The 448,011-nt window shown below is 65.7% G+C and carries 404 protein-coding genes, 17 tRNA genes, 1 pseudogene and 2 riboswitches (1 of these 424 cut by a window edge); of the genes and pseudogenes, 141 read left to right on the forward strand and 281 right to left on the reverse strand.

The genetic code is table 11. From position 1 onward, the window contains the following. Positions 1–1,020, reverse strand: the 5' portion of a protein-coding gene (locus tag ACFPQ5_RS12695; protein WP_379755868.1) for a 4-hydroxybenzoate 3-monooxygenase. It extends 147 nt beyond the left edge of the window; only the first 1,020 of its 1,167 coding nucleotides appear in the window; its start codon is at positions 1,018–1,020; its stop codon lies off the left edge, out of view. Between the two features lie 125 nt (positions 1,021–1,145). On the opposite strand from ACFPQ5_RS12695, the gene ACFPQ5_RS12700 reads away from it, so the two are divergent. Continuing rightward, entirely contained in the window at positions 1,146–2,072 is a 927-nt protein-coding gene (locus ACFPQ5_RS12700) for a helix-turn-helix domain-containing protein (RefSeq protein WP_379755871.1), read from the forward strand. A 12-nt stretch (positions 2,073–2,084) separates the two neighbouring features. Here ACFPQ5_RS12700 and leuD read toward each other — a convergent pair whose 3' ends face one another. The 3 genes from leuD to ACFPQ5_RS12715 are packed head-to-tail and all read right to left on the reverse strand — an operon-like array spanning position 2,085 to position 5,097. Further along, positions 2,085–2,723: a 3-isopropylmalate dehydratase small subunit gene (leuD, locus tag ACFPQ5_RS12705; protein ID WP_379755874.1), complete on the reverse strand. Its 639-nt coding sequence runs from the start codon at positions 2,721–2,723 to the stop codon at positions 2,085–2,087. Then, the gene (gene leuC / locus ACFPQ5_RS12710) at positions 2,720–4,120 is read right to left on the reverse strand and encodes a 3-isopropylmalate dehydratase large subunit (protein WP_379755877.1); all 1,401 of its coding nucleotides are present in this window, start codon (positions 4,118–4,120) and stop codon (positions 2,720–2,722) included. Before leuC ends, leuD begins: the two co-directional genes overlap by 4 nt. 17 nt (positions 4,121–4,137) lie before the next feature. Further along, positions 4,138–5,097 carry a tripartite tricarboxylate transporter substrate binding protein gene (locus tag ACFPQ5_RS12715; RefSeq protein WP_379755880.1) on the reverse strand — a complete coding sequence of 320 codons (960 nt, stop codon included), beginning with the start codon at positions 5,095–5,097 and terminating at the stop codon, positions 4,138–4,140. A gap of 133 nt (positions 5,098–5,230) precedes the next feature. Between ACFPQ5_RS12715 and ACFPQ5_RS12720 the strand changes: the two genes are divergently transcribed. Then, on the forward strand, positions 5,231–6,163 hold the full coding sequence (locus ACFPQ5_RS12720) for a LysR family transcriptional regulator (RefSeq protein ID WP_379755883.1): 933 nt from the start codon (positions 5,231–5,233) through the stop codon (positions 6,161–6,163). A 32-nt stretch (positions 6,164–6,195) separates the two neighbouring features. On the opposite strand, the gene ACFPQ5_RS12725 is transcribed toward ACFPQ5_RS12720, so the two are convergent. After that, a complete protein-coding gene (locus tag ACFPQ5_RS12725) occupies positions 6,196–6,852 on the reverse strand; it encodes a carboxypeptidase-like regulatory domain-containing protein (RefSeq protein ID WP_379755886.1) in 657 nt (218 codons plus the stop codon). A 103-nt stretch (positions 6,853–6,955) separates the two neighbouring features. Here ACFPQ5_RS12725 and ACFPQ5_RS12730 point away from each other — a divergent pair, with 103 nt between their 5' ends. Continuing rightward, positions 6,956–7,576, forward strand: coding sequence for an IS607 family transposase (locus tag ACFPQ5_RS12730; RefSeq protein ID WP_379755889.1), 621 nt, complete (start codon positions 6,956–6,958; stop codon positions 7,574–7,576). Next, the gene (locus ACFPQ5_RS12735) at positions 7,527–8,900 is read left to right on the forward strand and encodes an RNA-guided endonuclease InsQ/TnpB family protein (RefSeq protein WP_379755892.1); all 1,374 of its coding nucleotides are present in this window, start codon (positions 7,527–7,529) and stop codon (positions 8,898–8,900) included. The genes ACFPQ5_RS12730 and ACFPQ5_RS12735 overlap by 50 nt, the downstream gene beginning before the upstream one ends. Before the next feature lie 76 nt (positions 8,901–8,976). Here the strand turns inward: ACFPQ5_RS12735 and ACFPQ5_RS12740 are convergent, their stop codons facing one another. Continuing rightward, positions 8,977–9,750: an IclR family transcriptional regulator domain-containing protein gene (locus tag ACFPQ5_RS12740; protein ID WP_379755895.1), complete on the reverse strand. Its 774-nt coding sequence runs from the start codon at positions 9,748–9,750 to the stop codon at positions 8,977–8,979. A 142-nt stretch (positions 9,751–9,892) separates the two neighbouring features. Between ACFPQ5_RS12740 and pcaH the strand changes: the two genes are divergently transcribed. From pcaH to pcaCD, 4 genes are read left to right on the forward strand one after another with little or no spacing between them, the layout of a single operon-like run. Next, the gene (gene pcaH, locus ACFPQ5_RS12745; protein ID WP_379755897.1) at positions 9,893–10,585 is read left to right on the forward strand and encodes a protocatechuate 3,4-dioxygenase subunit beta; all 693 of its coding nucleotides are present in this window, start codon (positions 9,893–9,895) and stop codon (positions 10,583–10,585) included. 11 nt (positions 10,586–10,596) lie between these two features. Next, complete coding sequence (locus ACFPQ5_RS12750) at positions 10,597–11,118, forward strand: peptidase associated/transthyretin-like domain-containing protein (protein WP_379755900.1); 522 nt, start codon at positions 10,597–10,599, stop codon at positions 11,116–11,118. A gap of 21 nt (positions 11,119–11,139) precedes the next feature. After that, positions 11,140–12,534: a 3-carboxy-cis,cis-muconate cycloisomerase gene (gene pcaB, locus ACFPQ5_RS12755; RefSeq protein ID WP_379755903.1), complete on the forward strand. Its 1,395-nt coding sequence runs from the start codon at positions 11,140–11,142 to the stop codon at positions 12,532–12,534. A 7-nt stretch (positions 12,535–12,541) separates the two neighbouring features. Then, complete coding sequence (gene pcaCD / locus ACFPQ5_RS12760) at positions 12,542–13,804, forward strand: bifunctional 4-carboxymuconolactone decarboxylase/3-oxoadipate enol-lactonase PcaCD (RefSeq protein ID WP_379755906.1); 1,263 nt, start codon at positions 12,542–12,544, stop codon at positions 13,802–13,804. Positions 13,805–13,971: 167 nt separating this feature from the next. Here the strand turns inward: pcaCD and ACFPQ5_RS12765 are convergent, their stop codons facing one another. Together ACFPQ5_RS12765 and ACFPQ5_RS12770 are read right to left on the reverse strand one after the other, a co-directional pair. Beyond that, a complete protein-coding gene (locus ACFPQ5_RS12765; RefSeq protein WP_379755909.1) occupies positions 13,972–14,928 on the reverse strand; it encodes a PDR/VanB family oxidoreductase in 957 nt (318 codons plus the stop codon). Then, on the reverse strand, positions 14,925–15,968 hold the full coding sequence (locus tag ACFPQ5_RS12770) for an aromatic ring-hydroxylating dioxygenase subunit alpha (RefSeq protein ID WP_379755912.1): 1,044 nt from the start codon (positions 15,966–15,968) through the stop codon (positions 14,925–14,927). Before ACFPQ5_RS12770 ends, ACFPQ5_RS12765 begins: the two co-directional genes overlap by 4 nt. Before the next feature lie 135 nt (positions 15,969–16,103). Here ACFPQ5_RS12770 and ACFPQ5_RS12775 point away from each other — a divergent pair, with 135 nt between their 5' ends. Continuing rightward, entirely contained in the window at positions 16,104–16,601 is a 498-nt protein-coding gene (locus ACFPQ5_RS12775; protein ID WP_379755915.1) for a MarR family winged helix-turn-helix transcriptional regulator, read from the forward strand. A 230-nt stretch (positions 16,602–16,831) separates the two neighbouring features. Here ACFPQ5_RS12775 and ACFPQ5_RS12780 read toward each other — a convergent pair whose 3' ends face one another. The 8 genes from ACFPQ5_RS12780 to ACFPQ5_RS12815 form a co-directional block, all read right to left on the reverse strand. Continuing rightward, positions 16,832–17,995 (reverse strand): ABC transporter substrate-binding protein, encoded by a 1,164-nt coding sequence (locus ACFPQ5_RS12780; protein ID WP_379760103.1) that lies wholly within the window; start codon positions 17,993–17,995, stop codon positions 16,832–16,834. Between the two features lie 156 nt (positions 17,996–18,151). Next, positions 18,152–18,853: an ABC transporter ATP-binding protein gene (locus tag ACFPQ5_RS12785; RefSeq protein WP_379755917.1), complete on the reverse strand. Its 702-nt coding sequence runs from the start codon at positions 18,851–18,853 to the stop codon at positions 18,152–18,154. Then, positions 18,846–19,598: an ABC transporter ATP-binding protein gene (locus ACFPQ5_RS12790; RefSeq protein ID WP_379755920.1), complete on the reverse strand. Its 753-nt coding sequence runs from the start codon at positions 19,596–19,598 to the stop codon at positions 18,846–18,848. The genes ACFPQ5_RS12785 and ACFPQ5_RS12790 overlap by 8 nt, the downstream gene beginning before the upstream one ends. Continuing rightward, a complete protein-coding gene (locus ACFPQ5_RS12795) occupies positions 19,595–20,572 on the reverse strand; it encodes a branched-chain amino acid ABC transporter permease (RefSeq protein WP_379760105.1) in 978 nt (325 codons plus the stop codon). Before ACFPQ5_RS12795 ends, ACFPQ5_RS12790 begins: the two co-directional genes overlap by 4 nt. A gap of 71 nt (positions 20,573–20,643) precedes the next feature. Beyond that, positions 20,644–21,510 (reverse strand): branched-chain amino acid ABC transporter permease, encoded by an 867-nt coding sequence (locus ACFPQ5_RS12800; RefSeq protein ID WP_379755923.1) that lies wholly within the window; start codon positions 21,508–21,510, stop codon positions 20,644–20,646. A gap of 72 nt (positions 21,511–21,582) precedes the next feature. Then, complete coding sequence (gene pcaF, locus ACFPQ5_RS12805) at positions 21,583–22,785, reverse strand: 3-oxoadipyl-CoA thiolase (RefSeq protein WP_379755926.1); 1,203 nt, start codon at positions 22,783–22,785, stop codon at positions 21,583–21,585. Positions 22,786–22,795: 10 nt separating this feature from the next. Continuing rightward, positions 22,796–23,434 carry a CoA transferase subunit B gene (locus ACFPQ5_RS12810; protein ID WP_379755929.1) on the reverse strand — a complete coding sequence of 213 codons (639 nt, stop codon included), beginning with the start codon at positions 23,432–23,434 and terminating at the stop codon, positions 22,796–22,798. Then, positions 23,431–24,096, reverse strand: a complete 666-nt coding sequence (locus ACFPQ5_RS12815) for a 3-oxoacid CoA-transferase subunit A (protein ID WP_379755932.1) — start codon at positions 24,094–24,096, stop codon at positions 23,431–23,433. Before ACFPQ5_RS12815 ends, ACFPQ5_RS12810 begins: the two co-directional genes overlap by 4 nt. A gap of 166 nt (positions 24,097–24,262) precedes the next feature. Here ACFPQ5_RS12815 and ACFPQ5_RS12820 point away from each other — a divergent pair, with 166 nt between their 5' ends. Continuing rightward, positions 24,263–25,108, forward strand: coding sequence for an IclR family transcriptional regulator domain-containing protein (locus ACFPQ5_RS12820; protein WP_379755935.1), 846 nt, complete (start codon positions 24,263–24,265; stop codon positions 25,106–25,108). A gap of 263 nt (positions 25,109–25,371) precedes the next feature. On the opposite strand, the gene ACFPQ5_RS12825 is transcribed toward ACFPQ5_RS12820, so the two are convergent. Next, positions 25,372–26,466, reverse strand: coding sequence for a porin (locus ACFPQ5_RS12825; RefSeq protein ID WP_379755938.1), 1,095 nt, complete (start codon positions 26,464–26,466; stop codon positions 25,372–25,374). 222 nt (positions 26,467–26,688) lie between these two features. On the opposite strand from ACFPQ5_RS12825, the gene ACFPQ5_RS12830 reads away from it, so the two are divergent. Next, on the forward strand, positions 26,689–27,861 hold the full coding sequence (locus ACFPQ5_RS12830; RefSeq protein WP_379755941.1) for an ABC transporter substrate-binding protein: 1,173 nt from the start codon (positions 26,689–26,691) through the stop codon (positions 27,859–27,861). Between the two features lie 394 nt (positions 27,862–28,255). After that, the gene (locus tag ACFPQ5_RS12835) at positions 28,256–29,875 is read left to right on the forward strand and encodes a peroxidase family protein (protein WP_379755944.1); all 1,620 of its coding nucleotides are present in this window, start codon (positions 28,256–28,258) and stop codon (positions 29,873–29,875) included. Positions 29,876–29,882: 7 nt separating this feature from the next. On the opposite strand, the gene ACFPQ5_RS12840 is transcribed toward ACFPQ5_RS12835, so the two are convergent. Both ACFPQ5_RS12840 and ACFPQ5_RS12845 read right to left on the reverse strand, forming a co-directional pair. Further along, positions 29,883–31,106 carry a sensor histidine kinase gene (locus tag ACFPQ5_RS12840; RefSeq protein WP_379755947.1) on the reverse strand — a complete coding sequence of 408 codons (1,224 nt, stop codon included), beginning with the start codon at positions 31,104–31,106 and terminating at the stop codon, positions 29,883–29,885. After that, positions 31,096–32,427: a sigma-54-dependent transcriptional regulator gene (locus ACFPQ5_RS12845; protein ID WP_379755950.1), complete on the reverse strand. Its 1,332-nt coding sequence runs from the start codon at positions 32,425–32,427 to the stop codon at positions 31,096–31,098. Before ACFPQ5_RS12845 ends, ACFPQ5_RS12840 begins: the two co-directional genes overlap by 11 nt. A gap of 216 nt (positions 32,428–32,643) precedes the next feature. Between ACFPQ5_RS12845 and ACFPQ5_RS12850 the strand changes: the two genes are divergently transcribed. From ACFPQ5_RS12850 to ACFPQ5_RS12860, 3 genes are read left to right on the forward strand one after another with little or no spacing between them, the layout of a single operon-like run. Continuing rightward, positions 32,644–33,930, forward strand: a complete 1,287-nt coding sequence (locus tag ACFPQ5_RS12850) for an efflux RND transporter periplasmic adaptor subunit (protein ID WP_379755953.1) — start codon at positions 32,644–32,646, stop codon at positions 33,928–33,930. Positions 33,931–33,957: 27 nt separating this feature from the next. Beyond that, a complete protein-coding gene (locus ACFPQ5_RS12855; RefSeq protein ID WP_136218777.1) occupies positions 33,958–34,638 on the forward strand; it encodes an ABC transporter ATP-binding protein in 681 nt (226 codons plus the stop codon). Further along, the gene (locus ACFPQ5_RS12860) at positions 34,635–37,055 is read left to right on the forward strand and encodes an ABC transporter permease (protein WP_379755956.1); all 2,421 of its coding nucleotides are present in this window, start codon (positions 34,635–34,637) and stop codon (positions 37,053–37,055) included. Before ACFPQ5_RS12855 ends, ACFPQ5_RS12860 begins: the two co-directional genes overlap by 4 nt. On the opposite strand, the gene ACFPQ5_RS12865 is transcribed toward ACFPQ5_RS12860, so the two are convergent. Next, on the reverse strand, positions 37,052–37,258 hold the full coding sequence (locus ACFPQ5_RS12865) for a hypothetical protein (protein WP_379755959.1): 207 nt from the start codon (positions 37,256–37,258) through the stop codon (positions 37,052–37,054). The two genes, ACFPQ5_RS12860 and ACFPQ5_RS12865, sit on opposite strands and share 4 nt — an antisense overlap. Positions 37,259–37,425: 167 nt before the next feature. After that, positions 37,426–38,412: a Bug family tripartite tricarboxylate transporter substrate binding protein gene (locus ACFPQ5_RS12870; protein WP_379755962.1), complete on the reverse strand. Its 987-nt coding sequence runs from the start codon at positions 38,410–38,412 to the stop codon at positions 37,426–37,428. 127 nt (positions 38,413–38,539) lie between these two features. Here ACFPQ5_RS12870 and ACFPQ5_RS12875 point away from each other — a divergent pair, with 127 nt between their 5' ends. Next, positions 38,540–39,499, forward strand: coding sequence for a LysR substrate-binding domain-containing protein (locus ACFPQ5_RS12875; RefSeq protein WP_379755965.1), 960 nt, complete (start codon positions 38,540–38,542; stop codon positions 39,497–39,499). Between the two features lie 7 nt (positions 39,500–39,506). Here the strand turns inward: ACFPQ5_RS12875 and ACFPQ5_RS12880 are convergent, their stop codons facing one another. The 6 genes from ACFPQ5_RS12880 to ACFPQ5_RS12905 form a co-directional block, all read right to left on the reverse strand. Beyond that, positions 39,507–40,589, reverse strand: a complete 1,083-nt coding sequence (locus ACFPQ5_RS12880; RefSeq protein ID WP_379755968.1) for a porin — start codon at positions 40,587–40,589, stop codon at positions 39,507–39,509. 58 nt (positions 40,590–40,647) lie between these two features. Beyond that, complete coding sequence (gene pyk, locus ACFPQ5_RS12885) at positions 40,648–42,069, reverse strand: pyruvate kinase (protein WP_379755971.1); 1,422 nt, start codon at positions 42,067–42,069, stop codon at positions 40,648–40,650. Continuing rightward, positions 42,066–43,349, reverse strand: coding sequence for a glycerate kinase type-2 family protein (locus ACFPQ5_RS12890; RefSeq protein WP_379755974.1), 1,284 nt, complete (start codon positions 43,347–43,349; stop codon positions 42,066–42,068). Before ACFPQ5_RS12890 ends, pyk begins: the two co-directional genes overlap by 4 nt. A gap of 11 nt (positions 43,350–43,360) precedes the next feature. Further along, positions 43,361–44,710 (reverse strand): C4-dicarboxylate transporter DctA, encoded by a 1,350-nt coding sequence (gene dctA / locus ACFPQ5_RS12895; RefSeq protein ID WP_379755977.1) that lies wholly within the window; start codon positions 44,708–44,710, stop codon positions 43,361–43,363. Between the two features lie 142 nt (positions 44,711–44,852). Next, entirely contained in the window at positions 44,853–45,941 is a 1,089-nt protein-coding gene (locus ACFPQ5_RS12900) for a tartrate dehydrogenase (protein ID WP_379755980.1), read from the reverse strand. A gap of 259 nt (positions 45,942–46,200) precedes the next feature. Beyond that, entirely contained in the window at positions 46,201–47,097 is an 897-nt protein-coding gene (locus ACFPQ5_RS12905; protein ID WP_379755983.1) for an alpha/beta fold hydrolase, read from the reverse strand. A gap of 207 nt (positions 47,098–47,304) precedes the next feature. Between ACFPQ5_RS12905 and ACFPQ5_RS12910 the strand changes: the two genes are divergently transcribed. From ACFPQ5_RS12910 to ACFPQ5_RS12940, 7 genes are all read left to right on the forward strand, one after another. After that, positions 47,305–47,835 carry a DUF4142 domain-containing protein gene (locus tag ACFPQ5_RS12910; protein WP_379755986.1) on the forward strand — a complete coding sequence of 177 codons (531 nt, stop codon included), beginning with the start codon at positions 47,305–47,307 and terminating at the stop codon, positions 47,833–47,835. A 10-nt stretch (positions 47,836–47,845) separates the two neighbouring features. Continuing rightward, positions 47,846–48,178 carry a cupredoxin domain-containing protein gene (locus tag ACFPQ5_RS12915; protein WP_379755989.1) on the forward strand — a complete coding sequence of 111 codons (333 nt, stop codon included), beginning with the start codon at positions 47,846–47,848 and terminating at the stop codon, positions 48,176–48,178. Between the two features lie 11 nt (positions 48,179–48,189). Next, complete coding sequence (locus ACFPQ5_RS12920; protein WP_379755992.1) at positions 48,190–48,876, forward strand: RNA polymerase sigma factor; 687 nt, start codon at positions 48,190–48,192, stop codon at positions 48,874–48,876. Between the two features lie 159 nt (positions 48,877–49,035). Continuing rightward, positions 49,036–49,707: a hypothetical protein gene (locus ACFPQ5_RS12925; protein ID WP_379755995.1), complete on the forward strand. Its 672-nt coding sequence runs from the start codon at positions 49,036–49,038 to the stop codon at positions 49,705–49,707. Between the two features lie 207 nt (positions 49,708–49,914). After that, on the forward strand, positions 49,915–50,241 hold the full coding sequence (locus tag ACFPQ5_RS12930; protein ID WP_379755999.1) for a hypothetical protein: 327 nt from the start codon (positions 49,915–49,917) through the stop codon (positions 50,239–50,241). 172 nt (positions 50,242–50,413) lie between these two features. Continuing rightward, positions 50,414–51,463, forward strand: coding sequence for an NAD(P)-dependent alcohol dehydrogenase (locus ACFPQ5_RS12935; protein WP_379756002.1), 1,050 nt, complete (start codon positions 50,414–50,416; stop codon positions 51,461–51,463). A 4-nt stretch (positions 51,464–51,467) separates the two neighbouring features. Then, positions 51,468–52,655 carry an MFS transporter gene (locus tag ACFPQ5_RS12940; protein ID WP_379756005.1) on the forward strand — a complete coding sequence of 396 codons (1,188 nt, stop codon included), beginning with the start codon at positions 51,468–51,470 and terminating at the stop codon, positions 52,653–52,655. On the opposite strand, the gene ACFPQ5_RS12945 is transcribed toward ACFPQ5_RS12940, so the two are convergent. From ACFPQ5_RS12945 to ACFPQ5_RS12955, 3 genes are all read right to left on the reverse strand, one after another. Then, positions 52,652–53,452, reverse strand: a complete 801-nt coding sequence (locus ACFPQ5_RS12945; RefSeq protein ID WP_379756008.1) for an alpha/beta fold hydrolase — start codon at positions 53,450–53,452, stop codon at positions 52,652–52,654. The two genes, ACFPQ5_RS12940 and ACFPQ5_RS12945, sit on opposite strands and share 4 nt — an antisense overlap. A gap of 55 nt (positions 53,453–53,507) precedes the next feature. Further along, positions 53,508–54,830 (reverse strand): chloride channel protein, encoded by a 1,323-nt coding sequence (locus ACFPQ5_RS12950; protein ID WP_379756011.1) that lies wholly within the window; start codon positions 54,828–54,830, stop codon positions 53,508–53,510. Between the two features lie 123 nt (positions 54,831–54,953). After that, complete coding sequence (locus ACFPQ5_RS12955) at positions 54,954–55,709, reverse strand: PEP-CTERM sorting domain-containing protein (RefSeq protein ID WP_379756014.1); 756 nt, start codon at positions 55,707–55,709, stop codon at positions 54,954–54,956. A 217-nt stretch (positions 55,710–55,926) separates the two neighbouring features. On the opposite strand from ACFPQ5_RS12955, the gene senA reads away from it, so the two are divergent. The 3 genes from senA to ACFPQ5_RS12970 are packed head-to-tail and all read left to right on the forward strand — an operon-like array spanning position 55,927 to position 58,223. Next, positions 55,927–57,120, forward strand: coding sequence for a selenoneine synthase SenA (senA, locus tag ACFPQ5_RS12960; RefSeq protein WP_379756017.1), 1,194 nt, complete (start codon positions 55,927–55,929; stop codon positions 57,118–57,120). Between the two features lie 37 nt (positions 57,121–57,157). Further along, complete coding sequence (locus ACFPQ5_RS12965; protein ID WP_379756020.1) at positions 57,158–57,535, forward strand: cupin domain-containing protein; 378 nt, start codon at positions 57,158–57,160, stop codon at positions 57,533–57,535. Positions 57,536–57,557: 22 nt separating this feature from the next. After that, on the forward strand, positions 57,558–58,223 hold the full coding sequence (locus ACFPQ5_RS12970) for a Rossmann-fold NAD(P)-binding domain-containing protein (protein ID WP_379756023.1): 666 nt from the start codon (positions 57,558–57,560) through the stop codon (positions 58,221–58,223). Between the two features lie 49 nt (positions 58,224–58,272). Here ACFPQ5_RS12970 and ACFPQ5_RS12975 read toward each other — a convergent pair whose 3' ends face one another. The 3 genes from ACFPQ5_RS12975 to ACFPQ5_RS12985 form a co-directional block, all read right to left on the reverse strand. Then, positions 58,273–58,854: a hypothetical protein gene (locus ACFPQ5_RS12975; RefSeq protein ID WP_379756026.1), complete on the reverse strand. Its 582-nt coding sequence runs from the start codon at positions 58,852–58,854 to the stop codon at positions 58,273–58,275. 115 nt (positions 58,855–58,969) lie between these two features. Further along, on the reverse strand, positions 58,970–59,524 hold the full coding sequence (locus ACFPQ5_RS12980; protein WP_379756029.1) for a hypothetical protein: 555 nt from the start codon (positions 59,522–59,524) through the stop codon (positions 58,970–58,972). Positions 59,525–59,533: 9 nt separating this feature from the next. Next, positions 59,534–60,013, reverse strand: a complete 480-nt coding sequence (locus ACFPQ5_RS12985) for a MarR family winged helix-turn-helix transcriptional regulator (protein ID WP_379756032.1) — start codon at positions 60,011–60,013, stop codon at positions 59,534–59,536. Between the two features lie 91 nt (positions 60,014–60,104). Between ACFPQ5_RS12985 and ACFPQ5_RS12990 the strand changes: the two genes are divergently transcribed. From ACFPQ5_RS12990 to ACFPQ5_RS13010, 5 genes are all read left to right on the forward strand, one after another. Then, the gene (locus tag ACFPQ5_RS12990; RefSeq protein WP_379756035.1) at positions 60,105–60,941 is read left to right on the forward strand and encodes a p-hydroxycinnamoyl CoA hydratase/lyase; all 837 of its coding nucleotides are present in this window, start codon (positions 60,105–60,107) and stop codon (positions 60,939–60,941) included. Positions 60,942–61,031: 90 nt separating this feature from the next. Next, positions 61,032–62,477, forward strand: coding sequence for an aldehyde dehydrogenase (locus ACFPQ5_RS12995; RefSeq protein WP_379756038.1), 1,446 nt, complete (start codon positions 61,032–61,034; stop codon positions 62,475–62,477). 12 nt (positions 62,478–62,489) lie between these two features. Next, complete coding sequence (locus tag ACFPQ5_RS13000) at positions 62,490–64,346, forward strand: feruloyl-CoA synthase (RefSeq protein WP_379756041.1); 1,857 nt, start codon at positions 62,490–62,492, stop codon at positions 64,344–64,346. A 31-nt stretch (positions 64,347–64,377) separates the two neighbouring features. After that, positions 64,378–65,544, forward strand: a complete 1,167-nt coding sequence (locus ACFPQ5_RS13005; RefSeq protein WP_379756044.1) for an ABC transporter substrate-binding protein — start codon at positions 64,378–64,380, stop codon at positions 65,542–65,544. Between the two features lie 110 nt (positions 65,545–65,654). Then, the gene (locus tag ACFPQ5_RS13010) at positions 65,655–67,379 is read left to right on the forward strand and encodes a tannase/feruloyl esterase family alpha/beta hydrolase (protein WP_379756047.1); all 1,725 of its coding nucleotides are present in this window, start codon (positions 65,655–65,657) and stop codon (positions 67,377–67,379) included. A 96-nt stretch (positions 67,380–67,475) separates the two neighbouring features. Here the strand turns inward: ACFPQ5_RS13010 and ACFPQ5_RS13015 are convergent. After that, positions 67,476–68,048, reverse strand: a pseudogene (locus ACFPQ5_RS13015) (BCCT family transporter); the annotation flags it as partial. A 260-nt stretch (positions 68,049–68,308) separates the two neighbouring features. On the opposite strand from ACFPQ5_RS13015, the gene ACFPQ5_RS13020 reads away from it, so the two are divergent. Further along, the gene (locus ACFPQ5_RS13020) at positions 68,309–69,700 is read left to right on the forward strand and encodes a DUF389 domain-containing protein (RefSeq protein ID WP_379756050.1); all 1,392 of its coding nucleotides are present in this window, start codon (positions 68,309–68,311) and stop codon (positions 69,698–69,700) included. A gap of 1 nt (position 69,701) precedes the next feature. On the opposite strand, the gene ACFPQ5_RS13025 is transcribed toward ACFPQ5_RS13020, so the two are convergent. The 5 genes from ACFPQ5_RS13025 to nhaA all read right to left on the reverse strand — a co-directional run bounded on the left by ACFPQ5_RS13025 (position 69,702) and on the right by nhaA (position 76,674). After that, positions 69,702–70,796, reverse strand: a complete 1,095-nt coding sequence (locus ACFPQ5_RS13025; protein ID WP_379756053.1) for a mechanosensitive ion channel family protein — start codon at positions 70,794–70,796, stop codon at positions 69,702–69,704. A gap of 27 nt (positions 70,797–70,823) precedes the next feature. Next, positions 70,824–73,136, reverse strand: coding sequence for a glucosylglycerol-phosphate synthase (ggpS, locus tag ACFPQ5_RS13030; protein ID WP_379756056.1), 2,313 nt, complete (start codon positions 73,134–73,136; stop codon positions 70,824–70,826). Between the two features lie 281 nt (positions 73,137–73,417). Then, positions 73,418–74,125, reverse strand: coding sequence for a potassium channel family protein (locus tag ACFPQ5_RS13035; RefSeq protein WP_379756059.1), 708 nt, complete (start codon positions 74,123–74,125; stop codon positions 73,418–73,420). Next, positions 74,115–75,443, reverse strand: a complete 1,329-nt coding sequence (locus ACFPQ5_RS13040) for a TrkH family potassium uptake protein (protein WP_379756062.1) — start codon at positions 75,441–75,443, stop codon at positions 74,115–74,117. Before ACFPQ5_RS13040 ends, ACFPQ5_RS13035 begins: the two co-directional genes overlap by 11 nt. Before the next feature lie 22 nt (positions 75,444–75,465). Beyond that, complete coding sequence (gene nhaA, locus ACFPQ5_RS13045) at positions 75,466–76,674, reverse strand: Na+/H+ antiporter NhaA (protein ID WP_379756065.1); 1,209 nt, start codon at positions 76,672–76,674, stop codon at positions 75,466–75,468. A gap of 227 nt (positions 76,675–76,901) precedes the next feature. Between nhaA and ACFPQ5_RS13050 the strand changes: the two genes are divergently transcribed. After that, on the forward strand, positions 76,902–77,324 hold the full coding sequence (locus ACFPQ5_RS13050) for a DUF4148 domain-containing protein (protein ID WP_379756068.1): 423 nt from the start codon (positions 76,902–76,904) through the stop codon (positions 77,322–77,324). Positions 77,325–77,422: 98 nt separating this feature from the next. Then, positions 77,423–77,920: a MarR family winged helix-turn-helix transcriptional regulator gene (locus ACFPQ5_RS13055; RefSeq protein ID WP_379756071.1), complete on the forward strand. Its 498-nt coding sequence runs from the start codon at positions 77,423–77,425 to the stop codon at positions 77,918–77,920. A 119-nt stretch (positions 77,921–78,039) separates the two neighbouring features. Here ACFPQ5_RS13055 and ACFPQ5_RS13060 read toward each other — a convergent pair whose 3' ends face one another. Then, positions 78,040–78,918, reverse strand: a complete 879-nt coding sequence (locus ACFPQ5_RS13060; RefSeq protein ID WP_379756074.1) for an alpha/beta hydrolase — start codon at positions 78,916–78,918, stop codon at positions 78,040–78,042. Positions 78,919–79,050: 132 nt separating this feature from the next. Between ACFPQ5_RS13060 and dalD the strand changes: the two genes are divergently transcribed. The 3 genes from dalD (at position 79,051) to ACFPQ5_RS13075 (ending at position 82,471) form a co-directional block, all read left to right on the forward strand. Beyond that, a complete protein-coding gene (gene dalD / locus ACFPQ5_RS13065) occupies positions 79,051–80,445 on the forward strand; it encodes a D-arabinitol 4-dehydrogenase (protein ID WP_379756077.1) in 1,395 nt (464 codons plus the stop codon). A 192-nt stretch (positions 80,446–80,637) separates the two neighbouring features. Next, positions 80,638–81,054, forward strand: coding sequence for a hypothetical protein (locus ACFPQ5_RS13070; protein WP_379756080.1), 417 nt, complete (start codon positions 80,638–80,640; stop codon positions 81,052–81,054). 160 nt (positions 81,055–81,214) lie between these two features. Further along, positions 81,215–82,471 (forward strand): MFS transporter, encoded by a 1,257-nt coding sequence (locus ACFPQ5_RS13075; protein ID WP_379756083.1) that lies wholly within the window; start codon positions 81,215–81,217, stop codon positions 82,469–82,471. Positions 82,472–82,488: 17 nt separating this feature from the next. On the opposite strand, the gene ACFPQ5_RS13080 is transcribed toward ACFPQ5_RS13075, so the two are convergent. After that, on the reverse strand, positions 82,489–83,253 hold the full coding sequence (locus ACFPQ5_RS13080) for an alpha/beta fold hydrolase (RefSeq protein WP_379756086.1): 765 nt from the start codon (positions 83,251–83,253) through the stop codon (positions 82,489–82,491). 173 nt (positions 83,254–83,426) lie between these two features. On the opposite strand from ACFPQ5_RS13080, the gene ACFPQ5_RS13085 reads away from it, so the two are divergent. From ACFPQ5_RS13085 to ACFPQ5_RS13105, 5 genes are all read left to right on the forward strand, one after another. Next, positions 83,427–84,827: an FAD-binding oxidoreductase gene (locus ACFPQ5_RS13085; RefSeq protein ID WP_379756089.1), complete on the forward strand. Its 1,401-nt coding sequence runs from the start codon at positions 83,427–83,429 to the stop codon at positions 84,825–84,827. Positions 84,828–84,889: 62 nt separating this feature from the next. Further along, positions 84,890–87,109 (forward strand): TonB-dependent receptor, encoded by a 2,220-nt coding sequence (locus tag ACFPQ5_RS13090; protein WP_379756092.1) that lies wholly within the window; start codon positions 84,890–84,892, stop codon positions 87,107–87,109. 11 nt (positions 87,110–87,120) lie between these two features. Next, complete coding sequence (locus ACFPQ5_RS13095; RefSeq protein ID WP_379756095.1) at positions 87,121–88,188, forward strand: alpha/beta fold hydrolase; 1,068 nt, start codon at positions 87,121–87,123, stop codon at positions 88,186–88,188. Between the two features lie 5 nt (positions 88,189–88,193). Next, positions 88,194–89,495 (forward strand): MFS transporter, encoded by a 1,302-nt coding sequence (locus ACFPQ5_RS13100; protein ID WP_379756098.1) that lies wholly within the window; start codon positions 88,194–88,196, stop codon positions 89,493–89,495. 31 nt (positions 89,496–89,526) lie between these two features. Then, a complete protein-coding gene (locus ACFPQ5_RS13105) occupies positions 89,527–90,273 on the forward strand; it encodes a FadR/GntR family transcriptional regulator (protein WP_379756101.1) in 747 nt (248 codons plus the stop codon). Positions 90,274–90,434: 161 nt separating this feature from the next. Here ACFPQ5_RS13105 and ACFPQ5_RS13110 read toward each other — a convergent pair whose 3' ends face one another. From ACFPQ5_RS13110 to ACFPQ5_RS13130, 5 genes are all read right to left on the reverse strand, one after another. Next, the gene (locus tag ACFPQ5_RS13110; RefSeq protein WP_379756104.1) at positions 90,435–90,764 is read right to left on the reverse strand and encodes a four-helix bundle copper-binding protein; all 330 of its coding nucleotides are present in this window, start codon (positions 90,762–90,764) and stop codon (positions 90,435–90,437) included. A 59-nt stretch (positions 90,765–90,823) separates the two neighbouring features. Next, on the reverse strand, positions 90,824–92,131 hold the full coding sequence (locus tag ACFPQ5_RS13115; RefSeq protein WP_379756107.1) for an MFS transporter: 1,308 nt from the start codon (positions 92,129–92,131) through the stop codon (positions 90,824–90,826). Positions 92,132–92,259: 128 nt separating this feature from the next. Next, a complete protein-coding gene (locus ACFPQ5_RS13120; protein WP_379756110.1) occupies positions 92,260–93,102 on the reverse strand; it encodes a class II aldolase/adducin family protein in 843 nt (280 codons plus the stop codon). A 32-nt stretch (positions 93,103–93,134) separates the two neighbouring features. Further along, positions 93,135–94,130 carry a PDR/VanB family oxidoreductase gene (locus tag ACFPQ5_RS13125; protein ID WP_379760107.1) on the reverse strand — a complete coding sequence of 332 codons (996 nt, stop codon included), beginning with the start codon at positions 94,128–94,130 and terminating at the stop codon, positions 93,135–93,137. A gap of 31 nt (positions 94,131–94,161) precedes the next feature. Continuing rightward, positions 94,162–95,703, reverse strand: a complete 1,542-nt coding sequence (locus tag ACFPQ5_RS13130) for a Rieske 2Fe-2S domain-containing protein (protein ID WP_379756113.1) — start codon at positions 95,701–95,703, stop codon at positions 94,162–94,164. Between the two features lie 190 nt (positions 95,704–95,893). Here ACFPQ5_RS13130 and ACFPQ5_RS13135 point away from each other — a divergent pair, with 190 nt between their 5' ends. Together ACFPQ5_RS13135 and ACFPQ5_RS13140 are read left to right on the forward strand one after the other, a co-directional pair. Continuing rightward, complete coding sequence (locus ACFPQ5_RS13135; protein WP_379756116.1) at positions 95,894–96,601, forward strand: GntR family transcriptional regulator; 708 nt, start codon at positions 95,894–95,896, stop codon at positions 96,599–96,601. A 92-nt stretch (positions 96,602–96,693) separates the two neighbouring features. Further along, positions 96,694–97,818 carry an MFS transporter gene (locus ACFPQ5_RS13140; RefSeq protein WP_379756119.1) on the forward strand — a complete coding sequence of 375 codons (1,125 nt, stop codon included), beginning with the start codon at positions 96,694–96,696 and terminating at the stop codon, positions 97,816–97,818. On the opposite strand, the gene ACFPQ5_RS13145 is transcribed toward ACFPQ5_RS13140, so the two are convergent. The 3 genes from ACFPQ5_RS13145 to ACFPQ5_RS13155 are packed head-to-tail and all read right to left on the reverse strand — an operon-like array spanning position 97,808 to position 100,691. Then, positions 97,808–98,020 (reverse strand): DUF2783 domain-containing protein, encoded by a 213-nt coding sequence (locus ACFPQ5_RS13145; protein ID WP_379756122.1) that lies wholly within the window; start codon positions 98,018–98,020, stop codon positions 97,808–97,810. The two genes, ACFPQ5_RS13140 and ACFPQ5_RS13145, sit on opposite strands and share 11 nt — an antisense overlap. Next, positions 98,017–99,711 (reverse strand): FAD-dependent oxidoreductase, encoded by a 1,695-nt coding sequence (locus tag ACFPQ5_RS13150; protein ID WP_379756125.1) that lies wholly within the window; start codon positions 99,709–99,711, stop codon positions 98,017–98,019. Before ACFPQ5_RS13150 ends, ACFPQ5_RS13145 begins: the two co-directional genes overlap by 4 nt. Before the next feature lie 17 nt (positions 99,712–99,728). Further along, on the reverse strand, positions 99,729–100,691 hold the full coding sequence (locus tag ACFPQ5_RS13155; RefSeq protein ID WP_379756128.1) for an MBL fold metallo-hydrolase: 963 nt from the start codon (positions 100,689–100,691) through the stop codon (positions 99,729–99,731). Positions 100,692–100,782: 91 nt separating this feature from the next. Between ACFPQ5_RS13155 and ACFPQ5_RS13160 the strand changes: the two genes are divergently transcribed. Further along, positions 100,783–101,718, forward strand: a complete 936-nt coding sequence (locus ACFPQ5_RS13160; protein WP_379756131.1) for a LysR family transcriptional regulator — start codon at positions 100,783–100,785, stop codon at positions 101,716–101,718. A 68-nt stretch (positions 101,719–101,786) separates the two neighbouring features. Continuing rightward, a complete protein-coding gene (locus ACFPQ5_RS13165; protein ID WP_379756134.1) occupies positions 101,787–102,014 on the forward strand; it encodes a hypothetical protein in 228 nt (75 codons plus the stop codon). Between the two features lie 3 nt (positions 102,015–102,017). Here ACFPQ5_RS13165 and ACFPQ5_RS13170 read toward each other — a convergent pair whose 3' ends face one another. Continuing rightward, positions 102,018–102,920, reverse strand: coding sequence for a LysR family transcriptional regulator (locus ACFPQ5_RS13170; protein ID WP_379756137.1), 903 nt, complete (start codon positions 102,918–102,920; stop codon positions 102,018–102,020). Positions 102,921–103,026: 106 nt separating this feature from the next. Here ACFPQ5_RS13170 and hmgA point away from each other — a divergent pair, with 106 nt between their 5' ends. From hmgA to ACFPQ5_RS13185, 3 genes are all read left to right on the forward strand, one after another. Then, the gene (gene hmgA / locus ACFPQ5_RS13175) at positions 103,027–104,337 is read left to right on the forward strand and encodes a homogentisate 1,2-dioxygenase (RefSeq protein WP_379756140.1); all 1,311 of its coding nucleotides are present in this window, start codon (positions 103,027–103,029) and stop codon (positions 104,335–104,337) included. Further along, the gene (gene fahA, locus ACFPQ5_RS13180) at positions 104,334–105,635 is read left to right on the forward strand and encodes a fumarylacetoacetase (RefSeq protein ID WP_379756143.1); all 1,302 of its coding nucleotides are present in this window, start codon (positions 104,334–104,336) and stop codon (positions 105,633–105,635) included. The genes hmgA and fahA overlap by 4 nt, the downstream gene beginning before the upstream one ends. Positions 105,636–105,867: 232 nt before the next feature. Continuing rightward, on the forward strand, positions 105,868–107,181 hold the full coding sequence (locus ACFPQ5_RS13185) for an MFS transporter (RefSeq protein WP_379756146.1): 1,314 nt from the start codon (positions 105,868–105,870) through the stop codon (positions 107,179–107,181). A 65-nt stretch (positions 107,182–107,246) separates the two neighbouring features. Here the strand turns inward: ACFPQ5_RS13185 and ACFPQ5_RS13190 are convergent. From ACFPQ5_RS13190 to ACFPQ5_RS13340, 31 genes are all read right to left on the reverse strand, one after another. Next, a tRNA-Cys gene (locus ACFPQ5_RS13190) sits at positions 107,247–107,321 on the reverse strand. Positions 107,322–107,468: 147 nt separating this feature from the next. After that, positions 107,469–107,540 (reverse strand) — tRNA-Cys (locus ACFPQ5_RS13195). A gap of 66 nt (positions 107,541–107,606) precedes the next feature. Further along, the gene (locus tag ACFPQ5_RS13200; RefSeq protein WP_379756149.1) at positions 107,607–107,858 is read right to left on the reverse strand and encodes a hypothetical protein; all 252 of its coding nucleotides are present in this window, start codon (positions 107,856–107,858) and stop codon (positions 107,607–107,609) included. A gap of 73 nt (positions 107,859–107,931) precedes the next feature. After that, a tRNA-Cys gene (locus ACFPQ5_RS13205) sits at positions 107,932–108,005 on the reverse strand. 77 nt (positions 108,006–108,082) lie between these two features. Continuing rightward, positions 108,083–108,158: transfer RNA gene (locus ACFPQ5_RS13210), tRNA-Gly, on the reverse strand. A gap of 29 nt (positions 108,159–108,187) precedes the next feature. Continuing rightward, positions 108,188–108,263, reverse strand: a tRNA-Gly gene (locus ACFPQ5_RS13215). Positions 108,264–108,303: 40 nt separating this feature from the next. Further along, positions 108,304–108,379 (reverse strand) — tRNA-Gly (locus ACFPQ5_RS13220). A 76-nt stretch (positions 108,380–108,455) separates the two neighbouring features. After that, positions 108,456–108,531, reverse strand: a tRNA-Gly gene (locus ACFPQ5_RS13225). 89 nt (positions 108,532–108,620) lie between these two features. Further along, complete coding sequence (gene pgsA / locus ACFPQ5_RS13230; RefSeq protein ID WP_379756152.1) at positions 108,621–109,199, reverse strand: CDP-diacylglycerol--glycerol-3-phosphate 3-phosphatidyltransferase; 579 nt, start codon at positions 109,197–109,199, stop codon at positions 108,621–108,623. A gap of 273 nt (positions 109,200–109,472) precedes the next feature. Then, on the reverse strand, positions 109,473–111,305 hold the full coding sequence (gene uvrC, locus ACFPQ5_RS13235) for an excinuclease ABC subunit UvrC (RefSeq protein WP_379760109.1): 1,833 nt from the start codon (positions 111,303–111,305) through the stop codon (positions 109,473–109,475). 289 nt (positions 111,306–111,594) lie between these two features. Further along, positions 111,595–111,993: a holo-ACP synthase gene (gene acpS, locus ACFPQ5_RS13240; protein WP_379756155.1), complete on the reverse strand. Its 399-nt coding sequence runs from the start codon at positions 111,991–111,993 to the stop codon at positions 111,595–111,597. Further along, complete coding sequence (locus ACFPQ5_RS13245; protein ID WP_379756158.1) at positions 111,990–112,760, reverse strand: pyridoxine 5'-phosphate synthase; 771 nt, start codon at positions 112,758–112,760, stop codon at positions 111,990–111,992. Before ACFPQ5_RS13245 ends, acpS begins: the two co-directional genes overlap by 4 nt. Positions 112,761–112,773: 13 nt before the next feature. Beyond that, positions 112,774–113,577 (reverse strand): DNA repair protein RecO, encoded by an 804-nt coding sequence (gene recO, locus ACFPQ5_RS13250; protein WP_379756161.1) that lies wholly within the window; start codon positions 113,575–113,577, stop codon positions 112,774–112,776. Between the two features lie 24 nt (positions 113,578–113,601). Further along, positions 113,602–114,594, reverse strand: coding sequence for a GTPase Era (gene era, locus ACFPQ5_RS13255; RefSeq protein WP_379756164.1), 993 nt, complete (start codon positions 114,592–114,594; stop codon positions 113,602–113,604). A 5-nt stretch (positions 114,595–114,599) separates the two neighbouring features. Next, entirely contained in the window at positions 114,600–115,400 is an 801-nt protein-coding gene (rnc, locus tag ACFPQ5_RS13260; RefSeq protein WP_379756167.1) for a ribonuclease III, read from the reverse strand. Positions 115,401–115,537: 137 nt separating this feature from the next. Further along, entirely contained in the window at positions 115,538–115,924 is a 387-nt protein-coding gene (locus tag ACFPQ5_RS13265) for a DUF4845 domain-containing protein (RefSeq protein ID WP_379756169.1), read from the reverse strand. Positions 115,925–115,951: 27 nt separating this feature from the next. Next, the gene (gene lepB / locus ACFPQ5_RS13270; RefSeq protein ID WP_379756171.1) at positions 115,952–116,869 is read right to left on the reverse strand and encodes a signal peptidase I; all 918 of its coding nucleotides are present in this window, start codon (positions 116,867–116,869) and stop codon (positions 115,952–115,954) included. After that, complete coding sequence (lepA, locus tag ACFPQ5_RS13275; RefSeq protein ID WP_379756174.1) at positions 116,866–118,659, reverse strand: translation elongation factor 4; 1,794 nt, start codon at positions 118,657–118,659, stop codon at positions 116,866–116,868. Before lepA ends, lepB begins: the two co-directional genes overlap by 4 nt. Positions 118,660–118,990: 331 nt before the next feature. Then, on the reverse strand, positions 118,991–119,254 hold the full coding sequence (locus ACFPQ5_RS13280) for a glutaredoxin family protein (RefSeq protein ID WP_379756177.1): 264 nt from the start codon (positions 119,252–119,254) through the stop codon (positions 118,991–118,993). Beyond that, a complete protein-coding gene (locus ACFPQ5_RS13285) occupies positions 119,251–120,708 on the reverse strand; it encodes a DegQ family serine endoprotease (RefSeq protein WP_379756180.1) in 1,458 nt (485 codons plus the stop codon). The genes ACFPQ5_RS13280 and ACFPQ5_RS13285 overlap by 4 nt, the downstream gene beginning before the upstream one ends. Positions 120,709–120,878: 170 nt before the next feature. Then, positions 120,879–121,178 carry a sigma-E factor negative regulatory protein gene (locus ACFPQ5_RS13290; protein ID WP_379756183.1) on the reverse strand — a complete coding sequence of 100 codons (300 nt, stop codon included), beginning with the start codon at positions 121,176–121,178 and terminating at the stop codon, positions 120,879–120,881. 102 nt (positions 121,179–121,280) lie between these two features. Continuing rightward, on the reverse strand, positions 121,281–121,880 hold the full coding sequence (gene rpoE / locus ACFPQ5_RS13295) for an RNA polymerase sigma factor RpoE (RefSeq protein WP_379756186.1): 600 nt from the start codon (positions 121,878–121,880) through the stop codon (positions 121,281–121,283). A 78-nt stretch (positions 121,881–121,958) separates the two neighbouring features. Beyond that, positions 121,959–122,435 carry a protein YgfX gene (locus tag ACFPQ5_RS13300; RefSeq protein WP_379756189.1) on the reverse strand — a complete coding sequence of 159 codons (477 nt, stop codon included), beginning with the start codon at positions 122,433–122,435 and terminating at the stop codon, positions 121,959–121,961. A 219-nt stretch (positions 122,436–122,654) separates the two neighbouring features. Next, the gene (gene fabF / locus ACFPQ5_RS13305) at positions 122,655–123,902 is read right to left on the reverse strand and encodes a beta-ketoacyl-ACP synthase II (protein WP_379756192.1); all 1,248 of its coding nucleotides are present in this window, start codon (positions 123,900–123,902) and stop codon (positions 122,655–122,657) included. Positions 123,903–123,927: 25 nt separating this feature from the next. Continuing rightward, entirely contained in the window at positions 123,928–124,167 is a 240-nt protein-coding gene (gene acpP / locus ACFPQ5_RS13310; protein WP_020653257.1) for an acyl carrier protein, read from the reverse strand. A 181-nt stretch (positions 124,168–124,348) separates the two neighbouring features. Further along, positions 124,349–125,086 carry a 3-oxoacyl-ACP reductase FabG gene (gene fabG, locus ACFPQ5_RS13315; RefSeq protein WP_379756195.1) on the reverse strand — a complete coding sequence of 246 codons (738 nt, stop codon included), beginning with the start codon at positions 125,084–125,086 and terminating at the stop codon, positions 124,349–124,351. 31 nt (positions 125,087–125,117) lie between these two features. Then, on the reverse strand, positions 125,118–126,056 hold the full coding sequence (fabD, locus tag ACFPQ5_RS13320) for an ACP S-malonyltransferase (RefSeq protein ID WP_379756197.1): 939 nt from the start codon (positions 126,054–126,056) through the stop codon (positions 125,118–125,120). A gap of 17 nt (positions 126,057–126,073) precedes the next feature. Beyond that, positions 126,074–127,057 (reverse strand): beta-ketoacyl-ACP synthase III, encoded by a 984-nt coding sequence (locus ACFPQ5_RS13325; protein ID WP_379756200.1) that lies wholly within the window; start codon positions 127,055–127,057, stop codon positions 126,074–126,076. Between the two features lie 28 nt (positions 127,058–127,085). Continuing rightward, complete coding sequence (gene plsX / locus ACFPQ5_RS13330) at positions 127,086–128,111, reverse strand: phosphate acyltransferase PlsX (RefSeq protein ID WP_379756203.1); 1,026 nt, start codon at positions 128,109–128,111, stop codon at positions 127,086–127,088. Positions 128,112–128,299: 188 nt separating this feature from the next. Then, complete coding sequence (rpmF, locus tag ACFPQ5_RS13335) at positions 128,300–128,482, reverse strand: 50S ribosomal protein L32 (RefSeq protein WP_028104096.1); 183 nt, start codon at positions 128,480–128,482, stop codon at positions 128,300–128,302. Positions 128,483–128,647: 165 nt separating this feature from the next. Further along, positions 128,648–129,145, reverse strand: coding sequence for a YceD family protein (locus ACFPQ5_RS13340; RefSeq protein ID WP_379756206.1), 498 nt, complete (start codon positions 129,143–129,145; stop codon positions 128,648–128,650). Positions 129,146–129,350: 205 nt separating this feature from the next. Between ACFPQ5_RS13340 and ACFPQ5_RS13345 the strand changes: the two genes are divergently transcribed. Then, positions 129,351–129,953: a Maf-like protein gene (locus ACFPQ5_RS13345; RefSeq protein WP_379756209.1), complete on the forward strand. Its 603-nt coding sequence runs from the start codon at positions 129,351–129,353 to the stop codon at positions 129,951–129,953. A 10-nt stretch (positions 129,954–129,963) separates the two neighbouring features. Beyond that, on the forward strand, positions 129,964–130,713 hold the full coding sequence (locus ACFPQ5_RS13350) for an SAM-dependent methyltransferase (RefSeq protein ID WP_379756211.1): 750 nt from the start codon (positions 129,964–129,966) through the stop codon (positions 130,711–130,713). A gap of 346 nt (positions 130,714–131,059) precedes the next feature. On the opposite strand, the gene ACFPQ5_RS13355 is transcribed toward ACFPQ5_RS13350, so the two are convergent. The 8 genes from ACFPQ5_RS13355 to aceA all read right to left on the reverse strand — a co-directional run bounded on the left by ACFPQ5_RS13355 (position 131,060) and on the right by aceA (position 139,025). Continuing rightward, positions 131,060–132,331 carry an EAL and HDOD domain-containing protein gene (locus ACFPQ5_RS13355; RefSeq protein WP_379756214.1) on the reverse strand — a complete coding sequence of 424 codons (1,272 nt, stop codon included), beginning with the start codon at positions 132,329–132,331 and terminating at the stop codon, positions 131,060–131,062. Positions 132,332–132,539: 208 nt separating this feature from the next. Next, positions 132,540–133,850, reverse strand: a complete 1,311-nt coding sequence (locus ACFPQ5_RS13360; protein ID WP_379756217.1) for a 23S rRNA (adenine(2030)-N(6))-methyltransferase RlmJ — start codon at positions 133,848–133,850, stop codon at positions 132,540–132,542. Between the two features lie 139 nt (positions 133,851–133,989). After that, the gene (locus ACFPQ5_RS13365; RefSeq protein WP_379756220.1) at positions 133,990–134,691 is read right to left on the reverse strand and encodes a hypothetical protein; all 702 of its coding nucleotides are present in this window, start codon (positions 134,689–134,691) and stop codon (positions 133,990–133,992) included. Beyond that, positions 134,688–135,134: a putative periplasmic lipoprotein gene (locus ACFPQ5_RS13370; protein WP_379756223.1), complete on the reverse strand. Its 447-nt coding sequence runs from the start codon at positions 135,132–135,134 to the stop codon at positions 134,688–134,690. Before ACFPQ5_RS13370 ends, ACFPQ5_RS13365 begins: the two co-directional genes overlap by 4 nt. A gap of 1 nt (position 135,135) precedes the next feature. After that, on the reverse strand, positions 135,136–136,287 hold the full coding sequence (locus tag ACFPQ5_RS13375) for a COG3014 family protein (RefSeq protein ID WP_379756226.1): 1,152 nt from the start codon (positions 136,285–136,287) through the stop codon (positions 135,136–135,138). Next, positions 136,268–136,900 carry a penicillin-binding protein activator LpoB gene (locus ACFPQ5_RS13380; protein ID WP_379756229.1) on the reverse strand — a complete coding sequence of 211 codons (633 nt, stop codon included), beginning with the start codon at positions 136,898–136,900 and terminating at the stop codon, positions 136,268–136,270. The genes ACFPQ5_RS13375 and ACFPQ5_RS13380 overlap by 20 nt, the downstream gene beginning before the upstream one ends. A 10-nt stretch (positions 136,901–136,910) precedes the next feature. Next, entirely contained in the window at positions 136,911–137,429 is a 519-nt protein-coding gene (locus ACFPQ5_RS13385; RefSeq protein WP_379756232.1) for a hypothetical protein, read from the reverse strand. Between the two features lie 297 nt (positions 137,430–137,726). Continuing rightward, positions 137,727–139,025 carry an isocitrate lyase gene (gene aceA, locus ACFPQ5_RS13390; RefSeq protein ID WP_379756235.1) on the reverse strand — a complete coding sequence of 433 codons (1,299 nt, stop codon included), beginning with the start codon at positions 139,023–139,025 and terminating at the stop codon, positions 137,727–137,729. Between the two features lie 427 nt (positions 139,026–139,452). Here aceA and ACFPQ5_RS13395 point away from each other — a divergent pair, with 427 nt between their 5' ends. Beyond that, positions 139,453–140,379, forward strand: coding sequence for a PEP-CTERM sorting domain-containing protein (locus ACFPQ5_RS13395; RefSeq protein WP_379756238.1), 927 nt, complete (start codon positions 139,453–139,455; stop codon positions 140,377–140,379). 62 nt (positions 140,380–140,441) lie between these two features. On the opposite strand, the gene ACFPQ5_RS13400 is transcribed toward ACFPQ5_RS13395, so the two are convergent. The 9 genes from ACFPQ5_RS13400 to ACFPQ5_RS13440 form a co-directional block, all read right to left on the reverse strand. Then, a complete protein-coding gene (locus ACFPQ5_RS13400; RefSeq protein WP_379756241.1) occupies positions 140,442–141,647 on the reverse strand; it encodes an MFS transporter in 1,206 nt (401 codons plus the stop codon). A 224-nt stretch (positions 141,648–141,871) separates the two neighbouring features. Next, positions 141,872–144,484, reverse strand: a complete 2,613-nt coding sequence (gene clpB / locus ACFPQ5_RS13405) for an ATP-dependent chaperone ClpB (protein WP_379756244.1) — start codon at positions 144,482–144,484, stop codon at positions 141,872–141,874. A gap of 104 nt (positions 144,485–144,588) precedes the next feature. Next, positions 144,589–145,008, reverse strand: a complete 420-nt coding sequence (gene yiaA / locus ACFPQ5_RS13410) for an inner membrane protein YiaA (protein WP_379756247.1) — start codon at positions 145,006–145,008, stop codon at positions 144,589–144,591. 297 nt (positions 145,009–145,305) lie between these two features. Next, a complete protein-coding gene (gene crcB / locus ACFPQ5_RS13415) occupies positions 145,306–145,680 on the reverse strand; it encodes a fluoride efflux transporter CrcB (protein ID WP_379756250.1) in 375 nt (124 codons plus the stop codon). Then, positions 145,677–146,147: a molybdopterin synthase catalytic subunit MoaE gene (moaE, locus tag ACFPQ5_RS13420; protein ID WP_379756252.1), complete on the reverse strand. Its 471-nt coding sequence runs from the start codon at positions 146,145–146,147 to the stop codon at positions 145,677–145,679. The genes crcB and moaE overlap by 4 nt, the downstream gene beginning before the upstream one ends. Continuing rightward, complete coding sequence (locus tag ACFPQ5_RS13425) at positions 146,144–148,786, reverse strand: DUF349 domain-containing protein (RefSeq protein WP_379756255.1); 2,643 nt, start codon at positions 148,784–148,786, stop codon at positions 146,144–146,146. Before ACFPQ5_RS13425 ends, moaE begins: the two co-directional genes overlap by 4 nt. Before the next feature lie 88 nt (positions 148,787–148,874). Beyond that, positions 148,875–149,477, reverse strand: coding sequence for a hypothetical protein (locus ACFPQ5_RS13430; RefSeq protein ID WP_379756258.1), 603 nt, complete (start codon positions 149,475–149,477; stop codon positions 148,875–148,877). A gap of 239 nt (positions 149,478–149,716) precedes the next feature. Continuing rightward, positions 149,717–150,697 (reverse strand): DUF2804 family protein, encoded by a 981-nt coding sequence (locus ACFPQ5_RS13435; RefSeq protein WP_379756261.1) that lies wholly within the window; start codon positions 150,695–150,697, stop codon positions 149,717–149,719. After that, positions 150,694–151,944 (reverse strand): winged helix-turn-helix domain-containing protein, encoded by a 1,251-nt coding sequence (locus ACFPQ5_RS13440; RefSeq protein ID WP_379756264.1) that lies wholly within the window; start codon positions 151,942–151,944, stop codon positions 150,694–150,696. The genes ACFPQ5_RS13435 and ACFPQ5_RS13440 overlap by 4 nt, the downstream gene beginning before the upstream one ends. A 116-nt stretch (positions 151,945–152,060) precedes the next feature. Here ACFPQ5_RS13440 and ACFPQ5_RS13445 point away from each other — a divergent pair, with 116 nt between their 5' ends. Together ACFPQ5_RS13445 and ACFPQ5_RS13450 are read left to right on the forward strand one after the other, a co-directional pair. Then, positions 152,061–153,302, forward strand: a complete 1,242-nt coding sequence (locus tag ACFPQ5_RS13445; RefSeq protein ID WP_379756267.1) for an exonuclease SbcCD subunit D C-terminal domain-containing protein — start codon at positions 152,061–152,063, stop codon at positions 153,300–153,302. Next, positions 153,299–157,060 carry an AAA family ATPase gene (locus ACFPQ5_RS13450; RefSeq protein WP_379756270.1) on the forward strand — a complete coding sequence of 1,254 codons (3,762 nt, stop codon included), beginning with the start codon at positions 153,299–153,301 and terminating at the stop codon, positions 157,058–157,060. The genes ACFPQ5_RS13445 and ACFPQ5_RS13450 overlap by 4 nt, the downstream gene beginning before the upstream one ends. A 48-nt stretch (positions 157,061–157,108) precedes the next feature. Here the strand turns inward: ACFPQ5_RS13450 and ACFPQ5_RS13455 are convergent, their stop codons facing one another. Further along, positions 157,109–157,648, reverse strand: a complete 540-nt coding sequence (locus tag ACFPQ5_RS13455; RefSeq protein ID WP_379756273.1) for an REP-associated tyrosine transposase — start codon at positions 157,646–157,648, stop codon at positions 157,109–157,111. Positions 157,649–157,867: 219 nt separating this feature from the next. Between ACFPQ5_RS13455 and ACFPQ5_RS13460 the strand changes: the two genes are divergently transcribed. The 7 genes from ACFPQ5_RS13460 to ACFPQ5_RS13490 all read left to right on the forward strand — a co-directional run bounded on the left by ACFPQ5_RS13460 (position 157,868) and on the right by ACFPQ5_RS13490 (position 163,116). Next, complete coding sequence (locus tag ACFPQ5_RS13460; RefSeq protein ID WP_193685153.1) at positions 157,868–158,077, forward strand: hypothetical protein; 210 nt, start codon at positions 157,868–157,870, stop codon at positions 158,075–158,077. Beyond that, positions 158,070–159,224, forward strand: a complete 1,155-nt coding sequence (locus tag ACFPQ5_RS13465) for a methyltransferase (RefSeq protein WP_379760111.1) — start codon at positions 158,070–158,072, stop codon at positions 159,222–159,224. Before ACFPQ5_RS13460 ends, ACFPQ5_RS13465 begins: the two co-directional genes overlap by 8 nt. A 48-nt stretch (positions 159,225–159,272) precedes the next feature. Continuing rightward, positions 159,273–159,349, forward strand: a tRNA-Met gene (locus ACFPQ5_RS13470). A gap of 67 nt (positions 159,350–159,416) precedes the next feature. After that, the gene (locus ACFPQ5_RS13475; protein ID WP_379756276.1) at positions 159,417–159,656 is read left to right on the forward strand and encodes a hypothetical protein; all 240 of its coding nucleotides are present in this window, start codon (positions 159,417–159,419) and stop codon (positions 159,654–159,656) included. Between the two features lie 38 nt (positions 159,657–159,694). Beyond that, complete coding sequence (gene dbpA, locus ACFPQ5_RS13480) at positions 159,695–161,101, forward strand: ATP-dependent RNA helicase DbpA (RefSeq protein WP_379756279.1); 1,407 nt, start codon at positions 159,695–159,697, stop codon at positions 161,099–161,101. A 91-nt stretch (positions 161,102–161,192) separates the two neighbouring features. Further along, the gene (locus ACFPQ5_RS13485; protein ID WP_379756282.1) at positions 161,193–162,599 is read left to right on the forward strand and encodes a PEGA domain-containing protein; all 1,407 of its coding nucleotides are present in this window, start codon (positions 161,193–161,195) and stop codon (positions 162,597–162,599) included. Between the two features lie 10 nt (positions 162,600–162,609). Next, positions 162,610–163,116 carry a TssQ family T6SS-associated lipoprotein gene (locus ACFPQ5_RS13490; RefSeq protein ID WP_379756285.1) on the forward strand — a complete coding sequence of 169 codons (507 nt, stop codon included), beginning with the start codon at positions 162,610–162,612 and terminating at the stop codon, positions 163,114–163,116. 172 nt (positions 163,117–163,288) lie between these two features. On the opposite strand, the gene ACFPQ5_RS13495 is transcribed toward ACFPQ5_RS13490, so the two are convergent. From ACFPQ5_RS13495 to apbC, 15 genes are all read right to left on the reverse strand, one after another. After that, positions 163,289–164,899, reverse strand: a complete 1,611-nt coding sequence (locus tag ACFPQ5_RS13495; RefSeq protein WP_379756289.1) for an amidase — start codon at positions 164,897–164,899, stop codon at positions 163,289–163,291. Between the two features lie 144 nt (positions 164,900–165,043). Next, a complete protein-coding gene (locus ACFPQ5_RS13500) occupies positions 165,044–165,619 on the reverse strand; it encodes an elongation factor P (RefSeq protein WP_136218665.1) in 576 nt (191 codons plus the stop codon). 68 nt (positions 165,620–165,687) lie between these two features. Beyond that, positions 165,688–166,839, reverse strand: a complete 1,152-nt coding sequence (gene earP / locus ACFPQ5_RS13505; protein WP_379756292.1) for an elongation factor P maturation arginine rhamnosyltransferase EarP — start codon at positions 166,837–166,839, stop codon at positions 165,688–165,690. 65 nt (positions 166,840–166,904) lie between these two features. Further along, positions 166,905–166,980 (reverse strand) — tRNA-Glu (locus ACFPQ5_RS13510). A 44-nt stretch (positions 166,981–167,024) separates the two neighbouring features. Continuing rightward, positions 167,025–167,100: transfer RNA gene (locus ACFPQ5_RS13515), tRNA-Glu, on the reverse strand. A gap of 28 nt (positions 167,101–167,128) precedes the next feature. Beyond that, positions 167,129–167,204, reverse strand: a tRNA-Ala gene (locus ACFPQ5_RS13520). Positions 167,205–167,292: 88 nt separating this feature from the next. Beyond that, positions 167,293–167,368 (reverse strand) — tRNA-Glu (locus tag ACFPQ5_RS13525). Between the two features lie 38 nt (positions 167,369–167,406). After that, positions 167,407–167,482, reverse strand: a tRNA-Ala gene (locus ACFPQ5_RS13530). A 115-nt stretch (positions 167,483–167,597) separates the two neighbouring features. After that, a complete protein-coding gene (gene gltX / locus ACFPQ5_RS13535; RefSeq protein WP_379756295.1) occupies positions 167,598–168,983 on the reverse strand; it encodes a glutamate--tRNA ligase in 1,386 nt (461 codons plus the stop codon). A gap of 82 nt (positions 168,984–169,065) precedes the next feature. Beyond that, on the reverse strand, positions 169,066–172,680 hold the full coding sequence (locus ACFPQ5_RS13540; RefSeq protein WP_379756298.1) for an AMP-binding protein: 3,615 nt from the start codon (positions 172,678–172,680) through the stop codon (positions 169,066–169,068). Further along, positions 172,673–174,055, reverse strand: a complete 1,383-nt coding sequence (locus ACFPQ5_RS13545) for an aminotransferase class I/II-fold pyridoxal phosphate-dependent enzyme (protein ID WP_379756301.1) — start codon at positions 174,053–174,055, stop codon at positions 172,673–172,675. Before ACFPQ5_RS13545 ends, ACFPQ5_RS13540 begins: the two co-directional genes overlap by 8 nt. A 40-nt stretch (positions 174,056–174,095) precedes the next feature. Beyond that, on the reverse strand, positions 174,096–176,198 hold the full coding sequence (locus ACFPQ5_RS13550; protein ID WP_379756304.1) for a bifunctional diguanylate cyclase/phosphodiesterase: 2,103 nt from the start codon (positions 176,196–176,198) through the stop codon (positions 174,096–174,098). A gap of 36 nt (positions 176,199–176,234) precedes the next feature. Next, positions 176,235–176,654 (reverse strand): hypothetical protein, encoded by a 420-nt coding sequence (locus ACFPQ5_RS13555; RefSeq protein WP_379756307.1) that lies wholly within the window; start codon positions 176,652–176,654, stop codon positions 176,235–176,237. A gap of 158 nt (positions 176,655–176,812) precedes the next feature. After that, a complete protein-coding gene (locus ACFPQ5_RS13560; RefSeq protein WP_379756310.1) occupies positions 176,813–177,832 on the reverse strand; it encodes an RNA methyltransferase in 1,020 nt (339 codons plus the stop codon). Then, positions 177,833–178,921, reverse strand: coding sequence for an iron-sulfur cluster carrier protein ApbC (gene apbC, locus ACFPQ5_RS13565; RefSeq protein WP_379756313.1), 1,089 nt, complete (start codon positions 178,919–178,921; stop codon positions 177,833–177,835). Between the two features lie 148 nt (positions 178,922–179,069). Between apbC and metG the strand changes: the two genes are divergently transcribed. From metG to ACFPQ5_RS13595, 6 genes are all read left to right on the forward strand, one after another. Then, positions 179,070–181,211, forward strand: coding sequence for a methionine--tRNA ligase (metG, locus tag ACFPQ5_RS13570; RefSeq protein ID WP_379756316.1), 2,142 nt, complete (start codon positions 179,070–179,072; stop codon positions 181,209–181,211). 122 nt (positions 181,212–181,333) lie between these two features. Then, positions 181,334–182,650: an enoyl ACP reductase FabMG family protein gene (locus ACFPQ5_RS13575; protein ID WP_379756317.1), complete on the forward strand. Its 1,317-nt coding sequence runs from the start codon at positions 181,334–181,336 to the stop codon at positions 182,648–182,650. Between the two features lie 74 nt (positions 182,651–182,724). Beyond that, complete coding sequence (locus ACFPQ5_RS13580; protein WP_379756320.1) at positions 182,725–182,925, forward strand: DUF3460 family protein; 201 nt, start codon at positions 182,725–182,727, stop codon at positions 182,923–182,925. 12 nt (positions 182,926–182,937) lie between these two features. Further along, complete coding sequence (locus ACFPQ5_RS13585; RefSeq protein ID WP_379756324.1) at positions 182,938–183,810, forward strand: segregation and condensation protein A; 873 nt, start codon at positions 182,938–182,940, stop codon at positions 183,808–183,810. Between the two features lie 42 nt (positions 183,811–183,852). Next, a complete protein-coding gene (panC, locus tag ACFPQ5_RS13590) occupies positions 183,853–184,692 on the forward strand; it encodes a pantoate--beta-alanine ligase (protein ID WP_379756327.1) in 840 nt (279 codons plus the stop codon). Positions 184,693–184,847: 155 nt separating this feature from the next. Further along, a complete protein-coding gene (locus tag ACFPQ5_RS13595; RefSeq protein ID WP_379756330.1) occupies positions 184,848–185,606 on the forward strand; it encodes a PilZ domain-containing protein in 759 nt (252 codons plus the stop codon). A 145-nt stretch (positions 185,607–185,751) separates the two neighbouring features. Here the strand turns inward: ACFPQ5_RS13595 and ACFPQ5_RS13600 are convergent, their stop codons facing one another. The 15 genes from ACFPQ5_RS13600 to flhD form a co-directional block, all read right to left on the reverse strand. Next, positions 185,752–186,957: an EAL and HDOD domain-containing protein gene (locus tag ACFPQ5_RS13600; RefSeq protein ID WP_379756333.1), complete on the reverse strand. Its 1,206-nt coding sequence runs from the start codon at positions 186,955–186,957 to the stop codon at positions 185,752–185,754. Between the two features lie 56 nt (positions 186,958–187,013). Beyond that, positions 187,014–187,661, reverse strand: a complete 648-nt coding sequence (gene cheZ / locus ACFPQ5_RS13605; RefSeq protein ID WP_379756337.1) for a protein phosphatase CheZ — start codon at positions 187,659–187,661, stop codon at positions 187,014–187,016. A 2-nt stretch (positions 187,662–187,663) separates the two neighbouring features. Continuing rightward, complete coding sequence (cheY, locus tag ACFPQ5_RS13610) at positions 187,664–188,056, reverse strand: chemotaxis response regulator CheY (protein WP_056333842.1); 393 nt, start codon at positions 188,054–188,056, stop codon at positions 187,664–187,666. 145 nt (positions 188,057–188,201) lie between these two features. Then, entirely contained in the window at positions 188,202–189,263 is a 1,062-nt protein-coding gene (locus tag ACFPQ5_RS13615) for a protein-glutamate methylesterase/protein-glutamine glutaminase (RefSeq protein ID WP_379756342.1), read from the reverse strand. A 26-nt stretch (positions 189,264–189,289) separates the two neighbouring features. Then, on the reverse strand, positions 189,290–189,892 hold the full coding sequence (gene cheD / locus ACFPQ5_RS13620; protein WP_379756345.1) for a chemoreceptor glutamine deamidase CheD: 603 nt from the start codon (positions 189,890–189,892) through the stop codon (positions 189,290–189,292). A 23-nt stretch (positions 189,893–189,915) separates the two neighbouring features. Next, complete coding sequence (locus tag ACFPQ5_RS13625; protein ID WP_379756348.1) at positions 189,916–190,782, reverse strand: CheR family methyltransferase; 867 nt, start codon at positions 190,780–190,782, stop codon at positions 189,916–189,918. 66 nt (positions 190,783–190,848) lie between these two features. Then, on the reverse strand, positions 190,849–191,343 hold the full coding sequence (locus ACFPQ5_RS13630; RefSeq protein WP_379756351.1) for a chemotaxis protein CheW: 495 nt from the start codon (positions 191,341–191,343) through the stop codon (positions 190,849–190,851). Between the two features lie 24 nt (positions 191,344–191,367). Next, the gene (gene cheA / locus ACFPQ5_RS13635; protein ID WP_379756354.1) at positions 191,368–193,506 is read right to left on the reverse strand and encodes a chemotaxis protein CheA; all 2,139 of its coding nucleotides are present in this window, start codon (positions 193,504–193,506) and stop codon (positions 191,368–191,370) included. Positions 193,507–193,545: 39 nt separating this feature from the next. Next, complete coding sequence (locus ACFPQ5_RS13640; RefSeq protein WP_136218645.1) at positions 193,546–193,911, reverse strand: response regulator; 366 nt, start codon at positions 193,909–193,911, stop codon at positions 193,546–193,548. 54 nt (positions 193,912–193,965) lie between these two features. Beyond that, complete coding sequence (locus ACFPQ5_RS13645; protein WP_379760113.1) at positions 193,966–194,514, reverse strand: chemotaxis protein; 549 nt, start codon at positions 194,512–194,514, stop codon at positions 193,966–193,968. Positions 194,515–194,536: 22 nt separating this feature from the next. Beyond that, positions 194,537–195,478, reverse strand: coding sequence for a flagellar motor protein MotB (gene motB, locus ACFPQ5_RS13650; protein ID WP_379756357.1), 942 nt, complete (start codon positions 195,476–195,478; stop codon positions 194,537–194,539). Positions 195,479–195,522: 44 nt separating this feature from the next. Beyond that, a complete protein-coding gene (gene motA / locus ACFPQ5_RS13655) occupies positions 195,523–196,383 on the reverse strand; it encodes a flagellar motor stator protein MotA (RefSeq protein WP_379756360.1) in 861 nt (286 codons plus the stop codon). A gap of 143 nt (positions 196,384–196,526) precedes the next feature. Then, the gene (locus ACFPQ5_RS13660) at positions 196,527–197,285 is read right to left on the reverse strand and encodes a class I SAM-dependent methyltransferase (RefSeq protein WP_379756363.1); all 759 of its coding nucleotides are present in this window, start codon (positions 197,283–197,285) and stop codon (positions 196,527–196,529) included. A gap of 10 nt (positions 197,286–197,295) precedes the next feature. Then, a complete protein-coding gene (gene flhC, locus ACFPQ5_RS13665) occupies positions 197,296–197,889 on the reverse strand; it encodes a flagellar transcriptional regulator FlhC (RefSeq protein WP_379756366.1) in 594 nt (197 codons plus the stop codon). Between the two features lie 90 nt (positions 197,890–197,979). Beyond that, on the reverse strand, positions 197,980–198,297 hold the full coding sequence (gene flhD, locus ACFPQ5_RS13670) for a flagellar transcriptional regulator FlhD (protein ID WP_047826184.1): 318 nt from the start codon (positions 198,295–198,297) through the stop codon (positions 197,980–197,982). Between the two features lie 603 nt (positions 198,298–198,900). Here flhD and kynU point away from each other — a divergent pair. Genes kynU through ACFPQ5_RS13690 form a run of 4 tightly spaced genes read left to right on the forward strand, consistent with a single transcriptional unit; the run spans position 198,901 to position 202,755 of the window. Then, a complete protein-coding gene (gene kynU, locus ACFPQ5_RS13675; RefSeq protein WP_379756369.1) occupies positions 198,901–200,160 on the forward strand; it encodes a kynureninase in 1,260 nt (419 codons plus the stop codon). Positions 200,161–200,168: 8 nt separating this feature from the next. Beyond that, positions 200,169–201,017, forward strand: a complete 849-nt coding sequence (gene kynA, locus ACFPQ5_RS13680) for a tryptophan 2,3-dioxygenase (protein WP_379756372.1) — start codon at positions 200,169–200,171, stop codon at positions 201,015–201,017. 52 nt (positions 201,018–201,069) lie between these two features. Continuing rightward, entirely contained in the window at positions 201,070–201,615 is a 546-nt protein-coding gene (locus tag ACFPQ5_RS13685) for an RBBP9/YdeN family alpha/beta hydrolase (protein ID WP_379756375.1), read from the forward strand. 60 nt (positions 201,616–201,675) lie between these two features. Next, the gene (locus ACFPQ5_RS13690) at positions 201,676–202,755 is read left to right on the forward strand and encodes an acyltransferase family protein (RefSeq protein WP_379756378.1); all 1,080 of its coding nucleotides are present in this window, start codon (positions 201,676–201,678) and stop codon (positions 202,753–202,755) included. A gap of 205 nt (positions 202,756–202,960) precedes the next feature. Here the strand turns inward: ACFPQ5_RS13690 and htpG are convergent, their stop codons facing one another. Together htpG and ACFPQ5_RS13700 are read right to left on the reverse strand one after the other, a co-directional pair. Beyond that, the gene (gene htpG, locus ACFPQ5_RS13695) at positions 202,961–204,880 is read right to left on the reverse strand and encodes a molecular chaperone HtpG (protein WP_379756381.1); all 1,920 of its coding nucleotides are present in this window, start codon (positions 204,878–204,880) and stop codon (positions 202,961–202,963) included. A gap of 79 nt (positions 204,881–204,959) precedes the next feature. Next, complete coding sequence (locus ACFPQ5_RS13700; protein ID WP_379756384.1) at positions 204,960–205,754, reverse strand: hypothetical protein; 795 nt, start codon at positions 205,752–205,754, stop codon at positions 204,960–204,962. 172 nt (positions 205,755–205,926) lie between these two features. Between ACFPQ5_RS13700 and ACFPQ5_RS13705 the strand changes: the two genes are divergently transcribed. The 3 genes from ACFPQ5_RS13705 to ACFPQ5_RS13715 all read left to right on the forward strand — a co-directional run bounded on the left by ACFPQ5_RS13705 (position 205,927) and on the right by ACFPQ5_RS13715 (position 209,234). Continuing rightward, positions 205,927–206,388: a RidA family protein gene (locus ACFPQ5_RS13705; RefSeq protein WP_379756387.1), complete on the forward strand. Its 462-nt coding sequence runs from the start codon at positions 205,927–205,929 to the stop codon at positions 206,386–206,388. Positions 206,389–206,469: 81 nt separating this feature from the next. Further along, complete coding sequence (locus tag ACFPQ5_RS13710; RefSeq protein ID WP_379756390.1) at positions 206,470–207,663, forward strand: aminotransferase-like domain-containing protein; 1,194 nt, start codon at positions 206,470–206,472, stop codon at positions 207,661–207,663. A 212-nt stretch (positions 207,664–207,875) separates the two neighbouring features. Then, positions 207,876–209,234, forward strand: a complete 1,359-nt coding sequence (locus tag ACFPQ5_RS13715; protein WP_379756393.1) for a diguanylate cyclase — start codon at positions 207,876–207,878, stop codon at positions 209,232–209,234. Here ACFPQ5_RS13715 and ACFPQ5_RS13720 read toward each other — a convergent pair. Genes ACFPQ5_RS13720 through ACFPQ5_RS13730 form a run of 3 tightly spaced genes read right to left on the reverse strand, consistent with a single transcriptional unit; the run spans position 209,231 to position 213,989 of the window. Next, on the reverse strand, positions 209,231–210,796 hold the full coding sequence (locus ACFPQ5_RS13720; protein WP_379756396.1) for an FGGY-family carbohydrate kinase: 1,566 nt from the start codon (positions 210,794–210,796) through the stop codon (positions 209,231–209,233). The genes ACFPQ5_RS13715 and ACFPQ5_RS13720 overlap by 4 nt on opposite strands. Continuing rightward, positions 210,793–212,352: a glycerol-3-phosphate dehydrogenase/oxidase gene (locus ACFPQ5_RS13725; protein ID WP_379756399.1), complete on the reverse strand. Its 1,560-nt coding sequence runs from the start codon at positions 212,350–212,352 to the stop codon at positions 210,793–210,795. Before ACFPQ5_RS13725 ends, ACFPQ5_RS13720 begins: the two co-directional genes overlap by 4 nt. Before the next feature lie 44 nt (positions 212,353–212,396). After that, complete coding sequence (locus ACFPQ5_RS13730) at positions 212,397–213,989, reverse strand: FAD-binding oxidoreductase (RefSeq protein WP_379756402.1); 1,593 nt, start codon at positions 213,987–213,989, stop codon at positions 212,397–212,399. A 75-nt stretch (positions 213,990–214,064) separates the two neighbouring features. Between ACFPQ5_RS13730 and ACFPQ5_RS13735 the strand changes: the two genes are divergently transcribed. From ACFPQ5_RS13735 to ACFPQ5_RS13750, 4 genes are all read left to right on the forward strand, one after another. Next, the gene (locus tag ACFPQ5_RS13735; protein ID WP_379756405.1) at positions 214,065–215,126 is read left to right on the forward strand and encodes an AraC family transcriptional regulator; all 1,062 of its coding nucleotides are present in this window, start codon (positions 214,065–214,067) and stop codon (positions 215,124–215,126) included. A 75-nt stretch (positions 215,127–215,201) separates the two neighbouring features. After that, the gene (dapC, locus tag ACFPQ5_RS13740) at positions 215,202–216,413 is read left to right on the forward strand and encodes a succinyldiaminopimelate transaminase (protein ID WP_379756408.1); all 1,212 of its coding nucleotides are present in this window, start codon (positions 215,202–215,204) and stop codon (positions 216,411–216,413) included. Positions 216,414–216,443: 30 nt separating this feature from the next. Then, positions 216,444–217,268: a 2,3,4,5-tetrahydropyridine-2,6-dicarboxylate N-succinyltransferase gene (gene dapD / locus ACFPQ5_RS13745; RefSeq protein WP_379756411.1), complete on the forward strand. Its 825-nt coding sequence runs from the start codon at positions 216,444–216,446 to the stop codon at positions 217,266–217,268. 67 nt (positions 217,269–217,335) lie between these two features. Further along, the gene (locus ACFPQ5_RS13750; RefSeq protein ID WP_379756415.1) at positions 217,336–218,475 is read left to right on the forward strand and encodes a PilT/PilU family type 4a pilus ATPase; all 1,140 of its coding nucleotides are present in this window, start codon (positions 217,336–217,338) and stop codon (positions 218,473–218,475) included. On the opposite strand, the gene ACFPQ5_RS13755 is transcribed toward ACFPQ5_RS13750, so the two are convergent. Further along, a complete protein-coding gene (locus tag ACFPQ5_RS13755; protein WP_379756418.1) occupies positions 218,465–218,770 on the reverse strand; it encodes a hypothetical protein in 306 nt (101 codons plus the stop codon). The two genes, ACFPQ5_RS13750 and ACFPQ5_RS13755, sit on opposite strands and share 11 nt — an antisense overlap. A gap of 190 nt (positions 218,771–218,960) precedes the next feature. Here ACFPQ5_RS13755 and ACFPQ5_RS13760 point away from each other — a divergent pair, with 190 nt between their 5' ends. The 4 genes from ACFPQ5_RS13760 to ACFPQ5_RS13775 are packed head-to-tail and all read left to right on the forward strand — an operon-like array spanning position 218,961 to position 223,363. After that, entirely contained in the window at positions 218,961–219,317 is a 357-nt protein-coding gene (locus tag ACFPQ5_RS13760) for an ArsC family reductase (RefSeq protein ID WP_379756421.1), read from the forward strand. Continuing rightward, positions 219,314–220,453, forward strand: a complete 1,140-nt coding sequence (gene dapE / locus ACFPQ5_RS13765; RefSeq protein WP_379756424.1) for a succinyl-diaminopimelate desuccinylase — start codon at positions 219,314–219,316, stop codon at positions 220,451–220,453. The genes ACFPQ5_RS13760 and dapE overlap by 4 nt, the downstream gene beginning before the upstream one ends. 20 nt (positions 220,454–220,473) lie before the next feature. After that, a complete protein-coding gene (prmB, locus tag ACFPQ5_RS13770) occupies positions 220,474–221,364 on the forward strand; it encodes a 50S ribosomal protein L3 N(5)-glutamine methyltransferase (RefSeq protein ID WP_379756427.1) in 891 nt (296 codons plus the stop codon). A gap of 10 nt (positions 221,365–221,374) precedes the next feature. Next, positions 221,375–223,363 carry an ATP-binding cassette domain-containing protein gene (locus ACFPQ5_RS13775; RefSeq protein ID WP_379756430.1) on the forward strand — a complete coding sequence of 663 codons (1,989 nt, stop codon included), beginning with the start codon at positions 221,375–221,377 and terminating at the stop codon, positions 223,361–223,363. Between the two features lie 115 nt (positions 223,364–223,478). Here the strand turns inward: ACFPQ5_RS13775 and ACFPQ5_RS13780 are convergent, their stop codons facing one another. The 3 genes from ACFPQ5_RS13780 to ACFPQ5_RS13790 all read right to left on the reverse strand — a co-directional run bounded on the left by ACFPQ5_RS13780 (position 223,479) and on the right by ACFPQ5_RS13790 (position 226,546). Further along, on the reverse strand, positions 223,479–223,955 hold the full coding sequence (locus tag ACFPQ5_RS13780; protein ID WP_379756433.1) for a chemotaxis protein CheW: 477 nt from the start codon (positions 223,953–223,955) through the stop codon (positions 223,479–223,481). Between the two features lie 86 nt (positions 223,956–224,041). Continuing rightward, entirely contained in the window at positions 224,042–225,925 is a 1,884-nt protein-coding gene (locus ACFPQ5_RS13785; protein WP_379756436.1) for a flagellar assembly protein A, read from the reverse strand. A 183-nt stretch (positions 225,926–226,108) separates the two neighbouring features. Continuing rightward, positions 226,109–226,546, reverse strand: coding sequence for a hypothetical protein (locus ACFPQ5_RS13790; protein ID WP_379756439.1), 438 nt, complete (start codon positions 226,544–226,546; stop codon positions 226,109–226,111). Between the two features lie 261 nt (positions 226,547–226,807). Between ACFPQ5_RS13790 and ompR the strand changes: the two genes are divergently transcribed. The 5 genes from ompR to ACFPQ5_RS13815 all read left to right on the forward strand — a co-directional run bounded on the left by ompR (position 226,808) and on the right by ACFPQ5_RS13815 (position 230,737). Continuing rightward, complete coding sequence (gene ompR / locus ACFPQ5_RS13795; RefSeq protein ID WP_229425647.1) at positions 226,808–227,509, forward strand: osmolarity response regulator transcription factor OmpR; 702 nt, start codon at positions 226,808–226,810, stop codon at positions 227,507–227,509. 35 nt (positions 227,510–227,544) lie between these two features. Then, positions 227,545–228,879, forward strand: coding sequence for an ATP-binding protein (locus tag ACFPQ5_RS13800; RefSeq protein ID WP_379760115.1), 1,335 nt, complete (start codon positions 227,545–227,547; stop codon positions 228,877–228,879). A gap of 20 nt (positions 228,880–228,899) precedes the next feature. Beyond that, positions 228,900–229,859 carry a threo-3-hydroxy-L-aspartate ammonia-lyase gene (locus ACFPQ5_RS13805; protein ID WP_379756442.1) on the forward strand — a complete coding sequence of 320 codons (960 nt, stop codon included), beginning with the start codon at positions 228,900–228,902 and terminating at the stop codon, positions 229,857–229,859. Beyond that, complete coding sequence (locus ACFPQ5_RS13810) at positions 229,859–230,227, forward strand: RidA family protein (protein ID WP_379760117.1); 369 nt, start codon at positions 229,859–229,861, stop codon at positions 230,225–230,227. The genes ACFPQ5_RS13805 and ACFPQ5_RS13810 overlap by 1 nt, the downstream gene beginning before the upstream one ends. Before the next feature lie 117 nt (positions 230,228–230,344). Continuing rightward, on the forward strand, positions 230,345–230,737 hold the full coding sequence (locus tag ACFPQ5_RS13815; protein ID WP_379756445.1) for a DUF4124 domain-containing protein: 393 nt from the start codon (positions 230,345–230,347) through the stop codon (positions 230,735–230,737). 75 nt (positions 230,738–230,812) lie between these two features. On the opposite strand, the gene ACFPQ5_RS13820 is transcribed toward ACFPQ5_RS13815, so the two are convergent. From ACFPQ5_RS13820 to ACFPQ5_RS13835, 4 genes are all read right to left on the reverse strand, one after another. Continuing rightward, positions 230,813–233,761 carry an EAL domain-containing protein gene (locus ACFPQ5_RS13820; protein ID WP_379756448.1) on the reverse strand — a complete coding sequence of 983 codons (2,949 nt, stop codon included), beginning with the start codon at positions 233,759–233,761 and terminating at the stop codon, positions 230,813–230,815. Between the two features lie 126 nt (positions 233,762–233,887). After that, on the reverse strand, positions 233,888–234,700 hold the full coding sequence (locus ACFPQ5_RS13825; protein WP_379756451.1) for an N-acyl amino acid synthase FeeM domain-containing protein: 813 nt from the start codon (positions 234,698–234,700) through the stop codon (positions 233,888–233,890). 180 nt (positions 234,701–234,880) lie between these two features. Continuing rightward, entirely contained in the window at positions 234,881–235,732 is an 852-nt protein-coding gene (locus ACFPQ5_RS13830) for a PhzF family phenazine biosynthesis protein (protein WP_379756454.1), read from the reverse strand. Between the two features lie 70 nt (positions 235,733–235,802). Next, the gene (locus tag ACFPQ5_RS13835; RefSeq protein WP_379756457.1) at positions 235,803–236,726 is read right to left on the reverse strand and encodes a pirin family protein; all 924 of its coding nucleotides are present in this window, start codon (positions 236,724–236,726) and stop codon (positions 235,803–235,805) included. Positions 236,727–236,857: 131 nt separating this feature from the next. Next, positions 236,858–237,036: riboswitch (yybP-ykoY riboswitch) on the forward strand. A 5-nt stretch (positions 237,037–237,041) separates the two neighbouring features. Here ACFPQ5_RS13835 and ACFPQ5_RS13840 point away from each other — a divergent pair. After that, entirely contained in the window at positions 237,042–237,617 is a 576-nt protein-coding gene (locus ACFPQ5_RS13840) for a manganese efflux pump MntP (protein ID WP_379756460.1), read from the forward strand. 17 nt (positions 237,618–237,634) lie between these two features. On the opposite strand, the gene ACFPQ5_RS13845 is transcribed toward ACFPQ5_RS13840, so the two are convergent. Beyond that, on the reverse strand, positions 237,635–238,099 hold the full coding sequence (locus tag ACFPQ5_RS13845) for a VOC family protein (RefSeq protein WP_379756463.1): 465 nt from the start codon (positions 238,097–238,099) through the stop codon (positions 237,635–237,637). A 115-nt stretch (positions 238,100–238,214) separates the two neighbouring features. Continuing rightward, the gene (locus ACFPQ5_RS13850; RefSeq protein WP_379756466.1) at positions 238,215–239,120 is read right to left on the reverse strand and encodes a LysR family transcriptional regulator; all 906 of its coding nucleotides are present in this window, start codon (positions 239,118–239,120) and stop codon (positions 238,215–238,217) included. A gap of 101 nt (positions 239,121–239,221) precedes the next feature. Here ACFPQ5_RS13850 and ACFPQ5_RS13855 point away from each other — a divergent pair, with 101 nt between their 5' ends. After that, entirely contained in the window at positions 239,222–240,424 is a 1,203-nt protein-coding gene (locus ACFPQ5_RS13855) for an MFS transporter (protein ID WP_379756468.1), read from the forward strand. Between the two features lie 19 nt (positions 240,425–240,443). Next, a complete protein-coding gene (gene dkgB, locus ACFPQ5_RS13860; protein WP_379756471.1) occupies positions 240,444–241,247 on the forward strand; it encodes a 2,5-didehydrogluconate reductase DkgB in 804 nt (267 codons plus the stop codon). Here dkgB and ACFPQ5_RS13865 read toward each other — a convergent pair. Continuing rightward, positions 241,244–241,942 (reverse strand): glutathione S-transferase, encoded by a 699-nt coding sequence (locus ACFPQ5_RS13865; RefSeq protein ID WP_379756474.1) that lies wholly within the window; start codon positions 241,940–241,942, stop codon positions 241,244–241,246. The genes dkgB and ACFPQ5_RS13865 overlap by 4 nt on opposite strands. 278 nt (positions 241,943–242,220) lie before the next feature. Here ACFPQ5_RS13865 and ACFPQ5_RS13870 point away from each other — a divergent pair, with 278 nt between their 5' ends. Next, the gene (locus ACFPQ5_RS13870) at positions 242,221–243,180 is read left to right on the forward strand and encodes a DUF535 family protein (RefSeq protein WP_379756477.1); all 960 of its coding nucleotides are present in this window, start codon (positions 242,221–242,223) and stop codon (positions 243,178–243,180) included. 149 nt (positions 243,181–243,329) lie between these two features. Further along, a riboswitch (TPP riboswitch) is annotated at positions 243,330–243,429 on the forward strand. Positions 243,430–243,519: 90 nt separating this feature from the next. After that, positions 243,520–245,640, forward strand: a complete 2,121-nt coding sequence (locus ACFPQ5_RS13875) for a TonB-dependent siderophore receptor (RefSeq protein ID WP_379756480.1) — start codon at positions 243,520–243,522, stop codon at positions 245,638–245,640. 3 nt (positions 245,641–245,643) lie between these two features. Here ACFPQ5_RS13875 and ACFPQ5_RS13880 read toward each other — a convergent pair whose 3' ends face one another. Then, positions 245,644–246,168: an AAA family ATPase gene (locus ACFPQ5_RS13880; protein ID WP_379756484.1), complete on the reverse strand. Its 525-nt coding sequence runs from the start codon at positions 246,166–246,168 to the stop codon at positions 245,644–245,646. After that, the gene (gene pnuC / locus ACFPQ5_RS13885) at positions 246,165–246,758 is read right to left on the reverse strand and encodes a nicotinamide riboside transporter PnuC (protein ID WP_379756488.1); all 594 of its coding nucleotides are present in this window, start codon (positions 246,756–246,758) and stop codon (positions 246,165–246,167) included. The genes ACFPQ5_RS13880 and pnuC overlap by 4 nt, the downstream gene beginning before the upstream one ends. Positions 246,759–246,991: 233 nt before the next feature. Here pnuC and ACFPQ5_RS13890 point away from each other — a divergent pair, with 233 nt between their 5' ends. The 7 genes from ACFPQ5_RS13890 (at position 246,992) to ACFPQ5_RS13920 (ending at position 256,473) form a co-directional block, all read left to right on the forward strand. Next, positions 246,992–248,959 (forward strand): alpha/beta hydrolase family protein, encoded by a 1,968-nt coding sequence (locus ACFPQ5_RS13890; protein WP_379756491.1) that lies wholly within the window; start codon positions 246,992–246,994, stop codon positions 248,957–248,959. A 312-nt stretch (positions 248,960–249,271) separates the two neighbouring features. Further along, positions 249,272–250,519 (forward strand): efflux RND transporter periplasmic adaptor subunit, encoded by a 1,248-nt coding sequence (locus ACFPQ5_RS13895; RefSeq protein ID WP_379756494.1) that lies wholly within the window; start codon positions 249,272–249,274, stop codon positions 250,517–250,519. 19 nt (positions 250,520–250,538) lie between these two features. Beyond that, complete coding sequence (locus tag ACFPQ5_RS13900; protein WP_379756497.1) at positions 250,539–251,201, forward strand: ABC transporter ATP-binding protein; 663 nt, start codon at positions 250,539–250,541, stop codon at positions 251,199–251,201. 9 nt (positions 251,202–251,210) lie between these two features. After that, a complete protein-coding gene (locus ACFPQ5_RS13905) occupies positions 251,211–252,458 on the forward strand; it encodes an ABC transporter permease (protein WP_379756500.1) in 1,248 nt (415 codons plus the stop codon). Beyond that, entirely contained in the window at positions 252,458–253,657 is a 1,200-nt protein-coding gene (locus tag ACFPQ5_RS13910; RefSeq protein ID WP_379756503.1) for an ABC transporter permease, read from the forward strand. Before ACFPQ5_RS13905 ends, ACFPQ5_RS13910 begins: the two co-directional genes overlap by 1 nt. Before the next feature lie 18 nt (positions 253,658–253,675). Further along, positions 253,676–255,097 carry a sigma-54-dependent transcriptional regulator gene (locus ACFPQ5_RS13915; protein ID WP_379756506.1) on the forward strand — a complete coding sequence of 474 codons (1,422 nt, stop codon included), beginning with the start codon at positions 253,676–253,678 and terminating at the stop codon, positions 255,095–255,097. Continuing rightward, positions 255,094–256,473 (forward strand): sensor histidine kinase, encoded by a 1,380-nt coding sequence (locus tag ACFPQ5_RS13920; RefSeq protein ID WP_379756509.1) that lies wholly within the window; start codon positions 255,094–255,096, stop codon positions 256,471–256,473. The genes ACFPQ5_RS13915 and ACFPQ5_RS13920 overlap by 4 nt, the downstream gene beginning before the upstream one ends. Before the next feature lie 164 nt (positions 256,474–256,637). Here ACFPQ5_RS13920 and ACFPQ5_RS13925 read toward each other — a convergent pair whose 3' ends face one another. Further along, positions 256,638–258,773, reverse strand: coding sequence for a S46 family peptidase (locus ACFPQ5_RS13925; RefSeq protein WP_379756512.1), 2,136 nt, complete (start codon positions 258,771–258,773; stop codon positions 256,638–256,640). Between the two features lie 119 nt (positions 258,774–258,892). Further along, positions 258,893–259,702, reverse strand: coding sequence for a PEP-CTERM sorting domain-containing protein (locus ACFPQ5_RS13930; RefSeq protein WP_379756515.1), 810 nt, complete (start codon positions 259,700–259,702; stop codon positions 258,893–258,895). Positions 259,703–259,865: 163 nt separating this feature from the next. Here ACFPQ5_RS13930 and ACFPQ5_RS13935 point away from each other — a divergent pair, with 163 nt between their 5' ends. Together ACFPQ5_RS13935 and ACFPQ5_RS13940 are read left to right on the forward strand one after the other, a co-directional pair. Then, complete coding sequence (locus ACFPQ5_RS13935; RefSeq protein ID WP_379756518.1) at positions 259,866–260,894, forward strand: bile acid:sodium symporter family protein; 1,029 nt, start codon at positions 259,866–259,868, stop codon at positions 260,892–260,894. A gap of 78 nt (positions 260,895–260,972) precedes the next feature. Further along, on the forward strand, positions 260,973–261,944 hold the full coding sequence (locus ACFPQ5_RS13940; protein ID WP_379756521.1) for an SDR family oxidoreductase: 972 nt from the start codon (positions 260,973–260,975) through the stop codon (positions 261,942–261,944). On the opposite strand, the gene ACFPQ5_RS13945 is transcribed toward ACFPQ5_RS13940, so the two are convergent. The 10 genes from ACFPQ5_RS13945 to ACFPQ5_RS13990 form a co-directional block, all read right to left on the reverse strand. Further along, positions 261,938–262,117, reverse strand: a complete 180-nt coding sequence (locus tag ACFPQ5_RS13945; RefSeq protein ID WP_379756524.1) for a hypothetical protein — start codon at positions 262,115–262,117, stop codon at positions 261,938–261,940. The two genes, ACFPQ5_RS13940 and ACFPQ5_RS13945, sit on opposite strands and share 7 nt — an antisense overlap. Positions 262,118–262,171: 54 nt before the next feature. Beyond that, positions 262,172–263,572, reverse strand: a complete 1,401-nt coding sequence (locus tag ACFPQ5_RS13950; RefSeq protein ID WP_379756527.1) for an efflux transporter outer membrane subunit — start codon at positions 263,570–263,572, stop codon at positions 262,172–262,174. A gap of 8 nt (positions 263,573–263,580) precedes the next feature. Then, a complete protein-coding gene (locus ACFPQ5_RS13955) occupies positions 263,581–266,877 on the reverse strand; it encodes an efflux RND transporter permease subunit (RefSeq protein ID WP_379756530.1) in 3,297 nt (1,098 codons plus the stop codon). After that, complete coding sequence (locus tag ACFPQ5_RS13960) at positions 266,874–269,972, reverse strand: multidrug efflux RND transporter permease subunit (RefSeq protein ID WP_379756532.1); 3,099 nt, start codon at positions 269,970–269,972, stop codon at positions 266,874–266,876. Before ACFPQ5_RS13960 ends, ACFPQ5_RS13955 begins: the two co-directional genes overlap by 4 nt. A 130-nt stretch (positions 269,973–270,102) precedes the next feature. Beyond that, positions 270,103–271,461 (reverse strand): efflux RND transporter periplasmic adaptor subunit, encoded by a 1,359-nt coding sequence (locus ACFPQ5_RS13965; RefSeq protein WP_379756535.1) that lies wholly within the window; start codon positions 271,459–271,461, stop codon positions 270,103–270,105. Positions 271,462–271,731: 270 nt separating this feature from the next. After that, a complete protein-coding gene (gene sppA / locus ACFPQ5_RS13970) occupies positions 271,732–273,588 on the reverse strand; it encodes a signal peptide peptidase SppA (RefSeq protein WP_379756538.1) in 1,857 nt (618 codons plus the stop codon). Between the two features lie 25 nt (positions 273,589–273,613). Next, a complete protein-coding gene (locus tag ACFPQ5_RS13975; protein ID WP_379756541.1) occupies positions 273,614–275,083 on the reverse strand; it encodes a sodium:solute symporter in 1,470 nt (489 codons plus the stop codon). A 72-nt stretch (positions 275,084–275,155) separates the two neighbouring features. Next, positions 275,156–275,593 (reverse strand): hypothetical protein, encoded by a 438-nt coding sequence (locus ACFPQ5_RS13980; RefSeq protein ID WP_379756544.1) that lies wholly within the window; start codon positions 275,591–275,593, stop codon positions 275,156–275,158. A gap of 97 nt (positions 275,594–275,690) precedes the next feature. Beyond that, positions 275,691–277,199: an NYN domain-containing protein gene (locus tag ACFPQ5_RS13985; RefSeq protein WP_379756547.1), complete on the reverse strand. Its 1,509-nt coding sequence runs from the start codon at positions 277,197–277,199 to the stop codon at positions 275,691–275,693. Between the two features lie 108 nt (positions 277,200–277,307). Next, complete coding sequence (locus tag ACFPQ5_RS13990; RefSeq protein WP_379756550.1) at positions 277,308–277,727, reverse strand: DUF1810 domain-containing protein; 420 nt, start codon at positions 277,725–277,727, stop codon at positions 277,308–277,310. Positions 277,728–277,889: 162 nt separating this feature from the next. Here ACFPQ5_RS13990 and ACFPQ5_RS13995 point away from each other — a divergent pair, with 162 nt between their 5' ends. The 6 genes from ACFPQ5_RS13995 to ACFPQ5_RS14020 all read left to right on the forward strand — a co-directional run bounded on the left by ACFPQ5_RS13995 (position 277,890) and on the right by ACFPQ5_RS14020 (position 283,457). Then, entirely contained in the window at positions 277,890–278,105 is a 216-nt protein-coding gene (locus ACFPQ5_RS13995) for a DUF3820 family protein (protein WP_379756553.1), read from the forward strand. Between the two features lie 145 nt (positions 278,106–278,250). After that, positions 278,251–278,646, forward strand: a complete 396-nt coding sequence (locus tag ACFPQ5_RS14000) for a response regulator transcription factor (RefSeq protein ID WP_379756556.1) — start codon at positions 278,251–278,253, stop codon at positions 278,644–278,646. Positions 278,647–278,670: 24 nt separating this feature from the next. Further along, entirely contained in the window at positions 278,671–279,723 is a 1,053-nt protein-coding gene (locus ACFPQ5_RS14005; RefSeq protein ID WP_379756559.1) for a HEAT repeat domain-containing protein, read from the forward strand. A gap of 7 nt (positions 279,724–279,730) precedes the next feature. Then, positions 279,731–281,164, forward strand: a complete 1,434-nt coding sequence (locus ACFPQ5_RS14010; protein WP_379756562.1) for a glycosyltransferase family 2 protein — start codon at positions 279,731–279,733, stop codon at positions 281,162–281,164. Further along, positions 281,161–282,819 (forward strand): hypothetical protein, encoded by a 1,659-nt coding sequence (locus ACFPQ5_RS14015; protein ID WP_379756565.1) that lies wholly within the window; start codon positions 281,161–281,163, stop codon positions 282,817–282,819. The genes ACFPQ5_RS14010 and ACFPQ5_RS14015 overlap by 4 nt, the downstream gene beginning before the upstream one ends. Before the next feature lie 95 nt (positions 282,820–282,914). Continuing rightward, positions 282,915–283,457 (forward strand): GNAT family N-acetyltransferase, encoded by a 543-nt coding sequence (locus tag ACFPQ5_RS14020; RefSeq protein ID WP_379756568.1) that lies wholly within the window; start codon positions 282,915–282,917, stop codon positions 283,455–283,457. Between the two features lie 47 nt (positions 283,458–283,504). Here the strand turns inward: ACFPQ5_RS14020 and ACFPQ5_RS14025 are convergent, their stop codons facing one another. Next, positions 283,505–285,826 carry an ATP-binding protein gene (locus ACFPQ5_RS14025; RefSeq protein ID WP_379756571.1) on the reverse strand — a complete coding sequence of 774 codons (2,322 nt, stop codon included), beginning with the start codon at positions 285,824–285,826 and terminating at the stop codon, positions 283,505–283,507. Positions 285,827–285,973: 147 nt separating this feature from the next. Here ACFPQ5_RS14025 and ribA point away from each other — a divergent pair, with 147 nt between their 5' ends. From ribA to ACFPQ5_RS14040, 3 genes are all read left to right on the forward strand, one after another. Continuing rightward, positions 285,974–286,624: a GTP cyclohydrolase II gene (ribA, locus tag ACFPQ5_RS14030; RefSeq protein WP_379756574.1), complete on the forward strand. Its 651-nt coding sequence runs from the start codon at positions 285,974–285,976 to the stop codon at positions 286,622–286,624. Positions 286,625–286,724: 100 nt separating this feature from the next. Continuing rightward, entirely contained in the window at positions 286,725–288,173 is a 1,449-nt protein-coding gene (locus ACFPQ5_RS14035; protein ID WP_379756577.1) for a S1 family peptidase, read from the forward strand. Between the two features lie 7 nt (positions 288,174–288,180). Continuing rightward, a complete protein-coding gene (locus ACFPQ5_RS14040) occupies positions 288,181–289,134 on the forward strand; it encodes an FHA domain-containing protein (protein ID WP_379756580.1) in 954 nt (317 codons plus the stop codon). A gap of 17 nt (positions 289,135–289,151) precedes the next feature. Here the strand turns inward: ACFPQ5_RS14040 and ACFPQ5_RS14045 are convergent, their stop codons facing one another. The 4 genes from ACFPQ5_RS14045 to ACFPQ5_RS14060 form a co-directional block, all read right to left on the reverse strand. Continuing rightward, a complete protein-coding gene (locus ACFPQ5_RS14045; protein WP_379756583.1) occupies positions 289,152–289,730 on the reverse strand; it encodes a phasin family protein in 579 nt (192 codons plus the stop codon). Between the two features lie 227 nt (positions 289,731–289,957). Further along, positions 289,958–290,512, reverse strand: a complete 555-nt coding sequence (locus ACFPQ5_RS14050; RefSeq protein WP_379756587.1) for an NADPH-dependent FMN reductase — start codon at positions 290,510–290,512, stop codon at positions 289,958–289,960. 72 nt (positions 290,513–290,584) lie between these two features. Beyond that, a complete protein-coding gene (locus ACFPQ5_RS14055) occupies positions 290,585–290,893 on the reverse strand; it encodes a hypothetical protein (protein WP_379756590.1) in 309 nt (102 codons plus the stop codon). 3 nt (positions 290,894–290,896) lie between these two features. After that, complete coding sequence (locus ACFPQ5_RS14060; RefSeq protein WP_379756593.1) at positions 290,897–292,156, reverse strand: MFS transporter; 1,260 nt, start codon at positions 292,154–292,156, stop codon at positions 290,897–290,899. 375 nt (positions 292,157–292,531) lie between these two features. Here ACFPQ5_RS14060 and ACFPQ5_RS14065 point away from each other — a divergent pair, with 375 nt between their 5' ends. Next, the gene (locus ACFPQ5_RS14065) at positions 292,532–292,762 is read left to right on the forward strand and encodes a hypothetical protein (RefSeq protein WP_379756596.1); all 231 of its coding nucleotides are present in this window, start codon (positions 292,532–292,534) and stop codon (positions 292,760–292,762) included. A 35-nt stretch (positions 292,763–292,797) separates the two neighbouring features. Here ACFPQ5_RS14065 and ACFPQ5_RS14070 read toward each other — a convergent pair whose 3' ends face one another. The 24 genes from ACFPQ5_RS14070 to ACFPQ5_RS14185 all read right to left on the reverse strand — a co-directional run bounded on the left by ACFPQ5_RS14070 (position 292,798) and on the right by ACFPQ5_RS14185 (position 313,720). Beyond that, positions 292,798–293,163 carry a DMT family transporter gene (locus tag ACFPQ5_RS14070; protein WP_465263135.1) on the reverse strand — a complete coding sequence of 122 codons (366 nt, stop codon included), beginning with the start codon at positions 293,161–293,163 and terminating at the stop codon, positions 292,798–292,800. Between the two features lie 33 nt (positions 293,164–293,196). Further along, on the reverse strand, positions 293,197–293,709 hold the full coding sequence (gene ispF, locus ACFPQ5_RS14075; protein WP_136218566.1) for a 2-C-methyl-D-erythritol 2,4-cyclodiphosphate synthase: 513 nt from the start codon (positions 293,707–293,709) through the stop codon (positions 293,197–293,199). Between the two features lie 7 nt (positions 293,710–293,716). Next, entirely contained in the window at positions 293,717–294,421 is a 705-nt protein-coding gene (gene ispD / locus ACFPQ5_RS14080) for a 2-C-methyl-D-erythritol 4-phosphate cytidylyltransferase (protein WP_379756604.1), read from the reverse strand. Further along, on the reverse strand, positions 294,418–295,122 hold the full coding sequence (locus tag ACFPQ5_RS14085; protein ID WP_379756607.1) for a hypothetical protein: 705 nt from the start codon (positions 295,120–295,122) through the stop codon (positions 294,418–294,420). The genes ispD and ACFPQ5_RS14085 overlap by 4 nt, the downstream gene beginning before the upstream one ends. Positions 295,123–295,126: 4 nt before the next feature. Continuing rightward, complete coding sequence (locus tag ACFPQ5_RS14090; protein ID WP_379756610.1) at positions 295,127–295,693, reverse strand: NUDIX domain-containing protein; 567 nt, start codon at positions 295,691–295,693, stop codon at positions 295,127–295,129. Positions 295,694–295,722: 29 nt separating this feature from the next. Continuing rightward, entirely contained in the window at positions 295,723–296,043 is a 321-nt protein-coding gene (locus tag ACFPQ5_RS14095; protein ID WP_379756613.1) for a DUF2818 family protein, read from the reverse strand. Position 296,044: 1 nt separating this feature from the next. After that, entirely contained in the window at positions 296,045–297,547 is a 1,503-nt protein-coding gene (gene nuoN, locus ACFPQ5_RS14100; RefSeq protein WP_379756616.1) for an NADH-quinone oxidoreductase subunit NuoN, read from the reverse strand. Between the two features lie 15 nt (positions 297,548–297,562). After that, the gene (locus ACFPQ5_RS14105; protein ID WP_379756619.1) at positions 297,563–299,074 is read right to left on the reverse strand and encodes an NADH-quinone oxidoreductase subunit M; all 1,512 of its coding nucleotides are present in this window, start codon (positions 299,072–299,074) and stop codon (positions 297,563–297,565) included. A gap of 22 nt (positions 299,075–299,096) precedes the next feature. After that, complete coding sequence (gene nuoL, locus ACFPQ5_RS14110) at positions 299,097–301,166, reverse strand: NADH-quinone oxidoreductase subunit L (RefSeq protein WP_379756622.1); 2,070 nt, start codon at positions 301,164–301,166, stop codon at positions 299,097–299,099. A gap of 34 nt (positions 301,167–301,200) precedes the next feature. After that, the gene (gene nuoK / locus ACFPQ5_RS14115; protein WP_136218558.1) at positions 301,201–301,509 is read right to left on the reverse strand and encodes an NADH-quinone oxidoreductase subunit NuoK; all 309 of its coding nucleotides are present in this window, start codon (positions 301,507–301,509) and stop codon (positions 301,201–301,203) included. Continuing rightward, a complete protein-coding gene (locus ACFPQ5_RS14120) occupies positions 301,506–302,162 on the reverse strand; it encodes an NADH-quinone oxidoreductase subunit J (RefSeq protein WP_379756625.1) in 657 nt (218 codons plus the stop codon). The genes nuoK and ACFPQ5_RS14120 overlap by 4 nt, the downstream gene beginning before the upstream one ends. Before the next feature lie 22 nt (positions 302,163–302,184). Beyond that, positions 302,185–302,673 carry an NADH-quinone oxidoreductase subunit NuoI gene (nuoI, locus tag ACFPQ5_RS14125; protein ID WP_136218556.1) on the reverse strand — a complete coding sequence of 163 codons (489 nt, stop codon included), beginning with the start codon at positions 302,671–302,673 and terminating at the stop codon, positions 302,185–302,187. Between the two features lie 14 nt (positions 302,674–302,687). Beyond that, positions 302,688–303,770 (reverse strand): NADH-quinone oxidoreductase subunit NuoH, encoded by a 1,083-nt coding sequence (gene nuoH, locus ACFPQ5_RS14130; RefSeq protein ID WP_379756629.1) that lies wholly within the window; start codon positions 303,768–303,770, stop codon positions 302,688–302,690. Further along, positions 303,770–306,106 carry an NADH-quinone oxidoreductase subunit NuoG gene (nuoG, locus tag ACFPQ5_RS14135; RefSeq protein WP_379756632.1) on the reverse strand — a complete coding sequence of 779 codons (2,337 nt, stop codon included), beginning with the start codon at positions 306,104–306,106 and terminating at the stop codon, positions 303,770–303,772. Before nuoG ends, nuoH begins: the two co-directional genes overlap by 1 nt. Positions 306,107–306,127: 21 nt before the next feature. Beyond that, positions 306,128–307,423 carry an NADH-quinone oxidoreductase subunit NuoF gene (gene nuoF / locus ACFPQ5_RS14140; protein WP_379756635.1) on the reverse strand — a complete coding sequence of 432 codons (1,296 nt, stop codon included), beginning with the start codon at positions 307,421–307,423 and terminating at the stop codon, positions 306,128–306,130. Next, positions 307,420–307,908: an NADH-quinone oxidoreductase subunit NuoE gene (gene nuoE / locus ACFPQ5_RS14145; RefSeq protein WP_379756638.1), complete on the reverse strand. Its 489-nt coding sequence runs from the start codon at positions 307,906–307,908 to the stop codon at positions 307,420–307,422. The genes nuoF and nuoE overlap by 4 nt, the downstream gene beginning before the upstream one ends. Before the next feature lie 20 nt (positions 307,909–307,928). Next, entirely contained in the window at positions 307,929–309,182 is a 1,254-nt protein-coding gene (locus tag ACFPQ5_RS14150; protein ID WP_379756641.1) for an NADH-quinone oxidoreductase subunit D, read from the reverse strand. Continuing rightward, positions 309,182–309,775, reverse strand: a complete 594-nt coding sequence (locus tag ACFPQ5_RS14155; RefSeq protein WP_379756644.1) for an NADH-quinone oxidoreductase subunit C — start codon at positions 309,773–309,775, stop codon at positions 309,182–309,184. The genes ACFPQ5_RS14150 and ACFPQ5_RS14155 overlap by 1 nt, the downstream gene beginning before the upstream one ends. A 15-nt stretch (positions 309,776–309,790) precedes the next feature. Beyond that, complete coding sequence (locus ACFPQ5_RS14160; protein ID WP_056333529.1) at positions 309,791–310,270, reverse strand: NuoB/complex I 20 kDa subunit family protein; 480 nt, start codon at positions 310,268–310,270, stop codon at positions 309,791–309,793. A 3-nt stretch (positions 310,271–310,273) separates the two neighbouring features. Beyond that, on the reverse strand, positions 310,274–310,633 hold the full coding sequence (locus tag ACFPQ5_RS14165) for an NADH-quinone oxidoreductase subunit A (RefSeq protein WP_136218549.1): 360 nt from the start codon (positions 310,631–310,633) through the stop codon (positions 310,274–310,276). 192 nt (positions 310,634–310,825) lie between these two features. Continuing rightward, positions 310,826–310,910: transfer RNA gene (locus tag ACFPQ5_RS14170), tRNA-Leu, on the reverse strand. Positions 310,911–311,171: 261 nt separating this feature from the next. Then, complete coding sequence (gene secG / locus ACFPQ5_RS14175) at positions 311,172–311,663, reverse strand: preprotein translocase subunit SecG (RefSeq protein ID WP_379756647.1); 492 nt, start codon at positions 311,661–311,663, stop codon at positions 311,172–311,174. Positions 311,664–311,717: 54 nt separating this feature from the next. Next, complete coding sequence (tpiA, locus tag ACFPQ5_RS14180) at positions 311,718–312,482, reverse strand: triose-phosphate isomerase (protein ID WP_379756650.1); 765 nt, start codon at positions 312,480–312,482, stop codon at positions 311,718–311,720. A gap of 257 nt (positions 312,483–312,739) precedes the next feature. Continuing rightward, positions 312,740–313,720 carry an NAD(P)H-quinone oxidoreductase gene (locus ACFPQ5_RS14185; RefSeq protein WP_379756653.1) on the reverse strand — a complete coding sequence of 327 codons (981 nt, stop codon included), beginning with the start codon at positions 313,718–313,720 and terminating at the stop codon, positions 312,740–312,742. 262 nt (positions 313,721–313,982) lie between these two features. Here ACFPQ5_RS14185 and ACFPQ5_RS14190 point away from each other — a divergent pair, with 262 nt between their 5' ends. Beyond that, positions 313,983–315,362, forward strand: a complete 1,380-nt coding sequence (locus ACFPQ5_RS14190) for an SGNH/GDSL hydrolase family protein (protein WP_379756656.1) — start codon at positions 313,983–313,985, stop codon at positions 315,360–315,362. 244 nt (positions 315,363–315,606) lie between these two features. On the opposite strand, the gene ACFPQ5_RS14195 is transcribed toward ACFPQ5_RS14190, so the two are convergent. Continuing rightward, the gene (locus tag ACFPQ5_RS14195) at positions 315,607–318,441 is read right to left on the reverse strand and encodes a M16 family metallopeptidase (protein WP_379756659.1); all 2,835 of its coding nucleotides are present in this window, start codon (positions 318,439–318,441) and stop codon (positions 315,607–315,609) included. Between the two features lie 230 nt (positions 318,442–318,671). Between ACFPQ5_RS14195 and ACFPQ5_RS14200 the strand changes: the two genes are divergently transcribed. Then, on the forward strand, positions 318,672–320,696 hold the full coding sequence (locus ACFPQ5_RS14200; protein ID WP_379756662.1) for an acyltransferase family protein: 2,025 nt from the start codon (positions 318,672–318,674) through the stop codon (positions 320,694–320,696). Positions 320,697–320,788: 92 nt separating this feature from the next. Here ACFPQ5_RS14200 and ACFPQ5_RS14205 read toward each other — a convergent pair whose 3' ends face one another. Both ACFPQ5_RS14205 and ACFPQ5_RS14210 read right to left on the reverse strand, forming a co-directional pair. Beyond that, complete coding sequence (locus ACFPQ5_RS14205) at positions 320,789–321,118, reverse strand: hypothetical protein (RefSeq protein WP_379756665.1); 330 nt, start codon at positions 321,116–321,118, stop codon at positions 320,789–320,791. A 67-nt stretch (positions 321,119–321,185) separates the two neighbouring features. After that, positions 321,186–321,638 carry a hypothetical protein gene (locus ACFPQ5_RS14210; RefSeq protein WP_379756669.1) on the reverse strand — a complete coding sequence of 151 codons (453 nt, stop codon included), beginning with the start codon at positions 321,636–321,638 and terminating at the stop codon, positions 321,186–321,188. Positions 321,639–321,860: 222 nt separating this feature from the next. Here ACFPQ5_RS14210 and budC point away from each other — a divergent pair, with 222 nt between their 5' ends. Continuing rightward, positions 321,861–322,622 carry a meso-2,3-butanediol dehydrogenase gene (budC, locus tag ACFPQ5_RS14215; RefSeq protein WP_379756672.1) on the forward strand — a complete coding sequence of 254 codons (762 nt, stop codon included), beginning with the start codon at positions 321,861–321,863 and terminating at the stop codon, positions 322,620–322,622. Positions 322,623–322,628: 6 nt separating this feature from the next. Here budC and ACFPQ5_RS14220 read toward each other — a convergent pair whose 3' ends face one another. Genes ACFPQ5_RS14220 through ACFPQ5_RS14230 form a run of 3 tightly spaced genes read right to left on the reverse strand, consistent with a single transcriptional unit; the run spans position 322,629 to position 326,793 of the window. Next, a complete protein-coding gene (locus ACFPQ5_RS14220; protein ID WP_379756675.1) occupies positions 322,629–325,304 on the reverse strand; it encodes an MASE4 domain-containing protein in 2,676 nt (891 codons plus the stop codon). Positions 325,305–325,352: 48 nt separating this feature from the next. Continuing rightward, positions 325,353–325,973, reverse strand: coding sequence for a tetratricopeptide repeat protein (locus ACFPQ5_RS14225; RefSeq protein ID WP_379756678.1), 621 nt, complete (start codon positions 325,971–325,973; stop codon positions 325,353–325,355). 52 nt (positions 325,974–326,025) lie between these two features. Then, complete coding sequence (locus ACFPQ5_RS14230; RefSeq protein WP_379756681.1) at positions 326,026–326,793, reverse strand: GIN domain-containing protein; 768 nt, start codon at positions 326,791–326,793, stop codon at positions 326,026–326,028. A 366-nt stretch (positions 326,794–327,159) separates the two neighbouring features. On the opposite strand from ACFPQ5_RS14230, the gene ACFPQ5_RS14235 reads away from it, so the two are divergent. Further along, the gene (locus ACFPQ5_RS14235) at positions 327,160–328,560 is read left to right on the forward strand and encodes a M16 family metallopeptidase (RefSeq protein ID WP_379756684.1); all 1,401 of its coding nucleotides are present in this window, start codon (positions 327,160–327,162) and stop codon (positions 328,558–328,560) included. 11 nt (positions 328,561–328,571) lie between these two features. Continuing rightward, on the forward strand, positions 328,572–329,987 hold the full coding sequence (locus ACFPQ5_RS14240; protein WP_379756687.1) for a M16 family metallopeptidase: 1,416 nt from the start codon (positions 328,572–328,574) through the stop codon (positions 329,985–329,987). A 174-nt stretch (positions 329,988–330,161) separates the two neighbouring features. On the opposite strand, the gene ACFPQ5_RS14245 is transcribed toward ACFPQ5_RS14240, so the two are convergent. The 10 genes from ACFPQ5_RS14245 to ACFPQ5_RS14290 form a co-directional block, all read right to left on the reverse strand. Continuing rightward, complete coding sequence (locus tag ACFPQ5_RS14245) at positions 330,162–331,118, reverse strand: hypothetical protein (protein WP_379756690.1); 957 nt, start codon at positions 331,116–331,118, stop codon at positions 330,162–330,164. A gap of 193 nt (positions 331,119–331,311) precedes the next feature. Then, entirely contained in the window at positions 331,312–333,201 is a 1,890-nt protein-coding gene (locus tag ACFPQ5_RS14250) for a hybrid sensor histidine kinase/response regulator (protein ID WP_379756693.1), read from the reverse strand. 11 nt (positions 333,202–333,212) lie between these two features. Continuing rightward, positions 333,213–334,547 (reverse strand): ATP-binding protein, encoded by a 1,335-nt coding sequence (locus tag ACFPQ5_RS14255; RefSeq protein ID WP_379756696.1) that lies wholly within the window; start codon positions 334,545–334,547, stop codon positions 333,213–333,215. Next, positions 334,544–335,587 (reverse strand): ATP-binding SpoIIE family protein phosphatase, encoded by a 1,044-nt coding sequence (locus ACFPQ5_RS14260; RefSeq protein ID WP_379756700.1) that lies wholly within the window; start codon positions 335,585–335,587, stop codon positions 334,544–334,546. The genes ACFPQ5_RS14255 and ACFPQ5_RS14260 overlap by 4 nt, the downstream gene beginning before the upstream one ends. Beyond that, positions 335,575–336,042, reverse strand: a complete 468-nt coding sequence (locus tag ACFPQ5_RS14265) for an anti-sigma regulatory factor (RefSeq protein ID WP_379756703.1) — start codon at positions 336,040–336,042, stop codon at positions 335,575–335,577. Before ACFPQ5_RS14265 ends, ACFPQ5_RS14260 begins: the two co-directional genes overlap by 13 nt. Next, positions 336,039–336,398 (reverse strand): STAS domain-containing protein, encoded by a 360-nt coding sequence (locus tag ACFPQ5_RS14270; protein WP_312550807.1) that lies wholly within the window; start codon positions 336,396–336,398, stop codon positions 336,039–336,041. Before ACFPQ5_RS14270 ends, ACFPQ5_RS14265 begins: the two co-directional genes overlap by 4 nt. 7 nt (positions 336,399–336,405) lie before the next feature. Beyond that, positions 336,406–337,266 (reverse strand): STAS domain-containing protein, encoded by an 861-nt coding sequence (locus ACFPQ5_RS14275; protein WP_379756706.1) that lies wholly within the window; start codon positions 337,264–337,266, stop codon positions 336,406–336,408. Between the two features lie 174 nt (positions 337,267–337,440). Continuing rightward, positions 337,441–338,634, reverse strand: coding sequence for a DUF1444 domain-containing protein (locus ACFPQ5_RS14280; RefSeq protein WP_379756709.1), 1,194 nt, complete (start codon positions 338,632–338,634; stop codon positions 337,441–337,443). A 100-nt stretch (positions 338,635–338,734) separates the two neighbouring features. Beyond that, positions 338,735–340,057: an ATP-binding protein gene (locus ACFPQ5_RS14285; protein WP_379756712.1), complete on the reverse strand. Its 1,323-nt coding sequence runs from the start codon at positions 340,055–340,057 to the stop codon at positions 338,735–338,737. Then, a complete protein-coding gene (locus tag ACFPQ5_RS14290) occupies positions 340,054–340,716 on the reverse strand; it encodes a response regulator transcription factor (RefSeq protein WP_379756715.1) in 663 nt (220 codons plus the stop codon). Before ACFPQ5_RS14290 ends, ACFPQ5_RS14285 begins: the two co-directional genes overlap by 4 nt. 238 nt (positions 340,717–340,954) lie before the next feature. Here ACFPQ5_RS14290 and pbpG point away from each other — a divergent pair, with 238 nt between their 5' ends. Then, positions 340,955–341,821, forward strand: a complete 867-nt coding sequence (pbpG, locus tag ACFPQ5_RS14295; RefSeq protein WP_379756718.1) for a D-alanyl-D-alanine endopeptidase — start codon at positions 340,955–340,957, stop codon at positions 341,819–341,821. 28 nt (positions 341,822–341,849) lie between these two features. On the opposite strand, the gene ACFPQ5_RS14300 is transcribed toward pbpG, so the two are convergent. Beyond that, the gene (locus tag ACFPQ5_RS14300; protein ID WP_379756721.1) at positions 341,850–342,833 is read right to left on the reverse strand and encodes an acetoacetate decarboxylase family protein; all 984 of its coding nucleotides are present in this window, start codon (positions 342,831–342,833) and stop codon (positions 341,850–341,852) included. Positions 342,834–342,897: 64 nt separating this feature from the next. After that, positions 342,898–343,329: a MerR family DNA-binding transcriptional regulator gene (locus ACFPQ5_RS14305; protein WP_379756724.1), complete on the reverse strand. Its 432-nt coding sequence runs from the start codon at positions 343,327–343,329 to the stop codon at positions 342,898–342,900. Positions 343,330–343,479: 150 nt separating this feature from the next. On the opposite strand from ACFPQ5_RS14305, the gene ACFPQ5_RS14310 reads away from it, so the two are divergent. After that, positions 343,480–344,712: an NADH:flavin oxidoreductase/NADH oxidase family protein gene (locus tag ACFPQ5_RS14310; protein ID WP_379756732.1), complete on the forward strand. Its 1,233-nt coding sequence runs from the start codon at positions 343,480–343,482 to the stop codon at positions 344,710–344,712. Positions 344,713–344,770: 58 nt separating this feature from the next. Here the strand turns inward: ACFPQ5_RS14310 and pnp are convergent, their stop codons facing one another. Together pnp and rpsO are read right to left on the reverse strand one after the other, a co-directional pair. Continuing rightward, the gene (pnp, locus tag ACFPQ5_RS14315; RefSeq protein ID WP_379756735.1) at positions 344,771–346,873 is read right to left on the reverse strand and encodes a polyribonucleotide nucleotidyltransferase; all 2,103 of its coding nucleotides are present in this window, start codon (positions 346,871–346,873) and stop codon (positions 344,771–344,773) included. Between the two features lie 174 nt (positions 346,874–347,047). After that, the gene (rpsO, locus tag ACFPQ5_RS14320; RefSeq protein ID WP_136218520.1) at positions 347,048–347,317 is read right to left on the reverse strand and encodes a 30S ribosomal protein S15; all 270 of its coding nucleotides are present in this window, start codon (positions 347,315–347,317) and stop codon (positions 347,048–347,050) included. A 177-nt stretch (positions 347,318–347,494) separates the two neighbouring features. On the opposite strand from rpsO, the gene ACFPQ5_RS14325 reads away from it, so the two are divergent. Continuing rightward, the gene (locus tag ACFPQ5_RS14325; RefSeq protein WP_379756739.1) at positions 347,495–348,013 is read left to right on the forward strand and encodes a hypothetical protein; all 519 of its coding nucleotides are present in this window, start codon (positions 347,495–347,497) and stop codon (positions 348,011–348,013) included. 3 nt (positions 348,014–348,016) lie between these two features. On the opposite strand, the gene ACFPQ5_RS14330 is transcribed toward ACFPQ5_RS14325, so the two are convergent. The 11 genes from ACFPQ5_RS14330 to ACFPQ5_RS14380 form a co-directional block, all read right to left on the reverse strand. Continuing rightward, positions 348,017–348,880, reverse strand: a complete 864-nt coding sequence (locus tag ACFPQ5_RS14330; RefSeq protein WP_379756741.1) for an alpha/beta hydrolase — start codon at positions 348,878–348,880, stop codon at positions 348,017–348,019. Between the two features lie 70 nt (positions 348,881–348,950). Then, positions 348,951–350,495 carry a 2-isopropylmalate synthase gene (locus ACFPQ5_RS14335; RefSeq protein ID WP_379756744.1) on the reverse strand — a complete coding sequence of 515 codons (1,545 nt, stop codon included), beginning with the start codon at positions 350,493–350,495 and terminating at the stop codon, positions 348,951–348,953. Positions 350,496–350,555: 60 nt separating this feature from the next. Continuing rightward, entirely contained in the window at positions 350,556–351,419 is an 864-nt protein-coding gene (gene pssA / locus ACFPQ5_RS14340) for a CDP-diacylglycerol--serine O-phosphatidyltransferase (protein WP_379756747.1), read from the reverse strand. A 142-nt stretch (positions 351,420–351,561) separates the two neighbouring features. After that, entirely contained in the window at positions 351,562–352,323 is a 762-nt protein-coding gene (locus ACFPQ5_RS14345) for an SIMPL domain-containing protein (protein ID WP_379756750.1), read from the reverse strand. 124 nt (positions 352,324–352,447) lie between these two features. Then, entirely contained in the window at positions 352,448–353,464 is a 1,017-nt protein-coding gene (gene ilvC / locus ACFPQ5_RS14350; protein WP_379756753.1) for a ketol-acid reductoisomerase, read from the reverse strand. 158 nt (positions 353,465–353,622) lie between these two features. After that, positions 353,623–354,114, reverse strand: coding sequence for an acetolactate synthase small subunit (gene ilvN / locus ACFPQ5_RS14355; protein ID WP_379756756.1), 492 nt, complete (start codon positions 354,112–354,114; stop codon positions 353,623–353,625). Beyond that, positions 354,115–355,854, reverse strand: a complete 1,740-nt coding sequence (locus ACFPQ5_RS14360) for an acetolactate synthase 3 catalytic subunit (protein ID WP_379756759.1) — start codon at positions 355,852–355,854, stop codon at positions 354,115–354,117. It lies immediately after the preceding gene. Positions 355,855–356,369: 515 nt separating this feature from the next. Further along, positions 356,370–357,239, reverse strand: a complete 870-nt coding sequence (locus tag ACFPQ5_RS14365) for an ABC transporter permease (RefSeq protein WP_379756763.1) — start codon at positions 357,237–357,239, stop codon at positions 356,370–356,372. Next, the gene (locus tag ACFPQ5_RS14370; RefSeq protein ID WP_379756767.1) at positions 357,236–358,081 is read right to left on the reverse strand and encodes an ABC transporter ATP-binding protein; all 846 of its coding nucleotides are present in this window, start codon (positions 358,079–358,081) and stop codon (positions 357,236–357,238) included. The genes ACFPQ5_RS14365 and ACFPQ5_RS14370 overlap by 4 nt, the downstream gene beginning before the upstream one ends. A 1-nt stretch (position 358,082) precedes the next feature. Beyond that, on the reverse strand, positions 358,083–359,087 hold the full coding sequence (locus ACFPQ5_RS14375) for an ABC transporter substrate-binding protein (protein WP_379756770.1): 1,005 nt from the start codon (positions 359,085–359,087) through the stop codon (positions 358,083–358,085). A 13-nt stretch (positions 359,088–359,100) separates the two neighbouring features. Further along, positions 359,101–359,976: a TauD/TfdA dioxygenase family protein gene (locus ACFPQ5_RS14380; RefSeq protein WP_379756774.1), complete on the reverse strand. Its 876-nt coding sequence runs from the start codon at positions 359,974–359,976 to the stop codon at positions 359,101–359,103. A 219-nt stretch (positions 359,977–360,195) separates the two neighbouring features. Between ACFPQ5_RS14380 and ACFPQ5_RS14385 the strand changes: the two genes are divergently transcribed. From ACFPQ5_RS14385 to ACFPQ5_RS14400, 4 genes are read left to right on the forward strand one after another with little or no spacing between them, the layout of a single operon-like run. Continuing rightward, the gene (locus ACFPQ5_RS14385) at positions 360,196–360,765 is read left to right on the forward strand and encodes an RNA polymerase sigma factor (RefSeq protein WP_379756777.1); all 570 of its coding nucleotides are present in this window, start codon (positions 360,196–360,198) and stop codon (positions 360,763–360,765) included. Next, complete coding sequence (locus ACFPQ5_RS14390; protein ID WP_379756779.1) at positions 360,762–361,163, forward strand: DUF3619 family protein; 402 nt, start codon at positions 360,762–360,764, stop codon at positions 361,161–361,163. The genes ACFPQ5_RS14385 and ACFPQ5_RS14390 overlap by 4 nt, the downstream gene beginning before the upstream one ends. After that, the gene (locus ACFPQ5_RS14395; protein ID WP_379756782.1) at positions 361,160–361,930 is read left to right on the forward strand and encodes a DUF3106 domain-containing protein; all 771 of its coding nucleotides are present in this window, start codon (positions 361,160–361,162) and stop codon (positions 361,928–361,930) included. Before ACFPQ5_RS14390 ends, ACFPQ5_RS14395 begins: the two co-directional genes overlap by 4 nt. Continuing rightward, complete coding sequence (locus tag ACFPQ5_RS14400; protein WP_379756785.1) at positions 361,917–362,444, forward strand: RDD family protein; 528 nt, start codon at positions 361,917–361,919, stop codon at positions 362,442–362,444. The genes ACFPQ5_RS14395 and ACFPQ5_RS14400 overlap by 14 nt, the downstream gene beginning before the upstream one ends. A gap of 152 nt (positions 362,445–362,596) precedes the next feature. Here the strand turns inward: ACFPQ5_RS14400 and ACFPQ5_RS14405 are convergent, their stop codons facing one another. The 12 genes from ACFPQ5_RS14405 to ACFPQ5_RS14460 form a co-directional block, all read right to left on the reverse strand. Next, on the reverse strand, positions 362,597–363,328 hold the full coding sequence (locus ACFPQ5_RS14405) for an rRNA pseudouridine synthase (RefSeq protein WP_379756788.1): 732 nt from the start codon (positions 363,326–363,328) through the stop codon (positions 362,597–362,599). Next, the gene (ltaE, locus tag ACFPQ5_RS14410) at positions 363,328–364,347 is read right to left on the reverse strand and encodes a low-specificity L-threonine aldolase (RefSeq protein ID WP_379756791.1); all 1,020 of its coding nucleotides are present in this window, start codon (positions 364,345–364,347) and stop codon (positions 363,328–363,330) included. Before ltaE ends, ACFPQ5_RS14405 begins: the two co-directional genes overlap by 1 nt. 17 nt (positions 364,348–364,364) lie before the next feature. Further along, positions 364,365–365,255: a class I SAM-dependent methyltransferase gene (locus ACFPQ5_RS14415; protein WP_379756794.1), complete on the reverse strand. Its 891-nt coding sequence runs from the start codon at positions 365,253–365,255 to the stop codon at positions 364,365–364,367. Next, positions 365,242–365,436 carry a Fe-S cluster assembly protein IscX gene (iscX, locus tag ACFPQ5_RS14420; protein WP_379756797.1) on the reverse strand — a complete coding sequence of 65 codons (195 nt, stop codon included), beginning with the start codon at positions 365,434–365,436 and terminating at the stop codon, positions 365,242–365,244. The genes ACFPQ5_RS14415 and iscX overlap by 14 nt, the downstream gene beginning before the upstream one ends. An 11-nt stretch (positions 365,437–365,447) precedes the next feature. After that, positions 365,448–365,789 (reverse strand): ISC system 2Fe-2S type ferredoxin, encoded by a 342-nt coding sequence (gene fdx, locus ACFPQ5_RS14425; protein ID WP_193684995.1) that lies wholly within the window; start codon positions 365,787–365,789, stop codon positions 365,448–365,450. A gap of 71 nt (positions 365,790–365,860) precedes the next feature. Beyond that, positions 365,861–367,750, reverse strand: coding sequence for a Fe-S protein assembly chaperone HscA (gene hscA / locus ACFPQ5_RS14430; RefSeq protein WP_379756802.1), 1,890 nt, complete (start codon positions 367,748–367,750; stop codon positions 365,861–365,863). A gap of 139 nt (positions 367,751–367,889) precedes the next feature. After that, entirely contained in the window at positions 367,890–368,405 is a 516-nt protein-coding gene (hscB, locus tag ACFPQ5_RS14435; RefSeq protein ID WP_379756805.1) for a Fe-S protein assembly co-chaperone HscB, read from the reverse strand. A gap of 7 nt (positions 368,406–368,412) precedes the next feature. After that, complete coding sequence (gene iscA, locus ACFPQ5_RS14440) at positions 368,413–368,736, reverse strand: iron-sulfur cluster assembly protein IscA (protein WP_056333409.1); 324 nt, start codon at positions 368,734–368,736, stop codon at positions 368,413–368,415. 28 nt (positions 368,737–368,764) lie between these two features. Beyond that, the gene (gene iscU / locus ACFPQ5_RS14445; RefSeq protein WP_056333406.1) at positions 368,765–369,151 is read right to left on the reverse strand and encodes a Fe-S cluster assembly scaffold IscU; all 387 of its coding nucleotides are present in this window, start codon (positions 369,149–369,151) and stop codon (positions 368,765–368,767) included. Positions 369,152–369,178: 27 nt separating this feature from the next. Further along, positions 369,179–370,435, reverse strand: coding sequence for an IscS subfamily cysteine desulfurase (locus ACFPQ5_RS14450; RefSeq protein ID WP_136218496.1), 1,257 nt, complete (start codon positions 370,433–370,435; stop codon positions 369,179–369,181). A gap of 13 nt (positions 370,436–370,448) precedes the next feature. Continuing rightward, entirely contained in the window at positions 370,449–370,931 is a 483-nt protein-coding gene (iscR, locus tag ACFPQ5_RS14455; RefSeq protein WP_379756810.1) for a Fe-S cluster assembly transcriptional regulator IscR, read from the reverse strand. 309 nt (positions 370,932–371,240) lie between these two features. Then, entirely contained in the window at positions 371,241–372,014 is a 774-nt protein-coding gene (locus tag ACFPQ5_RS14460) for a uracil-DNA glycosylase family protein (protein ID WP_379756813.1), read from the reverse strand. A 143-nt stretch (positions 372,015–372,157) separates the two neighbouring features. Here ACFPQ5_RS14460 and ACFPQ5_RS14465 point away from each other — a divergent pair, with 143 nt between their 5' ends. Further along, complete coding sequence (locus ACFPQ5_RS14465; RefSeq protein ID WP_379756816.1) at positions 372,158–372,604, forward strand: CBS domain-containing protein; 447 nt, start codon at positions 372,158–372,160, stop codon at positions 372,602–372,604. 16 nt (positions 372,605–372,620) lie between these two features. On the opposite strand, the gene maiA is transcribed toward ACFPQ5_RS14465, so the two are convergent. Further along, on the reverse strand, positions 372,621–373,265 hold the full coding sequence (gene maiA, locus ACFPQ5_RS14470; protein WP_379756819.1) for a maleylacetoacetate isomerase: 645 nt from the start codon (positions 373,263–373,265) through the stop codon (positions 372,621–372,623). Further along, positions 373,262–374,287, reverse strand: coding sequence for a fumarylacetoacetate hydrolase family protein (locus tag ACFPQ5_RS14475; RefSeq protein WP_379756822.1), 1,026 nt, complete (start codon positions 374,285–374,287; stop codon positions 373,262–373,264). Before ACFPQ5_RS14475 ends, maiA begins: the two co-directional genes overlap by 4 nt. A 99-nt stretch (positions 374,288–374,386) precedes the next feature. On the opposite strand from ACFPQ5_RS14475, the gene ACFPQ5_RS14480 reads away from it, so the two are divergent. The 3 genes from ACFPQ5_RS14480 (at position 374,387) to ACFPQ5_RS14490 (ending at position 376,260) form a co-directional block, all read left to right on the forward strand. Continuing rightward, on the forward strand, positions 374,387–375,307 hold the full coding sequence (locus ACFPQ5_RS14480) for a LysR family transcriptional regulator (RefSeq protein ID WP_379756826.1): 921 nt from the start codon (positions 374,387–374,389) through the stop codon (positions 375,305–375,307). A gap of 56 nt (positions 375,308–375,363) precedes the next feature. Then, positions 375,364–375,933, forward strand: a complete 570-nt coding sequence (locus tag ACFPQ5_RS14485) for a gamma-glutamylcyclotransferase (RefSeq protein WP_379756829.1) — start codon at positions 375,364–375,366, stop codon at positions 375,931–375,933. A 78-nt stretch (positions 375,934–376,011) separates the two neighbouring features. Next, a complete protein-coding gene (locus ACFPQ5_RS14490) occupies positions 376,012–376,260 on the forward strand; it encodes a hypothetical protein (RefSeq protein ID WP_379756832.1) in 249 nt (82 codons plus the stop codon). Positions 376,261–376,490: 230 nt separating this feature from the next. Here the strand turns inward: ACFPQ5_RS14490 and ACFPQ5_RS14495 are convergent, their stop codons facing one another. From ACFPQ5_RS14495 to ACFPQ5_RS14505, 3 genes are all read right to left on the reverse strand, one after another. Further along, a complete protein-coding gene (locus tag ACFPQ5_RS14495; protein ID WP_379760119.1) occupies positions 376,491–377,618 on the reverse strand; it encodes a PA0069 family radical SAM protein in 1,128 nt (375 codons plus the stop codon). A 108-nt stretch (positions 377,619–377,726) separates the two neighbouring features. Continuing rightward, positions 377,727–378,350: a tRNA-uridine aminocarboxypropyltransferase gene (locus tag ACFPQ5_RS14500; RefSeq protein WP_379756835.1), complete on the reverse strand. Its 624-nt coding sequence runs from the start codon at positions 378,348–378,350 to the stop codon at positions 377,727–377,729. Between the two features lie 37 nt (positions 378,351–378,387). Further along, positions 378,388–378,951 carry an NADPH-dependent FMN reductase gene (locus tag ACFPQ5_RS14505; RefSeq protein WP_379756838.1) on the reverse strand — a complete coding sequence of 188 codons (564 nt, stop codon included), beginning with the start codon at positions 378,949–378,951 and terminating at the stop codon, positions 378,388–378,390. A 343-nt stretch (positions 378,952–379,294) separates the two neighbouring features. On the opposite strand from ACFPQ5_RS14505, the gene ACFPQ5_RS14510 reads away from it, so the two are divergent. Next, positions 379,295–380,575 (forward strand): dienelactone hydrolase family protein, encoded by a 1,281-nt coding sequence (locus tag ACFPQ5_RS14510; protein WP_379756841.1) that lies wholly within the window; start codon positions 379,295–379,297, stop codon positions 380,573–380,575. 132 nt (positions 380,576–380,707) lie between these two features. After that, a complete protein-coding gene (locus tag ACFPQ5_RS14515; protein ID WP_379756844.1) occupies positions 380,708–381,883 on the forward strand; it encodes an esterase/lipase family protein in 1,176 nt (391 codons plus the stop codon). A 16-nt stretch (positions 381,884–381,899) separates the two neighbouring features. Here ACFPQ5_RS14515 and ACFPQ5_RS14520 read toward each other — a convergent pair whose 3' ends face one another. Both ACFPQ5_RS14520 and ACFPQ5_RS14525 read right to left on the reverse strand, forming a co-directional pair. Continuing rightward, a complete protein-coding gene (locus ACFPQ5_RS14520) occupies positions 381,900–382,838 on the reverse strand; it encodes a pyridoxal-phosphate dependent enzyme (protein WP_379756847.1) in 939 nt (312 codons plus the stop codon). A 13-nt stretch (positions 382,839–382,851) separates the two neighbouring features. Then, on the reverse strand, positions 382,852–384,753 hold the full coding sequence (locus ACFPQ5_RS14525; RefSeq protein ID WP_379756850.1) for a hybrid sensor histidine kinase/response regulator: 1,902 nt from the start codon (positions 384,751–384,753) through the stop codon (positions 382,852–382,854). Between the two features lie 247 nt (positions 384,754–385,000). On the opposite strand from ACFPQ5_RS14525, the gene ACFPQ5_RS14530 reads away from it, so the two are divergent. Together ACFPQ5_RS14530 and ACFPQ5_RS14535 are read left to right on the forward strand one after the other, a co-directional pair. Further along, positions 385,001–387,241 carry an ATP-binding protein gene (locus ACFPQ5_RS14530; protein WP_379756853.1) on the forward strand — a complete coding sequence of 747 codons (2,241 nt, stop codon included), beginning with the start codon at positions 385,001–385,003 and terminating at the stop codon, positions 387,239–387,241. Positions 387,242–387,260: 19 nt separating this feature from the next. Then, positions 387,261–387,716 (forward strand): response regulator, encoded by a 456-nt coding sequence (locus ACFPQ5_RS14535; protein ID WP_379756856.1) that lies wholly within the window; start codon positions 387,261–387,263, stop codon positions 387,714–387,716. Positions 387,717–387,746: 30 nt separating this feature from the next. Here the strand turns inward: ACFPQ5_RS14535 and ACFPQ5_RS14540 are convergent, their stop codons facing one another. After that, a complete protein-coding gene (locus tag ACFPQ5_RS14540) occupies positions 387,747–389,402 on the reverse strand; it encodes a response regulator (protein WP_379756859.1) in 1,656 nt (551 codons plus the stop codon). 169 nt (positions 389,403–389,571) lie between these two features. On the opposite strand from ACFPQ5_RS14540, the gene ACFPQ5_RS14545 reads away from it, so the two are divergent. Continuing rightward, entirely contained in the window at positions 389,572–389,865 is a 294-nt protein-coding gene (locus tag ACFPQ5_RS14545; protein WP_379756862.1) for a hypothetical protein, read from the forward strand. Positions 389,866–389,933: 68 nt separating this feature from the next. After that, on the forward strand, positions 389,934–391,463 hold the full coding sequence (locus tag ACFPQ5_RS14550) for an amidase (protein ID WP_379756865.1): 1,530 nt from the start codon (positions 389,934–389,936) through the stop codon (positions 391,461–391,463). 165 nt (positions 391,464–391,628) lie between these two features. On the opposite strand, the gene ACFPQ5_RS14555 is transcribed toward ACFPQ5_RS14550, so the two are convergent. Both ACFPQ5_RS14555 and ACFPQ5_RS14560 read right to left on the reverse strand, forming a co-directional pair. After that, positions 391,629–391,704: transfer RNA gene (locus ACFPQ5_RS14555), tRNA-Asn, on the reverse strand. A gap of 94 nt (positions 391,705–391,798) precedes the next feature. Then, entirely contained in the window at positions 391,799–392,359 is a 561-nt protein-coding gene (locus ACFPQ5_RS14560) for a toll/interleukin-1 receptor domain-containing protein (protein ID WP_379756868.1), read from the reverse strand. A 307-nt stretch (positions 392,360–392,666) separates the two neighbouring features. On the opposite strand from ACFPQ5_RS14560, the gene purT reads away from it, so the two are divergent. The 3 genes from purT (at position 392,667) to ACFPQ5_RS14575 (ending at position 397,276) form a co-directional block, all read left to right on the forward strand. After that, entirely contained in the window at positions 392,667–393,869 is a 1,203-nt protein-coding gene (purT, locus tag ACFPQ5_RS14565; protein ID WP_379756871.1) for a formate-dependent phosphoribosylglycinamide formyltransferase, read from the forward strand. A 132-nt stretch (positions 393,870–394,001) separates the two neighbouring features. Continuing rightward, the gene (locus ACFPQ5_RS14570; protein WP_379756874.1) at positions 394,002–396,122 is read left to right on the forward strand and encodes a TonB-dependent siderophore receptor; all 2,121 of its coding nucleotides are present in this window, start codon (positions 394,002–394,004) and stop codon (positions 396,120–396,122) included. Positions 396,123–396,139: 17 nt separating this feature from the next. Then, positions 396,140–397,276 (forward strand): PepSY-associated TM helix domain-containing protein, encoded by a 1,137-nt coding sequence (locus ACFPQ5_RS14575; RefSeq protein ID WP_379756877.1) that lies wholly within the window; start codon positions 396,140–396,142, stop codon positions 397,274–397,276. 346 nt (positions 397,277–397,622) lie between these two features. Here the strand turns inward: ACFPQ5_RS14575 and ACFPQ5_RS14580 are convergent. From ACFPQ5_RS14580 to ACFPQ5_RS14590, 3 genes are all read right to left on the reverse strand, one after another. After that, positions 397,623–397,698: transfer RNA gene (locus tag ACFPQ5_RS14580), tRNA-Asn, on the reverse strand. An 81-nt stretch (positions 397,699–397,779) separates the two neighbouring features. Next, positions 397,780–399,126, reverse strand: coding sequence for an MFS transporter (locus ACFPQ5_RS14585; RefSeq protein ID WP_379756879.1), 1,347 nt, complete (start codon positions 399,124–399,126; stop codon positions 397,780–397,782). Between the two features lie 88 nt (positions 399,127–399,214). Beyond that, positions 399,215–399,748 carry a 2,4'-dihydroxyacetophenone dioxygenase family protein gene (locus ACFPQ5_RS14590; RefSeq protein WP_136218478.1) on the reverse strand — a complete coding sequence of 178 codons (534 nt, stop codon included), beginning with the start codon at positions 399,746–399,748 and terminating at the stop codon, positions 399,215–399,217. A gap of 134 nt (positions 399,749–399,882) precedes the next feature. Here ACFPQ5_RS14590 and ACFPQ5_RS14595 point away from each other — a divergent pair, with 134 nt between their 5' ends. Beyond that, positions 399,883–400,779, forward strand: a complete 897-nt coding sequence (locus ACFPQ5_RS14595; RefSeq protein WP_379756883.1) for a LysR family transcriptional regulator — start codon at positions 399,883–399,885, stop codon at positions 400,777–400,779. A 354-nt stretch (positions 400,780–401,133) separates the two neighbouring features. Here the strand turns inward: ACFPQ5_RS14595 and ACFPQ5_RS14600 are convergent. Both ACFPQ5_RS14600 and ACFPQ5_RS14605 read right to left on the reverse strand, forming a co-directional pair. Then, positions 401,134–401,209, reverse strand: a tRNA-Asn gene (locus ACFPQ5_RS14600). 50 nt (positions 401,210–401,259) lie between these two features. Then, positions 401,260–402,471 (reverse strand): amino acid aminotransferase, encoded by a 1,212-nt coding sequence (locus tag ACFPQ5_RS14605; RefSeq protein ID WP_379756886.1) that lies wholly within the window; start codon positions 402,469–402,471, stop codon positions 401,260–401,262. A 115-nt stretch (positions 402,472–402,586) separates the two neighbouring features. On the opposite strand from ACFPQ5_RS14605, the gene uvrB reads away from it, so the two are divergent. Then, positions 402,587–404,692: an excinuclease ABC subunit UvrB gene (gene uvrB / locus ACFPQ5_RS14610; RefSeq protein ID WP_379756889.1), complete on the forward strand. Its 2,106-nt coding sequence runs from the start codon at positions 402,587–402,589 to the stop codon at positions 404,690–404,692. Positions 404,693–404,886: 194 nt separating this feature from the next. On the opposite strand, the gene ACFPQ5_RS14615 is transcribed toward uvrB, so the two are convergent. The 20 genes from ACFPQ5_RS14615 to ndk form a co-directional block, all read right to left on the reverse strand. Beyond that, the gene (locus ACFPQ5_RS14615) at positions 404,887–405,348 is read right to left on the reverse strand and encodes an RES family NAD+ phosphorylase (protein WP_379756892.1); all 462 of its coding nucleotides are present in this window, start codon (positions 405,346–405,348) and stop codon (positions 404,887–404,889) included. 124 nt (positions 405,349–405,472) lie between these two features. Then, a complete protein-coding gene (locus ACFPQ5_RS14620) occupies positions 405,473–405,907 on the reverse strand; it encodes an FKBP-type peptidyl-prolyl cis-trans isomerase (protein WP_379756895.1) in 435 nt (144 codons plus the stop codon). Between the two features lie 73 nt (positions 405,908–405,980). Continuing rightward, positions 405,981–408,017 carry a PAS domain-containing hybrid sensor histidine kinase/response regulator gene (locus tag ACFPQ5_RS14625; protein WP_379756899.1) on the reverse strand — a complete coding sequence of 679 codons (2,037 nt, stop codon included), beginning with the start codon at positions 408,015–408,017 and terminating at the stop codon, positions 405,981–405,983. Next, complete coding sequence (locus ACFPQ5_RS14630; protein ID WP_379756902.1) at positions 408,014–408,610, reverse strand: MarC family protein; 597 nt, start codon at positions 408,608–408,610, stop codon at positions 408,014–408,016. The genes ACFPQ5_RS14625 and ACFPQ5_RS14630 overlap by 4 nt, the downstream gene beginning before the upstream one ends. Before the next feature lie 156 nt (positions 408,611–408,766). Further along, positions 408,767–409,306, reverse strand: coding sequence for a phosphoribosyltransferase (locus tag ACFPQ5_RS14635; protein WP_136218470.1), 540 nt, complete (start codon positions 409,304–409,306; stop codon positions 408,767–408,769). Positions 409,307–409,335: 29 nt separating this feature from the next. Continuing rightward, entirely contained in the window at positions 409,336–410,652 is a 1,317-nt protein-coding gene (locus ACFPQ5_RS14640; RefSeq protein ID WP_379756906.1) for an adenylosuccinate synthase, read from the reverse strand. A 3-nt stretch (positions 410,653–410,655) separates the two neighbouring features. Continuing rightward, the gene (locus tag ACFPQ5_RS14645; RefSeq protein WP_379756909.1) at positions 410,656–411,810 is read right to left on the reverse strand and encodes an ATP phosphoribosyltransferase regulatory subunit; all 1,155 of its coding nucleotides are present in this window, start codon (positions 411,808–411,810) and stop codon (positions 410,656–410,658) included. Between the two features lie 253 nt (positions 411,811–412,063). Continuing rightward, on the reverse strand, positions 412,064–412,936 hold the full coding sequence (gene hflC, locus ACFPQ5_RS14650) for a protease modulator HflC (protein WP_379756912.1): 873 nt from the start codon (positions 412,934–412,936) through the stop codon (positions 412,064–412,066). Continuing rightward, the gene (hflK, locus tag ACFPQ5_RS14655) at positions 412,936–414,243 is read right to left on the reverse strand and encodes an FtsH protease activity modulator HflK (RefSeq protein WP_379756914.1); all 1,308 of its coding nucleotides are present in this window, start codon (positions 414,241–414,243) and stop codon (positions 412,936–412,938) included. Before hflK ends, hflC begins: the two co-directional genes overlap by 1 nt. 5 nt (positions 414,244–414,248) lie before the next feature. Beyond that, positions 414,249–415,436: a GTPase HflX gene (gene hflX / locus ACFPQ5_RS14660; protein WP_379760121.1), complete on the reverse strand. Its 1,188-nt coding sequence runs from the start codon at positions 415,434–415,436 to the stop codon at positions 414,249–414,251. Positions 415,437–415,468: 32 nt separating this feature from the next. Continuing rightward, on the reverse strand, positions 415,469–415,705 hold the full coding sequence (gene hfq / locus ACFPQ5_RS14665; protein ID WP_019141241.1) for an RNA chaperone Hfq: 237 nt from the start codon (positions 415,703–415,705) through the stop codon (positions 415,469–415,471). Between the two features lie 187 nt (positions 415,706–415,892). After that, on the reverse strand, positions 415,893–417,236 hold the full coding sequence (der, locus tag ACFPQ5_RS14670) for a ribosome biogenesis GTPase Der (protein WP_379756917.1): 1,344 nt from the start codon (positions 417,234–417,236) through the stop codon (positions 415,893–415,895). A 9-nt stretch (positions 417,237–417,245) separates the two neighbouring features. Further along, positions 417,246–418,400: an outer membrane protein assembly factor BamB gene (bamB, locus tag ACFPQ5_RS14675; RefSeq protein WP_379756920.1), complete on the reverse strand. Its 1,155-nt coding sequence runs from the start codon at positions 418,398–418,400 to the stop codon at positions 417,246–417,248. Between the two features lie 87 nt (positions 418,401–418,487). Next, on the reverse strand, positions 418,488–419,144 hold the full coding sequence (locus tag ACFPQ5_RS14680) for a YfgM family protein (RefSeq protein WP_379756923.1): 657 nt from the start codon (positions 419,142–419,144) through the stop codon (positions 418,488–418,490). Between the two features lie 54 nt (positions 419,145–419,198). Beyond that, positions 419,199–420,536, reverse strand: a complete 1,338-nt coding sequence (gene hisS / locus ACFPQ5_RS14685; RefSeq protein ID WP_379756926.1) for a histidine--tRNA ligase — start codon at positions 420,534–420,536, stop codon at positions 419,199–419,201. 111 nt (positions 420,537–420,647) lie between these two features. Then, positions 420,648–421,922, reverse strand: a complete 1,275-nt coding sequence (gene ispG, locus ACFPQ5_RS14690; RefSeq protein ID WP_379756929.1) for a flavodoxin-dependent (E)-4-hydroxy-3-methylbut-2-enyl-diphosphate synthase — start codon at positions 421,920–421,922, stop codon at positions 420,648–420,650. 76 nt (positions 421,923–421,998) lie between these two features. Continuing rightward, complete coding sequence (locus ACFPQ5_RS14695) at positions 421,999–423,024, reverse strand: helix-turn-helix domain-containing protein (RefSeq protein ID WP_379756932.1); 1,026 nt, start codon at positions 423,022–423,024, stop codon at positions 421,999–422,001. A gap of 7 nt (positions 423,025–423,031) precedes the next feature. Beyond that, positions 423,032–423,820, reverse strand: coding sequence for a type IV pilus biogenesis/stability protein PilW (pilW, locus tag ACFPQ5_RS14700; RefSeq protein ID WP_379760123.1), 789 nt, complete (start codon positions 423,818–423,820; stop codon positions 423,032–423,034). Positions 423,821–423,843: 23 nt separating this feature from the next. Further along, the gene (gene rlmN / locus ACFPQ5_RS14705; RefSeq protein ID WP_379756935.1) at positions 423,844–425,013 is read right to left on the reverse strand and encodes a dual-specificity RNA methyltransferase RlmN; all 1,170 of its coding nucleotides are present in this window, start codon (positions 425,011–425,013) and stop codon (positions 423,844–423,846) included. 84 nt (positions 425,014–425,097) lie between these two features. Then, a complete protein-coding gene (gene ndk, locus ACFPQ5_RS14710; RefSeq protein WP_136218458.1) occupies positions 425,098–425,511 on the reverse strand; it encodes a nucleoside-diphosphate kinase in 414 nt (137 codons plus the stop codon). 266 nt (positions 425,512–425,777) lie between these two features. Here ndk and ACFPQ5_RS14715 point away from each other — a divergent pair, with 266 nt between their 5' ends. Beyond that, positions 425,778–426,464: a Bax inhibitor-1/YccA family protein gene (locus ACFPQ5_RS14715; protein WP_379756938.1), complete on the forward strand. Its 687-nt coding sequence runs from the start codon at positions 425,778–425,780 to the stop codon at positions 426,462–426,464. Between the two features lie 119 nt (positions 426,465–426,583). Here the strand turns inward: ACFPQ5_RS14715 and rlmD are convergent, their stop codons facing one another. From rlmD to ACFPQ5_RS14750, 7 genes are all read right to left on the reverse strand, one after another. After that, positions 426,584–427,927 carry a 23S rRNA (uracil(1939)-C(5))-methyltransferase RlmD gene (rlmD, locus tag ACFPQ5_RS14720; RefSeq protein WP_379756941.1) on the reverse strand — a complete coding sequence of 448 codons (1,344 nt, stop codon included), beginning with the start codon at positions 427,925–427,927 and terminating at the stop codon, positions 426,584–426,586. 101 nt (positions 427,928–428,028) lie between these two features. Continuing rightward, the gene (gene rpoS / locus ACFPQ5_RS14725) at positions 428,029–429,066 is read right to left on the reverse strand and encodes an RNA polymerase sigma factor RpoS (protein ID WP_379756944.1); all 1,038 of its coding nucleotides are present in this window, start codon (positions 429,064–429,066) and stop codon (positions 428,029–428,031) included. Between the two features lie 119 nt (positions 429,067–429,185). After that, entirely contained in the window at positions 429,186–430,109 is a 924-nt protein-coding gene (locus ACFPQ5_RS14730) for a peptidoglycan DD-metalloendopeptidase family protein (protein ID WP_379756947.1), read from the reverse strand. 51 nt (positions 430,110–430,160) lie between these two features. Beyond that, a complete protein-coding gene (locus ACFPQ5_RS14735; RefSeq protein WP_379756950.1) occupies positions 430,161–431,036 on the reverse strand; it encodes a protein-L-isoaspartate(D-aspartate) O-methyltransferase in 876 nt (291 codons plus the stop codon). After that, positions 431,033–431,770 carry a 5'/3'-nucleotidase SurE gene (gene surE / locus ACFPQ5_RS14740; protein WP_379756953.1) on the reverse strand — a complete coding sequence of 246 codons (738 nt, stop codon included), beginning with the start codon at positions 431,768–431,770 and terminating at the stop codon, positions 431,033–431,035. The genes ACFPQ5_RS14735 and surE overlap by 4 nt, the downstream gene beginning before the upstream one ends. A gap of 147 nt (positions 431,771–431,917) precedes the next feature. Beyond that, a complete protein-coding gene (locus ACFPQ5_RS14745; protein ID WP_379756956.1) occupies positions 431,918–434,593 on the reverse strand; it encodes a tetratricopeptide repeat protein in 2,676 nt (891 codons plus the stop codon). A gap of 8 nt (positions 434,594–434,601) precedes the next feature. Further along, complete coding sequence (locus ACFPQ5_RS14750) at positions 434,602–435,210, reverse strand: toll/interleukin-1 receptor domain-containing protein (RefSeq protein WP_379756959.1); 609 nt, start codon at positions 435,208–435,210, stop codon at positions 434,602–434,604. A gap of 171 nt (positions 435,211–435,381) precedes the next feature. Here ACFPQ5_RS14750 and ACFPQ5_RS14755 point away from each other — a divergent pair, with 171 nt between their 5' ends. After that, entirely contained in the window at positions 435,382–436,356 is a 975-nt protein-coding gene (locus ACFPQ5_RS14755; protein WP_379756962.1) for an NADPH:quinone oxidoreductase family protein, read from the forward strand. A gap of 150 nt (positions 436,357–436,506) precedes the next feature. Here ACFPQ5_RS14755 and ACFPQ5_RS14760 read toward each other — a convergent pair whose 3' ends face one another. Together ACFPQ5_RS14760 and ACFPQ5_RS14765 are read right to left on the reverse strand one after the other, a co-directional pair. After that, positions 436,507–438,534, reverse strand: coding sequence for an ATP-dependent DNA helicase (locus tag ACFPQ5_RS14760; RefSeq protein ID WP_379756965.1), 2,028 nt, complete (start codon positions 438,532–438,534; stop codon positions 436,507–436,509). Positions 438,535–438,571: 37 nt separating this feature from the next. After that, complete coding sequence (locus ACFPQ5_RS14765; RefSeq protein ID WP_056333185.1) at positions 438,572–438,772, reverse strand: YdcH family protein; 201 nt, start codon at positions 438,770–438,772, stop codon at positions 438,572–438,574. A 177-nt stretch (positions 438,773–438,949) separates the two neighbouring features. Between ACFPQ5_RS14765 and ACFPQ5_RS14770 the strand changes: the two genes are divergently transcribed. Then, positions 438,950–439,747, forward strand: a complete 798-nt coding sequence (locus ACFPQ5_RS14770; protein ID WP_379756968.1) for a PP2C family protein-serine/threonine phosphatase — start codon at positions 438,950–438,952, stop codon at positions 439,745–439,747. A gap of 136 nt (positions 439,748–439,883) precedes the next feature. Here the strand turns inward: ACFPQ5_RS14770 and ACFPQ5_RS14775 are convergent, their stop codons facing one another. The 6 genes from ACFPQ5_RS14775 to ACFPQ5_RS14800 form a co-directional block, all read right to left on the reverse strand. Then, positions 439,884–440,576 carry a hypothetical protein gene (locus ACFPQ5_RS14775; protein ID WP_379756971.1) on the reverse strand — a complete coding sequence of 231 codons (693 nt, stop codon included), beginning with the start codon at positions 440,574–440,576 and terminating at the stop codon, positions 439,884–439,886. A 15-nt stretch (positions 440,577–440,591) separates the two neighbouring features. Next, positions 440,592–441,689, reverse strand: coding sequence for a cell division protein ZapE (gene zapE, locus ACFPQ5_RS14780; protein ID WP_379756974.1), 1,098 nt, complete (start codon positions 441,687–441,689; stop codon positions 440,592–440,594). 144 nt (positions 441,690–441,833) lie between these two features. Continuing rightward, positions 441,834–443,267 (reverse strand): dihydrolipoyl dehydrogenase, encoded by a 1,434-nt coding sequence (gene lpdA / locus ACFPQ5_RS14785; RefSeq protein ID WP_379756977.1) that lies wholly within the window; start codon positions 443,265–443,267, stop codon positions 441,834–441,836. A 15-nt stretch (positions 443,268–443,282) separates the two neighbouring features. Then, complete coding sequence (locus ACFPQ5_RS14790) at positions 443,283–443,636, reverse strand: PspC domain-containing protein (protein WP_379756980.1); 354 nt, start codon at positions 443,634–443,636, stop codon at positions 443,283–443,285. 69 nt (positions 443,637–443,705) lie between these two features. Further along, positions 443,706–444,968, reverse strand: a complete 1,263-nt coding sequence (gene odhB / locus ACFPQ5_RS14795; protein WP_379756983.1) for a 2-oxoglutarate dehydrogenase complex dihydrolipoyllysine-residue succinyltransferase — start codon at positions 444,966–444,968, stop codon at positions 443,706–443,708. 82 nt (positions 444,969–445,050) lie between these two features. After that, entirely contained in the window at positions 445,051–447,915 is a 2,865-nt protein-coding gene (locus ACFPQ5_RS14800; RefSeq protein WP_379756985.1) for a 2-oxoglutarate dehydrogenase E1 component, read from the reverse strand. Positions 447,916–448,011 lie beyond the last annotated feature (96 nt).

Here is a 448,011-nt window from a genome sequence, read left to right on the forward strand (position 1 = left end):
GTATTCGGCGCGCCAGACACGTTTTAAGGCCGCTTCCGAATAGCCGTTCAGCCCGTCTTCCGTACCCTGCTTGTAGAAGGCGTCCAGCGCCCCCGCCAGGATGCGCACGTCCGAAATGGCGAGATTCATGCCCTTGGCCCCAGTCGGCGGCACGATGTGGGCGGCGTCGCCGGCCAGGAACAGGCGGCCATGGCGCATCGGGGCGCACACGAAACTGCGCATGCCGATGATCCCCTTCTGGAAGATCTTGCCCTCCTTCAGTTTCCAGCCGTCGTTGTGCTCCAGGCGCGCGTGCAGCTCGGACCAGATGCGGTCGTCCGACCAGTGCTCGACCTTGTCGTGCGGATCGCACTGGAAATAGAGGCGCTGCACCGTGGGCGAGCGGGTGCTGACCAGGGCGAAGCCGCGCTCGTGCTGGGCGTAGATCAGCTCGTCCGACGAGGGAGCAGACTCGACCAGGATGCCGAACCAGCCGAACGGATACACGCGCTGGAAGTCCTCGCGCGTCCCGGGCGGGAACATCGGGCGCGAGACGCCGTGGAAGCCGTCAGCGCCGATCACGAAGTCGGCATCGATGCGCTGCGCCTCGCCGCCCTGCACGAAGGTGACCGACGGCGTGGACGTGTCGATGTCGTGCAGCGCCACCTCGCTGACTTCGAAGCGCAGGTCGCCGCCGGCCGCCAGGCGCGCCGCCACCAGGTCGATGATGACCTCGTGCTGCGGATAGACGGTAATCGCGCGGCCCGTCAGTTCGGTGAGGTCGATGCGGTGGCGCTCGCCGCCGAAGGCGAACTCGAAGCCGTGGTGCAGCGCCCCTTCGCGCCGCATGCGTTCGCCGACGCCGGACTCGTTGAGGATGTCCATGCTGCCCTGTTCGAGCACGCCGGCGCGGATGGTCGCCTCGATGTCGGCGCGGCTGCGCAGCTCGAGCACGATCGATTCGATACCCTGCAGGTGCAGCAGGTGGGAAAGCAGAAGGCCGGCGGGGCCGGCGCCGACGATGGCGACCTGGGTGCGCATGATGATGTCTCCGTTTCTAGGTTGTTGACATCATCCTATTCCCGGCGCGGCCCAATATGAATGGATCAAACCCGAAAAAACTTGTACTATTTTTTCATTCGCCTTCTGTTCACCGCTTACCCGCCATGCCAGCCACCTCCGCCGCCCTGCCCTCGACTGTCCCCGAATTCGCCCTGTACGGCGAGGCCACGCGGGGCAAGGATGCGGAAGCGGTCCACATCGAGCTGATCGAGACGCGCAGCCGCAAGTACGACTGGCACATCGGCACCCATACCCACGCCGGCCTGTTTCAGGTACTTTTTTTACTTGGCGGACAGGTTCGCGCGAACATCGACGGCGACCTGTGGGAATGCGACGGACCGGTGGCGCTGACCATCCACCCGTCCCTGCCGCACGGTTTCGATTTTTCGGAGGAAGCCCACGGCTACGTGCTGACGGTGGACCAGAACATGCTGTTCGCCGCCAGCGGCCACGAGGGCGACCTGTTTTCGCCGCTGTTCGTGCAGCCGCTGGCGATCGGCCTGGGCGCCGCGCCCGAGCTGCTGGCGCGCATCGAGGCCCTGCTGCAAAACCTGATCCACGAGGCCGCCTGGCCGCGCCACGGCCACACCCTGATGCTGGAATGGCTGGCGCGCAGCACCTTGCTGATGCTGGTCCGGGTGCAGGCCGAACGGCGCATCCTCGAGAACTCGGGCCGCGGCGACTTCGAACTGTTCACGCGCTTCCGCGTCGAAGTCGAGCGCCATTACAAGGAACAATGGCAGGTGGGACAGTACGCCAACCTGCTGCGCGTGGCGCCGGCGCGCCTGAACCGGCTGTGCCTGAAACTGGCGGGCAAGTCGGCCTTCGAGATCACCCAGGAGCGGCTGATGCTGGAAGCCTGCCGCAAGCTGACCTATGTGCCGGCAGGGGTGGCGAGCATTGCCTACGAGCTGGGGTTCCAGGATCCGGCCTATTTCAGCAGGTTGTTCAAGAAACTGGTGGGGGTGACGCCGAAGGAATACCGGCAGCAGGCAGCCGGCAAGGCCGAGGGCGGCGGCGCCGCCCCCTGAACACGCCGTCCGTCAGGCCGCCTGCGCGTCGAGCCGGGCGCGTGCATGCGCGGCCACGTCCGCCAGCCAGGGATTGTCCTCGCGCCATTTGGTGGCGAAGGCTTCGATGGCGGTCAGGTGCTGCAGCGAAGCGCCCAGCATGTCGAGGCCGTCCATGAACATGCGGCGATGACGTTCGCTGAGCGTGAAGCGCGCCGTGCCGACGACGCTCGTCACTTCCAGCCGCTCGACGTCGATCCGAACGTGCAGCGGTCCTTCCTGCGCGAACAGCTGCTCCATGTAGGCGGGCGGCACGGTCGCCAGCATCAGGCCGTTGTTCATGGCGTTGGAGTAAAAAATCTCGCCGAAGCTGGATGCGACGATGGCCTTCACGCCGAATTGCTGCAAGCCCCAGACCGCGTGCTCGCGGCTCGATCCGCAACCGAAGTTGGCGCCGCCCAGCAGGATCGGCGCATGCGCATAGACCGGCTGGTTCAGCACGAAGTCGGCGCGTGGTTGGCCGGCCGCGTCGAAACGCAGGTCGTACAGGACGCCGCGGTCCAGGCCCGCCTTGTCGATGCCGCGCAGGAACTGCTTCGGCATGATCTGGTCGGTGTCGAGGTTGGCGATCGGGAGCGGCGCAGCGACTCCCTCGATGATGGTGTGCTTCATACTGCTTCCTCCAGCAGGCTGCGGACGTCGGTGATCTTGCCGGTCACCGCGGCGGCGGCGGCCATGGCCGGGCTCATCAGATGGGTGATCGCTCCCCTGCCCTGGCGGCCTTCGAAATTGCGGTTGGTGGTCGAGGCGCAGCGGGTGCCGGGAGCCAGTACGTCGTCGTTCATGGCCAGGCACATCGAGCAGCCGGGTTTGCGCCACTCGAATCCGGCGGCGATCAATTGCGCCGCGATGCCTTCGCGCTCGGCCTGCTCGCGCACCGCGCCCGAGCCGGGCACGACCATCGCGCGCACGCCTGGTGCCACCTTGCGCGTGCCGACCACGTCGGCTACCGCACGCAGGTCCTCGATGCGGCCGTTGGTGCAGGAGCCGATGAAGACGTGCTGGACGTCCACGCCGGCAATCGGCATGCCGCTGGCCAGCCCGGCGTACTGCAGCGCCCGCGCGTCGGAGGCGTCGCGCGCGGCCGGCACCAGGCTCGTCACCGGCATCGCCTGGTCGGGACTCGTGCCCCAGGTGACGATCGGCGCCAGCTCGGCGGCGTCAAACACGTGTTCGACGTCGAAACGGGCATCCGGATCGGAGGCCAGCAGGCGCCAGCGCGCCTCTGCCCGTGCGCGCAGGTCGGCGTCGCCGGCCAGGTCCGGGCAGTGCTCGAGCACGTAGCGCAGCGCCGTCTCGTCGGGCGCGATCAGGGCGCCGCGCGCGCCTGCTTCCACCGCCATGTTGCAGAGGGTGAAGCGCGCCTCGATGCTGAGCGCGTCGATCGTCGAACCGCAGAATTCGACTACATAACCACGCGCGCCCTGGGCGCCGATGCGCGCGATCACCATCAGCACCAGGTCCTTGGCCGTGGTGCCAGGGGGCAGCGCGCCGTCAATGCGGATGCGCATGTCGCCGGCCAGGCGGTAGACCAGGGTCTGCGTCGCCAGCAGGTGCTCGACCTCGGTGGTGCCGATGCCGAAGCCCAGCGCCCCGAGTGCGCCATAGGTCGTCGTATGGCTGTCGCCGCAGATCACCACCATGCCGGGACGGATCATGCCGTGTTCCGGGGCGATCACGTGCTCGATGCCCTGGAAGCGGTCGTTGGTGTCGAACAGCGGGATGCCGTGGCGCTCGCAGTTGCGCTTGAGGTTGCTGGCCTGGAGGGCCGAGTCGCCATCCGCGATGATCCGCAGCTTGTCGGCATGGGTCGGGATGATGTGGCTGACGGTGGCCACGTTCTGGCCTGGGTATAAAGTCTTCAGGCCGCGCTCATGCAGGCCGGCAAAGGCTTGCGGGCTGGTGTACTCGTTCATCAGGTGCAGGTCGGCGTACAGCAGGACGTTGTCGGCGTCCAGTTGCACGACCGTGTGCGCGTCCACCAGCTTGCGGTATAGGGTCTTGCTCATGTCGGTCTTCTCGATGCTTAGTCGGCGGTAATGCCGCGGTCCTTGATCAGCTTGCCCCAGGAAACGAGTTCCTGCGACAGGCGCCCCTGGGCCTGGGCGGGGGTGGAGGGAATCGGATCGAAGCCGTCCTTGACCAGCTTGTCCTTCAGCTGCGGCGAATTCAGGGCTTTATTCAAGGCGGCGTTCAGCTTGTCGAGGATCGGCTGGGGCGTGCCGGCCGGCGCGAAGGCGATGAACCAGGTCTCGAAGCTGTAGCCGGTCGCGCCCGACTCCTGCAAGGTCGGCACGTTCGGCAGCAGGGGCGAACGCTTCGGCCCGGTCACGCCGATGGCGCGCAGCTTGCCGCCGTTCACGTGCGGGACGACGGCCGACAGCACCGGGAAGCTCATGTCGACCACGCCGGCCATGGTGTCGACCAGGGCCGGGCCGCCGCCTTTATACGGAATGTGCGCGATGTCTGCGCCGGTGACGTCCTTGAACAGCTCGGCCGACATGTGGAAGGTGCTGCCGGGGCCGGCCGAACCGTAGGTGTACTTGCCGGGCTTGGCCTTGACGGCGGCGAGCAGTTCTTTCGTGTCCTTGCCCGGGAAGGCCGGATTGACGACCAGCACGTGCTGCGAAGTGGCGATCATGCCGATCGGCGCCAGGTCCTTGAGCGTGTTGTAGGGCATCTTCGCGAACAGCGAGGGATTGATGGCGAGCGACACGGTCTGCACGCCGATCGTGTAGCCGTCCGGCGCGGCCTTGGCCACGGCATCGACGCCGATGTTGCCGCCGGCGCCCGCCTTGTTCTCGACGTACAGGGTGCCGCCCAGCGCTTTCGCCCATTCGTCGCCGATGCGGCGCGCCACAATGTCGGCGCTGCCGGCGGGCGCGTAAGGCACGATCAGGCGGATCGGGCGCGCGGGGTAGTTCTCGGCCTGTGCGAACGTCGAAACAGCGGCGGCAAGGGCTAGCAGGGCAAGTTTGATCTTCATGGTCTCCTCCAATGGATGGAATGCGTTCGTTTCCGGATCGCTGCCGGATGAAGACATGATATTCAATATTTGGACACGTATAATGAAGATTCAATCACTTGATTCGGTCGCCCCGGTTACGAATGGATTACGAATGGATGGACTCGACGATTTGTCCTTTTTTGCCGTGGTGGTCAAGCGCGGCAGCCTGGCGGCGGCGGCCCAGGAACTCGGCATTACTCCGCCGGCAGTGAGCAAGCGCCTGGCCACGATCGAGGCGCGCCTGCGCGTGCGCCTGCTGAACCGCACCACGCGGCGCATGAGCCTGACGCCCGAAGGCGAAACCTACCTGGGCGAAGGCCAGCGCCTGGTCGCCGAACTGGAAGCGCTGGAACGCAAAATCTCGGGCGGCAGCGTCGTGCCCCAGGGCCTGCTGCGCATCAACGCCACGCTCGGCTTCGGACGCAAGCACATCACGCCCGAACTGTCGCGCTTCGCCCTGGCCTACCCCGAGGTCGAAGTGCAGATGCACCTGAGCGACCGGCCGGTCAACCTGGTCGAGCAGGCCTTCGACCTGGCGATCCGCTTCGGCGAGCCGCTCGATTCGCGCATCACGGCGCGTAAACTTGCCGACAACCGGCGCTTCCTGTGCGCTTCGCCCGCCTATCTCGCGGCCCACGGCACGCCCGCCGCGCCGCGCGATTTGCACGCCCACAGCTGCATCGTGCTGCGCGAAAGCGACGAGATCTACGGCAGCTGGACGTTCCGCTCGGGGACGCGCCAGGAAACCGTCAAGGTGCGCGGGCCGCTCAGCACCAACGACGGCGAGGCGGCCCTGTCCTGGGCGCTCGACGGCCACGGCATCGTGCTGCGTTCGGAATGGGATGCGGCGCCCTACCTGCGTTCCGGGCGGCTGCAATTGGTGCTCGAGGACTGGGACGCGCCGCCGGCCGATATCTACATCCTGTTTCCGACCAAGAGCCATCTGCAGGCGAAGACGCGGGCGATGGTGGATTTCATGCTGGAGGCGTTCAAGGATCGGCGGCGCAGCGAGAGGATGCGCGGCACCGGGGAACTGCTCTGGTAGGTGGCGAGATGTGCCTATGATCCCTGCCGGGCTCACCGGCTGCAATACGGCAGCACGTCTTTCTGGTAGCTGTCCGCCCCTGGATACCCAACGGTGTGGCGCGGGTCCAGGCTCGCCCGTTCGGCGTCGGAGAGGAGCGCATCGGTGGCACGCAGGCGCTCGCAATAATGCGCCCGCACCCAGGCGTCCAGTTCGGGCGTGCCAGCAATCTCCCGCGACTTCATGAACGAGACGTACGTGCCGGTAAAGTGGCGCAGCGCGTCCGGGCCAGCCTGAAATTCGTACAGTGGTATTTCACGCTCGATCGAACGCAGCGTCAACATCGGTACATCGCGATCGTCGATGAGATAGACGATCTCGGGGATCCGGTTCAGTTCCTCGGAGACATTGCTCAGCGAGGTGTTGTTCGGTGCATAGCCCGGCTTTGCCGCATTTGCCCAGATATCGCCGCAGCGACGGAAGTCGACGGGGTCGACAAAGAAGGCGCCGTCCGGTGCGCGCGACATGGCCGTGCGCGTCTCGGTGTACGAGCGATGGGAAAATTCATAGGTTGCGCACGTCACCTTGACGGTCGCGCCGGGCACGGGTTGCCTGCTGAGGGCATCGAGCACCCGTCCGTGGCCGCTGCCGGGGCGTGGGTAGCAGCCTGTGGCGAAGACCAGCGCCATCGCAAAGGGAACAAGTCGCAAGATGGGTTTGATGGTGTGTCCTTACAAATTGATCGACAAGGAGTGCGACTCTAGTTGAACCAAACGTGCATAAACGTGTCCAACTGTGATCATGGAAAACACGATGGGAACAGGACAGGCCGCCAGGCTGCTGGGGATCACGGTGAAGACGCTGCAGCGCTGGGAGCGCGAGGGCCGGCTCGTGCCGGCGGCGCGTACCGCCAGCGACCGGCGCCGATATACCGAGAGCCAGCTGCGCGCCTTCCTGCGCCTGGCGCCGGCGACGCCGCGACGCATCGTTGCCTACTGCCGGGTCTCCAGCGCCGCGCAACGCCCTGATCTCGTCAACCAGCGCCATGTCCTGGAGCAGTTCGCCGCCGCGCGTGGCCTGGCCGGGGTCGAGTTCGTCGAGGAAGTCGGGGGCGGCCTGAACTTCGGGCGCAAGCGCTTCCTGGCCCTGATGGACGCCATCGGGCGGGGCGAATTGGCAACGCTCATACTGGCGCACCGCGACCGTCTCACCCGTTTTGGCTTCGGCTGGTTCGAGCACTGCGCTGCGCTGCACGGCTGCGAGCTGCTGGTGCTGAATCAGGAACGGCTGTCGCCAGAGCAGGAGGTCGTGCAGGACCTGATGACGATCGTGCATTGCTTCTCGAGCCGGCTGTACGGCCTGCGCAATTACCGCCGCCAGCTGCGTGCTGCCCTGGAAAGCGATCATGCTGCTGGCGCACCGGATCAGGCTTGAGGCGAGCCCGGCACAGCGCGACTACTTCGCGCGCGCGGCCGGCACCGCCCGCCGGGTCTGGAACTGGGCGCTGGCCGAATGGCAGCGCCAGGCCGCCGCCGGTATCAAGCCGAATGCGATGGCGCTGAAAAAGCAGTTCAACCGCATCAAGTATGCCGATCCGACCTGGCTTGACGAACAGGGCCAACCCTGGCTGCGTTCCATCCACCGCGACGCGCATGCACAGCCCTTCGCCAACCTGGCCCGGGCCTGGAACCGCTACTTCGAGCAGCGCCGTGCCGGCGCACCGGCGCACCCGCCGGTCTTCAAGAAGAAGGGCCGCTGCCGCGATGCGTTCTACCTGGCGAACGATAAATTCAGGCTCGATGGGTGCGCAGCCGTGCTGCCGAAGGTCGGCCGGGTAGCGCTGTGCGAAACGCTGCGCTGGCCCGGCAAGATCCTGGGCGCGAGCGTCTCGCGCGAAGCCGGTCACTGGTTTTTATGCGTCCAGGTCGACGTACCCGACGAGACCGCGCGCCTGCCGCGCAGCCGCGACGGCATCACCGGCGTCGACCTCGGGGTGAGCGCCGCCGCCACGCTGTCGAACGGAGAGAAGATCGCGGCACGACGTCCTCTGACCGGCGCGCTGCGGCGCCTGCGCATCCGCGGCCAGCGGCTGTCGCGCAAGCTCGAAGCGGCCAAGGCAGCTGCTGGCATCGCGGGCAGGATACCGAAGGGCACCAGCTTGCCCGTGTCGGAGAACCGCACCAAGGGTGCGCAGGCGCTGGCGCGCCTGCAGGCCAGGATCGCCCGGGTGCGCCGGGACTTCACCCACAAGCTCACAACCCGTCTCTGCCGCGAAAATCAAGCGGTGGCGATCGAGGACCTGAATGTGAGCGGCATGCTGGCCAATGCGCGCCTGGCGCGTGCCATTGCCGACGTCGGCTTCTACGAGATCCGGCGCCAGCTGCTGTACAAGGCGGCGCGCTACGGAACAAACATCGTGCTGGCCGAGCGCTGGTACCCGTCCAGCAAGCTGTGCTCGAACTGCGGGGCGAAGCATGCCTCCCTGGGGCTGGGCGAGCGTTCCTGGACCTGCGCGGCCTGCGGCGCGCATCACGACCGCGACATCAACGCGGCCATCAATCTACAGCGGCTCGCCACCGGCGCCCTTGCGGCGGAAACGGCGCTACCCGTGGCGAGTCCGGCGGCGACGCCAGGCACTGCCGCCGGCCCTGGGCTGGCGGGAGGCGGGAAAGTCACGCCTGTCAAGTACGAGCACGGTCAGCAAGACGGTTCGGGACAGGAAGAGAACGCTGCACACTTTTGTGCACGTTTTTGCTAGCAGGACAGTAGCGCACAAACGCTGCACTCGACAAGCCGTGCCGGCGGCGCCTTGCGGGCGGCTTCCCGCACGGTCGTCACAACAATGCCCCCAGTTCGACCTGAATCTTGATCATCGCCGGCAAACAGCGCTCGACCATCTGCCCGATCGGCAAGCGTCCGGCATGCACGCTGACATTCATCGCCGCCACCACCTCCCCCCGGAAATTCTTCACCGGCACGGCAATCGTGCGCAGGCCCAGCTCCAGCTCCTGGTCCACCAGCGCATACCCCTGTGCCCTTGCGCGCGCGATTTCCAGCGCCAGGCGTTCGCGGTTCACGATCGTGTGCTGGGTGACTTGCTCGGGATGTGCCCGCTCCAGGAAAGCCTCGATCTGCGCCTGCGGCAGACTGGCCAGCAGCATGCGCCCATTGGCGGTGCAGTAGGCCGGCACACGCGTGCCCGGCTGCAGGGTGGCCGACACCAGCTGGCCCGCGCTGACGGCCGCCACGCAGACCAGCTGGTCGTGATCGAGCACGCCGACCGAGGCCGCTTCGCCCAGCGAGTAGGCCAGCCGGTACAGCAGCGGCTGGGCGATGCGCGGCAGGCGCGCGGAGTGCAGGTAGCTCTGGCCCAGGCGCAGCACCGCCGGCGTCAGCGAGAACAGTTTGTTCTCGTGGCGCATGTAGCCGAGATTGGTCAGCGTGATCAGGTAGCGGCGCGCGGCGGCGCGGGTCAGGCCGGTGGCTTCGGCCACTTCGGCGATCGTCAGGCGCGAGCGTTCCTGGTCGAAGGCTTCGATCACCTTCAACCCCTTTTCCAGGCCGGCGACGAGGTCGCGTTCCAATGGCAGATCGGTTTCTGTAGGCATTGCGGCAAATAGTCGGGGATTTGTGCGAGTATCGCACACATTGTGCGCACTGCGGACGAAGCAGTACCGAGGCCGCTTGTAGCGACGATAAGGCTGGCCTACCATTTTCGGCATCGACCAGATCCACCTGAGGAGACAAGCCGTGAAATTCGATGCCATCGAGCCGGGCATTTATCCCGAACTCATCTATCCCGCCTACAAATCCACCGTCAAGCGCGGTCCCACTCAGCCGGCCCTGCGCATCGAGGCGCCGGTGCCGACCAGCCAGAACATCGTCGCCACGCCGCGCATCCTGCTGCCGCACGATACCGACCTCACCGCCCATGGCGAGAGCGAGCCGCTGGGCGAGAAGATCGTCGTCACCGGCCGCGTCGTCGACGAGGACGGCAAGCCGGTGCGCAATTCGCTGGTCGAAGTCTGGCAGGCGAATTCGGCCGGCCGCTACTGGCACAGCCGCGACCAGCACGCCGCGCCGCTGGACCCGAATTTCTACGGCCTGGGCAAAATGCTGACCGACGAGGACGGCCGCTACCGCTTCGTGACGATCAAGCCCGGTCCCTACCCCTGGGGCAACCACGACAAGGCCTGGCGTCCGGCCCACATCCACTTCTCGCTGTTCGGTAACGTCTATGCCCAGCGCCTGGTGACCCAGATGTATTTCCCGAGCGATCCGCTTTTCGACTACGATCCAATCTTCCAGAGCGTGCCGGATGAGGGGGCGCGCCGGCGCCTGATCTCCCGCTTCAGCCTCGAAGAGACGGTCGGCGGCGAGATGCTCGGCTACGAATTCGACATCGTCCTGCGCGGACGCAACGCCACGCCGATGGGCCTGTAAGGAGACGCAACATGAGTAAAATCACCACCTCGCAAACCATTGGTCCCTTCTCGCACGAAGCCTGGCAATGGGCCGTCGACGCCTGCATCCCGGGCCACCTGAAGACCACGGGCGAGACCGTCCTCGTCACCGGCAACATCTTCGACGGCGACGGCGCCCCGATCAACGACGCCCAGATCGAAGCCTGGACGCCGGACGGCGCGGCGCTCGAACCCGAGCAGATGATTCCGGGCTTCCGCCGCGTGCCGAGCGGCGCCGACGGTGAGTTTTCGCTGCGCGTGTCGAAGCCGGAGACAGTCAAACCGGGCGAGCCGCTGATGTACGTGACCGTGTTCGCTCGCGGCCTGGTGCTGCACCAGTTCACCGCCGTGTTCCTGGAAGACGATGCGGGCCTGGCGCAGTCCACTATCCTGAACCAGGTGCCGGAAGCGCGCCGCGCGACCCTGCTTGCGCGCCGCACGGGCGACGGGCAATATCACTGGGATATCCGGATGCAGGGCGAAGCGGAAACCGTCTTCTTCGACTACGCATAAGCAGCCAATTCAGGAGTCTTTGTGAGCGTATCGATCTTCGACAGCTTCCTCACCACCTCCGAGATGATCGCCGTGTTCGACGACGCGGCGGTCGTCGATGCCATGTTCCGCTTCGAGGCGGCGCTGGCGCGCGCCCAGGCCGACGAGGGCATGATTCCGGCCGCCGCCGCGAGCGCCATCGCCGGCGTCTGCAAGGCCGAGCTGTACGACATCCCGGCCCTGATCCACGCCGGCCGCCGCGCCGGCAGCCTCGCGATCCCGCTGGTGAAGGAATTGACGCGCACCGTCGCCCTCTACGACGAGGAGGCGGCGCGCCATGTGCACTGGGGCAGCACCAGCCAGGACGTGATCGACAGCGCCATGGTGCTGGTCACGCGCGATGCCTTGCAGTTGCTGGATGACGGCTTGGCGGAACTGAGCGGGCACCTGTTCAAGCTGGCGCAGGACCATCTCGCCACGCCGGTGCTGGCGCGCACCCTGATGCAGCCGGCGCAAGTGACCAGCTTCGGCTTCAAGCTGGCCGGCTGGCTGGCGCCGCTCGTACGTGCCCGGACTGCCCTGCGCGCCGCCGCCGAACGCGCCCTGCAGCTGCAGCTGGGCGGCGCCGTCGGCACCCTGTCCGTGATGAAGGACAAGGGCGCGCCGGTCGCCACGCGCGTGGCTGCGCTGCTCGGCCTGCGGGTGGCCGACGCCGCCTGGCATACCCAGCGCGACGAGTGGGTGCGGCTCGGCATGGAAGTGGCGGTCCTGACGGGCAGCCTCGGAAAGCTCGCCACGGACCTGAGTCTGATGGCCCAGGGCGAGATCGCCGAACTGGCCGAACCTTCGGGCAATGGCCGCGGCGGCTCCTCGGCGATGCCCCATAAACGCAATCCCGTGTCGTCGATGATCGCCCTGGCCGCATCGCGCCGCACGCCGCAGCATGCGGCGGCGCTGCTGGCCTGCATGGACCAGCAGCACGAGCGGGGCCTGGGCAACTGGCAGGCGGAGCTGGCCGAGTGGCCGCCGCTGTTCCTCTCCGCGCACGGCGCCCTGCGCGCCCTGAACGATGCGTTCGCAGGCTTGAATGTCGACCGCGAGCGCATGCTGGCGAATATCGCGGCCCTGCACGGCCTCGTGTCCGCCGAAAGCGCGTCGAGCTACCTGGCCGGCGCCATCGGCCGGCCGAAAGCCCACGCGCTGCTCGAAGGCCTGACCCGGCGCGTGACAAGCGAAGGCAAGCCGCTCGATGCCCTGCTGCGCGAGACCATCGAGGCCGATCCGCAGCTCGCCTCGCAAGTCGATCTGCACAAGCTCGCCACCCTGTTCGACCCGGCCGCCGCTGCCGAACCGGCACGCCGCCTGGCCGACAGCCAGCTGCAGGCCCTGCGCAGCCGTATGGCCGAGCTGGATGCCACCCAACCCTACAAGGACTAGCACACGCATGAGTTTCGATCCGCTCCACCACGATTTCGAACGCGGCCTGCAAAACCGCCGCAGCGTCCTCGGCGACGCCTGGGTCGACCGTTCGATCAACAACGCCAACAGTTTTAACGCCGACTTCCAGAACCTGATCACGCGCTTTGCCTGGAACGAGATCTGGGGCCGGCCCGGCCTCGAACACAAGATGCGCCGCGCGATCGTCCTCTCGATCACGACCGCGCTGGGCCGCTGGGAAGAATTCGAGCTGCACGTGCGCGCGGCATTACTCGGCGACGCGGACAGCCGCCTGACGCCCGACGAGATCAAGGAAATCCTGATGCAGTCGGCGATCTACGCCGGCGTGCCGGCCGCGAACACGGCCTTTGCGCATACGCTGGCGATCCTGCGCGAAGTCGGCGAACAGATCGGCTACACGCTGGAACCCACGGCGCCCGGTTCGGTCGCCCATTCCGGCATCGGCCGCGAAGGCCGTACCGCCAGCAGCCCCGCCCTGCACTACAGCGTGCGCGAGCCACGCAACGGCAAGGCGCCGCGCCACACGGTCGTGCTCAGCCACGCGCTGGGCTGCGACCTGACGATGTGGGATGCACTGGCCAATCAACTGGCCCAGGACTGCCGCGTGATCGCCTACGACCACCGCGGCCACGGCAGCTCCGATGCGCCGGATGCGCTGTACGCGATGAGCGATCTCGCCGACGACGCCGCGCGCCTGCTGCGCGAACTCGATACGGGACCCGTGGTCTGGGTCGGCCTGTCGATGGGCGGCATGGTCGGCCAGGAGCTGGCGCTGCGCCATCCGTCGCTGGTGCGGGCGCTGGTGCTGGCCAATACCACCAGCGGCTACCCGGAAGCGGCGCGCGCGGTGTGGGAGCAGCGCATCGCGACCGTGCGTGCGGACGGGATCGAGGCGATTGCGGATGCGGTCATGGGGCGCTACTTCCACGATGCGTTCCGTGCGCAAAAGGCGGCAACGGTGGCGCGTTTCCGGCGCCGGCTGGTGACCACCGACGCCGTCGGCTACGTCGGCTGCTGCGAGGCGGTGGGCAAGGTCGATACCGGTTCACGGCTTGGACAGATCGGCGTGCCGACGCTGGTGATTGCGGGTGAACTCGATCAGGGGACGCCGGTGGCGATGGCGCAGGCGCTGGCGGACGGTATTCCCGGCGCGCGGCTCGAGGTGCTGAAAGAGGCGTCGCACTTGAGTGCGGCCGAGCAACCGGCAGCATTTGCCCGCCTGGTCACGGACTTCGTCTCCGGCCTGTAGATCGGGCATTCCGTAGGGTGGGCGCCCCGTGCCCACCGGATCGGACGCGTCCATTCGAACGCACCGACGATGAATCGCTCGCAATGCGGTGGGCACGGAGCGCCCACCCTACACGTGGGACGTTCGTTGAACGCGTGGACGGGGAACCCGTCCACGCGTTACGCGCATCACAAATCCAGCACCAGCACCTTCGACTTCGAGCGCGAACAGCACGGCGTAAACTGATCGTTCGCCGCCTGCTCCTCCTCCGTCAGATACATGTCCCGGTGATCGGGCACACCTTCCAGCACGCGCGTCAGGCAAGTCCCGCACACACCCTCCTCGCACGAATACGGCACCTCGACGCCCGCATCGAGCAGCACCTTGATCACGGTCTGCCCCGGCGGCACGGTCACCACCTTGCCGCTGGACGCCAGCTTGACGTCGAAGGGCTGGTCGCCCGTGGTGTCCACCGCCGCCGCGCTGAAGTACTCGACGTGCAGCTGCGCTTGCGGCCAGCCCTGCGCCTTGGCGGTATCGAGCACATAGCCGATGAAACCCTGCGGACCGCACACATACAAATGCGTGTCGGGCTGCGGATTGGCCAGCAGCGCCGCCATGTCGAGCTTTTGAAGAGCGTCGCCACTGTCGTAGTGGAAGTGGACCAGGTCGCGCAGGTGCGATTCGCCGAGCCGCTCCTTGAACGCCGCCTTTGCCGGCGAGCGCGCGCAGTAGTGCATCTCGAAGGCGGCACCCTTGGCCGCCAGGCTTTCGGCCATCGCCAGGATCGGCGTCACGCCGATGCCGCCGGCCAGCAACAGCGTGCGCTTGGCCTCGACCAGCGGGAAGTGGTTCTTCGGTTCCGAAATGGTAAGCGTGGAACCGACGTCGATGCGGTCGTGCATCGCTTCCGAACCGCCGCGCGAATCGGCGTCGCGCAGCACGCCGATCTGGTAGCGGTGGGTCTCGCCCGGCGCATTGCAGAGCGAGTACTGGCGGATCAGATTATTAGGCAGGTGGACGTCGACGTGGGCGCCGGCCTCGAAACCGGGCAAGGCGGCGCCGTCGACGCGCACCAGCTCGTAGCTGCAGATGCCGTCGGCTTCATTGTGCTTACTTGCTACGCGAACTTCGATGGTGCTCATGGCGCGAACTCCTTCATCTGTTCTTTCGACAGCCACTGATCGATGATGCGGCGCGACTGCACGCCGCCTGCGTCGATGTTCAGCATCAGCAGCTTGCGCTCGGGGTGGCGCAGGATGTTCTGCTGCTGCAGTTCCAGCATCTCGCGGTCTTCGCCGAAGATCTTGCCCTGGCCTTCGCGGATGGTATTGGTCAGCTCGGCATCCTGCGGCTTGAAGTTGCGCGCCATGCCCCAGAAGTACCAGTGCGAGGTTTCGGTCTCGGGCGTGATGAAGTCCACCACGATCGACGAGGCTTTATGTTCGGCCGGCGCGTGATAGCCGCCCTTGCCCGCATGGGCGACGCCGACTTCGATCATCACGTGGCTCGGCGCGTTGAAGCGGCAGATCTGCCAGCGGTCGACGGGCACGTTATCGGCCAGGCCGTTGCCGCGCAGGGCCGCCTGCCAGAACGGCGGCGGCATGATGTTTTCCATGAAGCGGCTCGTCACGACCTGTTCGCCTTCGACCTTCGTGGTCACCGGCGCCTCGTCGATTTCCTTCTGGCCGATGCTCGATGCGTGGACGTAGGTCTCGTGGGTCAGGTCCATCAGGTTGTCGACCATCAGGCGGTAGTCGCAGTTGATGTGGTACAGGCCGCCGCCGTAGGCCCACTCGGGATTCTCGGCCCACTCGAGGTGGTGGATGGTGGCCGGGTCGGCCGCCTCCTTGTCGCCGGTCCAGACCCAGATGAAGCCGTAGCGCTCCTCGACCGGGTAGCTGCGGATGCAGGGGAAGCCGCGCACGCGCTGGCCCGGCATGCTGATGGCCTTGCCTTCGCAGCCCATTTCCAGACCGTGGTAGCCGCAGACCAGGTTGCCGTCGCGGACGAAGCCGAGCGACAGCGGCGCGCCGCGGTGCGGGCAGAAATCCTCGACCGCGGCGACCTTGCCGCCCTGGCCGCGATAGAACACGATCTTTTCGCCGCAGATCTGGCGACCCAGTGGCTTGCCTTCGATCTCATCCGGCGTGCAAGCAACATACCATGCGTTTTTCGGGAACATCCTTGTCTCCTCCATGTTTTGTGTGCGATATTCAGTGTACTGAATGTGAGAAAAGTATCACGCGTTTGCGGCACGAAGTAAACTGTATTTTCAAACTTTCTTGATGGTGCAGCGCACCACATTATTCGAAGAAATATGCCTGCAGAAAAAGCACATGAGAGCCCGGGCGCGATGCTCGATTTGTACAATCATCCCGGCCACTTGCTGCGGCGGGCCCAGCAGATTTCGGTGTCGATTTTTTACGACGAATTGGGGAGCGAACTGACTCCCGTCCAGTACGCGATCCTGAGCCGGCTGGCCGAGCATCCGGGCATCGACCAGGTCTCGCTGGCGGGCCTGGCGGCGATCGATACTTCGACCGGAGCGACCGTGTGTGCGCGGCTGGAGGAAAAGGGATTGCTGGAGCGGCGCGTGATTCCGCATAACCGGCGGCAGCGGGCGCTCAGGATTACGGAGGCGGGGCGCGCCCTGCTCGATCAACTGGTGCCGGGCGCGCAGCGGCTCAGGGAGCGGCTGCTGGAACCCTTGAGTGCGCAGGAGCAGCAGGTGTTTATGGGGCTGCTGGCGAAGCTGGTGCACGCGAACAATGAGCAAAGCCGGGCGCCATTAGCAGTGCCGGTAGCGGACAAGTGAATTTGTAGGGGTGGGCGAGGCCAATGGCCTCGACTACGGTTTCATCGGGCATTCATGCCCACGCGGTATGACCGTTCGATCGTTCGCATCGTGTCCAGCATACGGATTGCATCCGCACGTGGGGCTGTTGCCTGTGCCGTTATCGGCCCGCTCGATCCGCATGGGCATGAATGCCCATCCTACGGGAGGTGTCAACAATCGCCGGGGACTAGGCCCCAGCAAGCTTGCTCTTACTCCACGCCCGGGTCCTTGAACTTCTCGACCTTGTCGAACTCGACGTTGTACACGCCGCCGTCGACCTGCTCGGCCTTGCGGATGTAGACCGTCTGCACCATGTCGCGGGTGGCCGGATCGATCGTGACCGGACCGCGCACGCTGGTCCAAGACTGGCCCTTCATTGCTTCGAGCAGGGCCGGGCCGTCGCTCTTGCCGCCGGTCTTCTTCAGCGCCGCATACAGCAGGTGCATGCCGTCATAGGCGCCGACCGCGTGGAAGTTCGGGCGCATGTTCTTGTTCGCCTTGGTGAAGGCGGCCACGAAAGCCTTGTTTTCCGGCGACGGGTGGGCGGCTGAGTAGTGGTGGCTGCTGACCACGCCCAGCGCCGCGTTGCCGATGCTCGGCATCAGGTCGTCGTCGAGCACGTCGCCGGTGGCGATCAGCTTGATGCCGGCTTGCGCGAGGCCGCGGTCGGTGAACTGCTTCAGCACGGCGGCGCCCTCGCCCGACGGCACGAACACGAACAGCGCGTCCGGCTTGGCATCCTTCACGCGCGCCAGGAACGGCGAGTAGTCGGGATTGCGCAGCGGTGCGCGCAACGAGGCGACGATCTTGCCGCCGGCCTTGGTGAAGTCCTTCACGAACACCTTCTCGGCGTCGATGCCCGGACCGTAGTCGGAAACGAAGGTCACGACCGACTTGATCTTGTTCTTGGCCGCCCACTGCGCCATCGGCGCCGTCACCTGCGCCAGCGTGAAGCCGGTGCGCACGATGTAAGGGGAGCGCTGCGGGATCACCGAGGTGGCCGCGTTCATGACGATCATCGGCACCTTGGCCTGGGTCGCGACCGGGGCGGCGGCAAAGGCCAGCGGGGTCAGGCCGAAGCCGGCCAGCACCTGCACCTTGTCGCGTGCGATCAGCTCCTGGGCCAGGCGCTTGGTGACGTCGGGCGAGACGCCGCCGTCGTCCTTGAGGATGATCTGCACTTCGCGGCCGGCGACGGTGGCGCCGTTCTGCTGCATGAAGAGTTTCACGGCGGCGTCGACCTGGCGGCCTGTGGAAGCGAAGGGGCCGGACATGGGGACGATCAGGCCGACTTTCAGGGGCTCGGCGGCGGAAGCGATGCCGGCGGAGAGCAAGGCGGCGCCGAGCAGGATGGTGCGGCGGGTGGTGTTCAGGTGGTTCAAGGTGTGTCTCCTATTGTTATGTCTGCGTCACAGGGACGCTTTTGTAGGGTGGGCTCTCCGAGCCCACGCGGTGATACGCGGCGGCGAGAACATCGCGCACGACATCGGAGCCGTTACGTATCACCGCGTGGGCACGGAGTGCCCACCCTACGCAACTGCTACCAATCGATCGAGCTTCTCGCCATCGGCCAGCAGACTGGCGCTATCCGAGTCGTGGACGATGCGGCCACGATCGAGCACGATCGCCCGCGAGGTCAGCGACAGCGCCAGACGCGCATGCTGCTCCACAACGATGACGGACATGCCCTCCTCCGCCACCAGCTTGCGAATCACCCGCACCAGCTCCTGCACGATGATCGGCGCCAGTCCTTCCATCGGCTCATCCAGCAGCAGGATGCGCGGATTCGTCATCAGCGCACGGGCGATCGCCAGCATCTGCTGCTCGCCGCCCGACAGCTGGTTGCCCATGTTCGCGCGCCGTTCCTGCAGGCGCGGGAAGATCTCGTAGATCTTGGCCAGGTTCCAGGGACCGGGACGCGCGACGACGGTCAGGTGTTCCTCGACGGTGAGCGACGGGAACATGTGCCGCTCCTGCGGCACCCAGCCCAGGCCCGTACGCGAACGTTTATAGGTCGGCACGCGCGCGATGTCGGCGCCGCCCCAGCGGATCGTGCCCTTGTGCAGGCGCGTCAGGCCCATCAGCGTGACCAGCAGGCTGGTCTTGCCGACGCCGTTACGCCCCAGCAGCGCCAGGCTGTCGCCCTCGTTCATCGTGAACGACACGTCCTCCAGCACGATCGATTCGCCGTAGCCGGCGGTGACGCCGTTCAATGCCAGCAGTTCAGCCATGTTCAGCCTCCCCCAGATAGACTTCTTTTACGCGCGGGTCGGCGGCGATTTCCTCCGGCGTCCCTTCGGTCAGCACCTTGCCGCCCACCAGTACCGTGATGCGGTCGGCGAAGCGGAACACGAGGCCCATGTCGTGCTCGATGAAGAGCACGGTCACGTCGCGCGGCAGCGCGGCGATCACCTCGAACAGTTCCTTGCTCTCGGCCGAGGGAATGCCCGCCGCCGGCTCGTCCAGCAGCAGGATCTTCGGCTTGGTCGCCAGCGCCAGCGCGATCTCGACCAGGCGCTGCTTGCCGTAGGCCATGCTGCGGGTGATCGAATTCGCCTCTTTCGTCAGTTTCAGCGTGGCCAGCAGCTCCATCGCCTCGGCCACGACCTCGTCATGGTTCTCGACCGTCTTCCACCACACCTTCTGCAGGCCGCGGCGCTCGCAGATCGCCAGCACGACCGATTCCAGCACCGTCATGCCCGCGAACAGGGTGTTGATCTGGAAGGTGCGCGTCATGCCCATCTTCACGCGCTCGTGCTGCGGCAGCTTCGTGATGTCCTCGCTGCCCAGGTAGACCGCGCCGCTGGTCGGCGGGAAGCCGCCGGTCAGCAGGTTGATGAAGGTGGTCTTGCCGGCGCCGTTCGGGCCGATCAGCGCATGGCGCGCGCCCGGCTCGAAAGTCAGCGAGATGTCGGTGTTCGCCTTGAAGCCGCCCCACTGCTTGGACAGGCCTTCGGTACGCAGGGTATTTGTCATGCTGCCTCCTTGCGTTTGAAACGCGCAATGATTTTCTCTGCGCCGCCCATGATGCCGCCGCGTGCGAACAGCACGATCAGCACCAGGAACAGGCCGATGTAGAACTGCCAGTAGGCCGGGTCCAGGCCCGAGATCTTGTCCTGGGCGACCATGAACACGGCCGCGCCGATCAGGGCGCCGTACAGGCGGCCGGTGCCGCCCAGCACCAGCATGATCAGGAGTTCAGCCGAACGCGGGAAGCCGAGCACGTCCAGGCCGACGAACTGGGTGGTCTGGGCTAGCAGGGCACCCGCGATGCCGGCGATCGCCGCGGCGACGGTGAAGATGGCTTTCAGGCGGCGGTCGACGTGGGCGCCGATGGCCGGCATGCGGCGGCCGCCTTCGCGGATGCCGCGCAGCGACATGCCGAAGGGCGAATTCACCAGCCGGCGCAGCGCCACGAACAGGATGAACAGCACGCCGAAGCTGTACCAGAAGGCCGTCTTGCCGAACAGGTCGAACTCGAAGACGCCGAACAGGTTCCCCATCACCATGCCCGACAGGCCGTCGACACCGCCGGTGATGAAGGCCGCTTTATTGGCCGCTTCGAACAGCATCAGGCCGATGCCGAGGGTGACCATCAGGCGCGCCAGGTCCTGGCCGCGCACGACGAGGAAGCTAACGATGAAGCCGGCCACGCCGGCCACGATCGCCGCCGCCAGCAGGCCCGAGATCGGCTCGCCCCAGCCATGCACCGACAGCAGGCCGGCCGTATAGGCACCGAGCCCGAAGAAGGCCGCGTGGCCGAGCGAGACGATGCCGGCGTAACCCAGGATCAGGTCGAGCGACAGGGCGAACAGGCCGATGATCATGATCTGGCTGATCAGGACCAGGTAGTCCGGGAAGAAGAAGTAGGACGCCACCGGCAGCAGCCAGAAGACGATCTCGAGCGGCTTCCAGCGGTCGTTCGGCAGGCGCAGCGCGGATTTGTCCATGGCAGGCACAGGTTGGTTGTCGGTTGCGCCGGCGGCGCTCTTGGCTTTCAGAGCCGAGCTGGAAAAGGCACTCATGCTTTCCTCCGTACCAGGCCAAACGGGAACAGGATCAACAGGACGACCATCAGCGTGTAGATCACGAAGGCGCCCACTTCCGGCACATAGTATTTGCCGGCGACGTCGAACACGCCGAGGATCAGGGCCGCGATCAGCGGACCCTTGATGGAACCGGCGCCGCCCACGGCCACCACCAGCAGGAAGTAGACCATGTACTTGACGGGGAAGCTCGGGTCCAGGCCCAGCACGTCGATGCCGAGGCCGCCGCCGAGGCCGGCCAGGCCCGAGCCCAGCGCGAAGGTCAGCGAGAACACGCGGCTGACGTTGATGCCCAGACCGGCCGCCGCCGTCTGGTTGTCGACGGAAGCGCGGATCTGGGCGCCGAAGCGGGTGCGCTCGATCAGCAGGTACAGGCCCAGGGTGATCAGGATCACGACCGCGATCAGGAACAGGCGGTAGCTGCCGAGATCCAGGCCCAGCACGTGCACCTGGCCGCGCAGCCAGTCCGGCAGGTTGACCGGCTGCTGGGTCGGGCCGAACAGGAAGGTGGCGCCGGCCACCGACATGAAGGTCAGGCCGATCGAGAACAGCACCTGGTCGAGGTGGGTCGCCTGGTAAAGCTGGCGGTAGAGGGTACGTTCCAGCACCAGGCCGATCGCGGCGGCGGCGAAGAAGGCCAGCGGCAGCGTGGCCAGGAAAGGCAGGCCGAGCTTTTGCAGCAGGGTCACGCAGACATAGCCGCCGACCATCGCAAAGGCGCCGTGCGCCAGGTTAATGAAGTTCATCAGGCCCATCGTCACCGAGAGGCCGACGCTGATCAGGAAAAGCAGGCTGCCATAGGCGATGCCGTCGAAGAGCACGCCGATGAAATTACCGATCATGGCCGCCTCCCTGTCTCGTAGTGCTTGTTCATACTGTGTCTCCTGCTAATGTTCTTATGAAGCCGGACCGGCTCAGACGCGTTCGATCACCATCGCGATCCCCTGCCCCACGCCGATGCACATCGTGCACAGCGCGTAGCGCCCGCCGGTGCGGTGCAGCTGGTACATCGCGGTGGTCACCAGGCGCGCGCCACTCATGCCCAGCGGGTGCCCGAGGGCGATGCCGCCGCCGTAGGGGTTCACCCTTGGATCGTCGTCCGCAACGCCGAGTTCGCGCAATACGGCCAAAGCTTGCGATGCGAATGCCTCATTGAGCTCGATGATGTCCATCTGGTCGATGCTCATGCCGAGCTGGGCCAGCAGCTTCTTGGTAGCGGGCGCCGGGCCGATGCCCATCACGCGCGGCGGCACGCCGGCGGTGGCCATGCCGACGATGCGCGCGCGCTTGGTCAGCCCATACTTTTCCGCGGCTTCGCTACTTGCGATCAGCACGGCGCAGGCGCCATCGTTCACGCCCGAGGCGTTGCCGGCCGTGACCGAACCTTCCGGATGCACGACGCCCTTCAGCCTGGCGAGCGCCTCGATGCTGGTTTCGCGCGGATGCTCGTCCTTTTCGAAGGAGATGTGGTCGCCTTTCTTCTGCGGGATCAGCACCGGGACGATCTCGTCCGCGAACCGGCCTTCGGCCTGGGCGCGTGCCGTCTTCTGCTGGCTGGCCAGGGCAAATTTGTCCTGGTCTTCGCGCGAGACCTTGTAGTCGACGGCGACGTTCTCCGCCGTCTCCGGCATCGAATCGGTGCCGTACTGGTGCTTCATCGCCTTGTTCGGGAAGCGCCAGCCGATGGTGGTGTCGTAGATCGTGGCCTGGCGCGAGAAGGCGCTGTCGGCCTTGCCCATCACGAACGGCGCGCGCGTCATCGATTCGACGCCGCCGGCGATCATCAGCTGGGTTTCGCCGGCCTTGATGGCGCGCGCGGCGATGCCGACCGCGTCCATGCCCGAGCCGCACAGGCGGTTGACGGTGGTGCCCGGCACGTCGGCCGGCAAGCCCGCCAGCAGCGAGGACATGTGGGCGACGTTGCGGTTGTCTTCGCCGGCCTGGTTGGCGCAGCCGAAGATCACGTCGTCGACCTGCGTCCAGTCGACGCCCGGGTTGCGGCGCATGAGTTCGCGCAGGGGCATGGCGCCGAGGTCGTCGGCGCGGACATCCTTCAGGGTGCCGCCGTAGCGGCCGATGGGCGTGCGGATGGCATCGCAGATGAATGCGTCGGTCATGTTCGTCCTTTCAGGTCGCCAGAAGAGGCGCGGAGGTGACGGCTTGCAGCTCGTCGAAGGTCAATCCCGGCGCCATCTCGAGCACGCGCAGGCCGTCGGGCGTGACGTCGAGCACGGCCAGGTCGGTATAGATGCGATTCACGCAGGCCACGCCCGTCAGCGGGTAGCTGCATTCGCGCACGATCTTGCTCTCGCCGGTCTTGGTCTGGTGGTCCATCATCACGAAGACCTGCTTGGCGCCGATGGCGAGGTCCATCGCGCCGCCCACGGCCGGAATCGCATCCGGCGCGCCGGTATGCCAGTTGGCCAGGTCGCCCTTTTCCGATACCTGGAAGGCGCCCAGCACGCAGATGTCGAGGTGGCCGCCGCGCATCATGGCGAAGGAATCGGCGTGGTGGAAGTACGCCCCGCCCGTGAGGATCGTCACCGGCTGCTTGCCGGCGTTGATCAGGTCCTCGTCCTCTTCGCCCTCGGCCGGGGCCGGCCCCATGCCGAGCAGGCCGTTTTCGCTATGGAGAAAAACTTCGCGGTCGGCCGGCAGGAAGTTGGCGACTTTCGTCGGCAGGCCGATGCCGAGGTTGACGTAGGCGCCCTCAAAAATATCCTGGGCGACGCGGGCGGCAATCTGGTCGCGAGAGAACTTGTTCATGCTGCCTCCTTCACCACGCGCTGCACGAAAATGCCCGGCGTGACGATGTTTTCCGGATCGAGTTCGCCCAGTTCGACGATCTCGTTCACCTGCGCGATCGCGACCTTCGCCGCCATCGCCATGATCGGACCGAAGTTGCGCGCGGTCTTGCGGTACACGAGGTTGCCCCAGCGGTCGCCTTTATAGGCCTTGATGAGGGCAAAGTCGGCGTGGATCGGCGACTCGAGCACGTAGTGGCGGCCGTCGATCAGGCGCGTTTCCTTGCCTTCGGCCAGCAGGGTGCCGTAGCCGGTCGGCGTGAAGAAGCCGCCGATGCCGGCGCCGGCCGCGCGGATGCGCTCGGCCAGGTTGCCCTGCGGGGTCAGCTCGAGTTCGATTTCGCCGGCGCGGTAGAGCGCGTCGAAATGGTGGGAGTCGGTCTGGCGCGGGAAGGAGCAGATGATCTTGCGCACGCGCTTGGCGGCCAGCAGTGCAGCCAGGCCGGTGTCGCCGTTGCCGGCGTTGTTGTTGACGATGGTGAGCTCGCGCGCGCCTTGCGCGATGAGCGCATCGATCAGCTGGGCCGGCATGCCGGCATTGCCGAAGCCGCCGATCATGACGGTCGCGCCATCGTGCACGTCCGCTACGGCTTGCTCCAGCGATTGAAAGGTTTTGTCGATCATGTCTCCACCTAGGTGTGCACGATTGATCGTGCTTGAAATATGGGAGGTGTTGTTCGATAATCGAACTAATGTTTGATTACCGACCAACCAAGTGTATTAGCATGCTGGCCGAAAGGTCAAGAAAAAAGACCAATTGGATCGCCCTCCCCTGCATTAAAATCGCGCCATGACAAAATCGACAACGCATACCGACGGGCCGGAGAGCCTTGATTCCGCAGAAGAACGTGAACCGACGATCGCCGAGCAGATCGACGCCCTGACCGACCCCAGCTTCATGACCTCGCTTGCGCGCGGGCTGGCCGTGGTGCAGGCCTTCAGCGATTCCCGCAAGCCGCAGACCATCGCGCAGATCAGCCAGAAGACGGGCATCCCGCGCGCCGCCGTGCGCCGCTGCCTGTACACGCTGCAGCAGCTCGGCTATGTCGATGCCGAGCTGAACAATTTTTCGCTGCGCCCGAAGGTGCTGACCCTCGGCTACTCTTACCTGTCGTCGACGCCGCTGACGGTGTCGAGCCAGCCCTACCTGAACGCCATCAGCCGCGAGCTGGGCGAATCCTGCTCGCTGGCCGTGCTCGACGATGGCGAAGTGCTGTACGTGGCACGCTCGGCCGCCTCGCGCGTGATGTCGGTGGCCCTGAACACGGGCAGCCGCCTGCCGGCCTACTGCACCTCGCTCGGCCGCGTGATGCTGGCGCACCTGGCGCCGCACGAGCTGGATGCGTATTTCGAGAAAGCCCGGCTGAAAGCGATGACCGACAAGACGGTGACCAGCCAGAAACGCCTACGCGAGATCCTGGTGCAGGTGCGGCAGGACGGCTATGCGATCAACGACGAGGAACTGGAACTGGGGCTGCGTTCGATCGCCGTGCCGGTGCGCGGGGCGTCGGGGCAGGTGCTGGCGGCGCTGAACGTCGGGGCGCAGGCCGGGCGTGTGAGTGCCGAGCGCATGCGTGCGGAGTTCTTGCCGGTATTGCAGAGAGGCGCGCAGGAGCTGGCGGTGCTGCTGCCGTAAGGGTCATTGATGCCAATGGCATCAATGACGGGTTCACCGGGCGCCCACGCGGTGATACGTAACGACTCCGCGTTCGTGCTCGACGATCTTGCTGCCGCGTATCACCGCGTGGGCACGGAGTGCCCACCCTACAAATTCACATCAGTAAACGTAGGGTGGAGTCCTGACTCCACGCGGTGATACGCGGCGGCAAGATCATCGTGCACGATATCGGAGCCAATACGTATCACCGCGTGGAGTCGGGGACTCCACCCTACGTTCAATCAGAAGTGGTGACGCAAGCCGACCATGACGCCATTCTGGGCCATGCCGGCACCGACGCTGCCGCCCGCATCCAGCGCCACCGCCGAGGCGCCCTTGTTGTCCATGCGGCCGACCGCGCCATACACGAAGGTCCGCTTCGACATCGCATAGGTCAGGCGCGCCACCAGCATGTTGACGTCGTTCGGCGAATCCTTGGTATCGCGGCGTGCTACCTGCACGTCGCCCACGAACGAGCCGAACGGATGGCTCACGCCCAGGTAGTACAGGTTCGATTCCGAATCGCCCACCGTCGCGTTGGCATCGGTGTCGCGCGCGATCACGCCGCCGCCGAGCTTGGTCGGGCCGAACATCACGTACGCGTTCACCGTCTTGCGCACGTCGGTGTTGTCGCTGCTGGTCAGGCCGCCGGCCGCGCCGACATTGCCGCGCAGCTGGTCGTAGGAGGCGTTCAGGCCCCAGGCCTTGGTCTCGTAACCGATCAGGCCGGTGACCTGGCGGCAAGCCTTCGAGTCGCCGCCGACTTCGCCGGCGCAGTTGGTGGCAGCCGGTCCGCCGGCGTTCGAGGCGTCGCGGCCGAAGCTCCAGGTCGCGCCCAGCACGAAGCCGTTGAAGTTGCCCATGTAGCCGATCGCATTGTCGCTGCGCGCGTTCGGCAGGTAAGGATCGATCGAGCCGATCGCGAACAGGTGCGGACCGAGCACGTCGGTCTTGAGGCCCGAGATGTAGGTCATGTTCTGCTGGCGGCCGAGGGTGATCGTGCCCCAGGCGCCCTTGATGCCGACGTTGGCCTGGCGGCCGAACAGGCGCCCGCCCTGCTGCTGGGTGCCGGTATCGAGTGCCAGGCCGTTTTCCAGCACGAAGAAAGCCTGCAGGCCGTTGCCCAGGTCCTCGGTGCCGCGGAAGCCGATGCGTGAGGGGAAGGAGCTGGTCAGCGACGGGACCTTGGTGATCGAATCGCCCGCACTATTGACGTTGGTCAGGTGGGCGATGCCGCTGTCGACGATACCGTAGATCTGGACCGCGGTCTGAGCGTTCGCTGCCGACGCGGCCAGGCCGCACATCAGCGCCACAGCGCTGCAGATGGTGTTCTTCATGTTGTCTCCGTGTTTTATGGATAGAGCTTTAAAGCAGGCTTTTCAAGCATTGTGTTCGATTACCGAACAAGAGGTTGTTAATCGAACACAAAGTCGATACTATGGTTGTCACGGAAGCTTGTCAACAATATGCTTGCGAGGGCGTTGATGCAGTTGTGATAAGGACACGGCCGCGCCGCGCTGCCCCGAGGCTTCCGACAAGACCAACCACAGGAGACAGAGATGAAGTTCACGACGATTGCCGCGGCCCTGGCCGCCACCGCTTCCATCGCCTTCGCGCCCGCCGCGCTGGCCCAGGACACCATCAAGGTCGGCGTGATCGCCGCCTTCTCCGGTCCCTTTGCCGACTATGGCAAGCAGATGGAAGGCGGCATCAAGGCCTGGATGGCGCAGCACGGCGACACGGTGGCCGGCAAGAAGATCCAGATCATCTACAAGGACACCACCGGCCCGGCGCCGGAAGTGGCCAAGCGCCTGGCGCAGGAACTGGTGGTGCGCGACAAGGTCGACTTCCTGGCCGGCTTCGGCCTGACGCCGGAAGCCCTGGCCGTGGCGCCGATCGCCCAGCAGGCGAAAAAGCCGATGATCATCATGAACGCGGCTACCTCGGTGATCACGACCAAGTCCGACTACATCGCGCGCTTCTCGATGACGCTGCCGCAGATCTCGGCGCCGATGGCCGACTGGGCCGTCAAGAACAAGGTCATGAACGTGGCCACCGTCGTGGCCGACTACGGTCCCGGCATCGACGCCGAGAAGGCCTTCAGCGACCGCCTGGTGAAGAGCGGCGGCAAGATCGTGGAAGCCATCCGCGTACCGCTGCGCAATCCCGAATTCGCCCCCTTCATCCAGCGCATCAAGGACGCCAAGCCGGACGCCGTGTTCGTCTTCGTGCCTGCCGGCGAGCAATCGATCGCCTTCATGAAAGGCTACCGCGAGCGCGGCCTGGCCGCTGCCGGCATCAAGGTCATTGCCACCGGAGACTTGACCGACGACCACGTGCTGCCGGCCATGGGTGACGCGACCCAGGGCGTGATCACCACCTTCCACTACTCGGCCGCCCACAAGTCCCCTGAGAACGAGGCCTTCCTGAAGAGCTTTGCCTCCGCCAACCCGCAGGGCGGTCGTCCGAACTTCATGGCCGTGGCTGCCTATGATGGCATGAACGCGATCTACCAGGTCAGCAACAAGCTGAAAGGCAAGATCGACGGCGACGCGGCGATGGGCGTGCTGAAAGGCATGAAGATCCAGAGCCCGCGCGGCCCGATCAGCATCGACCCGGCGACCCGCGACGTGGTCCAAACGGTGTATGTGCGCAAGGTCGAGATGGTCAACGGCCAGCCGTACAACGTGGAGTTCGACCAGTTCACGAATCAAAAGGATCCGGGCAAGTAATTGCCGGAACTGGATGTAAAGATACGTAAATACGGCTGTAGGGGTGGGCGTGGCCAATGGCCGCGCCCACGGTTTCATCGGGCGCCCCGTGCCCACCGAAATAATGTCGTGGGCGCGCCCGGTGGGCACGGGGCGCCCACCCTACGGGTATCGTTCCGTCGAAGCAAACGCGGCCGCGAACCGGCCGCGCCTGACCTTGCTTGACATTCATCTTTCCCGATCGATACTGAGGCCTTCAACGTTTGTCAGCGTCAGTGTCCGTTTTGCTATTCCCTCGGTTCTTCACCTCGCTGCAGCCCGTCGTGGCGGCACGCATCTGAACAGTATCCCCAGCTTGGAATTGCCAGCCGTATCCCCGCGCACGTTGAAATTTTGAATCTTTCAGGAGTCGTAGATGAGAAAGCACCTTATATCGGCGCTTGCGCCGCTGGGCCTCTGTTTGGTCGTCAATTCCACGGAAGCAGATACCGTCACCGCGCGCCAACCGGCCCGCGCTCCCCACCCCGACAATGTGTTCACCCGCATGTACCCCGACCTGCCATCGTTCGCGCCGCAAACCGCCGCCGCGCGGACGGCGATGCAGCGCATGGGCGCCCGTAACGACCTGATCGACGCCGGCGACAACCTCACCAACCCGATCCAGTCGATCCTGAACCCGGCCGTGTTCAGCCCGCACAACCCGGACAATCCGAACATGACGGCCGGCATGACCTTCCTCGGCCAGTTCCTCGACCACGACATCACCTTCGACCGCAAGTCGATCCTGAACGCGAACGCCAACCCGATGGCGACCGTGAACTTCCGCACGGCCGCCTTCGACCTCGACTCGGTCTACGGCAACGGCCCGGCCGGCTCGCCCGAACTCTACGACAGCAGCTCGGGACGCATCAAGTTCCGCCTCGAACGCATTCCCGGTTCCGAAGCCGTCTCGCGCCATGGCGCGGTGCGCTTCGACGTGCCGCGCGACCGCCAGAACAACGCCATCGTGGCCGAAAGCCGCAACGACGAGAACGTGGTCATCGCCCAGATGCAGGTCGCCCTGCTCTCCTTCCACAACGCCATCACCGACTACCTGGCAGCGCAGCCGGCCTACCGCGGCGCCAGCGCCCAGCAGCTGTTCGCGGATGCGCGCCGGCTGGTGACCTGGCATTACCAGTGGATCATCCTGCACGAGTTCCTGCCGCTGACGATCGGCCAGGAGCGGCTGGACGACATCCTGCGCAACGGCCTGAAGTACTACCATCCGGAGGCCGCGCTGAACCGCTTCCGCGCCGGCGACGGTCGCGAGACGCCGCGCATTCCCATCGAATTCAACGCCGCCGCCTACCGCTTCGGACACTCCCAGGTCCGTCCCAGCTACCGCGCCAATTTCGGCCCGACCGGCGGATCGCCCTTCTTCGCCTTCATCTTCGACGACACGGAAAATCCTTCCGCGGCCGACCCGAACGACCTGCGCGGCGGCAAGCGCGCGGCACGGCGCTTCGTCGACTGGCAGACCTTCTTCGATTTCGGCGACGGCAACGTGCGCCCGAACAAGCGCATCGACATTCGCCTGTCTTCGCCGCTGATGCAGCTGCCGGGCGCGCGCGGCCCTTCTCCCGGCCTGCCGAACGACGGCGTGCAGTCGCTGCCGGCGCGCACCCTCACGCGCCACATCAACTTCGGCATCCCGTCCGGCCAGGCAATCGCCCGCGCCATGCGCATGCCCGTGCTCGCGCCCAGCCAGCTGAGCGAGCTGACGCCCTACGCGCTCGATCCGAAGAACACCCTGGCCAGCTCGACGCCGCTGTTCTTCTACATCCTGAAAGAAGCCGAGGTGATGGAGCACGGCCTGCGCCTGGGACCGGTGGGCGGGCGCATCGTCGGCGAAGTCTTCGTCGGCCTGCTGCGCGAAGACCCGGGGGCCTACCTGCGCGCGGCGCCGCAATGGCGTCCGACGCTGCCGACCAGCCACCCGGGCGACTTCCGGATGGCCGACCTGCTGCGGTTCGCGGGCGTAGTGCCGCCGCTGTAGTTCACTTTTAAAAACTCAGCACGAAACGGGCGCCGCCCGTCACAGGCCGCACGTGACGGACGGTGCCGCCATTGCCGTGCACCAGCTGGCGCACCAGCGCCAGTCCGATGCCTCTTCCACCCTTCTTCGTTGTGAAGAAGGGCGTGAAGACATGCGGCAGCAGCTCCTCCGGCACGCCGGGACCGTTGTCGCTGACCTCGATGCGCAGCCGTGCGCCGCGCACCAGGCGCGCATGCACGGTCGCACAAGGCGCCGCCACGCCGGCGGTGGCCTCGAACGCGTTTTTCAGCAGGTTGATCAGGGCCTGTTCCAGCTGGCCCGGATCGGCCACCAGCACCGGCGCCCCCGGTTCGACCAGCACGCGCAGCGCGCCGCCGCGCGCCTGCCAGGCCGGTTCCAACAGCAGGGACAGGCGCGCGAACAGCGCCTCGAGATCGATCTGCTCGGGCCGCGGCTCCGGCATGCCGGACAGGCTGCGGTAGCTGCCGACGAAATCGGCCAGGCTGGTGGCGCGGCGCGCGATGGCGTCCAGCGCGGTCGTCAGGTCCATCGCCAGGTCGGCCGCGGCTTCGCCCTCCAGCTGGGGCTGCAGCTCGAGCAGCATGCCTTGCGCCGTGCTGGAAAGCGAGGCCACCGGGGTCAGCGAATTCATGATCTCGTGGGTCAGCACCTGCACCAGCTGGCGCCAGGCATTCAGGGTTTCCGATTCGAGTTCGCTTTCGAGCGGCAGCAGCGCCGCGATGCGCTGCGCCTTGCCGTGCACGGTGAGCGCGGACAGCGCGACCATGGCGCGCTCGGTGCCGCGTTCGGTATCGAAGGCGAGCAGCGCGCGGCCTTGCGCCGGCTGCGCAGCCAGCTGGGCGAACAGCTTCGGGCGATCGAGCACCCGGCCCGGCGCCAGCAGCTGGCGCGCGTTGGCGTTCAGGGCCGCGACCTCGCCCTGACCGTCGATCACGAACAGGGCCACCGGCGCATGTTCGAGGCGCGCTTCCAGCGCCAGCGCATCGGCAGCGGAACGCAGCGGAACCGGATCGCCCGCCGTTGGACGGGGCAGCTCGGGCGCCAGCCGCAGCAGTGCGTAGCAGACGAACCAGGCCGGCGCGCATGCCGCCAGGCCGCACAGCACCAGCAGGCGCGGCGATCCGATGCAGGCCTGCGCGGCGGCGGCCAGCGCCATCAGGACGAGGACGGCCGCGCCGGCGCCCGACTGCAGCATGCGCCTAGAGGCCATGCTTCTCGAGCTTGCGGTAGAGCGCAGCGCGGCTCAGTCCCAGGCGGCGCGCCGCTTCGCTGATATTGCCCTTGGCTTGGGCCAGCGCGGCGGCGATCGCGCCGCGCTCGACTTCGCCCAGGGTCTGGTCTTCCAGCGCCGGCGCGGCCGCTGCCGGCGCAGCGCCTGGCGCGACGAGACCGAAGTCCCCGATCGCGTAGCCCTCGCCCGCGGCGAGGATCACCGCGCGCTCGCAGGCGTGGCGCAGCGCGCGCACGTTGCCGGGCCAGGTCCACTCCAGCAGCGCCGCCTGCGCGGCGGGTAGCAGCTGGCGCGCCGGCCGCGCATACTGCGCTTCGTAGTGGGCCAGGTAGTGGCGCAGCAGGCCGGGGATGTCGCCGCGCCGCTCTCGCAGCGGCGGCACCCGGATCACGATCGTATTCAGGCGAAACAGCAGGTCGGGGCGGAACACTGCCGGGTCGAACAGGCTCGCTTCATCGAGGTTGGTGGCGCTGACGATGCGCACGTCGACCGCCTGCGGCCGGTCGGCGCCCAGCGGCGTCACTTCGCGCCGTTCCAGCGCCGCCAGCAGCTTGGCCTGGGCCGGCAAAGGCGTATTCCCGACTTCGTCGAGGAACAGGGTGCCGCCGCGCGCGGCCTGGAAGCGGCCGTCGCGGTCGGCCTTGGCGTCGGTGAAGGAACCCTTGCGGTGGCCGAACAGCTCGCTCTCGAAGGTCGCTTCCGGCAGCGCGCCCATGTCCACCGCGAGGAAAGGCGCCGCTGCGCGCTTCGAGGCGAGGTGGATGGCGCGCGCCACCAGTTCCTTGCCGACGCCGTTCTCGCCCAGCACCAGCACATTGGCCTCGGTCGGGCCGACGCCGGCCACCATCGCGCGCACCGCGGCCATGGCGGTCGATTCTCCCATCAGGATCGAGCCGGCGGGCGGCGCCTCCCTGCGGCGCGCCAGGGCGCCATCGACCGCCGCCAGCAGGCGCGCATTGTCCCAGGGCTTGGTGATGAAGTCGCCGGCGCCGCGCTTGAGCGCTTCCACCGCCAGCGGCACGTCGGCATAGGCCGTCAGGGCGATCACGGCCGGCGGCTGCGCCTGTACGCGCAGCAGATCGAGCACGGCCAGGCCCTCAGTCCCGTCGGTGCGGCCCGGCGTGAAGTTCAGGTCGAGCAGGACGACGTCGAAGCTGCCCGCGGCCAGCGCCGCCGGCAGGCGCGCCGGGTCGTGCAGCACGGTGATCTCGCCATGGCGCCGGCGCAGCAGCATCCGCGCGGCGAAGGCGACGTCGGCGTCGTCGTCGAGGATCAGGATGCGGGCGGTGGTCGGGTCCATGGGGCGGCTGTGCTGCGTTGAAGTCGGGGGCATTCTAGCAGCGAAGATGAGCTGGCGAAACGGCATTTGCCCCCTTGCCGCACACCTGTGCGGAAACGGACACCTGCCCTGTTCGGGAGTGGACAAGGCGTCCGCCAAAGCGCGCAATCCGGGCCTGAAAACGGCATGGCACGGCGCTTGCAATGAGAGCGTTCATCATCACTCATCGAGCATCGCATGTCCCTGAAACCGATTCCTACTCCTGCCACCGGCGCCGCCATGGACACCATCGTTCCGCGCAAACGCGGCAGGAAGATGCTGCTGGCCGGCGCCGCTGCCGCCCTGCTCCTCGCCATGGGCGCCACCCTTTGGCAGCAGATCCCGCGCGGCCTGCGCGTGCAGCGCGCCGACATCCAGCTCGCCCCCGTCGAACAAGGCGTCTTAAGCGACGAGCTGCTGGTGCGCGCGAACGCCGAGCCGCTCGATTCGGTGATCCTCGATTCGGTCGAGTCGGGGCGCATCGAGGAAGTCTTCGTGCGCGACGGCGACGTGGTGCACAAGGGCCAGCTGCTGTTCCGGATCGCGAACCCGCAGCGCAACCTGGAACTGCTGGCGCGCCAGGCCGAGCAGGCGCAGCAGCTCTACAACCTGGCCAACCTGCGCCTGGCCCAGGAGAGCGACCGCAGCACGCGCCAGCGCCGCCTCGACGAACTGGCCTTCAGCCTCGAACAGGCGCAGAAGCGCCACGCGCGCAACGAGCGCCTCGCCGCGCAAGGCTTCATCTCTCCGGTGGCGCTGGAAGAGTCGCGCGACGCCTATGACAAGGAAGCGCGCGCCATCGCGCTGGAGAAGCGCAGCGCCGCCGCCGACAGCCAGGTGCGCGCACCCGCCCTCTCGCAACTGGAAAAAGCGATCGGCGGCCTCGATAGCGGCCTGCAGCTGGTCCAGGCGACGGTCGACGCGCTGGTGGTGCGCGCGCCGAGCGCCGGGCGCCTGACCGACTTTCGCATGCAGGTCGGCGAATCGATCGTCACCGGCAAGAACGTCGGCCGCATCGACGATCCGAGCCGCTTCAAGCTGGCCGCGCGCATCGACGAGTTCTACCTGAACCGCGTGGGCAGCGGCCGTTCCGGTTCGGTCGAACACGACGGCCGGCGCTATCCGGTGCAGGTCGCGAACGTCTACCCGCAGATCAAGGACGGCCGCTTCCTGGCCGAGCTGCGCTTCAGCGGCGAGCAGCCGGCCTCGCTGCGCCCCGGCCAGAGCCTGGACACCCAGCTCACGCTCGGCCAGCCCGCGCGCGCCCTGGTGCTGCCGGGCGGCGCCTGGGTCGGCGACAGCGGCGGCGCCTGGGTCTACGTGCTCGGAGCCGATGGCCGCACGGCGCAGCGTCGGGAAGTGCGCACCGGACGGCGCAGCAACGCCCAGGTCGAGGTGCTGTCCGGCCTGCGGCCAGGCGAACAGGTCATCGTGTCCGGCTATACGGCCTTCGGACAGTCGACGCTACTGAACATTTCGCAGTAATCTCTCACTCCAGTAAAAAGGATAAGCATGCTCAAGCTTTCAGGCATCAGCAAGACCCACGTGGCGGGGGAAGTCCACACCACGGCCCTCGACCGCATCGACCTCGAGATCGAGGCCGGAGAATATGTCGCCATCACCGGCCCTTCGGGCTGCGGCAAGTCGACCCTGCTCGGCCTCCTCGGCCTGCTGGACGTGCCCAGCACCGGAGAATACTGGTTCGAAGGTGAGAACGTGGCGGGATGGAGCGAGGCGCGCCTGAACCGGCTGCGGCGCGGACGCATCGGCTTCATCTTCCAGAGTTTCAACCTGATCGATGAGTTGAACGTGTTCGAGAACGTCGAACTGGCGCTCGAATACAGCGGCATGAAGCCGGCTGAGCGGCGCGAACGCGTCAACGCCATGCTGGACAAGCTGGGGGTGGCGCACCGCGCGCGTCATAAACCCTCGCAGCTGTCGGGCGGCCAGCAGCAGCGCGTCGCGATCGCGCGCGCCCTGGTGGCCGGCCCCGCCCTGCTGCTGGCCGACGAACCGACCGGTAACCTCGACACGGCCCACGGCGACGAAGTGATGCGCATGCTGCGCACGATTAACCTCGAGGGCACGACAGTGGTGATGGTCACCCACTCCCCGGCCCACGCGGCCCAGGCATCGCGCACGCTGAACCTGCTCGATGGCCGTATCGTTGTCGACGCGTTGAGGGCAGCATGAAGATCAACTTCGGATTCGCCCGGGACTTTCGCATCGGCTGGCGCCAGCTGGTGCAGGAACCGGGATATTCGGCGGTCACGGTGCTGGGCCTGGCGATCGCGTGTGCCGCCTGCTTCCTGCTGCTCGGCTTCGTCACCTACTGCCTGAACTATAACAGCCATGTGCCCGACGGCGAGCGGGTGTATGTCGTCAAGCAGCGCATCAACTTCTTCCCGCGTCCGGACTGGAACACGCGCGCCATGCTGTCGCTGCGCGACACGGCGCTGGCCAGCGGGGTTGTCGAGCAGGCCAGCAAGGCGCAGCAGATCCAGCATCCGCTGCGCGCGGGCAGCGAACTGCACGCAGTCAGGATGTATGCGGTCGACCCGGACTTCGGCGCCATCTTCGGCATCCAGCCCCTGAGCGGCGACCTGCGGGCGGCCCTGACCCGTCCCGACGGCCTGGCGCTCACGCGCGAGACGGCCCTGCGCCTGTTCGGCCACACCGGGGTGCTTGGCAAGACGGTGGGCGCGGGCGACGAGCTGCTGCAGGTGCTGGCCGTGATTCCCGACCTGCCGGCCAACACCACCGTGCGCTGGGAAGCCCTGGGCGGGCCGCTCAGCCGCGCGCTGAAACTCGAGGACCGCACCCTGCATCCCGCGGGCCAGATGCGCGGCCAGCTTTTTCTCAAGCTGCGGCACGGAGCCGATCCGGCCCGGCTCGACGCCTTGCTCCAGGAAGCCGTCGAAGCCTCGCCCATGAACGAGCCGATGCGCACGGGCGCCATGGGCCGCTCGCTCACCGGACCAGGCATCGAGGTGCGCCTGGCCGCCCTGCCCGACGCCTATTTCGATCCGGACCTGGCCAGCGGCCGCGACAAGCGCAACTACGGCCAGCGCGATTCCACGCTGGCGCTGGCCGGCGTCGCCCTGCTGATCCTGGCGCTGGCCATGACCAACTGGATCAACCTCGCCACCGTGCGCACGCTGCGGCGCCATCGCGAAATCGGCATGCGCAAGGTGCTGGGCGCGAGCGCCGCGCGCGTGGCCGCCCAGTTCCTGGCCGAGTCGGGTCTGGTGGCCCTGCTCGCCACCGTGGCCGGCATCGTGCTCGCCTGGCTGCTGCTGCCGGTTTTCGCCGACCTGGTCGACCGCAAGCTGGAAGGCTTCTTCACGCCCGCGCGCCTGGCGCTGGCCATGCTTCTGGGCCTGCTGGCAGGCCTCGCGGCCGGCGCCTGGCCGGCCTGGACGGCGCTGCGGGTGCGCGCGGCCACCGTACTGGCGGGACGCGACAGCAACAGCGAGACGGTCGGCAACCTGTGGCTGCGGCGCACGCTCACCGTGCTGCAGTTCGCCACCGCGATGGCGCTGGCCGGCGTCACGGTGGCTGTCGGCTGGCAGACCTGGTACGCCACCCATGCCGATCCGGGCTTCGATCCGCGCGGGTTGACGCTGCTCGACATGCCGCTGGCGAAGAACGAACAGGTCGCGGGCTTTGCGCGCGCCGTCGCCCGCGTGCCCGGCGTCGAGGGTGCGGCCATTTCGGCCGAAGCGATCGGGCGCGACGGCAACAAGATCACCGGTAATTTCGACCTGCGCAGCGGCGGCGAGATGCGCATGGAGGTCAAGCGTGCTTCGCCCGAGTTCTTCGACCTGTACCGCATCCGCCCCGTCGCCGGCCGCCTGTTCAGCGCGCAGCGCGACCAGCCGACGGCACGCGTCGTCGTGCTGAACATGGCCGCGGTGCGCGCGCTGGGCTACCGCACGGCCGAAGAGGCGGTCGGCAAGATGCCCTTCGCGCCGGGTCCGAACGGCTCGGACATGCTGGTCGTCGGCGTCGCGCCCGACGTGCGCCACCAGTCGCTGCGCGAGCGCCCCGGGCCGATCCTCTACATGGTGACCGATGCCGACGGCGTCGTCACGCTGCGCTCGCAGCTCGACCAGCAGGCGCTGGCCCAGGCCATCGGCCCGACCTGGCGCCAGTACTTCCCGAACGGGAAGCTGTACATGAAAAGCGCGGCCAGCGTGTTCGGCGACAGCTACCGCCAGGACCTGCGCATGGTCAAAATCCTGGGCGCGGCCAGCCTGGTGGCGCTCGCCCTGGCCGCCTTCGGCATCTACGTGCTGTCGGCCTACACGGTGCAGCGCAGCCGGCGCGAGATCGTGATCCGCAAGCTGTACGGCGCCAGCAACGGCGCCATCGCGCGCCGCCTGGGACGCGAGTTCGGACTGACGGTGGCGGTGGCCGGCCTGATCGGCCTGCCGGCGGCGGCGCTGGCGATCCGTTACTACCTGGACGGTTTTGCAGAACACGCGCCGCTGGGCGCCTGGCCGCTGGCGGCGGCGGTGGCGCTGGCCCTGCTCGCGGCGATCGGCGCCACGGCGAAGCATACGGCGGCGGCTATCCGCATGAGTCCCGTGCAGGCGCTGCGCAGCTAATCCTTGGGCAGCGCAGCGTACCAGTCGGCGTAGGGCGTGCTGGCGGCGAGCTTGCGGTTGTAATCGGGCGCGCCGTCGGTCCACCAGACCGGGCCGCGCTCGCCGAGGCCGCGCTTGGCCGCGTCGACAGCGGCGCGGGCGCCGCGCTCGGCGTCAAGATCGCCGGACCGCTTGGCGACGCCGACGTGGCGGCGTGCGCTCATGAGTTGATTGACCAGCCGCTGCCTTTCGTCCGGCGCCAGTGCGGGATTACTGGTGCGCCAAAGCCGTCCCCTGACGACGAAGTAACGGCCGTCAGGCGTGGTCGGGTATGTTGGAGAGTCGGGCATGCCCCGACTGTACCCGACGACGCCGGCCAACGGCGTACGGCTTACTGCATCGTCACCTTCGCATCCTTCACCAGCTTCGCGTAACGCTCGGTGTCGGTCTTGATCTGGCTGGCCATCTGCGCGGCGCTGTTGCCGACCGGGACGGCCCCGATCTCTTCCATCCGCTTCCTGAATTCGGCCGAATTCACGATGTTCACGACTTCGGTATTCAGGCGCGTCACGACCTCCTTCGGCGTCGCCACCGGCGCCAGCACGCCGAACCAGGTGCCCTGATCGAAGCCCTTCAGCCCGGACTCGTCGAGGGTCGGCACGTCGGGCAGCGCGGCCGAGCGCTGGATGGTCGTCACCGCGAGCGCGCGCAGCTTGCCGGCGCGGATGTGCGACAGCACCGGCGTCACGGTATCGAAGGACATGTCGATCTGCCCGCCCAGCAGGTCGATGGTGAGCGGGCCGCTGCCCTTGTAAGGCACGTGCATGATGTCGGTCCCGCTGGCGATGTTGAACTGGGCGCCGATCAGGTGCTGGCCGGTGCCGTTGCCGTTCGAGCCGAAGGTGAGTTTGCCCGGCGTTTTCTTCGCCAGCGCCACCAGCTCCTTGACGTTTTTCGCAGGGACGTTCGGGTTCACCACCAGCACGTTCGGCACCATGGCGACCGTCGACACCGGCGCCAGGTCGCGCTGGAAGTCGTAGGGCAGCTTCTTGTAGACGCTGGTGGCGATCGTGTGGTGCACGGCGCCGACCAGCAGCGTGTAGCCGTCCGGCTTGGCCTTGGCGACGTAGTCGGCGCCGATGGTGGCGCCGGCGCCCGGCTTGTTCTCGACGATGACGGGCTGGCCCAAAGACCTGGACAGCTCCTGGCCCAGCGTGCGTGCGATCGCGTCGGTGGTGCCGCCGGTCGCGAAGGGCACGACGATGGTGATGTTCTTGGCGGGCCAGGCCTGGGCCATCGCATTGGCGCCGCTACCGAGTAAGACTGCCAGCGCAAGGGCTTTCGCCATGCGCCGTACCTGCCGTGGATGCTGTTGCATGCTCGTCTCCTGAATTGTTATGGGTCTTCGCTGTCGTGATCCGGTTGCCGGGTCATGAGCGAATATACGGCTTGCGAGCACTTAAATATGGCGCTAAAGTTGAACCATTATTAATCTTGGATTAACAATGTCCACACCCGTCAACGCCCAGTCCGAGATGGCCTTCTTCAGCCTGCTGGTACGCGCCGGCAGCCTGTCGGCCGCGGCGCGCGAACTCAACGTCACCACGGCCGGGGTCAGCAAGCGCCTGTCGCAGATGGAGGCGCGCCTCGGCACCCGTTTGCTGCACCGGACCACGCGCCGCATCGGATTGACGGCCGAAGGCGAGATCTACCTCGAGCATTCGCGCCGCATCCTGGCCGACATCGAGGACATGGAGCAGATGATCACCAGCGCCGCCACGGCCCCCAAGGGCCTGCTGCGGGTGAACGCCACGCTCGGTTTCGGCCGCAGCCATATCGCGCCGCTGATCTCGGCCTTCCACAAGCGCCATCCGGACGTGCACGTCCAGTTGCAGCTGACGGTGAATCCGCCGACCCTGATCGAGGATGCCTGCGACGTCTGGATCCGCTTCGGCGAACCGCCCGATACGCGCGTGATCGCGCGCCGCCTGGCCTCGAACCGGCGCCTGATCTGCGCCGCCCCGGCCTACCTCGAACGTCACGGCACGCCGCGCGTGCCGAACGACCTGACGCACCACAGCTGCATCGGCATCCGCCAGGGCGCGGAAGGCTACGGCATCTGGCACCTGACTTCGGGCCAGCGCACGGAAACGGTCAAGGTGCGGGGCGAGCTCAGTACCAATGACGGCGAGATCGCCGTCAACTGGGCGCTCGAAGGACACGGGCTGATCATGCGGGCGGAATGGGACGTGGCGAAGTACCTGCAGAGCGGCAGGCTGCGCCAGGTGCTGGCGAACTGGGAGACGCCGGGCGCGGACATCTATGCGGTGTATCCGCACCAGCTGCAGACGGCGGCGCGGGTGCGCTCCTTCGTCGATTTCGTGGCCGGCGCCTTTTCCTCGGCCACGCCGGTGGGACAGGAAGTGGCCAGGTGGCCGTCGAACGAGGCGTCGACGGCCGCGTGAAGCCACGTCAGAAGGTGTGACGCACGCCCAGGTTGAAGGCGCTGTCGCCGCTGCCGGTTTCGGAGTTGTTGTTGACCGTGTAGCCGGCGCCGTTCCGGTTGTCGACCTTGCCGTAGGCCGTGTACAGGCTGGAGCGCTTCGACAGCGGATACACGTAGCCGATGCCCCAGGAGCGGGCGTCCTGGTTGAAGGCGGTCTTGTCGTCCTTGCGCATCAGCGTGGCCAGCACGGTGCCGGTGCCGACCGGCGCCGACAGGCCGAGCAGGATCTCGTTGCCATCAAGCGAGGCGGTCGGCGCCACGCCGCCGAACGGATTGCCGGTATTGGCCAGCGGCGCGCTATTGAAACCCTTGTCGACGTTGAAGGCGGCATAGGCCTTGAGGACCTTGAAGTCGTAGTTCGCCGCCAGCATGGTGTTGCGCCCGCTGCCGCGGTTGACCGGGGTGACGCCCGGCGCCGCCGCGACGTCGTTGTTCTTGTTGTTGTAGGCCAGGCTCACGGTCAGCGGACCGTTCGCGTAGTTGATCGCCGCGCCGACCTGGCGTCCGGCCGTGGAATCGCCAGCCTGTTCGCCCAGGCTGTAGGCCAGCTGGCCGCTGAAGCCCGCGGTCGTCGGTGCGCTGTAGACGATCGTATTGCTGGTGCGGACGTTGGCGCCCGAATCCGGGAACAGGTTCTTCGAGCCGCCCGCATAGCCGGTCGCGAACGGGTCGGCGACCTGGGCGAGCGTGTTGTGCCATGGCGTGTACTGGCGGCCGAGGGTGACCGTGCCGGCACGGGTCTTCAGGCCGACGAAGGCCTGGCGGTTGAACAGGGTATTGGCCGCGTCGAGCGTGCCGGTGTCGAGGCGCACGCCGGTTTCCAGCGTGAACAGGGCCGACATGCCGTTGCCCAGGTCTTCAGTACCGCGAAAGCCGATGCGCGAGGCCGAGGCGGCGCCGCCGACGATCTTGTTGGCGTTCCCGGCGACGCCGCCGCGCTCGGCGACGAAGGCTGCATCGGCGATGCCGTAGATTGCGACCGCGGTTTGTGCCGAAGCGCCGGCGGCGCACAGTGCCAGGACCGCGCCGGCGATGATGTTCTTCTTCATGTGACTCCCTTGTTATGCGGGCCGATGCCCGTTTGTTGGAAATGCAGGAACTGCTCCATCACTCGCCGAGCCGCGCGATGCGCAGCAGGTTGGTGGTGCCGGCCGCCCCGAAAGGCATGCCGGCGGCGATCACCACCGTCTGTCCAGGCTGCGCCAGGCCCTCGCGTCCGGCCGTAGCGCAGGCGAATTCCGTCATCTCGGTGACCGAGGCCACGTCGTGGATCAGCACCGCGTGCACGCCCCAGGCCAGCGCGAGGCGGCGCGCCGTGGCCAGCTTCGGCGTCATGCCGATGATCGGCGCACGCGGCCGCTCGCGCGCCACCCGCAGCGCCGAGTGGCCGGAACTGGTGTAGGCGACGGTCGCGGCCACGTCCAGCAGGTCGGCCACGTTGCGCAAGGCCAGGCCGATGGCATCGGCGATGTCCGCGCGCGCGGGGCTTGGCGCTGCCTGGATGCTTTCAGTGTAATACGGATCGGACTCGGTCTGCTCGATGATGTTGTTCATCATCCGGACAGCTTCGACCGGAAAGCGCCCCGAAGCCGATTCGGCCGACAGCATCACCGCATCGGCGCCGTCGTACACGGCGGTTGCCACGTCCGAGGCTTCGGCGCGGGTCGGCACCGGCGCGGCCACCATCGATTCGAGCATCTGGGTGGCGACGATCACCGGTTTGCCGAGACGGCGGCAGCTGCGCACGATGCGCTTCTGGATCGCCGGCACCTGCTCGGCCGGCACCTCGACGCCAAGGTCGCCCCTGGCCACCATGATCGCGTCTGCCGCCTCGACGATGGCGTCGAGCTGGGCGATCGCGGCCGGCTTTTCCAGTTTGGCGATGATGCCGGCGCGGCCCTGAACGATCTCGCGGATCTCCTGGAAGTCCTCGGCGCGCTGCACGAAGGAGAGCGCGATCCAGTCCACGCCCAGAGAAAGGCCGAAGTCGAGGTCGCGCCGGTCCTTCGCGGTCAGCGCCGACATCGGCACCACGACACCGGGCACGTTGACGCCCTTGCGGTCGGACAGCACGCCGCCGTTGATCACGAGCGTGTCGGCATGCTCCGCCGAGAAGGCCTGGACCTGCAGTTCGATGCGGCCGTCGTCGAGCAGCAGGCGCGCGCCGGGTTCCAGCGCGGCGAAGATCTCGGGATGCGGCAGCGCGACGCGCTCGACGCTGCCCGGCCGGTCGCCGTGCAAATCCAGGCGGAAGGCCCCGCCCTGCTCCAGCCTGACCGAACCGCCGGCGAAGCTGCCGATGCGCAGCTTCGGGCCCTGCAGGTCGAGCAGCACGCCGATCGGGCGGCCCAGGCTGTGTTCCAGGCTGCGCAGGATGGCCAGGCGCGCCCTGTGGTCTTCGTGGGTGCCGTGGCTGAAGTTCAGGCGGAAGACGTCGGCGCCGGCGCGGAACATCGCCTCCAGGGTGGCGGCGTCGCTGCTGGCGGGGCCGACGGTGGCCACGATCTTGGCCTTGCGGTTACGGTTCATGCTTGGGTTCCTGGAGATGCCGGGTCGATGAGGATGGCCCGGAAGTCGTTGACGTTGGTGAGGGTCGGCCCGGTGACGATCGAGTCGCCCAGGGCCTGGAAGAAGCCGTGGCCGTCGTTGCGGTCCAGGCTCGCGAGCGGGCTGATGCCCTGGGCGAAGGCGCGCGCGATCGTCGCCGGAGAAAAATAGGCGCCGGCGATTTCTTCGATGCCGTCGACGCCGTCGGTGTCGCCCGCGAGGCCGTGCACGCCCGGTTCGCCGCGCAGGGCAATCGCCGCCGACAGCAGGAACTCGACGTTGCGCCCGCCCCTGCCCTCGCCGCGCAGCGTGACCGTGGTCTCGCCGCCGGACAGCAGCACGCAGGGTCCGGCGAAGGGCTGGCCGCGCCGCGCCGCCTGCAAGGCGATGCCGGCCATGACTTTGCCGACGTCACGCGCCTCGCCTTCGATGCTGTCGCCGAGGATGTAGGCCTTGACGCCGGCCTCCTCGGCCACGCGGGCCGCGGCTTCCAAGGCCATCTGCGGCGTGGCGACCATGTGCACCGTATGCCCTTCCAGGCGCGGGTCGCCCGGCTTCACCGACTCGCCGGCGCCGCTCTCGAGCACCGCGCGCACCGGTGGCGGCAGCGCGATGCCGTAGCGTGCGACGATGGCGAGTGCATCCGCGCAGGTGCTCGGGTCGGCCACCGTGGGGCCGGAGGCGATGTCGCGCGGATCGTCGCCGGGTACGTCGGAGATCAGGAGCGTGACCACCCTGGCCGGATGGCAGGCCGCAGCCAGGCGCCCGCCCTTGATGCTTGATAAGTGGCGCCGCACGCAGTTCATTTCGCCGATGCTCGCGCCCGAAGCGAGCAAGGCGCGGTTCACGGCCTGCTTGTCCTCGAGCGTGATGCCGGGCAGCGGCAGGGGCAGCAAGGAGGAGCCGCCGCCTGAGACCAGGCACAGCACGGTATCGTCGGCCGTCAAGCCGCTCACCAGTTCGAGCATGCGCGTGGCGGCGTCCAGTCCGGCCTGGTCGGGCACCGGATGGGCCGCCTCGACGATCTCGATCCGCTCGCAAGGCACTGCGTAACCGTAGCGCGTGATGACCAGTCCTTCCAGCTTGCCCTGCCAGTTGCGTTCGACCGCGCGGGCCATCTCGGCCGAGGCCTTGCCGGCGCCGATCACGATCAGGCGTCCGCGCGGTGCCTCGGGCAGCCAGGCCGGAATGCACAGGGCCGGCTGCGCCGCGGCGATCGCGGCCCTGAACAGGCTTTCGAGAAAGGCGCGTGCGTTATCCATCACGCCCTCCTTCAAGCCGATGCCTTGTGCACGCCGGGCAGGCCGACCACGTTCAGTTCGACCGGCACCGGCGTCTCTTCGGCCGGTTTGACCAGCGGCGCGACTTCATTCCCATCCAGGATGCGCTGCATGCGGGTGCTGTCGACCCCGCCCACCCATTTGGCGATCGCCACGGTGCCGACCGCATTGCCGATGGTGTTGGTGATCGCCCGGGCTTCGGACATGAAGCGGTCGACGCCCAGCAGCAGCACCATGCCCGCAACCGGGATGTTGCCCATCGAGGCCAGGGTCGCGGCCAGCGTGATGAAGCCGGAACCGGTGACGCCGGCCGAACCCTTCGAGGTCACCATCAGCACGCCCATGATCACCAGCTGGTCCACCAGCGACAGCGGCGTGTTGGTGGCCTGGGCGATGAAGATCGCGGCCATGGTGTAGTAGATGCACTGGCCGTCCGGGTTGAAGGTGACGCCGGCCGGCACCACCAGGCCGACCACCGGCTTCGATACGCCCAGGTGTTCCAGCTTGTGCATCAGCTGCGGCACCACCGACTCCGAGGAGCTGGTGCCGAGCACGGTGAAGATCTCGTCCTTGATATAGCGGAGGAACTTCCACAGGCTGAAACCCGAGGCGCGGGCGATCGCGTTCAGGACCACGAAGACGAAGGCGACGCAGGTCAGGTACATGCAGGCCATCAGCTGGCCCAGGGACAGCAGCGAGCCCAGGCCGTATTTGCCGACCGTGAAGGCGATCGCGCCGAACGCAGCGATCGGGGCGATGCGCATGACCATCCGCACTACCACGAACATGGCGTTGCTGAAGGCTTCCAGCACGTCGACCACCGGCTTGGCGGCGCGGCCCATGTGCGACAGGGCGACGCCGAACATGGTCGCGAACACGAGGATCTGCAGGATGTCGTTCTTGGCCAGCGCCTCGACCACGCTGGTGGGCACCATGTGCAGCAGGAACTCGACGAAGCCACCGGATTTCGCCGCGGCGGCCGTGTAGTTGGAAATGGCGTGGGTATCGAGCGCTTTCGCATCGACGTTCATGCCGGCGCCCGGCTGGAACACGTTGACGACGACCAGGCCGAGCAGCAGTGCGAAGGTCGACAGGACCTCGAAATAGATCAGGGCGCGTACACCGACGCGCCCCAGCTCCTTCATGCTTTCCATGCGCGCGATGCCGAGCACCACCATCGCGAAGATGACCGGTGCGAACACCATCTTGATCAGGCGGATGAAGACGTCGCCGAGGGGTTTGAGGTCGGTGCCGAGCTGGGGATAGAGGAAGCCGAGCAGGCCGCCGGCGACCACGCCGATCAGGACCTGCACATACAGTTTTCCGAAAATGCGGGTTGACATGATGTCTCCTTGATGTGTGCGGCGTCCCCTTCCCGCTCTGCGGCGGGTGGCTTTTACGGGGACGTCCGCTGTGCTGCGGAAGCTGCGCTGGACCGGCGCAGGACCGGGCCGCGCGTGGCGGCGCCGGTGAATCGAAGCCTTGTTACGCTGCGGCGCGCTCGCGGCGGGCGCCCAGGAAGTTGCATACGGCCTGCGTGACGTCCGCGGTGGTGGCCGTGCCGCCCAGGTCGCGCGTGTGCAGCGACGGGGTGCTGGTCACGCTTTCGATCGCCGCCATCACCTGCTTCGCCGCTTCGAATTCGCCCAGGTGCTCGAGCAGCATGACGACCGACCAGAAGGTGCCGATCGGGTTGGCCAGGCCTTTGCCCATGATGTCGAAGGCGGAGCCGTGGATCGGCTCGAACATCGACGGATAGCGGCGTTCCGGATCGATGTTGCCCGTCGGGGCGATGCCCAGGCTGCCGGCCAGGGCCGCGGCCAGGTCGGAGAGGATGTCGGCGTGCAGGTTGGTGGCGACGATGGTGTCGAGCGTGGCCGGACGGTTGACCATGCGCGCGGTGGCGGCGTCGACCAGTTCCTTGTCCCACTTCACGTCCGGGAAGTCCTTCGACACCTGCACCGCCACCTCGTCCCACATCACCATCGCGTGGCGCTGGGCATTCGACTTGGTGATGACGGTCAGCTGCTTGCGCGGACGCGAATGCGCCAGCTTGAAGGCGAAGCGCAGGATGCGCTCGACGCCGACGCGGGTCATCATGCTGACGTCGGTCGCGGCCTCGATCGGGTGGCCCTGGTGCACGCGTCCGCCCACGCCCGAGTACTCGCCTTCCGAGTTCTCGCGCACGATGACCCAATTCAGGTCTTCCGGCGCGCAGCGCTTCAATGGACCGTCGATGCCCGGCAGGATGCGGGTCGGACGCACGTTGGCGTACTGGTCGAAGCCCTGGCAGATCTTCAGGCGCAGGCCCCACAGGGTGATGTGGTCGGCGATGTCCGGATCGCCGGCCGAGCCGAACAGGATCGCGTCCTTGTTGCGCAGCGCGTCGAGGCCGTCGGCCGGCATCATGACGCCGTGCTTGCGGTAGTAGTCGCCGCCCCAGTCGAAGTCCTCGAAGGCGAACTGGAAGCTGTTGCTGCCGGCCGCCAGGGCCGCCAGCACCTGCTGGCCCGCGGGCACGACTTCCTTGCCGATGCCGTCGCCTGGGATGGTTGCGATTTGATAGGTTTTCATTGCTGCTGTCTCCGTCTGGTAGGTGATGTCGTGCATGCACTGTACCGGGCGGCGGGGAGGCTGCGGCGATGTGTGGCTCAATCCATTATTAACTCACGATTAACAATGAATCGGGCATGAGCCGGAATGTTGAACGCGGCTAGTAGGGTGGACGGCTTCGCCGTCCACGCGTCGATAGGTAGCCGCTCCGCTTTCGTGCCGGATGATCTCGCTGCGAACTATCAGCGCGTGGACGGCAAAGCCGTCCACCCTACTTTAACTAGTCCGCGAGGAAAGGCAGCACCCGCTCTAGCAAAGCCTCCGGTGCTTCTTCCGCAATGTAGTGCCCGCACGGCAGCGTCCCGCCCTGCACATCAAGCGCCACGTCTTTCCACTCCTTCAGCGGATCGAAGCAGCGATGCACCACGCCCTGCTCGCCCCACAGCACCAGCAGCGGCATGGCCAGGCGCCGGCCGGCCACGAGGTCGGCGCGGTCGTGCTCGAGGTCGATGCCGGCGGCGGCGCGGTAGTCTTCGCAGATGCCGTGCGCGGTGCCGGGCAGCGCCAGGCAGCGTTGGTATTCACGCAGCGCGCGTGGATCGAATACCTTCAGGCCGCCGCTGCGGCGGCCCATGACGTCGACCGCGTAGGCGGCCGGGTCGGCCTCGATCAGGCGCTCGGGCAGCGGCGCCGGCTGGATCAGGAAGAACCAGTGCCAGTAGGCGCGTGCGAAGTCTTCGCTCGTCTGCGCGTACATGGCCAATGTCGGCGCGATGTCGAGCAGGGCCATTTTGAGGACGGCCTGCGGATGGTCGGCCGCCAGCCGGTGCGCGACGCGGGCGCCGCGGTCGTGGGCCAGCACGCGGAAGGTGTCGAAGCCGAGCGCGCGCATCACGGCCAGCATGTCCGCCGCCATGGTCCGCTTGCTGTAGTTTGCGTGGTCTTGGTCGCCCGCCGGTTTCGAGGAGTCGCCATAGCCGCGCAGGTCGCAGGCGACGACCGTGTAGCGCTCGGCCAGCTTTGGTGCGACGCGGTGCCAGATCGCATGGGTCTGCGGGTGGCCATGCAGCAGCAACAGGGGCGGGCCGGAGCCGCCAACGATGGCCTGGATGGTGATGCCGGGCGCGGTCGTGATGCGCTCGGGGCGGAAGCCGGGGAAGAGTTCGGAGGTCGTCATGGTTATGCATCCTACCAATTTCTGCGCGGGCAGATGAAGAGCGCGTAACAAAGCTGTCAGGGCAAGGCGCCGAAGACAGTACCAGGGTACGGCGAGGCGCTGCAACGCAGCCCTGGCAGTTTTGTTACGCGCTCCCTGCAACGCAAACGCGGGAAGCGACATCTAATGGGGTGCAAGAACAACATCCACCTGACAGAGGAGCACACCATGACGCACTTTTCTCGCAAGCTGCTATCCACCACCCTCGCCGGCCTGTTCGCGCTGGCCGGCAGCGCCTGGGCGCAAACGACGCCCGACGACGCCCAGATCGCCGGCATCGTCGTTGCCGCCAACCAGGTCGACATCGACGCCGGCAAGCTGGCGCAGAAAATGACCAAGGAAAAGGAGGTCAAAGCATTTGCCAAGCAGATGGTTACCGATCACACAGGCGTCAATAAGCAGGCGAGCGCGCTGGTGAAGAAGCTGAAGGTGACGCCGCAGGAAAGCGAGACCAGCAAGAGCCTGAAATCGGGCGGCGCCGAGAACATCGCCAAGCTCAAGACGCTCAAGGGCAAGGAATTCGACAAGGCCTATATCGACCATGAAGTCACTTACCACCAGACCGTGATCGACGCGCTCGACAAGACCCTGATCCCGAACGCGAAGAACGCCGAGCTGAAGGACACGCTGGTCAAGACCCGTCCGGCTTTCGTCGCCCACCTGGAGCACGCGAAGAAGCTGCAGGCGTCGATGCAGTAAGGCGGCGGCCGTGAAGTTCCACCTGACAAGGGCGGGCTGCGCGCTCGCCCTGCTGGCCGCGCTCGCCCCGCCGCTACAGGCGGCCCCGGCCGTGCACACGATCCTCATCGACGGCATGCGTTTTATCCCGCAAACTGTCGAGGTGAAGCGCGGCGATACGGTCGTGTGGCGCAACAAGGACCCCTTGCCGCACACGGCCGTCGCGGAGACCGTCAAAGGCGGCCCCGCCTCGCCCGTGATCGCCGCCGGGGCCAGCTGGCGCTACAAGGCGACGAAGGCCGGCACCTATCCCTACCTGTGCACGCTGCACCGCACGATGACCGCCACGCTGGTGGTGAAATGAAGGAAACGTCGATGAAAGCACACGGCAAGCCGGATCCGTTAAAGGCCAGCGACCTCGACCTGGCCGGCATGGTCGCGGCCGGCGATCCGGGCGCCTTCGAGGTGCTGATGCGGCGCCTCAACGGCGTCCTGTACCGCACCGCGCGCAGTATCCTGCGCGACGATGCCGAAGCCGAGGACGTGGTGCAGGAATCCTACCTGCTGGCCTACCGCAAGATGGCCAGCTTTCGCGGCGACGCGAGTCTTTCCACCTGGCTCACGCGCATCGTCGTCAACGAAGCGACCGGACGCCTGCGCAAGGCGCGGCGCCGGGCCGACATCGTCGAACTGGTGCCGGGAGCGGCCGGGATCGATTTCGAGGAGGAGGATGCCATGAGCAGCGAGCGCAGCGCGCCCGAGACGCCCGACGACGCGGCCCTGCGGGCGGAGGCGCGGCGCCTGATCGAAGCGCGCATCGACGCCCTGCCCGACAGCCTGCGCACCGTCTTCATGCTGCGCGCGGTGGAGGATTTGTCGGTGCAGGAAACGTCGGCGGCGCTGGGCATTCCCGAAGCCACCGTGCGCAGCCAGTATTTTCGGGCGCGGGGTTTGCTGCGCGAGGCGCTGGCGCGGGATTTCGACCGGGCGGTAGACTCGGCGTTTTCCTTCGATGGGGAAAGGTGCGACCGGATCGTGGCGGCGGTGCTGGGGCGGCTGTAGAGACAGGTCGCTAGCGCAACTGGCTGTCGATTCGGCTTCCCATGTTCGACTAAGGTCCCGCACGGTCGCTTTGAAGCTGCAAAAAGTTGTCGTGACACAACTTCGGCAGTAGCGTACGATTTGGCAATAACTTGAACTCACTTTGCCGAGGTCCATTCGATGCGCCTGATTGCACACCGCTCCAAGTTTGTCCGCCATGTTGCCGCCGCTTTTATTCTTGGCATGACGTATGTGGGAATCCAGCTTCCCGCCTCTGCAGGAGAATGCGCGGCGCCCGTCATCAGCAAGACCACGCTCGCCGAGGCGCGCGAGATGTGGGCCGCATGCGACGCGAATATCGTCAGCGCCGGGAACCTGGCAATCGGCGGCGGCAGCGGCAAGGATGGGATGAGCACGGTCGGCCTGGAGCAGGTTGTGCTGGTCACCGTGGCAGGTGTCGACTTCGAAGGGCTGCCGGTGGCGCGCTATGCCTTCGTCGACGAGGTGCTGTACGCGATATCGGTCCAGCTCCGCAATTCGTTCTCCAGGGATAAGCCGCTGTTCAAGGAGCTGAGCGACGCCGATCTCTCCCAGCTTGAACAATCGCTCACGAGCAAATACGGCAAGCCCCGCGCGCTCAAGGATATGGGCGCGGGGAAGAAACCGAATATTTTCATCTGGGATCTGCAGGACAGTGAAATGACGCTGACAAACACCATCATCCCGGGTTATCGGCTAAGCCTCGTGAACAAAACCTTGGCGAAAAAGGTCGACGCCTACAGGAAAACCGAATGCAAACGGCACCGGCAAAAAGGCGAGACGCCAACGCCGGTAACCTCGGTGTGCCTGTAATTCCAGCGCCTGTTCCGTGCGAGCGGCCCTCCGGTGCAATCGATGGCTATGCCGGCGGCCGCGACCGCTTGCTGGCCAGGCTTTTTCATCTTGGCCAAATCGTTGGTTAGTTACGTTTTATAAGCCTGCCAGATCGGCAATGATGAGTCCTGTGACCGATGTGGCTAACATCACTTATTTCAAATAATTAATCTGAAGGGACGATGCATGCTCTTGATCCTGTTCTGTTTCGTTTGCGTCTGGTTGCCGATCTCCGCAGCGCTCTACACCTTGCTGTGGTTCGCATTCCTGCGACGGACCGGTCCGATCGCGACTGGCGTATTCAACCTGTGCGCCTCGGCGATATTAAGCCCAGGCATGGTAGGCGGACATGGCGCCCTTCCCTTCCCCGGCGGCCTCGCTTTCCTGTTTGGAAGCCATGGTCCGGGCGACAGCGGCGCCCTGACCCTGAACTTCGCCATGTGGATGCTGACTTTGCTGGCTTTCTTCATGCTCGACCGGGTGTTGAAGGCCAGACGAGCGCGCCGCACCTGAGCCTTTTTCAGTAATCCAGCACCTGAATCACCCCCTCCATTCATGAACCACATTCATAAACCCAAGTAATCCCCGCCCCGTTTCCCCCCCGTGTTTGCCCTTACCATGGCGACCTGTCCCGCCACGCCCGCCTCGTCCGCGTCAGTGGCGCAACGCAAACAAAGGAAAACACATGACCGTCAAAGCCTACGGCGCCCACGCCGCCGACAAACCCCTCGAATCGATGGACATCGCCCGCCGCGCACCGGGCGCGCACGACGTCCAGATCGACATCGCCTATTGCGGCGTCTGCCACTCCGACCTGCACACCGTGCGCGCCGAGTGGGCCGGCACCCTCTTCCCCTGCGTGCCGGGCCACGAGATCGTCGGCCGCGTCGCCAGCGTCGGCGCGCACGTCACCCAATACAAGGTCGGCGACCTGGTCGGCGTCGGCTGCATGGTCGACAGCTGCCGGCACTGCGCCGACTGCGAGGACGGCCTGGAGAACTACTGCGACGGCATGGTCGGCACCTACAACGGCGCGACCACCGATGCGCCCGGCCACACGCTGGGCGGCTACTCGGAGCAGATCGTCGTCCACGAGCGCTTCGTGCTGCGCGTGCGCCATCCGGAAGAACAGCTGGCCGCCGTCGCGCCGCTGCTGTGCGCCGGCATCACCACCTGGTCTCCGCTGCGCCACTGGAACGCGGGTCCCGGCAAGACGGTCGGCGTCGTCGGCATCGGCGGCCTCGGTCACATGGGCATCAAGCTGGCCCGCGCGATGGGCGCGCACGTGGTCGCGTTCACTACTTCCGAAAACAAGCGCCAGGACGCCGAGGCGCTGGGCGCGCATGAAGTCGTCGTCTCGCGCGATGCCGATGCGATGGCCAGGCAGGCGAAGAAGCTCGACCTGATCGTCAACACGGTGGCCGCGCCGCACGATCTCGACGCCTACCTCTCGCTGCTGAAACGCGACGGCACCATGGTGCTGGTCGGCGCGCCATCGTCGCCGCATCCGTCGCCGCAGGTGTTCAACCTGATCATGAAGCGCCGCGCGCTGGCCGGCTCGATGATCGGCGGGATTCCGGAAACCCAGGAGATGCTCGACTTCTGCGCCGTACACGGCATCGTCGCCGACATCGAGATGATCCGGGCCGACGAGATCAACGCCGCCTACGAGCGCATGCTTCAGGGCGACGTCAAGTACCGCTTCGTGATCGACAGCGCGACCCTGGCGGCGTAAAACGATGCAGAGTCCTGTTACAAGCACCGCCGGCGCAGCGAATGCGTCGGCGGCCTGGGGCGGCGTGTTCGCGCTGTCTCTCGGCGCCTTCGTGCTGGTCGCCTCGGAGTTCATGCCAGTCAGCCTGCTCACCGCCATCGCCGGCGACCTGCACGTCAGCGAAGGCCAGGCCGGGCAATCGATCGCCGTCTCCGGCGCCTTTGCCCTGGCCACCAGCCTGTCGCTTGCCAGGCTGGCCGGCAGGCTGGATCGCAAGGTCCTGCTGCTGGCGCTGACGCTCCTGATGATCGTCTCGGGCAGCGTCGCCGCGTTCGCGCCGAACTACTGGAGCTTCATGGCGGGCCGCGCCTTCATCGGCGTGGCCATCGGCGGCTTCTGGTCGATGTCGGCGGCCATCGCCATGCGCCTGGTCCCGAGCGAGCAGGTGCCGAAGGCGCTCGCCATCGTCAACGGCGGCAACGCGCTGGCCACCGTCGTGGCGGCGCCGCTAGGCAGCTTCCTCGGATCGCTGGTCGGCTGGCGCGGCGCCTTCTTCGCCTTGATTCCGGTGGCGGCGCTGGCGCTGGCCTGGAAGTGGGTCAGCCTGCCCTCCATGCCGGCCGAACGCGCGGCAGGCGGCGCCAACGTGTTCACCCTGCTCAAGCGGCCCGCGGTCGCCCTTGGCATGGCGGGCGTCAGCCTGTTCTTCATGGGGCAGTTCGCGCTGTTTACTTATTTGCGGCCCTTCCTCGAGACGGTGACGCACGCGAGCGCGGCGACGACCTCGCTGATGCTGCTCGTGATCGGCGTGGCCGGTTTCATCGGCACCAGTGTGATCGGCGCCTTCCTGAAGGATGGGCTGTACAGGACGCTGGTGGCGATTCCGCTGCTGATGGCGGCGATTGGCCTCGCACTGATGCTGTTCGGCGCATCGACTTTTGTGACCGCCCTGCTGCTTGCGGTCTGGGGCCTGGTCGGCACGGCGGCGCCGGTCGGCTGGTGGACCTGGCTCGCGAAAACCCTGCCGCAGGACGCCGAAGCCGGCGGCGGGCTGATGGTGGCGGTGGTGCAGCTGGCCATCGCGCTCGGTGCGACCGTGGGCGGGCTGCTGTTCGACGGCTTCGGCTATCGCGCCACATTCAGTGCGAGTGCCGTCGTGCTGCTTGCCGCGGCCGGCGTGGCATTGCTGGCCGGACGCGCCGCGCGCGCTTAAACCGTTTCGAGGAAGCCGCGCACCAGGTCCACGACCTGGCTAGGCGCTTCGCGGTGCGGCAGGTGGTGCGCCTCCTGCATGATCTCGACCCGCACCTCGCCTCGGCTCCATTCGGAGATCAGGCGCGGGTGCAGGGTCGTGCCGTATTCGTCGTCGCCGCCGTGGATCGCCAGGGTCGGCGCTGCGACCTGCGGCAGCACGTCGCGCAATGTCCAGGATGCGAACGGCGCAGACAGCCAGGTGCCGGTCCAGGCATCGAGCACCCATTGCGCCTTGCTGCCGTGGTACTTCTCCAGGCGGCCCAATTGCTCGGGATCGGCGAACTGCGCCTTCGCCACGCGAATGCCCTCCAGGGTCGTCTCCTCCGCGAAGACCTGCGCCGATTCCGTGATCAAGGCCTCGCAATCGTCCGGGTAGCGCGCCGCGCAGTGGATCGCCATCGCGCCGCCGACGCTGTGGCCGAAGACGACGAACTTGCGAATGCCGAGCTGCGCGCGTACGGCTTCAAACACGGTGGCGGCTTCGTCGCCGATGAAGGAAGTCGTCAGCACGTCCGCGCGCGGACTCGATTCGCCGAAGCCCAGGCGGTCGTAGGCGAGGACGGTGCGTCCCGTACCGGCCGCCAGCCGGGCCGGAAAGTCGCGCCACAGGGCGACGCTGCCCAGGGAATCGTGCAGGAGGACGATCGGCGCGCGTCCGTGCGCCTGGCTGTTCCAGACGCGCACGAAGATGCTGCCGCCGCCGTAGGCGACCCGGTGATCGGTCGCGTCGATGTGCGCATGCGGTGCAGTTGACATGAGGTTCGCTGAATTCGAAGACGTTCCAGCATAGCAGACGCGCCTCCTGAGCGCTTCAGCCCATCCCGGCGCGCCCGAGCTGCATGCGCGCCAGCGACGGATACAGCGGCGGACTGATGATGCGCGCGATCATGCTCGCCACCAGCGCGCAGGCCATCAGGCTCAGGACCATGGCGTGGCCATCGACCATCTCCATCACGATGATGAAGGCCGTCAGCGGCGCCTGGGTCGCGGCCGCCAGGAAGCCCACCATGCCGAGTGCGATCAGGGCCGGCGCCTGGGTCTGGAAGAAAGCGACAGCCACGTCGTTGCCCAACGCCGCGCCGATCGCCAGCGAGGGCGCGAAGATCCCGCCCGGTACGCCCGACCAGGTGCTCAGCCAGGTCGCCAGGAATTTAAAGAGCGCGTACATCATCGGCATGGTCGCGACGCCGTCGACCATGGATTTGGTCGGCGCATAGCCCGAGCCGAAAGTCGCGCCGGCCGTGACCAGGCCGATCACGGCGACGACGAAGCCGCACACGCCCGCGAACAGCACGGGCCGGCGCGCGCGCAGGCGGCTCATGAAATCCAGGCCGGTGCCGGCGGTCGAGGCGATCATCAGGCGCGAGAACAGGCCGCCTGCCACGCCCGTGCACAGCGCCACCGTCAGGCCCGGCAGCAGCAGCGCGGTGCCGAGCGTGCCGATGTGGATGAAGCCGAAATAGGTGGCGTTCCCGTGCGCCGAGACGGCAACCAGGCCGCCCAGCACGATGGCGCTGATGATCAGGCCACTGTTTCGCTGCTCGGGCGCGCGCGCCAGCTCCTCGATCGCGAACATGACGCCCGCCAGCGGCGTATTGAAGGCCGCCGCGATACCGGCCGCCCCGCCCGCCACCAGCATGCCGTGCACGTTGACGTGGACCTGCGCACGCCGCGGCAGCAGGCGCCGCGCCTGCAGCATCACGCCGGCCGCGATCTGCACCGACGGGCCTTCGCGTCCGATCGAGAGACCTGCCAGCAGGCCGCCCGCGGTCAGCCCGACCTTGGCCAGGCTGAGCTTGAGCGAGACGAACAGCCCGCGTTTTTCGGGCGGGAGCGCCGGATCGAGCGCCGCCATCACCTGCGGAATGCCGGAGCCGGCCGCGCCGGGCGCATAGCGGCGCGTCAGCCAGACGATGGCGGCGGTGCACAGCGGCGTCCAGACGAGCGGGCTCCACCAGAGGACCAGGCGCATGATGTCGAACAGGTCGGCCGTAAGCTCGGACAGCCAGGTGAAGGCGACGATGGACAGGCCGGCCAGTACGGCCAGGGCGACGACGACCGCGCGGCCCGACCAGAGATGCAAGTCGGAGAATTCGACGCGCATGCGGTCGCGCCAGTTATGGGAGTGTTTCATGGATGTGGATGTGCTTGCAGGACGCCGGGCGATCCATGATTTTCGCCGGGAATCTTCATTTGTACAAATATTTGTTGTGCGGCATGCAGGCCAAGGCCTGGCCCGCATGCACGCAGGACGACTTTACACCGCCTTGCGCCGGCGCCGCGGCGCCAGCAATGCCGCCAGTCCGAGTCCGGTCAGCGCCAGCGTGGCGGGCTCAGGCACCTCCGCCGGGTTGCCCGGCGTACCTGGGTTGTCAGGATTGCCGGGATTATCCGGGATATCCGGGTCGTCCGGCAGGTCAGGCACGATTGGACGGCCCGGCGTAAAACTGCCCAGCGTAATGTTGTCGAAGCCGATGTTGTTGGTGGCGCCGCGGAAATCGACCGAATGGGCGATGCCGGCGAAGCTGACGCCGATCGGGCTCCAGCGGCAATATTCTCCGGTCGGATCGCCCGCGCAGGCGTCGATGTTGTCGTCGAGTTCGATCGAGGCAAGCAGGTTGCCCGTTCCATTCAGGCCGTCGTAGACGTCGATGAAGCCGTTTTCCTTGCTGCTGTAGAAGAAGGAAAACCCGGTGTCGAAACCGGCCGCCACGTTCATCGTCACCGCGTTCCCCTGCAGGAAGGCGACCACGGTATTCGCCGACGGTTCGTTGGCGAAGTTGCCGGTGCCGCCGGCTTCGGCGTCGATGGTCGCCAGGCTCAGGCTAGAGAAATTGATTCCGTAGTTGGTGCCGCGCCGGCCGCTGGAGTCGGTACCGCCGTTATAGAAATCGTTGACCGAGGCGCGGTCGGCGATTCCCTCGAAAGTAAGGACGATCGGGTCGGCTGCTGCATGTCCGGCGACCGACAAGGCGATCGCGGCGGCACAGGCAATTTTTTTCGTTTTTGACACGCTTGTCTCCCTGTAGTTGTATGCCAATGCTGGCCTCGACAACGCAGCAATACTCATGCCACTTGTAAATACGGGGCATATGCGAGGCGGGTAAGAGTCAAGTCCGACTAGCTGTAAGTTTTTCCGACAGTTGGTTACTCTTCAGTAAATATTTCCGGTATTTATCAGCCTTTTCCGGGCGACACGAAGGAACACCCATTCGACGTAAAATAGGCGTATGAAATACGACCATGCTGTCTTTCGTTCGATGAGCGCGCCGGCCCTCGACGCCGCACTGCAGGATGCGCGCCGCCGCACGCGGGCGCTCTTCGACGCCCTCGCCGCAGCCGGCTACGCCGACGCCGCGCAGGTGCCGCGCTTGGCCGTCCTCAATCCGCCGCTGTGGGAACTGGGACATGTCGCCTGGTTCGCCGAATGGTTCGTCCTGCGCGCGGCCAGGGGCACGCAGGCGATTGATGCCGACGGCCCTTCCCTGCTGGCGCATGGCGACGGCTGGTTCGACTCGAACGCGGTGGCCCACGACGCGCGCTGGGCGCTCGGCCTGCCGGCGCCGGACGCGATCCTCGCCTACGGGCGCGAGGTACTGGAGCGGATACGCGCGCGGCTGGCGCGCACGCCGGACGACGATGCCGCGCTCTACCCTTACCGGCTGGTGCTGGCGCACGAGGACATGCACGGCGAAGCCTTGCTCTACACCATGCAGACGCTGGGCGTGGCGGCGCCTTTTGCCTTCCCGGCCGAGGCGCCGGCGGCCGGCGAGATCGCCTTCGCCGGCGGCGATTTCCTGCGCGGCGGAGAACAATCGCGCGGCTTCGTGTTCGACAACGAGCGGCCCGCGGCGCCCTGCCGCGTCGCGCCGTTCACGATCGACGCCGGTCTCGTCACCAACGCGGATTACCTCGGCTTCGTGCGCGCCGGCGGCTACGGCCAGCCGCGGTACTGGAGCGAAGCAGGCCGCGCATGGCTGGCGCAAACGGGTCGCGCGGCGCCGCGCTACTGGCGGCAGGAAGCCGGCGGCAGCTGGCGCGAGCTCCGTTTCGGACACGACGCCGCGCTCGCCCCAAGCGCGCCGGTGCGCCACGTCAGCCTGCACGAAGCGCAGGCGTATTGCAGCTGGGCCGGGCGCCGCCTGCCGCTGGAGGAAGAATGGGAATTCGCCGCCTGCGCCGGCGATCCGGACTTTTGCTGGGGCCAGCTGTGGGAATGGACGGCCTCGCCCTTCCTGCCCTACCCGGGCTTCAGCGCCGACCGCTACCGCGAGTATTCCGCACCCTGGTTCGGCACGCACCAGACCCTGCGCGGCGCCTCCTTCGCGACGCCGCCGCGCCTGCGCTCGGCCCACTTCCGCAATTTTTATACGCCCGAGCGGGACGATATCTTCGCGGGCTTCCGTACCTGCGCCGTGGACTGATAGGATGGCCCTACCCGCCCCTGCAACCGGAGCTCCCATGCCCCTGCATCCCCAAACCACCTATGTCCGTCTGGCCGACGATGGCCAGGCCCTGGAACTGCCGGCGGACAGCTTCTGGCAGCTGCCCGCATCCGAACTGGCACAGCACGGCCAGGGCTGGCTGGTCAGCGAATACGCGTTCACCGAGGATTGGCCGAGCTGGGAGATGCATCCGCAGGGCGACGAATTCGTCTACCTGCTGTCGGGCGCCGTCGACCTGCTGCTCGAGCAGGGCACGAACCTCGTCACGATCGTCCTGGTCGGCAGCGGCGCCGTCGTGGTGCCGCGCGGCGTCTGGCATACGGCGAAGGTGCACGCGCCGAGCCGCATGCTGCACGTGACGCGCGGCGCGGGTACCGAAACCCGGCCGGCCTGACAACGCACGCAGAAAGCCTTTCATGTCCGACAGTCTCATTCCCCGAAGAGTCCTGCTTGCCGGCGCCACCGGCCTGGTTGGCAGGGAAATCCTGCGCGCCCTGCTGGCAGACAGTGCGGTGACCGAGATCCACGTGCTCAGCCGGCGCGCGCTCGATCGGTCCGATCCAAAGGTGCAGGTCCACGTCGTGGATTTCGCTCGTTTGCCCTCCTTGCCGCGCGTCGATGAAGTCTACCTGGCGCTCGGCACCACGATTCGGGTGGCGGGCAGCGAACAGGCGTTCCGGGCAGTGGACCTCGAGGCCAACCTTGCTGTCGCCACGCAGGCCGTCGCGGCCGGTGCTACGCGCGCCGGCCTGGTCAGCGCTGTCGGGGCGGATGCGCAATCGTCGGTGTTCTACAACCGTGTCAAAGGCGAACTGGAGGCGGCGCTGAAGCCGCTGTTTCCGACACTGGTGATCGCGCAGCCCTCGCTCCTGCTCGGAGACCGGAGCAGTTTGAATCAGCCGCTGCGCTGGGGCGAACGAATCGCGGCGCCCATTGCCCGGCTGGTCTCGCCTTTGCTGCCGGGGCGCTACCGGCCTGTTGCAGCCGCCTCAGTCGCGGTCGCCCTGGTCCGGACAGTGCCTGCGGCACGCGGAATGCAGGTGCTCGCTTCCGATCAACTCGCCATAATCGGAAGCGGATAAGAGCGTCGCGTCAGGGATGCGGATGTCACCCAAGCAGACGATGACGTGATCACTCCAGCAGCAGTCCTGTATTGCACGCTCGTCTCACTTCATTTGTCTGGGTCAGCCAAAAATCGGGATAAAAAATCCAGTAGTCGCTCGCGACACGCGAGTCCTGGCCAATCTTCAACGTCAGCACCCCGGAACGCGTCAGGATGAGGACATCGTGCTTTGTTTCAGGATGAGAGCGATGAAACCCGGTAGCGCACGGATTCGCGAGCGCCTTGACGAAAGTTTCTGGCTGCTGGAGGGCGACATCATCGATGAGTACGGAAACAACACCACTGTGCAAGGCTGCGTCGATCTCCCGGTTTGCAGCGTGTTTGACGCACGCGAACACGATGAAAAGGCTTACGACTAGTACCCCTACGCAAGCCATTGCGAACCGGCGATACCTTTGGCCCGCCCCCTCGTTATCCTCACTCGGGCTCTGCCTTGGATGCACACTTGCGAAAAGCGCGCCGCCAACTCTGATCAGCCCAAACGCGAAGAACGCCAGCTGCCCCAAGGGCGAGCCGAAGATGCGGTTCACTGTCGCAGCAAGTTCAATCATCGGTAAACCATACACGCCGGTGGAGAAAGTGAACAGCATAGCAGGGGCAGTCGCACGGGTCGCCGGCAGTTGCAGCAGGGGTCTGGTCCGGCGTGTGGACAGGACCGCTGTCTTATTCGCTCCTGGAATGTCGATCTCGTGTCTGAAAGTCGGCTTACTCCCAATACTCACCATCCCCGGCGGGAACCGGATATGCATAGCTATATCGCCCGGTTTCGAGCCTTGAAACGATGTTCGACGGTGCCATAAGCACGCCGATAAACGATTTTCGCAACTCGCCCTCGATCGGGCCGACCTGCCGTGCAGGACCGTTAGGCTCCCACATCCACCAATAGTTGGAGCAAGTTACTCCAGGCTTTCCATAATCGTCAGTATCGCGAAATCTTATTGCCCCATGATCAGCTACTTGTTCGTGGGTCACGCGTCGCCAGCACTTCATTTTTATTCCCAGACTGATGGATACGTGCGCGAAAAATTCCACGGACTCCCCTTTCAGCGCAAGAAAGTCAACGGACTGCCCCTTAGGAAATTTTTTTGCGAAGACCGCTATCACGTTAGCGCCGAGCTGGCTGCTGTCATCCATCACGTATTGAAAATACCGGTCTCCTCCAGCGCACTCAACGACATAGATATCGCCAATTTTCGCGCTGATTGTGCGCTTACGTGATTCCATAGCTACCGAGCGAAAGTCCTGGAGAGAGCTGGCCATCGAGCCTCATCAAATCCCCTGCACGCTCAAAGCCCTTACCGCTCCTCTCAGCTGTCCCAATAACGCCACCCTCCCCTTCTCGTCCAGCTCCGGAAACATCGCCCGCTCCACCTCGGCCACCTTCGCATCGCACTCCGCCAGCGCCGCCTCGCCGGCCGCCGTCAGGCTGATCTGGATGATCCGCCCATGCGCCGGATCGGGCGTGCGGGCGATCCATTCCTTCGCTTCCATCTGCTTGACCATCTCGTTGGCCGACTGCGGCGAGATCATCGTACGCGTGGCGAGCTGGGCGTTGGAGAGCGAACCGTGGGCGCGGAAGACGGACAGGGCCGTGTACTGCGGCACGGTCAGGCCGGCAGGTGCGAGCGCGTCGCGCAGGCGCTGGTTCAGGACGTGGTCGAGGCGGCCGACCAGGTAAGCCAGGCCCATCGGCTTATGCGCCGGGGATGCGGCTGCGTTCGCTGTCGAAAGTTTTTTTGAAGTCGTCATGAAAAAGTACTTGTCACCGGAACGGATTCAGGCATAGTATAAGCCACATATCAGGCAGCCTGATAACATTCTTACTAAGAGGAGACATTGTATGTCCAAATACGAAGCGCGCTGGAAGACCGTCAAAGTGGATGTCGAGAACGGTATCGGCTGGATCACCCTGAATCGTCCGGAGAAGCGCAATGCGATGAGCCCGACGCTGAACCGCGAGATGATCGACGTGCTCGAAACCCTCGAGCTCGACGACGACGCGCAAGTAGTCGTGCTGACCGGCGCCGGCGACGCCTGGACCGCGGGGATGGACCTGAAAGAATACTTCCGCGAGACCGACGGCAAACCCGAGATCATGCAGGAACGCATGCGCCGCGACTGCTCGCAGTGGCAGTGGAAACTGCTGCGCATGTACAGCAAGGCGACCATCGCCATGGTCAACGGCTGGTGCTTCGGCGGCGCGTTCTCGCCGCTGGTCGCCTGCGACTTGGCCATCGCCGCCGACGACGCCGTGTTCGGCCTGTCGGAAGTGAACTGGGGTATCCCGCCGGGCAACCTGGTCAGCAAGGCCGTGGCCGACACCATGGGCCACCGCCAGGCGCTCCATTACATCATGACCGGCGACACCTTCACCGGCAAGGAAGCAGCCGCCATGGGCCTGATCAATAAGAGCGTGCCGAAGGAGCAGCTGCGCGAAGCCGTGATCGAACTGGCGAACAAGCTGCTGGAAAAGAATCCGGTGGTGCTCCGCTTTGCGAAGATCGGTTTCAAGCGCTGCCGCGAGCTTACCTGGGACCAGAACGAGGACTACCTGTACGCCAAGACCGACCAGTCGAACCAGCGCGATCCGGAAAAGGGCCGCAAGGAAGGCCTCAAGCAGTTCCTGGACGATAAGACGATCAAGCCGGGCCTGCAGACTTATAAGCGCCCAACCTGAGCACAAGCGCGACAACAAGACAATAATGGGAGGCGGCATCCGGTGACGGATAGCCGCCCCTTCCAAATCCTTCGACAGAGGAGACATCTGATGTTCCAAGCAGACTTGCTACTGAACGGACAAACCCGTCCGGCCTCGAACGGCGCCACCTACGAGCGCCGCAATCCCGGCACCGGCGACGTCGCCACCCGTGCCGCATCCGCCACCATCGAAGACGTCGATGCGGCGGTGGAGGCCGCGAAAGCCGCCTTCCCCGCCTGGTCGGCGATGGCCCCGGGCGCACGCCGTGCCTTGCTGTTGAAAGCCGCCGACAAGATGGAAGCGCTGCGCGGCCAATTCGTCGAAGCCGCCGTCGCCGAATGCGGCGGCGCGCCGATGTGGTACCAGTTCAACGTGACGCTGGCGGCGAACATGCTGCGCGAAGCGGCGTCGATGACGACCCAGATCGCCGGCGAAGTCATCCCGTCCGACGTGCCCGGCTCGCTCGCGATGGGCGTGCGCCAGGCCTGCGGCGTCGTGGTCGGCATCGCGCCATGGAATGCGCCGATCATCCTCGGCACGCGTGCGGTGGCCATGCCGCTCGCATGCGGCAATACCGTGATCCTGAAAGCCTCCGAGCTGTGCCCTGCCCTGCACCGCCTGATCGGCCAGGTGTTCGTGGATGCCGGCTTCCCCGAAGGCGTGGTGAACGTGATCACCAACGCCCCGGACGACGCGGCCCAGATCGTCGAGCGCCTGATCGCCGCGCCCGCCGTGCGCCGCGTGAATTTTACGGGTTCGACCAAGGTCGGTCGCATCATCGCCCAGACCGCGGCCAAGCATTTGAAACCGGTGCTGCTCGAACTGGGCGGCAAGAACCCGGTCGTGGTGCTGGACGACGCCGACCTCGATGCGGCCGTCGAAGCGGCTGCCTTCTCGGCCTTCTTCAACCAGGGCCAGATCTGCATGTCGGCCGACCGCATCCTGGTGGACCGCAAGGTCGCCCCGGCGTTTGTCGAAAAGCTGGCCGCCAAGACCGCGACCCTGAAGGCCGCGCGCTCGGACGCGCCGCTGGCCGGCATGGTCGATCCGAGCGCCGCCGCGCGCGTCGAGAAGATGCTGGAAGATGCGCGGCAGCGCGGCGCGCAAGTGACGCAATCGGGCACCAGTGTCGACGGCAACATCATGCAGCCGGCGATCGTCGACAACGTCACGCCGGAGATGCTGGTCTACCAGGAAGAGTCCTTCGGCCCGATCGTCTCGGTGCTGCGCTTCGACAGCGACGAGGAAGCGATCCAGATGGCCAACGACAGCGAATACGGCCTGTCCTCCGCCGTCTTCTCGCGCGACATCGGCCGCGCGATGGCGGTGGCCCAGCGCATCGAATCGGGCATCTGCCACATCAACGGCCCGACCGTGCACGACGAGGCGCAGATGCCCTTCGGCGGCGTGAAGGGCAGCGGCTATGGACGCTTCGGCGGCAAGGCGGCGATCGCCGAGTTTACCGACCTGCGCTGGATCACGGTGCAGACCACCTCACGCCACTACCCGATCTGAATGGGGGCCGCCATGAACGATGTTTCGATGGCGGCCGGTGGGGCACAGCGGCGCCAGGTCGCCCTCGGTAATCCCGAGATAGCGGCCTGGCAGGAAGACGGCGTCTGGCATGTCGACGCCGTCACGCCGCTGGCGCCCTTCCCGGCACGCTTTACCGACCGCCTGGTCTCCGGTGCGCAGGACCATCCCGAACGCACCCTGGTGGCGCGGCGCGGACCTGACGGCGAATGGATCCGCCTCTCGTACGCCGACGTGCTGCAGAGCGCGCGCCGCATCGGCCAGGCCCTGCTCGACCGCGGCCTGTCGGAAGAGCGTCCGCTCGTCATCCTGTCCGGGAACGACCTGGAGCACTTCCAGCTTGCGCTGGGCGCGATGTATGCGGGCGTACCCTATTCGCCGCTGTCGCCGGCCTACTCGCTGGTGGCGACCGACCCGGCCAAGCTGCGCGACCTGATCGAGCAGCTGACGCCGGGCGCCCTGTTCGCCTGCGACGGAACCGCATTTGCGCGTGCCATCGAAGCCGTGCTGCCTGAAGATACAGAGCTGATCCTGGCGCGCGGCGAAGTGCCTCGCCGTGCCGCGACCACGTTTGCCTCGCTGCTCGCAACCGAGCCGACTACGATCGACGCCCGCAACGAACAGGTCGGCCCGTCGACCATCGCCAAGTTCCTGTTCACCTCGGGCTCGACCAAGAAGCCGAAGGCGGTGATCACGACGCACCAGATGCTGTGCTCGAACCAGCAGATGCTGCTGCAGACCTTCCCCTTCTTCGGTGAAGAGCCGCCGGTGCTGCTCGACTGGCTGCCCTGGAACCACACTTTCGGCGGCAGCCACAACGTCGGCATCGTGCTCTACAACGGCGGCACGATCTACCTCGACGACGGCCGGCCGACGCCGAAGGATTTCGCGACCACGCTGCGCAACCTGCGCGAGATCGCGCCGACCGTGTATTTCAATATTCCCGTGGCCTGGGAGATGCTGGCCGAAGCGCTGGAGACGGACGACCAACTGGCGCAGACCTTCTTCTCGCGCGTAAAGCTGTTCTTCTGCGCGGGCGCCGGGCTGTCGCAATCGGCCTGGGAGCACCTGGACGAAGTGGCGTTGAAACGCTGCGGCGAATCGATCCGCATCATGACGGGCCTGGGCATGACCGAGACTTCGCCTTCCTGCACCTTCGGCACCGGCCCGATCAGCCGCGCCGGCTATGTCGGCGTGCCGGCGCCGGGCTGCAAGGTGAAACTGGTGCCGATGAACGGCAAGCTGGAAGCGCGCTTCCACGGGCCGCACGTGACGCCGGGCTACTGGCGCGCGCCTCATCTCACGGCCGAGGCCTTCGACGCCGACGGCTACTACTGCACCGGCGATGCGTTGCGCTTCGTCGACGGGAACAAACCGAAACTGGGCTTCATGTTCGACGGGCGCATCGCCGAGGACTTCAAGCTCAGCTCGGGCACCTTTGTCAGCGTCGGCCCGCTGCGGGCGCGCGTGATCAGCCAGGGCGCGCCCTATGTGCAGGACGCGGTGGTGACGGGCCTGGACCGCCACGCGATCGGCCTGATGATCTTCCCGCGCATGGACAACTGCCTGGCGCTGTCGAAGCTGCCGGCAGGGACGCCGGCCAGCGAGGTGTTGGCGAGCGAACCGGTGCGCGCCTTCTTCACGCAGCTGCTGGCGACGCTGAACGTGAACGCGAGCGGCTCTTCGACCCGGGTCGAGCGCATGCTGCTCTTGAGTGAGCCGCCCTCGATCGATGCGCGCGAGCAGACCGACAAGGGTTCGATCAACCAGGCGGCGGTGCTGAACCGGCGCGCCGCCCTGGTCGAGGCGCTGTATGACGGAACGGATTCAAGCGTGATAGTTGCAGCATAAAGAGCAGCATAAAACCTAAAAAGGAGACAGCATGAAACTGAAGACCCTCGCCTGCCTGACCGTGGCCGTCCTGCCCTTCGCGGGCGGCCAGGCCTATGCACAGGACACGATCAAGATCGGCGTCATCGCCGCCCTGACCGGCCCCTTCGTCAATATCGGCAAGCCCTTCGAGGACGGCATCAAGACCTGGATGAAGCTCAACGGCGACACCGTCGCCGGCAAGAAGATCCAGGTGATCTACCGCGACGACGGCGGCAGCAACGTCGAACTCTCGAAGCGCGCGGCGCAGGAGCTGATCGGGCGCGAGAAGGTCAACTTCCTGGTCGGCTTCTCGCTCACCCCGAGCGCGCTGGCCGTGGCCCCTGTCGCCACGCAAGGCAAGGTGCCGATGATCGTCATGAACGCGGTCACCACCGGCATCACGGCAAAATCGCCCTACATGCTGCGCACCTCGATGACGATGCAGCAGATGACCGAGCCCTTCGGCACCTGGACCGCGCAGAACAAGATCGGCAAGGTGTATTCGCTGGTCTCCGACTACAGCACCGGCCACGACGCCGAGAAGCTGTTCGCCAAGGGCTTCACCGAAGGCGGCGGCAAGATCATCGGCTCGTCGCGCACGCCGCTGGCCAACCCCGACTATTCCCCCTTCATCCAGCGCGTCAAGGACGAGAAGCCGGACGCCCTGTTCTTCTTCGCTCCGGGCGTGGAAGACGGCACCGCCTTGCTGAAGGCCTACAGCGACAAGGGCCTGGACAAGGCCGGCATCAAGTTCCTCGGCGTGGGCGACATGACGAGCGATACGCCGACCCTGGAAGCGCTGGGCGAACGCGCCCTGGGCGCGGTGACTGTGCTGAACTACTCGACGGCGCTGGACAACGAAGCGAACAAAACCTTCCTGAAAGCGTATGCGGAAGCGAACCCGAACCGTCCGCCGCCAACCTTCGTCACGGTCGCGGCCTATGACACGATGGGCATGATCTACGAGACCGTCAAGCGCCTGAACGGCAACGTCACCGGCGAAGCCGCGGTCAAGACGCTGAGCGGCATGAAGTGGAACAGCCCGCGCGGCCCGATCAGCATCGACCCGAAGACCCGCGACATCGTGCAGAACATGTACATCCGCGAGGTCAAGCGCGTCAACGGCAAGCTGGTCAACCAGCCGATCAGCACCCTCAAGGACGTGATGCCGGACTAAGCGCCGCCTTCACCGACAGATAGTCCCATGCGGCTCGCAAGGAGCCGCATGTGGACCACCCTTCCATCGTTTTGTCATTCATCTGTTACTTTGCAGAGGAGTACGCACGCATGAACACCTTGAAACTCACCGCCGCTACCCTGGCCATCCTCGCCCTCGCCGGCTGCAGCGACAACGACGACGATCCCGTCGTCGAGACGCCGCCACCGGTGCAGCCGGCACCCGGCCTGCCGCAGCTGGCTCCGGCCGTCGGCGCCACGCTCGCCAGCTGCACCGACCTCGCCACCCGCATCAGCTATCCCGAGGCCGTGATCACGGCCGCCACCTCGGTCCCGGCCGGCACCTTGAGCATCGCCGGCAAGCCGGTGGCCCAGCATTGCCTGGTCACCGGCCAGCTGGCGCGCCGCACCAGCCCGGTCGATGGCCAGGCCTATGCGATCGGCTTCGAGATGCGCCTGCCGACCAATTGGAACGGCCGCTTCTTCTACCAGGCCAACGGCGGCGTCGACGGCAGCGTCGTCACCGCGACCGGCCCGGTGGGCGGCGGCGGTCCGCTCGAGAATGCACTGAACCTGGGCTTTGCCGTCATCAGTTCCGACGCCGGCCACCAGGCGCCGACGCCCTTCTTCGGCATCGACCCGCAGGCGCGCGTCGACTACGGCTACCAGGCGGTCGGCAAGCTGACGCCGATGGCGAAGAACATCATCCAGACCGCCTACGGCAAGGGGCCGGACCGCTCGTACATCGGCGGCTGCTCGAACGGCGGGCGCCACGCGATGGTGGCTGCGGCGCGCTACGCCGAGCAGTACGACGGCTTCCTGGTCGGGAACCCGGGTTACCGGCTGCCGCTGGCCGCGATCGCGAACATCGCCGGCGGCAAGACCTATGCCTCGCTGGCCTCGACGCCGGGCGACCTGACGACCGGCTTCACCCAGGCCGAACGCGCGCTGGTGTCGAATGCGGTACTGGGCAAATGCGATGCGCTCGACGGCAGCGCCGATGGCCTGATACAGGATACGGGCGCCTGCCAGAAAGCCTTCGACCTGAACCGCGACGTGCCGACCTGCACGGGCGCGCGCGACGGCACTTGCCTGAGCGCGGACCAGAAGACCAAGATCGCCGGCCTGTTCGCGGGCGCGAAAACGGAAAGCGGTACGACCATCTACACCAGCTTCCCGTACGATTCCGGCTTCGGCACGGCCGGCTGGGCGTCGTGGAAGTTCGCTTCGCCGATCGACCGCGATTCGGGCGCGGCCGCCTTCATCTGGTCAGTGCCGCCGGAAGACCGCGCGACCTTCAACGGCCGCGACTACGTCCTGAACGCCAACCTGGACGCGCTGCTCGCGCGCATCAACGCCACCAGCGCCACTTATCCGGAGAATGCCCTCTCCTTCATGGTGCCGCCGAACGCGAGCAATCTCGGCACGCTGAAGAACCGCGGCGCCAAGATGCTGGTCTACCACGGCACCAGCGACCCGATCTTCTCGAGCGACGACACGACGAGTTGGTACGAGTCGCTGCGCGCAGCCAACAGCGGTGATGCCTCGAACTTCGCCCGCTTCTTCCGCGTGCCCGGCATGAACCACTGCTCGGGCGGCCCGGCCACCGACCAGTTCGACATGCTGACGCCGCTGGTGAACTGGGTCGAGAAGGGGCAGGCGCCGGACAGCGTGACGGCCAGCGCGCGTGGCGCCGGTAATGCGGGCGGCGTGAATGCGGACGTGCCGGCCGGCTGGGCGGCGAACCGTACGCGTCCACTGTGCGCCTATCCGAAGGTGGCGCGCTACAAGGGGAGCGGCAGCATCGAAGACGCCGCCAATTTCAGCTGCCAGTAAAACGGTGGGCGGGTCCTCCGCCCACGCGGTGATACGCGCCATCGAGATCGTCGAGCACGACATCGGAGTAAGTAGGGTGGGCGCCCCGAGCCCACCTTACGGCGCGGAGGCATCGATGGCGGCCTGGCGCGCCGCCATCTCGCGCAAGCGGCGCCGGGTATCGCGCTCGCGCCGGTTCTCCGCGGCCCAGTCCTCGCGCAGCGCGCGCCACAGGGCAATCACCATCAGCACGATCACCAGCGCGAACAGGATGGTCGCCGTCTGCAGCGCGTCCAGCCCACCGGCCAGCAGCAGGCTGATGGCGATGCCGGCGATCAGGCCGCCCCAGATCAACTTGGTGCGCGTCGGCGGATTCGGGTCGCCGCCGCTGCTCATCATGCCCAGCACCAGCACCGCCGAGTCGCCCGAGGTGACGAAAAAAACCACCACCAGCAGGGTCGCGACGATCGACATGATCTGCCCGAAGGGCATCGCGTCGAACATCCGGAACAGGGCCGTGGCGATGTCCGCCCTGACAGCTTCGTCCAGCGGCACGTGCTGCCATATCTCCATGTAGAGCGCGGTGCCCCCGAAGATCGCGAACCAGACGAAGGCCGCCAGCGACGGCGCCAGCACGGTGCCGAGGATGAATTCGCGGATCGTGCGGCCGCGCGAGACGCGCGCGATGAACCGCACCGTCCGCCAGGGGGGTGCACCGGAGGACCGGGGCGCGCAATGGATGACCGGGCCGGCCGGGCGCGCGGCGCCATGGAAACCGGCAGTGGGAACGGCGGCAGCGAAGCTGCGGCGGCATGCTTCGTGATGACACTCGCCTGCTCAGCAGTAAGTGAAAGCGAAATTGTATCAGAAACAACACATTTGCCCAAATGTACGCTCACTCGGTATCATGGCGCTCCTGCTTCTTCCCTTGCGCCCGCCCGGCTATCCACATGAGCACCAACGACACCGAGACCGCCCTCCCCACCGCGGCCCCAGCCACCCTCGCCCACCGCTTCAGCCTCCTGCACGACAAGGCCGACGACGACGTCATCGACAGCACCTTGCGTGCCGGCGTCGAGCTGCGCGGCGCGACGCCCTGGATCCTGATGTTCGCGATCTTCGTCGCCTCGATCGGCCTGAACATCAATTCGCCGGCCGTGATCATCGGTGCGATGCTGATCTCGCCGCTGATGGGGCCAATCGTCGGCATCGGCTACGGCATCGGCATCTTCGATTTCGCGCTGGTGCGCCGTTCCTTCGTCAACCTCGGCATCGCGGCGGCGATCAGTTTGGCCGCGTCGACCCTGTACTTCCTGCTCACGCCGCTCGACGAAGCCCAGTCCGAACTGCTGGCGCGCACCACGCCGACCCTGTGGGACGTGCTGATCGCGCTGGCCGGCGGCCTGGCCGGCATCATCGGCATGACGCGCAAGGAGAAATCGAACGTGATTCCGGGCGTGGCGATCGCCACCGCCCTGATGCCGCCGCTGTGCACGGCGGGCTACGGACTGGCCAACGGCGACTGGAGCATGTTCGGCGGCGCCTTTTACCTCTTCTCGATCAACTGCGTCTTCATCGCCGCCTCCACGGTGATCGTGATCGAATACCTGCGCCTGCCGCACCGCAAGTTCGTCGACCAGCGCGTCGAGAAGCGCGTCAAGCGCACCCTGCTGGCAGTGGTGCTGCTGACGGCGCTCCCCAGCATTTATCTCGCGATCCAGCTAGTCGACAACGAGGTGTTCGGCAACCGCGCGCGCCAGTTCGTGCGCCAGGAATTCGGCACCGGCACCACCCACGTGGTCGATACCCGCCTCGATCCGCTGCGGCGCCAGATCGAACTGACCCTGATCGGCGCGCGCATGCCGCAATCGGCCATCGACGCCATCGGCAAGCGCCTGCCGCAGGCCGGCCTGGCCGGCGCCAGCCTGGTCGTGCACCAGGCCGAGGACAGCAAGGTCGACGTCGGCCTGCTGAAGGCCGACATCCTGGCCGACATCTTCCGCGACACCCAGCAGGGCCTGCGCGAGCGCGACGGCAGCATCGTTCAGCTGAAGCAGGAACTGGCGCAGGAAAAGGCGAAGCACGACAGCTGGCGCCAGACGGCGGCCGACGTCGCCGCCGAATTCGCCGCCCAGTTCCCCCACTGCGGCGACCTGCTGATGGGCCGGGCGCTGGTGGCCGCGCCGGAGGCGAAACCGGCCGAGGAAGTGCCGACCCTGAGCGCCACCTGCAAGACGGCGCTCAAGCCGGCCGAGGTCGAGCGCGCCCAGGCCTGGCTGGTGACGCGCACCAAGTCGCCGGGCGCGCGCCTGGTGCTGATGGCGCCGCCGCGCCGGCGCTGACTCAGGCCGCGCGCCGCGGCGCCTGCTCGGGTTCGGCTGCCCGCAGCGCCGCCGGTGCCGCTTCCGCCAGCTGCACCACCTGGCGCGGCTGGGCGAAGGCGATGCCGGCTTCGGCGAAGCGCTCGAAGAGGATCAGGTTGATCTCCTGCTGGACGTCCATGTACACGTTGTAGTCGCCCGTCTGCACGTAGTAGACCACCTCGAAATCGATCGACGAGGGGCTGTAGGACTTGAAGTGGGCACGGTCGAACTTCGCTTGCGGCTGGGCTTCGACCGCCTCGCGCAGGATCGCCGGCACGCTCTTCAGCTGTTCTTTCGAAACCGCGTAAGTAATCCCGATCCCGAACACGATGCGCCGCGTCTGCATGTGCTTGTAGTTGCGGATGCGGCTCTTGAGCAGGTCGCTGTTGGAAAACACCACCTGCTCGCCGCCCAGCGAGCGGATGCGCGTCGTCTTCAGGCCCACGTATTCGACGGTGCCGAGGACGTCGTCGACGATGATGAAGTCGCCCACCACGAAGGGCTTGTCGAGCACGATCGAGAGCGAGGAAAACAGGTCGCCCAGGATGTTCTGCAGCGCCAGCGCGACGGCGATACCGCCGATCCCGAGGCTGGCGATCAGGGTCGTGATGTTGACGCCGAAGTTATCGAGGATCATCAGCACGATCACCAGCCACAGGGCGGTGCGCGCGACGAAACCCAGGGCCGCGGTCGAGGTGGTGCTGGCCGCGTCCTCGGCGCTGCGCCGGATGCGGTAGAAGTGCAGCCAGCCGTGCACGCCGACGTCGCCCCAGCGCGCCGCCTGCAGCAGCAGCGCGGCGATCGCGAGTTTCGCCAGCAGCGCGGCGCTGCGCTCGCTCAGGTTGAGCAGCTGCGAGCCCGCGTACAGGCCCATGGCAAGGATGAAGACGGCGTGGGTCGCCGACAGCACCCGCAGCGCCAGGTCGTCCATGTAGGTGTCGGTGCGCGCGGCGTAAGCCGACAGACGGCGCACCAGGATGCGCTTGACGGCGTCGAGGCCGACGCAGACGGCCAGCGCGATGGTGGCGGCGACCAGCCAGGTGCCCAGGTCGTTATTCCATACAACGTAATTCACAACTCAGCCTTTCTCGTATTGGTGTGCTCAGGCCGCCTTCGGCAGCGCGGCCGGCGGCAGGGTCGCCGCATCGACGGCTTCCAGGAAGTCGGCGCCCCAGCGCGCGACGTCGTGCTCGGCGGCGATCATCGCCATGCGCGCCGTTCGGTAGGCGCGCTCGTCCTCGCCCATGGTCAGCGCCTGGTGCAGCGCGGCGGTCATCGCGTTGGCGTCGTAGGGATTGGTCAGCAGCGCGCCGTGCAGTTCGACGGCGGCGCCGGCGAACTCGGACAGGATCAGCACCCCGTTGGTGCTCGAGGCCCGCTTGGCGGCGACGAATTCCTTGGCCACCAGGTTCAGGCCGTCGCGCAGCGGCGTGATCCAGGCGATGTCGCAGGCGGCGTAGTGGGCCACCACTTCCTCGAAAGGCAGCGAGCGGTAGAAGTAGCGCACCGGTACCCAGTCGAGCGTCGAGAAGCGGCCGTTGATGCGGCCCACCGCGCGGTCCACTTCGACGCGCAGGCTTTCGTAGATCTCCATGCCGGGCGCCGCCGGCGTGACGATGTTCAGCAAGGTCGCCTTGCCGATGTGCTCGGGATGCCGTTCCAGCAGGCGCTCGAAGGCCTGCAGCTTTTCCAGCGTGCCCTTCACGTAGTCGAGCCGTTCGATCGAGACGATGCCGGTCGCCTCGCCCAGGTAGTCGCGCAAGTCCGCGGCCTGTACCTGCACGGCCTCGTTCGACACCAGCTTTTCGATCAGCGCGACGTCGGTGCCGACTGGATGCGCGCCCAGGCCCACGCGCCGCCCGCCCGCCTCGATCGCGGTGGTGACAGTGTCGACGCCGAGCGCACAGCCATAAGTGAGAAAGCGCGGCGCGCACGGGGCGCTGCCGAGGACCTCGACCGGCGCGAAGGAACGCACCGCGTCGACGAAGTTCTCGACATAGCGCGGAATGTGGAAGCCCACGTAATCGCACTGCAGCAGGCTGCCGACGATGTCGCGCCGCCAGGGCACGATGTTGAAGACGTCGCTGGACGGGAAGGCCGTGTGGTGGAAGAAGGCGATGCGCAGGTCGGGACGCAGCGGGCGCAGGAAGGCCGGCACCATCCACAGGTTGTAGTCGTGTACCCAGACCACGGCGCCCTCGGCCGCCTCGCGCGCGACCTGCTGCGCGAACAGTCGGTTCACCTCCAGGTAGCGTTCCCAGTGGTCTTGCCGGAACACGGCCTTGTCGGGGAAGGAGAAGATGATCGGCCAGAAGGCTTCCTTCGAAAACTTCTTGTAGAAGATGTCGATGTCCTCGCGGGTGAGCGCGATGCGCGCCGCCTGCAGCTGCGGGTAGCGTTCGGGGTCGACCGCCACGCGGGCCTCGAAATCGTCAGGCGTGCGGCTCGGCTGCTCGGTCCAGGCGACCCAGGAGCCGGGCCGGTCGTCGGCGAAGAAGCGCAGCAGGGTCGGGATGATGCCGTTCGGGCTGCGCGGACGGCGCCGCTGCAGGACGCCCTCCTCGACCACTTCGTCATAAGGCAGGCGATGGTAGACCATGACCAGGTCGGCCTGCCCGGGAGTGGCGGCCGCGCGCGGCTTGATCGGCGTGGCATCGGGGCGCAGCGCGCCGTGCTGCGCCAGGCCCTCGAGGATGCCGTCGCAGCCAGGGCCGGCCGCGATGTGCACGAGCGGACGTTTGCGCACGCTCTCCACCAGCGCCGGCTCAGCGCCGCCGACCACCACGCCGTGCAGGCCGGTCTCGAACATCGACAGGTCGTTCAGGGTGTCGCCGGCGACGACGATGCTGGCAGGGTCGAGCCCGACGGCCTGGGCCAGCGCCAGCACGGCCGCGCCCTTGCCGACGCCGCGCGGCAGCACGTCGAGGTAGCAGCCGGCCGACAGCAGCAGGTCGCAGCCGAGGGCGTCGACGGCCGTGCGCAGGGCCGGCGTGACGGCGCCCTCGCCCGCCAGGAAGGAACAGCGCCGCTCCTGTGGCACGCTCTGGCGCGTCAGGCCGGGAAAGCCGGCCAGCGCCCTCAACACCGCCTGCGAGCCGGGCCAGCGCGCGGCGATCTCCTGCTGCAGGCTGCCGACCGGGCGCAGCTCGCGGTCGACGATGGTGGCGCCGACGTCGGCGATGATGTAGTCGGGCGCCGGAATCGTCGGGTCGCTCAGCAGCGGCAGGATCGATTCGATGGCGCGGCCGGTGACGAACACCAGGCAGGCGCCCTCGTTCGCTGCGGAGAACAGCGAACGCACGCGGCGCCGCGCGGCGAGGCTGCCGGCCAGCAGCGTGCCGTCGAGATCCGTGGCGAGTACGAATTTGTGGGGTTGCGGGCGGGTGGCCCGATGCGGAGGTACTGCTGCAGTCATCGTCTTCGTCCTTTCAGAGCGATGCGTCCGGCGCGGCGGCGCCGGCCTGGTGGCGTGCGGCGCATGGCCGCACAAGGCGAACACAAACGGCAAGCAGGTAGTAACCCGACGCTAGCCGTTTGCCAGGAGGAAAAGGAGCGCGCCGGGGGCGGACGCGTCCGGGCAGGCGCCACGCGGCGCCGACAGGTCAAAATTGTATCATGGGCAATACATTTGTACAAATGCAGATTTCGGCATGCCGCTACGATGCACGCGGCGGCGCTCTGCCCTAGCGCCCTGCCCTAGCGCCCTTTCCTGCGCCCCGCCCCGCTCGCGAAGAGCTCGATCTTGCGGGTCGGTCCGGAGACGATCAGGACGTCGGCCGGCAGGATGCGCGTCTCGGGCAGCGCATGCTGGAAGTCCTCGTTCGGACGCTTGACGCCGACGATGGTGACGCCGTGGCGCGAGCGCACGTGGGCCTCGGCCAGGGTCTGGTTGTGGGTGTCGGCCGGCGCGTTGATCTTGGCGATCGCGAAGCCGTCCTCGAATTCGATGAAGTCCATCATACGGCCCGTGATCAGGTGGGCGACACGTTCGCCCATGTCCGCTTCCGGGTAGATCACGTGGTGGGCGCCGATGCGCTGGGCGATCTGGCCGTGCTCGGGCGACATCGCCTTGACCCAGATGTCCTTGATGCCCAGTTCCGTCAGCACCATCAGGGTCATCAGGCTGGCCGCCAGGTCGGAGCCGATGGCGACGATCGCGTGCGAGAAGTCGGCCACGCCCAGCTGCAGCATGGTGTTCTCGTTGGTCGAATCGGCCTGCACCGCGTGGGTCAGGCGATCGCCCCAGAACTGCACCAGGTCTTCCTTGTGGTCGATCCCCATCACGTCGTGCCCGAGCCGCATCAGCGACTGCGCGACGGCGCCGCCGAAGCGGCCCATGCCGATGACGACGACGCTGTCGCCGGCGGAAAAGGCGAACTGTTCCGTAAAAATTCTACCCAACAATTGGATGCTCCTCGGGATAACGGTAAGGCATGCGCCGCTCGCCCAGCACGAGCGAGGTGGCGAGCGTGATCGTGCCGACCCGGCCGAAGAACATCAGCAGCGCCAGCACCAGCTGGCCGGCGGGCGGCAGCTGCGGCGTGATGCCGGTCGACAGGCCGGCCGAGCCGAAGGCGGCGATCACTTCGAAGATGACCTGGTCGGTCGGGAAATCGGTCAGGCGCAGCAGGGACAAGGTGCCCAGTGCGACCAGCACGCTGCCCAGCACCAGCACGGTAATCGCCTGGCGCTGGGCCGGCGCGCCGACGCGGCGTCCGAAGGCTTCGGTGTCGGTGTGGCCGCGCGCCTCGGCCAGCACCAGCAGGAACAGCACGGCGACGGTCCCGACCTTGACGCCGCCGGCCGTGCCGGCGCTGCCGCCGCCGATGAACATGAGCAGGTAGTGCAAGGCCCAGGTCTCGTGCGTCAGGGCGCCGATATCGACCGTATTGAAGCCCGCCGTGCGCGCCGACACCGACATGAACAGGCTGTTGAGGAGCTTGCGCGCCGCGTCGAAGGGGCCGAGGGTGCGCGCGTTGTCCCACTCGAACAGCAGCACGGCGCCGAAGCCGAGCAGCAGCAGCACCCCGGTCCCGGCCAGCGTCAGCTTGGTGTGCAGCGACCAGTGGCGCGGATCGTGCCAGCGCAGGCGCAGGTCGTGCAGGACCGGGAAGCCGATGCCGCCGATGACGATCGCCAGCATCAGCGGCACCAGCACCAAGGCGTCGCCCGCATAGCGGGTCAGGCTGTCGGCATGGATCGAGAAGCCTGCATTGTTGAAGGCCGATGCGGCGTGAAAGAGTCCCGACCAGCCGGCCTCCTCCCATTCCAGGCCGTGTCCAAGGCGCAGGCGCACGGCCAGGATCGCGGCCAGCACCGCCTGCGAGACGAGCGAGGCGACCAGCACCACCCGCGCCACGCTGGACACATCGCCCAGGCCGATCGAACGCGTCTCGGTCTGGGTCATCAGGCGCGTGCGCAGGCGCGTCGAGCGGTTCACCATCAGGCCGAGCAGGGTGGCCGCCGTCATCATGCCGAAGCCGCCGAGCTGGAACAGCAGCATGATCGCGCCCTGCCCGAAGCCCGTCCAGTAGGTGCCGGTATCGACCACGGCCATGCCGGTCACGCACACGGCGGAGACGGCGGTGAAGAAGGCCACGCCCGGCGGCGCGGACAGGCCGCTGCTGCTTGCCTGGGGCAGCATCAGCAGCAGCGTTCCGAGCAGGATCGCCGCCAGGAAGGCCAGGGCCACGGCCCGGGCCGGATGGATGATGGCCTTCATCGGCCGCGTCCTTGCAGGCGCATCACTCCGGCTCCTCCTCGAAGTCCATCGTATCGAGGTCGGGATCGGAAGCGAGCGGCGCCCCCATCAGCTTGAGCCAGGCGAAGCCGATCAGGCCCGCCACCAGCGACGCGCACAGGATGGCCATCTTCGAGGCGTCGACCGTTGCCGGCTGGCCGGCGAAGGCCAGGTTGGTGATGAAGATCGACATCGTGAAGCCGATCCCGCCGAGCAGGCCCGCACCCAGCACGTGGCGCCAGGCCAGGTCGAGCGGCAGGCGGCACAGGCCGGCCTTCACGGCCAGCCAGCTGAACAGGACGATGCCGGCCGGCTTGCCGGCGACCAGCCCGAGCACGATGCCGAGGCTGTTGAGGGTGAGCAGCTCGCCGGCCCAGCCGGCGCCGATCACGATGCCGGTATTGGCCAGCGCGAAGAGCGGCAGGATCAGGAAGGCGGCCGGCTTGTGCAGCGCATGTTCGAGCCGGTGCGACGGCGATTCGGCATCGTCTTCCTTCGCCGAATATGGGATCGCGAAGGCGAGCAGCACGCCGGCGATCGTCGCGTGCACGCCGGATTTCAGCATCAGGAACCACATCAGGGCGCCGCCCAGCAGGTAAGGCAGCAAGGCCATGACGCGCCCGATGCGGTTCATCGCCAGCAGCACCCCGAACACGGCCAGCGCGCCCAGCAGGTAGGCAAAGGAGAGTTCCGCGGTATAGAACACGGCGATGACGATGATCGCGCCGAGGTCGTCCATCACCGCCAGGGCGGTCAGGAAGATCTTGAGCGAGGCCGGCACCCGGTTGCCGAGCAGGGCCAGCACGCCGAGCGCGAAGGCGATGTCGGTGGCCATCGGGATGCCGACGCCGGCCTGGGTCGGCGTGCCGCCGTTCAGGCCGAAATGGATCAGGGCGGGCACGGCGATGCCGCCCGCCGCCGCCAGCACCGGCAGCATGGCATTGCGGAGGTCGGACAGCTCGCCGTTGTACAGCTCGCGCTCGAGTTCGAGGCCGATCAGCAGGAAGAACACCGCCATCAGGGCGTCGTTGATCCAGTGCTCGACGCTCAGGCCCGCCACATGCAGGCGCCAGAAGCCCAGGTATGCCTCGCCTGCCGGCGAATTGGCGAGCGCCAGCGAGGCCAGCGTGCAGAAGATGAGAACGATGCCGCCGGCCTTGCCGGATTCGAAGAAGCGTTTGAAGGTATTCGAGAGTTGTCGCTGGATGCGCATGGTGGTCTCCGGACGCAGGATCGGCGCATGGCGGCCCGACCAGCGCAATCCTGCCGTACCTGAGCGGTACGGCACCCTGCGCGCATTATATCGGGACACTTGCAAGAGTGGCCACACGGTCGGGGTGCGCAGAAAAACGCGCATGTACTACACAAATGAACTATTCAGGAGTAAAATAGATTCATCGCGCAAATTCCTGCGCCCATTTACGACCTCAGGAGTCTTCCATGTCCGCCAAATACCTCATTCCCGCCCTCCTCGTTTCCCTCGTTGCCGGCAGCGCCAGCGCCGCGCCCGCATCGGCCGATCCGGTCCGCGCCCGCGTCGTCGCCGAACTCGAACAGGCTAAACAGAGCGGCAACTATCCGCCGTCGGAAGCCGACTACGTGTATCCGAACTGGGTCAAGATCGCCAATCCGGCCGGCGTCGTGATGACCGATGGTCATCTGGACAATGAAGGCGTTCAAAACGTCGCCGCACGCGGCGCCGACACGGCAACGCCGGTCGCGCTGATGAGCGACGGCCATCCCGAACTGGAGAACCGCGCCAGCGCGCCTGCGGCACGTCCAGCCGCCGTCGCCAAGCCGGCTGTCGCCCTGATGACCGACGCCTCGCAGGGCACCGTCAAGGGCGGCGATTCGGTTCAATAAGTAGAATCAGTAAGCAGCGCGGGCGGCTGCCTGCGCTGAAGCTCTACCGCTAAGCAGCCGACACGGTTACAATTTGTTATTACTTAGCGGGAGCGTTCATGAGCGATTTCGAGCCGACGGAAAAACGATTACGCAATATCCAGGCGCGGGTGCCTGATTTTCCGTACGAACCGATCCTGCTGGTGCGCCTCAATCACCACCTGCAAAAGCGCCTGCGCGACCGCACCAACGCCGCGCTCAAGCCGCACGACCTGGCCGACACCGGCTACATCGTGCTGGCGATCCTGTACGGCAGCCCCGACGAAACCTCGACCGCATCCGAGTTGAGCGAGGCCTGCCACGAAAAACCGGCCAACCTGACGCGCGTCTGCGACGACCTCGCCGCGCGCGGCTTGATCACGCGGGGCACGCGCGCGGGCGACCGCCGCAGCGTGACCATCACCCTCACCGCGCAGGGACGCGCCCTGCTCGAAGGCGTGCTGCCCGAGGTGTCCACGAAACTGAGCTGTGCGTTTTCGGATTTCACGAAGGCGGAGATGGCGCAGTTCGCGGGCTTCCTGGCGCGGGCATTGGGTAATCTCGACAAGGGTTCTTAACGTAGGGTGGGCTCTCCGAGCCCACGCGTTTGCGATGCGTGCGTAATGGCGCAGTCACTGACCACAGTTAACGCGTGGAGTCGGGAGCGGTTCGCCGCCCGCTCCACCCTACGTTTAGATTACTCCCGCCACAACCAACGCAGCGTCTCGGCCAGCATGGCCCCGCCATGCTTCAGCGAGTGCCCACCCTCCCCCGTCACCAGCCAGTGATCGTAGCCACGATAGGCCAGCGCCGACGCCATCTCCCGATTCGCCAGCAGCCAGTTCCCGTACAAGATATCGAGATCGTGTTCTCCGCTTTGCAGGAACACCCGCAACGCTTTCACCTCCTCGCGCCGGATCCGCTCCGCCCAGACGTGCCCACCGCGGATATCGACAAAACTGCCGCAATGCGTCAGCACCTTGCCGAATGCGTCCGGCCGCTCCCAGGCCGCATTGAACGCGCACTGCCCGCCCGAACTGATGCCCGCGATCGCGCGCCGCGCCGGATCGCCTGAGATCCGGTAGCCTTCCAGGGCCTGCGGCAGCAGTTCCTCCAGCAGGAAGCGCACATAGTCCGGACCCGTGGCGTCGTATTCGACGCTGCGGTTGCCGCCTCCCCCATACACCGGCAGCCCCGGCCCCTGCTCGCCGGGTTCCACAAACAGCGCGATCGTGACCGGCATGCTGCCGTCCTCGATCAGCGCATCGAGCACGCGCGCCGCGTTCGCCTCCGGGCCGAGATAGCGGGCACCGTCCTGGAACACCATCAGGGCCGCCTCCATCCCCTCCTCGTACTGCTGCGGCACGTACAGCGTGTAATTGCGTTCGACGCCGGGATAGACCTGCCCCGAGCGATGGCGCGCCTGGGTCATGCGGCCCGCCGGCACGCTCGGCGCGACCACCGGTGCCACATAGGGTTCGTCGACGCTCAGGCTGGCCGCGAAGCGAGGAAGGTCGCGCTCGGGCATGCCGGGCATGTGCTCGCGCAGGATGGCGTACAGGGGATTCTCTTGCATGGTCAGTCTCCGTATGGCTCGTATTTACCACACGAGCATCTGATAATTATGACCTGTCATACAGGTTGCTATAAGATTGGCAGAAATTGCTCTAAATCACAAGAACAGCCATCTTACCTATCCAACAGGATCATGCACATCCCTGACAACCTCATCCTCCACCTGGGGCTGGGCGCCTTCCATCGCGCCCACCAGGCGGCCTGCCTGCAAGAGCTGATCGAGCGCGGCCAGAAAGACTGGCGCATCGTCGCCGCCAACATCCGACCCGACCCGCTCGACGTCAGCGCCGCGCTGATCGAACAGGGCTGCGCCTACACGCTCGAGACGATCAGCCCTGCCGGCGCCCACGCCTACCGCAGGATCGAGGCCATCGCGCAGGTGCTGCCCTACACGTCCGATCTCGCCGCGGTGATTGCGGCGGGCGCCGACTCGCGCACGCGCATCGTCTCGTTCACCGTCACCGAAGCCGGCTACTGTTTGAGCGCCGACGGCCGTCTCGACCCGACGCTGCCCGAGCTGCAGGCCGGCCTGGACGCCGCAGGCCGCAACGAAGCGGGCAGCACGATCTACGGCGTGCTGACGGCCATCCTGCGCGCTCGCCGCGCCGCCAAGGCCGGCCCGCTTACCCTGCTGTGCTGCGACAACCTGCGCCACAACGGCGAGCGCGTACGCGCGGGACTCGCGGCCTTCCTCGCGCTGGCGGACGACCCCGGGCTGCTGGCCTGGACCGGCGAGCATACGCGCTTCCCGAACTCGATGGTGGACCGCATCACACCGCGCGCCGGTCCCGAGGTGCGCACCCGCGTGCTGGCCGCAACGGGCCGCGACGATGCTGCAGCCGTGAGCAGCGAATCCTTCCTCCAATGGGTGATCGAGGACGACTTCTGCAACGGCCGACCACGCTGGGAAGACGCCGGCGCCGAACTGGTGGCCGACGTCGCGCCCTACGAGGAAGCCAAGATCCGCATCCTGAACGCAAGCCACAGCTGCATCGCCTGGGCCGGCGCGCTGGCGGGCTACCGCTATATTCATGAAGGCATGCGCGACGCGCGCATTCGCACGCTGGTGCACGACTACGTGACGCACGCCGTGTTCGACTGCCTGCGTCCGAGCCCGGTCGACCTGGAAGCCTATCGCGACACCGTCATCGAGCGCTTCGCCGGCGACGCGGTCCGCGACACCATCGACCGCGTGCTGGCCGACAGCCTGGCCAAGCTGCCCGGCTTCATCGTGCCGACCATCCGCGAACGCGTCGCGTGCGGCCTGCCGCTGGACGCCGTCGCGGTCCTGCCGGCCCTGTTCCTCGCCTTCCTGTGCCGCTGGCAGGCCGGCCTGGCCCGCGCCGATTACCGCGATGCGGCTCTGGATGCGGAACTGCTGCGGCGCGTGTGCTGCAGCCGCGACGTGGTGGCGGCCTTCTGCGCCGAGCCTACCATCTGGGGTGATCTGGCGAATTCGGAGAGGGTGACAAGCGCCGTGCGCGCCGCGCATGCACGCGCGCTGGCGCTGACCTATCCGCCGGTGTGAGGCTAGTAGCGTCTGACAAAAACCGCTTCTTGCTGCGATGGGAACGAGCTCGTACACTGAGCCATTCTGGAAGTCTGCCATCGGCCAGGAGCGGACATAAATCTGCTCGTTAAGCGGAGTGGAGAGTTCTGGCGCCTGAAGGCAGTCAGCATCTGGCGTACACCCTTATCTATCGTTAGGTGAACACATTACATGTGGCGCATTGAATTTACCTCGTCAGAATTTCTTCCATCCCTCCCTGAGGAATGCCAGGGCAATCCCGGAGTGTATGGCTTTGAGCTAGCTTTTTGGCTTTCCAAGATGCTTGCTAGTGAAGGCATAGTCACGGGCTATCCTCTTGGGGAAGACTGGGGCTGGATGATCGAATATTCGAATCCAGCAGAGGTGGAATTCACTATCGGTTGTTCCAGCATGGCTGAGGAAGGCGAAGGGTATCGCGGTGTGCCAATTCAATGGTCCGTCTTTATTCGACCGCACACCTCAATCAGACAACGGTTCAAAGGTGTTTCTCACAACGCTGAGGTGCAACGTCTTGGGCAAGCTATCGTTGCAGTGCTCATCAGCGCGGGCATAACTGTCGCGTCAGTCGAGGCGGCGGAACTAGGCTGAGGTCCGCTTCGGGTCGTTAGCGGAAATCGAGTTCGCCCAAAAATCTGTTCTTTGGCCGCCAACGTACGCCAGCAAATGAGCAAAAAGCCGAATTTCAGTATATTGCGGTATAGCCCCGTGTCGTCGCGCGCAGGGGCCGCTCACGTCAACCAGGAACTTCATGCTCGCCCTCGACAAGAAAACCGCTAACACCGCCACCGTCCCGTTCACCGGCTACCAGAAGTTCGTGGCCGGCCTGCTCGCCTTTCTGCAGTTCGCCGTCATCCTCGACTTCATGGTGATGTCGCCGCTCGGCGCCGTGATCATGCCGTCGCTCGGCATTTCGCCGGCACGCTTCGGCATCGTGGTGTCGGCGTATGCGTTCAGTGCCGGCCTGTCCGGCTTGCTGGCGGCAGGCTTTGCCGACCGCTTCGACCGCAAGAAGCTGCTGTTGTTCTTCTATGCCGGTTTTCTATGCGGCACGCTGTGGTGCGGCCTGGCGCGCTCATTCGAAGCGATGCTGGCGGCGCGCATCGTCACCGGCCTCTTCGGCGGCGTGATCGGCTCCGTGTTGCTGGCCATTGCGACCGACCTGTTTGCGCCGAATCTGCGCGGCCGCGTGATGGGCATCATCCAGACCGCGTTCGCCGCAAGCCAGGTGATGGGCATCCCGGTCGCGCTGTATTTGTCGAACCATTTCAGCTGGCATGCACCGTTTTTCCTCATCGTCGGCATCGGCGCCATTGGCGGCGTCGTGCTCGCCTGGCGCCTCCAGCCGGTTGACGCTCACCTGGAAGGGCAGTCGCGCTCGAACGCATTGCAGCACCTGGTCGCCACCGTGACCGATCGGCGCCACCTGCCTGCGCTGGCCACCACGTGCCTGCTCGCCACCGGCGGCTTCATGCTCATGCCATTCAGTAGCGTGTTCACCGTCAACAACCTTGGCATTGGCCTGGACCGCCTGCCGACGATTTATCTGATCACGGGGCTGTGCACGATTTTCGTGGGTCCGCTGATCGGCAAACTGGCCGACAGATTCGGCAAGATGCCTGTGTTTTATTTCGGCACCGCGGTGACGATCGTCATGGTGCTGACCTACACGCACCTGCCGCCTGTACCCTTGCCGGTCGTGATCGCCGTGAATGTTGTCATGTTCCTCGGCATTTTCTCGCGCATGATTCCGTACCAGGCCCTGGCGGCATCGGTTCCCGAGCAGCATATGCGCGGCTCGTTCAATGCAATCAGCGCGTCGCTGCAGCAATTGTCCGGGGGCCTGGCCGCCATCATCGCCGGTCACCTCGTCAGCACCGGTGCAAACGGCAAGCTGCAAGGCTTTCCGCACGTCGGCTACGTGGTCGTCGGCACCACCCTCGTGGCCGCGTTCCTGGTCACGCAAGTCAACAAGGAACTCCAGGGGCGCCAGGCTGCGGCGGCCTGAGTTTTACGTAGGCGCCCTCAGGAAGCTTCCTGCCGCCGCTCCGCCAGCGGCAGGACCTGCTCCGCGAAGCCATTCAGCAGGCGTGCATAGTCGCGCGCGCGGTGCAGGCTGACGCCGTGGGGGCAGTCCGCAAACCGTTCGATCCGGGCATTGCGGGCGGCGGCAACGTAATCCGCTTCGCCGCGCACATGCGGCTTGTCGATATCCCCGTTGATGAACAGCGTCGGCTGCGTAATCTGCGCCAGCATGCCGCGAAAGTCCTGGCCGGTCAGAGCGCGCACGGCCTGCGGGAAGGCCTTCAGGCTGACGCCCGCCGCCAGCGTCGCGCCGGCATCCTCGCCATTCATTCCCACCTCGCTCAGCACGCCCGGGATCTTGCCCTCGACGAGCTTGCGTTCGCCCATCAAGGCAATCAGCACCCGGAACATCAGCGCCTTGGCGCGGTAGGCATAAGTCGGCGCGCCCCGGAACTCGTGGCTGGCGCCGCCCAGCACCAGTCCCATCAAACGATCCTGCGGCAGGCGCGCGGCGGCGGCTTGTGCGGTGTAGCTGCCGAGCGAATCGCCGGCCAGGATGAAGGGCGCGTCGCCCAGCGTACGGGCCGCGGCCAGCACGGTCTCGACGCCGCCCTCGAGCGTATAAGTCTCGTGCTGGCGCGCGCCGTGGCCCGGCAGGTCGGGCGCGAGCACGCGCAGGCGCGGGTCGATCAGGCGGCGGACGGGATCCCACGAGCGGCCGTTGAGCGTGGCGCCGTGGATCAGGATGACGGCTGGCTGGTCCATCGATGTCTCCATTTTTATCGTGTAAACATATCATACAGGTCTATGCTCGTTGCGGCGATACCCGGACAGATAGGCCATTCCCGCCACAGATCCTATACAACATGTTTGACAGGTTAAAAAGCCGGGCGTATTCTCGGACGCACTGAGACACCTTGCCAACAAGGATAATTAAAATGACTTCGAGACATCCCCTTTCCAGCTTCGGCCCCGTCGAGGCCGTGATCGCTCCCCTGCAGGACTTATTGAAAGACCGCGTCAGCCTGGCCCGCGCCGTCCGCGAGCAGCATGCGCGCGGCGAAGGCCTGGCCACCAGCTTGGCACCCGACGTCGTCGTCTGGCCGCTCGACAAGCAGGAAGTCTGCGCCATCCTTGCCCTGTGCAACGAACACCGCGTGCCGGTGATCGCGTTCGGCGCCGGCAGCTCGCTCGAGGGCCACGTCAGCGCGCCGCACGGCGGCGTCTGCATCGACATGTCGCGCATGGACGCGGTCATTGCGATCAATCCGGAAGACAGCGACTGCATCGTCCAGCCGGGCATCACGCGCGAGGCGCTGAACGGTCATTTGAAAGGCACCGGCCTGTTCTTCCCGGTCGATCCGGGCGCCAACGCCACCATCGGCGGCATGGTCTCGACCCGCGCGTCCGGCACCACCACCCTGCGCTACGGATCGATGGCGCACAACGTCGAGGCGCTGGAAGTGGCGCTGGCCGATGGCCGTCTGGTCAAACTCGGCACGCGTGCCCGCAAGTCCTCGGCCGGCTACGACCTGGTGCACCTGATGACGGGTTCCGAAGGCACGCTCGGCGTCATCACCGAGATCACGCTGCGCCTGCACCCGCTGCCGACCGAAGTGGCGGCCGCCAGCTGCGCCTTCCCGACCCTGGAAGCAGCCGTCGATGCGGTGACCGAGCTGTCGATGTCGGGCGTGCCTTTCGCACGCATCGAATTCCTCGACGAGACGCAAGTGCGCGCCTGTAATCTGCACTCGCAACTGGGCCTGGCCGAGCTGCCCACCCTCTTCCTCGAATTCCACGGCACGCCGCTGGCGGTGAAGGAACAGGCCGAGCTGGCCCAGGAAGTCACGGCCGGCCATGGCGGCACCAATTTCGAATGGGCGACCCGCCCCGAAGACCGCTCGCGCCTGTGGCATGCGCGCCACCTGGCTTACTTTGCAGCGCTCGCCCTGCGTCCGGGCTGCGTGAGCGTGGTGGCCGACATCTGCGTACCGATGTCGGCGCTGGCAGGCAGCGTCGCCCAGGCGCGCGCCCTGATCGACGCCGAAGGCCTGGTCGCACCGATCCTCGGCCACGTCGGCGACGGCAACTTCCACGTGCTGTTCATGCCGATGCCGGACCAGCCGGAAGAACACGCGGCGGTCGACCGCGTGTATGCCTCGATGATCGAGCACGCGCTGTCGGTCGGCGGCACCTGCACCGGCGAACATGGCATCGGCATGGGCAAGAAGTCCAAGCTGCTGCTCGAATACGGCAGCGAGGTCGTCGACCTGATGCATGCGATCAAACAGGCCTGGGACCCGAAAGGGATTCTGAACCCAGGGAAGATTTTCAGCTAAAAAAACCGCAGCACCCGCAGTACACAATAAAACACAAAATCCATAAAAACTTGGAGACACATATGTACCACGCACCTCGCTTCGCCCGTACCGCCACCGCCACCGCCGCCTCGCTCCTGTGCGCCTTCGCCTCGCTTTCGGCGCAGGCCGAGGCCCAGCAGGCCAACACCGAAGAACGCATCGAGAAAGTCATCGTCACCGCGCAAAAGCGCGAGCAGGCGGCGCTCGACGTGCCGGCCTCGGTCACCTCGGTCAATACCGAGCAGCTCACGCGCGACGGCAAGGTGCGCCTGGAAGACTACGTGGCGCAGGTGCCGGGCATGTCCCTGTCCTCCTTCCGCCAGGGCTTCACCCAGGTGGCCCTGCGCGGCATCACGACCGGCGTGAACCAGTCGGCGTCGACCACCGCCTTCTACATCGACGAAGCGCCGATCGGCTCCGTCAACGCCTACGCGGCCGGCAGCGCCGTCACGCCCGACATCGACCCGGCCGACCTGCAGCGCGTCGAAGTGCTCAAGGGTCCGCAGGGCACCCTGTACGGCGCCGGCGCCATGGGCGGCCTGGTGCGCTACGTGACCTCCGCACCGGACTACCGCAAACTGCGCGGCAGCATCACCCTGGGCGGCAACAGCGTCACTGACGGCGGCAACGGCAAGACCGCGCGCGCGTCGCTCAACGTCCCCTTCGGCGACCAGAACATGGCGCTGCGCGTGTCGGCCTTCAGCCGCACAGACGCCGGCTACATCGACCGCACAAGCGGCCGCGAAGACGTCAACGAAGCCAAGGTCAAGGGCGGCCGCATCGCCTTCAACTGGATGATCAACCCGGACTGGAAGCTGTCCGCCTTTGCGCTGACCCAGAAGGTCGAGTCGCAGGGCAACGGCCTGGTCGACGTCGACCCGGTCACGCTGGCGCCGCTCTACGGCGAGCTGAAACAGCGCCGCTTCACCGAAGAGCTGTCCTCGGCCGAGCTCGACGTCGTCAACCTCACCCTCAACGGCCGCCTCGGCAACTTCGACCTGGTGTCCTCGACCACGGTACAGGACGTCGACGCCTCGCAGGGCCTGGACGGCAGCTTCGGCTACGGCGTCGCGCTCGGGGCCGCCTTCCGCATTCCGGACCTCGGCATCGGCTATGCCCAGGGCACGAGCACCCACCGCGTGTCGCAGGAACTGCGCCTGCGCTCGAAAGCCCTGGACGACAAGCTCGATTACGAAGCCGGCGTCTACTACACCAAGGAAGACAACACCAATCGCATCCCCGGCTTCTCGACCTTCTCGACCACCACCGGCGCGGCCTACCTGCTCCCGTCCATCGTGAAGGCCTCGATCGACACCAGCTACAAGGAATACTCGGTCTTCGCCAACGCCACCTATGCGCTCACGCCGCAGGTCGACCTGATGGCCGGCATCCGCCACGGCAAGGACGACCAGGTCTATGCCCAGGACTACAGCGGCCTGCTGGTCGGCCCGGCGCCGGTGCTGATCAACGCCGGCTCCACCGAGCGCAAGACCACTTATCTGGCCAGCGCCCGCTACAAGCCGTCCGAGAACGACGCGCTGTATGCGCGCGTCGCGACCGGCTTCCGTCCGGGCGGCCCGAACGCCGTGCCGCCGACCGGCCTGACCAACGCGCCCTTCACCTTCGCACCCGATACGCTCACCAGCTATGAGCTGGGCTACAAGTCGATGATGGACGGCGGCCGCGTCTCGCTGGAAGCGGCCCTGTTCGCGACCAAGTGGAAGGACATCCAGATCCAGACCAGCGCCGCCGGCTTCAACTTCATCGTCAACGGCGGCGCGGCCACCAGCCGCGGCGCGGAACTGGCGCTGTCCTACTTCCCGCTGGCCGGCCTGTCGCTGCGCGGCGCGCTCGGCTACACCGACGCCACCCTGAGCGAAGACGCGCCGGCCGCCGGCGGCCTCGATGGCGACCGCCTGCCCTTCGTGCCGAAGCTGACCGCCTCGATCGGCGCCAACTACCGCTGGTCGGTGGGTTCGGGCTGGGCCGCCTACGCCGGCGGCACGGTCAACCACACGGGCGAGCGCCGCTCCGACTTCAGCGAGCGCGCCGTGCGCGACGTGCCGGCCTACACGACGCTGAACCTGTCGGGCGGCATCGAGAACGCCAACTGGCGCCTCGCGGTCTACGCCAAGAACCTGAACAACAGCGACGGCATCACCTTCCTCAAGTCGCAAAGCCTGACGCCGGCGGGCAGTCCCTTCGGCGCCGGCGTGATCGCGCCGCGCACCATCGGCGCCGACCTGAGCTACCGCTTCTGATCGAGGCAGCCATGAGTGAGCTTCATACCTTTACGGGCCCGGACCTGCGCCTTGCCAGCGGCAAGGTGCTGGCTGAGCCGACAACCGCCTACCGCAGCATGGGCCGGCTGAACGCGGACGGCAGCAACGCGGTGCTGGTCCTGCACGGCTATACCACCGGCCCCACGATGCTCGAATCCGGCGCCAACGTCGCCGAAGGCTCGTGGGCGGAACTGGTCGGTCCGGGCAAGCCGATCGACACGGATCGCCACTTCGTCGTCTGCCCGAACATGATCGGATCGAGCTACGGCTCGACCGGGCCGGGCAGCATCGACCCAGGCACCGGCGCGCGCTACGGCACGGCATTCCCGGACCTGACGGTGGCCGACATCGTGGCGGCGCAGAAGGCGCTGCTCGACGCCCTCGGCGTGAGGAAGCTCGCCGCCGTGACCGGCCCCTCCTTCGGCGCCTACCAGTCCTTCCAGTGGGCGGTGCAGTACCCGGAGATGGTCGAGCGCGTCGTGGCCGCCGTCGGCGCACCCTGGCATCCAGGCGCGCCGGGCATGGCGGACGCGGTCCTGGCCGACCTGTCCGCCGATCCGGGCTGGCCGGCCTGGTGCGCGGGCGAGCGCCAGGCCATGTTCGCCAAGCTGACCGCGATGCGCACGGCGACCCTGACGCGCTACGGCGTCGACGCCGAACTGGCGCCGCGCATTCCCGACCCGGCCGCGCGCGCGGTCGAGGTGGCGCTGCTGGCGCGCGAGTGGGCGGCGGAGTTCGATCCGATGTCGCTGGTGGTGCTGATGCGCGCGGCCGAAGCCTTCGACGTGCGCGCCCAGCTCGACACGATTCGCGCGCCGGTGCTGTACGTCCTCTCGCGCACCGACGAAGTGTTTTCGCCGGCGCTGGCGCGGCAAGTGGCGCAGCTGCCCGGCACCGACGGCTTTTCGTACGTCGAACTCGACAGCGAAAAGGGCCACTTCGCTTCCGGCGCCGATGCGGCGCTGTGGGCCGAGGACCTGCGCCGATTCATGAATACCGAAGCGGACGCGTGGGTGGCGGCCGGCTTCGACACACACAACACCGAGGTCGCGGCATGAAACCAATGACGAATACCTTTGAACCCGGCACCCTGCCGGCGACGCCCGCGATCCCGGCCGAGAAACCGATCAGCAACGCCTACCGCACCTACGTGCTGGTGGCGCTCGCCGTAGTCGGCTTCATGTGCTCGGTCGACAAAGTGGTCATCTCCATGTTCATGGAGCCGATCAAGAAGGAATTCCTGCTGACCGATACCCAGCTCGGCCTGATGACGGGCCTGGCCTTTTCCCTGCTGGGCGGCCTGGTCTCGGTGCCGCTGGCGCGCATGGCCGACCGCGGCAACCGCAAGTGGATCATCTTCCTCAGCTTCGCCGTCTGGACGCTGATGACGGGCGTGTCCGGGATGGCGACCAGCTTCATGTTCCTGCTGGCGGCGCGCATCGGCGTGGGCGTGGGCGAAGCCGGCTGCGTGCCGGCCACCCACTCGATGCTGGGCGACTACTACCCGCGCGCCCTGCGCGGCCGCGCCTATGCGGCGCATTTCTCGGGCGTCTACCTCGGCATGCTGGGCGGAATGCTCGGCGGCGGCATCCTGGTGCAGACCGTGGGCTGGCGCCTCGGCTTCATCTGGCTGGGCGTGGCCGGCATGATCATGGCCCTGATCTTCCACTTCACCGTGCGCGAGCCGCTGCGCGTGGACCAGCCGCCGCCAAGCACGCTCGGCAAGAGCATCTGGACCCAGCTGGGCGACCTGCGCTGCTTCTTCATGCTGGTATTCGCCTTTGCCTTCGTCGGCCTGGCGGGCGCGGTGGCGGCCTGGCTGCCCAGCTATTTCGAGCGCGCCTTCAAGATGACGCCGATGGCGATCGGCCTCGGGCTGGGCCTGGGCATCGGCCTGGCCAGCGGCATCGGCGCCCTGGTCGGCGGCCAGCTCACCGTGCGCTATGCCAAGGGTTCGCGCACCTGGGGCGCGCGCTACTCGGCCTGGGTGAGCTGGGGCGTGCTGATCCCGCTGATCGGCAGCTTCTACGTGCCGAATCCGATCGTCGCCATGGCCCTGCTGTTCGTCGCCTTCGGCGTCGCCGGCACCCTGGCCGGTCCGGTGTTCGGCACCGTGCAAGACCTGGTGGCACCGCAGGCGCGCGCCACTGCAGTCGCCATCATCGGCGTCGTCGGCGTGGTGATCGGCCAGGGCATGGGACCGCTTTGCGTGGGCGTGCTCAGCGACATGCTGCAGACCGGCGGCGACGTCGGCGGCCTGCGCCTGTCGATGACCATCGTCGCGCTGATCAACCTGTTCACGGGCCTGTTCTTCTGGCTGCTCTCGCGTCGGATCGGCCGCGTGTACGGGGACACGCCGGCTTGACAGTCGCCGACATAAAACTTAGGCTGACCCGATGAACCAGATCGCCCCGCTCCCTTCGCTCGAACGTCCCACCCTGTCGGCCCAGGTGGCGCGCCACCTGCTCGCCCTCGTCAACGACCGCCAGCTGCGGCCGGGCGACACGGTGCCGAGCGAAGTGCAGATCGGCCTGGAGCTGAAGGTCAGCCGCGGCAGCGTGCGCGAAGCCTACCGCACGCTGGCGGCGCTCGGCATCCTCGAGATCGAGGGCGGACGCAAGCCGCGCCTGAAAGCCATCGACCCGCACGTGCTGGCGCAGGTGTTCGACTATGCGCTGATGACCTCCCAGGTCAGCGTGGCCCACGTGATCGAGACCCGGCGCGCGATCGAATTGCAGACCGCCCAGCTGGCCGCGCGCTACGCCACGCCGGAACAGCGCAAGACCCTGCGCGAGCTGGTGGCGCAGATGCGCTCGGCCGGTTCCGACCACGCGCGGCGCGTGGCCTGCGACACCGCGATCCACACGGTGATCGCGGAAGCGAGCGGCAATCCCCTCAACAGCATCCTGTTGGCGGCTCTGCGCACGCCGGTGGAAGCTTCCTCGGCCATCCACTTCGACGACCGCCGCAGCGAGAGCGAGCTGATTCGCGTGATCGACGCCCACGAAGCCGTGGTCGACCGCATCTGCGCCGGCGATGCGATGGGCGCGGTGTCGGCCATGTCCTATCACTTCGACATGTCGATCCTGCACGTCACCCGCCGCGAGGCGGGCGACGAGCCGCTGGCCGTCGGCGCGAATTGATCGGGGTCGCGCCCTCGTACCTGTAGGGTGGAGTCCTGACTCCACGCGTTTTCACCGCGCGCACACCGGCGCCTCACCTCACGAACGAAGTCCAAGCTTGGCGATACCCCTGAACAAACGGAGCGAACGCGTGGAGTCAGGACTCCACCCTACGTGCAGATTCAGGCAGCCATCGCGCGGCAGGCCTCGGCGCAGCGCCGGCAAGCGGCGGCGCACTGCTGGCAATGGTCGGCATCGTGCTTGCCGCACTCCTCCGCACAAGCCGCGCAGACTTCGGCGCACAAACGGCACAGCTCACGCGCGAAGCGGCTGCCGCGCGCCATGTAGCCGGCCGCCAGGCGGCACAGCTGGGAACAATCCATATCCAGCGCAATGCAGCCGGCCATCATCTTGACGTCGTCTTCCTGCAGGCAGGAAGCCGCGCAGTGATCGCAAGCGGCGGCGCAGGCGTTGCAGGCGTCGATACAGTCCTGGAAGCGGGTCGTATCCATGGTCTCTCCTCAATGGTGATCCTCAAGGGTACCTGCATGCCTGCGCCGGGCGGCGCACGCTACTTGCGGTTGACGAGCTTGGCCGGCACCGTAAATACCAGCACGCTGCCGACCACCAGGCATACCGCCAGCACCAGCACGCCGCTGTTGGTACTGCTGGTGACGGTTTTCACGACGCCCAGCAGGTAGGGCGCGATCAGGCCCGAGACGCTGCCGACCGAGTTGGCGATCGCGATGCCGGCTGCCGCCGCCGCGCCGCTGAGGATGGCGGGCGGCAGGGTCCAGAATTGCGAGATCGTCGTCATGATGCCCATCGTCGCCAGCGTCAGCGCCAGCATCGCTACCGGCGTGTTGTCGGCATAGGCGACGCTCCAGGCCAGGCCCACGGCGCCGGCGATGCCTGCCAGGGCGAGGTGCCAGCGGCGTTCGTGGCGCGCGTCCGAACTGCGGCCGGTGAGGATCATCGCCAGGGTCGCGAACGCGTAGGGGATCATGGTCAGCAGGCCGATGTCGAGCGGATCCGACACACCGCTGGCCTTGACGATCGAAGGGAGCCAGAAGCTGACGCCGTACAGGCCCATCGTGAAGAACAGGTAGATCACGCTCAGCAGCCAGACCAGCGGCTTGGTGAAGCCGTCGCGCAGCGAATGCTGCTTGCCGTGCTGGTCCTTGCTCAACTCCTGCTCGAGGATGCCCTTCTGGCGCTCGGTCAGCCATTTGGCGTCCGCGATGCGGTCATTCAGGAAGAAGTAGGCGACGATGCCCAGGATGACGGTGGGGATCGCTTCCAGCACGAACAGCCACTGCCACGACGCCATGCCCTGCACGTTGTCCATCCTGGCCATGATGAAGCCCGAGAGCGGGCCGCCGATCACGCCCGACATCGGAATCCCGGTCAGGAACAGCGCGGTCACCTTGCCGCACTTGGAGGCCGGGAACCAGTAGGTCAAATACAGCAGGATCGCCGGAATGAAGCCCGCTTCGGCCACGCCCAGCAGGAAGCGCAGGATGTAGAAGCTGGTCGGCGTCGTCACGAACATCATCGCGCCGGAGATCAGGCCCCAGGTGACCATGATGCGGGCGATCCAGATGCGCGCGCCGACCTTCAGCATGATCAGGTTGCTCGGCACCTCGAACAGCAGGTAGCCGACGAAAAAGACCCCGGCCCCCAGGCCGTAGACGGCTTCGCTGAAACCGAGGTCGCTCATCATCTTGAGCTTGGCGAAGCCGACGTTCACCCGGTCGAGATAGGCGAAGACGTAGCAGATGAATAGAAAGGGCAGTAGCCGCCATGTGACCTTGGCATAGGCGGCAGCCGCCTCGTCACGGGTGGCGGCGCCACCGACCAGCGTAGTTGTGCTTAACATTGTTTGTCTCCTGATGGTTGTCGGACTCGCCGGGTTGGCGCGGCAGCCACTGCCGCTTCCCGGTCTGGCGTCCTGAATGGCCGCTTGTGACGGCCTGGAACAATGCGGTGAAGCGTGGGGCGTGCTCCTTAGTCGAACATGTCCGGTTGGGTCTTGGAGAGCTGGTCCCAGATGGTCTGGAAATGCAGCCAGCCGATGTATTCGCTGCCGACGTGCTCGCGGCTGTAGCGCGAACGGTCCGGCGGCACCATCACCGGCTTGATGCCGGTCGCCTCGACCAGCAGCTGCTGCTGGCAGCAGCGTTCGAGCGCGATGAACCAGAAGGCGGCCGACTCGATGCTGTGGCGGCTGGCCGTGAGCAGGCCGTGGTTCTGGTGAATGGCCGCCTTGACGTCCTTGAACCAGTCGCACACCGACAGGCCCGCCTTTTCCTCGACCGCGACCTGGCCCGCCTCGTCCTTGATGACGATGTGGTCCTCGAAGAAGGCGGCGGCGTCCTGGCTGATCGGGTCGAGCGGACGTCCGAGCGCGGCAAAGGCGGTGCCGTAGACCGTGTGGGCGTGACACATCGCCATGATGTCCGGATGCGCCTCGTGCACGGCCGCATGCAGCACGAAGCCGGCGCGGTTGATCGCATAGTCGCCCTCGACCACCCTGCCCTTGTGGTCGGCCAGGATCAGGTTCGATACCTTCACTTGCGAGAAATGCACGCACATCGGATTGGTCCAGTACAGCTCCGGATGCTCCGGATCGCGCACCGTCAGGTGGCCGGCGAAGCCGTAGTCGTAGCCCTGCTGTGCGAACGCGCGGCAGGCGGCGACCAGGCGTTCCTTGCGGTGGCGGCGCTCTTCCTCAAAAGTGGCGAAGGCCGGGATCTGCGGGAAGATCACGCCTTCCTGCTTCGGGTAATAGATCGAACGCTGCGCGTCCTGCTGCAGGGCGCTCGGCGTGTGTTTTACTTTGTCCAGCATGTTGGTCTCCTCAGGGTATGCAATTGAATGGGCTACAGGTCGAGCACCAGGGTGCCGCTCGTTGCGCGCGATACGCAGGCGGTCAGCCACTGTCCTCGTTCACCGTCGTCCAGGATGTAGTCGCGGTGGTCGACCTCGCCCTCCAGGAAGCGGATCTTGCAGGTCGCGCACAGGCCGGCCTGGCAGGAGGTCTCGATGTGGACGCCGGCTTCTTCCAGCACGTCGGCGATGCTGCGCTCGGCCGGCACTTCGAGCAGCGCGCCGGTACTGGCGATCTTCACCATGAAGCTGCCGGGTGCGATTGCGTCAAGCGCAGCGGGCGGCGGCTCGGGCGCCTTGAAGTGCTCGAAGTGCACGGTGCCCGCCGGCCAGTGGCTGGAGGCCTCGGCGCAGGCTTTCATGAAGCCGCCCGGGCCGCAGTAGAACAGGTGGGTGTCCTCGCCGGCCGTGCGCAGCAAGCCGGCGATGTCGAGCCCCCGGGCCGGGTCGCCATGGTCGAAATGGAAGTGCAGCTTGCCGTGCTCCCAGCTTGATTCAAGCTGCTCGCGGAAGGCGACGCAGCCGGCGTTCCTGGCGCAGTAGTGCAGTTCGAAAGGCACGCCGGTCGCTTCCAGCGCATGCGCCATCGATTTCAGCGGCGTCATGCCGATGCCGCCGGCGAGCAGGATCACCTTCTTCGCCGCGGGCGCCAGCTTGAAATTGTTGCGTGGGGCGCTGACGGTGACGATGTCCTGCACCCGCAGAGAGTCGTGCAGGGCCTTCGAGCCGCCGCGCCCCTTCTCGTCGCGCAGCACCGCGATCACGTAGCGGTGGCGCTCCATCGGCGAATTGCAGAGCGAGTACTGGCGCACGATGCCATTGGCGAGATGGATGTCGATGTGGGCGCCGGCCGTGAAGGGCGCCAGTTCTCCGCCCTCCGGGTCGGTCAGCTCGTACGAGTTGATCCCGCTGGCCTCGTAACGGATCTGGCGCACCACCAGCAACAGGTTCGTCTGCGGGCGGCTGACGCCGATAAAGGTCTGGTTCATTTCCATGTCTGTCTCCTGCTCGGCCAGTGCATCAGCTCTTGGTCGATTGTTCGAGCTCGTCGAAGCGGCGGCGCACGAAAGCGGCGCGCTCGTCGCCCTTGAGCTGCTCGCTCTCGGTGAGGATGGCCACGATCTGGCGCGTCACGTGGCGGCGGCGCTTCACCTCTTCTTCGACCGTCGCGCCTTCCGGCACTTCCAGCACGTTGCCGGAGCAGTAGCTGTTCGGCGCGGCGCCGTTTTCGCGCAGCCATGCGGCGAACTGCTCGGGGCCGGCGGCCGGATTGGTGCCGCGCACGGCGTCGCGCAGCATCTTGCGGAACTGGAAAACGCCGGCGTCGAACTTGGTCGGGTTTTCCAGTGCGTGCACCGCGATCGGACGCTGGCTGATGATGGCTTCGTAGTCGCCCGGCGCGTACTGGCACTCCTTGTAGTTTTCGCGGGCGCGGTGGTCGCTCGGGATCGGCGGCAGGTCTTCCAGCTTGTATTTTCCGAAGCGCTCGGGGCGGCGCATCGCGACCTGCCCTTCGAGGAAGTCGATGGTCTCGTAGCCGACCATCTCCTTGTTGCCGACGCCGCGGGTGTCGATGCCGGGACCCATCACGCGCCAGCCGATCATCTTGCTGTTGACGTCGTCGACCGGCACGGTCCATCGCACGATGTGGAAGCGCGAGAACAGCTTTTTATTGGAACCGTCTTCCGAGGTATAGGCGTGCAGGCTCAGGTTCGGCAGCACCTGGTGCTGGACGCGCACGAAGAGCTTGTCCTTGTTCACGCGGCGCGCGCCGGCACAGGCCAGGCCGCGGCCGCCGTGGATCGGGATGAACTGCATGTCGGGCGCCACTTCCATCGAGGCTGCGCCGACCTCGTCGAAGGTCGTGCCCTGGAACTGCTTGTTGACGACGTTCTTGGCCGAGTGCAGCGCGGTCGGGTGGAAGTTGTCGGCCGCGTTGTCCTGCACCTGCAGCCAGTTACAGTGCTGGAAGTTACTGTAGGGGACAAGCTCGTCGCCTTCGGCCACGGTGAAGTTGCCCTCCCACTCGGGGAAAGGCGGCTCTTCTTCCGGCGGCCCCATATAGGCGAACACCAGGCCGTTGCGCTCGAAGGCCTTATAGGCGCCCTGCTTGATCGAGCAGGCGTACTTCTCGCCTTCCTTCTCCTCGCCTTTCGGGAAAGGCACGTGCAGGCAGGTGCCGTCGATGTCGAACACCATGCCGTGGTAGCAGCACATGATGCCCTTGTCCTGGATCGCGCCGTATTCGAGCGAGGCGCCGCGGTGCACGCAGTGCGCATGCAGCAGGCCGACGCGTCCCGAGCCGTCGCGGAAGGCGACCAGTTCCTCGCCCAGGATCTTGAGGAAGTGCGGCGTGTCGGTGAGCTCCAGCGACATGCAGACCGGATGCCAGAAGCGGCGCATGTACTCGCCCATCGGCGTGCCGGGACCGACCTCGGTCAGCTCGGGATCGTGGCCGGGCACCTTGTTGGTGTGGTAGCCGCCGAAGGGGATCAGCTTCTTGACGACAGGCTGGGCGGCGGCTTGGCTTGCGACTTCGGCGGTCTTGTCTCGGGTGTTCATGGTGTCTCCTCTGGTATCGATTGGCTGCGGCTTTCTGTGTTCGGTATTCTGTATACAGAGTTCATTCTTCGCCGGTTCGGAATGAATGTCAAGCGTTTTCCTGAAACCTGTCCGCACGTCCGCGGCGAACTCGACACGGCAAAATTGACTTCGTTGCCATTCGACGTATACTGAATACAAAGGTGAAACCATGCTGACCAAACTCTCGAAAATTCAGGTACGTCCCGATCTGGTCGACGAGGTCTACAAGACCCTGCTCGACGCCATCAGCGACGGCTCGCTGCCGCCGGGCACCCGCATCACGCAGGAAGAGATCGCCGAGCAGATGAACGTATCGCGCTCGCCCGTCCTGCAGGCGCTGCGGCTATTGAAGAAGGATGGTCTGGTCCAGGACGCGCCCGGCCGCGGCCTGCTCGTGGCCGAACTCGATCCGGAATGGATCGGCAACCTGTACCAGGTGCGCGGCGCCCTCGACACCCTGGCCGCCAAGCTCGCCGCGGAACGCAAGGCCGACATCGGCGCCGACATCATCGCGGCCGGCCGGCGCGCCGCGCGCGGCAAGGACGTCAAGGCGATGGTCGAGGCGGACATCGCCTTTCACAGCGCGATCTACCGCGCCTCGGGCAACCCGCTGATTTTCGAGACGACCCAGCTGCACTGGGTCCACCTGCGCCGCGTGATGGGCGCCGTGCTGCAGTCCGCAGGCCAGCGCGAAGCGATCTGGGACGAGCATGAGACGATCGCCAAGGCGATCAAGGCGGGGGACGTGAAGCTGGCGGTGAAGCTGACGGACGGCCACGCGGTGCTGGCGCGGCAAAACCTGGTGGCGCGCCTGAACGAAGTGCTGGGCAGCGATGCCCCGACAGACAAGCAGCGCGCGCAGCGCCGCGCTTCCTGACTCTTCAGCGCGCTGGCGCACGGCCGGCGGCGCGCGGCGCCCGGCGAAACCTGTTATCGTCGCGGGCTCCGCGTTCCCTTCCTGGAGCCGTCTTGCAGCACACCCCTTCGCAACACCGCTGGTCCACCCGTTTCGCCTTTCTCGCGGCCGGCATCGCCATGTCGGCCTGGGCCGCCCTCGTCCCCTTCGCCAAGGCGCGTTTGCAGCTGGAAGAAGCGCAGCTCGGCCTCCTGCTGCTGTGCCTGGGCGTCGGCTCGCTGGCCGCCATGCCGCTCACCGGCATGCTGGCCTCGCGCTTCGGCTGCCGTCCCGTGATCCTGTGTTCGGGCGCCGTCGGCTGCCTGGTGCTGCCCTTGCTGGCGCTGGCGCCGACGCCGCTGCTGCAGGGCCTTGCGCTGCTGGTCTTCGGCGCGCTCGACGTGGCGATGAACATCCAGGCGATGATCGTCGAAAAGGAACAAGGCGGCGCGCTGATGTCGGGCTTTCACGGCCTGTTCAGCGTGGGCGGCTTCGCCGGCGCGGGCGGGATGGCGCTGCTGCTGGGAGTGGGCATGTCGCCCCTTCTTGCGTGCGGCGTCGTGGCGGCGCTGGCCGCGGCGGCGCTCGTACTGGCCGCGCCGCATCTGCTGCGCACGGCGCCGGCCGCGGAGCGCGACGCACCGTTTTTCGTCATGCCGCACGGCGCCGTGATCCTGATCGGCCTGCTGTGCTTCCTGATCTTCCTCGCCGAAGGTGCGGTGCTCGACTGGAGCGCCGTGTTTCTCACCGGCGTGACCGGACTGGCGGCCGACCTGGGCGGGCTTGGCTACGCGGTGTTTGCGGTGGCGATGACGGCCGGACGCCTCACGGGTGACCGCGTCGTGCGGCGCTGGGGCGGCATGCGCGTGCTACTGATCGGCGGCCTGGCTACCGCCGCCGGCTTCTTCACCGTGGTGCTGGCGCCCTTGCCGGCCATGGCCCTGCTGGGCTTCCTGCTGGTCGGGATCGGTGCCTCGAACATCGTGCCGGTACTGTTCACTGCGGCCGGCAAGCAGAAGGACATGCCGGTGGGCCTGGCTGTCAGTGCAATCACGACCATCGGCTACGCCGGCATCCTGGCCGGCCCCGCGCTGATCGGCTTCATCTCGCACGCGGTAGGCCTGCACCTGGCGTTTGCCGGGCTGGGTGTCGCCGCCCTGCTGGTGGCGGGCAGTTCGCGCCTGCTGGCTACGCGCTAGCCGGGGCGACGTTGGCGCGCGCGATGGCGAAGGCTTCGCGCAGCACGGCCAGGTCGCCGATGTGGTTCGACAGCAGCAGCACCAGCTGGGCGTTGAGCATGCCGCTTTGCTCGTTGCTCAGGTCCTGGTGGGTATCGACCAGCAGCTCATAGAACGCGTCTGGCTCGGCAACGTTAGGTTCGACGTTCAATCGGGCGTTCATGCATGCTCCATCTGAAGGACGGGTTGTTCGATCGCGCGCGGTGCGGCTGTGTTACTAGTAGCGCGGGCCACGGCGGCGCGCACGGCCTGGACGTTGAAGCTGCGCCAGCGCGCGCACACGTGCTGGTCGGGACGCAGCAGGTAATAACTGCCCGGCGTCGCGTCGAAGCGCGCCGCGAACAGGCCTTCGGCGTCTTCCAGCATGCCGGGGCCGCCCTGCCCTTGCGCCGCGATGACCAGCGTCTTCACCGGGATCGCCTCGCCAGCCAGTGCCGCCGCCTGCGCCGCCACCTCGGCATCGCGCACGCTGCCGGCGAAATAGATGCCGGTGAAGTCGCCGCCCGTGTGGCGCAGCAGCCAGTCGCGCTGGCCCGCGTTCAGCAGCGGCGCATCCGCGGCCGGTGCGCCGGGACGCATCGCTTGCGCGAAGCCGTCGAGGTCCGGCGTGTTCAGCGCCGAGTCGGCATAGGTCGAAGGCATCGACAGGCGGCCGCTGTTGACCAGCTTGCGGGCGAAGGGTTGCTCCTTTGCCAGCTGCAGCACGGCGTCGCGGAACATGCGGCTGGCGTCGCTCTTGGGCGTGATGAAGTCGGTGGCGCGGGTCGAGTTCAGGATGTTCTCGTCGGCCGCGACTTCACGTTCCTTCGCATAGCTGTCGAGCAGCGCGTCCGGGGCCTTGCCTTCGACCACCAGGCGCAGCTTCCAGGCCAGGTTGTCCGCATCCTGCACGCCGCTGTTGGCGCCGCGGGCGCCGAAGGGCGAGACGCCGTGGGCCGAATCGCCCGCGAACAGCACGCGGCCGTGGCGGAAGTCGTCCATGCGCAGGCAGCAGAAGGTGTAGATGCTGACCCACTCGAGTTCGAACTGGGCGTCTTCGCCCAGCAGGGCCTTGATGCGCGGGATGACGCGTTCGGGCGCCTTCTCCGCTACCGGATCGGCGTCCCAGCCGAGCTGGAAGTCGATGCGCCAGATGTTGTCAGGCTGGCGGTGCAGCAGCACCGACTGGCCGCGGTGGAAAGGCGGATCGAACCAGAACCAGCGCTCGGCCGGGAAGTCCGCCGTCATCTTGACGTCGGCGATCAGGAAACGGTCGCGGAAGCTGCGGCCGTGGCTTTCCAGGCCGAGCAGGCCGCGCACCGTGCTGCGGCCGCCGTCGGCGGCAACCACATAAGCCGCTTCCAGCACGTACTCGCCTTCCGGCGTCTCCACCGTCAGCGCTACGTGGCCGGGGTGCTGGACCAGGCCGGTCACACGCGAACGCCAGCGCAGGTCGAGATTCGGCAGTTCCTGCGCCCTGTCGTGCAGGTAGCCTTCGACGTAGTACTGCTGCAGGTTGACGAAGGCCGGACGCTGGTGGCCCTCTTCGGGCAGCAGGTCGAAGTTGTAGACCTCCTCGTCGCGGTGGAAGATGCGGCCGACGTGCCAGCTGACGCCTTTATCCGCCATGCGCTGGCCGCAGCCGAGGCGGTCGAAGACTTCCAGCGTGCGCTTGGCGAAGCAGATGGCGCGCGAGCCGGCGGAGAGTTTGTTGTCGTCGTCGAGCAGAACGACCGGCACGCCGCCTTGCGCCAGGTCGATCGCGGTGGCGAGGCCGACCGGGCCGGCGCCGACCACGACCACCGGGTGGCGCTGGTGCTCTTGCCCGCTGCCCGGCCTGTACGCGAATTCGCAGCGTTGGTAATCGATGTCCATGATCGCGCCCTGCCCCGTCAAGCCTGCAGCGAGTGCCACATTTCCTGGTCGCGCTCCGCGGTCCAGATGCGCGGATGCTTGATGCCCTTGGCTTCGTCGTAGGCGCGCGTCACGTCGAAAGGCAGGCAGTGCTCGTAGATGAAGACCTGGCTGAACTTCGGGTCCATCTTGCTGCGCACGTGGACCATGGCTTCCTTCAGCGTCATCTGCGCGGCCACCGCTTCCTTCGCGCTGGAGAGCAGCGTGGTGACGAAATCCTTGGTGTAGTCGATGCCTTCGTTGACCTGCTGCGGCGTCACCAGCGCTTCGCCGCGGCCGGGCACCAGCTTCTCGGCGCCGAGCGCGCGCAGCGCTTCCAGCGTGGCCGGCCATTCTTCCAGCTGGGCGTCGCCGGTGTAGGCGGCCGCGCCGTATTCGACCAAATCTCCCGAGAAGCAGATCTTCTGCGACGGGATCCAGGCGATGGTGTCGCCCTTGGTGTGGCCCATGCCGATGTGGGCGAGCTTGACTTCGAGCTTGCCCATGAAGATGGTCATCTCCTTCTCGAAGACCATGGTCGGCCAGGACAGGCCCGGCACCGATTCGACGCCGGCGAACAGGCGCGGGAAGCGCTCGATCTCCGACTTCATGTCCTGCTCGCCGCGCTCGACGATCAGCTCGTAGGTGCCGCGCGAGGCGATGATCTGCTCGGCGCCTTCCTCGAAGTAGGCCGAGGCGCCCAGCACGCGCACGGCGTGGTAGTGCGACAGCACGACATACTTGATCGGCAGGTCGGTGACGCTGCGGATGTGCTTGATGAGCGATTGCGCCATCAGCGGAGTCGCCGTGGTGTCGATCACCATCACGCTGTCGTCGCCGATGATCACGCCCGAGTTCGGGTCGCCTTCGGCCGTGTAGGCATAGGCATTGTCGGACAGCTTGATGAAGCTGGTCTTCTTTTCTTCCAGGTCGGCCTGGGATGCGAATTTTTTCTCTGCCACGATTGTCTCCTCGGTTTTGGACTGCGATGTCGATAGGCAGACGATACGAGCTCGCGTATTATCTGACAATCATCATTCATCGATAGCGTGTATGAATAAGGTACATAACGCGGGGCTGGACAGCAATCTGGATCTGAACCTGCTGCCTGTTTTCGATACCTTGGTGCGAGTGCGCAACGTCAGCCGCGCCGCCGAAGAGCTGGACATGTCGCAGAGCGCGGTGAGCCACGCGCTGAAACGGCTGCGCAGCTTCTTCGGCGATCCGCTGTTCCTGAAAACCGGCAGCGGCATGCAGCCGACGCCGCGCGCGCTGGAACTGGTCGCGCCGGTGCAGGCGGTGATGGAGACGGTGCGCGGCGAGCTGCTGGTGCGCGAGGGTTTCGATGCCGCCACCGCGCGGCGCAGCTTCGGCCTCTGCCTCACCGACATGGGCGAGCTGATCTTCCTGCCGCGCCTGATCGCCCAGCTGCGCCGCGCCGCGCCCGGCTGCACGCTGCGCACGCTGCAGGTGCCCGTGCAGCAGATCGGGACCATGCTGGAAAGCGGCGAGGCGGACCTGGCGCTCGGCTCCCTGCACTCGGTGCCGGATGGCCTGTTCCAGCAGCAGCTGTTCGCGCGTTCCTTCGTCACCATCGTCAACCGCGGCAACCGGGCCATCGGCGAAACGCTCACGCGCGAGCGGTTCTTCGCGCTGGAGCACATCGTGGTCTCGCTCTCCGGCCGCATCGAGGACGCCTACGACGCCGTCATCGACCAAGGCAACGAGCCGCGCCGCATCTACCTGACGACGCCGCACTTCCTGACGGTCCCGATGATCATCGAGCAGAACCCGGACCTGATCGCCACCGTGCCGCGCGAGCTGGCGACCAAGTTCGCGACCTATAAAAGCATCCGCATGGTCGAGACGCCGGTGAGCGTGCCGCCCTTCGGCATCCGCCAGTTCTGGCATCCGCGCTTCCAGCACGATGCGGCGAATATCTGGCTGCGCAAGCTGGTCAAGGAGACCTTCGATACCGATGTCGAGTAAAGCGGCGAAGCGTGCGTCTTTGCGGGGCATTCTTCAGTAAGATCGTCTCAACACATTAAGGAGATGCCATGCCACGAGGAGCCAGTCCGCGCCGCGAGCGCGAAGCCAAGAAACTCGAACGCAAGTTCAAGAAGGAGAAGCGCTACAAGGGCCGCGAGGATGAAGTCGCGGCGCGCATCGTCAACAAGCAGCGGGCCAAGGCCGGCGAGACGAAGACGGCGCACAAGCGCCCGCACCGGACGACGGCGCGGCGCAAGCACCGCACGCGTCACGCCACGCGCAGCGCCAAGAAATAAGGCCTATTCCGCGAACAGTTCCACGATCAGGGCGCGCAGCCAGCGGTTGCCCTCGTCCTGGTTGTAGCGCCGGTGCCAGAAGACGTTGGTCTGCAACGGCGTAAGCGCCAGCGGCGAATCGACGTACTGCAGCCCGAAAGGCGCGGCGGCGCGTTCGGCCAGCTTTTGCGGCACCGCCGCCACCAGCTCGGTCGTGCCGAGGATGTAGGGCACGGCGGCGAAATGCGGCACGCTGGTTGCCGTGCCGAGCGCGATGCCGGCTTGTCCCAGCGCCTCGTTGATCTTGTCGTAGGGGCTTTCCATGGCCGTCACCAGCAGGTGACGCGCCGCCACCAGGCGTTCGAGCGTCAGCTCGCCCTCACCTAGTGGGTGGCCGCGCCGGAACATGCACACATGGCTCTGGCGGAACAGGCGGCGCTGGTACAGCACCGCCGGGGCGTCCTCGAAGGCGCCGATCGCCGCATCCACCCTCCCCGCTTCCAGCTCCGCGCGCAGGTCGACCTGGCCGGCGCGCACCGATGCGATATCGACGCCGGGCGCACGTTCGGCGCAGGCTGCCGCCAGCAGCGGCATGAAATACAGCTCGCCGACGTCGGTCATGGCGAGCGTGAAGCGCCGGCGGCTGTGGGCCGGATCGAAAGGCGCGTCGGGCTGGAAGGCCTGCTCGATCTGGGCCAGCGCCGCGGCCACCGGCTCGGCCATGCGCTGGGCGTAGGGCGTGGGCTGCATGCCCTCCAGCGTGCGCACGAAGAGCTCGTCGCCGGTCGTGCGCCGCAGCCGCGCGAGGGCATTGCTGACGGCGGATTGGGTCACTTTCAGGCGCTTGGCGGCGTTCGAGATCTGCCGCTCGCGGAAGACTTCGTGGAAGACCAGCAGCAGGTTCAGGTCCAGTTCGCGCAAGTCCATGGTCAGCTTTATTTACGTTAGAAATACTTAGAATTTTTCTATTTATATCGCAAAAGTCGGCGCGCTGCACTACATTGTCCTGAAACCGTCCTTTCAGGAGACAAGCGTGACCACCAATCTCGACCACCCCGGCTACCAGTCCGGCTTCGGCAACGAGTTCGCGACCGAGGCCCTGCCTGGCGCCCTGCCCGCGCACCAGAACTCGCCCCAGCGCGCACCTTACGGCCTGTATGCCGAGCAGGTGTCGGGCACCGCCTTCACCGCGCCGCGCGCCCACAACCGGCGCTCCTGGCTGTACCGCATCCGCCCGGCCGCGATGCACCAGCCGTTCCGCCAGATCGACAACGGCCGCATCGTCAGCCGCTTCGACGAGGTCGCCGCGCCGCCGAACCAGCTGCGCTGGGATCCGCTGCCGATGCCGGATGCGCCAACCGACTTCGTCGACGGTCTGGTGACGATGGCGGGTAATGGCTCTCCGCTGGCGCAGACGGGCTGCGCGATTCACCTCTACGCCGCGAACCAGTCGATGACGGATCGCTTCTTCTACAGCGCCGACGGCGAGCTGCTGATCGTGCCGCAGCAGGGCCGCCTGTCGATCGCGACCGAACTCGGCGTGCTCGACATCGAAGCGCAGGAGATCGCGGTAGTCCCGCGCGGCATCCGCTTTCAGGTCCGCCTGCCTGACGGCGCGGCGCGCGGCTACGTCTGCGAAAACTTCGGCGCGCTGCTGCGCCTGCCGGACATGGGCCCCATCGGCTCGAACGGCCTGGCCAATCCACGCGACTTCCTGACGCCGCGCGCTTCGTATGAAGACCGTGAAGGCGACTTCGAACTGGTCGCCAAATTCGGCGGCAACCTCTGGAGCGCGAAGATCGGCCACTCGCCGCTCGACGTCGTCGCCTGGCACGGCAACTACGCGCCTTATAAATACGACCTGCGTCACTTCAATACCATCGGCTCGATCAGCTACGACCATCCGGACCCGTCGATCTTCCTCGTGCTGCAGGCGCCTTCCGATACGCCGGGCGTGGACACGCTCGACTTCGTGATCTTCCCGCCGCGCTGGCTCGCCGCCGAAGACACCTTCCGCCCGCCCTGGTTCCACCGCAACGTGGCCAGCGAATTCATGGGCCTGATCGAGGGGCAGTACGACGCCAAGTCCGAGGGCTTCCGTCCGGGCGGCGCCAGCCTGCACAATTGCATGAGCGGGCACGGACCGGATGCGCCGACCTTCGACAAGGCGAGCAATGCCGACACCAGCGTGCCGCACAAGGTCGACGCGACGATGGCCTTCATGTTCGAGACGCGCGACATGATCTGCCCCACGGCCCACGCGCTCTCTTCGCCCCAGCTGCAGCCGGCGTACTACCAGTGCTGGCAGGGCTTCCATAAACACTTCACCCGGAACAAGGCATGAGCACGCAACTGAACGAAACCCACGATCCATCCTTGACCAGCTGGGTCGATTCCGCCAACGGCGGTGGGTCCGATTTCCCGATCCAGAACCTGCCCTTCTGCGTGTTCCGCCGGCGCGGCAGCAGCGAGGCCTACCGCGGCGGCGTGGCGATCGGCGACCAGGTCGTCGACCTGGCGGCGCTGGGCGACGCTTTCGCTGGCGCCGCGCGTACGGCCCTGCAACTGGCGGCGCGCGAGCAGTTGAACGGCTTGATGGACGCCGGTCCCGCCGCCTGGTCGGCGCTGCGCCTGGCGCTGTCGCGCTTCCTGCGCAGCGATGCGCCGGCGCGGCCGGACGTATTGATCGCGCAGGCCGATGCCGAGTACGCGGTGCCGGCACAAATCGGCGACTACACCGACTTCTATACCTCGATCCACCACGCGACCTCGGTCGGCAAGCTGTTCCGCCCCGACGAGCCGCTGCTGCCGAACTACAAATGGGTGCCGATCGGTTACCACGGCCGCTCCTCGACCATCGGCGTATCCGGCCGCGATTTCCGCCGGCCGCGCGGGCAGACCCGTTCAAGCTCCGGCAACGAGCCGCAGTTCGGTGCCAGCCGCCGCCTCGACTACGAACTGGAAGTGGGCATTTTTGTCGGCGGCGGCAATGCGCAGGGCGACTCTATCGAGGCCGGCCAGGCCGAGGAGCACGTGTTCGGCCTGTGCCTGCTGAACGACTGGTCGGCGCGCGACATCCAGGCCTGGGAGTACCAGCCGCTCGGCCCCTTCCTGTCGAAGAATTTCGCGACCACGATCTCGCCCTGGATCGTCACGCTGGAAGCGCTGGCGCCCTATCGCGCCGCCTGGCAGCGCGACGCTGCCGATCCGCAGCCGCTGCCCTACCTCGACTATCCGGCGCTGCGTGCTGAGGGCGCGTTCGACATCGAGCTCGAGGTGCTGATCGAGACCGAGGGCATGCGCCGTGAAGGTGTCGCGCCGGCGCGCATCTCGCAGTCGAACTTCCGCCATTCGTACTGGAGCGTGGCCCAGCTGGTGGCGCACCACACGGTCAACGGCTGCGCGCTGCGTGCGGGCGATTTGCTTGGCTCGGGCACGCAATCGGGACCGGATGCGCGCGAAGCCGGTTCGCTGCTGGAACTGAGCGCGGGAGGCAAGCAGCCTTTAAGCCTGCCGAACGGCGAGCAGCGCGTGTTCCTGGAAGACGGCGACCGGATCGTGATGCGGGGCTGGGCGGCGCGCGATGGCCGCCCGCGGATCGGCTTCGGCGAGGTGGCGGGGACAGTGCTGCCGGCGCGTTAATCGGGTTCGAAAAGCACGAAAGCACCGGGCGACGTTGGCGCGTCACCCGGTGCTTTCGCACGTCGATCGTATTCATAGTGCTGCATATACGCTATGAACGGCATTCATAGTAACTATGATCTTGCCGTAATTGTCATCGCAATCAAGCCTCCCTACGATGGTGCAAAGCGGATCGATCAGCGATCCCGCAACCGGCATCAAGACCGACATCGCAACCCTCGTGGAGACAAGCATGCAAGCATCCCTCAACGTCGAGGCGCCGCCGCGCGCCCTCGCATCCGACGATTCCGACGCCGCCCTGTACCGCAAGGTCTCGCTGCGCATCATCCCCTTCCTGTTCGTCTGCTACGTGGTCTCCTTCCTGGACCGCATCAACATCGGCTTCGCCCAGCTGCAGATGAAGCAGGACCTCGGCTTTTCCGACGCCATGTACGGCCTGGGCGCGGCCGTGTTCTACGTCGGCTACGTGCTGTTCGAAGTGCCGAGCAACCTGCTGCTGGCGAAATACGGCGCGCGCAAGACCTTTGTGCGCATCATGCTGCTCTGGGGCGCGGCCTCGGTGGCGATGATGGGCGTGTCGACGCCGACCCAGTTCTACGTGCTGCGCTTCTTCCTCGGCGTATTCGAGGCCGGCTTCTTCCCTGGCATCGTGCTGTACCTGACTTACTGGTATCCCTCGCTGCGGCGCGCCTCGGTGCTCTCCTTCTTCTTCGCCGGCGTCGCGGTGGCCGGTGTGCTGGGCGGCCTGGTGTCGGGCTGGATCATGCGCGACATGGCCGGCGTGCTGGGCATGAAGGGCTGGCAGTGGATGTTCGTGCTGGAAGGCTCGCCGGCGCTGCTGCTGGCCGCGATCGCCTGCTTCTGGCTGGACGACAAACCGGAGGGCGCGCGCTGGCTCGATCGCGGCGAAAAGGCGCGCCTGGCCGCCAACCTGGCCGACGAGACGCCGGCGCAGCACGGACAGCCCGCCGGCAAGGCATCGTACTTCACCAACCCGCGCGTCTACCTGTTCGCCCTCATTTACTTTTCGCTGACCTGCGCCTCGCTGACCCTGAGCTTCTGGATGCCGCTGATGATCCGTGACTTCGGCGTGAAGGACGTGGTGATGGTGAGCCTGTACTCGGTGATCCCGAACGCGATCGGCGCGGTGGCCGTGATCCTGGTCGCGCGCCAGGCCGACCGCAGGGCGGCGCACCGGGGCTTCTTCTGCGCCTGCACGGTGGGCGGCGCGCTGGCCCTGTCGGCCCTGACGCTGCACCCGGGCAGCCTGGCGGCGGCGCTAGCCTTGCTGTCGATGGCCACCGCCCTGATCTTCTCGGCGCTGCCGATCTTCTGGGCGATCCCGACGCGCTACCTGGCGCAGGGGGACCGCGCCGGCGGCATCGCCATGATCAGCAGCGTCGGCATCACCAGCGGCATCGCCGGTCCGTGGGCCATCGGGCAGATCAAGACGGCGACAGGCAGCATGGACAATGCCTTGTATCTGCTGGGCGCCCTGCTGGTGCTGAGCGCGGTGGCCCTGCTGGCGGCGATGCGGCGCCGCTGATGGCCGTGGATGGAGGCCCGAAAAAAAAGCAAAATCGCCTGCGAGAGGCGATTTTGGCTGGTGTGTGGAGGCGAGGACGGGAGTCGAACACCGTCTCGACGGCTTTGCAGGCCGTTGCATAACCACTTTGCTACCTCGCCATGGGTTCTATAGTACGCCTGCTGAGCCGTCTGCTTATGTGGCACATTAACGAAAAACGAATAAGCTTAGGTAAAGGGCGACTTTCCTGGATTGAGGGGCCAGAAAAGCAAAATCGCCTTCGAGAGGCGATTTTGGCTGGTGTCTGAAGGCGAGGACGGGAGTCGAACACCGTCTGGGCGGCTTTGCAGGCCGCTGCATAACCACTTTGCTACCTCGCCATGGGTTCTATAGTACGACTGCTGGGCTGGCGGCTTATGTGCTACCTCAACGGAAAACGAATAAGTTCAGATGAACGGCCAGCTTAGCTTGCGCCTCACATGCAGCACCGAGCGCGTGGCCACGTAGGCGATCGCGAAGCCGAAGGCGAGGATGCAGCGCAGGTCGCCCATGGCGGCCAGGAAGACGCCGGCGACGGTGGACACGGCCACCAGCACCATCAGTGCCAGCTCGATGCTGAGGAAAAAGGTGGAGGCGTCGCGCCAGACCCGCAGCGCCAGGGCGCGGGCTTCCTTGAGGGTGTGGATGTCGTGACCCATGGTCGAGTTTGCAATCTTGAACGGAGCCCGGAAAAAGCAAAATCGCCTTCGAGAGGCGATTTTGGCTTTGTTCTGGAGGCGAGGACGGGAGTCGAACCCGTCTAGACGGCTTTGCAGGCCGCTGCATAACCGCTTTGCTACCTCGCCAGAGTATGTCGTATCGCTGCTGAGCCGGCGGGTTATTTGCCGCATCAACAGGAGAAGAAAAGTCTTCTCTGAATTCTTGGAGCGGGAGAAGAGTCTCGAACTCTCGACCTCAACCTTGGCAAGGTTGCGCTCTACCAACTGAGCTACTCCCGCTTAGGAGTTACTGCTATGACACGCCTTAATGGAGCGGGAGAAGAGTCTCGAACTCTCGACCTCAACCTTGGCAAGGTTGCGCTCTACCAACTGAGCTACTCCCGCACGGAGTGTGTTTCTTACCTACTTAAGCTGCTTCCGAACATGGAGCGGGAGAAGAGTCTCGAACTCTCGACCTCAACCTTGGCAAGGTTGCGCTCTACCAACTGAGCTACTCCCGCATGCTGGAAACATCGATTATCGCAGAAATTGTTTCAACTTCCAAGACAACCCGTTACTACCGACTGCTGCAAACGTTGGAGCGGGAGAAGAGTCTCGAACTCTCGACCTCAACCTTGGCAAGGTTGCGCTCTACCAACTGAGCTACTCCCGCTTTGTCTGTCGTTTGCTGCGATGTCTGTCGCAACAGGCAAGCATTATAGATGATCTGATCCGTACGTCAAGGATGACAGAGAAGTAATCTTACAAATTCCCGCCTTTTTCCTTAATGACCGGCCACGCGCGGCGCAGGTAGTAAAACATCGACCATACCGTCAGCACGCCGGCGACCCACAGCAGGATCTCGCCCCAGAAGTGGGTGTCGATGCCGAGGATGCGGTCATGGAAGAGCAGCATCGGGATCGCGGCCATCTGGGCGGCGGTCTTCACTTTGCCCAGCGAGCTCACCGCCACCGACTTGCGCGCGCCGATTTCGGCCATCCATTCGCGCAGGGCCGAGATCGTGATTTCGCGGCCGATGATGATGAAGGCGATCACGGCATCCACGCGCTGCAGCTGGATCAGGATCAGGAGGGCGCCGGCCACCATCAGCTTGTCGGCGACCGGATCGAGGAAGGCGCCGAAGGCCGAGGTCTGGTTCCAGCGGCGGGCCAGGAAGCCGTCGAACCAGTCGGTGACTGCTGCGATGATGAAGACGAGGGTCGCTGCCAGGTTCTGGTCTGCATGGGGCAGCCACTGTGCGGGGAGGTAGTAGACGCCGACAACGAGGGGGATGAGTGCTACACGTAACCAGGTCAGGAGAATCGGGATGTTGAAAGGCATAAGGGCGTGAACTGGCTTACCGTTAAAAAAGCGTGCGCCGCTAGTCTACATGGGTATTGCTTTTTAAACCAGTTGAGCTCGGCAGGGCGATAGCGGCAGGAGACGCGTTCACGATGGGATGGCGCTGTACCGCGTGGAGTCGGGACTCCACCCTACGTGCGCCGGAGTGCTGACGTACCGATCGCATTTCGCGATCGTAGGGTGGAGTCCCGACTCCACGCGTTTACGCCGCCGGAACAAAGCCGGCGGCGATCCCGCCCCGCAGGCCAGCGTTCAGTGCAGCTGCCGGTAAATTTCCTCAGCCAGCGCCGTCGAAATACCCTCCACGCTGCACAGATCCTCGACGCTCGCATCGATCACCCCGCGCAGCCCACCGAAGCGGGCCAGCAGGCGCTGGCGGCGCTTGGCGCCGATGCCTTCGATTTCTTCCAGGCGCGAAGCCTGGCGCGCCTTGGCGCGCTTGGCGCGCATGCCGGTGATGGCGAAGCGGTGCGCCTCGTCGCGGATCAGGGCCACCAGCATCAACGCGGCCGATTCCTTGCCCAGTTCCTGCGCCGTGCGGCCGTCGGCGAAGATCAGGGTTTCGAGGCCGACGCGGCGCCCTTCCCCCTTGGCCACGCCGACGATCAGGCCGATATCCAGGCCCAGCTCGCTGAACACCTGGCGCGCCATCTCGACTTGCCCCTTGCCGCCGTCGACCAGCACGACGTCGGGCATGACGCCCTCGCCGCCCGCGACCTTCTCGTAGCGGCGCATCAAGACCTGGCGCATGGCCGCATAGTCGTCGCCCGGCGTGATGCCGTTGATGTTGTAGCGCCGGTATTCCGAGTTCTGCATCGCGTGGTGGTGGAACACCACGCAGGATGCCTGGGTCGCCTCCCCTGCCGTGTGGCTGATGTCGAAGCATTCGATGCGCAAGGTTTCGAGGTCGGTCGCGTCAAGCGACAAGGCCTCGGCCAGCGCGCGCGTACGCGACTGCTGCGACCCTTGTTCAGACAGCAGACGCGCCAGAGAGATCTCCGCACCCTTTTGAGCGAGCTCAAGCCACTGGCGGCGCTGGCCCTGCGGCTGGAAGATCAGGTTGATGCGGTGGCCGCACTGCTCGGTCAGCGCCATCATCAGTTCCGGCTGGTCGAACTCGATGTTCAGGATCAGGCAGTTCGGCACGAACTTGTCGGTGTAGTGCTGGACCAGGAAGGCGGCCAGCACTTCGCATTCGATCGAACCCTCGGTCAGCGCCTCGCCGACCTGGGTCGGGAAGTAGGCGCGGTCGCCCAGGTGGCGCCCGCCGCGCACCATGGCCAGGTTGACGCAGGCGCGCCCGCCCTGCACCACCACGGCGATGACGTCGACGTCGGCGTCGCCCGTCGTTTCCATGCTCTGCTGGTGCAGCACGCGCGAGAGCGACTGGATCTGGTTGCGCACGCCGGCGGCCTGCTCGAACATCAGTTTTTCCGCAAAACCCTGCATCTTGTGCTGCAGGTCTTCCATCACCTCGGTCTGGCGTCCGCGCAGGAACTTCGCGGCGTTCTCGACGTCCAGCCTGTACTCTTCCTTGTCGATCAGGTTCACGCACGGCCCGCTGCAGCGGCCGATCTGGTGCAGCAGGCAGGGACGCGTGCGGTTGGCATACACGCTGTCCTCGCAGGTGCGCAGCATGAAGACCTTCTGCAGGATCTGGATCGATTCCTTCACAGCCCAGGCGCTCGGGAAAGGCCCGAAGTACTGGTTCTTCTTGTCCAAGGCGCCCCGGTAATAGGCCATGCGCGGGAAGTCGCCGCCCGTGATTTTTAGATACGGATAGCTTTTATCGTCGCGGAAGAGGATGTTGTAGCGCGGCTTCAAAGCCTTGATCAGGTTGTTTTCCAGGATCAGGGCTTCGGCTTCGCTGTGCGTGACCGTCGTTTCCAGGTGCGCGATCTGCGAGACCATCATCGCGATGCGCGGGCTCGACAAATTCTTCTGGAAATAGCTCGACACGCGGTTCTTCAGGTTGCGCGCCTTGCCGACGTAGAGCACGTTCTGGTTGGCGTCGAAGTAGCGGTACACGCCCGGCAGGCCGGGCAGTTTGGCGACGGTGGCCAGCACCTGTTCGCGCGCCGACATGCTCGGCTTCACCGGCGCGGCGGCATCGTCGCGCAGGGTGGCCGTCAATTCTTCCTTCATCACTTGCCGCGAATCGGGACGCGGGCGCGGCTCGGCCTTAGCTTTACGGGCGCGGACCGGCTTGTCTTCCACCGGATGAGGCGCCGGCATCGCTGCGCCGCCTGCGGCGACATAGGAGACGGGCGCCTCCGCCACATGGTCGGGGACGGCGTTGTCAGGCGCCGGATTCTGCGGCAGCTCGGGGGATTGCACTTCCTTGGTCACGGGTGATTTGCTTGCGTGTCGGTGTTTAAGATTGCGCGTCCTGTGTGACGATGACGAAGGCGACGCCATAGTCGGCCTCGTCGCTGATCGTCACCTGGGCGCTCAATCCATTCTTCTGCATAAATTCCTCGAGCGCCCCGCTGCAGACGATGACGGGCTTGCCGCTCGGGGCATTCAGCATTTGCGCCGAACGCCAGGTCATCGGCATGCGCATACCCAGGCCGATGGCTTTCGAAAACGCCTCCTTCGCCGAGAAGCGCGTGGCCAGGAAACGCAGGCCGCGCACTTCGCTGCGGGCGCGGCGTGCGCGGAACTTTTCCAGTTCCTGCGGGCCGAGGATTTTCTCGGCGAAGCGCTCGTTGCGCGCGAGTGCGGCCTCGACACGCGAGATCTGGACGATGTCGGTGCCGATGCCGTAGATCATTGTGCCCCCAGGCTGACGCCGAGGCGCGCGGCGACCATGATCGCCTTCATCTCGCGCACCGCATTCTCCCAGCCGGCGAACAGCGCATGCGCGACGATCGCATGGCCGATGTTCAGCTCGGCGATGTCGCGGATTGCGGCGACCGGCTGCACATTGGTGTAGTGCAGGCCGTGGCCGGCATTCACCACCAGGCCGTGCTTCACGCCGGCGGCGACGCCCACCTTGATGCGTTCCAGTTCGTGCAAGGCTTCCGCGCCTTCGGCCTCGGCATAGCGGCCCGTGTGCAGCTCGATCACGGTGGCGCCGGTCTGCTGGGCGGCGGCGATCTGCTGTTCGTCGGCATCGATGAAGAGCGACACGCGAATGCCCTCGCCTTTCAGCTGTTTCACGGCCGTCTCGACTTCCTTGAAGTAGCGGATTACGTCGAGGCCGCCTTCGGTCGTCACTTCCTCGCGCCGCTCGGGCACCAGGCAGACGTCCTGCGGGCGCACCTGGCAGGCGAAGTCGATCATTTCCTGGGTCACGGCCGCTTCCAGGTTCATGCGCGTGGCCAGCTGCGGGCGCATGGCGAGGACGTCGGCATCCTTGATGTGGCGGCGGTCTTCGCGCAGGTGCAGCGTGATCAGGTCGGCGCCGGCCTGCTCGGCCAGCAGCGCGGCGCGCAACGGGTCTGGGTAGACGGTGCCGCGCGCGTTGCGCACGGTGGCGATGTGGTCGATGTTGACGCCCAGGTCGATGACGGGGCCGACGGGTTGCAGGAAGCTCATAATGTTTGTGGTTTTATAACTGCATCAGGTCAATCAGGATCTGCCGGGTATTCAGCGGCGCGCCGCCCAGGTGGTGCGCCAGCAGGAAACGCATCAATTGCTTGCTCTGCGCCTGGGTGGCCGGATCGGCGTAGTCCTCGCGCTCCATGTCGAGCAGGGTCTTGCCGGACACCACGGGCCAGACATCGGACACGCGGGCTTCGCGCGCGCCGCGTTCGGGATCGACCACGTAATCCGTCGTCGCCTCGACCAGCGCGCGGCTGGTCGTCGAGCGGCTCAGGTCCGCGGCAACGCCCGTTTCCTTAAGTAAGGCCCGTTCGAACTTTCGCAAGGCAATTTGTGCCGGTTCGTCGTGGGCGAGTTCGTTGAGCGTCGAAATGTAGTGGTCGAACAAGGCGCGATGGGGGTCGTCGCGCGCCAGCAATTTCACCAGCAATTCGTTCAGATAAAAGCCGCACAGCAAGGCCGTGCGTTCGATGGGGAGCATGCCGCCTACCCATTCGGCGTCGATCAGGGTGCGCAGTTCGGATTTGCCGCTCCACGACACCGACAAGGGCTGGAAGGTTTGCAGCACCCCGCGCAGCTTCGACAGCGGCCGTTTCGCGCCCTTGGCCACGACGGCAATGCGCCCATGGTCGCGCGTAAACAGGTCGACGATGAGGCTGGTTTCCTTGTAGGGATAGCTGTGCAGGACGAAGGCGGGCTGGCCGGTCACCCGGGTTTCGCGGACGGGTACGCGGCTGCGGCGCGGCACCGGCGTGGCCGCCTGCGCCGCGTCAGGCGCCTCTTTCTCAGGAGTGGTATCGAGGCTCGTCATGCGTGGGCGCAGTCCTCCGGCCGCTTATTCGTAGCCGTAGGCGCGCAGGCCCGCTTCGTTGTCGGCCCAGCCGGATTTGACCTTGACCCAGATTTCCAGGTACACGGGGCCGCCGAACAGCTTTTCCATGTCCAGGCGCGACTGAGTCGAGATTTCCTTCAGGCGCGCTCCCTTGTTACCGATGATCATCGATTTATGGGTATCGCGCTCGACCAGGATGGCGGCGAAGACGCGGCGCAGATTGCCCTCCTGCAGGAACTGCTCGATCAGCACGGTGCTGGTATAGGGCAGCTCGTCGCCCAGCAGGCGGAACACTTTCTCGCGCACGATCTCGGCGGCGAGGAATTTCTCGCTGCGGTCGGTGATGTCGTCCGGCCCGAAGATCGGCGGATTTTCCGGCAGGTGGCTGCGGATCTCGCGCTCGAGGGCGTCGACCTGGAAGCGCAGCTTGGCCGACACCGGCACGATGGCCGTGAAGTCGCGCAGGGCAGCCACTTTCTGGGCGAAAGGCATCAGGGTCGCCTTGTCCTTCATGCGGTCCGACTTGTTGATCACCAGGATCACCGGGACGTTCTTCGGTAGCAGGTCGAGCACTTGCTGGTCGGCCGGGCCGAAGGTGCCGGCCTCGACGATGAAGAGCACGACGTCCGAGGCCGTCAGCGTGTTCGAGACCGTCTTGTTCAGGGTCTTGTTCAGCGCATTCGAGTGACGCGTCTGGAAGCCCGGCGTGTCGACGTAGATGAACTGGGCGTCGTCGTGCGTCTGGATGCCGGTGATGCGGTGGCGCGTGGTCTGCGCCTTGCGCGAGGTGATCGACACCTTGGCGCCGATCAGCACGTTCATCAGGGTCGACTTGCCCACGTTCGGACGGCCGACGATGGCGATGTAGCCGCAGCGGAAGCCCTGCGGGGTGGCGGCGGCCTCGCCGCGCTCGCGGAAGAAGGCGCCGATGTCGACCGCCGGCTTGTCGCTGGCCTGCTCTTCAGGCTGTTCGCCCGGGGTGTGTTCTGTGTTCATGCTCATTACGCTTGTTTAGTAGGGGCAACGACGTGCCCGTCGGCCGCCTCGTCGCCCTGGATGGTGGCGATGCCGGCCAGTTTCAGCTGGGCGGCGCGCGGCTTGGCCTTGCGGCCCGCGGCCGGGGTCTTGCGCAGCGCCTGCTCGGCCGTTTCCAGCGCCAGGCGCGCGGCGGCCTGTTCGCCGGCACGGCGGCTGCCGCCACGGCCGAAGACCTGGATATTGAGCTTGGGCACCAGGCATTCGATCTCGAATTCCTGGCTGTGGGCGGCGCCGTGGGTGGCGATCACGTTATAGGTAGGCAGGGAAATCTTGCGGCTCTGCAGGAATTCCTGCAGCAGGGTCTTGGCGTCCTTGCCCAGGGTGCGCGGATCGACCGTTTCCAGCAGCGGAATATAGAAGGCGCGGATCACGTTGCGCGCGGCATCGAAGCCGGCGTCGAGGAAGATCGCGCCCAGCAAGGCTTCCAGGGTATCGGCCAGGATCGAGGGACGGCGGAAACCGCCCGACTTGAGTTCGCCTTCGCCGAGGCGCAGGAATTGCGACAGCTCCAGCTTCTGGGCGATTTCGTAGAGCGATTGCTGCTTGACGAGGTTGGCGCGCAGGCGCGACAAGTCGCCCTCGTCGAGGTGGCTGAAGCGTTCGTAGAGGATCGAGGCGACGACGCAGTTCAGGATCGAGTCGCCCAGGAATTCCAGGCGTTCGTTATGCAGGCTGCTATGGCTGCGATGCGTCAGGGCCTGCTGCAGGAGGCCAGCATCCCGGAACGTATAACCCAAGCGCGTTTGCAATAACTGAAGATTCATTGTCGATGTATTGTAGTACGGCCGCGGCAAAGGCGGCGCTTCCTGCTCGGTTGGGCGGCGCCGGGCGGCGCGCGCCGTGCTGATGCCGGCCGCGAGACCGACGGGCGCGACCCGGCAGGCAGGATCCTCAGCTTGGATCAGTCCGCTTTAGCGGCGACCACGCCGCTCGGGTCGGTCGTGCCATCGTAATCGATGACGAGGGTGGCGCGTTCGGTCAGGGGAATGCGCTTTTCGTAGGCAAAACTGATTTCCGGATTTGCGCCGTCGCGGCTGATGACCAGGTCGCGCCCATGGATGGCTTCGACGTTATTGATCTCGGCAAACTTGTCGAAGGTCTGGCGCATCTCGGCCACGCTGCCCCCGGCCGCCTTGGCGCGCGTCATGCCGTCACGCACGGCGCGAAATTCCAGGTAGGACGGCACGATCTTGATCGCCAGCAGCGCAAACACGCCGAGGACCATCAGGACCAGGATCAGTCCGGTGAGCGAAATACCAGCTTGCTTGCGCGAGAAAACCTGCATCATGACTCCTTGCCGAGAACGGACACCGCCTTATTTGATCCCGCCGATGCGCTTCGGATCGCCGAAGTTCATCCAGACCAGGAAAGCCTTGCCGACGATATTCTTGTCGGGGACAAAACCCCAGTAACGGCTGTCCGCGCTGTTATCGCGGTTATCGCCCATCATGAAGTAGTTGCCTGCCGGTACGATACAGGTAAATTTATCATACGAATAGTCGCAGGCCTCGCGATGCGGGAAGTTCTCCACGCCGTCGAGGTTGAAGGAGCGCGCCGGGTCCGTGTTCAGGATGCGGTGCTCGGTGCCCGGCAGCTTTTCCACGAACTGCTTGTGGTAGATCGGCCGTTCGTCGTCCAGGTAGTCGTCCAGCGGGGTGTACTCCACCGGCACGCCGTTCACGGTCAGGCGCTTGTTCTCGTAGGTGATCTTGTCGCCTGGCACGCCGATGACGCGCTTGATGTAGTCCTGGCTCATGTCCTTCGGATACTTGAAGACCATGACGTCGCCGCGCTGCGGATCGTTGATCTCGATGATCTTCTTGTTCACGATCGGCAGGCGGATGCCATAGGTGTACTTGTTCACGAGGATCAGGTCGCCCACCAGCAGGGTCGGCACCATCGAGCTCGACGGGATCTTGAAGGGCTCCCACAGGAAGGAGCGCAGGAAGAAGACCAGCGCGATCACCGGGAAGAAACTGCCCGAGTACTCGACCCAGGTCGGCTGGCGCAGGTGGGCCGCCTCGAGGGCCGCCCGGTTGCCGTTGTTGTCGACCTTGATACCGTCGGCCGTCAGCTTGGCCGTACGGGCATCGTATTCGGCCAGCGCGGCGTCGGCGGCGGCGCGGCGCTGCTTGGCCAGTACGAACACGTCCAGGAACCAGACGGCTCCCGTGACGACCATGAGAACGAAGAGGATGAGCGCGAAATTTCCCAGGATCGGTTGCAGGTTCATTTATCTTCCACTTGAAGGATGGCGAGGAAGGCTTCCTGTGGAATCTCCACCGAACCAACCTGTTTCATGCGTTTTTTACCGGCTTTTTGTTTCTCAAGCAGTTTTTTCTTGCGGCTGACGTCACCGCCGTAGCACTTCGCCAGCACGTTCTTGCGCAGCGCCTTGACGTTTTCGCGCGAGATGATGGTGGCGCCAATGGCCGCCTGAATCGCCACGTCGAACATCTGGCGCGGGATCAGCTCGCGCATCTTGGCCGCCACCTGGCGCCCGCGGTACGGGGCGTTGGCGCGGTGCACGATGATGGCCAGTGCGTCGACCTTCTCGCTGTTGATCAGCATGTCGACTTTCACCACGTCGGCGGCGCGGTTTTCCTTGAACTCGTAGTCCATCGAGGCATAGCCGCGCGAGGTCGATTTCAGGCGGTCGAAGAAGTCGAGCACGATCTCCGCCATCGGGATTTCGTAGTGCAGTTTCACCTGGCGGCCGTGGTAGGCCATGTCCATCTGGATGCCGCGCTTGCCGTTACAGAGCGTCATCACCGAACCGACATATTCCTGCGGCATGTAGAGGTTGACGTCGACGATCGGTTCGCGCACTTCGTTGATCTTCGACGGCTCCGGCATCTTCGACGGGTTGTCGACGCGGATGATGGAACCGTCGCGCATCTCGACCTCGTACACCACGGTCGGCGCGGTGGTGATCAGGTCCATGTCGAATTCGCGCTCGAGGCGTTCCTGCACGATCTCCATGTGCAAGAGGCCCAGGAAGCCGCAGCGGAAGCCGAAGCCCAGCGCCTGCGACACTTCCGGCTCGTACATCAGGGCGGCGTCGTTCAATTTGAGCTTTTCCAGCGAGTCGCGCAGGGCGTCGTACTGGTTCGCCTCGACCGGGAACAGGCCGGCGAAGACCTGCGGCTGGACTTCCTTGAAGCCCGGCAGCGGCTCAGGCGCCGGCTTGGCGGCGTGCGTCACCGTGTCGCCCACTTTGGCAGCGGTCAGTTCCTTGATGCCGGCGATGATGAAGCCCACCTGGCCGGCTTTCAGTTCCGGCAGCGAGACCGAACGTGGGGTGAAGACGCCGATGTTCTCGACCAGGTTCACCGATTCGGTGGCCATCAGCAGGATCTTCTCTTTCGGGCGCAGGGTGCCGTTGACCACGCGCACCAGCATCACGACGCCGACGTAGGGGTCGTACCAGGAGTCGACGATCAGGGCCTGCAGCGGCGCGTCCGGGTCGCCCTTCGGCGGCGGGACTTTGGCGATCAGGGTTTCCAGCACGTCTTCCACGCCCAGGCCGGTCTTGGCCGAGCAGACGGTGGCGTCGGACGCGTCGATGCCGATCACGTCCTCGATTTCCTTCTTGGCGTTGTCCGGATCGGCGTGCGGCAGGTCGATCTTGTTCAGGATCGGCACCACTTCCACGCCCAGGTCCAGCGCGGTGTAGCAGTTGGCGACCGTCTGCGCTTCCACGCCCTGGCTGGCGTCGACGACCAGCAGTGCGCCTTCGCAGGCGGACAGCGAGCGCGAGACTTCATAGCTGAAGTCGACGTGGCCGGGGGTGTCGATCAGGTTCAGGTTATAGGTCTGGCCGTCGCGCGCCTTGTATTGCAGGGCCGCGGTCTGCGCCTTGATGGTAATGCCGCGCTCGCGCTCCAGGTCCATCGAGTCGAGCACCTGCGCGTCCATTTCGCGATCCGACAGGCCGCCGCACAGCTGGATGATGCGGTCTGCCAGGGTCGATTTGCCGTGGTCGATGTGGGCGATGATGGAGAAGTTACGTATGTTGTTCATTAACAAAGCTCAAAACCAAAAAGGGGCGAAACAGCGGGGCGCCATACGAAAAAGGCGCTTCGTGTGGGGCTGGTGGTCCCCAGGCGAGCGCCTATGTGTCATCTAAGCTCAACGTGTAAGCCGGAGTACCGGGGCCAACGCTTTTCCAAACCAGGCATTTTACCGGATTTCAGGGTAGAAAGCCCGGTTTCTGTAAGGAGGTAGGGGTGGGCGTGGCCAATGGCCGCGCCCACGGGTTCATCGGGCGCTCCGTGCCCACGCGGACGATGGCGTCATGTTGACGGCATTCGGAGGGATGTAGGGTGGGCGGGGGACCCGCCCACCCTACGTCCTATGCTGCTTTGGCGGGCTCTCGGTCGAGATAGCGCTGCACGGCCTCTGCATCGAGGAAGTAATGACACAGTTCTGGCTCGTCCAGCCGCCCGAACAGTACCGGCACCAGCTCGTCGAAACGCTCGACCAGCGCGGAATCGGCATCGACGTCGATCACATCGACCTCGAACGGCCGCCCCTCCGGCGCCAGCGCCTGCAAGGCGTTGAGCATGTCTTCGCAGAGATGGCAGTAACTGCGGGAGTACAGAGTAAAGCGCGTCATTTGACCGGCTTGATCACGAGATACTGCGTCACGTTCTCGCGCCGCACCAGTACCGCCACGCTCTTCTTCGGATCGAGCTTGCCGGCCAACCCGTTGAACTGGGCCGCATCCTTGATCTCGACATTGTTCATCTGCAGGATGATGTCTCCCGCGCGTACGCCGGCGGTGGCCGCCCTGCCCTCGGAGGAATCGACCACGACCCCGCCTTCCAGGCGAAGGCTGCGGCGCTGTTCGGCGCTCAGGTTGGAGACGTGCAGGCCGAGCGCGTTCGGCGCCGCGCCCGGCGTCGGCTTGTTCGGCGTCGGCTTGGCGGCTTCCGCCTTTTCGTCTTCCAGCGCGACGATGGTGACCGGCACCTCGAGCTGCTGGCCGCGGCGCCAGACGGTGACGCTGGCGCGGGCGCCGACCTTGCTGGCGCCGACCAGGCGCGGCAGGTCGCGCGTCGTCTCGATCGGCGCGCCGTTGAATTTCAGGATGATGTCGCCGACCTTGATCCCGCCCTTCTCGGCCGGACCGCCCGCTTCCACCATCGACACTTCGGCGCCGCGCGCCTTGCCCAGGCCCAGCGACTCGGCGACGTCGCGCGTGACTTCGCTGATCTGCACGCCCAGGCGCCCACGCGTCACGCGTCCGGTCTTCTTGAGCTGGTCGGCCACGCGCATGACCTCGTCGATCGGCACGGCGAACGAGATGCCGTTGTAGGCGCCGGAGAGCGTGGCGATCTGCGAGTTGATGCCGATGACTTCGCCGCGCATGTTGATCAACGGGCCGCCCGAGTTGCCGGGATTGACGGCGACGTCGCTCTGGATCAGCGGCAGGTACTCGCCGGTATCGCGCGACTTGGCCGAGATGATGCCGGCCGTCACCGTGTTGTCGAGGTTGAAGGGCGAGCCGATCGCGATCACCCATTCGCCGACCCGGATCTTGCTCGAGTCGCCGGTGCGCAGGTAAGGCAGATTCGTTGCGCTGACCTTCAGCAGGGCGACGTCGGAGCGGCGGTCCGAGCCCAGCACCTTGGCCTTGAATTCGCGGCGGTCGGTCAGCGTGACGGTCACTTCGTCGGCGCCTTCGACCACGTGGGCATTGGTCAGCACATAGCCGTCGTCGGAGATGATGAAGCCGGAGCCGACGCCGCGCTGCACTTCCTGCTCCTCCTGCTGCGGCTGCGGCGAGCGGCGGCGCGGGATCGGCTGGCCGAAGAAGCGGCGCAGGAATTCCTGCATTTCTTCCTCTCCCGGTCCGCCCTGCCCCATGCGCACGCGTTCGGTGGTGCGGATGTTGACGACGGCGGGTCCGGCCTTGTCGATCAGGTCGGAAAAGTCCGGCAAGCCCGTCACCACCGGCGTCGGGACCGGCGCAGCGGCGGCTGCGGCGGCGGTGGCGGGAACGGACAGGCCGGCGCACGTCAACATCAGGGCCGACACGAGGACGCTGGCAATGTGTTTGCTTGTCATGGGAGTCAGGAGTGAGGACGGAAATTGACGTTATGGTAAGCCAAAAACCGCCGTCTTGTCGCGCATGCGGCTGAGGGCGTGCGCGCTGCCGGCCGGGACGAGATCCGGCGGCCGGCTGGCCCTACGCAGGGCGTCGCGGCGGCACCAGGACGGGCCGCCAGGAGAGAGAATCAGGACGAGAGGGTCGGCGCCGCCGGGGCCGCCATCTTGACGGTCTCGAGCTCGGCCGTGGGGCGGCGCGGATGCATCGGTTCGCTTGCCAGGCGCGCGCTCAGGCGCGCCGCAAAGCCGGGAGAGAGGTCGGCAGACTCTCCCGTGCGCAGCACATCGCCGATCAGGTGGTACACTTCCCACGCTGATTGCCCGTCGGCCGTGCCGAGGGCTGCGCAGGCGAGCTCATGATCGTCTTTTGGCAACGCGTCGTCGCACAAGGCGGAGATACGTTCGCGGTTTTTTTTGTTGGTGTCCATCGATGGTTCCAGTAGCCAGGTAATCCAAATAATCCCAGGTTGGGTTGCCCGGCCAGCCCTTTGGAAAAGCCGACCCGGGTTCAGTTAATGCGATAACGCCAGCTACCGACGTTTATCCGGAAAATCGAGCAAAGGCTTCAATTTTTCGGCAATGACCTCTCGTGCGCGAAAAATCCTGCTGCGCACCGTCCCGATCGGACAGGCCATCACTTCGGAGATTTCCTCGTAGCTCAAACCCTCGATTTCACGCAGGACAATCGCCGTCCGCAATTCCAGCGGCAAGGCTTCCATTGCCGCATTGACCGTGTAAGCGATCTGCTTGCTCGCTAACACCGATTCCGGTGTATTAATATCGCGCAAGCTGTCTGCATCGTCAAACCCTTCAGCACGTTCCGTATCTGCTTCGGTTGAGGTCGGTGCGCGCCTGCCTTGTGTGACGAGATAATTCTTTGCCGTGTTGATTCCGATTCGATACAGCCAGGTATAAAACGCGGACTCGCCGCGGAAATGGCGCAGGGCGCGAAACGCCTTGATGAACGTTTCCTGCACCACGTCCTCGGCTTCCGCCGGATCGTGCACGAGGCGCGACACCAGACGCATCAGTCTGCGCTGATATTTTGCCACCAGCAAGTCGAACGCCTGCCTGTCACCGGCCTGGACGCGTTCGACCAGCAGTTGATCACCCTCGCGTTCTGTTGTCACTGACCGTGTCCCAAGACTGCGCCGGCCGGAAGGATCGCATCTCCCTCCAAGCTTAAGAGTTGGCCGGCTGCAATAAGTTCAAAGTATTTCGTTCGTCGTTGCCGCGTGTTCAGTGCGCCGGCACAGGGTGCCGATCGCCACGCGCAGCGCCCGGTATTCAGCGGGCGCCAGGCTGTCGCGCAGAACCGGCACGATGCGGGTCGCGCCCTTCTCGTCGGCCAGGTGCAGCAGAAGCAGCGCCGGCCAGACCAGGGTTGCGGGCAACAGCGTGACCACGAATCCCTTGGAGGCCAGCGGATCGGCTTCCATCTCCTGTTGTACCGTCAGGCGGATGCTGCCGGTTCCAGATACATCAATCTGGTGCGTCTTAGTCGCACCCGCCCATCCGTGCAGCAAGAAGAGCGCTGCAAGGAGGAAAAAGGCCGCGCAAAAAGACGCGCCGGCGACGCGCTGCAGCAACACCAGGCCGACCGTCAGCGCGGCGCACAACTGCACCAGCGCGAACAGCAGCAGGCCCGCGCGCAAACGGCGCGACGGCGCGACACGTGCGGACACGGCAAGGGACATCGGATGAGGGGAAAGTGAAACGGAACGCCTGCCGCGCGCGGGGTGCGGCAGGGTCAGGCGCCCGATCCTTTAGACAGGACCGGGCGCGGCAGGTTCAAACCGAACGCGTGATAAAGCCCCCATGGCTTCGTTGCATCGTCTCGCCGTACAGCGTACTGCCTTCGACGATGCGCCTTGCCCTGGGGGCTTTCTCACGCGTTCTAAAGATCAGACTTTTGCGAAGACCAGGGTACCGTTGGTACCGCCGAAGCCGAACGAGTTCTTCACGGCGTAGTCGATCTGCATGTCGCGGGCGGTGTTCGCCACGAAGTCGAGATCGCAGGCCGGATCCTGGTTGAACAGGTTGATCGTCGGCGGCGAGACCTGGTTGTGGATCGCCAGCACCGTGAACACGGACTCGAGGCCGCCGGCGCCGCCCAGCAGGTGGCCGGTCATCGACTTGGTCGAGTTGACCACCAGCTTGTGCGCGTGGTCGCCGAAGGTGCGCTTGATGCCCTGCACTTCAGCCAGGTCGCCCAGCGGCGTCGAGGTACCGTGTGCGTTGACGTAGTGCACCTGGTCCGCATTGATCCCGGCATTGCTCATGGCCGACACCATGCAACGGCTCGCGCCGCTGCCGTCTTCCATCGGCGCCGTGATGTGGTTGGCGTCCGCGCTCATGCCAAAGCCCAGCAGCTCGGCGTAGATCTTCGCGCCGCGCGCCTTGGCGTGCTCGTACTCTTCCAGCACCATGACGCCGGCGCCCTCGCCCAGCACGAAGCCGTCGCGGTCGGCGTCCCATGGACGCGAAGCCGTCGCCGGATCCTCGTTGCGCGAGGACAGTGCGCGTGCCGAGGCGAAACCGCCCAGGCCCAGCGGCGAGATGGTCGACTCGGCGCCGCCGGCGATCATCACGTCGGCGTCGCCGTATTCGATCAGGCGGCCGGCCGCGCCGATGCAGTGCAGGCCGGTGGTGCAGGCCGTGACGATGGCCAGGTTCGGACCGCGCAACCCGAATTTGATCGAGAGGTCGCCCGAGATCATGTTGATGATCGATGCAGGCACGAAGAACGGCGAAATGCGGCGCGGGCCGCGCTTGTCGTACTCGTCCTTCTGCTCTTCGATGCGCGGCAAGCCGCCGATGCCGGAACCGACGATCACGCCGATGCGATCGGCATTCTCTTCGGTGACTTCAATGCCCGAATCCTGCAGGGCTTCGATACCCGCTGCCATGCCGAAATGGATAAAGGTATCCATGTTGCGGGCTTCCTTGGCGGGGATGTAATCCTCGATATTGAAGCCTTTGACCTCGCCGGCGAAGCGGGTCGAAAACGGCGTTGCATCGAACCTGGTGATGTTGGCAATGCCCGACTTGCCGGCCAGCGCTGCGCTCCACGCATCGGCGATATTGTTGCCGATGGGGGAAACGCAGCCCAGGCCGGTAATGACAACGCGGCGGTTGCGTGAACGGCTCAAGCGATTCTCCCGAAAACTAAACTACTTAGGCCTTGACGTGCGCGGTTGCGTAGTCGATGGCTTGCTTGACGGTGGTGATCTTCTCAGCCTGCTCGTCAGGGATTTCCATTTCGAACTCGTCTTCCAGGGCCATCACCAGTTCGACGGTGTCCAGGGAGTCAGCGCCGAGGTCGTCAACGAACGAGGACTCGATTTTGATGTCGGCTTCTGCAACACCCAGTTGCTCAGCGACGATTTTTTTAACGCGTTGTTCGATATCCGACATGTTATGGCTCCATTAGGTATGTGTTGCGGAAAGTGCGCGCATTTTATCAGGTTTGCGCGCTGAAAAACTATTTTCGGCGTCTGACGCTAATTCGGCCGAAACTCCTGCTAAAAGATGAGATTCTGCCGCGATGTAAATAAGGCGTATTTGAATCGTACGCCCCGTGGCGGCAGGTTTTCACTCAATTCATGTACATGCCGCCATTTACATGCAGCGTGGTGCCGGTGACGTAAGCAGCGGTCGGACCGGCCAGGAAAGCCACCGCATGGGCGATGTCTTCCGGCTGGCCCAGGCGGCCCAGCGGAATCTGCGTGAGCAAGGCTTCGTGCTGGCCTTCGCCCAGGCCTTTGGTCATGTCGGTATCGATGAAGCCAGGGGCGACGCAGTTGACGGTGATGTTGCGGCTGCCGATTTCGCGCGCCAGTGCGCGCGTCATGCCGGCCACGCCGGCCTTGGCGGCGGCGTAGTTCATCTGGCCCGGGTTGCCGGAGGAACCGACGACGGAAGTGATGTTGATGATGCGGCCGTGCTTGGCCTTCATCATGCCGCGCAGCACGGCGCGCGAGAGGCGGCCGACGGCGGTAAGGTTCGTCGCGATCACGCTGTCCCACTCCTCATCCTTCATGCGCATGGCCAGGTTGTCCTGGGTGATGCCGGCATTGTTGACGAGGATGGCGATGTTGCCGACGTTCTTTTGCACGGCATCGATGACGGCGCTGCAGTTTTCGGCGTCGGTCACGTTCAGGACCATGCCCTGACCACCGAATTCGGCCAGGTAGGCGGTAATCGCTTGCGCGCCGGATTCGCTGGTAGCGGTGCCGACGACTTTCGCGCCCTGGCGGGCCAGCTCGAGGGCGATGGCCTTGCCGATGCCGCGTGAGGCACCGGTGACGAGGGCGACTTGGTTCTCCAGATTCATTCTCTTCCTTTTCTTGATTCTAGGTTGGCGCTCAAGCGCCTTTGATGCTTGCCAGCACGCGCTCGAGCGCGGCCTGGTCGGTCAGCGCCTCACCCACCAGCACTGGATCGATGCGCTTGGCCATGCCGATCAGGGTCTTGCTCGGTGCGCATTCGATGACCTGGGTCACACCTTCGGCAGCCATCTTCTGCATCGTCTCGACCCAGCGCACGGCGCCGGCCGCCTGGCGCACCAGGGCATCCTTGATCGCTTCCGGTTCATTCAGGATAGCCACATCGACGTTGTTGATCAAATCGATGCGTGGCGCGTGGAAGGTGATGCCGGCCATGTACTCGCGCAGGCGGTCCGAAGCGGGCTTCAGGAGCGAGGAGTGGAACGGCGCCGAGACGGCCAGCTTCATGGCGCGCTTGGCGCCCTTGGCCTTGGCGATCTCGCAGGCGCGATCGATCGCGGCGGCGTGGCCGGCGATCACGATCTGGGTCGGCTCGTTGAAGTTGACGGCCTCGACCACTTCGCCCTGGGCAGCCTCGGCACACACTGCGCGCACGTCGTCCGCCTGCAGGCCCAGCACGACGGCCATGCCGCCCCGCCCGACCGGCACCGCTTCCTGCATCGATTGCGCACGGAAACGCACCAGCGGCACCGCATCCTTGAAATCGATCACGCCGGCAGCGACCAGGGCCGAGTATTCGCCCAGGCTGTGGCCGGCCACCAGCGATGGCACCGGGCCGCCGGCTGCGATCCAGGCGCGGTAGACGGCGACCGCCGCGGTCAGCATGACCGGCTGGGTGTTGGTGGTGAGATCCAGGTCTTCCTTCGGGCCTTCGGCGATCAGCTTGCCGATGTCCATGCCGAGGGCATCGGAGGCCTCTTGCACGGTTTGCTCGACCACGGCATTGCCGGCGAAGCCGTTCAGCATGCCGACCGCTTGCGCGCCCTGGCCGGTGAACAGGAATGCGAATTTGCTCATCTTGTTATTCCTTGTGATTACATGCGGGCCAGGACGGCGCCCCAGGTGAAGCCGCCGCCCACACCTTCCATCAGGATATTGTCGCCTGCTTTGATGCGACCGTCGCGCACGGCAAGATCCAGCGCCAGCGGAATCGAGGCGGCCGAGGTGTTGCCGTGCTCGTCCACGGTGACCACCATGCGCTCGATCGGCAGGCCGAGTTTCTTGGCCGTGCTCTTCATGATGCGGATATTGGCCTGGTGCGGGATCAGCCAGTCGACGTTTGATGCCGGCATTTGCGCCGCGTCCAGCACTTCGGTGGCGACCTCTTCCAGCACGGTGACGGCCAGCTTGAAGACGGCCTGGCCGTCCATGTGCAGGAAACCGCCGCTGGCCGGGCTGCCGGCCGGGTTCGGCGGAATCGAGAGGATGTCGGAGTGCGTACCGTCGGCGTGCAGCTTGGCGGCCAGGATGCCCGGCTCGTTCGACGCGCTCATGACCACGGCGCCGGCGCCGTCGCCGAACAGCACGCAGGTGGTGCGGTCTTCGAAATTCAGGATGCGCGAGAACACTTCCGCGCCGATCACCAGCACCGTCTTGTGCATGCCCGACTTGATGAAGGCGTCGGCGGTCGCGACCGCGTAGACGAAGCCGCTGCAGACGGCCTGCACGTCGAAGGCGGCGCTATGGTTGGTCATGCCGAGTTTACGCTGGACGACGCAGGCGGTACTCGGGAAGCTGCCCTGAAAATCCGGCGTCGAGCTGGCAACGATCACCATGTCGATGTCCGTTGCGGTCTTGCCCGCAGCTTCCAGCGCCCGCCTGGCCGCCTCGACGGCGAGATCCGAGGACATCTGGTCGGCGGCCGAATAGTAGCGCGCGGAAATGCCGCTGCGCGAGCTGATCCATTCGTCCGAGGTCTCGATCCCCTTCGTGGCGAGCTCGGCCGCCAGTTCGTCGTTGCTGACCCTGCGCGCCGGCAGGTAGCTGCCGGTGCCGATGATTTTGCTGTAGACAGTCATTGCATCTCCAACCGTTTTCCGTCGTCTATCAAACCTGGCGCTGGGCGTCAGGCGTGTCTGGCATCAACTCGGCGATCATCGTCGAGAGCTGCTCTTGTACATTATATTTTGCCGCATCGAAAGCGCGTTTGATTGCCCATTCGAAAGCGTACGCATTTGCACCGCCGTGGCTCTTGAAGACCAGGCCCTTCAGGCCGAGCAGGCTGGCGCCATTGTAGCGCTCCGGATTGAGCTTCTTCAGCGAACTCTTGGCCAGCACCGCGCCCATCATCGACAGCACGTTCTGCTTGAACACGGATTTTACGAAACGCGACAAGCCTTCAACGGCTTTCAGCGTCACATTGCCGACAAAGCCGTCGCAGACGACGATATCGGTGGTCCCCTTGAAGATGTCGTTGCCTTCGACGTTGCCGTAGAAATTCAGCAGGCCGCGCTCGTGGTCGGCGCGCAGCAGCGTCGCCGTTTCCTTCACGACGTCATTGCCCTTGATCTCTTCGGTGCCGACGTTCAAGAGGCCGATGGTCGGCTTCTTGATGCCCTCCATGGCCGAGACCAGCACCGAACCCATGATCGCGAACTGGTGCAGGTGGTGCGGGGTGCAGTCGACGTTGGCGCCGAGGTCGAGCATGTAGGTCGGGCCGTTCTTCTGGTTCGGCAGGATCGAGCAGATCGCCGGGCGGTCGACGCCGGCCATGGTCTTGAGGATGTAGCGCGAGACGGCCATCAGGGCGCCGGTATTGCCGGCGGACACGCAGACGTTGGCCGCGCCTTCCTTGACCAGCTCGATGGCGACGCGCATCGAGGAATCCTTCTTGCGGCGCAGCGCGACTTCGACCGGATCGTCCATGGCCACCACTTCGGAGGCGTGCTTGACGGACAGGCGCGGGTTGGATTCGGCGCCATGCTTCCTGAGTTCGGCGCGCAGCGTCTCCTCCAGGCCGACGAGGATCAGTTCGGCTTCCGGTTGTTGCTTGAGGAAGGACAAGGCTGCAGGAATGGTAACGGAAGGACCATGGTCTCCGCCCATGCAGTCGATGGATATTTTAATTGTCATCTGTGGGGGTAGGACCGCGACTCACACGAGGTGGGCGGCAAGATGCATGCGCTCGAAAGCGCGATGCCGGTTCGGACGAGCAACCGAGGTGGTGCGCAAGATTCGGCGACCGGGCACAAAGAAAAAGCGGCGCCACGCACTCAACATACGTTGCACCGCTTTCATGGTACAGAAAAGCAAGACGGCGATTACTCGTCGTTCTTGGTCTTCAGGACTTTGCGACCACGGTAGAAGCCGTTCGGGCTGATGTGGTGACGCAGGTGGGTTTCACCGGTGGTCGGCTCGACTGCCAGGTTAGGGGCAACCAGGAAATCGTGCGAACGGTGCATACCGCGCTTCGATGGGGACTTCTTATTCTGCTGAACTGCCATGATGACTCCTAATACTAAAGTTCTAAAATTCTAACACAATCGATTTGCAAAAACATGCACATCGAGTATCCCACCGGCAACCTCTCGATTACCGGAATATTTAATAACGCTGCCCTGACATACTCGACTGTGCGCGCGTTTGACTACAACTGCTTTACTACTAACTTATTCGGATTTCAGGTTCTTCAAGCCGGCAAACGGCGATACCTTTTCAGACTTCAGGCCGTCCAGCAGCGTGGTGTCTGGACAAACCTCGTGCTTCGGCGCCTGCGGCAGGGCCAGCAGGGCTTCATCCTCGAGCAGCTCGCGGATGTCGGCAGTGTGGCTGCCGACGATCACGTCGATGCTTTCGTCGTCGAGGATTTCCTCGATCTGGTCCGCTTCTTCGTCGTCGCGACCCAATACCAGCTGGGTCGACGAATCGATGCGGTAATCAAACGGGGTCAGGCAACGCTGGCACACCAGCTGGACCGGACCGGCCACCGACAAGGTCATGGTCGGATAGCCTTGCGGCGTCGTGCCGCCCTGGATAGCCCAGGTAATTTCGCCGCTGGCATTGGCCAGGTCGGCGGCAAGACGGGTCATTTCCGTGACCGGGGTCACCCCTTCGCGATAGCCATTGTTACGGCAGAACTCAAAGGCGTCGATGACAAAAGCGCTCATTGCAGAAAACGTCCCCGGAAAACCTGCGATAATAACAGGGTTATCCTCGTGCAGTCAAAGACTTGCGCGTTTTTTTGGCTTCCGGCGCCGCCATCTGTTGTGGCAGGCCACGGCTGGCGCACTGTCCCGAGCCGATCTATCAGCTTTGCTTGCCGGGATGGCTCATCTATCTGCTTATCTTATAAATACACGCTAAAGCGCGCCCATGATACCAAGTTCTTCCACGCCGCGCCTGATCCTGGCTTCGAGTTCCGCCTACCGCCGCGAATTGCTGGGACGTCTGCACCTGCCTTTCGAGGCGATTGCCCCGCATATCGACGAGACGCCCCTCCCGGGCGAAGCACCGGAAGCCACTGCCCTGCGCCTGGCGCAGGCCAAGGCCGAGGCGATCGCCCTGCAGCATCCGGGGGCGCTCGTGATCGGTTCGGACCAGGTCGCCACGCTGGACGGCGAGCAGATCGGCAAGCCGGGCGACCACGCGCGGGCGCTGGCGCAGCTGCAGAAAATGCGCGGCCGCGAAGTCGTGTTTCATACGGCCCTGTGCCTGTGGGACGGGCGTGACGGCAGCGCGCAGGTGGAAAACGTCCAGGTCTTCGTGCGCTTCCGCGACCTGCCCGACGCCGAGTTCGACGCCTACCTGCGCATCGAGCAGCCCTACGATTGCGCCGGCAGCGCCAAGAACGAGGGGCTGGGCATTGCCCTGCTCGAACGCATCGATTCCTCCGATCCGACCGCCCTTACCGGCCTGCCCCTGATCGCCCTGACCGGCATGCTGCGCCGCGCCGGCGTCAGCTTCTTCGGTATTTAACTGTTTACTTATGCCTGGCACCCTTTTCCTGATTCCAAATACCCTTGGTCCTACCGACGCCGCTCCCGGCGCCCTCAACCACGTCCTGCCCGGCCAGGTGCAGGCGATCACTTCGCAGCTGAGCTATTTCGTTGCCGAAAATGCGAAGACCGCGCGTGCGTTTTTGAAGCTGGTCGCGATCGATCATCCACTGGCGAAGGCGCTGCAGGAGATCCGCATCGCCGAATTGAATGTGAATACGCCGCCCGCCGCCCTCGCGCAACTGCTGGAACCGCTGCTGGCGGGAGAGGATGCCGGCCTGGTGTCGGAAGCCGGGGTGCCGGCCGTGGCCGATCCGGGCGCGGACCTGGTGCGCCTGGCGCATCAGCATGGGGTGACGGTGCGGCCGCTGGTCGGGCCCTCCTCCCTGCTGCTGGCCGTGATGGCAAGCGGGCTGAACGGGCAGAGTTTTGCCTTCAACGGCTACCTGCCGACCGATGCGGCGGCGCGTACCAAGCGCATCCGCGAGCTGGAAGCGCGTTCGCGGTCGGAGAAGCAGACGCAGTTGCTGATCGAGACGCCTTATCGGAATGGGCAGATGCTGGAAGCAATCGTGGCGTCTTGCCAGCCGGGCACGCTGGTGTGCGTGGCGACGGACCTGTCGCTGGCGACGGAATCGGTGCGCACCCTGACGGCGGCGAAGTGGAAAGCGCAGCTGGCCGGCGGCCAAATGCCCGACTTCCACAAGAAGCCGACCGTGTTCCTGTTTCTAGGCCAATAATGTAGGGTGGACTCCTGAGTCCACGCGTCTGCAATGCATGATCAGCCTGGCGCAGGTCTGGACGCCGTGAAAACGCGTGGAGTCAAGACTCCACCCTACCTTACTCCGGCCGTAGGGTGGTCGGCTATACCCGACCTTGTGATTATCACGCGGCCATGACGCCGCCCACGCGTTCAACGGACGCGTGAACCGACGCGATGGATCACAGGTTCGTTGAACGCGTGGGCGGCGCATTAGCCGCGTTTATTCATCGTTCAAGGCAGAGCCGACCACCCTACAGCCCGTAGGGGTCATTGAAGCCAGTGGCTTCAATGACGGGTTCACCGGGCGCCCCGTTCCCACCGTATTACGCCCCGTCGTGCACCAGCTCGCTGACCCAATCGAACGCCGCCAGCTCGATCTCGCGCACCTGCTTCGAGGTCAGCCCCAGCTTGCGCAAGGCAGCCGTAAACTGCCGCCCCGTATCCGCCTTTTCCAGCCGTTCGACCACGTCCAGCATCGCGCCCAGATCTCCGCTGCGTTCGAGCAGCGCGGCGCGCACGTCGTCGGCCAGTTCGACGTTGTCGAGGATATCGGCCATCGGCATCGAGAACAGCGCGTCGGCCAGCGACATGATGCCGACCGTGAAGGCGCGCTCGGCGCCGCTCACGTCCAGCGGATACACTTCCAGCGACATCAGCTCGAGCAGCTTGCCGCGCGTGGTGGCCAGTTGCAGCAGCGGCGAAGCGAGTTCGACCTGGCTGCCGGGCGCCGCGAACATCAATATCTGCAGCCAGCGCCGCAATTGCTTGCGCCCCAGCTGCACCAGGGCTTCCGAGATCGATTCGATGCGCCGCTCCGGCCCGGCGGCGCGGCTGTTCACCAGGCGCAGCAGGTTCAAGCTGATCAGCGGATCGCGCTTGACCGCGGTTTCGATGGCGGCGTCGTCGGCGTCGGAATTGATCAGTTCGAGCAGGTGGAGGACCACCATCTCGGACGGCGTGATCTTGCGCCCGCTGAGGATCACGGGGCGCGCAAAATAATAGCCCTGGAAGTATTCGAAGCCCAGCTCCAGGCAGAGCCGGAATTCCTGCTGGGTCTCCACCTTTTCCGCCAGCAGTTTCTTGTCGGCCTTGCGGAGCGAGGCGGCCAGGTGCGCCAGCGCCTCGGGCGCTACGCCCTGCAGGTCGATCTTCACCACGTCCACCAGACCGAGCAATTGATCGACCTCTTCGCTGTGGTGGATGACGTCGTCCAGCGCGAACTTGAAGCCGAGTTCCTTCAGCTCGGCGATCCGGGCCAGCAACGGCTCGGTCGGCTTGACGGTTTCGAGGATTTCGAGGATAACCTTATTCGGCGGCAGGAAACGCACGTAGTCGCTCATCAGGACAACCTCGTCCACATTGACGAATGCGAGCTTGTTGCCGACGACCTGTTCCAGCCCCAGCTGCGACGCATGGGCGATGACCGCCGCGGTGGCCGACGCGCCGTCGGTCAGGCGTGCGTCGTCGTGCTCGGCGGCTGCGCGAAACAGCAGCTCGTAAGCAACAAGATGCTCGCCACGGCCCAGAATGGGCTGGCGCGCCAGGAAAAATTCGTCGACCGGTATCGTCGATACCGGCCTTGCTGCGGCATGCATGTCAACTCCTGAAAAACCCCGCGGCGCCACGGGCGCGGCAAGGCATGCGCATCGGTGCGCACCCTGAGATGACTATACACCATCGCAGGAATCTTTACATTTTTACATCGAAACGGACGCGCTCCAGCGTTGCGTAAATGCCCCGGCTTGCACGGGTGCAGCGCGTCGGATGGACGGGCAAGCGGGACCGGGCGGCCCCGCCTGCGGATCAGCCGCGCTTGCGCGCCGGCCGTGCCGGACCGGTGCCGGCGACAGGACGGCCCGAGGCAGGCCGTGCACTTGCCGCGCGTTCCGGACGGGCGCCCGGCACGCGCGGACGCTCGTCCGCATAGCGCGCACGCGGCGCCTTGCCGGCATCCGGACTACGTGTAGGATCGAAACGCTCGTCCGGACGCTCGGTCTCGGGACGCGAAAAACGCTTGGCACGCGCCGCGGCGTTCACCTTCGCAGCGCCCGGCTTGGCAACCGGGCCGCCATCCGGACGAGCCGCATCCTTGGCGCCGGCATCGCGCGTCGGCATGGCCTGGCCCGGCAGGCGTAGGCTGCCCGTGCCCGACAGCGGGCTGGCGCGGCGCGCGTTGCCGACCGGCTGGCGCGCCGTGCCGCTTGCACCGACACGGGCGGCGGCGGCGCCCGTCACCTGGGTGCCGCGCTCGATCAGGAAGCTCGCGCCGGCATCCTTGCCCAGCACTTTCACGAGATACGGCATGACTTCGCGCAGCAAGGGTTCGAGCGTGTACGGGGGATTGAGGATGAACATGCCGCTGCTGTGCAAACCGAAACCGTCCGGGCCCGGCGTCGAGACGGTCAAGGTCACGTGCAGCCATTCCTTGGCCGGCAGGCGCTTCAGGCGATCCGCGAACTGGCGCGACTCCATGCGCTGCAGCACCGGATACCAGACGGCGAACATGCCGCTCGGGAAGCGGCCGAGCGCCTCTTCCAGCGCATCCTTGACTTTGCGGTAGTCGTCCTTGACCTCGTAGGGCGGGTCGATCAGCACCAGCGCGCGGCGCGAGGGCGGCGGCAGCAGCGCCTTCATGCTCATGAAGCCGTCGCCGCGCTCGATCATCACGCGCCGGCCGCGCGAACGCTCGCCCTGCTCCGCCTTGTGCGCTTCCGCCTTGCGGAAATTGTCTGCCAGGATCTTGCTGTCGGCCGGGTGCAGCTCGAACAGGCGCAGGCGGTCTTCCGGACGCGTCATCTGGTCGGCCACCCAGGGCGAGCCCGGGTAGTAGCGCATCTTGCCGCTCGGGTTCATGCCCTTCACCAGGTCGACGTACTCGGCCAGCGCCGGCGGCAGGTCGGTGCGGCCCCACAGCGGGCCGATGCCGGTATCGAACTCGGCATTTTTCGTCGCAAAATTGCTGTCGAGCGCATACACGCCGGCCCCCGAGTGGGTGTCGATATAGGTATAGGCCGTGTCCTTCTGGTTCATGTACTGGTGCAATTGCACCTGGACGAAATGCTTGAGGACGTCGGCATGGTTACCCGCGTGAAAGGCGTGGCGGTAGCTCAACATAATCTGGGAATCCTAAATAGAAAGCGCCGGCAGGAACCGGCGCAAAAGACGCGGTTCCGGAAAGAGTCAAGCCGGCAAAGATGCCGCCATTATCTCCCAGAACCGCCGGGCCGCCCAAATCGGCGGCCGCGTAAGTGAATCAGCCTGCGTTCGACTGCAGCAGGCGCGTCACCAGCGAGCGGCTGGCGCGGTCCATGTCGGCGCGCGCAGCGATGCCCTCGATCGGCAGATTGACGCTGGAAACCAGGGCGCCGCTGCCGATGTCCTTCAGCGTGCCGACCAGTTCCCACTTGCCGTTCAGGCTCAGCAGCTCGACTTCGAACACGAAGCGGGCCGCGCCCTTGAAGGACTTGTACTCGATATCGCCCTTCGCACCCGTGCTGGAAAGCTTGCGCTGCAGGACCGCGCTGTCGAGCACGTTCATCTGCTGGCGCTTCATCTCCTGCTGCAGCGACTGCTGGAACAGGGAGACGAATTGCGAAGCCGGGGCTTCGTTGGCGACGTTGCGCTCGAGGCCGACGGTCACGTTACGGCTCGATTCCTTGCCGTCGACCTGGCGCGTGTCCTCGATATGCAGGCGGGTAGCGCCGCGCCAGCCCGGCGGCAGCTGCTCGAGCTTGCGCTCGAAGTACAGCACCACGCCGGGACGGCGCTGGGCCGCGTACCACTTGCGCAGGCTGCCGGCATCGCTAGGCGCGGCCATCACGCCGGTGTCCGAGGGATCCGAGACGCCAGGCTGGGCGGCTGGTGCGGCACCGATCTGGCGCGGCGCTTCCAGGTGCTGGCTCGACGCGACGGCCGAAACCGCCATCAGGGCGGCGAACAGGCTGCGCTTGATCACCGCGCCTCCCGCACTTCGACGTAGTAGTGGGCGACGTTGCCCGTGCCCATCGAGCTTTCCTGGTAGTGGCCGACGCCGTTCGGACCCAGGTGCAGGCGGGTCCAGCCGGACGGCTTCTCGGTCGGGCCGAAGCCGCTGTCGAAGTAGCTGGTGCGCAGCTCCAGGGTCTGGTTGAAGTCGGTGCGGTTGCGCACGGCGACGGTCACCTTCAGGGTGCCGGTCGAGGTGCGGCTGGCGCCCTGGCCTTCGATGGCGATCTTGCCGGTCTTCGCGTTCTGCAGGACCTTGTCGAGGATGACGACCTGGTCGTACATGATGCGCGCGGTCGGCGAATTCGCGTCTTCCACGCGCACGCCCATTTGCGCGCCTTCCTGCGACACGGTCTGGCATGCGCCCAGCAGCGTCACGCAGCCGAGGGCGATGAGGGTTTTCGTAAAGTTCATATCAATTCCTGGTTTTGATCCAGACGAGCACGTTGCCGCGCTTGTCGATCCATTTGTGTACCTGCACGTTGTCGACGCTCACCGGCTGGCCGGCCTCGTCGAACAGCGCCACGTTGACCGACGAGGGCAAGCCCTTGTGCGGCAATGCGGCCACATGCACGGTCTCGGGCAGGTTGGCCCAGTAGCGCACGTCCGCGCGCGGCTTGACGTTGACCGCCACCAGCGACGCGATCGCGCCCACGGCCGCGACGGCGCCCAGCGCATTGCCGTGGCCGCCACCGGCCGCCGCGTTCCACACGCTCAGCTCCGAGGCGATCGAACCGGCCGCTTCGCCGATGCCGCCGGCCACGTTCTGGAACGCGACCTTGCCTTCGATCAGGCGGTCGACCGGACGGCCGCCGCGGGTCGAGGCCTGGAAGAACAGGTCCTCGGCCTGGGCGAGCGCCACCGGCTTGCCGTCGATCTCGAGCTTGAGCATGCGTTCCGGCATGCGCTTGGCCTTGCGGTAGACGATCTCGTGGTTGCCGATGCCGTCGCCGACCTTGCGCGGGCTGCCGCCCAGTTCGGCGATGACGAGCATGTTGGCGTCCTTCGCAGGCGCGACGAAACCGGGACGCAGCTTGGCCACTTCCTTGTAGGCGTCTTCGGCCTGGCCCTTGTCGCCGTTGAGCTGGTTGCTCCAGCCCTCGAGCAGCATCAGCGAAGCGAAATCGCTGCGGAACTGCTGCTCCTCGGCGAAGGCGTCCTGCAGGATGCCGCCGCGGAAGGACGCGCGCGCGTTCTCGTAGTCGCCGCCCGAGAGATACAGCAGGCCGCGGTACCAGAAGGCCATGGCGCGCTCGTAGGGTTCGCCCTTGTAGTCCTTGGCGCCCTCCTCGTACCACAGCGAACGCGCCTTGGCGGCGCCTTCGGTGTTGGCGAACATGCCTTCGATGCTGGACAGCGCCGTGTCGAACAGCTCGCTCGACTCGGCCGTGCGGTTTTCCGCCAGCGCCGCCACGCCGGCCTGCAGCGTGTACAGGGTGGCGTCCTTGGCCGGCGCAGCGCGGAGTTTGGCAGCTTCGCTGGCGTAGTCGGCGTGCGCCGGCAAGGCGGCCAGGCCCAGCGCCAGCAGCGCCGAGCCCGTCAATCGCTTAGCGATACAGGACGTCATCCTGCGCTTCCTTCTTGAATTCGAACAGGCCGCTCCAGGCGATCGTTTCGTATTCGAGGTCGATCAGCTCGAAGCTGATCTGGTGGTAGCGCGACAGCGTGCCGCTCTGGGCCGAGTTGGCGTCGAGCGAGGTGATGCGGCCGCCCAGGCGGAAGTCGGCGCCGGCCTTGGCCTTGGTCGCGCGGATCGTGCCCTTGTCGGTCTCGCCGTTGCGCTTGGCGTCGCGTTCCTTCGAAACCATGTCGCCGTAGTGGCGGGCGACGAAGACCAGGCGGCCCTGCGCTGCGCGGTTCAGCTCGATGCGCAGGCGGTCGGTGATCAGGTTCTTGTTGATGCGCGAGGAGCTGTCGTTGGCGAAGTACTCGGAATCGATGATGATGCGCGGCGGCGTGGCGCGGCCGGCGATCTGCGGCGTGGCCAGGATGTCGCGGATCATGCGGTCGGTCATCGAGACCACGTCCTGCGACTCGACGCCGACGCCGGCGACGCGCTGCGAGGTGGTCGAGACGTCCTGGTAGACGACGCGGCGGCCGGCCGAGTTGTCCAGGTTCGGCGTGGCGCAACCGGCCAGCACCAGCGCAGCCAGTGCGCCTGCAAACAGTTTGATGGTCATGTGGCGCGCCTTAGTTCTTCACTGCGGCCGAGGCGTTGATGATCGCCGGGTAGTAGGCGGTCTTCAGTTCCGGGTAGATTTCCTGGGCCAGCTTCAGGGCTTCGGCGAAATCCTTGTGGGTCGAGTTCTTGGCGTACATGTAGACGGCCATGTCGTTGACCGAGTTGAACGACAGGTCCGAGTTGGCGCGGATGAATTCTTCGCCGCCGGCCATCTTCACGGCGATCGCGCGGCCGGCGGTCTCGCCGATGTGCTGGCCGAGGATGCCGCCGACGAATGGAATGTTTTCCGCCAGTTTCTGGCCGGCTTGCGCGCCGACGAAACCGCCTAGGTTGGCGCCCATGCTGGCGTTGCGGCCCTTCTCGACCCAGGCGGCGACGGTGCCGTCTTCGGTGTACGGCGACATGAACTTGCCGGTGTTGCCGACGATCGGCTTCGGTGCGGCGATCAGGTTCGGGGCGGCGATGCGCGGTGCGCTCACGCAGGCGGTCAGCATAAGGGCGAACAGGAGGGCGGAGATTTTTTTCATGGGAGATCCAAAGTAGTAGATAGGCGATCCCGTCGTTGCGGGGTGCTCATTTATTCCGGAGCCTGGGCGACTTCGGCATTGTGCAAACCAACAACTAAGTTTGCAGGTCGGCAATTTACAGAAAGGCACATCAGAAGGCAAATTGATATTTTCTTTGATGTTGCGTATTGACAACCGGTAAATACTATGTCCCCTCGTAAACATGGTTAAACGACAAGAACAAAAAAAAATGCACCCACGATGGGTGCATTGTTCTCGCGGCGGCCGGCCTGAGCAGGCCGCCGTGCCGAGCCCGGCTCAGGCCACTTTCTTTTCGTCGAAAAACTGTTCGTCCTCGGTCGACCCGTGCAGCGCCGTGGTCGAGCTCTGGCCCTGCTGGATGGCCTGGGTCACGGCATCGAAGTAGCCGGTGCCGACTTCGCGCTGGTGCTTCACGGCCGTGAAGCCCTTCTCGGCCGCGGCGAATTCGGCTTCCTGCAGTTCCACGAAAGCCGACATCTGGCGGCGCGCATAGCCGTGGGCCAGGTTGAACATGCCATAGTTCAGGGCGTGGAAGCCGGCCAGGGTGATGAACTGGAATTTATAACCCATGGCGCCGAGTTCCTTCTGGAATCTGGCAATGGTGGCGTCGTCCAGGTTCTTCTTCCAGTTGAACGAAGGCGAGCAGTTGTACGCCAGCAGCTTGCCCGGGAATTTGGCGTGGATGGCTTCGGCGAACTTGCGCGCGAATTCCAGGTCGGGCTTGCCGGTCTCGCACCAGACCAGGTCGGCAAACGGCGCATAGGCCAGGCCGCGCGAAATGGCCTGCTCGATGCCGGGACGGGTGCGATAGAAGCCCTCTACCGTGCGCTCGCCGGTGCAGAAGGACTGGTCGTTGGCGTCCACGTCCGAGGTCAGCAGGTCGGCCGCTTCGGCGTCGGTGCGGGCGATCACCAGGGTCGAGGTGCCCATGACGTCGGCCGCCAGGCGCGCCGCGGTCAGCTTCTCGACGGCTTCGCGGGTCGGCACCAGCACCTTGCCGCCCATGTGGCCGCATTTCTTGACCGAGGCCAGCTGGTCCTCGAAGTGCACGCCGGCCGCGCCCGCCTCGATCATGGACTTCATCAGCTCGAAGGCGTTCAGCACGCCGCCGAAACCGGCTTCGGCATCGGCCACGATCGGCGCGAAATAATCGATGTCGTCCTTGCCTTCGGACCACTGGATCTGGTCGGCGCGCTGGAAGGTGTTATTGATGCGGCGCACGACCAGCGGTACCGAATTGGCCGGGTACAGCGACTGGTCCGGATACATTTCGCCAGCCACGTTGGCGTCGCCGGCCACCTGCCAGCCCGACAGGTAGATCGCCTTTAGGCCGGCTTTCACCTGCTGCATCGCCTGGTTGCCGGTCATGGCGCCGAGGGCGTTGACGAAAGGTTCGTTGTTGACCAGGCCCCACAGCTTCTCGGCGCCGCGCTTGGCCAGCGTGTGCTCGATCTGGAGCGAACCGCGCAGGCGCACCACATCCTCGGCGCTGTAGTTGCGAACGACGCCCTTCCAGCGCGGGTTGCTGTCCCAGTCGTTTTGCAAAGCTGCGATCTGCTGTTCACGAGTTGCCATGGTGTTTCTCCTGAAGGTGAAATAGCTGTTTGCGAGATGAATCCGTTGGATAAATCATAGCCCAGGTTGCGCAGCGCACAATTAGTCTTATATAAGACATCTGATCGATTTTTTATCTATTTATATCAATCGTTTATGTTCACGGTTTCATGATACGGAACGAAATTTCTCAGCATGGAAGCTGTTTCGGGCTCCTGCTTGCTGCGCTTTTTCATGGGATGAATCGCGCGTTTCATATGATGAAAACAGCCGCGCCGTGCCGGTAGGGATTGTTTCAGACAGATCGGGAACGACTTTGCGAAATGTTGCTAAACGGCCAGTTTAGTTGTTATCGATACAGTTTTATTTGACCAAAATCGATAAAATCGGCAATCATTGAAGCTCATCCATTCATCATGCCGCTGACCCGGCCTACCAAGGACGCGCTTTGAACCTTTCTCTCCGCAAGATCGCCGTGGCGCTGGCCGCCACCGCCGCATTCGCTCCGGCACAGGCCGGGGTGCTGACGTTCCAGGACGTCGTCTTCACCACGACCTGGACCAGCAACGTGCTGACGCTGGAAATCGACGCGGCCAAGCGCAGCGGCAACTGGAGCAGCGCCGCCACGCTCGGCGCGCTCAGCCTGAAGGACATCGGCAGCTTCCAGAGCGTGACGGTGAGCTCGGCCCCGAAAGGCGCCGCCGGCTGGACCCTGAACGCGCGCGAACTGAATGCGCGCGGCTGCGCCGGCGGCGGCGCCTCGCGTACCACCACCGCGCTGTGCCTGTCGGGCACCCCGGTCGCATTGAGCGACAACATGGTGTTCACCTTCACCTTCAGCGGCGGCGCGCCCGATCTCGACGAGCCTCATCTGAAGGTGAATTTCCTCGACGCGTCGAACAACAAGGTCGGCGACCTGCTGTCGAAGAAGATCGTTTCCGCACCGGTGGTCGTGGCTGAGCCGGCGCCTGCGCCTGCGCCTGCGCCTGCACCCGCACCCGAACCTGCGCCCGCACCGGCACCAGCACCAGCTCCTGCGCCGGCTCCTGTTCCAGAGCCAGTGCAGGTACCGGTTCCCGCCCCGGTACCCGTCGCAACGTCGCCCGAGCCGGCCGCAGCCCTGCCTGCGACCTCGCCTGCCAGCGGCAACACGACCGTGCCGGCGCCGGAGAGCCAGGTCGTGGTCAACCAGCCCGCCGACCCGGAGGCGCCGGTGCAGATCCCGGCGCCGCCGGCGGCCGGGGTCACGGAACCGGTGCTCGTGCTCCAGCCGGTGGCCCAGCCGGCGTCCTCGGAAGTGCCGGAGCCGGCGATGCCTGCCCTGCTCCTGGGCGGCCTGGCCCTGATGGGCGTGGCGCTGCGCAAGCGCCGCTGAAACGGTAGCGAATAAAAAATGCGGACCTCGGGTCCGCATTTTTTATGCTCGTGAAAACGCGTTCACGCCTTGTGCGGCAGCGCCGCCCGCTCCTTGCCGCCGGCACCCACCGCGGTAGCGATCGCCAGCGTCTGGAACAGCGCCACGCCGATGAACAGGCCCGCCGGATGGCCGCCATCCATCAGCATCCCGAACAGCACCGGGCCCACGGCCATGCCGCTGTCCAGGCCCGAGTACACGACGCCGAACACGCGTCCGGTGGCGTTCGGCGGCGCCGCGGCGCGGATCAGCAAGTCGCGCGAGGGGCCGGCAATCCCGGTCGACAGGCCGATCGCGCCCATCACCAGCACCACCAGCGCTCCCGGCACGATCGAGGCGGCCAGCAGCAGGGCCAGCGCGGCCGCGAACAGGAAGCAGATCGCGATCGTGCGGTCGTGGTTGCGCGCGCGCGCCGCCAGGAAGCCGCCCGCCACCATCCCCGCCGCCGAGGACAGCATGAAGGTGGTGTAGGCGGTGGCCGCGGTCGCCAGCGAGATGCCGTACAGCGCGGTCAGGCTGGTCGACGAAAAGGCCTGGATCCCGCCCAGCGCGACCGAGGTCAGGAAGAAGAAGCCGAAACACATCCAGACGGCCGGCAGGCGCAGGAAGTCGAAGGAGCCGCCCGCCTTCTGCGAAGCGGCCGGCGCGGGCTGGTTCGTGCCCAGCACCTTGCGGTTCAGGAACAGCGTCAAGAGCATCAGGGCCGGAATCGCCGATGCGCACAGCAGCGCCGTGCGCCAGCTCGACAGCGTGGCGACGGCCGCCAGGAACAGCGGCGCGGCGGCCCAGCCGATGTTGCCGGAGATGCCGTGCACCGAGAAGGCATACGGCAGGCGTTCCTTCGACACGTTATGGTTCAGCAGCGTGTAGCCGGCCGGGTGGAACACGGCATTGCCGCAGCCCGCGACCAGCGAGCCGAGCACCAGCATCGCATAGGTCGGCGCACCCGCCAGCACCAGCGCCCCGCCGCCCAGCAGCGCGTGGCCGGCAAACAGCACGCGGCGCGCGCCTACCCGGTCGACCAGGAAGCCGGACAGCGCCTGGCCGACGCCGGAGACGACGAAGAACACGCTCATCAGGAAACCCAGCTCGGCGTACGAGAGGGTGAAGGCCGTCTTCAGCCAGGGGAACAGGCCGGCCAGGATCAGGTGGTAGAAGTGGGAGACGCCGTGCGAGACGCCGACCAGGCCGATCACGCGCGCATCCTGGCGCAGGCTTGTTGGGTTCATTGTGGTGCTCGTCGAGATGCGAAAAGGACCAGTGTAGTCAAAAGCCGGGAGGTTTGCTGGATGGGCTTTTAAGCGTAGGGCGGGCATGCCCGCGTGCGTGCTCGTGCACACCCCACCGACTCCGGCAACTATGCGGTATGCATCGGCACGCACGCGGGCATGCCCGCCCTACGCCAAACAAAAAAGGGCGCATCGCTGCGCCCCTTTCTCCCGGCAGAACCGCCCTACTTCGCCAGCTCCACCTGCGGCTGATCCCCAAACACCAGCTGCCCATGCTGCACCCGCACCGGAATCGTATCCTTCGGCCCGAAGCGCCCCGACAGGATCGCCTTCGACAGCGGATTCTCGATCTGCTGCTGGATCGCGCGCTTCAATGGCCGCGCGCCGTACACCGGATCGAAGCCCGCTTCCGCGATCTTCTGCAGCGCCTCGTCGTCGATATCCAGCGTCATCTCCATCTTGCCCAGGCGTTCTTCCAGGCTGCGCAGCTGGATCTTCGCGATCGCGCCGATGTTCTTCTCGTCGAGCGCATGGAAGACCACGATGTCGTCGATGCGGTTGATGAACTCCGGACGGAAATGTCCGCGCACCTCGGCCATCACGGCCAGCTTCACCACCGCCGGTTCGTCGGTGTCCATCGACTGGATCTTGTGCGAACCCAGGTTCGAGGTCATGACGATCACCGTGTTTTTAAAATCCACGGTACGGCCCTGGCCGTCGGTCATGCGGCCATCGTCCAGCACCTGCAGCAGCACGTTGAACACGTCCGGGTGCGCCTTTTCGATCTCGTCCAGCAGGATCACGCTGTAGGGCTTGCGGCGCACGGCCTCCGTCAGATAGCCGCCCTCCTCGTAGCCGACATAGCCCGGCGGCGCGCCGATCAGCCTTGCCACCGAATGCTTCTCCATGAATTCGCTCATGTCGATACGGATCAGCGACTCCTCGGTATCGAACAGGAAGGAAGCCAGCGCCTTGCACAGCTCCGTCTTGCCGACGCCGGTCGGGCCGAGGAACATGAAGGAACCATACGGACGGTTCGGGTCCGACAGGCCGGCGCGCGAACGGCGGATCGCATCCGACACCGCCTCGATCGCCTCGTCCTGGCCGACCACGCGCTCGTGCAGCTTCTCTTCGATGTGCAGCAGCTTGTCGCGCTCGCCCTGCATCATGCGCGAGACGGGGATGCCGGTCGCGCGCGAGACCACTTCGGCGATCTCCTCGGCGCCGACCTGGGTGCGCAGCAGCTTCGGCTTCTCGGCCTCGCCGTCCTCGCGGCCCGCCACTTCCTCGGCATGCTTCAACTGCGCTTCCAGTTCCGGCAGGCGGCCGTACTGCAACTCGGAGACCTGCTGCCAGTTCGACTGGCGCTTGGCTTCCTCCATCTGGTGACGGATGCGCTCGATCTCTTCCTTGATGTGGGTGGTGCCCTGCACCGCCGCCTTTTCCGACTTCAGGATTTCTTCGTAGTCGTTGTACTCGCGTTCCAGACGTGCGATCTCTTCGCCGATCAGCTCGAGGCGGCGCAGCGAGGCCTCGTCGGTCTCCTTGCGCACGGCTTCGCGCTCGATCTTCAGCTGGATCAGGCGCCGTTCGAGCTTGTCCATCACTTCCGGCTTGGAGTCGATCTCGATCTTGATCTTCGAGGCCGCCTCGTCGATCAGGTCGATGGCCTTGTCGGGCAGGAAGCGGTCGCTGATGTAGCGGTGCGAGAGCTCGGCCGCGGCGATGATCGCGGGGTCGGTGATCTCGACCTTGTGGTGCAGCTCGTATTTTTCCTGCAGGCCGCGCAGGATGGCGATGGTCGCCTCCACGCTCGGCTCGTCGACGATGATCTTCTGGAAGCGGCGCTCGAGCGCGGCGTCCTTCTCGACGTACTTGCGGTACTCGTCGAGCGTGGTCGCGCCGACGCAGTGCAGCTCGCCGCGCGCGAGAGCGGGTTTGAGCATGTTCCCCGCATCCATCGCGCCCTCGGCCTTGCCGGCGCCGACCATGGTGTGGATCTCGTCGATGAAGACGATGGTCTGGCCCTCGTCCTGGGCCAGCTCCTTCAGCACGGACTTCAGGCGCTCCTCGAATTCGCCGCGGAACTTGGCGCCGGCCAGCAGCGCCGCCATGTCGAGCGACAGCACGCGCTTGCCCTTGAGCGAATCGGGCACTTCGCCGTTCACGATGCGCTGGGCCAGGCCTTCGACGATGGCCGTCTTGCCGACGCCCGGCTCGCCGATCAGCACCGGGTTGTTCTTGGTGCGGCGCTGCAGCACCTGGATCGCGCGGCGGATCTCGTCGTCGCGGCCGATCACGGGATCGAGTTTACCGAGGCGGGCGCGCTCGGTCAGGTCGAGCGTGTATTTTTTCAGGGCCTCGCGCTGGCCTTCGGCATCCTGCGAATTCACGTTCTCGCCGCCGCGCACGGCCGCGATCGCCGACTCCAGCGATTTACGCGCCAGGCCGTGCTCGCGCGCCAGGCGCCCTGCTTCCGACTTGTCTTCGGTGAGGCCGAGCAGCACCATCTCGCTGGACAGGAACTGGTCGCCGCGCTTTTGCGATTCGCGGTCGGCCAGGTTCAGCAGCGACACCAGCTCGCGCCCGACTTGCGTCTCGCCGCCGGTGCCCGAGACTTTCGGCAGGCGCTCGAAGGCATTCCTCAGCGCGTTGCTCAGGCCGCCGACGTTCACGCCGGCGCGCTGCAGCAGCGAACGGGCGCCGCCGTCGTCCTGGTTCAGCAGGGCGACGAGCAGGTGCACGGGTTCGATGTACTGGTTATCGTTGCCGACCGCCAGGCTCTGGGCATCCGCCAGCGCTTCCTGGAGCTTGGTCGTCAATTTGTCTTGCCGCATGTTTTTGCTCCTAGTGAGTGTTCTTAACTAGGAAACAAAATTGGGATGGGCGGTCACATTTCAAGATCTGCCCGCGCGGCGGTCAGTCAAATCCTACGGAGAGGTCAACCCTGCTCGGCAGAAACCATACCCGCACCCTTGCCCAGGTCGCGCACGTTCTTCTGCACCGCCACCACGGCGAACAGGCTCAGCACGAAGGACATCGCATAAAAACCCTTCTCGCTCGGCTGCAGCGTGGCGTTCCACAGGCCGACCGTCAGCAGCACGATCACGGCGCACAGCGAGATCCAGCACAGCATGAAGTACATCCCGGTGACGGCAATCCCTTCGCTGCGGTCGCGCACCGACTTTTGTAGCGAGACGGCGGCGAACAGGCCGTAGAGCAGCAGGGTCAGGTAATAGCCTTTTTCGTTGAGGGCCATCTGGGCGTTCCACAGGCCGATCAGGAAAGCGATTGCGCCGATGAACAGCGCGGCCCAGGAGGCGCCCACGAAGGCGGCGGTCGGTCGTTGAACGGTGGTCATGGCGGGCTCCGGTTAGTTGTCCGGTGGCAAGCCTAGCACCACGAATCGGTGGTTTGTTGAGAAACCGCAGGAGTATCGGCTGGCGGTACGCCGGGGCTTGTAGGGTGGAGTCCTGACTCCACGCGTTTGCGCCCGTTGAAATGCCGTGGAGTCAGGACTCCACCCTACGGCTGGCGATACGCGGTAGCTGTAGGGTGGGCATTTATGCCCACGCGGTACGCGACCCGCTCAGCCGCAAAGCCTTTTCGAACCGCACAAGCCGCATCCGCGTGGGCACAGAGTGCCCACCCTACAAGATCAGCCACGCAGTGCACGCCAAGTGGCAAAACCCGCCATGCACAGCAGGATCGACCCGACCAGGTGCAACACCGTATGCACCAGCGCCCAGCCGAATTCGCCGCGCTGCATCAGGGCCACCGATTCGCCGGAGAAGCTGGAAAAGGTCGTCAGGCCGCCGAGGAAGCCGGTGACGATGAACAGGCGCCACTCGGGACTCAGCGCGGGGTTGGCCGTGAAGAAACCGAGCGCGATGCCGATCAGGTAGCCGCCAACCAGGTTGGCCGCCAGCGTACCGGCCTGGACGTGGGCGTGCACATTGGTCAGCCACATCCCGAGCCCCCAGCGCAGCCAGGCGCCGATCGCGGCGCCGGCGCCGACGGCCAGCCAGCTCAAGCGCGCACTCCAGCCGGATTCCACTTGGCCTTGGCGCTGTCGTCGCTGATGCGGGCGTCGACCCAGCGCGCGCCCTCGGGGGTTTGCTCCTTCTTCCAGAACGGGGCGTCCGTTTTGAGGTAGTCGATGATGAACTCGCAGGCGGCAAAGGCCTCGCCGCGGTGGGCGGCGCTCACCGCCACCAGCACGATCTGCTCCATGGGCGCGAGCGGACCGACGCGGTGGATCACCAGCGCGTTGTAGAGCGGCCAGCGCGCCCGGGCCTGTTCCACGATCTCTTCCAGCGCACGTTCCGTCATGCCCGGATAGTGTTCGAGCTCCATCTCGGACACCGAGGACCCGTCGTTCATGTCGCGCACCGTGCCCACGAAACTGACGACGCCGCCGACGCGGGCGTCGCCTTCGCGCAGGCGCGCCAGTTCCTGGCCGAGGTCGAAGTCTTCGGTCTGTACGCTAACCCGGGTCATTTCCCCTCCCGCGCCGTGCGCATCAGGAGCTGCTCGATGCGCAGCGCCGTGCGTTCGTCGACCAGGGCCGGCAAGGCGCACAGCGCGTGCAGGGCGGTGTGGCGCGCACCGGGTTTCTGGCCGGCCTTGAGGCTCGACTGCAGCGCCTCGACCTGCAATTTGAGGCGGTCGCGTGCGAACTCGGCGCCGCTGTCGATGCCGGCCGCGACTTCCTGGCGCAACAGTTCGGCCAGCAGGGTCGGACGGTTCGCTTCCAGCAGGCGCACGTAGGCGGCGCGGTCGGCCTCCAAAGCGCTCAGGGCCGCCTCGAAGCGGGCGTCGAGCACCGGATCGTATTCGGCGCCGGCCGCCAGCAGGGCCGCCCAGCGCGCGCGCCAGTCGGCGCTGGACACCTGCTGCCCCGGCTGGGCCAGCGAGTCCTCGAGTTCCTGCACGGCGCGCAGCTTGTCGCGCAGGGCGTTGGCCAGCGCCAGGCCGGCCGCGCGGCGCGACAGGTCGGCGTGGTGCTGCACTTTGGCCACGGCCTCGTGGTAGCGCTTGTCGACCCGCGCCTCGTGGGCGCGCGGCACCGGGCCGATCGCATGCCATTCGGCGGCGGCCTCGCGCAGCAGCTTCGATGCGGTGGCGGCGGTGGCTTCGGGCGCGGCCGCTTCCAGGCGCGCGCTGACCGCTTCCTTGGCCGCCTCGTGCGCGCGCCGTTCGACGTCGGCCGCGTGCGCGCTTTCCTTGCGCTGGGCGAACAGGGCGTCGCAGGCGGCGCGGAAACGCTGCCACAGCGCCTGCTCGGCCTTGCGCTCGAGCGGCAGCGCGCGCGCATGTTCCTGCCAGCGCGCCTGGATGTCGCGCAGGCGGTCGACCGCGTGGCGGTCGTGCGGGTCGATCGCGAGCACTTCGTCGATCAGCTCTTCGCGCCCTTCCACCTCCATCTTGCGCTGCTCTTCGAGCGGGCCTTGCAGCGTGGTCAGCGCGGCGCCGAACAGCTGGTCCAGGCGCTTCTTGTCCTTGCGGTCGATCGCGCCCAGGTGGCTCCAGGCCAGGCGCAGGCGCTGCACCGTGCCGGCGACGTGCTTCCAGTCGGCTTCGCCCGATTCCAGCTTCGCGATCTCGGCCTGGGCTTCCTGCACGATGGCCTCGCCTTTCGCCGCGTTCGCATGGCGCTCGTCGGCCAGGTGGCGGAAGTGGGCCGCGGCCGGCGCATAGGCGACGGTGCAGGCATGATCAAAACGTTCCCACAGGCTTTTCGGGGCCGCGCCCGACAGGCTGTCGAGCGCCTTCCAGCGTTCGCGCATGCTGCCGACCTTCTTCGCCAGTTCCGCCATCGCCAGGTTCTGGGTCGGCAGTCCCTCCACGGTCTTGATCAGTTCCTCGCGCGAGACGTTGCCGCCCCAGCGCGCCCAGTCCGACAGGCGCTTCAGTTCGGCGCGCAGGTGGGCCAGGCGGTCGGCCTGGGCGCTGGTGAGACGCATGCCCTTGCCCTTGCTTTCCTTCATTGCCTTGTCAAGTTCGGCGGCATGGGCGAGCGAGCCCTGCTGCAGGGCGGCTTCCAGCGCGTCGAGCTGGTCGAGGAAGGCCTGGTCGGCGCCTTTCGCGGCTTTCGGCGGACGCGCGGCGCCCTCGCCCGCGGCCTCGGCAGGTGTTTGCTGCTTCGCCGGCGCTTCCTTGCGCACCGGCTGCGGGAGGCTCGCCAGCAGCGCGTCGAAGCGGCTCTGCAGGGCCTGGCCGGCCGCGCCTTCGGGCAAGGCCGGCAGCTTGCGCCAGGCCTGGCGCAGGGTTTCGGCCTGCAGCTCGGCGACCGGCTGGGCCTGCCACTCGGTCAGCGCTGCCTCGCGCGCGGCCAGCGCGGCCTGCGACTGTTCCAGCGTCGACAGGGCACCGCTCAGGCGCGCATGCTCGGCGGCGAATTCCGCCACCAGCGCGCGCGGCAGCGAGGGGTGTTCGGGGGCAGCCAGCGCATCGGTCTGCTCGGCCATCATGCGCTCCAGGCTGGACGCCATGCCGCTCGCATCGAGGCCGGCCGTTTCCAGGGCGCGCAAAGCGGCCAGGCGGTCGATCATGGCGCGCTGCAATTGCACCTGCGCTTCCAGGCGCGCACCGAGCTGGGCGCGCACGGGAGTGAAGGACTCGTTCAGCTCGGGCGCGGCGATCACGGCCCATTTACGGTCGAGGTCGGCAACCTGGTTCGGGGTCAGGTGGGCGTCGGCCAGCAGCGTGCGCGCGGCGTCGAGGGTGGCCTGGCCGCGCGCCAGTTCGGCGTCGTGGTGGCGGATCGCATCCAGGCGCGCCTGCATCAGCTTGGCGACGCGGCGATCCAGGTTGCGCATGGCCGTGTGGACGCGCTCGAGCCCGGCGCGGCTGTGCACCAGCTCGGCGGCCGACAGGCGCAGTTCGGAAAATTCGCACTGGAGGATGAAGTCCACTGCGCGCGATTCATCGCCGTCGAGCAACTTGAGTTGCTCGGCCTGCTGCTCGCGCAGCGCCGTGCCGGCACGGGCACCGGCTGCGCCGCCCTTCGTGCCGGCCTTGTCCGGTGCGCCGTCCGCCCTGGCCGGCGCGTCGGCGGGCTGCGCCGGCGCATCCGCCTGCGCAGCGCGCCCGTTGCCGTTCTTGTCGCCCTGACGCTTGAATAGGAATTCGAACATGATGAAATCGCACTTCCAAAACCCCCATCATAACAAAGAACGATGCGGGATTTTTCTGGCGTCCCCGGCGGTCGACCGCAGCTGCGGCCTAGTGCATGTAGGTGACCGGCGGCCCCTGCCGGTGCGCGGCATCGGCACGGGCGGCGCGGCTGGCCGGCGGCGGCATGCGCCCACGGTGTTCCTCGCGGTAGGCGTCGTAGGCAAGCATCTGGTTGGCGACGGCAAACCAGGCGTCGCCGGCGATGACGCCGCGCGCGATCGGGAACAGCTCGCGCTCCTCGCGGTCGAAGCGCAGTTCCAGCGCCACGCAGAAACGCTCGACGGCCAGACAGAAGGCATCGACGCTTTCCTCGTCGGCGATGCTGCCGGCGGCCAGGCGGCAGGCCGCGCCCAGCGCCTCGGCGGCGCTGCGGCTGAGCATGTCGAGTTCGCACAGCAGAGGCTCAGTTTCGGCATGATGCGCGGCACCGGCGCGGCGCAGGGCCGGCAGCAGGAAACGGTCGAGCTTGCGGCCCTGGCAGCTTTCGTAGAGCCGGCGCAGGGTGTCGCAGACGTAGTCGGCCTGCCCCTCGGTCAGTGCGCTCTGGCGCGCATAGCTTTTCTGGACCAGCTGTTGCACGGCATGCAGGCTCACCCGCAGGTTCGTTTGTTCGACGGAAAGCGCAACGAGGGTATAGGTCGCGGTCAGCATTCGGTCTCCTCTCGGTGTCGTCAGCACGAGCGCACGCCCCGCAGGGGAACGCGGCCTCGCTGGACACATTGGTTTTTGGACAGGCTGGGCGGATCTTTTTTCTTCTCTTCAGCCTGAAGGAAGCTGATAGTGTAAGGATCACCACAGTCGCGGATTTGATCTTGATCAAACTCGGCGGAGGCTGTGCTGAGCAGTCTGTCAACCGGCCGAAGGGCGCCGCGTTGCGCCGCATTGCTCCGCTACCAGCGTGCGCGGTAGTCCTCGGCCAGCCCCGCCAGCCCCGTGATTGCGCGCCGCGGCGCATCGGGCGCCGCCCTCACCCAGCCGTCGAAACGGCCCACGTGCTGGCGCATGCGCGAACTGGCCACCAGTAATTGCTTGTCGTCATTTCGCGTGCCTTCGGGCGTGAAATGCAGTTCGAGCAGGCCGTCGCTTGTGCGCAAGGCCCAGCCGCCGTCGGCCGCGATGTCTACCGCGAGCGCACCCAGCGGGATCAGAGCGCCATCTACCCAGAGTGCATTTTCGGCGTCGCCGAAGTAGCCCGCCTGCAGGTTGAATCCGATGTTTAGTCCATGCGCGGAGATCCAGCGCCAGGCCGTGCACCGGCCCAGCAGGCCGTTCGAGAAATCGTAGCTGGCTACGCCGCCGTCGAGCTTGTAACGGCGTCCACCCGCTTCCAGCCAGCCCTGCAGCGCCAGGCCGGGCGATTTCTGGGTGCTGTGCACGCTGCCGCCGTCGAACACGGGGCCGATCGCCAGCAGGCGCGGGCCTGCGCCGGCGTAGGCGGCATTGATGCGGAAGCGTCCTGCCTCTAACCGTAACCGGTGGCCGTGGGCACCGTCGGCCTCGATTGCGATGCGCCGTCCGGGCACCATAAAACGCGCGCCCTCGGCCACCGTCGCGCCGACCTTCGCCGTCAAACCCGCCACGCCCAGCGGCGACACGGCGGCAACCACGCTGCGCTGGGCACGGTCGAAGACATAGGCGAAAGCGGTATTGCTCCAGCCGACGTCGACGATGGCGACGCCGCAAAAGACTTCATCGGTGACGAGGGCGACGAAATGCCAGCGCTTGTGATGCAGGCGCCGCCACAGCGCGCCGCGCGCATGGGGCGGGTTCAACTTGTCCCAGCCGGGCGCGCCGGCCAGGCCCTGGTAGCGTCCAAAGCGCGGCTGCCCGTCGGGGCCGACGGCCGCAAGGGGCGCCGGCGGCAGGATCATGCGGCGGCCAGGTCCGCGTCCGTGCCGAGCAGGACGCCGAGGCGTTCGCCCAGCTCCGCCGGCTCGCTGCGCAGGATGCGCACCCGCGGACAGCCGTGCCAGCGCGCGCAGCGCTGCAGGGCGCCGGCGACGTCGCGCAGCAGCGCATCGCTGGCGCGCACGCCCGGCTCGAAGAACAGTGCTTTCACCTCGAACACGCCCTCGCGCCGGTGCGCCTTGGCGTCGATGCGCGCGACCAGGGCGCCGCGCCGCAGCACCGGCAGCGTGAAGTAACCGTAGCGCCGCTTCGCCGCCGGCGTATAGCACTCGAGGCGGTAGTCGAAGCCGAACAGTTCCAGCGCCCGGCGCCGGTCCCAGACGACCGGATCGAAGGGAGACAGGATGGTCGTCAGGCTCGGAGTCAGTGCGCCGTCGGCGGCCTGCCGGGCCAGTTCCGCGTGCTCGGGGTGGATGTAGACCGGATCGTCCCAGCCCGCGACGCGGGCGCGCAGCAGCACTCCCTCGTCGGCCAGCTTGCCCAGGTCGACGTGGGGACGGCGGGTGCGGTGGTAGTCGGGCACCCAGGCGGCGCGCGCCAGGCCCAGCGCTTTCACCGCGCGCATGGCGAAGGTCTGCTGCACATCGGGCAGCGCCGGCATGTGGACATCGTCCCATTCCGGATGCACGCGCTCGGCCAGGTCGTAGACGCGCTGGAAGTTGTGGCGGCGCGCGATCATCAGGGCGCCCGAGGTGAACAGGACCTCAAGCGAGCGTTTTTCCGGCTTCCAGTCCCACCAGCCTTCCGCCTTGGCGCCCGCCTTGCCGTCGCTGCGTTCGAAGTCCGACGAGCGCACCGGGCCGTTGGTGCGGATGTGGGCCAGCAGCGCCGCCACCTCGCCGGCGCGTTCGCGCATCCAGGTGGCGGAATACTTCCAGCCCATCGCGCTCGGGTCGAGCATGCGGTGGCGATACAAACCGTAGTCCTCGCGCGGGATGAAGCAGGCTTCGTGGGCCCAGTATTCGAAGAGTTTGCCCTCCGCCAGCAGTTCTTCGAGCCATTCGGACGGGTAGTCGCCCAGCCGGCTCCACAGCACGAGATAGGGACTGCGGGCGACAACGTTGATGGTGTCGATTTGCAACACACCCATGCGGCGGATCGTGTCCAGCACATCGGCCTTGGTGGCCTTGCGCCGGCGCGGCTGCAGCAGCCCCTGGGCCGCCAGGTGCAGGGCGCGAGCGCCGCTTATCGAGAGGACAATTTCGCTCATGTAAATATTCTAATGAGGTTTTATCAATGAGCGCAGGGTCGTGCGGGATTTTTTTGAACCCGCGGCCCAGCTGCGCTATAGTGCCCCCGACTCCACCTTCCCTTTTCCGATTCTCCATGCGGCTGTTGCACACCTCCGACTGGCACCTCGGCCAGACCCTGCACAATTACGACCGGACCTACGAACACCAGTGCTTCCTCGACTGGCTGCTCGATACGATCGTGGATGAACAGGCGGACGCGCTCCTGATCGCGGGCGATATTTTCGACAACGCGAATCCCTCGTCCGCCGCCCAGCGCCAGCTGTACGGCTTCCTGCAGCGCGCCAAGCTGCGCGCGCCGCAGCTGCAGATCGTCGTCATCGCCGGCAACCACGATTCTCCCGGCCGCCTGGAAGCGCCGGGGCCGCTCCTGGAAGCGCATGGCACGGTCGTGATCGGCAACGTGGTGCGCAATCGCGAGGGCGAGGTCGACCTCGAACGCCTGCTGGTGCCGCTGAAGGACAAGACGGGCGAGGTCAAAGCCTGGTGCCTGGGCGTACCTTTCCTGCGCCCGGGCGACGTGCCCAAGGCGGAAGTCGAGGGCGACGCCTACCTGAACGGCATCGCCCTGCTCTACAGCCAGGCCTTTGCGCTGGCCCAGTCGCGCCGCGAGGCCGGCCAGGCGATCCTGGCCATGGGCCACTGCCACATGGTCGACGGCCAGTCCTCGAACGATTCCGAGCGCCGCATCGTCATCGGCGGCACCGAAGCGCTCCCGGCCTCGATGTTCGATCCCGAGATCGCCTATGCCGCCCTCGGCCACCTGCACCTGGCCCAGCGCGTCGGCAAGAAGGATCATTTGCGCTATTCCGGCAGTCCGCTGCCGCTGTCGTTCGCCGAAGTCGGCTACCAGCACCAGGTGCTGCGCATCGACCTCGACGGCCCGGTGGCGAAGGAAGTCACGCCACTCCTCGTGCCGCGCGCGGTCGAACTGCTGCGCGTGCCCGTGAAACCCGCGCCGCTGCCGGAAGTGCTGGCCGCGCTCGAAGCGCTCGAGCTCGACGACGATCTGCCGCCCCAATGCAGGCCGTATCTGGAAGTGCGGGTGCTGCTCGACGGTCCGGAGCCGAGCCTGCGCGCGCAAGTGGAGGCGGCGATCGCCGGCAAGCCAGTGCGCCTGGCGAAGATCGAGCCGACCCGCAAGGTCGTCACGCGCGAGGACGGCGCCGACGCGCTGACGCTCGACCAGCTGGCGCAACTGCAGCCGGACGACATCTTCCGCCGCCTGTGGCAGCAGCGCTTCGGCGAAGAGGCGCCCAATGAACAGCTGACAGCCTTTGCCGAACTGATGCTCCCCGGCGACGCGGAGCGCGCATGAAGATCCTGCGTATCTCGGGACGCAACCTGGCGTCCCTGGCGGGAGAGTTTTGCGTCGATTTCGAGAGCGAACCGCTGGCCTCGTCGGGCCTGTTCGCGATCTGCGGCCCGACCGGCGCGGGAAAAAGCACCCTGCTCGACGCCCTCTGCCTGGCTTTATATGGCAACACCCCGCGCCTGCAGCAGCGCAGCAGCCGCGGCGCCCTGCCCGACGCCGGCGGCGAATCCGTCTCGACCACCGATGCGCGCAACCTGCTGCGTCGCGGTTCGGCCGAGGGCTATGCGGAAGTCGACTTCATCGGCAACGACGGCGTGCACTACCGCGCGCGCTGGAGCGTGCGCCGCTCGCGCAACAAGGTCAGCGGCTTGCTGCAAGCCTCGAACATGACCCTGCACCGGCTACCGGAGATGGTGGCGCTGGGCGGCACCAAGACCGAGGCGCAGGCGGAGATCGCGGCGCGCATCGGCCTCTCCTTCGAGCAGTTCACGCGTTCGGTGCTGCTGGCCCAGAACGAATTCTCGGCCTTCCTGAAAACCGACGAGAACGAGCGCGGCGAGCTATTGGAAACCCTGACCGGCAGCGCCGTCTACAGCGAGATCTCGAAGCGCGCCTACGAGCGTTATAAGCAGGAACAGGATGCCGTACGCCGCCTGACCTCGCGCCTGGCCGACCATGCGCCGCTGGCCCAGGAAGCACGCGCCGAGCTGGATGCCGAGCGCGCGGCAGCGGACGTGGCCCTGCAGGCCGTCGATGTGCGCCGCGCCCTGCTGGAAGCCCAGCTGCGCTGGCACCAGGAAAGCGAGCGCCTGCGCCAGAGCGAGGCGCAGGCCGAGACCCTGTTGCAGGAAGCGCGCACGCAGGTCGAAAGCGCGGGCGAACGGCGCCTGCGCCTGGCGACGCTCGATGAGGTACAGGCCGCGCGGCCGCTAATGGCGGAACTGGCGCGCCTGGATGCGGAGCGGGTGCAGGTCGAAACCACGCTGGCCAACGGCCAGGGCGAACTCGAACGCGCGGCCGAAGGCGCGCGCTTGGCCCTGCAGGAAGCGCAAGGCGCGACCCAGGCTTTGGAAGCGGCCGAAGCGGCGCAACTGGCCGCCGCCGCCCAGCTCGACGCGGCGAAAGCGCTGGATGCGACGATCGCCACCCTGGCCGGCTCGCACGCCCAGCTGGCGGGGCGGCGCGACGAGTCGGCGGCCGAGGTGGCGCGCACGCGTGCGCTGCTGCTTGAAGCCGAAGCGCGGCTGACGCAGACGCGCGAGGCCGAGGCGCGCAGCGCCGCCTGGCTGAACGATCACCGCCGCCACGAGGCGCTGGCCGCGCAGTGGCCGCGCTGGGACAAGCTGTTCGCGCAAGCCGCGCAGGCCGCCGCGAACGAGGAAACCAGCCTGGCCGCGCTGGCCCGCGCCGAGCGCGCGCGTGTGAATGCGGCGGCCACCGCGCAGGCGGCGCAGGAAGCGTTCGACGCGGCGGCGCTTCGCATCGCCGAACTCGAAGCCGCACGCCAGGCTGCGGCGCAAGCGTTGGCCGGCTTCGATCCGGACGCCTTGGGCGCCGAACGCCAGCGCTTCGACGCCCGGCGCGAGCAACTGGGCGCCGCCGTGCGTCTTGCCAAGGGCCTGCACACCGCGCGCGAACACCTCGCCCGGATCGACGCCGAACTCGAACGCACGCGTGCCGCACGCAGCGCCGCCGAGACCCAGCTGGCTGCCGCCGTCGCCGCCGAGCCGGCGCTGACGGGCGCCATGGCGCAGGCCGAGCAGGCCCTGAGCGCAGCCGAACTGGCCTGTGCCGGCGACGTCGCCGCCTTGCGCGCATCGCTGGTCGAGGGCGATCCCTGTCCGGTCTGCGGCAGCGAAGCCCACCCCTACGCGCATCAGGATGCGCGCCTTAACGCGGTCTTCGAGCTGCTGCGCACCCAGGTGGCCGAGCGCCGCGCCGAGGTGCAGCGCAACCTGTCGGAACAGGCGACCCGGCGCGCCCAGTTCGCATCGAACGGCGAGCGCCTGGCGACGCTGGCCGACGAGCGCAGTGCCCTGGCCGCCGACCTGGCCGAATTCGATGCCGCCTGGAGCGCCAACCCGGTGTCGAACGAGGCGCCGCCCGCCGGCGAACGCCAGCCCTGGTTCGAAGCCCAGATGTCCGGCGTGCGCGAGGCGCTGGAGGCCATCGATGCGCGCCAGCAGGCCGCACGCCGCGCCATGCAGGCGCGCGAGACGGCGCAAGCCAGCTTTGAAGCCGCAACGGCCGAACAGACCCGCCTGCGCGAGGCCGCCCTCAAGGCGCAGAGTGCGCTGGGCACGCTGGACAGCGAACACAAGGCCTCGAGTGCCCAGCTCGAACGCGAACGCGCGGCGCTGGCGGCCGTGCTGGCCGATCTCGATCCGGTGCTTCTTGAAGCGTCCGGCGAAGGATGGCAGGCGCTGTGGCGCCGCAATCCGGTGCAGTGGCAGGCGGCCCGTGCGGCCGAGGCGAAAGCCTGGACGCTGCAGTCGACCCAGCTGGGCGAGCAGCGAGCGGCCCTCGCGGCCCTGGAAGCCGCGCAGCGCGAAGCGGCCGTGCGCGCCGAACACGCGGCCGGCGCCGCCGCTGCCGCGCTCGATGCCTGCGCCCGCAGCGAAGCCGAACTGCGCGAACGCCGCGCCTCCCGCGCCGCCCTGTTCGAGGGCCGCGCCGTCGGCGAGGTCGAGCAGGACCTGCGGCGCGCCGTCGCCGCCGCCCGCGATTTGCTGACCGCGCGCCAGGCCGCGGCCGGCGAAGCGGCCCAGCGCGAAACCCGCGTGCGCAGTGCGCTGACCCAGGCCCAGGAGCGCATCGGCACGCTGCAGGACGATGCGCGCGACGCCGCTGCACGCCTGGCCGACTGGCTCGAGGACTACGCCGCCCACCACGCCGACCTCGAACCGGTCGAGAACCAGGCCAGGCTGGCCACCCTGCTCGGCGTCGGCGCCGCCTGGCTGGCGCAGGAACGGGCCGCCCTGGCCGAACTCGAGGCCGCGCTGTCGAAGGCGACCACCGTGCTGGCCGAGCGCCGCAATCAGCGCGCGCTGCACGAGGAAAGCGCCGCGCCCGACGGCGCCATGCAGGACGGCGCGGCCGTCGCCGACGCCTTGCAGGCGGTGCTGGAAGAACGCAGCGCCGTGCACGAACGCGCGACCAGCCTGCGCCTGCAGGCGGCCCAGGACGACGAACGGCGCGTGCGCGCGCAATCGATGCTGGCCGAGATCGAGCGCCAGCAGGCGATCGAGGCGCGCTGGGGACGCTTGTCGGAGCTGATCGGTTCCGCCGACGGCAAGAAGTTCCGCAACTACGCCCAGCAATTCACGCTCGACGTCCTGCTCGGCTACGCCAACAGCCACCTGAACCAGCTGGCACGGCGCTACCGCCTGGAACGCGTCGACAACGCCGGCGCGCCGTCACTGGCGCTGATGGTGCGCGACCAGGACATGGGCGGCGAAATCCGCTCGGTCAATTCCCTCTCCGGCGGCGAATCCTTCCTCGTCTCGCTGGCCCTGGCCCTGGGACTCGCTTCGCTGTCCTCGAACCGGGTGCGGGTCGAGTCGCTGTTCATCGACGAGGGCTTCGGCTCGCTCGACAGCGACACGCTCGGCATCGCGATGGACGCGCTCGACGCGCTGCAGGCCATGGGCAGGAAAGTGGGCGTGATCTCGCACGTGCAGGAGATGACGGAGCGGATCGCGGCGAAAATCCAGGTTAGGCCCACCGGGGGCGGGAGCAGCGCTGTCAGTGTCGGTACGTAGGGTGGGCACTCCGTGCCCACATACTACTACGGTGGCCAAGACCCGTTGCTATTCCAAATGCATGCTTTGCGCCTGCGCCGATCCGCCCCAATCCGCCGGGAGGAGCCCTGCCCGCACATACCGATGAAACGTCGAGAACGGCCACGACGCCGCATTCTCGGCATGTCCATGTCTCACCGGATTGAAATGCACATAATCCACGTGCCGTCCAAAATCGTCTTCATCGACAATCTGGTGCTCATAGAAGCGCCGCTGCCAGATCACTGAATCGCGATGCTTGCGCCGTGATTCGCTGACCGGGTGACCAACCAGCATATCCTCGCCGCAAAACCGCGACACGGTCCGCTTGATCTGCGCCCAGCGTGTCGAATAATCCCGATCACCTTCGGGCAGGGTCCAGACGCAGTGCAGGTGATCCGGCATCAGTACCCAAGCGTCGATCTCGAACGGGCGGCGAGCGCGCACGTTCTGTACGGCCAGGCGAAGCAGTTTGCGTATTGGTTCCTGGCACAGGATCGGCCTGCGTGCGTACGAAACCAGCGTAAAGAAATAGGTGGTACCCGTGCGGGCGCGGCGGTAGCGGCTCATGATGGCGCGGATTGTAGAGTGCATCGGCGGTTGCACGTTACGTCGGCGAATGATCAGTGAGATACGTCAACAGTTGGCGAAAAGCGGGGCATGGTCAGACGTTCCGTCAGTTCGCAGTTACGCGCGGGCACAGAGTGCCCGCCCTACGACACGATCGCCGTTGATTAGCCATCCAGCGTTGTACAATGGCGCCCTTTGTAAATCGCACTCACCAATACCATGAAACCCGCCCGCACCCTCACCTTCAAATGCGCCAAGTGCGCGAAAAACGTCACCGTCTTCCTGCAGAAGGTCTCGGCCTGCTCGCACATCCAGCCTTACCAGGGCATCTGCGGCTGCGGCGAAGTGCGCCGCCATGCGACCGGGAATCCGGACGCCGTGAAATCCTTCCTCGAGTCGGGCGACGGCAACTGGCATCACCATCATTGATATGACGCGCATCGAATGGGTGGAGAACGGCGCGGCGCGCTCCGCGCTGTGGCGTTCGGAGAGCGGCTGGCCGGCGCCGAAGAAGGTCGTCATTGCCGACGACACGATGGCGGCCGATACGGCCTACCGGCTGGCGCTGGACGGCACCGCCCTGCTCTGGCGCGGCGACTTCCAGAACGCGCGCCAGCTGCTGCAGGCGCTGGCGCGCCGGATCGACCAGAAGCCGGCGCGTGCCAAGCGCGCCAAGGCCGGTACGACGCCGCCGACGATCACCGAACAGTTCCACCGCCATCGCCTGGCGCAGCTGCAGCGCGCCCGCACGCTGGCGATGCTGCTGATCCCGTTCGAAGCTGATTACACGATTCCGCTGCGGCGCGCGCCCGACGTGCGCCAGGCCTGCAACGAAGCCTATGGCGCCTTCAGCGAGCCCTTCGTCATCTCGCTGCGCGAACTGCTGGGCCTGATCGGCGCGCACGAATGGCGCAGCAAGGGCGTGCCGGTCGCGGCGCTCGACGACCGCATCCACCCCTGGTACGGCGTGTTCTCGCCGGTGCGCGGCGAATACGTCGAGCTGGTGGCGCAGGCGCCGCTCCCCAAAGGTGCGCAGACCGCTTTCGACATCGGCGCCGGCACCGGCGTGTTATCGAGCGTGCTGGCGCGGCGCGGGCTGCAGCGGGTGATCGCAACCGACATGGATGCACGCGCCCTCGGCTGCGCGCGCGAGAATATCGCCCGCCTCGGCCTGGATGCCCAGGTCGAGATCATCCAGGCCGACCTGTTCCCCGAAGGACAGGCCGAGCTGGTCGTCTGCAATCCGCCCTGGCTGCCGGGCAAACCGAGTTCCGCCATCGAGTACGCGATCTACGATCCCGACAGCCGCATGCTGCGCGGCTTCCTGAACGGTTTGAATGCGCACCTGGCGCCGGGCGGCGAAGGCTGGCTGATTCTTTCCGACCTGGCCGAGCACCTGGGCCTGCGTTCGCGCGAGCAGCTGCTGGGCTGGATCGAAGGCGCGGGCCTTGCGGTCGCCGGCCGCCATGACGTACGGCCCGTGCATCCGAAGGCGCAGGACAAGGACGATCCACTGCATGCGGCGCGTGCGCAGGAAGTGACTTCGCTGTGGCGTTTGCGGAGTGCAAAGGGGTAACTTCTCCACTGCATTTGCATCCCGGAGCCCGAAGCAGTACAATAGCGCTGCGGGGTGGAGCAGTCTGGCAGCTCGTCGGGCTCATAACCCGAAGGTCACAGGTTCAAATCCTGTCCCCGCAACCAAACACTTAGTATCAAACGAGCCCGACTCTTGCAGCCGGGCTTTTGTTTTCTGGGCCCAGTACGCCGGATGAGAGACAAGAAAGACAACGCCACGATCGACCTGCCGGGTTTCGAACCGGCCGCCCCGCTCGAAGCCGGCGCTGTCGCACAGGTTGAAACCAAACGTGCTTCCCGTCCCCGCCGCCCGGCCATGAAGCAGGAACAGATTTCCCTGCTCGAAGAAACCGATACCACCGGCCTGCCAGTCTGGCGCCGCGACGATAACCTTGATTTGACCGGCTTGCCGGTCTGGGCGCCGGACTCCTGACTTCCGGCCGCAGTACTTCCGTATCGGCTGGAGGCCGCATGACCACTTCCTTCTCCGCGCTGCCGCTGGCACCGCAATTCCTCGCCAACCTCGGTACCCTCGGCTACCACGAGATGACGCCGATCCAGGCCGAAAGCCTGCCGTCCGTCCTGCAGGGCCGCGACCTGATCGCGCAGGCGGCCACCGGCAGCGGCAAGACCGCGGCCTTCGGCATCGGCCTGCTGCATAAGCTCAATCCGGCCTGGTTCGCGGTACAGGGCCTGGTGCTGTGCCCGACGCGCGAACTGGCGGACCAGGTCGCGGGCGAATTGCGCCGCCTGGCGCGCGGCGTCGGCAACGTCAAGATCCTGACCCTGACCGGCGGCGTCGCCATGCGTCCGCAGATCGCCTCGCTCGAACACGGCGCCCACATCGTGGTCGGCACGCCCGGCCGCATCCGCGACCACCTCGGCCGCGCTACCATCGACCTGTCGAAGGTGCAGACCCTGGTGCTGGACGAAGCGGACCGCATGACCGACATGGGTTTCTACGACGAGATCGCCGGGATTGTTTCCGCCTGCCCGCAGCGGCGCCAGACCCTGCTGTTCTCGGCAACCTACCCGGACGACATCCGCCATGCCACCGCCGGCTTCCTCAACGATCCGGTCGAGATCGCGGTCGAGAGCCAGCACGACGATTCCAAGATCGAGCAGCGCTTTTATGAAGTCGGCTTCGACAACCGCGACGATGCGGTGGCGCGCCTGCTGCGTCACTACAAGCCGGTCTCGACCCTCGCCTTCTGCAACACCAAGGCCCATTGCCGCGAACTGGCGGACTCCTTGCGCGACCAGGGCTTCTCGGCGCTGGCCCTGTACGGCGAACTCGAACAGCGCGAGCGCGACGAGATCCTGATCCTGTTCGCCAACCGCAGCTGCTCGGTGCTGGTGGCGACCGACGTCGCCGCGCGCGGCCTCGACATTGCCAACCTGGAAGCGGTGATCAATGTCGACGTGTCGAAGGATGCGGAAGTCCACGTGCACCGCATCGGCCGTACCGGCCGCGGCGACGAGACCGGTCTCGCCCTGTCGCTGTGTGCGCCCAACGAAAAGAAATGGGTGCGCGCGATCGAGGAATACCAGGACGCGCCGGTCTCCTGGCACAAGGTCGAGGACTTGGGCGACTCGGTGCTGCCGGCTGAACCGGCGCCGATGGTGACCATGGTCATTGCCGGCGGCAAGAAGGACAAGCTGCGCCCGGGCGACGTGCTGGGCGCGCTCACCGGCGACGCGGGCTTGCTGAAGGACCAGGTCGGCAAGATCAACGTCACCGAATTCCAGACCTATGTCGCGCTCGACCGCGAGGTGGCGGATGCCGCTTACCGCAAGCTGAACGCGGGCAACAAGCTGGGGCCGGACTTCGGCAGCTTCAAAGGACGCAATTTCAAGATGCGCTTCCTGGAAGTCTGAAGCCGGACGGAACCCGCGCACGGTTGAACTCAGCAGCACCGCTCCAAGCTTAAATCTGGCATAGTTTTGCTAAAAATAAACGTTTAGCAAAATGACCAGCCAAACCACATCGATCTACACCCCGTTCTCGGACGGGCGCCCGGTGCGCGACGTCGTCGAGCACACCCCTGCGCTGGTCAACGAGACTTGGTGCCGCAACCTGCTGCGCCACACCCTCGACTCGCTCGAACAGCAGTACGCCAGCGGCGCCCCGCACCGCGCGATCACGCCGGATACGCTGGTGATGCTGGCCAGCGGCGAAGCGCTGCTACTGCCCTCGGTCGACGAATCGGCCTCCAGCACACCGAGCCTGCCCGACGACCTGCACGCGCTGGCCCTGATCGTCCACTATGCGATCACCGCCGAGCTGCCGCCGGAAGGCCCGCTCGGTCCGCGCCTGTACGAGGGTTACAGCGATCAATTGACCAAAGGCCTGGATTGCTGCCTGGGACCGAACCGGCGCCTGCGTCCGAACAGCATCGCCGAGATGCGCACCCTGCTGGGCATCGAAGCCGGTGCAGCCGAGCTCGTGCCGGAACCGGCCGCTGCCGCGCCGCTGGCCGACGCCGACGTGCAGGAAGCCGCCTTGATCGAGGAAGCGCCGGTCCAGGAGCCGCAGTCCGCGCCACCGGAGCCGGTTCCGGTCCGGGAGCCGGAGCCGGCGGCAGCGGAGCCCGCGCCGCTCCACGAGGAAGCGCTCAAGGCGCCCGGGATCGCGCCCGCTCCCATGCTGCGCAAGCCGGCCAGCCAGGACGAGCCGCACGCCGTGCACACGCCCGAGCGCGTCGCACCTGCCGCCTTCAGCTCGGACACCGGGCCGGCTCCGGCCGCCCCGCTGAAACCATCCGCCACGCTAGGTACCGGGCAGGCATCCCAGGGCGGACTCCAGCAAAACTGGACCACCACCGAACGCAGCAGCCGCGCGCAGCGCTGGGGCATGCTGGCCGGTGCCGCCGTCGTCGTACTGGCGGCCGGCAGCGCGCTCATCTCCTATATGCAGCAGGACGATACGCGCGACCTGGTGCCGCTGAGCCTGCCGCCGGCCGAGCGCGCCGCCAACGGCCTGGACCAGGGCGAGGCCGTGGTCGCACCGCCGCAAGCCGCCGCACCCACCGACCAGGCCGCGACTCCGCCTGCCGAGGAAGCCGTCGAAACGAACGATGCCGCCGCGACTGAGCAGGCGGCCGCGGCGGACGCGCTCGCCAAGCCCGCCGGCAGGAACGGGGGCGCCGTCGTCAACGGCACGACTTATAAACTGGTGATCAAGCCCTGGGGCACGGTGTATGTCGACGGCGTCGACCGCGGCGTGAGTCCGCCCGTCAAGCGCCTGACGCTGGCGCCGGGCCAGCACACGATCCGGATCGTGAATCCGAACTTCCCGGAGCACACGATGACGGTCGACGCCGGCTCGAAGGAAACCATGATCATCGAACACACTTTCACGGCCAAGGCCGAATAAGGAGGCTGCCATGCCGAGAACCCTCCCTTCCCACTGGCTGGGCGCCCTGCTCGCCGCTGCCGCATTGACGGGCTGCGCCGAAGTGAACTCGCTAGTGGATTCCGCCTTCAACCGCAAGCCCGCGCGAACCGTCGTGCGCGAGGTAGGCAAGGACGAGCCGCGCCCCGGTGCGCGTTCGGAATCGCGTGCCGAATCACGCAATGAAGCCCGTGCCGAAGCCGCGCCGAACCGCGACCAGACTGCACTGCGCGAAGGCATCCGCCTGTATAACGAAGGGGATTTCAATGGCGCCATCAAGCGCCTGAATTCGAGCGACATCCGCAGCAACTCACCGCTGCGCACGCGCGTGGATGCGCTGAAGTACACGGCCTTCAGCTATTGCGTCACCTCGCGTCCGAAGCAGTGCGAGCAGACCTTCGAGAAAATCCTGAAGATCGATCCCGATTTCGAACTGGAATCGGGCGAACAGGGGCATCCGCTCTGGGGTCCCGCCTTCGATCGCGCAAAACGAAACTGAGGCAGGGACGGTGACGCAAAGTCGTCACCGTAGGGTGGGCGCTCCGTGCCCACGCTGCTTGCGCATACTTTAGCTGCGACCATGCCGCGACACGTACAGCGTGGGCACGGGGCGCCCACCCTACAACTGAGATATGCGACAAAACAATTGTTTGCGCCGCATAAACACTTGTTTAAGCCTTGATGTTGACCGTGCCCGGGAAAGCCGGTGCGCGGCGGCGCTTGCTGGCCTGTTCGTAGGCATAGGCCATGCCGATCAGGGTCGCCTCGCTATAGGCGCCACCGACGAACGAGATCCCCACCGGCAAGCCGCGTGCGAAGCCGGCCGGCACCGTGATGTGCGGATAGCCGGCCACGGCCGCCGGCGACGAGAAGCTCATGCCGTAGTGGTCGCCGTTGATGTAGTCGGTCAGCCAGGCCAGGCCGCCGGTCGGCGCCACCAGCGCATCGAGCCGGTGTTCGCGCATCACCTTGTCGATGCCCTCTTCGCGCGAGTAACGCAGGTTGTTAGCCAGCGCTTCCTTGTAGGCCTTCGAATCCAGTCCTTCCTTCTGCTGGGAAGCGACCAGGTGTTCCTGGCCGAAGTACGGCATTTCGCGCGCCGCGTTCTTTTCGTTGAAGGCGATCACGTCGGCCATGTTCTTTACCGGCGCGTGCGGGGCGTACGCAGCCAGGTAAGCGGCCAGGTCCGGCTTGAATTCCTGCAGCAGCACCTCGACCTCGGTGTCGCCGTACTTGTCCGTGTTCGGCACTTTCACCTCGACCAGGGTCGCGCCCTGCGCCTTGAGGATCGCCAGTTCCTTTTCGACGATCTCGTCGATGACCGTGCTGCCGCCGAAGAAATTGCGCGCCACGCCGATGCGCTTGCCGCGCAGGCCATCCGTACGCAACGCCGCCGCGTAATCGGCGACCTTGCCCTTGCTCTCTTTTGTGACCGCATCGTCATTGTCGACGCCGGTCATGGCCGCCAGCATCAGGGCGGCATCGGCGACGCTGCGCGTCATCGGGCCGGCCGTGTCCTGCGAGTGGGCGATCGGGATGATGCCGCTGCGGCTGACCAGGCCCAGGGTCGGCTTGATGCCGACGATGCCGCAGCTCGAGGCCGGCGATACGATCGAGCCGTCGGTTTCGGTGCCGACCGCCAGCGTGGCCAGGCTGGCGGCAATGGCCGCGCCCGAACCGGAGCTGGAGCCGCTCGGATTGCGGTCGAGCGCATGCGGATTCTTCGTCTGGCCGCCGCGGCCGCTCCAGCCGCTGACCGAATGGGTCGAGCGCATGTTCGCCCATTCCGACAAATTCGTCTTGCCGATGATGACGGCGCCGGCCGCGCGCAGGCGTTCGGCAACGAACGAATCTTTCGTCGCGCGCACGCCGTGCAGGGCCAGCGAGCCGGCGCTGGTGCTCATCTTGTCGCCGGTGGCGACGTTGTCCTTCAGCAGGACCGGGATGCCATGCAACGGGCCGCGCAGCTTGCCGGCCGCGCGTTCACGGTCGAGCTCGGCTGCGATGCTCAGGGCGTCGGGATTGAGTTCGATGACGGAATTGATCTTCGGACCGGCCTTGTCGACGGCGGCGATGCGCGCCAGGTAGCGTTTCACCAGTTGCTGCGAACTTGTCTTGCCGGCCGCCATGGCGGCGCCCTGCTCGCGCACGCCGGCGTCGAGCAAGTCGTCGGCTGCCATGCCTTTCGGCGCCGCCGCTGCATTTGCCGCTACACCAGCCACCGCGCCAGCCGCCCCCGCGCCGGCGGCCGCACTCAGTCGAACGAAATCCCTGCGATCCATCTGTGTCTCCACTCTTGTTTATAAGTAAAGCACTAGCATAGCAGCGCTTGCCGGTAAGCACCATTTCCACTTGAAAAGAACGGACGAAAAAAAACGCTGCCGTTGAAGGCAGCGTTTTTCGCAAAACGTATTACAGGCTGTCGATTAGTTGCGGACGACGCGCTTGTATTCGTTGGTGCGGGTGTCGATTTCGATCGTGTCGTCCTGGCTCACGAACAGCGGCACCATGACGATGTGCTGGTGGGCTTCGATGGCGTTTTCGATCTTGGCTTCCTTCAGGACGTTGCCCGAGGTGTTGCCCTTGACGGCTGGTTCCGAGTAGACGACCTGGCGCGCGATGGTGGTCGGCAGTTCGACCGAGATCGCCTTGCCGTCGTAGAACACGGCTTCGCATTCCATACCGTCTTTCAGGTAGTGCAGCGCGTCGCCCAGGTTCTCTTCTTCGATTTCGAACTGGTTGTACTCTTCGTCCATGAAGACGTACAGCGGATCGGCGAAGTACGAGTAGGTGACCGGCTTCTTGTCCAGCACGACGACGTCGAACTTGTCATCGCCGCGGAACACGTTTTCCAGCGGAGCGTTGGTCAGAAGATTCTTCATCTTCCACTTGTAGGTGAAGCCCGTGCGGCTCGAGCCGTTGACATCGGAACGCAGGACGATAAAAGGCTTTTCATCAACCATGATGATGTTGCCGACACGGATCTCTTTTGCGGGTTTCATAGGATTATGAGTATCTAAAAAAGGGGGTTGCAGTAACAGAGCATGATACCACGTAACGCAAGCCGTGCCTAACGAAGTGAAACGGCGAATGCGAGCAGATTTGTCGCCAGGTCGCCGTTTTCCAACATCCGTGCCTGCCATTCACTCGAGCGTGCTTCGATACGCGCCTTGTCGGCCTGCAGCGCCGACCACAGCACGGACCAGTCCGCAGTGTTCGCAGCGGCGCCATTCCACTGCAGCATCACGCTTTGCAGGCTGTCGATGTCGGGTGCATATCGCCCGAGAAAGGCGCGCAGCTTCTTGTGGTGCAGGTTTTCGTCTTGCGGATAAATGTGCCAGACGAAAGGCTTGCCGGCCCATTGGGCGCGCACCCAGGAATCCTCGCCGCGCACGAAGTTCAGCTCGCAGGCCCACAGCAGGCGGTCGTAGTCAGGCTGCGGCACGAAGGGCAGCACGCGTACCGTCAAGTTGCCGCGCGTGGCGGCCGTGCCGGCATGCCCTGCCGCGCCGAGAAATTCCTCGACCGCCTGCGCGGCCACGCCTTCGGGCACCAGGCAGGTCACCGCCTCGCCGCCGTCCTGCCAGGCCGCGAACAGCTCGGCAACCGGCGCATGCGGATAGCAGAACAGCGACACTTTATAGGCGTCGATCTCGGTGTCCGATAAACCAAGGCTTTGCAGGAAGCCGCGCACCTGCTGCGGCTGGCCGAGAAAAGCTTCGCGTTCGCTTTCCAGCCCCGCTTCGCGCAGCAGTCCGCCAGTCTGGTTCGTAAAACCGGGGAAGAAGAAATACTTGGTCAGCTTCAGGCGCGGGTGCATCGACGGCAGGCGGTGGCAGCCTTCGACCCACTCTTCCGCCGTCAGGCCTTCCAGGTTCAGCCAGACCGGGCGCGGCGTGCGTGCCGCCATCGCCTCGACGTAGCGCGGCGGAATATCCACCGCGAAAAATTCGATGACGATGTCGGCCACGTCCGCAGGCGTGTAGTCGTCGTCCAGGCCGCGCCAGTGCAGCACGCGCACGCCCTGCACCTGCTGGGCTGCCGCCTCCACGTCCACTTCGGGGCAGATGCGGCGGAAGCTGGCCAGGTCGTCGACCCGGAGCGTAACAAGCACGCCATGCTCGCGCTGCAGCTGGCGTGCGAGGCGCCAGCAGATGCCGATGTCGCCGTAGTTGTCGACGACTTTGCAGAAGATGGCCAGAGTCAGGGGGGAAGCGGACATGGATGCTCGACGGGAGGGAAAGGTAGAAAAGCAAAAAGCCGCACAAGGCGGCTTTTTGCACTGACTGGCGTCCCCACGGGGATTCGAACCCCGGTACTCACCGTGAAAGGGTGATGTCCTAGGCCTCTAGACGATGGGGACCTAAAACTGTTCCGATTACTACAATACTACTGATGCCGAATTCTTGGCGTCCCCACGGGGATTCGAACCCCGGTACTCACCGTGAAAGGGTGATGTCCTAGGCCTCTAGACGATGGGGACCCTGGACTGATACATGCTGTTTTCTACGTGGTGGAGGTAAGCGGGATCGAACCGCTGACCTCTTGCATGCCATGCAAGCGCTCTCCCAGCTGAGCTATACCCCCCACGGGGAAGACAACATCATATCATACTGCTCTTACTTCTACTACTGCTGCCGCTGGCGCAGCTTCCGGCAAAACTCTGCCAAAACCTTGGCATCCCCACGGGGATTCGAACCCCGGTACTCACCGTGAAAGGGTGATGTCCTAGGCCTCTAGACGATGGGGACCCTGAACTACCGCTTATTTATTACTAAGCACTTCAAAGTGGTGGAGGTAAGCGGGATCGAACCGCTGACCTCTTGCATGCCATGCAAGCGCTCTCCCAGCTGAGCTATACCCCCCGTACTGCTGAAGTGCGAGCATTATAGCGGGGGTTCTTGCATTACGCAAATACCGATTTGACGAATATCGAGGAATGTTCGTTCCACGATATTCGCTCCCGTTTACAGTCCCGAATTAGATTCCCTTCGCGACGCGCGCCAGCACGGTCTCGCGGCCGAACAGTTCCAGCACCGCGTCGATCGCCGGCGTCTGCAGCTGGCCGGTGACGAGCAGGCGCAGCGGCATCGCAATCTGCGGCATCTTGAGGCCGTGCGCGGCCAGCACTTCCTTGAGCATGGCGGCGATCGCGGCCTTGTTCCACTCGACCGTCTGGCAACGCTCGGCAAAGGCGGCCAGCGCCGGCTTGACGGCGTCGGTCAGGTGCTGGGTCATCAGCTCCGCACTTGGTGCCGGCTGGCGGAAGAACAGCATGGCCGCATCGGCGAGTTCGTTGATCGTGTTGGTGCGGTCCTTCACCAGCGCCAGCACGGCGGGAAGATCGGGCGCGCCGTCGAACTGCGCGCCTTCCATCTTCGGGCGCACCAGCCCGGCCAGGCGCGCGTTGTCGGCGGCCTTGATGTAGTGGTTGTTCAGCCAGGCCAGCTTTTCAGGATTGAACTGGGCGGCCGAGGCGGTCAGGTGCTCGAGGTTGAACCACTCGGTGAACTGCTCCATCGAGAAGATCTCGTCGTCGCCGTGGCTCCAGCCGAGGCGCGCAAGATAATTGAGCATCGCTTCCGGCAGGTAGCCCTGCTCCGGGTATTGCATCACGCTGACGGCGCCGTGGCGCTTGGACAGCTTCTGGCCGTCCGGGCCCAGGATCATCGGCAGGTGGCCGTACTGCGGCAGCTCGGCGCCCAGCGCGCGCAGGATGTTGATCTGGCGCGGCGTGTTGTTCACGTGGTCGTCGCCGCGCAGCACGTGGGTGATCTTCATGTCCCAGTCGTCGACCGAGACGCAGAAGTTGTAGGTCGGGGTGCCGTCCGGGCGCGCGATGATCAGGTCGTCGAGTTCCTTGTTGGCGATCGTGATCGGGCCCTTGACCACGTCGTTCCAGGTGACTTCGCCGTCGAGCGGATTCTTGAAGCGCACCACCGGCTTCACGCCCGCAGGCACTTCAGGGAGCACCTTGCCCGGTTCCGGACGCCAGGTGCCGTCATAGCGCGGCTTCTCGCCGGCGGCGCGCATGCGCTCGCGCATCGCTTCGACTTCGTCCGGCGAGCAGTAGCAGAGGTAGGCGGTGCCGGCCTCCAGCATGCCCTTCACCACCTCGCGGTAGCGGTCCATGCGCTGCATCTGGTAGAACGGGCCTTCGTCGTGCGACAGGCCGAGCCACTGCATGCCGTCCAGGATCGCCTGCACCGCTTCCGGCGTCGAACGCTCGAGGTCGGTGTCTTCGATGCGCAGGATGAAGGTGCCGCCGAAGTGGCGGGCGTAGGCCCAGGAATACAGCGCGGTGCGGGCGCCGCCGAGGTGGAGGTAGCCGGTCGGGCTCGGTGCAAAACGGGTGCGGACGGTCATGGCGAAAAGCGAAAGGGTAAAGCGGCTATTTTACCCCGATGCGCTTCAAGCGGACACCGCCCTCGCCCGCCGTGCCGCTGCCCTATGCCGCCGGCACCCGCCGTTCGCCATGCGCTGCCTGACGCTGCTCGTCGCGCCGCTCATCGATATAGGCGGCCAGCGCACGCACCGTCGGGTAATCGTAGAGCAGCTCGGCGCTGACCGGGACGCCACCGGCCTGCTCGATCTCGAGCGCCAGCGGCACCGAGGCCAGCGAGTCGATGCCGATGTCGCTGAACGGCGTGTCGACGCCCCAGGCTTCGAATACCGGCGCCGCGGCTTCTTCGGCGGCCACGTCCACGGCGATGCCCGGCAAATTGTCGCCCAACCCGCCTTCGCGCAGCCAGCGGGCGACGCAGGCGCGCACCAGTTCCAGGCTGGACGGCGCGGCAGGCTCCGGCGTGTCGGCGACGGCCGCCTCAGGCATCGCCTGGCGCAGCAGCGGATCGAGCCCGCCCGCCTCCCCCGGTGCCAGTTGCTCGACGTCGCCGATCGCGCGTGCATGCTGTTCGGCGCGCGCCAGCAGCGCGGCCGCCGGCGCACAAGCGGCAAGGGCAGCGCTTTCGGCCTCGATCGCCTGGCGCAGCAGTTCCAGGCGGCGGGCCGCCCAGTCGGCCGCCTCGCCGCGCGTGGCCGCCGCCAGCAAGGTCCAGGCCGCGAATTCGCCATTGCGCACGTCCTGCCAGGCGCCGCCTTTCTCGACCGGCAGCCGGGCGGGCCAGGCTTCATGCCCCGGCGGAGCGAAGCGTTCGGCCGCCTGCCGCAGCGGATTGGCGGGCAGGCGCGCCAGCGCCCCGAGGTGGGCATATAAAGCTTCGCTCGGCCCTTCCAGGATGCGCAGCACGCGCGCGTCGCGCAGCAGTTGCGGCGCCAGGTTGTTCTCGAGGTAGCCGCGCCCGCCCAGCATCTGCATCAGGCGGTCGCTTGCCTCCCACAGCAGCTCGGAGAGCACGCACTTGCAGGCGCTGCAGGCGTCCAGCGGCAGCGCTTCGCCGGCGTCGATGCTGCCGGCCAGCGCGGCGACCAGGGCCTCGGCCGCGCCGACCGCGCAGTCGAGTTCGTGCAGGCGCAGCAGCGTGACCGGGTTGTCGAGCAGGCGCCCGCCGGCGATGTCGCGCCGCGCCGCATAGCGCGCCATCAGTTGCAGACAGCGCCGCATCGCGCCCACGCAGAGGGCGCCGATGCCCAGGCGCGCGAAGCCCATCGCATCCTGGGCCACCTCCATGCCGGCGCCGGGTTCGCCCAGCACCTGGGCATCAGCCACGAACACGCCCTCGAAACGCAGCGCGTTCTGCGGCATCGCGCGCATGCCCATCGTCGGCGCCTCAAGCCCCAGCACCAGGCCGGGCGCGTCCGCAGGCACCAGCAGCGCGACCGTGCCCAGCGCCCGTCCCGCCGCATCGAAGGCGCGCGCAAACACCGTCAGCACGCCGGCCCAGCCGGCCAGGCCGATCAGGTGCTTCTCGCCCTCCAGGCGCCAGCCGCCCTCGACCCGCTCGGCGCGGGTGCCGATCGCGCGCGGATTCGAGCCGGCCTGCGGCTCGCTCAGCGCAAACGCCGCCAGCTGGCGTCCGCTCGCCAGCACGGGCAGCCATTGGGTGCGCAGCGCCTCGGGCGCGCAGCGCAGCAGCGGACGCAGGCCGAGGCCATTGTGGACGCCCACCAGGGTCGCCAGGGTCAGGTCGATCGCGGCCAGCTGCGCCATCACGCGCACCAGGTCCGTCGTGGCCAGCGCCAGGCCGCCGGCGGCGCGCGGCGCCTGCAGCCCGAGCAGGCCGCGCGCGCCGAAATCGAGCAGGACGTGCGGCGCCAGCGAGCGGCGCTCGTCGGCCAGGCGCGAGTCGAGCCGGCGCGCCGCATAGCCGCGCAGCCAGGCGATGACGGCATCGGCACGGGTTGCGCTTCCCGCGCTGCCCTCACCTCCCACGGCTTGCGCGGTGCGCACGGCCAGCAAGGGCAAGGCGCCGCGCTGCAGCAGCTCCTTGCAACGTGCGCGCTGGACCTTGCCGCTGGTCGTGCGCGGGAACACGCCGGGTGCGACGAAGGCCAGCAGCTGCAGCGCCACGCCGGTGCCGGCCGTTACCTCGGCGCGGATCGCACGCGCCAGCGCATCGAGATCGCCGCCGCGCGCCAGCGCCCGCGTCGCCTCGACCACCAGGGCCAGGCGCTCGCCCTCCTCGCCGTCCAGCGCGAAGGCGGCGCAGCTGTTCGGCGCCAGTTCGGCGCCGGCGCGCTCGGCCAGCGCTTCGACGTCCTGGGCGTGGATCTTGCGGCCGTGGACCACGATCACGTCCTTGCGGCGGCCCGTGATATACACTTCGCCGTCGCGCACGAAACCGAGGTCGCCGCTGCGCAGCCAGCGCGCGCCCTGCAAGTGGGCCGGCGCGCCGGCGATGCGCAGGCTGAAGCTGCGGGCGCTGTCCTGGCTGCGCGCATGGTAGCCGCGGGCGACGCCGGGGCCGGCGATCCAGAGTTCGCCGATGCCGCCGTCGGCCACCGCCACGCCGCGCGCCGGATCGACCACGGCCAGCTCGACGCCCGGCGCGCAAGGGCCGCAGCTGACCAGCAGCCGGCCGCCTGCCTGGCCTGGATGCGTCTCGACGACCGCGCCGCGCTCCAGGGCCGCCGCGTCCAGCGCCAGCAGGCGCGGCGCGCGAGCGCGCGGGCCGCCCGCCACCAGCAGCGTGGCCTCGGCCATGCCATAGCAGGGAAACAGGGCTTCGCGCCGTAGCCCGCAGGGGCCGAAGGCCTCCATGAAGGCTTCCAGCGTCGCCGCGCGCACCGGCTCCGCGCCGTTGTACAGCAGCTCAAGGCTGGAAAGCGCAAGCGACGCCTTCTGCGCGTCCGTGATGCGGCGCAGGCACAGGTCCCAGGCGAAGTTCGGTCCGCCGCTGCAGGTGGCGCGGTAGCGCGTAATCGCTTCCAGCCAGGCCGCGGGACGGCGCAGGAAGCTGCCCGGCGCCATCAGCACCGAGCGGAAGCCCAGCATCAGGGGCGCGACGATGCTGCCGATCAGGCCCATGTCGTGAAAAGGCGGCAGCCAGCTGACCATGACCGTCTCCGCGCGGAAGCCGAAGGCGCTGCCGATCGCCGCGACGTTCGCGGCCATGTTCGCATGGGTCACTTCGACGCCCTTCGGCTGGCCGGTGGAGCCCGAGGTGTACTGCAGAAAAGCGACCGATTCGGAGGCCGGCCGCGGCAGGACGGCGGCGCCCGCCACGCCGGCACCGCTCAGCAGCGGCGCCGTGCAGCCGGCGCGGGCCAGCGCCGCTGCGCAGGCCGCATGTGCTTCCGGCGCGCACAGCACCAGCGCCGGCGCGGCGTCGGCCAGGAGCGCCTCCAGGCGCGAGCAATCGCGCGCGCGGTGCGCGGGCGCGGCCGGCACGGCGTAAATGCCGGCCGCCAGGCAGGCGCAGAAGGCGACGATGAAATCGATCCCCGCCGGATACAGCAGCAAGGCGCGCTGTCCGGGCGCCGCGACGTCCAGCATGCGCGCAGCCAGCGCGTCGGCGCGCGCGGCCAGTTCGGCATAGCCGATGTCCTGCTCGGCGCCGTTCTCGCGCAGGAAGGTATAGGCGATGCGCTGCGGGGTGCTGCGCGCCCGTTCGCGCAGGCGCTCGGCCAGCAGGACTGTCCCGGGGTCGGATGCGTCAGCCACGGGCGCGCTCCCGCGGCCAGGGCTGGCGCGCCGGCTCCACGCCGAGCGCCGCGCCGGCGCCGCTCACGGCCGCGCCGATCATGCGCGCACCCTGGCGCAGCTGGGCCGGACGGTGTCCCGCCATCACCTGCAGGCGCAGGCGCGCCGCACCCAGCGGCACGCCCGGATACTCGACCGCATTCACGAATACCCCCTCGCGCGCCAGCGTGCGGCCGGCCAGGCGCGCCACCTGTTCGTTGCCGATCCAGAGCGGCACGATGGCCGAGGGCACGCCGATGCAGCGCATGCCGGTTTCGGCCAGGTTGGCGCGCAAGGCCATGGCATTGCGCAGCAGCGCGTCGCGCAAGCCCTCGCCTTCGCTGCTCTCGACGATGCGCAGGGCTTCCAGCACGCAAGCCGCCTGCACCGGCGACAGCGCATTCGAAAACAGGTGCGGGCCGGCGAACAGCTGCAGCTGGCGCTTGACCGCGTGCGAGGCGCTGGCGACAAAGCCGCCGTTCGAGGCGAAGGTCTTCGAGAACGCGCCCATCACGAGATCGACCTTGCCCAGCATGCCCTGCAAGCCCAGGCTGCCGCTGCCGTTCGGGCCCAGGGCGCCGAGGTCGTGGGCGACGTCGACCAGCAAGGTGGCGTTGTACTCGCGGCACAGGTGCTGCATCAGCGGCAGGTCGGGACAATCGGCGTCCATGCTGAACAGGCCTTCTGTGACGACCAGGATGCCATTTTCGGTGTCGCGGGCGCGGATCGCGGCCAGCAGTTCGCGCACGTGGCCGGTGTCGAGGTGCCGGTGCAGTACCACGTTGCGGGTGGCGGCGTTCGCGCCCTGGCGCAGCGAGGCGTGCGCCAGCTGGTCGACCAGCACGTAGTCGCGCGCATGCACCAGCGCCGTGATGGCGCCGAAGGCCGCGCCCCAGCCGGTCGGGAACAGGGTCACGTGCTCGCACCCCAGCAGCGCGCCGAGCGCCTGCTCCAGCGCCAGCGACAGGCGGCTGTTCCCGAGCAGGACCGCCGAGCCGGCGCTGTGCGGACCGGCTTCCAGCAGGGCCGCGCGCGCCGCCTCGTGCACCGCCGGATGCGAGGCCAGCGACAGGTAATCCTGGGAAGCGAAGTTGACGCCGCGCGAGCCCGCGCTGGCGTCGCCGCCCTCCTCGCGCACGCTCGATTCGGGCGCGGGCGCGCCGTCGAGCGCGCGCGCGTACTGCCACACGCCGTGGGCGGCGCGCAGCCGGCACCAGGCGTCGAGCGCCTCGGTGCGGCGCATCAGGTTGGGGCCGCGCGGCTGCGCGAACTGGGCGACGCTGCCGCGCAATGCACCGGAGGCTTCCAGTCCGGCGATGTCGGCGGCGCGCTCGAAGACGATCGTTTCCTCGTGCACGGTGTACTCCTTGCTGAAGGGGGAATAAGAAGGAAGAAAATCAGGCTGCAAGCATGGCCGCCTGTTCGGCCTGGCGCGCAAGGAGCGCGCCGACCTGCTCGGCGGGCAGCGGACGGTGGAACAGGTAACCCTGGGCTTCGTCGCAGCCCATGGCGTCGAGGTCGCCGAGCTGCTCGGCGTTCTCGACGCACTCGGCGATCACTTTCAGCTCGAGCCGGTGCGCCATCGCCACGATGGCCTCGGCAATCGCATACGGACGCGCGCGGCCATCCTTCGCGAGCCCCTGCCCGCCGCCGTGGCCGAGCCTGCGCACGAACAGGCCGTCCATCTTGAGGATGTCGACCGGCAGTTCGGACAGGTAGTTCAGGCTCGAGTAGCCGGTGCCGAAGTCGTCGATCGACACCAGCACGCCGGCCGCGCGCAGCGAGGCCATCACGGCGCGGTTCGCCTCCAGGTCGTCGATCAGCACGCCCTCGGTGATTTCGAGGTCGAGGCAGCCGCAGGGCAGCCCGGTGTCCCCGACGATCTCCAGCACGCGCGCGGCGATGTCGGGGTGGCGCAGCTGGCGCGCCGACAGGTTGACGGCCGTCTTCACGCCGGGCAGGCCGGCGTCGCGCCAGGCGCGGTTCTGGGCGCAGGCGGTGCGCAGCACCCAGTCGCCGATGGGCACGATCATGCCGGTTTCCTCGGCCAGCGGAATGAAGCGGCCCGGATCGATGCGGCCGTAGACCGGATGCTGCCAGCGCAGCAGCGCCTCGACGCCGACGATGCGGCGCGTGGCCAGGTCGACCTGCGGCTGGTATTCGATGAAGAGCTGGTCGCGCGCGAGAGCGTCGCGCAAGCCGTTCTTCAGCGCCAGGCGTTCGCTTTGCGGCTCGCTGACGGCGCTCGAATACAGCTGGACCGTGTTCTCGCCCCAGGCGCGGGCGCTGCGCATGGCGATGTCGGCGCGCTTGAGCAGCGCATCGAGGTCGCAGTCCTCGGCCGGGTACAGGGCGACGCCGACCGAGAGCGTGACGAAGCATTCGCGTTCGCCGGCATGCAAGGGCAAGCCGAAACGGTCGAGGATCTTCTCGGCCACCTGGCGCGCGTCGCCCTCCCCGCCCAGGTCTTCCAGCAGCGCCACGAATTCGTCGCCGCTCCAGCGCGCCACCGTATCGCAGTCGCGCAGGCACTGGCGGATGATGCCGCCGGCCTGCACCAGCAGCGCGTCGCCGGCCTCGTAGCCGAGGGCATCGTTGACTTCCTTGAACTTGTTGATATTCAGGAGCAGCAGCGCGACCAGGCGGCGGTTGCGGTCGGCCCGGTCCATCGCATGGCGCAGGCGGTCGCGCAGCAGGCGCCGGTTCAGCAGGCCCGTGAGCTGGTCGCAATGCACGCCATCGAGCATGCGGCCGACGCTGGCGCCGAGGTCTGCCAGCTGCACCATGACCGGCGCGTCCGCGCGCAGCGCCAGGGGCGATTCGCCCTGCCCATGGCAGACCACGCGGTTGCGGCCGCTCGACTTGGCGAGATACAGGGCTTCGTCGGCACGCCCGACCGCCAGCCCGACCGCCTCGCCCATGCGGTATTCGGCGACCCCGATCGAGACCGTCAGCGCGATTTCGCTGCCGCCGACGCTTTCCCTGCAGCGCAGCTTCTCGATCGCCCCGCGCACGCGCTCGGCCAGCACCATGGCGTCGGCGGCCGGGGTTTCGGGCAGCATCAGCAGGAATTCCTCGCCGCCGTAGCGCCCGAAGCTGTCGCTGTTACGCACCAGGCCCTGCACGGTGCCGGCAAAGGCGCGCAGCACGGTGTCGCCGGCGCTGTGGCCCCAGGTGTCGTTGATGCGCTTGAAGAAGTCGATGTCGAGCAGGCAGAGGCAAAAGGCGCGGCCGTTGCGGTCGCTGCGTTCCTTTTCCCGGTCGATCAGGCCGAGCAGGTGGCGGCGGTTGTGCACGCCCGTCAGTTCGTCGCGGATCGCCAGCTCGTTGATGGTGCCCAGCGCCTGCTCGAGCTTGACGAAGCCCTGGGTCTTGGTCAGCTCGAACAGCAGCGCGAATACCAGCACCACCACGAACAGGCCGAGGTGGCAGGCCAGGTACAGGAGCGCCATGTCGGCCACCGGGTGGTTAGGGAGCGGATAGCCGGCGCCGGGCAGCATGTAGATGGCGACGGCGGCGGCGCAGCTGAGCGCCAGCTAGAACAGGGCGCTGGCGACGCCGCCGAGGAACATCGCGACCAGCGGCGCCGTGATCAGCCAGCTGGCGGTGGGCGCGCCGATGCCGCCCAGGTTGTAGCTGAGCCAGGTGAAATTGAAGAACAGCGCGCACAGGAACAGTTCGCGCGCCGCCCAGATGCTGCCGCTCAGGCGCAGCAGCAGCGGCGAGAACAGCATGCCGAGGCAGCACAGCAGGATCTCGACGGCGGCCGCGTCGAAGCCGAGCAGGTGGTAGGCCAGCGCATAGAAGGGCCCGGCGGTGCCGGCCAGCAGCGCCGCGTTGACGACGTTTTCGGCGCGCGTGCGCACATTGGCCGCCTGGGTCAACAGGTTGGCGGGGATGAACCAGTGGGTCGCGCCCAGGTAACGGTCGCTCCATCGCGCGCAGGTGCTGTTCATGTGTCCTTGGTCCGGCTGAAAGGCCGCTTGGCGAATCGGGTCAAACGCCAGTGTAGGAAGGTTGTTCCTACAGACTTTATTTTTAAACAGAACGGATGCGGAAAAACATGCGCGCAACGCTTGACAAGAAAAAGCGTCGTGTTGGCATGGGAGAAACTTCAGGCGCGTTTCAGTGGAATGCTGCGGCCGACGCGCGCGCGCAACTGGCCGCAGCCGCCCTCCACGTCCTGGCCGGCCGAGTCGCGCAGCTTGGTCAGCACGCCGCGCGCATGCAAGTGGGCGGCAATCGCCCGTGCCTTGTCCCAGCTCGGACGCCGGAAGGCGAGGTCGGGGATCGTGTTGTAGGGGATCATGTTGAGGATGGCGTACTTGCCGCGCAGGAGGGCGACAATGCCGTCCAGCTCGTCCTCGCCATCGTTGACGCCTTCGAGCAGGGTCCACTGGTACTGGATCGGATAGCCGGACAGGCGCGCATAGCGTTCGCCGAAGTCCACCAGTTCCGCGGGCGCCAGCCTGGGAGCACGCGGCAGCAGCTCGGCGCGCAGGTCCGGCTTCGTCGTGTGCAGCGACAGCGCCAGCGCCGGCTTCACCCGCCCCAGCGGCAGGCGCTCGAAGGCGCGCGGGTCGCCGACGGTCGAGAACACGAGGTTTTTATGCGGGATATTCGCTTCGATGCCGAGCAGCTCGATGGCTTCCAGCACATTGTCCAGGTTATGGGCCGGCTCGCCCATGCCCATGAATACGACTTTCTTGACGGGACGGCGCGCGCGGGCCAGCACCACCTGGGCCACGATCTCGCCGCTGCTCACCTGGCGTAATAAACCTTCGCGCCCGGTCATGCAGAACCGGCAGCCGACGGCGCAACCGACCTGGCTCGAGACGCAGACGCCGTCGCGCGGCAGCAGCACGGTTTCGACGGCCTGGCCGTCGGCCAAGCCCACCAGCAGGCGCGCCGAGCCGTCTTCGGCCGGATGCTCGCTGAGTACGCGCGCCAGCCCCGCCAGCTCGGCATCGAGCTGCGGCAAGGCTTCGCGTACGGCTTTCGGTAAATAGTCGGCGGGACGGCGCCGCCCGCGTTCGTGCGGCGCGCCCTGCACCCAGTCGCGCAGGACGCGCGCCTGGTGTTCGGGTAAGGCGCCCAGGCTGGCCAGGCGCTCCCGGATTGCTGCAAGCCGCATTTAGTCGTTCTTGACGACGATGCTCGGGAATTTACTCGTCATGTCCTTCGCCTTCTCGGCCACCTTGACGGCGACCTTGCGCGCGATCTCCTTATAGACCGAAGCCACGGCGCCATCCGGATCGGCGACCACCGTCGGGCGGCCGGAATCGGTCTGCTCGCGGATCGACATCGTGAGCGGCAGCGCGCCCAGGAAATCGACGCCGAAGTCCTTGCACATCTTCTCGCCGCCGCCCGCACCAAAAATCGCCTCGGTATGGCCGCAGTTCGAGCAGATATGGGTGCTCATGTTCTCGACGATGCCGATGATCGGGATGCCAACTTTCTCGAACATTTTCAGGCCCTTGCGCGCGTCCAGCAGCGCGATGTCCTGCGGCGTGGTGACGATCACGGCGCCCGTGACCGGCACTTTCTGCGACAGGGTCAGCTGGATGTCGCCGGTGCCCGGAGGCATGTCGACGATCAGGTAATCGAGGTCGCGCCAGTTGGTCTGCTCGAGCAGCTGCTGCAGCGCCTGGGTGACCATCGGACCGCGCCAGACCATGGGCTCGTCCGGATCGATCATGAAGCCGATCGAGGACACCTGCACGCCGTGGTTTTCCAGCGGCTCCATGGTCTTGCCGTCCAGGCTTTCCGGACGCGCATTAATACCCAGCATCATCGGCTGCGACGGACCGTAGATGTCGGCATCGAGCACGCCGACGCTGGCGCCCTCGGCGGCCAGCGCCAGGGCCAGGTTGACGGCCGTGGTCGACTTGCCGACGCCGCCCTTGCCCGAGGCGACGGCGATGATGTTCTTCACGTTCGGCATGACCTTCAGGCCGCGCTGCACGGCGTGCGACAGGATTTTCACTTGTACGCTGACGCTGACGTTGCTTACGCCCGGGATCGCCTTGACGGCGTTCACGGCCAGTGCGCGCATGGGCGCGATCTGGCTTTTTGCCGGATAGCCGAGTTCGAGGTCGAACGCGACGTCGGCGCCGTCGACCTGGACGTTCTTGACCGATTTGGAGGACACGAAGTCCTTGCCCGTATTAGGATCGATGACCTTTGCCAGTGCCGCCTTGACGTCGTCTGCTGTGATGCTCATGTGTTTCTCCGAATGTGATGCGCGCAGTGTAGCAAAAATCGGCCCATGCTCTCTTGTTGAAATGGCAAAACCGGCCAATACCCCCTAAACGTTTAGGGCCATCCGCTGGTAGAATGCCTTTTTTCCGTCCACTAATAGCGTTTCGACCATGACCCGCAAGCTGTTCGTCACTACCGCCCTGCCCTACGCGAATGCCGCCTTCCACATCGGCCACATGATGGAGTACATCCAGGCCGACATCTGGGTCCGCTTCCAGCGAATGCAGCGCGACGGCGACGCCAGGCGCCAGGTGCATTTCGTTTGCGCCGACGACACCCACGGCACGCCGATCATGATCGCCGCCGAGAAGGAAGGCATTACCCCGCAGGAATTCGTGGCCAAGATCGCCGCCGGCCGTCCCCAGTACCTGGACGGCTTCCACATCGCCTTCGACAACTGGTATTCGACCGATTCGCCGGAAAACGTCGAGCTCTCGCAAGGCATCTACCGCAAGCTGCGCGACGCCGGCCTGATCGTGACGAAAACCGTCGACCGCTTCTTCGACCCGGTCAAGGGCATGTTCCTGGCCGACCGCAACATCAAGGGCGAGTGCCCGCAATGCCATGCGAAAGACCAGTACGGCGACAACTGCGAAGTCTGCGGCGCCGCCTACCAGCCGACCGAACTGATCAATCCGTACTCGGTGTTCACCGGATCGGCCCCGGTCCTGAAACCGTCGGAGCAGTATTTCTTCAAGCTGTCCGACCCGCGCTGCTTCCACTTCCTGAAGGACTGGCTGAACACCCCGGGCCGCCTGCAGCCTGAGATGGTGAACAAGGTCTCCGAGTGGCTGGGCGAATCCGGCGAAAAGCTGGCGGACTGGGACATTTCCCGCGACGCGCCCTACTTCGGCATCCCGATTCCGGATGCGCCGGGCAAATTCTTCTACGTCTGGCTGGACGCGCCGGTCGGCTACCTGGCTTCGCTGAAGAATTACTTCGACAAGCAGGGCCTGGATTTCGACGCCTTCCTCAAGGACCCGAACGCCGAGCAGGTGCACTTCATCGGCAAGGACATCGTGTCCTTCCACCTGCTGTTCTGGCCGGCGATGCTGAATTTCTCGGGCCACCCGATCATCGACAAGCTGAAAGTCGCCGTCCACGGCCACCTGACGGTCAACAACGAAAAGATGTCGAAGTCGCGCGGCACCGGTATTTCTCCGCTGCGCTACCTGGAACTGGGCATGAACCCGGAATGGCTGCGCTATTACCTGGCGTTTAAATTGAACGCGAAAGTCGAAGACCTCGACTTCAACGGCGAGGACTTCGTCGCCCGCGTGAATAGCGACCTGATCGGCAAGTACGTGAACATCGCCAGCCGCTGCGCCGGCTTCATCGCCAAGAAGTTCGACGGCAAGCTGGCCTCCAGCCTGTCCGACAATGCCAAGTCGTGGATCGCGAAAGCCCTGACCGTGGACGGCGCCGAGCGCCAGGCGAGCATCGCCGCCGCCTTCGAAGCCCGCGAATTCGGCCGTGCGCTGCGCGAGATCATGGAGATCGCCGACGTCACCAACCAGTTCGTCGACGAGAACAAGCCGTGGATCCTGGCCAAGGACGAAACCAAGACGGCCGAACTGCACGACGTCTGCACCACGGCCCTGATCCTGTTCCGCCAGCTGACCATCATGCTCTCGCCGGTGCTGCCGCAAGTGGCCGCGCGCGTCTCGGAATTCCTGGGCGACGCCGGCTTCAGCTGGGCGGATACCCAGGGCGACGCCGTCACCAGCGCGATGCTGGGCCGCACGATCGGCGCCTACAGCCACCTGATGCAGCGCGTGGACGCCAAGATGGTCGAGAACCTGTTCGACAAGCCGGCTGCGCCTGCCCCGGCTGCCGTCGTGTCCGACGCCAGCCTGGCCGTAGCCGCGACCGCCCCGGTGGAAGAGGCAGCCGATATCGAAGAACTCGCTCCGGAAATCTCGATCGACGATTTCACGAAGATCGACCTGCGCGTGGCACGCATCGTCAACTGCGAACACGTCGAAGGCGCCGGCAAGCTGCTGCGCCTGACGCTGGACGTGGGCGAAGGCCGTCACCGCAATGTATTCTCCGGCATCAAGTCGGCCTACAAGCCGGAGGAACTGGTCGGCAAGCTGACGGTCATGGTGGCCAACCTGGCGCCGCGCAAGATGAAGTTCGGCGTCTCGGAAGGCATGGTGCTGTGCGCCTCGGCTGCCGACGAGAAGACCAATCCGGGCCTGTACCTGCTGGATCCGATGCCGGGCGCGACGCCGGGCATGCGCATTCGCTGAGCCGGGGCAATGCCCCGGGAAGATCGTTTCCCGGGGCCCAAGGCGGCGTTATAATGCCGTTTTTCTGAAGAAACACGCGCTCCAGACGCCCCTACAAACTCCTTTGAGAGGTAGAAAATAACATGACCGAACTCACTCCCCTCCGCCATATCCCTACCGCCAACGTGTTCCGCAAGGGCGACGTCTTCGTCCTGTTCGGCGAACTGTTCGGCCGCGGCTATGTGAACGGCCTGATCGACGAGGCGCGCAAGGCGGGCATGACGATCGTCGGCATCACTGTCGGCCGCCGCGACGAGACCGGCGCCCTGCGCGCCCTGACCGCGGAAGAGCACGCTGAAGCCGAAGAGAAGCTGGGCGGCCGCATCGTCAACGTGCCGCTGATGGCCGGGTTCGACATGGACGCGCCGGAAGGCGAGCAGAACCCGACCGAACTGCTGGCCGACGTGAAACTCAAGACCTGGCAGGACGACAAGCTGGACTGGGAAAAGATCGAGCGCTGCCGCGAAGCCGGCGTGCGCCGCTTTACCACCAGCGCCGCCCAGGCGATGGCCGAAATCGACAAGCTGATCCCGGAAGGCGCCAACGTCTTCTTCGCCCACACCATGGCCGGCGGCATTCCGAAGATCAAGGCCTTCCTGGCCATTGCCAACCGCATCTATAAAGGCCGCGGCGACCGTTTCGAGTCCTCGCGCGCCCTGCTGGAGAGCGACCTGGGCAAGCTGATCCTGATGAACTTCGACGAAGTCACGGCCAACACGCTCAAGTACCTGATCGATGCCTCGGCGCCGATCCGCGAGCGGGTAACGAAAGCAGGCGGCGAAGTGCGCTACACGGCCTACGGCTACCACGGCACCGAGATCCTGATCGGCGGCGAATACGTCTGGCAGACCTATACCAACTACACCCAGGGCTACGCCAAGATGCGCCTGGAAAGCGTTGCACAGGCCGCCTGGAACCAGGGCATCGCCGCCACCGTCTTCAACTGCCCGGAAATCCGCACCAATTCCTCGGACATCTTCGTGGGCGTCGAACTGTCGCTGTTCCCGCTGCTGACCGCGCTGAAGAAGGAAGGCGGCGGCGCCTGGGCCGACCAGCAATGGCAGATCTGCCAGGACCTGCTGGGCGAAGGCACCTCGCTGCAGTCGCTGCTGGACAAGATCGAGCAGTACAACAACGACCCGACCAGCGCCCAGTTCCGCAACTTCGAAGCCTGGCCGATGGACAACACCCCGGCCCTGGCCGACGTGATGATCGGCACCTCGGAAGAGATCACCGGCCTGCACAAGGACAAGAAAGCCCTGATCACCGACCACCTGTCGAGCCTGGTGCTTGAAGGCGCCGGCCCGCTGATGTTCTACGGCGCGTCGGAGAAGATCGCCCCGGTGCTGTGGCTGAACCACGACATCATTGCACGCCAACTCAACGCGCTGCATCCTTAAACTTGACGCCGGGACGCGTGGGGCGGAACAATCTGCCGTCGCCGTCCCGGCATTTATTTTCTGAATCAAATCAAATGGCTAAATTTACCGGTTACGTATCCGAGCACACCAAGTTCATCGAAGAGCTGAAGGCGAAAACGCCGGGTATGGAACAGCGCCAACAGGAAGGCCGCTCCCTGCTGTGGGACAAGGCCCCGATCTCGCTCGACGAAGAAGCGCGCATCAAAGCATCGCGCCTGCGCCAGAACGCGTACCCTTACCAGACCAAGGTCTAAAGGCCACCAGGCATGCTGCCGGAGCAGGTTGCGCCCGAGCTTGAACCCAAGGCCGCAGCCGATGGAGCGAACGTAGACGAAGCCGCCCGCCTCGACGATGCCGCCGCGGCGGCGATTGCGCGCCTGTACGGCGAGCCGCTGCTGCGCATGCCGAACGACCTGTACATCCCGCCCGACGCCCTCGAGATCTTCCTCGACGCCTTCGAAGGCCCGCTCGACCTGCTGCTCTACCTGATCCGCAAGCAGAACTTCAACATCCTCGACATTCCGATGGCGCAGGTGACCCTGCAATACCTGGAATACGTCGAGCAGATCCGGAAAAGCAACCTGGAACTGGCCGCCGAGTATCTGCTGATGGCGGCGATGCTGATCGAGATCAAGTCGAGGATGCTGCTCCCGAAGCGCCAGGACGACCTGGTCGAAGACGCGGGCGACCCGCGTGCGGAGCTGGTGCGGCGCCTGCTGGAATACGAGCAGATCAAGCTGGCCGCCGTGCGCCTGGGCGCGATTCCGCAGGAAGGCCGCGATTTCCAGCGTCCTTCGCTGACCGTCGAGCAAAGCCTGACGCCGGTCCTGCCGCATGTCGATCCGCACGACCTGCAACGCGCCTGGCTCGATGTGCTGCGCCGCGCGAAGCTGACCCAGCACCACCGCATCGGGCGCCAGGAACTGTCGGTGCGCGAGCACATGTCGGCGATTTTGCGTACCCTGCAGTCGCAGCGCTTCGTCGAATTCGGCGAGCTGTTCGCCGGCTCGGAATCGGTGCCCATCGTCGTGGTCCATTTTGTCGCCCTGCTCGAGCTGGCCAAGGAAACCCTGGTCGAAATCACGCAGGCAGAACCGTTCGCGCCGATTTACGTGCGCCTGGCATACTCGCCGGCATAGCGGCCTGCTTGCGCATGCAATTAACTTAACGCATACAACACCATGAAAATCATCACCACCATCGAGGAACTGCGCGACCAGATGCGCGGCCAGCTGCGCACCGCCTTCGTGCCGACGATGGGCAACCTGCACGAGGGCCACCTGTCGCTGATGCGCCTGGCGCGCAAGCATGGCGACCCGGTGGTCGCCTCCATCTTCGTCAACCGCCTGCAGTTCGGCCCGAACGAAGACTTCGACAAGTATCCGCGCACCTTCCAGGCCGACGTCGAGAAGCTGGAAAAGGAAGGCGTGTACGTGCTGTTCGCGCCGACCGAGAAGGACCTGTATCCGGAGCCGCAGGAATACCGCGTGCAGCCGCCCGACACCCTGGGCAACACACTGGAAGGCGAGTTCCGTCCGGGCTTCTTCGGCGGCGTCTGCACGGTCGTGACCAAGCTGTTCTCCTGCGTGCAGCCGCGCGTGGCCGTGTTCGGCAAGAAGGATTACCAGCAGCTGATGATCGTGCGTAACATGGCGCGCCAGTTCGCGCTGCCGACCGAAATCATCGGCGCCGAGACTTATCGCGCCGAAGACGGCCTGGCCCTGTCCTCGCGCAACATGTATCTGTCGCCGGAAGAACGCGCCGAGGCGCCGGCCCTGTTCCAGGGCCTGAATTTCGTCGCCAACGAGATCCGCGGCGGCCACCTCGACATCTTCTCGATCGAGCGCGAAGCGATGGCCCAGCTGGGCAGCCGCGGCTGGAAGCCGGACTACATCTCGGTACGCAAGCGCGTCGACCTGCAGCCGCCATCGGCCGGCGACCTGGCCGAAGGCGCGCCGCTGGTCGTGCTGGCCGCCGCCAAGCTCGGCACCACGCGCCTGATCGACAACCTGGAAATCTGAGCGCTGTTTTCAAGTGTTTTGACGCGCCGGTGCAACGCCGGCGCTGACATCCTGCAAACAACTATTAACTTTTTGCAACAGGCAGCACGGCGGTTTATACTGGCGATGGCCCGGCGTGCTGCCGGGCAGTTTTTTCCGCTGCAAGGATCGCCGCCGTGACCGACACCCCGAACCACCCGCCCCGCAAGGGTCCGCCCCGTCCCTGCGACGTGCTCGAGCGCATCAACGGCAGCGCCACGCCGCACGAGATGCGCGATCCCTTCGACATCGGCGAAACCTTCACCAGCCTGGCCGCGTCGGGCGAGGCGCTGACGATCTACCCGAGCGGCCTGGCCGACCCCGTGCTGGCGCGCATCGACGCGGTGCACCCGGAAGAACCGCATTTCACGCTCGACGTCCTCAAGCAGATCCCGCCCGGCCGCGCGACGTTCGTGGCTGCGCTCGGCGGCAATGCCAAGCTCCAGTTCGACCTGACGGGCGAATGGATCCCGCAGCCGGGTATGCCCAATATGGTGCCGGCCGTGTTCCCGGAATCCTGCCTGGTGCTGAACCGGCGCGCCGCGCCGCGCCTGGACACGCCCATCAACGGCAGCTACGCCGCCACTTTTACCCTGCTGAACAAGCAGTTCGAGCTGCCCCTGTGCGACTATTCGACGAGCGGCGTCGGCCTGCGCGCCACGCCGGACCAGGCGGTCGAACTGTATGTGGGACGTAAATTGAAGAGCGTGCGCCTGCAGCTCGGACCGGCGCTGGCGATCGTCGCCGACCTGGAAATCCGACTGCTGCGGCCATTCCGCAGTTTTCTCTTGGGCGAGCAGGTGCAAGTCGGGTGCAGCATCGATAACATCGAGATGCAGATGCAGCAGACCTTGCAGAGGTTGGTAACGTCAAACCGGGGCCGGCAGGCCGCGTAGGTAACCAAGCCGTGCCACAGAGGCGGTATTGAGATGAGTGTAGGGTGGACTCCCGAGTCCACGGCCGTTCGGTGAAAAGCCGTGGACTCAGGAGTCCACCCTACGATTCTTGGCTGATCGGGAGGGGGCGATTCCCCGCCCGCGCTTACTGCGTCACCGCCTGCGCCCACGCCAGCGCCGACAAATGCGCCTTGTTGACCTCCAGCGGGCTGATGTCGAGCGACCCTGCCAGCGCGCCCACCAGGTTGGAACTGAGCTCGCAGGCCTCGGCCAGCGCCAGGTAGGGCCCGTACATGCCCTCGCGCGCCATCAGCGCGCGCACGACTTCCGGCGGCAGTGGAATCGTTTCCAGCACTTCCTTCATCGGCAGTCCGAGCAGGCGGTCCAGCAGCGAGAACATGCCCGCCACGAACAGGTTTTCGCCCTCGCTCCTCGGCAGTGCATGCAGGCCCAGCAGTTCGGTCAGGCGGCCGCGCACGACGGCCGTTTCCATCAGCACCGGCGAATAGCCGCTCGCGCTGGCGCCCGCCAGCAGCAGGGTCAGCCAGCGGTACAGCGGCGCGTAGCCCATCAGGCTGATGGCCTGGCGGATCGACTGCACGTCGCGCCCTGCTCCGAAGCCCGCCGAATTGATGTTGCGCAGCAGCTTGTAGGTCAAGGCCGGATCGCGCTTGAGCACGCCTTCCAGCTTGGGAATGTCGTCGTTGTTCTGCACCATCTGCATCAGCTGCAGGATGATGGTCTGGGCCGGGTTCAGGCCCTTCACCGGGTTGCCGGGACGCGGGGTCAGGTGCAGCTTGCCGACGAAGGCGTCCAGGCCGAGGGCGGCGCAGGCGTCGTAGTCGATCCAGTTGGTGACCGGACGGCCGACCATGCGCAGCGACGCCTGCTTGGCGGCGGCATAGCTGCGCGCCTGCGCGGCAACGTCGATGCCGGCGAAGCGCATCTCGACGTGCGAGGCATAGGGCGCGAGCGCCGGGGTCAGGTGCTTGACGTCGAGGCCGCGCAACGAGATGCCGACGCCGCCCGCGCGCACCGCCTTGACAGCGGCCCTTGCGTCAGCGTCGTTCAGGCAACGCGCCTGCAGGCTGAGGACGGTGTGCTCGGGCGGCAGGTTGAACAGCGCATCGGTGGACAGCATCGCCGGCACCGCGTCGAGGAAGAGCTGCTTGTCGCGCAGCAGCCAGCCGCGCTCGTCGTCGTTGACGTGTTCGGCGACGAAGGCGACCAGTTGCTCGAGTTCGGCGTCCGGGACGGCCTGGCCGCCCTGCTTCCACAGCAGTTCGTAACCGATCACCCGCTGCGCCGGATCGAGCAGCGGTTCGCGCACAATATAGTTGGTGTGATGCATGGAGTGGCCGCAGTAAAACTAAGGCGGCCTGGGCCGCCAGTGGATAGCCAATAAGCTTAGAAGCCCAGGCTGTCGAGCAGGTCGTCGACCTGGCCCTGGTTCGCCACCACTTCGGTATTGCCTTCCGGCTTGATCTGCGGACCGTTCAGCAGGCCGTTGTCGAGCTCGCGGCGGATCTCGCTCGGGGCGAAATCGATCAGCACCTGCACCAGCTGCTTTTCCAGGTCTTGGGCGATCGAGGTGATCTTGCCGATCACCTGGCCGGTCAGGTCCTGGAAGTCCTGGGCCAGCATGATGTTCATCAGCTCGGCACGGGTGGCGGTGGCGGCGCGTTCGTTCTCGGCCATGACCGCGATGCTGCGCTCGGCCAGCGCGCGCCAGTCGGCCTCAACCGCGCCGTCCTTGTCCAGCAGCGCCTGCCAGGACGTGCGCAGTTCCGCACTGCGGCTTTCGACCGCGTCCTGCAGGGGACCTGCGGCGTCGGTAGCGTCGAGCACGCGCTTGGCGGCCTGTTCCGACAGGCGTGCCACATAATCGAGCCGGTCGCGTGCATCGGGGATGTCGCTGGCCGCCTTCTCGACCAGCTTGTCCAGGCCGAGGCCGCGCAGGCTGTCGTGCAGCGCGCGCGTCATGTGGCCGACGCGGATCAGGACTTCGTCGTTTGCAACCCCTTCTGCAACACCTTCAGCGATCGGCTCAACCATGATCAGGCATTTCCCATTTTCTCGAAGATCTTGTTCAGTTTCTCGTCGAGCGTGGCCGCGGTGAAAGGCTTCACCACATAGCCGCTTGCGCCGGCCTGGGCCGCCGCGATGATGTTTTCCTTCTTCGCTTCCGCGGTCACCATCAGCACCGGCAGCTTGGCCAGGGCGGGATCGGCACGGATGTTTTGCAGCATGGTCAGACCGTCCATGTTGGGCATGTTCCAGTCGGAGACCACGAAGTCGAACTGTTCGCTGCGCAGCTTCGCCAGCGCCATCACGCCGTCTTCCGCTTCGTCGACGTTGGCGTAGCCCAGTTCTTTCAACAAGTTCCGGACGATGCGGCGCATCGTCGAGAAATCGTCAACAACCAGGAAACGCATCTTTGGATCAGCCATGAATTACTCCGTTGTTTCTTTTACTAATGGTTAGTGTGGCTTGAGTCGCTGGCACATGCAGCATCGAGCAAACTCAAGAATAGCATTTTTGTTGCCGTACGGCGATAAAACCGAGCGGAAAAGCCACGTTTCGCCGCGATCCGGATCAAACGCGCAACGCTCTTCCGCCATGTGCCGCCAGGTGCCCCAGCACCAGGCCGGGCAAGGCCGTCAGCGGCGCCACTTCGTGGGTCGCGCCGATCGCGATGGCCTCGCGCGGCATGCCGAAGACGACGCACGAAGCTTCGTCCTGGGCGAAATTCTGCGCACCGGCGTTTTTCATCTCCAGCATACCAGCAGCGCCGTCTTTACCCATGCCCGTCAGGATCACGCCGACTGCATTTTTACCGGCGGCAACAGCCGCCGAGCGGAACAGCACGTCGACCGAGGGACGGTGGCGATTCACCGGATCGGTCTGCTCGATCCTGGTCATGTAGTTGGCGCCCGAGCGCGTGAGCAGCAGGTGCGAGTGGCCCGGCGCGATGTAGGCGTGGCCGGGCAGCACGCGTTCATTGCCCGCGGCTTCGAGCACGGTGATGCGGCACAGCGAATCGAGGCGGCGCGCGAACGAGGTCGTGAAGCCTTCCGGCATGTGCTGGGCGATCAGGATGCCCGGGCAATCGGACGGCATCTGCATCAGGAATTCGCGGATCGCTTCCGTGCCCCCGGTCGAGGCGCCGATGATGATCAGCTTTTCCGACGAAATCAGGGGACTGCGCATCGACGGCAGCGCCGTGGTCGGCGCCGCGCTGGCCACCGTGCGTTTCACGCGCGCACGGGCGGCGGCGCGGATCTTATCGGTGATCAGCTCGGTGTACTCGCGCATGCCGGTCTGGATCGAGATCTTCGGTTTCGTGACGAAGTCGACGGCGCCCAGCTCCAGCGCGCGCATCGTGATTTCAGAGCCGCGCTCGGTCAGCGAGGACACCATCAGCACCGGCATCGGACGCAGGCGCATCAGCTTTTCCAGGAAGTCGAGACCGTCCATCTTCGGCATTTCGACGTCGAGGGTCAGCACGTCGGGATTGTGTTTCTTGATCAGTTCGCGCGCGACGAGCGGATCGGGGGCGGTGGCCACCACTTCCATGTCGGGCTGCGAATTGACGATCTCGCTCATCACGCTGCGGATCAGGGCCGAGTCGTCGACGATCAGGACCTTGGTTTTCATGGTTTATCCTTTTCGTACACAACAGATCAGAACAGGTCGATTTCGCCGCCGACGGGCGTGACCTTGAGTCGCTTGGCGTAGTCGAGCTCGCGCTTGGCCAGCGTATCGTTCTGGGTCTGCATCAGTTTTTTCACGAGTACCTTGCCCGTCTTCGGGAAGAAGTACACCTTGCGCGGGTGAATGTCGTTCAGGTCCTCGGCCAGCACCGGGATGCGTTCCGTCTTGAGGAAATTCATCACGAAGGAGGCGTTGCGTTCGCCCACGTTCATGGCGGTAAAGCCGCGCAGCACGGCGCCGCCGCCGAAGACTTTCGCCTCCAGGTTTTCCCGGCGCGCACCGGCCTTGAGCAGGTCGTTGATCAGCACTTCCATCGCGAAGGTGCCGTAGCGCATCGACGCCGACACCGGGCTGCCTGCATCGCCGCCGCCGTCGGGCAGCATGAAGTGGTTCATGCCGCCCAGGCCGGTGATACGGTCGCGGATGCAGGCCGAGACGCAGGAACCGAGCACGGTGACGATCAGCATGTTCTTGCCGGTGTAGTAGTACTCGCCCGGCAAAATCTTGGCCGCATCGCAATCGAAGGTGCGGTCGTAGTAGACGTTGGTGGCGAACTGGCTATTCGAATGCATGGTGTTTCCGGGATGATGGCAGCTCAGGCGCGGCGGTCGTTGCGAATTTCATTGAGCTCGTAGACGGTCTTGCCGCGCAGGCGCAGCGAGTCGGAAACGTAGAGGAAGTTTTCGGAGTGGCCGGCAAACAGCAGCGCGTGCGGCTTCATCAAAGGCACGAAACGCGCCAGGATCTTGCGCTGCGTTTCCTTGTCAAAATAGATCATCACGTTGCGGCAGAAGATGGCGTCGAACTGGCCACTCACCGGCCAGCTGTCGGACAGCAGGTTCAACTGGCGGAACGTCACCAGCTGGCGCAATTCCGGACGCACGCGCGCCATGCCTTCGTGACGGCCCTTTCCCTTCAGGAAGAAGCGCTTGAGGCGCGCCGGGTCCATCTTTTCCAGGCGCTCCATTCCGTACACGCCTTCGCTCGCGACCGACAGCACATTGGTGTCGATGTCGGTGGCGACGATCTGCACCGGCGGCGTGAGCGTATCGAAGGCTTCGCACAGGGTCATCGCGATCGAGTACGGCTCCTCGCCGGTCGAGCTGGCCGAGCACCAGATGGTCAGAGGCTCGCGGCTCTTGCCGCGCAGGCCGTTGACGTGGTCGGCCAGCAGCGGAAAATGGTGCGCTTCGCGGAAGAACGAGGTCAGGTTCGTGGTCAGGGCGTTCGTGAACGACTCCCACTCCTCGCCCAGGCGCCCCGCTTCCAGGTCGTCCAGGTACTTGCCGAAGGAATGGATGCCGGTCGCGCGCAGGCGCCGCGCCAGGCGGCTGTAGACCATTTCCTGCTTGCTGTCGGCCAGCGAGATGCCGGCGCGGCGGTAGATCAGGGCGCGCACGCGCTCGAAGTCGGCGCGCGTGAAGTCGAATTCCTTGACCGTGTCGGAGGTGTGTAACGGCACTTTGCCTTACCTATGATTCGTTTGCCGGCCGGGGCCGGCGTTGTCGTTTGCTCGGTGCCGTTCGTCTTACGCTGCCAGCTTGTTGTCGATCAGGCCCATCTCGGCGGACGACATCAGGCGGTCGATGTCGACCAGGATCAGCATGCGCTCGTCGACCGTGCCCAGGCCGATCAGGTAATCGGTGGAAAACGCGGTGCCCATGTCCGGCGCCGGCTTGACCTGGTCCGGGGTCAGCGTGGTCACGTCGGAGACGCTGTCGACCACCATGCCCATCACGCGGCCGCCGATGTTCAGGATGATCACGACCGTGAACTGGTCGTAGGTCGGGGTGCCGAGATTGAACTTGATGCGCATGTCCACCACCGGGATGATGATGCCGCGCAGGTTGATCACGCCCTTGATGAATTCCGGCGCGTTGGCGATGCGGGTCACGGCTTCGTAACCGCGGATTTCCTGCACCTTCAGGATGTCGATCCCGTACTCCTCCGAGCCGAGCGTGAAGGCCAGGTATTCGTTGCCGGCGCCGTCCTGCGCTTGCGCGATGGTGTTGGTCATGGACATGGTGTTTTCCTTATTTGTATTCAATCAAGAGGCCAGGGCTTCGTCGGCCAGCTGGCGCAAGGGGCCCGAATCGCGCACCAGCGCCGCCACGTCGAGGATCAGCGAAACGCCGCCGTCGCCCAGGATGGTGGCGCCGGAAATGCCCGCCACCTTGCGGTAGTTCGCTTCCAGGTTCTTCACCACCACGTGCTGCTGGCCGACCAGGTCGTCGATCAGGAGTGCGGCGCGCTTGCCTTCCGATTCCAGGATCACGACGATGCCCTCGCTCGGGTCCTGCACCTTCGAAGCGATGCCGAACACGCCGTGCAGCGCGATCAGCGGCAGGTATTCGCCGCGGACCTTGAGCACCCGGCCGCGGCCGGCGATGTCGCGCACGTCTTCGCGGCGGGGCTGCAGCGACTCGACTACATAGCCTAATGGAAGGATATAGATTTCCTCACCGCAACGTATAGTCATCCCGTCCAAAATGGCGAGTGTGAGCGGTAAAGAGATGGAAATCGTGGTGCCGAAACCACGGGCCGAGCGGATGTCGACCGAGCCGCCCATGGCCGTGATATTACGTTTGACAACATCCATGCCGACGCCGCGGCCGGAAACGTCCGTCACTACGTCGGCCGTGCTGAAGCCCGGCGCGAAGATCAGTTGCCAGACTTCGGCGTCTGTCATGTTCTCGGACACCGACAGCCCGTTCTGGGCCGCCTTGGCGAGGATGCGCTCGCGGTTCAGGCCGCCGCCATCGTCGGCGACTTCGATGACGATGTTGCCGCCCTGGTGGCCCGCCGACAGGAACAGACGCCCTGCTTCCGATTTGCCTGCAGCCGCACGCGCGGCCGGCATCTCGATGCCGTGGTCGATCGAATTGCGCACCAGGTGGGTCAGCGGATCGACGATGCGCTCGATCAAGCCCTTGTCCAGCTCGGTCGCCGCGCCGTGGGTGATGAAGTCGACCTTCTTGCCGAGTTTACTGGCCAGGTCGCGCACCATGCGCGGGAAGCGCGAGAACACGAAGTCCATCGGCATCATGCGGATCGACATCACGGCTTCCTGCAGCTCGCGCGTGTTGCGCGTGAGCTGGGAGACCGAGGACAGCAGGCGCTCGTGCACCATCGGGTCCAGCCCGCCGCTGCGCTGCTCGATCATGGCTTGCGTGATGACGAGTTCGCCGATCAGGTTGATCAATTGATCGACCTTTTCCACCGAGACGCGGATCGAGGACGACTCGGCGCCCTTCTCGTCCTTCTTGGCCGCCTTTTTCTCGACGGCCTCCATCAATTCGTTGGCTACCGCCGGTTTCGCGGGCGCGGCATCGACGCCGGCCAGCGCGCGGATCTGCTCGATCGGCTGGAAGAAACCGTAGCCGCGCTCGTCGTCGGACATATCGGTGTCCGCCGCCGGCGCGTCGTCGGCCGGGTCGAAGAAGCCGTAGCCCTGCTCGTCCTCGATGCGGGCGCGCTCGGCGGCCTCGAGCGCACGCTGCTCGGGCGTCAGCGGCGGCGCTTCGAAGATTTTCAGGTCGTCGGGATTGAGCACGAAGGAGCAGATGGCGACGATGTCTTCCAGGCTCTCGTGGGTGGTGATGATCAGCGCGCTGCGTCCGCCCTCGAGGGGCGTGACCGAGACGCGGCCCATCAGGCCCAGTTCGTCGACCAGGGCATTCACGTCGCGCTGCGGGATGTCGGGCAGCTCGATCTTGTAGCGGTGCGCGCCTTCGCCCGTTTGCGCTTTCGGTTCGGCGTGCAGGAAGGAAGGCGCAACCAGGGACGCCGCCGGCACCAGGCCTTCGGACAGGTCGTGCAGCACCATGCGCACGTCGGCGACGCTGTCCTGGTCGACGTGGGTGCCGTTGCGGTGGCCGTCGAGCTGCATCTTGAGCGTGTCCTTGGCCGCCAGGAAGGCGTCCACGTGCTGGCTCGTCAGGGCCATCTCGCCCTTGCGGATGCGGTCGAGCAGGGACTCGAGCACGTGCGTGACCTCGCTCATGTCGGTGATGCCGAAGGTCGAGGCGCCGCCCTTGACGGAGTGCGCGGTGCGGAAGATCGCGTTCAGGTCTTCGCTATCGGGCGCGCTCACGTCGACGCCCAGCAGCAGCCGTTCCATTTCGGCGAGCAGCTCCTCGGCCTCGTCGAAAAAGACCTGGTAAAACTGGCTGATGTCGATCGTCATGGAGAAATCCTGCAATGCATACGGCGCGGCTCCATTGCCTTAGCCAATCACTTTCTTGACGACTTCGATCAGGCGCTGCGGATCGAAGGGTTTCACCAGCCAGCCGTTGGCGCCGGCCGCGCGGCCCTTGGATTTCATTTCGTCCGACGATTCGGTGGTCAGCATCAGGATCGGCACCTTCTGGTACTCGGGCAGGCCGCGCAAGTGCTTGATCAGCGACAGGCCGTCCATGCGCGGCATGTTCTGGTCGGTCAGCACCAGGTCGACGACCTGGTTCTTCGCCTTGTCCAGGCCATCCTGGCCGTCGACCGCTTCCACCACCTGGTAACCGGCCGCCTTCAGGCTGAACGCCACCATCTGGCGCAGCGAGCTCGAATCGTCGACCGCGAGAATTGTTTTAGCCATGTTGTGCTCCTGCTGTTTTCTTTGGTTTTCTTGGGTTGAGTAGCGAACGAACCTTTAAAACAGTTCGATGTCGCCGCTTTCGAGATGCTGTTGTTCCACCGATTTGCGCAGCACGCTGCGCAGTTCGAGCGACTGGATCGCCAGCGCCATGCTGACCTTGCCCAGGCGCTCGACGATTTCGTCGCTGCCCGTCTCATGCGTGATGTCGGCGCCGTGCTCGTCCAGCGTGCCCAGGAATTCGCGCAAGCCCGTCACGCGCTTCAGGGTACGCTCGATCAGCTGGCTCGTCATGTCCTGGAACTGCATGCTGGTGATCGCCGTGTTGACGTGGCTGCCGATTTCGCCCGACATGCCCGACAGCGCCGCCGCGTCCTCGCCGCTCAGGGTGCCGGCCGCGACCAGGCGGTCGATCGTTTCCTGGCGCGCACCGACGGCGCTGTGGATCGCCATGAAGCTGCTGGTCAGCTTTTCCACGGCTTCCTCGAGCAGCAACTCCGTTTGCAGCAGGTCGGTCTCGACTTCACTCAGGTGGCGTCGCCCGTGCGCCGACACGCCCGACAACAGGCGCTTGACGTGCGAACCCAAAATCTTTTTTCTCATTATGTGCTCCTGTCGGGCCCTGCTGTTACTTCGTCGCCGAACTTGTTGCATCGACGACCGCTTGCGCGGCCGCTTTGCCATCTTGCGCCGGCACGTCGAGCGTGGCGGCGTCGCGCATGACGGCGTCTTCGGTGCGCTTGTTCATCACGATGATGCTGATGCGGCGGTTGATCGGGTTGAACGGATCGGCGCGGTCGAGCGGCGCCGCGGCGGCCAGGCCGACCACGCGCAGGATCTTCTCGTCCGCGAGGCCGCCCACGACCAGGGCCCGGCGCGAGGCATTGGCGCGGTCGGCCGAGAGTTCCCAGTTGCTGTAGCCGGCGTCGCTGTAGTACGGCGTCGAATCCGTGTGGCCCGACAGGCCGATGCGGTTCGGCACGTCGTTCAGCACCATGCCCAGCACGTGCAGGATGTCGCTCGTATAGGGCTGCAGGGTGGCTTTCGCCAGCGCGAACATCGGGCGGTTCTGCTCGTCCACGATCTGGATGCGCAGGCCTTCGCTGGTGATGTCGAGCAGCAACTGGTTCTGGTATTTCTTCAGCGTGGGATTGGCCTCGATGACCGACTCGATCTTCATCTTCAGCGTCTTCAGGCGCTCGCCCTCGGCCTTCTCGAGCGCGGCGCGCGCGTCGTTCAGGTCGTAGGTCTTCTTGTTGGTCTCCATGTCGCCCTTCTTGACCTGGCCGTTGCGGCGCGTGAGGTCGGTGCCGCCGCCCTTGATGACGGAAGAGCTGTCGCCGGAGCCGGAGCCGCCCGACATCGCTACTTTGAGCGGGTTCTTGAAGAATTCGGAGATGCCCTCGAGGTCGCCCTTGGAGGTGGAACCAAGCAGCCACATCAGCAGGAAGAAGGCCATCATCGCCGTCACGAAGTCGGCGTAGGCGATCTTCCAGGCGCCGCCATGGTGCCCGCCAGCGGTCTTCTTGATCCGCTTGACGATGATCGGGCGCATTCCTTCGTCAGCCATGGCGATTCCGTGGGGTGGTCAGATAGGGTTGGATGAGCAAGGAATTACTTGCTCTTCGACTTCTTGATGTGCTCTTCCAGCTCGGCGAAGGAAGGACGCTCGGTCGAGTACAGCACCTTGCGGCCGAATTCGACGGCCAGGGCCGGCGCGTAGCCGTTCAGGCTGGCGAGCAGGGTCACCTTCACGCACTGGAACATCTTGCTCGATTCATCGAGCTTCTGTTCCAGCAGGCTGGCCAGCGGACCGACGAAGCCGTAGGCCAGCAGGATGCCGAGGAAGGTACCGACCAGCGCCTTGGCGATCAGGATACCGAGTTCCGCCGGCGGGATGCCGACCGATTCCATCGTGTGCACCACGCCCATGACGGCCGCGACGATACCGAAGGCCGGCAGGCCGTCGCCCAGCTTGGCGATCACATGGGCCGGCACCGCGCCTTCGTGGTGGTGGGTCTCGATCTCGTTGTCCATCAGGTTCTCGATCTGGAAGGCGTCCATGTTACCGGACACCATCAGGCGCAGGTAGTCGGCCATGAATTCGACGATGTGGTGGTCGGCCAGCACCAGCGGGTATTTCGAGAACAGCGGGCTCGCTTCGGGCGATTCGATATCGCCCTCGATCGACATCAGGCCCTCTTTGCGCACCTTCGACAGCACGTCGAACAACAGCGACATGAGCTCCATGTACATTTCACGGGTGTATTGCGAGCCCTTGAACACGCTCGGCAAGGCCTTCATCGTGGCCTTGATCGACTTGTTGTTGTTACCGACAAAGAATGCGCCGACGGCCGCGCCGCCGATCATCAAGAGTTCGAGCGGCTGGAACAGCACGCCCACGTGGCCGCCGGACATGACGAAACCACCGAACACCGACGCGCAGACAATGACGTAACCAATAATAACGAACAAGAAGGTGCTCCAGAAGACGGCCAGGCAGGCCTGGAAATCCGAGACAATGTATCTCAGAAAAAATATTTACTCAGGGAACTACAGCAGCTGGAACAATAGCTTGAGAATGGCCTATGGGCAAGTAAAAAGCCCCGTTTTGTGGCCTAAAAGTGCCAAATGTAGAGAGTTCGACCAGTGTCTTGTAGATAGAGAGACATGCTTGGTAACACTTCGGAAACAGTAAATTCATAACTCATCAGCATGCTGCCCGGACGCATCTCGCGTTTGGCTTTGCGCCACAGCGCCGTCATGACAGCCGGCGAGAGGTAGGCGAAGACGGCGTCGTAGGCGCCGAAGTCGAGTGACTCATAGTCACCGCGGATGAAAACGGCGCTGCTGCCTGTGAGGCGCGCGCGCAGCCAGCTGGCCAGCCAGGGCAGCGGCGCCAGCTCGATGCCGGTGGCCTGCACGTTCGGGCGGCGCGCCAGGTCCAGCACCAGCCCGCCCAGGCCGCTGCCGATATCGATCACGCTCACTCTTCCCCCCTGCGGCAGCTGCTCGGCGACCGCTGCCCAGGCGCTCTTGCCGGACGGGTAGTACGGCACCTGGGTGCGGAAGGTCGACCAATACAAGACCAGCATGAACAGGAAGATGGCCAGGAACAGCCAGGGCGGCAGGTCGAGGCCGCTTCCCGCGTACAGGGCTGCCGGGAACAGCAGGCCGATCGCGATCCACCAGGAGGCGAGGCGCACGCGCCAGGTCAGCAGCGCGGCGAATGCGCCCTGCAGCAAGGCGGCATGCAGGTAGGACGGCTGCGCGCCGGCGCGCGCCAGCAGGTAGACGGCAAGTAAAGTCAGCGGAAAGGCGGCAAGCTGGCACAGCAGCGCGCGCACGGCGGGTGCGCGCAGGAGTCGGAGGCCCACGATGGCGCCGTCAGGCCTCGCCCTCGGCGTCCTGGCGCGCAGAATCGGCTTCTGCAGCGGCCGCATCCGCGGCGGCGGCGTCCTTGGCTTTTCTCGTCTTGCCGGCGCGCGAAGGCATGTGGCACAGGCCGCACAGGTAGTCGCGGTTCAGGTCGAGCGCATTGACGACGAACTTGCCCTTGCACTTGCCGCAGGGGGCCAGCGCCAGCATATTGCTTTGAAAGAAACGCACCAGGGTCCAGGCGCGCGTGAGCGAGAGCAGCGGCTCTTCGCCGGGCGCGGCCGGCATTTGTTCGAGGTAGAGTTTATAGGCCTTCATCACCGCCTGCACGCCCGAGGCGCCGGCATTTTCTACCAGGAAGTTGTAGATATTGATGAACAGCGAAGAATGGATGTTCGGCTGCCAGGTCAGGAACCAGTCGGTCGAGAACGGCAGCATGCCTTTCGGCGGCGAGACGCCCTTCAGTTCCTTGTACAGCTTGATGAGGCGCTCGCGGGAGAGCGAGACTTCGCTCTCGAGCAGTTGCAGGCGGGCGCCCAGAGTGATCAGCTCGATGGCGAGCTGGATTTCCTGCGCTTCAGATACGACGCTTTTTTTACTCATCCCACGGCTCCGGCTGGTGTCCCGGCTATCCTACACTATCAGGCCGAGCTCAGCGGGATTTTACAATGTATCTCTAAGGAAACGCTACGCTTAAGCGATTTCTTCCGCGGGTTGACCCGCCATCAGGATGGCTGCGTGCGATTGCGCCAGGGCGCGGTCCTTGCTGTGGCTGGTCAGCATCGACAGGATGGCCGTGTCGTCGAAGCGGAAGCGGGCCAGCATCATGTTGCCGCCGGCGAGCTTCAGGATCTGGGCATTGCTCATGCCTTCGATCAGGTCCGCGATGTCGGCCGAGATGCCGAGACGGAAAATGGCGGTGACTTTGTCGGCGCGGATCATTTGCTGGGCCAGCATCAGGTAGCTCAGGTTGGCGTCCCGGATTTCAGCCATCATGTCGTTTGCAGTCATTTTTCTCTCCATCTTCCTGTTGAACCTGGCGGTTTGTGTTGCCAGTGAGATAGATTCTGACCGTAGAGAAACATTAGGGGAATCGGACGGACCCTGTATTTTGCGTCCGGTAAACGCGGGCGTGCCCGTAGGAGTTTGTCTGACAAACCCAGGCTGAATAGGGAGGCGCTCCTATGAAAACAGGAGGCTGAAGAGGTGCTGCGAACTGCGCTTTTCTGGACTGCTTGCTGTTACTGCGGATCATCTATGTGTTGGTTTACGTCAACCAAAACGAGAACTTTAGGGGCGTCCTGAACTTTTTTTCAGGTCTTTTTCATCCCTTGTGCACCTTTAACGGCAGCGTTCGGAGGAACTTTAGGGTGTTTTGAAAATATTTTTGAATTATTTTCAGACACCGTTTTGCCGCCTCTGACTCCTTTACGGCCGGGTTCGGCAGAACTTTAGGGTTCAACGCGAAAAAATTTAAAAAAAGTTCAAAATAGTTCGCCACAGGACCGTAAGAGGCTAAAAAGATAGCAAAGCGTCATCGACGCTTGCCGCCGGACGGCCGTTTCTTGTTACACTCGCGGCCGAACGGCCCCGCCCACCACTGCCCCCTTCTATATGAACGAATTCTCGATCACCCGCGCCGACTGCCTCGCGCGCGACGCCCAGGACCCGCTGGCGCCCCTGCGCGAACGCTTCGACCTGCCGCCGGACGTCATCTACCTCGACGGCAACTCGCTTGGCGCCCGTCCGCGCGCGGCGCTCGAGCGCGCCCAGCAGGTGGTAGCGCGCGAATGGGGCCGCGACCTGATCACCAGCTGGAACACGGCCGGCTGGTTCGACATGCCCAAGCGCCTGGGCGAGCGCCTCGGCCCGCTGATCGGCGCCAAGCCGGGCGAAGTGGCCGTTACCGACACGACCTCCCTGAACCTGTTCAAGGCGCTGGCCGCGGCCGTGCGCCTGCAGGCCGAGGGACCAAACGCCGCGCGGCGCGTCATCGTCACCGAGCGCAGCAACTTCCCGACCGATATCTATATGGCCGAGGGCCTGAGCGAGTGGCTGCAGCAGGGCTATCGCGTGAAGCTGGTCGATTCGGTCGAGGAACTGCCGGCCGCGATCGACGCCGACTGCGCCGTCGTCATGCTGACCCACGTGAACTACCGGACCGGCTACCAGCACGACATGGCCGCCCTCACCCGCCACGCGCACCAACATGGTGCATTGATCGTCTGGGACCTGGCCCACTCGGCCGGCGCCGTGCCGGTCGACCTGAACGCGGCCGAAGCCGACTTCGCGGTCGGCTGCACCTATAAATACCTGAACGGCGGTCCCGGCTCGCCGGCCTTCATCTGGGTGCCGCAGCGGCACCAGGAGAAGTTCTCGCATCCGCTCACGGGCTGGTGGAGCCATGCCAGACCCTTCGCCATGTCGCACGGCTTCGAAGCCTGCGATGGCATCGGCCGCGCCCTGTGCGGCACCCAGCCGGTGGTGTCGCTGGCGCTGGTCGAATGCGGGCTCGAGGTCTTCGAGGAAACCGGTATGGACGCCGTCCGCGCCAAGTCGCTGGCCCTGACCGACCTCTTCATCGAACTGGTCGAAGGCACCTGCGCGAATCATCCGCTGGGACTGGTGACGCCGCGCGAGCACGCCCGCCGCGGCAGCCAGGTCAGCTTCACCCATCCGCACGGCTATGCGGTGATGGCGGCCCTGATCGCGCGCGGCGTGATCGGCGACTACCGCGAGCCGGAGATCATGCGCTTCGGCTTCACGCCGCTCTACACGCGCTATGTCGACGTGTGGGATGCGGTGGCGATCCTGAAGGACATCCTCGACCGCGAAGACTACGATGTGGCCGCCGAACGCGGCGCAGTGACCTGAGGCCTGCCATGAACGACGAATCGAAGAAGCCGGCCCAGGCCCAGTGGCACGGCGCGAAAATGGATTTCAAGGAGTCGATGAGCTATGGCGACTACCTCGGCCTGAACCAGATCCTATCAAGCCAGCACCCGCTCTCGCCGAACCACAATGAGATGCTGTTCATCATCCAGCACCAGACCAGTGAACTCTGGGTCAAGCTGATGCTGCACGAACTGCACGCCGTGCGCGCCCACCTGCGCGCGGGCGAACTCGATCCGGCTTTTAAAATGCTGGCGCGGGTGGCGCGCATCATGGATCAACTGGTGCACGCCTGGGACGTGCTGGCGACGATGACGCCCTCCGAATACACGGCGATCCGCCCCTATCTGGGCGCCTCCTCGGGCTTCCAGTCGCACCAGTACCGCGAACTCGAATTCATCCTCGGGAACAAGAACGCGGCCCTGCTGGGGGTGCACGAAAAGAATCCGCCGGCCCACGCGACCCTGTCTGCCGCCCTGAACACGGCTTCGATCTACGACGAAGCCGTGGCCCTGCTGGCGCGCAGCGGTTTTACGATCGCCCCCGAGCGCCTGGCACGCTCGCCGCACGAACCGACTGCCCATGACGACTCGGTGCAGGCGGCCTGGCTGGCCGTCTACCAGGACCCCGAACAGCACTGGGGCCTGTACGAACTGGCCGAAAAGCTGGTCGACCTCGAGACAGCCTTCCGCTTCTGGCGCTTCCGCCACGTGACGACGGTCGAGCGCATCATCGGCTTCAAGACCGGGACCGGCGGCACCGCGGGCGTGAGCTACCTGCGCAAGATGCTCGACGTCGTCCTGTTCCCGGAACTGTTCGCGTTGCGCACGGCACTGTGAACGCTGCGGCCGGCGCTGCGGGTTAGAATGGCCTGATCGACAAGGAGGCGGCATGGATGGCGACGTACTGATTCTCTCGGGCCTGTGGAATTCGGGGCCGCAGCACTGGCAGTCGTATCTGGAAGCGCGTCATCCGGCGTGGCGCCGGGTCGCGCACCGCGACTACAACAACCCGGAGCGCGGCGAATGGGTGGCCGAACTCGATGCCGCCGTCGCCGCCTGCGCGGGCGCGCCGGTGCTGGTCGCGCACAGCCTGGGCTGCATCCTCGCCGCGCACTGGGCTGCCTCCGGCTCGCCGCTGCGCGCGGCCGGCGCCTTCCTGGTCGCGCCGAGCGACGTCGACGCGCCGTCCTACCCGATCGGCACCAACGGCTTCGCGCCCATGCCGCTGGCGCGCCTGCCCTTTCCCAGCCTCGTCATCGCCAGCACGAACGACGAATTCGTCAGCCGCGAGCGCGCCCTCGCCTTTGCCGAAGCCTGGGGCAGCCGCTACGTCGAAATCGGCGCGGCGGGCCACGTCAACACCGACGCCGGCTACGGCGACTGGCCCGAGGGCGAGCGCCTGCTGCTCGAATTCCTCGAGCAAGTGCGCGCCTGAACCTGCGTTAGTCAGCCAATGGAAGCGTCGAGCAGCCCCGCGACAGGATCGTCCGCTTCCTTGCCGCGTCCGTTTTCGCTCTACCTCGACCTCTGCCGCTTCCTGGCGGCGGTGCTGGTCGTCGTCAGCCACATCGTGCCGTATGGCGTGATCGCGGCCGGTTCCGCCAACTGGTGGCTGAACCTGGGGCGCGAATCGGTGGTGCTGTTCTTCGTGCTCTCAGGCTTCGTCATCGCCTACACGACCGAACGCAGGAAGGCCGGCCTGCGCGACTACTGCATTGCCCGCGCCACCCGCATCTATTCGGTCGCCCTGCCCCTGGTGCTGCTCGCTTTTGCGCTGGCCGCCGTGCTGGTGCTGTCCGGCCGCGCCAACCTTGGTAACTACTACCAGCTCGCCAAACCCTGGCTCTACCTGCCGCTGCACCTGCTGTTCATGGGCGAACTCTGGACCATCTCGGAGCCGCCGCCCCTGCTCGCACCCTACTGGTCGCTGGGCTACGAAGTCTGGTACTACGTGCTGTTCGGCGCCGCCTTCTACCTGCGCGGCAAGCGCCGCATCATCGTGCTCGGCGCGCTCCTGCTGCTGGTCGGCCCCAAGCTCTGGCTGCTGCTGCCGGTCTGGTGCGCCGGGGTCTGGCTCTGGCACCGGCAAAAGACGCACGCGATCGCGCGCCCGCTGGCCCTGTTCGGCTGGTGGGCGACGCTGGCCTTGCTGGCGGGATTCAAGATGAGCGGGATGGATACGTCCCTGCGCATGTTCGCGCTGTCGGCCTGGCCTTTACCTGATGTGCCATTGAAGAGTGCCGACCGCTTCCTGGCGGACTACCTGGTGTGCGTGCTGGTGGTGGCGAACTTCCTGTGCGCGCGCAGCCTTGGCTTCATTGCGCTGCTGCGCATCGAGAGGCCGGTGCGGCGGCTGGCATCCTATACGTTCACGCTGTATCTGGTGCATGCGCTGGTGATGCGGGTGTGGCTGGTGTTCCATCCGGATCGGACGGATCTCGGCGGGGTCGCGCTGCTGGTGGTCTTGATCATCGCATGCACCTGGATCGTCGGACAGCTGACCGAGCACCGCAAGGCATGGTGGGAACGGGTGTTCGTGAGGCTTGCAGCACGGAGCCAGGCCACTGCACGCTGAACCTTCTATACGTAGGGTGGGCATGCCCTGCCTGTCGGGCAGGGCGCTCCGCGGGCGGGCAGCATGCTGCCCGAATTCCCCGCTACGCCCCACGCGTGAACGTCGCACTGTGTTGGCTTCGTTTGAGGAAAGACCCCGCCAACACGATGCAGACGTGACGTGTGGGCATGCCCACCCTACAAAACCGGGCCCAGAGGCCCGGTTTTTACTTCCCCGTCGCCAGCAGCATCTCGTTCAAACGCTTCACGAACGCCGCCGGATCGGTCAGGCTGCCGCCCTCGGCCAGCATCGCCTGGTCGAACAGGATATGCGACCAGTCTGCAAAGCGCGGGCTGCTCGCGTCTTCGTACTTCAGGCGCGTCACCAGCGGGTGGTTCGGGTTGATCTCGAGGATCGGCTTCGACTCCGGCGCGTTCTGGCCGGCCGCCTTGAGCATGCGCACCAGGTTGGCCGACAGCTCGTGCTCGTCCGCCACCAGGCAGGCCGGCGAATCGGTCAGGCGGTGCGTCACGCGCACGTCTTTCGCCTTGTCCGCCAGCGCGCCCTTCATCTGCTCGACCAGCTCCTTGTACTGGGTCTCGGTCTCTTCGTGTTCCTTCTTCTCGGCTTCGTCTTCCAGCTTGCCCAGATCCAGGCCGCCCTTGGCCACCGAGGTCAGCTCCTTGCCGTCGAACTCCGTCAGGAAAGACAGCATCCATTCGTCGACGCGGTCCGTCAGCAGCAGCACTTCGACGCCCTTCTTGCGGAAGATCTCGAGGTGCGGGCTGTTCTTCGCGGCGTTGTAGCTGTCGGCCGTGACGTAATAGATCTTGTCCTGGCCTTCCTTCATGCGCGCGATGTAGTCGGCGAAGGACACGGTCTGGTCGGCGGAGTCGGCGTTGGTCGAGGCGAAGCGCAGCAGCTTGGCGATGCGGTCCTTGTTGGTCGCGTCCTCGCCGATGCCCTCTTTCAGCACCTGGCCGAATTCCTTCCAGAAGGTCGTGTATTTGTCCTTGGTTTCCTGCTCATCGGCGTTCGCCAGTTCTTCCAGCATGCCCAACACGCGCTTGGTCGAACCTTCGCGGATCACCTTGACGTCGCGCGACTCCTGCAGGATCTCGCGCGAGACGTTCAGCGGCAGGTCGGCCGAATCGATCACGCCCTTGATGAAGCGGAGATAGGTCGGCATCAGCTGCTCGGCGTCGTCCATGATGAAGACGCGCTTCACGTAGAGCTTGATGCCGCCGCGCTTGTTGCGGTCCCACAGGTCGAAGGGCGCGTGGCTCGGCACGTAGAGCAGCTGGGTGTACTCGCTGCGGCCTTCGACGCGGTTGTGCGTGTAGGTCAGCGGCTCCTGGAAGTCGTGCGAGACGTGCTTGTAGAACTCGTCGTACTGCTCTTTCGTCACTTCCGACTTGTTGCGAGCCCACAGGGCACTGGCCTGGTTGACGGTCTCGAACTCGTCCTTCAGCACCGTTTCCTTCTTCTCCTCGTCCCACTCTTCCTTCTGCATCAGGATCGGCAGCGAGATGTGGTCGGAGTATTTACGGATGATCGACTTGATCTTCCAGTTCGAGAGCAGCTCTTCCTCGCCAGCGCGCAGGTGCAGGATGACGTCGGTGCCGCGGCCGGCCTTCTCGATCGCTTCGACCGAGTAGTCGCCCTCGCCGGTCGACTCCCAGCGTACGCCTTCGTTCGCTGCGGCGCCCGCGCGGCGGGTCTCGACGGTGATGCGGTCGGCGACGATGAAGCCCGAATAGAAGCCCACGCCGAACTGGCCGATCAGGGCCGCGTCGGCCTGCTGGTCGCCCGACAGGCGCGAGAAGAATTCCTTGGTGCCCGACTTGGCGATCGTGCCCAGGTGCGAGATGACTTCGTCGCGGCTCATGCCGATGCCGTTGTCCGAAATCGTGATGGTCTTCGCATCCTTGTCGAAGTTGACGCGGATCTTGAGCTCGTGGTCGTTGCCGTACAGGGCGTCGTTGTTGATCGCCTCGAAGCGCAGCTTGTCGGCCGCGTCGGACGCGTTCGAGATCAGCTCGCGCAGGAAGATCTCCTTGTTCGAATACAAGGAGTGAATCATCAGTTGCAGCAGCTGTTTTACTTCAGCTTGAAAGCCAAGGGTTTCTTTTTCGGCGTGCGCCATCTTGTTCCTCGTCGGTGTTACAGGTTGAACGGATTGCTGCAATATTGGGATACTGTCACCGTTTTCAAGACCCCGAATTTCAGGCCTTTACCTGCGGGGCAACCGGTGCCGGCAGCGCAGGCTTGGCCAGCAGCCGCCGCGCCGCGACGTGCACGATCAGCGCGCAACCCAGCGCCAGTGCGAACGCGCTTCCGACCGCCTCCTCGCGCAGCTGCATCGCCAGCGTCACGCAAAACACGGCAAAGCCGAAATAGCCCACCACCATGCCGCGCAGCAGGGCCACGGCGCTGCCGCGTCCGGCACCAAGGTGGGCGAAGCCGACCAGCACCGTGCTCATCACCGGGAACATGGCGAAGAAGCCCGACAGGCGCGCGCCCAGGTGGGTGGCGCCGGCCGTGACGGACAGCACCAGCACGGCGGCGGCCAGCATGCGCCACGGCAGGTCATTGCGCGGCTTTCCGGCGGCGTCTGGCGTCGCGCTTGGGAAGAGCTTGAAGGTCAGCAGCAAGGCGCACCAGACCAGCACGAAGGCCAGCCCCAGCGGCCAGTGCGCGCTCTGCAGGACGGCGACGCTGCCCGCCCAGGCCAGTAGCGCCAGCGCCATCGAGCCGGCCATGCCGCAACGCGACGAGGCCCATGCATACGCCAGGCTGAACACGAGAATGGCGAGCACCGCGAGCAGGGTGCCCTCCGCGGCCCGCGCTGCAAAGGCGGCGCCCTGCTCCAGGCTCAGGGTCAAGAGGATGGGACCGGCGACGATGGGAAAGGCGGACAGCCAGCCCGCCACCTGCGGCCCCCAGCGGCGCCCGGCCAGCGTGATTAGGTAAATCAGCAGGGGAACCAGCGTCAGTTTGAGGACGAGCACGGCATTCATGGGGAGCGATCCTGGCGGGCCGCGCTGCGGCGATGCCGGATGATACCACTAGGAAATACTAACTTGATAACAAACTGCACCAATACAGGGCGGACCTGCCGACACAAACGTGTCCTTCGACGCTGGCAAGTCGTACAATACCGGCTTCATCCACCGCTCTACAGAGAATCCCATGTCCGTCTACGACAAACTGAAGGAACTGAACATCACCCTGCAGCAAGCTGCTGCCCCGGCCGCCGCCTACGTCATGTACGTACAGACCGGCAACCTGGTCTTCATCTCGGGCCACATCGCCAAGAACGCGGACGGCTCGGTCAACGTCGGCCAGCTGGGCAAGGACAAGACCACGGCGGACGGCCAGGCTGCCGCGCGCGCCATCGCCATCGACCTGATGGGCACCCTGCAGGATGCTTGCGGCGGCGACCTGACGCGTGTAAAACGCATCGTCAAGCTGATGAGCCTCGTGAACTCGACCCCGGACTTCACCGAGCAGCACCTGGTGACCAACGGCGCGTCGGAACTGTTCGGCGACGTCTTCGGCGACGCCGGCAAGCATGCCCGCTCCGCCTTCGGCGTGGCCCAGATCCCGCGCGGCGCCTGCGTCGAGATCGAAATGATCGTCGAAGTGGCGTAAGACTTACCGAGAGGCCGGGCCACAAGCCCGGCCTTTTTTTCAGCAGGCGGCCTATCCGGCGGCTCTTCCAGTGAGACCAGTATGAAAATCGAGAATCCGAATCCCATCCAGTGGCAGTTTTCCGAGCGCGCGCAGGGGCTGCAAAGCTCCTTCATCCGCGAGATCCTGAAGATCACCCAGCGCCCGGAGATCATCTCCTTCGCCGGCGGCCTGCCCTCGCCGGCCACCTTCCCGGTCGAGCGCATGAAGGCCGCCTACGACAAGGTGCTCAGCGAAACCGGCAAGGTGGCGCTGCAGTACGGCCCGACCGACGGCTACGCGCCGCTGCGCGAATGGATCGCGAACTCGCTGTCCACGGAAGGCACGAAGATCCTGCCCGAGCAGATCATGATGGTGTCCGGTTCGCAGCAGGCACTCGATTTGATCGGCAAGGTGCTGATCGACGAAGGCAGCCGCGTGCTGGTCGAAACCCCGAGCTACCTGGGCGCGCTGCAGGCCTTTTCGGTCTACCGTCCCGAATTCGCCTCGGTGGAAACCGACGACGACGGCCTGGTGCCGTCCTCGATCGAAGGCGTCGCCAAGGGTGCCCGCCTGCTCTACGCGCTGCCGAACTTCCAGAACCCGACCGGCCGCTCGCTCTCGCTGGCGCGGCGCCAGGAACTGGTCGAGACCTGCGCGCGCCTGCAGCTGCCGCTGATCGAGGACGATCCTTACGGTGCGCTCTCGTATTCGGGCGAACCCATGCCGAAACTGCTGTCCATGAACCCGGACGGCGTGATCTACATGGGTTCCTTCTCCAAGGTGCTGACCCCGGGCATCCGCCTCGGCTACGTCTGCGCCCCGCTGCCGCTGGTGCGCCGCCTCGAGCTGGCCAAGCAGGCGGCCGACCTGCACACCGCCCAGCTGACGCAAATGGTGGTGCACGAAGTGGTGAAGGACGGCTTCCTGGATGAGCACATCCCGACCATCCGCACCCTGTATGCGAACCAGTGCCAGGCCATGCTGGACGCGATGGCCGAACACTTCCCGGCCGGCGTCAGCTGGACCAAACCGGAAGGCGGCATGTTCATCTGGGTCACGCTGCCGAAGAGCGTCGACGCCATGAAGCTGCTCGACACGGCGATCGCCTCGCGCGTGGCCTTCGTGCCGGGCGCGCCCTTCTACGCCAACGAAGGCGAAACGAATACGCTGCGCCTCTCCTTTGTCACCGTGCCGCCTGAGCGCATCCGCGAGGGCATTGCCATCCTCGGCAAGCTGATCGCCGCCATGCTGTAAACCCTGCCGGCGCCGCCTCCACGGCGGCGCTATTCTCCCTGCATAAACTCCAATTCCCTTTCGGAAAAACCTGTGGTTACAGCAGCTTTCGTACCACAAAGTTGTGGCACTTCAACAATAAAAACTAGCCCTTAGGCAACAAAAATTACCGCCGGTGTCGACATCGGGGTATGATTTTGAACGAAATCAATCCCGTCACCGCGACAACCGCAATGTCTTCCCTCGCCCCCGCTCCCGCTGCAACGATGCGCCAGGCCGCCATCCTGATCGTCGACGACGCGCCGGCCCAGCTCGGCGCGATGCGTTCCATGATGCTGCAGCAGGGCTATCAGACCTTCGTCGCCAACAGCGGCGAGCGGGCGCTCTCGATCGCCCAGCGCGCCCAGCCCGACCTGATCCTGCTCGACATCGTCCTGCCCGGCATGGACGGGATGGAAGTCTGCCGCCGCCTGAAGGCCCATCCGTCGACCTGCAACATCCCGGTCATCTTCATGAGCGCGCGCACCGAGACGGACGACATCGTCGCCGCCTTCGACATCGGCGCCGCCGACTACATTCCGAAGCCGCTACGCCTGGCCGAGGTCTGCGCCCGCGTGCGCGCCCAGCTGCAGTTCCGCCGCACCAGCATGTCGCAGCAACAGCAGGCCGAGCGCCTGCGCCTGATCGTCGACAGCATGGACGAGGGCCTGATGGTGATCGAGCCCTCGGGACGCATCCAGTACACGAACCCGGCCTGCGACCGCTACCTCGGCTACGCGCCGGGCGAACTGGCCGGCGCCGCGCTCGACGCGCTGCTGGCGCCCTCGGTGGCCCAGGAATGCCTGGATTTGTTCGGCCAGGACGTACAGGGCGGCGCCGCGCCGAAAGCGCGCGGCGCACGCGAAGTGCTGATCCGCCAGCGCGACGGCAACCTGCGGGCGATGGACTTCACGCTCACACCGATGCACGCCGAGCAGCCCCTGTTCGTCGCCCTGCTGCATGACATCACCCACCACAAGCAGTCGGAAAACGCGCTGCAGCGTGCGGCGATGGTCGACCCGCTCACAAAAATAGCCAACCGCCGCCACTTCGACAACTTCCTCGACAAGGAATGGCAGCGCGCCCTGCGTACCAGCCAGCCACTGTCGCTGATCGTGCTCGACGTCGACCACTTCAAGGGCTACAACGACAGCCTGGGCCACGCCGCCGGCGACGCCTGCCTGCAGCAGGTGGCGATGGCGCTGCAGTCGCATGCGCTGCGCGCGACCGATCTCGCCGCGCGCTACGGCGGCGAGGAATTCGTGCTGCTGTTCGGCGAGACCGGTTTCGAGGCCGCCTGCGCGCTGGCCGAAACCATCCGCGCCCACATCGAATCGCTGAACATCCCGAACCCGCGCTCGACGACCTCGCCCTGGGTCACGGCCAGCCTCGGCGTGGCGACCATCGTGCCGACCCAGATCGACGACACCAAGGACTTCTTCGTGCAGGCGGACCGCGCCATGTACGCGGTCAAGGAGACGGGCCGCAACGGCGTGCGTGCCGTGAAGACCGGAGCGACCTTCGACGCCCTCGCCGTGGCGCTCGACGCCTAGAACTGCCGCGGGTAGCCGGTGATCTCGGCGATCTCGCGATACAAAGGCTGCAGTTGGCGGTACATCTTCTTGTAGACCCGCTTGTAGAGCCGGTCGTAGATCGCGCGGTTGGCGGGAATCGGCTCGAACACCCGGCCGACGCGCGTCATTGCATTTACCGCGCTGGCGAAATCCGGATACAGTCCAAGGCCGACCGCAGCGTCGATCGCCGCGCCCAGTCCCGAGGTTTCATAGACGTGCGGACGCGCGGTCGGCAGGCCGAAGATGTCGGCGGTGAGCTGCATCGCCGCGTCGCTCTGCGAGCCGCCGCCCGACACCCGCAACTCCGTGATGCGCACGCCGCTGCGCTTTTCGATGCGTTCCTTCCCTTCGCGCAGCGCGTAGGCCAGGCCCTCGAGGATGGCGCGGTAGACGTGGGCGCGCGTGTGCACGTCGCCGAAGCCCACGATCGCGCCCTTCGCTTCCCGTCCCGGCACGCGGATGCCCGGCGTCCAGTAGGGCTGCAGCATCAGGCCCATGGAACCGGGCGGCACCGATTCGGCCAGGCGGTCGAACAGCTGTTCGGGCGCCAGGTCGCCACCCAGGGCCTGCAGCTGTTCGTGGTGGCCGAACTGCTCCTTGAACCAGTTGACCATCCAGTAGCCCCTGAATACCTGCACTTCGGTGCTGTAGGCACCCGGAATCGCCGACGGATACGGCGGCACGAAGGGCGTGACCTCGACATAGCGGCGGCTGGTGGTGTTGATGGTGGCCGTGGTGCCGTAGCTCAGGCAGCCCACGTGCGGCTCGCGGCAGCCCGCGCCGAGCACCTCGCAGGCCTTGTCGGCGGCGGCCGCGAACAGCGGCGTGCCAGCCGGGATGCCGGTCTGCGCCGCGGCTTCCTCGCTGATGCTGCCCAGTTGGGTGCCGGGCGGCTGCAGTTCGGGCAGCATGCGTTTTTCTACCGCCAGCGCCTGCCACTTCCAGTCGCGCCTTGAGGCCCACCGGTGGCGCTTGTAGTCGAACGGCAGGTAGGCCACTTGCGAGCCGCTGGAGTCGATGAAGCGGCCGCACAGGCGCCAGTTCAGGTAACCGGACAGCAGCAGGAATTTGTCGGTCGCCTCCCATACCCCGGGCTGGTGCGCGCGGATCCAGTTGATCTCGGCTTCGCCGCGGAAGAAGTCGATGGTATTGCTGACCCGCGCCAGTTTAAACGCCGTGCGCCAGAAGGGGCCGATCGGCGGCACCGTGTCGGTCCTGCGCTGGTCGAGCCAGGTAATAGCGGGACGCAGCGGCTTGCCCTCGCTGTCCAGGTTGACCACAGTGCCGCGCTGGGTCGTAACGGCCACCGCGGCCACGGCTGCGCGATCGGCGCCGGGCTGTTCCCACAGACCCCGGCAGGCGCGGCACACGGCTTGCCAATAGTCTTCCGGCTCGTGCTCGGCCCAGCCTGGCTCGCGCGAGAAATAGGCCTGCAGCGGCACCTGGCACTTGGCGACGATGTTCCCGCGCAGGTCGAACAGCAGCGCGCGCACACTTTGGGTGCCGTTGTCGATGGAGAGGATGAGCGGTTCCGTTTTCATGCGTATGCGTGTTCTGCTTCGGTCGGCAGGCTGTAGTGCTTGTTCCAGGTCTGCCGGTAGGCGGCGACCTCCGTTTCCCAGTGCGCGTCGTCCCAGCCGAGTTCGGCCTGGCAGATGCTACGGATGCGAGCCAGGTGTTCTTCTCCGCCGCCGCGCAACAGCAGGCCGATGCGGGTGCGGCGCAGCAGCAGGTCTTCCAGGTGCTGCACGGCTTCGGCGCGCGCGGCCCAGCGTAGTTCGGCCCACAGGGTGTCGGTGCCGGGGATGGTGTCCAGTTCGCCGTCACGCGCGGCATCGAGCAGCGCCTGTGCCTGGGCGCCGTGGCGGCCCGCGAGGCGTCGCAACATGGCGCCCGGCATGCGCCCACCCGGCTGCGGCGGCGCGACGGGATCGAAGATGCGGCATGGCGCCAGGCCGTCGCGCCAATCCGGCAGCTGCTGTTGCGCGAGGCGCAGGGTGTCGAGCGCGATCGCGCGGAAGGTGGTCAGCTTGCCGCCGGCGACGCAGACCATGCCCGGACGCGCAAACACGGCGTGCTCGCGGCCCGCCTGCGAAGGCGTGCCGGCGGCGCCATCGTCGAGCACGGGACGCACGCCGGCATAGGTGGCGAGGATGTCCGCCTCCTTCAAACCGCATTGCGGGAATTGGGTTTGCAGAGCCAGCATCAGGTAGTCGAGCTCCGTGCGCGTGATCGCAGCCTCCTGCTCCAGGCCGTCGCGGTGGTCGACGTCGGTCGTGCCGACCAGGGTCGCGCCCTCCCAGGGAAAGGCGAACACGGGGCGGCCATCGTTTGGATGCATCAGGCTGATCGCCTGCGCCAGCGGCAGGCGCCAGGCCGGCAGCACCAGGTGGCTGCCGCGCAGCGGGCGCAGGCGCGGGCCATGCTGTCCCAGCAGGCCGGCCCAGGCGCCGCAGGCGTCGATCACCAGGCGCGCGCGCACCCGGTGCAGGGTGTCACCCGCTTCGTCGCGCAGCACGGCGCCGCTTACCTTTCCCGCATCAATCAGCAGCGAGCGCGCCGCGACGTAGTTGAGCGCGTGGCCGCCGTGGCGGCGCGCTTCGGCCAGCGTGCGCAGTACCAGCCGCGCATCGTCGGTTTTGGCGTCGGTGTAGACCACGCCGCCCTGCAGGCTGGCGCGCGCGGTGCCCGGCGCCCGCAGCGCGAATTCGGCCGCCGGCAGCCAGTGTGCTTCGCGCCGTCCGGCGAACAGGTCGTACAGCGCCAGGCCGGCCAGCATGGTGCGGCGCTTGCGCTTGCTGGCGCCGTAGTCGGCAAGCGCAAAGCCCTGCGGCTCTACCAGGCCCGGCGCGTCGCGCAGCAGTGCTTCGCGCTCGTGCACGGCTTCGCGCGTCAGTTTCACATGTCCCTGCGCCAGGTAGCGCAGGCCGCCGTGCACCAGCTTCGAGGAGCGGCTCGAGGTGCCCCAGGCGAAGTCGCGCTGTTCGACCAGTAGCGCCTTCAAGCCGCGGCGCGACGCTTCGAGCAGGATGCCGGCGCCGGTGATGCCGCCGCCGACGATCAGCAAATCCCATTCGCGCGCGCACAGTTCAGGCACGCTGTTGCTACCATGAGTGCGCCATCCCTGCGGCCAGAGGGCGCTCACGGCAGCACCAGCTTGCCCGGGTTCATGCGTCCATCCGGATCGAAACGATTGAACAGCGCGCGCATCGCCTCCAGTCCCAGGTGTCCCTTCTCCGCTTCCAGCCAGGGCGCGTGATCGGCGCCGACGCCGTGCTGGTGGCTGATCGTGCCGCCGCTGGCGACGATGGCTTCCGACACCGCGCTTTTCAGGCTACGCCAGCGCGCCAGATCCGTCTCGTAATCGCCCGCCAGCCGATAGACGAAAGTCGAATACACGCTCGCGCCTTGCGGGTACAGGTGCGACAGATGGGTGTAGGCGTGCACGCGCTCGCCGTGTTCGCCCAGGGCCTGCGCGGCGGCGGCCTCGATGGCCGCCATGGCGCCGTTCACGCCCGGCCAGTCGAGCGCCGTTTCGACCGTGTCGATGGCGTAGCCCTGGCGCCAGGCCGCATTGCGCAGGTAGACGTTGCGGAAGCGGTTGTGGCGCCAGCGCTCGCCCAGTCCCTTCCCGATGTGCACCCCGCGCTCGCCGCGTGCGATCGCAAAGGCGGCACGCAGGGCGGCACGGGCCTGTCCCTTGTTGCCGCTGGCGCCGACCAGCAGCATGCACTTGCCCTCCCCGCAGCCGCGCAGGCGCAGCCATTTCTCCAATACGCCGACCAGGCGCTTGTGGCCGGCCAGCGCCAGCATCGTCTGCGTCTCGACGGCGTTCGACAGGCGCAGCATCGACAGCGGCAGGCGCGCCTGCGCCAGCGTACGCACGGCGCGCTGGGCGCTGTCCCAGTCGGGGAAAAACACCGCATGAAAGGCTTCGTAGTCGGGCAGCTTGGTCACGCGCACCGTCGCGTCGACCAGGATGCCAAGCCGTCCTTCGGAGCCGAGCACCAGTTCGCGCAGGTCGGTGCCGGCGGCGGAGGCCGGGAAGGTCGGAATATCCAGCGTGCCGGCCGGGGTCTCGACCCTGCCGCCCGCGAACAGCTGCTCGATGCGGCCGTAGCGCAGCGACTGCTGGCCGGACGAACGGGTGACGACCCAGCCGCCCAGCGTGGAGTACTCGAAGGATTGCGGGAAGTGGCCGAGCGTGTAGCCGTGCGCGCGCAGCTGGGCTTCCAGGTCGGGGCCGGTGACGCCGGCGCCGAAGCTGGCGAGCTGGGATTCGGTGTCGAGGTTGCGCATCGCGCGCAGGCGGGTCAAGGCGATGCACAGCGTGGGCTGGTCGAGCGACGCCGTCAGGTGGCCGGCGACGCTGGTGCCGCCGCCGTAGGGAACGACGGCGGCGCCGTTCGCGGCCGCATAGGCCAGCAGCGCGCGCACTTGGTCCGCGCTTTCCGGAAAGGCGACGCCGTCCGGTACCGCGCCGAGGCGGCCATGGCGCAGGCGCAGCCAGTCGGGCAGGCTCTGGCCCAGGGCATGCAGGGCGCGTACCGAGGTGTTCGTGTCGACCAGCGGATGCGGGCTTAAGCGGCTCGCGCGGATCGCGGCGCAGGCCTGTTCGAAGCTCGCGTCGGTTGGCGCCTGGCCCGGTCCAATGCGCGCCTCCAGGAAGCCCAGCGCATCCGCATTCATCTCCACATCGATCGTCTCGTCGCCCCAGCCGTTCCACCTGCGCATGCGCCCGTCCCCTCTATACTTTTATTGACATTCATGCCAGAGTAAGCGAGAACGCCTGCCGCGTATTGCTCCTTTATGACATTGCTTTGCTCATTCGCGCCAACTATCGACACGCTCGCCCAGCGCCGGGTCACCGGCTCCTACCTGCAGCCCCTGCTCGACGCCGCCGGCGCGCGCGGCGTGACGCCGCAGGCGCTGGCCCGTGCCGCCGGTCTGCCTGATGATGCCCTGCAGCCGCTGCCCGATTCGCTGGCGGCGGAAGACTACCTGCGCCTGCTCGACGCCGGCGCGGCACTGGCCCACGACGAACACTTCGGCCTGCACGTGGGCGAATGCGTGAAGCTCGGCACCTACAGCGTCTACGGCCTGGTGCTGCTGGCCTGCCGCGACCTCGGCCAGGTCTTCGAGCAGACCATGCGCTACGAAGCCCTCGCGCACGATCTCGGACGTTCGCAGCTGACGCTGCAGGGCACAAGCGCCGAATACGCGTGGATCAGCCACTATCCGCAAGCCAGCCGCCACCTCGCCGACAGCGTCTTCGCCGGCATCCAGACCTTCGGGCGCTGGCTCGCGGGCGGGCAGCTGCCGCCGGCGTGCATCGCGTTCACGCACGCGGGCAGCGCCGGCCATGCCGAATACGAACGCGTCTTCGGCGCCCTGCCGCGCTTCGGCGCGCCCGCGAACACGGCGCATTTCGATGCCGCCTTGCTGGCGCTGCCGCTGCCGAACGCCGACATCAGCCTGTATCCGGTGCTGCAGCAGCATGCCGAGCGCCTGCTCGGCCAGCGCGCGGCATTGTGCGCGCCGCCGCCCATCGTCGCCGCCGTGCGCGCGGCGGTGATCCGCAACCTGGCGCAGGACCGCGTGCGGCTCTCATCGATCGCGGCCGGGCTGGCGCTGTCGCCGCGCACCCTGCAGCGCAAGCTGGCCGAGGCCGGGGCCAGCTTCCAGCAGGTGCTGGACGAGGCGCGTTATGCGCTGGCGCGCGACTACCTGCGCCAGGACAGCCTGTCCCTGCTCGACGTCGCCTTCCTGCTCGGCTACCAGGAGCAGAGCGCGTTCACGCACGCCTTCAAGGAATGGTCGGGAACGAACCCCGGGGCCTGGCGCGAGGAGGCGCTGCGCGGCGCCGGCTAACGGGGCACCCTGCGCGTTACTCGGATTTATCGGCATATAATGGTTGTTTTCGCATCGCGCTGACTGCTGACCGCCGTGAATCCCAACCTCGACAAACTCCATCCCTACCCCTTCGAAAAGCTGCGCGAGCTATTCGCCGGCGTGACGCCCAACGCCGCGCTGGCCCCGATCAGCCTCGGCATCGGCGAACCGAAGCATCCGACGCCGCCCTTCATCGAAAAGGCCCTGATGCATGCGGTGGCCGGCCTGTCGAATTACCCGAGCACGGTCGGCGGCGAGCCGCTGCGCGCCGCGATCGCCGGCTGGCTGGAGCGCCGCTACGGCATCCCGCCCCTCGATCCGGCCACGATGATCCTGCCGGTGAACGGCTCGCGCGAAGCGCTGTTCGCGATCGCCCATGCGGTGATCGACGCCAATCGCCCGGATCCGCTGGTGCTGTGCCCGAACCCCTTCTACCAGATCTACGAAGGCGCGGCCTATCTGGCCGGTGCGACGCCGTACTTCGTGAACTCGGACCCGGCGCGCAACTTCGCGCCCGACTACAGCGCCGTGCCCGACGACGTGTGGGCGCGCGTGCAGCTGCTGTATGTCTGCTCGCCGGGGAACCCGACCGGCGCCGTGCTCACGCTGGAAGACTGGCGCGAACTGTTCGCGCTGTCCGACCGCCACGGCTTCGTGATCGCGGCCGACGAGTGCTACTCCGAGATCTATACCGGGGCCAACCCGCCGCTGGGCGCGCTGGAAGCGGCGCACCAGCTGGGCCGCCATGCCTACACGAACCTGATCGTGTTTTCGAGCCTGTCGAAGCGCTCGAACGTGCCGGGCATGCGTTCCGGTTTCGTCGCCGGCGACGCGGCCGTGATGAAGAAGTTCCTGCTCTACCGTACCTACTGCGGCGGCGCGATGTCGCCGGTCGTGCAGGCCGCATCGATCGCGGCCTGGGGCGACGAAGCCCACGTGCAGGACAACCGCAACCTGTACAAGGAAAAGTTCCACCTGATTACCCCGCTCTTGCGCGAGGTGATGGACGTCGAACTGCCGGACGCCGGCTTCTACCTGTGGGCCGACGTGCGGCGCACCGGGCTGTCGGACACCGAGTTCGCACGCCGGCTGTACGCCGAATATAATGTGACGGTTCTGCCTGGATCCTACCTCGCGCGCGACGCGCACGGGACCAATCCGGGCCGCAATCGCATCCGCATGGCCCTGGTGGCGGGCGTCGACGAGGGGCTGGAAGCGGCCAACCGCATCGTCCAGTTCTGCCAGAGCCTGCGCGCCACGCACTAACATCCGCATCCTGAAACCGAGATCATCATCATGACCCAACAACTCCAGAACATCATCGACACCGCGTGGGAACAGCGCGCGGACTTCAGCCCATCGACCGCTCCGGCGGACGTGCGCAACGCCGTGGCCGAAGTGCTGGCCGGCCTCGACGCGGGCACCCTGCGCGTGGCGCAAAAAGATGGCGGCGAATGGATCGTCAACCAGTGGATCAAGAAGGCGGTCCTGCTGTCCTTCCGCCTGGAGAACAACGTGCCCGTCGAAGGCGGCGGCATGCAGTTCTACGATAAAGTACCGACCAAGTTCGCCAACTACACCGCAGACGATTTCGCCAAGGGCGGCTTCCGCGTGGTGCCGCCGGCCGTCGCGCGCCGCGGCTCCTTCATCGGCAAGAACGTGGTGCTGATGCCCTCGTACGTGAATATCGGCGCCTACGTCGACGAAGGCACCATGGTCGACACCTGGGCCACCGTCGGTTCCTGCGCCCAGATCGGCAAGAACGTCCACCTGTCGGGCGGCGTCGGCATCGGCGGCGTGCTGGAACCGATGCAGGCCAACCCGACCATCATCGAAGACAACTGCTTCATCGGCGCCCGCTCGGAAATCGTCGAAGGCGTGATCGTCGAAGAGAACTCGGTCATCTCGATGGGCGTGTACATCGGCCAGTCGACCAAGATCTACAACCGCGAGACGGGCGAAGTGACCTACGGCCGCGTGCCTTCGGGTTCGGTCGTGGTCTCGGGTTCGCTGCCATCGGCGGACGGCAAATACAGCCTGTACTGCGCCGTGATCGTCAAGCGCGTGGATGCGCAGACGCGTTCGAAGACAGGTATCAACGAACTGCTGCGCGGGATCTAAGCTTTCGGCTGCGCTACGGCCGGCTGCTGATTCACCACAACATCGCACCACCCGGGAGACCCACCACATGGCCATGGACCGCCTGTTCCAGCTCATGAAAGAAAAAAACGCGTCGGACATGTTCTTCGCGGTGAATTCTCCCGTCCACATCAAGATCAACGGGAACCTCATCCCGATCAACCAGCACAAGCTCGACCGCGACAACATCGATTCGCTGCTGAACGAAGTCACGACCCCGGAGCAGCTGGAAGAACTGAACCGCACCAACGAACTCAATACCGGCATCTCGGTGCCCAACCTCGGGCGCTTCCGCCTGTCGGCTTTCCGCCAGCGCGGCAGCGTCTCGGCCGTGTTCCGCTTCGTGCCGGCCACGATCCCGCCGCTGGGCGAGCTCGGCCTGCCGCCGGTGCTGGCGGAACTGATCATGGAAAAGCGCGGCCTGCTGCTGGTCGTGGGCGCGACCGGTTCCGGCAAGTCGACCACCATCGCCTCGATGCTCGACTACCGCAACGAACAGCGCACCGGCCACATCCTGACGCTGGAAGATCCGATCGAGTACCTCTTCAAGAACAGGAAATCGATCGTCAACCAGCGCGAGATCGGCAGCGACGCCCTCGACTTCGAACTGGCCCTGCGCAACAGCCTGCGCCAGGCGCCAGACGTGATCCTGATCGGCGAGATCCGCGACCAGGCGACCATGGGCGCGGCCCTTGCCTATGCCCAGTCGGGCCACCTGGTCGTGGCCACCCTGCACGCCAACAACAGCTACAACGCGCTGAACCGCATCATCGGCTTCTACCCGGTCGAGAACCGCCCCGCCCTGCTGCAGGACCTGGCATCGGCCACGCGCGCGATCGTCTCGCAGCGCCTGGTGAAGTCCGCCGCCGGGGGCACGCGCCAGCCCGCCGTCGAGATCATGCTCAATACCCGCTACATCGCCGACCTGATCGAAAAGGGTGAGCTCAGCCAGATCAAGGAAGCGATGGACAAGAGCCTCTCGCCCGGTTCGCAATCCTTCGAAGGCGCGCTGCTGGCACTGGTGCAGGCAGGCCTCGTCACCCAGGACGAGGCGCTGGCGAACGCCGACTCGGCAACCAACCTGCTTTGGCTGCTCAACAACGGGCCGGCGCAAGGGACTCAGGAGGCCGCCAATAAAAAGGACGAGCCGCCGGAAGCCTCGTTCACCGAGTTCACGCTCAATACCTGAGCCGCTGTACCGTCACCTCGGTCGTAAAGGCCAGCGGCGCGAACTGCAGGTGCAGCGACTGGTCCTGCGTGACGAATTCGAGCGGGCCGATCGAAGTCAGGCGCATCGGCTCGGTGCCGTCCAGGCGTGCATAGGGGCGGTTGCCCTTTTTCTCGATGCGCAGCGTGTCGCCGTCGGACAGCGGATAGGCCCCATACACCTCGGCCATCTCATGGGGTGCGTTGTAATACTCGGTGGCGCAGCCGGATACCAGCAAGGCAAGCGCGGCGGCCAGCGCGGCAAACATGGCTTTCATGGCGGAGCTCCTTGAAGTAGAGGGCCGCGACATGCGGCTCCTCCCCCTGAGACACCCGCGCTGCCCGGCAGTTCGGTATCTTTCGCCCCGTGTGCGACATCTCCGGCCGGGATGCGTCTATGCTATTCTCACGCCCTTCCCGATTTACTGCGCACATGGCAAGCTTCCTTGCCTCGACTTACTGACGCCCATGAACAAGACACTCTACGGTATTCCCAACTGCGACACGGTCAAGAAAGCCCGCACCTGGCTGCTTGATAACGGCGTCGACTTCAGCTTCCACGACTTCAAAAAACAGGGCCTGGACCGCGCGACAGCCGCGCGCTGGCTCGAGACGCTGGATTGGGAAACCCTGGTCAACCGCAAGGGCACGACCTGGCGCAATCTGCCGGACGCGCGCAAGGCGGCGGTCACCGACAAGGCCTCGGCCCTGGAGCTGATGTTGGAAAACACCTCGGTGATCAAGCGTCCGGTGCTGGAAGGCGACGGCCTGCTGTCGGTCGGCTTCTCGCCGGATGCCTACACGCGCCTCGTGGGGGCGGCATGATCAGGACCTCGCGCACCCAGGAGCTGGCGGCCGAACTGATCGCCCTCGATTCGATCACGCCCAACGACAAGGGCTGCCAGCAACGCCTGGCTGAGCTGCTGGCGCCGCTCGGTTTCGTGTGCGAATCGATCGTCTCGAACGGCGTGACCAACCTGTGGGCGCGCAAGGGGACCGAGTCGCCCGTCTTCGTCTTCGCCGGCCACACCGACGTGGTGCCGACCGGGCCCGTGCAGCAGTGGACCTCCGAGCCCTTCACGCCGACCGTGCGCGACGGCCGGCTGTACGGCCGCGGCGCGGCCGACATGAAGACCTCGATCGCGGCGATGGTGATCGCTTGCGAGGAGTTCATCGCTTCCCACCCCGGCCATGACGGCTCGATCGCCTTCCTGATCACCAGCGACGAGGAAGGCCCGGCCGTGGACGGCACCGCCGTCGTCTGCGACCTGCTGGAAGAACGCGGCGTGCAGCTCGATTACTGCCTGGTCGGCGAGCCGACGTCGAGCCACATCCTGGGCGACATGATCAAGAACGGCCGCCGCGGCTCGCTCTCGGGCCACCTCGTGATCAAGGGCGTGCAGGGCCACATCGCCTACCCGCACCTGGCGCGCAACCCGATCCACCAGGCCGCGCCCGCGCTGGCGGAACTGGCCGCCGAAGTCTGGGACGAAGGCAACGAGTACTACGCGCCCACCACCTGGCAGATCTCGAACATCCACGCCGGCACCGGCGCCAACAACGTCATTCCGGGCCAGCTGACGCTGGAATTCAACTTCCGCTTTTCGACCGCGAGCACGGCCGAGGGCCTGGAAGCGCGCGTGCACGCCATCCTCGACCGCCACGGGCTCGAATACGAGCTCGAATGGACCCTGTCCGGCCAGCCTTTCCTGACGCCGAAGGGCACGCTGTCGGACGCCATGTGCAGCGCGATCAAGCTGGAGACCGGCGTAGCGGCCGAACTGTCGACCACGGGCGGGACCTCGGACGGGCGCTTCATCGCCCGCATCTGCCCCCAGGTGATAGAATTCGGCCCACCCAACGCCAGCATCCACAAGATCGACGAGCACGTCGAGCTGCGCTTCATCGATCCCTTGAAGAACATCTACCGCCGCACGCTGGAAAATCTCCTGGCAGCTTAACCGGAACACGCGAGAACAACATGACCACGACTCCTTTCAGCACCCCGCGCGACCTGCTGCGCTACGCCGTTTCCCGCTTCAATGCGGCCAAGCTGTTCTTCGGCCACGGCAGCGCCGAGGCCTTCGACGAAGCGGCCTACCTGGTCCTGCACACCCTGAAACTGCCGCTCGACCGCCTCGATCCCTTCCTCGATGCGAAACTGCTGCCTGAAGAAGTGCTGCAGGTGCTGGCCGTGATCGAGCGCCGCACCAGCGAACGCGTGCCGGCCGCCTACATCACCAACGAAGCCTGGCTCGGCACCTATGCCTTCTACGTCGACGAGCGCGTGCTGGTGCCGCGTTCCTTCATCGCCGAACTGATCCCGAACTTCTTCAGCCCCTGGGTGAACGACCCGTTCCAGGTGGAGAACGTGCTCGAACTGTGCACGGGCTCCGGCTGCCTGGCGATCATGATGGCCGACGTGTACCAGAACGCCGTGGTCGATGCGGTCGACATCTCGAAGGATGCGCTGGCGGTCGCCGAGCGCAACATCCGCGACTACAAGCTGGAAGGCCGCGTGAACCCGATCGAGTCCGACCTGTACGAAAACGTCCCGTTCAAGAAGTACGACCTGATCGTCACCAATCCGCCTTACGTGAACGCCGACTCGATGAGCAAGCTGCCGCCGGAATACCTGCGCGAGCCGCAGATCGCCCTGCACGGCGGCCTCGATGGCATGGACCTGGTGCGCAAGATCGTGGCCGGCGCCGCCGAACGCCTGACGCCGGAAGGCATCCTGGTCGTCGAGATCGGCAACGAAGCCGAATACGCGGAAGCGGCCTTCGGCCACCTGGGCCTGACCTGGCTCACAACCAGCGCCGGCGACGAGGCAGTGTTCCTGCTGACCGCCGAACAACTGCAGAACGCATAAAGACACACGCATGATCCGCTTCCTGAACGTCAGCCTGATGCGCGGCACCAAGCCGCTGCTGGAAGGCGCCGACCTGACCCTGAACCCCGGCGACAAGATCGGCCTGATCGGCGCCAACGGCGCCGGCAAATCCAGCCTGTTCGCCATGCTGCGCGGCGAACTGCATGCCGACCAGGGCGAGATCGATTTCCCCGCCAAGTGGCGCATGGCCTACGTGGCGCAGGAGACGCCGGCGCTGGACCGCCCCGCCCTCGAATACGCGATCGACGGCGACGTCAACCTGCGCCGCCTGCAGGCCGAACTCGACACGCTGGAAGCGGCCGAGCACACGCAGGAAAACGGCATCGCGATGGGCCACGTGCACAGCGCGCTGGCCGACGCCGACGCCTACACCGTGCAGTCGCGCGCCGAACAGCTGCTGCTGGGCCTGGGTTTCTCGCTCGAGCAGATGCAGCAGCCGGTGGCGAGTTTCTCGGGCGGCTGGCGCATGCGTTTGAACCTGGCGCAGGCGCTGATGTGCCCTTCCGACCTGCTGCTGCTGGACGAACCGACCAACCACCTGGACCTGGACGCGATCATCTGGCTGGAAGACTGGCTGAAGCGCTATCCGGGCACGCTGATCATCATCTCGCACGACCGCGACTTCCTCGACGAGATCGTCAACGTGATCGTCCACATCGACGAACAGAAGCTCAAGCGCTACGGCGGCAACTACTCGTCCTTCGAGCGCCAACGCGCCGCGGCGATGGTGCTGGCCGCCAGCGCCCTCGAAAAACAGCAGCGCACGCGCGCCCACCTCGAGTCCTTCATCAACCGCTTCAAGGCGCAGGCCACCAAGGCGCGCCAGGCCCAGAGCCGCATGAAGGCGCTGGCCAAGATGGAAGAACTGGCGCCGCTGCGCGCGGCGGCCGAATTCTCCTTCGAATTCCGCGATCCGCTGGCCGCACCGAACCCGCTGCTGGTGCTGGAAGCCGTCGACGCGGGCTATCCGCTGCTCGACGGTCACGGCGACAAGGTCGGCGCCAAGACCATCGTCAATCACATCAATTTCTCGCTGCAGATCGGCCAGCGGATCGGCTTATTGGGTGTGAATGGCGCCGGCAAATCGACGCTGATTAAGACCATCGCCGGCGAACTGGCGCCGCTCACCGGCCACGCCACCCTCGGCAAGGGCCTGTCGATCGGCTATTTCGCGCAGCACCAGGTCGAGATGCTGCGCCACGACGAGTCGCCGCTGTGGCACCTGGCGAAGATCGCGCCGACCGTGCGCGAGCAGGAGCTGCGCAACTTCCTCGGCAGCTTCAACTTCCCGGGCACCATGGTGACCAGCCCGATCGCGCCTTTCTCGGGCGGCGAAAAGGCGCGCCTGGCGCTGGCCCTGATCGTCTGGCAGCGTCCGAACCTGCTGCTGCTCGACGAACCGACGAACCACCTGGATTTAGAGACGCGCGAGGCGCTGACCATGGCGCTGGCGCAGTTCGAAGGCACGCTGGTCGTCGTCTCGCACGACCGCCACCTGCTGCGCGCCACCACCGACCAGTTCATCATCGTCGCCGACGGCCGCCTGCAGCCCTTCGACGGCGACCTCGACGACTACAAGGAATGGCTGTTCCAGACCAAGCTCGGCAAAGGCAGCGAGGCGCTGCCGGGCGCGAAGCCGGCGGCCAAGGCGGCTGCGCCGGCTGCCGCCGCGGCGCCCGCACCGCTGGTGGACCGCAAGGAGCAGAAGCGCCTGGACGCCGAGGAGCGTCAGCGCGTGGCCGCCTTGAAGAAGCCGATCGAGAACCGCATCAAGCGCATCGAGGAGCAGATGGCCAAGCTGAATGCGAAGAAGGCCGACATCGACGCGCGCCTGCTCGACTCGAGCATCTACGAGGCCGACAAGAAGGAAGAATTGAAGAACCTGGTCGCGGACCAGGCCTTCTGCGCGCGCGATTTGGGGACGCTGGAGAACGAGTGGCTGGAGTTGCAGGAGCAGCTGGAAGGATTGGCAGCGTAAATCGGTGGGCACGGAGTGCCCACCCTACAAATGCTGCGTAAAAGCGGTGGGCTCGGGGCGCCCACCCTACCTTAAGTCGTCCGTAGGGTGGGCGCTCCGTGCCCACCGTACGCATTCACGCCACCTGCCGCTGGCTGTTCTTTTTGTCGATCGACATCAGCCGGTCGATATCGACCAGGATCAGCCTGCGCCCGCCCGTCACCCCCAACCCGATCAGGTAGTCGATCGCGCCGCCATCGGCGCCGGGAATCGGCGAAATCTGTTCCGGCAGCAGGGTCACGACGTCGGTCACGCCGTCGACCACCATCCCCATCACGCAGGTCGACAACTTGAGGATGATCACGTCGGTGGTCGGCTTGGTTTCGACCGGATGGCCGCAGAAGGCGGCGCGCATGTCGACGATGGGCATGATTACGCCCCGCGAGACGGCCACGCCCTCGACAATGGCGCCGTCGGCGGCAAAGCGTTCGAGCGACTTCAGGATGCGCAGTTCCTGCACCTTGCCGAAATCGAGTCCGTATTCGAGCCCGCCGAGCTTGAAGCTCAGGAACTGGTTGGCTGCCGGTTGAGTTGCCATGATGTCCTTGTGCATGATGATTCCTTTCGGTAACAGTCACCATGCTAGGGCCAGGCCCTCCTGCCCTCGTTGAGAGCAGTCAATCTTTCCTTACACCATCATTACAAGACCGGGCCGGCGCCGCCCCAGGCGTAGCCGCCCGCGCTTGCCGCGTGCAGGACCGTGCCGGCATTCCCGCGCAGCTGCGCCTTGATCTCGCGCGCCGGCAGGTTGTAGAAACAGGGGCCGTCCGGATCGAAGGGCAGCAGGCGGATTTGCGTCTCGCCCTGCAGCAGGCGCAGCGTCACCGCGCTGCCGGCCGCGCGCTCGGCGCGCTGGGCGGTGAAGCGCTCCAGCAGTGCCTTGCCTTCGGCCTGTTCTCCCTCGACCGCCTTGCGCGCCGCCGAGACCTCGCCGATCTTCTGTAAATCATGGGCGACGGCCTGCCCCATCTGCTTGAACTGCTGGGCCTGGGCCGGGGTCAGGCTCATCTCGCCGCTGCGCACCCGTCCGGCGATCTCGAGGTATTTGCGCACCGCGGGCTGGGCGCACAGCTGGGCCAGCTCCGCCTTGTGGCGCGCGGCGGCGGCCTCGAACTGCTGCACGCGCGCGCCGATCTGTTCCAGCACCTCGTCGATGCGGCTGCAATCGGCCGCCATGGCATACACCAGCATCTCGCTCTCGCGCCAGGGTGCGGTGGCGTCGGCCTGGACGCGGCGCGCGGCCAGGGCGCAGCCTTCGGCGGTCCCGATCGAGACCTCGTCGGCGATGATCTCGCAGTTGACGGCGTGCTCGATGCGCACCCGCGTTCCGGAGACGACGCAGTTTTCGGCGCGCTGCAGGGTGACCATGCCGGCCGTGGCCTGCAGGACCGCGTTGGCCGTCACGCCGTCGACCTGGATGTCGCCGCGCGCGTTGTGGGCGCTGCCGCCGACCAGGTTGGCGCGCAGGCGCACCATGCCGCCGCGCGAGTGGATCTCGCCGTACACGTTGCCGTGCACGGTGATGCCGTTGCCTTCGATGATGCGCTTTTCCTGGACGTCGCCGAACTCCTCGTAGTCGCCCGTCAGCTGCAGGTTGCCGGTGGTCCTGGCGCTGACGCCGTCGCGGCTGACGATCTTGTCGCCCACCGCGATGCTGTGCGTCTTCGGGTCGACGTTCAGGAAGCCGGTGCGCGCCGCCACCAGGTACTCGCCGTCCGCGCTTTTCTCGACGCGGGTGCCGTCGCCGGCATGGGTCGCGAAGTCGAGGTCGCGCGGCGCCGCCGGTTCGATCCGGATGCCCGAGAGTTCGAAGCCCGGCTTGCCGACTTTTGTCGGCAGCTTCTGCAGCAGGCGCGTGCCGCCCTTGACCTGCGGGAAGCGGTTCTGGAAGCACATCAGGTCGAGCTTGCCGTTCGAGAGCTGGCGCGGCGCATCGCTGCGGTGGATGTCGTCCGAGACCTCGACCACGGTTGCGTCGACGCCCGCTTCCGGCTCGAGGCGGCGCGCCACCACGACCCGGCCCAGCGCCGGATTGGCGATGCCGGCGCGCACGCTGGCCAGGTCGATGCCGAAGCGGATGCCCTTGAGCCACATGTCGGCCACGAATTCGTCGAGGTCGAGACGGGTCGGGACCTCGGCCTCGCCGCTGGGACCGGCCAGGAACACCGGCTCGAAGCAGTATTCGGCTTCGCCGTCGGCGATCTTCACGGAACGGTACAGTTGACGGCGCTGGGCGTTGAACGGCACGACGTCGTTGGCGAGCCGTACCAGCGGCTGGCCGTCGGGACCGGTCGGCAGCGCCGGGCCGGTGCCGTACAGCGCCTTGATCAGGACCGGATAATCGATGCCGCTGAGGATATTGCCCGACCGTAGGATGCTGTCGACGGCGGCCAATACCGTGGTGCCGAGTACGGCCGGATCGGCATAGACGCCGTCGGGACGGCGGTCGATGCAGTGCTCCGGGCCGGTCGGGGCAAAGCGCGCGGCGGGCGCGGGGGGAGGTGCGACAGCGGTATCTGACACGATCCTGCTCCAGGTGGATGGCCGGTCCTTGATGGGAAATCAAGGCATGCAGCGTGTCAGCGTATCATGTTGTTACGGATAAATAAATAATCGCCAACAACATTCTCACAAATTCTCATCCATTTGGAATGAAGGCAAAGAAAAAGCCGGGACCAGCCCGGCTTTCGTTCACTTCCCCCGTCTTCAGCGCCGCTGCGCGTTCGGGTAGATATCCATCCCCGCTTCGTTGATCTGGCGCCGCAGGTCGCGCCGCTCGTCCGGCGTCAGGCGTCCGCGCCGGCTGCCTTCGCGGTTCGGATCGTTCTGCATCTGGGCCGCCTGGCGCCGCTGTTCGTCGAAGGCGCGTTGTTGCTGCTGTTCGCGCATCTGCTCGCGCATCTGCTCATACCCGCGCTGTTCGCGCGGCTGTTCGATCTGCGGGGGCGGCGCCTGCAGGCGCTCGCCACGGACGGACGGGGGCGGCTGCATCTGGGCATCGTCACGGCGGCCATGGTATTGTGCCTGGGCCGCGCCGATACCGGTACAGGCGAGCACGGCCAGGACCACACCACGGCGCGCCAGGCGGGCGAGCCGGCTGTTCGCCTGGGCTGCTGCATTGGTTTTGTCGAGCGCGTTTGTCATGGTGTTCCTCTTCCGTGGTGCTGGATAAACGGATAAGCTGTCTTTCATTGGTTCCCAGTGTAGGGGGAAGTACGCTCCGGGATAAGCCTGATTGGGTAAAGTTTGTAACACAATGTAATGCCCTGTCTGTAAATCCCAAAATCAGCGCGGACAGAAGTTACCATAGCGATATGAATCTGACAAATTAAGCATATGAATCCTGCATCCACTTCGAACACGGGCAGCGCCCCTGCCGCGGCTGGCGGCCATAGCGCCAAGATCATGGTCGTCGACGACGACGTGCGCCTGCGCGACCTGCTGCGGCGCTATCTCACCGAGCAGGGCTTCCAGGTCGTCACCGCGGAAAGCGCGCCGGCGATGAACAAGCTCTGGCTGCGCGAGCGCTACGACCTGCTGGTGCTGGACCTGATGCTGCCCGGCGAAGACGGCCTGTCGATCTGCCGCCGCCTGCGCGGCGCCGGCGACCAGACCCCGATCATCATGCTGACCGCCAAGGGCGAGGACGTCGACCGCATCGTCGGCCTCGAAATGGGCGCCGACGACTACCTGCCGAAGCCCTTCAATCCGCGCGAACTGGTGGCCCGCATCGGCGCCGTCCTGCGCCGCAAGGGGCCCGACGAAATCCCGGGTGCGCCCTCGGAAACCCCGCAGACCTTCGAGTTCGGCCAGTTCGTGCTCGATCTCGGCACGCGCACGCTCAAGAAAAACGGCGAGACGGTGCCTCTCACCACCGGCGAATTCTCGGTGCTGAAGGTGTTCGCCCGCCACGCGCGCCAGCCGCTGTCGCGCGAGAAGCTGATGGAACTGGCCCGCGGCCGCGAATACGAGGTCTTCGACCGCTCGCTCGACGTCCAGATCTCGCGCCTGCGCAAGCTGATCGAACCCGATCCTTCCAGCCCGCTCTATATCCAGACGGTCTGGGGCCTGGGCTATGTCTTCATCCCTGAAGGACAGCCGCGCTAGTGCTAGCTTCGTTTTCTCCGGCCAAGGCCGGCCGCATGGGCTGGATGAAGAGCGGCCTGTTCTGGCGCACCTTCTTCCTGCTCTCCCTGCTCACGACGCTGTCGATGGGCTCCTGGATCGGCATGCTGAACGTATTCCAGCGCGGCCCGCAAGTCCAGCAGACGGCGGAACTGGTGGTGTCGGTGGTGACGATCACCAAGGCGGCGCTGACCCACTCCGCGCCCGAACTGCGGCGCGAACTGCTGTTCGAACTCGTCTCGAACGAAGGCATCCGCATCTTCACGCTGGAAGACACCGACAAGGTCGATCCGCCGCCGAACAACCCCCTGATGCCGGAAATCGCCGCCGCCGTGCGCGACAAGCTGGGCGCGCAGACGCGCTTTTCCAGCCGCGTGAACGGCATGGCCGGCTTCTGGATCAGTTTTAACATCGAGGACGACCAATACTGGCTGATGCTGGAGCGCGAACGCATCGCCGGCCTGACGCGCGTCCAGTGGCTCGGCTGGGCCAGCGTGGTGGGCGTGCTCTCGCTGCTGGGCGCGGCCTTCATTTCGAGCCTGATCAACCTGCCGCTTGCGCGCCTGACGGCGGCCGCGCGCGTGATCGCCAAGGGCGAGCGCCCCGCCCCGCTGCCTGAAAAGGGCTCGAAGGAGATCATCGAGGCCAACCGCAGCTTCAACCAGATGGTCGAAGACCTGGCGCAGGTCGAGAAGGACCGCGCCGTGATCCTGGCCGGCATCTCGCACGACCTGCGTACGCCGCTGGCGCGCATGCAGCTCGAACTCGAGATGGCGAACCTGTCCACCGATGCGCGCGAAGGCATGCAGTCCGATATCGCCCAGATGGACGCCATCATCGGCCAGTTCCTCGACTACGCCAAGCCGACCGAGGCCTCGAGCTTCGTGCCGGTGCAGGTCTCGCACCTGCTGGCCGACTGCGCCCAGCACGCGACGCGCCTGCCCGGCATGCAGGTTCGTACCGATATCGAAGACGACGTGCAGGTGCTGGGCAACGAGATCGACCTGCGCCGCGTGATCAACAATGTCATCGAGAACGCGCGCCGCTATGCCCGCACGCCGGGCCAGGACTACACCGAACTCGATTTCGCCTGCCACGTCCGCAGCACGCCGCAAGGCCGGCGCGCCGTCGTCGAGATCGCCGACCATGGCCCGGGCGTGCCCGAAGACCAGATCGCCCAGCTGATGAAGCCCTTTACGCGCCTCGACACGGCGCGCGGGCAGGCGAACGGCGCGGGCCTCGGCCTGGCCATCGTCGAGCGCGTGGTGAGCCGCCACAATGCCGAGCTGACGGTGCGCAACCGCGAAGGCGGCGGGCTGCTGGTGCAGCTGGCGCTGCCGCTTGCAAGCTGATTTTTTTCTCTCTCGATACCATGACCGACAACCTTCAATACAGCGACGTCGAACAGGCCGCCGCGCGCCTCGACGGCGCCGCTCACCGCACACCGGTGCTCAGCTCCACCACCGCCAACGCCCGCACCGGCGGCCAGCTGTTCTTCAAGTGCGAGAACTACCAGCGCATGGGCGCCTTCAAGTTCCGCGGCGCCTACAACGCGATCGCGCGCTTCGACGACGCCCAGCGCGCGGCCGGCGTGCTGACCTTCTCCTCGGGGAATCACGCGCAGGCGATCGCCCTGTCGGCGCGCCTGGCGGGTATCCGCGCCACCATCATCATGCCGAACGACGCCCCTGCCCTGAAAATCCAGGCGACGAAGGAATATGGCGGCGAAGTGATCTTCTACGACCGCTTTACGGAAAACCGCGAAGAGATCGCGCGCCGCCTGGCCGACGAGCGCGGCATGACCCTGATTCCGCCCTACGACCACCGGGACGTGATCTGCGGCCAGGGCACGGCGGCCAAGGAATTGTTCGAGGAAGTCGGCCCGCTCGACATCCTCCTGGTGCCGCTGGGCGGCGGCGGCCTGCTGGCCGGCTGCGCGCTGGCGGCGAGCGGATTGTCCCCGGATTGCAAAGTGATCGGCGTCGAGCCGGAAGCCGGCAACGACGGCCAGCAATCGCTGCGGAAAGGCGAAATCGTCCACATCGGCGTGCCGAAGACGATCGCCGACGGCGCCATGGTGACCCACGTGGGCGAGCACAACTTCGAGGTGATCAGGCGCCGCGTCGACGACATCGTCACGGTGAGCGATGCGCAGCTGGTCGAGACCATGAAGTTCTTTGCCGAGCGCATGAAGATGGTGGTCGAGCCGACCGGTTGCCTGGGCGCGGCGGCGGCCCTGTGCGGCGTGGTGCCGGTTGCCGGCAAGCGCGTCGGCATCCTGATCAGCGGCGGCAACGTCGACCTCTCGCGCTTCGCGGAATTAGTGGCTTGATGGAGTTCATCCAGTCGAGCGAACTGCCGGCGCCTGCCGGGCATTATTCGCAGGCGGTCGCGGCCGGCGGCCTGGTGTTCCTGTCGGGCATACTGCCTTCGAAGGACATCGCCCAGGACGCCCTGTTCGAAGCGCAATGCAATTCCGTCTTCGACCAGTGCGAAAAGGTCTTGCGCGCAGCCGGCTGCGGCTTCGATGACGTCGTCCAGTGCACCGCCTATCTGGCCGGCGTCGAGCACTGGTCTGCGTTCAACAATATCTATGCGCGCGTGTTCGGCGAACACAAGCCGGCGCGTGCCGTGGTGCCGGTGCCGGGCCTGCATTACGGCTTCCTGGTCGAGGTCCAGCTGGTGGCGCGCCGTCCCTGAGCCGACGAGTTAACTCATGCGTGGTTTTTTTGACAATGTCCGCGCACCGTGAAGCACCTAACAGAGTGAGCCGGTCTCGGCTGGGACAATGGTTCCATCGTATCGATGGAGCCTGCCATGAAGCGCCTGGCCTCTCAGCTGACCCTGATCTGTGCGGCGATTGCCGCCACTCCCGCCGCGCTGGCGGGTTCCGACATTTTAAAATGCGTCGATGGCGCCGGCCATGTGACGCTGACCGACCAGCCCTGCGAGAGCGGCGCCCAGGCCACGCGCCTGGTGAGCAATGCGGGGGCGGAAGCCTCCGTAGGCACGGCTGAAACGCGGCCGCTGGCCGTGCAGCGCTACGAGGCGCCGCCGGCCATGCACCGCCAGCAGGCCTGGCGGCCGCAGGTCCCGCAGCGCGACCGTCCGCTGGCGCGCGATGTGGCGACGCTCAAGGCTGCCCGTGCACAACTGCTGTTGATCGATTCGGAACGCCACGCGCGGCCGTCGCTGGCCACGATTCAATAAATGGTGGGCACGGGGCGCCCACCCTACGGCTGAGAATACGTAGGGTGGGCGCTCCGTGCCCACCATTTGCCTGCATCAATGCAGCTTCATGATCCCATGTAAATCCAGCGCCGCCCCCCGCCCCAGGTTCGGCAGCATATCGAGCAATTCCTGGTCCTGGATGAAGCTGGCCGATGACGCCGCGGTCAGCATGCGCTCCGGCGGCTGCGAGCGCGCCACTGCCCAGCCCTGCACGTAATCGACGCCGATCTCGGCCAGGGTCTGCACCGTGGCCGCATCCTCGGCCCACTCGGCGATGGTCTTCATGCCGAGATTGCCCGCCAGGCTGACGATGGCCTCGACGATGGCGACGTTCGCCGGGTGCGCATTGATGTTCACGACGAAGTTGCCGTCGATCTTCAGCACGTCGGCCGGCAGTTCCTTCAGGTAGGAGAAGGAGGTGTAGCCGGCGCCGAAGTCGTCCAGCGCTACTTTCACGCCGAAATTGCGCACCTGGTCGATGAAGCGGCGCGTGTTGTCGAGGTCGTGCAGGGCCACGCTCTCGGTGATTTCCATGCACAGGCGGCTGGCCACGTGCACGTGGCGCGCCAGGATTTCCAGCGTGTCGGCCACGAAGCGCTCGTCGTTCAGCGAGGCGCCCGACAAATTCATGCAGACGAAACGCGTGTTCGGCAGGCGCGAGATGTTTTCCGCGATCCAGCCCAGCGTCGTGCTCAACACCCAGCGGTCGATCACGCTGGCGCGGCCGCACTTCTCGGCGGCGCCGATCAGCGGGCCGGCCGGCATCACCCGTCCGTCGAGGCCGCGCATGCGCAGCAGAACTTCGAAGTTCAGCGAGTCGTTCGGGTTCTTCAGCGACATGATCGGCTGCATTTCCAGGAACAGGCCGTCGGTCGCATTCGGGCTCTGCAGGCGCGCCACCAGCTTCAGTTCGGCTTCGCGCTCGTGGAAGGCGGCGGCGTTGCGTTCGTAGACGACCAGGCCGTCGCTGGCTTCCTTGGCCGAGCGGCAGGCGCGGTCGGCCGCCGAGATCGCGTCCTTCATCGGCATGCCGGGCGAGACTTCGATCAGGCCGACCGAGCCGCGCACGTGGAAAGCCTTGTCGCCGACCCGGTACGGGGTGCCGCCGATGCGGTCGACGATGCCGCGGCAGATCAGCGCGGCCAGCGGAATCGCCGTGTCCGGCATCACGATGACGAATTCGTCGCCGCCGACGCGGCCGATCTGTTGCCCGCCGGCCAGCATCATGGCCATGCGTTCGCACACCTGCTTGAGCACTTCGTCGCCGGCGCCGTGGCCGAACAGGTCGTTGATCAGTTTAAAACGGTCGAGGTCGATGTAGGCGATCGCCATCGGCTTGCCGCTTGCTAACGAGGTGGCCGCGCCTTCGAAGGTCTTTTCGATGCCGCGGCGGTTGAAGACCTTGGTCAGCGGATCGTTGTTGGCCATGAAGCGCAGCTGCTCGGTGGCCTTGTGCTTTTCCGTCACGTCCTGCAGCACGCCTTCGATGCGGCCGCGCGCCAGTGTCGCGCTGACCAGGAAGCGGCGGCTGCCGTCGCGATTCGCGATTTCCAGTTCGGCGTCGCTGCGGCCATGGACCTGCTCGTGCAGCTCCATCCACACGTTTTCGCTGAAGAAGTGGCGCCAGGCGGTGCGGCCCAGCTCGAACTTGTCCGCGCCCAGCATCTTGCGCAGGGCGGGATTAGCGCTCTGGAAGTGACCGTACATGTCGAGCGTGAACAAACCCACCGGCATCGCCTCGTAGGCGTGTTCCAGCTTTTGCTGGGCTTCTTCGCGCTTTTCCGTCTCGGCGCGCATCTGTTCGGCCACTGCCAGCGCGGCCAGCAGGCTCGAAGCCAGCGCGGCGGTCACGCTGTTGATGACGCCGATGACTTCGTGCATGCCCAGCGCCGCCGAGACGATCTCGGCCAGCGAGGCCACAAAAGTCAGGGCGAACGAGGCCGCAAACCAGGATGCGACCCGGTTGCGCGACTCGACGATGATCTTGAACAGACCCACCGTCATCATCGAGAAGCAGCAGGCGCAAATGACCCACAGCATCGGCAGGTAGACGCGGTAAGGCACGGCGATGGCCGCCACCAGCATCGGGATGCACAGCCACTGCATGATGCGCATCGGCACGGCGTAGCGCAGCCCTTCCAGGCTTTCGCGCAGCAGATTCTGGTACAGGGTCAGCGTGGCGATGCCGTACAGCGTGATCGTTACCGAGCGCGACAGCAGCAGCCAGTCGGCGGGAATGGTCTGGCCCAGCCACTGGATGTCCCAGCCGGCCGACAGCGCGCCGATGCGCAGGTTCAGGATCAGCCAGCCCGAGAACAGTACGTACAGGGGCTGGCGGTTGATCAGCGCGGTCAGCAGCACGAACAGGGCCAGCACGATCATGCCGCCGTCGAGCAGGCCCGACTTGCGGTGATACTGCTCCACCGACAGGGCGAACTGTTCGGATGGCCATTGCGCCACGCTCACACGGGCCGGACCGGCAAAGGTGCCGCTGCACAGCACCTGCGACGGCAGGCGCGCCGTGCGCAGTGCGAAACCGGCTTTCACCGGATCGATGGCACCGCCCGCATGGTTGCGGCTGGCGTCGCCCAGCGGACGCAGGGTTGTTGCGTCCCAGCAACGAATTGCCAGCGCGTGGCGCGACGGGAATTCGATGACGTCCTGCTCGACCGAGGCCGACATCGGCGAGAAGCCGAACCAGATCGGGCGCTCGCTGAGCTTGGTATCGTAGCCGGGAACCGGCGGCTGGCTGCCCAAGCGGGCCAGGATCGTGGCCGGCGACGGATCGGGGCCGGCGTCGAGCGGCTGCTGCAGCACGCGCAGGGGCAGCACCGCAGGCTCGGTCACGCTGTACTGGTTGTGCCAGAACAGCAGGGCAAGCAGGGAAAACAGGCCGATGCCGATCGGTATCAGGTAATACGCGAACACGCGCAGCACCCGTTCGACGGCCAGGTTGGCCATGAGCGAAGGAGAGCTGCGTGTCGGGTCGGAGGAAGTGGGCATAAGCGGTATCACAAGCAACAAGAGATTGCGGGCAAAATCTCCCGCAGTCTGATCAAGCGCAAGGATACAGGGTTAGCGTGATGCCGTCATGCAATATCGACGGCAATCGCACACTTTAAGCGCGGTTCAGGCGAATGTCAGGCCGTGACGGCCAGTGTCGACAGAAGCGGCCGGCGAGCGCTGCGGGAAGCGCACGCGGGTCAGGCGCGGCTCGGCTTTCGGACCGACGTCGATGTCCGGGTGCCTCGTTTCGAAGAAGAACTTGTACAGAGGATGCCGTGCAGCCGCCCAGCGCGCCTCGAAGGTCTCGATCTCGAAGGCCATCACGCGGTGCTCGAGGTTGCCGACGTGAGCCAGCGGAATCGCGCCCTGCTCCGGGAACACGTCCGAGAACAACAGCTGCTCGTATTGGCGCGCCACCGTCGGACGGCCGGTCGCGACCGACCATTCGATATCGTTTTGCTGGCAGTACTGGAAACAGGCCTTGATCAGGGCAATCTTGACCATGCGTCCGGTACGGCCTTCGTCGATGCCGAGACGGGTCGCTTCGACCAGGCGGCGGCCCTGCAGCCAGTCCGGCAGCTCGACCGACTCTTCCACGCCGAGCGGACGGAACAGATTGGTGCGGATGCGGGTGCTGCCCATTGGCGTGCCGTCGAGCTTGGACTCGGCCAGCAGGACGATGGTGTCGCTTTCGTAGTCGGCCGCTTCCGGCAGGGCCAGCGAGCGCGCGAATTCCGGCACGTGGCGGGCATAGGCGGCGTGGCGGATGCGCACGGCCTTCAACAAGTCGTCCTCGGTTTCGACACGGCGGATCGTGAACGGGAGCCGCTCGATAACCGGCTGCCGCTCACCGAGTGGCTGCGCACCCTGCTGATCACCAAACAGGCGGATCGCGTCGGCGCTTCCTTGGCTGGTGATGTTTGCTTGGTACTCCATGATCGATAACTCCGGTAATGTTTAAGGAAGAAAACTTGTTTCCTGATAATTATCAATCTTTGGAGAAATATCTAACTGCTGAGTAAGCGGGCTTTTCCCCCTTAATTCAAAATTCATAAAACTCGCGGGTCAGTAAGATCCAGCGGCGCCTTGTCCTACAAAACTGCCCGGCGTGTTGTCCTACAGCCTCCGCGCGGTGCCCGAGACGCGGATCGACGCTCCCTTGTCGACGCCGATCGCGGCGTACAAACGCGAGCGCATGCCCATGTCCTCGCCCTGTACCACGCTGATGGCCCCGCCATGTGGCCAGCCGAGGTCGCGCAGGTAGCCGGCCAAGGCCGCCGTGCCTGCGCCGGTTGCCGGGTCTTCATAGACGCCGCCAGACGCAAATGGGTTGCGGGTATGGAAAAGTGTGTCGGATTCCGCCCACACGAATATCACAGTGACAATGCCGATCTCGCGCATGAAATCGCGGCCCGCATCGAGCTCGTAGCGCATGGCCGCCAGCAGCGCGCGGCTGCGCAGGGCCAGCACCAGGTGGCCGGCGCCGCCATGGGCCAGGGCCGGCGGAATGCGCGGATCGAGGTCGCCCGGCTGGTAGCCGAACAGCGCCAGCGCGCGTTCGACGACATCGGCCGGGGCCGGCGCGCTGCGGGTGGGCGGGGATTGCAGGGCGGCCGAGGTCAGCGCCTCGCCTTCGGCATTGACGCCGCGCCGGCCCTCGACCGTGATCGCCGCATCGTTCAGGCGCAGCGAATACACGCCGTCGCCATGGCGGGCGGCCAGCGCCGCGCCGAGGGCGATGGTGGCGTGGCCGCAGAACGGCACTTCGGACTCGGGCGAAAAGTAGCGCACGCGCCAGTCCTCGCCCAGCGGCGCGGCGAAGGCGGTTTCGGAATAGCCGATCTCGTGGGCCACGCGCTGCATCTCCGCTTCGTCCGGCAAGACGTCGCCGATCCAGACGCCGGCCGGGTTGCCGCCTTGCGCACCGTCGGAAAAGGCGGCGATGCGCTGCACGTCGAGGGCGTTCATGGCTTGCTCCTTTGATATGGAAGAGCTGCGATGATAGCGCCCCGGATGCGATCGTGCTGGCGGGCTCCTTTTATGGGTAGCGCACCGGCCGGCCCTGCGATTCGGGCAGCGGAATGAATTCGGTCTCGCCGGGCACCTGAGGAAAGGCGCCGGCCTTCCAGTCGCGCTTGGCCTGTTCGATGCGCTCTTCGGAACTGGCGACGAAATTCCAGGACAGGAAACGCGGGCCGTCCATCGGTTCGCCGCCGAGCAGCATGATGCGCGTCGGTCCCGGCCCCGGCGCGCCCAGGGTGACCCCGGCGCCGGGTTTCAGCACGACCAGCTGGCCCGGTTCGAAGCTGCCGTCGCGTCCCAGGTCGAGCCGCCCCTCGACGATATAGATGGCCTGCTCCGGGTACTCGGGCGGCATGCCGATGCGCGCCCCGGCCTTCAGTTTGACGTCGACATAGAACATGTCGGACAAGGTCGCGACCGGCGAACGCCGGCCCCAATAGCTGCCGGCCACGACCCGCGCTTCGACGCCCTCGCCGTCGATGAAGGGCAGTTCGACGGCCTTGGTGTGGGTGAAGGCGGGATCGCTTTCCTCGTCTTTTGATGGCAGCGCGACCCAGCACTGCAGGCCGAACAGGCCGCTGCCGTCCTGGGGCAGCGCGGTATCGGTACGTTCGGAATGGACGATGCCGCGCCCGGCTGTCATCCAGTTGACTTCGCCGGGACGGATCGGCTGCACGCTGCCGAGGCTGTCGCGGTGCATGATCTCGCCATCGAACAGATAGGTCACGGTGGCCAGGCAGACGTGCGGATGGGGACGCACGTCGAGGCCCTGGCCGGGCTGGAACACGTGCGGGCCCATCTGGTCGAGGAAGACGAAGGGGCCGACCATGCGCCGCTGGCGGCTCGGCAAGGCGCGCCGCACCTGGAAGCCGTCGCCGAGGTCGTGCGTGGGCGGCACGATCACGATGTCGAGTGCGCTGGGGTCGTCGTGGTGGTCCAAATCGTTCTCCTTGATAAGGGTCGGTGCTGTGCGGTCCAGTCTACGTGGCACGGCAAGCTTGTGCAAATGGCCACACTGCCGTGCGCACCCTCGTTATTGCTGAGCTTTTCGCGTCGTCCTCGGTTACAATACCGCCATCCATTGGGGAGTAGCCTGCTTCCGCAGCATCGCGGAAGTTCCCGTATCAACATACTCGGCGCCGACACCTGCGCGCCGTGGTACGGGCAGCCGTCCGGTTGGCAAGACCTTTGGCATGCCTGCGTGCGAGTTCGGGCCGCGCGGGCCTGCCTTTGCGTGCGCCCGACGGAACAGTCCATGAACTTCGCCGCTACCGCTTCCCTCGCCCTCGCCATGTCCACCGACGCCTTCGCCGCCGCCGTCGGCAAAGGGGCCGCATTACAACGCCCGCACCTGCGCGAAGCCTTGCGCACCGGCGCCATCTTCGGCGTTATCGAGGGCCTCACGCCCCTGTTCGGCTGGCTGCTCGGCAACGCCGCCGCGCCCTATGTGCAAGCCTGGGACCACTGGATCGCCTTCGTCCTGCTGGGCGCGCTCGGCCTGCGCATGATCCACGCCGGCTGGAGCGAGCCCGAGCTCGAGGAGGACAAGCCGAGCAGCCACTCCTTCCTGCGCCTGGCCGTGACCGGCATGGCGACCAGCATCGACGCCCTGATCGTCGGCGCCGGCCTGGCCTTCATCGACGCCAACATCTGGGTCACGGCGGCGGCGATCGGCTTTGCCACCTTCGTGATGGTTACCCTCGGCGTCATGCTGGGCCGCGGCCTCGGCGCGCTGGTGGGCAAGCGCGCGGAAATCGTCGGCGGCATCGTGCTGATCGTGATCGGCAGCCTGATCCTGTACGAGCACCTGCACGCTGCCGCAGGTGCCTGATCACTAGGGGTGCGCGCTCAAGCGCACTCGGTTTTCATCGCCGCCTGGATTTCCTCTTCCGACACGTCGCGGATGTGGGTCGCCATCGACCAGCGGTGTCCGAAGGGATCGTCGAGCTGGCCGTAGCGGTCGCCCCAGAACATGTCGGCCAGTTCCATGCGCACGGTGGCGCCGGCGGCCTTGGCGTTGTTCCAGAGCTCGTCCACGTTGGGCACCGACAGGTGGATGGTGACGGGGCTGCCTTTCAGGCTCAGCGGGCTGAAGGAGCCGTAGTCGGGGAATTCGTCGGCCAGGAACAGGGGGGAATCGCCGATGCGGATCATCGCGTGGCCGATTTTCCCGTCGGGCATCGGCGAGCGCATGACTTCGATGGCGCCGAAGGCCTTCTTGTAGAACTCGATCGCCTCGGCGCAATTGGCGCAGACGAGATGCGGGGCGACGGTGTGCATGCCCTCTTCGACCGGCTTGACAGCGGAACTCATGGTGGTCTCCTTTCAGGTTAATTGAATATCATGGGTTTTTATACAGTACTACGGTAAGAGCGTAGCGCGTGCCGGAAGTTCACGCAATGAGAATCGGTGCTGCGCTGCGCCATGCTCAGCCGCGGCGCGCTTCCAGTATCGGCCCCAGCTCGCGGGCTAAAAAGTCCACCAGCGCGGCCACCCGCGGTGCCAGCCCGCCCTGCTTGTAGAACACGGCCCAGACCGGCTGGTCCCAGGGCAGCGCGGCCTCCGGCAGCAGCGGCAGCAGCGTCCCGGCCGTCTGGTCGGCACGCGTCATGAAATCCGACAGCGAGACGATGCCGGCGCCGGCCAGCGCCAGGTGGCGCACCGTCTCGCCGCTCGAGGCGGTCACGCTCGGGGTGATCGTGTAGCCCTCGGCGCCGTCGTGGGCCAGCGGCCAGGTGTTCAGCGAACCCGGCTGCGAAAAGCCGAGCAGGCGGTGGCGCGCCAGCTCCGCCACGCTGGCCGGCGTGCCATGGCGTTCCAGGTATTCCGGCGCTGCCAGCACGCGCACCCGGCTGCGGCCGAGCAGGCGCGCGTTCAGGGTCGAGTCCGGCAAATTGCCGATGCGAATCGCCAGGTCGGCGCGTTCCTCGATCAGGTCGACCACGGTTTCGCCGCTCGTCAGTTCCAGCTGCACCAGCGGGTAGGCGTCGAGAAAGGCCGGCACCAGCGGGGCCAGCAGGTGGTCGAGCGTGGGCGTCGCGGCGTTGACGCGCACCAGGCCCGAGGGTTGCGAGCGCCGCGCGGCCGCTTCGGCCTCGGTGTTGGCCATATCGGCCAGCAAGGAGCGCGTCCGTTCCAGGAACCAGCTGCCTTCGTCCGTCAATTGCAGGCGGCGGGTGGTCCGGTGCAGCAGGGTCAGGCCCAGGTGCTTTTCCAGGCGCGCGATGGTGCGCGAGACGCCCGAGGGCGTCTGGCCGAGGCGCGCGGCGGCGGCGGAAAACGAGCCCAGATCCATGACGGCGGAGAAGGTAATCAAGGCCTCGACATCGATCATTCGTGACTCCAAGTCAAAAGTCTATTGTAGCGCAGGGGATTTTTCCGCAGGCTGGGCTGGCGCACACTGCCTCCCTTGTTCACACTGTTCCTGGAGAAATCATGCCTCTTGCCCTGTGGGCGCTCACCCTGAGCGCCTTTGCCATCGGCACCACCGAATTCGTCATCGTCGGCCTGATTCCCGACGTCGCCGCCAGCCTCGGCGTGTCCGTCCCGTCCGCCGGCTTGCTGGTGAGCGTGTATGCGCTCGGCGTCGCCATCGGTGCGCCGCTACTGACCGCCCTCACCGCCCGGGTGCCGCGCAAGAAATTGCTGATCGGCCTGATGCTGCTGTTCACGGCCGGCAACCTGGTCGCCTCGATCGCCCCCAGCTATGGCGCCTTGATGGCCGCACGCGTGCTGACCGGCCTGGCCCACGGCGTCTTCTTCTCGATCGGCTCGACCATTGCCACCAGCCTGGTGCCGAAGGAAAAGGCGGCCAGCGCCATTGCCCTGATGTTCACCGGCCTGACCGTGGCCCTGGTGACCGGCGTGCCGCTCGGCACCTGGATCGGCCAGCAGTTCGGCTGGCAGTCGACCTTCCTCACCGTCGCCGGCTTCGGCGTGGTCGCAGTGATCGGCAGCGCCTTGCTGGTACCGAACAGCATCGCCAGCGGCAAGCCGGCCAGCCTGGGCCAGCAGTTCGCCGTGCTGAAGCAGCCGCGCCTGCTGCTGGTGTATGCGATCACCACGCTCGGCTACGGAGGCTCCTTCGTCGCCTTTACCTATCTCGCCCCGATCCTGCAGGACGTGGCCGGCTTCGCGCCTGGCAGCGTCGGCCTGCTGATGCTGGTCTACGGCGTCTCGACGGCGGCCGGGAATATCTGGGGCGGCCGCCTGGCGGACAAAAAAGGGCCGGTGCGCGCGCTGCAGACCGTGTTCGTGCTGCTGGCGGCGGTGCTCGCCGTGCTGACTTTCACCGCGCCGCATCCGGTGCTGGTCGTGGCCACGGTGCTGGCCTGGGGCGCGGTCGCCTTCGGCAACGTGCCGGCCCTGCAGCTCTACGTCGTCCAGCGTGCCGAGCGTGACGTGCCGCAGGCGGTCGACATGGCTTCGGGCCTGAACATCGCGGCCTTCAACCTCGGCATCGCGCTGGGCGCCTGGGGCGGCGGGCTGATCTTCAAACACCTGGGCCTGATGGCGACGCCGCCGATCGGCGCCCTGGTCGTGGTCGGCGCGCTGGCCTTGACCACCCTTGCCGGCCGGCTCGACCGCCGCGAAGCACGCCGCCAGCCGGCCGTCGTCGAACAAGCAGAACTCGTCTAATCGTTTATAAGGAATCCACATGATCAACATGCCCACCATCGGCGCCGGCACCTTCCGCCTGCAAGGCCAGACCGCCATCGACAGCGTCGCCAACGCGCTGGACCTCGGCTACCGCCACATCGACACCGCCCAGATCTACGGCAACGAAGCAGAAGTCGGCGCGGCGCTGGCCGCCAGCGGCGTGCCGCGCGACGAGGTCTTCGTCACCACCAAGATCTGGACCGAGCACCTGGCCGGCGAGGCCCTGCTCCCCAGCCTGAAGGAGAGCCTGCGCAAGCTGCGCCTCGACCAGCTCGACCTGACCCTGATCCACTGGCCGTCGCCGAACGGCGCAGTGCCGGTGGCCGAATCGATGACCGCCCTGCTGGAAGCGCGCGAACTCGGCCTGACGCGCGCGATCGGCGTCTCGAACTTCACGATCCCGCTGATGCGGCAGGCGATCGATGCGGTCGGCGCGGCCAACATCGCCACCAACCAGGTCGAACTCCACCCCTACCTGCAGAATCGCAAGGTGGCTGCCTTCGCCCGTGAACACGGGGTCAAGCTGACGGCCTACATGCCGCTCGCCTACGGCAAGGTGCTGGACGACGCCGTCATCCAGGCGATCGCGTCGCGCCTGCAGGCGACGCCGGCCCAGGTCACGCTGGCCTGGCTGCTGGCGCGCGGCTACACCGTGATCCCGTCGTCGACGCGGCGCGAGAACCTGGCCGGCAACCTGGCGTCAAACAGCCTCGTGTTAAGCCCGGACGACCTGGCCGCCATCGACGCCCTCGACCGCAACGAGCGCCTGGTCAGCCCGGATTTCGCCCCAGGCTGGGACTAAGAATCCAGTTCCGGATAGCGCCGGAAGATGCCCTCTTCGTTGAAGGGAATCCGGCGCGGCGACTGCAAATAGGCGGCAATGCGCGGACGCGCCGCGACACGCCCGCGCAAGGCCGCCAGGTTCGGATGCTGCGCCAGCGCCCGCGCCGTCGCTTTCGGGAAGGCGTAATCCAGCCCTTCGAGCAGCTGGAACAGCGACAGGTCGGCATAGGTCACGTTCGCACCCAGCAGGTAATCCTTCTCTCCCAGCACCCCGCTGAAATACGCGAAAAACTTCGGAACGCGCGCCGCCGTGAAATCCTGCGCGCGGCGCAGCGCTTCGGCTTTCTGGTCTTCGTAATACAGTCCGCTGCCCACCGGGTGGTGGGTGTCGTGCGCCTCGGCTACCAGGTCGGCGATCGTCAGCTGGAGCTGGTGGACCCAGAGGCGCCCGGCCGTATCCTGCGGCGCCAGGCCGTGGCGTTCGCCGAGATACATCAGGATCGCCGCCGTCTGCCCGATCGTCATGCCCTCGGCGCGCAGGAAAGGCGGCGCGAAACTGGGCGTCGGCCCCTCCTTCAATGTCGCCATCAAGGCATCGACGCCGCCCGGTCCACGTGCGACGTCCTCGTAATCCTCTCCCGCTTCCTCCAGCGCCAGGCGGACGAATTCGCCCCGTCCCTGGATGCTCGGCCAATACAATAGTTCGTAAGCCATGGCGCCCTCCTCTGGGTGAAAAGCCGAGTATGAAACGGAATCCGGTCATGCAGCGCGCCGATCGTGCTAATCTTGCAATAGAGAATGTCGGTTGCCGGCAAGAAAAGACGAATTGAAGGAGAACCACGATGCTGACCATGCGTACGGGCGGTGAGGATGAGTGCGCCCAAAATATTGCCTCAGAGAATCTATTTCCCTTGAGCAATCGCACCGCCGAGACGAACCGGGTAGGACAACATGAAGTCGTCCGCAACCCGCCGTCTTCCACGGAGTGTCCGATGATCTTCGCGCACCTCACCCGCTACTGGCTGGCCCGCCGCAAGGAGCTGTCCGTCTCGTCCTGGCTGCTGTCGGTGCTGCGCAGCGCCCGCGTCCTGCGGTTTTACCGCGACCATGCGGCGCTATGCCAGCTCGACGTCTACCGCAATCATGTGATGGCGCCGCCCAACGACGATCCCTTCCACCACCTGAGCCACCGCGGCTACCTGGTGCAAGGCCTGAGCGCCCGCCAGCGCGTGCAGTGCGTGCTGTCGCACTACCGCTTCGAGGAAACCACCTTCGACGCGGCCTACAAGAAGGCCGTGTATGCCGACGGCGGCCTGGTCCTGTGGCAGCACAGCGTGGGCGAGCATGCCTTCCTGATCCGCCTCGAGATGGCCTCGCGCATGAATGCCGAGGGCGACCTGACGATCGCGCTGGTCGCCGACGGCAAGGTGCTGCACCGGCTGTCCTACTCGTGGGTCGACGGCGCGATCGCCGGCGTCCAGGCGCCGCTGGTGCCCTTCGTCGCCCGTAACCAGGGCCGCTGGACCGACTCGGGCGAGGCCTTCGACGCCTTCGAAGCCTGCTTCCCCAACAATTCGCCGAGCTTCTTCTGCTTCGCCGCGATGCAGGGCCTGGCGCAGGCGGTCGGCATGGAGCAAGTGCTGGCCGTGAAGTGCACCTCGCACATCGCCTACGATCCGGAAGAGATCAAGCATTTCGCCAACGCCTACGACGGTTTCTGGCGCGTGCTGGGCGGCGTCGAGCTGGCGGGCGACGCCTGGCAGGTAGCACTCCCCTTCTACCTGAAGCCGCTGGCCGACATGCCCTCGAAACACCGCAAGCGCGCCGCCCAGCGCCGCGAATACTGGCGCGCCATCGGCGACAGCACGCGCGCCACGCTGCAGCGCCACCTGCTGCATGCGCGCTCGCACCACGAGCATGCGGCGCCGCTGCGGGAGACGGTGGACGTCTAAACGGACAAGCACACGTAGGGTGGAGTCCCGACTCCACGCGGTCGGGCGCTTGCATACCGAAACTCTGCGCATCGACCGTACCGCGTGGAGTCAGGACTCCACCCTACATTGACAGAAGCACCACGGTCGGCACTGGCCGTGTTACACTCGCGCCTCGCTAGGGGTCCTGGAACTGCATGTTCCGGGTGAGAGATACCCTTCGTACCTGATCTGGATAATGCCAGCGAAGGAAAGCGCGCCAAGCAGTTCACACCTTGTTTGCCCTTCCCCCACGTTGGCTCCGGCTTTTATAAAAAGCAGTGCGCCATCTCCGCGTGGCGTGCGAAAGCGAGCAAACCAATGAAACCCGTCTTCAAGCATTCCCTCCTCGCCTGCGCCCTCGCGCAAGCCTTCGCCGTCCAGGCGCAAACCGCCGAACCGGTCGCTTCCGTCCTCGTCACCGGCAGCAAGTGGACGGTCAGCGACCGCGCCAGCATCGGCGGCTTCGCCGAGCTGCCGATGCTGGACATCCCGGCCTCGGTGGTCGCCATCGGCCGCAGCCAGATGCAGGACCTGTCGATCCGCTCGGCCAGCGACGCCGCGCAGTACGACGCCTCGGTCGGCGACGCCTACAACGCGGTCGGCTATGCCGAGCAGTTCTCGATCCGTGGCTTCAAGCTGAACAACAATTCGGGCTACCGCAAGGACGGCATCGCGATCGCCGGCGACACGCAAATCCCGCTCGAGAACAAGGAACGCTTCGAGCTGCTGAAAGGCGTGGCCGGCCTGCAGGCGGGCCTGGCCGCACCGGGCGGCGTGATCAACTTCGTGACCAAGCGCCCGACGGATACCCCGCTGCGTTCGGTGACGGTGGAAGCGCGCGAGCGCGGCAGCCTGCACGGGGAGCTTGACATCGGCGGCCGCTTCGAAGACACCCGCTTCGGCTATCGCATCAACGCCGCCGCCGACCGCCTGCGCTCGTATGTGCGCGGCGCCGACGGCAAGCGCCAGTTCGCATCCGGCGCCTTCGACTGGCAGATCACGCCTGATGCGAAACTGGAACTCGACATGGACTTCCAGCACAAGGAGCAGATCACCGCGCCCGGCTACCAGCTGATCCGCGGCACCGACCTGCCGGCGAACGTGTCGCCGAAAGTCCTGCTCAACGCCCAGCCCTGGACCAAACCGGTCGACACCGACAGCGCCAACCTCGGCCTGCGCTTCGCCTACCGCCTGAACGCCGACTGGAACGCCACGATCGGCGCCAACAAGCACTGGTTCAAGCGCGACGACTACACCGCCTTCCCGTACGGCTGCAGCAACGAGGGCGACGGCTACTATCCGGGTTACTGCTCGAACGGCGACTACGACGTCTACGACTACCAGAGCGTGGGCGAGCGCAAGACCCCGTTCGGCCTGCAGGCCCAGCTCCAGGGCCGCCTGAGCACGGGCGGCGTGCGGCACCTGCTCACCCTGGGCACCAGCTACGCCGAGCGCCACAACAGCTACGGCGACTACGTCTACGACTACGCCGGCTACAGCAACATCTACCAGCCGCTGGTCACCGATCCGGCGCCGGGCAATCCAAGCACCGGCCCGGCCTACGAACGATTCAGCGACCGCGAACGCGCCATCTACGTGCAGGACATCGTGACCCTGTCGCCCCAGCTCGCCGTGCACGCCGGCCTGCGTTACGTGAAGATCGACAGCACCCAGCAGCCCGAGTCCGATCAGCCGTGGGTCAGCGACAAAGCCTCGTTCGCGCTGCCGAACGTCTCGCTGGTCTACAGCCCCACCAAGAACTGGAACGTCTACGGCACGCTGGCGCACGGCCTGGAATCGGGCGGCGTCTCGCCGATCGAGACCGACAATCCGAACGAAGACCTGGGCCCGAACCGCTCCAAGCAGATCGAATTCGGCGTCAAGGGTATCGCCGGCAAGGACGTGTCGGTCGGCGCCGCCGTGTTCCAGATCACCTCTGGCCTGGAATACACCGATGCGAACAACCTCTTTGTGCGCAACGGCCAGCGCAAGCACCGCGGCCTGGAACTGTCGGCCCAGCGCGCCACCGGCGGCCTCGCCTACGGCGCCTCGCTGCTGGCCCTGCGCGCGCGCCAGGAAGACACGGGTGACGCGACGCTGGACGGCAAGCGCGTGACCAATGTGCCGGACTTGAAGACGACCGTCTGGGCAGAATATGCGGTAGCGAACGTGTCGGGCCTGAAGCTGAACGGCCAATGGCAGTACGCCGGCAAGAAGACCTTCGATCCGGCCAACACGGTCGACGTGCCGGGCTATCACGTGGTGGGACTGGGCGCCGCCTACGGCATGAAGATGGGCGCGACGCGCGTCACCCTGCGCGCCCGCGTCGACAACCTGTTCGACAAATTCTACTGGCGCGACGTCACCCAGGACCTGGGCGGCTACCTGCTGCCAGGCGCGCCGCGCACCTTCCGCCTGTCGGCACAGTTCGACTTTTAAAACTTAAAAAGGCGCGAGCACTTTCAGCGCCGCCTCGACCTGCCGCAGCCTGTGCGGCAGGTCGCTTTCCAGCAGCACGAAGCGGATGCCGCGCGCATCCAGTTCCGCTTCCACCAGCGCGAACACGCGCTGGCGCATCTCTTCCGATTCGCGCATCAGGCCATCCGGGATCCAGGGCGTGTCGGGCGCCGTCACCAGCGTCAGCGCATAGTCGTGGCTGCGCGCAAGCGCTTCCAGCTGCGCATCCACCCGTCCCCAGTACACGCGGCTGTAGAGCGCCGTCATCAGCGGCGTGGTGTCGCAGAACAGGAAGTCGCGTGCCTGCAGCGCGGCCGCGTCCTCGCGCTCCCTTTGCATGCGGGCGATCCCGAACTGGTCCGCTTCGAAAGGCACGCGTCCATGGGTGTCGACGAATTCGCGCAGGTACTCGGGTACCCACACGGTCCCGTAGCGCTGCGCCAGCGCCTGGCACAGGGTCGACTTGCCGGACGACTCGGCGCCCAGCACGGCGATGCGGCGCACGCTCATGACTGTACCTTCGCCAGCTTGCTCCAGGCGCGCAGCCCGCGCGCGGCCAGCACCACGAAGACCGCATACAGCACCGCCGTCACGTGCAGGTCCTTGAACACGTACAGGCCGACATACAGCACGTCGACGATCACCCATACGTGCCAGTTCTCGACTTTTTTACGCGCCAGCAGCAGCTGGCCGACCAGGCTGCCGGCCGTGAGGAAGCCGTCGATGTGCGGCACGTCGGTGTTCGTGTAGTTCGCCAGGAACCAGGACAGCGCGAGGAAGGCCGCGCCCCATCCCAGCAGCGCCCAGCTCCAGCCGGCGCGGTCCAGGCGCGTGACGACCAGCTTCGTCTCTTCGGTCCCGCGCAGCCACTGCCACCAGCCCCAGACCGATGCGGCGATGAAGACCAGCTGCAGGCCGCTGTCGCCGTACAGGCGCGCATCGAAGAACACGACGGCATAGGTGCTCGACGAGGCGATCGAGAACAGCCAGGCCCAGTGGTTCTGGCGGATGTTGAGCAGGACGGTAGTGACCGCGAGGGCGAAGGAGATCAGTTCGAGCGGGGTGGTACTGAAGCCGAACAGGGCAAGGGTGTCGTTCATGCGTGGGTCGCGCAAGCCCGGGATGCGTCAGGGCGCGCGGGGCATGTCGGGAAAAAGGTCGAGCTCATCGGGCTGGCGAGTATGCACCTGCGGAGCTGAATATGCAATGGAAGTAGCAAGTCGCGATAGCGCCACATGTTATCAAAAAGAATTTTCTATCTGGAAATAGCATTGTTATACTGAAACACTTATGTGGATCACTGGCATCCCGACATCACTATCAGGAGACGTTCATGCGTATGTATTTCGCGGCCATTTGCGCAGCCGCGCTGGCGGTCGCCCCAAGCCTCGCCCAGGCGGCGGCGCCGACAGTACCCCTCGCCGACTTCGTCCACGAGGACCAGTTCTCGAACCCGCGCCTCTCCCCGGACGGCAAGCACGTGGCGATCACCGTGCGCCTGCCGAGCGGCGACCGTTTCATTCCGGTTCTGATGATGTACACCGTCCCGGAAATGAAGATGACCGGAGCCATCCGCATGAAGGTCTTCGAAGTGCCAGCCAGCTACACCTGGGTCAGCCCGACCCGGCTGGTCGTCGCCAAGGCGCGCGAGTTCGGCTCGCGCGAAGCGCCGCAGATGACGGGCGAAGTGGTCGCGGTCGAACTTGACGGCAGCAAGCAGGCCTACCTGTTCGGTTACGACATGTTCCTGTATTCGAAACAGGGCGAGCGCTACGGTGACGACCATGCCTTCGGCAGTATCGAGGGCATCTCGAACAAGCGCGACGGCCACGTGTTCGTCGGCAGCTACGCCTGGCGCGGAAAGAGCAGCCTGCTGTACGACATCGACTCCAACAAGTCCACGCGCAAACTGGTGGCCGAGCTGCCGGTGCAGGACCTCAGCTTCATCATGCAGCACGACGGCACGCCGCGTTTCGCCATCGGCGCCGACGAGCAGTCGAATGCCGTCGAATTCCGCTTCGACAGCGCCAGCGGCCAATGGAACAAGATCGAAAAGCACGGCTTCCGCCGCTACCGCCCGTTCCACTTCGGCGCGGATGACCGCGAATTCATCGCAACCTACTCGGCCGAGGGCGAACCGGACCAGCTGGTGCGCGAGGATCTGGCGAGCGGCAAGCGCAGCGTCCTATTCAAGGACGCGGTGGGCAGCTTTGCCGGCGCAATGTACACCAGCAACTCGCTGCCTTTCGGCGCCTACTCCGCGGTCGGCATTCCGAAGGTGCGCTACTTCGACGAGAACGGCGCCGATGCCCGGCTGCACAAGGAGCTCAGCGCCCAATTCCCCGGCCACTACCTGCACTTCATCGATTTCAGCGACGACGGCAAGTTCTTGCTGTTCAGCGTGAAAAGCGACCGCGACCCCGGCAGCTATTACCTCTTCAACCGCGAGACGATGAAGGCCGACATGCTGTTCTCGGCCATGGAAACGATCGACCCCGAGCAGATGGCCGAACGCCGTCCGATCAGCTTCGCGGCGCGCGACGGCCTCGAACTGCACGGGTTCTTGACCATGCCGCGCGATACCGGCGGCGCCAAGGCGCCCCTGGTGGTGCTGCCGCACGGCGGCCCGCACGGTCCCTACGACACCTGGTTCTTCGACGAGGATGCCCAATTCCTCGCCAGCCGCGGCTACGCCGTCCTGCAGGTGAACTTCCGCGGCTCGGGCGGACGCGGGCTCAACTTCCTGGAAGCGGGATTCCGCCAGTGGGGCGACAAGGTCATCGACGACCTGGTGGACGGCACCCGCTGGGCCATTGGCCAGGGCAAGATCGACGGCGAGCGCGTGTGCGCCTACGGCGCCAGCTTCGGCGGCTACGCGTCGATGATGCTGGCGGCGCGCGAGCCGGCGCTCTACAAGTGCGCGGTCGGCTATGTCGGCGTCTACGACCTCAAGCTGCTGGCCAAGCCCCAGAACGATCGCAGCGACACCTTCAAGGCGAATGCCTACCGCAAGTACGTCGGCGACGACAAGGCGGAACTCGAGCGCATTTCGCCGGTGTCGCTGGCCGCCAGCATCAAGGCTCCCGTCTTCCTCGTCCACGGCGGCCAGGACAAGCGCGCGCTGGTCGATCACGCACACGCCATGCGCGCCGCCCTCACCGCCGCCGGCCGTCCACCCGAGTGGTTCCTCGCGCCCAACGAAGGCCACGGCTTCTACGACACCGCCAACCGCACCGCCTTCTACGAAAAGCTCGAGGCCTTCCTCGGCAGGCATATCGGCCCGAAGGCGGCCGCGAAGTAAGCCGGACCGGCGAGCGCCCGGCACCCGAAACCGCGGCCAGGCGCCGCGGTTTTTCTTTTCTTTCCCGCGTAGAGCGTGTGAAAAAGTCGTCAGGGCAAGGCGCATCGTCGAAGACAGTACGAGCGTACGGCGAGACGGTGCAACGCGGCCATGGCGATTTTTTCACACGCTCGTAGTGGACAGCACTGTCCGGATCCGGACACCAGTGCCCGCCACCGGGCATGCCGGCACCCTGCAGAGCGGCTCGTACGGGGCATCGCGCGCTGGCACGGCATTTGCAATAAGACAGGCACGACCCACTGCCTTCTCGCCATGGACCAAGCCCTCGATCCCGTATTCCTCCAGCGCCGCCGGCGCATCCGCCTGCTCGCCGGCGCCCTGCTCTTCGCCGGCCTGCTCGGCACCGGCTGGGGCGTCAACCGCGTCCTGCGTCCCAGCGTCGATGCCGCCGACATCGTCGTCTCCACCGTGCGGCGCGGCGACGTCGCCCAGACCGTGAACGCCGCCGGCGTCGTCATTCCCGTGCACGAGGAAGTCGTGGCCAGTCCCGGCGCCAGCCGCGTGGCCAAGGTGCATGCCAAGCCGGGCCAGCAGGTGGCCCAGGGCGAACTGCTGCTGGAACTGGACGACCGCGACATCCGCCTCGCGCTGGAGAGCCTGCAGGAACAGCTGGCGCAGCAGGAAAACCGCATCGCCACGCTCGCGGTCGAACTCGAGCAGAAGCACAAGCAGCTCACCAGCAGCATCGAACTGCTGGAGCTCGACCTGCTGTCCGCGCGCGCGCGGCACGAGCGCAACCAGAAGCTGCGCCAGAGCGGCCTGGTGTCGGGCGAAGACCTGCTGGCGGCCGACCTGAACGTCAAGCGCAACGAGATCCAGCTGCGCCAGCAGCGCGAGCAGATCGTCGACAACCGCCGCGCCACCGCCGGCAGCGTGGCCGCCGCCAGGCTGCAGAAGGACATCCTGAACAAGCAGATCGCGCAGCAGGAACGGCTGCTGGCGCAGACCCGCGTGCGCGCGCCCTTCGCCGGCATGCTGACCACGCTGGTGCAGGAAGAAGGCGCCAGCGTCGGCGCCGGCCAGCTGCTGGCGCGCGTCTCGGAGCTGAACAACTACCGGGTCGAGGCGACCCTGTCGGACTTCCATGCGCGCCTGCTGGCGCCCGGGCAGCAGGTACACGTCGAGCAGAACGGCGAGCGCATGGCCGGACGCGTGCACACCATCCTGCCCGAGATCCAGAACGGCACCGTCAAGCTGCTGGTCGACCTGGCGCAGCCGCACAATCCGCTCCTGCGCAACAAGATGCGGGTCGACGTGAATATCGTCACCGCCCAAAGGAAGAACGTGCTGGTGCTCGATGCCGGCGCCGCCTTCAACGGCAGCGGGCGCCAGGACGCCTTCCTGGTCGCCGACGGCGTCGCGCGCAAGGCCACGCTGGAACTGGGCGGCGGCGACGGCAAGCTGATCGAAGTCGTCGCCGGCGCGCGCGCGGGCGAGCGCGTCATCGTTTCCGATACCCGGGCCTACGCCCAGCAGGACTCCCTCCGCATTTCCGATTAACGACAACCGGGCACACGCCATGATCAAACTGAGCAAAGTGAGCAAGACCTACCGCACCGACAAGGTGGAGACGCTGGCATTGAAGGACGTCGACCTGCATGTGAAAAAGGGCGAATTCGTCGCCATGATGGGCCCCAGCGGCTGCGGCAAGAGCACGCTGCTGAACCTGATCGGCCTGCTCGACCGGCCCGGCCAGGGCAGCGTCGAAGTCGAAGGCATTCCGATCACGCGCTACCGCGACAAGCAGGTCGCCAATCTGCGCAACAGCACCTTCGGCTTCATCTTCCAGAGTTTCCACCTGATTTCCGACCTGCGCGTGATCGACAACGTCGAACTGCCGCTCCTGTACCGCAAGATGGCGGCCGGCGAACGGCGCCGCCTGGCGCGCGAGGCGCTGGAAAAGGTCGGCCTGGGCGCGCGCATGGACCACTATCCGAACCAGCTCTCGGGCGGCCAGCAGCAGCGCGTGGCGATCGCGCGCGCCATCGTCGGCCAGCCGCAGGTGCTGCTGGCCGACGAGCCGACCGGTAACCTCGACAGCAAGATGGGCGAGGAAGTGATGGACATCCTGCTCAAGCTGAACCAGGAGGGCACGACGGTCGTGATGGTCACCCACGACGAGCGCGAGGCGCGCCGCACCAACCGCATCGTGCGCGTGTTCGACGGCCAGCTGGTCGCGTAAGGAGAAGCCATGTTCCGCAACTACCTCCTCACCGCGTGGAAGGTCTTCATGCGTCGCAAGCTGTTCACGGCGATCAACTTGCTGTGCATCGTGCTGACCCTGGTCGTGCTGATGGTGATCGCCTCGCTGCTGGAAACGGCCTTCCGCCCGTCCGGCGTCGAAGGCAAGAGCGAGCGCTTCCTGCAGGTGTTCATGATGCGCATGGAAAGCCCGGGCGGCAACCGCGTCAGCAATACGCCGCTGGGCTATAAGCTGATCGAGAAATACCTCAAGCCCATGCCTGGCGTCGAGCGCGTCGCCGCCGTCACCCTGCCCTCCTCGGTCTCGGTGTACCAGGGTCCCAATGTCAGCGAACTGAAGCTGCGCCGCGCGGATGCCGACTACTGGAAAGTGCTCGACTTCACGCTGCTGGCCGGGCGCCTGCCCACCGCGGCGGACGATGCCGCCGGGCGCATGATCGCGGTGCTCAACGCATCCAGCGCGCGCCGCCTGTTCCCAGGCGCGCCGAAAGCGGCGCTGGGCCAGCGCATCGACGTCGGCGGCCAGGTATTCGAAGTGGTGGGCGTGGTCGAGGACGCGATGCACCTGAATGCCTATGCCGACATCTGGGCGCCGATCTCCACCTTCGCTTCCAGCGACTACCGCAAGGAACTGACCGGCATGTTCACCGCGCTGGTGCTGGCCGACAGCGCCGCCGACCTGCCGCGCATCCGCGACGAGGTCGCGCGCATCTCCAGGAGCGTCGTGCACGACGATCCGAAAGCATGGAAGACCATGCGCTTCTGGGCCGACGGCAAGCTCGACCTCTTCTCGCGCATCCTCACCAACAGCGGCGAGACGCCCGACTCCGGCGCCGGCAAGGTGCTGGCGACGATCGCGGTGGCGATGCTGCTCTTCATGCTGCTGCCCGCGCTGAACCTGGTCAACCTGAACACCGGCCGCATCCTGGAGCGGCGTTCGGAAATCGGCGTACGCAAGGCCTTCGGCGCCACAAGCCGCCAGCTCGCCGTGCAGTTCGTGGTCGAGAACGTCCTGCTCTGCCTGGCGGGCGGCCTGATCGCGCTGGCGGCCACCGCCGGCGTGCTGGCCTGGCTGGAAAGCGCCGGGCTGATTCCCTACCTGCGAGTCGACCTGAACCTGGCCGTCTTCGGCTGGGGCATGCTGATCGCCACCGTCTTCGGCCTCCTTTCCGGCGTCCTGCCCGCCTGGAAGATGTCGCGCCTCGATCCCGTCCATGCCCTGAAGGGAGCCGTCTGATGTTCCGCCATTTGCTGAAACTGACCTGGAAGCGCAAGTCCAGGAACCTGATGCTGAGCCTCGAGATCCTGCTCGCATTCGCCATCGTCTTCGCCGTGGCCGCCTTCGGCCTGCGCTACCTGCAGCTGTACCGCATGCCGCTGGGCTTCGAGGGCGCCGACGTCTGGTCGGTCGCGATCCAGCCCGGCGACAACGGCAAGCAGCGCTTCGACGACGCCGTCTACGACAGCTTCCGGCGCGGCCTTGCCGAACTGCCGGAGGTCGGCGGCGTCGCGTTCACGAATATCGAGCCGTATTCGATGTCGACCATGTCCGGCGACATGCGGCGCAAGGCCGGCAGCCGGGAGGTGCCGACCGAGCTGGCCGAAGCCGACGACAAGCTCGCGGCGGTCCTCGGCCTGAACCTGGTCGAGGGCCGCTGGTTCTCGCAGCTCGACAACGGCAGCGCGCAGCGCCCTGTCGTCATCAACCGCCGCATGGCCGAGGCCATGTTCCCGGGCGAGCGCGCGCTGGGCCAGCTGTTCATCGAGGGCGAAGGTGCGGCGCCGGCACAGGCCTACCGCGTGGTCGGCGTGGTCGACGCCTACCGCGCCAAAGGCGAACTGGCGGGACCGGTCAACTTCGCCTTCATGCGCCTGGAAGCGGGCAAGAACGACAACGACGCGCGGATCATGCTGCTCAAGGTCAGGGCCGGCACCGCCCGCGACTTCGAACGGCGCCTGAACGCGCGCCTGAAACTGATCCGCAACGACTGGTCGTTCCAGATCGCGCCCCTGTCGAGCAGCCGCGCCTCGATGATCCGCACGCAGACCGTGCCGCTGATCGTGATCGGCATCATCGCCGGCTTCATGCTGCTGATGGTCGCCTTCGGCCTGTTCGGCGCGCTGTGGCAGAACACCACCCAGCGCATTCCCGAGATCGGCCTGCGCCGCGCGATCGGCGCCGGCGCCGCCGACATCTACCGCCAGATCGTGGCCGAGCAGTTCATGCTCAGTTCGATCGCGATCGTGTTCGGCCTGGCCCTGCTGGTGCAGCTGCCCCTGACCGGCGCCTTTGGGGAAAGCCTGAACTGGCCGGTATTCCTCGGCGCCGCCCTGCTGTCGATGGCCGTGATCTATCTGCTATCCTTGCTGTGCGCGGTGTATCCGGGATGGCGCGCCAGCCGCCTGTCCCCGACCGAAGCGCTGCACTACGAATAGCCCGATAAAAAGACTACGATGCACATCTCCTCTCCTGCGCGCATCCTCGTCGTCGACGACGACGGCGCGGTCCTGGTTTCGCTGGCCCTGCTGCTCAAGCAATCCGGTTTCGAACCGCTGCGCGCCGCCAGCGCTGTGGAAGCGCTCGATCTGCTGGCGCGCGAGAGCGTGGACCTGGTCCTGCAGGACATGAACTTCTCGCTGCAGACCGACGGCGAGGAAGGCCTGGCCCTGCTGGCTCGAATCCGCGAGCGCCACCCGGCCGTGCCGGTGCTCCTGATGACGGCCTGGGGCTCGATCAACCTGGCGGTGGCCGGCATCAAGGCCGGCGCCGTCAACTTCTTCACCAAGCCCTGGGACAACACGCAGCTGATCGAACTGGTGCGCGCCACGCTCGCACTCGATTCGTCCGCCGGCGGCCCGACGCGGCGCGCGCTCGACGCCCAGTTCGATTTCGGCGGCCTTGTCGGGGAGCACCCGAAGCTTCTGCGCGTGCTCGTCACCATCGGCCAGGTCGCGCGCACCCGCGCCCCGGTCATGATCCTGGGCGAGAGCGGCACCGGCAAGGAACTGGTGGCCGACGCCATCCACCGCAACAGCCCGCGCGCCGCGCAGGCCATCGTCAAGATCAACATGGGCGCGATCACCCCGACCCTGTTCGAAAGCGAATTGTTCGGCCACGTGCGCGGCGCCTTCACCGATGCGCGCAGCGACCGCAAGGGGCATGTGGCGAGCGCCGAGGGCGGCACCCTGTTCCTCGACGAGATCGGCGAACTCAATCGCGCCGACCAGGTCAAATTGCTGCGCGTGCTGCAGGACGGGCGCTACCAGCCGGTCGGCGCCAGCCGCAGCGAACAGGCCGACGTGCGCGTGGTGTCGGCCACCAACCGCGAGCTGGCCGAACTGGTTGCCGCCGGCGAGTTCCGGGAAGACCTGTTCTACCGCCTGAACCTGATCACGATCCGCCTGCCGCCGCTGCGCGAGCGCCGCAGCGACATCCCGCTGCTGGCGCGCCACATCGCCGCCAACGTGGCCGCCGGCTACGGACTCGGTGAAGTCACGCTCACCAACGGCGCGCTCGACTGGCTGTCGAGCCAGCCCTGGCCCGGCAACATCCGCCAGTTGAAGCAGACGCTGGAACGCACGCTGCTGCTGGTCGACAAGGCCCAGCTGACCCAGGCCGATTTCATCCACGCCGGCCAGCTCGACGAAGCCGGCGCGGCGGGCGGCAACGCGCGCCTGGGCGTGGACGGCATGACGCTGGAGCAGGTCGAACGCCACATGATCGAGCAGGCGCTGGCCCAGCACACCGGCAACATCTCGCGCGTGGCCAAGGCGCTCGGCCTGTCGCGCACGGCCTTGTATCGGCGTCTCGAGCGCCACGGCCTCGGCGACGCCGGCGACGGGGGCGGCGAGACGCGCGGCGAGGCCGGCGCGTGAGCCTGCGCCGCCGGCTCGGCGCCTACATCCTCGCCATTCACCTCGCCCCCCTCGCCTGCGCCTTCCTGCTGCTGCCGGAGCGCCCGCTGCTGTTCGTGGGCGCCGAACTGCTGCTGCTGGCCAGCCTGGCCCTCGGCTGGCGCCTGCTGAAACGCGCGCTCGAGCCGCTCGACTATACGCGGCGCTTTCACGACCTGCTGCAGGACCAGCACTACGCCAACCGCCTGGCGCCGCCCGGGCCGGGGGAATTGGGCGAACTGGTGGCGATGTTCAATGCGATGCTGGCCGCGCTGCACCGCGAGCGCCTGATGGTGGGCGAGCAGCAGGGATTGCTCGACCGCCTGCTGGAAGCGACGCCCGGCGCGGTGATCGTGTTCGACTTCGACGGCGCGATCAGCCTGGTGAACGCCAGCGCCGTCAAGCTGCTGGGACTGGAACAGCCGCAGGGGAAGCCGCTTGCGCACTTCCTGGCGCAGGGTGCCGTTGCGCCGCGCGAGCACGCACGCCGTCTCGACCTGATCAATCAGCTCGAGACGCTGGCGGCGGGCGAAAGCCGCCTGCTGACCGACCTCGACGGTCGCCGCTACCGCGCCCAGCGCGGCCAGTTCTACGACCGCGGTTTTGCGCGCTCCTTCCTGCTGGTCGAAGAGCTGACCGAAGAACTCGAAGATTCGGAGCGCGCCACCTACGCCAAACTGGTGCGGGTGCTGGCCCATGAGGTCAACAACACCGTGGCCGCGACCTGTTCGGTGCTCGACTCGCTGCTGTTCTACGGCGGCCAGCTGGCCGCATCCGACGCCGCCGATTTTTCCACGGCCATCGACGCCGTCCGGCGCCGCAACGTCAGCCTCGGCGACTTTATCGACCGCTTTACGCGCGTGGTCAAGATGCCGGAGCCGGAACTGCGTCCGGCCAGTCTGCGCGCCATCGTCGACGACATCCTGTGGCTCAATCGCGAAGCCTGCGCCGCGCGCGGCATCGAGCTGCGCTGGCAGGTCTGCAGCGATCCCGGCCCGATACCGATGGATGCCCAGCTGATCGAACAGGCGCTGCTCAACGTCGTCAAAAACGCGATCGAGGCGGTCCAGGCGCGCCAGTCGCTCGGCGTGCCCGGCGGCCACGTGCACCTGGCGCTGGAAGCCAGGGATGGCGCGGCCGTGCTGTCCGTGTCCGATTCGGCCGACCTGCTCGGCCAGGTGGCGCCGCGCCGGCTGTTCACGCCCTTCTTCACCACCAAGCGCGGCGGCCAGGGCATTGGCCTGATGTTCGTGCGCGAGGTCCTCAACCGTCACGGTTTCGCATACTCGCTCGCGGCGACGGGCGAGGGCGAAACACGCTTCGATATCCGGTTTACGGGGGTACTGGAGACCGCGTGAATGCCGTAGGGTGGGCGCTCCGTGCCCACCGGTGACGTTCGCGGGCCCGCTGGTGGGCACGGGGCGCCCGGTGAAACCGTGGCCGAGGCCATTGGCCTCGCCCACCCCTACAAAAAAGCCGCAGCGGGATTTCTCCGGCTGCGGCTGCGTTCAAGCGATCGTGATTACTTCTTCGGATACTTGATCGTCATTTCCTTGAGCAGGTTGTCGGCATGGTCGACTTCCTTCATCACCCACAGCATGTAGCGGATGTCGACGTGGATCGCGCGCGTGATCGCGGTGTCGAAGTACCAGTCCTTGGTGATCGACTCATAGGTCGAATCGAAGTTCAGGCCGACCAGTTCGCCGCGCTTGTTCATCACGGCCGAACCGGAGTTGCCGCCGGTGGTGTCCGCGCTCGACAGGAAGTTCACCGGCACCGTGTTCAGCACCGGATCCTTGAACACGCCGTAGCGCTTGGCCTTGACGGCTTCGGTCAGTGCGGCCGGAACCAGGAACGGATCCTTGTCGGTCGCCTTCTCGACAATGCCCTCGACGGTCGTGAACGGACCTTTCACCAGGCCGTCGCGCGGCGAATACGGCGACACGGTGCCGTAGGTCACGCGCAGGGTCGAGTTCGCGTCCGGATACACCGGCTTGCCTTGCGACTTCTTGTACGCGATGACGGCCGCCATGTACTGCGGGATGGTGCGATCGAGGTTGCCATCGACTTCCTTGCGGCGCTCTTCCAGGCTCTTGGCGACGTCGTTCATGCGCACGGCAAGCTGGATGAACGGATCGTTCGACTGCTGGAAGGCGGCGACGTCCTTGCCGATCCAGGCCAGGCGCTTGTTGGTGTCGCCCAGTTCGGTCGTCTGGTACAGGGACGCGAGGTTAGCCGCGTTCGGCAGCAGCGCGTCCAGGCCCTGCGGGCGCAGCTTCTGGTCGATCTTCGCATAGCGGTTCAGGGCCGCGGCATAGCGCGCCTGGTCGACCTGTGCGACAAAGGATTTATCGAGGCCGCTCACGCGCGCCTTGATGAAGGAGAGGTTGCGTTCCTGGTAAGCGGCATCGCGCTCGGCGTCCGGCTTCTGGCGTTCCTGGGCCAGGCGGTACATCAGGCGCGCGCTCCTCAAGAGGTCGCTGTGGGTGGCTTCCGCATAGGCGCCCTCTTCGCGCGACAGCGCCATGTCGGCGGCGATCACCGCGTCGAGGTCGGCCAGCAGCGTGGAGCCCTTGCCGTTCTTGCCGTACCAGCCGCGGAATTCCGCATCCTGCACGTCCTTGATCGCGGCGATGTCCTTGCGCGCGAAGCCGTCCAGCAGGCCCTGGCTCTTCTTCAGCACGTTGTTCAGGCTTTTCGCGACGCTGGCGTAGCGCACGTCCCAGGCGGCGTTGCCCTTGGTGGCTGATGCGATCACGTCGAGGTCGGCCGTGATGGTGGACACGCGGCCAGGGAGGTCGACGTCGCGCGCGAAGCGGATCTCCGAGGGCAGCTTGTAGCGGCTGGTGCGGCCCGGGTAGCCGGCCAGCAGGATCGGATCGCCGTTTTTCAGGCCTTCGGCCGAGACGACCAGGAAGTCCTTCGACTTATACGGCACGTTGTTCGGCGACGGGTCGGCCGGGCGGCCGTCCGGGCCGACGTAGGCGCGCAGGAAGGTGAAGTCGCCGGTCTGGCGCGGCCACTCGTAGTTGTCGATGTCGCCGCCGAAGTTGCCGATCTTGTCCGAGGGCGCATACACCAGGCGCACGTCGCGGATCATCAGCTGCTTGATGCGGTAGTACTCGAGGCCGCGGTGGAAGGCCGGCACCGAGCAGCGATAGGCCTTGTCGCTCTCGCATTCGGCGGTCAGGGCCTTGATGCGCGAGGAGATCGCCTCGTTGCGCTGGCGGCCGGTCAGGTTCGGACCGAGGTCCTTGAGCACGCGGTCGGTCACGTTCTCGACTTTCTCGGTCACGTAGACCAGCGAGCTCGGGCCGCCCGGCAGTTCCTCGGCGCGGGTCCTGGCGAGGAAGCCGTCGACGATGTAGTTCTTTTCCGGAGTCGAATTGCGCTGCACCGCGCCGTAGCCGCAGTGGTGGTTGGTGACCACCAGGCCGTCGGGCGACACGAAGGAGGCAGAGCAGCCGCCCAGCGAGACGATCGCGCTCATCGGATGCTTCGACAAATCGGCCAGCTTCTCGGCCGGCATCGTGATGCCGATGCGTTTCAGTTCGGATTTCAGCTGCGGCAGCTGGTGCGGCTGCCACTGGCCTTCGTCGGCCATGGCGCCGGCTGCGGCGCCCAGGAGAGCGACAGGAAGAACGATCGTTTTGAACAAGGTGGACCCCGATTGACAAGTAAAAACAAGCGGGGAGTATAGCCCGGTTGGCAAGGCCGGGAAATCGATTTTTTGCGGTCAATACGCGCGTTCGGGCATGGACCGCGGCGCCTCGCGGCTCAACCCTTCCTGCGCTTGCCCAGGGCCGCGGCGACGGCCGCCAGTCCGAGGCCCAGCAGCGCGAAGCTGCCCGGCTCCGGCACGTCGCTGCGGCGCGTCTCGAAGTTCCAGGTGGTCGTGCCCTGGCCCTTGAAGCCGACCGTCAGGTTGTCGACGAAGCCGGCGAAGCTGCCGTTCCAGCCCGAGCCGATACCGAACTCGATGCCGAGGATGGCGGTGTTCGCGCCCAGGCGGTCGGCCGGGGCGCCGGGACGCGGGCCGTCGATCCATTCGGCCAGCGACACGTCGTAGCGCTCCACCGTATTGCCCGGGCTGAACTGGCGCATCCAGAAGTTCCCGCCCAGGATGTCGCTGGTGGTCCAGCGGTCCTCGACCAGGCCGCCGCCGTTGTAGACCTGTTCCCAGACCAGGTAGCCGCGATCGGCCGTGGTGGCGATGTCGCCGTCGGCGTCGTAGCTCAGGCGCAGCGCCGGCTGCAGGTGGGCCGGGGCCGAACCGCCGCTGCTGCGCAGCCAGTCGTAGCTCAGCGCATCGAGATTGCCGAGCGTGCGGCCTTCGACGTAACCCCAGCTGTAGACATAGTCGGCCTTGCCGCTGCCGTTCGCCAGCGACATCTCGACCGAGCCGTTGCCGCTGCGCGCAGCCGTGCCCGTGATCGCCGCGCTGCTGCTCTCGCGAACGTTCGCCACGTTCCACTTGTTCAGGCCGGTGCCGAGGTCGTCCGGCGTGACGGTGATGACCGAGGCATGGGCGCAAGCGCCGCTGAACACGGTGGCGGAAATCAGGGCGGCGCGTACGAGAGTCTTCATGGTCGGGTATCCGGTTGGTCGAGCGCGTTCAATAGGCGCGAATATTGCAGTTTAGCAGTATTCATTGCCTCTCTGCCAATCCATCGCACCGGAGTGGGCCGCCAACAACAGATCAGCCCTTGCGGCTAGAATAGATTTTTTCCTTGCCGGGCCCGCCGCAACCATGGGACGTATCGCCACTCTCCTCTCCACCACCGCACGCCGCCTCGCGCTCGACGCCTTCACCATCGGACTGATGGTCATGGTTTTGCTGGCCAGCGTGCTGCCCGCCAGCGGCGACGCCGCCGTCGTGTTGGGTCACGTCACCACGCTGGCCATCGGCCTGCTGTTCTTCCTGCACGGCGCCAAGCTCTCGCGCGAAGCCCTGGTCGCGGGCCTCACCCACTGGCGCCTGCACCTGCTGGTGCTGGCCGCGACCTTCGTCATGTTCCCGCTGATGGGCCTGGCCATCGAGCCGCTGGCGCTCAGCCTCCTCACGCCAGAACTCACCATGGGCATCCTGTTCCTCTGCGTGCTGCCTTCCACCGTGCAGTCCTCGATCGCCTTCACGGCGCTGGCGCGCGGGAACGTCGCCGCCGCCGTCTGCAGCGCGACGGCCTCGAACTTCCTCGGCATCTTCCTCACGCCGCTGCTGGTCGGCACCCTGGTGGTCCAGGGCGCGCAGGCAAGCGGCGGATCCGGCCTGGACCAGATCTGGAAGATCGTCGAGCAGCTGCTGCTCCCCTTTATCGCCGGCCAGCTGCTGCGGCCCTGGATCGGCGCCTTCATCGACCGCCACAAGCCGGTGCTGCGCTATGTCGACCAGGGCTCGATCCTGCTGGTGGTCTACATGGCCTTCAGCGAGTCCGTCAACGAAGGACTGTGGCAGCACATCTCCGGCACGGCGCTGCTCGTGCTGACGGTGCTGTCCTGCGTGATGCTGGCCGTGGCGCTGGGGCTGTCGGCCTGGGCCAGCCGCCGCCTCGGTTTTTCGAAAGAGGACGAGATCACGATCATCTTTTGCGGCTCGAAGAAAAGCCTGGCCAGCGGCGTGCCGATGGCGAAGGTGCTGTTCGCGCCGTCGGCGCTGGGGATGATCATCCTGCCGCTGATGCTGTTCCACCAGATCCAGCTGATGGTGTGCGCGGTGCTGGCGCAGAAGTGGGCGCGGCGCGGCGAGGCGGTGGAGGCGGTGCCCGTGGACGCCGGCTAGCGTCGAGCCGTGCGACCGGGATCGGGGTAATTGGGGCACCATGAACCCCATAATCGATAACCCGGAAAGGCGAGCACAATGAATCCCACCACGACCCGCGTCGTCATCACCGGCGCTTCCAGCGGCATCGGCGCCGCCACCGCCATCGCGTTCGCCAGGGACGGCGCCATGCTGGTCCTCGCCGCGCGCGGCAAGGAGGGGCTCGACGAGGTCGCCCGCCAGTGCCGCGAAGCCGGCGGCAGCGCCGAGGTGCGCGTGCTCGACGTCACCGACCCGCAGGCAGTCGCCGCCTTCGCCCTCGAAGCGCAGGATATTCTGGGCGAGATCGACCTGTGGTTCAGCGACGTCGGCATCGGCGTGGTCGGCAAGTATGCCGAGGTGCCGCTGGAGGACCACCGGCGCGTGATCGAAGCGAACCTGCTCGGCCACATGCACGACGCGCACGCCGTGCTGCCGGTCTTCCAGCGCCAGGGCCACGGCATCTGGGTCAACATGATTTCCTTCGGCGGCTTCGTGGCCTCGCCTTATTCGGCGGCCTATGCGGCCAGCAAGTTCGGCCTGCGCGGCTTCAGCGAAGCCCTGCGCGCCGAACTGCGCGAACATCCGGACATCCATATCTGCGACGTCTACCCTACTTTTGTGGACACGCCGGGCTTCCGGCACGCGGCGAATTACACTGGCGCGAAACTGTCCTACCCGCCTGGCACGCTGGCGCCGGAAAAAGTGGCCGACGCCGTCGTGGGCCTTGCGAGCCAGCCTCGCGACACGACCGTGATCGGCGCGCCTGCCGCGCTGATGAAAGTCAGCGAGCTGGCCGCGCCCCTGCCCGCGATGCTGCTGGGCCGCTTCATGGACGCCTGGTCGAAGCGCGCCGACCGTACCGGCGACACGGCTGGCGCGCTGTACGAACCTGAGCGCGGCGCGAGCGGCATCCACAGCGGCCAGCGCCAGGGCGCGTCGCAGCAGAATACCGCGCTGATGGTCGGCGCCGGGCTGGCGCTGGGCGTGCTTGGGTGGCAGCTGCTGCGCCGGCGCGAGCGGGACTACTGATCCTTTATCGGGACATCCGTCTCGGCGGACGTCGGCACGTTAGTACTGTGCGGCTGGAGTTCCGCGGCGACGAGCACGTTCGCGGCCGGTGTCCTGGCGGCCTTCTGCTGCACGACCTGCACCGCAACGGCGCGGCCGTCGACGACAGGCTTCGGATGGCGAATGAAGAACATGAGAAGTCCCGCTTGAGTAATCGACAACTCAAGCTGGAGACGAACGCCCGGACTTCAAGGTTGACTACCCGCCTGCCAGCCGCCGCCCAGCGACTGGATCAGGCTGACCGCGACCGTCTGGCGGTCGCTTTGCACCTGCACCAGCGCGCGGCGCGCGTTCAGGGCCGTGACCTGGGCCTGCACCACTTCCGTGTACCCCACCTGCCCTGCGCGATAGCGGTTCATGATCTGCTGCTCGACCAGGTCGGCCGCCTCGGATGCCTGGCGCCGCAGGTCCTGCTGCTGGGCCAGCACGCGGGTGGCCGTCAGCTGGTCCTCGACGTCGGCAAAGGCGTTCAATACCGTCTGGCGGTAGCGCGCGACAGCGGCCTGGTGGCGCGCCTCGGCGCCCGCCACGGCGGCGCGGGTGGCGCCGGCGTTGAAGATCGACTGCGCCGCCGACAGGCCGAAGGACCAGGCGGCGTTCGAGGCCGAGAACAAATCTCCCACGCGGCTGCCGCCGGTGCCGAGCGAGCCCGATAAGCCGATGTTCGGGAAGTAGGCCGCGCGCGCGATGCCGATTTCGGCGTTGGCGGCGGCGACGTCGCGTTCGGCGGCAGCGATGTCCGGGCGGCGCTGCAGCAGCGTGGCCGGCACGCCGACCGGCACCTCCGGTACCGTCACGCGCCAGTCCGGCGTCGGCGCGAGCGCGAAGTCGCTCGGCGCCTTGCCGACCAGGATCGCGATCGCATGCTCGAACTGGGCGCGCTGGCGCGCCAGCGTCAGCGCGTCGCCCTTGGCGCTGGCAAGCTGGGTCTGGGCCTGCAGCACGTCGGTGCGGGCGGCGATGCCGACGTTGAAGCGGTTCGTGGTGATCTGCAGTTCGCGCTCGTAGCCGGCGATGGTCCGTTCGAGCAGCGCGCGCTGGGCGTCGAGCGCGCGGATGGTGAAGTAGTTCGAGGCCAGCTCGCCCTGGGCCGAGAGCCGTGCGCTGGCCAGGTCCGCCGCGCTGGCATCAAAGCCCGCCTGGGCTGCGGTCACGCCGGCGCGCAGGCGGCCCCAGACGTCCGGTTCCCAGCTGCCGCCCAGGTTGGCGCGGTAGCTGTTGTCGGCGCCCTGCCCGCGCACGCCGGCGCGGTCGCCCGAGAGGTTCAGCGAGACCGTCGGGAACAGGGATGCGCGTTCCTGCTGCACGGCGGCGCGCGCCTGCGCATAGTTGGCTACCGCCACCGCCACGTTCTGGTTCGAGACCTCGACGCTCGCAGCGAGCGCGTCGAGTGTCGGGTCGCCGAACAGCTGCCACCACGGTCCGCGCTCCAGCGCGTCGGCGGGCGCCGCCGGCACCCAGCCCGCGAGCTCCTTGAAGGCGGCCGGTTCGGGCGTCGTTGGGCGCTGGTAGGTCGGACCGACGGCGCAGCCGGCGAGGCTGAGGGCGAAAGCCAGCAAGGTCAGTCGGAGCGGCGTGGTTTTCTGCATGGGATGACTCATCGTGAAATGGAAGGAACGGCTTCGTCCTCGATCGGATGGCGCGCCAGTTCGCGCTCGCCAGTGGTCGGGCGGCGCAATTTATCGAGCAGGACGTAGACGACCGGCGTGGTGAGCAGGGTGAGCAGCTGGCTCGCGATCAGGCCGCCGATGATGGCGATGCCCAGCGGCTGGCGCAGTTCGGAGCCTTCGCCGAAGCCGATCGCCAGCGGCAGCGCGCCCAGCGCCGCGGCCAGGGTCGTCATCAGGATCGGGCGGAAGCGCAGCAGGCAGGCTTCGCGCACGGCTTCCAGAGCCGAGACGCCCTTCGAGCGTTCGAGGTCGAGCGCGAAGTCGATAATCAGGATCGCGTTCTTCTTGACGATGCCGATCAGGAGGAAGACGCCGATGAGCGCAATGATCGAGAACTCCATGTTGAACATCAGGAGCGCCAGCACGGCGCCGACGCCGGCCGAGGGCAGCGTGGACAGCACCGTGATCGGGTGGATCAGGCTTTCGTACAGGATGCCGAGCACGATGTAGATCACGACGATGGCCGCCAGGATCAGCAGCGGCTGTTCCTTGTTCGATTCCTCGGCCGCGCGCGCCGTGCCCTGGAAGCTGCCGCGCACATTCGAGGGCATGGCGATGTCGGCTTCGGCCTGTTTGACCGCCGCCTTGCCGTCTTCGAGGTTGGCGCCTTCGGCCAGGTTGAACGACACCGTGGTCGCGAGTTCGCCGTCCTGGTGGTTGACGGAAGTGGGCGTCGAGCTTTCGGCGAAGCTGGCAATGGCGGACAAGGGCACCATCGTGGTCGCGCTGCTGGACAGGGCCGAGCCGCCGGAGGCGTCGCGCGTCGCCGTCAGGGTCGAAGCAGGCGCCGGCGTGCCGTTGCCGGTGGTGGTGCCGCTCGCGGCTGCGCCGGTCGTCGCAGCCGCGACAGTGGTCGTGGTGCTGCCGGACGCCGTGCCGCCGCCCGCCGGCTTGGCCGGCACGTACACATCGTTCAGCGCTTCCGGCGTCTGCGCATATTTCTGCGCCACGCCCATGATCACGCTGTACTGGTTCAGCTCATCATAGATGTTCGATACTTTGCGCTGGCCGAAGTTGTTGTACAGGGCGTTGTCGACGTCGCGCGTATTGATTCCCAGGCGCGCGGCCGTCGCCTTGTCGATGGTGACGTACATCTCGACGCCGTTCTCGGCCTGGTCGGTATCGACGTCGACCAGCTGCGGCTGACGCTTCATGGCGTCGGCCAGCTTGCCGGCCCAGGCTTTCAGGTCCTCGGCGTTGTCGCTTTTCAGCGTGTACTGGTAAGTCGAGTTGCTGGAGCGCCCGCCCATGCGCAGGTCCTGCACCGGGTTCAGGAACAGCGAGACGCCCGTCACGCGCGCGAGTTTCGGCCGCAGGCGCGCGATCACGGCCTGGCCTTTATCCGTGCGCTCGGACGCGGGCTTCAGGTTGATGAACATGAAGCCGCCCCCTGCCCGGCCGCCGCCGGTGAAGCCGACCACCGTGTCGACCGCCGGATCGCGCTTGATGATGTTGACCAGCTGGCGCATCTTCTGCTGCATGGCCTGGAAGGAGATGCTCTGGTCGGCGCGGATGCCGCCGCTGATCTGGCCCGTGTCCTGCTGCGGGAAGAAGCCCTTGGGCGCGGCCGAGAACAGGTAGACGTTCAGGCCGATCACGAACACGAGGATGAGCATCACCAGCGCCATGCTGCCCAGCGCCCAGTCGAGCGAACGCTCGTACACGCGCAGCAGCCAGCTGAAACCGGCCTCGGACCAGCGTGCAAGGCGGCCCGGCTGGCGTTCGATGGTGTGGCCCTTCTTCAGCAGCCAGGCGCACATCATCGGCGTCGTGGTCAGCGAGATCACCAGCGAGATCATCACCGCGGCCGACAGCGTCACCGCGAACTCGCGGAACAGGCGTCCGACCTGCCCGCCCATGAACAGCAGCGGAATGAACACCGCCACCAGAGAGAGGCTGATCGAGAGCACCGTAAAACCGACTTCGCGCGCGCCGACCAGGGCCGCCTGCATGCGGTCCATGCCCGATTCGATGTGGCGCGCCGTATTTTCCAGCACCACGATGGCGTCGTCGACGACGAAGCCGGTGGCGACCGTCAGCGCCATCAGCGACAGGTTGTTCAGGCTGAAGCCCAGCAGGTACATGGCGCCGAAGGTGCCCAGCAGCGAGACCACGGTTGCCACCGCCGGGATGACGGTGGCGCGCACGCTGCGCAGGAACACGCTCACCACCAGCACCACCAGCAGGATCGAGATCAGGAGCGTGAATTCGATCTCGTGCAGAGAGGAGCGGATCGAGTTGGTGCGGTCCGAGGCCACCTGCAGGGTGACGTCGCCCGGCAGCTGCGCCTGCAGGGACGGCAGCAGCGCGCGCACGCCGTCCACCGTCTCGATGACGTTGGCCGAGGGCTGGCGCGTGACCAGCACGATCACAGCCGGCTCGCCGTTGAACAGGCCGAGGGTGTTGATGTTTTCCGGGCCGTCGATGACGTCGGCCACGTCCTGCAGGCGGATCGCGGCGCCGTCGCGCCAGGCGACCACCAGGCCGCGGTAGTCGGCAGCCGTGCGGCCATTGGTCGGGGTATCGGCCTGAGAGTAAATTTGCAGGCGGTTGCCGTTGCCCTCCAGGGCGCCTTTCGGACGGTTCGGATTACTCGACTGGATGGCGGCGCGCACGTCCTCGGCCGAGACGCCGTAGCGGTTCAGCGAATACGGGTTGAGTTCCACGCGGACGGCCGGCAGCGAACCGCCGCCGATCTCGACTTCGCCCACGCCCGGCACCTGGGCCAGGCGCTGCTGCACGATGTTCGACACGGAGTCGTAGATCTGGCCGGGCGTGCGGCTCTTCGAGGTCAGTGCCAGGATGATCACCGGCTGGTCCGAGGGATTGGCCTTGCGGTAGGTCGGGTTGCTGCGCAAGGTCGACGGCAGATCGGCGCGCGCGGCGTTGATCGCGGCTTGCACTTCGCGCGCGGCGGCATCGATCTTGCGGTTCAGGTCGAACTGCAGGCTGACGCGGGTCGAGCCGCTGCCCGAGTTCGAGGTCATCTCGTTGACCCCGGCGATCGTACCCAATCGCCGCTCGAGCGGCGTCGCAACGCTGCTGGCCATGGTCTCTGGACTGGCGCCCGGCAGCGAGGCCGACACCGAAATGGTCGGATAGTCGACCTGCGGCAGCGGCGAGACCGGCAGCACGAAGAAGGCGCCGATGCCGGCCAGGGCCAGCCCGAGCGTCAGCAGGACGGTCGCGATCGGACGCTGGACGAAAGGCTTCGACAGGTTCATGCCTTGATCTCTCGTGGCTTGCCTGGGGCCTTGCCGCTCCAGCGGCGCGAGACGCGGTCGAATGCCAGGTAAATCACCGGCGTGGTGAACAGCGTGAGCAGCTGGCTGACGATCAGGCCGCCGAAGATGGCCAAACCTAATGGACGCCGCAGCTCGGCGCCCTCGCCCCAGCCGAACATCAGCGGCACGGCGGCGAACAGCGCGGCCAGGGTCGTCATCAGGATCGGGCGGAAGCGCAGCAGCGCGGCTTGGCGAATCGCATCGAGCGGAGATTTCCCCTCGTCGCGCTCGGCCTCGATCGCGAAGTCGATCATCATGATCGCGTTCTTCTTGACGATGCCGATCAGGAGGATGATGCCGATGATGCCGATCACGCCCAGCCCCTGCCCCGTGATCCACAGCGCCAGCAGCGCGCCGACGCCGGCGGACGGCAGGGTCGAGAGGATGGTCAGCGGGTGGATGTAGCTCTCGTAGAGCACGCCCAGCACGATGTAGACGCAGACCACCGCCGCCAGGATCAGCCACAGCTGGTTGGACAGCGAGTTCTCGTAGGCGCCGGATGCGCCGAGGAAGGTCAGCGTGACGGAGGCCGGCATCTTGATCTCCGCGGCCGCTTCCCGGATGGAGTCGACCGCCTGGCCGAGCGAGGTGCCTGCGCTGGTGTCGAAGCCGATGGTCGTGGCCGGGTACTGGGCCACGTGGGTCACCTGCAGCGGCGCCTGCTCCTCGCGGATGCTCGCCACCGCCGACAGCGGCGTCGGCTCGCCGGAACTGGTACGCAGCTGCAGGCGACCAAGAGCCTTTAATGACATCGCTTCGTCCTGCTGCGCTTCCAGGATCACGCGGTACTGGTTGGTCTCGGTGAAGATGGTCGAGACGATGCGCTGGCCGAAGGCGCTGTACAGGGCATCGTCGATGCTGGACGCCGTGATGCCGAGGCGCGAGGCGGTGTCGCGGTCGATGTGGACGACGGCCGCGGCGCCGACCGCGCCGGCATCGGTGGTCACGTTGCGCAGCTGCTTCTGCTGCGCCATGCGGGCGACGAGCTTACGCGCCCATTCGATCACGGTGGCGTTGTCGGCGCCTTCCAGCGACACTCGGTATTGGGTCGGGCCACTCTCGGCGTCGATGGTCAGATCCTGGGTCGGCTGCAGGTACAGGGTCAGGCCGGCGACATTCGCGACGCGGCGCTTCAGGCGCGTCATGATCTCGTCCTGGTCGCTGTCGCGGTCGCGCTTCAGGTTGATCAGCATGGTGCCGGTGTGGAGCATCGTATTGTTGGCGGCATCGACTCCGACATTGGAGGCTAAAGACTCCACTTCCGGATCCTCGAGAATGGCTTTCGCCGCCGCCTGCTGCATCTCGGCCATGCCCGCATACGAAATCGCCTGGCGCGCTTCGACGCGCGCCTGCAGCTGGCCCGTGTCCTGGGTCGGGAACAGGCCTTTCGGGATCACTACCCACAGCAAGGCGGTGAGCGCCAGCGTGGCCAGGGCGACGATCAGGGTCAGGCCCTGGCGCGCCAGCACCCAGTCCAGGCCGCGGTCGTACTTGTGGATCACGCGGTCGAAGAAGGCCTGGGTCTTCTGCGCCAGGCGGCTCGGCTTTTCTTCCTCGTGGCTGCGCAGCCAGCGCGCCGACATCATCGGCACCAGGGTCAGCGAGACCACGCCCGAGATCAGGATCGTAATCGCCAGCGTCACCGCAAACTCGCGGAACAGGCGGCCGACCACGTCGCCCATGAACAGCAGCGGAATCAGCACGGCGATCAGCGAGACCGTCAGCGAGATGATGGTAAAGCCGATCTGCGCCGCACCCTTGATGGCGGCGGCCATCGGTTTCTCGCCCTCTTCGATGTAGCGCGCGATGTTCTCGATCATGACGATGGCATCGTCGACGACGAAGCCGGTGGCGATCGTCAGCGCCATCAGCGACAGGTTGTTCAGGCTGTAGCCGAGCAGGTACATGACGCCGAAGGTACCGATCAGCGAGATCGGCACGGCGAGGCTGGCGATCACGGTGGCGCGGATGCTGTGCAGGAAGGCGAAGATCACCAGCACCACCAGCACCACGGCCAGCAGCAGTTCGATCTGCACGTGCTCGACCGAGGCGCGAATGCCGGTGGTGCGGTCGCTCAGCACGTCCAGGCGCAGGGCGGCGGGCAGGCTGGCCTGCAGCTCCGGCAGGCGCTCCTTGATCGCATCCACGGTGGCGATCACGTTGGCGCCCGGCTGGCGCTGCACGTTCAGGATGATGGCCGGTTTCATGTTGGCCCAGGCGCCCAGGCGCACGTTCTCGGCGCTGTCGACGACCTTCGCCACGTTATCGAGGCGCACCGGCGCGCCGTTGCGGTAGGCGACGATCAGGTTTTTATAGTCGTCGACGGTAACCAGCTGGTCGTTGGCGTTGATCGCATAGGCGCGCGTCGGGCCGTCGAAGCTGCCCTTGGCGCTGTTGGCATTCGCCGCCGTGATCGCGGTGCGCAGCGAATCGAGACCCATGCCGTAGGAGGCCAGGGCTTCGGTGTCGGCCTGGATGCGCACGGCCGGACGCTGGCCGCCCGAGAGCGAGACCAGGCCCACGCCCGAGACCTGGCTGATTTTCAGGGCCAGGCGCGTGTTGACCAGGTTCTGGATTTCGGTGAGCGGCACCGTGTCGGAGGTGATGGCCAGGGTCAGCACCGGCGCGTCGGCGGGATTGACCTTGGCGTAGACCGGCGGCGCCGGCAGGTCCGCCGGCAGCAGCGAGCCGCCGGCATTGATCGCGGCCTGCACTTCCTGCTCGGCGACGTCCAGCGTCTGGCCCAGGCCGAACTGCAGCGTGACCACCGAGACGCCGGCGGCGCTGGTCGAACTCATGCGCGACAGGCCGGACATCTGGCCGAACTGGCGTTCCAGCGGCGCCGTGACGGTGCGCGCCATGACTTCGGGGCTGGCGCCCGGGTACAGGGTCTGCACCTGGATGGTCGGGAAGTCGACTTGCGGCAGCGCGGACAGCGGCAGGAATTTATAGCCGACCAGGCCGGCCAGGACGATGGCCAGCATCAGCAGGGCCGTGGCGACCGGGCGGCGGATGAATGGGCCGGAGGGGCTCATGGCATCACCTCGCTACGTTCGCGATCGTTCCGCGAACGCCTGCCTGAAACGCGGGCATATGCGCCGCGCGCCACGGGCAACGCGATGCACATATCCGCGTGGGCACGGGGTGCCCACCCTACGACGACCATCATTGTGCGGCTCCCTCGCGCTGCTGGCGGCGCGGACGTTCGCCCTGCGCGCCCTGCGCGCCCTGGCGGCCAGCGGCCGCGCCTTGCGGACGGTCACCCGGCAAGGTGACCTTCGCCCCGTCCTTCAGGCGGTCGGCACCTTCGGTGATCACCTGCTCGCCAGACTTCAGCCCCGTCGCCACCTGCACCTTGTCGCCGAAGGCCTGCCCGCGCGTCACCGTGCGCAGCGCCACCGTCTTCGCCTGCGGATCGAGCACGTAGACGAAATCGCCGTTGGCGCCGTGACGGATCGCGTTGACCGGCACGACCACCGCATCCTCGATGGTGCGCACTTCCAGGCGCAGGTTGACGAACTGGCTCGGGAACAGCTTGTTGTCGGTGTTCTCGAATCTGGCCTTGGCGCGCACGGTGCCGGTCTGGGTGTCGACCTGGTTGTCGAGCGCGGCGAAGCGGCCGCTGGCGAGCGTGGCGCTGCGCGTGCGGTCGAGCGCAATCGCGGGCAGCTTGGCGTTCTGGGCGATGCGGCCCTGCAGCTCGGGCACCTGGTCCTGGGGCACGGCGAATTCGACGTCGATCGGCGAGAACTGGGTGATCACGGCGATGCCGTTGGCGTCGCCACTGCTGACCAGGTTGCCGATGTCGACGGTGCGCAGGCCGACACGCCCGGAGATCGGCGCCTTCACTTGCGCATAGCTCAGGTTCAGGCGCGCCAGGTTTTCGGCCGCGGTGTCGGTCTTCACGGTCGCCTCGAGCTGGCGCACCAGCGCGGCCTGGGTATCGACTTCCTGGCGCGCGATCGAATCCTGCTCCAGCAGGGTGCGGTAGCGCGACAGCAGCAGGCGCGCGTTTTCCAGCTGGGCCTCGTCGCGCTGGCGCTGGCCGGTGGCCTGCAGCAGCGCGATTTCCGACTGGCGCGGGTCGATCGTGGCCAGCACCTGGCCCGCGCGCACGATCTGCCCTTCGGTGAAGTTGATCTTCTGAAGGACGCCCGAGACCTGCGGCCGTACCGTGGCCACCGCTGCCGGCTTCACCGTGCCCAGGGCCTCTAAGGTGACCGGAATGTCGACCTGCTCGGCCGTCGCGACGCCAACCGTCGTGGCCGGCGCGCCGCGCCTGCCGCCTCCACCAGCGCCACCGCGGCCGCCGCCCGAAGCGGCTCCAGCACCGCCACGCGCTCCCGCCGCGGCGCCGGGACCGCCCGCAGCGCCGACGTCCGGCGTGCGATGGGTCAGGTACCAGGCCAGCGCCCCCAGCGCGATCATGGCCAGCACGGCGATGATGCTGCCGATGACCTTGCTGCGCTTTTTGGGCCGCGTCGGGGGATTCGGGGTCTTGTTCGGCGATACGGTGGAATCCATGCTCATCCTTGATGTCGGCTTGCTGACAAATGCACAATTAATAGCTCGGAATGTAGCACGCGCCGCCTCAGGGATATGTTTCATAACGTACATAGCGCGACGGTTAAAAACGCCGCCTGGCCAACCCGAAAACCCGGTCTTTACACCGCTTTACACCATAGGACGACGTAGGGCGCAGTTGGATAAAAAAAGGGCGCCGGATGATCCGGCGCCCCTCCCACAACTTGTAACAGCCGATACAAAACCGCTACATGGCTTAAGGTCTCAATGTCATGGCAGTTCGCACAGGCAATGCGTCACGGCCGCAAACGGCTTCTTGCCATCGGCCAGGTCCGACAGCCAGCCCAGGTCCTTCGCCACCCCAGCCACGGCGCCGGCCGGCAGCGCATCCGGCAGCATGCCCAGCTTGACCTGGATATTGATGGCCTGGGCCGTCGAGACACCCAGCAGCGACAGCAAGCGCTCGAACTCCGAACCCGGACGCTCGACGTAGGCGACGCGGAAGTCGTCGCCGAGCTTGGCGCGCTTGGCGGCCGAGCGCAGCGCGTCGCCGTAGCTGCCCAGCGTGTCGACCAGGCCGCGCTCCTTGGCTTGCGTGCCGGTCCAGACCCGGCCCTGGCCGACTTCGTCGATCTTCGCCTGCGTGGTCTTGCGCGCGGCGGCGGCGCGGGTGGTGAACTCGCGGTAGACGTTGTTGATGCTGGCTTGCACCAGCTGGCCGAAGCGCGGATCGAGCGGGCGCAGCGGGTTGTAGGCGTCGGCCAGCCAGGTGGTGGTCACGCCGGCGGTGCGCACGCCCAGCTTGTCGGCGACCTTGTCGGCGGTCGGCAGGATGGCGAACACGCCGATCGAGCCGGTAATCGTGGCCGGGTCGGCGATGACCTCGTCGGCCGCCATCGAGATCCAGTAGCCGCCGGATGCGGCCACGCTGCCCATCGAGACCACGACTGGTTTACCGGCCGCGCGCGTCAGTTCCAGTTCGCGCCGGATGAGTTCCGAGCCGTAGGCGCTGCCGCCGGGCGAGTCGACGCGCAGCACCAGGGCCTTGATGGCATCGTCCTCGCGCGCGCGGCGGATCTGGTTGGCGGTCGAGACGCCGCCGACCACGCCCGGGCCGCCCTGCCCTTCGGTGATCTCGCCGGCCGCGACGATCACGCCGACGGCGTCGCCGAAGGCCTTCTGCGGATTGCGGCCCAGGTAGTCGCCGAAGGACACCTGGCGGAAGCTCTTGGCCGACTCGTCGTACACGCCGCGCTTGATCATCATGGCGCGCACTTCATCCTTAGTCTTGATGCCGTCGATCAGTTTGAGGTTCAGCGCCACCTGGGCCGCGTTGCCGCCGGTGGCTTCCATCATCTGCGGCAGCTGGTCGATGCCGCGCGCGACTGCGCCCGCGGGCAGCTTGCGGTTCTTTTCCACAAGCGCCGTGTAGCCGTTCCACAGCGCGCCGTACAGGAAGGTATCCGCCTCGGTCGCCGCCTGCGACGGGCCATTGCTGATATAGGGCTCGGCAAAGCTTTTATAGGTGCCGACCTTCATCAGGTTGACCGTCACGCCCAGCTTGTCGAGGGCGTCGCGGTAGTAGTTGCGGTGGCGGCCAAAGCCTTCGATCAGCACCATGCCCATCGGGTGCAGATAGACCTCGCTGGCGTGCGAGGCGAGCAGGTAGCGCTTCTGGTCGAAGCTGCCGCCCCAGGCGATCACGGGCTTGCCGGCCGCCTTGACGCGGTCGATCGCGGCGCCGACCTCGTGCAGCATGGCCAGGCCGCCGCCGTCGAGTTCATCGAGCAGCAGGTAGACGCTGCTGATGTTCTTGTCCTTGGCGGCGGCGTCGAGCACGACCAGCAGGTCGCGCAGCTCCACCATCCGCTTGACTTCGCCGCCGACGTTGGCCAGCAGCGCGTCGCGCAGCCCGCCCGTGTGCTGTTCGACCAGGTCGCCGCGCAGTTCGAGCACGAGCGCCGTTTTCGAGACGAGCGGCTTGGGGCCGCCGGTGAAGACTGCCACCAGCAACACGACCACGAGCAGCAGGAACAGGCTGTTCAGAACGAAGCGGCGGGTCACATCCAGGCCGCGCCAGAACATGCCAATGCCGCGGCGCAGGGAACTCAGGGGTTTGAAAGACATCGGAACTCCACTAAAAAGAGGAAGGTCAAGCAGTCACGGTGATTTTGTCCGCCGTCTCTTTGTGCGAGATCGCAAAGAGACCAACGAATACGAGTATGCCATTGACCATCAACAGTTCAAGTCCCAGCCGATAGCTGCCGAGCAAGTATTGCTGATAGAACTCAAGGATCGCGCAAAGAATCGGCGCGCCGATCGTCACATACGGCACCAGGCGGTCGGTCAGGCTGCGCTTGGTGAGCATGCCGAAGGCGAACAGGCCCAGCAGCGGACCATAGGTATAGGCCGCCAGTTTCAGGATCACGCCGATCATGCTCGGCTCGTCGACCGCCTTGAAGCCCAGCACCAGCACCAGGAACAGCAGCGCGAAGCCGAGGTGGACGCGGCGGCGCAGGCTTTCCTGGGCGGCCACGTCGAGGTCGGGGCGGCGCTTGATGCCGAGGATGTCGATGCAGAAGGTGGAGGTCAAGGCCGTGATCGCGCCGTCGGCGCTGGGGAACAGGGCCGAGACCAGCGCGATCAGGAAGATGATCTGCACGGCCGCCGGCAGGTGCCCCATCACGACCGCCGGGAAGATCTTGTCGCCGCCTGCCGTCACGCCGGCCAGCGGCGCGTACAGGTACAGCAGGCCGCCCAGGAACAGGAAGGACGAGAGCACGACGGTCAGCACCAGCGTCAGGCTCAGCAGGTTTTTCTGCGAGTCGGCCAGGGTTTTCACCGAAATCGTCTTCTGCATCATTTCCTGGTCCATGCCCGTCATCGTCAGCACGATGAAGATGCCGGCAACGAATTGCTTCCAGAAGAAATTGGGGCTGTCGAAGTCCCAGGTGAAGATGCGCGACAGGCCCTTGGCCTGCATCGCGTTCAGGCTCTCGGGAATCGACATGCCGAGTTCGCCCAGCAGGAACCAGGCGCAGGCGAACAGGCCGAACAGCATGCAGGTGGTCTGCAGGGTGTCGGTCCAGACGATGGTCTTCACGCCGCCCTGGTAGGTGTACATCAGGATCATGGCCAGGATCACGAGCGTGGTGAGCCAGAACGGCACGCCCAGGCTGTCGAGGATGATGGCCTGCAGGATATTCACGACCAGGTAGAGCCGCGCGGTCGAACCGAGCAGGCGCGAAATGATGAAGAAGCCGGCGCCGCTCTGGTAGGCACGGCGTCCGAGGCGCACGTCCAGGTAGTGGTAGATCGAGGTGAGTTTCAGGCGGTAGTACAGCGGCAGCAGGATGTAGACCACCGCGATGTAGCCGAAGATATAGCCGATCAGGATCTGGCCGTAGCCGAAGGCATCCTTGCCGACAGCGCCGGGGACGCTGATGAAGGTGGCGCCGGAGAGCGTGGTGCCGACCATGCCGAAGGCGACCAGCATCCAGTTGCTGCTCTTGTTACCGATGAAGAAGCTGTCGTTGTTGGCGTTGCGGGAGGTGGCCCAGGCGACGCCGAGCAGGAGCGCGAAATAGCCGATGAGGATGCAGAAGAGTAGAACCGGGGACATGTGTTTCCGTGGGTGATGATGATTCGCCCAGCAATATACACCCACATCGAACCCACGGCCACCGGCGCCCGGTCACGCCTCCTCGCCTTCCACCCGCTCGAACGGCCCGATGCATGCCTCCATCGTCTCGTCGCTACACATCAGGAACAGCGCCCCCGACGGGTGGAAGCGCACGAAATTGGTGGCCTGGGTGCCGACCTTCATGATCTCGCCGGAACAATCCTTCTTGCCATTGTCCTTGGTGACGCGGTCTTCGAGTTTGTAGAAACCCTTGGCGCTGGGCTTGTCGGGGATGCGGTATTCGCTTTCGGAGATTTCTTCCTTGCTCGTCACCAGGGTGGTGCCGTCGCCGCGGAAGCGGTAGGTTTCGACGCAGTGGAGTTCGGGCAGGGCCAGGCGCCAGATGCCGAGGATGGGGTGGGTGGCCAGGGGGGCGGGCGGCGCGGCCACTGCCGGCGGCGCACTGGCGAGGGCAAGGAAGGACAGCAGCAATCCGGCAAGCGCACGCATGACAGCTCCTTTTACCACGGTTGATCGATCCAGCCGGGCGGCGCGGGCAGGATCGCTCCCCCGCGCGCCGCTTGCCGCTGTCTCGATCCTACGCCGATCAGCCCTTTTCCGGCGCCGCTTTCGGCTTGGCCGGACGGCGGCTGCGTGCCGCCGGCTTGCGGGCCGGACGTTTGGCATCGCCGCGGCCGGATTTCAGACGCGCAGCGGCGTTCTCGTTCCCCGCTACGTTGCCGTCGACGTCGTCGGGCAAGGCGCATTCGTCGTCCGCTTCGTCGGCCAGTGCTGCGACCGGCGCTGCGATCTCGGCCACGGGCACCTCGGCCGCCGGCGCGGCGTCGACCTGCGGCACTTCAGGCGCCGCTACTTCCGCGGCCTGCGCTGCCAGCTGCTTGGCGGTCGGCTTGCGCGGCGTACGGCGGCGTTCCTTCTTCGCCGGCGCCGGCGCTTCTTCCAGCACGGCCGGCTCGACGGCGGCGACCACTTCTTCCAGCGCGGCCGGGGCCGGCCAGGCTTCCATGCCCGCATCGACGGCCGGCTCCTCCGCCGCCGCAGTGTCGGCCACCTCGGCCACGTCGGCTACTTCGCCAACCTCGTCCGGCGTCACCGCCACGAACGGCGCCTCGGTGCGCACATTCTTGCGTCCGCGTCCGCCACGGGTGCGGCCCTTGCCCTTGCCTTCTTCCCTGGCCTCGGCTGCCGGCGCGGCTTCCTCGCCCTCGGCCAGCGCTTCAGGTGCGGCCATGATGGTCTCGGCCATGCTCAAGCCTTCGGCCGGCGCCGCGGCGGCGCTGGTGCTGCGGTACACATAGGTGCCCGACTTCTCGTCGCGGCCGAACTCGAACAGGCCGCGCACCTGCGCTTCTTCCAGCAGGTTGCCGAAGGTACGGAAACCGTAGTACACCTCGGAGAATTCCGGACGGCGACGCTTCAGGGTGTCTTTCAGCAGCGAGGCCCATATCTTGCCGGTGTCGCCGCGTTCGGAGACCAGCGCGTCGAAGGTCTCGACCACCATCTCCAGCGCCTGCGTCTTGCGCGCTTCCAGCTCTTCCTTGCGCTTGTCGTCGCCGCCCCCACGCTTCTGCTGCTGTGGCTGGCTCTTGCGCTCGTCGCGCTTGGCGGCGGCGCGGCGCACTTCGCGCACCAGGTCGTCGTAGAAGATGAATTCGTCGCAGTTGGCGACCAGCAGGTCGGAAGTCGACTGCTTCACGCCGACGCCGATCACCTGCTTGGCGTTCTCGCGCAGCTTGGAGACCAGCGGCGAAAAGTCGGAGTCGCCCGAGATGATGACGAAGGTGTTGACGTGGGACTTGGTGTAGCACAGGTCGAGCGCGTCGACGACGAGGCGGATGTCGGCCGAATTCTTGCCCGACTGGCGCACGTGGGGAATCTCGATCAGTTCGAAGTTCGCTTCGTGCATCGTGGACTTGAAGCCCTTGTAGCGGTCCCAGTCGCAATAGGCTTTCTTGACGACGATGCTGCCCTTGAGCAGCAGGCGTTCGAGCACGGGCTTGATGTCGAATTTTTCGTAGTTGGCGTCGCGTACGCCCAGCGCCACGTTCTCGAAATCGCAGAACACCGCCATGCTGATGTTATCGGATGAAGCCATGAGTTCTTATTTTCAGTAATTAAAGAAGGTCGGATACCCGGCGGATTATACGCACAAGATGGGCTTGCCCAGCGCATGCCGGGCCGATCGGCAGGACGGGCGGCCGTTTCAGAGCCGCGCCAGCGTGGCGGCATCGGGCCGGCCGTCGAAGAACTGGTCGAGGCAGGTCTGGAAAATGGCTTCGTCGGGTGCGACGTCGCTGAACAGCGTCATCGAGGAGTGGAATTTGCGGTCGTCCGGGCTGCCGAAGATGTCGCCGATGTCCATGTCGCGGTGGGTGGAAACCAGGCGCGCGCACTCGCGCAGGCGCGGCCCCAGTACCGGGTGGGCCAGGTAGGCGGCGGCTTCGTCGCCGGAGGCGATCGCGTACTTTCGCGCCATCTCGCTCTGGCCCAGGCCTGCAATCTGGGGGAATACGAACCACATCCAGTGGGTGCGCTTGCGGCCGGTGCGCAGTTCCGCCAGGACGTCGGAGTACACGGGATCCTGGGCGTTGACGAAGCGGTCGAGGTCGAATTCATTGTCCATGGCGATCTCCCAAGAGCGCAAAGGCGCCTGACAAAGCCTCAGGGCAAGGCGCATCGTCGAAGACAGTACACTAGTACGGCGAGACGAATGCAACGCCGCCATGAGGCTTTGTCAGGTGCCTTATCCTACCTCTTTACCCAGGTTTGCTAAAGTGGCGCCACCATGAAACCCGAACACCTGCTCCTGCTGCTCACCCGTGAGATGCCATACGGGAAATACGAAGGCCGCAAGATCGCCGACCTGCCCGGCCACTACCTGGGCTGGTTCGCGCGCGAGGGCTTTCCGCGCGGCGAACTGGGCGAGCTGCTGGCCCTGATGTACGAACTCGACCATAACAACCTGCGCGGACTGCTCGATCCCCTGCGTGGCGCCCGCTAAAAACGCCGCATGCCCTGCTAGCGTTGCTACTCAGCAACAATTGCGACGCGTACCGGCTTTGTCCCGGCCCGCCAAGGGGGGCGCGGGACGACCGGGCCGAAGCGCTTGGCTATAATCGACGCTATCCTTTCCTTATCCAGAGCGCATGCAAACACAAACGGCCACCGTCCCGACCGTCCTCGTTGTCGAGGATGACGAACATATCTCGCAAGTCCTGCGCTTCATGCTGGAACGGCAGGGTTACCAGGTCGTGCACATGGCCGACGGACGCGCCGCGTCGAACCACATCGCGGCGTCCAGCCCGCCGGCCCTGGTCCTGCTCGACGTGATGCTGCCCTACGTGGACGGCTTCGAGATCGTGCAGCTGATCCGCTCGAAGGAGGAGTGGCGCGAGGTGCCGGTGCTGATGCTGACCGCGAAGAACACCGAGCGCGACACCGTGCGCGCGCTCGACGCCGGCGCCAACGACTTCGTCATCAAGCCCTTCCAGCCGCAGGAACTGCTGGCCCGCGTGCGCCGCTTCCTGCGCCCGGGCGCCTGAAGTCGCAGCGGCAAGGACGCGCCTTTGATCCCGGCCACCAGTCCCGACACCTTCATCGCCGCCGCCATCTGGACCGGCTTCGCGGCGCTGCTCCTCACCCTGCTGCTGGGCCTGCAGATCATCGGCATGCGCCTGATGCTGCGGCGGCGCCAGCGCAGCGACGCGCGCGCGCTCGAACGCTGGCGTCCCGTGCTCAATGCCGCCATCGTCGGCGAGACGCCGGCCAGCCTGCCGCCATTGGGCCGCGCCGAGCGCCTGCCCTTCCTGCGCCTGTGGGCCCACCTGCAGGGTTCCCTGCGCGGCGAAGCGAACGAGGCCCTGAACGAGGTCGCGCGCCGGCTCGGCATCGACGCCTACGCGCGCGGCCTGCTGGTGCGCGGCAACCGGCCGGCGCGCCTGCTGTCGGCCCTGGTGCTGGGCCACCTGCACGACCGTGAAGCCTGGCCGGCCCTGCTGCGCATGGCCGAACAGCCCGACAACACGGTCTCGCTGACCGCCCTGTGGGCGCTGGTACGGATCGATCCGCCGGCGGCCGCCGACTACATGGTGCCGCTCTTCATCGCGCGCGAGGAATGGGCGCTGTCGCTGGCGGCCGGCATCCTGCAGCAGGCGACGGAACCGGCGGCCGCCGCGCTCACGCGCCTGCTGCCGCAACTGGGCGAAGACAAGCTGCCGCGCGCGCTGCGCATCGCCGAGGCGCTGCACCTGGCGCTGCCGGCCGCGGTGCTGGGCACGGCGCTGAAGAGTCCCGCGATGCCGGTCGTGATCGCGGGACTGCGCGGCGTGCGCACGCCCGAGACCCTGCTAGATGTGCGCGCCTTGCTGGCGCATGAAGACTGGCAGGTGCGGGTGCAGGCCGCGCGCGCCCTGGGGCGGGTCGGCGAGCGGGCCGACGCCGAGCGCCTGGTGCAGCTGCTGGGCGACCGCGAATGGTGGGTGCGCTACCGCGCGGCGGAAGCCCTGCTCGAACTGCCGGCGCTGTCGCGCGCCGACCTGGACGCCTTGCGCGCCTCGCTCACCGACCGCTTCGCCGCCGACATGTTGTCGCAGGCGATGGCCGAAAGCGCCAACAAGTGAGCCCCGCATGAATACCGAAAACCTCATCGTCGCCTTCGTCACCTGGTTCGTGCTCTGCTTCTTCGTGGCGCTCAACGGCGGCTATCTGCTGCTGAACCTGTTCTCGCTGCGGGCCCTGCACAAGCGCGGCCAGGAACAGTTCCTGGGCGACCTGCCGCGCGCCTATTCGGGCCTGGAGCCGCCGGTCAGCATCCTGGTCCCGGCCTACAACGAGGAAGCGACCATCGCCGCCTCGATCCGCTCGATGCTGCAGCTGACCTATGCCGAATTCGAGATCGTGATCATCAACGACGGCTCGAAGGACGCCACGCTCGAAGTGCTCAAGCGCGAGTTCGCCCTGCTGCCCTTCCCCGAAGCCTACCGCCGCACGATTCCGACAAAAGAAGTGCGCCAGATCTACCGCTCGACGCGCTACCCGAACGTGCGCGTGATCGACAAGGTCAACGGCGGTAAGGCCGATTCGCTCAATGCCGGCATCAACGCCTCGCGCTATCCGCTGTTCTGCGGCGTCGACGCCGACTCGATCCTGCAGCGCGACAGCCTGGCCAAGGTCACGGAACCTTTTCTCCGCGACCCGACCATGGTCGCCACCGGCGGCACGGTGCGCGTGGCCAACGGCTGCGAAGTCAGCGGCGGCTTTCTTACCAAGGTCGGCCTGCCGCGCAGCCTGCTGGCGCTGTTCCAGGTGGTTGAATACCTGCGCGCCTTCCTGTTCGGGCGCCTCGGCTGGTCGGCGCTGAACGGCATGCTGATCATCTCCGGCGCCTTCGGCATCTTCAGGAAGGACGCCGTGGTGCTGGCCGGCGGCTACCGCCCCGACACCATCGGCGAGGACATGGAACTCGTGGTGCGCATGCACCGCACCCTGCGCGAGAAGAAGCAGCCCTACCGCATCGAATTCGTGCCCGATCCGGTGTGCTGGACCGAGGCGCCGGAAGACATGGCGACCCTGAAAAACCAGCGCGTGCGCTGGCAGCGCGGACTGGCCGAAAGCCTGAACGCGAACTGGGGCCTGATGTTCTCGCGGAATGGCGGCGTGGCCGGCTGGGTCGCCTTTCCATTCATGCTGTTCTTCGAGTGGCTCGGACCCGTGATCGAACTGGGCGGCTACATCTTCATGGTGTTCGCTTTTCTGACCGGCGCGATTTCCTGGGAAGCCTTCGGCGCCTTCCTGTTCGTGGCGCTGGGGCTGGGCATCCTGCTGTCGGCCTCCGGGCTGCTGCTGGAAGAGATGTCCTTCCACCTCTACCCGCGCGGCAAGCAGCTGCTGATGCTGGGCTTGATCGTGATCCTCGAGAACTTCGGCTACCGCCAGCTGAACACCTGGTGGCGCCTGGTCGGCCTGTGGCGCTGGCTGCGCCAGAAGGAATCGACCTGGGGCGCGATGAAGCGCAAGGGCATCGGCGAGGAAAGCCCCGGCGTGCCGCCGCGTGCGCCATGAAGCCACTGCTCGCTGCCCTGCTCCTGATGTCGTCTTCCGCACACGCCGCTTACCTGCACCAGTGCCCGGCCGACGCGGCGCCGAAGGACGGCGTGCAGGCCAGGCTGGCGGACGGCAGCGTGCTGGCGGTGAGCAGCGCGCCGCAACTGCCGGGCTGCCGCGCGAGCGCGCTCGGCGTCGATGCGGCGCAGGTGGAAAGCCTGTATCCGCTCGCGCCTGGCGATACGCCGGCGCGCACCATCCTGCTTTATGGCGCGGTCGGCAAGAAGCCCTTCGTCCCATCCAGCCACGACCTGCCGCAACCCGACCGGCCCGGCGCCTTACCGCAGCGGCGCCCGGTGCCGCTGCGGACCAATTTGTTGGGCGAGGCGCGCGTGCGTCCGTTTGGCGTCGAGGAGCGGGTGCGTATCGAGCATGCCGACGGCAAGCTGCGCCTGAACTGCGGCGCCGGCACGCGCGCGGCCGGGGTGCTGATCGACGGGCCCTGGCAGCTGCCGCTGGCCAAACTGCGCCTCACGGCGCGCTACAGCGCCGGCGGCGCGTTCAGCCTGCAGGCCGCGGACGAAGCCTCGGCAGCGCGTGAAACTTCACATGCGATCGGCGAACTGGATGCATCGAAGCGCGAGGCTGCGCTGCCCTTGCCGGCCGCGCTGGACCGTGCCGGCTGGCGCCAGTTCGTGCTGCTTTGCCCGACGCAGACGGCCACGCTGACGCTGGATTCGCTGGCCTTCGAGCCGGTCCCCGGCAAGCCGCAGCCGCGCGCCACATGGATCTGGGAACGCGCCGAATGGCGCGACAAGCCGGACGCGCTGCTGGCCTGGGCCAAGCGCGAAGCCGTGCGCGAGCTGTTCATCGTGGTGACACTGGAAGGCGCCCGCGTGCGCGAACCGGCCCGCCTGGCCGCCTTCGTACGCCGCGCCGGAAACGCCGGCATCGCCGTCACGGCCGTCGAAGGCGATCCGCACATGGTGCTGCCCTCGCAGCGCGCCGCCACCGTCGACCGCGCCCGCGCCTACGCCTCCTACAACCGCGCCGCCAAGCTGGGCGAACGCCTGCGCGCGATGCAGTTCGACGTCGAACCCTACCTGCTGGACGACGCCGTGCTCGACCCGGAACAGCGCGACCGCGAATACCTGGCCATGGCGCAGGCGCTGCACGCGGCGGCCGGCGGCATGCCGCTCGAATTCGTCGTGCCCTTCTGGTGGTGGGACAAGCGCGAGCTGCTCGACGGCCTGGCAAAAACGTCCGACGGCCTGGCCGTGATGGACTACCGAACCGATCCGGACCAGATTGTCCGCTTCGCCGTGCCCTTCCTCGACTGGGGCAGCCGCCACGGCAAGCGCGTGCACATTGCCCTCGAAGCCGGCTGGGTGGCGCCGGAACTGCAGCGGCGCTACGTGCGGGCGGATGCCGATGAAGCGGGTTCGCTGCTCGTCACACAGGCCGGCGCGACGCCGGTACTGGTGCTGCTGCGCCAGCCGGTCAGGGCGGCTGCCGGGCCGCTCTATCGCCTGTCGGGCGAACGCACGCTGGACGGCAGCGCCACCAGCTTTCACGGCAATCCGGAGCGGCTGCGTGCCCTGCTGCCAATGCTGGAGCGCGATTTCTCGGCCTGGCCATCGTTTGGCGGCCTGGCGCTGCACGGTTGGCGCTAGCGGCTACAGCAACACAAGAAAGCGTTCCCGGTCGACCACGAGCGAGTCTTCCGCTAATACAATCTGATGCATTAATAAAAAACACAAGGTCTTGCATGCCGATCGTGCTTCCAGAATTCATTCAGTCGCAAAGGCTCAGTTTAAGAAAGCCGCGCGCATCCGATGCGAAGCCCATTTTTGAAGCCTATACGCAGGACTTCGACGTTGCGCGGTATCTCGTCTGGCGTCCACATCAGTCATTGAGCGAAACCGAGGCGTTCATTTCGTCTTGCATGCAGGGCTGGGCCAGCGGACAGCGCCGTCCATATGTCCTGACCCGGCGCGAAGACGATAGTATTCCCATAGGCATGCTGGAAGCACGCTTCCTCCCGAACGGCATCGACCTTGGCTACGTCTTGCAGCGATCATGCTGGGGAGCCGGTCTCATGAAAGAAGCGATCGTTGTGCTGAGCGACGTCGCCTTGACGCTCCCGGAGTGCGTTCGTGTGCAGGCCACGTGTGACACAGAGAACCTCGCATCTGCGCGCGTATTGGAAAAAGCCGGGTTCGTCAGAGAAGGCCGGCTCGAACGGCATAGCGTATTACCCAACCTCGGATCCGAACCGCGCCCATCGTTCATGTACGCGCGTTGTAAATAGTGCTCTCTGCCGGCGCATCTCATGCCATAACGCTGCAGGAGCGCACCTCAAGCAGACGGCGCCAGCGGCAAATCGACGTGGAAGGTCGTCCCGGCACCCGGCGCCGTCTCGAAACTGATCTGCCCCCCATGCTCCTCGACCAGGCTCTTGCTGATCGACAGGCCCAGGCCCGTGCCGCCTTTCTGGCGAGTATCGGCGCCGTCGGCCTGGGCGAAGCGCTGGAACACGCGCGGCTGGAAGGCTTCAGGGATGCCGCCGCCCTGGTCGCGCACCGACAGGCGCGCGCGGCCCGCGTGCAGGCAAAGCGCCAGCGTCACGCGGCCGCCGCGCGGCGAGAACTTGATCGCGTTCGACAGCAGGTTGGTCAGTACCTGCACCAGGCGGTCGTGGTCGATCGCGGCCGACAACGCGTGCGCCGCCTCCTCGCACTCGAGCTGCAAGGTCACGCCCAGCTGGCCGGCGTAGCCCTGCATCCCGGCCAGCGCGTGCTCGGCCACCGGCAGCAGCGGCTGGGCGTGGCGTTCGAATTCCATGCTGCCGGCCTCGATCTTCTGGATGTCGAGCACGTCGTTCACCAGGCGCACCAGGCGTTCGCAGCTGTCGTGGGCGATCATGACCAGGCCGGCGACGTCGGGCGGCAGGTCGCCGGCGATGCCGTCAGCCAGCATCGAGAGCGAGGCGCGGATCGAAGTCAGCGGGGTGCGCAGTTCGTGCGAAACGGTCGCCACGAATTCGCTTTTCAGCTTTTCGACTTTGCGGCGCTCGGAGATGTCGTGCAGGAAGACGGCAAAGAAGCTGCCCTCGCCGCCGCTGGCCAGCCCGGCCGTCATCTCGATAGGGAACTCGACGCCCTGGCGGTCGATCACCAGCCGTTCGACGCGGCGCTCGAGCAGCGGGCTATAGCCGGTCGCGCGCACCATCTCGATCGCCTTGTAGGTGCTGGGGCGGAAGCGTTCGGGCACGATCAGTTCCGGCATCGGCCAGCCCAGCACTTCGGAACGCTTCCAGCCGAACATGCGCTCGGCGGCGCTGTTCCAGTCGGTGACCAGGCCGCGCAGGTCGACGCCCACGAAGGCATCCTGGGCCGCCTCGACGATGGCGCCGATGCGCTGCTCGCTGGCGCGGACGGCGACCAGGGCCTGTTCCAGTTCGCGCGTGCGCGCTTCGACGCGCGCTTCCAGCGTGGCGTTCGCGCCCTTCAGTTCGTGGCGGCGCTGGCGCAGGTCGCTCAGCAGCGCATTCAGGGTCGCGGACAGGGTCTCGACCTCGACGTAGCTGCCGCGGCCCGACACCAGCGGCACGTTTTCGCCGCCGCGGATGCGCTCGGCCTCGCTCACCAGGCGGCCCAGCGGACGCGTGATGTAGCGCGCCAGCACCACGCCGGCGATGGAAAACAGCGCCGCCAGCGCCAGGCCGCTGAACAGGGCGCGCCGGCGCAGGTCCCGGGCGGGGGCGTAGGCATCGAGCTCGGCCTGGCGCACCAGCACGGTCCAGCCCAGGCCTGGATAGGATTCGAAGCCGCGGCCGCGGCTGAACCCCACCAGATAGGAGGTGCCGTCGGGCCAGCGCTCGACCAGGTAGCCGGCATCCTGGCGCTGGGCCGCGCGCAGGCTGGCGAGATCGAGCTTTTTGCCCTGCAGATTGCTTGGGCCCAGCAGCACGGTGCCGTTGTTGCCGATGATTAGCGCGTCGACCTTGCCGCGTTTGGAAAGCGGCGCGATCACGGAGCGCTCGATCGAGCGCGCCCATTGCCAGGACAGGTGGGCGCCGAGCACGCCGATGGTCTTGCCCTGCGCATCCTTGTAGGGGAAGGCGACGTCGACGAAGCGGCGCGGTTCGCCCTCCTGGCGCGGCAGCAGCTTGGCCAGCAGCACCGCCTCGTGCACGTCGCCGACGTGGATGCCCTTGAGAGCGTTGCCGAACCAGGGCCGCTGCGACACGTCGGCGCCCTCCAGCAGGCCGCCGGCGGCGACCTGCACCCGCCCGTCGAGTCCGGCCATGCCGATCCAGTCGTAGAATTCGTAGGATTGCTTGATGCTGTCGAGCACGGCCCGGCGCTCGGCCAGGTCGTTGGTCGCGGGCGCCAGGTCGCGCCGCTGGGCCAGCAGCCGCACCTCGCGGTAGCGCGTGTACATGCCGCGTTCGAGCTTGTCGGCCGTCTGCACCGCCAGTTCGCGCAGGCCCTGGCCGATGCTGGCCTCGATCTGCCCGGTGGCGGCCACGTCCACCACCTCGACCATGAGCACGGTCAGGATGATGGACAGCAGCGAGAAGGCCAGCGCCAGCCAGGTGCCCAGGCCGTGCCGGGCCGGCTTGCGTGCGGTGGCAGCCGCCGGGGTCGGCTGGGATGTTGATGTAGAACGGTCCATGCGCATCAGCTCATTTACTACCTATTTACTATGGTGCAAGAGTACCATGCGCCGGGGCGCGCAGCGACCGGCACGGCCATCGGCCGCACGGCCGCGGCCGATTTCTCTTATACTTACTGGTTACATCCAACCGCACCAGAACACAGCATGTCCAACACCGCAACGTCCGCCGCTCCCCTGCTCGACTACGTCACGTCCTGCGCACTGCCCACTCCCTGGGCCCAGTTCACGCTGCACGCCTTTGTCGAACATGCGACCGGCAAGGAACACCTGGCCATGGCCCTGGGCGACATCGGCAACGGCGAACCGGTGCTGGCGCGCGTGCACTCGGAATGCCTGACCGGCGACGTGCTGTTCTCGCAGCGCTGCGACTGCGGCGCCCAGCTCGAGGGCGCCCTGAAGCGTATCGCCGCCGAAGGCCGCGGCGTGCTGCTCTACCTGCGCCAGGAAGGCCGCGGCATCGGCCTGGTGAACAAGATCCGCGCCTACCGCCTGCAGGAAGCCGGCGCCGACACGGTCGAGGCCAACCTGCAGCTCGGCTTCCATGCCGACGCCCGCAACTACGAACTGTGCCTGCCGATGCTGGAACAATTCGGCATCAGGCAGGTCAAGCTGATGACCAATAATCCGCGCAAGATCGACGCCCTGGCGCGCCTGGGCATCGAGGTGACGGAACGGGTGCCGCTGCTGGTCAACCGGAATGCCTTCAACACGGGTTACCTCGACACCAAGCAGGCCAAGCTCGGCCACATGATGAGCACCCCGTCGGCAGCGGTTGCCGAAGATGGCGAACTGTAACGTTCTGCAGATAACTTAGTGTGGTGGCAAGATAGCGATAACCAATCGCTCGTCTGACTGCTGAGGTGCAGGTGGCTTCGCCCGCGCAGTCGCCACTGCCATGAAAGCTGCCGCCAGCCTTATTCTCGGTGTATTCCTGAGCAGCCACGCCGGCGCCACCGCGCCGGCCGGCGCCCACCCCGCACGCGTCCGCGCGGCCGCGGCGCAGGCGGCCAAGCCGGAAGCGCCGCCCGCTGCCATTCCACCCGCCTTGCCGCCCGCCACGCCGCCCGGCGCCACCCCGCCCGCTCCCGGTCCCGGCGAACTCGATACCACCACCACCCTGCCGCCGCCCTCCTCGGCCGCGCAGCAACTGTATTCCTCGGCCCAGGCCGACCTGCTGCAGATCCGCATGCTGCTCAAAAACGGCCGCACCCAGTCGACGGTGGGCTCGGGCTTCCTGGTCGGCACCAGCAAGCTGGTGCTGACGAATTACCACGTGGTCTCGCAGATGGCGCTCGACCCCGAGGTATATGCCGGCGAATTCGTCGACACCAACGGCGAGCACGGCCCGGTCGAATTGCTGGCCGTGGACGTGCTGCACGACCTGGCCGTGCTGCGCGTGAACCGCAACGGCAGCGGCTTCTTCATCGTCCCCGAAAAGCCGGTAAAACTGATCCAGGGCCAGGACCTGTACTCGCTCGGCAATCCCCTCGACCTGGGCTTCGCCATTTCCGAAGGCGCCTACAACGGCGTGGTCAGCCGCAGCTTCTACGACCAGCTGATCTTCAGCGGCCCGATCAATTCGGGCATGAGCGGCGGGCCGAGCGTGACCTCGAGCGGGACGGTGGCCGGGATTAATGTCTCGAAGCGGAGGGATGGCGAGGCGGTCAGCTTCCTGGTGCCGGTGAAGTATGCCCAGGAATTGCTGCGCCGGGTCGCCAACCAGCGAGTGGCGCCGAAAGACTTCAATCCCCTCATCGCCGAGCAATTGCTGGCGCACCAACGCGCCATGGTCGGGCGCCTGCTCGATTCGCCGCTCTCGATCAAGAACATGGGGCCCTACCGGGTGCCGGTGCGCGAGTCCGGCCAGGTGCGCTGCTGGGGCCGCTCGAACGCGATGGCGGAAGCTTCCTTCAGCTCCGACACGCTCAATTGTGCGATGGAATCGGCGATCTATGTATCGGACACCCAGCAGACCGGCCAGGTGGCGATGAGCCACCAGTACCTGCGTTCGGTGAACCTGCATCCGCTGCGCTTCGCCGCCCTGGCCAGCAGCCAGTTCGGCCTCGACCGGCTCGGCCGTACGCGCGACGTGCGCCTGACCGGTCCGCTCTGCAGCGAACGCTACGTGCGGACCAACAACCTGCCGCTGCGCGCCGTCACCTGCGTCCGGGCCTACCGCAAGTTTCCCGGGCTGTACAACTTCACCCTGCTCACGGCTAGTACCGACGATGCCCAGGCCAGCCTGCAAAGCCGGCTCGACGTGTCCGGCGTGTCCTACGATAACGGCATGCGCGTCGCCCGCGCCTTCCTGAATGCGCTCGGGCGCAGCGGGAAGCTACAGTGAAGCGCCTATGAAAGGGCCATGGTTCATCGAAACCCTCGCGCGCAACGGTGACGTGCTGCACCGGCATCGGGTGGACAGCCTGCCGATCCGCATCGGCCGCGGCTACGACAACGACTACATCCTCGACGACGCCTATGCGGCCGCCCACCACGCGCTGGTCGAGGCGGGCGAGGACGGCAGCCTGCTGCTGCGCGACCTCGGCACGCGCAACGGCGTGGTGCATGCAGGCAAGCGCAGCGAACGCCTGCCGCTAAGCGGCAACACGGTGGTCCGCCTCGGCCACACGACGCTGCGCATCCGCGCCGCCGATTTCCCGGTGCCGCCCGAAGTACGCGACCGCACCATGCACGGCTGGGAAGGCGCCCTGCCCGGCCTGGCCGGCACGGTGCTGATCGCGCTGGTGGCGCTGTTCACCATGTGGCTGGCCGATACCCAGGCCTACCGGCCCTTCCGCTACCTGCTGGCGCTGGCCTACGGCCTGGGCGCCGGCCTGGTCTGGAGCGGCCTGTGGGCGCTTGGTAACCGCCTGTTTGGACGCCACGCGCGATTGGGGCGCCACCTGTTCATCTTCGGCAGCGGCGTTGCCGCCCTGATGCTGTTCCGCCTGGTCTCGAGCGCCGTCGGCTATGCCTGGTCGATCGAGGTGTTCACCCGCTATGGCTCGCACGTGGCGATCGCGCTGGTGGCCGGCATGGTCTATTTTCACCTGACGACGGTGAAACCCGAGCCGCGCCGGCGCCACGCGCTGGTCTGCGCGGCGCTGGCCCTGCTCGGCTCGGGCCTGGTCCTGATCAGCAACGAGCAGCGCAACGGCCGCCTGGCCGACGAACTCTACATGTCGGTCCTGCTGCCGCCCGAGATGCGCGCCACCCCCGACGCCAGCGTCGACGATTTCATGGCCGACGTGGCGGCCATGAAAGAGCGGCTCGAGCGCGAGCGCCTGGACGAGAACGGCGGCTGAACCCGGCCGGGCCGTCCTCAGTGCGCGGTCTTGCTGGCCTGGGAGCCGTCCGGGCGCTGGATGTTGCCAGGCTGCGCCACGCCCGCGCCCTGCGTACCGGCGCTGCCCTGGGCGCGGTCCTGGCCGCGGTCCTGACCATTACCGGCCGCGAAAGGATCGACGAAACGTTGCAGGGTGTCCTGGCCCTGGCGCAGGCCGCGCTGGGTTTCTTCGGACGCGGTACGTGCCACCTCGTCGGCCAGCTGGCGCGCGGTGCGGGTCGTGGTCTGCACGTGCTCTTCGGTCACGCGCGCCAGCTCCACCTGGGCGTCGGCCGCCAGGCGCGAGATGTGCTGCTGGTAGGCGCGCAGCTTTTCGGTGGTGGGCTGGGCACGCGACGCGGCCGCGCTCAGCACCTCGGTCTGGCGGTCGGCGGTCAGGATCTGCTGGCCGGCCAGCGCCGTTTCCTCGAGCAGCGTCTGGACGAGCTGGATGTTCAGGTTGCACATCTGCTGGAAGGACTGGAACAGCGACTTCGACATGTCGTTCATGAAGGCGGTCTGCGCGTCCAGGTGGGTACGCACCGCCGGGGTTACCGATTGGGAAAATGGATACATGCGTTGCCTCATTCATGGGTAAGTGTTTTAGGAGTAATCCATGTTTCGCCGGCGCCGCCCTGCTTGGCGCAGGAGGGGCGTCTTCCGCGCGAAGCCTCAAGGCTAGGGCAGCAGCATGTCCCGCATTTGCGCTTGCTCAAAGGTGCGCAAGTGTGAAAAGGAAGGTGAAAAAGAGAAAGGCCCCGTACCCGACAGCGCGGATACGGGGCCTTTTCACGGCAAAGTGCTCAGCCGGCGTGGCGCTCGACCCAGGCGGCGAAGGTGTCGACGAAGGTTTGCAGGAAGCCGCGCAGCGACTCGTCCTTCAGGTGGTCGCCGTCGAACTTGTCGGCGATACCGCCGAGATAGGCTTCCGGTGCGGGCATGGCCGGCATGTTCAGGAAAGGCAGGGTCTGGCGCAGGTGGTGGTTGGCGCCGAAGCCGCCCAGCGCGCCCGGCGACTGGCTGACGATGGCGCAGGGCTTGCCGCTCCAGGCCGCCTTGCCGTAGGGACGCGAGCCGACGTCGATCGCATTCTTCAGCGCGCCCGGCATCGAACGGTTGTATTCGGGCGTGATGAAGAGTACGCCGTCGGCGGCGCGAATCCGCTCGCGGAAGGCCGTGTAGGCCGGCGGCGGCGTTTCGGTATCGATGTCCTGGTCGTACAGCGGCAGGTCGCGGATCTCGACGACTTCCATGTCGAGCTTGCCTTCCGCCAGCTGCGTCATCACCTTGGCCAGCTTGCCGCTGTACGAATCCTTGCGCAGGCTGCCTACGACGATTGCGATTTTCTTCGATGCCATGCCTTCCCCTCTTTCTTCGTTTGCAAAACTTGATGGTAACCACTTTCCCGGAGGCGCGTGCGCGTGCCTCTTTCAGATGCGCCCACGCCGGAATGCAGCTAGGAATTTTCTTGCCTGGGCTGCGCTCAGCACCTGCACCGGATCGCCGTGCCAGGCGTACAGGAAAGGCTCGCCGCCGAGGCGGTCGGTCAGCTTGGCATTGAGCAGAAAGACTGTGCCGGCCGGATATTGCGCCGGGTCGCGCAAGGAGCTTGCGCACTGCACCCGCGTCGTCGGCGCGAAGGCCTGGCCCGGCATCGGCGCGATGCGCAGCCGGCCCGTGCGCGGGTCAGGCACGGAATGCACGGCCACCTCGCGGTAGGCCCAGCTGTCGCGCGCCACCTGTTACGCCTTGGCCAGCGCGGCGCCGCGCGCCACCGGCGCTTCGCGGATCGGCAGGTTGACCAAAGCCGCCGCCAGCGCCAGCGCGATGTCGGCGTACCACATCCAGCTGTAATCGCCGAAGCGGACGAAGGCCAGGCCGCCCAGCCAGGCGCCGAAGAAGCCGCCGATCTGGTGCGACAGCAGGGTCAGGCCGAACAGGGTCGCCAGATAGCGCGTGCCGAACAGTTTGCCGACCAGGCCGGCCGTCGGCGGCACCGTCGCCAGCCAGGTAAAGCCGAGCGCGGCGGCGAGTATGTAGAAGGTCAGCGCGGTCTTCGGCGCCAGCAGATACGCAATGATGATCAGCGCACGGCTGAAGTACATCAGGGCCAGCAGGTTCTTCATCCGATAGCGTGTCGACAGCGCGCCGGCCGTCAGGCTGCCGGCGATGTTGAAGAGGCCGATCAGGCCGAGCGCCGTGCCCGCCACGCCGACCGGTAGACCGCAAAGGGCAACTTCCCCGGGTAAGTGGGTCACGAGAAAGGCAATATGAAAACCGCAGGTAAAGAAGCCGGCATGCAGGCACAGGTAGCTGCGATCGCGCATCGCTTCGCGCAGCTGCTGGGTCAGGCCAAGGTGGGCGACCTGCGCAACCACCGGCGCCGCACCGGCCGCAGCCACCGTCGGCTGCGCGGCTTTGCGGCCGCGCATCAGCCAGGCCAGGGGAATCGTCAGCAAGGTGGTGGCGGCCATGCTCAGCATGGCGATGATCCAGCCGGGGCCGGCGATCAGGAACTGCATCAGCGGCGAGAACACGAACTGGCCGAAGGAGCCGCCGGCATTGATGAAGCCGGAGGCAAACGGACGGCGCGCCGCCGGCAGGCGCTGGGCGGTGGCGCCGATCAGGATCGAGAAGCTGCCGGCGCCCGCGCCCGCTGCCGAGAGCACGCCCATGGTCAGCAGCAGGCCCCATTCCGAACTGACGAAAGGCGTGGCGGCGAGGCCGCCGGCCAGCAGCAGCGCGCCGAGCACGATCACGCGCGCCGGGCCGTACTTGTCGGCAATGGCGCCAAAGACCGGCTGCGAGGCGCCCCACATGAACTGGCCCACGGCCAGCGCGAAGCTGATCGTCGCCACGCCTAGGCCGGTGGACGTGTTCAGCGGCGACAGGAACAGGCCCGTGGTCAGGCGCGCGCCCATGGTGATCATCAGAATCGCGCTGGCGGCCAGGATCAGGAGCCAGGCGGCACGTGGCGACATCTCGGTTTGGGTGCTCATCATCGTCCCGTTATTGTTGTTTGCCGCATCCGCATGCGGAACTGGAATGAGAGTTTAACAACGAACCGCCGGCCTTGCTGGCAGCCCCTCGATGTCGGTCCGGGACGCGAGATATCGAACTGATGATGTCGCACAAAGAAAGGCAGGGATCGGAACGAAATCTTTCTGGTCGAAGCATAGGTAGCGGGCGTGCGTCCTGGGTGCACCCAAGACGCACGATTGATCTCACCGGAACCAGCCACGAAAGAAACGCACAGAATGCATGAGCACACCACGAACACGGCCGCGGCAAGACGGCCACAGGCACGCGGCGCCGGGCCGGCCAGTTCTGCGCCGCGCAATTTTACCCACACCGCTTCATCACGCGGAGACGACGACATGGAACCAAGAATCGCGCGGCTGGAAAGTTTTGGCGACGAGTGCCGCAGGGAGATGCGCTCCGTCGATGTGCGCCTGGCAAAAATCGAAACCATCGCGGACGTCCTGGCGCAGAACGGGGCCACCAGGGCCGACGTCGCCCAGCTCGAATCGACCTTGATCAAGTGGTTCCTCGGCACCGCGACGGCCGTTGCCGGAGTGGCCTTCGCGGCGGCGAGAATGTTCCACTGAGCCGGGCCGGAGCGGACCGGCGCTCGCGGAGCGTGTTACTGCGACGACAGCTTCATCAGCACCAGGCCGCAGACGATCAGCACGGCGGCCAGGATGCGGGTCGGATTGAGCTGCTCGCCCAGCAGGACGACCCCGACGACGAAGGCGCCGACCGCGCCGATGCCGGTCCAGATCGTGTACGCGGTACCGAGGGGAATGCTGCGCATCGCGACGGACAGGCAGGCGAAGCTGGCCACCATCATGACACCGGTGACGATGGACGGCCATAGCCGTGTGAACCCCTCCGACTGCTTCATCGAATAAGCCCATACGACTTCGAATATTCCGGCGACAAACAACAAGATCCAGGCCATGACGGCGCTCCTTGAAAAGCGGGCCGTCCCGACACTGGTTCCCGGAATGGGGGGAGGTCGTCCTCCCTGTACGACGAGATCTTAGCTGCCGGCGCGAATCAGCATGGCAATCGCTTCAGCAGCCATGCCCTCTTCCCGGCCCAAGTAACCAAGCTTCTCGTTGGTCTTGGCCTTGATGTTCACCTGCTGTGGCGACACGCCCAGGTCTTCGGCAATGCGCGAGACCATGTGCGGGATGTGCGGCGCCATCTTCGGCTGCTGGGCGATGATGGTGGCGTCGACATTGCCGATCGTGTAGCCGGTGGCGACGACGCGGGTGGCGGCTTCGCGCAGCAGGACGCGCGAGTCGGCGCCGGCGAACATCGGGTCGGTGTCCGGGAAATGCTTGCCGATGTCGCCCAGCGCGGCCGCGCCCAGCAAGGCGTCGATGATCGCGTGCAGCAGCACGTCGGCGTCGGAATGGCCGAACAGGCCGAGGCGATGCGGGATGGTCACGCCGCCGACGATCAGCTTGCGCCCTTCGACCAGGCGGTGGCAGTCATAGCCGGTGCCGATGCGAAACGGTGGGGTCGGGTTGTAGGATGCGAGTGCCATGGTGTGCTTACAGTAATTCGGGTTGGGTCGTGGCCAGGTACATTTCGGCGATGCGCACGTCTTGCGGCAGCGTCACCTTCATGTTGCGCGGATGGCCCTCGACCAGTTTCGGCGACAGGCCGAGCGCCTCGACGGCGGAGGCGTCGTCGGTGATCTGGTTCGGGTCGCGTGCGGCCGCCAGCGCGTCGCGCAGCAGTTTATAGCGGAACATCTGCGGCGTCTGCGCCAGCCACAGTCCTTCGCGCGAGACGGTGCCGAGTTCGCCGGCAATGCTGCGCTTGACGGTGTCGACCACCGGCAGGGCCAGCAGGCCACCGACCGGGTGTTCGCCGGTCTGGGTGATCAGCTTTTCGATCAGGGCGTCGTCCAGTCCCGGCCGCGCCGCGTCGTGCACCAGCACCCAGTCGTTCTCGCGCAGCGTCGGGCTCAGGGCCGCGAGGCCGTTCTGCACCGACTCCATGCGGGTCGCCCCGCCGCAGCGCAGCACGGTCACGCCGTGGCTCGGTACGACGCTGTCGATGATCGGATCGTCGGGGCTGACCACGACGTAGGTGTGCGCAATCAGTTCGCTGAACAGGAAGGCGTCGATGGCATGACGCAGCATCGGCTTGCCGCCGATTTTCAGGTATTGCTTGGGACCGCTCGCGGCCATGCGCGCTCCGACGCCGGCGGCGGGAATCAGCGCGAAATAGCGTGGTGCCTGTGAATTCATGTGTTTCGTTTACTCTTTGCCGGTCTGATAAGAGACTGTACCTCACCTGCGCAAACTTTGCCGAGACGGGCGTATTCTTGCGGCGTATCGATTGCAGCCTGTAAACGCTCGACCTTCGCCATCTCGTTTTTAATGAAAGGCATCCAGCCGCTGTCGATTTCGCGCTGCAGGAGGCTGCGCGCCTGGCCGCGCGGCGCATACAGCGGCTTGCGGTCGAAGCGGCGCGCCAGGGCGGCGGCAATCACTTTCTCGGCTTGCGGCAGATAGTTCAGGTAGATGTCGCGGTGGCGCAATTCGTGCGCCAGGATATGGCGGTACGAGCAGGTATGCGCCGGGAATTCGCGCCCGATGTAGACGACGATCGGCAGGTAGTACAGATTGACTTCCAGCCGCGGCGCCACGCATTCGTAGCCGCTGGCCGGATCGGTCAGCATACGGCCCTCGACCTTGATGCCGACCTGCGAGGCGGTACGGGTCAGGCCCAGCACATAGCTGCCCGGCGTGCGATTGCCCTTCATCGCCGACAGGCCGTGATACGAGTACGTATGGTCGATGCGGTAGCCGTTCTGCTTCGAGCTCATGACCGAGACGCTTTGTCCGATCGTGTCCTCGCAGCGCGCCTGGAAGGCGGTGCGCGCGCTCGCCGGCGCAGGCGCGGGTGCAAGCGCGCACAGCAAGACGAGCGCGGCCAGCAGCTTCATGGATTCAAACCGGGCTTGGCGACCAGGTCCCGTTGACGATCTTTTCCAGCCAGAAGGCGCCGATGATGGTCTTGACGTCGGTGATCTCTCCCGACTTCACCATCTCCATCAGTTCCGGCACGGTGGCCGTGAAGATTTCGAGGAACTCGCCTTCGTCCAGCTTGGCCTCGCCCGCGGTCAGGCCGCGCGCCAGGAACAGTTCCAGGTGCTCGTCGGAATACGCGATCGCATTGTGGATGGTGCAGACGAAACGCCAGTCGGTGGCGGTGTAGCCGGTCTCCTCGACCAGCTCGCGCTTGGCGCAGTCCAGGTGGCCTTCGCCCGGATCGATTTTACCGGCCGGGAATTCGATGAAGACACGGTCGTTCGGGTAACGGAACTGGCGCTCGAGCAGCACGCGGCCGTCGTCGAGCAACGGCAGGATCACCACGGCGCCCGGATGGCGGATGTATTCGCGGTGGGTGACTTTGCCGTCCGGCAGTTGAATGCGGTCGCGCGAGACTTTGAGGAATTTGCCGTCGTAGGCGACTTCGCCGTCGAGGCGAACTTCCTTCAGGTGTTGCGAATCCATTGGACTCCCGAGTAAAGCGGTGATTGAAATCAGCGGCGCTTACGCAGGTATTTGAAAACAAAGCCCGGAAACGCCAGCACGAGGAACAGGCAGCCGGTCACCGCATAGAATTCCCAGCCCTGGGCAAACACGTTGCCGATGCGGGATTCGAGCAGGTAGCCGACGAGGCCGACGAGGAAGTATAAAACAAGGAGCTCGAGCAGGCGCGCCACGAAGGGCTTGCGGCGCACCTGGCCGGTTTGCGCTGGCTTCAGGGAGATGAAGCCGAACACGCGCTCGTTCGCAAACGGGAGGTTGGCGGCCAACAAGGCCACGACAACCACGATCCAGCCTGCGAACGAGACGTCCATCTCAGGACTTGAGGGTCAGCTGCATGGCCTGCAGGCAGGCGCTCAGCAAGGTGCCCGGGATCAGGCCCAGCAGCACGACCATGATACCGTTGATCGACAGCGCCACGCGCATGTCGCCATGGGTGACGATCGGCGAGGTATCGGCCGCTTCGTCGAACCACATCGTCTTGACGACGCGCAGGTAGTAGAAGGCGCCGATCAGCGAGAACATCACCGCGACCACAGCCAGCCAGACGGCGCCGGTGTTGGCGACCGCTTGCAGCACTGCCCACTTGGCCATGAAGCCCATCATCGGCGGCACGCCGGCCAGCGAGAACATCAGGATGGTCATCACGACGGCGAACCATGGGCTGCGGCGGCCCAGGCCCTTGAAGTCGGCGATCTGCTCGGCTTCGAAGCCCGAACGCGCCAGCATCATGATCAGGCCGAAGGCGCCCAGCGTGGTCAGCACGTAGGTGATCGAGTAGTACATGGCCGAGCTGTAGGCAGCGCCCATGTTCGAGCGGTCCTCGCCCACCACGCCGGCCAGCATGCCCAGCAGCACGAAGCCCATCTGGGCGATCGTCGAGTAGGCCAGCATGCGCTTGATGTTGGTCTGGGCGATCGCGGTCAGGTTACCGATTGCCAGCGACAGCACGGCCAGCACCAGCAGCATCTGCTGCCAGTCGTAGGCCATCTGGCCGAGACCCTCGACCAGGATGCGCAGCACCATGGCGAACGATGCCAGCTTCGGCGCGCCGCCCAGCAGCAGGGTCACGGCGGTCGGCGAACCCTGGTAGACGTCGGGCACCCACATGTGGAAGGGCACGGCGCCCAGCTTGAAGGCCATGCCGGCCACCAGGAACACCAGGCCGAACACGAGGATCGTGCTGTTGGCGCCGGTGGCGGCGCGGGCGGCGATTTCGTTCAGGTCGAGCGAACCGGTGGCGCCGTAGATCATCGAGATACCGTAGAGCATGAAGCCCGATGCCAGCGAACCCAGCACGAAGTACTTCATCGACGCTTCGGTCGAGATCGCGTGGTCGCGGCGCAGTGCCACCAGCGCGTACAGCGACAGCGACATCAGTTCCAGGCCCAGGTAGATCGACAGCATGCTGTTACCCGAGATCATGATCATCTGGCCCAGCATCGAGAACAGCGCGAGCACGTAGAACTCGCCGCCCAGGTTACCCGAGAGCATGCCGCGCTCGGTCGCGTACTGGCGCGAATACACCAGGGTGACGCCCACCGCGAGATAGGTGAACAGTTTCAACAGGTTCGACATCGGGTCCGACACGTACATGTTGTTGAACGTGTAGACGGTGGTGCCGGCGTTGTAGTCGGCCCAGCTGAAGACGGCGCAACCGACCAGGGTCAGCAGCGACAGCCAGTAGGTCACGTTGCGGCGCGACCCTTTTAAATACATGTCGATCAGCAGGATCGCGGAAGCCGCGATCAGCAGGAAGATTTCGGCGTAGACCGGCACCAGGTTGGTGTCGACTGCCGGTAATAAAGTGTTGTTCATGGCGTTGATGTCGATTTATTGAGGCAGCTGCGGGAGCTTGCTCACGGAAACGTGCTGCAGCAGGTCGGCCACCGAGGTTTGCAGCGTCTCGGCGATCGGCGCTGGATACAGGCCCATGTACAGCGTGGCGATGGCGAGCACGGCCAGGATCGCGAATTCGCGCTTGTTCAGGTCGACCAGCTCGGCGACGTGCTGGTTGCCGATCGGACCGAACACGACGCGCTTGACCATCCACAGCGAGTAGGCGGCGCCCAGGATCAGCGCGGTGCCCGAGGCCAGGCCGGTCCAGAAGTTGAACTGCACCGAACCCAGGATGACCATGAATTCGCCGATGAAGCCCGAGGTGGCCGGCAGGCCGGCGTTCGCCATCGAGAACAGCACGGCAAAGGCGGCGAACTTCGGCATCGTGTTGACGACCCCACCGTAGTCGGCGATTTCGCGCGAGTGGACGCGGTCATACAGCACGCCGATGCAGAGGAACATCGCGCCCGACACGAAGCCGTGCGAGATCGACTGCATCAGGCCGCCCTGCACGCCCATGTCGTTGAAGATGAAGAAGCCGAGGGTGACGAAACCCATGTGGGCGATCGACGAGTAGGCGACCAGTTTCTTCATGTCCTTCTGGACCAGGGCTACGAGACCAATGTAGATCACGGCGATCAGCGACAGCGCGATGACGACCGGCGCCAGGTAGTGCGAGGCGTCCGGGGTGATCGGCAGCGAGAAACGCAGGAAACCGTAGGCGCCCAGCTTCAGCATGATCGCGGCCAGCACGACGGAACCGCCGGTCGGCGCTTCCACGTGGGCGTCCGGCAGCCAGGTGTGCACCGGCCACATCGGCACTTTCACGGCGAAGGCCATGAAGAAGGCGATGAAGATCAGGATCTGTTCCTTCATGCCCAGCGGCTGGACGTGCCACTTCTGGATGTCGAAGGTGCCCGAGACGTTGTACAGGTAGATGATCGCGACCAGGGTCAGCAGCGAGCCGAAGAACGTGTACAGGAAGAATTTAAACGCCGCGTACACGCGGTTCGGGCCGCCGAAGACGCCGATGATGATGAACATCGGGATCAGGGTCGCTTCGAAGAAGAAGTAGAACAGCAGGCCGTCGAGCGAGGCGAACACGCCGATCATCAGGCCCGACAGCAGCAGGAAGGAGCCCATGTACTGCGACACGCGTTCCTGGATCACTTCCCATGCCGCCACGATCACGATGATGTTGATGAAGGCCGTCAGCGGAATGAACCACAGCGACAGGCCATCCACACCGAGACGGTAGAAGATGTTGAAGGCGCCGATCCACGGCGTGGCTTCATAGAACTGCATGCCATGGGCGGCGTTGTCGAAGTTCGTGATCAGCGGAATCGTCGGCAGGAAGCTGACGACCGCGCCGACCAGCGACAGCAGGCGGACAAAGCCCGCGTTCTTGTCGCGTCCCACGGCGAGCACGAGCACGCCGAACAGGATCGGGAGCCAGATAGCCAGGCTCAGGTAAGGAGGAAATGTAGAGATCGTAGACTGCATCATTTGTCTTTTTCTTTGCCTGTGATTAGCGCCAGAACGGGAAGAAGTACAGCAGGGTCGCCATGACGCCCACGATCATCACGAACGCGTAGTGATAGATGTAACCCGTCTGGAAAGTACGGGTGATCATCGAGAACCAGCCGACCAGCTTGGCCGAACCGTTGACCAGCAGGCCGTCGATCAGCGCGCGGTCGCCGCCCTTCCACAGGCCGGTACCGACTGCGCGTGCGCCGCCGGCGAAGACCGCCTGGTTGAACTTGTCCATGTAGTACTTGTTATCCAGCAGGGTGTGCAGGAACTTGAACTTGTCGTAGAACCAGGCTGGAACGCGCGGGTTGATCATGTAGCAGTAGTAGGCCAGTGCCACGCCGGCCAGTGCCAGCCAGAACGGTGCCGTGGTGAGACCGTGGGTGGCCATGCCGACCGCGCCGTGGAACTCTTCGCGCAGGACTTCCATCGCCGGGTGGTTTTCGCCGACCGTGATGACGCCCTTGAAGAAGTCGCCGTGCAGCATCGGGCCGATGGCCAGGAAACCGATGATCACCGAAGGGATCGCCAGCAGCACCAGCGGCAGGGTTACGACCAGCGGCGACTCGTGCGGCTTGTCGCCAGGCTGCAGGCCATGGTGGTGATGGTCGTCACCGTGCGCATCGGCGTGCTCGTCTTCCTCGTTGTGCGCGTCCGAATCGTGACCGTGGCTATGCGCCACCGGATGGTTCCAGCGCGACTCGCCGTGGAACACCAGGAAGTACATGCGGAACGAGTAGAAGGCGGTGACGAACACGCCTGCCAGCACGGCGAAGTAGGCAAAGCCGGCGCCCGGGATGTTCGAGGCGTGCACCGCTTCGATGATCGAGTCCTTCGAGTAGAAACCGGCGAAGAACGGAGTACCGATCAGGGCCAGCGAGCCGAGCAGCGAGGTGATCCAGGTGATCGGCATGTACTTGCGCAGGCCGCCCATGTTGCGCATGTCCTGGTCGTGGTGCATGCCGATGATGACCGAACCGGCGCCCAGGAACAGCAGTGCCTTGAAGAACGCGTGGGTCATCAGGTGGAACACGGCCACGGAATATGCCGAGGCGCCCAGAGCGACGGTCATGTAGCCCAGCTGCGACAGGGTCGAGTACGCGACGACGCGCTTGATGTCGTTCTGGATGATGCCCAGGAAGCCCATGAACAGCGCGGTGATGGCGCCGATGACGATGATGAAGGACAGCGCACCGTCCGACAGCTCGAACAGCGGCGACATGCGCGACACCATGAAGATGCCGGCGGTAACCATCGTTGCGGCGTGGATCAGTGCCGAGATCGGGGTCGGGCCTTCCATCGAGTCCGGCAGCCAGACGTGCAGCGGGAACTGCGCGGATTTACCCATCGCGCCGATGAACAGGCAGATGCAGGCGGCGGTCAGCAGCGGCCAGCCGATGCCAGGGACCGTCATGCCGACCAGCTTGTCGGCCTGGGCGAAGGTTTCGCCGTAGTGCATGGTGCCCGAGGCGGCCAGCAGCAGGCCGATACCGAGGATGAAGCCGAAGTCGCCGACGCGGTTGACCAGGAAGGCCTTCATGTTGGCGAAGATCGCGGTCGGACGGGTGTACCAGAAGCCGATCAGCAGATACGACACCAGGCCCACCGCTTCCCAGCCGAAGAACAGCTGCAGGAAGTTGTTCGACATGACCAGCATCAGCATCGAGAAGGTGAACAGCGAGATGTACGAGAAGAAGCGGTTGTAGCCTTCGTCCTCGGCCATGTAGCCGATCGTGTAGATGTGGACCATCAGCGACACGGAGGTCACGACGCACATCATCATTGCCGACAGCGTGTCGATCTGGAAGCCGACCGCCAGTTTCACGGTACCGACCTGCATCCAGGTGTAGATGTCCTGGTTGAAGCTAGCGCCGTCCAGCACCGCCATCAGGGTCTGCACCGAGATGATCAGGGCAATCAGGACGCCGAGGATGGTTGCCGTGTGGGAGACCTTGCGGCCGACCACGTTACCAAGGAACTTGGTACCAAGCAGGCCGGCAATCGCCGAGCCCGCCAGCGGCGCCAGAGGCACCGCCAGTAACATTGAGGAAGAGAGTTGCCCCGCCATGTTGAACCTTAATCGTTATTGTTTATCTGACCGATCAGCCCTTGAGGCTGTCGAGGTCTTCCACATTGATCGTGTCCAGGTTGCGGAACAGGACCACCAGGATCGCCAGGCCGATCGCCGATTCGGCGGCCGCGACGGTCAAAATGAAGAACACGAAGATCTGCCCCGCCGCGTCGCCCAGGTAATGGGAAAACGCGACGAAGTTCAGGTTCACCGCCAGCAGCATCAGTTCGATGGCCATCAGCAGGATGATGATGTTCTTCCGGTTCAGGAAGATACCCACGATCGAGATTGCGAACAGGATCGCGCCCAGGACCAGGTAGTGTGCGAGCGATAAAGTCATGGGGTTTGCTCCTTGTTCTGCGCTGCAGCGGCTGCAATAGCTGCTTCGTCGATGGCGCGCTGGTTCACCGCTTCCATCTTGACGATGCGCAGGCGGTCGTTACGCTTGACGCGGACAGCCGCGCCCGGGTCGATGGCCTTGCTGTCCTTGCGCTTGCGCAGGGTCAGCGAGACGGCGGCAATGATACCTACCAGCAGGATCACGGCGGCCACTTCGAAGCCGTAGATGTACTTGGTGTAGATCAGGCGGCCCAGTTCCTTGGTGCCGCCGATGTTCAGCGCGGCCGCTTCCGGGGTCTGGGCGAAGCCGCTGTAGCCATTCCACAGCACCAGGGCCATCTCGATGACGACGACGGCGCCGATGATCGAGGCCAGCGGCACATAGCCGAGGAAGCCTTCGCGCATGCGGTCGATATTAATGTCGAGCATCATGACGACGAACAGGAACAGCACCATGACGGCGCCGACGTAGACGAGCACCAGCACGATGGCCAGGAACTCGGCCTTCAGCAACAGCCAGATGCCGGCCGCGTTGAAGAAGGCGAGCACGAGGAACAGCGCGGCGTGCACCGGGTTCTTCGCGGTAATGACGCGCAGCGCGGACAGCACCATGATGGCCGCGAAGACGTAGAACAATCCAGTAGTAAATTGCATGACTGTACGAGACCTTTTCTTCTTAACGGTACTTGGCATCGGCCGCGCGGGCGGCGGCGATGTCGGCTTCGTAGCGGTCGCCCACGGCCAGCAGCATCTCTTTGGTGTAGTAGAGATCGCCGCGCTTTTCGCCGTGGTATTCCAGCACGTGGGTCTCGACGATCGAGTCGACCGGGCAGGACTCTTCGCAGAAGCCGCAGAAGATGCACTTGGTCAGGTCGATGTCGTAGCGTGTGGTACGGCGGGTGCCGTCTTCGCGCTGCGCCGATTCGATCGTGATGGCCATGGCCGGGCACACCGCTTCGCACAGTTTGCAGGCGATGCAGCGCTCTTCCCCGTTCGGGTAGCGGCGCAGCGCGTGCAGGCCGCGGAAGCGGTTCGACATCGGCGTCTTTTCTTCCGGATACTGCACGGTGATCTTGCGCGACAAGGCGTAGCGGCCCGTCAGGGCCAGCCCCTTGAACAGCTCGGACAGCATCAGGCTGCCGAGGATTTCTTTAATTCGGTTCATTTGAATGCGCTTCCTTACTTCCAGATATTCCAGGACGTCTGCATGACGCCGGCAACCAGCACCAGCCAGACCAGCGTGATCGGAATGAAGACTTTCCAGCCCAGGCGCATGATCTGGTCATAGCGGTAACGCGGGAAGGTGCCGCGGACCCAGATCATCATGGACACCAGCAGGAACATCTTCAGGAACAGCCAGAAGAAGCCGCCGAAGGCGCCGCCGAACTCGAGGAACGAGAACGGTGCGTGCCAGCCGCCCAGGAACATGATCGATGCCAGGGTTGCGATCAGGATCATGTTGGCGTATTCAGCCAGCATGAACATCGCGTAGGACATGCCCGAGTACTCGACCATGTGGCCCGCGACGATCTCCGACTCGCCTTCCACCACGTCGAACGGGTGGCGGTTGCACTCTGCCAGGCCGGAGACGAAATAGATGACGAACAGCGGCAGCAGCGGCAGCCAGTTCCACGAGAGGAAGTTCAGGCCATTGCTTGCAGCCATGCCGACGGCCTGGCCCGCGACGATGTCCGAGAAGTTCAGGCTGCCCGAGACCATCAGCACCACGACCATCACGAAGCCCATCGGGATTTCATAGGAAATCATCTGGGCCGAGGCGCGCATGGCGCCCATGAACGAGTACTTCGAGTTCGAGGACCAGCCGGCGATGATGATGCCGTAGACTTCGATCGAGGTGATCGCCAGCAGCAGGAGCAGGCCGGCGTTGACGTTGGCCAGCGCCGCTTGCGGGCCGAAAGGCACGACCGACCAGGCGGCCAGGGCCGGCATGATGGTCATGATCGGGCCCAGCACGAAGAGTTTTGTGGTCGCCTTCGACGGGATCACGATCTCCTTCAGCAGCAGCTTGACTGCATCGGCGATCGGCTGCAGCAGGCCGATCGGACCCACGCGGTTCGGACCCACGCGGATCTGGATCCAGCCGATCAGCTTACGTTCCCACAGGGTAGCGTAAGCGACCAGGCCCATCAGCGGCAGCAGCACGCACAGGATCTTGATCAGGGTCCAGGCCACTGGCCAGACCGGGCCCAGCAGCGCGTCGCCGCCGGTGTAGACGTTATCGATAAAACCGGGCGTTGCCATTACTTGCCCTCCCCTGCTTTTTCAACATTAATCGAGCCGAACATCGCGCCCAGCGTGGCGGTGGCCGGGTGCGCGGCGGCGACACGCACGACGTTCGCCGGCAGGCGGGCGTCGATGTCGGCCACCAGCAGCGCGCTGCCATTGCCTTGCGTGACTTTGACGACGTCGCCCGCGACCACGCCCAGCTTCTCGGCGAGCGCCTTCGGCAGGCGAGCCAGCGGCTGCTGGCCATCGGCCGTGCGCAGCAGCGGTTCCGAACGGCGCGCGATGGCGTCGGCGAAGTAGATCGGCACGTCGGCCAGGCGCTGCAGGCTGCCCTGCTCTTCCGAGCGAGCGGCTGCGGTCGGCGCCAGCTTGGCCACGTTGTTCAGCTTGCCCGACAGATCGGTCACGCCCTTGCCCAGCGCTTCGTCGCGGATCGATTCGGCGGTGTCGTAGTCAAAACCTTGCAGGCCGAGCAGGTTGCCCAGCACGCGCAGCACTTTCCAGGCCGGACGGGTCTCGCCCAGCGGTTTCACGGTGCCGTTGAAGCTCTGTGCGCGGCCTTCGCAGTTGACGAAGGTGCCGGCGGTCTCGGTGAACGGCGAGATCGGCAGCAGCACGTCGGCGTAGTCCATGCCGTGCTTGAACGGCGACATGGCGACGACCATCTCGGCGCCGTTCAGTGCGGCCAGGGCTTGCTGCGGATTCGCGGCATCCAGCTCCGGCTCGGCGTTAAGCAATACATAAGCTTTCTTCGGTACGCTGAACAGGTCGGCATTGCTGGTCGCGCCGACCAGGTAGCCGCCGACCGTGTTCGCGGCTTCCACGAAGGAACCGAACTTGGCGCCCGTCGCGTCGGCGATCCACTGCGCGGCGGCGTGGATCTTCGAGGCTTGCGGGTGGTGCGAAGCGGCGTTGCCCAGCAGGACGGCGCCCGGGGTGTCGCCGTCGATCGCGACCAGCGAGGCAGCGATGGCCTTGGCCACGTCGCCTGCCTGCACGTTCTCGAAACCGGCAGGGGCCGAGACGTTCTTCGCGCTGGCCACGGCCGAGACGACTTCCGACAGCACGGCCAGCCAGTCGTTCGGCGCGGCGATCAGTTTATTCGCGGTTGGAATCAGGTTGTCCTCGTCCGAACCGTGCAGGATCGACAGCTTGGCGCCGCCTTTCACTGCCGTACGCAGGCGGGTGGCGACCAGCGGGTGATCCTTGCGCAGGAAGGAACCGATGACGAAGGCGCGCTTGAGCGACGACAGTTCGGCGATCGGCATGCCCAGCCATGGGGTGACGGAACCGTCCAGGGCGAAGTCGCTCTGGCGCAGGCGGAAGTCGACGGCGTTCACGCCGAAGCCGCGCATGGCTTTGTTCAGCAGGAATAGTTCTTCGACGGTCGAGTGCGCGGTCGCTACGGCGGCGATGCTGTCGTTGCCGTGTTCGTGACGGATGTTGCGCAGGCCGTGGGCGACGTATTCCAGCGCCGTCTGCCAGTCGGTTTCCTGCCACTGGCCGCCCTGCTTGATCATCGGATTGATCAGGCGATCGGCGTTGTCCAGGGCTTCGTACGAGAAGCGGTCCTTGTCCGACAGCCAGCACTCGTTGATGTGTTCGTTTTCCAGCGGCAGCACGCGCATGACTTTGCCACCCTTGACCTGGACGATCAGGTTCGAGCCAAGCGAGTCGTGCGGCGACACCGATTTACGGCGCGACAGTTCCCATGGACGAGCCGAGTAACGGAAAGGCTTCGAGGTCAGCGCGCCCACCGGGCACAGGTCGATCATGTTGCCCGACACTTCCGAGTCGACGGTCTTGCCGACGAAGGTCGTGATTTCCGAGTGCTCGCCGCGGCCCAGCATGCCGAATTCCATGACGCCGGCCACTTCCTGGCCGAAACGCACGCAACGGGTGCACTGGATGCAGCGGCTCATCTCTTCCATCGAGATCAGCGGACCGGCTTCCTTCGGCGTGACGACGCGCTTTTCTTCGTTGTAGCGCGAGTTGCTCTTGCCGTAGCCGACGGCCAGATCCTGCAGCTGGCATTCGCCGCCCTGGTCGCAGATCGGGCAATCCAGCGGGTGGTTAATCAGCAGGAACTCCATGACCGACTTCTGCGCGGCCACGGCCTTGTCGCTGTGGGTGCGCACGATCATGCCGGGCGTGACCGGGGTAGCGCAGGCCGGCATCGGCTTCGGCGCTTTTTCCACTTCGACCAGGCACATGCGGCAGTTCGCTGCGATCGACAGTTTCTTGTGATAGCAGAAGTGCGGGATATAGGTCCCGAGTTTGTTTGCGGCGTCCATCACCATGGAACCTGGTGCGACTTCGACTTTTTTGCCGTCTAATTCAATTTCAACCATTTGATCGTTACCTGACCTGGCTTAAAGGTATGCGGGCACGAGGCATTGCTTGTGCTCGATGTGATGAATGAATTCCTCACGGAAGTTCTTGATCATGGCCTCGACCGGCATCGCGGCGGCTTCGCCGAGTGCGCAGATCGTGCGGCCCTTGATGTTGAACGCAACATTGTTCAGCAGCTCGATATCTTCCGGACGACCTTGTCCGTTTTCGATACGGTGCACCATGCGGTACAGCCAGCCGGTGCCTTCGCGGCACGGCGTGCACTGGCCGCAGGACTCTTCGTAGTAGAAGTAGGACAGGCGCAGCAGCGACTTGACCATGCAGCGCGTCTCGTCCATGACGATGACGGCGCCCGAACCCAGCATCGAACCGGCCTTCGCGATCGAGTCGTAGTCCATGTCGGTTTCCATCATGACTTCGCCGCGGATCACGGGAGCCGAGGAACCGCCTGGAATCACGGCCTTGATCTTCTTGCCGCCGCGCATACCGCCGGCCAGCTCGAGCAGCTTGGCGAACGGGGTGCCCAGCGGGATCTCGTAGTTGCCCGGACGCTCGACGTCGCCCGAGATCGAGAAGATCTTGGTGCCGCCGTTGTTCGGCTTGCCCATGCCCATGTAGTTCTCGGGGCCGACGTTCATGATGAACGGCACGGCGGCGAAGGTTTCGGTGTTGTTGATGGTGGTCGGCTTGCCGTACAGGCCGAACGAGGCCGGGAAAGGCGGCTTGAAGCGCGGCTGGCCCTTCTTGCCTTCGAGCGACTCCAGCAGTGCGGTTTCTTCGCCGCAGATGTAGGCGCCGTAGCCGTGCGCGGCGTGCAGCTGGAAGCTGAACGTCGAACCCATGATGTTATCGCCCAGGAAGCCGGCGGCACGCGCCTCTTCCAGCGCTTCTTCGAAGCGCAGGTATTCCTGGAAGATCTCGCCGTGGATGTAGTTGTAGCCCACGGTGATGCCCATCGCGTAGGCGCCGATGGCCATGCCTTCGATCAGCGCATGCGGGTTGTAGCGGATGATGTCGCGGTCCTTGAACGTACCCGGCTCGCCTTCGTCGGTGTTGCAGACGAGGTATTTCTGGCCAGGGAACTGGCGCGGCATGAAGCTCCACTTCAGGCCGGTCGGGAAACCGGCACCGCCGCGGCCGCGCAGGCCCGAGGCCTTCAGGTCGGCAATGACCTGTTCCTGGGTGACGCCACCCTCGAGGATACGGCGCAGGGCCGAATAGCCGCCGCGCTTGACGTAGTCTTCCAGGTGCCAGTTTTCGCCGTTCAGATCCTTCAGGATCAGCGGGTTGATGTGACGGTCGTGCAGGCTGGTCATTGCTTTGCTTCCTTCAATTCTTCAACCAGGGCGTCGATTTTCTCGTTGCTCATGAACGAGCACATGCGGTGGTTGTTCACCAGCATGACCGGCGCGTCGCCGCAGGCGCCCATGCATTCGCCTTCCATCACGGTGAACTGGCCGTCTTCGGTGGTGCCGCGGAATTCGACGCCGAGTTTTTGCATCAGGTGGTGCGCCGCGCGCTCGCCGCCCGACAGCGCGCACGGCAGGTTGGTGCACACGGTGATCTTGTGCTTGCCGACCGGGCGGGTGTTGTACATGTTGTAGAAGGTCGCCACTTCCTGCACGGCGATCGCCGGCATGCCGATGTAGTCGGCGACTTCCTGCATGGTGTCGGGCGACAGCCAGCCCAGTTCGACCTGGGCGTGGGCCAGCGCGGCCATCACGGCCGACTGGCGCTGGTCGGCCGGGTACTTGGCCAACTCGCGGTCGATTTTTTTATAGCACTGCTCGGATAACAACATAATCTTTTCTGCCTTTGAGCTTATCGGTCAATGGAACCGAACACGATGTCCTGGGTGCCGATGATCGTGACGGCGTCGGCGATCATGTGGCCGCGCGCCATCTCGTCCAGGCTCTGCAGGTGGGCATAGTCCGGGGTACGGATCTTGAGGCGGTATGGCTTGTTGGCGCCGTCGGAGACGATGTAGATGCCGAACTCGCCCTTCGGGTGCTCGACCGCGGCATAGGCCTCGCCCGGCGGGACGTGGAAGCCTTCGGTGAACAGCTTGAAGTGGTGGATCAGGGATTCCATGTTCGACTTCATCTCTTCACGCGCAGGCGGGACGATCTTGTGGTTATCGATCATGACCGGACCCGGGTTGGCGCGCAGCCAGGTGATGCACTGCTTGATGATGCGGTTCGACTGGCGCATCTCTTCCACGCGCACCAGGTAGCGGTCGTAGGAGTCGCCGTTGGTGCCCACAGGGATGTCGAAGTCGAGCTTGTCGTACACGGCATACGGCTGGGTCTTGCGCAGGTCCCAGGCCACGCCCGAGCCGCGCAGCATGGCGCCGGTGAAGCCCATCGCTTTCGCATCTTCCGGCGAAACGACGCCGATGCCGACGGTACGCTGCTTCCAGATACGGTTGTCGGTCAGCAGGGTCTCGTATTCGTCGACGTAGCCGTCGAAACGCTTGGTGAACGACTCGATGAAGTCGAGCACGGAGCCCTGGCGGTCTTCGTTGAGCTGGTCGATCGCCTTCTTCGAGCGGATGATCGATTCCTTGTGGCGCGGCATGGTGTCCGGCAGGTCGCGGTAGACGCCGCCCGGACGGTAGTAGGCCGCGTGCATGCGCGCGCCCGAGACGGCTTCATAGACGTCGAACAGGTCTTCGCGGTCGCGGAAGGCGTACAGGAACGGGCCCATGGCGCCGATGTCGAGCGCGTGCGCGCCGAGCCACATCAGGTGGTTCAAGAGGCGCGTGATCTCGTCGAACATGACGCGGATGTACTGGGCGCGCACCGGCGCTTCGATGCCGAGCAGCTTCTCGATGGCGAGAACGTAGCCGTGCTCGTTGCACATCATCGACACGTAGTCGAGGCGGTCCATGTACGGAACCGATTGCAGGTAGGTGCGGGTCTCGGCCAGCTTCTCGGTGCCGCGGTGCAGCAGGCCGATGTGCGGGTCGGCGCGCTGGATCACTTCGCCGTCCAGTTCCAGCACGAGACGCAGCACGCCGTGCGCTGCCGGGTGCTGCGGACCAAAGTTCAGGGTGTAATTCTTAAGCTCAGCCATTATTTCATCCCGTAGGTTTCTTCGCGGATCACGCGCGGAATGTTTTCACGCGGCTCGATCGTCACGGGTTGGTAGATCACGCGCTTCTGCTCGGGGTCGTAGCGCATTTCGACGTAGCCCGAGATCGGGAAGTCCTTGCGGAACGGGTGGCCGATGAAGCCATAGTCGGTCAGGATGCGGCGCAGGTCGCCATGACCGTCGAACAGGATGCCGAACAGGTCGAAGGCTTCGCGCTCGTACCAGTTGGCGGCACGCCAGATGCCGGTGATCGATTCGACGATCGGCATCTCGTCGTCCGGGCAGAACACGCGCACACGGACGCGCCAGTTATTTGCCAGCGACAGCAGGTGGGTGGTGACCGCGTAGCGCGGGCCGTCCCAGGTGCCTTCCCCATATTGGGAATAATCGACGCCGCACAAGTCGATCATTTCCTCGAATGCGAGGGTCGGATCGTCGCGCAGGGTCTGCATGGCCTTGATGTAGTCGGCGGCCTTGACCACCACGGTCACTTCGCCGAGCGCGGCCGTAATGGCGGCGCCCTCGCCCAGGGCTTTTTCCAGGGCGAGTTGGAGGACTTCGAGTTTTGTCGTCATGGTGAATCCGCAGTATTAACGCGCGATGGTGTTGGTGCGCTTGATCTTGTTCTGCAACTGCATGATGCCGTACAGCAGAGCTTCTGCCGTCGGCGGGCAGCCCGGCACGTAGACGTCGACCGGCACGATGCGGTCGCAGCCGCGCACCACCGAGTACGAGTAGTGGTAGTAGCCGCCGCCGTTGGCGCAGGAACCCATCGAGATCACCCAGCGCGGCTCGGCCATCTGGTCGTAGACCTTGCGCAGTGCCGGCGCCATCTTGTTGCACAGGGTGCCGGCGACGATCATCACGTCGGACTGGCGCGGCGATGGACGGAACACAATGCCGAAGCGGTCGAGGTCATAGCGGGCCGCGCCCACATGCATCATCTCGACCGCGCAACAGGCTAGGCCAAACGTCATCGGGAACATCGAACCCGTGCGCGCCCAGTTGATCAGCTTATCGGCTGTAGTGGTAATGAAACCTTCGTTTAGAACGCCTTCATGAATAGCCATGGCTTATTCCCAATCAAGGGCACCTTTCTTCCAGATGTACCAGAACCCAACGACGAATTCGGCGATGAACACCATCATCGTGACGAAGCCGGTCCAGCCCAGCTCGCGCATGGAGACGCCCCATGGGAAGAAGAATGCCGTTTCCAGATCAAACAAAATAAAGAGAATCGCGACCAGATAGTACCGGACGTCGAATTTCATGCGCGCGTCTTCGAAGGCTTCGAAGCCGCATTCATAGGGGGAGAGCTTGGCAGCGTCGGGACGCTGGGGTCCGAGCAGGTAGCCGAGCACCTGGGGAGCAACGCCGACACCGACGCCGATCAGGATGAAGAGAAGAACGGGGAAGTAATTTTCGAGGTTCACGATGGAGCCTATTTGAACGATCGGTTAATGAAACCACTGCATGCCTGCAGCGCCGTATCGCGCAATCCTGGCCATAAAGTACCGCGATCGATACTTCGCCTTCCACCAGGACCGTACGACTGATCCTCGTAAAAAAGCCAGCTCAGGCATGAGAGCAATCGCTCGTTTGCCCTTGCTGGCTTTTCTGTATTTTGGTGCCGACGGCGAGACTCGAACTCGCACAGCTTTCGCCACTACCCCCTCAAGATAGCGTGTCTACCAATTTCACCACGTCGGCTGAGACCAGAATTATACCCTGCCCTAACACCTTTTTTCAATGCTCAAATTGATGCATCGCAAGGAAAAACAGGGAATTTCTCAAACTTTCTCGCTTCAGGCCGTAGAAAGCACAGCCCAGGAAGCTTGAGAGCCGGACAGCGCCCTGGTGAAGCGGCTGCCGGGGTACTACAAGGGTATTGCCGAGCTTCGTAGGGTGGACGGCTGTGCCGTCCACGCGTTCCGCGAACGCTACCTGGATCCCGACAATAAAAACTTCAGATTACTTCTGCTGCGTCGGAGCGGCTGGCGCCGGGGTCGACTGCGCGGCCGGGGCCGGCGAGACGGTGGCAGGCACGGTTTCGGCCGGGCCAGGCGGCACGTCGGCTGCCGGTGCGCTTGGCACGCCGGCGGTCGGGGCCGGCACGTCGGCCGGGGTCGTGGTGGCAGGCACGTTGGCGCCGGCATTGGCCGGGACGCCATTGGCCGGTGCGGCCATGCGCTCCATCAGGCCGCCGTCCGCAGGGGCGCCGGTGCGGTTGTTGCCCATGTAGGCCAGCGACAGGGTCGAGGCAAAGAAGATCGCGGCGGCGACGGCCGTCGACTTCGACAGGAAGTTCGACGAACCGCTGGCGCCGAACAGGCTGCCCGAGGCGCCGGAACCGAAGGCGGCGCCCATGTCGGCACCTTTACCGTGCTGCAAGAGCACCAGGCCGATGATGGCCAGGGCCGAGATCACCTGCACGACGATAACAAGATTGAACACCATGTTCATTACAATTCCATTCCAAGTTTAACTACGTTGCAAATTCTGAAATTCAGGTGCCGCTCAGGCTGCCGCTTTTGCTGCATCGATGATGGCGAGGAAATCCGCCGCCTTCAGTGCCGCGCCGCCGATCAGGCCGCCGTCGATGTCGGCCTGGGCCATCAGTTCGGCCGCATTGTCCGGCTTCATGCTGCCGCCGTACAGGATCGCGACTTTCTCGCCTGCCTCAAGGCTGCGCGCACGCAGCTGGCTGCGCAGCTCGGCGTGCACTTCCTGCGCCATCGCCGGGGTCGCCGTCTTGCCGGTGCCGATCGCCCAGACCGGTTCGTAGGCCACCACGATACGCGTCGCTGCATCGCCGTCAAGCAGCTCCAGCACGGCAGACAATTGTTTGTTAACTACGACATTTGTTTGTCCGGCTTCGCGCTGGTCCAGCGTTTCGCCGACGCAGACGATCGGGGTCAGGCCGGCGTTGAGGGCCGCCAATGCCTTCTGCGCCACCTGCTGGTCGGTCTCGCCATGGTAGGCGCGGCGCTCCGAGTGGCCGACGATCACGTAGCGGCAGCCGAAATCGGTCAGCATCGAGGCCGCGACTTCGCCCGTGTAGGCGCCGCTGGCGTGGACCGACACATCCTGCGCACCCCAGGCCAGCTCGCTGCCGGCCAGCGTGTCCGCGCATTGCTGCAGATACGGAGCCGGAACGCAGACGGCGGCTTGCGCCTTGCCCTTGCCCTTGCCCAGGCCATCCACAATACCAGCGAGCAGCGACGCGTTGTTCGCGCGGCTGCCGTTCATCTTCCAGTTACCTACGACGAGTTTGGGACGCATATTACCCCACAGTCAAATAACCCGCTATTCTAGCTGCCGTTCAGGGGGCGGTCAAACAATGGCTGGGCTGGCGTGTTAAATAAACGCCAATGAATCTTTCGGCCGGTGAATATGCAGGCGCACGAACGCGTGGAGTCAGGACTCCACCCTACAGGACGTAGGGTGGGCGCCCTGTGCCCACCATTGCATGGGTCCCGTTGGCGCGTCGTTTGGTGGGCACGGAGCGCCCACCCTACGCCTACGCCCGATCCACCGGTTCACACCACCTGCAGCACGATCTTCCCGACGTGCGTGCTCGACTCCATCAGCGCATGCGCCTCGGCCGCCTGCGCCAGCGGGAAAGTTTGATAGATCACCGGCTTGATCTTCCCGGATTCCAGCAACGGCCACACCCGCTCGCGCAAGTTGCGCGCTATCGCCCCCTTGAACGCCACCGGCCGCGGCCGCAGCGTCGAACCGCTGATCGTCAGCCTCCGGCGCAGCACCTGCGACAGGTCGACATTCGCCTTGGCACCGCCCAGCAGCGCGATGATCGCGATCCGTCCATCGTCCGCCAGGCAATCGATCTCGCGCCCCACGTAGTCGCCCGCCACCATATCGAGCACGACGTCGACGCCCTTTCCGCCCGTCAGCTCTTTCACGACCTTGACGAAATCCTCGTCCCGGTAGTTGATGCCGCGCTCGGCGCCGAGTTCCTCGCAGGCGCGGCGCTTGTCTTCCGTGCCGGCGGTCGCGAACACGCGGTGCCCCATGGCCGTCGCCAGCTGGATCGCGGTCACGCCGATGCCGGAGGTGCCGCCCTGCACCAGCAGGGTCTCGCCGTCGCTCAATTGCGCGCGGTCGAACACATTGGACCAGACGGTGAAGAAGGTTTCGGGCAGCGAGGCCGCCTCGACCATGCTCAGTCCGGCAGGCACCGGCAGGCATTGCGCCAGCGGCGCCGCGCAATACTCGGCATAGCCGCCGCCCTGCACCAGCGCGCAGACCATGTCGCCCTTCTTGAAACCGCTGTCCGCCAGGTCCCCGTCGACGATCTCGCCCGCCACTTCCAGGCCCGGCAGGTCGGAGGCGCCCGGCGGTACCGGATACTGGCCGAGGCGCTGGAACACGTCGGGGCGGTTGATGCCGGCCGCGTGCACCTTGATCAGCACCTCGCCGGCCTTCAGTTCGGGCGTCGGTCGCTCGCACAGCTGCAGTACCTCGGGCTTGCCCGGCTGGGTGATTTCGATTGCACGCATGGTCCGGCCTCCTCTTGAGAAAACAACAATTGTACGTCAGTGTCCCGGGCCGTGTTTTTGTTGCCGCAGGGCGAATTTATTTCAAATTGCTGTGCTCCAACGCAAACAAATTCTTCAACGCATGAGCTTATTGGGGAACTTTAGAGCTAGCACAACGAACTCGTCCGTACCTATCTTGTCCACCCTACCCGCGCCGCATAGATTGGATGACGCGCGCTCAGCCATATGAGCACGTTTCCACCAACCACGAAGGAGCACGATCATGCTTTCGCTATCGTCGACCCTGTCCGCCCTCTCCGACCTGGCCCAGCGCACCGCGGCCGCATTCCGCCGTCCCACCCCGTCCAACCACCCGCGCCGCGGCATGCTGCTGGGCGGCGTCGCTCTCGCGATCGCCCTTGCCCTGCCCGGCCAGCATGCCGGCGCCCAGAGCTGGAGCACCGAGCGCTGGACCGGCACCTGGGGCACGGCGCCGGCCGGTCCGCCCGCCCCTGCCAACCTGCAGACCTTCACCGACCAGACCCTGCGCCTGATCGTCCACACCAGCATCGGCGGCAACCGCGTGCGCATCCGCGTGTCGAACGAGTTCGGCACCGTGCCCCTGCGCATCGGCGCCGCGCGCATCGGCGTGCGCGCCGCGGGTTCCGATGTCGCCCCCGGCACCGACCGCGCGCTGACCTTCAGCGGCAGCACCTCGATCACGATCCCGCCCGGCGCCCCGGTGCTGTCCGACCCGGTCGAACTGAACGTGCCGGCGCTGGGCGACCTCGCCGTCAGCCTCTACCTGCCGGGCACGGTCGAGGCGACCACGATCCACAACACGGGCCTGCAAACCAACTACGTATCGCTGCCGGGCGACTTCACGGCCGCCGCCACGCTGCCGGTGCAGCGCACGATCACAGCCTGGCCCTTTCTCACCGAGGTGGACGTCGACAGCGCCGGACCGTCGATCGTCACCCTGGGCGACTCGATCACCGACGGCACGCGCAGCACGGTCGACACCAACAACCGCTGGCCCGACTGGCTGGCGCGCCGCCTGCAGACCGTACGCGACCCCGTGCTCGGCCTGAACGCGCGCCTCGGCGTCGTCAACCGCGGCATCAGCGGCAACCGCCTGGTGAGCGATTCGCCGAATCCACTCGCCGGCCGCAGCATCCTCGAGCGCTTCGATCGCGACGTGCTGGCCACCGCCGGTGTGCGCTACATGACCCTGCTCATCGGCATCAACGACATCGGCAACAGCCCGGCCACGAATCCGATCCCGGCCGCCGACCTGATCGCCGGCTACCGCCAGGTCATCGCGCGCGCCCACGCCAAGGGCATTGCCGTCTTCGGCGCCACGCTGACGCCTTTCGAAGGTGCGGGCTACTACTCGCCCGAAAAGGAAGTGGTGCGCCAGGCGGTCAACAACTGGATCCGCAACAGCGACGAATTCGACGCCGTGATCGACTTCGACCTCGCCACGCGCGACCCCTCGCACCCGACGCGCTTCCTGCCCGCCTACGACAGTGGCGACCACCTGCACCCGAACGACCTGGGTTACCAGGCGATGGGCAATGCGGTGCCCCTGACGCTGTTCCGTTCGCTGGGGATGTCGGGCTTGAAGCCGGCGCAGCAGAAGGCACCAGCGACGGTTGAGTAATTCAGTTGTAGGGTGGGCATGCCCACGCGTGACGCCTGCATCGTGTTGGCGGAGTTCCGTAGGGTGGGCACTCTGTGCCCACGCTGTTACGTGCCTGTCCTTGCACCTCTTGCCGTGCGGGCGGCTGATTGCCGTTACGTATGCCAGAGACGCACGTAACGCGTGGGCACGGAGTGCCCACCCTACGTTACGCTGCTGTCAGCGCGAAACGGCGACAGAGCGGACAGCTATCCGGCGCCGCCGATTATTTGTTGATCAGCACCGGCTCGTCAAAGCCCAGCTCCTTCATGCGCGGCAGCTGCGTCTTCGCATCCCCCACCACCAGCCACACCATCTTCGACGGATCGAGGTATTTCGTCGACAGCGCCTGGATACGCGGCAGCGTCATCGCCTTGACGATCCCTTCGCGCTCCTTGACGTAGTCGGCACGCCAGCCGTACTTGCTCATGTTGTCGAGCATGGCCAGCTTGGCCGCGGCCGTTTCGAAAGCGCGTGCGTTGCTCTTGACGAGGAAGTTCTTGGTCGTCTCGAGGTCGGCCGCCGAATACGTGGCCGGATAGTCCTGCAGGATGGATTTCACCAGCTGGGTCGATTCGAGCGTGACATTGCTGCGCACGCCGCTGGCGATAGTGAACGGGCCGGCGCTCCTGCTGCCCGAGAAGTTCGACGAGATGCCGTAGGTATAGCCCTTCCCTTCGCGCAATTGCTGGGTCAGGCGGGAGGCGAAACCGCCGCCGCCGAGGATGTAGTTCATCACGGTCGCCGGGTAGTAATCCGGATCGGTGACGGGCAGCGCGCGGTAGCCGACGTTCAGCACCGACTGCTTCGCGTCCGGCACGTCGACGAAGTAGACCTTGGCCGGGACCGCGCCGGCAGCCGCCGTTGCCGCGGGCAGCGCCACCGGCTTGGCTTTCCAGTCGCGGCCGATGTCCGCGAGCGAACGGGTGATCGCCGCCTTCGGCAAGGCGCCGACCACGTGCATGCGCGCGTTCGACGGCGACAGGTTGGCGCGGTAATACGCCTTCAGGTCGTCGATCGTGATCGCATTCACCGTGTCCGCCGTGCCCAGGATGCTGCGCGAACGCAGGTCGTCCTTGGCATACACCAGCCTGGCGAAATTGATGCTGGCGAGCGCGTTCGGATCGGCTTCCTGCTGGCGGATCTGGCTCAGCACGCTTGCCTTGACGAGGGCGAACTCCTTTTCGTCCCAGCGCGGCTGCAGCAGGATCTCCTCGACCAGGTCCAGCGTGGCCCCGTAGTTGCGCGCCAGGGTCGTGACGCTGATGCGCACGTCCTCGGTACGGGCCGATACATTGATCGTCGCACCCAGTTGCTGGATCGCTTCCTCCAGTTCCTGCGGGGTCTTGTTCGCGGTACCTTGCGTCAGCATGCGCGCCATCAGGTTGGCCACGCCCACCTTGTCGAGCCGGTCGAGCAGCAGGCCGCCGTCGATCGCGATGTCGAACTGCACCAGCGGCACTTCCTTGTTCTCGATCCCGTACACGCGCATGCCGTTGGCCAGCGTCGTGTTCCACACCTGCGGCACTGTCAAGGCCGGCGTCTTGCCGTACGGCGGCTCCTTGCTGCGGTCGAACGAAGACGGCGTCTTCGCATACTCCGCGTTCTTGCTCGGATCGACGGCCTGCTCGGCGCCCTGCACCACTTTTTCTTCGACCACTTCGGCCTTGCCGGAACCGCTCAGGGCCAGCGCCAGCTTGCCCTTCGGGACGAAGCTGGTCGCCACGAACGGCTTGCCCTTGATATAGGTGTCGTACACGCGGCGCACGTCGTCCGTGGTGACGGCCATCGTCTTCTTGACGCTATCGGACACGTAGCCCGGATTGCCGGTCAGGTAGTTCGATTCCGCGAGCAGCGCCGACTTGCCGAGCACGCTCGACATCGCGCTGTAGAAACGGGTTTCCAGGCCGGCCTTGATGCGGTTCAGGTCGCGCTCGGAAATCCCTTCCTTCTCGAATTTGGCAAAGGCCTGGTCGACCGCGCCCGCGACCTCATCCAGCGGTTTGCCTTCGAAGGCGCGGACGCGCAGCATGAACTGGCCTGCCAGTTCCGAGGTCTGGTTGCCGATCTGGACGCTTGGCGCGAGTTTGGAATCCTCGACGAGCACCTTGTAGAACGGCGCGCGCTTGGTCTGCGACAGGTATTCGGCCAGCACCTCGAGGGCATACGAATCCGGATGCAGGTCCTCGACGGTCGGCCAGGTCATGGTCAGCTCGGGCAGCTTCGCGAAGTTGTCCTCGTGCGCCAGCTTCACCGTCTGCTTCAGGCTGCCCGGACGCTTGGCCATCGGCTTGATCGCCTCGCCGCGCTTGATCTCGGAAAAATACTTTTCGACCCATTTACGCGCCTGCACCGGATCGAAGTCGCCCGCCAGCACCAGGGTCACGTTGTTCGGCACGTACCAGAAGCGGAAGAATTCCTTGACGTCGTCCAGGGTCGCATTCTGCAGGTCATCGAGCGAACCGATGACCTGCCAGTTGTAGGGGTGATCGAGCGGGTACAGCGCCTTGTTGATCACGTAGCGGGTGTGGCCGTAGGGCGCGTTGTCCACGCCCTGGCGCTTCTCGTTCTTGACGACCTGCTTTTCCTTGGCCAGCACGGGATCGGTGACGGTATTGATGAACCAGCCGAGCTTGTCCGCCTCGGCCCAGATCATTTTTTCCAGCGCATCCTTCGGCACCGTCTGCAGGTAGTTGGTGCGGTCCTGCGAGGTCGAACCGTTGGCGCCCGAGCCGCCGATGCGCGCCGTCATCTTGTCGAGGCCGCCCTTCCCCAGGTTTTCGGACTCCAGGAACAGCAGGTGCTCGAACAGGTGGGCGAAGCCGGTGCGCCCGGTCTTCTCCCGGCTCGATCCGACGTGCGCAGTCAGGTTGACGGCCACGACGGGGTCGGAACGGTCGATGTGGAAGATCACCTCCAGGCCGTTGGGCAGCGTGAACTTCTGGTAGTCCACTTTCAGCGCCGGGGCGGCCGCTTTCGGCGTCGCGGCGGCGTCGGCCGTCAAAGGCACGGTGGCGGACAAGCAGGCCGCCAGCAGGAGGGTCGGGCAAACAATCTTCATGCAATCACATCCTCGCAATAGTGGGAACGGTCGGCGTACTCATCGGTGCGCTCAAGGTTCTGGATACTATTGCAATTTCCTGATTGCTACAATGTCGATAAGAACGAGGCGCTTACCGGCCTGGACTTTCGGCGGCATCGCGCTCCGGAAGTGCTACCATCCTGTCCCGACAGACGAGGACGTTTGTCCAGAATGTGCCTCATTGCTTCAATTTTCAGAAACACGCAGACATGACAACAGTTGCTCCGCCACTCACCCCGACAGCCCGCAGCGCCAGTGAAACCAGCTTCAGGCAAGATATCAACGGCTTGCGTGCCTGGGCGGTCGTCGCTGTCGTCCTCTACCATTTCGACATCCCCGGATTCAACGGCGGCTTTGCCGGTGTCGACGTGTTTTTCGTCATCTCCGGTTTCCTGATGACGCAGATTATCTGCAAGGCCCTCAATCGCGGCGACTTCTCCCTGACGGCCTTCTATCTCGCCCGTGCGGTGCGCATCATTCCTGCGCTTGCCATCTTGTGCGGCGTGCTGCTCGCGGCCGGATGGTTCGCCCTCCTCCCGCAGGACTACAAAACCCTCGGCTCGCATACGACCTACAGCCTGGCCTTCCTCTCGAACGTCGAGTACTGGCTCGAAGCCGGCTACTTCGACACCAGTTCCCACGAAAAGTGGCTGCTGCATACCTGGTCCCTGTCGGTCGAGTGGCAATTCTATCTGGTGCTGCCCCTGGTCCTGGCGGCGCTCTGGAGACTGGCGCCCGGACTGCGTGCGCAGCGCAACGCATTGTTCCTGCTGGCCTGCGCTTCGCTGGCGGCCTCTATCTGGACGACGGCAAGCAGCCCATCGACCGCATTTTTCCTTCTCCACACCCGGGCCTGGGAAATGCTCGCCGGTGGGCTGGTCTTCCTGGCCGGCGATGCGTTCGCCGCCTCGCCGAACCGGCGCCGGCTGTTCGAAGCGATTGGCCTGGTCCTGATTGCCGTGTCCTTCGTCGTGTTCGATGCCGGATCGGTATGGCCCAGCTGGCGCGCGCTGGCTCCTGTGCTCGGTGCGATGCTGGTCCTGATGGCGGCGCGGCACTCCGTGTGGACCGGCAACCGGGCCGCGCAATGGCTTGGCGACCGCTCCTACTCGCTCTACCTGTGGCATTGGCCGGTCCACGTCGTGCTGGTCTATGCGGGCTGGAACGAGAATGTCCTGGCGATCGCGGCCGGCCTGGTCCTGTCGACCTTGCTCGGCGCGCTCTCCTATGCGTGGATCGAAGTGCCCTCGCGCCGGCTCCTGCACGGCCGCCGCTTCAGTACCCGCGCGGTCACAGTGGGCGGTTTGCTGGCGACCATTGCCCTGTGCTCCACCGGGGTCTGGTTCCTCAAGGGCGTGAAAGGCCGCTTCGCGCCCGACGTCGAGCTGGCGGCGGCTGCGGCGGACGACGTCAACCCGCGGCGGGCCGCATGCCACGCGACGGGCGGAGCCACCTCGCCGGCCTGCCTGTTCGGCGGCACGGAGCGCAAGCTCTTCGTCGTCGGCGACAGCCACGTCGCCTCGATCATTTCGGGTGTCGTGGCGGCCCAGCCAGCTGGGAATGCGGGCGTCGTGCAGCTTTCCTATGACGGCTGCGTGTTCGTTCCCGCCATGCGGCAATTGCGGCCGCAGCGCTTCGGCGCGCGCAACGACTGCAAGGGCTTCAACGATTGGGCGGCGGCCCAGCTCGCTGCGCAGCCGACGCTGCCGGTCCTGCTCGCCGGACGCTATGCGCGTTCGGCCTTCGGTCCCTACGAACGCAGCCCCAATGGCGCCACGCCCGAGGTGTATTTCACCGACAAGCGCTACCCGTCGACGACGCCGGAATTCCTGCACGAGTTCGGACAACAGCTGACCGCCACCGCCTGCACCCTGGCGAAGACGCGCACCGTGTACATGATGCGGCCGATTCCAGAGATGCCGGTCAGCGTTCCTCAGTACGTCGCGCGCAGGATGGCGTGGGGCATGGATTCCAGCTTGTCCGTTACCAGAGCGGAGTACATGCGGCGCAATGCCTGGGTCTGGCAAGCGCAGGACGAAGCGCGCGACCGCTGCGGCATCGTCATCCTGGATCCTACTGAACAATTGTGTCGCGGCCCGGTATGTAATTCGACGCGCGCCGGGCGTCCGCTGTATTACGACTACGGCCACCTGAACGAATACGCCAGCAAGCTGTTGTCGCCGGTGTTTGCGCCCGTGCACCGGGCACCTGAGAAGCGCCTTTCGGCTCAATAAGGCGCAATCAATGCCGGCGCATTCGATGGGACAAGAGGCGCGGTCCGGTCAGATCCGACGCCCTCCGATGGGGTTACTCGTAAATTTTGCCCTCACTGCGCGGACGCTGTCCACTTTTCAAGGCGATGGAGCATTATCTGCCCGAGCTCCGAAGATCGCCTTGCCAATGATTCCCGCAGCGGTTTCTCATAGTCGAGATCAGTCGATTCGATCCCATGCACGATACCCCAGCAGACGCCAGCACTGGAGTCGTCGGGAAACCGCTCGAATACGCGAAACAGCACAGGCAAACATGCCTCGTTTACTTTTGTCGTTTGCCACAACTCAGTGAGCAACGCGTCCAGACCACGCCAATCTCCTTCGGGGCTTGGTTCAAACTGGTCGATATCGGACAGAATTTCATTTTGCAGACGCATCTTCATTCGACTCTATCTAATACAAACATGCGCCAGGCTTCAGGATCCGCTTCCCAAAGCAGACACCCATGACTCAGCTTGCGTCATCCGCCTCGCGCCATGGCCAGTCATGATAAGAGCGGATGAGATTGGCAGCAGGGCTATTTGTCCAGTAAATGATGGTGCTCACCCGCTGCGTCTGCTCAGGGGTCAGATTCGCTTCTCCAATCAATCCCTGACAGGTATTCCTCACAGTGCGCTTACCGAACCATGAGATCATAAAAAACGGGACTTCCTTCGTGCTGACGTTCCATTTCGACTTTGCGATTTCTGCCAGCAATTCCTTACAGCTCCGGGTCGGCGCAGGATCGATCTCAATCAGCAAACAGGCAGCTACGCCGCCGCCCCTCCCTCCGGATATCGAATGGGTAAAAAGGAAATCGAAGAGATGAGTTTCCTGCCCCCTGCTCAGCTCAAGTTCCAGCTCCACGAATGCGTCGTAGTTCGACACGTCCTGAATGCGTCGCAGAATCAGGTTCCAATCCATGCTCTAAATCCGTTTTATACGTGATTATCCTTTATATCTCGGATGGCACGAAAAAACCGCATTAGTTTGCCTAAAACCACCGAAAATCGCGGTTTTTGCGGCTGTGCTATCGTCGTCATTCAAATCCGGCGTATCCATAATCAGGCCTCGTGTACGCAAGGCTCACTGCTATGTTCGCCTCTTACGCCGATCAATTCATTTGGCTGACATCGAAGGATTACGATGAACCGTTTCAAAGACAAAACCATACTCGTCACCGGCGCAGCTTCCGGCATCGGCCTTGCGGCCGCCCGCCGTTTCCTCGACGAAGGCGCCCATGTCCTCATGCTCGACAACGACGAAGCCAGCCTCAAGAAAGCCGCCGCCGGACTCCCGCAAGACCGCGTGCTCGTGCATGTCGGCGATACGGCCGACAAGGCAACCGCCACCGCCGCCGTCAAGGCCGCCCTCGACCGCTTCGGCGGTCTGCACATCCTGATCAACAACGCCGGCGTGGCGGTCGAGGGCGACATCATGCAGACGAGCGAAGAAGACTTCAATCGCGTCATGTCGGTCAATGTGGCCGGTTACTTCCACATGGCCAAGGCAGCGATGCCCGAACTCGTGAAGGTCAAAGGTTCGATCGTCATGACCTCCTCCGTGTCAGGGCTGGGAGGCGACTGGAATACCTTTGCCTACAACACCTCGAAGGGCGCGGTCAGCAACATGGTGCGCGCGATGGCGCTGGATGCGGGCAAGGATGGCGTGCGGGTGAATGCGGTCAATCCGAGTTTCACCGACACCGGCATGACCCAGGACATGCTGAAGGACGCCGAACTGGTCGCCAAGTTCAAGGAACGCATGCCGCTCGGCGCGCCGGAGGATGCGGAAGGCGTTGCGGCGGTGATCGCCTTCCTGGCAAGCGAGGATGCGCGCCTGGTCACGGGCGTCAACTTGCCGGTGGATGCGGGGGTGACGGCATCCAACGGTCAGCCGCCGATGTAACAAGGCCTAGTGCCGGACCGGCGCCTGTTCGGCAACCGCCACATCCATCGACAGCAGCACGTCCAGTTCCGTGTGATTGACCGGCTTGGTCAGGTGAAAATCGAAGCCGGCTTCGCGCGTCAGCCGGCGGTCGCTTTCCTGGCCCCAGCCAGTGACGGCGATGATGCGCGGCGCGGCCTGCGCAGTCCGTTCGCGCAGTTCGCGTGCCACGTCGAAACCCGACATGCCCGGCATGCCCAGGTCGAGCAGCACCACCTCCGGCTCGAATTCGAACGCCAGCCTGAGCCCTTCTTTGCCGTCGTGTGCCTCGCGCACCTGGTGGCCGGCGGCCTGCAGCAGGGCGACCATGCTGGTGGCGGCATCGCGGTTGTCGTCGACGACGAGGACGCGGCGCGGATGCAGGCGCGCCTCTTGGCTGCCGCGCGGCGCGTCGGCCGGCGCCAGGGCCGGCTGCTCGAGCAAGGGCAGGATGACCGTGAAGGTGCTGCCGCTGCCGGCGCCCGCGCTGGCCGCCTCGACACTGCCGCCGTGCAGCTCGACGAATCCCTTCACCAGCGACAGGCCGATCCCGAGGCCGCCCTGGCTGCGCTCGAGCGCGGGGATGACCTGCGAGAACAAGCCGAAGATATCCTGCAGGTGTTCCGGCGGGATTCCGATGCCGCTATCGGAGATCGCGATCTTCGCCACGCCGGGCAGGCGCTCGGCCGAGACGCCGATCACGCCGCCGCGCGGCGTGAACTTGATCGCGTTGTTCAGCAGGTTGAGGAAGCACTGGACCATGCGGGTGGCGTCCGCGCTCGCGTATAAAGGGTCGTCGGGCAGGTGCACCAGGACTTCGTGCCCGGCAGCCTTGAGCGCGCCTTCCACCGCGTGCAGCGCATCGGACAGGCAGTCGACCAGCGACACGTCCTTCTTGCGCAGGGACACCTTCCCCTGCGTGATCCGGGACACCTCCAGCAGATCGTCGACCAGCCGCGCGAGGTGGCGCGACTGGCGGTCGACGATGGCCAGCGCCCGCTCGACGCTGGACGGCAGGCCGGGCATGCGCGTCAGCAGTTCGGCGGCGTTGCGGATCGGCGCCAGCGGATTGCGCAGCTCATGGGCGAGCGTGGCCAGGAACTCGTCCTTGCGCTGGTCCGCCAGCTTGAGAGTCTGTTCGGCCTCGGTCTGCGCGGTGATATCGGCATTGACCCCGAACCAGTGGACGATCTGTCCTTCGTTGTTGCGCAGCGCCACAGCCCGGCTCAGGAACTGCCGCCAGCGGCCATCCGTTCCCTTCAAGGGGATGACCATTTCATACGGCTCGCCGGTGGCGACCGAATGGCGCCACCGGGCGACGATGGCCGGCACCAGATCCGGGTCGTTCACCTGCCGCCAGCCCCAGCCCTCGGCCTCGTCCTGCGACAACCCGGTGTACTCGTGCCAGCGCCGGTTGAACCAGTAGATCCAGCCGTCCGGCCGCGCCATCCATGCGATCTCCGGCAATTCGTCCGCCATCGTGTGGAAATGCACCTCCATCTCGGCTGCCGCGGCCTCGCTGCGCTTGCGCTCCGTGATGTCGGCCAGGACGCCGAACACCACCGTGGCCTTGCCACCGTCGTCGTAGCCGGCCTCCCCGCGCGCGAACGCCCAGCGCGGGTTGCCTTGCGCGTCGCGCAGGCGGAACTCGACGTCGCATTCGCGTTTGTTGCCGATGCAGTCGCGAATCTGCGCGCTCAGACGGTCGCGATCCTCGGCGAACACGTATTCCGTCAGCGCGTCCGGCTGCGCAGCGAGCTCGCCGGGCCGCAGCCCGAGGATGTCCTGCTCCACTTCCGGGCTCCACCATGCGCGATCCTTGACGAGGTCCCAGCTGAACACGCCCATCCGTCCCGCTTTCAAGGCCAGGCGCAGCACACGCTGCGTCTCCTGCAGCCTGGCGGCGGTGCGTGCCGTGGCCTGGGCTTCGGCCAGGTCGCGGTACATGCGTCCGTGCTCGATCAGCAGCATGATGAGGACGAAGCTCGACGCGACCAGGCCATATGCCCTGCCGGCGTAGAAGCCGACATCCCAGCGGCCGGCGTTGAACACGCTGACCAGCCCGATTTCGAAGAACCACGCGGACAGCACCACCACCAGCCACATGTCCAGCGTCGAGGCCGAGCGGCGGGTGAACAGGATCACCAGGGCCAGCCCGGTAATGATCCATTGGCCGTAGCGTCCGATGTTGAAAACGGACGAATAACGGTTGTCCTTCAACATCTCCGGCAGCCAGCCGCTTCCCACTGTTGCCAGCGTACCCAGCACGGCGGCGCAAGCGAGCGTCGCCAGCATCGCCTTGGCCGTCGCCCACCCCGGCCTGTCGACGTGTCGGTCGGTTTGCTTGAGGAAGGAATAAGCGATGACCGCAGCCGGGAAGCCGATATGCCAGAAGACGTGCAGGTAGCCGGTGGTCTGCGGCCCGGCGCCAAGCAGCCCTGTAGGTGTGAACACGCCTGGGAAGGACAACAAGTGCACCGTCGCCATGACGGCCGAGTACAGGTAGCCGCAGGCCAGGATGAGGATGCTGCGCTTGCGGGTGAGGTGAAAATAGCCGAGCAGCAGCGTCGTCGTGATCAGGTCGTTGATTGCGAGAACCGGCTGGTGCAGGGGAATGAACCAGGGCGCGGCTTCCAGCGGCGTGCGCGCGAACGTCAGGTACAAAAGAGACGGAGCACGGTTCAGGACCGCGGCTCCCTGTTCGATAGGCTGCTACCCCCCGCCCGTCTTCGACTGCATCGGCAATGGCGTCCCCACCTTCCACGTGCGCGACAAGGCCTGCGCCTCCTCGATCTGCTCCTGCGTCATGGTCTTGGCAATGGCCGCGCGCTGGCCGACGGCATTGTGGTTGCCGCTCGCCGCGGCCAGGTTCCACAGCATGTAGGCGATCACCGGATCACCGGGCACGCCGGCCACGTGGTAGCGGTACATCAGGCCCAGGGCGTGCTGGGCTTCGCCGTGGCCCTGCTCGGCCGCGCGGCGGAACCAGTTGACGGCCAGCTTCTGGTCGAGCGGCACGGCGTTGCCGGTGTAGTACATGGCGCCGACCACATATTGCGCGTCGGCCTTGCCCTGCTGGGCCGCCTTCAGGTGCCAGCCGAAGGCCTGCTTGTAGTCGCGCGTGACGCCGCGGCCCATGTAATACATCAAGCCCAGCAGGTGCTGGGCCTCGGGATTGCCGGCGCGCGCCAGGGGCGTGATCTCTTTCAACGCCAGCGCATAGTTGCGCGCGTTGTATGCGTTCGCCCCTTCAGGGAATCCTGCCAGCGCCGCACAAGGCAAGCTGAAATTCAGCCCAAGTGCCAGCAGGATCGCTACAGTAAATTTTTTCATTGTCTCTGCGTGGTTCGGTCTTGCGCCTACCTTTGTTATCGCAACAGATTGTCTATTTCCAGCTGACTTTACCCAGTCCATCGACGCTCACCCGGCGGTTCAGCGGCTTGCCGTAGACTGTGACCGACCCCATGCCCGACAGGTTCAGGTTGGCGCTCTGGTTCGCCGTGATCGTCGCGTTGCCCAGGCCCGACAGTTCGAGCGTGACGCTGTCCGCGGCGAACTGTTGCGCGTCCAGGCCGCCCAGGCCGCCCAGCTCGGCTTTCAGCGACTTGCTGCGCCCGGCCAGGGTCACGTAGCCGGCGCCCTGCAGGTCGAGGGTGATGCGCTCGGCGTTCAGGCCGGCCAGCTTCATGCTGCCGACGCCGCCCAGGCTGGCGGAAATCACGCGGAAGTCCGCGTTCACGTTCATCGAACCGGCGCCGTCCAGCGACAGTTCCAGTTCCTCGCCCTTGAAGCCGCTGATGTCGGTCATGCCGACGCTTTCCGAGCTGACTTCGCGCAGGTTCGGCAGCACCAGGTCGGCGCGCACGCCGTTCTTGCGGCCCATGCGCATCTCGTGCATCTCGGTGCCGATGACGACCGTGTCGCCGCTTTGCATGGTCGTCATCTGCGCGATCCAGCGCGGGTCGCCCGACAGCACGAGCGAGGCCGGGCTGCCCTGGCGCACCCGCAGGTCGACCACGCCGTCGATCTTGACGCGCACCACGCGCGCATCGAGCGGACGCGTTTCGCTGGTGCTCTCGGGCGCGGCCGTTGCCAGGCGCATCAGCGCCAGCAGCCCGAGGGCCGCGAGGCCGAATTTCCAGAATTTGTTCATGTGTTTCTCCGTGATGCGGTGTTCTTGTTCGAGGCCCTGCACGTCAATACAAGCGTGGCGGCCACCCTACCAGCAAGCCCTGCCGGGTTCCAGCGAAAAATCCGCCGCTTCGACAATTTTTATACAAATTGGCAATGGAATCACTATACCGAGCCCCGGCTCCCGCCTGTCCGGGATTGCGACAGACTGCAGATTTACGGGACTGGACGACAAATTGCAGGGCTCGCCGACTTACGCTACGTCAACATACATACGCGAAAAAGATTACGTTTTAGCATGCCCTTGAGCTAAGATGAAATGCTCCGTTCGCAGGCCAGGGACGGATTTTCATTCGACTCAGCCATTCATTTGAGGTCATCAATGCGCATGCGCCATCTTCCCGTCCTGCTGGCCGGGCTCGGCTTGTCCGTCTCCGCCCTGGCGGCGACCAGCGACAAGTGGAACCTGCCGGTCCACACCAAGAAACTCGACAACGGCCTGACCGTCATCATCAGCGAAGACCACAGTTCGCCCACCGTCGGCGTCTCGGTCGTGTACCACGTCGGCATGCGCCTGGAGCCGAAGAACCGCACCGGCTTCGCCCACCTGTTCGAACACCTGATGTTCCAGGGCACGCCGAATGCGCCGAAGGGCGTGTTCGACAAGACGATCACCGGCGGCGGCGGCCGCAACAACGGTTCGACCCGCGCCGACTTCACGAATTACATCGAGACCGCGCCGGTGTCCTCGATCGAGCCGATCCTGTGGCTGGAAGCGGACCGCATGAAGACGCTCGACTTCAACAAGGAAACGCTGAAGAACCAGCAGGACGTGGTCAAGGAAGAGATTCGCGTGAACGTGAAGAACCAGCCTTACGGCGGCTTCATGTGGATCGACATCGGCCAGCATGCCTTCCAGAAGTGGGAGAACAACCACGACGGCTACGGCAGCTTCGAGGACCTCGAAGGCGCCAGCCTGGACGACGTGCGCGCCTTCCACCGCGACTACTACGGCCCGAACAACGCGGTGCTGGCGATCGCCGGCGACGTGACCCCGGCCCAGGGCTTTGCGCTGGCCCAGAAATACTTCGGCGGCATCGCCGCGCGTCCGGTGCCGAAAGGCGGCGACTTCTCCGAGCCGCTGAACAAGGCCGAGAAGCGCGTCGAGCAGAGCGACGCGCTGGCCCAGGTGCCGGCGCTGGCCGCGGCCTGGAAGATGCCGGAGCGCGGCAGCCGCGACCAGGCCCCGATGGCCGTCCTCGGCGAACTGCTGGCCGGCGGCGACGCCTCCGTCCTGTACCAGGGCCTGGTGAAAGGGCGCGAGCTGGCGCTCAACACCGACGTCCTGTTCGGCCTCACCAGCCCGTGGGAATTCGACGGCCCGACCCTGTTTACCGTGTACGCCATGTACAAGCCGACGACGAATGCCGACACCATCCTGAACGCGATGGACGAAGAGATCGCGAAGATCGTCAAGGACGGCGTCGACGACGCGACCCTGAAGCGCGTCAAGACGCGCATGCTGGCCGACTGGAACAACGGCCTGGAAAGCTTCATCAGCCGCGCCGACACCCTGGCCCGCCTGCAGACCCTGTGGGGCGACGCCAACGTCGTCAACAAGATCCCGGGCTGGATCGAAGGCGTGACATCAAGCGACATCCAGCGTGCGGCTTCCACCTACCTGGTGAAGAACAACCGCACCGTCATCGACCGCAAGCCCGTCGCCAAGGTGGCGGCGGCGGCAACGTCGGCTGCACCAACCGCGCCGGCTGCCGGCGCACAGAAATGAGGAGCGCATCGATGAAAAAACTGATGCTGACACTGGCCGTCTCGCTGGCCTTCGCCCCTGCCGCCTTCGCTGCGGAAGCGCCCGCCGCCAAGTCCGGCGCCATGCCGGCCTACGGCAAGGACAAGCCGATCCCGGCGCCGACCATCATCAAGAAGACCCTGGCCAACGGCATGACGGTCTGGGTCGTGCCCCGCAAAGGCCTGCCGCGCGTGGACTACGTGCTGGCCGTGCGCGGCGCCGGCTTCGCGGCCGACGACAGCGCCCATCCGGGCTTCGCCAAGCTGCTGGCCTACATGCTCAACGAAGGCAGCGCCAAGCGCGACTCGCGCGCGATCGCCGAAGCGGCCCAGGGCATGGGCGGCTCGGTGGCCGCCAGCTCGGCCTCGGACGGCATCCTGGTCCAGGCCAACGCCGTCGCCTCGCAGGCGCCGGCGATGATGTCGCTGCTGGCGGAAGTGGTGCGCACGCCGAGCTTCCCGGCCAAGGAAGTCGAACTGGCCAAGGCCAACTCGCTGCAGGAGCTGCGCGCGCTCGAGGCCACCCCGCGCTTCCGCGCCGAACGCGCCATCAATGCAGCCGTGTACGGCGAACACCCGTACGGCCATACCCAGCCGACCGAGGCGTCGATCAACTCGGCCACGCAGGAACTGCTGCGCAGCGAACACGCCAAGCGCTTCCGTCCGGACCGCGCCCTGCTGGTGATCACCGGTCCCGTCAAGGAAGCCGAAGCGATGAAGCTGGCGCAGGCCGCCTTCGGCGACTGGAAGGCCGACGGCCCTGCCCTGGCCGAGACGGCGCCGGCGCCGCGCGCCGCCAAGCCCGCACGCATCCTGCTGCAGCGCGCGAACAGTGTGCAGTCGACCATCCGCGTCGGCGGCCCCGGCATCCAGGCCAGCGCCGACGAACAGGTGCCGCTGCGCCTGGCCAGCACCATCCTCGGCGGCGGCTTCTCGAGCCGCGTGAACATCAACCTGCGCGAGCAGAAGGGCTACACCTACGGTGCCTCGGCCAGTGCGCGCATGAACCGCGTCGGCGGTGCGATCGTCGGCGGCGCCGACGTGCGCAACGAAGTCACGGGCGCGGCGCTCACCGAGTACTTCAACGAGTACAAGCGCATCGGCAGCGACCTGGTGCCGGCGGACGAAATGACGATGAACAAGCGCTACGTCGCCGGCGGCTACCTGATCAGCAACCAGCTGCAGGGCGCGGTGGCGGGCACGCTGGCGCAGAACTGGCTGATCGGCCTGCCGCCGGAGTTCCTCGGCCAGTACGTGCCGCTGATCCAGAAGGTGACGCCGCAGCAGGTGCGCGACGTGTCGAAGAAGTATTTCGCACCGGAGGCGCAGTCGATCGTCGTGGTCGGCGATCCGAAGGCGGTGGCGGAGCAGCTCAAGCCGTTTGGCGAGTTCACCGTCACGGACAAGTAAGACAAGTTGTCCGGATCCGATGCCCGCCGCGTGCGGGCATTTTTTTTGCAAACCGATGCGCGTCGCAATCGTAGGGTGGACTCCCGAGTCCACGCGTTTACGTGCGCATGCCAACCCGGCGATCACGCGCTGCCGGCATGCATGCGTTGCAACGCGTGGAGTCAGGACTCCACCCTACTGTAAGAGGGTGTTTCCCCGCTCGCGCCGTAAATTACTCATCACCTGGCGCACCGGCAAGTGATACGCCAACTCGGTATTCGTGTGATGCCACGCATTCTTCGGCCGGTACTCCACCCCGATCGCCACGTTCGAATTGAGCGCCCCGAACCAGTCCACCTCGCCGATGATGTCGACGATCTTGCGATAGCGCGGCGGCATGGCGATCGCGGCCGAGATGGTGACGATGCCCATATCCGCCAGGTGCTCGTCGGCCTCCGCAGCCCGCAGCGCATACAGCGCTTCCGAAATCACCAGGTTGCCCTTCGAGTGCCCCGTCAACAGTCCAAAACGAAAGCGCCGGTCGGTCAGCAGCGCGCACAGCGTGCGCGTGTCGAGGCTGGCGCGGGCGACGTCGGGCAGGTCCGGGGTCAGGTCGAACACGGTGCCGCGCGTGAAGTCGTCGAGCTGTTCGAAGGCATGGCGCAGGCGGTTGAGCGCGCCGAACCAGAACCAGCCGCCCGCCGCTTCCGTCAGCAGGTCGGCCAGGCCGTAGCCCGATACCAGCGCCGCCACCGGCTCGCCGAAGGCGTCGGCCACGTTGCGGGCAAAGGCGGCCGTGCCGAGCGCCGAGCTGCCGACGCCGGCCACGGCCAGGATGCGCAGGCGCTCGCCGCCGGCGCGGGCGAAGTCGTCGATGTGCGGGCACATCGTGAGCGAACCGGCGCCGGACGGCGGCACGATCAGCAAGGCGCCTTCGCGCGCCAGCCAGGGTGCGAGCGCGGCGGCCTCGAGCGGGTGAATGACTTTCAGGTCGTAGAAAATGGCGTCGAGCACCGCGTTGCGGCGGCGCCAGAACTCGAGCGAGGCTTCGCGCCATGGGGTCTTCGCCTGCGCCACCTCGGCCGGCGTATTGCGCTTCAGTTGGGCGGAAGCCAGCACGAGCGGCGTGCCGGGAGTCGATAGCTGGGCCATGGCGGATCTCCTCGATGAAGCCGGCGGGCGTGAATCGTGCGCCGGAACATGTCAGAGGGGCCGCGGGGCGTGAAGTTCACCGACGGGTGTGCATGGACACGAAAGACCGCGTGGGCACGGAATGCCCACCCTACATGCGGTCGTAGGGTGGGCATTCCATGCCCACGCGGTACAAAGTGTGAAAATCCGCGCCCTACCCGCGCAGCGCCTTCTCCAGATCCTCGAGCTCGGCCGGCTTCACCAGGTGCGCATCGAACCCCGCCTCCTGCGCACGGCGGCGGTCGTCGGGCGAGCCGTAGCCGGTGTGCGCCACCAGCCGGATGTGCCTCAGCTCCGGATTGGCCTTGATCATGCGCGCCAGCTGGTAGCCGTCGGCGCCCGGCAGGCCGATGTCGAGCACGATCACTTGCGGCCGGTGCTGCAGTGCCAGGGCCTCGATCTGGGCGGCATCCGAGGTGGTCCAGGTCTCGTGGCCCATCTCGGCCAGCAGGAAGCCCATCATCTCCATGGCGTCGACGTTGTCGTCCACCAGCAGCACGCGCAGGCCGCCGCTGTCGGCGTCCTGCTCCTGCGCCGCGTCGGTCGCACACTCGTTGCCCGTGGTGCGCAGCACCGGCAGCTCGACGATGAAGGTGCTGCCCATGCCGATGCCCGGGCTTTCGGCGCGCAGCTGGCCGCCGTGCATCTCCAGCAGGCGCGATACCAGCGACAGGCCGATGCCGAGCCCTTCCGGCGCGCGGTCCGGCGGCACCGCCGCCTGCGCGAACATGCCGAAGATGCGCGGCAGGTTGTCCTCGGCGATGCCGATGCCGTTGTCCTGCACGGCGATCTGCACGTTCTCGCCATCGAGCGTCACGCTCAGCGTGATCTGCCCGCCCTTCGGCGTGAATTTCGCGGCATTGTGCAGCAGGTTGCCGACCGACTGCGCCAGGCGCACCGGGTCGCCCGCCACCCACACCTGGCAGTCCGGCTGGCGCACGTCGAGCTGGTGGCCGCGCGCGGCGATCAGCGGGCCGGCGGTCTCGATCGCCTGGGCGATCACGGCGCCCAGGTTGACCTCTTCGCGCCGCAGCACGATCTTGCCTTCCGAGATGCGCGCAACATCCAGCAAGTCGTCGACCAGGTGCGCCAGGTGGTCGACCTGGCGCAGGATGACTTCGCGCGCATGCGAATGGCGTTCGCCGGCGTTGGCGCCGCCCACGCCGAGCAGGGCCGCGGCATTGCGGATCGGGCTCAGGGGGTTGCGCAGCTCGTGCGCCAGCGTGGCCAGGAACTGGTTCTTGTTGGCGTCGGCCGCGCGCAGCAGCGCTTCCATTTCCTTCCTCGCCGAGATGTCGCTGGTGATGCGCGCCACGCGGTACACCTCGCCGCGCGCATTCCTCACCGCGAACAGGCGGTCGCGCACCCAGCGCGTCGCGCCGTCGGCCATGATCAGCCGGAATTCCTCGTCGTAGTGCGGCTGGGTCGCCAGCGCCGCCCAGCGCCCCGCCAGGCGCGCGCGGTCGTCCGGGTGCACGCTTTCCAGCCAGCTGGCGTGCTGGCGCTTGAGGGTCTCGACGCTGCGGCCCCAGATGGTGGCGTAGGCCGGGCTGACATAGGCCAGCACGCCGTCCGGCGCCGAGAACATCCAGAACACGTCCTCGATGTTGTCGGTCAGCTGGCGAAAGCGCTCTTCGCCCTCGCGCAGCGCGTCCTGGGTCTGGCGCATGCGCAGCAGCGCATTCACGTTGGCGATCAGTTCGTCGGCCTCGATCGGCGCGGCCAGGTAGTTGTCGGCGCCGCCCTCCAGGCCGCGGATCTTGTCGGCGCGCCCGGTCAGCGCGGCCGAGGTCTGCAGCACCAGCACGCCGTTGGTATCGGGGTCGGCCTTGATGCGGCGGCAGACCTCGATGCCGTTGATGTCGGGGAGCTTCACGTCCAGCAGCACCAGCGCCGGATTCTCTTCCCGGACCATCGCCAGTGCATCGGTGCCGTTGGCCGCTTCCAGCACCCGGAAGCCCGCGCTTTGCAGGATCCGGGTCTTGGCGTAGCGTGCGCCGTCGTTGTCGTCAACGTTGAGGATCAGAGGTGGAGTGGCAGTCATGTTCGGTTTCTTCAGGCGTTGTCAGGCGCCGGATGGGGAAATAAACGCGGCAGCGTCAGCATGAAGGTCGAGCCTACACCAGGACGGCTGCTGACGTCGACGCGTCCGCCCAGCAGTTCGGCCAGGCGCCGGCACAGCGGCAGGCCCAGGCCCGTGCCCTTGCTCTTGCGCTGCAGCGGGTTCTCGACCTGGGTGAATTCCTCGAAGATCAGCTGCAGGTGCTCGGCCTCGATGCCGATGCCGGTATCGGTGACGGCAAAGCGCAGCGTGTCGGTTTCGAACTCGTAGATCGCGCTCACGCGTACCGAGCCCTGCTCGGTGAACTTCAGTGCGTTCGAGATGAAGTTGCGCAGGATCTGCGACAGCAGGCCCTCGTCCGATTCGAAAGGCTCATTGACGCCCTCGTTCTCGAACACCAGTTCGACGCGTTCGGTATCGACCAGCGGGCGCATCATGCCCTTCAGGGCGCGGAACAGGTTCTCGATCACGACCGGCGCCGGCTGCGGTTCGACCCGCCCGGCTTCGATCTTGGCCAGGTCGAGCAGGTCGTTCACCAGTTCCGACATCTCGGTGGCGGTGCGCTCGATCAGCCAGACCTGGCGCTCCTGCTCCTCGGTCAGTTCGCCGTCCATGCGGTCGAGCAGCAGCTTCGATAGCGCGCGGATCGAGGACAGCGGCGTGCGCAGCTCGTGGCTGGTGTTCGACAGGAAGCGCGACTTCATCTCGTCGGCGCGGCGCAGGCGCTCGGCCTTGTCTTCGATTTCCGCGTACAAGGCGACGATGCCGCGGTTGGTGTCTTCCAGCTCGCGCGTCAGCGAGAGCAGGTCATCCTGGCGCTCGCGCAGCTCGGCCAGGGTCTCGACCAGTTCGCGGTTCTGCTGCTGCACTTCCTCGAACGAGCTGCCGGCCGGCGTCGCGGCCAGTTCGGTGGCGATCTGCGCCAGGCGCGTCGGGCTGATGGGGCCCTGCGGCGGCAAGGCTTTCTGCATGTGGATCGCGGGGCCGCCGGCAGCGCTGCCGGCCACGCAGGTATCCATCAGGCGGTGCGCCGTGACCAGCGCGGCGTCGGCCAGCGCCGCCGCTTTCGTGTCCGGCGCCGGCGCGCCGGCGGCGGTGACCGTCACCTCGAGCTGCTGGCGCGCGTGCCCGTCTTGCAGCACGAAACTGGCGCGCGCCTTGATGCCGCCGAAGCAGGCCGCGCGCGCGACTTCCGAGACGGCGGTGGCGATGCGCACCTGGTCCTGCTTGGCGAAGCCGAGCAGGTCCGAAATCTGGCGCGCGCGCTGGCGCACCAGCACCACGTCCTTGTCCCCCTCGAGGGCGACCGAGAGGATGCGCTGGCTCATTGCAGTCCTCCGACGCGCCCCGCGTGGCGGCGCACCACGAGCACCATCGCATCGTCGCGGCGGCGGATGAAGTCGCGCATCAGCGCGGCCGCGATCAGGGCCGGGCTGCGCGCCAGCAGGCCCGGATAGCGGTCCAGGTCCCACTGGGTCTGGATGCCGTCCGAGTGCATGATCACGATGGCGCCGGGAGGACAAGGCACCGAGAACTCCTGCACCTTGCGCATGTTGTGGCCGACGATGCCGTTGTGCGAAACCAGCGGGCGCCGCTTGTCGCCGTCGATCACATAGGCGCCGATGTTGCCGATGCCGGCGAAGCGGATGGTGTCGGTCGCGAAATCGATGCGCGCGGCCGCCAGCGCGGCGCCGCGCGTGATGCGCAAGGCCTCGTGCGCCGCCTCGACCAGGGCCGGGGCTTCCGATTGCGGGCGGTGCGCGAGCTCGCCGAGCGCGGCGCGTGCGGCGCGGGCAGCATCCGGTCCATGGCCGAGGCCATCGGCCGCGAGCAGGGTCGCGCCGCCCGGACCGCAGGCCACGCCCCAGCCGTCGCCGCACTCGTCCTCGCCGGCCAGCGGCACGGTCAGTGCGCCGACGTCGACCCGGCACAGGCCCGGTCCCGCCTCGTCGCGCCACAGGCGCATGAAGAACAGGGCGCCATGATCGGGGGCGGACCAGGCGTCGAATTCGTCCGACAAACGTCGCAGCGCGCCGAGGCCGGTACCGGCCGTGCCGGCGGTCGACATGCCGTCGCGCAGGCAGGCCTCGAGGTCGGCGATGCCGGGCCCCTTGTCCACGGCCAGCACGTCGACGCCGGGCACGCCTTCGGACTGGGCCACGTTCAGGTAGAGCGTTCCTTCGCCCGCATGCTTGAGCAGGTTGGTGCCGGCCTCGGTGACGATCAGGGCCAGCGCGCCGGCGCGGGTCTCGTTGAAACCGAGGTCGGTGGCCAGCTTCTGCCCGGCGCGGCGCGCCGCCGCGATGTCGCTGGCGTGCACGATCGGGAAGGCGATCTGGGCATCGAGGGAGCTGATCAGCGTTTCCATTTCACGACCGCGATCGCGGTCCCTTCCCCCGGACGGGTGTCGATCTCGAATTCGTCGACCAGGCGCCTGGAGCCGCCCAGGCCCAGGCCCAGGCCGCCGCCGGTGGTATAGCCGTCGCGCAGCGCCAGCTCCAGGTCGGGAATGCCGGGGCCGGTGTCGACGAACACCAGGCCCACGCCCTGGCGCAGGCCGTCGGCCAGCTTATCCAGGTGCACCGCGCCACCGCCGCCATACTTGATCGTATTTCTCGCCAGTTCGCTCGCCGCGGTGATCAGCTTGGTCTGGTCGACCAGCGACAGGCCGATGCCGACGGCGCGTTCGCGCACGTGCTTGCGCAGGTGGACGACGTCCTCGTCGGTGCGCAGCGGCAAGCTGGCACGCTCGACGCGCTTGCGCGCATGCAGCTCGAGCAGGTCCGTCTCGAATCCGACTGCCAATTCAGCCGCGGTGCTCATCTGTTCAGGTTCTTTCCGAGCAGGGCCATGCCCTTCTCGACGTTGAGCGCGGTCTTCACGCCGTGCAGGGTCAGGCCCAGCTCGACCAGGGTGATGGCGACGGCCGGCTGCATGCCGACGACGACCGTCTGGGCGTCGAGCACGCGCGCCATCGCCGCGGTGTTGCTGATCATGCGCCCGATGAAGGAGTCGACCAGGTCGAGCGCCGAGATGTCGATCAGGACGCCCTTGGCGCTATCGCGGACGATACGCTCGGTGAGGTCGTCCTGCAAGGTCATGGCCAGGCGGTCGTGCATGTCGACCTGGATGGTGACCAAGAGCAGGTCGCCCATCCGCAGGATAGGGATGCGTTCCATCGCAGGCTCAGTTCTTGATGGTGATCGAGGCGCCGGTACGCTCGAGGGCGACCAGGAAGGCGTCGGCCAGGGTTGCCTTGGTGATCACGTCTTCCAGGTTCACGCCGAGGTGGACGATGGTCTGGGCGATCTGCGGACGGATGCCGCTGATGATGCAGTCGGCACCCATCAGGCGCGCGGCGGCGATCGTCTTCATCAGGTGCTGGGCGACCAGGGTGTCGACCATCGGCACGCCGGTGATGTCGATGATGGCGATCATGGCGCCGGTATCGACGATCTTTTGCAGGATGTTTTCCATCACGACCTGGGTGCGGGCCGAGTCCAGGGTGCCGATCAGCGGCAGCGCCAGGATGCCGTTCCACAGTTTGACCACCGGGGTCGACAGCTCCAGCAGTTCCTGCTGCTGGCGCACGATGATCTGGTCCTTGGCCTTCTGGAACACTTCGATCGTGTACAGGCCGAGCTTGTCGAGCAGCGTGCCGATCGACCAGGAAGCTGAGGCCAGCCCCTCGGCATCGCCGGCGAAGCCCGCCGTCAGCTGCGAGAACAGCGGCTGCTTCAGCGAGAACACGAAGGTCGCCGTTTCACTCGGGGTCGAGCCGCTCTTGGCGCGGGTCGACGAGATCTCGCTCAGCAGGTCGCGCACCTCGTCCCAGGAACGGTGGTCGATGTTCTCCAGTTCGCCGCCGCGGGTCGCCTGGGCGAAGGCTGCCAGGAACTGCTGGCAATGCGTGCGCAGCTGTTCCTTGGCGCTGGCGGTGCCGCGCACCATCAGCGCATCGAGCTGGGAAATCCATTGGGAGCCGATTTCTGCCTGGTGATCCTGGATGAGCTGGCTGATACGGGAGGCGTTGTCTTTCGTGGTCATCGATGCTTTCCTAGGTTTGGTCGTCGTTCATGGGTGCGCCCGAATTCTGGACGAGCTGCCCCACAATTGGAGAATTATTAACTATAACACTTCCGCTATTGAATCCATGAAACGTTTGACTAGCGTGCGGGGGCATTCGCACCATGCCGGTGCACGGCTGCAGAACGGGACGTTTTACTGCAAACCCAGGCTGGCCAGGTCGGGAAACCGCTTCACCCGATAACGGGGCGGATAACTGTCCGGATCAAGCTGCATCAAGTGTCCGGCCGCCGCTTCGACCCGCTCCCAATCCAGCACGCCCGCGCTGCGCGTCTCGCCCGCGTCGTTCATCCCGACGAAGGCGAGCTTGTCGGTACGGGGCAGCAAGGCATCGACGCCCTCGGTCCAGGTCGCGACGCTGAACAGGCGCTCGTCCTCGCCCTTGTAGAGCATGTAGGTGGCCACGAACAGGTCGACGCCCTGCTTTTCGTGGACCTGCTCGAGCAGCTGCTTCTGCTCGGCGTAGTCTTCCTGCAGCGCGATGCGCTGCAAATCGGCCAGCAGGCTTGCTGCCTCCTCGTCCTCCGGCCGGTAGGGCAGCGCCCGCCCGTCGACGAATTCGTACATCAGCATCGACACGCGCCGCCCTTCCTGGTCGATCGCCGCCTTGGCGTTTTGCAGCAGTGCCAGCAGGTCGGCCTTGCCGCGCGTGGCGCTCAGCAGCATCCGCCCACGCGTCGGGATCATCGCCACCGGCTGCGGCCCGGCCACCCGGTGCACCAGGTCGGCCAGCAGCAGGCGCGACGAATCGTAGGCGTCATTCCAGTCGCTCGCGAACTGGGTTGGCGAGAGCTGGACGAACTTCTCGGCGGCGAGGTCGCGCAGGTTGTCGATCGCGATCGCGCTCGCCTCCTCCAGCGACACGCCCCAGGCCGCGAGCTGCTCCATGCCGAGCACGCGCGTCAGGTGCTCGGTGTCGTAGGCCAGCAGCAGCGCCGTGTCGGCACTGAAGTCCGCCATGGCAAATTCGGTTTCCTTGACGCCGGCATCGAGCAGCGGAGCGAAGCGCGCCGCCTGCAGGAAGGCGCGCGTACGCAGCACCGGCAGCAGATTGCCCCTGGCCGCCTCGAAGGAGTCGGGAATGTCCGAGCGCACGAACAGGTGCGAATACCTGGCCACGACTTCGTCGCGTTTGGCACGCGGCGCCTGGCAGTAATCGTGATAAAAATTGTGCAGGTTGACGACGTCGTTCTTGCCCATGACGATGCGGAAGTTCGACGCGTCGAATTCCATCGGGCCGTCGAAGCCGCGCTCCCTGGCCGCCTGCATGACGATCCTGGCGAACTTGGCGGGTGATGGGGTGCGATTGAAAAGATCCAGGATTCCCACGGCGTGCTCCGAAATGGCGATAACCCAGCAGTCTAGAGCGGCCTTGCCTGTTCGTCCATCGATGAAGCATTCAGGAATAAAAAAACCGCCGGACCGGCCGCTACCGCATGAACCGGACCGCCACCCGCAGCCCTTGTTGGCCTTGCCTGTCCGCGAGCGTCACCGTGGCATTGGCCTTGTTCGCGACCGCCCTGACGATCGCCAGGCCGAGGCCGGAGCCGCCTTCCTGCCCGTTTCCCGGCACCCGGTAGAACGCATCGAATACCCGGTCGCGCTCGTCCTCGGGAATGCCCGGCCCCGTGTCTTCGACGACGACCTCGACCGGGCCGTTCGCGGCAAGCACCTGCACGTCGACCTGTCCACCGCGCGGCGAATAGCGGATCGCATTGTCGACGAGGTTCTTGACCAGCATGAGCAGGTCGAGCGGCTCGATCGCGACGCTCGCATCGTCGTCGCCGACGACGCCGAGGTCGATGCCGCGTTCCTCGGCGAGCGGATACAGGTCTTCGATGACCAGGCGGATCGCCTGCTGCAAGGACACCTGAGAGGACGCCTCCCCTCCTCCCTGCTGGGAACGCGCCAGGGCCAGCAACTGGTCGAGCATGAGCCGGGTACGCTGCAGGCCTTCGGTCAGGGCGAGCATCCGGCGGCGGGCCTCGGCAGGCATCTGCGCCGCCGCAAGCCGTTCGGCCTGCAGGCTCAGCGCCGTGAGCGGCGAGCGCAGTTCGTGGGCGGCGTCGGCAACGAAGCGCCGCTGCCCGTCCACGACGCGCTCCACGCGCATCAGGAGACGGTTGATTTCGGCGACGAAGGGCTGGACCTCGTCCGGCAGCCCGGCCGGTTCGAGCTGGCTGAGGTCGTCGCCCCTGCGCTGCCGTGTTTCGACTGCCAGCTTGCGCATGGGGCGGAACAGTTTCCGGGTCAGCAGGCCAACCAGCAGCACCAGCACCGGCGCCAGCAGCGCAAAGGGCAGCAGCGAGCGCAGTGCGCTCCTGACCGCGACCGCATCGCGCACCGTGGTTTGCTGGGCGACCGCTACCCGCATGCCATCGTCGGCCGACATGACGAAAACGCGCCAGGACTCGTTGCCGATACCGATCGTCTGGATGCCGTCGGGCAGGTGCCGCGAAATGCGCGGCTGCTCGTCACGCGCGGCGGGCCCGGCGTCGCCGGCTTCCTCCAGAAAGCGCACGACGATGCGTTCCTCGCGGCCGATGCCGGCGATCCGCTGGCGCGCCGCCAGCGTCACCGGGCGCGCCTGGATACGGCCGATGAGATAGGCGGTCTGGCGCAGCTGCTTGTCCTGCGCGAGGTGCGCGTCCTTCCACGACGCGGCGAAGGTGAAGGCGGCCGCAATCGCGGCGACGGCGACGACAGCGAAGGAAATCGAGACGGACAGGCGGTATTGCAGGGAGGTTTTCATGCCGCCTTCGGCACCATCCAGCCGACACCGCGCACGTTCTTGATGGCCGCGCTGCCCAGCTTCTTGCGCAAGGAATGGATCAGGAACTCCACCGCATTGCTTTCGACTTCCTCGTTCCAGCCGTAGATGCGGCTTTCCAGGTCGGTACGCGACAGGATCGCGCCCGGCCTGACCAGCAATGCCTGCAGGAGCGCGAATTCGCGTCCGGTGAGACGCACCGTCTCCCCGTCCTTGCTGGCTTCATGGGTCGCCGGATCGAGCGTCAGCATCCCGTTCGACAGCGCCGGCCCGACTGCCGGGCCCTGGCGCCGGGTCACCGCCCGCATGCGCGCCAGCAGTTCGCTCAGCTGGAAGGGTTTGACGAGGAAATCGTCGGCGCCGCAATCGAGTCCGGCGACGCGGTCTTCGGTCGCATCGCGCGCGCTGAGGACGAGCACGGGAACACGGCGGCCGCCGGCGCGGATCTTGCGCAAGACCGACATGCCGTCCTTCTTCGGCAGGTTCAGGTCGAGCAGCACCATTTCATACGGCAGGCAGGCGAGCGACTGCAGGGCGGCTTCGCCGTCCACGACCCAGTCCACCCCATAACTCGCCTCGCGCAGGGCTTGCTGTACGACATTGCCGATCATGTAGTCGTCTTCGACCAGCAGGACACGCATTGCTTGCTTCCTTATTGTGAGTTTCGCCGTCCGGCCTGCGAGTCCACGCCGGCCAAGGGCAAAAGGTAGAGGCCGATACTTAGCTCAGCCTTAGCGCCACTGGCGCCCCTGTTCCTGTGGGTCAGCCTTTCCGCCTGACTAAGTGTTTGCTAAGTGTTGCTGCTTACTATGGCCCCGCTCGCCCATCCATACGGACGCGTGCGATCGACCTTTACGCAAACCGCCCACCATCCCACGTATGAGACCGTTCCTCTTTTCCTTCCTCTTGCTGCTCGGCCTGGCATTCTGCCTGCCGCCGGCACATGCCCGCGCGCAGGACGCCGCGCACGTCACCCGCCTCGCAACGCTGCGGTCCAGCGCCGTCGTCATCATCGACCCGAAGTCCAAGGCAATCTTGTACCAGAAAAATGCGCGGGCAGTCATGCCGATCGCATCGCTCACCAAGCTGATGACGGCGATGGTCGTGCTCGACGCGCGGCAGGACATGAAGCAGAAGCTGACCGTCACGAAGGCGGACATCGACCGGCTCAAGCATTCGTCCTCGCGCCTGCAGGTGGGGACCAGGCTGACCCGTGCGGACATGCTGCACCTGGCGCTGATGAGCTCGGAAAACCGGGCGGCCTCGGCCTTGGGACGCCATTATCCGGGAGGAACACGCAAGTTCGTCAAGGCCATGAATGCGAAGGCACGGGCGCTCGGCATGGGGCACACGCGTTACGTCGAACCGACTGGCCTGTCGCAGGCGAACGTCTCGACCCCGGCCGACCTGGCCAGGCTGGTCGTTGCCGCCGAACGCAATCCGGTCATCCGCCGCTACTCGACCGACCGCCACTTCGTCATCCGCCAGGGCAAAGCCCGCACCGTGTACCGCAATACCAACCGGCTGACCGCGAACGCGAACTGGCGCATCCGCCTGCAAAAGACCGGCTATATATCGGAAGCGGGCCGCTGCATGGTGCTGTATGCGATCGTCAAAAAGCGGCCCACGGTGATGGTATTCCTGGACGCGCAGGGGAAGCTGTCGCATGCGGCGGATGCCAACCGGGTCCGCGCGTGGCTGGCGCGCTTCGGCGCCAGGATACTGGCGCATGCCAAGGGATCGTGAAGCGGCACGGAGCACGCGGCGGGACGCTTCAGCGGCCCGGAGGCAATCCGTCCAGGGGCCGCGGCGCATACAGCGCGCTCTGGAATTCCGGGACGTACTCGTAACGCAGCATTTTCCCCAGTTTCAGGGACTTGATGTAGGCGGCGAGGCTGCCTTCGCCCAGCGTCAGGTGCACCGCTTGCGCATCGCCGCTCGACGCATGGCTGAGCTGGCGCGACACGGCATAGCCGTAGTTCAGCGCACCGTCCCGGCCGACGTTGACGAAACTGTTGGTCACCAGCTCGGCCTCGTTCGACAATCCGGGCAGCTTGCTCCCTTCCAGCACGAGGTCGGCCTTGCCGCTGTCCGGATCGATCAGTTCGAAGGCGATCGTCCGTTCGTCTTCGCGCAGGCGGATAGCGGTCAGCCATTTCGGCAATCCGTAACCGACCACGCCGCGCACCCGCGCCAGTTCCGTATTCACCGGCAGTTTCAGCACATAGCCCCAGAAATCCTTGGCCCGCGCCTGGCCCAGCAGGCTGAAGGGCCCGAAGCTGCTTGAACCGGGACGATTGGTGACGACCGAGAGCGAGATCTCGTTGTAGCTGTCGTTGTCGCAGTAATGATAGGCATAGGCGGTCAGGGCCACCACGCCCCTGCCCGGCCAGACCTGGAGCGGCTGCACCTGTTCGCGCACCGCGGCCGGCACCAGTTCGCGCAGGCGGTCGATGTCGGCGGTGAAGATGGCGGTGATCCGGCTGTCCTTGTAGTAGAAGTTGGGCGACCAGGTCTCGAAGCCGACGTCGACCTTTTCCTTCTTCAGGGTCTTGAACCAGCCGAGGTCGACATCGGGCGCCTCCTGCTGGATGACGGACAACGGCGGATTCGAGCGGTAGCGATCGTACAGGCCGCCCTTGAGGACCGGCACTGTATGGCCGGCGATGTCGATCGTCGTGCTCTCCTGCTCCGTGGCGGCCGCTGCTGTCGCCATGAGTGCCATGCCGGCGATGGCCATGCTGCGTTTGATGTGCATGCTGCGTTCCCTTCGACTGGTTGAAAGATCGAGGGGGATGCTAGCTTTCAAGCCGGCTTGAAGGTCAAGAGGCTTGTTTCCTGTTCCGGGGCGGGAGCAGTTCGACGCTGTCGATCACACGGGCGGCATTGTCGCTGCAGGCCATGTCGGCCGGCTTCGATTCGATCAGCGCGATCAGGGAGCGCAGGTGCGCCTTGTTCTGCGCCAGGCGCAGCTCCATCGCCTCGATGTCGGCCAGCTTCCGGTTCAGGGTCGCCATCAACTCGTCATGCCGCCAGCCGTCGGACTGCGCCGGCAGGATCGCCTTGATCTCGTCGAGCGTGAACCCGGTCTGCTGGGCGTTGACGATGATACCGAGGATCACGGCGGCATCGAGCGGGTAGTCGCGGTAGCCGTTCGACTGCCGGCCCACCGATTTCAACAGCCCTTTCGACTCGTAGAACCGGATCGCCGACGCCGACAGGCCCGTGCGCTTTGCAAGTTCGCCAATTTTCATATCGATCTCGTGGGTGAAATAAGGGGAAGCCTAGCCTTGAAGTAAAGTTGAAGGTCAAGCCTTGCGTGGCGAACGATTTCGTAAAATACCTGTTGACCTTCAAGTTGACTTGAGGCTTACGATCCTGTGCATCGTAACCCAGGAGCCGCCATGAGCCCATTTACTCCCCTGACACTGCCGAACGGCACCCGCCTGACGAATCGCCTGGCGAAGGCCGCGATGGAAGAAAACCTCGCCGACGCCGACCATGCACCCTCCGATGAGCTGATCCGGCTCTACCGCACCTGGGCCGAGGGAGACATCGGCTTGATCATCACCGGTAACGTGATGGTGGACCGCCGCGCCATGACCGGCCCGGGCGGCGTCGTGCTGGAGTCGGGCGAACACCGCGCACGCTTTGCGCAGTGGGCCGAGGCGGCCCGGGCCGGCGGCGCCCAGGTCTGGATGCAGATCAACCACCCCGGCCGCCAGATGCCGGCCGCGCTCGGCCAGCCGACGCTCGCGCCATCGAGCGTGGCGATGGACATGGGACGCTTTTCCAAACAGTTCAGCGCGCCAAAGGAAATGCTTGATGCCGACATCGCAGAGGTCAAGCGGCGCTTCGTCGAAACGGCCGTACTGGCCGAACAGGCCGGCTTCGACGGCGTGCAGATCCACGCGGCGCACGGCTACCTGTTCAGCCAATTCCTGTCGCCGCTCACCAACCGGCGCACGGACCAATGGGGCGGCTCGCTGGAGAACCGCGCACGTATCCTGCTGGATGTAGTGCGCGAGGTGCGCACGCGGGTCGGCGCGCGCTTTGCCGTCTCGGTGAAACTGAACTCCGCCGACTTCCAGCGCGGCGGCTTCAGCCCCGAGGATGCGCGCGAGGTCGTGCGCATGCTGAACCCCTTGAAGATTGACCTGCTCGAGCTGTCGGGCGGCAGCTACGAAGCGCCGGCCATGCACGGCCAGGCGCGCGACGGCCGCACGCTGGCGCGCGAAGCCTATTTCCTCGAATTCGCCCAGGACATCGCGCAAGTGGCCGACATGCCGGTGATGGTCACCGGCGGCATCCGCCGCCTGCCGGTTGCCGAGCAGGTGCTGCAGGGCGGCATCGACGTGGTCGGCATCGGTACGGCCCTGGCATTGAATCCCGCCCTGCCGCGCGAGTGGAAGGCCGGCGCGCTCAGCGTTCCCGCCTTGCGCCCCATCACCTGGAACAGCAAGGTGCTGGCCTCGCTGGCCTATATGGCGATGGTCAAGCATCAGTTGCGGCGCATGAGCCGCGGCAAGGGAACGAATCCAGGTGTGACGCCGCTGCGGGCGTTTGTCGAGCAGCAGGTCGATACGCTGCTCAAGACGCGGCGCTACCGGCGCTGGATCGGCCGTCAGGCGGCGTAAGAAATAAAAAAACCGCCAGGCTTGCGCACTGGCGGTTTTGTGTTGGAACGGGCAGTGATTACTGCGCCGCGCCTTCCACAGGATCGGCAGCCTTCATCGACAGCTTCAGGCGGCCGCGCTCGTCGGTCTCGAGGACCTTCACGCGCACTTGCTGGCCTTCCTTCAGGTAGTCGGCGACGGCGTTCACACGCTCGTTGGCGATCTGCGAGATGTGCAGCAGGCCGTCCTTGCCCGGCATGACTTGCACGATGGCGCCGAAGTCCAGCAGCTTGAGCACGGTGCCGTCGTAGGTCTTGCCCACTTCGACCGAGGCGGTCAGCTCTTCGATGCGGCGCTTGGCTTCCTGGCCGGCGGCAGCGTCGACCGATGCGATGGTCACGACGCCTTCGTCGGTGATGTCGATCTGGGTGCCGGTTTCTTCAGTCAGCGCGCGGATGACGGCGCCGCCCTTGCCGATCACGTCACGGATCTTCTCAGGGTTGATCTTGATGGTGATCAGGCGTGGGGCGAAGTCCGACAGTTCGGTCTTCACGGTCGGCACGGCCTTCTGCATCTCGCCCAGGATGTGCTGGCGGGCTTCCTTGGCTTGCGCCAGCGCCACCTGCATGATTTCCTTGGTGATGCCCTGGATCTTGATGTCCATCTGCAGCGCGGTGATGCCTGCGGTGGTACCGGCGACCTTGAAGTCCATGTCGCCCAGGTGGTCTTCGTCACCCAGGATGTCGGTCAGGACGGCGAACTTGCCGCCTTCCTTGATCAGGCCCATGGCGATGCCGGCGACGTGCGCCTTCATCGGCACGCCGGCGTCCATCAGTGCCAGGCAGCCGCCGCAGACCGATGCCATCGACGAGGAACCGTTCGATTCGGTGATTTCCGACACCAGGCGCACCGAGTAGCTGAACTCTTCCGGCGACGGCAGGGCTGCGACCAGCGCGCGCTTGGCCAGGCGGCCGTGACCGATTTCGCGGCGCTTCGGGGTGCCCACACGGCCGGTTTCGCCGGTGGCGAACGGAGGCATGTTGTAGTGCATCATGAAGTCGTCGGTGTACTCGCCCATCAGCGCGTCGATCTTCTGGCTGTCGCGGGCGGTGCCGAGGGTGGCGATGACCAGCGCCTGGGTTTCACCGCGGGTGAACAGGGCCGAGCCGTGGGTACGCGGCAGCACGCCGGTGCGGATCTCGATCGGACGCACGGTGCGGGTGTCGCGGCCGTCGATGCGCGGCTCGCCTTCCAGGATCTGCGATCGAACAACCTTGGCTTCCATGTCGAACAGGATGTTGCCGACGTCGGCCGCATTCGCGTCGACGCCCTGCTCCGCCAGGGCGGCCATGACTTCCGACGACAGCGACTTCAGCTTTTGCTGGCGTGCCGACTTTTCGCGGGTCTGGTAGGCTTCGCGCACTTTGGCCGAGGCCAGCTCGGACACCTGGGCGATCAGGGTTTCGTTCTTGGCCGGGGCGGTCCATTCGACTTCCGGCTTGCCGCCTTCTTCGACCAGGGCGTGGATCGCGTCGATGACGGCGCGCATCTGGTCGTGGCCGTAGACGACCGCGCCCAGCATGATTTCTTCGGACAGCTGCTGCGCTTCGGATTCGACCATCAGCACGGCGGTTTCGGTGCCGGCGACGACCAGGTCCATCTGCGAGGTTTTCAGCTGGGTGGTGGTCGGGTTCAGGATGTATTGGCCGTTGGCGTAGCCGACGCGGGCGGCGCCGATCGGGCCGTTGAACGGGATGCCGGCGATGCACAGGGCGGCCGAGGCGCCGATCATCGACGGGATGTCCGGATCGATTTCAGGGTTGACCGACAGCACGTGGATGATGACCTGGACTTCGTTCAGGTAGCCTTCCGGGAACAGCGGGCGGATCGGACGGTCGATCAGGCGCGAGGTGAGCGTTTCTTTTTCGGAAGGACGGCCTTCGCGCTTGAAGAAACCGCCCGGGATTTTACCGGCAGCATACGTTTTTTCGATGTAATCGACGGTCAGCGGGAAGAAGTCCTGGCCCGGCTTGGCATCCTTCTTGGCGACGACGGTGGCCAGCACGACGGTATCTTCGACCGACACGATGACGGCGCCGGAAGCTTGACGGGCGATTTCACCGGTTTCCAGGGTGACGGTGTGTTGACCGTACTGGAAGGTCTTCGTAACTTTATTAAACATTGGTAATCCCTTTCTATTTGCCGACAGATTTTCAGGAGCTGTCGTTCACCTCACCGCAGACGGTCCCGGGGACCGCCTTTACTACGTGTTTCTATGGACGGCGCAAACAAAAAATGCCCGCGACAGTTGGACTGACGCAGGCATTTCGTGACTTCAAGCCGTCTGGCGCAAAAATTACTTACGCAGGCCGAGCTTGGCGATCAGGTCGCGGTAACGGTTCAGGTCTTTGCGCTTCAGGTAGGCCAGCAGGCTCTTACGGCGGTTGACCATCATGATCAGGCCGCGGCGGGAGTGGTGGTCTTTCTGGTGGGCTTTGAAGTGGCCGTTCAGTTCGTTGATGCGTGCGGTCAGCAGTGCGACCTGGACTTCCGGCGAACCGGTATCGTTCTGGCCACGTGCGTTGTCGGCGATGATGGCCGACTTGTTGATGTTTTCAACGGTCATGATGTTACCTTTCACATGCGGTGCAAGAGTCGGAACCCAGCGCACCGTGATTTGATTAAAAAAACCTGCCCTTGCGGACAGACCCGCCAGTATATGCGAAAACGGATGGCATCACCAGCATTTGCTGGCCCCGATCTCCTCCATAATGGGGTTTTCGGGCCCCTTGCGGAGGATTTCATGAACAAAATGATCAGAACGACAAGCCTTTGCGCCGCCCTCGCCTTGTCCGCCTCCCTGGCCGGCTGCGCCGGGCCGATCTTCAAGGAAACGCCGCGCCTGGGCGACCCGCTTGCCGCCGTCACCACCAAGCTGGGGCAGCCGACGGCGGCCTATCCCCTCCCCGACGGCGGCCAGAACCTGGAATACGCCACCGCCCCCTTCGGCCAGTTCACGTTCATGGCCCACATGGGGCCGGACGGCCGGCTGCTCTCCTACGAGCAGGTGCTCACCGGCGAAAAGTTCGCCACCATCAAGGTCGACCAGGCCAACAAGGGCGATGTCCTGCGCACGATCGGGCGTCCGGCCGAGATCTCTCACGTGCACCTGCGCAACTACGAGGTCTGGTCGTATCGTTACAAGGAGGCGGGCGTATGGAATTCGCTGATGCACGTGCACTTCGACCAGCAGGGTATCGTGCGGCAGATGATGAATGGGCCGGATCCGATGTTCGACGTGCGCGACCGCAAGGGCTGGTAGGACTCAGTTGTCTCCGTCGCTGCGCACGAAGCGTTCCACCGCATCGAGCGTCGGCGCCAGTCCCTTCAGCGAATTCGACAGCGACGCGACCAGCGTCGCATGGCCGACGCCGTCGACGTACAGTTCGCGTACCGGCACGTGATAGGCGCGCAGCTTCGCCGCCATGCCGCCGGTATTGCGCGCAGGGTTCACGACACTGTCCTTGTTCGCGGCAATCAGCAGCGCAGGCGGAGCGGATGCACTCACGTGATTGACCGGCTGCGAATCCGGCGGCGTGTCGGGCGCATTGAAGACCGGTTGCGTCGTGCGGTTGGTGACGGGCAGGAAGTCGTAGGGGCCGGCCAGGCCGATCCAGCCGCGCAGCAGCTTCGGGTCCAGGCCCTCTTTCCCCAGCCAGCGCGGATCGAGCGCCAGCATCGCCGCGTTGTAGGCGCCGGCGCTGTGGCCCATCAGGAAGATGTGCTGCGGATCGCCGCCATAGCGGGCGATCTCGCGCACGGTCCAGGCGACGGCGCCGGCCCCGTCGAGCAGGAAGTCGGGATAGCGCACTTGCGGGTACAGCCGGTAGTCGGGCACTACGACGACGAAGCCGCGCGCCGCCAGTGCGCGGCCGACGAAGGCGTAATCTTCGCGCTTGCCGCTGACCCAATTACCACCGAAGAAGAAGACGATGACGGGGGCGTTTTCTAGGCCTGCCACAGGCCGGTAAACGTCGAGCATGTTGCGCGCGTCGCTGCCGTAGCGGATGGCGGAGCTGGCCTGGACGCTGCCGGCCGGCGAGACGGCGTTCACCAGCGACAGCGGCGAGCAGGCGGACAGCAATCCGGCCAGGGCGACGGCGGCGATGCACAGGATGAGCTTGTTCATGCGCCGAGTATGGGGCCGGGCCGGCAGGCGTGGCGCACCCGAGCGGCGTGCACCCGCCGCGATTTGCCGTTCAGAGCTGCGGGTGCGCTTTTTCGACCTTGGAATGCAGCTTGTTCAGGCCCGACAGATACGCCTTCGCCGAGGCCACGACGATATCCGGATCCGCCCCCACCCCGTTCACGATCCGCCCCTGGCGCGACAGGCGCATCGTCACCTCGCCCTGCGACTCGGTGCCGTTGCTGATCGCATTGATCGAGAAGAGAATCAGGTCCGCGCCCGTCTTGGCCTGGCTTTCGATGGCGTTCACGGTCGCATCGACCGGACCGTCGCCGCTGCCCTCGCAGGTGTATTCGGTGCCGTCGATCGCGAACACGACCCGCGCATGCGGCAGTTCTCCGGTCTCCGAACGCTGCGCCAGCGAGACGAAGCGGAAGGTCTCGCCTTCCTGCGCGTGGTCCTCGGCCGACACCAGCGCCATGATGTCCTCGTCAAAAATCTCGCTCTTGCGGTCGGCCAGCTCCTTGAAGCGGGCGAAGGCGGCATTCACTTCCGCTTCCGATTCCAGGTCGATGCCCAGTTCCTGCAAGCGCGCCTTGAAGGCGTTGCGGCCCGAGAGCTTGCCGAGCACGATTTTATTGGCATGCCAGCCGACGTCTTCGGCGCGCATGATCTCGTAGGTTTCGCGCGCCTTCAAAATGCCGTCCTGGTGGATGCCGGAAGCGTGGGCAAAGGCATTCGCGCCGACCACCGCCTTGTTCGGCTGCACCGCAAAGCCCGTGATCTGCGAGACCATTTTAGAAGCCGGCACGATCTGCGTGGTGTCGATGCCGACGCTGAGCTTGTAGTAGTCGGCGCGGGTGCGCAGCGCCATCACGACTTCTTCCAGCGCCGTGTTCCCCGCCCGTTCGCCCAGGCCGTTGATGGTGCACTCGATCTGGCGCGCGCCGCCGATGGCGACGCCGGCCAGCGAGTTGGCGACTGCCAGGCCCAGGTCGTTATGGCAGTGCACCGACCAGATGGCCTTGTCGGAGTTCGGCACGCGCTCGCGCAGGCGGCGGATGGTTTCGCCGAAGACTTCGGGCGTGGCGTAGCCGACGGTGTCGGGGAAGTTGATGGTGGTCGCGCCTTCGGCGATCACGGCTTCCAGCACGCGGCACAGGAAGTCCTCTTCCGAGCGGCTGCCGTCTTCGGGCGAGAACTCGATGTCGTCGGTGTGGTTGCGGGCATAGCGGATCGCCAGCTTGGCTTGCTCCAGCACCTGCTCCGGCTCCATGCGCAGCTTCATCTGCATGTGTAGCGGCGAGGTCGCGATGAAAGTGTGGATGCGCTTGCGGGCGGCAGGTTGCAACGCTTCGGCGGCGCGGGCGATGTCGCGGTCGTTGGCGCGCGAGAGCGAGCAGATGGTGGAATCGCGCACGACGCTGGCGATGGCGCGGATGGCCTCGAAGTCGCCCGGGGAAGCGGCGGCGAAGCCGGCTTCGATGACGTCCACGCGCAGGCGTTCGAGCTGGCGCGCGATGCGGACTTTTTCGTCCTTGGTCATCGAGGCGCCCGGCGATTGCTCGCCGTCGCGCAGGGTGGTGTCGAAAATGATAAGACGATTCGGGTCGAACATGATGCACTCCGGTTGGCGCTGGTTAGTAAAGAGCGCCGCCCGGTCGACCCTGGCGGGGACCTACCGGCGCTCGCTGTCTTCGATCGGTTCGTCGGTCGGAATGATGCTGACCCGCTTGCCGCGGGCGCGCTGCAGCACGAACACCACATAGCCCGACAAACCGTACACTACAAAAATCGGCCACAGGACTTTCGGCGGATCGATCGCCACCAGCGCGAAGCCGAGGGCAATCAGGAACACCACGATGAACGGTACCGACTTGCGGAAGTTCACGTCCTTGAAGCTATAAAACGGCACGTTCGACACCATCGTCAGGCCGGCGAACACCGCGATGCACCAGCTCACCCAGTCCACCTGGCGCGCGCTGATGTTGATGTCCGGGTCGGTCATGAACATGATGAAACCGACCACCAGCGCCGCCGCCGCCGGGCTGGGCAAGCCCTGGAAGAAGCGCTTGTCCACTACCTCGATGTTGGTGTTGAAGCGCGCCAGGCGCAGCGCCGCGCCGGCGCAGTAGACAAACGCCGCAATCCAGCCCAGTTTGCCCAAACCGCGCAGCGACCATTCATAGATCACCAGCGCCGGCGCCGCCCCAAACGAGACCATGTCCGACAGGCTGTCGTACTGCGCGCCGAACTCCGACTGCGTATTCGTCAGGCGCGCCACGCGCCCGTCCAGCCCGTCCAGGATCATGGCGATGAACACGGCCCAGCAGGCGTGCTCGAAGCGCTGGTTCATCGCCATCACGATCGCGTAGAAACCGCAGAACAGTGCGCCGGTCGTGAAGGCGTTCGGCAGCAGATAAATGCCGCGGCCGCGCTTGCCCTGCCGGTCTTCGGCACGGCGGCCGAAGCGCTTCAGGCGGGCAAATCGTGGCGCGCGGGGCGCTGTTCCATTTTTCTTACGTCGTGGAAAGGCTGGCATAAGGTTCCGTATTCAAATAGTGTTTGCGCGCTGTTACATACTGCACGCCGTTGCCACCATTATAGAGGCGGGAACGGCATGTTAGCGAACGGATACTATTGGAATCCATATCAGCAAACGGTGTCGCCGCTGAGATGGCTTCTTACTTGAACTTCACCTTGCCTACCAGACGCATTTGCAACGTTGTTTCTCCTGGTTCAAAACTTGGTTCCGACATCGCGTCGTCCGCCGTCTTCATGCGCGGGGCAGCCGCCATCATCTGCATTTCCGGACGGCCGCCATAATTGCCCGAACCCTCGAAATCGACCGTGTCGATCACCGCATCCGCCGGATTGCGGCCCATTGCGCGCGCGATCGAGACGATGCGCTCGTTCAGGTTGCGGTAGGTCTCGGCAATCCGCTGGTCATCCAGCTTCTTCTCGGTCGCGGGCGCCAGGCCGAAGTTGATCCCATTGATCTGCAATACCTTCTGCGCCGCGGCTGCGGTCTTCGGCAGCTCGGCCAGGCTGGTCGTCTTCACCTCCAGGTACTGCCCGACGCGCCAGCCCGACGGCACCGGCTTCACGGGCGTACGGCTGGCCGGCAGCGGCTGCACCGGCGGCTCCGGGTAGACCGGGTAGGTGTAATAACCCTGGGTCTTCAGCTCGGCCTTCGGATCGGCGCGACGCACGATCTCGGTGCCCTCCTTCATCTTGCGGTTGACGCGGGCGGCCGCTGCCGCCTTATCCTTGTCGAATTCCTCGACGGCGAAGGTGACGGTCGCCTCGTCGTTGGCGTGGCGCACTTCGCCGTTGGCCGGCACGATGACCATCGTGCCGGAGGTGCTTGGTGCGGGCAGCGTCTGCGCGCCGGCGTGGGCTGCCAGCACCAGGCTGGTGATGATGAACAGTTTTGGAAGGGACATGGTTTCTCCAGAGCTAAGTAAAGTGGCATTACTTATACGATACCGTCGTGTTCCATTCCATCGTGATTTTGTAATGGAAAGTTGCAACTGATATCGGCTCCTTACGAAACCTGTCCCTCCGTGATCAGTTCTTCGACTGGTCCACCAGCTTGTTTTTCGCGATCCACGGCATCATCGCGCGCAGCTTGGCGCCGACTTCCTCGATCTGGTGCTCGCTGGTCAGGCGGCGGCGCGAGATCAGGGTCGGGGCGCCGGCCTTGTTCTCGAGGATGAAGCTCTTCGCGTACTCGCCGGTCTGGATGTCCTTCAGGCACTGCTTCATCGCCTCTTTCGTCGCCGAGGTGACGACTTTCGGACCGGTCACGTACTCGCCGTATTCGGCGTTGTTCGAGATCGAGTAGTTCATGTTGGCGATGCCGCCTTCGTAGATCAGGTCGACGATCAGCTTGAGCTCGTGCAGGCACTCGAAGTAGGCCATTTCCGGCGCGTAGCCCGCTTCGACCAGGGTCTCGAAACCGGCCTTGATCAGCTCGACGGTACCGCCGCACAGCACGGCCTGTTCGCCGAACAGGTCGGTCTCGGTCTCTTCGCGGAAGTTGGTCTCGATGATGCCGGCGCGGCCGCCGCCGTTGGCCATCGCATACGACAACGCGATGTCGCGTGCGGCGCCGGACTTGTCCTGGTAGACGGCGACCAGGTGCGGCACGCCGCCGCCGCCCTTGTAGGTGCTGCGCACGGTGTGGCCCGGCGCTTTGGGGGCGATCATGATGACGTCGAGGTCGGCGCGCGGCACGACCTGGCCGTAGTGGACGTTGAAGCCGTGGGCAAAGGCGAGCACGGCGCCCTGCTTCGCGTTCGGCTCGACGTTTTCCTTGTAGACCTGGGCGATGTTCTCGTCCGGCAGCAGGATCATGATGATGTCGGCGTTCTTGACCGCTTCGTCGACCTCGGCAACCTTCAGGCCGGCCTGCTCGACCTTGTTCCAGGAAGCGCCGCCGCGGCGCAGGCCGACGGTGACGTTGACGCCCGATTCGGACAGGTTCTGGGCGTGCGCGTGGCCTTGCGAGCCGTAGCCGATGATGGCGACGTTCTTGCCTTTGACGAGGGAGAGGTCGCAGTCTTTGTCGTAGAAAACTTTCATGGTCATTCCTTTGTTTTATGTTCGTTGTGTGCGGGCGTTACGCGTGGGCGGCGCCGGCGTTTCGTGTTATTCAATCGGAGCGGTGGAGCCGCCCACCCTACGTCGTCATCGTAGTCAGCAACGTAGGGTGGGCGCCCCGTGCCCACCAAATCGATGCATCAGACTTTCAGGATGCGTTCGCCGCGGCCGATGCCGGAGCCGCCGGTACGGACGGTTTCGAGGATCGAGGCGCGGTCGATGGCGTCGATGAACGCGTCGAGCTTGCTCTTGGCGCCGGTCAGTTCGATCGTGTAGCTCTTCTCGGTGACGTCGATGATGCGGCCGCGGAAGATGTCGGCGGTGCGCTTGATCTCTTCGCGCTCCTTGCCGACCGCCCGCACCTTGATCAGCATGAGCTCGCGCTCGATGTGCTGGCCCTCGGTCAGGTCGACCACTTTCACCACTTCGATCAGGCGGTTCAGGTGCTTGGTGATCTGCTCGATGATGTCGTCCGAGCCGGAAGTCACGATCGTCATGCGCGACAGGGTCGCGTCTTCGGTCGGCGCCACGGTCAGCGTTTCGATGTTGTAGCCGCGTGCCGAGAACAGGCCCACCACGCGCGACAGGGCGCCGGCTTCGTTCTCCAGGAGAACCGAGATGATGTGTCTCATTTACAGGTCCTCCGATCCGAGCAGCATTTCAGACAGGCCCTTGCCGGCCTTGACCATCGGCCAGACGTTCTCGCTCTGGTCGGTGATGAAGTTCATGAAGACCAGGCGGTCTTTCATGGCAAAGGCTTCGCGCAGCGAGCCCTCGACGTCGCCCGGCTTTTCGATGCGCATGCCGACGTGACCATAGGCCTCGGCCAGCTTCTCGAAGTCCGGTAGCGAGTCCATGTACGACTCGGAATAGCGCGAGCCGTAGTCGATCTGCTGCCACTGGCGCACCATGCCCAGGAAGCGGTTGTTCAGGAGGATGATCTTCGGCGTCAGGTGATACTGCTTGCAGGTCGCGAGCTCCTGGATGCACATCTGGATCGAGCCTTCGCCCGTCACGCAGGCGACCGTCGCATCCGGGTTCGCCATCTGCACGCCCATCGCGTACGGCAGGCCGACGCCCATCGTGCCCAGGCCACCGGAATTGATCCAGCGGCGCGGCTTGTCGAAGGGGTAGTACTGCGCGGCCCACATCTGGTGCTGGCCGACGTCGGAGGTGATGAAGGCGTCGCCCTTGGTCACCTGCCACAGCTTTTCGATGACGGACTGCGGCTTGATGACGAGATCGGAGGACTCGTACTTCAGGCACTCGCGGCCGCGCCATTCCTGGATCTGCTTCCACCAGTCGCGCAGCGCGTCCGGGTTGGAGCGGGTGCTGCCGGCGGCATCGAGCTGGGCCAGGAATTCGGTCAGCACTTCCTTGACGTTGCCGACGATCGGGATGTCGACCTTGACCCGTTTCGAGATCGAGGACGGATCGATGTCGATGTGGATGATCTTGCGCGGATGGCTGGCGAAGTGCTTCGGATTGCCGATCACGCGGTCGTCGAAGCGGGCGCCGATCGCGATCAGGACGTCGCAGTGCTGCATCGCCATGTTCGCCTCATACGTGCCGTGCATGCCGGGCATGCCGACGAAGCGGTCGTCGGTCGAACGCGAACCGCCCAGGCCCATCAGGGTGTTGGTGATCGGCGCGCCGAGCTTGTCGACCAGGCGATTCAGCTCGTTCGAGGCATTGGCCAGGATCACGCCGCCGCCCGCATAGATCATCGGACGCTCGGCGCTCTGCAGCAATTGCACGGCCTTGCGGATCTGGCCGGTATGGCCCTTGTCCACCGGTTTATAGGAGCGCATCTCGATTTCGCGCGGATACTCGAACATGCATTTGTGCATGCTGATGTCCTTCGGGATATCGACCAGCACCGGGCCGGGACGGCCGGTACGGGCAATGAAGAAGGCTTTCTTCAGCGTCGAAGCCAGCTCCTTGACGTCTTTGACCAGGAAGTTGTGCTTGACCACGGGGCGGGTGATGCCGACCGTGTCGCATTCCTGGAAGGCATCCTGGCCGATCGCATGGCTCGGCACCTGGCCGCTGATCACGACCATCGGGATCGAGTCCATGTAGGCGGTCGAGAGGCCGGTGACGGCATTGGTAACGCCCGGACCGGAGGTGACGATGGCGACGCCGACGGTGTTCGAGCTGCGCGAATAGGCGTCGGCCGCGTGCACGGCTGCCTGTTCGTGGCGGACCAGCACATGCTGGAATTTGTCTTGCTGGAAGATGGCGTCGTAGATGTACAGCACCGCGCCACCGGGATAGCCGAAGACGTGTTTGACGCCCTCCTCGGCCAGGCAACGCACGACGATTTCAGCGCCGGTGATCGGCCCTGACGGTGTATCAACCGCGTTATTCATGAATCATTCCTTTCAAGACCCAGAGGGAGATTGATCGGATGCTCTTTCCTAACGAGGTGCGATTTGCCCCACAGCGCCTTCAGCTTCCCTTCTTTCTGCGCGCACACTGGACTCCCGGTATCAATAGATACCTTCGGAACAGCGCTGAACGCAACTCGTTTGGCTGAGTGTCTGTAGCGGCTCGACGCATCTCTCGCGCTTTTGGCGCGGGTTGGAGCAAACTGCCTACAAATGAAAGCGTGTCATGCCGAACGGGCCTTGTGTGCGCGTCTGACTGACTCTGAAGCTTCGGGGGTGCAAAGCGTGAGGAACACCTTACTGCGTTGCACCATTTTGGTCAAGATAAAAAATAGAAAAGACAATACGCACCGTTGCAGTGCGTATTTATCGGGAGATCGTGCGGTGCAGCGATGAGGTCGGTTGTGCGGGTGTGCGGACGGTGACGGCGGGCATGCCCGCCTTACGGCAGCGTAACGTAGGGCGGGCATGCCCGCCGTTCGTACCGTCGCGTACCACTACCGCTCCATCCCCCACTTCCGTACGGTCACCCGCTCCAATGTCTGGAACACGACATGCTCGACAAGCAAGCCGATAATGATCACCGCTGCCAGCCCCGCAAACACCTTGTCGGTGAACAACTCATTGCGGCTCTGGAAAATAAACCACCCCAGCCCGCCCTGACCCGAGGTCGTCCCGAACACCAGTTCCGCCGCAATCAGCGTGCGCCAAGCAAACGCCCAGCCGATCTTCAAGCCCGACAAAATCGCCGGCAACGCCGCCGGAATCAAAATCTGCAGCACCAGCCGCAAGCCCCCGAGCCCATAGTTCCGCCCCGCCATGCGCAGCGTCTCCGGCACCGCGCGAAAACCGGCGCAGGCATTCAAGGTCAGCGGCCACAGCACCGAATGCATCAGCACCATGATCAGGCTGCCTTTACCGAGCCCGAACCACAGCAGCGCCAGCGGCAGCAGGGCGATCGCCGGCAGCGGATTGAACATCGAGGTCAGCGTCTCGATCAGTTCGCGCCCGACGCGGTTCGACACGGCCAGCCAGGTCAGCAGGAATGCCCCGGCCACGCCCATCGCATAGCCCTGCAGCAGGGTTGCGAACGAGACGCCGATGTAGCCGAACAGCTCGCCCGACGCCAGTCCCTCAACCAGGGCGCAGCCGGTCTGCACAAAAGTAGGCAGCAGCAAGTCGTTGTCGTACCAGCGCGCGACCACTTCCCAGATCGCGGCCAGCACCAGCAGGATGCCGGCCTTGCGCAGCCAGGTCAGATCGAGACGCGTCGCTGCCGGCTCCGCAGCCGAGGTGCCGCCCGCCTGCGGCAAGGCCAGCGCCAGCTCGTATTCGGGACGAATCGGCGGATCCTTGAACGCGTTCATGCGTGCACCTGCAGGGCGGTGTGAGCGGGAGCGACGCGCGGCGCAACCACGCCTGAAGCATCACCGAACAGCAGCCGGTGAATGCGCTCGTTCGCCGCCTGGAACTCGGGACTGCCCGCGCTCTTCAAATCGAACTGGTGGCTGTTGAGTTCCGCGCGCACCCGGCCCGGATGAGGGCTCAGCAGGAGGATACGGTTACCCACCACCAGCGCTTCCTCGATCGAGTGGGTCACGAACAGCATCGTAAAACCGATCTCTTCCCACAGGCTCTGCAGCTGTTCCTGCATGGTGCGCCGGGTGAGCGCGTCGAGCGCCGCGAAGGGTTCGTCCATCAGGAGAATGTCCGGCTGCATGGCCAGTGCCCGCGCGATCGCGACGCGCGCCTTCATCCCGCCCGAGAGCGTGTGCGGATAGGCTTCGGCAAAGCGCGCCAGCCCGACCTTGCCCAGCCAGTGGCGCGCGCGCTCGCGCGCCTCTGCCTTGTTCACGCCGCCCGCCAGCAGCGGAAACATGACGTTGCTCTCCACCGTCTTCCAGGGCGGCAACTGGTCGAATTCCTGGAACACGACGATGCGGTCCGGCCCCGGCCCCGTGATCGGCTTGCCGCCGAGGCGCAGGCTGCCGGCGCGCGGCGCGATGAAGCCGCCGACCGCTTTCAACAAGGTCGACTTGCCGCAGCCCGAAGGCCCGAGCAGCACGAAGCGGTCGCCCCGGTGCACCTCGAAGCTGACGTCCTCGGTGGCGCGCACGATGCCCTGCACGCCCTTGTATTCGATGGTCACGTGCTCGGCGCGCAGCAGCGGGCCCGTGGGCGGCACGACCTGTAATGGTGGGGCATTCATGTCAGCTCCCCGAGGCCAGCGCCGGATGCTCGAAAAAGTAGTCTTTCCAGCTCTCCGGCTTCTTCTTGATCGCCCCGACCTCGTGCAGGAATTGCGCCAGGCCCAGCGTATTTTGCGGCGCCACCTTGAACTGCACCTTCGGATCCTTGATCACCTTGATCAGGAGCGCGCGGTCGATATTGCCCTTGTTCACGCGCAGGTAGGCGTCGGCCGCCGCTTCCGGATTGGTCGAGGCCAGCTGCGCCGCCTCCACCAGGGCGTCGAGGAAGGCCCTATACGTCTTCGGATTCTCCTTCACATACTTTTCGGTGGCGTACAGCACGGTCGCCGAGGCCGGGCCGCCCAGCACCTGATAGGAATCGAGCACGATCTTCGCCTTTGGATTGCCGGCCAATTCCTGCTCCTGGAAGGGAGGATTGGCGAAGTGGGCGTTGATTTCGGTGCCGCCGGCGATCACGGCGGCGGCTGCGTCCGGATGCGGCACGGCCTGGGTGTACGAATCGAGCTTCTTGAACTGGCCCTGGCCCCATTGTTTGGCGGACGCCATCTGCAGGATGCGCGCCTGCACCGAGACAGTCACGGCGGGCAGCGCGATGCGGTCCTTCGGTCCGAAATCGGCGATCGACTTCACGGCCGGGTTAGTGCTGATCAGGTAATAGGGAAAATTGCCGAGCGAGGCGACAGCACGCACGTTCTGGCGGCCAGCGGTGCGGTCCCAGATCGTCATCAGAGGGCCGAGACCGGCGCCGACCACGTCCACGGAATTGGACAGCAGCGCATCGTTGACGGCCGCGCCGCCCGAGAGCTTGACCCAGTCGACGTCGATGTCGACGCCCTGCTTCTTGCCGTGCTTTTCGATCAGCTTCTGGTCCTGGGCCACATTCAGCAGCAGGTAGACGACGCCGAACTGCTCGGCGATGCGGATCTTGCCTTCGGCGTGCGCGGCGGGGACGGCGGCGACCAGGGAGGCTGCGACCAGCGCAGCGGCGATATTCTTGATGTTCATGGATTCTCCTGGTTCAGAACGGGACGTCGCCCGCGATCGTGGTGCGGTACAGCTTGCGACGCTGGTCTTCCGGGCAGCCGGCGGCCAGGTGCAGCAGCGAGCGGTTGTCCCAGAACACCATGTCGTGCGGGCGCCACTGGTGGCGGTAGATGAATTCGGGTTTGGTCGAATGCTCGAACAGGGCATCGAGCAGTTCGCGGCTGCGCACCTCCGGAATGTCGAGGATGCGGGTGGTGAAATGCTCGCTGACGAACAGCGCGCGGCGGCCCGTCTCCGGATGGGTGCGCACCACCGGCTGGCGCACCGGCACCACTTCGTCGATCTGGGCCTGGGTCAGGGCCGGACGCCAGGGATTTAGCTTGCGCAAGTCTTCGTAGCGCGCCAGGTAGCTGTGCTCGGCCTGCAGGTGTTCGACTTCGCGCTGCAGCTCGGGCGCCAGCGTGTCCCAGGCCAGGTGCTGGTTGGCGAACAGGGTGTCGCCGCCCTCTTCCGGCAATTCCTGCGCGTGCAGCATCGAACCCAGGCTGGGTACGGCTTTATAGGACAGGTCGGAATGCCAGTAGTGGCCGGCGTCGCCCAGGCCGATCGGCTGGCCGTTCTCGCGGATGTTGGAGATGACCAGCACTTCCGGCTGGGTCGGCAGCTGGAACTGGCGCAGCACGTGGATCTGCAGCTCGCCGAAGCGGCGCGAGAATTCCACCTGCTGGGCCGGGGTGATGCGGGTGTCGCGGAAGACCAGCACGTGGTGGTCGAGGTGGGCGCGGTGGACGCGAGCGAGGTCGGCGGTGCCGAGCGGGCGGGACAGGTCGAGGCCGAGCACTTCGGCGCCGAGCGGGGCGTTCAGGGGCCGGATGTCGAAATCCTGGCGGGCGGCGTTATCGAGAGGCATGGTAGCTAAGCTGAGTCAATCGTGGGTTCAGGTTAGCCAGCCGCTACCCTGGCGACAACGAATGATTTCGAGGATCGACATATGATTTTTGAAACTTCGCTGCCGCGGCAGGCGCGACACTGAGCAATTACGATGCATACCGCGTGTATTTTTGCTAGGATTCGTGGGTTTTCCATAAAGCATGGGCCAAGTACCCGCGCGCATCACCCTCCTCATCGCATGGCGACAGACAAAGAACTAGGCGACTTCCTCGAGAATGTCGAGCGGCGGGCGTTCAAGCAGGCCGTGTACGCGGTGCGCAAGGACGAGGCGGCGCTCGACATCGTGCAGGACGCGATGATCAAGCTCGCCGAGAAATACGGCGACAAGCCTGCCGCCGAACTGCCGATGCTGTTCCAGCGCATCCTGCAGACCACCATCCTCGATTACTTCCGCCGCGAAAAGGTGCGCAACACCTGGGTCAGCCTCTTCTCTGGCCTCGGCCGGCGGGAAGGAAGCGATGAGGACTTTGATATACTCGAAGCGTATGAAGCGGAGGAAGGTTCGGCCGCGGCCGAGTCCACGATGGACCAGGCAGAACGTGCACAAACCTTGCAGCTGATCGAAGCGGAGATACAAAAGCTCCCGGCGCGTCAACGCGAAGCCTTCCTTATGCGTTACTGGCAGGATATGGACGTGGCCGAGACGGCCGCGGCGATGGGATGCTCGGAGGGTAGCGTCAAGACGCACTGCTCCCGCGCGACGCACGCCCTAGCCGACGCCCTGCGGGCCAAGGGAATACAACTATGAATACCGACGACATCAACCTGGCGTACAAGATACGCCACGCCCTGAACGACAACCTCGACGCGCTGCCGGCTTCGACCACCGAGCGCCTGGCCGCCGCGCGCGCCATCGCGCTGTCGCGCAAGAAGGCCGACGCGCCGGTCCAGCAGCCGCGCAAGAGCCGCCGCTTCTTCGATGTCGACTTCCATTTCTCCGGCGCCGGCCTCGGACGCCTCGGCGTGGCCATTCCCCTGCTGGCGCTGGTCGTCGGCCTGGGCGGGCTGTACCAGTATGAACAGCAGCAGCGCATCGCCGAACTGGCCGAGCTCGACGCCGCCGTGCTGGCCGACGAACTGCCGCTGACGGCCTACCTCGACCATGGCTTCAATGCCTACCTGGAGTCGCAACAGCGCCAGCAATGAGGACACCTCCTTCCAAGCCCCGCCGCCTCGGCTGGATCGCCGCGGTGGCGGCGCTGCTGGCCGGCCTGGCGGCCTGGGCCATCTGGCAGTACGCCGATGACGCGGGCCCTGCCGGCGCACCGGCACGGAGCGCTTCCGCGAATGCGCCCGGCAACGCCGCCATCAAGAACGCACGCGCCCTTGACAAGCCCCTGTGGCGCGAACTCTCGCCGGCCCAGCAGGCCGCGCTCGAACCCCTGCATCCGGAATGGGACGCGATGGACGGGGTGCGCAAGAAGAAATGGCTGGAGATGTCGCGCCGCTTCGCCTCGATGAACCCGACCGAACAAGGCCGCGTGCACGAACGCATGCGCCAGTGGATGCGCCTGACGCCCGAACAGCGCAACCTGGCGCGCGAGAACTACAACAAGGCGCGCAAGCTGGCACCGGGCGACAAGGCCGCCACGTGGGAAAGCTACAAGCAGCTCACGCCCGGCGAGAAGCAGCGCCTGGCGGCGGCGCGCAAGAACGCGGCCCCCGCCAACAGCCCGGCCGCCGCCAGCAACATGATCGTCACGCCGACCAGCTGCCCGGCCGGCACCACGCGCCGCGGCGCTTCCTGCATTTCGCTCGAGCCGCCTGCGGCAATCCCGACCGCGCCGGCAATTACCCAGCCGGCGCCTGTGCCGGCTCCCGTACCGACGCCGCCGCCGGCCGCCGCACCCGCACCGGCTGCTCCCGCCACCCAACCTCTAGCCGCGCCCACGCCTTCGAATGCAAACGGATAACGCTTCTGCAGCTCCCCTCATCGGCACCCCGACCGTCAAGCGCCGCTTCATTGCGATGGTTTATGAAGCCTTTCTCCTGATCGCGGTGGAGGCGCTGGCGGTGTTCATCTACATCTTCGTGACCGGGAATCGGCAGGAACCGGCTTATCGCGCCGGGTTGATGGTGTTCCTGTTCCTGGTGACGGCGGCCTATTTCGTGCATGCATGGAGCGGGAGCGGGTTTACGCTGGCGATGAAGACCTGGCGGATCAAGGTGGTGAAGGTGGGTTCGTCGAAGGTGCCGTTCAGGAATGCGGCGGTGCGCTACTTGCTGGCCTGGGGCTGGTTCGCGCCGGCGCTGTTGATTGGCGGCTTGATGGACCTGCACCATTTCAAGGAATGGGCGCTCGTGCTGGTGCTGGGCTTGATCGCCTGGGGGCTGACGGCGTTTCTGGACAAGGACCGGCAGTTCCTGCATGACCGGATTGCGGGGACGCGCTTGATTGCGTTGCCGAAGGTGGGGAAGAAGAAGTAACAGGCTTTTTGGCGCTGTAAACGCGTGGAGTCGGGACTCCACCCTACGATTCGTGGCTATACGCAGGGTGGAGTCCCGACTCCACGCGTTTCGTACGTTTGCCGTTCGTAGGGTGGGCATTCCATGCCCGCGCGGTAGGGCCCAGGCAAACCTCAGAAGCGTTCGTAGTCCGTCAGATAGCGCCACTGCCCCACCGGCAACCCACCCATCGACATCCGGCCCACCCGCAAGCGCTTGATGTCGGTCACGGTGAGACCCACCGCCGCGCACATGTGCTCGATCTGCCCGGGCCGCACGCCCTTGGCCGCAAAGCGCAGCCGCCCTTCGCTCTGCCAGCTGACCTTCATCGGATTGACCGGCTTGCCATTGAACGTCAAACCATGGTTCAGCAGCGCCAGCCCGCCCTCCTGGATCCCGCCCGACACATCGACCACATACTCGTGCTCGACCCGCTCGCCATCGTCCAGCAGCTTGCGCACGACGCGGAAGTCCTGCGAGTAGACCAGCAGCCCGCTGGCATCGGTCTCCAGCGGCGTGCACAAGGTCAGGCGCGCCAGGTGTCGTTTCAGGAAGCGTGGCTGCCCATGTCCTGACACAAGCGTATCGGCTGAGAGACACTCCAGCGCATTCGCACCGCGCACACCGACGCCCGAATTCATCCCGGACGGCTTGTGCAGCAGGATGGTCACCGGCGGCGCCTCCTGCGAACTGGCGCCCGGCAGCAGCACGACGGCCTGCGCCGGCGTCACCCGCGTGGCGGGATCTTCGACCACGGCGCCGTCGACGCTGACGCCGCCATTCGCGATGTAGCGCTCGGCCTCCGCGCGCGAACAGCCTGCCAGTTCGGCCACACGCTTGGCCAGGCGGATTCCGTCTTCACTCATCAGGCGCGCCAGTCCTGGAAGAAGGTCTTGAAAGCCGCGACGACCTTGTCGACGTCGGCGCGCGCGATATCCAGGTGGGTCACCAGGCGCGTGCGCGGGCCGATCGAGGCGCGGATGCCCTGCCCGGCCAGATGGGCGCTCAGCGGTGCGCAGCCGGCCGCCGGGATGTCCATCCAGAAGATGTTGGTCTGCGGGGTGCCGACGCTCAGAGCATCGATCTCGGCCAGGCCGCGTGCCAGCACGGCCGCGTTCTCGTGGTCTTCCGCCAGGCGCTGCACGTTGTGCTCGAGCGCGTGATGCGCCGCTGCCGCCAACACGCCGGCCTGGCGCATGCCGCCGCCCAGCATCTTGCGCCAGCGCTTGCCCTGCTCGATAAAGGCCTTCGGTCCCAGCAGCACCGAACCGACCGGCGCGCCCAGGCCCTTCGACAGGCAGACCGAGACCGTATCGAAGCCTTTCACCACTTCGCGCAGGCTGATGTTTTGTTTCACCGCCGCGTTGGCGACGCGCGCGCCGTCGAGGTGCGTCGCCAGGCCTTTCGCATGCGCCAGCGAAGTCGCGGCAGCGATGTAGTCCTGGCCCAGCACGCGGCCGCCGATCGTGTTTTCCAGCGCCAGCAGGCGGGTACGCGCGAAGTGCATGTCGTCGGGCTTGATGTAGGCCTCGATGTCGGCCAATGCGATGCTGCCGTCCGCCTGGTTCGCGATCGGCTGCGGCTGGATCGAGCCCAGCACCGCAGCGCCGCCGCCTTCGTACTTGTAGGTGTGCGCTTCCTGGCCGACCAGGTATTCGTCGCCGCGGCCGCAGTGCGTCATCAGCGCGATCAGGTTGGTTTGCGTGCCGCTCGGCGCGAACATGCCGGCTTCGTAGCCGAACAAATCGGCCGCGTAGTCCTGCAGGCGGTTCACGGTCGGGTCGTCGGCATACACGTCGTCGCCGACTTCGGCGGCGGCCATCGCGGCGCGCATGGCGTTCGACGGTTGGGTGACGGTGTCGCTACGCAGGTCGATCCACTTCATGTTTTCGCTCATTTGTCTCAGTCGTTGGTTACGGCGTCAGCTTGCGAGGAATAAAAACGCTGGCCCATCTCTTCCAGGCCCAGCGTGGACAGCACTTCCTGCAGGCGCTCGCCCGGACGGCGGCGCGGCAGGTTTTTATAGGTGGCCACGATCAGCTCGTTTTTCATCGAGTGCTCCCAGCCCACCAGTTCGGTGACGGTCACTTCGTAGCCGTGCGCTTCCAGCTGCAGGCAGCGCAGCACGTTGGTCACCTGGCTGCCGAATTCGCGCGTGTGGATCGGGCGGCGCCAGATTTCGGTCAGCGGGCTTTTCAGGTCGCGGCCCTTGTTCTTGCGCAGGACCGAGGCGACTTCCGCCTGGCAGCACGGCACCAGCACCATGTGCTTCGCCTTCTTCTTCAGCGCGAAGTCGATGGCGTCATCGGTGGCCGTGTTACAGGCGTGCAGCGCGGTGACGATGTCGATCGTCTCGGGAAGCTTGTCGGATGTGGTCGATTCCGCCACCGACAGCGGCAGGAAGGACATGTTGTCGAAACCCAGGCGGGCCGCCAGTTCGGTCGATTTCGCGACCAGCTCGTCGCGCGTTTCGATGCCGTAGATGTGCGAGGCGTCCTGCAGGCCCTTGAAAAACAGGTCGTACAGGATGAAGCCGAGGTAGGACTTGCCGGCGCCATGGTCGACCAGCGAGACGGCGCCCTTCTCCGCGCGCACGTCGTTCACCAAAGGCTCGATGAAGTTGATCAGGTGGTAGACCTGCTTCAGCTTCCTGCGGCTGTCCTGGTTGAGTTTCGCGTCGCGCGTGAGGATGTGCAGTTCCTTGAGCAGTTCGATCGACTGTCCGGGACGTACCTCTGGCGGCAGCTCCGGCGCTGCCGGGGCCTTGATATTCGTTTGCTTAGCGTGCTTCATCGATCCATGCTGCCTGAATGGCTTCCAGTACGCGCTCGCCGCCGCGCGTGCGGTCGTCGTCGAAGCCTTCGAGTTCGACGACCCAGTTGTGCAGGTCCACGAAGCGCACCGTGCCTGGGTCTACGTCCGGGTACTGTTCGTACAGTGCTTCGGCGATCTCGGTCACGTCGGTCCACTTCATGGCAGTCCCCGTTAGTGGTTCTTTTCGGCTGCGTGGTTGATCGTGTACTTCGGGATCTCGACCACGAGGTCCTCGTCGGCCACGATGGCCTGGCAGGACAGGCGCGAATTCGGCTCCAGGCCCCAGGCCTTGTCGAGCATGTCTTCTTCTTTTTCTTCCTGCTCGTTCAGCGAGTCGAAGCCTTCGCGCACGATCACGTGGCAGGTGGTGCAGGCGCAGACGCGGTCGCAGGCGTGTTCGATCTCGATGTCGTTTTCCAGCATGACGTCGCAGACGGATTTGCCGCTTGGTGCTTCCAGGACGGCGCCGTCGGGGCAGAAGACCGGGTGGGGCAGGATGACGATTTGTGGCACTTTATAACCTCTTCAATTATTTATACTGTCTGCGTGCGGCCCCATGGTGGGCACGGGGCGCCCACCCTACATCACACTTCGTCCAGCGACTTGCCGGCCAGCGCCTGGCGCACGCTCTTGTCCATGCGGCGCGCGGCAAATTCTTCGGTACCGTGCGCGAGCGCCTGCACCGCGTCGTGCACGGCATTCTGGCGCAGGCCCGGCTCGATCGCCGCATCGTTCGAATACGCGATCGCATCACGCACGCCCTGCAGCAGCGACGCCACCGATTCCTGCTCGGCCGCATCGAGCAGCCCGGCATCGCTGTCCAGCGCCGACTGCGTCGCCAGCAGGATGCGGTCGGCCTCGACCTGCTCTTCGCGCAGCGCGCGCATCTGCATGTCGACCTGCGCCGAGCTGTACGAATCCTGCAGCATGCGTGCCACTTCGTCGTCGGCCAGGCCGTAGGATGGCTTCACCGTGATCGAGGCTTCCACGCCCGAACGCGTCTCGCGCGCCGAGACCGACAACAGGCCGTCGGCATCGACCTGGTAGGTCACGCGGATGCGCGCCGCACCGGCCGCCATCGGCGGAATGCCGCGCAGCTCGAAGCGCGCCAGCGAGCGGCAGTCCGACACCAGCTCGCGCTCGCCCTGCACCACGTGCACCGCCAGCGCGGTCTGGCCATCTTTAAACGTCGTGAATTCCTGGGCGCGCGCGCAAGGAATCGTCGAATTGCGCGGGATGATTTTTTCCACCAGCCCGCCCATGGTCTCGATGCCGAGCGAGAGCGGCGTCACGTCCAGCAGCAGCCAGTCGTCGCCGGCGGCGCGGTTACCCGCCAGCAGGTTGGCCTGGATGGCGGCGCCCAGCGCCACTACCTTGTCCGGGTCGATGTTCGCGTGCGGGATGGTATGGAAGAACTCGGACACGGTACGGCGCACGTGCGGCATGCGCGTCGCGCCGCCGACCATCACCACGCCGTCCACGTCTTCGACGCTCACGTTGGCGTCGCGCATGGCCTTGCGGATGGCGTTCATGGTCTTCGCGACCAGGTGCTTCGTGATCTCGGCGAAGGTCTGCGCCGTGACGTTCACGTGCACCAGTTCGCCCGAGTTCAGGACGGCGTCGACCGTCGTTTCGTCGTTGGTCGACAGCAGTTCCTTGGCCTGGCGCGCTTTCACCATCAGGGTAGCCGTGTCTTCTTCCGACAGCGGCGACAGCTTGGCCTGCTCGGTGATCCAGCAGAACAGGCGGTGGTCGAAGTCGTCGCCGCCCAGGGCCGAGTCGCCGCCGGTGGACAGGACTTCGAAGACGCCTTTCGAGAGCTTCAGGATCGAGATGTCGAAGGTGCCGCCGCCCAGATCGTAGACGGCGTAGACGCCTTCCGAGCCGTGGTCGAGGCCATAGGCGATCGCCGCGGCGGTCGGTTCCGACAGCAGGCGCAGCACGTTCAGGCCGGCCAGCTGGGCGGCGTCTTTCGTCGCCTGGCGCTGGGCGTCGTCGAAGTAGGCGGGCACGGTGATCACGGCGCCGACCAGGTCGTCGCCGAGGGAGTCTTCGGCCAGCTGGCGCAGGGTCGCAAGGATTTGCGCCGAGGTCTCGACCGGGCTCTTCACGCCGGCCACGGTGCGGATTTGCACCATGCCTTCGCCGTCGACGAAGTCGTATGGGAGGTTTTCGGCGTGGGCGATGTCCTTCAGGCCGCGGCCCATGAAGCGCTTCACCGAGACGATGGTGTTCTTCGGGTCGGTCGTGCGCTGGGCTTGCGCCTTGCGGCCGATGTGGGCGTGGCCGTTGGGGAGGTAACGCACGACCGATGGCAGCAGCGCGCGGCCGTCCTCGTCGCTGAGCACTTCTGGAATCCCGCTGCGCACGGTGGCGACGAGCGAATTGGTGGTGCCCAGGTCGATGCCGACGGCCAGGCGGTGCTGGTGCGGGGCGGTGGACATGCCGGGTTCGGAGATCTGCAAAAGTGCCATGTTCGTGTTACCTGGTTGTTATTGTGTGGTGCGTTGAACGGTGGGCACGGGGCGCCCACCCCTACGTTCAGACGCTGGTTGAACGCGTGGGCGGCAAAGCCGCCCACCTTACGTTCCTCCGGCATACCACGCCGGTGATTTAACCTTCGACCGCTTCGTAGGCGTACTGTACTTCTTCGCCGAATTTGTCGAGGAACATCAGGGCGCGGACGCCTTCGGCGGCTTTCTGGAAGTCGCCGGCGTCGAGCTGCTCCCCTACCCGCTCCAGCAGCGCCTTGCGTTCCATGCGCACGTCCTTGTCGAGCGCATCGAGCGCATCGGCGTCCTTTGCCGCACGGGCGTCGCCCAGCGCCTCGCGCCATTCCATCTGCTGCATCAGGAAGTCCATCGGCATCGCCGTGTTCGATTCCGTCTGCAGGTCGACGCCATTCAGTTCGCACAGGTACTGCGCGCGTTTCTGCGGGTGCTTCAGCGTTTGATAGGCTTCGTTGGCGCGCGTGGCCCATTGCATGGCGACGCGCTGCTCGGCGCCGGTCGCGTTGACGAAGCGGTCCGGGTGGACGCGGCCCTGGACCTCGCGGTAGGCCGCGTCGAGTGCGCTCATGTCGACGTCGAAGCGGGCCGGCAGGCCGAAGAGCTCGAAGTGATTCTGCATCTCAGGCTTAGATACGGAAGCTCTCGCCGCAACCGCAATTGTCCTTGACGTTCGGGTTGTTGAAGCGGAAGCCTTCGTTCAGTCCCTCGCGGGCGAAATCGAGTTCGGTGCCGTCGATGTAAGGCAGGCTTTTCGGGTCGACGAAGACCTTCACGCCATGCGATTCGAAGACGTTGTCCTCGGCCGCCGCTTCGTCGACGTACTCCAGCTTGTAGGCCAGGCCGGAGCAGCCGGTGGTGCGCACGCCGAAACGCAGCCCGAGGCCCTTGCCGCGACGCTCGATGTAGCGGTTGATGTGCTTCGCCGCTTTTTCGGTCAGTGTGATTGCCATGCGTTTCTTCTCCAGCTTGGGTTCTTACTTAGGCGGTTGCGTGCTTGGTCTTGTAGTCGGCGACGGCGGCCTTGATCGCGTCTTCGGCCAGGATCGAACAGTGGATCTTCACCGGCGGCAGCGCCAGTTCTTCGGCGATCTGCGTGTTCTTGATGGCCAGTGCCTGGTCCAGGGTTTTACCCTTGACCCACTCGGTCACCAGCGAGCTCGAGGCGATGGCCGAACCGCAGCCATAGGTCTTGAACTTCGCGTCTTCGATCAGGCCCTGCTCGTTCACCTTGATCTGCAGCTTCATCACGTCGCCGCAGGCCGGTGCGCCGACCATGCCGGTGCCGATCGACTCGTCGCCCTTGTCGAAGGCGCCGACGTTGCGTGGATTCTCGTAGTGGTCGAGTACTTTGTCCGAATATGCCATGGTAGTGCTCCTTGAATTCTCAGTAATTTAGTGTGCGGCCCATTGGATCGAATTCAGGTCGATCCCTTCCTTGAACATGTCCCACAGCGGCGACAGTTCGCGCAGCTTGCCGACCTTCGACTTCAAGAGTTCGATCGTGAAGTCGATGTCTTCCTCGGTCGTGAAGCGGCCGATGGTGAAGCGGATCGAGCTGTGCGCCAGTTCGTCGCTGCGGCCCAGGGCGCGCAGCACGTAGGACGGTTCCAGCGAGGCCGAGGTGCAGGCCGAACCGGACGACACGGCGATGTCCTTGATCGCCATGATCAGCGACTCGCCTTCGACGTAGTTGAACGAGACGTTCAGATTGTGCGGCACGCGGTTGGTCATGTCGCCGTTGATGTAGACCTCTTCGATCTCCATCAGGCCCTTGGCCAGGCGGTCGCGCAGCGCGGTGATGCGCACGATCTCGGCGTCCATCTCTTCCTTGGCGATGCGGAAGGCCTCGCCCATGCCGGCGATCTGGTGGGTCGGCAGCGTGCCCGAACGCAGGCCGCGCTCGTGGCCACCGCCGTGCATCTGCGCTTCCAGGCGCACGCGCGGCTTGCGGCGCACGTAGAGGGCGCCGATGCCCTTCGGACCGTAAGTCTTGTGCGCGGTGAAGGTCATCAGGTCGCACTTGGTCTTGTTCAGGTCGATGTGGACCTTGCCGGTCGCCTGGGCGGCGTCGCAGTGGAAGATGATGCCCTTCGAGCGGCACAGTTCGCCGATGGCGTCGATCGGCTGGATCACGCCGATCTCGTTATTCACCAGCATGACCGAGACCAGGATGGTGTCAGGACGGATCGCCGCTTCCAGCTGCTCGACGGTGATCAGGCCGTTGTCCTGCGGCTCGAGATAGGTCGCTTCGAAACCCTGGCGTTCCAGTTCGCGCACGGTGTCGAGCACGGCCTTGTGCTCGGTCTTCACCGTGATGATGTGCTTGCCCTTGGTCTTGTAGAACTGGGCCGCGCCCTTCAGCGCCAGGTTGTTCGATTCGGTCGCGCCGGAGGTCCAGATGATTTCGCGCGGATCGGCACCGACCAGGGCTGCGACGTGGCCACGCGCCTCTTCGACGGCAGCCTCGGCCGACCAGCCGTACATGTGGCTGCGCGACGCCGGATTGCCGAACTGCTCGCGCAGGAAGGGAATCATCTTGTCGGCCACGCGCGGATCGATCGGCGTGGTTGCCGAGTAGTCCATGTAGACCGGGAAATGTGGCGCAGTCACAAAGCTCTGCTCGATTTTTTTGTCCAAAGGCGCGTTCATCAGTTCACTCCAGTCATGCTTCAATTTTTGCGGGGGCGGCCGCAGTGCGGTGCACCACGACGACGTTCTGTTCTTTCTGCTTTTGCTGGTCGACCAGGTCTTGCAGCGAGACCGAGTCCAGGTAGTCGACCATCTTGGCGTTCAGCGTGGTCCACAGGTCGTGCGTCATGCAGCGGATGCCGCTGGCGGCGTCGGACCCGTGGCAGTTTTCCTTGCCGCCGCATTGGGTGGCGTCGAGCGGCTCGTCGACGGCGATGATGATGTCGGCCACCGTCACCTTTTCCGCCGGACGCGCCAGGCTGTAGCCGCCGCCCGGCCCGCGGATCGATTCGACGATCTCGTGGCGGCGCAGCTTGCCGAACAGCTGCTCCAGGTAGGACAGCGAAATGGCCTGGCGCTGGCTGATGCCCGACAGCGTGACCGGCCCCGTGCCCTGGCGCAGGGCAAGATCGATCATCGCAGTGACAGCAAAACGGCCTTTGGTGGTCAGACGCATCACAACCCCGGTAATGTTAAAATATTGCTCTTGTTCATTTTTATCAGGTCTCTCATGCTGAAGCATAAAGACCGGATTAGTTGAACGATTTAGTCAAGTATAGCAAATTCCGGGGGGCTTGTCTTGGCGGGCCCAAAAATGGCCGGGTGGCTGGCGGGGCGTTTTCGAGAGTTCGAAAGGCACGTATCACCGCGTGGGCGGGGGATCCGCCCACCTTACGAGGACCCCGGTACGTAGGGTGGAGTGCTCCACCCTTCGGCGTGCATCGACGCGACGCTCGCGCACTCCACGCGTCGATACGCGACCTCTCTACTCTCGCGCCCGCAATAATTCCATCGGACCGAACAGCCGCTGCATCCCCTGATGCCCGATAAAGCTCAGGTTATACGGATGCTCCGCATACACCTGCGGCAAGCGCTCCGTCTCCGGAAGCTTCCTCAACTGCTCCGCAATCTTGCCCCACAACACCAGCGTCGGCGTATGCGGCTGCTCCGCCAGCACCGCCAACACTGTCTGCAAAAAGGGCAACCACCCACGCGCATCGATCGCGGGCGCCACGTGCTTGCGAAACACCAGCGCCGCATTCAGCAGCAGGAAGCCGTGCGACGTCAGGTTGTCCTGCAACTGCGCCAGTGTCCGAATCGATCCGTTCGAGCCGGCGGCAGCGGCCACCGGCGCCATCGCCGCCCCGCCGGTATCGTCCTGCTGCAACTGCCCATCCGCCACCAGCAGCATCTTCATGAAGTTACGCAGCGAGGTCGCCCGGTTGACGGGCTTCGACAGCCCCGCCTCGCTCCACAGCTCGCCGACGGCGCCATCCATGAAGCAGACCCCGGTCGCACTTTCCGCGCGTGGATACGGCCCCTCCCCCACCAGCACGTAGCGCACCTTCCCCAATGGCTGGGCGAAGGCGGCGAACAGGCGGCCTTGCGTCGGCAGGTACTCATCGATGGCAAGCGCCGGCAGGTAGCCGGGATTGGCGCGCGCGACCGCTTCCAGGCCGCGCAACAGATGGGGACGCCAAGAGGCGTCGGCAAGATCGAGGGCATCGATCATTACCTCGGGAATCGGGGAATCGGTCATGGGCTCGATGTCGCGAAAATGAGGCGGAATTGTAGCCCAGCCCATGCGCAGCGGGTGCCAGCGTGCCGCGCGTCAAGCTGGCGTAGCGGTTTCAGGAATCGAGGCATATTTGTCGCCCGCTTAACCAGAACAGGAGACCGAACATGCAAACCATCCAAGACATCATGACGCGCGACGTGCAGACGATTTCGCCGCAGGAAAGCGTGCAGCGCGCAGCGCAATTGATGGACGAACTGAACGTGGGCGCCATTCCCGTGCTCGAAGGCGACAAGCTGGTCGGCATGATCACCGACCGCGACATCGCCGTGCGTTCGGTCGCCGCCGGCCAGAATCCCGTCTCGACCCGGGTCACCGACGTGATGAGCACCGACGTGCGCACCTGCACCGCCGGCCAGAGCGTCGATGAGGTGCTGGGCCAGATGGGCGACGTGCAGATCCGCCGCATTCCCGTCGTCGACGAAGGCTCGCAGAAGGTGATCGGCATCGTATCGCTGGGCGACGTGGCGACCAAGCATTCGGCCGACGTCGACCGTACGCTGGACGAAATCTCGACGCCGTCGGAGCCGGACCGCTCGGCGACCCGGCACTAAGGGCTTTCCTGAGCGCTTACTCCGCGTCCGGCTGCTTCGACGGATGCGCCGCCACGAAGGCCGGCAGCTCGATGCACTGCGCGTTGATGCGCGCGATGTTCGGGTAGGCGCTCATGTCGATCTCGAAGCGCTGGGCGTTGAAGACCTGCGGCACCAGGAAGCAGTCGGCGATCGTCGGCGAAGGGCCGTGGCAGAACGGGCCGGCGGCCGGGTCGCGCGCCAGGTGGTTCTCGAGGCCGGACAGGCCTTCGCGGATCCAGTGGCGCACCCACTCCGTCTTCTGCGCTTCGCTCAGCTTCAGTTCGTGCACCAGGTGCTTCAGCACGCGCAGGTTGTTCAGCGGGTGGATGTCGCAGGCGATGATCTGCGCCAGCTCGCGCACCTTGGCGCGGCCCGGGGCATCCTGCGGCAGCAGCGGGACGGCCGGGAAGCGCTCTTCCAGGTATTCGATGATGGCCATCGACTGGGTCAGCGTGATGCGCTCGTCCTGGAAAGTCGGCACCAGGCCGCTCGGATTGATGCTGCGGTATTCTTCCTGGCGCTGCTGGCCGCCATCCTTGAGCAGGTGCACGGGAATGGCGTCGTAGCCCAGGCCCTTCAGGTTCAGGGCGATGCGCACGCGGTAGGCGGCCGAGCTGCGGAAATAGGTATAAAGCTTCATTCTTTTCTCCCGTGGTAGTGCGCGACTTCGTGATCGATGGCGCCGAAGATGCTGGCGCCCTCACGGTCCAGCATTTCGATGCGCACGCTGTCGCCGAAGCGCAGGAATGGGGTTTGAGCCTTGCCGTGCTCGATGGTTTCATACATCCGCACTTCGGCCAGGCAGCAGTAGCCGACGCCGCCGTTGGCGATGCTGGAACCATGCAGGTTCCCCTGTTTATTGGACACCGTGCCGGAGCCGATGATGCTGCCGGCGCACAGTTCGCGCGTCTTGGCCGCGTGACTGATCAGCTGCGCGAAGCTGAAGGTCATGTCTTCGCCCGCATTCGGCTTGCCGAAAGGCTCGCGGTTGATCGAGACCAGCAGCGGCAGGTGCAGCTTGGAGTCAGCCCAGGCCTCGCCCAGCTCGTCCGGCGTGACCGCTACCGGCGAAAAGGCGCTGGCCGGCTTCGACTGGTAGAAACCGAAGCCCTTGGCCAGTTCGTTCGGGATCAGGTTGCGCAGGGACACGTCGTTGACCAGCATGACCAGGCGGATCGCCTTGGCGGCCTCGTCCACGCTGGCGCCCATCGGCACGTCGCCGGTGACGACCGCGACTTCCGCTTCCAGGTCCACGCCCCAGTCCTCGCTCATCACGGCGATCGGATCGTTGGGGCCGATGAAGGAATCGCCGCCGCCCTGGTACATCAGCGGGTCGGTGTAGAAGGAGGCCGGCACCTCGGCGTTGCGCGCTTTTCTCACCAGCTCGACGTGGTTGATGTAGGCCGAGCCGTCGGCCCACTGATAGGCGCGCGGCAGCGGCGAGTGGCAATCCATCTCGATGAAGGATTCGGCCTGGTCGGCGCTGCCCTGGTTGAGCTTGTCATACACGGCCTGCAGGCGCGGCGCGACCGCGTCCCAGTCGTCGAGCGCGCATTGCAGGGTGCGTGCGATTTTCGGCACAGCCTGGCAGGTGACCAGGTCGCGGCTGACGACGACCAGCGTACCGTCGCGGCCGCCGGTCTTGAGGGTGGCGAGTTTCATGGCGAAATCCTTCGTTCTGTGCAGTGAGTTGCCGCCATTAAAAAACAATTTGAACTATCATACAAACAATATTTTCTGCCTGATTTATCAGACTATCTTATGAATCCGACCCTACGCCAGATGCGCGCCCTCGTGGCACTCGCCAAGACGGGCAATTTCACGGCAGCGGCGGCGGCCATGCACGTGACGCAGTCGGCCTTGTCCGGGCTCATCAAGGAGCTCGAGCAGACCCTGGGGGCGCGCGTGGTCGACCGCTCGACGCGCCGTATCGTATTGACGGACATCGGCCGCGAGCTGTACCCGCTATTTAGCCAGATGATCGATGATCTCGACGGTGCGCTGGCGAACGTGGCGGACCACACGCAGCTGCGCAAGGGCGTGGTCCGCATCGCCGCGCCGCAATTGATGTGCTGCACGCTGGTGCCGGAAGCGGTGGCCGCCTACCGTAGCCAGCAGCCGGACATCGACGTGCGCGTCGCCGACAGCGCGGTCGAGCACGTGATCGCACGGGTGCTCTCGGGCGAATCCGATTTCGGCATCGGTCCCGAACGCGATCCGGCGCCGCAGCTGGAAACGCGCGAACTGTTCGAAATGCCCTTCTCGCTGGTCTTCCCGCAGGGCCATCCATTGGAAAGCCGGGAGCAGGTCACCTGGCAGGACCTCGCCCGCTACCCCTTCATTTCGCTGCAAGGCCAGTTCACGGAGCGCCTGCAGGCCGACATGGGCGCCATGCTGCGCGACGTTTCCCTGAAACCGGCGAACGAGGTGACCTTCATGACGACGGCCCTGGCGATGGTCAGCGCCGGACTCGGCATTACCGTCTGCCTGCCCTACGCCGAGCCGCTGGTCCAGCTGTACAAGCTGCACATGCGCCCGCTGGAAGCGCCGCGCTTGACGCGGCGTTTCTTCGTCTACACCCGCGCCGGGCGTTCGCTCTCTCCCGCCGCGCAGAGCTTCATCGATTTCCTGTTTCCGTATGTGGATGCCAAGCGCAGCGCGGCGCGCGCGCAAGCGGCCTGAGCCTGCACCGTCGGCGACGCCGGGCTAGAATCGGTATTTTCTGCGGAGCTGCACGGATGTCCCACAACACCATCGCGATCAACCAGCGCATGGACAAATTCGACGGCCACCACCAGGTCTGGCTGTTCGGCTACGGTTCGCTGATCTTCAAGGCCGATTTCCCCTATCTCGAACGGCGCCCGGCCAGCATCGCCGGCTGGACCCGCCGCTTCTGGCAGGGTTCGCACGACCACCGCGGCACCGAGACCGCGCCCGGCCGCGTCGTGACCCTGGTGCCGGAGACCGGCGCCGTTTGCCACGGCATGGCCTACCTGGTGACCCCGGAGGAATTCGCCCACCTCGACCACCGCGAAAAGAACGGCTACCTGCGCCTGGCGATCGACATCGCCTTCGACGAGGGCGGCAGCGTGGAGGGACTGGTCTACATCGCGACCCACGAGAACGCGGCCTACCTGGGGCCGGCGACCGAGCGCGAGATTGCGCAGCACATTGCGGCCGCGCGCGGACCGAGCGGGCCGAACAGCGAATATCTGCTGGAACTGGCCCGGGCCTTGCGTGCGCTCGGCAAGACCGACGCGCACGTGTTCGACATCGAACGGCATCTGCTCGAGCTGGCCGGCAACTGAATCCTCGCGGCATGGTTTGCCGCTTGCATGGCCCGAGGCCGTAGAATGCGGTCTGCATTCACTTCTCTATCTGCCTCTATGGAAACCAAGGATCAGCGTTACCTCGTCCAACAAAACAAGCTTGCCGACGGCGGCACCAAACCGCCCGTGTTCGCCAAGGTCATGCGCAGCAAGGAAGGCAAGTTCGAAGGCGTTTCTTTCATTAAGAACAAGGACAAGGCCACCGTCATGACCGTGGCCGAGGCCCAGGAAGTCATCGACTGGGCCGCGAGCAAGAAGAGTAACGCGAAAGAATACGCGACCAAGATCATCTGCCTGGGCCAATAGTCCCGATCATATCCCGCGCCCTGCGGGCTCAGCGCCTGCGCTTGCGCGGACCACCCTGGCCGGGAGGATTGTTTCCTCGTCCCTTGCCAGAAGGTTTGCCGGTCGTACTCGGACCATTCGGGGGACGCGGTGCGGGTTGAGGTTTGTTCGGCATGGCGGTCTCCTGGTTTGCACACCTTGGACCCACTGACCGTGCGCGGAGTTGCACCCTCTCGCGCCGGCCTTGCTTCTCAGAACAGATCCAGCTGCCCTGCCCCCTTCGCGCTCGCCTTGCCCACCGCCGCCGGCACCACCAGCGGCCGCCGGAACTGCGATGTGTCGAGCCGGTCGAAGCGGTTGCTCAGCTTGCCCAGCCCCATGCGTTCGACAGTCTTGGTGAAACGCTGGCGGATCAAATCGGCCCAGACGCCCTCCCCGCTCATGCGCTTGCCCCAGTCGCTGTCGTAATCCTTCCCGCCGCGCATCTCGCGCACGCGGTTCATCACGCGCTGGGCCCGCTCGGGGAAATGGGTTTCGAGCCATTCCTGGAACAAGGGATTGACCTCGAAGGGCAGCCGCAGCACGGTGTAGTGCGCGCTGACGGCGCCCGCGTCGCGCGCCGCTTCCAGGATGCGTTCGATTTCAGGCTCGGTCACAAAAGGGATGATCGGCGCCACGCTGACGCTGACCGGAATGCCGGCTTCGGTCAGCGTGCGGATGGTACGCAGGCGCCGTGCCGGGGCGGCGGCGCGCGGCTCCAGGGTGCGCGAGATTTCGGAGTCGAGCGTGGTGAGGGTAATCGCGGCGCAGGCCAGTCCCTTGGCCGCCATCGGGGCCAGCAAGTCGATATCGCGCTCGATCAGCGAGGACTTGGTGATCATGCCGACCGGGTGATTGCACTCGCTCAGCACCTCGAGCACCTGGCGCGTCAGGCGCTTGTCGCGCTCGCAGGGTTGATAAGCGTCGGTATTCACGCCGATGGCGATGTGTTCGGGTCGATAGCCGGGCTTGGCCAGCTCGCGCCGCAGCAACTCGGCCGCGTTGACCTTGGCAAATAGCTGGGTCTCGAAGTCGAGGCCGGGCGACAGGCCGAGGTAGCTGTGCGTCGGCCGCGCGAAGCAATAAATGCAGCCGTGCTCGCAGCCGCGGTAGGGATTCAGCGAAACCTTGAAGGGAATGTCGGGCGAGGCATTGCGCGACAGGATGCTTTTTGCGATCTCGTCCGTGACCTGGGTCTTGAAGCGCGGCGCGCCCTCGATGGCGATGCCGGCTTCCCAGCCGTCGTCGAAGCCTTCGCGGCCGTTGACTTCGTAGCGGCCCTGGATATTCGATACCGCACCGCGCCCGCGTGCCGCCACGAGCGGACGTGCGGCCACGATGGGCTGCTCGGCACTGTATTCCCGGTCAATTGTTCGTTCGCGCAGTTCCACTTGGGCACCTCGATACTGTATGTTTATACAGTATGGTACGCCGCTCCGGGTGTGAACTCAAGCGTGTCGTGTGTGCGGACGGTCCAGGGGCACGAAATCGGCTTGCTGTTGCACGAATCCGTCAAACGCATCGAACAGGGGCGCGACTTGCGCCATGTCGCCGCCGAGCTGGCCCAGCGCGTAGGCGGCGGCCTCCAGGCTCGACAGCTGGTCCGGCGCATGGGCCTTGCGGATGCGGTAGTTCGAGGCCGGCATGCTCGAGAGCGCCAGGCGCGGCAAGGCCTGCAGGGCCGGGTTCAGGTGCAGCATCTTGCGGCTCTTGCGCCAGGTGGCGTCGAGCACGACCAGGCGCAGCTGCTCCGCCGGCGGCAGTTCGCCCGCCGCGACTGCAGCGACGCCCGGCGTCTCGGGATACAGCAGCAGCGGCGTGCGCCCATCGGCATGCAGCAGCGCGTCGAGTTCGGCCGGATCGAACTGCTCCCCCACCGCCAGCGCGCTGCCGGCCACGCACAGGTGCAGCAGGCGCGCGCTGTTCTTGGCGTTCGCCACCTCCAGCGGATGCTGCAGGATCAATAGCGAGGACGACGCATCGACCGGGCGCACCCAGGCGCAGATGCAGGCCGACTGGGCGCGCAGGCAGGCCGCGCAGCTGGCGCGGCGGGAGGAAATCAGGGAAGACATCGGCGCATGCAAAAGGAAACAGGCGCCGATTGTAACGCTAGGCGCTCTTGCGCAGCGGCGCCAGCGCCCCGCTCCAGGCCACCACCTGGTCGAGCATGGCATTCACCGATCCCGTGTGGTGCGCGGCCGGCTTGAAGGTCGCGAAATTCTCGAAGTCGGTGAACAGCGACAGCATCACCTGGGCTCGCACGTCGGCCACCATCAGTTCGCCCATCACCAGGCGCAGGCTCTCGATCGCGCGCGCCCCGCCCGCGCTGCCGTAGCCGACAAAGCCGGCCGCCTTGTTGTTCCACTCTTTATAGAGGAAGTCGATGGCGTTCTTCAGCGCGCCCGAAGTGCCGTGGTTGTACTCGGGCGTGACGAAAACGAAACCATCGTACTGCGCAATTTTCTCGGCCCAGGCGATCGTGTGCGGCTGCGAGTACTGACCCATCGAGGGCGGCACCGGCTCGTCAAGCAGGGGCAAGTTGAAATCCTGGATATCGACCAGTTCGAACTGCGCATCGCTGCGCTTGCCCGCCGTCTCCATCACCCAGCGTGCCACGTCGAGTGCCTTGCGTCCTGGACGGGTGCTGCCCACGATTACCGCCACTTTCACCATGTCGTTCTCCTCGTGATTGGTTGGGAACTGCCGCAGCCATTCTAGTGAAAGTGCCTGGCGGGTCGCGCCGCCTTGCCGCCAAGTCACTCATAAATAAGTGACAAGACCGCGTCGATTTTACCGCTATCAAAGCGGCAATCTTTCTCGTTCAATCACGCTTCTCGAGGCCACAAGCGCAACAGTGGCAGCTTTCATTGTTGATGTATCTGAGCATCTTTACCACACACGAAAATTTAACTCTGGAATTGCCGAAACGGATATTGCCCTCGCGTTTCTAGGTGCCTAGAATCAATTTATTCCTTCAAGCAATTCTGTCGCACCGGCAGGCATTTCAGAGTCGCCCATGTTCAAAGTTCGTCCCGCTGTCCGCAAGATCACCGCCGCCCTGCTCGCCGGCCTGGCCATGTTGCCAGGCATCGCCATCGAGCAGGAACTCGAGCTCGACTACCGCATGAACGAACAGATCGTGCAGGTGCCGGCCGGCTACGAGAACCGCGCGATGCTGGAGACGACCGTGTTCCGTCCGAACGGTCCCGGTCCCTTCCCGCTGCTGGTGATCAACCACGGCAAGGACCCGGGCCGTCCGAGCGCCCAGCCGCGCGACCGCTTCTATCATATGGCGACCGCCTTCGTGAAACGCGGCTACGCCGTGATGGTGCCGATGCGCCAGGGCTTCGCCAATTCGACCGGGCGCTACCGCGACCGCGGCTGCGACATGACGGCCAACGGCTACCTGCAGGCCGAGGACATCCGCTCGACGCTCGAGTATGCGCGCAGCCAGTCCTGGATCGACAAGGACCATATCGTGGTGGCCGGCCAGTCCTATGGCGGCCTGGCGACGATGGCGCTGGGCACGCAGCAGCTTCCTGGCGTGCGCGGCCTGATCAATTTCGCAGGCGGCCTGCGCGACGACAGCGACCGCTGCGCCTGGCGCTCGGCCCTGGTGTCGGCCTTCGCCGAATACGGCGCCAACAGCAAAGTGCCGAGCCTGTGGATGTATGGCGAGAACGATTCGCTGTTCGGCCCGGACCTGGCCAACCGCCTGCACGAAGCCTATGCCCAGGCCGGCGGCAAGGCGCGCCTGATCGAGTTCCCGTCGTTCAAGCGCGACGCCCACGGCATGCTGGCCAGCCGCGACGGCGAGAAGATCTGGCTGAACGACACGATGCGCTTCCTGAAGAACGTCGGCATGCCGACCGAGGTGCTGTACGACGTGCCGGCGCCGCCGCTGCCCGCGCGTACCGATTTTGCCAAGGTCGACGACGTCGAGGCCGTGCCCTTCCTCTCGGAAAACGGACGCCGCGCCTACGCCGACTACCTGACCAAGATGACGCCGCGCGCCTTTGCCGTGTCGCCATCGGGTGCCTGGACCTGGGCCGAGGAAGGCGAGTCGCCGGAAGCGCGCGCCCTGGCCACCTGCTCGGCCAAGAGCAGCGAGCCCTGCAAGCTGTATTCGATCGACGACTACGTGGTGTGGAATGGCAACCGCGTCGACGCCGCCGAGAAGGCCAGCATGACCGCCTCGATCGCGGCGCCGGCCGACGCGAATGCGCCGGGTGCGGTGGGCAGTACCGGGGCACGCCAGCCCGTTCCTGCTGCCAAAGCAGTTCCCGCAGCAAACTGATTCATCTCGTCAAGCCGGCGGCGCACCTTCCTGTTGCGCCGCCGGCTTCGTTCTTGCGCACGCTCGATCTGGCGCAAACCTCAGCCTTTTCCAGCCTCCGACAATGAAGCCTTCGACCTCCCGGAGAGCTTCATGCCGCGCCCGTACCGGATTTTCCTTGCTGCGCTCCTTCTGACGCTGGCCCAGTTGACGGGCACGGCGCGCGCCGCCAACGACAATCCCATCGTGCTGGTACACGGCTTCCTCGGCTTCGGTCCCGACCAGTTCCCGCGCAGCGGCTACCTTTACTGGGGCGGCTACGGCGACCTGGCCGCCCACCTGCGCAGCTACCGCGGCCCGCATACGGTCTTCACCGCCACCGTCGGCGCCATCGCCAGCAACCGCGAGCGCGCGGCCGAGCTGTATGCGCAGCTCAAGGGCGGCTGCGTCGACTACGGGCCGCGCCGCCGCGCCACCGGCACGGCCGACAAGGCGGTCCAGTGCTGGGCGGCCGACCCGGCGAACAATCCAATGGGCTATCCGCCCGCGCTGTATCCGGCATGGGATGCGGCGCACCCGCTGCACATGATCGGCCACAGCCAGGGCGGCACCACGATCCGCGCCCTGGTCGAACTGCTGGAACACGGCGATCAGCAGGCCGGCGATGGCGAGCTCTACCGCGGCGGCAAGCTCGGCTGGATCCGCAGCGTCACCACGATCTCGGCGCCGCACAACGGCACCACCCTGCGCGACGCCGTGCTCGACATCCTGCCCGAACTGCAATCGCCCCTGCGCGACTGGCTGCTGGCCGATCTCGCCAACTGGGAACTGGCCCCCGACGGCGCGCGCAGCTTCAATGCCTGGGCCCGCACCTCGCCCGGGGTCTATTATTTTTCGGTCGGCACGGTTGCGACCGAAGCCGGCGCGCCCTGCTGCAACGACACCGACCGCCGCATCGCGCCGCTCCAGAACCGCCGTTACCAGTACCCGCGCAATGACATGTTCGCCTACTACAAGACCTATGCCGGGGAATGGATCGTGCCCTCGATGCTGCAGCACGGGATGGGCGGCTATACCCAGGATGCGCCCGGGCGGGTTCGGGTCGACGCCGCCTGGTTCGCCAACGACGGCGTGGTCAACACCAGCAGCATGCGCGCGCCCGCCGGCCATCCGGTGCGCGACTTCGACGGCACGCCGCTGCCGGGTACCTGGAATTTCCTGGGGAATTATCGCGGCTACGACCACTTCGACATCCTGAACTGGCCGAACAAGGGGCCGCCGGCCGAACCGGTCTACGAGCGCATCAGCGATATCCTGTTTGCGCTGTGAGCGCGGTCGATGTTGGTCAGCCGGCCGCGGGCACGGACAGTTGCGCGCCCCAGGCCTGCAGCTGCGCCACCGTGGCCGTCGCGCCGCCGCAGACGATGACGAGCACGTTCCCGAAAGCGGCAAGCGGGCCGTCCGCGCGCCAGGCCAGCGCCAGCGCGGCGCCGCAGGCCGGCTCGACGACGACCCGGTGCTCGTCCATGAAGCGCAGGCAGGCGGCGACCGCTTCGCCATCGCTCACCACGACGGGCGCGATCGGATGCGACCGCGCCAGCGCGAACGCGTGTTCCGACACCTTGCGCGCGCCGAGCGAAGTGGCGATGCTGGTGATCGCCGGCAATTCGATGCGTTCGCCGGCCGCCAGCGAGCGGGCATAGGAATCGGCGCCGTTCGTTTCGACGGCGAACACGGGCACCCCGTTCCAGCCCTGGCGGCGCAGGCCGGCCACGACGCCGCTGAGCAGTCCGCCGCCGCCGACGGCCAGCACGACGGCGTCCGGCCGCACGCCGCTTGCTGCGACCTCGTCGATCATGCTGGCGTGACCTTCCCACAGCAGCGGATCATCGAAGGGGTGGATGAAGGCGTCGTCGAGACCCAGCAGCGACTGGGCATGCGCATTCGCTTCCTGGAAGGACAGTCCGTGGACCAGCACGTCGGCGCCCTCGCGCGCCAGCAGGGCGCGGGTGCGCTCGCTGCTCGTTTCCGGCACCACGACCAGGGCCGGCAAGCCCAGGCTGCGCGCAGCGTGCGCCGCGGCCAGGCCGGCATTACCGCCGGACGAGGCGACGATCCGCCGCGCCCCCCGCGCCGCATAGGTTTCGCAGGCATGGCCGATGCCGCGCAGCTTGAACGAACCGCTCGGCTGCAACGCCTCCATCTTCAGCCAGACAGGTGCGCCGTGCCGCCGCGCCGCAAACGCCTGCAATGGCAGCAAGGGCGTGGCGATGTGCAGGGCCACGGTGCCGCCTTGCTTACGCCGCCGAGCGCAGCGCGCGCGCCAGGTCGGACAGGCGGTACGGCTTGCCGACGAAGACGAAGTCGCCGAGCTTGACATCCTCGAGCTTCAGGGCCGGCAGCGGATAGCCCGACGCCAGGATGGTCTTTACCTCGGGATAGTTCGCGTGCGTATAGGTCGCCAGCTCGATGCCGTTCATGCCCGGCATGATGACGTCGGTGAACAGGATGTCGACCTCGCGCGTGGCCAGCAGGTTCATGGCTTCCTGGCTGCCCGACGCGGTGACGACTTCGTAGCCCATGCTGATGAAGAGCGCCGAGGCGACGTCCATCAGGTCGGGCTCGTCCTCGACGATCAGCACCACTTCCGTGTCGTCCTGGTGCATGCTGCCGTCCTGGCCCGGCGCGGCCGGCAGGAAGATCGAAATCGACGTGCCTTCGCCCGGCGCGGTGCCGATCACGACCTCGCCGCCCGACTGCTTGATGAAGCCGTACACCTGGGACAGCCCCAGGCCCGTCCCTTTACCCACTTCCTTGGTCGTATAGAAAGGCTCGAAGGCGCGCGCGGCGGTCTCGGGCGTCATGCCGGTGCCGGTGTCGGTCACGCTCACGCGCACGTAGGGCCCCGGCGCCAGGCCGCGCACCTCGTGTTCGACCAGGTCGACGTTGGCGGTCTCGATCTGCAGGTGGCCGCCCTCGGGCATGGCGTCGCGCGCGTTGACGACCAGGTTCAGGATCGCCGACTCGAAGCGCGCGCTGTCGATGACGGTGGTGCGGATCTGCGGTTCGAGCTTGATCTGGAAGTCGATCGAGGCATTCACGGCGCGCCGGAACACGGATTCGAAACCGGAAATCAGGCGGTTCACGCTGCGCGTTTCCGGCTGCAGCGGCTGCTGGCGCGCGAAGGCCAGCAGCTGCTGGGTCAGCTTGGCGCCGCGGTCGATCGCACGGCGCATGCTGTCGAAGGTCTTGCTGTCGGCGCCGGCGCCGCGGCCCAGGGCCAGCACCTCGAGGCCGCTGGCCAGCACCGACAGCAGGTTGTTGAAGTCGTGCGCGATACCGCCGGTCAGCTGGCCGATCGATTCCATCTTCTGCGCCTGGAACAGGGCCGCGTTCGCTTCGGCAAGCGCCGCGTCGGCTTTCTTCTTCTCGGTCAGGTCGCGCGTGATTTTGGCGAAGCCGATCAGCGAACCCATCTCGTCGTGGATCGCGTCGATCACGACGTGGGCCCAGAAGCGGGTCCCGTCCTTGCGCAGGCGCCAGCCCTCGGCTTCGTAGCGCCCCTCGCGCGCTGCATTGCCGAGCGCCCGCGCCGGCAGGCCGGCGGTCCGGTCTTCCTCGGTGTAGAAGCGCGAGAAATGCTGGCCGACGATATCGTCGTAGCTATAACCCTTGATGCGCTCGGCGCCGACGTTCCAGTTGGTGACCGTCCCGTCGGGCGCGAGCATGTAGATGGCGTAGTCGGTGACGCCCTGCACCAGCAGGCGGAAGCGTTCCTCGCTGGCGCGCAATGCCTGCTCGGCCTGGCGTTTCTCGGTGATGTCGCGCGTGATCTTGGCGTAGCCCAGCAGGGTGCCCTGCTCGTCGTAGATCGGGTCGATCACGACGCTGGCCCAGAAGCGCGTGCCGTCCTGGCGCATGCGCCAGCCCTCGGCTTCGTACTTGCCTTCGGCCAGGGCGGTGGCAAGCGCGCGCGCCGGCAGGTTCGTGGCGCGATCCTCGGGCGTGTAGAAACGCGAGAAGTGCTCACCGAGGATTTCCGGCGCCAGGTAGCCCTTGAAGCGCTGGGCGCCGGCATTCCAGCTGCTCACATGGCCTTCCGGATCGAGCATGGAGATCGCATAGTCGCTGATCCCGGAAATCAGGTACTGGAAGCGCTGCTCTTCGGTCAGCTTCTTCTTGGCAGGTTGGTTGGTCATCGGTGGCAAGGGCTCGCAATGGCGGAATAAGGCAGCATATTAAACCCAAACTGCGCCAAACAGCCACGCGACATTGCCAGATCGTCCATGTCTTTACGGAAACGTCAAGCCGAGATCGGCTCAAAAACTTGGCTTTTCGTTCCAGCGTTGCACAGCATGGAAAAGGCGGGACCGGCCGCGTACTTGCCCTTGCCTTTCACGCTAGAATACTGCTTTTGCAACCCAGCCGTGCCCACGCCCGCGCCTCATGACTCCACCTTCTTCCGCACCGCTCGACCTGTCCGGCTGTGACCGTGAACCCATCCGTACTCCCGGCAGCATCCAGCCCCATGGCTTCCTGCTGACGCTGGCGCCGGACGGACAGGTCCTGCAGGCCAGCGCCAACCTCGTGCGCTGGACCGGCGTCGACGCCGAGGCCGCTTGCGGGCGGCCGCTGGCCGAGGTGATCGGCCAGGACGCGGCCGGGCGCCTGCTCCCGGCGCTGACCGAACGCAAGCTGGGGCCACGGCCTGCCTACCTGGGCACGATCGCTGCCGGCAACGGCGCCCATTTCGACGCCCTCGGCCATGAATGGGACAGCGTGATCGTGCTCGAATGCGAAGCCGTCGAGCGCGCCGAAGCACTGGACTTCCGCGACCTGTACCCGATGCTGGGCGACTTCCTGCTGCACGTGAACGAGACCCAGTCGGTCGAGTCGCTGGCCACGCTGGCGGCCAGGCAGGTGCGCATGGTGACGGGCTTCGGCCGCGTGATGGTCTACCAGTTCGACCGCGACGGCCACGGCCACGTGATGGCCGAATCGAAGGAAGAAGGCTATGCCTCGTATATGGGACAGCGCTTCCCGGCCACCGACATCCCGGCCCAGGCGCGCGACCTGTATGCGCTCTCGCGCATCCGCCTGATCCAGGACGCCAACTACGTTCCGGCGCCGCTGGTGCCGTCCGAGAATCCGGTGACGGGCGCGCGCAACGACCTCTCCTTTGCAGCCCTGCGCAGCGTTTCGCCGGTGCACCTGCAATACATGCGCAACATGGGCACACTTGCCTCGATGTCGGTGTCGCTGATGGTCAAGGGCAAGCTCTGGGGCCTGATCTCCTGCCACAACGAGACGCCCTGCCCGCTCGCTTTCGAGAAGCGCACCGCCTGCGAGCAGCTCGGCCAGGTGCTGGCGCTGTGCATCGAGTCGCGCGAGGACGCGACCGAGCTGCAGTTCCGTCTCGAGGTGCGGCGCATGATGGTAGCCATGCTGGGCAATCTCACCAAGGGCGCCGACGTCATCGAGAACATGAGCGGCGTCTTCCCGGAACTGCTGCGCTTCGCGCGCGCCGGCGGCGTGGCCGTCGTCACCGACGAGCGCGTGCTGACCTGGGGAGATACGCCCGACGCCCACGCCATCGGCGACCTGGTCGCCTGGCTCGAAGCGGAAGGATACGGCGCCGAGATCTACCATACCGACCAGTTGTCCGCCGATTACCCGGACGGCGGCGCCATCCGGCGCAATGCCAGCGGCCTGCTGGCCATGCCGATCTCGCGCCTGCACAAGCACTACCTGCTGTGGTTCCGTCCCGAGGTGGTGCATACCATCGAATGGGCCGGCAATCCGCACGAAAAGGAAGGCATGCCGGCGCCGACGCAGCTCAGTCCGCGCACCAGCTTCGCCACCTGGCGCGAGGTCATCCACGGCGTCAGCCTGCCCTGGCACGTGGCCGAGATCGAACTCACCGGCGAGTTCCGCAGCGCCCTGCTCGGCATCGCGCTCGAACGTGCCGAACAGATGGCCGAACTGGCCGAGGAACTGGGCCGCGCCAACAAGGAACTGGAAGCGTTTTCGTATTCGGTCTCGCACGACCTGCGCGCGCCGCTGCGCCACATCGTCGGCTTTTCCGACCTGCTGCTGGAGTCCGCCGGCAGCGAGGACACGACCATGCGCCAGCGCTTCCTCACCAACATCAAGGAGTCCGCCCGCCTGGCCGGCAAGCTGGTCGACGACCTGCTGAGTTTTTCGCAGATGGGCCGCGCCGCCCTGCGTCCGGTCGAGGTCGACATGTCGAAGCTGGTCGCCTCCTGCATCGACAAGCTGGCGCTGGACACGGCCGGCCGCAACATCGAGTGGAATGTGGCGCCGCTGCCGCGCATCACGGCCGACCCGACCTTCCTGCTCCTGGCCGTGCAGAACCTGCTGTCGAACGCGGTGAAATTCAGCGGCGGGCGCGACCCGGCCCGGATCCGCATCTGGTCCGGGCAGGACGAACACGAAACGGTGTTCCACGTCGCCGACAACGGCGCCGGCTTCAACATGGAATACGTGCACAAGCTGTTCAGCGTGTTCCAGCGCCTGCACCGGATGGAAGACTTCCAGGGCACCGGCATCGGCCTGGCCAACGTGCGCCGCATCGTCGAGCGCCACGGCGGACGCGCCTGGGCCGATTCCGTACTGGGCCAGGGCGCCACCTTCTCGTTCAGCATCCCGCGCAAACTCGCACTTTAAACGCACTGCCAAGCCAACCATGTTAAAACCCATCCTGCTGGTCGAAGACAATCCGAACGACCTCGAGCTGACCCTGGTCGCGCTGGCGCGCAGCCAGCTCGCCAACGAAGTCGTGGTCGTGCGCGATGGCGCCGAGGCGCTCGACTACCTGCTGCGCCGCGGCGAATTCGCCGAGCGTCCGGAAGGCAACCCGGCCGTCACCCTGCTCGACCTGAAGCTGCCGAAGGTCGACGGCCTGGAAGTGCTGGCGACGATCCGCAAGACCGAGGCACTCAAGAGCATGCCGGTCGTGATGCTGACCTCGTCGAAGGAAGAACAGGACCTGATCACCAGCTACTCGCTGGGCGTGAACGCCTATGTCGTCAAGCCGGTGGACTTCAAGGATTTCCTGCGCGCGATCGCCGACCTCGGCATGTTCTGGGCCGTGCTGAACGAGCCGCCGCCGGGTTCGTTCCGCTACACGCCGCCGAAGTAAGCGGCGCTTCACAGCGCGGGTGCAGAAGGCCTAGTTGGCCGTGGCGCCGGCGCTGCTCGCTGCCTGCGCGCCATTGCGTCCGCGCCGCAGCAAATGACGGATGCGCGCGCTCAGCGCGTCCGGATGATAGGGCTTCTGCAGCAGGTGCACCGAGGCGCTGACCTTGCCCTCGTGCGCCAATACCCCTTCCGCATAGCCCGAGGTATATAAAATCTGCGCGGACGGCAGATGCCTGCGCACCGCCTCACCCAGCTGCAGGCTGCTCACCGGTCCCGGCATGATGACGTCGGTGAACACCAGGTCGACGTGGCGCCCGCTTTCGACGATCTCGACCGCACCGGCCGCGTCGCAGGCTTCCAGCACCTCGTAGCCGAGCGCGGACAGGATCGCGCAGGTCGAGTCGCGCACGTCTTCTTCGTCTTCCACCACGAGAATCGTTTCCAGGCCGCCGAACAGCGGCACCTCGACCGCCTCCTCCGGCTGGGCCGCCTCGACGGCACTGCGCGGCAGGTAGATGCGCACGCTGGTGCCGCGCCCCACTTCGCTGTCGAGCACGATCTCGCCGCCCGACTGCTTGACGAAGCCATAGGCCATCGACAGGCCCAGGCCCGTGCCTTTGCCGACCGGCTTGGTCGTGAAGAAGGGTTCGAAGGCGCGCTGCAGGACTTCGGGCGGCATGCCCTTGCCGGTATCGGCCACTTCGATCAGGACGTACTCGCCGGCCGCGACGCCAGGCGGCAGCGCGGCATGCCTGTCCGCGGCGTCGCCGCCGGCATTGCTGGCGCGGATCAGCAAGCTGCCGTTGCCGCCCATCGCGTCGCGCGCGTTGATGGCCAGGTTGAGCAGCACGTTGTTGAGCTGGTTGGGGTCGGCGACAGTGCTCCACAGCGCCGGACCGATATCGGTGACGATGCGCGCGTTCGGACCGAGCACGCGGCGCATCATGTCGTCCATCTCGCGCAGCAGGTGGCCGGGATTGAGGACCACGGCCTGCAACGGCTGGCGCCGGGCAAAGGCCAGCAGATGCGAGGACAGCTTGGCGCCGCGCTCGACGCCGGCCAGCGCCATCTCGACGCGCGTGCGCGCCGCATCGTTCAGGTTGCCGACCAGCTTGAGCAGTTGCAGGTTGCCGCCGATGATCTGCAGTACGTTGTTGAAATCGTGGGCCACGCCGCCGGTCAGCTGGCCGATGGCTTCCATCTTCTGCGCCTGGTGCAGGGCCGACTGGCTCTCGGCCAGCTGCTGCTGGCTCAAGCGCAGCGAGGCAAACGCGGCGTCGCGCTCACGGCGGGCAATGCAGGCGTCGTTGTGGTACTGGACGCGCGCGACCAGTTCGCGCGGATCGGGCCATTTGACCATGTAGTCGTTGACGCCGGCGGCGAAGGCTTGCGCCTTGACTTCCGGATCGTCCTCGGACGACAGCATGATGACGGGGACGTGTTCGGTGTCGGACGTGGCGCGCAGGCGGCGCGTGAATTCGAAGCCGTCGAGGTCGGGCATGCGCAGGTCGACCAGCACCACGGTAATGCCCAGTTCGCGCACCAGGTCGACCGCGCGGGCCGGGCTCGACTCGTAGTGCAGGACGTGCTTGACGCAGGTTTTCAGCCCATGCTCGATGATCTGCTGCGCAAAAGGCTCGTCATCGATCAGCAGGATCGAACAGGAACTGGTTTCGTCTTCGATCATCGTTAAAAGGCCCCGTTTTTGCTCGCCACGCAGAAGCCAAGTTGCATTTTGTGAAGCGTTGATTCTACACCAATGTGAACAGTGAGTTCATCAAATTCACTTTTCCGCTTGTCGGGTTCCGATTCGCCACCACATTGTATTCACAATGTTTTTTTGCCGGACAGGAGCCATGGACGATCCCCTTTGCCCCTTGTGCGGTCGCGAACTGGGCACCGTCAACATCGACCGCCATCACCTGGTGCCGAAGACCTTCAAGGGCAAGGAGCAGTTCCCGATCCACAAGATCTGCCATCGCAAGATCCACTCGGCCTTTACCGAGCGCGAACTGCTGCGTACCTACCATACCTGGGACGCGCTGCGCGGCCACAAGGAGATCCGCGCCTTCATCGACTGGGTGGCGAGGAAGCCTCCGGACTTCTATACCCGCACCTATACCTCGAACGACAAGAAGCGCAGGAAGTGACGGATTTGAGTTTAACTTGACAAGATTTAATTGAAGATATTCCATACGGGTATTCCCTGAGGATGCCCATGGACTTCGCCCACTACCTGCAACACGACGCCACCGCCCTTGCCGCCCTGATCCGGCGCGGCGACACCAATCCAGCCGAACTGCTGGCGCTGGCATTGACGCGCAATGCCGAGGTCCACGGCCGCATCAATGCCGTCTGCCGCCTGCTGGACAAACAGGCGCAGGCGCAACTGGCGCACTTGTCGACCGGGCCGCTGGCCGGCGTGCCCTTCCTGATCAAGGATTGCGTGCAGGATTACGCCGGCGTACCGACCAGCTTCGGCAGCCGCTCGATGCAGGGCTATGTGCCGCTCGAACACGCCTCCGTCGTGCGTCGCTACCTGCAGGCCGGCCTGGTCGTCTTCGGCAAGACCAATCTTCCCGAGTTCGCTTTAAAGGCGGTGACCGATCCGGTGCTCTACGGTCGCGCCAGCAATCCCTGGAACCTCGACCATACGCCCGGCGGCTCGAGCGGCGGCGCCGCGGCGGCGGTCGCAAGCGGCATCGTGCCGATGGCGGCCGGCAACGACGGCGGCGGCTCGCTGCGCATCCCGGCCGCCTGCTGCGGCCTGTTCGCACTGCGCCCTTCGCGCGGCCGGGTGTCGTCGGGTCCGGCGATCGGCGAAGTCTGGTTCGGCGCCTCGACCGAAGGCGTACTGTCGCGCAGCGTGCGCGATTCGGCGCTGGCGCTCGACATCCTGTCCGGACCGGAGCCGGGCGACCCGTTCGACGTCGCCCCGCCCGCTGCACCCTACGTCGACCTGATGCGGCGCGATCCGGGCCACCTGCGCATCGGCTTCAGCACGGTCTCGCCGATCGGCACCGAAGTGCATCCGGAAGCGGTACTGGCGGTGCAAAAGGCGGTCGCCCTGCTGCGCGGACTGGGGCACGAAGTCGAGGAAGCGGCGCCCGAGATCGACGGCGCGGCGCTGGCGGAAAGCTTCCTGCACATGTACTTCGGCCAGGTGCCGGCGATCGTCGCGCGCGGCAAGGCGCTCGGTGCGCGCGCTTCCGACGTCGAACTGATGAGCCGCCTGCTGGCAACGCTGGGCGGTAGCGTTTCAAGCGGACGCCTGACTGCGCAACTGGACAAGTGGAACGATTTCGCGCGCGCGCTGGCCCGCTTCCATGCGCGCTACGACATGCTGCTGACGCCGACGCTGGCCCATCCGCCGATCCGCCACGGCCAGGGCGACCCGCCGCGCGGCGAGCAGTTCGTGCTCGACCTGCTGCAGCGCTCCGGCCTGCTCGGCATCCTGGCGCGCCTGGGCTTATTGGAAGGCACCGTCAACAAGATCGCGCGCGACAGCCTGCGCTACGTGCCCTTCACCCAGCTGGCCAATCTGACCGGCACGCCGGCGATGTCGGTGCCGCTGCACTGGACGGCTGCCGGCTTACCGCTGGGCGTGCAGTTCGTGGCGCGCTTCGGGGCCGAGGACAAATTGCTGCAGCTGGCGCACCAGCTGGAGGGCGTGGCGCCGTGGTTCGATCGCTTGTCGCCACTGGCGCGGGAAGGTGTGGAAGCCGCAGGCAAGTTGGTGCCGGCGTAGGGTGCGCACTCCGTGCGCACGCGGTTTCACCGGCTGATCTGCGGCGCCCTGGACAATAATCCCGCTGCGGTGTGCATGGGCACGACCGCGTGCGCACAGAGTGCGCACCCTACAACCCCAAAAACAAAAAAGGCCGCATCCTTCGACGCGGCCTTTTCAATATTCTGGCTCCCCGACCTGGACTCGAACCAGGGACCTGCGGATTAACAGTCCGTCGCTCTACCGACTGAGCTATCAGGGAATTGAGGCAACATTATAGCGGGCGGATTGCAGTTTGGCGAGTCCCGTACGAAAATTTCAATCTTGTACCGCAAGCGCCCGCGATGCGACCCGCGTCAGCTCGGCAGGATCGTTCCCGCCACCGGACCAAAACCCTCTGCCGGAAAACGGGTTTCAAGCGCACTGCGGATATCACCTGCCAGCTTGGCGAACATTTTTTTCGACCTCGGCGATTTGAGGGAGTCGAAGCGCAAGGCGCGCCAGTCGACGTAATTGCGCTCGCTGATCAACTGGGCGACCGGATCGTTCCTGCACAGGGATTCGTCGCTCAGCACCGGACAGTGGATGTAATACACCGGAAGGATCAGGTCCCGGCGTCCGATCAGTTTCTCGCGCAGGGCAAAGCGTTCGATTTCACTACGGCACATTTCGCTCTTGAAGAAGCCTGGCGTAATAATGCAAATGAGAAAAATACCGGCGTCGACGCAGTCGTGGATCCGTTCTTCCCAGCTTTGCCCCCACGCGATGTGGGTCCTGTCCTGGAAAATGTCAAAGCGCTCACCCGTCTGCGCAACGACCTCGCCGCTCAATCGCCTGCGAAATTCCGTCAGACGACCGTCGTCGTGCTCGTCGTCGCTGCGCACATAGCTGAGGAAACCGATCGGATTCTTAATCATGGGAACCGCCTTTCTCGATGTTCAATAGCTGCTGCTCCTGAACCCATCACGCGCCGAGCCAAAGCGGCCACGGCAAGAATGATGTGAGAAAGTTAGAGTTTGTGGCTCATGGATAATTCCACGCGAAAAAGGCGAACTCGCTTATACCTGACCTCGCTCAACAGCCGAGCCCGGTAGTCAACGGAACGCGCCGCACGCTTGCGCCATGCGTGGGCAACATTGGCCGTCTTGCACGCAGTTGCGGCGCCTTTGCTATAGTCCCACCACCCTGCCGCACGGCAGCATCTCCGCCATCTCCCACAGAACCATGACTACACTCGGCACTCCCCTTTCTCCTTCCGCCACCCGCGTAATGCTGCTCGGCTCCGGCGAACTCGGCAAGGAGGTAATCATCTCCCTGCAGCGTCTCGGCGTCGAAGTCGTCGCTGTCGACCGCTATCCGAACGCGCCCGGCCACCAGGTCGCGCACCGCGCGCACGTGATCGACATGACCGACGGCGCCGCGCTGGCCGCCCTGATCGCGCAGGAAAAACCCGACCTCGTGATCCCCGAGATCGAGGCGATCGCCACCGACAGGCTGGCCGAACTGGAAGCGGCCGGCACGATCACCTGCATCCCGACCGCGCGCGCCGCCCAGCTGACGATGAACCGCGAAGGCATCCGCCGCCTCGCCGCCGAAACCCTGGGTCTGGCAACGTCTCCTTACCGCTTCGCCAGCAGCCTGGAAGAACTGGAACAGGCCTGCGCGGCCGTCGGCTTCCCCTGCGTCGTGAAACCCGTGATGTCGTCCTCGGGCAAGGGCCAGTCGAAACTCGACAGCGCGGCGGACGTGAAGGCCGCCTGGGACTACGCAGCCGCCGGCGGCCGGGTCGACGCCGGCCGCGTGATCGCCGAAGGCTTCATCGACTTCGACTACGAGATCACCCTGCTGACGGTGCGTTCGCGTGGCGCCGACGGCAACGTGCAGACAGGTTTCTGCGAACCGATCGGCCACAAGCAGGTACAGGGCGACTATGTCGAATCCTGGCAGCCGCATCCGATGAGCGCGCTGGCGCTGGAGCGCTCGCGCGAGATCGCCGAAAAAGTCACGGGCAACCTCGGCGGCCTGGGCGTGTTCGGCGTCGAGCTGTTCGTGAAGGGCGACATGGTCTGGTTCTCGGAAGTGAGCCCGCGTCCGCACGACACCGGCATGGTGACGATGGCGACGCAGGTGCAGAGCGAATTCGAGCTGCACGCGAAGGCCGTGCTCGGCCTGCCGGTCAACACGGCACTGCGCGCACCGGGTGCCTCGGCGGTGATCTACGGCGGCATGGATGCGCAAGGGATCGCCTTCGAAGGCGTGGCCGAGGCCCTGCAGGTGCCGGGCAGCGACATCCGCCTGTTCGGCAAGCCGGAATCCTTTGCACGCCGCCGCATGGGCGTGGCGCTGGCGACCGCGGACGACGTCGATACGGCGCGCGAACGTGCGCTGGCAGCCGCGTCCAAGGTCAAGCCGGTGCCCGGACGCTGAGCCGGTTTCCGCCCACATCACGCATGGCGCCTTCGAGCGCCATTTTTTTTCGCCGGTCCGCCCCGGTTGACAAGGCCTCGATCCGTATTGATAATGATTCGCATTACCATTATCAATACAAAGAAGAACACGATGCACATCATTCCCCACCTCGCGGCGCGTCCGCTTGCCGTGCTGGCCGCCCTCGCCTGCGCAAGTAGCGCCACCGCCCAGGAACAGGCGCCTGGTGAACCGCTGCAGCAGGTCGTCGTCACCGGCACCGGCTACCGCACCACCGGCACCAAGTCGAACCTGAAGCCGATGGACGCGCCGATGAGCTACGAGGTCTACGACGCCGAGCTGCTGGCCGCGCGCCAGGCCGACAGCGTCAACGAGGCGCTGCGCTACGTGCCGGGCGTGACGCCGGAAAGCCGCTCGACTGTCACCATCTTCGACCAGTACACGATCCGCGGCTTCGAAAGCTACCGCAACTACTACGACGGCCTGCCGCTGCAGTACAACGGCTTGTGGAACCTGGTGCCGCAGGTAGACGCTTTCGCCACCGAGAGCGTCGAAGTGCTGAAGGGGCCGACCTCGGTGCTGTACGGCTCGGCGCCGCCGGGCGGCATGGTCAACCAGACCGCCAGGCAGCCGCGCGCGCAGCAGGAAACCGAGGTGCGCTTCCGCTTCGGTAGCAATAACCTGCGCGAACTGGGCATCGACAGCACCGGCGCCCTCTCGCCCGACGTCGACTACCGCGTGATCGCGCTGGCGAGGAAGCGCGACGGCCAGCAGGCCACGACGCGCGAAGAACGCAATCTGATCGCGCCCTCGCTCACCTGGCGCATCGCATCGAACACGCGCCTGAACCTGAACCTCTACCACCAGGTCGACCCCAGCCTTGTGCCCTCGACCCCGCTGCCCGCCCTCGGCACCCTGTTCGAGGCGCCCTACGGCAAGCTCGACGCCGACAGCTTCGCCGGCGACGGCCGCTGGTCGGGCATGAAGCGCACGGTGACGATGGGCGGCTGGAAGTTCGAGCACGGCTTCAACGATGAGGTGAAATTCCTGCAGAACTTCCGCTACACGAAAGCTGATGGCCTGCAGCACAACACCTACAACCTCGGCCTGGCGGATGACGCACGCACGCTGGCACGTGCCGCCTATCTGACCGACGAGCACCAGGACGGCTACGCGATCGACAACCAGCTGTCCTTCAAGACGCGCAGCGGGCCGATTGCCCACACCATCCTGGCCGGCGTCGACTATCAAACCTTGGATTCGGACGTGCACTACGGCGACACGCTCGGCACCGACACCCCGGCGATCGACCTCGGCAGCCCGAACCACTGGCTGATCGAGCCGGGCGCGCTGCCGCTCGGCTTCTACACCGAAGACCACGCGATCCGCCAGTCGCAGCTGGGCCTGTACCTGCAGGACGAGCTGGCCTGGGGCCCGCTGACCATCATCGCGGGCCTGCGCCGCGACCGCTACCGCAGCGAAGACCGCAACGATTCCAGCTATGCCGGCTCTCCCGCAAGCAGCACCACGCAGATCCGCCAGAGCCGCAGCAGCGGACGCCTCGCCGCCATCTACAGGTTCGGCAACGGCCTGGCGCCCTACCTGAACTATTCGACCTCGTTCGAGCCGGTTTCGGGCGTCGATTCGCTAACCGGCGCGGCCTTTAAGCCGACCACCGCGAAGCAGCTCGAAGCGGGCGTGAAATACGTGGCGCCGGCGACGAACACGCAGCTGACCGCCGCCGTGTTCGACATCCGCAAACAGAACGTGGTCGTCAACACGCCGAGCTTCAACCGCTACACGCAGAACGGCGAGGTGCAGTCGAAAGGTGCGGAACTGTCGTGGCGCCAGGGCCTGGGCGACCAATTCGATGTGACGCTCGCGCTGACACGCCTGAACATGGAGGTCACGAAAAACGAACTCGATCCTTCGTTGATCGGCAAGACGCCGGTGTGGGTGGCCGACAAGCAGGCCGCGCTCTGGCTCAACTGGGCGGCGCAGCCGAAGCTCGACCTGTCGGCCGGCGTGCGTTACGTGGGAGAGAGCCAGATGGACGCGGCCAACAGCGCCACCGTGCCCTCGTACACGGTCGTCGACGCGGCGGCCATGTACCGCGTCAGCGACACGCTGCGCATCGGCCTCACGGCGAGCAACCTCGGCAACAAGCGCTATGTCGGCGCCTGCCACAGCGCGCAGAACTGCTGGATGGGTGCCGAGCGCAGCGTCGAGCTGAGTCTGCACGCATCGTTCTGACACGCCGGGAGCCGCAAATGAACTTCCGCGCCTGGTACGCCGTGCACAAGTGGACGAGTCTCGTGTCCACGCTGTTCCTGCTGCTCCTCTGCCTGACCGGGCTGCCGCTGATCTTCTCGCACGAGATCAATCATGCGCTCGGCCACAGCGTGGAGGCGCCCGCGCTAACGCCAGGCTTCAATGGCCGTGCGGACGTGGATGCCATCGTCGCCGACGCCAGCGCGCGGCGGCCGACCGATGTGCCGCAGTTCCTGGTGGCGGAAGCGGACGAGCCCGACCTGCTCTACGTGCGCCTGGCCGAGCGCGTCGATTCGCCCGGCCTGACCGCCTTCTACACCTATGACGCGCGCACCGGCCATTTTCTGAGCGAATACCCGCTCGGCCAGGGCTTCATGGACCTGATGCTGCGCCTGCATACCGACCTCTACCTGGACCTGCCCGGCACCCTCTTCCTCGGCTTCATGGGCCTGCTGCTGGCCGCCTCGATCGTCTCGGGGATCGCGGTCTACGGGCCCTATATGAAGAAGCTGGCCTTCGGCACGGTGCGGCGCCAGCGCGTGTCGCGCCTGAAATGGCTGGACCAGCACAACCTGCTCGGCATCGTGACCCTGGTGTGGCTGCTGGTGGTCGGCGTCACCGGCACCATCAACGCGCTGAACCGGCCCATCTTCGGACAATGGCAGGCGACCGAACTGAAGGCGCTGGCGGCGCCCTACCGGCACCTGCCGCCGGTCACGGGCGAGGTCTCCGCCGCGGCCGCACTGGCCGCCGCCCAGCGCGCGCAGCCGGACATGTCGCTCAGCTTCATGGCCTTCCCCGGCAACGACTTCAGCACGCCGCAGCACTTCATGGCCTTCATGCAGGGCGATACGGACGTGACCTCCAAGCTGCTGAAGATCGTGATGATCGATGCCCGTACCGGCGCGGTGGCGGCGACCGGCGAGATGCCCTGGTACGTTTCAGGTCTGATGCTGTCGCAGCCCCTGCACTTCGGCGACTACGGCGGCCTGGCCCTGAAGCTGCTGTGGACGGGCTTGGACCTGCTCAGCATCTGGGTGCTATGGAGCGGGCTGGTGCTGTGGTGGAAGCGGCGCCATGTGTCGGCCGAGCAGAAGCTGGCGACGCTACGGGCACGGGAAACGGCGCAGGCGTAGGGTGGGCATGCCCACGCGGACCGATGAGCAGTGTTAGCTGGAACGATGGAACATTTTACCGGGCAGCAGACGCGCTCGTACCGCGCGCACAGAGTGCGCACCCTACAACGGCCACAGTCACGGCCACGGGAACGGCAATGGCAATGGCAAAAAAAAAGAGCGCCGATCACTCGGCGCTCTCTTTCGTATTCTGGCTCCCCGACCTGGACTCGAACCAGGGACCTGCAGTTGTAGGGCGGGCATGCCCGCGCGGAAAGTCGAGCAGTGTTTGCGGACATCGGTGACGTGACCAATACGACCGACGAAAAAAAAGAGCGCCGATCACTCGACGCTCTCTTTCATATTTTGGCTCCCCGACCTGGACTCGAACCAGGGACCTGCGGATTAACAGTCCGTCGCTCTACCGACTGAGCTATCAGGGAATTGAGCTTGGCATTATAACTGCTCAGCGGCATTCTGCAAGGCCTGCACGAAACTTCTTCGTGCTGGCCTTGCCGGTCCGGTCACCCTTCCCGCTTCTCGCGCAGCGCCTTTGCCGGCACGCCGACCAGCAGCGCGATCCCGCCCAGCACCATCAGCGCCGTCACGAAATACAGGCCGTAGTTGACGCTTCCCGTCGCGGTCTTGAACCAGCCGATCACGAAGGGGCTGACGAAGCCGCCGATCAGGCCGAGCGAATTGATCAGCGCGATCCCGCCCGCCGCGGCCGGACCCGACAGGTAGGCGGTCGGCATCGCCCAGAACAGCGGCATCGTGGCCAGGATGCCGATCGTCGCAAAGGAGAGCGCCACCAGCGCCAGCGCCAACTGTCCCGGCAGCAGGCTGGCCACCACCAGGCCCGCGCCGCCGAGGAAGGCGGCGCCGGCGGCGTGCCAGCGGCGTTCGCGGGTGCGGTCCGAGTTTTTACTCAGTACTACCATCCCGATCGCGCCGATGATGTACGGGATCGCGGTCAGCAGGCCGATGCGCAGCGGATCGGTGACGCCGAAACTCTTGACGATGGTCGGCAGCCAGAACGTGATCACATAGGTGCCGGCGATGAAGGTGAAGTAGGCGAAGGCGAGGATGTAGATCTTCGGATCGCGCAGCGCATGGCGCAGCGAACCGTGGTGGGCCGGGCCGAGGTCGCGCTGGTCCTGCTGCAGCGTGTGCTCGATGAGCTCCTTTTCACGCTTCGACAGCCATTTCGCCTGGCCCGGACGGTCGTCGAGCAGGAACCAGGCCATCACGCCCAGCAGCACCGCCGGGATGCCTTCGAGCAGGAACATCCACTGCCAGCCGCGCCAGCCGTTGACGCCGGCCATGTCGTTCATGATCCAGCCCGACAGCGGCCCGCCGACGATGCCGGCCACCGCCATGCCCGACATGAAGAGCGCGATGATCCTGGCGCGCATCTTCGAGGGATACCAATAGGTGAAGTACAGGATCATGCCCGGGAAGAAACCGGCTTCGAACAGCCCCAGCAGGAAGCGCGCGATGTAGAGCTGGGTCGGCGTGGTGACGAACATCATGCCGGCCGAAGTCAGGCCCCACAGCACCATGATGCGCAGCAGCGTCTTGCGCGCGCCGATCTTTTCCAGCAGCAGGTTGCTCGGCACTTCGAACAGCGCGTAGCCGAAGAAGAAAATACCGGCGCCCAGGCCGTACACCGCATCGGAAAAGCCGAGGTCGGCCTTCATCTGCAATTGCGCGAAGCCGATGTTGATGCGGTCGAGATAGGCCGCGACGTAGCAGATGAACAGGAAGGGAATCAGCCGCAGGCTGACCTTTCGGTAGACCTGCGCCTGCTCGCTTGCGGCGGCTGCGCCGCTCCCGAGCGGGAGGGCGATGCCGTGGGTATCGGTACTCATGTTGCTGCTCCTTTTTTTCATCATTGCACGCCCGCTGCATCGGCGGGCTGTCTCCTGTGTTCAAGCAAGCGTGGACGAACCCCTGCGCTTACCGGATGAAGCGGCGCACGTAATCCGTGCCGAGGCCCACGGCTTCGTAATGCTTCACCGCCGCTTCCAGCTTGGTGAACACGTCCTCGTAACCGGTCGGCTTGCCTTCCTCGTCGAGATAGGTGTAGGCGCCGGTCACATGGAACAGCGTCATCATCTCGGTCACGTCTTCCGGCACATACAGGGTGTGGATCTCGCCCGGGATCTCGTGCGCGTACGAGCCTTCGATCGCGGTCCAGTCGTGTTCGAGGTAGTACCAGCGGCCCTTGAGGACGTGGGCATGCACCGGGCCGTCGTGACGGTGGCGCGACAGCACGCCGCTTTTACGCACGCGCAGCACGTTGACGAAATAGCCTTGCGTGACGTTCAGGATCAGCGGACGGAACCAGACGTTGGGCGCCTGCGGCACCCATTCGCGTTCGTCTTCGGGCACCGCATCGGGCACGACGAGGTCGTTGATGGCGAAACGGGGGATCGGCTGGGAAAAGCCCACCAGGCTGCTCGGGTGGGTACGTTCGGTCGACTTGGACACTTGGTTCTCCTTGTTCGGTTGGCGCCGGCGCCGGGATGGTGCATACGCGGTAGAAGCCCATCTTGCGCCCCGCACGCGGAGTGGACAATGCGATAATCGTCAATGGACGATGACGAAATTTCACAGGTGGGCCGGTGTCGATACAGTTGAGCGAGTTGGAAGTGTTCGTGGCGGCGGTCGACAGCGGCAGCTTTTCCGCCGCCGGGCGCCGGCTCGAACTGTCGCCCTCCGCCGTGAGCAAACTGGTATCGCGCCTGGAAGACCGCCTGCAGGCACGCCTGTTCCACCGCAGCTCGCGCGCGCTCACGCTGACCGAAGCCGGACGCGTGCTCTACGACGAAGGCCAGACGATCTTCGCCGCGCTGCGCAACGCCGAGAACGCGGTGCTGGCCTGCTCGGGCGAGGTCAGCGGCACCCTGCGCGTGCACTCGATGGTCACCTTCGCCAAGTACCAGCTGGCGCCAATCGTCGGCGAATTCCTGGCGCGGCACCCGAAGCTGCGCATCGAATTCCACCTCACCAACGAGCCGGTCGACTTCACCGAACAGCGCATCGACGTCTCGATCCAGGGCGGCCCCCTGCCCGATTCGTCCCTGGTGGCGCGCCGCCTGCTCGACAGCGCCTGGATCATCTGTGCGGCGCCCTCCTACCTGGCACGCCATGGCACGCCGCAGACACCCGACGACCTGGCCCGGCACAACTGCCTCAACTTCAGCCAGCGCACCGACTGGAACGCCTGGCCCGTGCTGGAACATGGCGAAGCGCGCACCGTCGCCGCCGAAGGCAATGTCGGCGCCAACCAGGGCGACATGCTGCTGCAGCTGGCGCGCCATGGCATGGGACTGGTGCGCCTGGCGGAATTCCACGTGGGCGAAGACTTGCGCAGCGGGCGGCTGGTGCGGGTGCTGGCCGACTACCAGCCGCCGGCGCAGGAGCCGCTGTACCTGGTGTACCAGGGGCGCAAGCACCTCAGCCCGCGGGTGCAGGCGTTTTTGGCTTTCATGGGAGAAAAATTTCCGCGGGATATGTAAACGAAAAAAGAGTTCCGATTTCTCAAAACTCCTTTTCGTATTCTGGCTCCCCGACCTGGACTCGAACCAGGGACCTGCGGTTCTAGGGCGGGCATGCCCGCGCGGAAAGTCGAGCAGTGTTTGCCGACATCGGTCACGTGACCAGTACTACCGACGAAAAAAAAGAGCGCCGATCACTCGACGCTCTCTTTCGTATTCTGGCTCCCCGACCTGGACTCCAACCAGGGACCTGCGGTTGTAGGGTGGGCATGCCCGCGCGGAAAGTCGAGCAGTGTTTGCGGACATCGGTGACGTGACCAGTACGACCGACGAAAAAAAAAGAGCGCCGATCACTCGACGCTCTCTTTCGTATTCTGGCTCCCCGACCTGGACTCGAACCAGGGACCTGCGGATTAACAGTCCGTCGCTCTACCGACTGAGCTATCAGGGAATTGCTTGCTCTTTGCTACTAAACAAGTTCAGCAGCGAAGAGCCAAGATTTTAGAGGACTTTGGCGATCGCGTCAACGACGAGATCGATGTTCTTCGAATTCAGCGCGGCAACACAGATGCGGCCGGTGTCGACCGCATAGATCGACTCGTCGCGCAGCTTGCCGACCTGCTCCTTGGTCAGGCCCGAATACGAGAACATGCCGACCTGCTCGCGGACAAAAGCGAAGTCGTGACCGGGCGCCTTGGCGGCCAGCTTCTCGACCAGCTCTTCGCGCATCTGCTTGATGCGCACGCGCATGCCGGCCAGCTCCTCTTCCCACAGCTGGCGCAGTTCCGGCGTCGACAGCACGGTCGCCACCACCTTACCGCCGTGCAGCGGCGGGTTCGAATAGTTGGTGCGCACGACGCGCTTCAGCTGCGACAGCAGGCGTGCCGCTTCTTCGCCGCTCGAGGCCACCACCGACAGCGCGCCGACGCGCTCGCCGTACAGCGAGAAGGACTTCGAGAACGAGTTCGAGACCAGCAGCGGGCCGCCGGCGTCGACAAAGCGGCGCACCACGGCGCCATCTTCCGCGATGCCCGCGCCGAAGCCCTGGTAGGCCATGTCGAGGAAGGGAATCAGGCCGCCCTGCTGCACCGCCTCGATCACCTGGCCCCACTGCTCTTGCGTGAGGTCGGCGCCGGTCGGGTTATGGCAGCAGGCGTGCAGCACGACGATCGAGCCGGCATCCATCTTGCGCAGCGAGGCAAGCATGCCCTCGAAGTTCACGCCATGGGTGGCAGGATCGTAATAGGTGTAGTTGTTGACGATGAAACCGGCCGATTCGAACAGGGCGCGGTGGTTTTCCCAGCTCGGGTCGCTGATGAAGACCTGCGAATCGGGCGAGAAACGCTTCAGGAAGTCGGCGCCGATTTTCAAAGCACCGGTGCCGCCGATGGCTTGCACGGTGACTGCACGTTTCTCTTGAATTACCGCGCTGTCGGCCCCAAATACAAGCTCCTGCACGGCTTTGTCGTACGCTGCCAGGCCTTCGATCGGAAGGTAGGTGCGCGGCGACAGCTGCTCCATCAACTTCGCTTCCGCCTTCTGCACGCACTGCAGCAGAGGCACCTTGCCGTTATCGTCATAGTAGACGCCGACCCCCAGGTTGATCTTCGCCGGGTTCGTATCGGCGTTGAATGCTTCGGTGATGCCCAGGATCGGGTCGCGTGGGGCCATGTCGATGGCGCCGAAGAGGCTGGCGGAGGCGGTAGAAGTCATCGTGATAAACTGATTTTGTCGGTGGATCGCAGCAGTTGTATAGACAGCGACGCCGCAGCCGTACCTCTGCTGCAGTGCCGCAAACGAATCCCCATTCTAGCAAAGGTCTGAAAGTATGGCTGATTTATCCATCGCAAATGCCCCGGAACCTACGGTTATTACTTACCCGGGATCGCCATTCAAGCTGCACCAGCCCTTCCCGCCCGCCGGCGACCAGCCGACCGCGATCGACGGCCTGGTCGAAGGCATCGAAGACGGCTTGATGTACCAGACGCTGCTGGGCGTGACGGGTTCCGGCAAAACCTACACGATGGCCAACGTGATTGCCAAGGCCGGCCGGCCGGCGATCGTGTTCGCGCCAAACAAAACCCTGGCGGCCCAGCTGTATTCGGAGTTCCGCGAATTCTTCCCGCAAAACGCGGTCGAGTATTTCGTGTCGTACTACGATTACTACCAGCCGGAAGCCTATGTGCCGCAGCGCGACCTGTTCATCGAAAAGGACTCGTCGATCAATGAGCACATCGAACAGATGCGTTTGTCGTGCACGAAGTCGCTGATGGAACGGCGCGACGTCGTCATCGTCGCCACCGTGTCGGCGATCTACGGTATCGGTAATCCGAACGAATACCACAAGATGATCCTGACGCTGCGCCACAAGGACAAAGTCGCGCAGCGCGACATCATCGCGCGCCTGATCCAGATGCAGTACACGCGCAACGAAATGGACTTCGGCCGCGGTACTTTCCGCGTGCGCGGCGACACCATCGACATCTTCCCGGCCGAGCACGCCGAACTCGCGATCCGCGTCGAAATGTTCGACGACGAAATCGAGTCCTTGCAGCTGTTCGATCCGCTGACCGGCCGCGTACGCCAGAAGATCCCGCGCTTCACCGTGTACCCGGGTTCGCACTATGTGACGCCGCGCTCGACCGTGCTGCGCGCCGTCGAGTCGATCAAGGCCGAGCTGAAGGACCGTCTCGAGGAATTCCGCCAGCAAAACAAGCTGATCGAAGAGCAGCGCCTCGAACAGCGCACCCGCTTCGACCTCGAGATGCTGGCCGAGATCGGTTTTACGAAAGGCATCGAGAACTACTCGCGCCACCTGTCCGGCTCGATGCCGGGCGAACCGCCGCCGACCCTGGTCGACTACCTGCCGAAGGACGCGATCATGTTCATGGACGAGTCGCACGTGCTGGTCGGTCAGCTCAGCGCCATGTACAACGGCGACCGTTCGCGTAAAACCAACCTGGTCGACTACGGCTTCCGCCTGCCCTCGGCGCTCGACAACCGGCCTTTGAAATTCGAAGAGTTCGAAGGCAAGATGCGCCAGACGGTTTTCGTGTCGGCGACGCCAGCCGAATACGAGAATTCACATGCCGACAATGTGGTCGAGCAGGTGGTGCGGCCGACCGGCCTGGTCGACCCGCAAGTCATCGTGCGCCCCGCCCTGTCGCAGGTGGACGACCTGATGAGCGAGATCAACGACCGCATCAAGAAGGACGAGCGCGTGCTGGTGACCACGCTCACCAAGCGCATGGCCGAGCAGCTGACGGAATACCTGAGCGACCACGGCATCAAAGTGCGCTACCTGCACAGCGACATCGAGACGGTGGAACGCGTCGAGATCCTGCGCGACCTGCGCCTGGGCACCTTCGACGTCCTGATCGGCATTAACCTGCTGCGCGAGGGCCTGGACTTGCCGGAAGTGTCGCTGGTGGCGATCCTGGACGCCGACAAGGAAGGCTTCCTGCGTTCCGAGCGCTCGCTGATCCAGACCATCGGCCGCGCGGCGCGTAACCTGAACGGCGTGGCGATCCTGTACGCCGACCACGTCACCGACTCGATGCGCCGCGCGATCGACGAAACCGAACGCCGCCGCGCCAAGCAGATCGCCTTCAACGAGGCGAACGGCATCACGCCGAAGGGTGTGCAGAAGAAGATCAAGGAATTGATCGACGGCGTCTACAGCAATGCGGCGCAGAAGGCGATGGCCGAGGGTGCGACTTCGCTTGCCGAGGCCGAGGCAACAGCCAAAGTCGAGGGCATGAGCGAGAAGCAGATTTCGAAAGAAATCAAGCGCCTCGAGAAACTCATGGTGGACCACGCCAAGAACCTCGAGTTCGAGAAGGCGGCGCAGGTGCGCGACCAGCTCCATGTGCTCAAGCAGCAGGCTTTCGGGGCGCCGGGGGCGGACAATGTGGTGTCGATGTTGGGCAAGTAAGCAGGACGGCGCCGGTGGCGCCGTTTTTTTGGGTGGTGTGAAAATTCGCCGCAACGCATACGGTGATCCGCGCGGGCATGCCCGCCCTACGGTGCACCACCGCCCGTAGCAAGTCACGGGACCGTGGCGTAACGTAGGGCGGGCATGCCCGCGCGTTTGGCGCCATCGAGAGACCTGTCCAATGCTTCCCAGCCCTAGCGCTTGAACATCCTCGGATCAAAACTGAAGCTTCGCGCGACACTCAACTTCACCTGCTCATACGCGCGATGCGCCGGATTGATGACGAGGTTCACGCCCTCGCCCACGATCACCGATGGCACGCGCATATACAGGAATTCCCGCTTTTTCAAAAAGGCCGTCCCGACGGCGGTAGCACTGCCGCCGTCTTCCAGCGCATCCCAGCCATCCGGCAAATCCTCGGCTGATACATCCAGCCCCAACTCAGGATCGTCCGGCAAATCGATCGCCACCAGCACCAGCGGCTCCTCGTCGACCTCCTCGGTGTGCACGAACTTTTCCAGCACCGCCAGCTCCACCGTCATCGCCGCGTACAAGGCCGGTTGGCCCTCGCTGTGCCAGTGACCGCCACTTTCCCGCGCGCCCTTGCATTCACGGTCGAGGGCGGCTTTTTCGATTGCAATTCTCCAGGTTCTCATCGTATGCATGCCGATACATAAGTGGCCTCAGCATACAACGAGGCTCAGGTACGCTTGCGCACGAGTCGGCCAGACAACAAAAAACGGCCCGCAGGCCGTTTCTCGTTGAAACCAGAGAGGTCGCTTATTTCACGTCCAGCAGCTCGACATCGAACAGCAGCGTCGCGCCCGGCGGGATCGGGCCGGCGCCACGCTGGCCGTAGCCGAGTTCCGCCGGAATCACCAGCGTGCGCTTGCCGCCGACCTTCATGCCGGCCACGCCCTGGTCCCAGCCCTTGATGACGCCACCCATGCCCAGCGGGAAGGTGAACGGTTCGCCGCCAACCGAGCTGTCGAATTGCTGGCCGCGCTGCTTCGGCGCTTTCGGCGCGTACAGCCAGCCAGTGTAGTGCACGACGACGGTCTTGCCGGCGACGGCTTCCTTGCCCTTGCCGACGACGGTGTCGATCTTTTGCAGCTGGTTTGCAGCGACCGGGGCGGCAGGTGCGGCCGCGGCGGCAGTGCCGGCGGTACCAGCAAGGAACAGGGCGAGCCCGAGGGCCGAGATTGCTTGTTTCATCGTTTACCTTTTTATGTGAGTGAAGCGCACGGCAGTATTGCCGAACGGCGCACTTCGCACAAGCACCGGAAACTTAAGAGGTGCTGCGCTGAACCGAAGCGAGGATCGTGCTGACCTGCGCCAGGTCGGCCGGCTTCACCAGGTGATGGTCGAAACCCGCCTCTTCCGCCATCCGGCGGTCCTGGTCCTGGCCGTAGCCGGTCAGCGCGATCAGGATGACGCCGCGCAGTTCGGGAATCGCGCGCAGCTGGCGCGCCAGGGCGTAGCCGTCGGTATCGGGCAGGCCGATGTCGAGCAGCATCACGTGCGGACGCTCGATGCGGGCGCGCAGCAAGGCGCCGCGGCCGTCGTACTCGACCGACACCGCATGGCCCTGCACTTCCAGCAGCGTGGCCAGCATCTGCGCCGCATCCTGGTTGTCGTCGACCACCACCACGCGCAGCGGCTGGGCGCGGGCGGCCGTGGATTCGCCGTTCGCCGCCGGCGCGGCCGCTTCGAAGGTGTCCATGCGCGGCAGGCAGATCTCGAATTCGCTGCCGCGCCCCGGTGCTTCGCTGCGCGCGTCCACGGTGCCGCCATGCAGCGCGACCAGGCTTTTCACAAGGGCCAGACCGATGCCGAGGCCGCCCTGCGAACGGTCCGGCGTGCGCTCGGCCTGGGTGAACAGCTCGAAGATATACGGCAGCACGTCGGGCTCGATGCCGATGCCGTTATCGCGCACGGTGACGACGACGCGGTCCTCATGGGCAAGCACGCGCAGCACGATCTCGCCGCCGGGCGGCGTGTACTTCGCGGCATTGTTGAGGATATTCGACAGCACCTGCACCAGGCGCGTGCGGTCGCCCAGCACGTGCACCGGCTCGCCCGAGAGCTGCATCGTCAGCGAATGCCGCTTCGATTCGATCAGCGGGCGCACCTGCTCCAGCGCGCCGGCGACCACCGCGTTCACGTCGAGCTCTTCCTTGTCCAGCGTGACCAGCCCGCGCGTCACGCGCGAGACGTCCAGCAGGTCGTTCACGAGATCCGTCATGTGCTCGGCCTGGCGCGCGATGATGTCGCTGGCGTTGCGGATGGCCTTGGCGTCGAGCGTGCCCATCTTGAGCAGCTGGGCGGCGGTCGTGATCGGCGCCAGCGGGTTGCGCAGCTCGTGCGCCAGCATCGCCAGGAACTGGTCTTTCTGGCGGTTGGCGGCGCGCAGCTCGTCCTCGACCTGCTTGCGCACCGTGACATCGCTGCCTTCCACGAAGATGCCGACCACGTCCCCCGCGGGATCACGGATCGGCTGGTAGATGAAGTCGAGGTAGCGCCGCTCGAGCGGTGCGCCCGGCTCGCGCGCAAGGTCGAAGGGCACCGCATGGCCGACGAAGGGCTCGCCGCTCGTGTAGACCTGGTCGAGCAGCTCGAAGAAGCCTTGCCCTTCCACGTAGGGCAAGGCTTCGCGCGCTGTCTTGCCGACCAGGTCGGTACGGCCGATCAGCTGCATATAGCTTTTATTCGTGATCTCGAAGATGTGCTCGGGACCACGCAACACGGCGATGATGCCGGGCGCCTGCTCGAACAGGGTCATGAGACGCTTGTTTTCCTCGTCGCGGTAGCGCTCGGCCAGCACCTGCCCCGTCACCTCGACGCAGGCGCAATGCATGCCGGCTGGCGTGCCGCTGTCGTCGCGTACCGGCGAATACGAGAAGGTGAACCAGGTCTGCTCGTCGTAGCCATGGCGGTTCATCAGCAGCGGCAGCTTTTCCAGATAGCTTGCCTGCCCCTGCAGCGCGCGCTCGATCAGCGGATAAATGTCAGGCCAGATCTCCTTCCAGATGTCGTAAAAGGGGGCACCGAGTGAGGCAGGATGTTTTTCGCCGAGGATCTGGACATAGGCGTCGTTGTACAGGAAGCCGAGGTCCTTGCCCCAGGCGACGAACATCGGGAAGGCCGAGTTCAGCATCAGCGCCACCACCGTGCGCAGGGCCTGCGGCCAGGTAGCCGGGTGGCCCAGCGGCGAGCGCGACCAGTCGTGGGCGCGCATCATGGCGCCCATCTCGCCGCCACCGCCGAGGAAGATCAGCGTAGCCGCGTCATCGTGCTGCGGGGTGGAGGCGTCTGGATTGTTCATAGCGTCTTCACGAAATCCCGAATGCCGCCTAGCAGCATCTCGACCGACATGGCCGTTAGGATCAGCCCCATCAGGCGCTCGAACGCCGTCATCACCTGCGGCCCCAGTTTCTGCTGCAGGCGCTCGGCGCTCAGGAACACCATCAGCCAGACCACGCCGACCGCAGCCAGCGCCGCCACATGCACCATGGTTTCGGAGATGGTATTCGAACTGAACAGCAGCACGGTCGCCAGCGCCGACGGACCGGCCAGCGCGGGAATGGCGAGCGGCACGATGAAGGGTTCGCCATGTTCGCTGCGGCCGAGCACGCCGTCCGGATGCGGGAAGATCATGCGGATCGCGATGATCAGCAGAATCACGGCGCCGCCGATGCGCAGCGCGATCGGGCTCAGGTGCAAGGCGGCCAGGAAGTGCTGGCCGAAGAACATGAAAATCAACAACAGCAGGAACGCGATCGCGCACTCGCGCACGACGATGCGCGGACGGCGGTGCAGCGGCGTGTCCTTCAGGGCGGTGGCAAACAGGGGAACGTTGCCGAAGGGGTCAGTGACGAGGATGAGCAGGATGAAGGTCTGGAAGAAGCTTTGGGTCATGTTGTTTTTCTTGGTTTCCCGGCAATAAAGGAATGCGACACAATCTTAACCGATTCGCACGCTTGCCGTTGCACGTTGGAAGCGGGAAAGAAAAAGGCCAGAACGCCGAAACGTTCTGGCCTTTTCCGCACTGTCGGCGCAGGGCCGCAGGCGCAATTACTTCTCGAATTTCTTCATCCACGCCGCCAGCTGGTGCGGGCGCAGGCCGTCGTAGTCTTCGAAGGGCTGGTGGATCCACGGATTGTGCGGCAGATCTTCCAGGTGGTAATCCGGCTTGAAGGCCGAGGTACCTTTCACCCAGATGACGGCCGAGCGCACTTCCGTGACGTCCGGGTAGTTGGTCTGCAGGTGCTCGCGCACGCGCTGCAGGGTCACGCCGGAGTCGGCCAGGTCATCGACCAGCAGGATGCGGCCGGCCAGCGGGCCCTTGGTCATCGTCATGTACTTGGCGATGTCCAGGTTGCCCTGCTTGGTGCCGGCTTCTTCGCGGTAGGAGCTGGTCGACAGGATCGCCAGCGGCACGTCGAAGATGCGCGAGATCACGTCGCCAGGACGCACGCCGCCGCGCGCCAGGCACAGCACCATGTCGAACTTCCAGTTCGATTCGTAGACTTGCAGGGCAAGACGCTCGACCAGGCGGTTGTACTCGTCCCACGAAACCCAGAGGTCCTTGTCGGTCGATGCAGGGGTGTTCATTTCAGGCTATTCCTATTCTTATATTTAAATCAGGCGGCGAACGGATGACGCAGCACGATGGTTTCTTCGCGGTCCGGACCGGTCGACACCATGTCGACCGGAATACCGACCAGCTCTTCGATACGCTTGATGTAGGCGCGGGCGTTGGCCGGCAGCTCGTCCATCGACTTGGCGCCGACGGTGGACTCGGTCCAGCCCGGCATCTCTTCGTAGACTGGCACGCAGGCGGCGGCTTCTTCGGCGCCGACCGGGAAGATGTCGACGTCGCGGCCGTCGATCTTGTAGCCGGTGCACAGCTTGAGCGACTCGATGCCGTCCAGCACGTCCAGCTTGGTCAGGCACATGCCCGACACGCCGTTGATCTGGACCGAGCGGCGCAGCAGCGCGGCGTCGAACCAGCCGCAGCGGCGGGCGCGGCCGGTCACGGTGCCGAACTCGTGGCCCACGCGCGACAGGTGCTCGCCGACGCCTGCGTCGGTCGGCAGTTCGGACGGGAACGGGCCCGAACCGACGCGGGTCGTGTAGGCCTTGGTGATGCCCATGATGTAGTGCAGCATGCCCGGGCCGACGCCGGCGCCGGCGGCGGCGTTACCCGCCACGCAGTTCGACGAGGTGACGAACGGATAGGTGCCGTGGTCGACGTCCAGCAGCGAACCTTGCGCGCCTTCGAACAGCAGGCTGCCGCCGGCCTTGTGAGCGGCGTACAGAGCGGAGGAAACGTCGCCGACCATCGGACGCAGGCGCGGCACCAGGGCCATCGCGTCGTCGAAGGTCTTCTGGAAGTCGATCGCTTCGCCGCCCAGGTAGTTCACCAGCACGAAGTTGTGGTACTCCAGGTTTTCCTTGAGCTTCTCGGCGAAACGCTCTTCGTTGAGCAGGTCGGCAATGCGGATCGCGCGGCGCGCGACCTTGTCTTCGTAGGCCGGGCCGATGCCCTTGCCGGTGGTGCCGATCTTGTTGACGCCACGCTTGGCTTCACGGGCCTGGTCGATGGCGACGTGGTACGGCAGGATGATCGGGCAGGCTTCCGAGATCTTCAGGCGCGAGACGACTTCGACGCCGGCGGCGGCCAGCTTGTCGATTTCGCGCATCACGTCCGGCACCGAGACGACGACGCCGTTGCCGATGTAGCAGGCCACGCCTTCGCGCATGATGCCCGACGGGATCAGCTGCAGTGCGGTCTTCTGACCCTTGATGACCAGGGTATGGCCGGCGTTATGGCCGCCCTGGAAACGGACGACGCCCGCTGCGTGATCGGTCAGCCAGTCGACGATCTTACCCTTGCCTTCATCGCCCCACTGGGTGCCGATGACAACGACGTTCTTTGCCACGTTTGTATTTGACATCACTTAACCTAAGTTTTTGAGAATCCAATTTCCATCTTCGAGGACGAGCACGCGGTCGCACTCGAACTCGTCCTGAACATTATCGTGACCCGGCATGGACTGGATCACGACTTCGCCTGCCTTGCGCAGGTCAGCGATTTTTTCGCGCAGCTCGGGCGCGTTGCCCCAGGGGGCGCGGATCGAATGCTTGCGCTCGGCCGTCGGCAGCAGGCGCGCCAGCTCGCGCAGGTCGAGCGAGAAGCCGGTTGCCGGTCGCGCACGCCCGAAGGCCTCGCCGACGTGATCGTAGCGCCCTCCCCGTGCCACCGCGTTCGGCAGGCCGGGGACGTAGAGCGCGAACATGGCGCCGCTTTCGTATTGGTAGCCGCGCAGGTCGGCGAGATCGATCGCCACTTGCGCGCGGCCGATGGCGCCGGCGGCGAGTGCCGCGAGCTCCGCGAGGGCGCGCGTAATGCCCGGCAGCGCCGGCAGCACTTCTTTCGCGCGCTTGAGCACCTCGACGTCGCCGTACAGGTTCGGCAGCGCGAGCAGCGCGTCGCGCGTGGCCGGCGCATAGGCGCGGGTCAGCTCGTTCAGGCCGGGAACGTCCTTGGCGCGCAGCAGCGCGGTGATCTGGGCTTCGTCCTTCTTGGCCAACGCGTCTTCGTTCAGCAGCGCACGCAGGACGCCGACGTGGGCCATGTCGAGGCGCACGTCGAGGAAGCCTGCGAGGGCGACCGAGGCCAGCGCCAGTTCCTGGATCTCGGCATCGGCTTCCAGGCCGGCGTGGCCGTAGATCTCGGCGCCGATCTGGATCGGCTCGCGGGTCGCGTGCAGGCCCGACGGACGGGTATGCAGGACGCTGCCGGCATAGCACAGGCGGGTGATCGATTCGCGGTTCAGGAGGTGGGCGTCGATGCGCGCCACCTGCGTGGTCATGTCGGCGCGCAGGCCGAGCAGGCGGCCGGAGAGCTGGTCGACCAGCTTGAAGGTGCGCAGGTCGGTGTCCTGGCCGGCGCCGGCCAGCAGCGACTCGACGTATTCGAGCAGCGGCGGCATGACCAGTTCGTAGCCGTACAGGCGGAAGGTGTCGAGCATCTGGCGCCGCAGATCTTCGATCTTGCGCGCTTCCGACGGCAATACGTCGGCGATATTCTCAGGCAAAAGCCAGTTCGGCATGGGCGACAGCGTTGGGAATTGTTAGAAATGAAGCAACATGGCGCGCTCGTGCAAGACGAAGTCGGCGCCGAATCGGCAATTTTACCCGAAAATGGAACCCGCCGGGGTCATTGGGGCAACCCGTAAGGTGGGCGGGTTTCCCGCCCACGCGTTTGCCGTGGTTTGCACCGTTCCGTTGTACGCGTGGCCGGGGGACCCGCCCACCTTACGACGCCATGAAAAACGCCGCGATGTACGCGGCGTTTTTGTTGGCTTACTTGCTGCCGGGGCTCCTGAAATACTTGAAGAACTCCGAATTCGAATCGATCACCATCACATCCCCATGCGCCTTGAAGCTGGCGCGATAGGCCTCGAGCGACCGATAGAACTTGTAGAACTCCGGATTCTTGCCGAAGGACTCGGCATAGATCGCCGATGCCTTGGCATCGCCCTCGCCCTTGATCTTCTCGGCTTCGCGGAAGGCTTCGGCCAGGATCACGGTGCGCTGGCGGTCGGCGTCGGCGCGGATCTTTTCGCTTTCGGCCGAACCGGTCGAACGCAGCTCGTTCGCCACGCGCACGCGCTCGGCGCGCATGCGGTCGTAGACCGAGGCATTGATCTGGTCGATGTAATCCACGCGCTTGAGGCGCACGTCGACGATGCCGACGCCGATCTGCCTGGCTTCGGCGATGACCTTGTTCTGCACCGCCTGCATCACGGCGCCACGCTCGCCCGAGATCACCTGGCGCACGGTGCGTTTGGTGATCTCGTCGTTCAGGGCCGCCTTGATGATCTGCGACATGCGGTTGGCGGCGGCGCGCTCGTCGCCGCTGAAGGAGACGTAATACAGGCGCGGCTCGACGATGCGCCACTTCACGAAGGCGTCGACCAGGATGTTCTTCTTCTCGGCCGTGATGAAACGGTCGGCGTCGGGCGTGTCCAGGGTCAGGACACGCTTGTCGAGATAGATCACGTTCTGGAAAGGCGGCGGCAGCTTGAAGTGCAGGCCAGGCTCGGCGATGACTTCACGCACCTCGCCCAGTGCGAAGACGATGGCGAAGCGGCGCTGGTCGACGACGAAGACGGTCGAGGACAGCAGCATCAGGGCAATGAAGCCCGCCACGAAGATGGTTACGAGGCGGTTCATTAACGGCTCTCCCGGTCACGTGAGGAATCGCGCGAGCGGCTGTCGCGCTGGCGTACTTGTTCGATGGTCTGCATCACTTCCTGGGTCGGCGTCGCCGACTGCTGCTCCTGCGGCGCTTGCACCGGACCCGAACGGGCGGCACCCGTGGCGGCATCGTTGGCGGCAACCTGGGCGATCAGCTTATCGAGCGGCAGGTATAGCAGATTGGAACCCGACTTGGCGTCGACCATGACCTTGCTGGTGCTGCTGAAGATCGATTGCATGGTGTCGATATACATGCGGTCGCGGGTCACGCCCGGGGCCTTGGCATACTCGGTGACGACCTGGTTGAAGCGGGCCGCGTTACCGGTCGCGTTCTCGACCACCATCGAGCGGTAGGCTTCGGCATCCTGCAGCAGGCGGAAAGCGGCGCCGCGTGCACGCGGGATCACGTCGTTGGCATACGCTTCACCCTCGTTACGGGCACGCGCGCGGTCCTGGCCGGCTTTCACGGCGTCGTCGAATGCGCTTTGCACCTGCTCCGGCGGCTGCACGTTCTGCATGGTCACGTTGGTGATCAGGGCGCCCAGCTTGTAGCGGTCGACGATCAGCTGGATCATGTTGTGCACGTCGAGCGCGACCTTCTCGCGGCCTTCGTACAGCACGAAGTCCATCTTGCTCTTGCCGACCACTTCGCGGATGGCCGTCTCGGCCACCTGGTGCACGGTCGTATCCTGGTCGCGGTTGTTGAAGACCCAGGCGACCGGGTCCTTCAGTGTGTACTGCACCGCGAACTGGATATCGATGATGTTTTCGTCGTCGGTCAGCATCAGCGACTCGGCGCCCTGCTTGTTGCGCACGTTGTCGCGGTAGCCGATTTCGGCCGTACGCACCTGCGAGACGTTGACGGTTTCGTGGGCCTGGATCGGGGCCGGCCAACGCCAGTTGAAGCCGGCGCCGGTGGTGTGCGAGAGGCGGCCGAAGGTGGTGACCACGCCGACCTGCCCTTCCTGCACGATGAAGGCGCCGCTGGCGAGCCAGATCAGGAGGACGATGAAGCCGATCACGGAAGCCGTGATGCCGGCGCCGCGGCCTTCGCTGCGATACGGGCCGGGGCCGCCGGCGTCGCCGCCGTTGTTGCCGCGGCTGCCGAACAGGCGGTTCAGGCGCGCGTTGAAGTCGCGCCACATCTGGTCGAGGTCGGGTGGACCCTCACCCGGACGGCGGCCCTCCTGGGCCTTGCTGTTATCGCCTTGAGGGTTTTTGCCCCAGCGTGGATCGTTCAGCGACAGTTTGACGCCGAATTTTTTTATTAAGGAAACAAGCATAGGCTTCAATGTGGCCCGACATGGGTGGAGGTTGGAATACTTTCGCCGGCGTCATCAAAGTCGTCGTCCGGCGCTGCATCGTCCTGCTCTTCGTTTTCAGGGCTCGAGCCTGGCACAAAGCGTGCTGCGGAGCTGGCCGCTTCAACGATCGCATTGCGCAGCAGATCGAGGCCGGCGCCACTCCTGGCGCTGATAAAAACGCGGCTGATTTTATCATGTTCATCACGTTCGACCCCGGGCTGAAGGTCGGCCGCATCAATCTTGTTCCACACGAGGATCTGCGGAATGTGGTCGGCGCCGATTTCGCGCAAGACCTCGTTGACCTGCTCGATCTGCTCCATGCGCACCGGCGAGGAGCCGTCGACCACGTGCAGCAGCAGATCGGCGTGGATGGTTTCTTCCAGGGTGGCGCGGAAGGCGGCCACCAGCTGGTGCGGCAGCTCGCGCACGAAACCGACCGTGTCGGAGATGACGACGCTGCCGGTTTCGTCGCCCAGGTACATGCGGCGGCTGGTGGTGTCGAGCGTGGCGAACAGCTGGTTTGCGACGTAGACGCCGGCCTTGGTCAGCGTATTGAACAGGGTCGACTTGCCGGCATTGGTATAGCCGACCAGCGACACCGAGAAAGTATTGTTGCGGCCGCGCTGGCGGCGCTGGGTTTCGTGCTGCTTGCGCAGCTTGGCCAGGCGCGTGCGCAAGGCTTTCACCCGCTCGCCGATCAGGCGGCGGTCGGTCTCGAGCTGGGTTTCACCAGGACCGCGCAGGCCGATACCGCCCTTCTGGCGCTCGAGGTGGGTCCAGCCGCGGATCAGGCGCGTGGCCAGGTGCTGCAGCTGCGCCAGTTCCACCTGCAGCTTGCCCTCGTGGCTCTTGGCGCGCTGGGCGAAGATGTCGAGGATCAGGCTGGTGCGGTCGATGACGCGCAGTTCGAGACGGCGCTCGAGGTTACGCTGCTGGGCAGGCGATAAAGCGTGATTGAAGATGACGAGTTCCGCGCCGGCGGCTTTCGCGGCGACGCCGATTTCGTCGGCCTTGCCGCTGCCGACGAAGTAAGCGGGATCGGGAGCGTTGCGCTTGGCCGTGATCGTATCGATCGGCTCGGCGCCGGCAGAGCTGGCCAGCAAGGCCAGCTCTTCGAGGCTGGCCGAAAAATCGACCGCGCCAAAATCGACGCCGACCAGCGCGGCGCGCATATTGGGAGTGCCGGGGGCGTCAGCCATCGGCCTTACTCAGCTTCGGATTCGAGGTTGAGATTGACGGCGCGAGCCGGTACAACGGTGGAAATGGCATGCTTGTACACCATCTGGGTCACGGTGTTGCGCAGCAGGACGACATATTGGTCGAACGACTCGATATGGCCCTGCAGCTTGATCCCGTTGACGAGGTAGATCGAGACTGGGACGTGCTCTTTGCGCAAGGCATTGAGGAATGGGTCTTGTAACAGTTGCCCTTTGTTGCTCATAACAGCTCCGTAATGTTGTTGTAGTTTAAAAGTTGGAGGCTTGCGCCCCCATTTCAAGTGCACGGGGCAAGATTCAGCTTTGCGAACGAGGCCTTGTAGTTACTGTAACCTGTTTTAGTGGTTTTTGTCGTACTGCTACGCTTAAGAAACAATTAAGACGGTCGAGCAAAGCCGAAACGCAGGCCCTTTATTGGCGGTCTTTATCGAACGGATTCTTACCGCTGCGCAGTTCGATCCGCAGCGGGGTGCCGATCAGGCTGAAGGTGTCGCGGAAATGCTTTTCCAGGTAGCGCTTGTACGGCTCGGTGACGCCGTCCAGGGCATTGCCGTGGATGACGATGACCGGCGGATTCTGGCCGCCCTGGTGGGCGTAGCGCATCTTCGGACGGGTACCGCCCTTGCGCTTCGGCTCCTGCTTCTCGATCGCTTCCTGCAGCGCGCGCGTCAGGCGCGGCGTCGACAGGTTGGCGGTGGCCGCCTTGTAGGCCGCGTCGACCGAGGTCATCAGCTGCTTGATGCCGGTGCCCTTCAGCGCCGAAATGAAGCGCGTTTCGGCGAAGCCAAGGAAGTCCAGCTTGCGATCCATGGTGTTCTTGACGTCGTCGCGCTGGTCAGAGGTCAATCCGTCCCACTTGTTGACGGCAACCACCAGGGCCCGCCCCGACTCCAGGATGAAGCCGGCAATGTGGGCATCCTGCTCGGAAATGTCCTGCTGGGCGTCGAGCATCAGCACGACGACGTTCGCTTCCGACACCGACTGCAGGGTTTTGACGACCGAGAACTTCTCGATCGCTTCGAACACCTTGCCGCGGCGGCGGATACCGGCCGTGTCGATCAGCGTGTACTGCTTGCCGTCGCGCTCGAAGGGCACTTCGATCGAATCGCGGGTGGTGCCCGGCATGTCGAAGGCGATCACGCGCTGCTCGCCGACCAGGGTGTTGATCAGGGTGGACTTGCCGACGTTCGGCCGACCGACCAGGGCGATCTTCACGCCGTGGTCCTGGTTTTCCAGTTCTTCTTCCTCGTGCGGACGCGAGGCGAAGGCCTGGTCGAGCGCCTCGTTGACGAGGTCGTGCACGCCGTCGCCATGGGCGGCCGAGATGACGTAGGGGTCGCCCATGCCCAGTTCATAGAACTCGGCGGTGACCGAGGTGTACTTCATGCCCTCGGACTTGTTAATGACGAGCATGACCTGGCGGCCGGACTTGCGCAGGAAGTCGGTGATCGTCTTGTCGTGCGGCGTCAGGCCCTGGCGGCCGTCGACGAGGAAGACGACGACGTCGGCTTCCGCCACCGCCTGCTTGGTCTGGATGGCCATCTCGTACATGATGCCTTCCTTGGCGACCGGTTCGAAACCGCCCGTGTCGATGACCAGGAACGGCCGCTCGCCGATGCGCCCCTCGCCGTAGTGGCGGTCGCGCGTCAGGCCAGGGAGGTCGGCCACCAACGCGTCGCGCGAACGGGTCAGGCGGTTGAATAGGGTCGACTTCCCGACGTTCGGGCGACCAACGAGTGCAATTACCGGCTTCATGTAGTTATTCTATTCGACCGCGATGGCGGTCACAGTTCCATTTTGTGTTTGAAAAATCAGGTTCGACCCCGCGACCAGCGGGGTACCGCTGATGGCGCTGCCGTCGGTGGCGGCGCGCGCGAGGAAAGTGCCGTCCTCGCGCGACAGGAAGTGCACATAGCCTTCGTAGTCTCCGACGGCCACCGCGCGGCCGTAGGAGACCGGCGTCGACAGGCCGCGGAAGGCCAGCTTGTCGTTCTTCCAGGCGCTGGCGCCGCCGTCGCGGTTGAAGGCGTTCAGCGCACCCTTGTCGTCGGCGGCGAAGACGAAGCGCTGGTCGACCGCCACGCCCACGAGCGAGGACAGGTCGCGGGTCCAGCGCGGCGAGCCGCTGGCGACGTCGTAGCAGGCGACGCGGCCCTGGTAGGCGACGGCGCAGACATCCGATTCGAAGATGCTCGGGGCGCCGCCGATGTCGGTCACGCGCTCCAGTTCCGTGGCGCCGCGTGCCGGCGCGACTTCGACTTCCCAGCGCGGCGCGCCGGTGGCGAGCAGGAAGGAGCCGAGCTTGCCGGCCGGCTGGGCCACGATCACGTCCTTGTCGTAGACCGACATGCCCGGCGCGGTGCGCAGGGTCAGCGGCGGCGCGGCGCGCTGGACGGTCCACTTCTTCTGGCCGGTGCTGGCGTCGAGGCCGACGATGCGGTTGTCGATCGAACGCGCCACCACGACGCCCTGCCCCACGGCCGGCGCGGAGAGGATCTCGCTCGACAGCTGGCTCTTCCAGAGCGCCTTGCCGTCCATGTCGAAGGCCATCAGGACGCCGTCGGCGGCGCCGACGACGATCACGTTGCCGTCGGTGCCGACGCCGGCGGTCAGGTCGCTGCCGGCCTTGATGCGCCAGACCTGGCGACCGTCCGCCGCTTCGACCCGGGCGATGCTGCCGTCGCCGCCGGCGACGATCACGGTATTGCCGGCCAGCGCAGGCGAGAACTGGTAGCCGCGCGCCTTGCCGATATCGAGCTTCCAGGCGGTGCGCACGGCCATCGTGCCCTTCAGTTCGACCAGCTTGGCGGGCTCGTTGCCCTTCGATTTCGATCCGAATGGATTGAGCGAGCTCAAGGTCGAGCAGCCCGTCATCAGGGCCAGGACGCCGACACCAACCAGCTTACGGGTAATACGCATTTTTCTTTTACCTTGTTCCGAGTCGTAGAGAGAGGCAAAGCCCACGCTCACCTCGCGGCAAGCGTGGGCCATGACGTAACGTTCAGTTTAAGCGGCTTTTTTTGCCGCGTCCGGGGCGGTGCCGCCGATCGCTTCGAGCTTGATGCGCACCAGCTGGCTGCCCGGGTGCTTCGGACCCATGGCGGCGAGCGCGGCGACGTAGGCGGCGCGGGCGTCGACGATCTTGTTCTGCGCGACCAGCACGTCGCCCTTGCGGTCCGACACTTCAGCGGCGAACTGTGGCAGGAAAGTACCGTTCAGCAGCTTCATGGCGCGGTCGAAATTCTTCTCGTCGAGCAGGACGCCGGCCAGGCGCAGCTGGGCCACCGACTTGTACTCGTCGTTGCCGTTGTCGATCACCCACTGCAGCTGGGCCTTGGCGGTTTTCAGGTCGTTGGTCTCGAAGGCGGTCTTGGCCGCGGCCAGGGCGCTCATCTGGGCGTAGCTGGTGCGCTTGTACTTGGCCTGGATGTCGGCGGCGATACGCTGGCTCTTGGCGTTGTCCTTGGCGGTCACGGCATCGGTCAGCTCGTCGTACAGGCCGGAGGCAGCCACCGCCTGGTCGCGCTGATGCTTGTTCCAGAAGTTGTAGGCGGCAAAGGCGCCCAGGGCGAGGATCAGCACCCAGGTGATCAGGTTGCCGTACTTGGACCAGAAAGCCTTGAAAGTCGCTATCTGTTCCTGTTCTTCGAGGTCGTATGCCATGTCGTTCGTCTAGTCGTTATAAGGTGAATCGGTCTCTTGCCTGCTTTTACTTACTTACGGATGGTAATGCACGTGATCGTGGTCATGATCGTGGTCGCCCACGATCGCATCGACGATGTGGTCGACCACGGCATCGAAGGCGACGGTGGCCTGCTGCTGCTCGCCCGCTTCGCCGCGCAGCGATTTTACAGCCGCGACATTGTTCGCCACTTCGTCCTCGCCCAGGATCACGGCGAAGGACGCGCCGCTGCCGTCGGCCTTCTTCATCTGGCTCTTGAAGCTGCCTGCACCCGTTGGCGTTGCGCAATGTAACACAACGTCGAGGCCGGCATCACGCAGGCGCTCGGCCAGGATGAAGGCCTGCACCTGCGCCTCTTCTCCCTGGTGCACCATGTAGACGTCGCACTGGCTCGGCTGGGCCGGTTCGCCCAGGCCCTTCATCAGCTCGATGATGCGCTCGATGCCCATCGCGAAACCGACGCCCGGGGTCGCCTTGCCGCCGAACTGCTCGATCAGCGGATCGTAGCGGCCGCCGGCGCAGATCGTGCCCTGCGAGCCGAGTTCCTCGGTGACCCATTCGAACACGGTGCGGTTGTAGTAATCGAGGCCGCGCACCAGGCGCGGGTTGACGGTGTACTGCACGTTGTTACGGTCGAGCAGGCGCTTGACGCCTTCGAAGTGGGCCAGCGACTCTTCGCCCAGGTAGGACAGCAGCTGCGGCGCGCCGTTCACCATTTCCTGCATGGTCGGGTTCTTGGTGTCGAGGATGCGCAGCGGATTGCTGTGCAGACGGCGCTGCGCTTCGGCGTCGAGGATCTCGGCGTGTTGTTCGAAATAGGCGATCAGGTCGGCGCGGTGGCGCAGGCGCTCCTCGGCATTGCCGATCGAGTTCAGCTCCAGGCGCACGTTCTGCAGGCCCAGGTCGTCCCACAGGCGGCGGCACAGCATGATCAGCTCGGCGTCGATGTCCGGGCCGGTGAAGCCGACGGCTTCCGCGCCGAACTGGAAGAACTGGCGATAGCGGCCGCGCTGCGGACGCTCGTGGCGGAACATCGGGCCCTTGTACCAGAGGCGCTTCGGACCGTCATAGACCATGTTGTGCTCGAGCACCGCACGCACGACGCCGGCCGTGCCTTCAGGACGCAGGGTCAGCTCGTCGCCGTTCATCGAGTCGGTGAAGGAATACATTTCCTTTTCGACGATGTCGGTGACGGCGCCGATGGCGCGCTTGAAGAGGCCGGTTTCCTCGACGATCGGGGTGACGATCTTCTGGTAGCCGTAGCTTTTCAGGATCGTTTCAGCGGTGTTTTCGAACAGCTCCCACAGTGGTGCATCGCTTGGGAGGATGTCGTTCATGCCTTTGATGGCGACGATTTTTTCTGGTTTGGACATTGTCAGCTTCTTCTATTTGTAGGGTGGAGTCCTGACTCCACGCGTACGGCATTCGATCTGTGTTGCGGCGTGCATGCTCAGCACCGCGTGGAGTCAGGACTCCACCCTACGTTAGGCGATGATTTCGGTCGCGCGGCCGTAATTCTTTTTGACGTATTCCAAAACGATGTTCTGGAACTCGTCGACGATCCGCTCGCCGCGCAGCGTCGCCACCTTCTGCCCGTCGACGAACACCGGCGCCGCCGGCGATTCGCCTGTACCCGGCAGGCTGATGCCGATATTCGCGTGCTTCGATTCGCCCGGACCGTTCACGATGCAGCCCATTACGGCCACGTTCATCGCTTCCACGCCCGGGTAGGACTTCTTCCATTCCGGCATCGAGTCGCGCAGGAAGGTCTGGATGTTGTCGGCCAGTTCCTGGAACACGGTCGAGGTCGTGCGGCCGCAGCCCGGGCAGGCGATCACCATCGGGGTGAATTTGCGCAGACCCATGGTCTGCAGGATTTCCTGCGACACGACCACTTCCTTCGTACGGTCGCCGCCCGGCTCCGGGGTCAGCGAGACGCGGATGGTGTCGCCGATGCCTTCCTGCAGCAGCACCGACAGGGCCGCGGTCGAGGCCACGATGCCCTTGCTGCCCATGCCGGCTTCCGTCAGGCCCAGGTGCAGCGGGTAATCGCAGCGGCGCGCCAGTTCACGGTAGACCGCGATCAGGTCCTGCACGGCCGAGACCTTGCACGACAGGATGATTTTGTCCTTGGCCAGGCCAATCTCTTCGGCCTTTACCGCGTTTTCGATCGCCGAGGTGATCAGGGCTTCGTACATCACGGCCTGGGCGCTGAACGGATTCGCGCGTGCGGCGTTCTCGTCCATGATGCGCGCCAGCAGCGACTGGTCGAGGCTGCCCCAGTTGACGCCGATGCGCACCGGCTTGTCGTGCTTGATTGCGATCTCGATCATCTGGGCGAACTGGGTGTCGCGCTTGGCGCCCTGCCCCACGTTGCCGGGATTGATGCGGTACTTCGACAGCGCTGCCGCGCACTCGGGGAAGTCGCGCAGCAGGATGTGGCCGTTGTAATGAAAATCGCCGACCAGCGGCACGTCGATTTCCATGCGGTCGAGCTGTTCGCGGATCAGCGGCACGGCGGCGGCCGCTTCCGGCTTGTCCACGGTCAGGCGCACCATCTCGGAGCCGGCGCGCGCCAGCTCCTTGATCTGGATGGCGGTGCCGATCACGTCGGCGGTGTCGGTGTTGGTCATCGACTGCACCACGACCGGGGCGTCGCCGCCGATCCAGACCTTGCGCTCGCCGTGCTGGACCAGCACGCGGCGCGCGGCGCGGCGCGCCATCGGGCCGGAAGGAATTGGCAGGTTCGTAGAAGTCATGCTTTGCTCGTTGTCCTTGTTGGGGCGTCGTCTCGATGCCGCCCTGCCCCGGGCGGTGCCGGGGCTACACTCTGTTTTACTTCAGGGTTACGCGGGAGATTGTCTTGCCCGGCACCGCGGGCAAGGCGACGGCGGCGCCGCGCAGCGTGGCCGAGACGCCGCTTGGGTTGCCGACCACCAGGGTCGCCGTGCCCGGCACTTCGACGGTTTCGGTGCTGCCGGCTTTTACCAGGCGCGAGATCAGGGCGCGGCCGCCTTGCGGCTTGACTTCGATCCACGAATCTTCGCGCACGGTCAGCACCAGGGTGTTGGCGCCTTCGGCGGCCGGCGCGGCAGCCGGCGTGGCCGCAGCCGGCGCCGGGGTCGCGGTGGCTGGCGTTGCCGGTGCCGTCGTGACTGCTGCCGGGGTACCGGCGACAGCGCCCGGCGTCGTCGTCGCTGCCGGCGGCGTGACCGCGGCCGGGGCCGGCGGCGTCGCCGTTGCGCCCGTGACACCGGCTGCCGGTGCGGCGCCGGTGGCATTCGCGTCGGCCGGGGCCGGCACCGAGATCAGCGGAACGGTCGGGTTATGCACCGTATCGGCGGCAGGTGCCGTTGCGGTGGTGGTCTCGGCCGGACCGGCCAGCACGGCTTCGTTGCCTGGGGCCTGGCTGCCCGGCAGCGAAACCAGGCCGAAATGCCAGGCAGCGCCCGCGCAAGCGGCCACGACCACGACGCTGGCGATCCAGGCCAGCGGCAGGCTGGAACGCTTGCCGTGGGTCGGATAGCGCGAATGCGAGAACGAGGTCGGACGGTTGCTGCGCACGGCGCCGGTTTCCACCGGCACCGGATTGTCCATCGGGATCATCGCCACCAGCGGGGCCGGATCGAGCCGCAGGATCTTGGCGTAGGCGCGCACGAAACCGCGCGTCACGGCCGGACTCGGCAAAGCTGCATAGTCGCCCGCTTCGATCGCCACCACCTGGCGCGGCGCCAGCTTGAGCTGCTCGGCCACCTGCTCGACCGTCCAGCCCATCGATTCGCGTTGGGTCGACAGGGTCGCACCCGGATGGCTGTGGTGTTGGTTCGAAGGGGCGCTTTGTTCCGTGCGCTCTGAAGTCATTGTCGTCTCACTCATCGAAAGCCCCGCGCTCGTACGCCAGGTATTCGGGCGAGCCGGGGAAGCGCCGCCGCAACTGCGCCACCAGGCTGGCCTCCATCGAGCGTTCGCCCAGTTTGCGCTGCACCCGCAGGGCGAGCCACAGCGCGTCGGCGGACAGGTTGTCGAGCTTCGACACTTCTGTCAGGCGGTTAATGAAAAAACCGGCGCGCTGGTAATCGCGCCGCTCGAAATAGACCCGCGCCAGTCCGCTCGAGACGGCCGGCAGGTCGGGCTGGTAACGCAGTGCGTCGAGCAGGTAGCGCTCGGCCGCATCGATATTCTTCGTTTTCAGGCTGCACACGCCCGCGTTCACCAGCGCGCTCACCGGCGTCTGGTAGGACGGGTTCTTCAGCGCCGCCTCGAACTGGCGCATGGCCTCTTGCGGACGGTTCGCCGTCTGGCACAGGAAGGCGCCGTAGTTGTTCGCCAGCTCGGGATTGCGCGGCGCCAGGCGCAGCGCGTGCTGGTAGTTGTCGTCGGCCAGCGGCACCTGTCCCATCGCCGTGTAGATCAGCGCGCGCATGCCGTAGGCGTCGGCGTAGTCGGGGTCGGCGTTGATCGCCTGCTTGACCTCGTCGAGGGCGATGTCGTACTTGCCCTGCTGGTAGTAGCCGACCGCCAGCTGCAGGCGGATCAGGGCGCGCTTCTCGTTCGCGGTCTGGTCGGAGGCCGTCTTCAGTTCGCCGGCGCCATTGCCGGGCGCGGCGCAGGCCGCAAGCAGGCACAGCGCAAGCGCTGCCGCGAAGCGGTTCACCATGCCGCGCACTGGCGTCGTCACGATCAAGAAGGAATCTCCACGATGCGTCCGAAATCGGCGCCGAACTTCTTCTGGTATTCGGCCATCTTTTCCATGCGCTGGGCGACGCGGGTGCGGTCCTGCACCTCGCCGGCCAGCTGGCCGCAGGCGGCGTCGATGTCGTCGCCGCGCGTCTTGCGCACGGTGGTCACGATGCCGGCGTTCATCAGGATCTCGGCGAAGGCCTTGATGCGCGGATTCTTCGAGCGCGTCAGGCCCGATTCCGGGAACGGGTTGAACGGGATCAGGTTGAACTTGCAGTTCACGCCGACGACCGGATCGTTCACCAGCGCGATCAGTTCGCGCGCATGCTCGTCGCTGTCGTTGAACTCGTGCAGCATGCAGTACTCGAAGGTGATGAAATCGCGCGGCGCGAATTCGAGATAGCGCTTGCAGGCGGCCATCAGTTCGCGCAGCGGATACTTCTTATTCAGCGGCACCAGGATGTCGCGCAGCGCATCGTTCGAGGCGTGCAGCGAGACCGCCAGCGCCACAGGTACATCCTGGGACAGCTTGTCGATGTTCGGCACCACGCCCGAGGTCGACAGGGTCACGCGGCGGCGCGACAGGCCGTAGGCGTTATCGTCGAGCATGAGTTTCAGCGCGGTGACGGTCGGTTCGTAGTTCAGCAGCGGCTCGCCCATGCCCATCATGACCACGTTGGTGATCTGGCGTTCGCCCTTCGGGCCGGGCTCGATGCCCTTGGTGCGGCGCAGTTCGAACTCGGCCATCCACAGCTGGCCGATGATCTCGGCCACGGTGAGATTGCGGTTGAAGCCCTGCTTGCCGGTCGAGCAGAAGCGGCAGTTGACGGCGCAGCCGGCCTGCGTGGAGATGCACAGCGTGCCGCGGTTTTCTTCCGGGATGAACACGGTTTCGACCGCATTGCCGTTGCCGACGTCGACCAGCCACTTGCGGGTACCGTCGGTCGAGGTGTGGTCGCTGATGATGCCCGGCGCGCGAATCTCGGCGCGGGTCTTGAGTTTTTCGCGCAGCGACTTGGCGAGATCCGTCATGTCGTCGAAGTTGCCGGCGCCGAACTGGTGGATCCAGCGCTGAAGCTGCTTGGCGCGGAACGGCTTCTCACCCAATTCGGCGCAGTAGGCGACGAGTTGCGCGGGATCGAAGTCCAGCAGGTTGGTGAGAGTCGTCATGTTGTTCCTAATACTAAAAAGTGATGCAACCCCGCTCGCAGGGCCCGGGGCAATCAAGCGAGCGGTGTGTAATACGAGAATCGATTACTTCAGTTCTGGGAAGAAGTAGGCGATTTCAACTTTTGCAGCTTCGACAGCGTCCGAACCGTGGACGGCGTTGGCATCGATCGAATCGGCGAAATCGGCGCGGATGGTGCCTTTTTCTGCTTTCTTCGGATCGGTCGCGCCCATCAGGTCGCGGTGTGCCAGCACGGCGTTTTCGCCTTCCAGGGTCTGGATCATGACAGGACCGGAGACCATGAAGTTCACCAGGTCGTTGAAGAAGCCGCGCTCTTTGTGAGCGGCGTAGAAGCCTTCAGCTTGTTCGCGGGTCAGTTGGGTCATGCGGGCAGCAACGATCTTCAGGCCAGCGTTTTCGAAGCGGCTGTAGATTTGGCCGATCACGTTTTTTGCAACTGCGTCTGGTTTGATGATCGACAGGGTGCGTTCGATTGCCATGTAAAACTCCAATAAAAAGAAAGGTTTAAATCGAGAAAGTAAGAACTCAATCAACCTTTGATTTTACCATACCTCTCCCCATATAGCCGATATTGCGGCGGCAAGGACCAAAGTGGTAGAGTGGCGGCGAAAAACCGCCTTGTCAATGTGGCCATTCGCTCCCCTTTCTGGTGCGAACGGCTTATGCAAGGCTTAAGGGCGGTTTACAACCAACAGCCCCATGCTATGCTTGAGTGGCAATACATATTTACCCAACCGGAGCGATCATGAATCCCATTCTGCAAAAGCAACCTGCTTATGACGTGGCGTACAGCCAGGTCACGCGCAACAAAGTACTGCGCAATACCTTCTGGCTGCTCGCGCTGTCGATGATTCCGACGGTGCTGGGCGCCTATGTCGGCGTCTCGCTGGCGCTGCCGATGTTCAGCGGCTTCATGGGCTTCATCGTCTTCATGGCGATCGCCTTCGGCTTCATGTTCGCGATCGAAAAGACCAAGGACTCGGCCGTCGGCGTGTTCGTGCTGCTCGGCTTCACCTTCTTCATGGGCCTGATGCTCACCCCGCTGCTGCGCCACACCCTGGGCTACGGCAACGGCGGCCAGCTGATCATGACCGCCTTCGGCGGCACCGCGGTCGTGTTCGCCGTCATGGCCAGCATCGCCACCACCACCAAGCGCGATTTCTCGGGCATGGGCAGCTGGCTGTTCGCGGGCGTGATCGTGCTGCTGCTGGCGGCCGTCGCCAACATCTTCCTGCAGATGTCGGTCATCTCGATCGTGGTGTCGGTGCTCGCGATCGGTATCTTCTCGGCCTTCATCCTGTACGACGTGCAGCGCATCGTGAACGGCGGCGAGACCAACTACATCTCGGCGACCCTGGCGATCTACCTGGACGTGTACAACATCTTCACCAGCCTGCTGCGCCTGCTGGGCATCGTGGGCGGCGACGACTGATCGCTTCCCGCTGAAATGAAAAAGCCGACCTGCGGGTCGGCTTTTTTTTTGGCCGTTCGAATCGTCTCGACGGCGCGCCCGCCGTACCGCGTGGGCATGAATGCCCACCCTACGAAAGCTTATGCCAGTTCGAACACGCCGATCGATTCTACGTGCGAGGTGTGCGGGAACATGTTCACGACGCCCGCCTTCTTCATCACGTAACCGGCGCGGTGCACCAGGATGCCGGCGTCGCGCGCCAACGTCGAGGGGCTGCACGAGACGTAGACGATGCGCTGCGGCAGGAATTCCGTCTTGCCGCTCTCGCGCAGCTCGGCCATCGCCAGCGCCAGCGCGATCGCGCCGTCGCGCGGCGGGTCGATCAGCATGCGGTCGAAACGGCCGAGGGCGACCAGGTCTTCCGGCGTCACCTCGAACAGGTTGCGCGTGTAGAAAGTCGTCTTCTCCGACAGGCCGTTGGCCTTGGCGTTTTCCAGTGCGCGCGTGCTGAGCACGGTGCTGCCTTCGATGCCGACCACTTCCCGCGCCTGCGTCGCGAGCGGCAGCGTGAAATTGCCGAGGCCGCAGAACAGGTCGGCCACGCGGTCTTGCGGCTGCACTTCCAGCAGGGTCAGCGCCTTGTGCACCAGGGCGCGGTTGATCTGGTGGTTCACCTGGGTGAAATCGGTCGGCTTGAAAGGCATGCGCACGCCGAACTCGGGCAGCGTGTAATACAGTTCCTTGTCGAGCGGATAGAACGGGTAGACGGTATCCGGGCCCTTCGGCTGCAGCCACCACTGGATGCCCCACTCGTCGGCGAAAGCCTTGACCAGCTCCTCGTCCTTCTTGCTCAGCGGCGCCATGATGCGCAGTACCAGCGCCGTCGTCTCTTCGCCGACGGCCACTTCGATCTGCGGCATCTGGTTGTAGATCGACAGCGAACCGACCAGCTCGCGCAGCGGCATCAGCATGCCGCCCAGGTGCGGCGGCAGGATGTGGCAGTAGCGGATGTCGGCCACGTAGGAGGACGCGCGCTCGTGGAAGCCGACCAGCACCGTGCCCTTCTTCTCGACGTGGCGCACCGACAGGCGCGCGCGGAAGCGGTAGCCCCAGGTCGGCCCGTACATCGGACGCATGATGTTTTCCGCCTTCACCTTCGACAGGTGCCACAGATTGTCTTCCAGCGTGCGCTGCTTGATCGCGACCTGGGCGGTCGGCTCCAGGTGCTGCATCGAGCAGCCGCCGCAGTAGCCGAAATGCTCGCAGCGCGGCTCGACCCGCATCGAGGAAGCGCGCTGCAGGGTGACCATGCGGCCCGCTTCCCAGTTCTTCTTCTTGCGCTTGACCTCGTAGCTGACGCGCTCGCCCGGCAGCGCGTCCTCGACGAAGATGACCTTGCCTGGGCTGCCGTCCTCGTTCTCGAGGTGGCCGACGCCGCGGGCGTCCGCGTCGAGGGATTTAATGTCGATGAATGTTTCTTGCATTGAATATGACGCGGACGGCGAATCCGCGCGGACCTAAAGAATGAGGAATAGTGGGTGGCGTGCCGATTACATGGCACGAAGCAAGCCGAAAATCCGCGGAATCATAGCAAGGAATCGCGCACGACGCCACGGGCCGCCATCGCCCGCTTCAGCTTGACCAGCGCCTCCTGCTGGATCTGGCGCACCCGCTCGCGCGTCACGCCCATCTCCTCGGCCAGGGTCTCGAGCGTGGCCGGATCGTCGTTATCGAGGCCGAAGCGGCGCATCACGACCAGGCGCTGCTTCTCCGGCAGGCGCGTCAGCCAGTCGCGCACCAGTTCCGTCATTTCGTGCTGTTCGGCGCGCGCGTCGGGCGCGTCGTCGAGCTCGCCCGGCAGCATGTCCATCAGGCTGGAACCGGGATCGTTGTCGAGCGGGGCATCGAGCGAAGCCGCGTGCTCGGACAGGGCCAGGATGTCCTGCACCTCTTCCGGCGGCCGCCCGACCAGGCTGGCAATGTCCTCGACGCTGGCATCCTTGCCGTCATGGTGCTGGGCTTCCAGGTGGTATTTGGCGCGCAGCACGGCGTTCAGTTCGCGCACCATGTGCACCGGCAGGCGCACCGTCCGCGCCTGGTTCATGATGGCGCGCTCGATGCTCTGGCGAATCCACCAGGTGGCGTAGGTGGAAAAGCGGAAACCGCGCTCCGGCTCGAACTTGTCGATGGCGCGCATCAGGCCGATGTTGCCCTCCTCGATCAGGTCGAGCAGGACCACGCCGCGGTTGATGTAGTGCTTGGCGATCGAGACGACGAGCCGCAGGTTGTGCTCGATCATCTTCTGGCGGGCCTCGAAATCGCCCGCCTTGGCCAGGGTCGCGTAATGCGATTCCTGCTGGGCCGACAGGAGCGGCCGCGTGCCGATCTGGTTCAGGTAGTGCTGGGTGGTATCGGTCGAGAGCTCGGCCGCCAGCACCTTCTTGAGTTCGTCGACGCTGTCGACCTCGGCGGCGGCGCCGGGCAGCAGCGGCTCGGCGTCGGCGCCGTCGCGTCCCGCTTCGGCGCCGAAACCCGACGCGCCTTCGCCGTCCAGTTCGTCAGGCAGTTCGTCCGATTGGTTATCAGATGCGTCTTTGTCCTGGGAGTGCGGCGGCAGCGTCATTGGCCCTCTCTACGAGCGTGTGAAAAAACTCGCCATGGCGGCGTTGCATCGTCTCGCCGTACCCGCGTACTGTCTTCGACGATGCGCCTTGCCCTGACGATTTTTTTCACACGCTTCCCCTAGCGGCTGGGCAGGAACCTCGACGGATCGACCGGTTTGCCCTGCTGGCGAATCTCGAAATGCAGCTTCACCGTCTCGGCGTCGGAATCGCCCATTTCGGCGATCACTTGCCCTTTTGCCACGTTATCGCCTTCTTTGACGACGATCGCGCGGTTATGGGCATAGGCCGACAGCAAGCTGTTGCTGTGTTTGACGATGACGAGGTTACCATAACCTCGGATGCCGCTACCAGCGTACATTACTTTGCCGGCGCCCGCCGCCATGACTTGCTGTCCGGCGCGGCCCGCGATATCGATGCCCTTGCTCTTGCCTTCGTCGAAGGTGGCGATGATGCGCCCGTCCGACGGCCACATCCAGCTCAGTTTCTCGTCGTCGGTCGCGGTGACGGTGCTGCCCACGCGCGAACCGGCTGCGGCCACGGCGACGGCCGGCGCCGGTGCCGCCGCGGCGGCGACGGTCTCGGCGCGTTCGCCGGCCTTGTCGCTGCGCGCGTCGGCGGTGTCCTCGTAGGCCTTCTTGTCGGCGCGCGGCGCGGTCTTGCGCGGCACCGCGGGACGGCTGTCCGGCGGCATCGGCACCGGCGTCGTCACGACCGTCGTGCTGCTGGCCTGGCGCTCGTTCGGCGCCACGCGCAGCACTTGCCCGACTTTGATGTCGTCCGGGTCGGCCAGGTTGTTCCAGGCGACCAGGTCGCGGTAGCTCTGGCCATGGTCGAAAGCGATGCGCAGCAGGGTGTCGCCGCGGCGCACGGTATAGGTGCCCTTGGCATCCTGCGGCGCTTCGCGCACGGGCGCCGGACGTGCCTTGGCGGTGGAGGAACCGACCGGACGCTCGATGACCGGCGCCTGGCGGGAGGTGGTGTTACAGCCGGCAACCAGGCCGAGCGTGAGAGTCAATAGGACTAAGCGGGGTGTTTGTTTCATTCTCATCAAATATTCTTACTTGCTATGCAGCCAGAACGGAACCGGCCGGAATCAGACGGTGCCGGGGCGCAAAGGCACGAAATGGCAGGATTCCAGGGTTTCGCTGACCCATTCCGACTTGCCGGTACGGGTGATCCGCTGCAGGTGTTGAACCTGGCCGCCGACCGGGGCCACCAGGCGCGCGCCGATGGCGAGCTGTTCGAGCAGGGCACGCGGCACTTCCATCCCGGCCGCGGCGAGGATGATACCGTCGAATGGCGCAACTTGCGCGAGCCCGAGCATACCATCTCCGTAGTGCAAGCGCAGGTTGGACAGGCGCAAGGGCCGCAAATTGGCCTTGGCCAGCTCGTGCAGCGGCTTGATGCGCTCGATCGAATACACCTCGGTCGCGACGCGCGCCAGTACCGCGGCCTGGTAGCCGCAGCCGGTGCCGATTTCGAGCACGCGGTGCAATTGCCGGCCGTCGCTCATGGCTTCGATCATCCTGGCCACGATGTACGGCTGGGAAATGGTCTGGTGGTGGCCGATCGGCAGCGAGGCGTCGATATACGCCTGGCTCGACAGCGCCGGCTCGACGAACAGGTGGCGCGGCACGGCGGCCAGCGCGGCCAGCACCAGATGGTCGCGCACGCCCTGGCTTGCCACCCGTGCCACCATGGCGCGGCGGATCGCCTCGGTCGCCATCAGGTCCGAGCGCTGGGCGGCCGGTGCGCTCTGGGTGGCCGGCGCAGCATAACCGGGCAGCTTGGGTCCTGGCTGCGGCGCTTTCGGCGGCTGGGCGCCGCCGACGGCGTGCGCGGCATTGCGGGTCGCGGTCTGGGGCGTGGCGATCGGCGCCGGGGTCGCCGGTTTGCGCGCGGCGCCGCCGCCCGTCACCGAGGACAGCGGCAGCGGGAAGGTGCTGCCGCTTTTGTTCCGCTCGTTCATGCCAGCCCCTGCTTCAGCATGGCGAGCTGGGACTGGTGCGTCAGGTCGATCTGCAGCGGCGTGATCGAGACCATTCCGTTCTGGGTGGCGTGGAAATCCGTGCCCTCGCTGGCATCGCGGCAGGCGCCGGGTGCGCCGATCCAGAAAATCTCGCGCCCGCGCGGATCCTGCGAGCGGATCACCGGCTCAGCCTGGTGGCGGCGGCCGAGGCGGGTCGGGGTCAGCGGACCCATTGCCTCATAAGGCAGGTTCGGGATATTCACGTTCAGCAGGAAGGGCGACGGCAGCATGTCGAACTTGCGCAGCACCACCTCGCGCGCGACGCGGGCGGCGGCATCGAGGTGTTCCCAGCCGTGATGCACCTGGGAGAATGCGATCGCCGGGATGCCGAACAGGTAGGCTTCGGTTGCCGCTGCGACTGTGCCGGAATACAGGGTGTCGTCGCCCATGTTCTGGCCGTTATTGATGCCGGAAACGACCAGGTCGGGCAAGGCGTCGCCCATGCCGGTCAGTGCGATGTGCACGCAATCGGTCGGGGTGCCGTTGACGAAATAGAAACCATTGGCCGCGCGGTTGACCGTCAGCGGACGGTCGAGCGACAAGGAGTTCGACGCGCCCGAGCGGTTGCTGTCGGGGGCGACCACGATGATTTCGGCGATGCTCGTCAAGGCTTCCGCCAGGGCGTTAATACCAGGGGCGAGATAGCCGTCGTCATTACTGATAAGAATTCGCATCCAGCGATTTTACCTGAAGCAACGCTTTGAACACGCATTCGGGGCAGATAAATTCTGCCCTGCGGGGCGGCATAGAGGCATGGCGGCGTTGCCCGGAAACGACGCCATGCCCCGTTCTTGCCAGCTTGTCAGCGCCCCGGCGCCGCCTCAGCGTAGTGCCAGCGGGCGTCCGCCGGATGCTTCGATCAACGCCCCTTCCAGCAATGCCACCTCGTCCTCGGCAAAGGCCAGCAGCGCATCCTTGTCGTTGTCATCCTGATAAACCTGTTTGATCAGCGCCACCCCGCGCCGCCGCAGCGCCTGCGACACGGTCGGGCGCAGGATGAGGTCGCGCAGGCTGTCGGCAAGCTGCCGCGCTTCCCTGCCCCGTCCGCCCTCGACCAGCTTGTGCAGCTGCCCGAGCTTGTGTTCGATCGGCTCCTGCGCTGCCGGAACCGGCCCGGCGCCGAGGCCGGCCGCACGCATGCCTCCTGCCCTGGCGCCGGGGAGGATCGGGCTCGGGAGTCCGGCAGGCAAGCCAGCAGGGGAAGCGTCGCGCGGCGAAGCGTCGCCCGGCGAAGCGTCGCCCGGCGCATCATAGGGCCCGGCGGACATCGCCCGCAGCTGCAGCAGGCGGTTGCCGCCCTCCTCCACGCTCTGTTCGAGGCGGCGCGCAGCCACCTTGTTGCCCTGGCTCGACAGGGTCTGGGCCAGCATCTGCTTGCTGCGCAGGGTTTCGTGGTCGTCCATGCCGCGCAGGCGCTCGTGCAGGCTCACCACGTGCTGCTGCAGGCGCCGCGCCTCCTCGAGTTCGCCCTGCTGGCTCAGCGTCGAGGCCAGGCGCAGCAGGACCCCGAGGGTGTCGGGATGCTCGGAACCGAGGCGCTGCTCGCGCGCCATGGCGAGCGACTGCTGCATGTCGCGTACCGCGCCGAGGTCGCCCTGGGCCGCGAAGATCTCGGCCAGCGCCTCGCGCGCCTGCAGGGTTGCGCCGGCATCCGGCCCGGCCTGGCGTTCGCGCACCCGCACCACGCTTTCCTGCAGCTTGCGCGCGTTGCCGAGGTCGCCCATGTCGCGCAGCAGCGTTGCCAGTTGCTGGGTGCAGCGCAGCGTGTCCTCGTGTTCGGTGCCGAGCACGCGCTGGCGCCCCTCCAGCACGCGCTCGTAGAGCATGCGCGCGCGCGAATACTCGCCCTGCAGGGCCAGGGTGCGGGCCTGCGCGGCGACGGCGTCGAAGGTGGCGATGTGCTCGGGACCGTAGAGGCGCTCGCAGGCGTCGAGCACGGCGTCGTGCAGCTGCATCGCCTGCCCGAACTCGTCCAGGCGCGCGAGCGTGGCGGCCAGGCCGGCGCGCGCGGCCAGGGTTTCCGGATGGTCGGGACCGGCGGCGCCCGTGCAGTGTTCGAGCAGCGCCTCGTATTGCTGGCGCGCTTCGCGCAGGCGGCCGCTGTCGCGCAGCACGGCCGCCAGCGCGGCGCGGCTGGCGCGGGTATCCGGATGGCCGTCGCCGAGCAGGTGCTGGCGCAGCGTGGTGCTTTCGGCGAAGCAGTCGCAGGCACTGCCCGTGCGTCCGGCGTGCAGGTGGTGTTCGCCCAGGCGCAGCAGTTCGCGCGCCAGCAGCACCCCGTTCGGATCGAAGGCGTCCGGCGCGCCCTCCTGGCGGGCGCCGCCGGCAAGGCGCATGCGCGCGGCCTCGACGGCGTCGAGCAGCGCGATCTCGGCGCGCGACTGCCACGGGAAGCGTCCCGCCGCCATCCACCCCAGCAGGGATTCGATCGCGCGGGTTTGCGACAGGCGGTCGCCATCGCGCTCGGGCAAGGCGCCGAGGTGCTGGGCCGCGCCGCTGGCCAGTGCGCCGTGCAGCTGGACTTCGTCGAGGTAGCTGTCGAGCGAGAGCTGCGACAGGCCGTAGCAGCCGCGCAGCAGCTGTTCCAGGCGCGGCTGGTAGCCGGCGATGCCGCGCTGCGGATCGCCGCGCCGCCACAGCTGGCGCCGCTCGGCATCGACGCCGTCGACGCCGCAGGGCACCGGATACACCAGCAGCGAACGCTGGGCCTCCTCGTGGCTGCAGCGGTAGTCGATGGCGCGGGTGACGACGCCGGCCAGCCCTTCCAGGCTGCGCCCGTTCGGCGTGAACAGGCCGACCAGGCGGTCCGGCAGCAGGGTCGTGCAGACGCTCACCGCCGCCGAACGCCCGCCGCGGCAATCGATCAGCACGTGCCGGAAGTGGCGCGTGAGGTGGGCGGCGAAAGCGCGGTACAGGGCCGGACAGGCGGCGAACAGGCCGTCCCAGTCCATGCGGTCGGCGCGCTCGCCGAAGCTGTCGTCGAAGCAGCCGGCGCGCATCAGGTACAAGGTGCGGCTTTGATCCACGCGTTCGACATAGGCTTCCCAGTCGATCGCTTCCAGCACCAGGCGGGCGCGCTCCTCGTGGTCGCCGCCGCCGGTGCGCCCCAGGGCCTTCAACTGTTCGCGGCAGGCCTCGAAGTATTCGAGCAGGCCCGGACGCTGCGCCTCCGCGCGCGGCGCCTCGAAGCGCGCGCCCTCGTGGCGGTGCGGGACGCCGCGGCCGGCGCGCGCCGGCGCACCTGCGCGGTCGTCGGCGCGCGCATGCTCGTCTCTTGCGTAGCGCTCGTCGCGCATCGGGAACAGATGGTGCAGGCCGGGCGCTTCGGTGTCCCAGTCGATCATCAGGACCGGCGTCGTCGCATTCTGGCGGCTGGCAAGCAGCACCGCGCTGTCGGCCAGCGCGATGCTGCGCGCGGCGCCGCTCTCGAAGGAATAGAAGGTGGTGACTTCGCCGGGACCGCCGATCGGCGGCAGCGTCAAACGGTTGATTTCCATGGAGCTCCTCATTTTTTTGGGAAGGTGAGATCCGGGACGGCACGCCACTCGGGTGGGACATCGGGGAGCACGAATTGGTTGCAGTCATGCCCGGGAGGCATGTACATTTTCTGGTACTGATAGTGCGTGGCGATCCGCTTCACCATCTTGCCGATGTCGGGCAGAAAATCCGGGTTCGATTTCAGGTCGGGCGTGGCCATCGTGAAATGCGAGAAATCCACATAGAAGCTCGAGGACGCGATCTGCGGCGGCAGGCGGTCCGGGTGCTGGGTCATGATGACCGGAATGATCAGGTGGCTGGGCAGCGTGTACCACTGGCTGCGCTCGGCCTCGATCCGGCGCATGGCCTCGTATTCGCGCCGCGTATAGGCGTGCGCTTCGTATTTGGGCGTGTAGATCAGGACCATGCACACGCTCTCGCACATCGCGCGCGCGATCTTGCTGTCGAGATCGTCCCCGCCGCCGAGCTGCTCGGTGTCCACGAAGAGTTCGTCCTCCGTGTCGAAATAGGGCTCGAGATAGCAGTGCAGCGCATCCGCCAGCGCGGTCTTGAAGCGCTGCATCAACGCATGTTTTCCGTGGGCGTAGCTGAAGAAGCAGCCGTACCGAATCGCCATTGCCATTCCCCTCGTCAATGCGCTCGCCGGCCCGCATGCGCATCCACCACTCTAGCGTCGCGATCCCTCATCATTTTGCGGGTGCACAAACGTGCCCGCCTCGCGGTCCGATTGCCAGCATTTGAATTCCGTGAGGCATAATCGTGTTCAAAACCAACAGAAGGAGATGACATGAAAGCGATCGTATGCAAGGCTTGGGGCCCGCCCGACAGCCTCGAGTTGCAAGACTTGCCCGACCTGGTGCCCGGACCGGGCGACGTCGCCGTCGACGTGCGCGCGGCCGGGGTCAATTTCCCGGACGTGCTCACCGTGCAGGGCAAGTACCAGGTCAAACCGCCGCTGCCCTTCACGCCCGGCAATGAATTTGCCGGCGTCGTGCGCGCGGTCGGCGAAGGAGTGAAAGGGTTCGCGGTCGGCGACCGCGTGATCGGCTTTACCCAGACCGGCGCCTTTGCCCAGCAGGCGATCGCGCCGGCCGCCGTCCTGATGCCCATGCCGCCCGGCATGGACTTCGACACCGCCGCAGCCATCACCCTCACCTACGGCACCTCGCACCACGCGGTAGTCGACCGCGGCCAGCTGCAGGCCGGCGAGACCATGCTGGTGCTGGGCGCGGCCGGCGGCGTCGGCCTGGCGGCGATCGAGATCGGCAAGGCCCTGGGCGCACGCGTGATCGCGGCCGCGTCCAGCCCGGAAAAGCTGGAAGTCTGCCGCCAGCATGGCGCGGACATGCTGATCGACTACACGAAGGAAGATTTACGCGAGGCGCTCAAGGCGGCAACTGGTGGCAAGGGGCCGGATGTGATCTACGATCCGGTCGGCGGGCCGTACAGCGAGCCGGCGCTGCGCTCGATCGCCTATCGCGGGCGCCACCTGGTGGTCGGCTTCGCGGCCGGTGATATTCCGAAGCTGCCGTGGAACCTGATGCTGCTGAAGAGCGCGTCGGTGGTCGGCGTGTTCTGGGGCGACTTTGCGCGCCGCGAGCCGCAGAAGAATCTGGCGGCGATGCGCGAGATGCTGGGCTGGATGGCTGAGGGGAAGTTGAAGCCGCTGGTGTCGAAGCGTTATGCGCTGGGGGAGACGGCGCAGGCCCTGAACGACATGGCCGAGCGCAAGGTAACCGGAAAAGTCGTCATCGTCCCTTAATACCTGCCGGGGGGACGTAAGGTGGGCGGCTTTGCCGCCCACGCGGTGATCGATAACAGCTCCGCTATCGCGCCGGATGATCTTGCTGATAACTATCACCGCGTGGGCGGGGAACCCGCCCACCCTACGTGTATATATCAAGCCAAGCGATTATTCCGCTGCCGGCTTGAAGAAGGCGAGAACTTCTTCCTGCACCCTGGTCCGCTTGAACGGCGGCAAACTCTGCCAGATCCGCCGCCCATACGGCTTGCTGATCAGGCGCGGATCGCAAATCATCAGCACCCCACGGTCATCGACGTCGCGGATCAAGCGCCCGGCGCCCTGCTTCAGCGTGATGATCGCTTCCGGCAACTGATGGTGCATGAAGCCGTTCATGCCCTGCTTTTCCATCACCTCGATGCGTGCCGCGAGCACCGGATCGTCCGGCGGGGCGAAAGGCAGCTTGTCGATGATTACGAGCGACAAGGCATCGCCGCGCACGTCCACGCCTTCCCAGAAACTCTGGCTGCCCACCAGCACCGCATTGCCGGCATTGCGGAAGGAGTCGAGCAGTTCGGTACGGCCGCGCTCGCCCTGCACGAACAGGGGGAAGTCCAGGCCCCGCTCGGCAAATTCCGTGCGCAGGCGCTCGGCCACGCGGTTCACGGCGCGAATCGTCGTGCACAGGAAGAAGGTGCGTCCGCCGGCCGCTTCGATCACGGGCAGCGCGCAGTCGACCACCGCATCCGTGTAGCCCATCGAGTTCGGCTCCGGCAAACCGGTCGGCACGTAGAGCACGCCCTGCTCGCCATAGTTGAACGGGCTCGGCCAGGTGCGCGCCGGCTCGCCGGTGAGACCCATCTGGTCGGAGAAATGCTTGAAATCGTTCTTCACCGCCAGCGTTGCCGAAGTAAAAATCCAGCTGCGCGGCGTGCCTTCGCGCTGGTTCTGGAAGATCGGCGCGATCGACAGCGGGGTCTTGTGCAATTGAAGCGAAGAATTGAAGGCCTCGACCCACAGCACCGCCTGCTCGCTTTCGGGGACCTTGGCTTTTGGATCGGACTTCCAGGCGTCATAGGCAGCCTTCAACTCGACCGCGCGCACGCGGCAGGCTTCCAGGGTTTCGGCGCGCTCGGCCTGCTCTTCGAGCACGTCGATAAGGCCGTCGAGCTCTTCCTTGAGCTTGTCGAGCGCGGGGAAGAAGCTGGAGGTCGGCGGCACCTGCGGCAGCGACATGCGCGTGCCGCCTTCCGGGAAGGTCAGGCGCAGGTCGCGCGCGGCCTTTTCCACGACAGTCACGACCTTGGCCCAGTCCGGACCGCCGCGCGCATGGGCCAAGCCCTCGGCCAGCACGTCGCGGCACAATTCCAGCACCTGGGAGGTCGAAACCGACTGGCCGAAGAACAGGGTCGCGGTATCGGGCAGCTGGTGCGCCTCGTCGAAAATGACGGTATTGGCCGAAGGCAGCAGCTCGGCCACGCCGGTGTCCTTCAGCGCCACGTCGGCGAAGAACAGGTGGTGGTTGACCACGACCACGTCCGCCTGCTGGGCTTCCCTCCTCGCCTTCATTACGAAGCAGTCCTGGTAGTACTGGCACTCGGCGCCCATGCAGGTATCGCGCGTGGACGTCACCAGGTTCCAGACCGAGGCATTTTCCGGCACCTTGGCCAGCTCGGCCTTGTCGCCGGAATTGCTCATCTTGATGAAGCGCGAGATCTCGCGCAGGTGGCCGACGTCGTCGCGCGAGGTCAGGCGGCCGTTCTGCAGCGTGCGTTCCAGGTGGAAGTGGCAGACGTAGTTCGAGCGGCCTTTGAGCAACGCGACCGACACCGGCGCCTTGAGGGCCTGGCGGATGGTCGGGATGTCGCGCAGGAACAGCTGGTCCTGCAGGTTCTTGGTGCCGGTCGAGACGATGGTCTTGCCGCCCCAGAGCAGCGCCGGCACCAGGTAGGCGAAGGTCTTGCCCGTACCGGTGCCGGCCTCGGCCATCAGGACTTGCTGGCCGTCGATCGCGCTGGCGATGGCCTTGGCCATCTCGGTCTGCGAGGTGCGCGGCTTGAAGGTGCCGACGGCGGGCGCGAGCGGGCCGCCGATCCCGAACAGGCGGTCGAGCTCGGCATCGTACTTGCCGGCCGGCTCAGGGGAATAGTCGGCTGGCGCGCCGTCGGCAGCGCCGGGCACAGGTAAATGATCGGTCAAAATGGGCGCGCTTCTCAAATGCGGAAGCTGAAGACGATCAGGCCGGCACGTCCGGCACGAGTTGCATCTTCAGCAAGGTGATATGGTCTTTCAGCTGCAGTTTACGCTTTTTCAGGCGGCGCAACTGGAGCTGGTCGGCATGGCCGTCCGCGGTCAGCATGGCAATGACTGCGTCCAGGTCGCGGTGTTCGACGTCGAGTTCAATAATGCGGCGCTGGATGTCTTGGACATCGGTCATGATGGCGGTTCCAAACGAGTTTTTCAACAGGCGGGGCGGTGGCGGACCGCGGGGAGCGCGGTGCCGGCGTGTTCCTTACGGCTTGCAACACGGTGGCATCTCGGTGCATAGTTTAATCCAGAGCGACGTTGCCGCCAACAAAGATTGGCTCTCAAGCCACGGAAAGCATCAAAGTTTATGAATCTCTTCAAGATCGAGGCGGGAACCGCACAACACATCGGCAACCGTCCGCGCCAGAACGACCGCGTCGCCGTATTGACAGGCGCGCGTGCCCCCGGCCACGTGCTGGCGCTGCTGTCGGACGGCATCAACGGCCCGGCAGGCGCCGAACAGGTGTTGCATACGGCCCAGCAGGTGTTCGACAGTTTCAAGCCGGGCGACACGCCCAATCCCGAGCGCCTGGCCCAGCTGCTGCGCGACATCGTGCAAGAGACCCATCTCGTCATCAAGATGAATGCGGTCACCACCGGCGAGGAAGCGCACGCCAGCTTCGTCGGCCTGCTGCTCTCCCCGCACGGCGAGGCGGTCTGGGCCCACGTCGGCGACTCGCGCCTGTACCGCTTCGAGAACGGCGAGCCGGTCATGCGTACCAACGACAACGCCTACATCGAGCACCTGGTGTCCACCGACAAGCTGGCGCTGGACGCCGCGCGCAACCACCGCCGCTCGAAGCTGCTGCTCAATGTGCTGGGCAATAGCCGCAAGGAACCCTACGTCACCGTGGGCTGGCAGATGGGAATGGCGCCGGGCGACCAGTTCCTGCTCTGCTCGGATGGGCTGTGGCATTTCTTTACCGACACGGAGCTGGGGGCGGCGCTGGCCAGGTCGACGCCGAGGCAGGCGTCGGAGATGCTGATCAATAAGGCGGCGGAGCGGTCCCAGGGCAAGGGCGGGAATTGCTCGATGGTGATTGTGAAGCTGGTGAAGGCCTTGCCGGAGGGTGTGGGGGTGTTTGGCACCCCGGCGCAGAGTTAAGCGCCGGGCGGCAAATGCCGGTGGCGGTCGGGGTATGCAACAGTACGACCGCGTGGGGCGGAGCGGGGAATTCGGACAGCATGCTGTCCGCCCGCGGAGCGCTCTGCCCGTGAGGGCAGAGCATGCCCACCCTACCTCAGCGAACCGGTACGGCAGCTTTTTCCGCTGCTTCGGCTTTCTCTTTCTCGGCCTTCTGCGCGGCGCGCTTGGCCTCGCGTTCGGCCTTGCGCTGGGCGACTTCGCGCTGGCGCTCTTCGGACTTGCGGCGGCGCTCCTCGAAGGCGGCGACATTCGCGGCGCGGGCGGCGGCGTTTGCCGGTTCCGCCGCGGCTTCCTGGGCGGCGCGGGCGTCGCGTTTGGCGATGCGGTCCGGCACGCTCGAGCGGCGCGGCGGCGGCACCGGGGCGATCGTCTTCGGCGCCGGGGCCGGCTGGGCGCCCGTCGCGGCTTCCTCGGCCTGGAACCTGGCCTCGGCTTCGGCGATCGCCTTGTCGCGCTCCTCGACCGTGTGTTTGCGCTTGAAGTATTCGGCTTCGACCTCGATCGCGCGCTGGGCCGCCAGCGCCACGCGGCGGCGTTCCTTGGCTTCGTCGAGGCAGCTGTTCACGAAGAACTTGTCGTAGCAGACCGCTTCGCGCGCGGCATAACGTGCTTCGATCGCGCTGCGTTCGAGCGCCACCGCGGCCAGGCGCTCGTCGGCCTGGGCCACCGACGTGGTCGGCGTGACGGCCGTGCTGACCGGCGCCTGTTGCTGGCTTGCGCAGGCGGTGAGCAGGACGGCCACGAGAGCGGCCCCGGCATGGCGCAGGATGGCGTGTGCTGGTGTCATCTTTTTCCTTATGTTCTAGGCGATGGCGTCGGCCGCGCCGCGCCGTTCGGCGAGCATGTACTCGCGCGACTGCATCTCAATGATACGCGAGACCGTGCGGTGGAATTCGTTCGCCAGCATGCCCTGGGTGTAAAGCTCTTCAGGTTCGACCGCGGCCGACATGATCAGCTTGACCTTGTGGTCGTAGAACACGTCGATCAGCCAGGTGAAGCGGCGCGCCTCCGACGACTGCCCCGCCGACATGGCCGGGATGCCGGACAGGATCACGGTGTGGAAACGGGTCGCCAGTTCCAGGTAGTCGTTCTGCGAGCGCGGGCCGCCGCACAGGGTCGCGAAGTCGAACCAGATCACGCCGCCGGCATGGCGCAGCGCGCGGATCTCGCGCTTCTCGATGTGCACGATCGGGCTCTCGTCGGCCGTGTCGGCGACCTTGGCATAGGCTTCGCGGAGCAGGTGGTCGGTGGCGGCATTCAGCGGCGTGTAATACGCTTCCACCTGTTCCAGCGCGCGCTTGCGGTAGTCGTTGCCGGCGTCGACGTTCAGGACGTCGAGCTTTTCCTTGAGCAGCGCGATGGTCGGCAGCATGCGGTCGCGGTGCAGGCCGTCCGGGTACAGCGTCGAGGGCTCGTAGTTCGAGGTCATCACGAAGCTGACGCCATTGTCGAACAGGGCATTGAGCAGGTTGTACAGGATCATCGCGTCGGCGATGTCGGAGACGTGGAATTCGTCGAAGCAGATCAGGCGATATTTTTTGGCGATGCGTTTCGCCACTTCGTCGAGCGGATCGGCCACGCCTTTCAGCTCGTCCAGCTGGCCGTGCACGGCGCGCATGAATTCGTGGAAGTGCAGGCGCGTCTTGCGTACCACCGGGACCACGGAATAGAAGGAGTCCATCAGGAAGGACTTGCCGCGCCCGACGCCGCCCCACATGTAGACGCCCTTCGGCACCTCGGGGCGGTTGATGAGACGCTTGAAAGCGGACGACCGCTGGGCCTTGTAGTGGACCCAGTCGTCGTACGCCTGCTGGAGGCGGTCGACCGCAGCCTGCTGGGCCGGATCGGAGGTGAAGCCGCGCTCGGTGAGGGCGTGCTGGTAGTACTCTTGGACGTTCATAAGTTCACATATAAACGTAAGGTGGGCGGGTCTCCCGCCCACGCGTCCAACGCACGCTTGCAAGCCACGGAGCGGGCCAGCAGGCGTAATCTGAACGCGTGGGCGGGGAACCCGCCCACCTTACGGGTCAGGGATGTAGCCTGATTAGAAGTTCAGCGAACGCTTATCGACCGCCAGCGCCGCTTCCTTCACGGCTTCCGACAGCGACGGGTGCGCGTGGCAGATGCGGGCGATGTCTTCCGACGAGGCCTTGAATTCCATCGCGACGACGGCTTCCGAGATCAGTTCCGATGCGACCGGACCCACGATGTGCACGCCCAGGATTTCGTCGGTCGTGGCGTCGGCCAGGAATTTCACCATGCCCGAGGTGTCGCCCAGCGCGCGCGCACGGCCGTTGGCCATGAACGGGAAGGTGCCGGCTTTATACGCCACGCCTTCGGCTTTCAGCTGCTGCTCGGTCTTGCCGACCCACGCGATTTCCGGCGAGGTGTAGATCACCCATGGAATCGTGTTGAAGTTGACGTGGCCGTGCTGGCCGGCGATACGCTCGGCGACCGCAACGCCCTCTTCTTCCGCCTTGTGCGCCAGCATCGGGCCGCGCACGACGTCGCCGACCGCCCACACGCCCGGCAGGCTGGTGCGGCACTCGTCGTCGACGACCACGAAGCCACGCTCGTCCAGCTGCAGGCCGACGGATTCGCCGTTCAGGCCGATCGTGTTCGGCACGCGGCCGATCGAGATGATCAGGCGGTCGAAGGTCGCGGTCTGCTCGGCGCCGGTGCTGTCAGCATACTGCACCGTGACGTTGTTCTCGCCCTTGGTGATCGCACCGATCTTGCAGCCCAGGCTGATCTTCAGGCCCTGCTTGGTGAACAGCTTGTGCGCTTCTTTCGCGATCTGCTCGTCGACAGCGCCGAGGAAAGTCGGCAGGCCTTCCAGCACGGTGACGTCGGCACCGACGCGGCGCCACACCGAACCCATTTCCAGGCCGATGACGCCGGCGCCGATCACGCCCAGCTTCGACGGCACGGCGTCGATCGCCAGTGCGCCGGTGTTCGACAGGATCAGCTTCTCGTCGAATTCAGCGCCCGGCAGCTGGCGTGCGTTCGAACCGGTCGCGACGACGACGTTCTTGGCCGTCAGCGTCTCGGTGGTCGGACCGGTGACGTTGATGGTGTAGCCGCCTTCCGCCTTGCCGGCGAACGAACCGCGGCCGTGGAAGAAGCTGACCTTGTTCTTCTTGAACAGGAACAGGATGCCGTCGTTGTTCTGCTTGACGATGGTGTCCTTACGCTTGAGCATCTGCGGCAGGTTCAGTTCCAGGCCCGACACGTTGATGCCGTGCTCGGCGAACGCGTGGCCGGCGTGCTCGAAGTGTTCCGACGACTGCAGCAGCGCTTTCGACGGGATGCAGCCGACGTTGGTGCAGGTGCCGCCCGGGGCAGGCTTGCCGGCCGCGTTGCTCCACTCGTCGATACAGGCCGTCTTGAAGCCGAGCTGGGCTGCGCGGATGGCCGCGATGTAGCCGCCAGGACCGCCGCCGATGACGACGACGTCGAATTGTTTCTCGTTACTCATGAATAGCTTCCTTATTTATTCTTCTGGAACAAAAATCCACATCAGCAGGTAGACCAGTGCTCCGAATCCGGAGGTGATGAGGGTGAACAGCAGGAAGACCAGGCGCCAGACCCAGGTCTCGATGCCCATGACGCCGTTCAGGCCGCCACACACGCCGCCCAGCCAGCGGTCGCGGCGCGAGCGCCGCAGTGCGCGCAATTGGGTCTCGACGGTGCTGCCGCCGGCGTGATAGCTGCTGGAGCCGCCGTTCTTGTTCAGATTGACGCGCTCGCCGGCCAGTACCTTGGCCTTGGCCTGTTCGAACTCGGCATCGGTCAGCGCGCCGGCCTGGTGCAGTTCGTGCAAACGGCGGATTTCATCGGAGATCATGGTGTTCCCCTCAAGTGAGGGCGAACACGCGCGCTTGGCACGCGCCGTGTTCGCCCAACTACGCAGAAATTACAGATCGAGCAGCAGGCGAGCCGGATCTTCCAGCGCATCCTTCATCGCGACCAGGCCCAGCACGGCTTCGCGGCCGTCGATGATGCGGTGGTCGTAGGACATCGCCAGGTAGTTCATCGGACGGATGACGATCTGGCCGTTTTCGACGACAGCGCGGTCTTTCGTTGCGTGCACGCCCAGGATGGCCGACTGCGGCGGGTTGATGATCGGGGTCGACAGCATCGAGCCGAAGGTGCCGCCGTTCGAGATCGAGAAGGTACCGCCCGACAGGTCTTCCAGGGTCAGCTTGCCTTCCTTCGCCTTGGCGCCGAATTCGCCGATCTTCTTCTCGATCTCGGCGATCGACATCTGGTCGGCGTTGCGCAGGATCGGCACCACCAGGCCGCGCGGCGAACCGACGGCGATACCGATGTCGAAGTAGCCGTGGTAGACGATGTCGTTGCCGTCGACCGAGGCGTTCAGGATCGGGTACTTCTTCAGTGCGGCAACGGCGGCCTTGACGAAGAAGGACATGAAGCCCAGCTTGACGCCGTGCTCTTTCTCGAACTTGTCCTTGTACTTGGCGCGCAGGTCCATGACCGGTGCCATGTTGACTTCGTTGAAGGTCGTCAGGATGGCGTTGGTCGACTGCGACTGCAGCAGGCGCTCGGCGATACGGGCGCGCAGGCGGCTCATCGGCACGCGCTCTTCCGGACGGTCGCCCAGTTGCGCGACCGGTGCGGCGACTTGCTGCAGGGCCGGCTTGGCAGCGGCTGGCGCTGGTGCTGGAGCAGCGGCTGGCTTGTTGGCGACAGCGGCCAGGGCGTCGCCCTTGGTCACGCGGCCGTCGCGGCCCGAGCCGTCGATGCCGGCGGCGTTCATGTTGTTGTCGGCCAGGATCTTGGCGGCGGCCGGCATGGCCACGCCCGAGTGCGAACCACCGGTTGCAGGTGCGGCAGCGGCAGGTGCGGCGGCGATCGGTGCGTTCGGGGCTGCCGACGGCACGGCCTTCACTTCCAGCGGGCTGGTCTGTGCCGAGGCTTCGGTGTCGATGATGGCGATGACTTCGCCGGCGACGACGGTTGCGCCGTCGGCCTTCAGCAGCTGCACGATCACGCCTGCGCCCGGGGCCGGCAGTTCAAGGACGACCTTGTCGGTTTCGATGTCGATCATGTTTTCGTCGCGCTCGACCGGCTCGCCGACCTTCTTGTGCCAGGACAGCAGGGTCGCTTCGGCGACGGATTCCGACAGTTGCGGGACCTTGACTTCGATTTGTGCCATGTAAAACTCCGTTAAATTATTCTGTGATCTTCGAAAAACGCCCGGCCAGTCTTGGGGCCGGCCGGGCGCGGACGCTGATGCGTTACTTGGTCAGGATGAAACCCTTGAGCTTCGAGAACGCCGTGTCGAGCAATTCCTTCTGCTGCGCCACGTGCTTGTCCGAGTAGCCGACGGCAGGAGCCGCCGAGGCCGGGCGGCCGGCGTATGCCAGGCGCTGACCTTCGTCCATGTTTTCGAAAATGTTGTGCTGGATCTGGAACCACGGGCCCTGGTTCTGCGGCTCGTCCTGTGCCCACACCACTTCGGTCGCGTTGCTGAACTTCTTCAGTTCGGCGGCGAACGACTTGTGCGGGAACGGGTACATCTGTTCCATGCGGATGATCGCCACGTCGCTCACGCCGCGCGTCTTGCGGGCGCCGACCAGGTCGTAGTAGACCTTGCCCGAGCAGACGATCACGCGCTTGACCTTCGAGGCGTCGATCTTGTCGTCGGTCTCGCCGATGACGGTCTGGAAACCGCCCTTGGCCAGGTCGGTCAGCGGCGAACCGGCATCCTTGTTACGCAGCAGCGACTTCGGCGTGAAGATCACCAGCGGCTTGCGGAACTGGCGCACCATCTGGCGGCGCAGCAGGTGGAAGATCTGCGCGGCGGTGGTCGGCTGCACGACTTGCATGTTGTTGTCCGCGCACAGCTGCAGGAAGCGCTCGATACGTGCCGACGAGTGCTCCGGACCCTGGCCTTCGTAGCCGTGCGGCAGCATCATCACCAGGCCCGAGGCGCGGCCCCATTTGACTTCACCGGAGGCGATGAACTGGTCGATCACGACCTGGGCGCCGTTGACGAAGTCGCCGAACTGGGCTTCCCAGATGGTCAGCGTGTTCGGTTCGGCGGTCGAGTAGCCGTACTCGAAGCCGAGCACCGCCTCTTCCGACAGGACCGAGTCGATGACCGTGAACTGCGCCTGGTTGTCCGACACGTTGGCCAGCGGCAGGTAGATGCCCTGGTCCCAGCGCTCGCGGTTCTGGTCGTGCAGCACGGCGTGGCGGTGCACGAAGGTGCCGCGGCCGGCGTCCTGGCCCGACAGGCGGATCGCATAGCCCGAGGACAGCAGCGAGGCGTAGGCCAGGTGTTCGCCCATGCCCCAGTCGAGGTTCATCTCGCCCTTGCCCATGTTGGCGCGGTCGGCCAGCACTTTTTCGACCAGCGAGTGCGGCTTGAAGCCTTCCGGCACCTTGGTGATGCGTTCGGCCAGGCGCTTCAGTTCGGCCATCGGCACGGCGGTGTCGGCGGCGTCGGTCCACTTCTTGTTCAGGAACGGCGCCCAGTCGACTGCGAACTGGTTCTTGAAGTTGGTCAGGACCGGGTCGATGGTGTGCTTGCCTGCGTCCATCGCGTTGCGGTAGGCGGCAACCAGCTTGTCGCCCTCGTCCGCCGCGATCGTGCCTTGCGTGGCCAGCTTTTCCGCATACAGCTTGCGGGTGCCCGGGTGCTTGGCGATCTTCTTGTACATCAGCGGCTGGGTCAGCGCAGGGGTATCCTGCTCGTTGTGGCCCAGTTTGCGGTAGCAGATGATGTCGACGACGATGTCCTTGCCGAACTCGACGCGGTAGTCCATCGCGATCTGCGTGGCCAGCACGACGGCCTCAGGATCGTCGGCGTTGACGTGCAGCACCGGCGCTTCGATCATTTTCACGACGTCCGAGCAGTACAGCGTCGAACGGGCGTCGCGCGGGTCGGAGGTGGTGAAGCCGATCTGGTTGTTGATGACGATGTGAACCGTGCCGCCCGTGCCGTAGCCGCGGGTCTGCGCCAGGTTCAGGGTTTCCATGACTACGCCCTGGCCGGCGAATGCGGCGTCGCCGTGCACCAGGATCGGCAGCACTTGCTTGCCCTTGCGGTCGCCGCGGCGTTCCATGCGCGCCTTGACCGAACCTTCGACGACCGGGTTGACGATCTCGAGGTGCGACGGGTTGAAGGCCAGCGACAGGTGGACCGGGCCGCCCGGGGTCGAGACGTCGCTCGAGAAGCCCTGGTGGTATTTCACGTCGCCCGACGGCAGGTCGTCGGCGTGCTTGCCTTCGAATTCTTCGAACAGTTCCGACGGGGCCTTGCCCAGGGTGTTGACCAGCACGTTCAGGCGGCCGCGGTGGGCCATGCCGATGACGATTTCCTGGATGCCCTTTTCACCGGCGCGCTGGATGGTTTCGTCCATCGAGGCGATGAAGGATTCGCCGCCTTCCAGCGAGAAGCGCTTGGCGCCGACGTACTTGGTGTGGAGGTAGCGTTCCAGGCCTTCGGCAGCCGTCAGGCGCTCGAGGATGTGGCGCTTCTTCTCGGCCGTGAAGGTCGGGGTCGCACGGGTCGACTCGAGGCGCTCCTGGATCCAGCGCTTTTCGGTCGGGTCGCTGACGTACATGAACTCCGCACCGATCGAGCGGCAGTAGGTGTCACGCAGCATTTGCAGCAAGTCGCGCAGGGATGCGCTCTCGCCGCCGAAATAGGTATTGCTGATGTTGAACTTGGTGTCCAGGTCGGCGTCGGTGAAACCGTAGAACGACGGATCGAGTTCAGGGATAGGCGGACGTTCCTGGCGCTGCAGCGGATCCAGGTTGGCCCAGCGCAAGCCGAGGTTGCGGTAGGAAGCGATCAGCTGGGTCGCGGCGACGCGCTTGCGTGCCATTTCCGGATCGGCTTCGCCGGCGGTGGCGCTGACGGTGCGGATCGGGCCCTGCTTGGCGCGCTCGGCGAACGAGGCGATGACGGAGGAGTGGATCACGTCTGGACGGGCACTGCCGTCGACCGCAGGCACGTTCTGCATGCTGTCGAAGTAGGCGCGCCAGTTATCGGGCACCGAACCAGGATTGTTCAGGTAGGCTTCGTACAACTCTTCCACGTACGGCGCATTACCGCCGAACAGGTACGAGTTCGCAGATTGTTGTTGCTTCATTCTTGCTCACCTTTTCTTCGCGCTTCGCGAGTTTGGCGGGTTAATCTAACCTTCCGCGACACGGCCTGACCGGTTAGCGGATCGCACTTACTACAT

The organism is Massilia suwonensis (assembly GCF_042655665.1).
GTDB lineage: Bacteria > Pseudomonadota > Gammaproteobacteria > Burkholderiales > Burkholderiaceae_D > Telluria > Telluria suwonensis.

What these genes read in the sequence shown, in the direction of transcription:
- ACFPQ5_RS13485 (WP_379756282.1), top strand. Translation starts at nt 161,193, where the DNA reads ATGACCAGCCAAACCACATCGATCTACACCCCGTTCTCGGACGGGCGC.
- nuoH (WP_379756629.1), bottom strand. Translation starts at nt 303,770, where the DNA reads ATGGCAACGCCCGGTTTTATCGATAACGTCTACACCGGCGGCGACGCG.
- ACFPQ5_RS14695 (WP_379756932.1), bottom strand. Translation starts at nt 423,024, where the DNA reads ATGACTTCAGAGCGCACGGAACAAAGCGCCCCTTCGAACCAACACCAC.
- ompR (WP_229425647.1), top strand. Translation starts at nt 226,808, where the DNA reads ATGGTCGTCGACGACGACGTGCGCCTGCGCGACCTGCTGCGGCGCTAT.
- iscA (WP_056333409.1), bottom strand. Translation starts at nt 368,736, where the DNA reads ATGGCAATCACACTGACCGAAAAAGCGGCGAAGCACATCAACCGCTAC.
- cheA (WP_379756354.1), bottom strand. Translation starts at nt 193,506, where the DNA reads ATGACGATCGACATCAGCCAGTTTTACCAGGTCTTTTTCGACGAGGCC.
- ACFPQ5_RS13475 (WP_379756276.1), top strand. Translation starts at nt 159,417, where the DNA reads ATGAGAGACAAGAAAGACAACGCCACGATCGACCTGCCGGGTTTCGAA.
- ACFPQ5_RS13080 (WP_379756086.1), bottom strand. Translation starts at nt 83,253, where the DNA reads ATGGACCAGCCAGCCGTCATCCTGATCCACGGCGCCACGCTCAACGGC.
- moaE (WP_379756252.1), bottom strand. Translation starts at nt 146,147, where the DNA reads ATGACCCGGGTTAGCGTACAGACCGAAGACTTCGACCTCGGCCAGGAA.
- ACFPQ5_RS14230 (WP_379756681.1), bottom strand. Translation starts at nt 326,793, where the DNA reads ATGAACAAATTCTGGAAATTCGGCCTCGCGGCCCTCGGGCTGCTGGCG.
- ACFPQ5_RS14535 (WP_379756856.1), top strand. Translation starts at nt 387,261, where the DNA reads ATGTTAAAACCCATCCTGCTGGTCGAAGACAATCCGAACGACCTCGAG.
- ACFPQ5_RS14545 (WP_379756862.1), top strand. Translation starts at nt 389,572, where the DNA reads ATGGACGATCCCCTTTGCCCCTTGTGCGGTCGCGAACTGGGCACCGTC.
- uvrB (WP_379756889.1), top strand. Translation starts at nt 402,587, where the DNA reads ATGGCTGATTTATCCATCGCAAATGCCCCGGAACCTACGGTTATTACT.
- ACFPQ5_RS14050 (WP_379756587.1), bottom strand. Translation starts at nt 290,512, where the DNA reads ATGGCATCGAAGAAAATCGCAATCGTCGTAGGCAGCCTGCGCAAGGAT.
- nuoE (WP_379756638.1), bottom strand. Translation starts at nt 307,908, where the DNA reads ATGTTGTTATCCGAGCAGTGCTATAAAAAAATCGACCGCGAGTTGGCC.
- ACFPQ5_RS13005 (WP_379756044.1), top strand. Translation starts at nt 64,378, where the DNA reads ATGAAACTGAAGACCCTCGCCTGCCTGACCGTGGCCGTCCTGCCCTTC.
- rpsO (WP_136218520.1), bottom strand. Translation starts at nt 347,317, where the DNA reads ATGACCGTTGAAAACATCAACAAGTCGGCCATCATCGCCGACAACGCA.
- ACFPQ5_RS13130 (WP_379756113.1), bottom strand. Translation starts at nt 95,703, where the DNA reads ATGAACACCCGAGACAAGACCGCCGAAGTCGCAAGCCAAGCCGCCGCC.
- ACFPQ5_RS13750 (WP_379756415.1), top strand. Translation starts at nt 217,336, where the DNA reads ATGGCCATGGACCGCCTGTTCCAGCTCATGAAAGAAAAAAACGCGTCG.
- ACFPQ5_RS12775 (WP_379755915.1), top strand. Translation starts at nt 16,104, where the DNA reads ATGCCTGCAGAAAAAGCACATGAGAGCCCGGGCGCGATGCTCGATTTG.
- ACFPQ5_RS13555 (WP_379756307.1), bottom strand. Translation starts at nt 176,654, where the DNA reads ATGAACAGCACCTGCGCGCGATGGAGCGACCGTTACCTGGGCGCGACC.
- ACFPQ5_RS14645 (WP_379756909.1), bottom strand. Translation starts at nt 411,810, where the DNA reads ATGCCGAACTGGCTTTTGCCTGAGAATATCGCCGACGTATTGCCGTCG.
- ACFPQ5_RS13425 (WP_379756255.1), bottom strand. Translation starts at nt 148,786, where the DNA reads ATGTTCGAATTCCTATTCAAGCGTCAGGGCGACAAGAACGGCAACGGG.
- lepA (WP_379756174.1), bottom strand. Translation starts at nt 118,659, where the DNA reads ATGAACAACATACGTAACTTCTCCATCATCGCCCACATCGACCACGGC.
- ACFPQ5_RS14490 (WP_379756832.1), top strand. Translation starts at nt 376,012, where the DNA reads ATGGAAACCAAGGATCAGCGTTACCTCGTCCAACAAAACAAGCTTGCC.
- ACFPQ5_RS14790 (WP_379756980.1), bottom strand. Translation starts at nt 443,636, where the DNA reads ATGATCTCCGATGAAATCCGCCGTTTGCACGAACTGCACCAGGCCGGC.
- ACFPQ5_RS13775 (WP_379756430.1), top strand. Translation starts at nt 221,375, where the DNA reads ATGATCCGCTTCCTGAACGTCAGCCTGATGCGCGGCACCAAGCCGCTG.
- ACFPQ5_RS14680 (WP_379756923.1), bottom strand. Translation starts at nt 419,144, where the DNA reads ATGGCATACGACCTCGAAGAACAGGAACAGATAGCGACTTTCAAGGCT.
- ACFPQ5_RS13085 (WP_379756089.1), top strand. Translation starts at nt 83,427, where the DNA reads ATGACTTCGAGACATCCCCTTTCCAGCTTCGGCCCCGTCGAGGCCGTG.
- iscR (WP_379756810.1), bottom strand. Translation starts at nt 370,931, where the DNA reads ATGCGTCTGACCACCAAAGGCCGTTTTGCTGTCACTGCGATGATCGAT.
- ACFPQ5_RS12970 (WP_379756023.1), top strand. Translation starts at nt 57,558, where the DNA reads ATGTCCGACAGTCTCATTCCCCGAAGAGTCCTGCTTGCCGGCGCCACC.
- ACFPQ5_RS13490 (WP_379756285.1), top strand. Translation starts at nt 162,610, where the DNA reads ATGCCGAGAACCCTCCCTTCCCACTGGCTGGGCGCCCTGCTCGCCGCT.
- ACFPQ5_RS14570 (WP_379756874.1), top strand. Translation starts at nt 394,002, where the DNA reads ATGCACATCATTCCCCACCTCGCGGCGCGTCCGCTTGCCGTGCTGGCC.
- gltX (WP_379756295.1), bottom strand. Translation starts at nt 168,983, where the DNA reads ATGACCGTCCGCACCCGTTTTGCACCGAGCCCGACCGGCTACCTCCAC.
- ACFPQ5_RS13020 (WP_379756050.1), top strand. Translation starts at nt 68,309, where the DNA reads ATGAGCACCAACGACACCGAGACCGCCCTCCCCACCGCGGCCCCAGCC.
- ilvN (WP_379756756.1), bottom strand. Translation starts at nt 354,114, where the DNA reads ATGAGACACATCATCTCGGTTCTCCTGGAGAACGAAGCCGGCGCCCTG.
- ACFPQ5_RS13865 (WP_379756474.1), bottom strand. Translation starts at nt 241,942, where the DNA reads ATGGCTTACGAACTATTGTATTGGCCGAGCATCCAGGGACGGGGCGAA.
- ACFPQ5_RS14200 (WP_379756662.1), top strand. Translation starts at nt 318,672, where the DNA reads ATGACAACAGTTGCTCCGCCACTCACCCCGACAGCCCGCAGCGCCAGT.
- ACFPQ5_RS13735 (WP_379756405.1), top strand. Translation starts at nt 214,065, where the DNA reads ATGACATTGCTTTGCTCATTCGCGCCAACTATCGACACGCTCGCCCAG.
- ACFPQ5_RS12720 (WP_379755883.1), top strand. Translation starts at nt 5,231, where the DNA reads ATGGATGGACTCGACGATTTGTCCTTTTTTGCCGTGGTGGTCAAGCGC.
- ACFPQ5_RS13455 (WP_379756273.1), bottom strand. Translation starts at nt 157,648, where the DNA reads ATGAGCCGCTACCGCCGCGCCCGCACGGGTACCACCTATTTCTTTACG.
- dalD (WP_379756077.1), top strand. Translation starts at nt 79,051, where the DNA reads ATGCACATCCCTGACAACCTCATCCTCCACCTGGGGCTGGGCGCCTTC.
- clpB (WP_379756244.1), bottom strand. Translation starts at nt 144,484, where the DNA reads ATGCGGCAAGACAAATTGACGACCAAGCTCCAGGAAGCGCTGGCGGAT.
- ACFPQ5_RS14715 (WP_379756938.1), top strand. Translation starts at nt 425,778, where the DNA reads ATGAATCCCATTCTGCAAAAGCAACCTGCTTATGACGTGGCGTACAGC.
- hflX (WP_379760121.1), bottom strand. Translation starts at nt 415,436, where the DNA reads ATGCGCGCCGCGCTGGTCGGCGTCGATTTTGGCGCGGTCGATTTTTCG.
- ACFPQ5_RS13640 (WP_136218645.1), bottom strand. Translation starts at nt 193,911, where the DNA reads ATGGCTAAAACAATTCTCGCGGTCGACGATTCGAGCTCGCTGCGCCAG.
- ACFPQ5_RS13950 (WP_379756527.1), bottom strand. Translation starts at nt 263,572, where the DNA reads ATGCAGAAAACCACGCCGCTCCGACTGACCTTGCTGGCTTTCGCCCTC.
- era (WP_379756164.1), bottom strand. Translation starts at nt 114,594, where the DNA reads ATGAACACAGAACACACCCCGGGCGAACAGCCTGAAGAGCAGGCCAGC.
- der (WP_379756917.1), bottom strand. Translation starts at nt 417,236, where the DNA reads ATGAAGCCGGTAATTGCACTCGTTGGTCGCCCGAACGTCGGGAAGTCG.
- ispD (WP_379756604.1), bottom strand. Translation starts at nt 294,421, where the DNA reads ATGAATTCACAGGCACCACGCTATTTCGCGCTGATTCCCGCCGCCGGC.
- ACFPQ5_RS14255 (WP_379756696.1), bottom strand. Translation starts at nt 334,547, where the DNA reads ATGAGCCAGCGCATCCTCTCGGTCGCCCTCGAGGGGGACAAGGACGTG.
- cheY (WP_056333842.1), bottom strand. Translation starts at nt 188,056, where the DNA reads ATGGCTGATCCAAAGATGCGTTTCCTGGTTGTTGACGATTTCTCGACG.
- ACFPQ5_RS14370 (WP_379756767.1), bottom strand. Translation starts at nt 358,081, where the DNA reads ATGAATGCCCCACCATTACAGGTCGTGCCGCCCACGGGCCCGCTGCTG.
- ACFPQ5_RS14515 (WP_379756844.1), top strand. Translation starts at nt 380,708, where the DNA reads ATGCCGCGCCCGTACCGGATTTTCCTTGCTGCGCTCCTTCTGACGCTG.
- ACFPQ5_RS14305 (WP_379756724.1), bottom strand. Translation starts at nt 343,329, where the DNA reads ATGAAAATTGGCGAACTTGCAAAGCGCACGGGCCTGTCGGCGTCGGCG.
- rlmN (WP_379756935.1), bottom strand. Translation starts at nt 425,013, where the DNA reads ATGACGACTCTCACCAACCTGCTGGACTTCGATCCCGCGCAACTCGTC.
- ACFPQ5_RS13840 (WP_379756460.1), top strand. Translation starts at nt 237,042, where the DNA reads ATGAACTTCGCCGCTACCGCTTCCCTCGCCCTCGCCATGTCCACCGAC.
- ACFPQ5_RS13845 (WP_379756463.1), bottom strand. Translation starts at nt 238,099, where the DNA reads ATGAGTTCCGCTGTCAAGCCGGTCGAAGAGGGCATGCACACCGTCGCC.
- ACFPQ5_RS12865 (WP_379755959.1), bottom strand. Translation starts at nt 37,258, where the DNA reads ATGAGCGCACGCCGCCACGTCGGCGTCGCCAAGCGGTCCGGCGATCTT.
- ACFPQ5_RS13875 (WP_379756480.1), top strand. Translation starts at nt 243,520, where the DNA reads ATGAAACCCGTCTTCAAGCATTCCCTCCTCGCCTGCGCCCTCGCGCAA.
- nuoI (WP_136218556.1), bottom strand. Translation starts at nt 302,673, where the DNA reads ATGAACCGAATTAAAGAAATCCTCGGCAGCCTGATGCTGTCCGAGCTG.
- ACFPQ5_RS13400 (WP_379756241.1), bottom strand. Translation starts at nt 141,647, where the DNA reads ATGAACCCAACAAGCCTGCGCCAGGATGCGCGCGTGATCGGCCTGGTC.
- ACFPQ5_RS13960 (WP_379756532.1), bottom strand. Translation starts at nt 269,972, where the DNA reads ATGAGCCCCTCCGGCCCATTCATCCGCCGCCCGGTCGCCACGGCCCTG.
- ACFPQ5_RS14500 (WP_379756835.1), bottom strand. Translation starts at nt 378,350, where the DNA reads ATGTCTTCCCTGATTTCCTCCCGCCGCGCCAGCTGCGCGGCCTGCCTG.
- ACFPQ5_RS13000 (WP_379756041.1), top strand. Translation starts at nt 62,490, where the DNA reads ATGAACGATGTTTCGATGGCGGCCGGTGGGGCACAGCGGCGCCAGGTC.
- ACFPQ5_RS14800 (WP_379756985.1), bottom strand. Translation starts at nt 447,915, where the DNA reads ATGAAGCAACAACAATCTGCGAACTCGTACCTGTTCGGCGGTAATGCG.
- ACFPQ5_RS12950 (WP_379756011.1), bottom strand. Translation starts at nt 54,830, where the DNA reads ATGAAACACTCCCATAACTGGCGCGACCGCATGCGCGTCGAATTCTCC.
- ACFPQ5_RS13355 (WP_379756214.1), bottom strand. Translation starts at nt 132,331, where the DNA reads ATGCATGCCGCAGCAAGGCCGGTATCGACGATACCGGTCGACGAATTT.
- ACFPQ5_RS13385 (WP_379756232.1), bottom strand. Translation starts at nt 137,429, where the DNA reads ATGAAAAAAATCTCCGCCCTCCTGTTCGCCCTTATGCTGACCGCCTGC.
- zapE (WP_379756974.1), bottom strand. Translation starts at nt 441,689, where the DNA reads ATGAACGTCCAAGAGTACTACCAGCACGCCCTCACCGAGCGCGGCTTC.
- ACFPQ5_RS13985 (WP_379756547.1), bottom strand. Translation starts at nt 277,199, where the DNA reads ATGGCTTCATCCGATAACATCAGCATGGCGGTGTTCTGCGATTTCGAG.
- ACFPQ5_RS13685 (WP_379756375.1), top strand. Translation starts at nt 201,070, where the DNA reads ATGGATGGCGACGTACTGATTCTCTCGGGCCTGTGGAATTCGGGGCCG.
- ACFPQ5_RS12835 (WP_379755944.1), top strand. Translation starts at nt 28,256, where the DNA reads ATGAGAAAGCACCTTATATCGGCGCTTGCGCCGCTGGGCCTCTGTTTG.
- ACFPQ5_RS12740 (WP_379755895.1), bottom strand. Translation starts at nt 9,750, where the DNA reads ATGCCTACAGAAACCGATCTGCCATTGGAACGCGACCTCGTCGCCGGC.
- ACFPQ5_RS14310 (WP_379756732.1), top strand. Translation starts at nt 343,480, where the DNA reads ATGAGCCCATTTACTCCCCTGACACTGCCGAACGGCACCCGCCTGACG.
- ACFPQ5_RS12980 (WP_379756029.1), bottom strand. Translation starts at nt 59,524, where the DNA reads ATGGCCAGCTCTCTCCAGGACTTTCGCTCGGTAGCTATGGAATCACGT.
- ACFPQ5_RS12925 (WP_379755995.1), top strand. Translation starts at nt 49,036, where the DNA reads ATGCGCCTGATTGCACACCGCTCCAAGTTTGTCCGCCATGTTGCCGCC.
- recO (WP_379756161.1), bottom strand. Translation starts at nt 113,577, where the DNA reads ATGACGAGCCTCGATACCACTCCTGAGAAAGAGGCGCCTGACGCGGCG.
- ACFPQ5_RS12900 (WP_379755980.1), bottom strand. Translation starts at nt 45,941, where the DNA reads ATGAAAACCTATCAAATCGCAACCATCCCAGGCGACGGCATCGGCAAG.
- uvrC (WP_379760109.1), bottom strand. Translation starts at nt 111,305, where the DNA reads ATGTCGGCGCGCGAACAGGTGCTGGCCACCGTCGCCAAACTGCCCGGC.
- ACFPQ5_RS14085 (WP_379756607.1), bottom strand. Translation starts at nt 295,122, where the DNA reads ATGAAGCTGCTGGCCGCGCTCGTCTTGCTGTGCGCGCTTGCACCCGCG.
- ACFPQ5_RS14635 (WP_136218470.1), bottom strand. Translation starts at nt 409,306, where the DNA reads ATGAACACCCCTGCATCGACCGACAAGGACCTCTGGGTTTCGTGGGAC.
- flhC (WP_379756366.1), bottom strand. Translation starts at nt 197,889, where the DNA reads ATGAGTAAAAAAAGCGTCGTATCTGAAGCGCAGGAAATCCAGCTCGCC.
- ACFPQ5_RS12815 (WP_379755932.1), bottom strand. Translation starts at nt 24,096, where the DNA reads ATGATCGACAAAACCTTTCAATCGCTGGAGCAAGCCGTAGCGGACGTG.
- ACFPQ5_RS13095 (WP_379756095.1), top strand. Translation starts at nt 87,121, where the DNA reads ATGAGTGAGCTTCATACCTTTACGGGCCCGGACCTGCGCCTTGCCAGC.
- ACFPQ5_RS13075 (WP_379756083.1), top strand. Translation starts at nt 81,215, where the DNA reads ATGCTCGCCCTCGACAAGAAAACCGCTAACACCGCCACCGTCCCGTTC.
- ACFPQ5_RS13150 (WP_379756125.1), bottom strand. Translation starts at nt 99,711, where the DNA reads ATGGACATCGATTACCAACGCTGCGAATTCGCGTACAGGCCGGGCAGC.
- ribA (WP_379756574.1), top strand. Translation starts at nt 285,974, where the DNA reads ATGTCCAACACCGCAACGTCCGCCGCTCCCCTGCTCGACTACGTCACG.
- ACFPQ5_RS13050 (WP_379756068.1), top strand. Translation starts at nt 76,902, where the DNA reads ATGTCCGCCAAATACCTCATTCCCGCCCTCCTCGTTTCCCTCGTTGCC.
- ACFPQ5_RS12995 (WP_379756038.1), top strand. Translation starts at nt 61,032, where the DNA reads ATGTTCCAAGCAGACTTGCTACTGAACGGACAAACCCGTCCGGCCTCG.
- fahA (WP_379756143.1), top strand. Translation starts at nt 104,334, where the DNA reads ATGAGCACGCAACTGAACGAAACCCACGATCCATCCTTGACCAGCTGG.
- ACFPQ5_RS13820 (WP_379756448.1), bottom strand. Translation starts at nt 233,761, where the DNA reads ATGCCCACTTCCTCCGACCCGACACGCAGCTCTCCTTCGCTCATGGCC.
- ACFPQ5_RS13580 (WP_379756320.1), top strand. Translation starts at nt 182,725, where the DNA reads ATGGCTAAATTTACCGGTTACGTATCCGAGCACACCAAGTTCATCGAA.
- ACFPQ5_RS13380 (WP_379756229.1), bottom strand. Translation starts at nt 136,900, where the DNA reads ATGACCATCAAACTGTTTGCAGGCGCACTGGCTGCGCTGGTGCTGGCC.
- ACFPQ5_RS12875 (WP_379755965.1), top strand. Translation starts at nt 38,540, where the DNA reads ATGTCCACACCCGTCAACGCCCAGTCCGAGATGGCCTTCTTCAGCCTG.
- ACFPQ5_RS13110 (WP_379756104.1), bottom strand. Translation starts at nt 90,764, where the DNA reads ATGGATACGACCCGCTTCCAGGACTGTATCGACGCCTGCAACGCCTGC.
- rpoS (WP_379756944.1), bottom strand. Translation starts at nt 429,066, where the DNA reads ATGACGCTGCCGCCGCACTCCCAGGACAAAGACGCATCTGATAACCAA.
- ACFPQ5_RS13805 (WP_379756442.1), top strand. Translation starts at nt 228,900, where the DNA reads ATGACCGACAACCTTCAATACAGCGACGTCGAACAGGCCGCCGCGCGC.
- rpmF (WP_028104096.1), bottom strand. Translation starts at nt 128,482, where the DNA reads ATGGCAGTTCAGCAGAATAAGAAGTCCCCATCGAAGCGCGGTATGCAC.
- ACFPQ5_RS12855 (WP_136218777.1), top strand. Translation starts at nt 33,958, where the DNA reads ATGCTCAAGCTTTCAGGCATCAGCAAGACCCACGTGGCGGGGGAAGTC.
- rlmD (WP_379756941.1), bottom strand. Translation starts at nt 427,927, where the DNA reads ATGCAAGAAACATTCATCGACATTAAATCCCTCGACGCGGACGCCCGC.
- ACFPQ5_RS14260 (WP_379756700.1), bottom strand. Translation starts at nt 335,587, where the DNA reads ATGGAAACGCTGATCAGCTCCCTCGATGCCCAGATCGCCTTCCCGATC.
- senA (WP_379756017.1), top strand. Translation starts at nt 55,927, where the DNA reads ATGAAATACGACCATGCTGTCTTTCGTTCGATGAGCGCGCCGGCCCTC.
- ACFPQ5_RS13965 (WP_379756535.1), bottom strand. Translation starts at nt 271,461, where the DNA reads ATGGATTCCACCGTATCGCCGAACAAGACCCCGAATCCCCCGACGCGG.
- ACFPQ5_RS12975 (WP_379756026.1), bottom strand. Translation starts at nt 58,854, where the DNA reads ATGCTGTTCACTTTCTCCACCGGCGTGTATGGTTTACCGATGATTGAA.
- ACFPQ5_RS13780 (WP_379756433.1), bottom strand. Translation starts at nt 223,955, where the DNA reads ATGCACAAGGACATCATGGCAACTCAACCGGCAGCCAACCAGTTCCTG.
- ACFPQ5_RS12905 (WP_379755983.1), bottom strand. Translation starts at nt 47,097, where the DNA reads ATGACGACCTCCGAACTCTTCCCCGGCTTCCGCCCCGAGCGCATCACG.
- pbpG (WP_379756718.1), top strand. Translation starts at nt 340,955, where the DNA reads ATGAGACCGTTCCTCTTTTCCTTCCTCTTGCTGCTCGGCCTGGCATTC.
- flhD (WP_047826184.1), bottom strand. Translation starts at nt 198,297, where the DNA reads ATGACTGCAAACGACATGATGGCTGAAATCCGGGACGCCAACCTGAGC.
- ACFPQ5_RS14395 (WP_379756782.1), top strand. Translation starts at nt 361,160, where the DNA reads ATGAGGACACCTCCTTCCAAGCCCCGCCGCCTCGGCTGGATCGCCGCG.
- bamB (WP_379756920.1), bottom strand. Translation starts at nt 418,400, where the DNA reads ATGCGTATTACCCGTAAGCTGGTTGGTGTCGGCGTCCTGGCCCTGATG.
- pyk (WP_379755971.1), bottom strand. Translation starts at nt 42,069, where the DNA reads ATGAACCGTAACCGCAAGGCCAAGATCGTGGCCACCGTCGGCCCCGCC.
- ACFPQ5_RS13440 (WP_379756264.1), bottom strand. Translation starts at nt 151,944, where the DNA reads ATGAGCGAAATTGTCCTCTCGATAAGCGGCGCTCGCGCCCTGCACCTG.
- ACFPQ5_RS13955 (WP_379756530.1), bottom strand. Translation starts at nt 266,877, where the DNA reads ATGAACCTGTCGAAGCCTTTCGTCCAGCGTCCGATCGCGACCGTCCTG.
- ACFPQ5_RS14285 (WP_379756712.1), bottom strand. Translation starts at nt 340,057, where the DNA reads ATGAAAACCTCCCTGCAATACCGCCTGTCCGTCTCGATTTCCTTCGCT.
- ACFPQ5_RS13790 (WP_379756439.1), bottom strand. Translation starts at nt 226,546, where the DNA reads ATGACAAACGCGCTCGACAAAACCAATGCAGCAGCCCAGGCGAACAGC.
- ACFPQ5_RS14605 (WP_379756886.1), bottom strand. Translation starts at nt 402,471, where the DNA reads ATGACTTCTACCGCCTCCGCCAGCCTCTTCGGCGCCATCGACATGGCC.
- ACFPQ5_RS14345 (WP_379756750.1), bottom strand. Translation starts at nt 352,323, where the DNA reads ATGTCCCTTCCAAAACTGTTCATCATCACCAGCCTGGTGCTGGCAGCC.
- ACFPQ5_RS13070 (WP_379756080.1), top strand. Translation starts at nt 80,638, where the DNA reads ATGTGGCGCATTGAATTTACCTCGTCAGAATTTCTTCCATCCCTCCCT.
- ACFPQ5_RS14245 (WP_379756690.1), bottom strand. Translation starts at nt 331,118, where the DNA reads ATGGCCCAGCTATCGACTCCCGGCACGCCGCTCGTGCTGGCTTCCGCC.
- ACFPQ5_RS12880 (WP_379755968.1), bottom strand. Translation starts at nt 40,589, where the DNA reads ATGAAGAAGAACATCATCGCCGGCGCGGTCCTGGCACTGTGCGCCGCC.
- ACFPQ5_RS14585 (WP_379756879.1), bottom strand. Translation starts at nt 399,126, where the DNA reads ATGAGTACCGATACCCACGGCATCGCCCTCCCGCTCGGGAGCGGCGCA.
- ACFPQ5_RS13285 (WP_379756180.1), bottom strand. Translation starts at nt 120,708, where the DNA reads ATGACAAGCAAACACATTGCCAGCGTCCTCGTGTCGGCCCTGATGTTG.
- ACFPQ5_RS13980 (WP_379756544.1), bottom strand. Translation starts at nt 275,593, where the DNA reads ATGCGTGCGCTTGCCGGATTGCTGCTGTCCTTCCTTGCCCTCGCCAGT.
- ACFPQ5_RS13170 (WP_379756137.1), bottom strand. Translation starts at nt 102,920, where the DNA reads ATGGACTTGCGCGAACTGGACCTGAACCTGCTGCTGGTCTTCCACGAA.
- purT (WP_379756871.1), top strand. Translation starts at nt 392,667, where the DNA reads ATGACTACACTCGGCACTCCCCTTTCTCCTTCCGCCACCCGCGTAATG.
- rnc (WP_379756167.1), bottom strand. Translation starts at nt 115,400, where the DNA reads ATGAATCTTCAGTTATTGCAAACGCGCTTGGGTTATACGTTCCGGGAT.
- ACFPQ5_RS13340 (WP_379756206.1), bottom strand. Translation starts at nt 129,145, where the DNA reads ATGAGCGCTTTTGTCATCGACGCCTTTGAGTTCTGCCGTAACAATGGC.
- apbC (WP_379756313.1), bottom strand. Translation starts at nt 178,921, where the DNA reads ATGAGCATCACAGCAGACGACGTCAAGGCGGCACTGGCAAAGGTCATC.
- ACFPQ5_RS13040 (WP_379756062.1), bottom strand. Translation starts at nt 75,443, where the DNA reads ATGAAGGCCATCATCCATCCGGCCCGGGCCGTGGCCCTGGCCTTCCTG.
- ACFPQ5_RS14225 (WP_379756678.1), bottom strand. Translation starts at nt 325,973, where the DNA reads ATGAAAAAATTTACTGTAGCGATCCTGCTGGCACTTGGGCTGAATTTC.
- ACFPQ5_RS13375 (WP_379756226.1), bottom strand. Translation starts at nt 136,287, where the DNA reads ATGACGTCCTGTATCGCTAAGCGATTGACGGGCTCGGCGCTGCTGGCG.
- ACFPQ5_RS13105 (WP_379756101.1), top strand. Translation starts at nt 89,527, where the DNA reads ATGAACCAGATCGCCCCGCTCCCTTCGCTCGAACGTCCCACCCTGTCG.
- ACFPQ5_RS13715 (WP_379756393.1), top strand. Translation starts at nt 207,876, where the DNA reads ATGTCTTCCCTCGCCCCCGCTCCCGCTGCAACGATGCGCCAGGCCGCC.
- nuoK (WP_136218558.1), bottom strand. Translation starts at nt 301,509, where the DNA reads ATGACTTTATCGCTCGCACACTACCTGGTCCTGGGCGCGATCCTGTTC.
- ACFPQ5_RS12715 (WP_379755880.1), bottom strand. Translation starts at nt 5,097, where the DNA reads ATGAAGATCAAACTTGCCCTGCTAGCCCTTGCCGCCGCTGTTTCGACG.
- ACFPQ5_RS13245 (WP_379756158.1), bottom strand. Translation starts at nt 112,760, where the DNA reads ATGAGCTTCCTGCAACCCGTCGGCCCCGTCATCGACCTGGGCGTCAAC.
- ACFPQ5_RS14400 (WP_379756785.1), top strand. Translation starts at nt 361,917, where the DNA reads ATGCAAACGGATAACGCTTCTGCAGCTCCCCTCATCGGCACCCCGACC.
- ACFPQ5_RS13900 (WP_379756497.1), top strand. Translation starts at nt 250,539, where the DNA reads ATGATCAAACTGAGCAAAGTGAGCAAGACCTACCGCACCGACAAGGTG.
- ACFPQ5_RS14735 (WP_379756950.1), bottom strand. Translation starts at nt 431,036, where the DNA reads ATGAACGAGCGGAACAAAAGCGGCAGCACCTTCCCGCTGCCGCTGTCC.
- ACFPQ5_RS14250 (WP_379756693.1), bottom strand. Translation starts at nt 333,201, where the DNA reads ATGACTGCCACTCCACCTCTGATCCTCAACGTTGACGACAACGACGGC.
- ACFPQ5_RS14485 (WP_379756829.1), top strand. Translation starts at nt 375,364, where the DNA reads ATGTCCCACAACACCATCGCGATCAACCAGCGCATGGACAAATTCGAC.
- nhaA (WP_379756065.1), bottom strand. Translation starts at nt 76,674, where the DNA reads ATGCGCATCCAGCGACAACTCTCGAATACCTTCAAACGCTTCTTCGAA.
- ACFPQ5_RS13135 (WP_379756116.1), top strand. Translation starts at nt 95,894, where the DNA reads ATGCTGACCAAACTCTCGAAAATTCAGGTACGTCCCGATCTGGTCGAC.
- ACFPQ5_RS13500 (WP_136218665.1), bottom strand. Translation starts at nt 165,619, where the DNA reads ATGAAACCCGCAAAAGAGATCCGTGTCGGCAACATCATCATGGTTGAT.
- dbpA (WP_379756279.1), top strand. Translation starts at nt 159,695, where the DNA reads ATGACCACTTCCTTCTCCGCGCTGCCGCTGGCACCGCAATTCCTCGCC.
- ACFPQ5_RS13165 (WP_379756134.1), top strand. Translation starts at nt 101,787, where the DNA reads ATGCCACGAGGAGCCAGTCCGCGCCGCGAGCGCGAAGCCAAGAAACTC.
- ACFPQ5_RS13360 (WP_379756217.1), bottom strand. Translation starts at nt 133,850, where the DNA reads ATGTTGAGCTACCGCCACGCCTTTCACGCGGGTAACCATGCCGACGTC.
- ACFPQ5_RS14640 (WP_379756906.1), bottom strand. Translation starts at nt 410,652, where the DNA reads ATGTCAAATACAAACGTGGCAAAGAACGTCGTTGTCATCGGCACCCAG.
- ACFPQ5_RS14530 (WP_379756853.1), top strand. Translation starts at nt 385,001, where the DNA reads ATGACTCCACCTTCTTCCGCACCGCTCGACCTGTCCGGCTGTGACCGT.
- ACFPQ5_RS12985 (WP_379756032.1), bottom strand. Translation starts at nt 60,013, where the DNA reads ATGACGACTTCAAAAAAACTTTCGACAGCGAACGCAGCCGCATCCCCG.
- pnp (WP_379756735.1), bottom strand. Translation starts at nt 346,873, where the DNA reads ATGTTTAATAAAGTTACGAAGACCTTCCAGTACGGTCAACACACCGTC.
- ACFPQ5_RS13370 (WP_379756223.1), bottom strand. Translation starts at nt 135,134, where the DNA reads ATGAACTTTACGAAAACCCTCATCGCCCTCGGCTGCGTGACGCTGCTG.
- ACFPQ5_RS13850 (WP_379756466.1), bottom strand. Translation starts at nt 239,120, where the DNA reads ATGATCGATGTCGAGGCCTTGATTACCTTCTCCGCCGTCATGGATCTG.
- pilW (WP_379760123.1), bottom strand. Translation starts at nt 423,820, where the DNA reads ATGGTGAACCGCTTCGCGGCAGCGCTTGCGCTGTGCCTGCTTGCGGCC.
- ACFPQ5_RS14025 (WP_379756571.1), bottom strand. Translation starts at nt 285,826, where the DNA reads ATGGACCGTTCTACATCAACATCCCAGCCGACCCCGGCGGCTGCCACC.
- acpP (WP_020653257.1), bottom strand. Translation starts at nt 124,167, where the DNA reads ATGTCGGATATCGAACAACGCGTTAAAAAAATCGTCGCTGAGCAACTG.
- ACFPQ5_RS13815 (WP_379756445.1), top strand. Translation starts at nt 230,345, where the DNA reads ATGAAGCGCCTGGCCTCTCAGCTGACCCTGATCTGTGCGGCGATTGCC.
- hflK (WP_379756914.1), bottom strand. Translation starts at nt 414,243, where the DNA reads ATGCTTGTTTCCTTAATAAAAAAATTCGGCGTCAAACTGTCGCTGAAC.
- pssA (WP_379756747.1), bottom strand. Translation starts at nt 351,419, where the DNA reads ATGCCAGCCTTTCCACGACGTAAGAAAAATGGAACAGCGCCCCGCGCG.
- ACFPQ5_RS12910 (WP_379755986.1), top strand. Translation starts at nt 47,305, where the DNA reads ATGACGCACTTTTCTCGCAAGCTGCTATCCACCACCCTCGCCGGCCTG.
- ACFPQ5_RS13435 (WP_379756261.1), bottom strand. Translation starts at nt 150,697, where the DNA reads ATGATCCTGCCGCCGGCGCCCCTTGCGGCCGTCGGCCCCGACGGGCAG.
- ACFPQ5_RS12810 (WP_379755929.1), bottom strand. Translation starts at nt 23,434, where the DNA reads ATGAACAAGTTCTCTCGCGACCAGATTGCCGCCCGCGTCGCCCAGGAT.
- ACFPQ5_RS12770 (WP_379755912.1), bottom strand. Translation starts at nt 15,968, where the DNA reads ATGTTCCCGAAAAACGCATGGTATGTTGCTTGCACGCCGGATGAGATC.
- ACFPQ5_RS13700 (WP_379756384.1), bottom strand. Translation starts at nt 205,754, where the DNA reads ATGAATGCCGTGCTCGTCCTCAAACTGACGCTGGTTCCCCTGCTGATT.
- lepB (WP_379756171.1), bottom strand. Translation starts at nt 116,869, where the DNA reads ATGAACCTGCAACCGATCCTGGGAAATTTCGCGCTCATCCTCTTCGTT.
- ACFPQ5_RS14510 (WP_379756841.1), top strand. Translation starts at nt 379,295, where the DNA reads ATGTTCAAAGTTCGTCCCGCTGTCCGCAAGATCACCGCCGCCCTGCTC.
- ACFPQ5_RS12920 (WP_379755992.1), top strand. Translation starts at nt 48,190, where the DNA reads ATGAAAGCACACGGCAAGCCGGATCCGTTAAAGGCCAGCGACCTCGAC.
- plsX (WP_379756203.1), bottom strand. Translation starts at nt 128,111, where the DNA reads ATGACAATTAAAATATCCATCGACTGCATGGGCGGAGACCATGGTCCT.
- fabD (WP_379756197.1), bottom strand. Translation starts at nt 126,056, where the DNA reads ATGAGCAAATTCGCATTCCTGTTCACCGGCCAGGGCGCGCAAGCGGTC.
- panC (WP_379756327.1), top strand. Translation starts at nt 183,853, where the DNA reads ATGAAAATCATCACCACCATCGAGGAACTGCGCGACCAGATGCGCGGC.
- ACFPQ5_RS13630 (WP_379756351.1), bottom strand. Translation starts at nt 191,343, where the DNA reads ATGTCCATGACCAACACCATCGCGCAAGCGCAGGACGGCGCCGGCAAC.
- ACFPQ5_RS14060 (WP_379756593.1), bottom strand. Translation starts at nt 292,156, where the DNA reads ATGATGAGCACCCAAACCGAGATGTCGCCACGTGCCGCCTGGCTCCTG.
- ACFPQ5_RS14015 (WP_379756565.1), top strand. Translation starts at nt 281,161, where the DNA reads ATGAAGCCACTGCTCGCTGCCCTGCTCCTGATGTCGTCTTCCGCACAC.
- ACFPQ5_RS13915 (WP_379756506.1), top strand. Translation starts at nt 253,676, where the DNA reads ATGCACATCTCCTCTCCTGCGCGCATCCTCGTCGTCGACGACGACGGC.
- ispF (WP_136218566.1), bottom strand. Translation starts at nt 293,709, where the DNA reads ATGGCACTCGCATCCTACAACCCGACCCCACCGTTTCGCATCGGCACC.
- ACFPQ5_RS14415 (WP_379756794.1), bottom strand. Translation starts at nt 365,255, where the DNA reads ATGAAGCACGCTAAGCAAACGAATATCAAGGCCCCGGCAGCGCCGGAG.
- iscX (WP_379756797.1), bottom strand. Translation starts at nt 365,436, where the DNA reads ATGAAGTGGACCGACGTGACCGAGATCGCCGAAGCACTGTACGAACAG.
- ACFPQ5_RS12845 (WP_379755950.1), bottom strand. Translation starts at nt 32,427, where the DNA reads ATGGACCCGACCACCGCCCGCATCCTGATCCTCGACGACGACGCCGAC.
- ACFPQ5_RS14205 (WP_379756665.1), bottom strand. Translation starts at nt 321,118, where the DNA reads ATGAAGATGCGTCTGCAAAATGAAATTCTGTCCGATATCGACCAGTTT.
- ACFPQ5_RS14620 (WP_379756895.1), bottom strand. Translation starts at nt 405,907, where the DNA reads ATGAAACAAGCAATCTCGGCCCTCGGGCTCGCCCTGTTCCTTGCTGGT.
- ACFPQ5_RS13995 (WP_379756553.1), top strand. Translation starts at nt 277,890, where the DNA reads ATGAAACCCGAACACCTGCTCCTGCTGCTCACCCGTGAGATGCCATAC.
- cheD (WP_379756345.1), bottom strand. Translation starts at nt 189,892, where the DNA reads ATGCATTCGAATAGCCAGTTCGCCACCAACGTCTACTACGACCGCACC.
- ACFPQ5_RS14775 (WP_379756971.1), bottom strand. Translation starts at nt 440,576, where the DNA reads ATGACACCAGCACACGCCATCCTGCGCCATGCCGGGGCCGCTCTCGTG.
- ACFPQ5_RS14235 (WP_379756684.1), top strand. Translation starts at nt 327,160, where the DNA reads ATGCGCCATCTTCCCGTCCTGCTGGCCGGGCTCGGCTTGTCCGTCTCC.
- ACFPQ5_RS13825 (WP_379756451.1), bottom strand. Translation starts at nt 234,700, where the DNA reads ATGGAGTACCAAGCAAACATCACCAGCCAAGGAAGCGCCGACGCGATC.
- lpdA (WP_379756977.1), bottom strand. Translation starts at nt 443,267, where the DNA reads ATGAGTAACGAGAAACAATTCGACGTCGTCGTCATCGGCGGCGGTCCT.
- ACFPQ5_RS12990 (WP_379756035.1), top strand. Translation starts at nt 60,105, where the DNA reads ATGTCCAAATACGAAGCGCGCTGGAAGACCGTCAAAGTGGATGTCGAG.
- ACFPQ5_RS14380 (WP_379756774.1), bottom strand. Translation starts at nt 359,976, where the DNA reads ATGCCTCTCGATAACGCCGCCCGCCAGGATTTCGACATCCGGCCCCTG.
- dctA (WP_379755977.1), bottom strand. Translation starts at nt 44,710, where the DNA reads ATGTCAACCCGCATTTTCGGAAAACTGTATGTGCAGGTCCTGATCGGC.
- ACFPQ5_RS13585 (WP_379756324.1), top strand. Translation starts at nt 182,938, where the DNA reads ATGCTGCCGGAGCAGGTTGCGCCCGAGCTTGAACCCAAGGCCGCAGCC.
- ACFPQ5_RS13055 (WP_379756071.1), top strand. Translation starts at nt 77,423, where the DNA reads ATGAGCGATTTCGAGCCGACGGAAAAACGATTACGCAATATCCAGGCG.
- ACFPQ5_RS14625 (WP_379756899.1), bottom strand. Translation starts at nt 408,017, where the DNA reads ATGAACAATCCAGACGCCTCCACCCCGCAGCACGATGACGCGGCTACG.
- ACFPQ5_RS14090 (WP_379756610.1), bottom strand. Translation starts at nt 295,693, where the DNA reads ATGGATTCGCAACACCTGAAGGAAGTTCGCCTCGACGGCGAAGTCGCC.
- ndk (WP_136218458.1), bottom strand. Translation starts at nt 425,511, where the DNA reads ATGGCAATCGAACGCACCCTGTCGATCATCAAACCAGACGCAGTTGCA.
- ACFPQ5_RS14560 (WP_379756868.1), bottom strand. Translation starts at nt 392,359, where the DNA reads ATGATTAAGAATCCGATCGGTTTCCTCAGCTATGTGCGCAGCGACGAC.
- ACFPQ5_RS14375 (WP_379756770.1), bottom strand. Translation starts at nt 359,087, where the DNA reads ATGAACATCAAGAATATCGCCGCTGCGCTGGTCGCAGCCTCCCTGGTC.
- ACFPQ5_RS14360 (WP_379756759.1), bottom strand. Translation starts at nt 355,854, where the DNA reads ATGAATAACGCGGTTGATACACCGTCAGGGCCGATCACCGGCGCTGAA.
- ACFPQ5_RS13280 (WP_379756177.1), bottom strand. Translation starts at nt 119,254, where the DNA reads ATGACGCGCTTTACTCTGTACTCCCGCAGTTACTGCCATCTCTGCGAA.
- ACFPQ5_RS13345 (WP_379756209.1), top strand. Translation starts at nt 129,351, where the DNA reads ATGATACCAAGTTCTTCCACGCCGCGCCTGATCCTGGCTTCGAGTTCC.
- ACFPQ5_RS14240 (WP_379756687.1), top strand. Translation starts at nt 328,572, where the DNA reads ATGAAAAAACTGATGCTGACACTGGCCGTCTCGCTGGCCTTCGCCCCT.
- ACFPQ5_RS13160 (WP_379756131.1), top strand. Translation starts at nt 100,783, where the DNA reads ATGAATAAGGTACATAACGCGGGGCTGGACAGCAATCTGGATCTGAAC.
- ACFPQ5_RS13935 (WP_379756518.1), top strand. Translation starts at nt 259,866, where the DNA reads ATGGGACGTATCGCCACTCTCCTCTCCACCACCGCACGCCGCCTCGCG.
- ACFPQ5_RS14750 (WP_379756959.1), bottom strand. Translation starts at nt 435,210, where the DNA reads ATGGCGATTCGGTACGGCTGCTTCTTCAGCTACGCCCACGGAAAACAT.
- ACFPQ5_RS12840 (WP_379755947.1), bottom strand. Translation starts at nt 31,106, where the DNA reads ATGGCCTCTAGGCGCATGCTGCAGTCGGGCGCCGGCGCGGCCGTCCTC.
- ACFPQ5_RS14195 (WP_379756659.1), bottom strand. Translation starts at nt 318,441, where the DNA reads ATGAAGATTGTTTGCCCGACCCTCCTGCTGGCGGCCTGCTTGTCCGCC.
- ispG (WP_379756929.1), bottom strand. Translation starts at nt 421,922, where the DNA reads ATGACTTCTACGAACCTGCCAATTCCTTCCGGCCCGATGGCGCGCCGC.
- ACFPQ5_RS14270 (WP_312550807.1), bottom strand. Translation starts at nt 336,398, where the DNA reads ATGGAACGCATCCCTATCCTGCGGATGGGCGACCTGCTCTTGGTCACC.
- ACFPQ5_RS14065 (WP_379756596.1), top strand. Translation starts at nt 292,532, where the DNA reads ATGGAACCAAGAATCGCGCGGCTGGAAAGTTTTGGCGACGAGTGCCGC.
- cheZ (WP_379756337.1), bottom strand. Translation starts at nt 187,661, where the DNA reads ATGGTTGAGCCGATCGCTGAAGGTGTTGCAGAAGGGGTTGCAAACGAC.
- ACFPQ5_RS14185 (WP_379756653.1), bottom strand. Translation starts at nt 313,720, where the DNA reads ATGCGTGCAATCGAAATCACCCAGCCGGGCAAGCCCGAGGTACTGCAG.
- ACFPQ5_RS14460 (WP_379756813.1), bottom strand. Translation starts at nt 372,014, where the DNA reads ATGACCGATTCCCCGATTCCCGAGGTAATGATCGATGCCCTCGATCTT.
- ACFPQ5_RS14000 (WP_379756556.1), top strand. Translation starts at nt 278,251, where the DNA reads ATGCAAACACAAACGGCCACCGTCCCGACCGTCCTCGTTGTCGAGGAT.
- ACFPQ5_RS12765 (WP_379755909.1), bottom strand. Translation starts at nt 14,928, where the DNA reads ATGAGCACCATCGAAGTTCGCGTAGCAAGTAAGCACAATGAAGCCGAC.
- ACFPQ5_RS13125 (WP_379760107.1), bottom strand. Translation starts at nt 94,130, where the DNA reads ATGAACCAGACCTTTATCGGCGTCAGCCGCCCGCAGACGAACCTGTTG.
- ACFPQ5_RS13890 (WP_379756491.1), top strand. Translation starts at nt 246,992, where the DNA reads ATGCGTATGTATTTCGCGGCCATTTGCGCAGCCGCGCTGGCGGTCGCC.
- ACFPQ5_RS12800 (WP_379755923.1), bottom strand. Translation starts at nt 21,510, where the DNA reads ATGATCGGTAATTTCATCGGCGTGCTCTTCGACGGCATCGCCTATGGC.
- yiaA (WP_379756247.1), bottom strand. Translation starts at nt 145,008, where the DNA reads ATGACCACCGTTCAACGACCGACCGCCGCCTTCGTGGGCGCCTCCTGG.
- ACFPQ5_RS14385 (WP_379756777.1), top strand. Translation starts at nt 360,196, where the DNA reads ATGGCGACAGACAAAGAACTAGGCGACTTCCTCGAGAATGTCGAGCGG.
- ACFPQ5_RS14290 (WP_379756715.1), bottom strand. Translation starts at nt 340,716, where the DNA reads ATGCGTGTCCTGCTGGTCGAAGACGACTACATGATCGGCAATGTCGTA.
- ACFPQ5_RS14475 (WP_379756822.1), bottom strand. Translation starts at nt 374,287, where the DNA reads ATGAAACTCGCCACCCTCAAGACCGGCGGCCGCGACGGTACGCTGGTC.
- nuoL (WP_379756622.1), bottom strand. Translation starts at nt 301,166, where the DNA reads ATGGCGGGGCAACTCTCTTCCTCAATGTTACTGGCGGTGCCTCTGGCG.
- ACFPQ5_RS13145 (WP_379756122.1), bottom strand. Translation starts at nt 98,020, where the DNA reads ATGAACGCCCGATTGAACGTCGAACCTAACGTTGCCGAGCCAGACGCG.
- ACFPQ5_RS13265 (WP_379756169.1), bottom strand. Translation starts at nt 115,924, where the DNA reads ATGATGCAGGTTTTCTCGCGCAAGCAAGCTGGTATTTCGCTCACCGGA.
- aceA (WP_379756235.1), bottom strand. Translation starts at nt 139,025, where the DNA reads ATGGCAACTCGTGAACAGCAGATCGCAGCTTTGCAAAACGACTGGGAC.
- surE (WP_379756953.1), bottom strand. Translation starts at nt 431,770, where the DNA reads ATGCGAATTCTTATCAGTAATGACGACGGCTATCTCGCCCCTGGTATT.
- ACFPQ5_RS14365 (WP_379756763.1), bottom strand. Translation starts at nt 357,239, where the DNA reads ATGAACGCGTTCAAGGATCCGCCGATTCGTCCCGAATACGAGCTGGCG.
- ltaE (WP_379756791.1), bottom strand. Translation starts at nt 364,347, where the DNA reads ATGAAGTGGATCGACCTGCGTAGCGACACCGTCACCCAACCGTCGAAC.
- ACFPQ5_RS13945 (WP_379756524.1), bottom strand. Translation starts at nt 262,117, where the DNA reads ATGTTCTTCATTCGCCATCCGAAGCCTGTCGTCGACGGCCGCGCCGTT.
- ACFPQ5_RS12785 (WP_379755917.1), bottom strand. Translation starts at nt 18,853, where the DNA reads ATGGCTGAACTGCTGGCATTGAACGGCGTCACCGCCGGCTACGGCGAA.
- ACFPQ5_RS14575 (WP_379756877.1), top strand. Translation starts at nt 396,140, where the DNA reads ATGAACTTCCGCGCCTGGTACGCCGTGCACAAGTGGACGAGTCTCGTG.
- ACFPQ5_RS14035 (WP_379756577.1), top strand. Translation starts at nt 286,725, where the DNA reads ATGAAAGCTGCCGCCAGCCTTATTCTCGGTGTATTCCTGAGCAGCCAC.
- ACFPQ5_RS13350 (WP_379756211.1), top strand. Translation starts at nt 129,964, where the DNA reads ATGCCTGGCACCCTTTTCCTGATTCCAAATACCCTTGGTCCTACCGAC.
- ACFPQ5_RS13830 (WP_379756454.1), bottom strand. Translation starts at nt 235,732, where the DNA reads ATGAACGCCCTCGACGTGCAGCGCATCGCCGCCTTTTCCGACGGTGCG.
- ACFPQ5_RS14730 (WP_379756947.1), bottom strand. Translation starts at nt 430,109, where the DNA reads ATGAAACAAACACCCCGCTTAGTCCTATTGACTCTCACGCTCGGCCTG.
- ACFPQ5_RS14770 (WP_379756968.1), top strand. Translation starts at nt 438,950, where the DNA reads ATGAATCTCTTCAAGATCGAGGCGGGAACCGCACAACACATCGGCAAC.
- ilvC (WP_379756753.1), bottom strand. Translation starts at nt 353,464, where the DNA reads ATGAAAGTTTTCTACGACAAAGACTGCGACCTCTCCCTCGTCAAAGGC.
- ACFPQ5_RS14390 (WP_379756779.1), top strand. Translation starts at nt 360,762, where the DNA reads ATGAATACCGACGACATCAACCTGGCGTACAAGATACGCCACGCCCTG.
- htpG (WP_379756381.1), bottom strand. Translation starts at nt 204,880, where the DNA reads ATGGCGCACGCCGAAAAAGAAACCCTTGGCTTTCAAGCTGAAGTAAAA.
- ACFPQ5_RS13930 (WP_379756515.1), bottom strand. Translation starts at nt 259,702, where the DNA reads ATGAAGACTCTCGTACGCGCCGCCCTGATTTCCGCCACCGTGTTCAGC.
- ACFPQ5_RS12850 (WP_379755953.1), top strand. Translation starts at nt 32,644, where the DNA reads ATGTCCCTGAAACCGATTCCTACTCCTGCCACCGGCGCCGCCATGGAC.
- ACFPQ5_RS14325 (WP_379756739.1), top strand. Translation starts at nt 347,495, where the DNA reads ATGAACAAAATGATCAGAACGACAAGCCTTTGCGCCGCCCTCGCCTTG.
- ACFPQ5_RS12945 (WP_379756008.1), bottom strand. Translation starts at nt 53,452, where the DNA reads ATGTCAACTGCACCGCATGCGCACATCGACGCGACCGATCACCGGGTC.
- ACFPQ5_RS13990 (WP_379756550.1), bottom strand. Translation starts at nt 277,727, where the DNA reads ATGGACAATGAATTCGACCTCGACCGCTTCGTCAACGCCCAGGATCCC.
- ACFPQ5_RS13720 (WP_379756396.1), bottom strand. Translation starts at nt 210,796, where the DNA reads ATGAAAACGGAACCGCTCATCCTCTCCATCGACAACGGCACCCAAAGT.
- ACFPQ5_RS12930 (WP_379755999.1), top strand. Translation starts at nt 49,915, where the DNA reads ATGCTCTTGATCCTGTTCTGTTTCGTTTGCGTCTGGTTGCCGATCTCC.
- ACFPQ5_RS13010 (WP_379756047.1), top strand. Translation starts at nt 65,655, where the DNA reads ATGAACACCTTGAAACTCACCGCCGCTACCCTGGCCATCCTCGCCCTC.
- sppA (WP_379756538.1), bottom strand. Translation starts at nt 273,588, where the DNA reads ATGTCTTTCAAACCCCTGAGTTCCCTGCGCCGCGGCATTGGCATGTTC.
- ACFPQ5_RS13460 (WP_193685153.1), top strand. Translation starts at nt 157,868, where the DNA reads ATGAAACCCGCCCGCACCCTCACCTTCAAATGCGCCAAGTGCGCGAAA.
- ACFPQ5_RS12825 (WP_379755938.1), bottom strand. Translation starts at nt 26,466, where the DNA reads ATGAAGAACACCATCTGCAGCGCTGTGGCGCTGATGTGCGGCCTGGCC.
- ACFPQ5_RS12820 (WP_379755935.1), top strand. Translation starts at nt 24,263, where the DNA reads ATGACAAAATCGACAACGCATACCGACGGGCCGGAGAGCCTTGATTCC.
- motB (WP_379756357.1), bottom strand. Translation starts at nt 195,478, where the DNA reads ATGGCTGACGAAGGAATGCGCCCGATCATCGTCAAGCGGATCAAGAAG.
- ACFPQ5_RS14550 (WP_379756865.1), top strand. Translation starts at nt 389,934, where the DNA reads ATGGACTTCGCCCACTACCTGCAACACGACGCCACCGCCCTTGCCGCC.
- ACFPQ5_RS14450 (WP_136218496.1), bottom strand. Translation starts at nt 370,435, where the DNA reads ATGAACGCGCCTTTGGACAAAAAAATCGAGCAGAGCTTTGTGACTGCG.
- pgsA (WP_379756152.1), bottom strand. Translation starts at nt 109,199, where the DNA reads ATGCCTTTCAACATCCCGATTCTCCTGACCTGGTTACGTGTAGCACTC.
- ACFPQ5_RS13870 (WP_379756477.1), top strand. Translation starts at nt 242,221, where the DNA reads ATGATCTTCGCGCACCTCACCCGCTACTGGCTGGCCCGCCGCAAGGAG.
- ACFPQ5_RS14105 (WP_379756619.1), bottom strand. Translation starts at nt 299,074, where the DNA reads ATGATGCAGTCTACGATCTCTACATTTCCTCCTTACCTGAGCCTGGCT.
- hisS (WP_379756926.1), bottom strand. Translation starts at nt 420,536, where the DNA reads ATGTCCAAACCAGAAAAAATCGTCGCCATCAAAGGCATGAACGACATC.
- nuoN (WP_379756616.1), bottom strand. Translation starts at nt 297,547, where the DNA reads ATGAACAACACTTTATTACCGGCAGTCGACACCAACCTGGTGCCGGTC.
- ACFPQ5_RS14275 (WP_379756706.1), bottom strand. Translation starts at nt 337,266, where the DNA reads ATGACCACGAAAGACAACGCCTCCCGTATCAGCCAGCTCATCCAGGAT.
- ACFPQ5_RS14330 (WP_379756741.1), bottom strand. Translation starts at nt 348,880, where the DNA reads ATGAACAAGCTCATCCTGTGCATCGCCGCCGTCGCCCTGGCCGGATTG.
- ACFPQ5_RS13185 (WP_379756146.1), top strand. Translation starts at nt 105,868, where the DNA reads ATGCAAGCATCCCTCAACGTCGAGGCGCCGCCGCGCGCCCTCGCATCC.
- ACFPQ5_RS13120 (WP_379756110.1), bottom strand. Translation starts at nt 93,102, where the DNA reads ATGCTGGACAAAGTAAAACACACGCCGAGCGCCCTGCAGCAGGACGCG.
- acpS (WP_379756155.1), bottom strand. Translation starts at nt 111,993, where the DNA reads ATGATCTACGGCATCGGCACCGACATCGTCCAGATCTCGCGTGTCGAG.
- leuD (WP_379755874.1), bottom strand. Translation starts at nt 2,723, where the DNA reads ATGAAGCACACCATCATCGAGGGAGTCGCTGCGCCGCTCCCGATCGCC.
- ACFPQ5_RS12870 (WP_379755962.1), bottom strand. Translation starts at nt 38,412, where the DNA reads ATGCAACAGCATCCACGGCAGGTACGGCGCATGGCGAAAGCCCTTGCG.
- ACFPQ5_RS12790 (WP_379755920.1), bottom strand. Translation starts at nt 19,598, where the DNA reads ATGACAAATACCCTGCGTACCGAAGGCCTGTCCAAGCAGTGGGGCGGC.
- ACFPQ5_RS13730 (WP_379756402.1), bottom strand. Translation starts at nt 213,989, where the DNA reads ATGCGCAGGTGGAACGGCTGGGGCGACGAGACGATCGATGTGGAGATG.
- maiA (WP_379756819.1), bottom strand. Translation starts at nt 373,265, where the DNA reads ATGAAGCTTTATACCTATTTCCGCAGCTCGGCCGCCTACCGCGTGCGC.
- dapD (WP_379756411.1), top strand. Translation starts at nt 216,444, where the DNA reads ATGACCCAACAACTCCAGAACATCATCGACACCGCGTGGGAACAGCGC.
- ACFPQ5_RS12965 (WP_379756020.1), top strand. Translation starts at nt 57,158, where the DNA reads ATGCCCCTGCATCCCCAAACCACCTATGTCCGTCTGGCCGACGATGGC.
- ACFPQ5_RS14745 (WP_379756956.1), bottom strand. Translation starts at nt 434,593, where the DNA reads ATGGAAATCAACCGTTTGACGCTGCCGCCGATCGGCGGTCCCGGCGAA.
- ACFPQ5_RS14020 (WP_379756568.1), top strand. Translation starts at nt 282,915, where the DNA reads ATGCCGATCGTGCTTCCAGAATTCATTCAGTCGCAAAGGCTCAGTTTA.
- odhB (WP_379756983.1), bottom strand. Translation starts at nt 444,968, where the DNA reads ATGGCACAAATCGAAGTCAAGGTCCCGCAACTGTCGGAATCCGTCGCC.
- ACFPQ5_RS14010 (WP_379756562.1), top strand. Translation starts at nt 279,731, where the DNA reads ATGAATACCGAAAACCTCATCGTCGCCTTCGTCACCTGGTTCGTGCTC.
- hfq (WP_019141241.1), bottom strand. Translation starts at nt 415,705, where the DNA reads ATGAGCAACAAAGGGCAACTGTTACAAGACCCATTCCTCAATGCCTTG.
- hscA (WP_379756802.1), bottom strand. Translation starts at nt 367,750, where the DNA reads ATGGCACTTTTGCAGATCTCCGAACCCGGCATGTCCACCGCCCCGCAC.
- ACFPQ5_RS13855 (WP_379756468.1), top strand. Translation starts at nt 239,222, where the DNA reads ATGCCTCTTGCCCTGTGGGCGCTCACCCTGAGCGCCTTTGCCATCGGC.
- ACFPQ5_RS14540 (WP_379756859.1), bottom strand. Translation starts at nt 389,402, where the DNA reads ATGATCGAAGACGAAACCAGTTCCTGTTCGATCCTGCTGATCGATGAC.
- ACFPQ5_RS14210 (WP_379756669.1), bottom strand. Translation starts at nt 321,638, where the DNA reads ATGGATTGGAACCTGATTCTGCGACGCATTCAGGACGTGTCGAACTAC.
- ACFPQ5_RS13575 (WP_379756317.1), top strand. Translation starts at nt 181,334, where the DNA reads ATGACCGAACTCACTCCCCTCCGCCATATCCCTACCGCCAACGTGTTC.
- ACFPQ5_RS13560 (WP_379756310.1), bottom strand. Translation starts at nt 177,832, where the DNA reads ATGCGGCTTGCAGCAATCCGGGAGCGCCTGGCCAGCCTGGGCGCCTTA.
- ACFPQ5_RS12860 (WP_379755956.1), top strand. Translation starts at nt 34,635, where the DNA reads ATGAAGATCAACTTCGGATTCGCCCGGGACTTTCGCATCGGCTGGCGC.
- ACFPQ5_RS13940 (WP_379756521.1), top strand. Translation starts at nt 260,973, where the DNA reads ATGAATCCCACCACGACCCGCGTCGTCATCACCGGCGCTTCCAGCGGC.
- earP (WP_379756292.1), bottom strand. Translation starts at nt 166,839, where the DNA reads ATGTCCGCTTCCCCCCTGACTCTGGCCATCTTCTGCAAAGTCGTCGAC.
- pnuC (WP_379756488.1), bottom strand. Translation starts at nt 246,758, where the DNA reads ATGAACGACACCCTTGCCCTGTTCGGCTTCAGTACCACCCCGCTCGAA.
- ACFPQ5_RS12940 (WP_379756005.1), top strand. Translation starts at nt 51,468, where the DNA reads ATGCAGAGTCCTGTTACAAGCACCGCCGGCGCAGCGAATGCGTCGGCG.
- ACFPQ5_RS13550 (WP_379756304.1), bottom strand. Translation starts at nt 176,198, where the DNA reads ATGCTGCCCGGCGCCGGCTATCCGCTCCCTAACCACCCGGTGGCCGAC.
- tpiA (WP_379756650.1), bottom strand. Translation starts at nt 312,482, where the DNA reads ATGCGTCCCAAACTCGTCGTAGGTAACTGGAAGATGAACGGCAGCCGC.
- ACFPQ5_RS13090 (WP_379756092.1), top strand. Translation starts at nt 84,890, where the DNA reads ATGTACCACGCACCTCGCTTCGCCCGTACCGCCACCGCCACCGCCGCC.
- prmB (WP_379756427.1), top strand. Translation starts at nt 220,474, where the DNA reads ATGACCACGACTCCTTTCAGCACCCCGCGCGACCTGCTGCGCTACGCC.
- ACFPQ5_RS13060 (WP_379756074.1), bottom strand. Translation starts at nt 78,918, where the DNA reads ATGCAAGAGAATCCCCTGTACGCCATCCTGCGCGAGCACATGCCCGGC.
- ACFPQ5_RS13800 (WP_379760115.1), top strand. Translation starts at nt 227,545, where the DNA reads ATGGGCTGGATGAAGAGCGGCCTGTTCTGGCGCACCTTCTTCCTGCTC.
- leuC (WP_379755877.1), bottom strand. Translation starts at nt 4,120, where the DNA reads ATGAGCAAGACCCTATACCGCAAGCTGGTGGACGCGCACACGGTCGTG.
- ACFPQ5_RS14755 (WP_379756962.1), top strand. Translation starts at nt 435,382, where the DNA reads ATGAAAGCGATCGTATGCAAGGCTTGGGGCCCGCCCGACAGCCTCGAG.
- nuoG (WP_379756632.1), bottom strand. Translation starts at nt 306,106, where the DNA reads ATGGTTGAAATTGAATTAGACGGCAAAAAAGTCGAAGTCGCACCAGGT.
- ACFPQ5_RS14630 (WP_379756902.1), bottom strand. Translation starts at nt 408,610, where the DNA reads ATGACCCAAAGCTTCTTCCAGACCTTCATCCTGCTCATCCTCGTCACT.
- ACFPQ5_RS13760 (WP_379756421.1), top strand. Translation starts at nt 218,961, where the DNA reads ATGAACAAGACACTCTACGGTATTCCCAACTGCGACACGGTCAAGAAA.
- ACFPQ5_RS13495 (WP_379756289.1), bottom strand. Translation starts at nt 164,899, where the DNA reads ATGGATCGCAGGGATTTCGTTCGACTGAGTGCGGCCGCCGGCGCGGGG.
- ACFPQ5_RS13905 (WP_379756500.1), top strand. Translation starts at nt 251,211, where the DNA reads ATGTTCCGCAACTACCTCCTCACCGCGTGGAAGGTCTTCATGCGTCGC.
- ACFPQ5_RS13200 (WP_379756149.1), bottom strand. Translation starts at nt 107,858, where the DNA reads ATGGGTCACGACATCCACACCCTCAAGGAAGCCCGCGCCCTGGCGCTG.
- ACFPQ5_RS13705 (WP_379756387.1), top strand. Translation starts at nt 205,927, where the DNA reads ATGTCCGTCTACGACAAACTGAAGGAACTGAACATCACCCTGCAGCAA.
- iscU (WP_056333406.1), bottom strand. Translation starts at nt 369,151, where the DNA reads ATGGCATATTCGGACAAAGTACTCGACCACTACGAGAATCCACGCAAC.
- ACFPQ5_RS13115 (WP_379756107.1), bottom strand. Translation starts at nt 92,131, where the DNA reads ATGTTAAGCACAACTACGCTGGTCGGTGGCGCCGCCACCCGTGACGAG.
- ACFPQ5_RS12935 (WP_379756002.1), top strand. Translation starts at nt 50,414, where the DNA reads ATGACCGTCAAAGCCTACGGCGCCCACGCCGCCGACAAACCCCTCGAA.
- ACFPQ5_RS13975 (WP_379756541.1), bottom strand. Translation starts at nt 275,083, where the DNA reads ATGTCCCCGGTTCTACTCTTCTGCATCCTCATCGGCTATTTCGCGCTC.
- ACFPQ5_RS14525 (WP_379756850.1), bottom strand. Translation starts at nt 384,753, where the DNA reads ATGACCAACCAACCTGCCAAGAAGAAGCTGACCGAAGAGCAGCGCTTC.
- ACFPQ5_RS14405 (WP_379756788.1), bottom strand. Translation starts at nt 363,328, where the DNA reads ATGAGTGAAGACGGAATCCGCCTGGCCAAGCGTGTGGCCGAACTGGCA.
- kynA (WP_379756372.1), top strand. Translation starts at nt 200,169, where the DNA reads ATGAACGACGAATCGAAGAAGCCGGCCCAGGCCCAGTGGCACGGCGCG.
- ACFPQ5_RS14505 (WP_379756838.1), bottom strand. Translation starts at nt 378,951, where the DNA reads ATGGTGAAAGTGGCGGTAATCGTGGGCAGCACCCGTCCAGGACGCAAG.
- ACFPQ5_RS13755 (WP_379756418.1), bottom strand. Translation starts at nt 218,770, where the DNA reads ATGAAAGCCATGTTTGCCGCGCTGGCCGCCGCGCTTGCCTTGCTGGTA.
- nuoF (WP_379756635.1), bottom strand. Translation starts at nt 307,423, where the DNA reads ATGACCAGCCTGCACGACCGTCACATCAACCCGCTGATCCTGAAGGAT.
- ACFPQ5_RS14040 (WP_379756580.1), top strand. Translation starts at nt 288,181, where the DNA reads ATGAAAGGGCCATGGTTCATCGAAACCCTCGCGCGCAACGGTGACGTG.
- ACFPQ5_RS13880 (WP_379756484.1), bottom strand. Translation starts at nt 246,168, where the DNA reads ATGAGCGTGCGCCGCATCGCCGTGCTGGGCGCCGAGTCGTCCGGCAAG.
- pcaCD (WP_379755906.1), top strand. Translation starts at nt 12,542, where the DNA reads ATGAGTTTCGATCCGCTCCACCACGATTTCGAACGCGGCCTGCAAAAC.
- ACFPQ5_RS14095 (WP_379756613.1), bottom strand. Translation starts at nt 296,043, where the DNA reads ATGGACGTCTCGTTCGCAGGCTGGATCGTGGTTGTCGTGGCCTTGTTG.
- ACFPQ5_RS13810 (WP_379760117.1), top strand. Translation starts at nt 229,859, where the DNA reads ATGGAGTTCATCCAGTCGAGCGAACTGCCGGCGCCTGCCGGGCATTAT.
- ACFPQ5_RS12795 (WP_379760105.1), bottom strand. Translation starts at nt 20,572, where the DNA reads ATGGACAAATCCGCGCTGCGCCTGCCGAACGACCGCTGGAAGCCGCTC.
- ACFPQ5_RS14335 (WP_379756744.1), bottom strand. Translation starts at nt 350,495, where the DNA reads ATGTTCGACCCGAATCGTCTTATCATTTTCGACACCACCCTGCGCGAC.
- ACFPQ5_RS12890 (WP_379755974.1), bottom strand. Translation starts at nt 43,349, where the DNA reads ATGGATAACGCACGCGCCTTTCTCGAAAGCCTGTTCAGGGCCGCGATC.
- ACFPQ5_RS14150 (WP_379756641.1), bottom strand. Translation starts at nt 309,182, where the DNA reads ATGGCTGAGCTTAAGAATTACACCCTGAACTTTGGTCCGCAGCACCCG.
- hflC (WP_379756912.1), bottom strand. Translation starts at nt 412,936, where the DNA reads ATGAACCGCCTCGTAACCATCTTCGTGGCGGGCTTCATTGCCCTGATG.
- ACFPQ5_RS14045 (WP_379756583.1), bottom strand. Translation starts at nt 289,730, where the DNA reads ATGTATCCATTTTCCCAATCGGTAACCCCGGCGGTGCGTACCCACCTG.
- metG (WP_379756316.1), top strand. Translation starts at nt 179,070, where the DNA reads ATGACCCGCAAGCTGTTCGTCACTACCGCCCTGCCCTACGCGAATGCC.
- dkgB (WP_379756471.1), top strand. Translation starts at nt 240,444, where the DNA reads ATGATCAACATGCCCACCATCGGCGCCGGCACCTTCCGCCTGCAAGGC.
- ACFPQ5_RS14765 (WP_056333185.1), bottom strand. Translation starts at nt 438,772, where the DNA reads ATGACCGATGTCCAAGACATCCAGCGCCGCATTATTGAACTCGACGTC.
- ACFPQ5_RS14300 (WP_379756721.1), bottom strand. Translation starts at nt 342,833, where the DNA reads ATGCACATCAAACGCAGCATGGCCATCGCCGGCATGGCACTCATGGCG.
- ACFPQ5_RS13100 (WP_379756098.1), top strand. Translation starts at nt 88,194, where the DNA reads ATGACGAATACCTTTGAACCCGGCACCCTGCCGGCGACGCCCGCGATC.
- ACFPQ5_RS13910 (WP_379756503.1), top strand. Translation starts at nt 252,458, where the DNA reads ATGTTCCGCCATTTGCTGAAACTGACCTGGAAGCGCAAGTCCAGGAAC.
- ACFPQ5_RS13615 (WP_379756342.1), bottom strand. Translation starts at nt 189,263, where the DNA reads ATGAAAACCAAGGTCCTGATCGTCGACGACTCGGCCCTGATCCGCAGC.
- ACFPQ5_RS13445 (WP_379756267.1), top strand. Translation starts at nt 152,061, where the DNA reads ATGCGGCTGTTGCACACCTCCGACTGGCACCTCGGCCAGACCCTGCAC.
- ACFPQ5_RS13600 (WP_379756333.1), bottom strand. Translation starts at nt 186,957, where the DNA reads ATGCATCACACCAACTATATTGTGCGCGAACCGCTGCTCGATCCGGCG.
- ACFPQ5_RS14615 (WP_379756892.1), bottom strand. Translation starts at nt 405,348, where the DNA reads ATGAGAACCTGGAGAATTGCAATCGAAAAAGCCGCCCTCGACCGTGAA.
- kynU (WP_379756369.1), top strand. Translation starts at nt 198,901, where the DNA reads ATGAACGAATTCTCGATCACCCGCGCCGACTGCCTCGCGCGCGACGCC.
- ACFPQ5_RS14480 (WP_379756826.1), top strand. Translation starts at nt 374,387, where the DNA reads ATGAATCCGACCCTACGCCAGATGCGCGCCCTCGTGGCACTCGCCAAG.
- ACFPQ5_RS12750 (WP_379755900.1), top strand. Translation starts at nt 10,597, where the DNA reads ATGAGTAAAATCACCACCTCGCAAACCATTGGTCCCTTCTCGCACGAA.
- ACFPQ5_RS14155 (WP_379756644.1), bottom strand. Translation starts at nt 309,775, where the DNA reads ATGACGACAAAACTCGAAGTCCTCCAACTCGCCCTGGAAAAAGCCCTG.
- budC (WP_379756672.1), top strand. Translation starts at nt 321,861, where the DNA reads ATGAACCGTTTCAAAGACAAAACCATACTCGTCACCGGCGCAGCTTCC.
- ACFPQ5_RS14265 (WP_379756703.1), bottom strand. Translation starts at nt 336,042, where the DNA reads ATGAGCACCGCGGCTGAATTGGCAGTCGGATTCGAGACGGACCTGCTC.
- ACFPQ5_RS14190 (WP_379756656.1), top strand. Translation starts at nt 313,983, where the DNA reads ATGCTTTCGCTATCGTCGACCCTGTCCGCCCTCTCCGACCTGGCCCAG.
- pcaF (WP_379755926.1), bottom strand. Translation starts at nt 22,785, where the DNA reads ATGACCGACGCATTCATCTGCGATGCCATCCGCACGCCCATCGGCCGC.
- hscB (WP_379756805.1), bottom strand. Translation starts at nt 368,405, where the DNA reads ATGCAGAATCACTTCGAGCTCTTCGGCCTGCCGGCCCGCTTCGACGTC.
- ACFPQ5_RS13710 (WP_379756390.1), top strand. Translation starts at nt 206,470, where the DNA reads ATGAAAATCGAGAATCCGAATCCCATCCAGTGGCAGTTTTCCGAGCGC.
- ACFPQ5_RS14160 (WP_056333529.1), bottom strand. Translation starts at nt 310,270, where the DNA reads ATGGCTATTCATGAAGGCGTTCTAAACGAAGGTTTCATTACCACTACA.
- secG (WP_379756647.1), bottom strand. Translation starts at nt 311,663, where the DNA reads ATGAACATGGTGTTCAATCTTGTTATCGTCGTGCAGGTGATCTCGGCC.
- dapE (WP_379756424.1), top strand. Translation starts at nt 219,314, where the DNA reads ATGATCAGGACCTCGCGCACCCAGGAGCTGGCGGCCGAACTGATCGCC.
- ACFPQ5_RS13450 (WP_379756270.1), top strand. Translation starts at nt 153,299, where the DNA reads ATGAAGATCCTGCGTATCTCGGGACGCAACCTGGCGTCCCTGGCGGGA.
- ACFPQ5_RS12730 (WP_379755889.1), top strand. Translation starts at nt 6,956, where the DNA reads ATGGGAACAGGACAGGCCGCCAGGCTGCTGGGGATCACGGTGAAGACG.
- ACFPQ5_RS13895 (WP_379756494.1), top strand. Translation starts at nt 249,272, where the DNA reads ATGGACCAAGCCCTCGATCCCGTATTCCTCCAGCGCCGCCGGCGCATC.
- ggpS (WP_379756056.1), bottom strand. Translation starts at nt 73,136, where the DNA reads ATGACTGCAGCAGTACCTCCGCATCGGGCCACCCGCCCGCAACCCCAC.
- ACFPQ5_RS13430 (WP_379756258.1), bottom strand. Translation starts at nt 149,477, where the DNA reads ATGCTGACCGCGACCTATACCCTCGTTGCGCTTTCCGTCGAACAAACG.
- ACFPQ5_RS12700 (WP_379755871.1), top strand. Translation starts at nt 1,146, where the DNA reads ATGCCAGCCACCTCCGCCGCCCTGCCCTCGACTGTCCCCGAATTCGCC.
- ACFPQ5_RS13325 (WP_379756200.1), bottom strand. Translation starts at nt 127,057, where the DNA reads ATGACTGTCTACAGCAAAATCATCGGCACCGGCAGCTACCTGCCGGCG.
- ACFPQ5_RS13290 (WP_379756183.1), bottom strand. Translation starts at nt 121,178, where the DNA reads ATGGACACCAACAAAAAAAACCGCGAACGTATCTCCGCCTTGTGCGAC.
- ACFPQ5_RS14120 (WP_379756625.1), bottom strand. Translation starts at nt 302,162, where the DNA reads ATGCAATTTACTACTGGATTGTTCTACGTCTTCGCGGCCATCATGGTG.
- ACFPQ5_RS14465 (WP_379756816.1), top strand. Translation starts at nt 372,158, where the DNA reads ATGCAAACCATCCAAGACATCATGACGCGCGACGTGCAGACGATTTCG.
- fabG (WP_379756195.1), bottom strand. Translation starts at nt 125,086, where the DNA reads ATGAATCTGGAGAACCAAGTCGCCCTCGTCACCGGTGCCTCACGCGGC.
- ACFPQ5_RS12830 (WP_379755941.1), top strand. Translation starts at nt 26,689, where the DNA reads ATGAAGTTCACGACGATTGCCGCGGCCCTGGCCGCCACCGCTTCCATC.